The organism is Nitrospira sp. Ecomares 2.1, assembly GCF_965152585.1.
Window position 1 is genome coordinate 2,650,352 of sequence record NZ_OZ224219.1, and the last position, 461,373, is coordinate 3,111,724.

407 protein-coding genes, 1 tRNA gene, 6 pseudogenes and 2 riboswitches (2 of these 416 only partly in view) are annotated in these 461,373 nt (G+C 50.3%); of the genes and pseudogenes, 129 read left to right on the plus strand and 285 right to left on the minus strand.

All coding sequences use genetic code 11. From position 1 onward, the window contains the following. The 7 genes from ACWHYD_RS11635 to ACWHYD_RS11665 all read right to left on the minus strand — a co-directional run. Positions 1–1,106, minus strand: the 5' portion of a protein-coding gene (locus ACWHYD_RS11635) for a glycosyltransferase family 4 protein (protein ID WP_447962204.1). 19 nt of this gene lie to the left of the window's left edge; the window shows 1,106 of its 1,125 coding nt (coding positions 1–1,106); the start codon lies at positions 1,104–1,106; its stop codon lies off the left edge, out of view. Positions 1,107–1,191: 85 nt separating this feature from the next. After that, positions 1,192–1,989, minus strand: coding sequence for a glycosyltransferase family 2 protein (locus ACWHYD_RS11640; RefSeq protein WP_447962205.1), 798 nt, complete (start codon positions 1,987–1,989; stop codon positions 1,192–1,194). Continuing rightward, on the minus strand, positions 1,990–3,096 hold the full coding sequence (locus ACWHYD_RS11645; protein WP_447962206.1) for a glycosyltransferase family 9 protein: 1,107 nt from the start codon (positions 3,094–3,096) through the stop codon (positions 1,990–1,992). An 84-nt stretch (positions 3,097–3,180) separates the two neighbouring features. After that, a complete protein-coding gene (locus ACWHYD_RS11650; RefSeq protein WP_447962207.1) occupies positions 3,181–3,783 on the minus strand; it encodes a D-glycero-alpha-D-manno-heptose-1,7-bisphosphate 7-phosphatase in 603 nt (200 codons plus the stop codon). Next, positions 3,780–4,865, minus strand: a complete 1,086-nt coding sequence (waaF, locus tag ACWHYD_RS11655) for a lipopolysaccharide heptosyltransferase II (RefSeq protein ID WP_447962208.1) — start codon at positions 4,863–4,865, stop codon at positions 3,780–3,782. Before waaF ends, ACWHYD_RS11650 begins: the two co-directional genes overlap by 4 nt. 68 nt (positions 4,866–4,933) lie before the next feature. Next, a complete protein-coding gene (gene lpxK, locus ACWHYD_RS11660; RefSeq protein WP_447962209.1) occupies positions 4,934–6,043 on the minus strand; it encodes a tetraacyldisaccharide 4'-kinase in 1,110 nt (369 codons plus the stop codon). Positions 6,044–6,096: 53 nt separating this feature from the next. Further along, the gene (locus tag ACWHYD_RS11665; RefSeq protein ID WP_447962210.1) at positions 6,097–7,458 is read right to left on the minus strand and encodes a 3-deoxy-D-manno-octulosonic acid transferase; all 1,362 of its coding nucleotides are present in this window, start codon (positions 7,456–7,458) and stop codon (positions 6,097–6,099) included. On the opposite strand from ACWHYD_RS11665, the gene ACWHYD_RS11670 reads away from it, so the two are divergent. Beyond that, positions 7,457–7,585: a hypothetical protein gene (locus tag ACWHYD_RS11670; RefSeq protein ID WP_447962211.1), complete on the plus strand. Its 129-nt coding sequence runs from the start codon at positions 7,457–7,459 to the stop codon at positions 7,583–7,585. The two genes, ACWHYD_RS11665 and ACWHYD_RS11670, sit on opposite strands and share 2 nt — an antisense overlap. 89 nt (positions 7,586–7,674) lie before the next feature. Here the strand turns inward: ACWHYD_RS11670 and ACWHYD_RS11675 are convergent, their stop codons facing one another. The 9 genes from ACWHYD_RS11675 to bamA form a co-directional block, all read right to left on the minus strand. After that, positions 7,675–8,190, minus strand: coding sequence for a lysophospholipid acyltransferase family protein (locus ACWHYD_RS11675; RefSeq protein ID WP_447962212.1), 516 nt, complete (start codon positions 8,188–8,190; stop codon positions 7,675–7,677). 19 nt (positions 8,191–8,209) lie between these two features. Continuing rightward, positions 8,210–9,964 carry a lipid A export permease/ATP-binding protein MsbA gene (gene msbA / locus ACWHYD_RS11680; RefSeq protein ID WP_447962213.1) on the minus strand — a complete coding sequence of 585 codons (1,755 nt, stop codon included), beginning with the start codon at positions 9,962–9,964 and terminating at the stop codon, positions 8,210–8,212. Continuing rightward, positions 9,961–11,091, minus strand: coding sequence for a lipid-A-disaccharide synthase (lpxB, locus tag ACWHYD_RS11685; RefSeq protein WP_447962214.1), 1,131 nt, complete (start codon positions 11,089–11,091; stop codon positions 9,961–9,963). Before lpxB ends, msbA begins: the two co-directional genes overlap by 4 nt. Positions 11,092–11,139: 48 nt before the next feature. After that, entirely contained in the window at positions 11,140–12,096 is a 957-nt protein-coding gene (locus ACWHYD_RS11690) for a Gfo/Idh/MocA family protein (protein WP_447962215.1), read from the minus strand. A gap of 87 nt (positions 12,097–12,183) precedes the next feature. Then, positions 12,184–13,053, minus strand: coding sequence for an LpxI family protein (locus ACWHYD_RS11695; protein ID WP_447962216.1), 870 nt, complete (start codon positions 13,051–13,053; stop codon positions 12,184–12,186). Between the two features lie 27 nt (positions 13,054–13,080). Next, positions 13,081–13,890, minus strand: a complete 810-nt coding sequence (gene lpxA / locus ACWHYD_RS11700; protein WP_447962217.1) for an acyl-ACP--UDP-N-acetylglucosamine O-acyltransferase — start codon at positions 13,888–13,890, stop codon at positions 13,081–13,083. 68 nt (positions 13,891–13,958) lie between these two features. Then, positions 13,959–14,414, minus strand: a complete 456-nt coding sequence (fabZ, locus tag ACWHYD_RS11705; protein WP_447962218.1) for a 3-hydroxyacyl-ACP dehydratase FabZ — start codon at positions 14,412–14,414, stop codon at positions 13,959–13,961. Positions 14,415–14,482: 68 nt separating this feature from the next. Continuing rightward, complete coding sequence (locus ACWHYD_RS11710) at positions 14,483–15,058, minus strand: OmpH family outer membrane protein (RefSeq protein WP_447962219.1); 576 nt, start codon at positions 15,056–15,058, stop codon at positions 14,483–14,485. 51 nt (positions 15,059–15,109) lie between these two features. Beyond that, the gene (bamA, locus tag ACWHYD_RS11715) at positions 15,110–17,311 is read right to left on the minus strand and encodes an outer membrane protein assembly factor BamA (RefSeq protein ID WP_447962220.1); all 2,202 of its coding nucleotides are present in this window, start codon (positions 17,309–17,311) and stop codon (positions 15,110–15,112) included. Between the two features lie 699 nt (positions 17,312–18,010). On the opposite strand from bamA, the gene lon reads away from it, so the two are divergent. From lon to ACWHYD_RS11735, 4 genes are all read left to right on the plus strand, one after another. After that, positions 18,011–20,488 (plus strand): endopeptidase La, encoded by a 2,478-nt coding sequence (gene lon / locus ACWHYD_RS11720; protein ID WP_447962221.1) that lies wholly within the window; start codon positions 18,011–18,013, stop codon positions 20,486–20,488. 8 nt (positions 20,489–20,496) lie between these two features. After that, positions 20,497–21,540: a thiamine-phosphate kinase gene (thiL, locus tag ACWHYD_RS11725; RefSeq protein ID WP_447962222.1), complete on the plus strand. Its 1,044-nt coding sequence runs from the start codon at positions 20,497–20,499 to the stop codon at positions 21,538–21,540. A 21-nt stretch (positions 21,541–21,561) separates the two neighbouring features. After that, the gene (locus ACWHYD_RS11730; RefSeq protein WP_447962223.1) at positions 21,562–22,011 is read left to right on the plus strand and encodes a DUF2062 domain-containing protein; all 450 of its coding nucleotides are present in this window, start codon (positions 21,562–21,564) and stop codon (positions 22,009–22,011) included. A 124-nt stretch (positions 22,012–22,135) separates the two neighbouring features. Continuing rightward, positions 22,136–23,551, plus strand: a complete 1,416-nt coding sequence (locus ACWHYD_RS11735; RefSeq protein WP_447962224.1) for an HD domain-containing protein — start codon at positions 22,136–22,138, stop codon at positions 23,549–23,551. A gap of 51 nt (positions 23,552–23,602) precedes the next feature. Here the strand turns inward: ACWHYD_RS11735 and ACWHYD_RS11740 are convergent, their stop codons facing one another. From ACWHYD_RS11740 to ACWHYD_RS11885, 30 genes are all read right to left on the minus strand, one after another. Continuing rightward, positions 23,603–25,375: a CsgG/HfaB family protein gene (locus ACWHYD_RS11740; RefSeq protein WP_447962225.1), complete on the minus strand. Its 1,773-nt coding sequence runs from the start codon at positions 25,373–25,375 to the stop codon at positions 23,603–23,605. Beyond that, the gene (locus ACWHYD_RS11745; RefSeq protein WP_447962226.1) at positions 25,281–25,886 is read right to left on the minus strand and encodes a PilZ domain-containing protein; all 606 of its coding nucleotides are present in this window, start codon (positions 25,884–25,886) and stop codon (positions 25,281–25,283) included. The genes ACWHYD_RS11740 and ACWHYD_RS11745 overlap by 95 nt, the downstream gene beginning before the upstream one ends. 85 nt (positions 25,887–25,971) lie before the next feature. Continuing rightward, positions 25,972–26,223 carry a hypothetical protein gene (locus ACWHYD_RS11750; protein ID WP_447962227.1) on the minus strand — a complete coding sequence of 84 codons (252 nt, stop codon included), beginning with the start codon at positions 26,221–26,223 and terminating at the stop codon, positions 25,972–25,974. Positions 26,224–26,540: 317 nt separating this feature from the next. Further along, complete coding sequence (locus tag ACWHYD_RS11755; RefSeq protein WP_447962228.1) at positions 26,541–26,855, minus strand: hypothetical protein; 315 nt, start codon at positions 26,853–26,855, stop codon at positions 26,541–26,543. A 13-nt stretch (positions 26,856–26,868) separates the two neighbouring features. After that, the gene (gene fliS / locus ACWHYD_RS11760; RefSeq protein ID WP_447962229.1) at positions 26,869–27,261 is read right to left on the minus strand and encodes a flagellar export chaperone FliS; all 393 of its coding nucleotides are present in this window, start codon (positions 27,259–27,261) and stop codon (positions 26,869–26,871) included. Positions 27,262–27,276: 15 nt separating this feature from the next. Further along, positions 27,277–28,692 carry a flagellar filament capping protein FliD gene (gene fliD / locus ACWHYD_RS11765; protein ID WP_447962230.1) on the minus strand — a complete coding sequence of 472 codons (1,416 nt, stop codon included), beginning with the start codon at positions 28,690–28,692 and terminating at the stop codon, positions 27,277–27,279. 129 nt (positions 28,693–28,821) lie between these two features. Beyond that, positions 28,822–29,220, minus strand: coding sequence for a flagellar protein FlaG (locus tag ACWHYD_RS11770; RefSeq protein WP_447962231.1), 399 nt, complete (start codon positions 29,218–29,220; stop codon positions 28,822–28,824). A gap of 68 nt (positions 29,221–29,288) precedes the next feature. Next, positions 29,289–30,116: a flagellin N-terminal helical domain-containing protein gene (locus ACWHYD_RS11775; RefSeq protein ID WP_447962232.1), complete on the minus strand. Its 828-nt coding sequence runs from the start codon at positions 30,114–30,116 to the stop codon at positions 29,289–29,291. A 334-nt stretch (positions 30,117–30,450) separates the two neighbouring features. Continuing rightward, a complete protein-coding gene (locus ACWHYD_RS11780) occupies positions 30,451–30,999 on the minus strand; it encodes a hypothetical protein (RefSeq protein WP_447962233.1) in 549 nt (182 codons plus the stop codon). Continuing rightward, on the minus strand, positions 30,980–32,635 hold the full coding sequence (locus tag ACWHYD_RS11785; protein ID WP_447962234.1) for a glycosyltransferase family 9 protein: 1,656 nt from the start codon (positions 32,633–32,635) through the stop codon (positions 30,980–30,982). Before ACWHYD_RS11785 ends, ACWHYD_RS11780 begins: the two co-directional genes overlap by 20 nt. A 39-nt stretch (positions 32,636–32,674) precedes the next feature. Continuing rightward, positions 32,675–34,495 (minus strand): glycosyltransferase family protein, encoded by a 1,821-nt coding sequence (locus tag ACWHYD_RS11790; protein WP_447962235.1) that lies wholly within the window; start codon positions 34,493–34,495, stop codon positions 32,675–32,677. 69 nt (positions 34,496–34,564) lie between these two features. Beyond that, on the minus strand, positions 34,565–35,800 hold the full coding sequence (locus ACWHYD_RS11795) for a glycosyltransferase family 9 protein (protein ID WP_447962236.1): 1,236 nt from the start codon (positions 35,798–35,800) through the stop codon (positions 34,565–34,567). Positions 35,801–35,833: 33 nt separating this feature from the next. After that, complete coding sequence (locus ACWHYD_RS11800; protein WP_447962237.1) at positions 35,834–40,480, minus strand: glycosyltransferase; 4,647 nt, start codon at positions 40,478–40,480, stop codon at positions 35,834–35,836. Positions 40,481–41,029: 549 nt separating this feature from the next. Further along, positions 41,030–41,281 (minus strand): carbon storage regulator CsrA, encoded by a 252-nt coding sequence (csrA, locus tag ACWHYD_RS11805; RefSeq protein WP_447962238.1) that lies wholly within the window; start codon positions 41,279–41,281, stop codon positions 41,030–41,032. Between the two features lie 110 nt (positions 41,282–41,391). Continuing rightward, positions 41,392–41,868, minus strand: coding sequence for a flagellar assembly protein FliW (gene fliW, locus ACWHYD_RS11810; protein WP_447962239.1), 477 nt, complete (start codon positions 41,866–41,868; stop codon positions 41,392–41,394). A gap of 85 nt (positions 41,869–41,953) precedes the next feature. Continuing rightward, the gene (locus tag ACWHYD_RS11815; RefSeq protein WP_447962240.1) at positions 41,954–44,308 is read right to left on the minus strand and encodes a response regulator; all 2,355 of its coding nucleotides are present in this window, start codon (positions 44,306–44,308) and stop codon (positions 41,954–41,956) included. Between the two features lie 2 nt (positions 44,309–44,310). Continuing rightward, positions 44,311–45,282, minus strand: coding sequence for a GGDEF domain-containing response regulator (locus ACWHYD_RS11820; RefSeq protein WP_447962241.1), 972 nt, complete (start codon positions 45,280–45,282; stop codon positions 44,311–44,313). Positions 45,283–45,353: 71 nt separating this feature from the next. Continuing rightward, positions 45,354–46,505, minus strand: coding sequence for a flagellin N-terminal helical domain-containing protein (locus tag ACWHYD_RS11825; protein WP_447962242.1), 1,152 nt, complete (start codon positions 46,503–46,505; stop codon positions 45,354–45,356). Between the two features lie 79 nt (positions 46,506–46,584). Beyond that, the gene (flgK, locus tag ACWHYD_RS11830; protein ID WP_447962243.1) at positions 46,585–48,231 is read right to left on the minus strand and encodes a flagellar hook-associated protein FlgK; all 1,647 of its coding nucleotides are present in this window, start codon (positions 48,229–48,231) and stop codon (positions 46,585–46,587) included. Between the two features lie 7 nt (positions 48,232–48,238). Beyond that, positions 48,239–48,736, minus strand: coding sequence for a flagellar export chaperone FlgN (gene flgN, locus ACWHYD_RS11835; RefSeq protein ID WP_447962244.1), 498 nt, complete (start codon positions 48,734–48,736; stop codon positions 48,239–48,241). A gap of 33 nt (positions 48,737–48,769) precedes the next feature. Next, positions 48,770–49,090 (minus strand): flagellar biosynthesis anti-sigma factor FlgM, encoded by a 321-nt coding sequence (locus ACWHYD_RS11840; protein WP_447962245.1) that lies wholly within the window; start codon positions 49,088–49,090, stop codon positions 48,770–48,772. Positions 49,091–49,151: 61 nt separating this feature from the next. Next, on the minus strand, positions 49,152–49,508 hold the full coding sequence (locus ACWHYD_RS11845; protein WP_447962246.1) for a rod-binding protein: 357 nt from the start codon (positions 49,506–49,508) through the stop codon (positions 49,152–49,154). A gap of 57 nt (positions 49,509–49,565) precedes the next feature. Next, on the minus strand, positions 49,566–50,780 hold the full coding sequence (locus tag ACWHYD_RS11850) for a flagellar basal body P-ring protein FlgI (protein WP_447962247.1): 1,215 nt from the start codon (positions 50,778–50,780) through the stop codon (positions 49,566–49,568). A 50-nt stretch (positions 50,781–50,830) separates the two neighbouring features. After that, positions 50,831–51,532 (minus strand): flagellar basal body L-ring protein FlgH, encoded by a 702-nt coding sequence (locus ACWHYD_RS11855; RefSeq protein WP_447962248.1) that lies wholly within the window; start codon positions 51,530–51,532, stop codon positions 50,831–50,833. After that, positions 51,529–52,281 (minus strand): flagellar basal body P-ring formation chaperone FlgA, encoded by a 753-nt coding sequence (flgA, locus tag ACWHYD_RS11860; RefSeq protein ID WP_447962249.1) that lies wholly within the window; start codon positions 52,279–52,281, stop codon positions 51,529–51,531. The genes ACWHYD_RS11855 and flgA overlap by 4 nt, the downstream gene beginning before the upstream one ends. Positions 52,282–52,295: 14 nt before the next feature. Continuing rightward, positions 52,296–53,087: a flagellar basal-body rod protein FlgG gene (gene flgG, locus ACWHYD_RS11865; RefSeq protein WP_447962250.1), complete on the minus strand. Its 792-nt coding sequence runs from the start codon at positions 53,085–53,087 to the stop codon at positions 52,296–52,298. Positions 53,088–53,181: 94 nt separating this feature from the next. Next, positions 53,182–53,901: a flagellar hook-basal body protein gene (locus tag ACWHYD_RS11870; protein WP_447962251.1), complete on the minus strand. Its 720-nt coding sequence runs from the start codon at positions 53,899–53,901 to the stop codon at positions 53,182–53,184. A gap of 330 nt (positions 53,902–54,231) precedes the next feature. After that, positions 54,232–54,972 carry a flagellar motor protein MotB gene (locus ACWHYD_RS11875; protein ID WP_447962252.1) on the minus strand — a complete coding sequence of 247 codons (741 nt, stop codon included), beginning with the start codon at positions 54,970–54,972 and terminating at the stop codon, positions 54,232–54,234. Positions 54,973–55,011: 39 nt separating this feature from the next. Continuing rightward, positions 55,012–55,770, minus strand: coding sequence for a flagellar motor protein (locus ACWHYD_RS11880; protein WP_447962253.1), 759 nt, complete (start codon positions 55,768–55,770; stop codon positions 55,012–55,014). 19 nt (positions 55,771–55,789) lie between these two features. Then, a complete protein-coding gene (locus ACWHYD_RS11885) occupies positions 55,790–56,275 on the minus strand; it encodes a chemotaxis protein CheW (RefSeq protein WP_447962254.1) in 486 nt (161 codons plus the stop codon). Positions 56,276–56,730: 455 nt separating this feature from the next. Between ACWHYD_RS11885 and ACWHYD_RS11890 the strand changes: the two genes are divergently transcribed. Continuing rightward, positions 56,731–57,012: a hypothetical protein gene (locus ACWHYD_RS11890; protein ID WP_447962255.1), complete on the plus strand. Its 282-nt coding sequence runs from the start codon at positions 56,731–56,733 to the stop codon at positions 57,010–57,012. Positions 57,013–57,050: 38 nt separating this feature from the next. Here the strand turns inward: ACWHYD_RS11890 and ACWHYD_RS11895 are convergent, their stop codons facing one another. The 56 genes from ACWHYD_RS11895 to ACWHYD_RS12170 all read right to left on the minus strand — a co-directional run bounded on the left by ACWHYD_RS11895 (position 57,051) and on the right by ACWHYD_RS12170 (position 120,304). After that, positions 57,051–58,727 carry a methyl-accepting chemotaxis protein gene (locus tag ACWHYD_RS11895; RefSeq protein WP_447962256.1) on the minus strand — a complete coding sequence of 559 codons (1,677 nt, stop codon included), beginning with the start codon at positions 58,725–58,727 and terminating at the stop codon, positions 57,051–57,053. Positions 58,728–58,767: 40 nt separating this feature from the next. Then, positions 58,768–60,873 (minus strand): methyl-accepting chemotaxis protein, encoded by a 2,106-nt coding sequence (locus ACWHYD_RS11900; protein WP_447962257.1) that lies wholly within the window; start codon positions 60,871–60,873, stop codon positions 58,768–58,770. Between the two features lie 83 nt (positions 60,874–60,956). After that, positions 60,957–61,913 (minus strand): chemotaxis protein CheW, encoded by a 957-nt coding sequence (locus ACWHYD_RS11905; protein ID WP_447962258.1) that lies wholly within the window; start codon positions 61,911–61,913, stop codon positions 60,957–60,959. Positions 61,914–62,067: 154 nt separating this feature from the next. After that, a complete protein-coding gene (locus ACWHYD_RS11910; RefSeq protein WP_447962259.1) occupies positions 62,068–63,972 on the minus strand; it encodes a chemotaxis protein CheA in 1,905 nt (634 codons plus the stop codon). A gap of 88 nt (positions 63,973–64,060) precedes the next feature. Continuing rightward, complete coding sequence (locus tag ACWHYD_RS11915) at positions 64,061–64,702, minus strand: protein phosphatase CheZ (protein WP_447962260.1); 642 nt, start codon at positions 64,700–64,702, stop codon at positions 64,061–64,063. Positions 64,703–64,747: 45 nt separating this feature from the next. Next, positions 64,748–65,149, minus strand: a complete 402-nt coding sequence (locus tag ACWHYD_RS11920; RefSeq protein ID WP_447962261.1) for a chemotaxis response regulator CheY — start codon at positions 65,147–65,149, stop codon at positions 64,748–64,750. 534 nt (positions 65,150–65,683) lie between these two features. Further along, the gene (locus ACWHYD_RS11925; protein WP_447962262.1) at positions 65,684–65,911 is read right to left on the minus strand and encodes a helix-turn-helix domain-containing protein; all 228 of its coding nucleotides are present in this window, start codon (positions 65,909–65,911) and stop codon (positions 65,684–65,686) included. A 120-nt stretch (positions 65,912–66,031) separates the two neighbouring features. Further along, positions 66,032–69,022 (minus strand): response regulator, encoded by a 2,991-nt coding sequence (locus tag ACWHYD_RS11930; RefSeq protein WP_447962263.1) that lies wholly within the window; start codon positions 69,020–69,022, stop codon positions 66,032–66,034. A gap of 48 nt (positions 69,023–69,070) precedes the next feature. Continuing rightward, positions 69,071–70,339, minus strand: a complete 1,269-nt coding sequence (locus ACWHYD_RS11935; RefSeq protein ID WP_447962264.1) for an HD-GYP domain-containing protein — start codon at positions 70,337–70,339, stop codon at positions 69,071–69,073. A gap of 293 nt (positions 70,340–70,632) precedes the next feature. Continuing rightward, positions 70,633–70,980 (minus strand): STAS domain-containing protein, encoded by a 348-nt coding sequence (locus ACWHYD_RS11940; RefSeq protein WP_447962265.1) that lies wholly within the window; start codon positions 70,978–70,980, stop codon positions 70,633–70,635. Positions 70,981–71,482: 502 nt separating this feature from the next. Further along, positions 71,483–71,767: a CheR family methyltransferase gene (locus ACWHYD_RS11945; protein WP_447965863.1), complete on the minus strand. Its 285-nt coding sequence runs from the start codon at positions 71,765–71,767 to the stop codon at positions 71,483–71,485. 280 nt (positions 71,768–72,047) lie between these two features. Continuing rightward, positions 72,048–73,115 (minus strand): protein-glutamate methylesterase/protein-glutamine glutaminase, encoded by a 1,068-nt coding sequence (locus tag ACWHYD_RS11950; protein WP_447962266.1) that lies wholly within the window; start codon positions 73,113–73,115, stop codon positions 72,048–72,050. Positions 73,116–73,236: 121 nt separating this feature from the next. After that, entirely contained in the window at positions 73,237–73,845 is a 609-nt protein-coding gene (locus tag ACWHYD_RS11955) for a chemoreceptor glutamine deamidase CheD (protein ID WP_447962267.1), read from the minus strand. Between the two features lie 99 nt (positions 73,846–73,944). Then, complete coding sequence (locus tag ACWHYD_RS11960) at positions 73,945–74,784, minus strand: CheR family methyltransferase (RefSeq protein ID WP_342350060.1); 840 nt, start codon at positions 74,782–74,784, stop codon at positions 73,945–73,947. A gap of 537 nt (positions 74,785–75,321) precedes the next feature. Then, the gene (locus tag ACWHYD_RS11965) at positions 75,322–75,444 is read right to left on the minus strand and encodes a c-type heme family protein (protein ID WP_447962268.1); all 123 of its coding nucleotides are present in this window, start codon (positions 75,442–75,444) and stop codon (positions 75,322–75,324) included. A gap of 47 nt (positions 75,445–75,491) precedes the next feature. Next, a complete protein-coding gene (locus ACWHYD_RS11970; RefSeq protein ID WP_342350059.1) occupies positions 75,492–76,256 on the minus strand; it encodes a chlorite dismutase family protein in 765 nt (254 codons plus the stop codon). Between the two features lie 230 nt (positions 76,257–76,486). Then, positions 76,487–77,227, minus strand: coding sequence for a Tll0287-like domain-containing protein (locus tag ACWHYD_RS11975; RefSeq protein WP_447962269.1), 741 nt, complete (start codon positions 77,225–77,227; stop codon positions 76,487–76,489). 682 nt (positions 77,228–77,909) lie between these two features. Next, complete coding sequence (locus ACWHYD_RS11980; RefSeq protein WP_447962270.1) at positions 77,910–78,449, minus strand: c-type heme family protein; 540 nt, start codon at positions 78,447–78,449, stop codon at positions 77,910–77,912. A 234-nt stretch (positions 78,450–78,683) separates the two neighbouring features. After that, complete coding sequence (locus ACWHYD_RS11985) at positions 78,684–80,492, minus strand: methyl-accepting chemotaxis protein (protein WP_447962271.1); 1,809 nt, start codon at positions 80,490–80,492, stop codon at positions 78,684–78,686. Between the two features lie 222 nt (positions 80,493–80,714). Beyond that, complete coding sequence (locus tag ACWHYD_RS11990; protein WP_447962272.1) at positions 80,715–82,943, minus strand: methyl-accepting chemotaxis protein; 2,229 nt, start codon at positions 82,941–82,943, stop codon at positions 80,715–80,717. Positions 82,944–83,014: 71 nt separating this feature from the next. Then, a complete protein-coding gene (locus tag ACWHYD_RS11995; RefSeq protein WP_447962273.1) occupies positions 83,015–83,569 on the minus strand; it encodes a chemotaxis protein CheW in 555 nt (184 codons plus the stop codon). A gap of 136 nt (positions 83,570–83,705) precedes the next feature. After that, the gene (locus tag ACWHYD_RS12000) at positions 83,706–85,811 is read right to left on the minus strand and encodes a chemotaxis protein CheA (protein WP_447962274.1); all 2,106 of its coding nucleotides are present in this window, start codon (positions 85,809–85,811) and stop codon (positions 83,706–83,708) included. After that, positions 85,801–86,232 (minus strand): four helix bundle protein, encoded by a 432-nt coding sequence (locus tag ACWHYD_RS12005; protein WP_447962275.1) that lies wholly within the window; start codon positions 86,230–86,232, stop codon positions 85,801–85,803. The genes ACWHYD_RS12000 and ACWHYD_RS12005 overlap by 11 nt, the downstream gene beginning before the upstream one ends. 50 nt (positions 86,233–86,282) lie before the next feature. Further along, positions 86,283–86,654 carry a response regulator gene (locus ACWHYD_RS12010; protein ID WP_447962276.1) on the minus strand — a complete coding sequence of 124 codons (372 nt, stop codon included), beginning with the start codon at positions 86,652–86,654 and terminating at the stop codon, positions 86,283–86,285. A gap of 155 nt (positions 86,655–86,809) precedes the next feature. Next, a complete protein-coding gene (locus ACWHYD_RS12015; protein WP_447965864.1) occupies positions 86,810–87,922 on the minus strand; it encodes a methyl-accepting chemotaxis protein in 1,113 nt (370 codons plus the stop codon). Between the two features lie 81 nt (positions 87,923–88,003). Further along, positions 88,004–88,300, minus strand: a complete 297-nt coding sequence (locus ACWHYD_RS12020; RefSeq protein ID WP_447962277.1) for an STAS domain-containing protein — start codon at positions 88,298–88,300, stop codon at positions 88,004–88,006. A 266-nt stretch (positions 88,301–88,566) separates the two neighbouring features. Then, complete coding sequence (locus ACWHYD_RS12025; protein ID WP_447962278.1) at positions 88,567–89,538, minus strand: response regulator; 972 nt, start codon at positions 89,536–89,538, stop codon at positions 88,567–88,569. 73 nt (positions 89,539–89,611) lie between these two features. Then, positions 89,612–90,820, minus strand: a complete 1,209-nt coding sequence (locus ACWHYD_RS12030) for a SpoIIE family protein phosphatase (RefSeq protein ID WP_447962279.1) — start codon at positions 90,818–90,820, stop codon at positions 89,612–89,614. Between the two features lie 278 nt (positions 90,821–91,098). Beyond that, complete coding sequence (locus ACWHYD_RS12035) at positions 91,099–91,893, minus strand: sigma-70 family RNA polymerase sigma factor (RefSeq protein ID WP_447962280.1); 795 nt, start codon at positions 91,891–91,893, stop codon at positions 91,099–91,101. Positions 91,894–91,896: 3 nt separating this feature from the next. Continuing rightward, positions 91,897–92,829, minus strand: a complete 933-nt coding sequence (locus ACWHYD_RS12040; RefSeq protein WP_447962281.1) for a MinD/ParA family protein — start codon at positions 92,827–92,829, stop codon at positions 91,897–91,899. Further along, positions 92,829–94,166, minus strand: coding sequence for a flagellar biosynthesis protein FlhF (gene flhF, locus ACWHYD_RS12045; protein WP_447962282.1), 1,338 nt, complete (start codon positions 94,164–94,166; stop codon positions 92,829–92,831). The genes ACWHYD_RS12040 and flhF overlap by 1 nt, the downstream gene beginning before the upstream one ends. Continuing rightward, a complete protein-coding gene (gene flhA, locus ACWHYD_RS12050; protein ID WP_447962283.1) occupies positions 94,147–96,252 on the minus strand; it encodes a flagellar biosynthesis protein FlhA in 2,106 nt (701 codons plus the stop codon). Before flhA ends, flhF begins: the two co-directional genes overlap by 20 nt. A gap of 152 nt (positions 96,253–96,404) precedes the next feature. Further along, positions 96,405–97,481, minus strand: coding sequence for a flagellar biosynthesis protein FlhB (gene flhB / locus ACWHYD_RS12055; RefSeq protein WP_447962284.1), 1,077 nt, complete (start codon positions 97,479–97,481; stop codon positions 96,405–96,407). Beyond that, the gene (gene fliR / locus ACWHYD_RS12060; protein ID WP_447962285.1) at positions 97,474–98,259 is read right to left on the minus strand and encodes a flagellar biosynthetic protein FliR; all 786 of its coding nucleotides are present in this window, start codon (positions 98,257–98,259) and stop codon (positions 97,474–97,476) included. Before fliR ends, flhB begins: the two co-directional genes overlap by 8 nt. A gap of 48 nt (positions 98,260–98,307) precedes the next feature. Beyond that, positions 98,308–98,577, minus strand: coding sequence for a flagellar biosynthesis protein FliQ (gene fliQ, locus ACWHYD_RS12065; RefSeq protein ID WP_342347130.1), 270 nt, complete (start codon positions 98,575–98,577; stop codon positions 98,308–98,310). 138 nt (positions 98,578–98,715) lie between these two features. Next, positions 98,716–99,426: a flagellar type III secretion system pore protein FliP gene (fliP, locus tag ACWHYD_RS12070; RefSeq protein ID WP_447965865.1), complete on the minus strand. Its 711-nt coding sequence runs from the start codon at positions 99,424–99,426 to the stop codon at positions 98,716–98,718. Positions 99,427–99,491: 65 nt separating this feature from the next. Further along, on the minus strand, positions 99,492–99,926 hold the full coding sequence (gene fliO, locus ACWHYD_RS12075; RefSeq protein WP_447962286.1) for a flagellar biosynthetic protein FliO: 435 nt from the start codon (positions 99,924–99,926) through the stop codon (positions 99,492–99,494). An 80-nt stretch (positions 99,927–100,006) separates the two neighbouring features. Further along, positions 100,007–100,432, minus strand: coding sequence for a flagellar motor switch protein FliN (gene fliN, locus ACWHYD_RS12080; RefSeq protein ID WP_447962287.1), 426 nt, complete (start codon positions 100,430–100,432; stop codon positions 100,007–100,009). 61 nt (positions 100,433–100,493) lie between these two features. Continuing rightward, complete coding sequence (gene fliM, locus ACWHYD_RS12085) at positions 100,494–101,483, minus strand: flagellar motor switch protein FliM (RefSeq protein WP_447962288.1); 990 nt, start codon at positions 101,481–101,483, stop codon at positions 100,494–100,496. A gap of 93 nt (positions 101,484–101,576) precedes the next feature. Next, positions 101,577–102,071, minus strand: coding sequence for a flagellar basal body-associated FliL family protein (locus ACWHYD_RS12090; protein WP_447962289.1), 495 nt, complete (start codon positions 102,069–102,071; stop codon positions 101,577–101,579). A gap of 404 nt (positions 102,072–102,475) precedes the next feature. After that, a complete protein-coding gene (locus ACWHYD_RS12095) occupies positions 102,476–103,849 on the minus strand; it encodes a flagellar hook protein FlgE (protein ID WP_447962290.1) in 1,374 nt (457 codons plus the stop codon). A 63-nt stretch (positions 103,850–103,912) separates the two neighbouring features. Beyond that, positions 103,913–104,581 (minus strand): flagellar hook assembly protein FlgD, encoded by a 669-nt coding sequence (locus tag ACWHYD_RS12100; protein ID WP_447962291.1) that lies wholly within the window; start codon positions 104,579–104,581, stop codon positions 103,913–103,915. Positions 104,582–104,805: 224 nt separating this feature from the next. Beyond that, positions 104,806–106,380 carry a hypothetical protein gene (locus tag ACWHYD_RS12105; protein ID WP_447962292.1) on the minus strand — a complete coding sequence of 525 codons (1,575 nt, stop codon included), beginning with the start codon at positions 106,378–106,380 and terminating at the stop codon, positions 104,806–104,808. Between the two features lie 21 nt (positions 106,381–106,401). Then, on the minus strand, positions 106,402–106,986 hold the full coding sequence (locus tag ACWHYD_RS12110) for a MotE family protein (RefSeq protein WP_447962293.1): 585 nt from the start codon (positions 106,984–106,986) through the stop codon (positions 106,402–106,404). Between the two features lie 205 nt (positions 106,987–107,191). Beyond that, positions 107,192–107,638 (minus strand): hypothetical protein, encoded by a 447-nt coding sequence (locus ACWHYD_RS12115; RefSeq protein ID WP_447962294.1) that lies wholly within the window; start codon positions 107,636–107,638, stop codon positions 107,192–107,194. Beyond that, positions 107,635–108,978, minus strand: a complete 1,344-nt coding sequence (locus tag ACWHYD_RS12120; RefSeq protein WP_447962295.1) for a FliI/YscN family ATPase — start codon at positions 108,976–108,978, stop codon at positions 107,635–107,637. The genes ACWHYD_RS12115 and ACWHYD_RS12120 overlap by 4 nt, the downstream gene beginning before the upstream one ends. After that, positions 108,975–109,613, minus strand: coding sequence for a FliH/SctL family protein (locus tag ACWHYD_RS12125; protein ID WP_447962296.1), 639 nt, complete (start codon positions 109,611–109,613; stop codon positions 108,975–108,977). Before ACWHYD_RS12125 ends, ACWHYD_RS12120 begins: the two co-directional genes overlap by 4 nt. After that, positions 109,594–110,589, minus strand: coding sequence for a flagellar motor switch protein FliG (fliG, locus tag ACWHYD_RS12130; protein ID WP_447962297.1), 996 nt, complete (start codon positions 110,587–110,589; stop codon positions 109,594–109,596). The genes ACWHYD_RS12125 and fliG overlap by 20 nt, the downstream gene beginning before the upstream one ends. 3 nt (positions 110,590–110,592) lie before the next feature. Beyond that, positions 110,593–112,185 carry a flagellar basal-body MS-ring/collar protein FliF gene (fliF, locus tag ACWHYD_RS12135; RefSeq protein ID WP_447962298.1) on the minus strand — a complete coding sequence of 531 codons (1,593 nt, stop codon included), beginning with the start codon at positions 112,183–112,185 and terminating at the stop codon, positions 110,593–110,595. 145 nt (positions 112,186–112,330) lie between these two features. Continuing rightward, positions 112,331–112,633 carry a flagellar hook-basal body complex protein FliE gene (gene fliE / locus ACWHYD_RS12140; RefSeq protein ID WP_447962299.1) on the minus strand — a complete coding sequence of 101 codons (303 nt, stop codon included), beginning with the start codon at positions 112,631–112,633 and terminating at the stop codon, positions 112,331–112,333. 34 nt (positions 112,634–112,667) lie between these two features. After that, the gene (gene flgC / locus ACWHYD_RS12145; protein WP_447962300.1) at positions 112,668–113,111 is read right to left on the minus strand and encodes a flagellar basal body rod protein FlgC; all 444 of its coding nucleotides are present in this window, start codon (positions 113,109–113,111) and stop codon (positions 112,668–112,670) included. A gap of 123 nt (positions 113,112–113,234) precedes the next feature. Continuing rightward, positions 113,235–113,651, minus strand: coding sequence for a flagellar basal body rod protein FlgB (flgB, locus tag ACWHYD_RS12150; protein ID WP_447962301.1), 417 nt, complete (start codon positions 113,649–113,651; stop codon positions 113,235–113,237). Between the two features lie 326 nt (positions 113,652–113,977). Continuing rightward, complete coding sequence (locus tag ACWHYD_RS12155) at positions 113,978–115,366, minus strand: sigma-54-dependent transcriptional regulator (protein ID WP_447962302.1); 1,389 nt, start codon at positions 115,364–115,366, stop codon at positions 113,978–113,980. Positions 115,367–115,377: 11 nt separating this feature from the next. Next, on the minus strand, positions 115,378–116,541 hold the full coding sequence (locus tag ACWHYD_RS12160) for a two-component system sensor histidine kinase NtrB (RefSeq protein ID WP_447962303.1): 1,164 nt from the start codon (positions 116,539–116,541) through the stop codon (positions 115,378–115,380). Beyond that, complete coding sequence (locus ACWHYD_RS12165; RefSeq protein ID WP_447962304.1) at positions 116,522–118,495, minus strand: tetratricopeptide repeat protein; 1,974 nt, start codon at positions 118,493–118,495, stop codon at positions 116,522–116,524. The genes ACWHYD_RS12160 and ACWHYD_RS12165 overlap by 20 nt, the downstream gene beginning before the upstream one ends. A 348-nt stretch (positions 118,496–118,843) precedes the next feature. Then, on the minus strand, positions 118,844–120,304 hold the full coding sequence (locus ACWHYD_RS12170; RefSeq protein ID WP_447962305.1) for a sigma-54-dependent transcriptional regulator: 1,461 nt from the start codon (positions 120,302–120,304) through the stop codon (positions 118,844–118,846). A 292-nt stretch (positions 120,305–120,596) separates the two neighbouring features. On the opposite strand from ACWHYD_RS12170, the gene ACWHYD_RS12175 reads away from it, so the two are divergent. Next, positions 120,597–120,824 (plus strand): hypothetical protein, encoded by a 228-nt coding sequence (locus ACWHYD_RS12175; protein ID WP_447962306.1) that lies wholly within the window; start codon positions 120,597–120,599, stop codon positions 120,822–120,824. On the opposite strand, the gene ACWHYD_RS12180 is transcribed toward ACWHYD_RS12175, so the two are convergent. The 8 genes from ACWHYD_RS12180 to moaC all read right to left on the minus strand — a co-directional run bounded on the left by ACWHYD_RS12180 (position 120,825) and on the right by moaC (position 128,670). Beyond that, positions 120,825–121,433 (minus strand): hypothetical protein, encoded by a 609-nt coding sequence (locus tag ACWHYD_RS12180; protein WP_447962307.1) that lies wholly within the window; start codon positions 121,431–121,433, stop codon positions 120,825–120,827. A 41-nt stretch (positions 121,434–121,474) separates the two neighbouring features. After that, on the minus strand, positions 121,475–123,772 hold the full coding sequence (locus ACWHYD_RS12185) for an LPS-assembly protein LptD (protein WP_447962308.1): 2,298 nt from the start codon (positions 123,770–123,772) through the stop codon (positions 121,475–121,477). Next, positions 123,769–125,058, minus strand: coding sequence for a bifunctional folylpolyglutamate synthase/dihydrofolate synthase (locus ACWHYD_RS12190; protein WP_447962309.1), 1,290 nt, complete (start codon positions 125,056–125,058; stop codon positions 123,769–123,771). Before ACWHYD_RS12190 ends, ACWHYD_RS12185 begins: the two co-directional genes overlap by 4 nt. A gap of 146 nt (positions 125,059–125,204) precedes the next feature. Beyond that, the gene (gene accD, locus ACWHYD_RS12195; RefSeq protein WP_447962310.1) at positions 125,205–126,065 is read right to left on the minus strand and encodes an acetyl-CoA carboxylase, carboxyltransferase subunit beta; all 861 of its coding nucleotides are present in this window, start codon (positions 126,063–126,065) and stop codon (positions 125,205–125,207) included. A gap of 264 nt (positions 126,066–126,329) precedes the next feature. Next, complete coding sequence (gene moaA / locus ACWHYD_RS12200) at positions 126,330–127,391, minus strand: GTP 3',8-cyclase MoaA (protein ID WP_447962311.1); 1,062 nt, start codon at positions 127,389–127,391, stop codon at positions 126,330–126,332. Next, positions 127,391–127,834, minus strand: a complete 444-nt coding sequence (locus tag ACWHYD_RS12205) for a molybdenum cofactor biosynthesis protein MoaE (protein WP_447962312.1) — start codon at positions 127,832–127,834, stop codon at positions 127,391–127,393. The genes moaA and ACWHYD_RS12205 overlap by 1 nt, the downstream gene beginning before the upstream one ends. A 4-nt stretch (positions 127,835–127,838) precedes the next feature. After that, positions 127,839–128,117 (minus strand): MoaD/ThiS family protein, encoded by a 279-nt coding sequence (locus ACWHYD_RS12210; RefSeq protein WP_447962313.1) that lies wholly within the window; start codon positions 128,115–128,117, stop codon positions 127,839–127,841. Positions 128,118–128,166: 49 nt separating this feature from the next. After that, positions 128,167–128,670, minus strand: coding sequence for a cyclic pyranopterin monophosphate synthase MoaC (gene moaC, locus ACWHYD_RS12215; RefSeq protein WP_447962314.1), 504 nt, complete (start codon positions 128,668–128,670; stop codon positions 128,167–128,169). Between the two features lie 164 nt (positions 128,671–128,834). Between moaC and ACWHYD_RS12220 the strand changes: the two genes are divergently transcribed. Both ACWHYD_RS12220 and shc read left to right on the plus strand, forming a co-directional pair. Further along, the gene (locus tag ACWHYD_RS12220; RefSeq protein ID WP_447962315.1) at positions 128,835–129,188 is read left to right on the plus strand and encodes a DsrE family protein; all 354 of its coding nucleotides are present in this window, start codon (positions 128,835–128,837) and stop codon (positions 129,186–129,188) included. 221 nt (positions 129,189–129,409) lie between these two features. Beyond that, positions 129,410–131,935 carry a squalene--hopene cyclase gene (shc, locus tag ACWHYD_RS12225; protein ID WP_447962316.1) on the plus strand — a complete coding sequence of 842 codons (2,526 nt, stop codon included), beginning with the start codon at positions 129,410–129,412 and terminating at the stop codon, positions 131,933–131,935. A 203-nt stretch (positions 131,936–132,138) separates the two neighbouring features. Here shc and ACWHYD_RS12230 read toward each other — a convergent pair whose 3' ends face one another. Together ACWHYD_RS12230 and ACWHYD_RS12235 are read right to left on the minus strand one after the other, a co-directional pair. After that, positions 132,139–133,161, minus strand: coding sequence for a D-alanine--D-alanine ligase family protein (locus ACWHYD_RS12230; RefSeq protein ID WP_447962317.1), 1,023 nt, complete (start codon positions 133,159–133,161; stop codon positions 132,139–132,141). Next, positions 133,158–134,207, minus strand: a complete 1,050-nt coding sequence (locus tag ACWHYD_RS12235; RefSeq protein WP_447962318.1) for a putative zinc-binding metallopeptidase — start codon at positions 134,205–134,207, stop codon at positions 133,158–133,160. The genes ACWHYD_RS12230 and ACWHYD_RS12235 overlap by 4 nt, the downstream gene beginning before the upstream one ends. Positions 134,208–134,633: 426 nt before the next feature. Between ACWHYD_RS12235 and ACWHYD_RS12240 the strand changes: the two genes are divergently transcribed. Then, positions 134,634–134,786 carry a hypothetical protein gene (locus ACWHYD_RS12240; protein WP_312640453.1) on the plus strand — a complete coding sequence of 51 codons (153 nt, stop codon included), beginning with the start codon at positions 134,634–134,636 and terminating at the stop codon, positions 134,784–134,786. Between the two features lie 274 nt (positions 134,787–135,060). Here the strand turns inward: ACWHYD_RS12240 and ACWHYD_RS12245 are convergent, their stop codons facing one another. After that, positions 135,061–135,597 carry an HNH endonuclease gene (locus ACWHYD_RS12245; protein ID WP_447962319.1) on the minus strand — a complete coding sequence of 179 codons (537 nt, stop codon included), beginning with the start codon at positions 135,595–135,597 and terminating at the stop codon, positions 135,061–135,063. Positions 135,598–135,745: 148 nt separating this feature from the next. On the opposite strand from ACWHYD_RS12245, the gene ACWHYD_RS12250 reads away from it, so the two are divergent. Continuing rightward, a complete protein-coding gene (locus tag ACWHYD_RS12250) occupies positions 135,746–136,084 on the plus strand; it encodes a Rieske (2Fe-2S) protein (protein ID WP_447962320.1) in 339 nt (112 codons plus the stop codon). 112 nt (positions 136,085–136,196) lie between these two features. Here the strand turns inward: ACWHYD_RS12250 and ACWHYD_RS12255 are convergent, their stop codons facing one another. The 19 genes from ACWHYD_RS12255 to ACWHYD_RS12345 form a co-directional block, all read right to left on the minus strand. Continuing rightward, entirely contained in the window at positions 136,197–136,721 is a 525-nt protein-coding gene (locus ACWHYD_RS12255) for a hypothetical protein (protein WP_447962321.1), read from the minus strand. A 209-nt stretch (positions 136,722–136,930) separates the two neighbouring features. Then, positions 136,931–138,064, minus strand: a complete 1,134-nt coding sequence (gene cobD, locus ACWHYD_RS12260; protein WP_447965866.1) for a threonine-phosphate decarboxylase CobD — start codon at positions 138,062–138,064, stop codon at positions 136,931–136,933. Continuing rightward, complete coding sequence (gene cbiB, locus ACWHYD_RS12265; RefSeq protein ID WP_447962322.1) at positions 138,058–139,014, minus strand: adenosylcobinamide-phosphate synthase CbiB; 957 nt, start codon at positions 139,012–139,014, stop codon at positions 138,058–138,060. Before cbiB ends, cobD begins: the two co-directional genes overlap by 7 nt. A 2-nt stretch (positions 139,015–139,016) precedes the next feature. Beyond that, entirely contained in the window at positions 139,017–139,223 is a 207-nt protein-coding gene (locus ACWHYD_RS12270) for a cysteine-rich CWC family protein (RefSeq protein ID WP_447962323.1), read from the minus strand. A gap of 37 nt (positions 139,224–139,260) precedes the next feature. Beyond that, entirely contained in the window at positions 139,261–140,037 is a 777-nt protein-coding gene (cobS, locus tag ACWHYD_RS12275) for an adenosylcobinamide-GDP ribazoletransferase (RefSeq protein WP_447962324.1), read from the minus strand. Next, positions 140,034–141,122 (minus strand): nicotinate-nucleotide--dimethylbenzimidazole phosphoribosyltransferase, encoded by a 1,089-nt coding sequence (cobT, locus tag ACWHYD_RS12280; protein WP_447962325.1) that lies wholly within the window; start codon positions 141,120–141,122, stop codon positions 140,034–140,036. Before cobT ends, cobS begins: the two co-directional genes overlap by 4 nt. Positions 141,123–141,125: 3 nt before the next feature. Beyond that, positions 141,126–141,743 carry a bifunctional adenosylcobinamide kinase/adenosylcobinamide-phosphate guanylyltransferase gene (gene cobU / locus ACWHYD_RS12285; RefSeq protein WP_447962326.1) on the minus strand — a complete coding sequence of 206 codons (618 nt, stop codon included), beginning with the start codon at positions 141,741–141,743 and terminating at the stop codon, positions 141,126–141,128. 79 nt (positions 141,744–141,822) lie between these two features. Then, complete coding sequence (locus ACWHYD_RS12290; RefSeq protein WP_447962327.1) at positions 141,823–142,422, minus strand: cob(I)yrinic acid a,c-diamide adenosyltransferase; 600 nt, start codon at positions 142,420–142,422, stop codon at positions 141,823–141,825. Positions 142,423–142,531: 109 nt separating this feature from the next. After that, entirely contained in the window at positions 142,532–143,212 is a 681-nt protein-coding gene (locus tag ACWHYD_RS12295) for an adenosylcobinamide amidohydrolase (RefSeq protein WP_447962328.1), read from the minus strand. Between the two features lie 38 nt (positions 143,213–143,250). Then, positions 143,251–143,970 carry a 5,6-dimethylbenzimidazole synthase gene (gene bluB, locus ACWHYD_RS12300; RefSeq protein WP_447962329.1) on the minus strand — a complete coding sequence of 240 codons (720 nt, stop codon included), beginning with the start codon at positions 143,968–143,970 and terminating at the stop codon, positions 143,251–143,253. Beyond that, positions 143,967–144,563 carry a cob(I)yrinic acid a,c-diamide adenosyltransferase gene (gene cobO / locus ACWHYD_RS12305; protein WP_447962330.1) on the minus strand — a complete coding sequence of 199 codons (597 nt, stop codon included), beginning with the start codon at positions 144,561–144,563 and terminating at the stop codon, positions 143,967–143,969. Before cobO ends, bluB begins: the two co-directional genes overlap by 4 nt. Next, positions 144,560–145,957, minus strand: a complete 1,398-nt coding sequence (locus ACWHYD_RS12310) for a cobyrinate a,c-diamide synthase (protein WP_447962331.1) — start codon at positions 145,955–145,957, stop codon at positions 144,560–144,562. Before ACWHYD_RS12310 ends, cobO begins: the two co-directional genes overlap by 4 nt. Next, a complete protein-coding gene (locus tag ACWHYD_RS12315; RefSeq protein WP_447962332.1) occupies positions 145,954–147,981 on the minus strand; it encodes a TonB-dependent receptor plug domain-containing protein in 2,028 nt (675 codons plus the stop codon). Before ACWHYD_RS12315 ends, ACWHYD_RS12310 begins: the two co-directional genes overlap by 4 nt. A 30-nt stretch (positions 147,982–148,011) precedes the next feature. After that, a riboswitch (cobalamin riboswitch) is annotated at positions 148,012–148,204 on the minus strand. A gap of 45 nt (positions 148,205–148,249) precedes the next feature. After that, on the minus strand, positions 148,250–149,080 hold the full coding sequence (locus ACWHYD_RS12320) for an ABC transporter ATP-binding protein (protein ID WP_447962333.1): 831 nt from the start codon (positions 149,078–149,080) through the stop codon (positions 148,250–148,252). Further along, a complete protein-coding gene (locus tag ACWHYD_RS12325; protein ID WP_447962334.1) occupies positions 149,080–150,222 on the minus strand; it encodes a FecCD family ABC transporter permease in 1,143 nt (380 codons plus the stop codon). Before ACWHYD_RS12325 ends, ACWHYD_RS12320 begins: the two co-directional genes overlap by 1 nt. A 120-nt stretch (positions 150,223–150,342) precedes the next feature. Further along, a complete protein-coding gene (locus ACWHYD_RS12330; protein WP_447962335.1) occupies positions 150,343–151,392 on the minus strand; it encodes an ABC transporter substrate-binding protein in 1,050 nt (349 codons plus the stop codon). A gap of 50 nt (positions 151,393–151,442) precedes the next feature. Then, positions 151,443–151,581, minus strand: a riboswitch (cobalamin riboswitch). Between the two features lie 196 nt (positions 151,582–151,777). Continuing rightward, complete coding sequence (locus ACWHYD_RS12335) at positions 151,778–152,704, minus strand: YihY/virulence factor BrkB family protein (protein ID WP_447962336.1); 927 nt, start codon at positions 152,702–152,704, stop codon at positions 151,778–151,780. Positions 152,705–152,793: 89 nt separating this feature from the next. Continuing rightward, positions 152,794–154,338: a cobyric acid synthase gene (locus ACWHYD_RS12340; protein WP_447962337.1), complete on the minus strand. Its 1,545-nt coding sequence runs from the start codon at positions 154,336–154,338 to the stop codon at positions 152,794–152,796. A gap of 95 nt (positions 154,339–154,433) precedes the next feature. After that, entirely contained in the window at positions 154,434–155,843 is a 1,410-nt protein-coding gene (locus ACWHYD_RS12345) for a hypothetical protein (RefSeq protein ID WP_447962338.1), read from the minus strand. A 129-nt stretch (positions 155,844–155,972) separates the two neighbouring features. Between ACWHYD_RS12345 and ACWHYD_RS12350 the strand changes: the two genes are divergently transcribed. The 3 genes from ACWHYD_RS12350 to ACWHYD_RS12360 all read left to right on the plus strand — a co-directional run bounded on the left by ACWHYD_RS12350 (position 155,973) and on the right by ACWHYD_RS12360 (position 158,765). Further along, entirely contained in the window at positions 155,973–156,848 is an 876-nt protein-coding gene (locus ACWHYD_RS12350; protein WP_447962339.1) for a transporter substrate-binding domain-containing protein, read from the plus strand. Next, positions 156,845–157,252 carry a hypothetical protein gene (locus ACWHYD_RS12355; RefSeq protein WP_447962340.1) on the plus strand — a complete coding sequence of 136 codons (408 nt, stop codon included), beginning with the start codon at positions 156,845–156,847 and terminating at the stop codon, positions 157,250–157,252. Before ACWHYD_RS12350 ends, ACWHYD_RS12355 begins: the two co-directional genes overlap by 4 nt. Positions 157,253–157,322: 70 nt before the next feature. Continuing rightward, positions 157,323–158,765, plus strand: coding sequence for an amidohydrolase family protein (locus ACWHYD_RS12360; RefSeq protein ID WP_447962341.1), 1,443 nt, complete (start codon positions 157,323–157,325; stop codon positions 158,763–158,765). Positions 158,766–158,833: 68 nt separating this feature from the next. On the opposite strand, the gene ACWHYD_RS12365 is transcribed toward ACWHYD_RS12360, so the two are convergent. Continuing rightward, a complete protein-coding gene (locus ACWHYD_RS12365; RefSeq protein ID WP_447962342.1) occupies positions 158,834–159,724 on the minus strand; it encodes a hypothetical protein in 891 nt (296 codons plus the stop codon). Between the two features lie 370 nt (positions 159,725–160,094). Here ACWHYD_RS12365 and ACWHYD_RS12370 point away from each other — a divergent pair, with 370 nt between their 5' ends. Then, positions 160,095–160,538 carry a hypothetical protein gene (locus tag ACWHYD_RS12370; RefSeq protein ID WP_447962343.1) on the plus strand — a complete coding sequence of 148 codons (444 nt, stop codon included), beginning with the start codon at positions 160,095–160,097 and terminating at the stop codon, positions 160,536–160,538. Between the two features lie 59 nt (positions 160,539–160,597). On the opposite strand, the gene ACWHYD_RS12375 is transcribed toward ACWHYD_RS12370, so the two are convergent. The 5 genes from ACWHYD_RS12375 to ACWHYD_RS12395 all read right to left on the minus strand — a co-directional run bounded on the left by ACWHYD_RS12375 (position 160,598) and on the right by ACWHYD_RS12395 (position 166,873). After that, positions 160,598–161,035 (minus strand): DUF5069 domain-containing protein, encoded by a 438-nt coding sequence (locus ACWHYD_RS12375; RefSeq protein WP_447962344.1) that lies wholly within the window; start codon positions 161,033–161,035, stop codon positions 160,598–160,600. Between the two features lie 244 nt (positions 161,036–161,279). Then, a complete protein-coding gene (locus ACWHYD_RS12380; RefSeq protein WP_447962345.1) occupies positions 161,280–163,484 on the minus strand; it encodes a B12-binding domain-containing radical SAM protein in 2,205 nt (734 codons plus the stop codon). Between the two features lie 502 nt (positions 163,485–163,986). Continuing rightward, positions 163,987–164,325: a hypothetical protein gene (locus ACWHYD_RS12385; protein WP_447962346.1), complete on the minus strand. Its 339-nt coding sequence runs from the start codon at positions 164,323–164,325 to the stop codon at positions 163,987–163,989. A gap of 94 nt (positions 164,326–164,419) precedes the next feature. Then, positions 164,420–165,409 (minus strand): alpha-E domain-containing protein, encoded by a 990-nt coding sequence (locus tag ACWHYD_RS12390; RefSeq protein ID WP_447962347.1) that lies wholly within the window; start codon positions 165,407–165,409, stop codon positions 164,420–164,422. A 3-nt stretch (positions 165,410–165,412) separates the two neighbouring features. Then, positions 165,413–166,873: a circularly permuted type 2 ATP-grasp protein gene (locus ACWHYD_RS12395; protein WP_447962348.1), complete on the minus strand. Its 1,461-nt coding sequence runs from the start codon at positions 166,871–166,873 to the stop codon at positions 165,413–165,415. Positions 166,874–167,159: 286 nt separating this feature from the next. Between ACWHYD_RS12395 and ACWHYD_RS12400 the strand changes: the two genes are divergently transcribed. The 3 genes from ACWHYD_RS12400 to ACWHYD_RS12410 all read left to right on the plus strand — a co-directional run bounded on the left by ACWHYD_RS12400 (position 167,160) and on the right by ACWHYD_RS12410 (position 174,046). Continuing rightward, on the plus strand, positions 167,160–170,492 hold the full coding sequence (locus tag ACWHYD_RS12400; RefSeq protein ID WP_447962349.1) for a transglutaminase family protein: 3,333 nt from the start codon (positions 167,160–167,162) through the stop codon (positions 170,490–170,492). A gap of 81 nt (positions 170,493–170,573) precedes the next feature. Continuing rightward, positions 170,574–173,159, plus strand: coding sequence for a circularly permuted type 2 ATP-grasp protein (locus ACWHYD_RS12405; protein ID WP_447962350.1), 2,586 nt, complete (start codon positions 170,574–170,576; stop codon positions 173,157–173,159). Further along, the gene (locus tag ACWHYD_RS12410) at positions 173,156–174,046 is read left to right on the plus strand and encodes a transglutaminase family protein (RefSeq protein ID WP_447962351.1); all 891 of its coding nucleotides are present in this window, start codon (positions 173,156–173,158) and stop codon (positions 174,044–174,046) included. The genes ACWHYD_RS12405 and ACWHYD_RS12410 overlap by 4 nt, the downstream gene beginning before the upstream one ends. A 278-nt stretch (positions 174,047–174,324) precedes the next feature. Here ACWHYD_RS12410 and ACWHYD_RS12415 read toward each other — a convergent pair whose 3' ends face one another. Beyond that, entirely contained in the window at positions 174,325–175,365 is a 1,041-nt protein-coding gene (locus ACWHYD_RS12415) for a PstS family phosphate ABC transporter substrate-binding protein (protein ID WP_447962352.1), read from the minus strand. A gap of 384 nt (positions 175,366–175,749) precedes the next feature. Here ACWHYD_RS12415 and ACWHYD_RS12420 point away from each other — a divergent pair, with 384 nt between their 5' ends. From ACWHYD_RS12420 to phoU (ACWHYD_RS12470), 11 genes are all read left to right on the plus strand, one after another. Then, a complete protein-coding gene (locus ACWHYD_RS12420) occupies positions 175,750–176,049 on the plus strand; it encodes an ArsR/SmtB family transcription factor (protein WP_447962353.1) in 300 nt (99 codons plus the stop codon). A gap of 154 nt (positions 176,050–176,203) precedes the next feature. Continuing rightward, positions 176,204–176,914, plus strand: a complete 711-nt coding sequence (locus tag ACWHYD_RS12425) for a phosphate ABC transporter substrate-binding protein (RefSeq protein WP_447962354.1) — start codon at positions 176,204–176,206, stop codon at positions 176,912–176,914. Next, positions 176,871–177,758, plus strand: coding sequence for a phosphate ABC transporter permease subunit PstC (gene pstC / locus ACWHYD_RS12430; RefSeq protein ID WP_447962355.1), 888 nt, complete (start codon positions 176,871–176,873; stop codon positions 177,756–177,758). Before ACWHYD_RS12425 ends, pstC (ACWHYD_RS12430) begins: the two co-directional genes overlap by 44 nt. Further along, complete coding sequence (gene pstA / locus ACWHYD_RS12435; protein WP_447962356.1) at positions 177,742–178,596, plus strand: phosphate ABC transporter permease PstA; 855 nt, start codon at positions 177,742–177,744, stop codon at positions 178,594–178,596. Before pstC (ACWHYD_RS12430) ends, pstA (ACWHYD_RS12435) begins: the two co-directional genes overlap by 17 nt. Next, complete coding sequence (locus ACWHYD_RS12440; protein WP_447962357.1) at positions 178,566–179,435, plus strand: phosphate ABC transporter ATP-binding protein; 870 nt, start codon at positions 178,566–178,568, stop codon at positions 179,433–179,435. The genes pstA (ACWHYD_RS12435) and ACWHYD_RS12440 overlap by 31 nt, the downstream gene beginning before the upstream one ends. Positions 179,436–179,591: 156 nt before the next feature. Further along, entirely contained in the window at positions 179,592–180,965 is a 1,374-nt protein-coding gene (locus ACWHYD_RS12445; RefSeq protein ID WP_447962358.1) for a porin, read from the plus strand. Positions 180,966–181,292: 327 nt separating this feature from the next. After that, entirely contained in the window at positions 181,293–182,291 is a 999-nt protein-coding gene (locus tag ACWHYD_RS12450; protein ID WP_447962359.1) for a PstS family phosphate ABC transporter substrate-binding protein, read from the plus strand. Positions 182,292–182,377: 86 nt separating this feature from the next. Continuing rightward, positions 182,378–183,331 (plus strand): phosphate ABC transporter permease subunit PstC, encoded by a 954-nt coding sequence (gene pstC / locus ACWHYD_RS12455; protein ID WP_447962360.1) that lies wholly within the window; start codon positions 182,378–182,380, stop codon positions 183,329–183,331. Further along, a complete protein-coding gene (pstA, locus tag ACWHYD_RS12460; protein ID WP_447962361.1) occupies positions 183,331–184,269 on the plus strand; it encodes a phosphate ABC transporter permease PstA in 939 nt (312 codons plus the stop codon). The genes pstC (ACWHYD_RS12455) and pstA (ACWHYD_RS12460) overlap by 1 nt, the downstream gene beginning before the upstream one ends. A gap of 104 nt (positions 184,270–184,373) precedes the next feature. Continuing rightward, positions 184,374–185,165 (plus strand): phosphate ABC transporter ATP-binding protein PstB, encoded by a 792-nt coding sequence (gene pstB / locus ACWHYD_RS12465; RefSeq protein ID WP_447965867.1) that lies wholly within the window; start codon positions 184,374–184,376, stop codon positions 185,163–185,165. Between the two features lie 32 nt (positions 185,166–185,197). Then, a complete protein-coding gene (gene phoU, locus ACWHYD_RS12470; RefSeq protein WP_447962362.1) occupies positions 185,198–185,887 on the plus strand; it encodes a phosphate signaling complex protein PhoU in 690 nt (229 codons plus the stop codon). 98 nt (positions 185,888–185,985) lie between these two features. Here phoU (ACWHYD_RS12470) and ACWHYD_RS12475 read toward each other — a convergent pair whose 3' ends face one another. After that, the gene (locus ACWHYD_RS12475; protein WP_447962363.1) at positions 185,986–186,720 is read right to left on the minus strand and encodes a hypothetical protein; all 735 of its coding nucleotides are present in this window, start codon (positions 186,718–186,720) and stop codon (positions 185,986–185,988) included. Between the two features lie 185 nt (positions 186,721–186,905). On the opposite strand from ACWHYD_RS12475, the gene ACWHYD_RS12480 reads away from it, so the two are divergent. From ACWHYD_RS12480 to ACWHYD_RS12495, 4 genes are all read left to right on the plus strand, one after another. Beyond that, entirely contained in the window at positions 186,906–187,289 is a 384-nt protein-coding gene (locus tag ACWHYD_RS12480) for a CBS domain-containing protein (RefSeq protein WP_447962364.1), read from the plus strand. A gap of 4 nt (positions 187,290–187,293) precedes the next feature. Next, positions 187,294–187,821 carry a phosphate-starvation-inducible PsiE family protein gene (locus ACWHYD_RS12485; protein WP_447962365.1) on the plus strand — a complete coding sequence of 176 codons (528 nt, stop codon included), beginning with the start codon at positions 187,294–187,296 and terminating at the stop codon, positions 187,819–187,821. Positions 187,822–188,106: 285 nt separating this feature from the next. Then, positions 188,107–188,262, plus strand: coding sequence for a hypothetical protein (locus ACWHYD_RS12490; protein ID WP_447962366.1), 156 nt, complete (start codon positions 188,107–188,109; stop codon positions 188,260–188,262). Positions 188,263–188,300: 38 nt separating this feature from the next. Next, positions 188,301–188,684: a CBS domain-containing protein gene (locus ACWHYD_RS12495; protein WP_447962367.1), complete on the plus strand. Its 384-nt coding sequence runs from the start codon at positions 188,301–188,303 to the stop codon at positions 188,682–188,684. A 203-nt stretch (positions 188,685–188,887) separates the two neighbouring features. Here the strand turns inward: ACWHYD_RS12495 and ACWHYD_RS12500 are convergent, their stop codons facing one another. The 7 genes and pseudogenes from ACWHYD_RS12500 to ACWHYD_RS12530 form a co-directional block, all read right to left on the minus strand. Then, positions 188,888–189,637, minus strand: a complete 750-nt coding sequence (locus tag ACWHYD_RS12500) for an SDR family oxidoreductase (RefSeq protein WP_447962368.1) — start codon at positions 189,635–189,637, stop codon at positions 188,888–188,890. Positions 189,638–189,650: 13 nt separating this feature from the next. Beyond that, a pseudogene (locus ACWHYD_RS12505) lies at positions 189,651–189,776 on the minus strand (IS3 family transposase); the annotation flags it as partial. Between the two features lie 156 nt (positions 189,777–189,932). Continuing rightward, positions 189,933–191,144: a glycosyltransferase gene (locus ACWHYD_RS12510; RefSeq protein ID WP_447962369.1), complete on the minus strand. Its 1,212-nt coding sequence runs from the start codon at positions 191,142–191,144 to the stop codon at positions 189,933–189,935. A gap of 152 nt (positions 191,145–191,296) precedes the next feature. Further along, a complete protein-coding gene (locus ACWHYD_RS12515; protein ID WP_447962370.1) occupies positions 191,297–192,124 on the minus strand; it encodes an RNA polymerase sigma factor in 828 nt (275 codons plus the stop codon). Positions 192,125–192,632: 508 nt separating this feature from the next. Continuing rightward, complete coding sequence (locus tag ACWHYD_RS12520; protein ID WP_447962371.1) at positions 192,633–193,436, minus strand: SDR family oxidoreductase; 804 nt, start codon at positions 193,434–193,436, stop codon at positions 192,633–192,635. A 136-nt stretch (positions 193,437–193,572) separates the two neighbouring features. Next, complete coding sequence (locus tag ACWHYD_RS12525; RefSeq protein ID WP_447962372.1) at positions 193,573–193,983, minus strand: cupin domain-containing protein; 411 nt, start codon at positions 193,981–193,983, stop codon at positions 193,573–193,575. A 145-nt stretch (positions 193,984–194,128) separates the two neighbouring features. Beyond that, a complete protein-coding gene (locus tag ACWHYD_RS12530; RefSeq protein ID WP_447962373.1) occupies positions 194,129–194,302 on the minus strand; it encodes a hypothetical protein in 174 nt (57 codons plus the stop codon). 104 nt (positions 194,303–194,406) lie between these two features. Here ACWHYD_RS12530 and ACWHYD_RS12535 point away from each other — a divergent pair, with 104 nt between their 5' ends. Further along, on the plus strand, positions 194,407–194,544 hold the full coding sequence (locus tag ACWHYD_RS12535; protein WP_447962374.1) for a hypothetical protein: 138 nt from the start codon (positions 194,407–194,409) through the stop codon (positions 194,542–194,544). 79 nt (positions 194,545–194,623) lie between these two features. Here ACWHYD_RS12535 and ACWHYD_RS12540 read toward each other — a convergent pair whose 3' ends face one another. From ACWHYD_RS12540 to ACWHYD_RS12570, 7 genes are all read right to left on the minus strand, one after another. Next, a complete protein-coding gene (locus tag ACWHYD_RS12540) occupies positions 194,624–196,639 on the minus strand; it encodes a sigma 54-interacting transcriptional regulator (protein ID WP_447962375.1) in 2,016 nt (671 codons plus the stop codon). Between the two features lie 24 nt (positions 196,640–196,663). Further along, on the minus strand, positions 196,664–197,347 hold the full coding sequence (locus tag ACWHYD_RS12545) for an MEDS domain-containing protein (protein ID WP_447962376.1): 684 nt from the start codon (positions 197,345–197,347) through the stop codon (positions 196,664–196,666). Between the two features lie 595 nt (positions 197,348–197,942). Further along, positions 197,943–199,040, minus strand: coding sequence for a molybdenum ABC transporter ATP-binding protein (gene modC, locus ACWHYD_RS12550; RefSeq protein WP_447962377.1), 1,098 nt, complete (start codon positions 199,038–199,040; stop codon positions 197,943–197,945). Next, the gene (modB, locus tag ACWHYD_RS12555; RefSeq protein WP_447962378.1) at positions 199,037–199,720 is read right to left on the minus strand and encodes a molybdate ABC transporter permease subunit; all 684 of its coding nucleotides are present in this window, start codon (positions 199,718–199,720) and stop codon (positions 199,037–199,039) included. Before modB ends, modC begins: the two co-directional genes overlap by 4 nt. A gap of 67 nt (positions 199,721–199,787) precedes the next feature. Further along, entirely contained in the window at positions 199,788–200,552 is a 765-nt protein-coding gene (gene modA, locus ACWHYD_RS12560; RefSeq protein ID WP_447962379.1) for a molybdate ABC transporter substrate-binding protein, read from the minus strand. 80 nt (positions 200,553–200,632) lie between these two features. After that, entirely contained in the window at positions 200,633–202,153 is a 1,521-nt protein-coding gene (locus ACWHYD_RS12565) for an alginate export family protein (RefSeq protein ID WP_447962380.1), read from the minus strand. A gap of 737 nt (positions 202,154–202,890) precedes the next feature. Next, positions 202,891–204,495 carry an OprO/OprP family phosphate-selective porin gene (locus tag ACWHYD_RS12570; RefSeq protein WP_447962381.1) on the minus strand — a complete coding sequence of 535 codons (1,605 nt, stop codon included), beginning with the start codon at positions 204,493–204,495 and terminating at the stop codon, positions 202,891–202,893. Between the two features lie 274 nt (positions 204,496–204,769). Here ACWHYD_RS12570 and ACWHYD_RS12575 point away from each other — a divergent pair, with 274 nt between their 5' ends. Then, on the plus strand, positions 204,770–204,958 hold the full coding sequence (locus ACWHYD_RS12575) for a hypothetical protein (RefSeq protein ID WP_447962382.1): 189 nt from the start codon (positions 204,770–204,772) through the stop codon (positions 204,956–204,958). A 165-nt stretch (positions 204,959–205,123) separates the two neighbouring features. Here the strand turns inward: ACWHYD_RS12575 and ACWHYD_RS12580 are convergent, their stop codons facing one another. Genes ACWHYD_RS12580 through ACWHYD_RS12595 form a run of 4 tightly spaced genes read right to left on the minus strand, consistent with a single transcriptional unit; the run spans position 205,124 to position 211,598 of the window. Then, on the minus strand, positions 205,124–205,822 hold the full coding sequence (locus ACWHYD_RS12580; protein WP_447962383.1) for a histidine phosphatase family protein: 699 nt from the start codon (positions 205,820–205,822) through the stop codon (positions 205,124–205,126). A gap of 35 nt (positions 205,823–205,857) precedes the next feature. Continuing rightward, on the minus strand, positions 205,858–207,003 hold the full coding sequence (locus ACWHYD_RS12585) for an efflux RND transporter periplasmic adaptor subunit (protein WP_447962384.1): 1,146 nt from the start codon (positions 207,001–207,003) through the stop codon (positions 205,858–205,860). A gap of 12 nt (positions 207,004–207,015) precedes the next feature. After that, a complete protein-coding gene (locus tag ACWHYD_RS12590) occupies positions 207,016–210,174 on the minus strand; it encodes an efflux RND transporter permease subunit (protein WP_447962385.1) in 3,159 nt (1,052 codons plus the stop codon). Further along, positions 210,171–211,598 carry a TolC family protein gene (locus ACWHYD_RS12595; RefSeq protein WP_447962386.1) on the minus strand — a complete coding sequence of 476 codons (1,428 nt, stop codon included), beginning with the start codon at positions 211,596–211,598 and terminating at the stop codon, positions 210,171–210,173. The genes ACWHYD_RS12590 and ACWHYD_RS12595 overlap by 4 nt, the downstream gene beginning before the upstream one ends. A gap of 482 nt (positions 211,599–212,080) precedes the next feature. Here ACWHYD_RS12595 and ACWHYD_RS12600 point away from each other — a divergent pair, with 482 nt between their 5' ends. After that, positions 212,081–212,578, plus strand: a complete 498-nt coding sequence (locus ACWHYD_RS12600) for a SixA phosphatase family protein (protein WP_447962387.1) — start codon at positions 212,081–212,083, stop codon at positions 212,576–212,578. Between the two features lie 113 nt (positions 212,579–212,691). Here the strand turns inward: ACWHYD_RS12600 and ACWHYD_RS12605 are convergent, their stop codons facing one another. From ACWHYD_RS12605 to ACWHYD_RS12625, 5 genes are all read right to left on the minus strand, one after another. After that, positions 212,692–213,084, minus strand: a complete 393-nt coding sequence (locus ACWHYD_RS12605; RefSeq protein ID WP_447962388.1) for a bactofilin family protein — start codon at positions 213,082–213,084, stop codon at positions 212,692–212,694. A gap of 319 nt (positions 213,085–213,403) precedes the next feature. After that, the gene (locus ACWHYD_RS12610) at positions 213,404–214,396 is read right to left on the minus strand and encodes an anion permease (protein WP_447965868.1); all 993 of its coding nucleotides are present in this window, start codon (positions 214,394–214,396) and stop codon (positions 213,404–213,406) included. A gap of 60 nt (positions 214,397–214,456) precedes the next feature. Continuing rightward, the gene (locus ACWHYD_RS12615; RefSeq protein ID WP_447962389.1) at positions 214,457–215,074 is read right to left on the minus strand and encodes a DUF47 domain-containing protein; all 618 of its coding nucleotides are present in this window, start codon (positions 215,072–215,074) and stop codon (positions 214,457–214,459) included. Positions 215,075–215,352: 278 nt separating this feature from the next. Beyond that, on the minus strand, positions 215,353–216,909 hold the full coding sequence (locus ACWHYD_RS12620) for a Ppx/GppA phosphatase family protein (protein ID WP_447962390.1): 1,557 nt from the start codon (positions 216,907–216,909) through the stop codon (positions 215,353–215,355). Between the two features lie 663 nt (positions 216,910–217,572). Then, the gene (locus ACWHYD_RS12625) at positions 217,573–218,370 is read right to left on the minus strand and encodes an inositol monophosphatase family protein (RefSeq protein WP_447962391.1); all 798 of its coding nucleotides are present in this window, start codon (positions 218,368–218,370) and stop codon (positions 217,573–217,575) included. Between the two features lie 489 nt (positions 218,371–218,859). Here ACWHYD_RS12625 and ACWHYD_RS12630 point away from each other — a divergent pair, with 489 nt between their 5' ends. Both ACWHYD_RS12630 and ppk1 read left to right on the plus strand, forming a co-directional pair. Next, positions 218,860–220,299 carry a CYTH and CHAD domain-containing protein gene (locus ACWHYD_RS12630; protein ID WP_447962392.1) on the plus strand — a complete coding sequence of 480 codons (1,440 nt, stop codon included), beginning with the start codon at positions 218,860–218,862 and terminating at the stop codon, positions 220,297–220,299. Positions 220,300–220,427: 128 nt separating this feature from the next. Next, a complete protein-coding gene (ppk1, locus tag ACWHYD_RS12635) occupies positions 220,428–222,587 on the plus strand; it encodes a polyphosphate kinase 1 (RefSeq protein ID WP_447962393.1) in 2,160 nt (719 codons plus the stop codon). Between the two features lie 431 nt (positions 222,588–223,018). Here the strand turns inward: ppk1 and ACWHYD_RS12640 are convergent, their stop codons facing one another. From ACWHYD_RS12640 to ACWHYD_RS12685, 10 genes are all read right to left on the minus strand, one after another. Beyond that, the gene (locus ACWHYD_RS12640) at positions 223,019–224,086 is read right to left on the minus strand and encodes a sugar phosphate nucleotidyltransferase (RefSeq protein ID WP_447962394.1); all 1,068 of its coding nucleotides are present in this window, start codon (positions 224,084–224,086) and stop codon (positions 223,019–223,021) included. A gap of 177 nt (positions 224,087–224,263) precedes the next feature. Further along, positions 224,264–224,923 (minus strand): phosphate signaling complex protein PhoU, encoded by a 660-nt coding sequence (gene phoU, locus ACWHYD_RS12645; RefSeq protein WP_447962395.1) that lies wholly within the window; start codon positions 224,921–224,923, stop codon positions 224,264–224,266. Positions 224,924–224,952: 29 nt separating this feature from the next. After that, complete coding sequence (gene pstB / locus ACWHYD_RS12650; protein WP_447965869.1) at positions 224,953–225,759, minus strand: phosphate ABC transporter ATP-binding protein PstB; 807 nt, start codon at positions 225,757–225,759, stop codon at positions 224,953–224,955. Positions 225,760–225,874: 115 nt separating this feature from the next. Continuing rightward, positions 225,875–227,506: a phosphate ABC transporter permease PstA gene (pstA, locus tag ACWHYD_RS12655; RefSeq protein ID WP_447962396.1), complete on the minus strand. Its 1,632-nt coding sequence runs from the start codon at positions 227,504–227,506 to the stop codon at positions 225,875–225,877. Positions 227,507–227,516: 10 nt separating this feature from the next. Further along, entirely contained in the window at positions 227,517–229,826 is a 2,310-nt protein-coding gene (locus ACWHYD_RS12660) for an ABC transporter permease subunit (protein ID WP_447962397.1), read from the minus strand. A gap of 112 nt (positions 229,827–229,938) precedes the next feature. Further along, positions 229,939–230,952, minus strand: coding sequence for a PstS family phosphate ABC transporter substrate-binding protein (locus ACWHYD_RS12665; RefSeq protein ID WP_447962398.1), 1,014 nt, complete (start codon positions 230,950–230,952; stop codon positions 229,939–229,941). 77 nt (positions 230,953–231,029) lie between these two features. Next, positions 231,030–231,341, minus strand: coding sequence for a hypothetical protein (locus tag ACWHYD_RS12670; protein ID WP_447962399.1), 312 nt, complete (start codon positions 231,339–231,341; stop codon positions 231,030–231,032). A 197-nt stretch (positions 231,342–231,538) separates the two neighbouring features. Continuing rightward, positions 231,539–232,921, minus strand: coding sequence for a sensor histidine kinase (locus ACWHYD_RS12675; protein WP_447962400.1), 1,383 nt, complete (start codon positions 232,919–232,921; stop codon positions 231,539–231,541). 29 nt (positions 232,922–232,950) lie between these two features. Beyond that, a complete protein-coding gene (locus ACWHYD_RS12680) occupies positions 232,951–233,643 on the minus strand; it encodes a response regulator (protein ID WP_447962401.1) in 693 nt (230 codons plus the stop codon). A 26-nt stretch (positions 233,644–233,669) separates the two neighbouring features. Then, a complete protein-coding gene (locus ACWHYD_RS12685) occupies positions 233,670–235,160 on the minus strand; it encodes a TM0106 family RecB-like putative nuclease (RefSeq protein ID WP_447962402.1) in 1,491 nt (496 codons plus the stop codon). 372 nt (positions 235,161–235,532) lie between these two features. Here ACWHYD_RS12685 and ACWHYD_RS12690 point away from each other — a divergent pair, with 372 nt between their 5' ends. Both ACWHYD_RS12690 and ACWHYD_RS12695 read left to right on the plus strand, forming a co-directional pair. Beyond that, the gene (locus ACWHYD_RS12690) at positions 235,533–236,288 is read left to right on the plus strand and encodes a haloacid dehalogenase type II (RefSeq protein ID WP_447965870.1); all 756 of its coding nucleotides are present in this window, start codon (positions 235,533–235,535) and stop codon (positions 236,286–236,288) included. A gap of 200 nt (positions 236,289–236,488) precedes the next feature. Further along, positions 236,489–238,225, plus strand: coding sequence for a cation:proton antiporter domain-containing protein (locus tag ACWHYD_RS12695; RefSeq protein ID WP_447962403.1), 1,737 nt, complete (start codon positions 236,489–236,491; stop codon positions 238,223–238,225). 248 nt (positions 238,226–238,473) lie between these two features. Here ACWHYD_RS12695 and ACWHYD_RS12700 read toward each other — a convergent pair whose 3' ends face one another. The 9 genes and pseudogenes from ACWHYD_RS12700 to ACWHYD_RS12740 form a co-directional block, all read right to left on the minus strand. Further along, positions 238,474–238,923, minus strand: coding sequence for a hypothetical protein (locus ACWHYD_RS12700; RefSeq protein WP_447962404.1), 450 nt, complete (start codon positions 238,921–238,923; stop codon positions 238,474–238,476). Between the two features lie 15 nt (positions 238,924–238,938). Further along, positions 238,939–239,712: a DUF2092 domain-containing protein gene (locus ACWHYD_RS12705; RefSeq protein WP_447962405.1), complete on the minus strand. Its 774-nt coding sequence runs from the start codon at positions 239,710–239,712 to the stop codon at positions 238,939–238,941. A gap of 475 nt (positions 239,713–240,187) precedes the next feature. Beyond that, positions 240,188–241,084: a GIY-YIG nuclease family protein gene (locus ACWHYD_RS12710; protein ID WP_447962406.1), complete on the minus strand. Its 897-nt coding sequence runs from the start codon at positions 241,082–241,084 to the stop codon at positions 240,188–240,190. 230 nt (positions 241,085–241,314) lie between these two features. Further along, positions 241,315–241,693, minus strand: a pseudogene (locus ACWHYD_RS12715) (nuclear transport factor 2 family protein). A 44-nt stretch (positions 241,694–241,737) separates the two neighbouring features. After that, positions 241,738–242,748: a zinc-binding alcohol dehydrogenase family protein gene (locus tag ACWHYD_RS12720; protein ID WP_447962407.1), complete on the minus strand. Its 1,011-nt coding sequence runs from the start codon at positions 242,746–242,748 to the stop codon at positions 241,738–241,740. Between the two features lie 400 nt (positions 242,749–243,148). Next, positions 243,149–243,898, minus strand: coding sequence for a hypothetical protein (locus ACWHYD_RS12725; RefSeq protein WP_447962408.1), 750 nt, complete (start codon positions 243,896–243,898; stop codon positions 243,149–243,151). Between the two features lie 132 nt (positions 243,899–244,030). Then, positions 244,031–244,426: a hypothetical protein gene (locus ACWHYD_RS12730; protein ID WP_447962409.1), complete on the minus strand. Its 396-nt coding sequence runs from the start codon at positions 244,424–244,426 to the stop codon at positions 244,031–244,033. Between the two features lie 22 nt (positions 244,427–244,448). Next, positions 244,449–244,595 carry a hypothetical protein gene (locus tag ACWHYD_RS12735; protein ID WP_447962410.1) on the minus strand — a complete coding sequence of 49 codons (147 nt, stop codon included), beginning with the start codon at positions 244,593–244,595 and terminating at the stop codon, positions 244,449–244,451. A 249-nt stretch (positions 244,596–244,844) separates the two neighbouring features. Beyond that, positions 244,845–245,015: pseudogene (locus tag ACWHYD_RS12740) on the minus strand (formyltetrahydrofolate deformylase); the annotation flags it as partial. A gap of 1,255 nt (positions 245,016–246,270) precedes the next feature. Here ACWHYD_RS12740 and ACWHYD_RS12745 point away from each other — a divergent pair. Beyond that, a complete protein-coding gene (locus tag ACWHYD_RS12745) occupies positions 246,271–247,770 on the plus strand; it encodes a hypothetical protein (protein WP_447962411.1) in 1,500 nt (499 codons plus the stop codon). A 294-nt stretch (positions 247,771–248,064) separates the two neighbouring features. Here ACWHYD_RS12745 and ACWHYD_RS12750 read toward each other — a convergent pair whose 3' ends face one another. The 3 genes from ACWHYD_RS12750 to ACWHYD_RS12760 all read right to left on the minus strand — a co-directional run bounded on the left by ACWHYD_RS12750 (position 248,065) and on the right by ACWHYD_RS12760 (position 251,486). Continuing rightward, positions 248,065–248,538 (minus strand): RpiB/LacA/LacB family sugar-phosphate isomerase, encoded by a 474-nt coding sequence (locus ACWHYD_RS12750; protein ID WP_447962412.1) that lies wholly within the window; start codon positions 248,536–248,538, stop codon positions 248,065–248,067. Between the two features lie 566 nt (positions 248,539–249,104). Next, positions 249,105–249,962, minus strand: a complete 858-nt coding sequence (purU, locus tag ACWHYD_RS12755) for a formyltetrahydrofolate deformylase (protein WP_447962413.1) — start codon at positions 249,960–249,962, stop codon at positions 249,105–249,107. Positions 249,963–250,115: 153 nt separating this feature from the next. After that, a complete protein-coding gene (locus ACWHYD_RS12760) occupies positions 250,116–251,486 on the minus strand; it encodes an ATP-binding protein (RefSeq protein ID WP_447962414.1) in 1,371 nt (456 codons plus the stop codon). Between the two features lie 260 nt (positions 251,487–251,746). On the opposite strand from ACWHYD_RS12760, the gene ACWHYD_RS12765 reads away from it, so the two are divergent. The 3 genes from ACWHYD_RS12765 (at position 251,747) to ACWHYD_RS12775 (ending at position 255,091) form a co-directional block, all read left to right on the plus strand. Continuing rightward, positions 251,747–253,297 carry an ABC transporter substrate-binding protein gene (locus ACWHYD_RS12765; protein ID WP_447962415.1) on the plus strand — a complete coding sequence of 517 codons (1,551 nt, stop codon included), beginning with the start codon at positions 251,747–251,749 and terminating at the stop codon, positions 253,295–253,297. A gap of 64 nt (positions 253,298–253,361) precedes the next feature. Next, positions 253,362–254,288 carry an ABC transporter permease gene (locus ACWHYD_RS12770; RefSeq protein WP_447962416.1) on the plus strand — a complete coding sequence of 309 codons (927 nt, stop codon included), beginning with the start codon at positions 253,362–253,364 and terminating at the stop codon, positions 254,286–254,288. A 2-nt stretch (positions 254,289–254,290) separates the two neighbouring features. Then, positions 254,291–255,091, plus strand: coding sequence for an ABC transporter permease (locus ACWHYD_RS12775; RefSeq protein ID WP_447962417.1), 801 nt, complete (start codon positions 254,291–254,293; stop codon positions 255,089–255,091). A 110-nt stretch (positions 255,092–255,201) separates the two neighbouring features. On the opposite strand, the gene ACWHYD_RS12780 is transcribed toward ACWHYD_RS12775, so the two are convergent. The 9 genes from ACWHYD_RS12780 to ACWHYD_RS12820 form a co-directional block, all read right to left on the minus strand. Beyond that, positions 255,202–255,834 (minus strand): Tll0287-like domain-containing protein, encoded by a 633-nt coding sequence (locus tag ACWHYD_RS12780; protein ID WP_447962418.1) that lies wholly within the window; start codon positions 255,832–255,834, stop codon positions 255,202–255,204. Positions 255,835–255,993: 159 nt separating this feature from the next. Continuing rightward, positions 255,994–256,914, minus strand: coding sequence for a carboxypeptidase-like regulatory domain-containing protein (locus ACWHYD_RS12785; protein WP_447962419.1), 921 nt, complete (start codon positions 256,912–256,914; stop codon positions 255,994–255,996). A gap of 138 nt (positions 256,915–257,052) precedes the next feature. Continuing rightward, positions 257,053–261,936, minus strand: coding sequence for a multicopper oxidase domain-containing protein (locus tag ACWHYD_RS12790; protein ID WP_447962420.1), 4,884 nt, complete (start codon positions 261,934–261,936; stop codon positions 257,053–257,055). Between the two features lie 459 nt (positions 261,937–262,395). Continuing rightward, entirely contained in the window at positions 262,396–263,820 is a 1,425-nt protein-coding gene (locus ACWHYD_RS12795; protein WP_447962421.1) for a sigma-54 interaction domain-containing protein, read from the minus strand. 30 nt (positions 263,821–263,850) lie between these two features. Further along, a complete protein-coding gene (locus tag ACWHYD_RS12800; protein WP_447962422.1) occupies positions 263,851–264,273 on the minus strand; it encodes a response regulator in 423 nt (140 codons plus the stop codon). 216 nt (positions 264,274–264,489) lie between these two features. Beyond that, complete coding sequence (locus ACWHYD_RS12805) at positions 264,490–265,077, minus strand: hypothetical protein (RefSeq protein ID WP_447962423.1); 588 nt, start codon at positions 265,075–265,077, stop codon at positions 264,490–264,492. Between the two features lie 3 nt (positions 265,078–265,080). Then, a complete protein-coding gene (locus ACWHYD_RS12810) occupies positions 265,081–265,668 on the minus strand; it encodes a hypothetical protein (protein WP_447962424.1) in 588 nt (195 codons plus the stop codon). A gap of 44 nt (positions 265,669–265,712) precedes the next feature. Next, a complete protein-coding gene (locus ACWHYD_RS12815) occupies positions 265,713–266,180 on the minus strand; it encodes a PH domain-containing protein (protein WP_447962425.1) in 468 nt (155 codons plus the stop codon). Positions 266,181–266,696: 516 nt separating this feature from the next. Continuing rightward, positions 266,697–267,698, minus strand: a complete 1,002-nt coding sequence (locus ACWHYD_RS12820; RefSeq protein ID WP_447962426.1) for a sugar phosphate nucleotidyltransferase — start codon at positions 267,696–267,698, stop codon at positions 266,697–266,699. A 667-nt stretch (positions 267,699–268,365) separates the two neighbouring features. Here ACWHYD_RS12820 and ACWHYD_RS12825 point away from each other — a divergent pair. Next, a complete protein-coding gene (locus ACWHYD_RS12825) occupies positions 268,366–269,334 on the plus strand; it encodes a carboxypeptidase-like regulatory domain-containing protein (RefSeq protein WP_447962427.1) in 969 nt (322 codons plus the stop codon). Positions 269,335–269,684: 350 nt separating this feature from the next. Next, positions 269,685–270,851 carry a 4-phosphoerythronate dehydrogenase gene (locus tag ACWHYD_RS12830; protein WP_447962428.1) on the plus strand — a complete coding sequence of 389 codons (1,167 nt, stop codon included), beginning with the start codon at positions 269,685–269,687 and terminating at the stop codon, positions 270,849–270,851. 146 nt (positions 270,852–270,997) lie between these two features. Here the strand turns inward: ACWHYD_RS12830 and ACWHYD_RS12835 are convergent, their stop codons facing one another. The 7 genes from ACWHYD_RS12835 to ftsH form a co-directional block, all read right to left on the minus strand. Further along, positions 270,998–271,924, minus strand: coding sequence for a hypothetical protein (locus ACWHYD_RS12835; RefSeq protein WP_447962429.1), 927 nt, complete (start codon positions 271,922–271,924; stop codon positions 270,998–271,000). 640 nt (positions 271,925–272,564) lie between these two features. Further along, the gene (locus tag ACWHYD_RS12840) at positions 272,565–274,121 is read right to left on the minus strand and encodes a hypothetical protein (RefSeq protein ID WP_447962430.1); all 1,557 of its coding nucleotides are present in this window, start codon (positions 274,119–274,121) and stop codon (positions 272,565–272,567) included. Between the two features lie 97 nt (positions 274,122–274,218). After that, a complete protein-coding gene (locus tag ACWHYD_RS12845) occupies positions 274,219–274,524 on the minus strand; it encodes a hypothetical protein (protein WP_447962431.1) in 306 nt (101 codons plus the stop codon). A 36-nt stretch (positions 274,525–274,560) separates the two neighbouring features. After that, positions 274,561–278,052, minus strand: coding sequence for a PKD domain-containing protein (locus ACWHYD_RS12850; RefSeq protein ID WP_447962432.1), 3,492 nt, complete (start codon positions 278,050–278,052; stop codon positions 274,561–274,563). Between the two features lie 659 nt (positions 278,053–278,711). Then, positions 278,712–279,383, minus strand: a complete 672-nt coding sequence (locus ACWHYD_RS12855; RefSeq protein ID WP_447962433.1) for a hypothetical protein — start codon at positions 279,381–279,383, stop codon at positions 278,712–278,714. 600 nt (positions 279,384–279,983) lie between these two features. Continuing rightward, a complete protein-coding gene (locus ACWHYD_RS12860) occupies positions 279,984–280,526 on the minus strand; it encodes a hypothetical protein (RefSeq protein ID WP_447962434.1) in 543 nt (180 codons plus the stop codon). A 409-nt stretch (positions 280,527–280,935) separates the two neighbouring features. Next, a complete protein-coding gene (ftsH, locus tag ACWHYD_RS12865; protein WP_447962435.1) occupies positions 280,936–282,762 on the minus strand; it encodes an ATP-dependent zinc metalloprotease FtsH in 1,827 nt (608 codons plus the stop codon). Between the two features lie 259 nt (positions 282,763–283,021). Between ftsH and rmuC the strand changes: the two genes are divergently transcribed. Beyond that, positions 283,022–284,443 (plus strand): DNA recombination protein RmuC, encoded by a 1,422-nt coding sequence (gene rmuC / locus ACWHYD_RS12870; RefSeq protein WP_447965871.1) that lies wholly within the window; start codon positions 283,022–283,024, stop codon positions 284,441–284,443. Positions 284,444–284,454: 11 nt separating this feature from the next. On the opposite strand, the gene ACWHYD_RS12875 is transcribed toward rmuC, so the two are convergent. Continuing rightward, complete coding sequence (locus ACWHYD_RS12875; RefSeq protein ID WP_447962436.1) at positions 284,455–285,378, minus strand: bestrophin family protein; 924 nt, start codon at positions 285,376–285,378, stop codon at positions 284,455–284,457. A gap of 757 nt (positions 285,379–286,135) precedes the next feature. On the opposite strand from ACWHYD_RS12875, the gene ACWHYD_RS12880 reads away from it, so the two are divergent. The 4 genes from ACWHYD_RS12880 (at position 286,136) to ACWHYD_RS12895 (ending at position 288,646) form a co-directional block, all read left to right on the plus strand. Continuing rightward, positions 286,136–286,693 (plus strand): carboxypeptidase-like regulatory domain-containing protein, encoded by a 558-nt coding sequence (locus ACWHYD_RS12880; protein WP_447962437.1) that lies wholly within the window; start codon positions 286,136–286,138, stop codon positions 286,691–286,693. 345 nt (positions 286,694–287,038) lie between these two features. Continuing rightward, complete coding sequence (locus tag ACWHYD_RS12885; RefSeq protein WP_447962438.1) at positions 287,039–287,404, plus strand: hypothetical protein; 366 nt, start codon at positions 287,039–287,041, stop codon at positions 287,402–287,404. Positions 287,405–287,665: 261 nt separating this feature from the next. Beyond that, positions 287,666–288,388 carry a DUF4197 domain-containing protein gene (locus tag ACWHYD_RS12890; RefSeq protein WP_447962439.1) on the plus strand — a complete coding sequence of 241 codons (723 nt, stop codon included), beginning with the start codon at positions 287,666–287,668 and terminating at the stop codon, positions 288,386–288,388. Between the two features lie 42 nt (positions 288,389–288,430). Then, positions 288,431–288,646 carry a DUF3565 domain-containing protein gene (locus ACWHYD_RS12895; RefSeq protein ID WP_447962440.1) on the plus strand — a complete coding sequence of 72 codons (216 nt, stop codon included), beginning with the start codon at positions 288,431–288,433 and terminating at the stop codon, positions 288,644–288,646. 66 nt (positions 288,647–288,712) lie between these two features. Here ACWHYD_RS12895 and ACWHYD_RS12900 read toward each other — a convergent pair whose 3' ends face one another. The 7 genes from ACWHYD_RS12900 to ACWHYD_RS12930 all read right to left on the minus strand — a co-directional run bounded on the left by ACWHYD_RS12900 (position 288,713) and on the right by ACWHYD_RS12930 (position 296,930). Next, positions 288,713–288,994, minus strand: a complete 282-nt coding sequence (locus ACWHYD_RS12900) for a MoaD/ThiS family protein (protein ID WP_447962441.1) — start codon at positions 288,992–288,994, stop codon at positions 288,713–288,715. A 99-nt stretch (positions 288,995–289,093) separates the two neighbouring features. Further along, entirely contained in the window at positions 289,094–291,901 is a 2,808-nt protein-coding gene (locus ACWHYD_RS12905) for an FAD-binding and (Fe-S)-binding domain-containing protein (protein WP_447962442.1), read from the minus strand. A gap of 104 nt (positions 291,902–292,005) precedes the next feature. Beyond that, complete coding sequence (gene scpB / locus ACWHYD_RS12910) at positions 292,006–292,764, minus strand: SMC-Scp complex subunit ScpB (protein ID WP_447962443.1); 759 nt, start codon at positions 292,762–292,764, stop codon at positions 292,006–292,008. A gap of 120 nt (positions 292,765–292,884) precedes the next feature. Further along, on the minus strand, positions 292,885–293,703 hold the full coding sequence (locus ACWHYD_RS12915) for a segregation and condensation protein A (protein ID WP_447962444.1): 819 nt from the start codon (positions 293,701–293,703) through the stop codon (positions 292,885–292,887). 106 nt (positions 293,704–293,809) lie between these two features. Next, positions 293,810–294,901 (minus strand): pentapeptide repeat-containing protein, encoded by a 1,092-nt coding sequence (locus ACWHYD_RS12920; RefSeq protein ID WP_447962445.1) that lies wholly within the window; start codon positions 294,899–294,901, stop codon positions 293,810–293,812. Between the two features lie 184 nt (positions 294,902–295,085). After that, positions 295,086–295,895, minus strand: a complete 810-nt coding sequence (locus tag ACWHYD_RS12925; protein WP_447962446.1) for a peroxiredoxin — start codon at positions 295,893–295,895, stop codon at positions 295,086–295,088. A 162-nt stretch (positions 295,896–296,057) separates the two neighbouring features. Beyond that, complete coding sequence (locus ACWHYD_RS12930) at positions 296,058–296,930, minus strand: hypothetical protein (RefSeq protein WP_447962447.1); 873 nt, start codon at positions 296,928–296,930, stop codon at positions 296,058–296,060. Between the two features lie 180 nt (positions 296,931–297,110). On the opposite strand from ACWHYD_RS12930, the gene ACWHYD_RS12935 reads away from it, so the two are divergent. The 6 genes and pseudogenes from ACWHYD_RS12935 (at position 297,111) to ACWHYD_RS12960 (ending at position 304,526) form a co-directional block, all read left to right on the plus strand. Beyond that, the gene (locus ACWHYD_RS12935) at positions 297,111–299,849 is read left to right on the plus strand and encodes a CBS domain-containing protein (RefSeq protein ID WP_447962448.1); all 2,739 of its coding nucleotides are present in this window, start codon (positions 297,111–297,113) and stop codon (positions 299,847–299,849) included. Positions 299,850–299,890: 41 nt separating this feature from the next. After that, a complete protein-coding gene (locus ACWHYD_RS12940; RefSeq protein ID WP_447962449.1) occupies positions 299,891–301,384 on the plus strand; it encodes an MFS transporter in 1,494 nt (497 codons plus the stop codon). Between the two features lie 132 nt (positions 301,385–301,516). Further along, a pseudogene (locus ACWHYD_RS12945) lies at positions 301,517–301,579 on the plus strand (DUF4160 domain-containing protein); the annotation flags it as partial. A gap of 72 nt (positions 301,580–301,651) precedes the next feature. Next, on the plus strand, positions 301,652–301,921 hold the full coding sequence (locus ACWHYD_RS12950) for a DUF2442 domain-containing protein (RefSeq protein ID WP_447965872.1): 270 nt from the start codon (positions 301,652–301,654) through the stop codon (positions 301,919–301,921). Positions 301,922–302,121: 200 nt separating this feature from the next. Continuing rightward, a complete protein-coding gene (locus ACWHYD_RS12955) occupies positions 302,122–303,486 on the plus strand; it encodes an SUMF1/EgtB/PvdO family nonheme iron enzyme (RefSeq protein WP_447962450.1) in 1,365 nt (454 codons plus the stop codon). A gap of 488 nt (positions 303,487–303,974) precedes the next feature. Further along, positions 303,975–304,526 carry a hypothetical protein gene (locus ACWHYD_RS12960; RefSeq protein ID WP_447962451.1) on the plus strand — a complete coding sequence of 184 codons (552 nt, stop codon included), beginning with the start codon at positions 303,975–303,977 and terminating at the stop codon, positions 304,524–304,526. A gap of 18 nt (positions 304,527–304,544) precedes the next feature. On the opposite strand, the pseudogene ACWHYD_RS12965 reads toward ACWHYD_RS12960, so the two are convergent. Beyond that, positions 304,545–305,662, minus strand: a pseudogene (locus tag ACWHYD_RS12965) (IS3 family transposase). A gap of 87 nt (positions 305,663–305,749) precedes the next feature. Here ACWHYD_RS12965 and ACWHYD_RS12970 point away from each other — a divergent pair. The 8 genes and pseudogenes from ACWHYD_RS12970 (at position 305,750) to ACWHYD_RS13005 (ending at position 309,182) form a co-directional block, all read left to right on the plus strand. Continuing rightward, positions 305,750–306,049 carry a transposase gene (locus ACWHYD_RS12970; RefSeq protein WP_447962452.1) on the plus strand — a complete coding sequence of 100 codons (300 nt, stop codon included), beginning with the start codon at positions 305,750–305,752 and terminating at the stop codon, positions 306,047–306,049. A 138-nt stretch (positions 306,050–306,187) separates the two neighbouring features. After that, positions 306,188–306,322 (plus strand): annotated as a pseudogene (locus tag ACWHYD_RS12975) (IS3 family transposase); the annotation flags it as partial. Positions 306,323–306,479: 157 nt separating this feature from the next. Then, entirely contained in the window at positions 306,480–306,743 is a 264-nt protein-coding gene (locus ACWHYD_RS12980; protein ID WP_447962453.1) for a transposase, read from the plus strand. A gap of 55 nt (positions 306,744–306,798) precedes the next feature. Beyond that, entirely contained in the window at positions 306,799–307,089 is a 291-nt protein-coding gene (locus tag ACWHYD_RS12985) for a hypothetical protein (protein ID WP_447962454.1), read from the plus strand. Positions 307,090–307,243: 154 nt separating this feature from the next. After that, positions 307,244–307,564, plus strand: coding sequence for an integrase core domain-containing protein (locus tag ACWHYD_RS12990; RefSeq protein ID WP_447965873.1), 321 nt, complete (start codon positions 307,244–307,246; stop codon positions 307,562–307,564). Next, positions 307,495–307,971: a transposase gene (locus ACWHYD_RS12995; protein WP_447962455.1), complete on the plus strand. Its 477-nt coding sequence runs from the start codon at positions 307,495–307,497 to the stop codon at positions 307,969–307,971. The genes ACWHYD_RS12990 and ACWHYD_RS12995 overlap by 70 nt, the downstream gene beginning before the upstream one ends. Next, a protein-coding gene (locus tag ACWHYD_RS13000; protein WP_447962456.1) for an IS3 family transposase occupies positions 307,868–308,982 on the plus strand; the annotation gives its coding sequence in 2 pieces (ribosomal slippage) (positions 307,868–308,129 and positions 308,129–308,982; 1,116 coding nt in all). The genes ACWHYD_RS12995 and ACWHYD_RS13000 overlap by 104 nt, the downstream gene beginning before the upstream one ends. Beyond that, positions 308,979–309,182, plus strand: a complete 204-nt coding sequence (locus ACWHYD_RS13005) for an integrase core domain-containing protein (RefSeq protein ID WP_447962457.1) — start codon at positions 308,979–308,981, stop codon at positions 309,180–309,182. Before ACWHYD_RS13000 ends, ACWHYD_RS13005 begins: the two co-directional genes overlap by 4 nt. 238 nt (positions 309,183–309,420) lie before the next feature. Here ACWHYD_RS13005 and ACWHYD_RS13010 read toward each other — a convergent pair whose 3' ends face one another. After that, positions 309,421–312,936 (minus strand): patatin-like phospholipase family protein, encoded by a 3,516-nt coding sequence (locus ACWHYD_RS13010; protein ID WP_447962458.1) that lies wholly within the window; start codon positions 312,934–312,936, stop codon positions 309,421–309,423. A 102-nt stretch (positions 312,937–313,038) separates the two neighbouring features. Next, positions 313,039–314,040, minus strand: coding sequence for a hypothetical protein (locus ACWHYD_RS13015; protein WP_447962459.1), 1,002 nt, complete (start codon positions 314,038–314,040; stop codon positions 313,039–313,041). 836 nt (positions 314,041–314,876) lie between these two features. Between ACWHYD_RS13015 and ACWHYD_RS13020 the strand changes: the two genes are divergently transcribed. From ACWHYD_RS13020 to ACWHYD_RS13030, 3 genes are all read left to right on the plus strand, one after another. After that, positions 314,877–315,731 carry a transglutaminase family protein gene (locus tag ACWHYD_RS13020; protein ID WP_447962460.1) on the plus strand — a complete coding sequence of 285 codons (855 nt, stop codon included), beginning with the start codon at positions 314,877–314,879 and terminating at the stop codon, positions 315,729–315,731. A 117-nt stretch (positions 315,732–315,848) separates the two neighbouring features. After that, positions 315,849–316,316, plus strand: a complete 468-nt coding sequence (locus ACWHYD_RS13025) for a YaiI/YqxD family protein (protein WP_447962461.1) — start codon at positions 315,849–315,851, stop codon at positions 316,314–316,316. A 265-nt stretch (positions 316,317–316,581) separates the two neighbouring features. Next, the gene (locus ACWHYD_RS13030; RefSeq protein ID WP_447962462.1) at positions 316,582–317,841 is read left to right on the plus strand and encodes a carbohydrate porin; all 1,260 of its coding nucleotides are present in this window, start codon (positions 316,582–316,584) and stop codon (positions 317,839–317,841) included. A 5-nt stretch (positions 317,842–317,846) separates the two neighbouring features. Here the strand turns inward: ACWHYD_RS13030 and ACWHYD_RS13035 are convergent, their stop codons facing one another. Beyond that, positions 317,847–318,320: a DUF4112 domain-containing protein gene (locus ACWHYD_RS13035; RefSeq protein ID WP_447962463.1), complete on the minus strand. Its 474-nt coding sequence runs from the start codon at positions 318,318–318,320 to the stop codon at positions 317,847–317,849. A gap of 551 nt (positions 318,321–318,871) precedes the next feature. Then, positions 318,872–321,049 carry an FG-GAP-like repeat-containing protein gene (locus ACWHYD_RS13040; RefSeq protein WP_447962464.1) on the minus strand — a complete coding sequence of 726 codons (2,178 nt, stop codon included), beginning with the start codon at positions 321,047–321,049 and terminating at the stop codon, positions 318,872–318,874. 556 nt (positions 321,050–321,605) lie between these two features. Between ACWHYD_RS13040 and ACWHYD_RS13045 the strand changes: the two genes are divergently transcribed. Further along, entirely contained in the window at positions 321,606–322,094 is a 489-nt protein-coding gene (locus ACWHYD_RS13045; protein WP_447965874.1) for a YchJ family protein, read from the plus strand. A 121-nt stretch (positions 322,095–322,215) separates the two neighbouring features. On the opposite strand, the gene ACWHYD_RS13050 is transcribed toward ACWHYD_RS13045, so the two are convergent. Continuing rightward, positions 322,216–322,608, minus strand: coding sequence for a hypothetical protein (locus tag ACWHYD_RS13050; RefSeq protein ID WP_447962465.1), 393 nt, complete (start codon positions 322,606–322,608; stop codon positions 322,216–322,218). Positions 322,609–322,926: 318 nt separating this feature from the next. On the opposite strand from ACWHYD_RS13050, the gene ACWHYD_RS13055 reads away from it, so the two are divergent. The 9 genes from ACWHYD_RS13055 to ACWHYD_RS13095 all read left to right on the plus strand — a co-directional run bounded on the left by ACWHYD_RS13055 (position 322,927) and on the right by ACWHYD_RS13095 (position 329,354). Then, entirely contained in the window at positions 322,927–323,280 is a 354-nt protein-coding gene (locus ACWHYD_RS13055; protein ID WP_447962466.1) for a YajD family HNH nuclease, read from the plus strand. A 79-nt stretch (positions 323,281–323,359) separates the two neighbouring features. Then, positions 323,360–323,776 (plus strand): hypothetical protein, encoded by a 417-nt coding sequence (locus tag ACWHYD_RS13060; RefSeq protein WP_447962467.1) that lies wholly within the window; start codon positions 323,360–323,362, stop codon positions 323,774–323,776. A gap of 276 nt (positions 323,777–324,052) precedes the next feature. Continuing rightward, positions 324,053–324,334, plus strand: a complete 282-nt coding sequence (locus tag ACWHYD_RS13065) for a peptidylprolyl isomerase (protein ID WP_447962468.1) — start codon at positions 324,053–324,055, stop codon at positions 324,332–324,334. Between the two features lie 250 nt (positions 324,335–324,584). Then, entirely contained in the window at positions 324,585–326,219 is a 1,635-nt protein-coding gene (gene aepX / locus ACWHYD_RS13070; RefSeq protein WP_447962469.1) for a phosphoenolpyruvate mutase, read from the plus strand. 75 nt (positions 326,220–326,294) lie between these two features. Further along, the gene (locus ACWHYD_RS13075; protein WP_447962470.1) at positions 326,295–326,498 is read left to right on the plus strand and encodes a hypothetical protein; all 204 of its coding nucleotides are present in this window, start codon (positions 326,295–326,297) and stop codon (positions 326,496–326,498) included. A gap of 6 nt (positions 326,499–326,504) precedes the next feature. Beyond that, positions 326,505–326,792, plus strand: coding sequence for a type II toxin-antitoxin system RelE family toxin (locus tag ACWHYD_RS13080; protein WP_447962471.1), 288 nt, complete (start codon positions 326,505–326,507; stop codon positions 326,790–326,792). Next, the gene (locus ACWHYD_RS13085) at positions 326,789–327,118 is read left to right on the plus strand and encodes a hypothetical protein (RefSeq protein ID WP_447962472.1); all 330 of its coding nucleotides are present in this window, start codon (positions 326,789–326,791) and stop codon (positions 327,116–327,118) included. The genes ACWHYD_RS13080 and ACWHYD_RS13085 overlap by 4 nt, the downstream gene beginning before the upstream one ends. Before the next feature lie 178 nt (positions 327,119–327,296). After that, positions 327,297–328,115: a hypothetical protein gene (locus ACWHYD_RS13090; RefSeq protein WP_447962473.1), complete on the plus strand. Its 819-nt coding sequence runs from the start codon at positions 327,297–327,299 to the stop codon at positions 328,113–328,115. Positions 328,116–328,601: 486 nt separating this feature from the next. Next, entirely contained in the window at positions 328,602–329,354 is a 753-nt protein-coding gene (locus ACWHYD_RS13095; RefSeq protein WP_447962474.1) for an SDR family oxidoreductase, read from the plus strand. 95 nt (positions 329,355–329,449) lie between these two features. Here ACWHYD_RS13095 and ACWHYD_RS13100 read toward each other — a convergent pair whose 3' ends face one another. The 10 genes from ACWHYD_RS13100 to ACWHYD_RS13145 all read right to left on the minus strand — a co-directional run bounded on the left by ACWHYD_RS13100 (position 329,450) and on the right by ACWHYD_RS13145 (position 339,775). Further along, entirely contained in the window at positions 329,450–330,601 is a 1,152-nt protein-coding gene (locus ACWHYD_RS13100) for a JmjC domain-containing protein (RefSeq protein ID WP_447962475.1), read from the minus strand. After that, positions 330,598–331,056, minus strand: a complete 459-nt coding sequence (locus tag ACWHYD_RS13105; protein WP_447965875.1) for a GNAT family N-acetyltransferase — start codon at positions 331,054–331,056, stop codon at positions 330,598–330,600. Before ACWHYD_RS13105 ends, ACWHYD_RS13100 begins: the two co-directional genes overlap by 4 nt. Positions 331,057–332,037: 981 nt before the next feature. Next, a complete protein-coding gene (locus ACWHYD_RS13110) occupies positions 332,038–333,285 on the minus strand; it encodes a DUF1015 domain-containing protein (protein WP_447962476.1) in 1,248 nt (415 codons plus the stop codon). A 186-nt stretch (positions 333,286–333,471) separates the two neighbouring features. Continuing rightward, complete coding sequence (locus tag ACWHYD_RS13115) at positions 333,472–333,693, minus strand: hypothetical protein (RefSeq protein WP_447962477.1); 222 nt, start codon at positions 333,691–333,693, stop codon at positions 333,472–333,474. Continuing rightward, complete coding sequence (locus tag ACWHYD_RS13120; RefSeq protein ID WP_447962478.1) at positions 333,627–334,229, minus strand: cytochrome c biogenesis CcdA family protein; 603 nt, start codon at positions 334,227–334,229, stop codon at positions 333,627–333,629. Before ACWHYD_RS13120 ends, ACWHYD_RS13115 begins: the two co-directional genes overlap by 67 nt. Before the next feature lie 49 nt (positions 334,230–334,278). Then, positions 334,279–334,848: a TlpA family protein disulfide reductase gene (locus ACWHYD_RS13125; protein WP_447962479.1), complete on the minus strand. Its 570-nt coding sequence runs from the start codon at positions 334,846–334,848 to the stop codon at positions 334,279–334,281. Positions 334,849–334,881: 33 nt separating this feature from the next. Continuing rightward, entirely contained in the window at positions 334,882–335,358 is a 477-nt protein-coding gene (locus ACWHYD_RS13130; protein WP_447962480.1) for a DsrE family protein, read from the minus strand. 360 nt (positions 335,359–335,718) lie between these two features. Beyond that, a complete protein-coding gene (locus ACWHYD_RS13135) occupies positions 335,719–336,378 on the minus strand; it encodes a response regulator transcription factor (protein WP_447962481.1) in 660 nt (219 codons plus the stop codon). Further along, the gene (locus tag ACWHYD_RS13140; RefSeq protein WP_447962482.1) at positions 336,365–337,807 is read right to left on the minus strand and encodes a sensor histidine kinase; all 1,443 of its coding nucleotides are present in this window, start codon (positions 337,805–337,807) and stop codon (positions 336,365–336,367) included. The genes ACWHYD_RS13135 and ACWHYD_RS13140 overlap by 14 nt, the downstream gene beginning before the upstream one ends. Before the next feature lie 141 nt (positions 337,808–337,948). Then, positions 337,949–339,775: a sigma 54-interacting transcriptional regulator gene (locus ACWHYD_RS13145; RefSeq protein WP_447962483.1), complete on the minus strand. Its 1,827-nt coding sequence runs from the start codon at positions 339,773–339,775 to the stop codon at positions 337,949–337,951. Positions 339,776–340,098: 323 nt separating this feature from the next. Between ACWHYD_RS13145 and ACWHYD_RS13150 the strand changes: the two genes are divergently transcribed. Further along, positions 340,099–341,070, plus strand: coding sequence for a multicopper oxidase domain-containing protein (locus ACWHYD_RS13150; protein ID WP_447962484.1), 972 nt, complete (start codon positions 340,099–340,101; stop codon positions 341,068–341,070). Positions 341,071–341,315: 245 nt separating this feature from the next. Here ACWHYD_RS13150 and ACWHYD_RS13155 read toward each other — a convergent pair whose 3' ends face one another. After that, the gene (locus ACWHYD_RS13155) at positions 341,316–341,675 is read right to left on the minus strand and encodes a hypothetical protein (RefSeq protein ID WP_447962485.1); all 360 of its coding nucleotides are present in this window, start codon (positions 341,673–341,675) and stop codon (positions 341,316–341,318) included. A 214-nt stretch (positions 341,676–341,889) separates the two neighbouring features. Here ACWHYD_RS13155 and ACWHYD_RS13160 point away from each other — a divergent pair, with 214 nt between their 5' ends. Continuing rightward, positions 341,890–342,327 (plus strand): YbaN family protein, encoded by a 438-nt coding sequence (locus ACWHYD_RS13160; RefSeq protein ID WP_447962486.1) that lies wholly within the window; start codon positions 341,890–341,892, stop codon positions 342,325–342,327. Here ACWHYD_RS13160 and elbB read toward each other — a convergent pair. After that, positions 342,259–342,912 carry an isoprenoid biosynthesis glyoxalase ElbB gene (elbB, locus tag ACWHYD_RS13165; protein ID WP_447962487.1) on the minus strand — a complete coding sequence of 218 codons (654 nt, stop codon included), beginning with the start codon at positions 342,910–342,912 and terminating at the stop codon, positions 342,259–342,261. The genes ACWHYD_RS13160 and elbB overlap by 69 nt on opposite strands. A 294-nt stretch (positions 342,913–343,206) precedes the next feature. Between elbB and ACWHYD_RS13170 the strand changes: the two genes are divergently transcribed. The 3 genes from ACWHYD_RS13170 to ACWHYD_RS13180 all read left to right on the plus strand — a co-directional run bounded on the left by ACWHYD_RS13170 (position 343,207) and on the right by ACWHYD_RS13180 (position 345,467). Further along, a complete protein-coding gene (locus ACWHYD_RS13170) occupies positions 343,207–343,533 on the plus strand; it encodes a DUF898 family protein (RefSeq protein WP_447962488.1) in 327 nt (108 codons plus the stop codon). Between the two features lie 16 nt (positions 343,534–343,549). Next, positions 343,550–344,803: a glycosyltransferase gene (locus tag ACWHYD_RS13175; protein WP_447962489.1), complete on the plus strand. Its 1,254-nt coding sequence runs from the start codon at positions 343,550–343,552 to the stop codon at positions 344,801–344,803. Between the two features lie 130 nt (positions 344,804–344,933). Beyond that, positions 344,934–345,467 carry a peptidylprolyl isomerase gene (locus tag ACWHYD_RS13180; RefSeq protein ID WP_447962490.1) on the plus strand — a complete coding sequence of 178 codons (534 nt, stop codon included), beginning with the start codon at positions 344,934–344,936 and terminating at the stop codon, positions 345,465–345,467. A 200-nt stretch (positions 345,468–345,667) separates the two neighbouring features. Here ACWHYD_RS13180 and amrB read toward each other — a convergent pair whose 3' ends face one another. Both amrB and ACWHYD_RS13190 read right to left on the minus strand, forming a co-directional pair. Beyond that, positions 345,668–346,936, minus strand: a complete 1,269-nt coding sequence (amrB, locus tag ACWHYD_RS13185) for an AmmeMemoRadiSam system protein B (protein WP_447962491.1) — start codon at positions 346,934–346,936, stop codon at positions 345,668–345,670. Between the two features lie 187 nt (positions 346,937–347,123). After that, entirely contained in the window at positions 347,124–348,776 is a 1,653-nt protein-coding gene (locus ACWHYD_RS13190) for an alpha-keto acid decarboxylase family protein (RefSeq protein WP_447962492.1), read from the minus strand. A 944-nt stretch (positions 348,777–349,720) separates the two neighbouring features. On the opposite strand from ACWHYD_RS13190, the gene ACWHYD_RS13195 reads away from it, so the two are divergent. From ACWHYD_RS13195 to ACWHYD_RS13225, 7 genes are all read left to right on the plus strand, one after another. Beyond that, positions 349,721–352,681, plus strand: a complete 2,961-nt coding sequence (locus ACWHYD_RS13195) for an FG-GAP-like repeat-containing protein (protein WP_447962493.1) — start codon at positions 349,721–349,723, stop codon at positions 352,679–352,681. 224 nt (positions 352,682–352,905) lie between these two features. Beyond that, positions 352,906–353,175, plus strand: coding sequence for an FG-GAP repeat protein (locus ACWHYD_RS13200; RefSeq protein WP_447962494.1), 270 nt, complete (start codon positions 352,906–352,908; stop codon positions 353,173–353,175). Between the two features lie 254 nt (positions 353,176–353,429). Then, positions 353,430–354,059, plus strand: a complete 630-nt coding sequence (locus ACWHYD_RS13205; protein WP_447962495.1) for an LPP20 family lipoprotein — start codon at positions 353,430–353,432, stop codon at positions 354,057–354,059. 453 nt (positions 354,060–354,512) lie between these two features. Beyond that, positions 354,513–355,010 carry a hypothetical protein gene (locus ACWHYD_RS13210; RefSeq protein ID WP_447962496.1) on the plus strand — a complete coding sequence of 166 codons (498 nt, stop codon included), beginning with the start codon at positions 354,513–354,515 and terminating at the stop codon, positions 355,008–355,010. 49 nt (positions 355,011–355,059) lie between these two features. Beyond that, positions 355,060–356,118: a S1C family serine protease gene (locus ACWHYD_RS13215; protein WP_447962497.1), complete on the plus strand. Its 1,059-nt coding sequence runs from the start codon at positions 355,060–355,062 to the stop codon at positions 356,116–356,118. Between the two features lie 13 nt (positions 356,119–356,131). Beyond that, positions 356,132–356,764, plus strand: a complete 633-nt coding sequence (locus ACWHYD_RS13220; RefSeq protein ID WP_447962498.1) for a hypothetical protein — start codon at positions 356,132–356,134, stop codon at positions 356,762–356,764. A gap of 147 nt (positions 356,765–356,911) precedes the next feature. Then, the gene (locus tag ACWHYD_RS13225; protein ID WP_447962499.1) at positions 356,912–359,734 is read left to right on the plus strand and encodes a sigma 54-interacting transcriptional regulator; all 2,823 of its coding nucleotides are present in this window, start codon (positions 356,912–356,914) and stop codon (positions 359,732–359,734) included. A 10-nt stretch (positions 359,735–359,744) separates the two neighbouring features. On the opposite strand, the gene ACWHYD_RS13230 is transcribed toward ACWHYD_RS13225, so the two are convergent. The 3 genes from ACWHYD_RS13230 to ACWHYD_RS13240 form a co-directional block, all read right to left on the minus strand. Beyond that, on the minus strand, positions 359,745–360,662 hold the full coding sequence (locus ACWHYD_RS13230; protein ID WP_447962500.1) for a CsgG/HfaB family protein: 918 nt from the start codon (positions 360,660–360,662) through the stop codon (positions 359,745–359,747). A gap of 112 nt (positions 360,663–360,774) precedes the next feature. Beyond that, positions 360,775–361,758: a hypothetical protein gene (locus tag ACWHYD_RS13235; protein WP_447962501.1), complete on the minus strand. Its 984-nt coding sequence runs from the start codon at positions 361,756–361,758 to the stop codon at positions 360,775–360,777. A 635-nt stretch (positions 361,759–362,393) separates the two neighbouring features. Beyond that, positions 362,394–363,371 (minus strand): hypothetical protein, encoded by a 978-nt coding sequence (locus ACWHYD_RS13240; protein WP_447962502.1) that lies wholly within the window; start codon positions 363,369–363,371, stop codon positions 362,394–362,396. Between the two features lie 1,277 nt (positions 363,372–364,648). Here ACWHYD_RS13240 and ACWHYD_RS13245 point away from each other — a divergent pair. Together ACWHYD_RS13245 and ACWHYD_RS13250 are read left to right on the plus strand one after the other, a co-directional pair. Next, a complete protein-coding gene (locus ACWHYD_RS13245) occupies positions 364,649–367,537 on the plus strand; it encodes an FG-GAP-like repeat-containing protein (RefSeq protein WP_447962503.1) in 2,889 nt (962 codons plus the stop codon). 610 nt (positions 367,538–368,147) lie between these two features. Continuing rightward, complete coding sequence (locus ACWHYD_RS13250) at positions 368,148–372,998, plus strand: FG-GAP-like repeat-containing protein (RefSeq protein WP_447962504.1); 4,851 nt, start codon at positions 368,148–368,150, stop codon at positions 372,996–372,998. Positions 372,999–373,464: 466 nt separating this feature from the next. Here ACWHYD_RS13250 and ACWHYD_RS13255 read toward each other — a convergent pair whose 3' ends face one another. The 9 genes from ACWHYD_RS13255 to ACWHYD_RS13295 form a co-directional block, all read right to left on the minus strand. Next, positions 373,465–374,451 (minus strand): ABC transporter ATP-binding protein, encoded by a 987-nt coding sequence (locus tag ACWHYD_RS13255; RefSeq protein WP_447962505.1) that lies wholly within the window; start codon positions 374,449–374,451, stop codon positions 373,465–373,467. Positions 374,452–374,523: 72 nt separating this feature from the next. Next, positions 374,524–375,510, minus strand: coding sequence for an ABC transporter ATP-binding protein (locus ACWHYD_RS13260; protein WP_447962506.1), 987 nt, complete (start codon positions 375,508–375,510; stop codon positions 374,524–374,526). Then, positions 375,511–376,503, minus strand: a complete 993-nt coding sequence (locus ACWHYD_RS13265) for an ABC transporter permease (protein ID WP_447962507.1) — start codon at positions 376,501–376,503, stop codon at positions 375,511–375,513. It abuts the gene before it with no gap. Positions 376,504–376,531: 28 nt separating this feature from the next. Next, the gene (locus tag ACWHYD_RS13270; protein ID WP_342347418.1) at positions 376,532–377,494 is read right to left on the minus strand and encodes an ABC transporter permease; all 963 of its coding nucleotides are present in this window, start codon (positions 377,492–377,494) and stop codon (positions 376,532–376,534) included. Between the two features lie 37 nt (positions 377,495–377,531). Then, entirely contained in the window at positions 377,532–379,664 is a 2,133-nt protein-coding gene (locus ACWHYD_RS13275) for an ABC transporter substrate-binding protein (protein ID WP_447962508.1), read from the minus strand. 651 nt (positions 379,665–380,315) lie between these two features. Then, the gene (locus ACWHYD_RS13280) at positions 380,316–380,624 is read right to left on the minus strand and encodes a Rieske (2Fe-2S) protein (protein ID WP_447962509.1); all 309 of its coding nucleotides are present in this window, start codon (positions 380,622–380,624) and stop codon (positions 380,316–380,318) included. Between the two features lie 32 nt (positions 380,625–380,656). Further along, a complete protein-coding gene (locus ACWHYD_RS13285) occupies positions 380,657–381,553 on the minus strand; it encodes an Mrp/NBP35 family ATP-binding protein (protein ID WP_447962510.1) in 897 nt (298 codons plus the stop codon). 198 nt (positions 381,554–381,751) lie between these two features. Further along, positions 381,752–381,955, minus strand: a complete 204-nt coding sequence (locus ACWHYD_RS13290; RefSeq protein ID WP_342347423.1) for a hypothetical protein — start codon at positions 381,953–381,955, stop codon at positions 381,752–381,754. Positions 381,956–382,220: 265 nt separating this feature from the next. Next, a complete protein-coding gene (locus ACWHYD_RS13295; RefSeq protein WP_447962511.1) occupies positions 382,221–383,600 on the minus strand; it encodes a sigma-54 interaction domain-containing protein in 1,380 nt (459 codons plus the stop codon). Between the two features lie 348 nt (positions 383,601–383,948). Between ACWHYD_RS13295 and lgt the strand changes: the two genes are divergently transcribed. Then, positions 383,949–384,764: a prolipoprotein diacylglyceryl transferase gene (lgt, locus tag ACWHYD_RS13300; RefSeq protein ID WP_447965876.1), complete on the plus strand. Its 816-nt coding sequence runs from the start codon at positions 383,949–383,951 to the stop codon at positions 384,762–384,764. A gap of 69 nt (positions 384,765–384,833) precedes the next feature. Here the strand turns inward: lgt and ACWHYD_RS13305 are convergent, their stop codons facing one another. After that, on the minus strand, positions 384,834–385,286 hold the full coding sequence (locus ACWHYD_RS13305; protein ID WP_447962512.1) for a tetratricopeptide repeat protein: 453 nt from the start codon (positions 385,284–385,286) through the stop codon (positions 384,834–384,836). 11 nt (positions 385,287–385,297) lie between these two features. After that, on the minus strand, positions 385,298–388,762 hold the full coding sequence (locus tag ACWHYD_RS13310; protein ID WP_447962513.1) for a UvrD-helicase domain-containing protein: 3,465 nt from the start codon (positions 388,760–388,762) through the stop codon (positions 385,298–385,300). A gap of 1,377 nt (positions 388,763–390,139) precedes the next feature. Between ACWHYD_RS13310 and ACWHYD_RS13315 the strand changes: the two genes are divergently transcribed. Together ACWHYD_RS13315 and ACWHYD_RS13320 are read left to right on the plus strand one after the other, a co-directional pair. After that, positions 390,140–390,652, plus strand: coding sequence for a hypothetical protein (locus ACWHYD_RS13315; RefSeq protein ID WP_447962514.1), 513 nt, complete (start codon positions 390,140–390,142; stop codon positions 390,650–390,652). A gap of 114 nt (positions 390,653–390,766) precedes the next feature. Further along, positions 390,767–391,189: a hypothetical protein gene (locus ACWHYD_RS13320; RefSeq protein WP_447962515.1), complete on the plus strand. Its 423-nt coding sequence runs from the start codon at positions 390,767–390,769 to the stop codon at positions 391,187–391,189. Between the two features lie 108 nt (positions 391,190–391,297). Here ACWHYD_RS13320 and ACWHYD_RS13325 read toward each other — a convergent pair whose 3' ends face one another. The 8 genes from ACWHYD_RS13325 to rplI form a co-directional block, all read right to left on the minus strand. Then, complete coding sequence (locus ACWHYD_RS13325; protein WP_447962516.1) at positions 391,298–394,552, minus strand: PD-(D/E)XK nuclease family protein; 3,255 nt, start codon at positions 394,550–394,552, stop codon at positions 391,298–391,300. Between the two features lie 54 nt (positions 394,553–394,606). Further along, positions 394,607–394,783, minus strand: a complete 177-nt coding sequence (locus ACWHYD_RS13330) for a hypothetical protein (protein WP_447962517.1) — start codon at positions 394,781–394,783, stop codon at positions 394,607–394,609. Positions 394,784–394,850: 67 nt separating this feature from the next. Next, positions 394,851–395,135, minus strand: a complete 285-nt coding sequence (locus tag ACWHYD_RS13335) for a thioredoxin family protein (protein WP_447962518.1) — start codon at positions 395,133–395,135, stop codon at positions 394,851–394,853. Between the two features lie 139 nt (positions 395,136–395,274). Further along, a complete protein-coding gene (locus ACWHYD_RS13340) occupies positions 395,275–395,952 on the minus strand; it encodes a response regulator transcription factor (protein ID WP_342347431.1) in 678 nt (225 codons plus the stop codon). Continuing rightward, on the minus strand, positions 395,936–397,072 hold the full coding sequence (locus tag ACWHYD_RS13345; RefSeq protein WP_447962519.1) for a histidine kinase: 1,137 nt from the start codon (positions 397,070–397,072) through the stop codon (positions 395,936–395,938). The genes ACWHYD_RS13340 and ACWHYD_RS13345 overlap by 17 nt, the downstream gene beginning before the upstream one ends. A 126-nt stretch (positions 397,073–397,198) precedes the next feature. Then, a complete protein-coding gene (nrdR, locus tag ACWHYD_RS13350) occupies positions 397,199–397,663 on the minus strand; it encodes a transcriptional regulator NrdR (protein WP_342347433.1) in 465 nt (154 codons plus the stop codon). A gap of 45 nt (positions 397,664–397,708) precedes the next feature. Further along, a complete protein-coding gene (locus ACWHYD_RS13355; protein ID WP_447962520.1) occupies positions 397,709–398,971 on the minus strand; it encodes a serine hydroxymethyltransferase in 1,263 nt (420 codons plus the stop codon). 3 nt (positions 398,972–398,974) lie between these two features. After that, complete coding sequence (gene rplI / locus ACWHYD_RS13360; protein ID WP_447962521.1) at positions 398,975–399,484, minus strand: 50S ribosomal protein L9; 510 nt, start codon at positions 399,482–399,484, stop codon at positions 398,975–398,977. Between the two features lie 340 nt (positions 399,485–399,824). Between rplI and ACWHYD_RS13365 the strand changes: the two genes are divergently transcribed. The 5 genes from ACWHYD_RS13365 to ACWHYD_RS13385 all read left to right on the plus strand — a co-directional run bounded on the left by ACWHYD_RS13365 (position 399,825) and on the right by ACWHYD_RS13385 (position 402,977). Then, on the plus strand, positions 399,825–400,334 hold the full coding sequence (locus tag ACWHYD_RS13365) for a hypothetical protein (RefSeq protein ID WP_447962522.1): 510 nt from the start codon (positions 399,825–399,827) through the stop codon (positions 400,332–400,334). A gap of 5 nt (positions 400,335–400,339) precedes the next feature. Next, positions 400,340–401,851 (plus strand): hypothetical protein, encoded by a 1,512-nt coding sequence (locus ACWHYD_RS13370; RefSeq protein WP_447962523.1) that lies wholly within the window; start codon positions 400,340–400,342, stop codon positions 401,849–401,851. Between the two features lie 145 nt (positions 401,852–401,996). Beyond that, a tRNA-Leu gene (locus ACWHYD_RS13375) sits at positions 401,997–402,083 on the plus strand. 128 nt (positions 402,084–402,211) lie between these two features. Next, positions 402,212–402,517, plus strand: a complete 306-nt coding sequence (locus ACWHYD_RS13380) for a hypothetical protein (protein WP_447962524.1) — start codon at positions 402,212–402,214, stop codon at positions 402,515–402,517. A 280-nt stretch (positions 402,518–402,797) separates the two neighbouring features. After that, a complete protein-coding gene (locus tag ACWHYD_RS13385; RefSeq protein WP_447962525.1) occupies positions 402,798–402,977 on the plus strand; it encodes a hypothetical protein in 180 nt (59 codons plus the stop codon). A gap of 193 nt (positions 402,978–403,170) precedes the next feature. On the opposite strand, the gene ACWHYD_RS13390 is transcribed toward ACWHYD_RS13385, so the two are convergent. From ACWHYD_RS13390 to ACWHYD_RS13410, 5 genes are all read right to left on the minus strand, one after another. Beyond that, positions 403,171–405,087 (minus strand): sodium:solute symporter family protein, encoded by a 1,917-nt coding sequence (locus ACWHYD_RS13390; RefSeq protein ID WP_447962526.1) that lies wholly within the window; start codon positions 405,085–405,087, stop codon positions 403,171–403,173. A 51-nt stretch (positions 405,088–405,138) separates the two neighbouring features. Next, positions 405,139–405,552 carry a hypothetical protein gene (locus ACWHYD_RS13395; protein ID WP_447962527.1) on the minus strand — a complete coding sequence of 138 codons (414 nt, stop codon included), beginning with the start codon at positions 405,550–405,552 and terminating at the stop codon, positions 405,139–405,141. After that, positions 405,546–406,043: a gamma-glutamylcyclotransferase family protein gene (locus ACWHYD_RS13400; RefSeq protein WP_447962528.1), complete on the minus strand. Its 498-nt coding sequence runs from the start codon at positions 406,041–406,043 to the stop codon at positions 405,546–405,548. The genes ACWHYD_RS13395 and ACWHYD_RS13400 overlap by 7 nt, the downstream gene beginning before the upstream one ends. Before the next feature lie 89 nt (positions 406,044–406,132). Beyond that, positions 406,133–407,437 carry an NTP/NDP exchange transporter gene (locus tag ACWHYD_RS13405; RefSeq protein WP_447962529.1) on the minus strand — a complete coding sequence of 435 codons (1,305 nt, stop codon included), beginning with the start codon at positions 407,435–407,437 and terminating at the stop codon, positions 406,133–406,135. 174 nt (positions 407,438–407,611) lie between these two features. Beyond that, positions 407,612–408,223 (minus strand): hypothetical protein, encoded by a 612-nt coding sequence (locus ACWHYD_RS13410; RefSeq protein WP_447962530.1) that lies wholly within the window; start codon positions 408,221–408,223, stop codon positions 407,612–407,614. A 495-nt stretch (positions 408,224–408,718) separates the two neighbouring features. Between ACWHYD_RS13410 and ACWHYD_RS13415 the strand changes: the two genes are divergently transcribed. The 3 genes from ACWHYD_RS13415 (at position 408,719) to ACWHYD_RS13425 (ending at position 410,811) form a co-directional block, all read left to right on the plus strand. After that, positions 408,719–409,315 (plus strand): hypothetical protein, encoded by a 597-nt coding sequence (locus ACWHYD_RS13415; protein WP_447962531.1) that lies wholly within the window; start codon positions 408,719–408,721, stop codon positions 409,313–409,315. After that, positions 409,302–410,261 carry a hypothetical protein gene (locus tag ACWHYD_RS13420; RefSeq protein ID WP_447962532.1) on the plus strand — a complete coding sequence of 320 codons (960 nt, stop codon included), beginning with the start codon at positions 409,302–409,304 and terminating at the stop codon, positions 410,259–410,261. The genes ACWHYD_RS13415 and ACWHYD_RS13420 overlap by 14 nt, the downstream gene beginning before the upstream one ends. A gap of 115 nt (positions 410,262–410,376) precedes the next feature. Then, on the plus strand, positions 410,377–410,811 hold the full coding sequence (locus ACWHYD_RS13425; protein WP_447962533.1) for a thiol-disulfide oxidoreductase DCC family protein: 435 nt from the start codon (positions 410,377–410,379) through the stop codon (positions 410,809–410,811). Positions 410,812–410,837: 26 nt separating this feature from the next. On the opposite strand, the gene ACWHYD_RS13430 is transcribed toward ACWHYD_RS13425, so the two are convergent. Further along, positions 410,838–411,701, minus strand: a complete 864-nt coding sequence (locus tag ACWHYD_RS13430; protein ID WP_447962534.1) for a metallophosphoesterase family protein — start codon at positions 411,699–411,701, stop codon at positions 410,838–410,840. 225 nt (positions 411,702–411,926) lie between these two features. Between ACWHYD_RS13430 and msrA the strand changes: the two genes are divergently transcribed. Next, the gene (gene msrA, locus ACWHYD_RS13435) at positions 411,927–412,493 is read left to right on the plus strand and encodes a peptide-methionine (S)-S-oxide reductase MsrA (RefSeq protein ID WP_447962535.1); all 567 of its coding nucleotides are present in this window, start codon (positions 411,927–411,929) and stop codon (positions 412,491–412,493) included. 35 nt (positions 412,494–412,528) lie between these two features. Here msrA and ACWHYD_RS13440 read toward each other — a convergent pair whose 3' ends face one another. Beyond that, on the minus strand, positions 412,529–412,969 hold the full coding sequence (locus ACWHYD_RS13440) for a hypothetical protein (RefSeq protein ID WP_447962536.1): 441 nt from the start codon (positions 412,967–412,969) through the stop codon (positions 412,529–412,531). 134 nt (positions 412,970–413,103) lie between these two features. Between ACWHYD_RS13440 and ACWHYD_RS13445 the strand changes: the two genes are divergently transcribed. Beyond that, entirely contained in the window at positions 413,104–413,421 is a 318-nt protein-coding gene (locus tag ACWHYD_RS13445; protein WP_447962537.1) for a hypothetical protein, read from the plus strand. Positions 413,422–413,443: 22 nt separating this feature from the next. Here ACWHYD_RS13445 and ACWHYD_RS13450 read toward each other — a convergent pair whose 3' ends face one another. From ACWHYD_RS13450 to ACWHYD_RS13460, 3 genes are all read right to left on the minus strand, one after another. Then, on the minus strand, positions 413,444–413,977 hold the full coding sequence (locus ACWHYD_RS13450) for a CDP-archaeol synthase (protein WP_447962538.1): 534 nt from the start codon (positions 413,975–413,977) through the stop codon (positions 413,444–413,446). Positions 413,978–414,033: 56 nt separating this feature from the next. Beyond that, on the minus strand, positions 414,034–414,855 hold the full coding sequence (gene ttcA / locus ACWHYD_RS13455) for a tRNA 2-thiocytidine(32) synthetase TtcA (protein WP_447962539.1): 822 nt from the start codon (positions 414,853–414,855) through the stop codon (positions 414,034–414,036). Positions 414,856–415,096: 241 nt separating this feature from the next. Next, a complete protein-coding gene (locus ACWHYD_RS13460) occupies positions 415,097–415,687 on the minus strand; it encodes a hypothetical protein (protein ID WP_447962540.1) in 591 nt (196 codons plus the stop codon). A gap of 323 nt (positions 415,688–416,010) precedes the next feature. Between ACWHYD_RS13460 and ACWHYD_RS13465 the strand changes: the two genes are divergently transcribed. After that, positions 416,011–416,202: a YgaP family membrane protein gene (locus ACWHYD_RS13465; RefSeq protein WP_447962541.1), complete on the plus strand. Its 192-nt coding sequence runs from the start codon at positions 416,011–416,013 to the stop codon at positions 416,200–416,202. A gap of 146 nt (positions 416,203–416,348) precedes the next feature. Here the strand turns inward: ACWHYD_RS13465 and ACWHYD_RS13470 are convergent, their stop codons facing one another. Genes ACWHYD_RS13470 through ACWHYD_RS13485 form a run of 4 tightly spaced genes read right to left on the minus strand, consistent with a single transcriptional unit; the run spans position 416,349 to position 423,027 of the window. After that, positions 416,349–418,166 carry an OPT family oligopeptide transporter gene (locus ACWHYD_RS13470; RefSeq protein ID WP_447962542.1) on the minus strand — a complete coding sequence of 606 codons (1,818 nt, stop codon included), beginning with the start codon at positions 418,164–418,166 and terminating at the stop codon, positions 416,349–416,351. A gap of 57 nt (positions 418,167–418,223) precedes the next feature. Next, entirely contained in the window at positions 418,224–419,456 is a 1,233-nt protein-coding gene (locus ACWHYD_RS13475; RefSeq protein ID WP_447962543.1) for an osmoprotectant NAGGN system M42 family peptidase, read from the minus strand. Between the two features lie 24 nt (positions 419,457–419,480). Then, positions 419,481–421,217: an N-acetylglutaminylglutamine synthetase gene (gene ngg, locus ACWHYD_RS13480; protein ID WP_447962544.1), complete on the minus strand. Its 1,737-nt coding sequence runs from the start codon at positions 421,215–421,217 to the stop codon at positions 419,481–419,483. 37 nt (positions 421,218–421,254) lie between these two features. Then, positions 421,255–423,027 carry an N-acetylglutaminylglutamine amidotransferase gene (locus ACWHYD_RS13485; RefSeq protein ID WP_447962545.1) on the minus strand — a complete coding sequence of 591 codons (1,773 nt, stop codon included), beginning with the start codon at positions 423,025–423,027 and terminating at the stop codon, positions 421,255–421,257. Positions 423,028–423,374: 347 nt separating this feature from the next. On the opposite strand from ACWHYD_RS13485, the gene ACWHYD_RS13490 reads away from it, so the two are divergent. The 4 genes from ACWHYD_RS13490 to ACWHYD_RS13505 all read left to right on the plus strand — a co-directional run bounded on the left by ACWHYD_RS13490 (position 423,375) and on the right by ACWHYD_RS13505 (position 426,687). Continuing rightward, the gene (locus ACWHYD_RS13490; RefSeq protein WP_447962546.1) at positions 423,375–424,127 is read left to right on the plus strand and encodes an MBL fold metallo-hydrolase; all 753 of its coding nucleotides are present in this window, start codon (positions 423,375–423,377) and stop codon (positions 424,125–424,127) included. A gap of 223 nt (positions 424,128–424,350) precedes the next feature. After that, a complete protein-coding gene (locus ACWHYD_RS13495) occupies positions 424,351–424,755 on the plus strand; it encodes a RidA family protein (protein ID WP_447962547.1) in 405 nt (134 codons plus the stop codon). Positions 424,756–424,867: 112 nt separating this feature from the next. Continuing rightward, positions 424,868–425,317 carry an OsmC family protein gene (locus ACWHYD_RS13500; protein ID WP_447962548.1) on the plus strand — a complete coding sequence of 150 codons (450 nt, stop codon included), beginning with the start codon at positions 424,868–424,870 and terminating at the stop codon, positions 425,315–425,317. A 110-nt stretch (positions 425,318–425,427) separates the two neighbouring features. Next, entirely contained in the window at positions 425,428–426,687 is a 1,260-nt protein-coding gene (locus ACWHYD_RS13505; protein ID WP_447962549.1) for an RNA polymerase sigma factor, read from the plus strand. 92 nt (positions 426,688–426,779) lie between these two features. Here ACWHYD_RS13505 and ACWHYD_RS13510 read toward each other — a convergent pair whose 3' ends face one another. Beyond that, positions 426,780–426,914: a hypothetical protein gene (locus ACWHYD_RS13510; RefSeq protein WP_447962550.1), complete on the minus strand. Its 135-nt coding sequence runs from the start codon at positions 426,912–426,914 to the stop codon at positions 426,780–426,782. Between ACWHYD_RS13510 and ACWHYD_RS13515 the strand changes: the two genes are divergently transcribed. The 8 genes from ACWHYD_RS13515 (at position 426,913) to ACWHYD_RS13550 (ending at position 431,656) form a co-directional block, all read left to right on the plus strand. Next, entirely contained in the window at positions 426,913–427,299 is a 387-nt protein-coding gene (locus ACWHYD_RS13515) for a YciI family protein (protein ID WP_447962551.1), read from the plus strand. The two genes, ACWHYD_RS13510 and ACWHYD_RS13515, sit on opposite strands and share 2 nt — an antisense overlap. Before the next feature lie 77 nt (positions 427,300–427,376). Continuing rightward, positions 427,377–427,748, plus strand: coding sequence for a YciI family protein (locus ACWHYD_RS13520; protein WP_447962552.1), 372 nt, complete (start codon positions 427,377–427,379; stop codon positions 427,746–427,748). Positions 427,749–427,948: 200 nt separating this feature from the next. Beyond that, on the plus strand, positions 427,949–428,374 hold the full coding sequence (locus ACWHYD_RS13525; RefSeq protein WP_447962553.1) for a YciI family protein: 426 nt from the start codon (positions 427,949–427,951) through the stop codon (positions 428,372–428,374). Positions 428,375–428,434: 60 nt separating this feature from the next. Further along, the gene (locus tag ACWHYD_RS13530) at positions 428,435–429,025 is read left to right on the plus strand and encodes a DUF1579 domain-containing protein (RefSeq protein ID WP_447962554.1); all 591 of its coding nucleotides are present in this window, start codon (positions 428,435–428,437) and stop codon (positions 429,023–429,025) included. 110 nt (positions 429,026–429,135) lie between these two features. Next, positions 429,136–429,492 carry a YciI family protein gene (locus ACWHYD_RS13535; protein ID WP_447962555.1) on the plus strand — a complete coding sequence of 119 codons (357 nt, stop codon included), beginning with the start codon at positions 429,136–429,138 and terminating at the stop codon, positions 429,490–429,492. 89 nt (positions 429,493–429,581) lie between these two features. Then, on the plus strand, positions 429,582–430,064 hold the full coding sequence (locus tag ACWHYD_RS13540) for a VOC family protein (RefSeq protein ID WP_447965877.1): 483 nt from the start codon (positions 429,582–429,584) through the stop codon (positions 430,062–430,064). A 114-nt stretch (positions 430,065–430,178) separates the two neighbouring features. Continuing rightward, on the plus strand, positions 430,179–431,357 hold the full coding sequence (locus tag ACWHYD_RS13545; protein ID WP_447962556.1) for a WD40/YVTN/BNR-like repeat-containing protein: 1,179 nt from the start codon (positions 430,179–430,181) through the stop codon (positions 431,355–431,357). Beyond that, positions 431,354–431,656 (plus strand): MoaD/ThiS family protein, encoded by a 303-nt coding sequence (locus tag ACWHYD_RS13550; protein WP_447962557.1) that lies wholly within the window; start codon positions 431,354–431,356, stop codon positions 431,654–431,656. Before ACWHYD_RS13545 ends, ACWHYD_RS13550 begins: the two co-directional genes overlap by 4 nt. 66 nt (positions 431,657–431,722) lie before the next feature. On the opposite strand, the gene ACWHYD_RS13555 is transcribed toward ACWHYD_RS13550, so the two are convergent. Both ACWHYD_RS13555 and ada read right to left on the minus strand, forming a co-directional pair. Next, entirely contained in the window at positions 431,723–432,472 is a 750-nt protein-coding gene (locus ACWHYD_RS13555; protein WP_447962558.1) for a 2OG-Fe(II) oxygenase, read from the minus strand. Then, on the minus strand, positions 432,469–433,548 hold the full coding sequence (gene ada, locus ACWHYD_RS13560) for a bifunctional DNA-binding transcriptional regulator/O6-methylguanine-DNA methyltransferase Ada (protein WP_447962559.1): 1,080 nt from the start codon (positions 433,546–433,548) through the stop codon (positions 432,469–432,471). Before ada ends, ACWHYD_RS13555 begins: the two co-directional genes overlap by 4 nt. A gap of 278 nt (positions 433,549–433,826) precedes the next feature. On the opposite strand from ada, the gene ACWHYD_RS13565 reads away from it, so the two are divergent. From ACWHYD_RS13565 to ACWHYD_RS13575, 3 genes are all read left to right on the plus strand, one after another. Further along, positions 433,827–434,270 carry a hemerythrin domain-containing protein gene (locus ACWHYD_RS13565; RefSeq protein WP_447962560.1) on the plus strand — a complete coding sequence of 148 codons (444 nt, stop codon included), beginning with the start codon at positions 433,827–433,829 and terminating at the stop codon, positions 434,268–434,270. 687 nt (positions 434,271–434,957) lie between these two features. Then, positions 434,958–435,359 (plus strand): hypothetical protein, encoded by a 402-nt coding sequence (locus ACWHYD_RS13570; protein ID WP_447962561.1) that lies wholly within the window; start codon positions 434,958–434,960, stop codon positions 435,357–435,359. 456 nt (positions 435,360–435,815) lie between these two features. Next, positions 435,816–435,956 (plus strand): hypothetical protein, encoded by a 141-nt coding sequence (locus ACWHYD_RS13575; protein WP_447962562.1) that lies wholly within the window; start codon positions 435,816–435,818, stop codon positions 435,954–435,956. Positions 435,957–436,043: 87 nt separating this feature from the next. Here ACWHYD_RS13575 and ACWHYD_RS13580 read toward each other — a convergent pair whose 3' ends face one another. Continuing rightward, positions 436,044–437,414, minus strand: a complete 1,371-nt coding sequence (locus tag ACWHYD_RS13580) for a mechanosensitive ion channel domain-containing protein (protein WP_447962563.1) — start codon at positions 437,412–437,414, stop codon at positions 436,044–436,046. Positions 437,415–438,057: 643 nt separating this feature from the next. Here ACWHYD_RS13580 and ACWHYD_RS13585 point away from each other — a divergent pair. After that, entirely contained in the window at positions 438,058–439,179 is a 1,122-nt protein-coding gene (locus ACWHYD_RS13585) for an AI-2E family transporter (RefSeq protein ID WP_447962564.1), read from the plus strand. Positions 439,180–439,191: 12 nt separating this feature from the next. Beyond that, positions 439,192–439,446, plus strand: a complete 255-nt coding sequence (locus ACWHYD_RS13590) for a GlsB/YeaQ/YmgE family stress response membrane protein (protein ID WP_447962565.1) — start codon at positions 439,192–439,194, stop codon at positions 439,444–439,446. A 153-nt stretch (positions 439,447–439,599) separates the two neighbouring features. On the opposite strand, the gene ACWHYD_RS13595 is transcribed toward ACWHYD_RS13590, so the two are convergent. The 4 genes from ACWHYD_RS13595 to ACWHYD_RS13610 form a co-directional block, all read right to left on the minus strand. After that, entirely contained in the window at positions 439,600–440,256 is a 657-nt protein-coding gene (locus ACWHYD_RS13595) for an HAD family hydrolase (RefSeq protein WP_447962566.1), read from the minus strand. 495 nt (positions 440,257–440,751) lie between these two features. Next, on the minus strand, positions 440,752–441,306 hold the full coding sequence (locus ACWHYD_RS13600; protein ID WP_447962567.1) for a sugar O-acetyltransferase: 555 nt from the start codon (positions 441,304–441,306) through the stop codon (positions 440,752–440,754). A 194-nt stretch (positions 441,307–441,500) separates the two neighbouring features. Then, positions 441,501–442,259, minus strand: a complete 759-nt coding sequence (locus ACWHYD_RS13605; RefSeq protein WP_447962568.1) for a class I SAM-dependent methyltransferase — start codon at positions 442,257–442,259, stop codon at positions 441,501–441,503. A 91-nt stretch (positions 442,260–442,350) separates the two neighbouring features. Then, positions 442,351–442,848 carry an N-acetyltransferase family protein gene (locus ACWHYD_RS13610; RefSeq protein ID WP_447962569.1) on the minus strand — a complete coding sequence of 166 codons (498 nt, stop codon included), beginning with the start codon at positions 442,846–442,848 and terminating at the stop codon, positions 442,351–442,353. A 578-nt stretch (positions 442,849–443,426) separates the two neighbouring features. Between ACWHYD_RS13610 and ACWHYD_RS13615 the strand changes: the two genes are divergently transcribed. Beyond that, on the plus strand, positions 443,427–444,056 hold the full coding sequence (locus tag ACWHYD_RS13615; RefSeq protein ID WP_447962570.1) for a hypothetical protein: 630 nt from the start codon (positions 443,427–443,429) through the stop codon (positions 444,054–444,056). 168 nt (positions 444,057–444,224) lie between these two features. Here ACWHYD_RS13615 and ACWHYD_RS13620 read toward each other — a convergent pair whose 3' ends face one another. Continuing rightward, positions 444,225–444,629, minus strand: a complete 405-nt coding sequence (locus ACWHYD_RS13620; protein ID WP_447962571.1) for a DUF3597 domain-containing protein — start codon at positions 444,627–444,629, stop codon at positions 444,225–444,227. 489 nt (positions 444,630–445,118) lie between these two features. Here ACWHYD_RS13620 and ACWHYD_RS13625 point away from each other — a divergent pair, with 489 nt between their 5' ends. Beyond that, positions 445,119–446,090: a hypothetical protein gene (locus tag ACWHYD_RS13625; RefSeq protein ID WP_447962572.1), complete on the plus strand. Its 972-nt coding sequence runs from the start codon at positions 445,119–445,121 to the stop codon at positions 446,088–446,090. Between the two features lie 29 nt (positions 446,091–446,119). After that, the gene (locus tag ACWHYD_RS13630) at positions 446,120–448,153 is read left to right on the plus strand and encodes a CocE/NonD family hydrolase (protein WP_447962573.1); all 2,034 of its coding nucleotides are present in this window, start codon (positions 446,120–446,122) and stop codon (positions 448,151–448,153) included. Here ACWHYD_RS13630 and ACWHYD_RS13635 read toward each other — a convergent pair. The 4 genes from ACWHYD_RS13635 to ACWHYD_RS13650 all read right to left on the minus strand — a co-directional run bounded on the left by ACWHYD_RS13635 (position 448,150) and on the right by ACWHYD_RS13650 (position 452,917). Beyond that, positions 448,150–449,178 carry a D-alanine--D-alanine ligase family protein gene (locus ACWHYD_RS13635; protein WP_447962574.1) on the minus strand — a complete coding sequence of 343 codons (1,029 nt, stop codon included), beginning with the start codon at positions 449,176–449,178 and terminating at the stop codon, positions 448,150–448,152. The two genes, ACWHYD_RS13630 and ACWHYD_RS13635, sit on opposite strands and share 4 nt — an antisense overlap. A gap of 704 nt (positions 449,179–449,882) precedes the next feature. Continuing rightward, positions 449,883–450,860, minus strand: coding sequence for a hypothetical protein (locus tag ACWHYD_RS13640; RefSeq protein ID WP_447962575.1), 978 nt, complete (start codon positions 450,858–450,860; stop codon positions 449,883–449,885). 105 nt (positions 450,861–450,965) lie between these two features. Beyond that, entirely contained in the window at positions 450,966–451,574 is a 609-nt protein-coding gene (locus tag ACWHYD_RS13645; RefSeq protein WP_447962576.1) for a toll/interleukin-1 receptor domain-containing protein, read from the minus strand. A 344-nt stretch (positions 451,575–451,918) separates the two neighbouring features. Then, on the minus strand, positions 451,919–452,917 hold the full coding sequence (locus ACWHYD_RS13650; protein ID WP_447962577.1) for a quinone oxidoreductase family protein: 999 nt from the start codon (positions 452,915–452,917) through the stop codon (positions 451,919–451,921). Positions 452,918–453,329: 412 nt separating this feature from the next. Here ACWHYD_RS13650 and ACWHYD_RS13655 point away from each other — a divergent pair, with 412 nt between their 5' ends. After that, entirely contained in the window at positions 453,330–453,581 is a 252-nt protein-coding gene (locus ACWHYD_RS13655; RefSeq protein WP_447962578.1) for a type II toxin-antitoxin system Phd/YefM family antitoxin, read from the plus strand. Continuing rightward, the gene (locus ACWHYD_RS13660; RefSeq protein WP_447962579.1) at positions 453,578–453,832 is read left to right on the plus strand and encodes a Txe/YoeB family addiction module toxin; all 255 of its coding nucleotides are present in this window, start codon (positions 453,578–453,580) and stop codon (positions 453,830–453,832) included. The genes ACWHYD_RS13655 and ACWHYD_RS13660 overlap by 4 nt, the downstream gene beginning before the upstream one ends. 51 nt (positions 453,833–453,883) lie before the next feature. Here the strand turns inward: ACWHYD_RS13660 and ACWHYD_RS13665 are convergent, their stop codons facing one another. The 7 genes from ACWHYD_RS13665 to ACWHYD_RS13695 form a co-directional block, all read right to left on the minus strand. Beyond that, on the minus strand, positions 453,884–454,177 hold the full coding sequence (locus ACWHYD_RS13665; RefSeq protein WP_447962580.1) for a hypothetical protein: 294 nt from the start codon (positions 454,175–454,177) through the stop codon (positions 453,884–453,886). A gap of 242 nt (positions 454,178–454,419) precedes the next feature. After that, positions 454,420–455,946: a DUF1254 domain-containing protein gene (locus ACWHYD_RS13670; RefSeq protein ID WP_447962581.1), complete on the minus strand. Its 1,527-nt coding sequence runs from the start codon at positions 455,944–455,946 to the stop codon at positions 454,420–454,422. A 314-nt stretch (positions 455,947–456,260) separates the two neighbouring features. Then, positions 456,261–456,473: a type II toxin-antitoxin system RelE/ParE family toxin gene (locus tag ACWHYD_RS13675; protein ID WP_447962582.1), complete on the minus strand. Its 213-nt coding sequence runs from the start codon at positions 456,471–456,473 to the stop codon at positions 456,261–456,263. After that, complete coding sequence (locus tag ACWHYD_RS13680) at positions 456,470–456,703, minus strand: addiction module protein (RefSeq protein WP_447962583.1); 234 nt, start codon at positions 456,701–456,703, stop codon at positions 456,470–456,472. The genes ACWHYD_RS13675 and ACWHYD_RS13680 overlap by 4 nt, the downstream gene beginning before the upstream one ends. A 342-nt stretch (positions 456,704–457,045) precedes the next feature. Beyond that, positions 457,046–457,489, minus strand: coding sequence for a cupin domain-containing protein (locus ACWHYD_RS13685; protein ID WP_447962584.1), 444 nt, complete (start codon positions 457,487–457,489; stop codon positions 457,046–457,048). A gap of 187 nt (positions 457,490–457,676) precedes the next feature. After that, a complete protein-coding gene (locus ACWHYD_RS13690; RefSeq protein ID WP_447962585.1) occupies positions 457,677–459,134 on the minus strand; it encodes an ATP-binding protein in 1,458 nt (485 codons plus the stop codon). An 8-nt stretch (positions 459,135–459,142) separates the two neighbouring features. Beyond that, entirely contained in the window at positions 459,143–459,862 is a 720-nt protein-coding gene (locus ACWHYD_RS13695) for a response regulator (protein ID WP_447962586.1), read from the minus strand. A 365-nt stretch (positions 459,863–460,227) separates the two neighbouring features. Between ACWHYD_RS13695 and ACWHYD_RS13700 the strand changes: the two genes are divergently transcribed. After that, on the plus strand, positions 460,228–461,373 hold the 5' portion of the coding sequence (locus ACWHYD_RS13700) for a TolC family protein (protein WP_447962587.1). Its footprint extends 237 nt past the window's final position; only the first 1,146 of its 1,383 coding nucleotides appear in the window; it begins with the start codon at positions 460,228–460,230; its stop codon lies off the right edge, out of view.

The window sequence follows — 461,373 nt, forward strand, 5'->3', positions numbered from 1 at the left end:
ACGGGGGAATGTGATTGTATCAATTGCCGATACACCAACTCCGTTTGAGTCAGCATGTGATCCATGGAAAATCGTTCGTGAATAACCTGTCGCCCGATCTTCCCCATTCGGATCGCAGCAATGGGATCAGAGAGAAGACTGGCAATTTTCTCGGCTAAGATCTCGGGGTCTCGTGGAGGGACCAACAGTCCGCTCAGGCCATCCTGCACCACTTCGGGCACTCCTCCCACCGCAGAAGCGACCACAGGACGTTCCATGGCTAAGGCTTGAGTGAGAGATTGAGGAATACCTTCTTCAAAGGAAGGAATGACCACCACATCAAGTATCGCCAGCAGAGCCGGCACATCCTGCCGAAACCCGATGAGATGCACACAGTGCTCCAAGCCAAGCTCTCGAATGCGACCCAACAGTGCCGGCTGTTCTCCGCCATCTCCGATGATGATGCACTCGACGCTAGGAAAATGTTTCTTGAGCCATCCGACCGCCTCGATCAAAATCATCATGCCCTTTTCCGGACGAAGAAAGGTGACCGCTCCGATCAGGGGCCCCTGACTTCCAAGGCCTAGACTCTTTCGTAATGACGCATCGGGTGATTGGGGATGAAACCGCTCCAAATCAACTCCCGTGGGGATCGAAATGACCCGGGAAGGGCTCAGCCGGTTTCTTGTCATCAATTCCTGTCTGACTACTTCACCGGTGGTTGTAACGACATGCGGCAATTTCCCATAGAGGAGCCGATGCCGCCACGTCCGTGACACGGGAGTGCTTTTATGGCGGGTCCGGACAATGATGGGGCGTCGGGACGAGATCCGTCCGGCAATTGCAGCCGTCCAACTATCAAGCGACCCGTGGGTATTCACCACATCAATCTCATAGTGTTTCAACATTCGCAAGTAGCAAGGGACCAATGTGATCCACCCTCGCTTGCCTGCAGTGGTTGTCTGGACCTGGAGCCCTCGTTGTTCGGCCAGGGCGGCCAACTGACTCCCATGCGGAGCAGCCACGAACACCGTATGGCCACGCTTCTCCATGCCTTGCGCTTCCTCCAACACCCGATATTCCTGCCCTCCCATCCCTGAAGAAGATTCCGTGTGAAGAATGCGCATGGGTCTCTGATGAGGAGAGAGAGTTGGGCTTACCTTCGGCTTAACCATTGGAGAATCAACGGGATCACAGAGAAGGTCCCTAGTATCAACTTTTTTGCATTTCCCACAACTTGGCGTATTTCACAAAGGTGTAATAGGCATACAATATGGATAAAATCAGCCCAGGCTTTCGGTCCAACATCCCCCCCCGAAACACATACATTTTCAAAAAAGTAAAGAGGGGACGAAGCACCAACTGATGGGGGCGGAAGGTCCGGCCTTCACGATGCATGTCCTCGGCTCGCAAGCTGGAATACCGATCCATTTTTCGAAAGTAGTGATCGATATCCCGAAAGGGAATTTGCTCCAGACTGGCCTGAAGATATCCAAGTTTTCCCTTCAGCTCAAATCCTTCATGAACTAACTCCTCTCGATACTGCATATGTCCCTTATGAAAAAACTGGGGTTGCCGGTAATCAGGGTACCATCCACAATGTTTGATCCACCGCCCAAGGAAAAGATTTTTTCTTGGAATTTTATAGGCCTGTGCAGAAGGTCCCTCCAGAAGCAACCGTTCGATTTCTTCCTGCACCGCTGGCGTCACCCGTTCATCCGTATCCAGACTGAAAACCCAATCATGCGTGGCATGAGTGAGGGCCTGATTCCGAAGAACGCCAAACCCCTGAAAGGGATAGTGAAAAATTTTGGAGGTAAATTCCCGACAAATATCAGTCGTTCCATCCGTGCTATGAGAATCGATCACCACTAGTTCATCCACCCAATGAAGACTTTCTAAACATCTCCGCATATTCGGTGCATCATTATAGGCAATTACCACAGCGGAAACTTTTTCTCTCGTGCGTGGGTCCGTCATAGGACTTTTCACTTCAGTTTTCTCAAGCATTTAGGATTTCATAGGGGAATGGGCATCCGACACTACGCGATCGTCATTTCGATAAGAAAATCCCCCGACAATTACTTTGACCTCACGAAGGAGATACTCGATAGAGATTGTTTCCATGCATTCCAGATAGTTGGGGTTTTTGCACGTTCGTGCTCCACAGGGGCTACAAGGCAATTCCGTACGCACGATAACATGTTTCTCCAGGGGATAGGGACCGGTGACTTTGGGATGTGTAGGACCAAAGATCGCGAGCACGGGAATCCCCACTCCCGCTGCCAAATGAATGAGCGCCGAATCGTTTCCAATGAGCAGGTGCATTCTTCGCAAGAGTGCGGGTAATTGGGAAAGAGACACTCGTCCTACCAGATTGATCAGTCCCTGTGGCACAAGACGGTCAAATCCCCTGGCAGCCGGGATTTCTGAAGGCCCGCCTAAAAGCACAACACGAACATTGGGCCACTGAATCAATTCCATAGCCAGATCCACAAAACGTTTACACGGCCAGGACTTCATGACAGACCGTGTCCAAGGTGCCAGAGCAATCAAATGTTCATGGTCCAGGACGTGGGCATGCTGAAGCATCGTTTCGATTGTGAGACGATCGGTAGATGATTGAGGCAGATGGAACACTGGAGTAAATGAATCCCCGCCCAGGAATGTGCTGATTGCTAAGTTCCGATTCACGGCATGGATTTCCAGCAACCGCCAGGAGGAAGGCTTCGCCTCCGGTAGGGGCACCTGGTGTGTATAAAACCATGTCGCCCCTTCCCTGGCTCGCGCAAAACCCACACGGGTTCGGGCCCCGGTCATGAGGCCAAATATTCCTGAACGGAACAGTCCTTGAAAATCCACAATCAGATCAAACTGTCCTTTCCAGAGTGTCCGAATGATTTTTGGCCAATTTCGCCAAGAAACATTCACGGACAAGATGTCATCAATATCAGGGTTCCCTTCCAAAATCGGCGCCCAGATCTCTTTGACCATCCAGGTCAGCCTGGCATACGGGAATCGCTGACGCAAAGCAGCCACGGCTGGAAGAGCATGAACAATATCACCTAAGGAGCTTAATTTGATGACCAGTATGCGCTGAGGAGTGATGTCCATCATGACTCGCGAGAAACCTCTAACCCATCGATAACATACGATATCCCAACAACGCGAATGAATGGATTAGCCCAAATCCCGATTGTTTCATCGGTATTGCCTGATTCGGTTGCCTCGGCTCATCATCTGCTGTTCAATCCAGTCCACGGCATGAACAAAACTGTCGGCAATATAGTCAAGCTGTACCTGTCCCGCGTCTCTCGCCCTCACCACATCCGCACTATAGGTGCTGGTCATGACCAGGACACCAGGTACCGAGGCTGTTTGGGCCGCCTCTAAATCACTCCGCTTGTCCCCTACCAGATAACACTGGGATACATCGAGAGCAAATCGATTGACCGCTTGATTAATTAATCCCGCTTTAGGCTTTCGACATTCACACCCGTCTTGAGGATGATGGGGGCAGAAAAAAATACCGTCAATCCAGGCTCCATAGGGTCGAATCATCTCAGCCAACCTCTCATGGATCGCCTCCAAACCTTCGATGGTCATCATCCCCCGACCAATGGCCGACTGATTGGTGACCAGAAGCACCATAGCTCCTAGTTGGTTTAATCTGGCGATAGCTTCCGGGACTCCAGGAAACAACACTAATTGTTCCGGGGTAGTGACATACCCCGTATCATGGTTCAAGGTGCCATCCCGATCCAGAAACACGGCCGTACTCCGTGCCGTGAACATATTACTCATCCAACATGCCCTCTGATCCGATCTTCGTTCAGGGAGTCTGAGGACATCCTGATTTGAGACAGCGCGACCTCCACAACCTGCTTAACAGACACCTGGGTCATGCAACGATGATCGATCGGGCAGGCGCGCAATAAACAAGGTGCACAGCGGACCGACGCCGTCACCACCCCCCGGGATTGTCCATGAGGGCTGGTGGTCAAGGGATCGGTTGAACCAAACACTGCAGCGACCGGCACCCCCAGAGCCTGAGCCACATGCATAGGTCCCGTGTCATTGGTCACCAGGACGGAGCAGCGTGTCAGAATTCCCATTAATTCTTGAATCGTCGTCCTTCCTGACAAGACGATCGGCTCATACTGCATTCGCCTGGCAATATCCTGTCCAAGCTCTTCTTCTCCCTTGCCTCCAATCAGGACACAGCGGACCAACGGAGAATCAGGATATTCTTTTGTCAGACGCTCAACCAGCCGATCACCAACCTCCGCAAAACGTTCCGGCATCCATCGTTTGGCCGATCCATACACCGAACCGGGATTGATCCCAATGACAAGACTGCCTGATGGAAGAAAGACCTCAGGAAACTGTCCAGCACAGGCATTTTTCACCTCAGGAGAGAGAAAAAGTTGAGGGGTGCAGCCTTTCCCAGAAGAGTGGGTGATGGCCTTCACGATCTCCTGATAATACTCCGTATGATGTAGATGATTCCGATCTGGCCTGGGCACAACCTCGGACAGAAGCCAACCTCGCCCATCCGTCGCGTACCCGATGCGGGATGGAATCCCGGCCACCCAGGCAATGAAAGCGGCTTCAAAGGCATTTTGGAATAATACCGCACATTCAAATTGCTTGCTCTTCACAAGTTGAATGAGCTCCCAGAGCCCGAGGAGGCCCTTGTGTTCTCCTTGATGAACATACATTATCACTTCATCCACACCCGGATGCCCTGCCAACAATTCTCCGATGATCGGTCTGGCCAATACCGTCACCTTGGCATGCGGGTCATGATTCCGTAAATCCATGAGAGCCGGAAGGCACATCACGGCATCTCCGATCCAGTTGGGAACACGGACGAGAATGTTCATCGAAAAACGATAGCCCCTCCATCATGAACTGATCTGCTAGATGCAAGTTGACCAACCACCACTGAGTCCTATGGACAAATCGCATGGAGTTGCTCACGTAACTGGTCTTCGCCTTGAGTCATCCGCACTCGTACATCAAGCGCCCAAAACACATCATCGCGTGTCAGATGCTCTTTAATTTTCAGAGCATCTTTTTCCGTTGTGATCGCGAGATCAAGCCCTGAACGTCGCATCTTCAGACAAATGGCTTCAACATCTTTTTCCGAATAGGCAAAATGATCGGGGTACCGAACCTCCTCACTCACCGTCAACCCACAGGAAACGATACTCGATCGAAAGGAGCATGGATTGCCTATTCCGCTAAAGAGCAAGCAGGATCTGTCCTTGAAGGCCTTGGCCTGTTGGGTTTCACCTGTCGCAATATGCGTGAACATTCCAGGTTCGGTTTCCAGACGCAAGGGGACAATAGATTTTCCCACGCTTTGTTCGATTCGATTCTGAAGTGCTTCCACCGATACCTTTCGTTCCGTTCGACTGAAGACAATGGTGGTAGCCCATTTTGCTGCGGACAGCGGTTCACGCATGCGGCCGGCCGGCAGGACTCCGTTTAAACCCTCCACATCGGTCGCATCGAATAAGACCACGTCCAGGTCTCGAAACAAAGAAAGATGCTGGAAGCCATCATCAAGAAGAAAGCAATCGCATGAGGCCTGCTCCAACACCCACTGCCCCAGTTGATAACGATCGGTTCCCACTGCCACAATCGCCCATGGACACTTCTGAGCCATCAACATGGCTTCATCCCCTACCGATCGCCAGTCACCCTTCAGCGACACGCCATCGGAGACCAGTCTGTTTACTGTTGGGCATTGCCTTCCATACCCACGGCTCAGAATTGCCACCCGCTTCCCTTTCTCATGGAGTCGGGCGGCCAACCACATCACAAGGGGAGTCTTACCGGTTCCCCCCACGGTCATATTCCCCACACTGATCACCGGTTTTGGTAATCGATGTTGAGGAAGCCAGCCACGTTGATACGCCATCCTCCGCAGGCGGCCAACTGCACCATAGGGAACAGCACACCACCGGAGGACCCATGGGCTACGACGGTGCAACCAATGCCAGAGCCCTTCAGGACTCACAGCAAACGAAGGAAACGTCGCGTTCACAAAGAACACACGGCGTAGATCATATTTCCCCCCCTCATTTCAACCTTTCACGGAACGGAAACTTATCGGAGCACTTTTTGAGACGTGCACGAAGAAATCCCATTTGTCGACGAAGAGAGAGAGGCCGAATTTTTCCTGTTCAACAATTGGTCAATCCATTGAAGATTCCTGGCGATCACCCCCCGATGGGTCCGGACCATTTCCAACGCCCTTTGGCCAATGGCCTCGGCCTCTGAAGGATCCTGGATCAGACGAATCAATTGCGATGCTAAATCCTCTTGGTTCTGTATCTGTATTCCTCCCCCTACTTCAAGAAGCCGCCCGGCAATGTCCCGGCAATGATCGACATGGGGACCGAACAGGACGGGGCGACCCCATTGGGCAGGCTCCAACAAATTATGTCCGCCAACGGGAACCAGTGTCCCCCCCACAAACGTGACACAGGCCTCCCGATAGACAAAAGCCAATTCCCCCCTGGTATCTAACACAATGACGCGAGGACCACGGGAAACAACCCGCTCTCCGATATTTTGTCCCAACCGACTGCGACGGACACAGGAAAGTCCATACTGCCGAATAACCTGTTCAAGCTTAGCCACACGTTCGATATGTCGTGGAGCCATTACCAGCACCGCCTGGGGGTGTTGCACAACCACCTTCTGATACGCCCCCAATAAACACTCTTCTTCCTGAGGGTGCGTACTCCCGGCCACAATCAGCATCTCAGCAGCATGACACGTGAAGAGTGATCTGAAAGAGATATGGGCATCGGCAGACTGGCCTTTCTCAAGCCCTTGATCGAACTTCATATTCCCGGTGACACGAATGACATTCGGGTTGACCCCCAAGTAGCCGATCCGCTCAGCATCGTGTTCCGACTGCATCAAGGCAAGATCCAGACAGGTCAACACCTCGTTCATCATGCTTTTAATCCAGCGATACCTGGCAAAAGATCGTGAAGAGATTCTCCCGTTGACGAGACAAATTGGCACCTGATGCCGTTGAAGACGGATCAACAGATTCGGCCAGAATTCTGATTCGACCAAAATAAAGAGCCGAGGCTGGAGGATGCGGATATACCGGTCAATCGCCCACAAATAATCGACGGGAGCATAACAATGAACAGCCACACCTTCCAAACGCTTGATCACGACTTCCCGGCCGGTCTCTGTCACAGTCGATACGACCAACGGCCATTGAGGATACTGCTGTTTCATCGCCTGGAGCAGAGGAACAATGGTCGCCACTTCTCCCAAGGAGACCGCATGGATCCAAATGACGGGTTTCTGAAGATTCCGCAATTCGAGAGGAACCGCACCAAGCCGGCACCATAGACCGCGTTGACTGCGTTTTTTTGTCAGCAGGAGTCCGATAATAATGGGAAAGGCCAGCACCAGCAGCACATTATACATCACATAATACATGAGTTGGTCACTCGTCGAATGTCTGTTTTTTCTCGATCATGTCGGGGGAGGACATCCTGCGGAGAAACGATTTGACCGGGTCGGAATCTTGAACAGCCAATTCGGCCTGACCGGTGAGTCTATTTAACGACCCTTCCAGTTCCAACCCTGGACCGGAGAGCTGCTCGTTGGAAAGATTCTCGCTGACCCAGATGGGTGGGCCCCACACAAACAACCCTACCCCACCGGGATAGGGAATCTGGAAGCGATCCCAACTCGTAAAGACTTTTTTTTTGAGCAGGCAAAGGTCAGAGGGATAATTGGCAACCCCGTCGCTTTGGCCAGATAAATTACTCCCGGTTGTACGGTGCAGGCTGGTCCCTTCGGGCCATCGGGTGTCACCACCAGGTCCCCGCCATTTCGCCCGGCTTTCAACAATTCCCTGGTGGCCCGAATTCCCCCGCGGGTGCTCGATCCGCGAATGGACTGAAATCCAAAATAACCCATGATGCGCGCAATAATTTCTCCATCCCGATGTTGGCTTATCAGGATTGAGGCCTGCTGCCCTCGGTAGGCTAACGGCATCATCAACTGTCGGCCATGCCAAAAGGCAATTATGATATGTCGGCCCTGGCGATACAACTCGTCAACAGCTTCCCCTCCCACGGTAGATATGCGCATCGTCAGTCCCAAGAGGCGAATGATTCGCGCTGCCAAAGGAGGCGCGACCGACAGTTTCATCCAATTCAACATAGGAACGGCGTCATTCGATTTAGGAGATCGTTGGCAACGGTTCGGGTTGGGTGAATAAAAATTGCGTTTGATACAGTCGAGTATAGAGGCCTCCTTGCTGAAGCAAGGCCGAATGGGTACCAATCTCTTCAATTCTTCCACGATTCATGACCACAATACGATCGGCATGTTGAACTGTGGACAATCGATGGGCAATGATCAAGGTCGTTCTGGCTTTCACCAGATTGACCAGCGCTTTCTGGACCAGCTTTTCCGATTCCGAATCCAGAGCGGATGTCGCCTCGTCAAGTATCAGAATCGGGGGATCCCGCAAAATCGCCCTGGCAATAGCGAGTCGTTGGCGTTGTCCACCCGATAATCGCAGTCCATTCTCCCCAACCAGCGTGTCCAGTCCCTGGGGGAGTCGCTCAATAAACTCCCAGGCAAAAGCGGCGCGAGCCGCATCAATAACCGACTCCTCACTCGCATCCAGACAGCCATAGGCGATATTATTTCTGATCGTATCATCGAATAACACAGTTTCTTGAGACACGATGCCAATCTGCCGTCTCAGAGAGGATCGATCCACCAGGCGAATATCCTGACCATCGATTTTCACGGTTCCTTCCGTCGGACGATAAAACCGTGGCACCAAACTCACGAGAGTGGTTTTTCCACTTCCACTGGCCCCGACGAACGCCACCACCTCCCCCACCTTGATGGTGAAATTGATCTCGTGCAAGGCGGGCTCTTCAGAACCCTCATAGCTAAAATTGACACCGGAAAACTCCAAATCTTTCGCTATGGGTGGAAGAGATTTTTTCCCTTCGTCTTTCGCTATCTCGCTTTCCAAGTCGAGAACATGAAACACTCGCTGAGCTCCCGCAAGCGCACGTTGAACCGACTCATTGGCTCCGGACATTTTTCTGAGGGGGGCATACGCCATGAACATGGCAGCCAGGAATGAAAAGAACTCCCCCGGCTTCATCTCTCCGGCAATCACCAATCCTCCCCCATACCATATAATAAAGGCCACACCGCAGACCCCGATGACTTCAAGAAGAGGAGAGGCCATCGCTGAAGTTTGGGACGACTTCACTTTTGCTGTTCGAAATGCTTGATTTGTCAAAGAAAATCGTTGAGCTTCCTTCTCTTCCTGACCATAAGCCTTCACAATCTTGATGCCGGAAAAGGCTTCTTTTAATACCGAAGCCATTTTTCCAATCGACTCTTGGCCACGTTTTGAAAGTTTACGAATCCGCCGGCCAACCCGGACCAACACCAATGAGGAGAAAGGTAAGACAACCAACACAATAGTCGCGAGTTTCCAATTTTGATAGAACACCACCGACAGCATCGCCACAAACGTCAGCCCCTGTTGAAAGATATCCTTCAACACACTGGGAATGGCATTCGCCATTTCGTTGACATCGCTAATCACCCTGGCCATCAACCGTCCTGACGCATTCGCATCGTGAAAACGAATAGGCAGCCGCACAATATGAATAAACAATTGTTGGCGAATATCGGACACAAGCCAGTGCCCCACATAGCTCATGAGATACCCTTGTCCATAGGCAAATGACGCTTTCAAAATCGCGACCCCCAGGACAGCCAACGGAAGGATGACCAACATCTCTTGATTGCGCTCAATGAAAATTCCATCCAGAACCGGTTGGACAAGCCAGGCATAGACCGCTGATAATCCTGCCACCCCGGCAGAACAGACAAACGCACCAATCAAGCGCAGGCGGTACTCCTTCAGATAAGACAAGATTCGCCATAAGGTCTTCATACGATCGCCTCAGCAAGGATAAATGCGGCAGCCCGTTTTGAGGCACCCGCCTCCCCCAGGGAATTCCGAATAGCCTGGAAAGCCTGTGTCATGTCGTTTTGACGGCGTGCGTCTTGTAAAATTTTTAAGGCTTCATGTGCAATACGGTCGGGAGTCATACGATCCTGAATCAGCTCTGGAACAATTTCTTGACCGGCTAAAATATTCACTAAACTAATATAGGGAATTTTAACCAGCCATTTGCCAATATGATAGGTCAAGGGTGATGCCCGGTAGACCACGACCATCGGCGTTCCAATCAATGCCGATTGCAACGTCGCCGTCCCGGATGTCACCAACAGAAGATTTGAGGCCGCCATCACCTCATTGGACCGGCCTTTGACCACCTTCACCTGTTGTCCGACATGTCCAAGAATTTCATTCACCACAGAATCGGACAGTGAATGCGCTTGGGCAAGAAGGATCTGAATGCGAGGGTATTGACTCCGAATCTGTTCAACCGAACGCAGAAAGACCGGCAACACCTCCCGGACTTCCCGGACACGACTCCCAGGCAGCAGACCGATTACCAGATCTTCTCTCTCTAACCCTAGTTGTTGACGTTCATGAACAATATCGTATGCAGGCTTTAGTTCGTCCAATAATGGATGCCCGACATACGTGCAGGGGATGCCGGCTTTTTGGAAATAGGCCTCTTCGAATGGAAGAATCGCTAATACATGGCTGATTACTTTTCGAATAACTTTTAATCGACGGCTTCCCCATGCCCACACCTGAGGTGCAATATAATAGATGATTTTGTGTGACCTCTTTGCAATAGCCTTGGCCAAACGAAGATTCAACCCTGGACTATCAATAAGGATAATGACATCAAACCGTTCATGTTTAAGATAACAAGCAAGCGTTCGTAACGTCTTCCATCCCTGTAGGAGCTGCCGGATACCCGGGACGCCCATGGCATCGACCCGTTTGACACCGGGAAGAAGCGAGACACCGGCTTCCAACATCCGACTTCCACCCACACCGATTAACTCAACAGCGGGATTCAGTTCCCGAAGTGCCAGGGCTAAGTGCGCTCCATGAATATCGCCGGACGTTTCACCGGTCACTAAGAAAATTTTTGGCATCGGGACTCTAACAGATCACTCAGGGCGGAAAATTCCCACGGACACCGATTATCGTGGCGAGTGCCCGGCATGTTGTTGAATGAGCGAGACAACTTGAGTCGCGACTCTCAGGGCTTCCACCCCTTCTTCCCCTGAGACACCTCGGGCGGACGGATTTCCCAGAATCGATTGAATAAAGCAGTCCAATTCACGAGTCAGGGCATCGCCTTCATCCCCCTTGATATGTTGCGTTTCAACTTCAAACGTTCCACCCTCCAAACTTCTCCTGGTGTTCATGACAGCCTCTTTTCCTCCAAAATCAACGGAGAGATAGCGATCACGTTGATACACTCTGATCTTTCGAAGTCGTCCTGTCGAGATACGGCTTGCAGTCAAATTGGCCAAGCACCCGCTTTCAAACAGAATTCGCACATTGGCAATATCCGGCAGATCCGTAAAAACCGGCATTCCTCTCGCTTCGACCTGCATAATGGGCCCCAACCCCAACGATAACAAGAGGTCTAAATCATGAATCATGAGATCTCGTACTACATCGACATCTGTCCCTCTAGGCTGAAAAGGACTTAGACGGTGACATTCAATAAAGCCGGGCTGACTCACCAGAGGACGCATCACTTCTACAATCGGATTAAACCGTTCAATATGCCCAACCTGCAATATCCTCTCGCGGACTTTGGCCAGCTCGACCAACTGCTCACCTTCCCACACATGGCTGGCAATCGGCTTTTCAACGAGCACATGGCACCCGCGTTGCAGACAGTTCGTGACCACAACACCATGCACCGAGGTTGGAACCGCCACACTCACCGCATCGACCAAAGACAGGAGCTCGTCCACATCCTGGAAATATCGTACGCCACATTCATCCGCAACCATATGCCCGCGTAAAGTATCGGTATCAGAGACCCCTACTAATGTCACAGAAGGCAGAGTTCCATAAATGCGAGCATGGTGTCGGCCCAAATGACCAACACCAATTACCCCAACTCGTATTGATTGTGTCATGTAGGGATAGATGGTCGCTGAATAGGAGAACAATGACAGCGGTTCGTGTTACACCACCCGAAACACCACGAGTGGGAAAACATCCCCTTACGGTGGAGCATCAGAAGACCCGGCAGGAGAGTGTAAAGGGTCCATAGGGGCGATTCCAACGATCGCGATACCTGCTGATTTGGCGTTCACAAACATCTCATCTCGATCAAGGACGACGGTGCGCCCGGCTTCAATAGCAAGAACCGAAGCTTTTACAGCGACCATTGACTGAATGGTTTGAGGGCCGACGGCCGGCAAATCAAACCGAAGGTCCTGGTGCGGTTTGGTTCGTTTGACCACCACGGTACCCTTTCCACCAAGGGTTCCACCACGAGTAATCGTTCCATCCGTTCCCTCAACGGCTTCAACAGCGACAATCACCCGATTTTTCACCACCACACATTGCCCAATATCTAACTTTCCCAAGGTTTCCAGCGTATCCCACCCAAACTGAATATCGTCCCACTCTTTACTTGTTGGTTTCCTGTAGGAGAGATTGCCCTCTCCCGCCAGAATCCCTTCAAGGCCAAAGGTAGAATCTCGAATCTGAATCCCTTCCCGCTCTAATTCTCCAGCAACCGCTCTGAGAATCGCATCGTCCTTCCAGTGCTTTAATCGGCTAAAAATCGCCAAGGTTCGGAGGTCGGGTCGAAGTGCGGTAAAGACATGCGTTTTATGAATGCCACCCAACATGACGGCCTGACGGATGCCATCCCCCTTTAATGCCGCCAATGCCTTGCTAAATTGCCCGATCTTGAGCCAATGAATGCGATCGACATGGGATTCAAGTTCCGGCAGGGTCTCACCCACATGTGCGATCGCGGAAACCGAAAATCCTAATCGTCGAACATTGTCGGCAAAAATAATCGGAAAGCGTCCGTTTCCCGCAATCAGACCAATCCGCTCATCCTGTTCAGGAGAAATCATACCCTACGACCCCGGACGGCCGCGAACTTATTCCTCATCATCATCCAACTCCCGAGAAGACACCTGGCAGATCCCGCGACTGGTACTTTCTAAAAACGTGAGAAACGTCATGACGTCTGTACTTTCACCGTACTCGTTACGAGCAAGCTTTATGGCTTCTTGAAGACGATGTCCCTGACGGAATAAGAGTTCAAATGCGGCTTTTAAGGTATTCATACGTGCTCCGGAAAACCCATGGCGTCTCAAGGCGATCGTATTCAGCCCGAACATTTGGGCACGATAGCCTCCGGCCGCACGAACAAAGGGCGGGACATCCCGTCCTAAGGCCGAACACCCTCCCACCATGGCATATTCACCGATCCGTACATATTGGTGCACCCCGACTAGGCCTCCAATGACAACAGAATTTCCCACTGAGACGTGGCCGGCCAAATTTGCCGCATTGGCCATCACAATATGATTTCCCAGCTCACAATCATGAGCCACATGGGTATAGGCCATGAAAAAGTTATGGTGCCCGATTCTGGTCACTCCGCTTCCAAAGGCCGTACCCCGATTAATCGTCACATTCTCACGAACAATATTATGATCCCCGATACAGACCCTGGTGGGCTCATCTTTATATTGCAAATGCTGGGGAGGGGTTCCAATGGACACAAATGGATAAAACCGGCAACACCGACCAATTTCCGTATGCCCCTCCACGCACACATGGGCCACTAATTCTGTTTGATCTCCTATCGTGACATGTTCGCCCACCACGCAATAGGGCCCGATGACGACATCTTCTCCTACTGTGGCTTTGGGATGGACAATTGCTGTGGGATGAATATTCATCAAATTCTCACTTTTTGGTTGAAAATGATTTCAAAGCCAGCCTCGCGCAACGACCCTATTGGTCTCGACTAGGCCTCACTTTCTTCAACTTTGACCATAGCGGTCATTTCAGCCTCACAGACTAAGGAGGACTCGACGAGAATTTTCCCGGCCATCTTCCAAAATGGATCTTTTCTTCGAACGACCTCAACCTCAACCCGTAATTGATCACCAGGAATAACCGGTCGACGGAACTTGGCTTTTTCAATTCCTGTGAGAAAAACGGTAGGGCGCCCGATCTCCTTGGCCGTTTTTCTGGCCAACACCCCGCCAACTTGTGCCATCACTTCTAAGAGTAATACGCCTGGCATAATAGGACGCCCGGGGAAGTGTCCTTGAAAAAACTGTTCGTTGGCCGTGATGTTTTTAATACCCACAATCCTGGTCCCATCCTGAATTTCGAGGATTCGATCCACTAATAAGAAGGGATATCTATGCGGAAGTAAGTCCTGAATGTGGAGAATATCCAACTCGCCCTCAACCATAATTGACCCCTTTCTCTTTTTGTTCCTCGGCCACCATTGTTCCTCCTGACCGTGAATCATCCCACGGACTATGGCACACTGATCGCACCGCTCTCCCGATCCAGCGCCTGAATAACATCAGTAGAAATATCCAGTCCAGCTTCATAAAACAATGTGCCTGAATTGACTCCGTACTCCAAGACCAGACCCAAGCCGCGTTGACCGGCAACTTCCGTTACAACCCGTTGTACCTGGAGACGAAATTCATTTTGCAATTCCTGCTGTTTTTCTTGAACTTCTCTATTTAAATCGGCGACTTTTTGTTGATATCCAGCCATTTTTGCCCTGAACTGTTCTTCCTTCCGATCCCTGGCCTCCTGACTTAATACCGTACTTTGCGCCATTAATTCACTTTCCAGCTTCCGTAATTCCCTTTGCTCTAATTCCACAAGCGTCTGTCGATCCTTCATGAAGGCATTCAGGGCATCCGACAGCCGCTTGCCTTTGACCGTCTCAGCCAATATCCGCTGAGGATCAACGACGCCGACCGGAAGATCCGATGGTTTATTAGAGCCCATACCCGCGCATCCCCAGGCAAGACTGAGGACTAAACTCCCAAAAGCCATCCACTTGCCCATACCTCCAACATCTGTACTACTTCTCATATAGTTCTCTCTATCCCTCCTAACCATTCATGCTTCTTTTCCGGAATTCATCTAAAAAACCGATCCAACAGAAAATTCAAATACCCACTTTCTGTCATCCTTTGGACCATCTATAGGACGGCCATACGCCGCCCGAAGAGGCCCAAATGGTGAAATCCATCGCACTTCCATGCCCGCAGCCATTCGAAGATCAAGATCCAATTTATCTCCCTGGGAAAACCCTCTTCCATAGTCAAAAAAGAGAACCCCGTTCAACTTGGCATCAGGCAGCACCGGAAAAATTAAATCATTATTAAAAATGATTTGTTTATTGCCTCCTTCAGGATCGTTTCCATCGGTTACCGGTCCGGCACGGCCATATTTAAACCCCCGCACAGTGTTAATACCTCCCACGTAAAAAAACTCAGGAATAGGAAAGTCTGACCCATTAAATCCATCGCCATACCCGATACGACCTCGAATCGAATGACGCAAATCCCAAAAGGGGAGAGGCGTAAATTTCATCGCATCAAACGCCATACTATAAAAATTATTTGATCCTCCAAGGACATCGGTTCCAAAACTCGCGCGGACACCGATTCGAGTACCCCGCCGGGGATCTAGGTAATAATCACGCGAATCCCGGAATAAACTGGCACGAAATCCAGTTGTGGATTGACTACCTTCCTGATCTTTAATCAGATCGTTTGCATCAGAGTCCACATCATCAATTTTGATCTTTTCAGCCACAAGGGTAAAGGTCCCTGTCAAGTATTCGGAAAACCCCCGACCAAACGTCAAATTCGCACCCTGCTTTTTTTCGAGGTACGTCAGGTAATTTGTGCGAGAGCTGAATAGATCGGCTTGGCCGGAGGTTAACGTATCAAAAATGGCCGGATTTCGAAAGGTAATCGTCCCAATAGTTCGTCGCCCTCCAACCTGCCCTCGAATCCTGGCTAAATACCCCCGCCCGAATAAATTCCCCTCGGTGATATCTGCAATTAACGTAAATTGGTCTAACGTACTGAACCCCCCACCAATGCTGAAGGAGCCGGTAGGTTTCTCCTTGACTTTGACATCTAAGTCCACCTCTCCCGGAGCAATTTGTTTCGGAAGGATTTCCACTGTTTCGAAAAAATTCAAATTATTGAGGCGTTCGAAACTTCGCTTTATTCCAGGGGAATCGATCATATCCCGTTCATCCACCCGCAATTCACGCCGGATTACATTGTCACGAGTCTTATTATTCCCGGTAATGCGGATATCACGAATCCGGACCATTTCGCCTTCCTCAATAGAGAAACCAATACGAGTACTCCGAGTGGGCGGATCCGGCTCTACCGAAGGATTGGCTTCGGCAAATGCGTAACCACGACTGCCATATAAATCCGTCAGACGGGTAATCTCATCACGGACTTTGGCCCGCTGAAAGACTTCACCAGGCTCAATGATCAGACCTTCCCGCAATTCTGCGTCCGAGAAAAGTGTATTTCCGGTATACTGGATTTGACTCACGACATAGGGCTCTCCTTCGACAATCGGAAATACCAGAGTAAACCATTCCTTCGTCTCATCCAAATCCATTCGAGGCATCCCGACTTGAACATCTAAATAGCCTTTATTGAGATACACTTCTTTTATCCGTTCGACATCATTGGGAAGCTCATCGCGATGGAGAATGCCGGCATCCGAAAAAATCGACCAGGGCCATGAATATTCCCGATTGGCCATAAACGACGTCAATTCCTTCTTCTGAAGGACATTTCGCCCTTCAAACACGATCGTGCGAATATGAGCTTGGGTCCCTTCTTCGATGTAATAGGTCAATCGGACTTGATTGTTCTCAACGATATCAGTGATAGGTATAATTTGAGCATGGTAAAACCCCTTGTCGTGATACAACTGCCGGAAATTTTCTACAGAAATTTTTACCTGTTCTTTATCTAAAAACACTTGATTTTTTATGACATTTTTTTCGTTAAGCTTATCGTCTGACAACTCTTCATTTCCATCAAACACCACTTCGATGGTAAACGGTTTCTCCTTTACACCAAAAACCACGAGGACTCCTTCGGCCCTGACTTCGGTTGAGACTTCGACTTCTTCGAAAAAACCCATCCCATAAATGAGCTGAATTTGTTCCCGAATAGACTCTTGTGTAAATGGATCCCCTGGTTTGATGGATAATTTCCCTAAAATGGCTTGCTCCTCAATGTGCTGGTTTCCTTCAACCTTAATGGCCTCAATTTGGGATTGGGAAGATTGAGCCAACACTGGCCCCTCAAACGAAAGTATTGCCAAAACGAAAAGGCCGACAAGGAGAAAAAAGCCAACAGAAGGTAAGGAAAAAATTCGAAAACGCCTTCTCTTTTGCCCAAGACCAAGTGACCGAGACACCACTAGATCCATGAAGCATCTCTGAAGCGATGGTAAAAACAAGAAGGGTGTATCACAGAAAAATTGTATGGTCAGCGGGACAGCAGAATTGCCCCTTCAATTTGTTCCCCAACAGTTAAACCTTTGAGATGGTGATGAAATGGGGAGGAAGCCTGGAAAATGGGAAGAAAATCATCATGTTGGGATCAAGGTGCCAGATTATATTCGTGGCAGGATTCCTTGTAAAGGCAACATTCTATGCACCCCCTACTCCCAGAGACATTCCGATCAGTGAACGGGCATATACCTTGACAACATTTTTCACCTTCTCCTAGTATCAAAATCATTGAAAATCATCTAGCTATTCTTAAAAAACGAAGTATTGGATTTCACTCAGGGACCCATCCCTAATCCCGGACTATCTTCGGCATGTGCTGTGGAAGCCGGGACCATTAATCCGTTCACCTTGCGTCCGAAGTGATCCCTGCTATGTTTGCCAGGGGCTCCTTGGGCATGAAGAATTTAAGCAAAACCGGATTCACCATTCTTGCCATATCTTGGCTTAATCTATTCGTTCATCCTTAGAAATTGAAACTGATGACTGAAGACTACCCGGAGATTCCCACACCGTCCATTGACCAGATCCCAGATGAATTACCACTCCTGCCTGTACGGGATATTGTCGTCTTTCCCTATATGGTGCTTCCCCTCTTTGTTGGGCGTAACATTTCAATTAAGGCCATTGAAGCCGCTCTCCTCTCTTCCAACCGGTTAATTTTCTTAACTACCCAAAAAAATCAAGAGGTGGAAGTTCCGGAGACTCAAGACCTCTATCAAGTGGGAACAGTCGGTATCATTATGCGCATGCTGAAACTTCCGGATGCCCGTATTAAAATACTCATTCAGGGGGTCACCAAAGCCCGCATTCAAGAATTTACCCAAACCAATCCATTTTTCTCTGCCCGCATCGAAACCTGCACAGAATTGTCCACCGCGCTTCCTTCATTGGAAAAAGAAGCCACCGTGCGTTCCACCCGAGAAGCATTAGGTAAAGTCATCGGCTTAGGGAAAATATTCATGCCGGATGTGCTCACCGTCATTGAAAATATGGAAGAACCTGGGCGCCTGGCAGACATTATCTCCTCTAATCTTGGGCTCAATGTTGAGACCACACAGGGAGTCCTTGAAATTGAAGACCCCCTTCTCCGTCTGAGGCGTGTCAATGAAATCCTGGGAAACGAGCAAGACGTTTTGTCCATGCAACAGAAAATCCAAGCTGAAGCCAAGGGTGAAATGGATAAGACGCAACGCGAATACTTCCTTCGTGAACAACTCAAGGCGATCCAAAAAGAGTTGGGAGAACTCGATGACCGATCAGAAGAAGTGGCTGAATTTCGTCGAAAAATTCAAGAAGCCACCATGCCGGACAAGGTCCTGAAAGAGGCGGAGAAGCAACTGAAACGTCTAGAAAAAATGCACCAGGATACGGCCGAGGCCGGGACGATCAGAACGTATTTGGAATGGATGGTTGAATTACCGTGGAATCATCATTCTGAGGATAACCTCAACATTCCACAGGCAAGCCAGGTGCTGCATGAGGATCACTACGACCTGGAACGGGTCAAGGAACGAATTCTGGAATATCTCGCAGTCCGCAAACTCAAAGCCAATATGAAAGGGCCCATCTTGTGTTTTGTGGGCCCTCCTGGAGTCGGAAAAACCTCCTTAGGTAAATCGATTGCTCGTGCCATGGGTCGGGAATTCGTTCGCATGAGTTTAGGTGGAACACGAGACGAAGCCGAAATTCGCGGGCATCGCCGAACGTATGTCGGAGCTTTACCAGGGAGGATTGTTCAGGGGATCAAACAGGCCGGAACCAATAACCCCGTGTTCATGTTGGATGAAGTCGATAAGATCGGGACAGATTTCCGCGGGGATCCGTCTGCGGCCCTGCTCGAGGTTCTCGATCCCGAACAGAATCATGCCTTTATGGACCACTATCTCGGGGTACCCGTTGACCTGAGTAAAGTGATGTTTATTACGACCGCAAATTTAACGGACCCCATTCTCTCCGCACTACGGGACCGAATGGAGATCATTGAAATTCCAGGGTATTCAGAGGAAGAAAAGCTTGGCATTGCGCAACGCTATTTGATCCCCCGACAGTTAGAAGAACACGGGATTACGGAGGAGCATTTACTCCTCACCGATCCGTGCTTGGCACGCATCATCTCTCAATATACCAGGGAGGCCGGTGTTCGCAATCTAGAGCGCGAACTCGCGAATGTGATGCGAAAAGTAGCCAAACACATTGCAGAAGGAAAGATAAAACAGCATCAGGTCACACCTCGAAACCTCAACCACTATCTAGGCGTGCCCAAATATGTGCCGGATCAGGAGCAGGAGAAAGATGAAGTCGGCATCTCAACCGGACTCGCATGGACAGAAACCGGTGGAGATGTCCTGTACATTGAGACTTCGGCCATCAAGGGTAAAGGCCTTTTAACCTTAACAGGGCATCTCGGCGAAGTCATGAAAGAATCTGCCCATGCCGCACTGACGTATATCCGTTCCCAGGCCAAGTCACTGGGAATCGATCCTGACATCTTCGCCAAACAAGACATTCACGTTCACGTACCTGCCGGCGCGATACCCAAAGACGGGCCTTCCGCAGGCATAACCATCGCCACGGCACTTGCGTCCTGCCTCACCAACCAACCCGTCAAACGAGACCTGGCGATGACAGGAGAAGTCACGCTTCGCGGCAGAATACTGGCCATTGGCGGGTTAAAAGAAAAAGTTCTCGCCGCAAAACGGGCCCATATCAAAACCATTGTCATGCCTAAAAGAAATCAAAAAGACCTGAATGATATTCCCAAACATTTATTGCGAGGCCTTCAGTTTATTTATGTAGAGAATATGTCGGAAGTTCTCAAAGTCGCCCTTCGCCCTAAAAACCGACACACTCTGAACTCGGCAATAACTCATGGAAATAATTCTTCCGGCCGTCGAAAAAAGGTGGCCTCGTCGGTCACCCGTCGCCCTTTACGACAAACCGTCCCCAAGACACGCTGATTTTTATCATGTCTCCTTCCCGCCGCCAGGCGCCCGTGTCAAAAATAGGGGAATTCCAACTCATCCGCGCCCTGAATCGTGGATTTTCCCCACCCGGTTCCAGGACACTCATTGGCATGGGAGACGATGCGGCACTTCTGGCACATCCTTCATCTACCCATATTGTTATATCCACGGACCTACTCGTTGAAGGCATTCATTTTTCAAAAAATACCGCTTCATTTTATGATATAGGCTACAAGGCTGCCGTAGCCAATCTCAGCGACATTGCCGCAATGGGGGCCACTCCCACCTATATACTGGTGGCTATAGCCCTTCCCTCCTATGTGCGGTTTGGGGACTGGAAAGACCTGTATCGTGGGCTTTCCGTTCCTTGCAAGTCGCATGGGGTCCAACTCGTGGGTGGAGATACTTCAGCCTCACATTCTTCTCTATTTCTGTCAATCACCATACTGGGACAGGTTGAGCCCGGTCATGCATTAACACGAGGTGGGGCTAAGGAAGGAGACATTATCTATGTCAGTGGATCATTGGGAAACTCGGCTGCAGGTTTGGCATGCCTGACACATCAAGGTTCCCGCGGAAAGATTTCGAACCTGCGGCAACCCATGAAGTTTTTAGTTAGGCGACATCTCCAACCCACCCCTCGTATTGCATTAGGACGGTTGCTGTCTTCCCGCCGCTTGGCTTCGGCGGCGTTGGATCTATCTGATGGCCTCTCGGGAGATATCACGCATTTGTGCCAACAAAGCCGGGTAGGTGCCCTCATTCTGGAAGCCAACCTCCCCATGTCCCCTCATCTCCTCGCCTATGCTTCACAGGTGGGCGCAGAGCCCCTACCTTGGGTCCTACACGGAGGAGAAGAATACGAATTATTGTTTACTGTATCTCCAAAAAAACAACACAGCCTTGAATCAGCGATTAAACGACTACGGATTTCTGCGACCGCCATTGGCGTCATGACCTCTCGTCGTTCGGGAATTCAAATCACGAAAAAAAACGGTAGGACTCACCAACTTGTACCAAAAAGTTATGTGCATTTTTCGGAGTAAGAGATTGTCAGGGAAATGTCTATGCTAACGCTTGAATCGATCCGACAACAACTGACCCAGGTCCTCCACCTTCAGGAAACTCCTCACCGCACAGCCTTGGCATTTTCTCTTGGTGTGTTTATCGCGTTCGCGCCACATTATTTTTTCCACACGGCCAGCGTCGTGTTCTGCGCTTGGGCCTTCCGGCTGAATATACTAGCTCTCTTTCTGGGGTCATTGATCAACAATCCCTGGACACTTGTTCCAATTTTAGCCGCCAGTCTCTATACCGGAATGCTGTTGGTAGGCACATCTTCATCTACCACGATTGAGTGGGATCAAATGAACGTGGACAATATGTTTGACATGCTTTCCCCCTATCTCATACCTTTTTTTGTTGGGGCCTGTGCCCTTTCGATTGTCGGATCGTTGATGGCCTATCCCATCATGCGATGGGTCATGACCCGATACCGGGGATTCAAAAATTCCTAGAAGAATAAAAAACATGGGGCAGCAGCAGATCGAAAACAGGAACAGTTCTCCCCTCATGCTGGTTGCGATACCTCAGCACTCTCCAACATGGAAGGAATTGAACAAAGGGATAAACTCTTAGCCCATGCCCGGATCACAACCATTCTCATCTCCATTTGATGGCGTTTCCCTTCTTGCCGATCCCATTCACGGTTATATTTCCATCACCGTTCCCTATTCAGTACCACAGTTTACGGAACAAACCGAAAAAGATCTAATTGATTCTCCCTGGATTCAACGCCTTCGGTATATTCTCCAACTTCAGAGTGCACATTGGGTCTATCCGGGCGCCGAACATACCCGTTTTCAGCACTCTCTAGGAACCATGCACCTGGCAGGTCGGTTTATGGTTCGCCTCTATCCTTCGCTTTTCCAAACCGTCTCCGAAGTACCATCTTGTCATTTCCTGGAAGAATTTATTCGTATCACGGCCTTGCTCCATGATATCGGGCATGGACCGTTCTGCCATTTTTTTGATCACCATTACCTGCATCAATTTGACCTGACTCATGAAGTGCTCGGCCAACACATTATTCGTGACCATTTGGCTCCAATCATCAAAAAGATCTGCCGGAGTCCTTCAGGGCCTTTTGCTCCCGGAGAGCACTTGGATCCGGATCATATTGCCTTCCTCATTCTGAAGGATCCTCACAAATCGACAAAGGGCCTTCCACCATGGGTTATCGCCTTACAACCCCTTCTCGGCGGAATTTACACCCCGGACAATTGTGATTACGTCCTCAGGGATTCCTATATGTGCGGAGTGGCCATTGGACCCGTGGATATAGAACGACTCCTTCATTACACCTTCTTTTCCTCGCATGGTCTCACGATCCACCAATCAGGACTTCCTGCGTTACAAATGTTTTTACACGCCAGGCTTTATCTCTATGCCAATGTTTACTATCATCGCACCACACGGGCGATCGACATTCATCTTCAGGAAATTTTTCAACCCACCATGGAGATCCTGTGCAAAAAAAATCCCCTCCAATCCTTACCTCAATACCTCCATCTAACCGATTGGCATGTCATCGAAACCGTTCGTTCCTGGAAGCACGCTCGCTCCATGCACAAACGCCAACTAGGATTAGAGTGGAGTCAAATTATTGGAAGACACGTGAAATGGAAAACGGCATTCAGCACGCTGCTCCCCATCATTCAGCCGGCAGCATCATCCTTTCAACCTCAGGTATTTCTGAAACGGATGCGCCGACTGTTACCTTCAAAATATCGTTCCCAAGATATTCGAGTAGATTTTGCTCATAAAGATCCCCGCCCCATTAATTTGCTCAACATGGGGAACTTTCAAATATTTGTCTGGAACCCTGCCAAAGGCACGGTGGAAAAAGATAGCCTTCAGAAATTCCTCCAATATCTTCCCGCTCGGATGATCACCCTGCGAGTTTTCAGCCAGGATCATTCCATCGACAAGATACTTGCCAACGCCGCCGAGGAAACCCTCCGACGGCATTGGCCCACCTTAATACAACCATCCTGAGTGACCAGAACCGGAACAGTCACTCCACTTATGGATCTCAATAGTTCCAGGTTAGTGAGAACGACTGCCCAGGTGAAGGGCGTGAATGTCTTTCACCAGCGTGAGTTGTAAACGAAAGGTTTTGAAGGAAGCAGGGAGAGGGGGGAGAACCTGACCGGAGTTCCGACATTCCAGACAAGCCCCCAATAGCTTTAGTTGAAGATCTTGTAAGCTTTTCAAAAAAAACGGATCCTCAGGCCAATGCTGAAATTGAATGTCACGAATTTTTCCATCTTGGGCATGGACAATACCCACCGCTGTCCGTTTATTGCCTGGCAGATACCCACGCACTGGAAGTCCTTCAGTTATCGAAGGGGTCCAATTCGATTTGATTTGATTCCCCAATTCCTTAAGAAAATTATCCTCCTGATCATTTTGTGAGGAAATTTCGATTTCCTCTTTTTGAAGCTCTCCAATTGGCTCCAGCAAAACAAGAACTTGCTCGTCTGGCACCGGAACCACCACGCTATCAAACGTCACATGGCGCCCTTCCCGCTCAACCCAATCAACAGGAAATTTAACGAACCCGGTGATAAACGGGTTCGGCCACATGGGCACAGATACCCCCTGAGTACCTTGCATTGTAAATTTACGTTCCGTTCGCCATCCCCAATCGGAAAAAATGGCCACCACATCTCCTTGTTCATTAATTGCACGAATAAATACACGCCGCCGCTTCTGAAAATGTTCAACAAATAATAACTGAGCCCCAGAAGCTTCATCGATGGTCGTCCGGAATCCATCAGAATCCACATATCCCCCATAACCGGTTTCGGTCTTCTGCGTTTGCTCAAAAATATGGGCGAGCCGATGAGGAGAGAAAAACAGTGAAATTGGAATAGCCATAATCGGTAAATTGCTCAGAGAAGCATTCGGGAATTGCCAAACCTGGTGGAGGGGGTTCCCAATTTCAGATACCCAACCCTCATGCCAAATGGTTTCTGCTAACCAATACGCCTCCCTTCTCTTATGAGTAAGCATTTCCAATGATAGGAGAGCATCGATTTGATTAACCGCATGTGAAGGAACTGATCCCAAAAATGGCAAGGATCCCCTTTCCCGGTCAATCTCAAGATGCCGATTGGAGGACAGCTGGGAGCTTTCCGCCATCTGATCTGACATTGACCCGGTTTCCACATTAAGAGAAGGGTCAAACATACCAAGGACGCGAGTCACAATGTCTTGCTCCAAACCAGGAATATCCGACTCTAACCCCTTGGCGTTGACAGCCCCCACAACCACCCCCGTCTCCACGTCGACAATCTGCAGATCGACGGCAAGGGCCTCCTCTTGTGCATACATTCGCCCTTGAATGAGATACCGCACTCCTTTTAACCGTCCAAGACCAACAGTATTCTCATCTGATGAAAACCCTCGCTGTTGCAACCATTGCTCACGTAAGACCGAACCAAGAACATCACGTGATACCACCTCAAGTTGCGACCATTGCGCTAAATCACTAACCAGCATTTCCTGTAGCCCACGACGTAACCAATCTAGTTGGGGGTGCCGGGTCATATTCTCAAAAGGCAGGATAGCAACACGATACGGTCGACCAAGAAGACGAGGGGGCGGAGAGGAAATAGACGATGAAGGTACCGAATGAGGAGAAAGGGGAACGTCAGGTGCCCTCTGACATCCTGCCACGATTACGAGACAGGACAACAGACAGCAAAAAATTCCCGAAGCCTTAATCAAGAACGGAATCGACAGGTTGCTTGAGCCGAAGCCGTTGCATGGTGGCTTGAGACCGAAGTGTGTGTCGAATAATCGCTTCGCGATCATCAGAAGAAATTTTGGTAAATTCCACCGCAATCTCAAATCCCGGTTCCTTGCCTTTTCGCGTAGAATCAACTCTAACAATTTTGCCAACAGCCTGAATCGGAATAAATGGCCGCAGAATGAGGCGTAGGACGAGAAAGGAATCAAGGGGATATGTGTCTTCGGAAAAGAATTTTATTCCGGAACCGCATAGACTCACTTTAGTAAATTCTGGAATAGCCCCCTTGAGATTTTTTTCTTTTCCCAATGTTCGGAGAATTGAGGTCAACATCCAGTCAATACGGGTAACCATCTGTAAGAGCAAAGGATCACGAATGGTCAGATCCTTTTCATCCACCATGGCCTTGACTAAATCCGGGGAAACAGCTAACTCATCCCATTGCCACTGGCTGAATTCAGCCCCATCAAGATCAATCGTTTCATAAGAGAAGGCAAGAGGAACCTCAACCCACAGACATACGGGCACATCCACTCGGCAATCTTGACGTCGATCCTCAGAAGCCACAATATCCATAAGACACCTTTAAAAGAATAGTCATTCCATCACACATAAACCAGGGAATAGTACAATTGAAGAATCTGGGAACCCTGAGTTCATATTAGGAGCTCTTCCCGTTGTAAAGGCTCCGAATTTCCACAAGAATATCCCTGGCTTGTTCGGCGGCCCCATGAATTTTCTCCAATTGTCGCTTCAGCTGGTCATCTTCGCACCGACGTAACGCCAACTCGGAGAACACCACAATAGGGAGTAATTTATTGGAGAGCGAATGTAATAATTTTCCATTTTGCACTGTATTATCCGGCAATACAGACAAAGGAGGGTTTGCAGTGGATGCCGATTGTTGAGTCATGATGTCGTTCCTTCAGATGGAGAGTGAACAACCGGGCATGTCATTTTCTAAAAGGGGAAATCACAGATTTGAAGTATGCAATCACACAATTGTTATACCTGGACAGCTTCCCTTTCTTTTCGGCTGTTTGTTCAGGAAAATGTAGGATAGAAGGAAACATGAGAAATTTTGATGGAAGCATGAAGTTTAGCTTGGCTCTGCCCGTCAAAATAGTGACGTGGAAATTCCGTCATCTCAGGCACAGATATTGGATTTGGTTTTTTGGAGAATTCTCTATGGTGCAAAGCACGGAAAACCCTCATACATACCCTCAACTTTCAAATTGTCAGGAGATGTCGCACCTGGGTCGTGGAGTTGGCTCCCCACTGCCGTTTCAGAACCTCTAACTTGCGTCGTTGATCCTGCATATCATTCAGATGTTGCTGGATCGCGGCTTGGGCTTCTCGAACCCTCTTGACCAACCATTGATCAGATGCCACGAGAAATTTGACGGCCTCGGAGGTAAGGGATTGTTGTGGTCCTTGAGACAGACGCTGATCATAGAGAACAATAACTTGATCCCATTGACCATTTTTGGCGGCCTCAATGGCATCTTGGGTGAGCTGTTCGACAAGGCAGTTAACTTCAGGCATACAACCCCAGTGTTTAGATCCCGACCGCCTGAGGCTTTACTCCTTGAACGGCCAATTCCACCCAGGCTTCTCGAATAAGGGAAAGACAACGAATAGGGCCTTCTAAGCGACGGGGTTCATTTTTCAGGTTGGCTTGAGTCAACTCAAATTGAATGTATTCATACATCCGGCGTAAATCCTTAGCGATCCCACCACCTTCCTCCATATTAAGGGCAGCGGATAATTCCCCAATCACTCGAAGCGCACGATCGAGGAATCGGGCCTTATCCGGATAATTCAATGCACACATTCCCTCTTGTGCAAGTTTCATGGAAGAAATGGCCCCATCATACAGCAACACAATCACTTGAACATTGGACGCAGTTTGGATTTGCGTGTTTGCATAAGACTGAGCACCAACCATCATACGAACATCCTCTCGTTACCCATTTGTCGTGGGGAATGCGTTCTGCATTTGTTTCAATTGACTTTGTAATCTGGCCAACAACCCATCTAAGTTGGCAAACTTCAAACGTTGTTGCTGCTCGAACCGCGTCAAGGCTTCCTCTTTTAAAGTAATTTGACTTGTAAAATCTTTCACTTGTTGCGTCAAGGCGTTTTGGCGGCGCGTGAGGGAACCCGTGTCGATATCATCCAGTCCATCAATGGCATTCACCACTAATTCCGCGATCCCCTTCGTGCCGGTGGTAGCATTCTTGACAAACAAATCACGCACCGCAGAAAAATTTGTACTTAGGGCAGAATCTAAGGTCGCTTCATTTAGCTTAATCGTTCCATCAGTGGTTTGCGTCTCAAATCCGATTTGGGAAGCTCCGGTATAAGTCGTTAACCCACCGATTTGGGAAAAGACAGACTCTCGGACTCGATCAAGAACATTTCGTGCTAAACTCTCACCGACGAAAATACCACGTTCCTTTGTTTCTGTATTATAAAACGTTCGTTCATTAACAAAGGTTACTATTTCATTGTACCCTTTCACAAAATCTGAGATGGCTGCCTTGACAGCACTATGATCCTGACTCACCGAGATCGTCACAGGATTACTGGCATCCACGGCTTGGAGGTTGAGGGTGAGCCCAGTCACAACATCGGTGAGTGTATTGCTCGAACGATTGATCGTAATGGCGGTGGTCCCCGCCCCGCCGTCTGTCGCCCCAAGCACAATTTCGGAGTCCTGAGCCGCTTGAAACGTATCCACTCCTGTGGTCACCATATCTAAGTTCGTATCATCAGCCACAATCGTGATGGCCTGATCAAGCCCAGTCTCATTCGCTGATAATACGAGACGAAACTGCGGGGAGGCTTCACTCCCAGTATTCAAGACTGAAGCACTCACTCCGGCACCCAGATCATTTATCGCGGAACGTAAATCATCCAATGTACTCGCGGCATCAAGATTTACAGTGTGAATCGAACCCGTACCCACCTGAAATTGAAATGTACCGGATGCGCCACTAACAATATCCGCATCAGATTCAGAAACTGCCGTGGAAGCCTTGGAAATAATTTGGTGTGCGGAGGCCAACCGGTTCACAGTCACCTGATACGTACCAGGAGCGGCCGACGAAGAAACAGATGCCGACAAAGGGGTTTGGGCACTGGCTGAGGCAACATTGACTTGATTCTTGTTAAAGCTGACCCGATTACGAAGACTGTTCCCCAGACCTTGGAAGCTAAGTAATTTTGCCCCTAACAAACCTAATTCGGTTTGTTTTTTCTGGGCCTGAAGTTTTTTCTGGGTAAGGGCATCAATGGGAAAGCGTTCAGCCTGAACGAGCGCATCGACAACAGGTCCAAAATCTACCCCATTCCCAAGCCCACCGAAACTAATAGCCATCCGACATTCCTCTCGTCATTTCCTTTAACATGACGAAACGTTCAACGGACTTTAATCGTATTACAAAACCTGGATTTCTCAAAGACTGAGTCACTGGGCTCATGAACGGCAAACGGGTTGAGAAGGTGACTAAATGTTTTCCTCCACAAGCAGCCCTGACTGTCCCGAAAATAACCGCGCAAGATCTATCATCTTTTCTGAAGGTATTTGTCGGATGAGGTCACCTGATTCTTTATCCACGACTCGAAAAATCACCTGATTTATATCCCTTTCCAGAAAGATTTCTAATCGAGGTTGAATATGCTTCAATGTTTCTTGAAGGCGAGCCACGGTTGTTTGCACCTGCTCTGTGGTCAATGGTTCATGGGCCGTTGAATCTTCAGCTGGCTCCGGAGAAAAAAGGACCTGCTTCGTCTCTGATTTGCGCTGAGTATCCCCCGTGATGGATTTCTGCTCAGCCCGCACGCGAATCTCATTTCCAACTGAGACAGTAATGAAAGAGGCGCTGTCAGAAAGTGTTGAAATCATAATGGGTTAACCCCAACTTTCTTATAGGGAGAAACCGGGACGAAGCCCCGGTTTCTCCACAATACTGATTACTGTAACAAGGCAAGGGCTTGTTGAGGCAACGTATTGGCTTGAGCCAAAATTGACGTACCCGCCTGAACCAATATCTGATTCCGAACAAACTTCGCTGATTCAAAGGCAATATCCGCATCGCGAATCCGTGATTCTGCGGCGGTGATATTCTCACCAGCTACTTGCAAATTCCCCACAGCCGCATCGATCCTGTTTTGCAAGGACCCGATATTCGCTCGAGCAGACGCTACAGCACTAATGGCACTATCGATATTAGACAGTGCGCTTAAGGCGTTGCCAGAAGTAGACACATTGACACTGCCCAGACTTAATGTCGTGGTGTTCAAATCCTTAAGGGACAGTGATAACGTGTCATTCGCTGAACTACGAAAACCGATTTGGATGCTTAAGGAGTCATTAGCGGTCCCACTTAACAGTTTCACCCCGTTAAACTCGGTCACCGAGGAGATTCGATCGATTTCAGACCGAAGGGCCACAAACTCCTGATCAAGGAAGGACCGCTCATTCGATCCAAGGATTCCACTGGCTGATTGTTCGGCAAGTTCACGAAGCCGACCTAACAGATTACCGATACCTTCCGCGCCACCGTCTGCAATCTGCAATAAGCTAATGCCGTCATTTGAGTTTCTGACGGCTTGATTAATGCTCCGAATTTGCGCCCGTAAGGTTTCAGAAATTCCTAATCCCGCCGCATCATCCGCCGCCCGGGTGATTCGCAAACCCGAAGAAAGACGGGCGACCGACCCTTCCAATTGAGCACTGGACACGCCCAAGTTTCGTTGAGCGTTAAGTGATGCGATGTTGTTGTTAACGACAAGTGCCATACTTTCCTCCTTGATGGCTGCGCCTCAATGGATCCGTCCCTTGAGGAATGAAATAAATGAGTTGAGCCTCTTGGCCTCCTCGAAAGTTTTGAAGTGAACCAATTTCCACTTCTGTCGTATGTATCGACTACCAGAAGCAAAACTTGAGGGAGGGATTAATGCCGATCACTCGGTCGCTCTGGCAGAATCCCATTACAGACCCTGGCGGCAATTGAACGGGTAAATAGAAAAAGAGCAACTTCATATCTTCCAGTGGGAACCCCATAGCAAACTACGGGAAACAGAACGGTTCACACGCACCACAGAGAAGGGCCAGACCAAAAACTGCTTGCCGTTACATGGGAGAAGGATTTTTTTGGACAAGACGTGGAATGACCTCATACTCCAACATGTCCGCAATTCGAACCTCATCTTCGACTTCCCGAGCATTCAATAATTCGTTCACCCAAAACGATAAATCTCTTGTAGCCTCGGGATTTTTAAGCCCCACAATTTCATGAATCTTCAGCCACTCCAGGTAGTCCGCAATTTGACCAAACCATTTGTCTAAGTGGTGAAACTTTCCATCCCCTTGTCGGAAAGCATCCACAAACTTCTGCCCTTCATCGCATAGCTGTGCTCCGAATTGTGTTCCCGTTTCTTCAGAATACCGCACGATGGTTTCAACATGTTTGCTCACGGCCGCGATAGAGCCAAACGAACTCGCCACCTGAGCCAGGGTGGGAGGCACTAACTCCCGATCCGTCATTTTCCGATCACCAACCCTTAATTCCGTTACCAAACACCCCTTGGCCTGAGCGCGGTCACTCAAATTGGCCAAAACTTCCCCTAGCTGAACACGATCACTCACTTCCCAGATTTCTTCATCCAATTGCACATGCATAGAGAGCCCTCCTTGGATCATGAGAATACATTTCTTTCAACCGCCTATAATTTTCTTCCCCACGGGTGCGAAATACATGATATGCTCGAACATGTTCCTCAGCCATACCGCTGAGGGTCGCGGACTCCAAGCTTAACGTATCTCGATAAAAAGCCATTGCTAACGGGCCAAAAGCCAAGGACGGCCTGGCCACCAGTTGCATTGTGAGTGTGTCAACACTTAATTGATGTTGTTGCGCCTTCAACCTATTAACTGGAATGGGCCTTTGACGACACATATCTAATACCGTCTCGGCTTGAATACACAACTGATCGAGCTGTGGAGCCAAACGACGCCATACCTGCTCGCATTCTTGGAAATCCGGTGGAGAAGTTGGGGGAAAATGGACCAGGCTCGAGGTACCGGTATTAAATTCATACCAATGTTGGCGCCAATACTCCGCATACCAGGAGGCCGCTTGTTCTTCCGTTCCCGCTCTTATCGTAAATGTCCCTAACTGATCTTCATTGACGCCACCCTCATAGACCCGAATCTTGGACGAAAACGAAGGAAAGGGACGAGTACCCATAAGATGTAAACAGAGATCGGCCATCTCTTGAGGAATGATCTGGTCTTTACAAGCATGGTGAGGACAGACCTTATCGAACCCACATGGGCCACACAGGATCTCGGGCTGAACCACCCAATGCCCTGGCCCAAAAGGTCCGGTTTCCCAAAAGTTCACATGACCTACTGACACGTTAAGAACCGGCGTATTCACTCCCACGGCCATGTGCATAGGCCCTGTATCATTGGTCACCATCAACTGACAATGTTCAAGCAATGCCACCAGTTGCGGCACTGTAGTTTGGCCGACCGCTTCGCAAAGGGTTCCCAACCCTCCCGCCTGCCGGTAACACCGAATAGCCTCCTGAACATCCGTCTCTTCTTTCTTTGTCCCGATCAAGAGAAATCCGACTGGCTGTTTTTGACTAAGACTCGCCATCATTTGCCCGTAATATTCCGGTCGCCAGGCCTTCATCGGATCACTGGCGCCGACTTGAATGGCAATCCATTTATCCGCCGTGCCTGCTTGTCTCAAATAGGTCCGTGCCCATTCTTTCATGTCCTGTGGCACATGTAGACGAAGAGGATGGAACGATCCAGTTCCACTGCCACCAAGTGAAAAAAGATCAACAATATTGAATCGATTCAATTGCCGATACACTTGGAAATCCACGAAATATTTCATCCAAGGATTTTTCACCACGAAACTCCCATCCTGGGTCGTGGTCATTCCTCGCTCATCTGCACACCCAAAATACTTCACCAGAAACGCACTGCGACGATTAAAGGTGAGATTCACGACACGATCGTACCCAACCTGCAGTAACGGTCGTACCCAACCTGCAATATCCTGATAGAGGGTCACCACATCCCGCATTCCCACCCGGCTCTCGTCCATCAGCAGCTGAAAATCAAACATCAACACCTGTCGAATTCCAGGAATAAGGCTAGCCACATGGGCAAATTCTTTATCAACAATCAGATCAATGCCCACACCAGGCCATTCTTCCTCCAAACGTGAAAGCAAGGGAACCATCTGAATCAAATCACCCATCCGGGTAATATTGATAATGAGGATTTGTTTATTCATTAAGAATTGACCATAAAAGAATTTTTTACCATCAGGGTTTTAAAGAAAATCTCGTTTTTCCTGTCGGTATTCATCCATCATCAAAATTAGTAATTCCTCACGGTTCAACCGGGCTTCCGGCCCTTTCTTCCGAATGTCTTTCGCCACATCCACTAACTCCACACGATCGGTCGGAAGAAACTTCTGCAGCATGGGAATCAATTCGGGGGACTGTCCACTCCGAGCCACTAGCGATTCAGCCGTACGGTCCCCCTGAAGAATGGCTCCTAGCCGGTCAGGACTCGCCATACCCACGGCACCTAAAAACGTCCTCATCCGATGCCCGTACGTATGCGCCTCTAAAACGCGCTTCCGGGACAATTCAGCCATGGCCACTCGTCTGGCTGGTTCGTGCAAATAAGTTTGGACGGTTGGGAGAAGCTGATCCGGACTGTTGATGACCGCCATCATCGATTCATCAAAGAGCGGCGGAAGCAAGGTGCGAGCATCGACCACTTGGAACGCCCCGCAACTGGCTAATTCGAATGTTCTGGGGTTCACCCCATCTCCCTCTGGATCGAATCCGTCCCCCGTATAAGAATGCAAATTAATATTGACCGAGGTGGCATTGAAAATTTTTACACTAGTGGGGGTATCAATGCGTGCACCCCCTCTCTGAAGAACCTGGGCTAACGGCCCAGGGTTGTCCCATTCATTCCCCCACAATTTAAATGTCCACCCTTGGCCGACCAGGAGGGATGGGAGGATCTGCCGCCGGTTTCTATACCCTGCCCCCAAAAAAGACACATCGGCACCAAACTCGTATTGCGCTCCCTGGGTAAGGATCATTGGTTGATGAATGGCCGGATCAGCAGCTAAGGGGAGATACGACACCTGTTTGGCTCCGGCCTTCCTGAAAGCGTCCAAGCATGCGGCTTGTTGCATCACAAACCAAAAGTCATATCCCGACACCATCTGCTGCCAATAGGTTAGATGACGAAAATTTTCTACAAACCACATGGCCGTTAACACCTTTTTTCGACGCATCTGCTCCAAAACCGCCATCGTTAATGGCGCCTGGGACAAGGCTAAAACCAGGTCAGGGGGATCTTCTGCCACATGAGCCAGGCTAATCACTGCCAAGGTTTCACTCATCCGTTGTTGGACTGTGAGTCGCAGCCGATGATCTCGGATTGTGTCCAAATTCTGATATCCCGAATAATGTGGACTATGGTCCACCCAACTCACACGATGTCCAAGGCCTTCCAAGGCGTTCACCACATATCGGGCAATGGGCAACGACCCGCCATAAATGGGACCGATCACCATGATGTGAAGCGTTCCGCTTAAGCCTTGAGCGAGATGATCACGAAGTTGCAAACGGAAATGTTCATAGAGGTCGTGATGAACCGTGGCGGCAGGTTCGTAACTCAGAATGCGAACCCGCTTGGCTTTCTGGGTCACTTGGACAGCCATATCAGTGATGGAACCCGTCACCCACATCAGCCGTTCACCCCACCCTTCCAGGGACCGGACGGAAACACAATCTGCGAATTCGGAAAGGTCCGGCACCACGACCATCATGTTCTGGTCATGAGGCAACATCTGACGCAAGGCTTCCACGTGGTAGAGCAGTCCCACGCCGAGGAGGACAATCGTTTCCCCTGCTTGACAGTCTTTCACGCGTTCTTCAGCCCAGCGCCCTGCTTCGCGAACCGGATCATACGCACTATGAAGATATCGGGAGTTGACCAGCGCGGTTGGCATTCCGGATTTAGCTGGATGGATCGACAGGGTTCCTCCTGGCACCTGGAGGATCTGAGCAGCAAGAATCGGATCCTGGCTTCGAAGAATACCGATATTCTTTTTCAACACGTCCATTTATCTGTTCCTGGTTTATTGCCCTGGAAACACACCCCCCAGCCTTCAACCTACCGGGAGGTTTTCCTACTACTTCGAGACTTCCATCCGAATATCCTGATTCGCCAGCTGAGACAGCGCCTCCCACGTATCTTTTCGCTGGAGAACAGCCTCGTCAGGAAGGCCATCAGTGGTATAAAACGCCCCCCACTCATCTTTATTACTGATCCAGAGATCCCACTCGTCAATTCTTGAATTCACCCGTTCATCCCGTATTAAGTTGACCGTTTCCATCACAGGCCAATGGGCAAAGGATGACTTTTCCGTTCGTAATTCACGAGAATCCAGAACATCCCCAGGTCGCCCTTGATCGTGTTGCCACACATAATGGCCAACCCCATAGGGACCGGTTTCATGGACTCTGGCCTGGGAGAAATACCAACCGATCGCCCGTGTCCCACACATCGCTCCGAGATGCAACGGTCCCGTATCCGATCCGACCACCCAATGACATCGATTAAGGAGAGCCACAAGCTGGGGCAACGAGGTACGACCACACCCATTCACCACCCGATTGAGATATTTAGCGGGAAGGCGATGTTCCAGGGCCAATGCCGCTTCCCGTTCTCCCTCGCCACCAATCAAAAGCAGGTAGCTCTGAGGCATGTACTCAGCACATGCGGAAATCAGGGCTTGCCACACAGAAAGGGGAACTCGCCGTTCGGTATCTCCCGCACCAAGAACAATTCCGATGAGGGTAGAAGATCGATCATTCACCATCCATTCCAGCTCAAGAGGCAATTCCACCAGCGGGGCCTTCAAGTAGGGAATGTCCGATGGCGGAAAAACTTGACACAATCCGCAAAATGCATCCGCTAAATGCACCCGGTTGCTCCCTCGATCTTGAGCAATCTGACGTAAATATCCCGCCCATGCGGGAAGCCTCTGATTCAGAGGCCCATTATCTCCCGGGCCGACCACCAGACTACTCAAAACATGGGCAGCAAGTATCCCTCGAGGATGGTTATTCAAATTATAGGCCAATGAATACGTGGGGAAGGCATGTTCAGCCAAATAGCGCGTGGCTTGGGCTAACTGCTGGTCACAATCCGTCATCTTTGTCCTGGCCAATCCATGCCATTGTTCCCCATACCAAGGGTAAACCCTGTCCACACAAGGAAAAAGTTCTCCAAGCGCCACCAAGGGAGATGGGCAAAGAAGGTCAAGGGGTCGCTCAGGTTTGGCAGATTGTAGGGCTGTCAAAACAGGAAGGGATTGGACCAGATCACCTAACCGAGCGAGTTGAATTAAGAGTGCTCGGGACATAGGCTAACTTGACCAGGCAAGAAGTTCCTCTAATTATTTTGCGATGGCATGGAGGTCTCGAGGTGCGGTCTGGAGGAGAACCCCTAAATCAAGTAATCCCTCATGGTCGGGCATTAAGAGGCGCAACATCTCAAATTGTTGCTTGGCCAAATCAAGCCGACTAGCACGAAAATGCACACCAGCCAAAGCAAACCGCATATCGCAGTTTGCGGGATTGCGTTCGACATACCGTGAAAGCCGTTCCCCTAAGTCTTTCCATCGTTGCAGAGATGTTCCGGCTTGAATCAACCCATTCATGGCTTCAACATCATCAGGATAATCTGCCACAACTTCGTCGAAAACCCTCCAGGCTTCTTCCCCGTCTCCCATCCCCATACATGCCATTCCCAAGCCGATGTTGGTTTTTCGGGAATCTGAGCCATATTGAAGAGCGCGCCGAAAAGACTTTCTCGCTTCTCCCCATTCCTGGGATTGCATGAACAGGATCCCCTGTAACCAATGTGCTGAACCATCGTTGGGGTCTGTTTGAATGAGGGCCTGGACATGTTGAGCCGCGTCGGACAGATCTTTCACGTTGAGTGCCAGTTTTGCTAGCTGTTCCCGGATCTCTCGATCTTCTCCAAGACTCAGAAGGCGTGTCAAAAATGCCCGCTCCCCATCGAATAACTGCAATGTTCGACAGAGTTTCACGGCCCACCGCAACACTTCTCCATCAGCTGGCCACTCGCGAAAATCGGAAAGAAGGGCATGTAATTCACCATTGTCCTGTTTTTTAATGCCCCGAATTGGGTCATATCGCCGGGATAATAAGAGCTCTTGTACGCGTTGGACCCGATTCCACTGGGTCCGTTCTCCATCGCTCCGAAATGGTTCGAGCGACTGCCGAAGCCACCCGTCACGAAAATAATAGCGATTGGCATAGCCTTCCGGAACGGTATATACGTCTTCATCCACTACAATCTTTGAACCCCAGCGGCTCATCAGGCGATTCCCGTTATGACGTTCTGCTTCCGAATCTTTGCGACCGGGAGTTTGATGTTCCAGATGATACAATACACTCTTGGGTTGGTAGATAATTTTTTTACCGCGCTCTCGGATTTTCAAACACAAATCAACATCCTCAAACCCGTTTCGGAATTCCTCATCAAATCCCCCGATTGACTCAAAATCTTCTCTGCGAATCAGAAAACAGGCCGCCGTCACTGCTTGAAATTCACGGCGAACATTGGCTGCATGAAGACCCGCAGGGGCTCCACTGAAAATATGATAGGGAGTCAGGCAGTTTTTAGAAAAAACCACTCCGGCATGTTGAATGGTGTCATTCGGATACAACAGTTTACTGCCGACAATGGAAACATCATCGTGCGTCTCAACTTCCTCCAACAAAGCTGTCAACCATCCTGATTGTGGAATAGTGTCATTGTTCAGGAAGATTAAATACTTTCCTCGTGCGGCACGAGCCCCTTGATTACAGGCCTTCGCAAATCCTAGATTTTCAGTATTCCGAATTACCTGAATATCCCCCCCGAATGAAGCCAGAAAATTCTGAGTCTCATCCGTCGACGCATTATCCACCACAAGAACCTCATAGTGGCATCCTTGTGTCACTTCGGCCAAATGCAACAGGCATTGCTTCGTTAAATCATCACGATTACACACGGGAATAATAATAGAACACTCATATTGTGTATCAACAATTGGCATGTAGGAAGTCGGAGTTGATCGAGACTCGTTATTCCCCAATACGGAAAAGGTTGAGTGATCCCGCCTGGTAGCAGATTCACCCAGCCATACGGCTCGATATTGTGGTAGCCAGGATTCCAACATTCGATGCCTTAGGACCCACTCCCTTAAAACTTTGCCCTCTTTTTCAGAATGATCCGAATTATAAAGATGATCCCGAATTGCTCGTACCCAGGCTTGAGGATCATTAGGAACACGCGTGACCGGTGCAGTTCGATGAGGATAAATATCAGTGGCAATGACCGGAAATCCTAATACACCATATTGCAAAAGACGAAGGTCACTTTTTGCCTCATTAAATTCATTTATGGCTAATGGAGCTAAAGCCAAATCAAGATTCAGACTGGCAAGTTTGGATGGAAATTGACCTAAAGGAACCATGGGATGAACTTCAGATCTGACCCCGGTCCGTCGAAGATCTTCCGGCACCTCTCCTAAAAATACCCACTCAACCTCATCACCCAACTCCTCGAACACCGAACCAAGGAAGCGGAGATCAGAACGGTGTACCCCAACCTGTCCAGCCCAACCAATACGTGGCCTGGAGCCACCCCCTCGGAGAGGAGCCAAATCCCTCCACTCTTCGGAGACCAAGCAATTCGGCAGAAGGGCAGCCTTGATTCCTACACTTTCCAAGGCGGTTTGTAAGGGAATGGTAGAAGTTGTTACGCAATCGGACAATTCAAGCAATTTCATCAAATGGTCAATAAGCCATTTCTTCATCACTTGATGATTTTGATTATCTTCCGGGATTTTCCAGAGCAAATCATCGATATCGTGCACCAAACGGGTACCGTTCGATCGAGCAATAACCATATCAGTGATTTCAATCCGACATGTTCGCTGAACAATCCACACCGTTCCTGGACCACTTGGTAATTGGTGAGGATGGCTCCCCTCCGCTCCTTCAATTTTTACCATTCCGCCAAACCAGGATTTCTTTACGCTCGCGGTGAGTGCTTGGAGTATTCGGATTTGGCTGCATATGGGATCATTAATAATTGCCACAACGCGTGGAGCCACCTGAAGGTTTTGACCTGAGGTGGAAATCCTATCATCCAAACACATTTTTGGCTCTGATAGGTTTCTGTTGAGTTCCTTCTCAGACAAGACCCGATTAATGCGGATGAACTGCTCATCTAAATCCTTTACCGTTTGCGTAAGATCCGCAATTTGTCGGGTTTTTTCCAATAGGGCCTGTTGAAGGATAATGTTCTGTCCATGAACTTCAACACCATAACCATCCTGATTCGACTGCGTATGGGATACACGGAACTGCATCGCGGACATCATTCCGTAACTGAGATTACAACCCCCTACGACAAGCCGCTGAAATTCACATTCCAGATCGTGATAGTGCTTAATCTCGTGATCGGTAAACGAAAAGCCGGCCCCTTGTCCAATATCCTTGATAAGAGAAAGAATCGAAGGAAGTGTCTTTTCTCCCGTTGGCGCTATCATGCCTAAAGCATAAAATGAAGAGAACAAAGCACGAAACACGACATAACCAACCTCCAGGTCTTCGCCAAGCACCCACTCTTGATCAAAAAATGTCACCTCACCATTTCCTTCCATGATCATATTACGTGGAATAAGATCAAGGAATTGGCCTGATATCTTCTTCTTGGTCATATCGTTTGACTTCTGGATACCCACAACGTCGAAAAACCCCTTCAGCCAGACCTTTATCCATTCTTCTATTTGCGTAACCCGCCACCCAGGGCTGGTCATGATTTGTACAAGCCGATCTTGCCAAAGTTCGCCTTTCACAAATGTTTGATCAACAAGCCGTTGGGTAACCAATGAATTCTTATTTGGGGTGTCAGTAGGGTACAGCCGCACTTGAGAGGTATAACCGGCACGCTGACTCTCCTGTGTAAAAACGACCTTTTTGGCAAATTCTGGCCTTCTCCCAGTTGCATAATGTACCGCGAGAGGAACAATTGATTTTTCCTTACAAGCGAGGTCTGTGGCCAGTAATACAAAGGAATTCGCCAAATCAGGCAAAAGACCATTACGAACAATTGGGCGCAAAGCTCGTTCCTGATTAAAATGAATACGAGCTGGAAATTGCGGGTCGTCGGTGCACGCACTACGCAGGACCGGGGTCAGATCAATACCGTCCTGCGGCATGGCCCCGCGTTCCGACACCATCAAGCTTGGTAGCTTGTAATCCGGAAAGGGATACCACCATTCCTGTTCAGGTAGGCCAGCCTGACCGACTCTTCGGCTAAGCTCTCTCCGGCCAAAGGTCACAATGCTCCCTTTGGTGTAATGTTCTTCGATGCCAAACATGGGCTTGCCCATATGGTCTTCGGGAAATCCGGCAAAATATTTCAACCCTAGCTGGTTTTCAATAGCGATAATCAATGTACCTCCAGGCTTTAGCAAACCCTTCATAAAAACCAACATAGCATCAACTGGGTCTGCCCCATCACCTGGGAAAAATTTCCTGGCATATTCTAAAACTCCAATAACGGTCACGACATCAAACTGTGGTCCAGGATTAAAATGATGAACAACTTCCCCAATAACTGTGACATTGCTCAGGCCACGGCAACGCAATGACGCAATCGATGCGCGACGGAGGCTCCCTTCCAGTGCCACCACCTCCGCTCCTATTTCACCGAGATAACGCGTGAGCGCACCGCAACCCGCACCGATTTCAAGTACACTTTTCCCTTGTAATTGTTCCTCAAAGGGCCGAAGCAGATTGACGCGTTTCCGTGAAAAATGATACAGCGAATGCCAATCCGTACAGGATTTTGCCAATTCGCCCGACATCACACTGACATCGCTCGCACCGGAAATAATCGTTTTCAATCGGTTTTCAATTTGCTCGCCATCACTATAATTGATGCCTTTATATCCAGGGCGATGCCACACTCCCTCATCTTTATTGAAAAGATAACCGGCGCTTGTGAAATAGGATTTCATAGGCGAACTTGTACTCCTAATATTCTAAGAATGAGCCATTGATGTGCCAAATTTTGGATGAATTCTAAGGTAGAAAACCATCCAAGCGAATTCGCATTTGAGGGTTTTCAACACTCCCCAAAAGATCATTTCTAATTAATATGAGTTCAAGTTTTATGCCATACAGTTCAAGATCAAAAGGCAAGGTTTCAGGTTACAATGAAGCCGATTCCCACATCACTTGAAAAAATTCTACCGACTAGGAATTCCTTGCTAAGAAACCGGGAAATTTCTGCCTGGAAGGGGATAGGATTGTTGAAGGCAGGACTTGAGAATGCACTGAAGGATTATTGAGCTTTCGCTTTTATTACCACTTCGCAGCAGAGCTCCCAATGTTAGAACTTCAACCCTACCTTTTGAAAAGAGGGAAACAGCCCTTTTGACCGAGGCTACGTGTTTTATTCCTTCGCTCAAACGGGAAGGTTTGTCATTCCAGTCAATTCTCACAAGGACCTGTAGGGACCATGGGAATGTTTACCAGGAATGCCCCTGAACTGGCGCCTTTTCCCGTTAGGTTAATTCGGTAGGTTTAGCCTGAGGTCTTTTCTGTCTGGGTAGGCTGGCCAAAAGCTTCGGATCCGAGGATACGGCATTCAAATTTTCCTGCCGGACCGCTTCATATAATTCCTCACGAAGAACACGGACATGCGACGGACATTCAATTCCGAGTCGCACCTGTCCTCCTTTAATTTGGACAAGGACAATGCGAATGTCATCTCCTAATCGAATAGCTTCATCAATTTTTCTGGTGAGTATGAGCATGGTGCCTTCCTTGGCTTTGGGGTAAAAGTCACATGTAAAACAATGGCATGTACATCATCAACGAATTACATCTGGACGATCTTGCTTCTTCGGAGGCGTGACTGCATAGTTTACACCGATGCAGCCTCTGTCACCCCTTCAGGGTGGGGTTGACCTTCCGCCACATCATGGAATAAAGGATGGCGCAAGGAGATTGATTCATGGAGAATCAATTGTTTCCCTTGTCTGGTTCGCCCATTTACGACCAGAGGGGCACGAAGATTTGCTGTCGCCTTATCTGGATGATCTGAAGGGATCGAGATAACGGCCATAATTGAAATTGGATCGGCAGGAGTCATATCCAATTCAGCCAATCCTTCTCCGGATAGGTTTGTACGAAAATCGGGTTGCAACAAATCCACATCCATAATCACAAAAGCTAAACTTGGTTCATCCACCGACTGAAACCACTGATAGTCGGCATCCTCTGGCGGATCAAGTACGAGATACCGTCGGAAATCTGGGAAACCTACGAGGCCGGATGGGAAAGTTAACAGCGTGTCATCCGACACATCCAACATACCGAACCGACTAGTCTGAACTTTCATGATGGTATGTTCTCCAAATAGTTCAATGGTTTCTTCCTCATGCCAAGGCAACCCCGCCTCGGGGTCGGTTTCATTTTTTCTGTGATTAGGACACCCTCTCCGTACCACAGATTTGGACCGGATTGTCATCTCTCAAGACAATCTGACAGGCATGAGCCAATTCGTCGACATCATACGGTTTTTGAATAAACCCTACGACACCCTGATTGAGTAAATCTTGCACAGCATGGTTCCGATCATACCCCGTACAGAGAATTACCTTGAGATCTGGTCGAATCGCTCGCAATTCTTCAAAACATGTCGCTCCCGACATTTCAGGCATCACCATATCCAACAGCACAACATCAACGGGAACAGTCAAATCCCGGCAGATTTTCAGGGCCTCCTTCCCATTCAACACAACCGTCACCTGATAGCCAAGGAATTCAAGTATGGCCTGAGCGGCTTCTCCCACATCCTTCTCATCATCAATCACTACAATATGCCCGGTTCCGTGAGAAGGCTTCGTCGTCTGAACAGGTGTGTCCTTAAGGCTCGCACATAGGGCATCCGGAAGATATACACGCATTGTCGTTCCACACCCAGGAGAACTGGTCACCCCGATATACCCGCGATGGTTTTTGACGATTCCATACACCATCGCCAATCCCATTCCTGTTCCCTGTCCTCGGCCTTTCGTCGTAAAGAATGGCTCAAAAATATGTCGTTGGGTCTCTAATGACATTCCGGTCCCGGTATCCGTAACCCGAATTACCACATAATCACCTGCGTGAAGTCCTGGGACACGTGAAGCGTATTCCTGGGTGACCGTTTCATTCGAAGTCTGCACAAGCAATTCCCCACGCTCACCCATCGCATCACAGGCATTGACACCTAAATTCATGAGAATCTGGTATAACTGATTGGGATCCCCCAACACATAAGGTTTCGTAGCGGACAGGTCCGTTCGGAAGGTGATCATTTTATGGATTGTCCTTCCGAGCAGTGTCATGACCTCCTGAATTACATCATGGGTATCGACCGTCACATCATGATGCTTTCCCTGCCTGGCATACCCCAAGAGCTGGGATGTCAATTCCTTTCCACGACGAACGGCTTTTTCGATGACATCGCCCGCTGCCCACAAGGGGGTGTCGGTCTTTTCCTGTATCTTGAACAAACTTGCATGGGCCATGATTGCCGTTAACGTATTATTCATATCGTGGGCAACCCCTGAGGCTAGTCGACCGATGGCTTCCATTTTTTGAACCTGCCGCAACTGATGCTCAAGGGCAATATTCTCTTCCTCCATGCGCTTTCTTGCCGTCAAATCGCGTCCAATGAAAAGAGTTTGACGCTGGCCTAAAAACTGAACCTCCCGTTCCATCATCTCTACGGGAAGATTGCTGCCGTTCTTTTGACGAAGGACCGTTTCCTCCCATCTCGCCCCCCCAGGGGCAGAGCTTGGCAACGTGGGACCGGATTCCCCACTTGATGGCTCAGGTCTGATAAGAGAGAAGGCCTTCCCATTCAAGACAGACGGGAGATATCCCAATTGCTGCGCTCCAAGCGAATTAACATGGGTGATTTTTCCCTGGAAATCATAAATCACCAAGACATCCGGAAGCGTTTCGAACAACTCTTTAAATTGGGCTTCAGATTCGCGTAAATCATCAGTACGGATATCCAGTAAATGCTCTACTCGTGAGAGTGCCCGTTCCCAGCGCCCTTTTTCACATAGTGAAATAATATGCAATGGATCGCACGCTTTTGGGAGATAGGCATCAGCATGAATCGAATGAGCAGGGTATCCACGGGCTGTAGATTCCTGTCCAAGGACAATGCACATTGCCTGAGGATATTGGACTTTGCACCAAATTACAAACTCTTCGCTTGTCATGTCCGACAGCGGATGGTCAATGAGGACAATATCAGGAAGCACAAGATTCACTGCCACCTGAACCTGTTTCCCCGCTTGCCATTCCACCACCTGCCATCCCCGTTCACCAAATATGTGATGAATTCGTTGGATTTCGGACTTGTGGGTGGAAACCATCCAAACATGTGGGCGTTGAGGACTAGGAGGGTTCTCCACTAACTCGCAAACCTGCTGACGAAAGCGTTGAGGTTCTGTCGGAAGAGCAAGAAATGCCGAAGCCCCTAAATCTTTCAAAATGTCATGAGCATCAATTCCAGTATACGTGGCGGAAACCGCAAGAACAGGGGGCACTGCCTGTGTGGAACCAAAGAATGAATGCAACAATTCGCAAAATCGCCATCCGCTAATTCCCGGCATATGGAGATCGAGGACAATGGCATCCGGCACATTTCCTTCTTGGAGCCACCGCCAGGCATCTTCAGAACAGACAAAGCGATTGACCGCAAAGTAATCCTTCTCAAGCCAACTCGCAAGAAGATGGAGTTGGACCGGATCATCATTAATTACAAGGATGGACGACATATTTATTGTTTCAATGAACTCGGCGAAATCGTGAGCCGCGAAAAGGTATCGTCCGCATGCCTATGAAATTGTGCAAATTCCACCCCATTTCGACCGCTATTTTTGACTAAGTAGAGAACACCGTCTGCAGATTGTATCAATTGCTCAATGGGAATTGGACAGGGATCGGTCCAGGTCGTGACCCCCTGACTGACCGTCACCGTTAAATCAACATTGTGAACTCGAAAGGGTTTCTGGGAAACCGCCACTCGAATGCGTTCAGCGAGCCGCACGGCCTGGGCCGCATCACTATTGGGCAATACCATGAGAAATTCCTCCCCGCCATACCGGCCAATGGCATCATATGAACGCAAGCAAAACCGCATCCGCCTAGAGACCTCGACCAGCACGTGATCACCCGCAACATGCCCATAGGAATCATTCACATTCTTAAACCCATCCAAATCAGCCAGAATGAGACTCAGGGGTTGCTCTTCCCGATGAGCCCGGTCAATTTCCCGGAGTAAGGTATCCACGATGGCGCCGTGATTCAGAATTTGCGTCAAGGGATCTTGCATCGCCTGAATCCGAAGTGTTTCTCGAGCCGAAATTAATTCATTTTGCAAATCCACAATTCGCTTCCCTGCTCGTAATCGAGCATCCAATTCTTCTAAGAGGAATGGCTTGGTCAGGTAATCATCAGCTCCAGCATCCAACCCGGCAATGAGATCCTCAAGGTTTTTCCGCCCTGTTAACATAACAATATATACATAAGGGCAATCAGTTCTCCCCCGGATTTTTTGACACAGTTCAGGACCGTTGAGCCCGGGCATGATCCAGTCCACAATAGCCACATTGGGCACGCTTCCTCGTTCCAACACCTTCCACGCGGAATCCCCATCAGTACAGGATATGACATCATGCCCCCATTGACGCAATCGATAGACAACCATATGGAGTGTGAGTGGATCATCATCAACAACAAGAATTCGCATAGAGATGTCGTGCCTATTTTATTAAAACGGATAACGTATTTAGTTCAATGGAAAAAGGCCGAGTTCATGCCCTATTTTATGAAGTTCAACAAGCTCGTCTGAAATTGACGCGCCAGGGTGCTCATCGAAGCTTCAAGGGTGTTTTGCAATGTAGCCAAATCAGAGGCCACTTGAGCGATATCGGCATCCTCAAAATTGGACCGGAGCGTTTGCGTATTCACGCTCAACAGTTCCAATCCATCCTTCACCGTATCCAAACGATTGACTCTGGCCCCGATTGTAGCCCGGGCGTCGGTGACTTGGGAGTGGGACTGATTCAATTGTCCGATGGCGGCTTGAATACCCTTGCCATCGTTCGTCACCAGGGCCTGATGAAAGTCCTGAAGATCCTGAAATAGATCCACCGTGGGCCCGGAAAAAATTTGGTTTCCCGGAACATTGGTTTCCACGGTCCGGCCATCACCAATTTCTACCTCGATCCCCGCTCCATCTCCTTGATAGGTATAGCCAACTCTCACAAAAAATTGATCGCCAGCGGCAGGCGGCCCGCCTCCGTCAGTAATGGTGGCATCCAATCCATCAAACGAGAAGACCGCGCCGGATGAATAGGTATTACCTGATGAGACGGTTTGATTCGTGGTCAGATTCAGGACATCAAACTGCGTTGAGGAAGTAAATTGGATTTGATACGCATCCGGTTGTAAGGCCGACGCCGTGACGACAGAAACAGCAATATTTGCGCTTCCTCCATTGTTGATGCTAGCTGATCCCGTTGCTGATCCCGGCACAAATGGTTCGGATTGGGTTTGACTTCCCGCAAACACAAATCTTCCGTTGAGTTGAGTGTTGGCAATACCGGCCAACCCTAGGATGATTTGTTGAACTTCCAGAGCGGCGTTCCGTCGCTCCACCGGCGTATTGGTATCGCTCGCCATATTCAATGCTAGTTCTATTGCCCGCTGCACCGTACTTCCAGCCGTCCCCAGAACGCTATCGGATAAATTGAGCCTTCCCACTCCTTCATTCACCGTGGTCAAACGTTGTTCAGTGGTCCGTAGGACATTTCGAAACTGATTGATCCTTTCCGATGCCGCAGGATTATCCGAGGGGCGATTAACCCGCTTCCCTGAAGAAACCTGCTCATTGCGATCCCCGATATTTCCCTGAATACGTTGAATCGCCCTTAGCAGAGCATCAACCTGTTGACGATCAGTCACCCGCATTCGATTGTTCGTCCTTTTCCGATAGACATCGATTTGTCATCGATGAGTCCTATCCCAACCAGTTGCCTCATCAAGAAGGTTAGCGACCCATGGACAGCATGGTTTGCATCAATTCATCCGCCACCGTAATCATCCGGGCCGAGGCTTCGAATGAACGCTGGAAACTGAGCAGATTAGTCAGTTCCTCATCCAATGAAACACCAGAGACACTTTCCCGCAAGGCCGTCACTTGATCGACTTCGAGCTGTTTACTATGTAACGCCTGTGTCGATTTCTGCGTGGCACTCCCGACATCTCCAATAGTAATGGTGTGATAATCATTGAGTGTCACATTACCCAGATCCATTTGCCGGTTCGTATGAACAGCCACCATATCCAATGCATTGGTGTTGTTCCCCGGTACTCCTGCGGCCGTAGAAGAAGCCGCAATCTTGTCCGTATCCGACAGGGCCACACCAAATTGCAGTGCGGCGCCTTTTTGAGCATTCACATAAAATACATCGCCCGCAGCCGGTGTGCCGTTAATCACGACATCTAATCCATCAAAACTCAATGGAGCTCCGGAGGTATAGGAACCGGAGGTCACGCTCGCTCCGGTTGCCGTATTGACCACCGAATAGGAAGTGGCTCCGGAAAACTGCACCTCATATCCCTGAAACGTTGCAAGAGTAGAATCTGCAATCGTTACCGAACTGCCGGTGGCGCCTCCCGTATTCCGCTCATTGGCCAAAGGGGCTGGGGGAGTTAACGTGGAAAAGAAATTATTATTCGTGGTGGCGTCCAACCCATACCCAACCTGATGCTGTTGATTAAATTCGGTAGTTAAAACGGCCGCCAATCGATCGACTTGGTCCTGAAACTTCACAATATCCCCATCACGCAGAGCGAGTAATCCGCCGATTTGTCCTCCATAAATCTTATCGGAAATTGAATACTCACTCCCGTCACTGCGCACGAACGTCACATCATGGAGCGGGGGGTTGTCGGGGTCGGATTTAGTCGACAGCTTATTGGCATGATTTCCTCCTACCAACAATTGTCCACCTACATGAATTCCGATACCATCTTTCATGGTTACTTGCTCAATATCCACTAGCCCCGCCAAATCATTAATGAGGACCCGTCGTTGATCCCGTAAGTCAAGGGCTTCAGGTCCACTGGATTCTACTTTAAAAATAACATCATTCAGCGAGGCGATTTTGGTTGCCAACCCATTAATAGTGTTGACATGCCTGGAAATTTCCCCATTGGCATCCAGGCGGATTTGATTTAACCCTTTAGCCACCGTCCCAAACTGGTCGGTGAGGGATTGCCCTTTGGCCAACAGCACCGTCCGCTGAATAGTACTCTCTGGATTCGTGGCAACATCCCGAACCGCATTGAAAAATTCCGTCAGACTCAACGATAGTCCGGAATTATCCGTTTCGGTGAAAATCCCATCCGCCTGAACCAGGTAATTGTTCCTGGCGGAAATAGATCCCAGATCCTCATGGAGGGCGGTCAATTGGTTTTCCAGGAAGGTATCGACGGTCTGACGAATAGCAGCAACTCGGACTCCGCTCCCAATTTTCCCTTCAGCGGGCCGCGCTGACTCGAGGACAACTTCCTGTCTGGAATAGCCTTTGGTATTGATATTGGCGATGTTATGGGATGTGGTCGCGAGCCCCTGTTGGTTGGCACGAATTCCCGAACGCGCGATATTAAAGATATCACTAATCCCCGCCATAAGAGTCCTATCCCTGAAGATAGACCGAGCTAGGAACCGATGGAAAATATAATGTTCCAGATCCCTGATACACCGGACCTGTACCCAACCCTGTATACATCACTTGAATCGCCTCACAGACTCTGTGATAGATCGGCCGAATTGCAGATTCATTTTTTTTGCCTTGCTCCTGAATAAGCCGTGCCAAACGGCGAAGGTCAATCAACATGCTTTGCACCGTCTGTGCCTGTGGATCCGGATTTGCCTTCAACCAGGTCCAAATGGTTTCTTGGGCGACGTCCCCAACCAACTGATGCAAGGCACCCTCCACCTGCTTTTCTAATCGGCGCATCGAATTCAAAACTTGTTCTTTTTGGCTGTTCACTTCGACCAACTTGGGCTGATCCATGATGCGTAGGCTATGGGCTTCTTGAAAAAGCAGTACACCATACTGCTGAAAAGCCGCCTGAGCCTCGGCTAATGCCTTCAGTAGTCGCTCCCACTTCGCCGATTGAGGGTGATTCATCGGATTGCCTTTCCCCTCATGAACTTCCGATAATTATTTTGTTCCCAATTCGTTCAGTATCGTCTCCCGGGTCAAGGCATCAGCGACCTGATTGGAGGTCGCTAATTGGGTCCCCGTTTCCAAGGCCTGCTGAATGCGGTTGATTTTGTCTTCTCTCACCTCAGGAAACTGCGCCACTCGAATCGAATAGTCACGAATTTCCTGTGCCAGGACGGAAAGATCGACAGGGTCAGCAGACGAAGGGTGCTGGGAGGCCCGCGACGGGCCAGCCTCCTGGGTCTGAAGATTTTTAGCTTGAACGTGAAAAAATAGTTTCCCCAGCTCTCCACTGGGATCAAGGCCCCGTATGGTCATGGCATCTTGCCTCCTTCTCTATATGTATCGGAAGCAACACCATTAAACTTTACAGAACCTCTTATGATTTCAAAAAAGGGGGACCTGATGAGGGAGAACGCTTGAGATCTTCATTCCTGGCCACCGTGTCCAAGACATAGGCCGAAAGACCAATCCCACCCGATTGAGCGGCACGGTTGCCAATTTCTTCGTCATAAAATGAATAATACATCTCCCCCATGGGGTTGGACGTTAATTCGCCTTTGGGGACCGTCTCTCGCATCACCTTCATCAAATAGGACAGGAAGTAGGATTCGAACTCCTGGCTGGCGCGCAATAATTCCCCTCGACGAGCCGATTCTGCCACGCGATCTATTTTGCCGCTAGATACAGAATGGGAGAGACCCGTCATATCCAAAGGAAACATGTCAGGAATCATGGACTTTATCCTTTCCAACAGACCGTCATGAACACCCCGCTGCCTTCTGTTCCGAAATTAGATCAATTCCAAGTCTGCTTGGAGCGCTCCTGCCGCCTTGGCCGCCGTTAGCACAGCAACCAAATCCAGAGGAGTCACACCCAATGAATTCAATGCCTTCACTAAATCTCCAAGCGTCACAGAACTATCGACTTGAATCACCCGACCCTCCTCTTCTTGAACATCGGTTTGTACATCAGGGGTCACCACGGTCCTCCCGGCACCCTGCGCTCCCCGTCCAATGAAGGCAGTCTCAGGCTGAGAGACATTAAACTGCGTTCCAACCTTGATGGTCAGATCGCCATGAGAGATGGCCATACTCGCCAATCGGACATGTTCCCCCATGACAATCGTTCCCGTTCTTTCATTCACCACCACCTTAGCCAGGACATCCACATGCACATCTAACCCTTCAACCGCAGCAATCATTTGGACAATCTTACCCTGAAACCGTTCGGGAACCCCCACTTGAATCTGTCCGGAATTGAGCGCCGAGGCGACACCATCGCCAAGATGCGCATTGATGGCCTCAGACACTCGCAATGCCGTCACGAAATCGGCCTGGTGCATAGTCAATGAAAATTTCTCCCACGCCTGCATATCCAAATCTACCGATCGTTCAACAATCGCTCCACCGGGAATAATTCCACCGGATTGTTGATTCTTCTTCACTGTGGTTCCCCCAGCCCCGGCTTCAAACCCCGAAGTGGAGAGGGGCCCTTGTGCAACGGCGTACACCTGTTGATTGGCCGCTTTGAGTGGGGTCAGCAACAAGGTGCCTCCTCGCAAGCTTTTGGCATTGGCCATCGAAGAGACCTGGACATCCAATTTCATGCCCGGTCTTGCGAAGGGCGGTAATTTGGCAGTCACCATGACCGACGCGGTATTTTTAGTTAGCAATTGAATGGGATCGATATTGAGTTTAAGTCCCATGGTATTCAACATGGAAATAATGGCTTGCGCGGTAAACTGACCACCGACGACGGAATCACCGGTCCGGTCCAAACCAACAATTAAGCCGTACCCAACCAACTGGTTTTCCCGCACGCCTTCGATAGAGGCAATATCTTTAATCCGGGCAGCCTGAGTTTCCGCCGGTTCGGTCAAAGACCCAGTACCAGCTATGAGCCATCCACTACAGCAAACCAAGACCAAACCCCATCGGGAAAACCATGTTCGCGTGAATTGTTGTAATTTTTCGTGGCTTTTCATAAAGGACGATGGATGAATCACAAAACTCTCCCGTTGGGTCAAAGTAAGAAAAATTAATTCAGCTCAAAACCCTAAAACGGCGTAATCCAGTCAAAAATTCTGGTGGCCCATCCCGGTCTCTGAACATCGTCCACCACCCCTAGTCCGGTATAGGAAATTTCTGCATCAGCGACCTTGGATGACAAGACCATGTTCTCGGTATCCAGATCGATCCGGCGGACAATGCCTTTTATGGTCATTGTTTGCGTTTCACTATTAACCGTTACCTCCCGTTTTCCACGAATTCGTAGGTCCCCGTTGGGAAAGACTTCAATAACATTGGCGGCAATGGTGCCCGTCAGAGTATCTTCCCGGCTGGTCGACCCGTCGCCCTCAAATTCATGGGAGGTCCCAGCATCAATATTGAAATATTCCGCAAACTTCTGGGTGAGGGTGTTAATCCCGAAGAGTCCCCCACTTACGCCAGCTGATAGGCTGGAATCTCGGTCTGCTTTCGTGTTGGCTTTTTTGGAACCTCGGTGTTGTTCCACAATTTGCACAACAACGATGTCCCCGATGCGACCGGCTCGTCGATCCTCAAACATGAAGGCCCGCCCGTTTTCGGGATCCCACAAGGAACCCAGGGAGGATGGTGTATCCTTTTTATGGATGTTCGGCTCGGCTTCGATTTGTGTTATTGTTTTTTCTTTGGCACAGCCCGTCCAACCACTCACAATTATCAGTAGAGCGAATCCTCCAGCTCCGAATCTGGTTATTAACCGTGCAACACTCAAAATCCCACCTCCACTAGCCCCGATGCCATAACCGTACCTAACACCTCCCGACCCGACGTCTGGTTTTTTACGGGAATGGTTTCCCCCCTTTTCCCAGCCGATTTGGCTACTCCAACGGTCTGAACCAGCAGGCCTTCGCCCCTGACCTCAATCATCACTCGATCACCCTTATGAATCATTGGTGGGTCGTCCAACATTGTTTTCCGAATCGGTTGGCTTGGAGGCAATGGACGTAGAACCTGTTTCCCTACGACTTCGTCAAGATCAAGAATAAAATCATGCGTCAGTGAAGGTGCATCGACCATCATTGATGACAGGTCCTCGACCGTCACGACCTCTGTCGGTTTCAACCAGCGAATTGGAGTCGCCACTTCGACTTGGGCCTTCACCTCACCCACAACATTCACGGTTTGGAGAAACTGCTGATTGACAAAGATCCCTACTCGAAAGGCACGTCGCCCAGTCCTTCCGCCTCCTGACCATGCTCCGATTTCAAGATGGAGTTTTCCTTTGGGTACCTCCATCAATTGTTTGGGGAACAATACCCGAAACGACACCTGATGATGCGGACGTCCATATCGACGTGTCAGTTCAGACACGATTACCCGCTCGAAATCTTTGACACCTACCGTTTGCGTATTCAGACGGACTGGGGTCGGTGAGACCAGCTCTTCCGCCCAAGCCATTCCTTCGGCTGTCCACCACCCATGCCCGCACAGAAGCAATCCCAATAATAAAATGCTTGGCATCAAATTCTTATCCTCTAACGCCTGAGTCCATTCACAACTTGCATCATTTCGTCCGATGCCTGAATGGCTTTCGCATTCAGTTCATAGGCACGTTGAGCAATGATCATATTGACCATTTCATCCGCAATATTCACATTGGATATTTCAAGAAATCCTTGCTGGATATTTCCAAATCCTGTGGAAAATCCCGGTGTCCCCTGCTGAGCAGGACCTGAAGACGAACTTTCTGAAAATAAATTATTGCCTTGGGCAATCAATCCTGACGGATTATCAAATCGTACCAATTGAATTTGCCCGACCTGCGTGGCTTGGGATACTCCTGGTAATAACGCGGATACAGTTCCATCCTGCCCAATATCGACTTGGAGTGCTCCGGACGGAATAGTAATGCTCGGAATCAGCTGATCGCCATCTCCCGATACCACGTTGCCCGTATTATCTTGTTTGAAGGATCCCGCCCGCGTATACATCGTAGTCCCATCCGGACGTGTAACTTGGAAAAACCCAACCCCTTCGATTGCCAGATCCAACGGATTGGTCGTTTGCTTGAGGCTTCCTTGAACATATTCCTTGGACACACTGACGGGTCTCACGCCTAGCCCGACCTGAATGCCAACCGGAAACACCCCAACATTCGAAGCGCTGGCGCCAGGGAGCCGAGCAATCTGAGACAAAAGATCCGCGAATTCAGCTCGACTTCGTTTGAATCCGGTCGTATTCACGTTGGCGAGATTATTGGCGATCGTGTCAATATTGAGTTGTTGGGCAGACATGCCCGTTGAAGCAGTATGCATCGCTCGAATCATTCTGGATGGTCTCCCTTTTTGTACTGTGCCTTAATCGCCGGGACATGGTCAGACAGCAATAACGTCATATGGCTTTCAGGATGCATGTGAATCATCATCCTTGAACCCGACCTGCTTGAATAGCTTGAGCCGCCAGTTCGTCCATCGCTTTAATCGCCTTCTGCATTTGTTCATATTCTCTAGTCACTTTAATCAACTCAACCATATCCAAAGCCGGATTCACGTTGGATTGTTCCAACATGCCTTGGTGCACCGTGGTCTGCTTATCGGCGACAACCTGATCTGGCACGGTCCAGAATAAATTGCCCACCTTGACCGTTTCTTGTCCATCCGCAATTGTATCCACCCGCAACTTGTCCACAACCTGATTATTGACCCTAAGAGTCCCATCGGCCCCGATCACAACATCCCCAGGCGGAAGAGTAATAGCCCCTTTCTTTCCTAGGAGGGGGTCACCGGTATGCGCCACTAAGTTACCGTTCGCATTCCGATACAATTTTCCACCACGGTAATAGCGCAATCCATCCGGCGTTTGAGCAACCAAAAACCCATTGCCCTCCAACCCCACATCTAACGGTTCCCCCGTCTGAAACAACGCGCCTTGGGAACGATCTGGTGGAAGCCCGTCCATTGTGGGAAATAAATCTATTCCCGCCACTGACGGTCCTGAGGTCTGTCCCAGGATGGTGGCGAAAACCGGCTTATCCTTTTTAAACCCGGTGGTATGCACATTCCCGATATTATGAGAGAGAACTTCCAGGCGGTGTTCAAGTGTAATCGCCCCGGCTAAGGGGGGATAGATACCTCGGTTCATTGCTTCCTCCTTGAGGTGAATACCTGAAGAATTCTGCAACGCATGTGCCAATAAGGTAAGGACAGATGGTTTTAACCATGAAGAGGGTCGGAAGATAGAATTTTCCAGGGAAGAGAACCTTTCACTCCACAAACCTGGCACCAGTGCAGCCAAATTGGCTATGGCTGCCTGATGATCCGTTCTTGTCTCAAACCGAGAGCCGTTGTAACCACGGGAAGCGCAATGGCCCATACCGGCATTACTTTCCCCATTGGCCTGATCCTGCCTAGCGAAAGGGAGGAACCGGGTCAGACAATACTTCTGAATTGTTGACAGATCGTGAAATAGACTCTAGGGAAGGTAGGGGTGGGAGGAATCTGTGTCGGAAGGAGTATTCTTCAGCACAATGAGTTCTACTCGACGGTTAGAGGCTTGTCCCTGAGGTGTATCATTTAACTCGACAGGACGAGTCCCCGCATAGCCTGTTGAGGACAGTCGATAATCCGCGAGATGATGCTGGTCGATCAAATATCGGACCAAGGTATTGGCCCTGGCGGTCGAAAGATCCCAATTGGAGGGGTAGAGAGAGGATCGAATGGGTTGATTGTCCGTATGCCCTTCAACGGCAATAGAATTGGGTAACTCCTTGACGAGGCCGGCAATGAGATCAATAAATTCTTTAATCTGGGGATTCAGCCTGGCACTACCACTTTGAAACAACGCATCGTCTTTGATCCTAATATTTAAACCACGTTCCGTCGTGGTGATCTGCACCCCTTGAGGAATATTCGCTGCAGTAATTGCATTGGCCACGCTTAAGAAGGCCCGAGCATTGTCCCCTGAAGAAGGTTTGACTTTCACCTGAATAGGAGTTTTTCTGTTTATGGGAAGACTCACGATTGAAAGTTCTCCCACGGTCTTCTTGTTGTTAAAAGAACTCACCAGGGATTCACTGAGGACCTTGAATTTCCCTTCATTAACGGAGGAGACTGAGTACATCACTACAAAAAAGGCAAACAGCAAGGTAATGAAATCCGCATACGAGACCAGCCATCGTTCGTGATTCTCATGTTCCTCATGTTTCTTTTTCACACGCTCCCTCTCACCAACAATCCAATGGTCCTCAATTTTCTATTTCTTTTTCTCCGACGAGGGTAGAAATCCACTCAACTTCTCCTCAATCATTCTGGGATTCTCACCTTGAGCCACCGCCACAAGGCCTTCTATCACCATAATTTTTCCGATGATCAAGGTCTTCGCTTTCAATTTGATTTTACTGCCCATGGGGAGAAACAAGAGGTTGGCCGCTCCCACCCCATAGACCGTGGCCACAAATGCTACCGCGATCCCACCACCCAATGCCGAAGGGTCGGCCAGATTTTCCATCACATGAATCAACCCCAATACGGCACCAATAATACCCACACACGGCGCATATCCTCCAAATGCTTCATACACCTTGCTTGTCGTGCCAAATTCTTCTTCAAACATTTCGACTTCTACTTCCAGAATTTCTTTTATTTTGTGAGGTTCTGTCCCATCGACCACCAACTGCACCCCTTTGGCCATTAATGGATCGGCCAAGGACTTTATTTGCCCTTCCAGGGCCAAGAGACCCTGTTTCCGGGAGATATTTGATAACTCCACGATCTTGGCAATAATGCCCTTCATATCAACCTTCACATTTCCAAATACCATGCTCGCACTGGAAAGAGCTTTCAGGAAAATTGGAAGAGGGAATTGCAGCATCACCGCACCTAAGGTGCCTCCCATCACAATCAAAAATGCCGTCCCTTGGAGAATGGAACTTAAATGCCCGCCCTCCAGATGTTGCCCCCCAACAATGGCGCCAAGGGAAACTATGATGCCCAATACCGATAAAATATCCATAATGGACGACTCTTTCTTATTAAAAAGTCTGATTATTAAACAAGCGTTCAAGATCCAGCAGCAGCACCAAAGACCCATTCACCCGTCCGACCCCCTTATGACATTCTTCGGCTCCTCCTCGACCAGTAGGGGGGGGTATTTCAATACATTCTTCCGACAGGCGTAAGACTTCTTCAACAGAATCGACGACATATCCTAAAATCATATGAGCGACTTCTACAACCACAATTCGAGTATCCTTGGTTGGTTCCGTCTCAGACAGACCAAAGCGGGCCCGAAGGTTAATAATGGGGATCACTTTTCCTCGCAGATTCACCACCCCGTCCACATAATGAGGCGCATTCGGAACCTGAGTGATGTCCAGCATACGAATAATTTCTTGAACCCCTAAAATATCAATGGCAAAGATTTCGTCCCCCAACTGAAAACTCACCATTTGGAGAACAACTCCACAGTCCTCCCCAAAATCATCATGAGGTAAGACCTTCGTCAAAGTATTCTGCATGACTTGTGTCCCTCCAGACGCGTCAAAAGTCTCTCTCCTGTCCCGTTCCGACCTTGTGAGAATCGTTGGGTAAGAACCATCACCAAGCTTTTTTCTCCAATCACCTCAATGACATAGCTCATTCACTGAACCTGCAGCATGGAACCCCATCGCCCGTGGCATCATTTTCCTCAATAGGGACAGTTCATTTTTGTTAAATGCAAAACTCGATTCGTCAGCAATTTCCAACCATCCACCATCGATTTTGCAATGTAAAAGTCATTGCTTCTCATTGATCCCCAGCAACAGGCATTAGGCTCCCTTGGAGGTATGTGACAATTTGAAACAATCTCACCGAAACCTCCACATTCCCCACCAACGTCAATCATCAGTACCTTGAGGCTTCAACAAGGGCTCTGATAGGGTGAACACCATTATTCCTTCATTATCATGCAGCGAAATAAAGGATTCATTCCATGGACAGACTAGCCAGTTCACAAGCCGACCGATTACTCCTTGATGCAAAAAAAGCCATTCTGCAAGAACAACATCGACGTTTTCAGGACCTACAACTTGAGGGCCGCTGGGATGATGCTTGGAAACAATTGCATGTCACCTTGGCCTGCGCAGCGGACCTACTCAAGGACTCTGTCACCATGCTGGAACAGGTTGTCGCCCAGAAAAAGCTTCCTCACTCGACCGACCAATCAACAGGACTCAACGGTTCCATCAACCAGAACCCCCCATCCGCCCCATAAGTATGTTTGACAACCCACTGAACAGGGGAATCTTTGAGTTACACCTTAAATGATCCGACCAACTTCTGAAGATCCACGGCCACCACCCGTAAATCATGACAGGCTTGGGCCGATTGAAAGACTCCTCTGTTTGCCTGACGTGTTGCCTGGGTCATGGATTCTAAATCGCTGGCAATTTGTCGCGTGGCCGTGGATTGCACTTCCGTAGCATTGGCAATTTGTTGAATCATCCCCGCCGTAGCATTGATCATAGAATGAATGTTTGCCAAAGCCTCTCCGGTTTTCTTGGCTAATGCCACCCCCTGTCCGACCTGATTTGTCCCTTGCTCCATCGACGAAACAGCACTTCGTGTATCCTTCTGAATTTCTCGGATCATATCCCCAATTTCTTTTGTTGCCCTGGTCGTCCGTTCTGCTAACTTCCGCACTTCATCGGCAACCACAGCGAACCCTCGTCCTTGTTCACCCGCCCGAGCAGCCTCAATCGCCGCATTGAGTGCCAAAAGATTTGTCTGATCCGCAATATCCTCAATCACGCGAACGATTTCACCAATTTGATCCGAAGACCGCCCGAGTGCGGTAATAATGTTTGCGGCATGGACCACTGCGTGAGAAACCTGCTGCATGTCCATCACGGATTGCTTCATCTCATTCTGCCCGCCACGGGCTGTTTGGGCCGTTTCCTGAGCAATCCGTGCAGCTTCGGTAGAATGTCGCGCCACTTCCCCCGCCGTCCTGGACATTTCCTCCACAACGGAAGCTGACTGCAAAAAACGGCCATCCTGCCCTTCAGCGGTTGAAACTACCCCATCCACGGTCGCAGAGAGCCGAACGGTGGACGTTACAAGACGGTTTGTTGCTTGACTGACCAACGACAACGCCAACTGCATCTTTTCAATAAATGAATTGAGGTCGTGACTGAGTTCCACGATTTCATCAGAGCCTTTTCCAACCGGCACTCGTTTCGTCAGATCGCCTTCGCCCTGTGCAATATCACGACAGATACCCATTAAGGCATATAGAGGTTTCAACACAAGTCGATAAACCAACCAATGCACCGCACTCACGAAAATGCCGACGATTCCGATCAACCACATTCCTGAATGGAGCACCGAACTGACCATCGCCTCTTTCGCCTGCATTATCGGAATTGAAAGAGACAACATTCCAAGCACATCTCCCAATTTTTTCCCGCCATGACAACTTACGCAGGCCTCCACGGTAGCCACATCGGCACTCACCCGTCGAAAGGTGGGAACCCCGTTGATCGTCTCAATTTCGCTGAGACCCTTTGCCCCATTTTTCAGTAGATCAAGAGCCTTCTGCTCGAACGTATCTTTCGGCGCATTGGCGGGATTCATCGGCTGATCACTCACATACCGGGCCTGATACCCTCCCGCCAATCTCAACTCCTTGCCGATTTCCTGTATGGCAGTGGCGGGAAAAGGAACGGCATCGGGATCTTGCTCATGATCACGAGACACATGCAGATGAGGCCCCATGGACGATTGTTTTATTTTCCCCACATAATTTTTGGCAATATAGGCTCTCGTGACTTCAAGTTGCGCTTGAATAATCCTTCCTTCTTCCTCCAAATTCACCTGCAACCTGCCAAGCTCTTGCTGGTAAATCACGGTTAGGCCGCAGACAATCATTCCAACGGCTAGGGTTCCCAGAATTAATACGAGTTTATGACCGATTCTTATGCACTGCATACACGTCCATCACCAGGGACACATTGAACAAAGGATGGTATTATCTTTTTAGCGTAAACCGACTAAGCGATGTTTGGAGATCCTCTGCCAATGCCGCAAATTGCTTCGTTGCCGTCGCCACCCCCTGAATGTGGCTTTCATTATCCTGACTGAGTTGCGCGACCTGTTGAATACTCGAAGAGATTTTTCCGGAGACCGCAGACTGTTGTTTCGTGGATTCGGCAAAATGTTGAATCATATCCACCACCCGTTGAACCCCCTGGACGATCTCCGTTAATCGACTCCCCGCTTCCCTGGCCAGCACCATGCCGGAATGCGCCTCTTCAGTCCCCGCCTCCATCGAAAGAACCGCTTCGTGAGTGCCAGCCTGTACAGATTCGATAACCGTCGCAATTTCTTTTGTCGCTTTCCCCGTTCGCTCAGCCAGTTTTCGCACCTCATCTGCAACCACAGCAAACCCTCGACCCTGCTCCCCTGCCCTTGCAGCTTCAATGGCTGCATTGAGCGCCAAAAGATTGGTCTGTTCCGCAATATCCTGGATTACTCCAATAATGTCCCCAATATCCTTGGAACGTTGTCCTAAATTCTGAATACGGCTGGCGGATTCCTGAATCCGGTTGGATACCGATTCCATCCCATGAATAGAAGAGACCACAATATCCCCACCCCGGACGGCTGAATCATTGACCCCTGAGGCCGTCGAGGCCAAGGCCTGCGTGTGTCGAGCCATATCATCCGCGGTAGCAGACATTTCTTCAACCGCTTCAGCAACCTGAGTGGCTTGGTGAACTTGTGATTGGCTGGCGCGAACGACCTGATGGCCTACCGAGGACAATTGGACCGACGCTTGAGACAGGGAGTGAGCGACGTTCCGTGTTTGCAAAAGCATCCGGTTTAATTCATCCAACAGGTTATTCAAGGCTAAACCCATTTGCCCGAGTTCGTCTTGAGTCTTCACGGGAACCCGGTGAGTGAAATCCCCCTTCGAGGCTTTCGCCGCCACTTCCCACACGGGTTTCAGTCGGCTCACGACTTTTCTTCCCATAAAGATTCCAATGGGGACCACCACGAGAAGCCCCAACAGCATCTCCAACAAGGTTTTATTGGTCAGGCTCCTGACATGACTGAATGCTTCATTCTCCGGAACTTGCACCAACACGGACCAGTGCATCCCCAACGATCCCCCCGCCCCTGACATCGGGCTATATCCGATGACTTGATTCGCGTTTTTCCCGGGATGAAAATTTCTGGCGTTTCCGGATTGGCCCTGAATCGCCAATTGTGCGGCCTCAAGGCCCAACTGAGCCAGGTTTTCCTTAAACACCACATTTTCTAAATCGTGAATCATTTCCTCTGTTCCATGGACAGCCGGAGCATATTCCATCAGCGTCATACCTTTGCCATCCTGTAGGGTTAGTTCCGCATGGGGAAACCCGGCCTTTTTTAAATCCAGGTATGCCTCTTGGAAAAAGGCTTCAATTTTTGAAAACTTCATGCGATGGCTCCCATACCCAACCACTCGCCCCTTAGCATAGAGAGGAACCGAGAGCCCGATTGTCAAACTGCTCTCTTGGGGGAAGAGTGCCTGCACATCCTGATCGACCATGACGTTTTCCACAAAGACCTCTTGGGGCACATTTCTTGTCAAAGAAGACTCTGTCAAGCGTATACTTTCTTCCCCCTGTTGGAGGGCTCGAAACCACGGAGTCAATCTATAACTTTTTCCGTACAACTTTTCCGTCCGAAGAGGCAGGCCTTCTGCATCTTGATCATTTACGGCGATCAGATTGCCATCCAAATCCACCACTTGAACCAAAGAATACATGCCGGTTGCCTGAACATACGCATTCAATACCTGGACGAATTCCTGTGAGGGACGGACAGCCTGTTCCCATAGCTCCGCCCCACCAAGAATCGGAATCCGACTCAAGATCTGAGCATCCGCAGAACGCTCAGCGAGATAGAGGGAAATTTTTTCAACAATCACTTTTGCCACGTCTTCGTATTGAACCCCAACCTCTTTTTTCAAGACCTCTCCAGTTTGGAACAACGAATACACTTGAACACTCAAAGGAATCAGCGAAAAAAACACAAGAATCCAAACTAATTTTGTCGTAATGCCTACATTCAACGTGGGCTTCCTCATTGGTATCCTCTTGTTAATCTTTTCATGGATCTCGAGATGGGGTAGTACATTCTTCTCAACAATTACAATAATTATTCTTTCCTTTACGAGGACACCACGACTCCCGAAGAATTTCCGAGATGTTGAACTAATTTGTCACGAAGGTCGGTTGGATGAAATTTGGTCACATAATCTGTCACACCCAAAGCCTTTCCTTTATCCACATTACACTGTCCGGACAAGGAGGAATGCATCAAGATGGGAAGGCCCTGCAATCGGGAATCTTCACGGATAGCCTTTGTCAGGGAAAATCCGTCCATTTCTGGCATTTCAATGTCGGTAATAACCCCAACGACAAAGTCGAAAATGGTTCGATCCGTTTTGTCACCCAACTCCGCATACTGTCGTAACCGGGTGAGCGCCTCTTTTCCCGTCTGTGTTTCTTCGTATTTCATGCCCAACCGTTCCAGCGTTTTGGTAATTTGTTTTCTGGCCACAAGCGAATCGTCGGCAACCAACACACGTTTTCCGGCTAATTCATCGTTCAATTCAATCCCAACGAGGACTTCCTCTTCACTTCTGGGGTGCAATTCGGACAACACCTTTTCCACATCTAGAATTAACACCATTCGGCCATCCTCTAATTTCGTAATAGCCGTGACCGCCCCTTGCCGGCTGGACTGGACCATCGGGGGGGGAATTTGAATCCGTTCCCACGACATACGAATGATCCGATCAACGCCGCCTACCAAAAATCCCTGTTTGTTATCGTTATATTCCGCAATGATCAACTTCGCGCCAACCGAGTCCAAGGGCCCGAGTCCAATCGCCTGTTTTAAATCCACTAATGCGATATTTTCTCCACGGAGATTCACTAAACCCAGGATTCGGGGATCGGAGTCCGGAATTTTCACCACGGGTGGGAGCTTCATGACTTCGCGAATCTTAAAAACATTAATCCCGTAAGTCTCATTAGTCCCAAAATGGAACATTAAAAGTTCCATCTTATTGGCCCCGGCCAACCCGGTCCGTTGATCAATTTCTGCCATCCATTTTGCCATTACGCTTTCCTCATCCTTCCACTTACCAAACGGAGCACAGGTCAGCCTTCTCTATAGTTCCACCGCTGTTCTCATGCCTGTCGGGATAAAGACCCAGGCAGTCTAGTCAGCCCTACTCACTTACCCTAGGCCTCACGCTTCACTGTTTTAAACATTAGCGCATACCCGTATACGTTGAAGTCTGCACTTCCCGTACTAAATCGGCCATATCCAAAATCAGGACTACTTTGCCATCTCCGGTAATGGTCGCCCCCGCCACGCACTTCACGTTGGCCAAAAATTCCCCCAAAGACTTAATGACGACTTCCTCTTGTGCCCGCAAACGATTCACCACAACTCCAAACTGTTGTTCACCAATCTTCACAACTACGACATAGCATTCAACACCAGTCCGGTCCCGGGGAATATGAAAGGTTTCCCCAAGGTCCAAGAGAGGAAGAATGCGTTCTCGGAGATTCAATACCGCCTGTCCATTGATACTTTTAATTTCATCCTTGGTGACTTTGACGGCCTCAACTACGGAAGCCAGCGGGATGGCAAATGTGGCACATTCCACCTCGACCATTAGTGCTTGAATAATGGCCACGGTCAGTGGAAGCTTGATCGTCACGCGACTCCCCTGACCGGGATCAGAATCTAACTCCAAACTCCCATTCATGCGACTAATATTGGTACGAACCACATCCATACCCACCCCACGACCGGACACATCACTCACCTGGTCCGCCGTACTAAACCCTGGAAGAAAAATTAGATTCATGATTTCCCGAGGGCTCATGACTTCCAATTCCGCTTGAGCCACCAAGCCTTTTTCGAGAGCTTTTTCAGCGATTTTCTCAACTTGTAACCCCCGACCATTATCTTCCACCCGAATCACAATACTGTTCCCTTCCTGCTGGGCTGACAGTCGCACATAGCCTTCAGAACCTTTACCGTGTTGTTTACGGTCCGCAGCAGTTTCCAAGCCATGATCCATCGAATTCCTCACCAAATGGACCAACGGATCACTTAATTCGTCCGCCACGGACTTGTCGACCTCAGTATCTTCCCCCAGTAATTCCAAACGCACTTGCTTACCTAACTTACCGGCCAAATCGCGAACCAATCTTGGGAATCGGGAAAACACTTTGCGAATAGGAACCATCCGTGTTTTCATAACCGCCAATTGCAAATCGGAGGTCACCAGATTGAGTTGCGCCAACGTCACGTTTAATTCCCGGAGGGCAGGACTGGTCTCGTCTTTCTCCTCCAGCCCATTCCCCAATTTAATAAGACGATTACGATTCAAAACCAGCTCCCCCACCAGATTCATAACATGATCCAAGCGTTTGGTTTCGACTCGAACGGTCTGGTCCTCTTCTTTACCACCTGATGCCTTGCCGGCCGGAGCATTCGCGGCTTGAACGGTTCGAGTCGTGGCTTCTTTCATTTTATTTAATACATCAGATAACCCGACTGGGCAGTCAGAAGCTCCTGGTGATTCCGCCACATCCTCAATCCCTGCGGGTACATCATGCTGCGGGGCTTCACGCAAAGAAGACCAGGAAGAGGTTTCAGGAGGCACTACCACAGGAGAAAGCATCGTTTCTGCCGGAGGTGGAGAAGGGGTTGAGGTGACTGTGTCCTTCTCGGCCTTATGGGGAAGTGAGACGGACAGCATCAGATCATCGGCGCTATCCATGGTTAACGCCAATTTATTCACAATGCCAAAGGTCTCGACATGAGAATCTTCTCCGGTCTCCCGAATATCAGACTGGAGCATTTTCACCGCATCCACTGCTTCCAAAATAATGTCGATAATGAACGGAGAAACCGACATTTCCCCCTGTCTCAGTTTGTTCAACAAACTCTCGGCTTGATGCGCCACTTCAACCAAATGGGTAAACCCCAAAAATCCGGCCGATCCTTTCATACTGTGCATACACCGGAAAATTTCGTTAAGCAGTTCGCTGTTGGAAGGCTCCGTTTCAAGTTTTACGAAATGTTGGTCAAGGGCTTCCAGCATTTCCGAGCTTTCCGCTAAAAAGTCGTTGAGTATTTCTTTCATTTCGTCATTCATCGATCACCTGTTCTCAGCTCCTAGACTTTTCTCGTTCATCCCATCCCCCACCCTGAGACATCGGGTTTGAAGGTTCGTGTATAGGGAATTAGGACATTCCGTATTCAGACATGATGTTATCCACCAGGTCTTGTTGAAGGGCCGTAGTTTTTGAGGATTCCAACTGACGCAGCATTTCATACCCCCGTCCCTCACCCGATGCTCCGGTCTCACCCTTTTGTTGTTGAATTCCAAAAATTACCACCAACTTTAATAATTTGTGTTGAATTTCATTTAAAATCGCCACGAGCTTTGCCACGCGTTGGGCTACAAGATCCTGGAAAGACAACGCTACATGGATATTTAACAATCTACCTTCATCAGCCTTCACCATAACCAAAATTGCATCAAGATCCTTGACGGCCCTCCCGGCCACATTGGCACGCAATTGTTCCAAATGATGTTGGATCCCCTCCCGGTTCCGTTCCAATTCCTCTGTCAGGCTGAGAACCTTATGCGTTCCGTCCTCCGTCATTTTTGCAAGATCATACAAATGTGATGTGGCTTGAGGCAGTTGATCTGAGGTGGAGGTCACAGGAGATTCCATTTCCCGAATGGTTTTGGTAATTACTTCCACGTACTTGGCCAATTCCTCCATTTCTGCATTAATGGAACGTTTTTCATTCAAAACCTCCTCGGGCATCTCTCCATCGCCTGGCACCTCGGTCTCAATCATCCGATCCACGAGCATAAGAATCTCCTTTATATCGTCATATTTGGAAGATGTTCTGCCCCGCTATGACGTTTTGGCCGGCTGAACATTTGCAAATATTTTTTCTAATTTTCCTTGCAAGACTTCCGCAGTAAATGGCTTAACGACGTAGTTACTGACCCCGGCTTGGACTGCTTCGATTAAATTTTCCTTTTGCGCCTCAGCAGTCACCATTAAAAACGGGAGCGTTTTTAATTCTGCATCGCTTCGAACCGCCCGCAAAAGCTCAATACCTTGCATCACCGGCATATTCCAATCCGACACCACCAAACCAAAACCACCGCCCTTCAATTTCGTCAAAGCATCCTGCCCGTTTTCGGCTTCCATGATGTCCGAAAAGCCGATTTGACGTAACACATTTTTGACAATTCGACGCATGGTAGACATATCGTCCACCACCAACACTTTCATCCCGGTATCAATCATGATGCGCTCCTTACGCCTTGGTCCATAAAACCCCAGGCAATGTGGGTATTCCCATTAAAGAATCATCTTGAATTCGTTGATATTCTTATTATCCTGTACTAACCTGGCCTATTCGAAATTCGGTTTTCTTCTCTTGTTTCTTTAGCCGTCCTTATAAAATTTCACATCTCGGCTTTCGTTCTTTCATCAGACCATCTTGGTAGATTGCCCATGCCGTAGACTATCGATAATGTATTTTTAAGTGTTCGGGACCGGAACCTTGATTGAAGTCAATTTCCCCTGGTCTTAAAACCTTAAACAATATTCGAGGACTCAGGATTGAATTGCTTTGGACAGACAAGGTTAGGAGGGAAGAGGAAGTTTTATCTCGTGCGACGGAAAAGCCATGAACGATAACGCCTCTGACCACGTTCAAAGATCAGGGATACACTCACTTGCTCATTCCGGGGCATCTTGCCCTCAGAATATGAGCAAGGAATTCATGTGGCGTCTGGCCTATCCTCCAGAAAGAAAGTCACGGGCCACCTGCGGAAGTTAATTCAAACTAAACCTGTCCCGAGCCGCCGGTTGGGGCCCAGCACCAACCATCACGGACTCTCCTCCAGCATTTTGTACCCAGGCTTCAATTTCCTCCCGAACAAAACGCCAGTGTTTCCCAACTTTATGCCCTGGGAGTCGACGTTCTCTCGCTAGCTTGTAGATTGTCGATTTTGGGACTTTCAAGAACGTCGATACTTCACTTAAGGTCAGCAAATCTTTCATTGTGGCACCCTCATTAGAGTTTGGTCAGTAATGTGTGTGATATCGGACTAATCATGTAAAAACTTGAGACTTCTTCTTAGATAGTAGGAAATTGTGCTCTCTTCACCAACCGATCCCGGCTTACGAAACATGGTCATTCCGTGTTCCGCCCTCAGCGAAAGAGATAGTTTGGGAAGACCGTCCCTCCTTTTCTCCTTGAACAAAAATCAAACGTTCAAATACACAAATTAGCTGTTTAACCCTCTGCTCTAATTGGATGACCGCTGAATGAAGAAGCGAAAATGTTGCCGAGACAGCCCTGCATTCAAGTTGTTCAGCTTCTTTCCATTCTGACATGGCATGTACCGCACCCAGCGCCCCTTTCATTTGATGAGCCAGTCTTTGAAGCTCTGAGCGATTTTGCATGTGAATAGCTTGATGCAACCCTTGGATCAAATCCGGTGTTGTGACCTTAAATATGTGAAACAAGGAATACAGCAACCCCTCATCTCCCTCCAGGGCGTGCAAAGCGGCTGAGACGTCATAGAGCGTTCTGTCCTCAGGGAACTCGGAGGGATTTCCTGCATGGTGTTCCCGATCTAAGTCTCTAGTGGCAACCGAAAAAGTTCCTTTCCGATCAGTCTTGTTATCTGTCTTCGATGAGGACGGATCTATGACACCTCCAGGAACAAACCCTACCCATTTCCTGAGTATTCGTTCAAAGTCTCGTAAATGAACCGGCTTAAAAAGACAATCATCCATGCCATTCTCCAGGCATTGTTGTCCATGCTCAGAAAGCACATGGGCTGTCATCCCGACAATGGGAATATGGTGAACCGGAGGAGACGCCGACCCATAATGGCGATGCCAATAGGCCGATGTATGGAGAAATGCTCCAGCATGTTCCAATTCCCGAATATGCTGAGTGATGGCCAGTCCATCCATGTCGGGAAGTTCCCAGTCCATCAGAATGCAATCCACATCTGTGGATTGCAACAATGTCAAAGCTTGGGACCCCATGTCCACGATCGTCACTTGACATCCGAGTTTCCCTAACATCCCCGCTGCGACCCGTTGATTGACGGGATTATCCTCCACAACCAACACCGAAGGTCCTGCTTGTTTCTGGAGGAGGGGTTGCTCTAACACCTCAAGCGTCCCCTGCACTTTCTCAACGGAAAGCCGTTCAGGGGGTCTTGGTATATCTGACGGTCCAGGATCGGCCATTTCGCCAAATATACATTGAAAAAATTGCTTCCGGTGTAAGGGAAGCGTGATCATCCCATCAAACCCCAAGCTTTTTTCTTCATCATCCTTGCCATACCAAAACGGCTTAAGACCCAAAACTTTGACATCGTGAAACAGCGAAAAAGAACGCATTCGTCCAACCCATTCCCGAACAGCCGCTTTCTCCAGACGATTACTGAGAATAACCCCTGCGACGTGACGTTCTGATTCGTGGACACTTTCGAACAGGATGTTCGCCTGTTGAAGGCTCTCTATCTGTACAACCTTGACACGCACTTCTTGAAGAAGTTGTCCCATCACCCACCCAGACGATTGTTGAGGACCGATCACCCAGACCTCTTTGCCAGCAACGGATCTAACGTCAGGGCGTGGCGCATGTATAGTCCGTGATGCCCGACAGGGAATATCACACCAAAATGTCGATCCCTGATCGGGTTGACTCCTCACCCCGACAGTCCCGTGCATCAACTCAGCTAATTGTTTGCAAATCGCTAACCCTAAACCGGACCCCCCGAATTTTCGGCTCATGGAGCTATCCGCCTGGGTAAACACGTGAAAAATTTTTTCCTGAACCTCCTCGGACACACCAAGGCCGGTGTCTTGGGTCGACAATCGAACCCACAACTGAGTCTCTTCGCCTGGCTCACCGGAACGATCATTCAGCCCATGCAGGGAACCATTACACGCAGGATTCGCTGGATGAATCAGCGAACCGCGCAGCAAAACCGATCCCTCCATCGTAAATTTCAGCGCATTGGAAAGATAATTACATAGAATTTGTCGCAAACGGTGAGGATCGCCAAAAAGCTCTGAGGGCACATTCGGGTCGACATAGGCTGCCAAATCTAGACCTTTTCGATGGGCCCGCTCTGAAAACAGATCGACGACCTCTTCAAATAGAGACGTCAAATCGAACCCAATGCTTTCCAACACCAATTGACCGGATTCAAGTTTGGAAAAATCTAAAATATCATTAATGATGGTAAGCAACCCCTCACCAGACATACGGATAATGTTGACACATTCCTGTTGCTCTTTATCGAGAGATGACGCAAGCAAGACCTCCGCCATACCAATCACTCCGTTTAAGGGCGTGCGAATTTCATGACTCATCACAGCCAGGAATGCGGCCTTAGCTCGAGTAGCAGATTCAGCCTTAATTAACGCATGATCCAGTTCATGATTTTTTGCTTCCAAGGTATCCGCAAAGGCCGACATTTCTGCTGCGGCTCGCTTTGGCTCGGTGATATCCATGCCATATCCGCGAAGTAATCCCAAATCCGCATGGGGAGCAAATGTCCAGGAATATTGCCTCTCCCCAACACTCACTTCGTAATGCATCTCTAGATGTTTTTGTGACAAACAACGTCTAGCCAAATCCAAAAATCGATCCGGCAAAGCCGTGGAAAAACCGTCCTGACCGATATGGGCTTCTTCCATCAGGCGAACCATAGCGGGATTGGCATATAGAAGTTGCCCCGCCGCATCAACTTCAATCACGGGGAAGGGATTTTCCTTTGGAATGGACGCTAATCGGCGTGTTTCTTCGGTCAATTTCATTTCTGAACTGAGATCTCGAAACATCAACAGGTATCCCGAAGCCTCCACGTCATCTACCACAAGCCCTTTCAATTCCACCCAACACCATGTCCCCTGCCGACTTCGCAAACGAGTCCGTGGAACCCATAGCATGGTTTTTTCCAGTAGTAATCCTGAAAGAGGGCAGATCTCTGTATGATTTTTCTCACAGGGGACCAGACATTCCAAAAGATCATGACACGAAACATTCGTGGGACAGGCGGCTCCCCACCCTAACAGACGTGAGCCGGCCAAATTCATATGTGTCAATAGACCATTCCGATCAACTAGACACACCCCGATCATCAGGCCATCCCACAGAGTCTGAAACAAAAGAGAATTTGCCCACATAAGTTATGACAGGATTTCTCGAAGGTTTATAGAAGAATCCGCAGAATCAAGTACTTTCGTAATCTTCACTTCATACTTTAATTCTGAAGGGATCCCTAAATTTCTCACTTCTGGCTTCTTAAGGATTTCGCCAGTGCAAGTCTTGATAATTTTAACCTGCGGTCTCACACTCATCTCAGGATTCTGTTTCACCACCACGGCATCCTCACCAGTGGAAAGTTGAACAACCGTGCCCACCGGATAGACCCCCAACACCCGAATCATGGCTTCGACAAACCGTGTCGGGAACTTCCCACTTTTGGCTTCTTGGTAGACTCGGCGGATTGCTAAAGCCACAGGAAATGATCCGGAGGAATTCCCGACAGCAAGCAACTCATCAACATAATCAGTGAGGCCCAATAAAGTCCCAGAATCAGAGACCGGGTTCCCCCCCATAACCGTGGAATATCCAGATCCGTCTAGATAAGCATGATGCTCCTGTACAATTTGAAGGATTTCCTGAGAAAATTGCGATTTCTTATTAATCAGGGCCACACTCATATCGACATGTTGTTGCAACAACGAATAATCAATCCCCATGCTTCCCCACCGTTCCTGGACGACGTTGAGCGGAAGCCGCATATAGCCGACATCATGTAAAAGCGCGGCAACAGCGACCTCTTCAAGCTGATTGACCTCCCACCTAAGTTGAAGGCCAACCAGAATCGACAACAAGGCGGTATCGACAACATGCGAGTAAAGAGTGGGATCGAACTGTTCAAGATGCTCAATCAGGAGGATCTCGGCGACCACAGTAGGGTGAGCTAATGCCTTTTCAACCAATGCCTTGGCCGCCTCCTGCATAGCGACATGAGGAATGATCTGACCGGTTTTGACGCCTTCGAACATGTCTTCCAAGGCTGCAATCGTATCTCCGCGCAACCGGATTAACCGTTCTTGATGTTCATCCTCCCTTCCATCCTTTCCTTCCGGAGCGTATGACCTGGGCGCTTGGCTGTATGGATCAGCCTGACTGGAAGACGTTTCTAGTTCCGGATGACACTCCTGGGTGTCCTCGACCGGAAAGGATTCTGCATCGGTCGACACATCGAGACCCTTGGCAGTATCAATTTCGACTTCTTGAATTCCCGACTGACGCAATTGCTTCACATCGTGGGAGGATAGAAGTCGGCGATGACGAAAAAACGGCGACTTCCACCAGGAATCGAGGATTCGAACCAAATACATGCCTGCACATATCTGTGAACAGGCAAGACGCTTTCGAGTCGGCATAGATGATGGCTCTCCGTAAGAAAGGCTTTTTTTTATTATTGAATGGGGAAAGTCAGGAGCAGTCCTGTTCCCTCCCACTTTCGCCCTCCATCATACACTGGCATTCCCGACATTTTTCATCGGTAATACTCTTTTGCTTTTTCAGATAGATCCCCACTAACGACCGGCGGAGATGATGGGGAAATGTAGTCATTCCTTCCTTTCCTCTCACACTCATCTTTTATGTTCCACCATCCATATCTGGGTTCCATTGGTGAGAGAGAACATCAAGGGCGGAAAAAGATGAATATGGATTACACTCCTGATGGCACGACCGGCAATTGAGGTACCTCATCAATTGTCTGATAAATGGGAATCATTTTGGCGACATTGGCTAAATCCAAGACCTGACGAACATACGTTTGCGGGTTCACCAGGCTAAAAGGAATTTTTCTACTTTTGAGTGTTTGATGGGCAATCACCAAAAGACCCAAGGCGGAACTATCCACAAAAGAGACCTGCCCAAAATCCAAGACTATCGGCGATCCCTCTTTCATTGCCTCATCTAAGCTGTCTTTGAAGGTTTTTTTTGCACCAAAGTCGAACCGCCCAGCCAAATGCATGACCACGGCTTTCTCAATTTTTTCTTGCGTGACATTCATAAACTCCTCCATGGTGTATGACAAGAATCCTTCTTGACAATCCTGTGATCATCCAATTCACCTTATCGGTGGGGGTTTACAAAGAATTAACCATTCCCGCTCTATCCTTTAAACCTTAGATTGCTTTTTTTTATCAACTACGAGACTAGAGATGATGCGACCAAGTTGGCACCATACCGTCCTATGCCCCCAGACTTTCTGACAATTCGAATCGAGACCAGCACGCAGTTTGTCCTTATGTAGTGAGCAATCCATTCGAGGGAACCTGACGAACATTCTCCTGAGCCCACCGAAGAACATAGACAAAATCTATTGAAATATTAGGCCCTTCGAGTGAGGCAGTTTGAAAAGATTAGCCAAGACAAAGAACTAAGCCCTCCGTTAATCCGTCCTTACTGGGTACACTGAGGAACTGTTTACCGACACACGCTTGAAATGATCAGCACTGTGGATGTCGTTTTCGTGGCAAACAAATGAAATACCCATTAGACGCGAGAATGCCTCAAATACGCCGAAGAATGTCTTTTTTGGTCTTCATATCGAAATTCGCGATAACAGTTCGGATAATCACCAGATCCATCTTTAAAAGGACCAGCCATGAACCAGTAAGATTCATCTCCCGAAATTCGACCATATTCCCCACATCTTCACGAATCTGCCATTCCATCCACTGCCATGAAAAGTAGGTATTGAGGAAATGGAGGGAAAGACCTCGACTTACATCGAATGATCCATCCTGTCCACGTTTGATCATTTCCCGGGAAATATCGATGGCGAACAGACGAATATTTCAGGCCATCATTTCTGAAAAATGATGCAAAATCATTAAGAAAATTAAACAGGTTTCCTCTCTGCTGGAACTGACCCCGCATCAGATAGATAAACGCTTGGCGTCCCAATTGGCTTGAATCACTTCCGGCAGGATTCGTTCTTTTTGCGGAGACGGATCTAACAAAGTTCCTGAGGATTTTTTGTAGTCTTGTTTCAATTGAAGAAAAATCAAATAATAACCATCGGAAAGACAATCATGTTCATGCCTCAGTATCCGACATACCCATGAGGCCCCGTTAACGGGGAGCCACCATTTTCAAATGAGCCAGCATAGCCGCAGGAATATCGTTTAACGGTAGAATTTTGTCGACTCCTCCAGCCTTAATGGCCTCTTTGGGCATCCCAAAAACGACACAGGATGCTTCATCCTGGGCAAAGTTAAATGCTCCGGCCTGTTTCATTTCCAACATACCCGCAGCTCCGTCATTCCCCATGCCGGTCAGAATCACCCCGAGACTATTCCCCCCGGCATACCGGGCGACCGATCGAAACATGACGTCCACGGAGGGACGAAATCGGTTGACCTGCGGCTCTTGATTCAGTGAGACATAATAGCGGGCACCGCTCCGGCGAAGTTCCATATGATAATTACCCGGCGCCAACAAGGCCTGTCCGGGCATGACGCTGTCACCTTCCCGAGCTTCTTTCACGTGAATCTGACACAGTTCATTCAGCCGATTGGCAAACGATTTGGTAAATTGTTCCGGCATATGCTGCGTCATAATGATGGGTGGGGTATTCGGTGGCAGCACTTCCAATAATTCCCGAAGCGCTTCGGTCCCACCAGTGGACGCCCCGATAGCGATAATCGTATCAGTAGTTTTAATCATCGCGGATTGGGCAGCCAGTGCTTTAATCCGTTCAGTACAGTCAGCCGGTGGAGTTCGTCTTTTCACGCTGGCCTGGGCCGCGATCTTCACTTTGCTGATAATTTGATGAGCTAAGTCCGACAGCCCATGCTGAACATCCACCGTGGGCTTCGTCACAAAATCCACGGCACCGGCTTCCAAAGCCTGTAACGTCGTCGCCGCGCCTTGTTCAGTCAACGAACTCACCATCACCACAGGCATCGGCCGTGCGGCCATGATTTTCTGCAAAAAGGTGAGTCCATCCATTTTTGGCATTTCCACATCCAGGGTCAGCACATCAGGGTTAAGGGCCTTCATTTTATCCCTGGCGACATAGGGGTCAGGAGCGGTTCCGACCACCTCGATCTCAGGATCTTGCGATAAAATCTCCGTCATAACATTTCGAATCAATGCCGAGTCATCTACAATCAACACGCGTATTTTTTTACCATTCATATTGATCCCCCTAATTCCGTAAAGAGTAAACAGTGAGGCGTCAGCAGCAAAAAACAACATGGTTTTCTCTCGCGACAGTCCTCTCTCCTCACGCCTTACACCTTACGCCTCTCGTGTTTCCTCAAAAAAGTGTGACGTCCGACTGCACAGGAGCATGTTGAAGTTTCTTCCGATACTGCCCCTCCTCCTGCGCAATCGCACTCGCCACGACACGGTCGAGTTTTTTCATGAGCACTTTTCCCGAATCGGTGAAATAGTACACCTTCCGAGGACAGACATCTCCGACATCGGCTTTAATAGGCGACAGACCCTCCTGTTCCAAAAAGGCGAGAGCCCAAGCGGCATTTTGGGCCCCAATATCGATGGTGCCATCATAAATCTTTCCCCCGCCAAAGACTTTCGCTTCAAGCCGCTCTTTTTTCCCGCCGCGCTTGAAAATATCGTTCATCAGCATTTCCATGGCAAAGCTCCCGTATCGTCCCGAATCTGCCCAATTATCGTGTCCTTCAATATTGGAAGGAGCTGCTAACATGAAATGATTCATCCCTCCCACGCCGGCTTCTGGATCTCGCAGACACACTGAGATACAGGAACCTAATACCGTATAGACGACTTTGGGCTCCCGGCTTACAAAATATTCACCTGGGAGAATGACGGCCACTTCGTAGGGGAAGCGGGTATCCTGCATTCGCCGAATATGCCCAAATTCCATCAATCCTGTAGATGACATAATTTCCTTAAAGTAAGGAGTGAACAGTCAGGAGCATGAGAAAAGTGATGAGTGCTTCCGATCCTCCACGCCTAACCACTCTCCCCTTTGCCCTCTCCCCTACGCCTCACTTTTCACGCTGATCGGTTTTTGATAAATGGTCGGGCGCAGATATGTAAATTGATGGTCGATCCACTGCAAACTTTCTGAATGTCCGATAAACAAATATCCACCAGGGCGGAGATATCGGAAAAACTTCTCCATGAGTTTGGCTTGCGTGGGACGATCAAAATAAATCATAACATTCCGACAAAAGATTACATCCAATTGACTCCGTATAGGAAAGGTCGGGTCCATCAAATTTATCCGTCGAAAGGCCACAAGACGCGCGATCTGAGGGCGCACCTGCAGCTTTCCCGCTTGCGGGCCTTTCCCACGGAGAAAATGTCGTTTCACCAAATCAATGGGAAGTTGACTCACCCGCTCTTCCTCATAGATACCCGAGGAAGCCTTTGCCAATACCCGCGTAGAAATATCGGAGGCGAGAATTTTGATGTCCCATCGATTAATATCGGCAATGCCATCAGACAGGGTCATGGCAATCGTATAGGGTTCTTCCCCGGAAGAGGACGCGGAAGACCAAATTCTCAAGGTCTTGGCCGATTGCACCTCTGAAAGAACCTGGTCGCGGAGAAAATCAAAATGCACAGGCTCCCGATAAAAATCAGTTTTATTCGTTGACACAAGATCCAACAACTTCATCAACTCTTCTTCCCCGCCTTTCCCGCTCACACAGTCGTAATACGCCTGATACGAGGAAAGGTGAAGATCCCGAAGCCGTTTCCCCAAACGAGAAACTAAGAGCGTTTTTTTTGGGGCATCGAGCGTAATACCGACCTGCTGATAAATTAAGTGTTTAAACTGTTCAAATTCATTATCAGTCAACGTTGCCGTCATCATATTGTCCTTTATCGTCAATTGATCCAAAACAAAAAGTAAAGGGATTGATAGTGAGGAGTGAACAGGAAGGAGTCGTGAAAAAAACACCGCACATCCCCTTTACGCCTTGCTACTCACCCTTCCTGGAACCAATAGAAACCACAACCCATAGACTACATAGGACGTCAAAGGGAAAGACCATAGGCCGTGGTCATTCCGACAAAAACCCACTCCCATAAAATATTTTCGATAGCCATATTTCCGCTGGAAGATTTCCGTTCCAGGGGCTCAATGAAGTGAAAAAATCCGGAATGGATGCAAGAAACAGATTTCTTCGTGAGGCGTGAAACGATGGACTATTCGCTTTACCACTCACCCTTCAGCCTCAATTCTTTTTCCTTTTCCATTTCAAGTTATCGGCACACCTATGATCGAATTTAAGGACCGGAGGGAATTTTTTTAAAAAAAAGGGAAGCCCAGGGGTGGGAATAAAAAAAGGCGAGGAAGGTTGTGATACCCTCCCCGCCCTTTCTCAAGACGATTGGTCGTAAAACGAAATTATTTCAGTCTGACAACAATGGCTCCCATAAAATCACCCTTCTTCCAATCTTTTTTGGTAGTTTTGGGGTGTTTGTTATGGCAATCGGCACAATTGTCACCTTCAGGCAATATAATCCCCAAAATGATTATTCAAAACCATGAATCCATCTGATCGAACTGGGACCCATCTATTTCATAAGGAGATCCACAATCTCATTCCAGTTTTTCAGTGTGCCAATGATCGTCGGCTCTCCGAGCTGAACATTGAAGCTATCCTCCCGAACCATCCGCAACGCAATGACCAGATCATTGAATTCAATCAAACTATTTGTTTCAAAATATGTTAAAAAATCCACGTCTGAAATCCCGGTGGAATGGTACAATTTCCGTTTGACTGTTTCTAAATAGGCCACAGTGGGAATGGTATGCTCTTTCATCAGCGCCACACGTTCTTCTTTAGGCAGATTCCACCATTCGGCATTTTTCCGAACCGGGATCATAATTGCATATGTCGACGGATCTCCTTTGTATTTCGCTGCTTTCAACTTTTCCAACAATTCCGGAAAATCCGGCGCATAATTTAAACTTTTGGTCACTCCACTGACGGTGTATTCCAAATTCAAATGTCGGCCGAGGCGAGTACTCCGGAGTTGAGTCATTAATTGCTGATTGGCTTTGAGGTCGGCGGAATGCAGCCGAAGCATAAAATGAGATTCCGTTGTCAACCCATAGGTCCAATAGCCATCCACGGTGACCTGATTTTTGATTGATTCCAACAGGGCTTTCGCCTCCTCCCCTCCTTTTTGCCTTTCTTCCACCGACAAATTTCCCCAATCTTTATCCACCTCAAACAGGGCAAAGGTGCCAAAAATAGGGGCATCGGCCGCCCATGTCAAGCCAAAGGACACAACAGTCAAAACCGCAATGAACAACAGGGATGCTAAGGCGCGCATACATTTTTCTCCTTATTTATTTTCCTTATTTATTTATGGAGAGTCATGGGTTCTTTGGGGTAAGGGATTTGCTGACAATCCTTCAGAATCCCCACCTAAGAAAGATTTTTGGCTCTCATAAATTCGAAGGTGTTCCCACTTGCTTCCGGAAGCACTCAGACTTCCGGAAGCCCACAAAAAATCTTAAATTAGTTCCTCCCGGGCACTTAGGATTTAATAATAGGATTTGCTTATTTGGCGGGAAGCTTCACGCTGACTGCCCCTCCAAGGTCGCCTTCCTTGGCCCCTTCTTTTTTGTAGCCGGAAACATCCATTTCACCTTTGGGACCACCGTGGCAACCCATGCAACCTTTCCCATAGAACAAGGGCAACATCACACGCACGGCTCCGTCGGTTGTCTCGCTCGCGATCTTGTCCCCCTGGCGTGGATAAGCGGAATCGCCGAATTTTTTCATCATCCCGGACTCAAAGTCATCTGCCTTATTCTTCGGATTTCGGAGTAACGCATCTGTTGTCGTTTGTTTCATGTAAATACCGCTTTTTTCGCTGAACAAAGTAGCGGTCTGCGTCCCGAAATGGGCCGGTGTAAAGCCCTTATACGCGACACCGGGCTTATTGATTTTATCCTGGTTGTTGGCGACCGTCTTTTTTGCGGCTTCAACGAGTTCCAGCAGCAGCTTTTGCGCCATCTCGGGAACGCCGCTCCCTTTCAGATTACCCAAATCCACGCTGGCTCGGGCCTTAAATTTCTCCGCGAGTTGCTGGGCAAACACATCAGGCGTGAACCCCTTGTCTCCCTTGCTCGCATCATTGATCAGGGGCTGGTTGGCCGCGACTGCCCCACGCCCGGCGTCAAGCAGAATAGCCAGGAGGCGGCCTGTTTCAACCACATCGGCCCCTGCAAATACTATGACAGGCGCGAGGAGAGCAATCAGGAAAAAAACTGCAGAGAGAAATTTCTTTCGGCTCATAGAACCTCCTTGTTTTGAAAGTGAGACAAGCGACACACGAGAACAAAAGAAAACGAATAGAACGAGAGTATATGACGATTCCCCCCCTCTTGCCAATAAGAATTCCCTGCATCACCTCCTTCCTTTGATTAGCGGGAACGGATACTCCTTGTCTTGTATGGAGGCAAGATTGGGACGGTCTGATTGGTTTCGCTTTCGCAAGAGGTAGGGATTTTGCCTGCACCGGGTGTATAAGTTTCCGCCCAATGGCATTCCGGCCGGGTCGTTCAAATTCTTATATACCGAGTGGCTGCAGGATTTTGATGATCGCCTGAACTTTCCTGCCTCTCGCTGACCTCAATGGTATAGCTGGTTGGAAAGAAATCCAGAATATTGGCTCGAAATATATCCCCAATGCGAAGACTTCCGTTCGATCCTCTGGCCGGGTATGGAACTTAATGGGCGCAGTCTCTCGTTCAACTAAAGGGAAACTGCCTGACAGATTATATTTTAGATCAAGGGGGAAAATTGAGGGGTTAAACAAAAGACCATAGGTTCAATCCTTTACCCACTAGGCACACCCATACCCGGGGAATTTCAGCCCGAGATTTTTTAGGATATAAGGAAAGGAAGAAGAGGAGAAAGGCGAGGAAAGCATCTAAGCCCTCCCAGCCTCTCTCAAGAAAATGATCTTAAAACTTTATTATCTCAGTCGCACCACAATGGCTCCCATAAAATCACCCTTCTTCCAATCTTTTTTGGTGGTTTTTGGGTGTGAGTTATGGCAATCAGCACAAATGTCCGCGATAGCATAATCGGCCGACATACCGACCGTCACTCCGCCATCTTCCGCCACTAATACTTTTTCTTTTCCTTTGGCTAATTCCGCGAGCATGTCCTTTTCCTTGGCACTTTTCGCGGCATTGGAGGCATACAAGGGATCGGTCCCAACCAAAGACAAATCAAACTCCTTTATTTCTTTCCCGAGTTCTTTCACGAACTGAGCCGGCAGCATCATGCCGTGGTCATCCTTCACCCAATCTTCAGACGGTTTCATTCCACCTTTGGTCGCGTCGGCCATAATCCCCTTGACATACACGGTTCTGGCAGCCTTAGAGGTAGCCAAGATGTACTTGGCCGCCATTTCCTTAGCCGCGTCTGCGGCTAGACCTATCGGCGCAACCAAGGCAAAGCCAAGACCTAACATGACAAACATTAGTGAAAATACAGTCCATCTCCTCATAATCATCCTCCTCCTGTAAGTATAGGGAAACATCATGCAGATGAGTCCGACATGGTTATGGAACATCCAGCATTTCTTCCATAACCTGGTTTAAACACAATGTTAATAAACACTCATAGAATCCTCCCCAGGTTTTCGGGAAAAATGGATCCAACTTTAGGAGAGAATTTCACAGGCGTTGAAGTGGGAGTCATGATTTCCCCTTTTCGCCAGGTCCAAGTTATGAACAGTCTTCTAAAATTCTTCAAAAAAATCATCCCCTGGCTTTTTATGCCCGTTGGACCCCGAACTCCCAACACCCACAGCGACCTCTTTTTTAGTGGGGAAATGCTTTCCCTGAGCTTTACCAGTCATAGACGAGGCCGCACGAGAATATTGAGACCCCGTTCCGCTCGTCGATTGAGCGTGAACGGATGAGCCGGTTTTTGCCATAGGCTCAGAACGTTGAGTCCCGAACTCAGTCTGGACCTTGAAAAACTCGACCTGCCGCAACAGATCCTCAGCTTGTTGCGCCATCGATTGGGACGCTGAAGTCGCCTGTTCCACCAAGGCCGCATTTTGTTGTGTGCCTTGGTCCATCTGCATCACCGCCTTGTTCACTTGATCAATCCCCGCCGCCTGCTCCTGGGAAGCCGCACTGATTTCTGAAATAATATCCGTGACCCGTTTGACCGAGTTCACAATTTCGGCCAGCGTCTGGCCCGAGCGATTGACCAACTCACTGCCACCGCCAACTTTTTGCACCGATTCGTTGATCAGCGTCTTAATCTCCTTGGCCGCCGTGGCAGAACGTTGCGCCAGATTTCGCACTTCCGAAGCCACTACCGCAAAACCTCGTCCCTGCTCGCCCGCCCGTGCCGCTTCCACCGCTGCATTCAAAGCTAAGAGATTCGTTTGAAACGCGATTTCGTCGATCACATTAATAATATCCGCGATCTTCTTGCTGCTCTTATTGATTTCATCCATGGCCTCCACGGCCTTGTCCGTGACCGCGCCACCCTTCTCCGCCACTTCCCGGGCGGCCACCGCCAATTGGTTCGCCTGTTTGGCGTTATCCGCATTCTGTTTAATGGTAGAGGTCATCTCTTCCATGGACGCACTGGTTTCTTCCAGGGCTCCTGCTTGCGCCGAGGTTCGCCCGGCAAGATCGGAGGTTCCTGCATTTATCTCGGAAGTCCCGGTCGTAATGCCGGAAACAGCTGTTTTGACAGACCCAATGACTTCACTCACCCGGTCAAACATCATATTAAACGATTCACTGGTTCGACCGATTTCATCCTGACTGTTCACGCTGGCCCGACCGGTGAGATCTCCTTCCTTGGCTCGCTCCGCCATGGACTCCAGACTCTTCATCGGCTTGACCACCAACTTCGCAATCATCAGATACAACAGCCCCATCATCAACAAGCCCACGGCCAGAATCCCCATATACATATTACTGAGATTCCCTTGTAATTGGGCAGCGGGACCATCCATGGGAATCTGTACCGACACCGCTCCTAACATCTCCCCAATTTTTTTACCCTCATGACAGCCTATACAGGCCTGGGTCGTCGCCAAATCCTGGGTCGCACGGCGGAACATCATTTTCCCATTCACGGTATCGTTTCTGGTAAATTCTTTTTGGCCGGCAGCCAGGGCAGCTAGGGCGTCTTTCTCAAAGGAATCTTGCGGAGCATTTTTGGGATTCAGGGGCGAGAGACTCACGATCCTGGCATTAAACACGCCTTCCTCAGCCAATATTTCAGAGGTTTCACGAGCAAATGTGGCCGGAAAGGGAACCGTATCGGGAGCACTATGGTCAACCCCGGTATTCATCCCAGCCGCCTTGGCTTTCACCACAAACTCTTTGGTCACATAGGCACGAGTGACCTCAATTTGCTTTTGAACAATATACGCCTGGTCAGACAAAACCCGTTCCAGATCCGAATGCAATTGCTGACCAAGTAAATACGCTCCCCCTGCTAGTAAACTTGCAAAGACCACCATAATAGTCATCACCACTTTTGGACCAATGCCTATTGAGTTCCATACTTTACCCATGCGACCTCCTATCTTATTTGATAAATAAACAAACTTGCCTGCTTCAATATTCCGCGTAAGGGGTGAAACAAGAGGCGTAGGATGGCCCCCTACCAACCCGACGGGATGCTGGGAAGGACAACGCCGTTGGCTTCTGACTTTTCTGCCTTTTCGCCATTCCCGACATTTTCAAACGGGAATCCATGTTCCATCTCACCCCTCACCATTGACTCCTCATGTCTGCTAAAACTCTTCAAAAAAATCATCCTCACGTTGACGGCGGTCATGACCATTCGAGCTGCCCACGCCAACCGGTTGAGACTTAGCCGTGGGCTTTGGTGAGGAGACCGCCTTCACTGTGTTTAAAGGCTTACTCACTGGGGTGGAATTTTTGCCACTTGAAAGCGCAACTCTGGCTCCCGATCCTCTTTGTGCTCCTGCAAACCGTTTTTGTTCTGTATCTTTTAATTTAAAAAAAGCGACTTGATTCAACAGTTCAGTCGCTTGCTGTTTCATGGACTGGGAAGCCGACGTGGCTTCCTCCACCAAGGCCGCATTCTGCTGCGTGCCCTGATCCATCTGCATCACCGACTTGTTCACTTGATCAATCCCCGCAGCCTGCTCCTGGGAGGCCGCACTGATTTCCGAAATAATATCCGTCACCCGTTTGACCGAATTCACAATCTCGCCCAGCGTCTGGCCCGAGCGATTGACCAACTCACTGCCGTCACCGACCTTTTGAACCGATTCATTGATCAGTGTCTTAATCTCCTTGGCAGCCGACGCCGACCGTTGCGCCAGATTCCGCACTTCCGAGGCCACCACCGCAAACCCCCGGCCTTGTTCACCTGCGCGTGCCGCTTCCACCGCCGCGTTGAGTGCTAAGAGATTCGTCTGAAACGCGATTTCGTCGATCACATTGATAATATCCGCGATCTTCTTGCTGCTCTTATTAATCTCATCCATGGCCACCACGGCCTTGTCCGTGACCGCGCCACCCTTTTCCGCCACTTCCCGGGCGGCCACAGCTAATTGATTGGCCTGCTTGGCATTATCCGCATTCTGCTTGATGGTGGACGTCATCTCTTCCATCGACGCGCTGGTCTCCTCCAAAGCGCCTGCCTGAGCCGAGGTGCGTTGTGAAAGATCTTCATTGCCTTGGGTGATTTCACCTGACGCGGTAGAGACATGTTCCGCCGCTTGGCGGACTTCAGACACCACCTTCACCAAATTATCCAACATGACATTCATCGCCTTGCCCATGGTTCCCAATTCATCATTGGACATCACGGTGACACGCCGACTCAAATCTCCGTCAGCCGCCCGTTGGGCCACCTCGCTTATTTGAACCAGGCTATTTGCCCCACGACGCCCAACCCACAACCCGACAACCAAAATCAGAGCCAGACAAATAATGGCAGTCATGGTTAAATTTCGATTAAATGCAATGGCCGCTGCAGTAGCTTCGACTTTAGGAATTCTGACCAGGACGGACCAATTCATCCCCGGATAGCCCAGGGCGCCTTTCAGGTGAGTATATCCACCCATTTGCCAAATATTTTTCCCGTCATGGAGGGCCAATTGATAGCCTGTTTTTCCGGCAACCGCGAATGTTGCGGTTTCCACTCCAATTTCTGGGAGATTGAGTTTAAACAATGTGTTTACAAAATCATGGGTCATGTTCTCTGTGCCCTGATTGGAGGGGTCATAATCCACGATGACCTGCCCCTTATCGCCGAGCAGAGAAATTTCCGACCCTGCCCATCCGGCACCTTTAAGCTCTTGATAGGCGGATTGCACGATTTCTTCCACCAGAGAAAACTTGACGCGATTGGTCCAGTACCCGATCAAATCGCCATCCACATACACCGGAGCAGAAAAACCCAAGGTTAACCCGTCATCTCCAGAATACACCGATTTCACATCTTCATCGACATGAACGTCTTCAATAAAGGTCCCGGTCGCCGTATCATTGCCGGGCGCCGTAAAGGGTTGCCTCGTGGTAAATTCTTTGGCTTCAACCGCCTTAAACCACGGAGCGTCCGTATATTTTCTTGAATAAATTGCTGTGGTGTCGATCGGATTTCCTTTAGCATCCTTTGAGTTCACGGCCATGACATCTCCAGTCGGGTCAACCAATATCGTCAGATAATAAATACCGGAGGTCGCGACGTATTGGTTCATCGCACTGGCTATCGCATTATTCTCCTTGCTGTACCAATGATAGCGTTCACCCACGATTCTATTAAGGCCAAAGGATTGAGGATCCCCATACCGTTCAAATAAATTCCGATCGATTTTATCCCCAATGGTCTCCGCCATGGCTTGCACACGCAAACCGGCGGCTGTTTCCATTTCCCCGGTAGCTGAAGATCCTAAGTACCCCACCGCCGCCATCGGCACAATGCCAAAGATGGCGAACAACACCACCAACTTGGTTGCGATTCCCAAACTGAAAATTTTGTTCACCATCCTGTTCATAAAATCCTCGCTGATTTCATTAAAATTGTTGTTGGCCTCTGGCGTCCTGGATCATCCATGGCCTATGTTGATTCGGGTCTGGCATGGACTTCAGCTTTCTCTTCCACATCTTGAATCTTCCCCACTACGGTGACTTCCTCCTCCGTGAGAACCCGATCAATGTCCAACAGGGTCACTAAGCGATCCTGGGCATTACCAATGCCGGCGATAAAGGTGACATCGACTGAAGTACCCATGTCCGGAGGGGCCTGAATATCCTTGGCATTCATATCCAACACATCGGAAACCGCATCAACCAGAAAACCCATCACACGATTCCGGACATTGACCACGACAACCACGGTGAACGAAGTGGGTTCGGTCACCCCCATGCCGAATTTCATGCGAAGATCCACAATGGGTACAATTGTGCCACGAAGGTTGAGCACTCCTTTGAGAAAATCCGGGGTATTGGGGATTCTGGTCACCGTGGTGTATCCCTTGATCTCCTGCACTTTCAGAATATCCACTCCGTAATATTCATCTGCCAGATTAAAGGTCAGATATTGTTGATCGTCGCTGGCATACGTCGTTCGAATCGAGCGTCGCTCCATCGATTCAGCCGTTGCGGTGGTCATGATTAGGCTCCTTTGTTTTGTACGTCATGGTTATGGCTCAACACGTGTATCTTTTTCTCGAAAAGCGTGAAGCATAAGGCGCGCATAACAATCTTCACGACTTCAGTGCCTTTTGTCTTGTTTCACTCACGGTTTTTCATGCCGCCGCAATGTGGCCAACCCTTGCCAATTTGGCTAACCCCGGCACGTCCAAGATCAAGGCGACTTGCCCGTCTCCCAGAATTGTGGCTCCAGAAATAGCCTCAACCTTGCGATAATTTTGCTCCAAACTCTTAATCACCACTTGTTGTTGCCCCGTCAGTTCATCCACCAGCACGGCCAATCGCCGACCATCGGCTTCCACGATCACCAACAAGGCCTGTGAAGGATCGGTATAGTCCGGCGTGAGGCTAAAAGCCTCATACAGTTTGACCACCGGCACCCATTCTCCGCGAAGACTGACCACCTCCCCTTTTCCCACGATGCGTTGCAACTCATTGGGTTTAGGACGAATGGATTCGGTGACGGCAATAAGCGGGATGATGTAGTTATCTTGACCGACCCGGACCGTCATCCCATCAATAATGGCCAGCGTGAGCGGTAATTTCAACGTGATACGGGAGCCCTTGCCCATCGTGCTCTGAATGTCCACCGATCCGCCAAGCCCTTCGATATTTCGTTTCACCACATCCATCCCCACCCCTCGACCTGACACATCGGTAATACTCTCGGCGGTCGAAAAACCCGGACGAAAAATCAGTTGATACACCGCCTCATCCGACATATTGCTTCCATCGGCAATGATCCCTTTTTCGACGGCTTTTTTAATGATTTTTTCCCGGTTCAATCCTCGCCCGTCATCCTCCACCGCGATACAAATATTTCCGCCATCATGATACGCATGGAGACGAATCGTTCCTCGGGCCGGCTTGTCTTGAGCCAACCGGTCGTCCGACAGTTCCAATCCATGATCGGCCGAATTGCGAACAAGATGGGTGAGTGGATCGCCAATCGCTTCGATCAACGTTTTATCCAATTCCGTTTCCTCGCCGGACATGACCAATTGAATCTGCTTACCACTTTTCCCTGCGAGGTCCCGAACTAACCGTGGGAACCGGTGGAACGCACTGCCTATCGGCATCATCCGAATGGACATGACCCGTTCCTGTATCTCTCGGGTATTGCGTTCCAATTGGGTAATACGTTCCTGGAGAACCGGGAGCTGATCGATGGAAAACTTCTCACTCAGGTCCGTAATCATCGATTGTGTAATCACCAATTCTCCGACCAGATTGATCAACTTATCAATTTTCTCCGTATCCACCCGAATAGACGCCACTTCATTTTTTTTCAACTGCTGCTGTTTCTGAAGGGCCTTATCGACTTGTTGGAGCGACGCTTTTTTCTCTTCCACCAGAATTTCGCCAATTGGCTTTTGCTTGGCCAGGCTTTCGGCTACTTGCTCCGGAGTCACCACCCCTTCTTCCACCAGAATATCCCCAACCCGTTTATAGGGTTCTGGCTTTTTCGGCGCGCGATCGATGATGTCTAATTCGCTCCCATCCCGGACAAACGCAAACACCTCCTCAACCTGGCCAATAGGTGCATCAGTTTCCAATTCCACGGTCCAACTGAGATAACATCGTTCCGGATCGAGGGTGTCCAAAGCAGGAAGGCCATCGGTTCGTACTTGGAGCACTTTGACCATGCCCAACTCATGCAATTCCTTGAAAATCTGGGCTGGATCCATGCCTCGTTGAAACAATTCCGGTAAGGGGCTCCATTCAATCTGGACCATTCGCCACGTCGCCGCTTGAAGCGCCGGACCATGGAAAACGGTTTCAGCGGAGGACCTCTCATGGACAGTGGCGGTCGCTCCCTTCTGACAGGATTCCAGTTCACCTTCTAATCCATGAATGGCTGTTTCATCTGCCGCCTCACCCCCTTGCGCCGCGTCCAAAAGACTTTTCAAACCGTCCAACGCTCGCAACAGGACATCAATGACATGAGGGGTCACCGGCATTTTCTCATTCCGGAGATCATCCAGAATGTTCTCCATTTTGTGCGTCAACTCGGCAATGGCCGTAAAATGAAACATCCCGGCATTGCCTTTAATCGAATGAGCGCCACGAAAAATTCGATTCAGTAAGTCCAGGTCTTTCGGATGTTGCTCTAACGCCAATAAACCGGATTCTATGGTTTCCACATGTTCTGCGGATTCCGTAAAAAACGACTCTTGGAACCGTGTGAGATCAACTGCCATTATTCGACTCCTTTGCGAATGTACTGAGGATTTGTCTTTCGTGAAGGATAACGCGTGAAGGGCGGGACGATTGTTGATGCCGGATTAAACCACTCGGCATCTTATCCATTCGGCTCATTGCATTCTCAAGCTCATCCCCATTCTTTTTCTGTAACCACCCAAGTCGCTTGGCAATTCCCAGTTGAGTATCCGGTTTGGTTCCCAACCTCTGATAAACGTGAAAATACTGAATGCATTCTGTTGATGTCTGCCCCGCCGCACCTTCCGCGATATGACTGGAAATACGTACTACAGTTCCCCGTATTTGATTGGTAGGCCAAAATCTCTTTTGGTCAGGATAATTTTTTGATCTTCTGTACTCATTAGCCACAAGTGGCTGTGCCACATTCCATAGATTCAATGTTTTGTGTGAATTTTTCAAATTTCACATCAACTTTCGCTTTACGTTTCCCGCCTTAGGCTTCATGTCTCCTACCCCGGCAGTACTTTTTTAATCGTGGCTAACATTTGTTCCGGGTTAAACGGCTTCACGACCCACCCAGTTGCTCCTGCACTTTGGCCTTCCTTCTTTTTGTCCTCAGATGATTCGGTGGTTAACATCAGAATCGGGGTGAATTTATGGGCGGGCATCCCTCTAACTGCCTTTATCAAAGAAATTCCATCCATGTTCGGCATATTCAGATCCGTAATCACCAAACTCGGCTTTGCCCCACCATTGAGTTTATCCACGGCTTCTTTCCCGTCTCCAGCCTCAACCACTTCGTAGCCGGCACCGGTCAGCGTAAAGCTCACCATTTGACGCATTGAGACGGAATCGTCCACAACTAAAACAGTCTTGCCCATAGCATTCCCTCACTCTGGTTCTGTATATTTCATTATTAACCCTGAACGATCACCACTGTTCGTTCGGCTTCTACCCAATTTTTCGTATGGCGTCAGGAGTGGGACGGAAGAAAAATACCCACCTTTTTACGCCTGACCCTCCACACCTAACTTCTTCAGAATAATGTGATGTTGTCCCCTCCATCAGAACCGGTTCCGACCATCACCGTCCCTTGCCCCGATCTGGCAGCCTCCATGGTGAGGCGTTCAGACTCCATCGTATAGGTGTGTTCGAGATTCCGGATTTCTTCAAGCACTTGGGGCATCATGTCTATTCCTTCAGTATCGTTGACCACCGCTTGAAGCGGCGCATGAATTCGCTCCAATGGTTGGTAGACATGTTCCAACTTTTGGCGGGTGATATCTTGAAACTGCATGGACATCACAATTTGTCCGATATCCTTTCCAAGTTCTTTGGTTCGCCCCGAATTGTGTCCAACGCTCTTTTTTAGGGCATCATTTTTTTGACCCATAATCTTGATCATCTCCAGAACTTTGTTCTGAGCCTCTACCGTTTCCGATAAGTCTAATGAGGCCAGCACCTGGAGTTCCGACATTGCGGATTCGGTTGTACCTTTGACCGTCGTCGCAAGGGTTCGAATTTGCTCTGAGGCCTGAGCAGACCGATTCGCCAATTTCGTCACTTCGTCCGCTACCACGGCAAACCCTCGTCCATGTTCTCCCGCCCGTGCGGCTTCGATCGCCGCATTGAGTGCTAACAATCGTGTTTGATCGGCAATGAATTCGACTTCCTCCACCACCTCTGAAATTCGAGAAGTGGTTTCCAAGGCTTGCTCCATCACGCTAACCGTTGCGAGCGTCACCGTGGTCGTCTGTGTGACTTGGTTGACGAACATTTCTATGGTCTTTTGTGTGTCATGAAGAATCCGATCGACGGTATAGTCATCATTCCCGCCATGCCCCTCGGCCATATTTAATAGCGCTTCGGTTTCCTCTACCTGTTCCCTGGCATTCCGTGAAATTGCCTGAAATCGCTGAATCAAGCCGTCGGCTGCTTGTCCCGTTTCTTGAATGACCGCTTTAATCTGTCCCACAAATACCGGAAACACCGGGGCCAAACATTGGCAAAAGGCCTTCCAGTTCTCCAGCCAGCGGCGCTGGGCCTGAATACCTTCCTGAAGTTGCTTTTCCAACATGTGGATACGCGTCTGGCGGCTTTTGACGCCCAAGGCATATCCGATCCCTGTTCCGACCATCACTACGCACATCCATACGATCCAATCACCATTCACACGTCACCTCATTTTGAATCTCGATGATTATCATTTGCATAATTTATTGGCTCTGTATTACGACTCCTGGGTGGGGAGAAACTGTGCAAATCCAATTTGCTCAAACTTGTCACGAATACGACTGGAATACCCTTGCACGGATACCCGCCCGGATCGGGTCGCTGCCACCATCAGCTGTACACAGGAGGAATCCATACAAGTCACCCCGCTTAAATCAATTTTGAGGGGCCCTTCCTGTTGATGCAAGGCCACCAGATCGGCATGAAATTGAGCTGCTTCAAAAATGGTGAGATCGCCCAGAGGACTGAGAATCGACTCATCAGGAATCGTTGGCATGACTTGACATTCTTCCATGTTATCCTCTCATCTCTCGGGGAAAAAACGTGAATATTCAGACGACTCTCCTGGCCTGATGCTTTAGTTTCCCGCCTGAGCGCCTTTGACATGGTCAGAAACAAACAGGGGACAAACAGGACTATCGGAACCCAAAGGACCCTACTTTAGAAAGACTCCACATTCCTTTATTGTGGCCACAACCCCCAGTGAAAGAAGATAGGAAAAAAGAATGTCCGAAAGACAAAATCATTTTTTCCGCATGCCTTACTTTCACGCTTTACTCCTCATGCCTTTTCCAATTGGTGAGCCGTCCCAGAGGTTTCAGAGCCAATTGAGATACATTCCTCGCCGATCGGCGTGTCTGTTTTGATGACACACACGACTTGATTGCCTTTCCCCCGATACTCAACTCGTGAGAAACTTAAGGCTTTGGCCATCGCAATACCCCGTCCGTGACTTTCCAAAATCCGGTCGGGGTTGATCTGTTCATACCTCCGCCAGTCGAAGCCGGAACCCTGGTCGGTTATTGTCACCCGGATGCAATCCAAGCATCGTTCAAACAGTACGTCGACCACTTTATGGACGTACTCAGGAAGTCCCACCCGATATTGAATTTCTTCCTCCCAGGTTCCACTTGCCTGAAGAGCGGTTTTTTCATCGAACCCGATTCCCAAATTTCCGTGCTCCACTCCATTCATCAGCAATTCATTCAATCCGAACACGACTTTTTCTGAATTGGGACAGGCTCGCCCCAACAAGAAGGCGAGATCATAGGCTTCTTCCATGGTTCGAACGTGGAAACGGCCTTGCTGTAATAATTCAATAATCCGGGACTGCTGGCTAAGATTTCGGAATATCCGTTTCCATTTCAACCCCTCTTCCACCGCTGCGTTCACAATCCGCAATAACAACGGTTGATCAAAGGGCTTGATCAGATAAAAAAAGACCCCCGCTTCAATCCCTTCGCATATTTCCTGGGGGGATCCCGCTGCGGTTTGCATCACAACCGGAAGCCATTGGAGGTGTTCCTCGCGTTTCACATGCAACAACAGATCAAGGCCACTCATCCCCGGCATCATTCGATCCAGAACCATGGCATGGAACCCTTGTCGGTCCTGTTGTAATTGCGCTAAGGCCTCTTCGCCGTTATGCGCTTGAACAAGTTCATAGGGTTCATCCTTAAGACATTCAACAAGGACATCCAGGTTTGACTCATCGTCGTCTACTAATAAGATACGGGAAAATGTGTTTTTCATGCGTGTGCGCTCGACAACGACCAAACGTGAGGGGTGAGGGTGAATAAACTCCTCAGGTCTTACTCTCTCACGCCTAAAACTCCACCCCGAGTAAGGCCACGTCATCCTCAAAGCCGGCTTGGGCATTCCATGTCCGGCTCCCCTCAATAATACGGGACAATCCTGACTGCAACGGCTCACCGGCAAACTCTTCAAATGCTTTCTGAAGCCTTTTTCTTCCCCACATCTCTTCCTGAGGATTCATCACTTCATAAATACCATCGCTAAAAAGATACATCCGGTCTCCGGGATTCAGAACGACGGAATCCGTTCCATACACCTCATCACCCGAAAAACCTATAGGCCAGGATCGCCCTCCCAACACAACCGAAGGTCCGTCTCTTTTCACCACAATGGCCCCGGGATGTCCCGCAGTCGCATACCGAAGAAGGCGCGTGGAGCTTTGCCACACCCCAACCCAGATTGTGAAATACGCCCCGTCATCGCTCATGGGATATTGTTTGTTCAGACTCGTCAGGATCTCGCCCGGATCGTATGAGGGAAACATTTGTTGGATGTGTTCTTCCTTGAAAAACAACGATAACGCCACAGCCCGTAAGGCGGGCCCGATCCCATGCCCCGACATATCCAGCATCATGAGACCAAGGTGATCATCCCCCCATCGGGCAACCTGAAAGAAATCTCCTCCCAAATGCGAGGAAGGCAAAAATTCCCACTCCACGTGAACTCCGGGAACCACTTCCCCTTTCCGCGGGAGGAGATCTCGAACAAAGGTGGAAGCCGAACGGAGCTCAGAATGTAATTCCGCTTGCTTTTGCGACAACAAACGATTGATCTTTTCTAGATCCAGCATCAACTGTCGAGCTCGAAGACCGGCGCCTACTCTGGCGACAATTTCATAACCGGAAGCGGTTTTGGATAAGAAATTATCGGCCCCCCGACTGAGTCCTTCGGCAATCTGCGTCGGATGGTCCAATTCCGTCATCAGGATGAAATGGATCGTCCGATAGCGTTCATCTTGTTTAATCGCTTCACAAAGTCCGGGACCATCAAGACCGGGCATCACCCAATCAGATAGAATGAGATCCACCGGCTCCTGATCCAGCAGGGCCAGAGCGTCGTCTCCATTACTGGCCTCCAATAATCTACACTGCAGTCTGGCCAATTGCTTCCTGGCAACCATCCGCATAATTTTTTCATTATTCACAATGAGAATGGTATAGATAAAATTATCCGTAAGGGTTCCCCCATCCGGGATATTCCCGGTCGTCATCGGTAGCATGATCTTTCTCAATGAAGTTATTGGACGATGTTAATTATTTGTGTTTTTCGCCAGGGATGGGCACAAATCCAACTCTGATGATGGCCCTTCATGGGGAAGCAGGGAGCTTTCCTCACCACCATCAATGTGCGGCATCCGATAGGTCGAAGATACAAGGGTTCCCGGCATGGACATGACGTCCACAGGGTAAAACCTCCGTTAAGATGCGTGGCCTAAGCCCATGGACAAACCGCATACAGGTTTCCGCCTAGAGGGCTTTCCTCAGAGACAGAAATTAATTACGGACCGAGCCGTGTATGGAGAAGAGCCTTCAGACGAATCATGGCTTGCGCATGCAACTGACAAATGCGGGATTCCGTGACGTGCAAGACGACACCGATCTCTTTCATCGTCAGCTCTTCAAAGTAATAGAGGGTCAACACAAGGCGTTGGCGCTCAGGCAATCGCTCAATGGCATCAACCAAGGCTTGGCGTGCATCCTCGGACACCAGGGTCTCCAACGGCGAAGGTTGATCGCGATCCGCCAACGCATCCAAAATGGGATGGGAATCTTCATCATTGGAACCCAAATCATCGAGACTCAAGACCACAGCGCCTTTGGCTTGCAAAAGAGTCTCATCCACTTCTTGCGCCTGCATACCTAAGGATTCCGCCAACTCTTCTTCTGTGGGTGGCCGACCTTTGCGTTTTGTCCATTCATTGGCCGCATGTTGGATTTTCCCGATTCGCTCCCTAAGAGACCTTGGCACCCAGTCCATCGCGCGGATTTCGTCAAGCATCGCGCCACGAATACGAAACTCGGCATAGGTTCGAAATTTAATTTCTCGTGAGGGATCGAACTTCGTCAGGGCATCCAGAAGCCCGACCATGCCGGCGCTCATCAAATCTTCCACATTGAGCCCGCTCGAGGCTCGCATGGCCATTCGCATCGCCATGTATTTAATGACCGACAAAAACTCCTGAACCAGCGCTTCGCGTTCCTGGGGGGAGAGCGAAAGCTTCGTCGGAATCGACGGTGCTGTGTTTTCCGAAACCGGTCTTTCTGACACTGTTGTTACTGCGCCACGTTTCATGCGTTATCCTTCCGTCACAGTTCTAGTGGCTCCCAAGGCAGCAGGGCCAAAAAGTTGAAATCCCCCCTGCCAGGAACAATCTCCCCTCCACTCATTGAGAACCTTCACCAAAGAAGTAAAGGCCCGGCTCGCCGGAGCGCGCGGGTAAACATCACACACCGCACGTTGTTGAGCCACGGCCATCGTCAGATAGTCATCTGTGGGAACACATCCCAGATAATCGAGCGAAATGGTCAAAAACCGATCCGTCACTAAACTTAATTTTCTAAATACCTCTTTGCCTTCCTGGCTATGCTTGACTTTGTTGACAAGCATGCGGAATTTCCGCAAGTGATAGCGAGTGGAAAGAATTTTGATCAGGGCATAGGCATCAGTCAGAGAGGTTGGATCGGGCGAGACCACCACCAGCGTTTCGTGAGCCACTAAACTAAAGTACAACACATTGGCCGAAATTCCTGCCGCACAATCAATCAGCAGCAAGTCCGGCGGAGACGCCAACTGAAGAAAGGCGGATTGTAAATGGAGTTGCTGCTCATGCGTCAGTTGAGTGAAGGCCTGACCTCCGGACGTTGCCGGCAACAGACAAATCCCTTCGGGCCCGGTCACCAGGACTTCCTCCAAGCGTCGTTGCCCGGAAAGCACGTTCTCAATCGTATACTGTGGAGTCAGTCCTAATAAGATATCGACATTTCCCAAGGCGAGATCCGCATCCATGATCAACACCTTCCGTCCCTGACGAGCCGCAGCCACCGCTAAATTCGCCACCACATTACTTTTCCCGACCCCGCCTTTTCCTGAACTGACCGCTATCACCTGAATGCGTGAAGGATCCTGTAGGTTGGAGTTCATGGCGGCACGTAATCCACTGGCTTGATCCAGTCGTCGTTGAACGGAAACACCGGGAACCAGGAGTGGTGCAGATGATGACCCGGCCATTAGTGCGCGACCCCCGTCAACGGTACACGTTCCTGAAGAACCTGCCCCGGTGATTGCCCCCAGGCCAACTCCACCAGGCGCGTTCGGGTGGCAACCTCTAAATCTTCAGGTACACGCTGTCCGGCAGAAAGATAGGAGACCGGCAGGCCCGTCTGTGACAACACGTTATACAGACCGCCCCCCATCGACACCTCATCCAGTTTCGTAATGATGACCTTATGAATAGGGACCGATTGATAGCGCCGAATGGTCTCCATCTGGACCAACTCGGCCATGGGGGCGGCTAAGACCAGATGCGTTTCCACATGGACTTGTCCCCTGGTGATCGCGAGTAATTCATCATACCCGGCTTGATCCTTGGGGCTTCGTCCCGCCGTATCAATCAACAATAAATCCGCATGCTGATGCCGTCCCATGCATTCCATGAAATCTTTGTGAGAGACCGCTACCTCCAGAGGTATTTTTAAAATTTTGGCAAATACCCGAAGTTGCTCCACCGCCGCCACACGATACGTATCCAACGTAATCAACACCGTTCGCCGATGGTCATCCTGTTGACGAGCCAACCCCGCCAACTTGGCAATGGTCGTCGTTTTCCCCACGCCTGTCGGCCCAACCAGCATCATCACTTTTTGGCCATAATGCTTAGACACCGCTGGACCCGAAACGGCCACCGCCTCCTCCATTCGTTCCCATAACAGACTTTTCATCGCCTCGCGATTGCCAATACCGGCTGTCCCGAGCGTTTCCACCACCGCACGAACCAGATGATGCGCGGTCTGAGGGTTCACTCCTTGAGACACCAAGGACTGATAGACATCCATCAGGTCTCCAGGTAAGCCTTCAACCCGTTTGTCCATCTGACTTCCCAACACTTGTCCCACCACAATCCGCAAGCCTTCTAACTCTTGTCGCAAAGGCCCCAACACCCGTTCAGGATCTTGTTGTTCTTCGCGCAATCGTTGAATTTCCTGGTGCATCGCATGAAGGTGCTGAGTCATCGGATCCAGCGCATTCGCGACTTGCAGGGCTTCCGAAAATCCGTGATCGGCTTTGATCGGCACCGGTGGAGGTGGAGGAGTAGGCGCATCAGGCACAAAGCGTTTGGCGAGAAGGGACTGAAAAGATCGATCAACACGTGCGGGCTCAACTTCCGCCTGAGATGAACGATCCACCGCTGCCGTCACCTCAATGATCGATTGACTGAGCAGACCAAACAGGCCTCCCCCTTTTTGAATCCGGCGGGACGAAACGATGACCGCCTCAGGACCCAGTTCCGCTTTCACCGCTTGGAGAGCTTCTTGTAATGAGAGGGCTTCAAACCGTTTCAGCTTCATGTGGCATCCTCACGACTTCAATAGCTTGAATTTGAGTTTTAGGGTCCAACTCGTTCGGCGAGAGCACCGCCAGAGCATGCACACCCGGCGAGACTAACCGATAGAGTTGGGATCGAATCGATTGGGAACATAACAACACGGGTTGATACCCTTGACTGACGACGCGCTCAATGGCCTGACGGACCGACACAATCACTTGATTCAACAAACTGGGAGGCAATCCCCCTTGTTCTCCACCACTAGGCCGCATCGCCTCCATCAACCGGCGATCCAGCATTGGATCCAGACTTATCACCTGCAGCAATCCGTCGGCATTGGCATATTGGGACGAAATAGTTCTAGATAGATTTTGCCGAGCATATTCCGTCAGGGTGTCAGGATCCTTACTCTGAGTGGTGTAATCCGCAACAGTCTCCAAAATGGTCCGCAGGTCGCGGATCGACACTCGTTCTCGTAAGAGATTCTTAAGGATTCTCACCACTGCTCCTAACGTTATTTGAGTCGGAATCAAGTCATCCACCACCTTGGGATACGTCTTAGCGAGGTTATCCAGCAAATTCTGGACCTCTTGCCGACCCAGCAATTCATGCCCATTGGATTTAATAAATTCCGTCAGATGGGTGGCAATAATGGCCGGCCCATCGACGACCGTATAACCCTCCATTTGAGCTCGCTCCTTTTCGGAGGGGGCAATCCAGACCGACGGCAAACCGAAACACGGATCTTTTCCCGGCTTACCTTGTAGGCCCTTTCTTGCATGACCGGGATTGATGGCCAATAAATGCCTGGGCACGAGTTCCCCCTTAGCCACCTGAATCCCCTTCAACAAAATACTGTACTCATGCGGTTTGAGCTGGAGGTTATCCCGGATATGCACGGCGGGCACGACAAATCCCATATCAAGAGCCGTTTGGCGCCGGATGGACCGAATCCGTTCTAGCAACTCCCCTCCCTGGGCCTGATCGACAAACGGGACAAGTCCATAACCGACATGCAACTCCATCAGATCCGGAGGAGTGACGGTATCCACCGATTCCGTGCTAGGGGATGTCGATGGATCTTTTTTCTTGGGGAGACTTTTGAGGCGAGCGGCTTCTTGCTTTTGATTCCTCAATACATAAGCCAAGCCGGCGGTCATCGCTCCCAACATCAAAAACGCGACATGCGGCAATCCGGGAAGAAATCCCAAAAAGACCAACATACCGGCCACGGCGGCCACAAGATGGGGATTAAAAAAGATTTGGTCGGTTAAATCACGGCCAAGACTGGTTTTGGTCGAAACCCGTGTCACAATGATACCGGCAGCCGTCGACATAATCAGGGCGGGAATTTGAGCCACGATCGCGTCGCCGACCGTCAGCAGGGTAAAGCGTTTCGCGGCTTCCACGATGGACATTCCATGTTCCAACACGCCGATGCCCAACCCGCCGATGACGTTGATAAAGATAATGAGCAGCGCGGCAATCGCATCGCCGCGAACAAATTTACTAGCACCGTCCATCGATCCATAAAAGTCAGCTTCCTGCGAAATGGCCTCCCGGCGCTTCCGGGCTTCGGCTTCGTCAATCATCCCCGCATTGAGATCCGCATCGATACTCATTTGCCTGCCGGGCATCGCATCCAGGGTAAACCGCGCGGCCACTTCGGCTATCCGGGTGGCACCTTTGGTAATCACGACAAAATTGATAATCACCAGGATGGAGAAGACCACAATGCCCACCGCATAATTTCCCCCGACCACAAATTCCCCAAACACGGCAATGACTTGCCCGGCGGCAGCGGGACCTTCGTTCCCATGCATAAGAATGGCCCGCGTCGAAGCAATATTCAACGCAAGCCGGAATAACGTGGTGAGCAATACCACCGACGGGAAGACGGAAAATTCCGCGGGACGCCCGGCATGCATGGTCACGAGCAAAATCAAGACAGCCAGGGTAATACTAAAGGATAAAAAGAGGTCCAGAAGAAAGGAGGGAAGGGGCAACAGCATGAGGAGGAGCATCCCCACCACCCCGACCGGCAAGAGCACATCCCCATAATGCGCGGGAGTGAGTTCGTCACGTAATTTTTGAGAATCAAACGCCATGTGTGCCTTGATCGGTTACCGTTGCAGCATTCGTTGGTACTCTATTTCCATATGCCTCTCCTAACCGTCATGAGACGGCAGGTGTGAAGTGTGAGGGGGCATGCCGATATTTCCTTTTTCGATTCTCCCCCTCATGCGTTAGACCTTACGCGTCACGGTCCCTCATGCATTTTCTTCAAGCGATACACATAGGCCAGCACCTCAGCCGCCGCCTGATACAATGCCCCGGGCACTTCCTGACCGATTTTCACGGCTTTATACAACCCGCGGGCCAGACTGCGGTTTTCAACAATGGGAACCCCCGCATGCCGCGCAATCTGCTTAATCTTGTCCGCCATAAACCCTGCGCCTTTGGCCACCACCACCGGAGCGTCCATTTTTCCCCTTTCGTACCTGAGCGCCACAGCCACGTGGGTTGGGTTGGTAATCACCACATCGGCTTTGGGCACAGCCTGTAACATGCGCTGTCTGGCACGTTCCCGTTGCAAACTGAGGCGGCGGGATCGAATCTGCGGATCACCTTCCACATCCTTCGACTCATCTTTCACTTCCTGTTTGGTCATTTTGTGATCTTCGGTATGCTGCCAGCGCTGATAGATCAGATCGATGATGGCCAACAGGAGCAAGGCCCCTCCGACCGACCACACAATGTATTGCAGGATCCCCCACACACCACCAACCGCCTCGGTTAGCTCAAGGAGGGGAAGTTGAAGAATCGCGAGCATGTTATGAGACAGAATCAGATAGGCAATCCCACTCACGCCTGCCAGCTTCAGCAATGATTTCAAAAGGTCGACGACCCCTTTCCACGAAAAAATACGCTTCAACCCATTAGAGGGATTCAATTTCGACGGTTTGGGTTGCAAGGCTTTTTCAATCCAAAGCGGCCCGGTTTGCAACACAATAGCGAGAAACGCAAACACACCAACCAGGAGTCCGAAGGGGATGAGAGGAACAAAGGCTTGATAGGCGATATTAAACAACAATACATGTGTGGACTGAGCATCTAATTGGAGGGTTCCGGCCTGCGCCAACCACTGTCGGTAGTGATCAAAAAACTGGACAAACGCGTGAGGAGCCCAGAGAGAAATCATCCCGACCCCTCCCAACAAAACAAACAAGGAGGGCAATTCCCTGGTCATCGGCACTTGGCCTTTGCGACGGGCCTCGGCTAAGCGTTTCGGGCTCGGTTGCTCTGATTTATCCGCCCCGTCTTTATTCTCAGCCATTTCCTAAGTCCTGAACTAAATCCCACAAGACCGTCTCCATGCCGACAATCCAGTCTTGAAAGACTAAGGCGATGAAGGGCAAACCCAGTCCTAACACCAACAATCCAACAGAAATCGTAATGGGAAAACTGGTGAGCATAACGTTCATCTGAGGAACCAGCCGGCCAAGAATCCCCATGATGGCATGGACCAGAAATGTTGCGGCCATGACCGGAAAGGCCAGCTTCAATCCCGTATCGTAGGTTCGTTGCATGACTCCGGTTACATCGCTCAACAGAGGGGCGCTTAAATGAGCGCCGAAGGGGGGAATCAACTGAAAACTACTGCCCAACGCCAACAACACCAAATGATGTCCATCGACTTGAAAGTACAGAAGGGTTGCCAGAATGGTCAGTAATTGACCAAACACCGGTGTTTCCACTTGCGTGACAGGATCCAAAACTCCGGCCATGGCAAACCCCACCTGAAAACCCATCACACTCCCAGCCAGTTCCACCGCAGTCATAAGTAAACGCAATGCCAAACCTAAGACCAATCCGACGAGCAATTCGGCACCCAACGCGATCACCAGATTGGCAGGTTCCAACCAATTGGGAGGGAGGGTAAACGTCACGACGGGCATCAACAGGATGGAGATAATGACCGCCATTCCGACTTTGATGCGGTTCGGAACCGATTGCCCCCCCAGCAACGGTAAGGCCGACAGAATGACGGCTGTTCGGACGAGCACCACCACGAATTGCCACACTTGCTGAATCGCAAAATCCCATTGAAACACCGGTTACCGGACATCTTTCTCACACATGTCGTAGGTTGACTCCCTCTATCATTGGGCAAACTCGGGTATCCTTGCCCATACCCCTGTCATGAATCCCACAAGAATTTCCACCATCCAGGGAAAGGTGACCAAGAGCACCACAAACATGGTGGCAACCTTTGGCAAAAACGTGAGGGTCATTTCATTGATTTGGGTCATGGCTTGGAACGCACTCACGCAGAGTCCTACCACTAAACTGAGCCCCAACATTGGACCAGCCACAAGCAGTATGGTTTGAATCGCCTCCTGACCGATGCTCAAGACACTTTCCGTTGTCATCTCTTTAACCCTTTCAGACTGGCCATGAAATTTGGAAAGTTAGGCATGAAGATAAAGCCGTAGGGGGCAGACAGAAGAAAGACAATGACGGCATCCGATCACTCCCCACGCCTGACGCTTCACGTCCTACGGCCTTTCCTATTGAAAACTATTCATCAATGCTCCCACGACCAAAAACCATCCATCCGCCAGCACAAACAGCACCAACTTAAACGGCAACGAGATCATGATCGGTGGCAACATCATCATACCCATGGACATTAATATGCTGGCGACAATCATATCGATCACGAGAAAAGGCACATAGATCAGGAAACCGATTTGAAATGCGGTCCGCAATTCACTCGTGACAAACGCCGGCACCAGGACATGGAGCGGCACATCTTCGGGCGTTTGAGGATGAGGAACTTTTGCCATCTCCACAAACAAGGTTAAATCCTTTTCGCGCACTTGTTTCAGCATAAACATTCTTAGTGGAATTTTGGCCCGTTCAAGCGCCACTTCCTGAGTCACCGTTTGTTCCAATAGGGGATTAAGCGCCTCAACCCGAATTTGTTCCCAGACCGGCATCATAATAAACAGGGTCAAAAACATGGCCAATCCAATCATCACTTGATTCGGTGGAGCATGCATGGTCCCCAACGCCTGCCGGAGAAGACCCAGAACAATCACCACGCGTGTAAATGCCGTCACCAACATCAACAGGGCAGGCGCAAGCGTTAAGGCCGTCAGAAGAAAGAGAATGCGAAGCCCGAAGGTCCAGGGTTCGGTCCCGTCCAATCCGGACACCTGTAAACTGATCGCCGGATCCTTCGTGACCTGGGCAAGGGCCGAAGTCGATGGTCCCATGACCAGACTCAGGACAAGCAGTCCCCGAAAATCACGTCGTTTACGAAACCCGCAATAGGCGTTGATCACGACTTTCCCTCTCCCCTCACCCTTGCGAGGCCTTGGGCCAATCGGATGAGCGGTTTGGATGTCACCGATCCCATTTCGGATTTCCCAAATGCCTGCCGCGTCCACTGACCCAACCAAGTGCCTAAAGGTCCGACAAGCGAATTCGTAATGGAGCGGAGCCGATCAATCCGATCGGCCTCCGCTATGGTCGTCAGCAGCGTCATCTCCCTGGCCGTCGTTCCCAACACCAACACTTCTCCGGCCACTTCCACGAGCATGATGTGCTTTCCCGTCCCGACCCGAAGTCCGCCCAAAATGCGCATCACCGGCTCACCATTCTTCGCGGGCAATTCTCCGAATGTACGCCGAACCCAGGCTAATCCTCCAAGAAGAACCAGGACCACCAGGGCCAAGGTACCCGCCATTTTGAGCGCTTCATGTGTGAGATCCATATTGTTTCGTGATGCGTCAGTCGTGATGCGTGAAACGGCCTCATCGCCCCTTCACGTGTTCATCCTTACACCTCATGTCCCTATCGAAGTTTATTCACCCGCTCAGAAGGGCTAATCACGTCCGTGAGACGGATGCCGAATTTCTCATTCACCATCACCACCTCACCACGTGCGACTAACCGTTCATTCACCAACACTTCCAACGGTTCACCCGCGAGTTTATCTAATTCCACAATGGATCCAGGTCCTAACTGCAACAGGTCCTTAATCAGTATGCGTGTGTTGCCCAGTTGTGCCGAAAGCACCAAGGGAATATCTAAGATGCGATTTAAATTCGGATCGTGGGACGTCATCAATTCTGGCGCCTGGCTACTGCTACTCGCCGCCACCTCCTGTTTTTTTGCCGCAGCGCTCTGTTCCTTCGCCGACGCTTCCTGGGCTAACGCCTCCATCATTTCTTTCTCAGCATCAAATGTATCCATGTCGATGTTGTCTTCTTCACTCATCGTTTATCTCCAGGTTTCCACGGTCAGTGACTGGCCGGCTCCTCATCGTGTTCACCGGCCCTTACTCTCTCGCCAGGATGATGTCCTTAATCTGAAATGATTGCATGCCTTTGGTGGTTCCCGGAGAACCAAGAAATTTCGGGACTCCTTCCACTCTGGCCGTTAACAGTTGCGTGGTTCCTTGATTCAGCCCGATCACATCGCCGGGTGAAAATTGCATCAATTCCTCCACCGAGATTTCCGTTTCTCCCAAACAGACAGACATCGTGACATACGCCTCCTTCAGCCTGGCCGAAAATCGTTTCACCCAACCATAATCCGTTTCAAACGAGTCTCCCTGAAAACTCACCTGTAGACGTTCCCGGATCGGCTCCAACATCGTATAGGGAAGACAGAGATGGAGATCTCCAACCGAATTCCCTAATTCGATGCCTAACGTGACCACAATCACGATATCCGCCGGCAACACAATGGCAGCCAACTGAGGATTCATTTCTACCCGAACCGCATTGATGAGGAGTTTTTGGACAGGATCCCAGGCTTTTTGGAGATTCCCCAACCCCATCAGCATGACCTTTTTCATCACGCGCTGCTCTATGATGGTAAAATCCTGCCCTTCCGGCTTCACATGAGTCTGTCCGGCACCCCCGAAAAAATGATCCACAAGCAAATACACCGTCGCCGCATCCGTGGCGATCATCGCTAAGCCGCGAAGAGGGTCCATGGAAATAATCTGGAGATAGGCCGGGACGGGAAGACGTTTGGTGAACTCCCCGAACTTCATCACCGTTTGGTTGGTGACCGTAACCTCAGCAGTTTTACGAAGCACATCGCTCAGAGAGATGCGAAAACCACGCGAGAATTGTTGGTGGATCACATCCAGGGTCGGCATTCGCCCGCGGACGACCCATTCCTGATTCCCCAAATCATACGAAACCGGTCCGTCGTGTAGTCCGGCATCTACCGGGTCTTCAGGCTCCGTCTCAACGCCACCATCGGAAACCCCCCGAAGAAGGGCATCAACTTCATCCTGACTAAGAATTTTTTCCATGTTCGGACGTGGTACAAAGAAACAGCCCTGCTGTCTCTTCTCTCCTCTTTCTAACTCCCGGACCCTGAACGCTTACTTCTTTCTCCCCACGCCCTACTGAATAATAAAATCAGTAAAATATACATTGGCGACTTTCCCTTTACTCATGACGCCGTTTACCCGCGTCATAATTTCTTCTCGAACCCGCCGCTTCCCGTTCACCGTTCTAAGTAATTGCGATTCTTTACTACTCAGCAACACCAACAGCGCATCACGAATGGCCGGAATTTTATTCTGATAATCCGTTTTTTCTTCAGCCCGGTCCAACTCAAGCTTGATACTGACTTTTAAAAATCGAAGCTCTTCACGATCCGCTAAATTCAGTAGAAAAGGGTCTAGTTCCATCACCGGCCCGGGCTCTTCATGACCAGTCTCGGCTTTGGCATGCTCATCGTGCTCGGCTGGTTTTTCCTCTGTGCCTCCCATGAAATACCAGGCTGCACCTCCTCCTCCACCCAGAAGAAGAACACCTGCGATAATGATAAGGATCATTTTTTTCCCCGCCCCAGCTTTAACGGGGGCTTCCTCTTTGGCATCGTCTTCAGCCATACATCAACCTCACACGCTAAAAAGTTTTGTGGGTCATTACATTCCTCTTTCCAAATCAGCAACCTTTGTGCCACTCCATTTTTCTACGTAAGGAGCCTAAAGCTAATATTGTAAGGCATTGAATTCGCATAGATTTCTTCCGTGGTCCTGCCTGATATCTCATTTGCCCGGCAACAAGATGAGGCTGCCCTTTTCGTCATTTTCCTGGCATTTCGGGGGAAGCTTTGACAGGTTCACTTATGGAACGTGAGAGGTGAGGCGTAAGGAGGCAAGGGAAAGAACCGGATTTTTCACTTTCCGCCTCACGGTTCCTGAGGCATGTTTTTTCAACAATCCTTTAGAAAAAAACCCCCAGACAGGAATACCTGCCTGGGGGCTTGATGAGTCACATCCAAGTTTGAAATCTAACGGGCCAGATTCACCAGTTCTCCGAGGAGATCGTTGGTGGTGGTGATGATTCGTGAATTCGCCTGGAAGCCACGCTGCATGGTAATCATATTGACTAACTCTTCACCCAAATCCACATTGGAGGCTTCGAGGGTGCTGGCCGATACTTTGCCAAAGGCACCCGTGCCTGGCACCCCGTCCAAGGGAGTGCCGGAATCACCGGATTGAATAAACAAATTCCGTCCAATCGGTTGCAGTCCATCCGGGTTGATAAATCGGGTTAAGCGCACCTGTCCCAACGTCCTGGTGGTCCCATTATCGAAGCGCCCCGTGATGATTCCGTCTTCACCAATAGACGTTCCCGCGAGTGATCCCGGTCCAAACCCGTCTTGAGATAAAGTGTCAAGCACTAACGCATTATTATTCAAAGAGGTGCCCTGCTGTAACAATCCATTCGTGCCGGCTCCACCTTCTGTAATGCTGGTCCCAAAATCAAATGCAATAGGTTGATTTGGTGCTTTTCCTAAAAAATCGATACCACCTCCTAAACCTGATCCCGCGGTATTATAATAGTTAACAGTGGATTCTAAATTTAAAAATCCTTCGTCAGTGTAAGTTAATGTCCCGTCTGCGACCAAAGCATTATGCGTATTGGTATCAACGTTGGCGGCGGGAAGGGTTGAGAGGTCAATTTCTCCTTCCTGAGCCAACACACTATACTCCCAAACATTGGCGGCCGTTTTGGCAAAGTATATTTGCAAATCATGCCCGACTCCCTGGGAGTCAAATACCCGGACTGGGGCATTACCAGGGAATAGGCCCTTATTTGATTGAGGATCAAGCACCTGTGCGATGGTGTAGGCATTAATGGGAGCATTTGCGGCCAGACGGCCTGACATTGCAATTTCGGATGTGAGTCTTCCAGGTTGAGTACTGGTGGTCAAACTGATGTTCCCAACAGTCCCGCTTAAAAGCCCTGTATCATCTGCTTGGTCACCCTGTAATCTCAGCCCCGCGGGGTTCACGAGGTTTCCTTGCGAATCAACATCAAACTGGCCGGCACGAGAGTAGAAAATATTTCCGGTTGCATCACTCACCCGAAAAAATCCGTCTCCATCAATGGCCAGGTCCAGGGCATTGGACGTCGTCTGAAGAGACCCTTGCGTAAAGCTCGGGTCGATCCCCAGCACTCGCACCCCACGACCTTCCACTAAGGCCGTGCTGGTCCCTCCACCACCAATCGTGGCTCCGAAGAGATCTCCGAATGAGACCGACCGGCTTTTATAGCCGATCGTCTGCGCATTGGCGATGTTGTTACCGATTTCACTAAGCGCTCGACTGGTCGCGTTTATCCCACTGGTAGCGGCAAAAAAAGCTGAGGTAATTCCCATTGGCGTCTACTCCTTGTTTCTCGATTGATCGACCTGATGATGTTTCCCCTAAAATTACCCACCTCAAAGTATGGAGAGAATGTCCTCGGTGTGTAAGGTTTTTCCACTTTGCAGGACCACCGGACTCTCTGTTCCAAATGCAATTGTCATGACCCGTTCCCGAGCGAATGTGAAATTCGGAACAGGCTGTTCATTAGCGTCTACGGCTTGCACGATGAACTGATAGACTCCTTCCGGCACCCGGTCTCCCGAATCATTCAGCCCATCCCATTGGACCTGATTGGCCCCGGCTTTTTGAATATCTGTCGATTCTATAGTCCGAACCACCTGCTTGCCCGAGTCCACCACTTTAATGATGACTGACCTGGCCTCTCCACTTAAGGCATAGGCCAGGGTGGGCTGTTCATCCTCCGCAATACTGACGGTATCACCCTGCGCAACGACCGTCCTTCCAATCAAATTCACCAGATCCAATTGTGTCCGTTGTGTATCCTGGCCGATCAATTTTTCCAGGAGTTTATTGGTACTCGTGGCTTGCTCCAATGTGGTGAACTGCGCTAACTGCGCCACAAATTCCTCATTTTGAACCGGGTTGGTGGGATCCTGGCTCTGCAACTGCGTGACGAGCAAGCGAAGAAACACATCTGATCCGAGTGCCGAAACCGCCGCCTGCACATTGGCGCTCCCTGTGGCCGTGGCATTCGTTCCTGCTTGTGTCGGCGTCACTTCCATAATTATGAGCTCCTGTTTTTTCGACCATTTTTACGCGAGGGCATCATTTGTAATTAAAGACTGAGAGACCCTCAGCTCACCGGCAACTCATTTTCCGGTAATTAATGAAGCAGGAGTCATCAGGCGTGAAACGAACGTCGTATTTGATCGCCTTCTCATAATTCCTGATTCCTTACCCCTTACTACTGATGTTTTAACCCTCACCCTGCGCGCTACCATTTTCTTCACGCCACCAAGTGCAGACCCTGTTCGTCCACCCGCATGCCGACATGGGAAAGCGACCCTGGTGTCTGATGGAGGAATGTCGTCCCTCGTTGGCTCGTTTGCGTTCCTGCCCCATCCGACCATGTGCTTGACTCCCGTTCACCGTGCTGATCACGAACTTCTGCGGAAAATTCCTGCAACTCCATATCGCCCTGAGTGAGTTGTTCTTCCAATTGTGGAACAAATTGAACAGCAAGATTTTTCAAGGTAGCTTGATCCATCAACAAACTGGCATAGACCTGCCGGTGCTGCACGCCAACATCAATCTGCACTCGATTGGTTTCCGAAAGTTGCACCTCCATTTGGAGGCGTTGAAGCGCCGGACCAGGAAGATTCGAAACAGGCTCTTCCGGCATCCGGACAGCCGGCCCGGGTGAGGAAGAAGACGAGGACTGCTGAAAACCGGACTGAGAATGGGTTGGATTGCCCATGCCATGATTGAGCCCCTGTCCGGCGTTGGAATCGACTCCCTCGGCTTTTCCTGTTGCCTCAAGAACGTCCCTGGAACCAACGCCAGTCAAAGACACCTTGGCATCAGCAAGAAGGTCCACGGGAATTCCGACCGAGGATTCTTTCCCGTTCGCCGTAGACTCACTCAGCACGGACGAAACCCCACTGACATATTTCAATCGATTCTGATTCAACTGACCAACATCGGCGATACCTGCCGGCGTGTCTTCAAATGGTTTGGGAACCTGGAGCATCTGGTTGACTGGATTGGATACAGGCTTGAGTGACTCCTGCGGAAGCCCCATCGGGGAGAGAGAATCTTGCCAAGGACGAGGCCCGGGAGCCTGAACAAGGCTTGAGAAAGGTTCCCCGGGTTTCCCCTGATTCGTGTGAGGCTCTGTCACAGCCTCCCCAGCAACCGATGCTAGGGGATTTCGAAGAACCTGTTGATGATCGACCTTGGCAATGAGGTCAGTTCCACTCGGATCGACGAGTATGTTCCCAACGGATGCTATCTGATTTGGTGAATTCCCCATGACAAGCGGCAAACCTGTCTGGCCTCCACGTACTCCGTTGAGGAATGCGTGAGGCGAAACCACCACACCGGAAACCGGCCCGTCCTGAGGCACATTTCCGGGCAAGAGTCCGAACAACGCCTTCTGGCTCACGGCCAGGTCTGAGCGACCTCCATTCAGGCCTTCTGCCGCCAAGGGAATCGATGAGATTTTTCCTACATCAGCTTCTTCGGTAATCCGTTGTCCATCCCCTTCTTCCGGTACCCGCTGTCCATCCTCAGCAAAGACCCCTGCCAGATAAAGAGCCAAGAGATTGTCACCTGACACAGCCGTCGTGCCAAGAGGCAACTCAAAATTCGACACTTTTCCCCCATCTTTTCCAGACGTCGTGTTGGATACACCGTTCTGAAAAGAGTCCGGCCCCGAGTGATCGCGAAAAATTTTGGCAAATAGATGATTGGAAGAATTCTCCGTGGTCTTCGCCTGATCCAGGCCAAGTCCACCCGTTTGACCGGTTACGTGAGGAGGACTCTCCGAAGGTCCGAAAAAGAATGGAAGGGCATTGATCATCGTTTAATTCTGAGTCTTGGGTTAATTGGCTTGGTTCAATTTAATGTCCCGATATCGCCGGAGGCCTTCAGATAATCGTGCCGCTTTCACCGGTTCAACTCCCGCTAACACTCCGGCGGCTTTTTTATCTTTGATCGATGCCAAAATATCCAAGGCTAACCCTTCTCGCATTTCTGCGATTCGCAAGGCCGCTTCTTCGGGATCCATGGATTCATAAATTTTGATTAAATGGATTAACGCCGGATCCTGTTCCACATATCGACGTTGTTCTTCTGCGAGCGAGGATGCCTCACCCACTAACCGTTTCCCCTCTTTGGTTTGTCGTGCCGCCAACGCCTCTATGTCTTGCTGGAGTGCGGTGAGCCGCTCTTCACGTTGTTGCAAAGCACGTTCCCGCTCTTCCACCACTTTCAAACGCGCTTGCAGTTGTTCCAATAATGTGCTTTCTGCACTAGGCGCCTCCTCCACCCTTTCATCTTCAACTAATTGATTTTCAAATGAATTCGTCTTTCCTACCTCCGGCATTTCCTGAACAGACCCGACCGTGGTGGCCCACAAAATCAAGGCCAACACCCACCAGACAATGAGTGATCGACTAGGCAACATTGTTCCCCTCCGGAGTGATGGAAAATGCCGACACCCGCGTTCTTGCCACTCGGCCGTGCTCACATACTCCTCCGTATGCTTCGCCCGCCCAAAACGCCTGGAGCCATGCTGAAACGGCCTTTTTGAACATTCCAGTGTTTGGTCTATGCTCTCGATTACGAATATGCTGATGGAAAGGTGAAAAAATTGACATATTTCCTGCCCCCTACTGGGTCATTTCTTCAAGGTGAGAGATGGCATAGGCATGAGCCGTCACATCCTCCTGAATCTGTTGTTCCTGTGTCGCGATTTTCTGCATGACCTCTTCCTCCTTTTTAGCAATCACCAATTCCACTACGCGTCTGGCATGGTGGGCTTTTTTTAATGTGGCCCGTAAATCAGCCAGCTTATCTTCCACCTCCTGAATATGTTGGCTCTGTTGTTCTATGGCTATGCTGATCCGATCCATCCACTGATAGCGTTGCTCGGCAATCATGTTGTCGATACCCACTCGTATACGCTGTTCTAATTCAGTGGCCACCGCTTCCATTTCCACCATAAGGTCATCACGCTTCGAGGAGATCTGACTTTTTTCCCACTCGGCCAGGACGACTTCTTCACGAGCGAGATCTTCCACTTGCTTGCGAAATCGAAGTAATGTAGTCCAATTCATGGGGTCTTTCCCTTTCTCTCAAGAAGACGCCGGCCCTGTTGTGCCAAGGCTTCTAGACTTTGGCAACTTTCTGGTATTCCCACCCCCTCCTCCCTGGTTTGCCGGAGAAAGGAATCGATCGGCCCTTTCATGTTGATCGCCGCATCAAGCCGAGGATTTGACCCTAATTGATAGGCTCCTAGATTGATCAGATCTTCGGCATTGCGATATTCCGCCATCATCTGCACCAGGAACCTGGCAGCATCCTGATGGACGGTCGAGGTAATATCCGACATTACCCGACTCACACTTTGCAGGACATCAATCGCGGGAAAATGTCCTTGCATCGCCAAGCGCCGGGACAACACAATATGCCCGTCTAAAATGGACCGGATGGAATCGGCAATGGGATCATTTAAATCGTCTCCGTCAACGAGCACGGTATATAGACCGGTAATTGATCCTGTGCCCATCGGGCCCACCCGCTCCAGAACTTGAGGAAAGAGCGTAAAGACCGAAGGGGGATACCCTTTGGTGGTAGGTGGTTCTCCGGCAGCCAGTCCCACCTCCCGTTGCGCATGAGCCAAGCGGGTTAAGGAATCGACCAGGAGGAGGACCTGATTACCCTGATCCCGGAAAAATTCAGCTATGGCTGTCGCGACAAAAGCCGCCCGGACCCGGACTAACGGAGATTGATCGGATGTGGCGACCACGACCACAGAACGCCGGAGTCCCTCCCGCCCTAAATCCCGTTCCAGAAATTCCCTCACCTCCCGTCCTCGCTCACCCACCAGCGCGATCACATTCACATCCGCAGACGTGTGACGGCACATGGTTCCCATCAAGACACTTTTCCCGACTCCGCTCCCCGCAAAAATTCCGAGTTTTTGCCCGACCCCGCAGGTCAAAAGGGCATTGATGGCTCGTACGCCTAAATCCATTGGCGTACGAATTCGCTCCCGGAGCATGGGAGCAGGCGCAGGTGCATAGAGGGCATAGCGACGGCTACGGGAGAGCGGACCCTTTTCATCTAATGGGTTCCCGAGTCCATCCAGGACTCGTCCCAACATTTGAGGCCCGACCAATAATCGTGGAGAGGTCGGATCGTAGCGTATGAAATTTCCGGCAGCGATGCCGCGAACAGCTCCGAACGGCATGACCACCACACGTTGCTCACGAAACCCGATGACTTCGCCCTCCATCATGGACTTCCCTCGTGTGCTGAAGATATGACATCGCTGACCAACCGAAGCTCCCAGGCCTGTTCCCTCCAGAGTCAAGCCCACGGCTTTGACCACCCGCCCCGTAATTGTCACAGGAGTAATGTCGTCCAAACGTTGTTGAATGGTGGCGAGGTTCATGCCTGCGGTGTTTCCAATCCGAATTCATTGGCCACAAGAGCCAGTTGTTGAGTCAGCCTGGCATCGAAAAGTAGACCGGCCTGTTCAACCACGCATCCACCCGGATCCACGTCTTCGTAGGCTTCAAGCACGAGATGATCGCCATCCGCCCATTCCGGTCGTAAGGTGTGCTGTAGGGGCTCTAAGGTGGTGAAATCTTGTGGATGGACTTTCAGCGTCACCAACGTTTTGTCGGGGAGCAGTCCAAGAACCTGGCGCACTTGCCGAACGACAAGTTCTTTATCGATCTCACATTCCCGTAACAGGATTTTTCGGGAAATGGCCAATGCGACCTCCACAATATCGCGTTCATGTTCTTCTAACGCGAGCAGCCTGGCCCGACCAATCTGGTTAGCCAACCGAATGGCCTTTTTGACTTCCTCCTCTACCTGGGCTTTGCACTGGGCACGTCCCTCGGCAATCCCGTCCTGCCTCCCCCGCTCAAACGCGTCACGTTGAAGTTCGGTACAATCATGCGGTTGGGCCTCTTCGGCGCGTTGCTTCGCACTTTTGTGAACTAATTCAACCATCTGAAAACATTTGACCGTGTCATCCTGTTCCATAAGCGAGCGCACCTTAGACCATTTGCTCCTCACCTTTTCCTCCCAAGGCTACACGGCCTTCACCGGCCAGGCGTTGAACGGTTTTAATAATGTTCTGCTGAGAGGCTTCCACATCACTCAGCTTGACCGGTCCTCGAGTTTCCATATCTTCCTTGAGGGATTCCGCCGCGCGACTGGACATATTCCTGAAGAATTTGTCCCTGAGCGGACCATCGATCGGTTTCAGGGCGAGAAGCAATTCTTCTTTGCTCACTTCTCGCAGCACTTCCTGCATCCCACGGTCATCAATATTTTCCAGATCTTCGAACACAAACATCTTTCCACGAATTTCTTCGGCAATCTCCGGATTTTTGCCTTCCAGAGCCGTCAGGATTTCCCCTTCCACATTGCGTTTCACCGAATTCAGGATTTCGGCGACCAGACCGGTCCCACCTATGGCCACCGCATTTTTCGACGATCCCAGACGCAATTCCTCCTGAAGCACGGAATTCAATTCATCCAGCATATTGGGCGAGACTTCTTCCGTGGTGGCTAACCGGTAGACGATGGCATCCCGCTTATGTGCGGGGAGCAATGACAAAATCTGAGCCGCGTGATCGGACTCTAAGTTAGCCAGGATCAAGGCGCCCGTTTGAGGATGTTCACCCGCCAATAAATTCGCAATCGACGCCGCATCAAGGGATTTTAAGGTTTCAAATCCGGCATTCTCCGAGGTGTTCAGGGAACTCAGGATTCGACGAGCTTTATCCTTGCCCAAGGCCGCATTCAGGATTTTTGAGAGGTAGGCTTTTCCTTCAACCGACAGACCGGATGTTCCGGCCAATTCCCGAAACTCTTTAAGCACCATTCGATGTTCATCCTGCCCGACATTCACCAACGCGCCCAGATACGCGCCAATTGCCCGGATATCTTTTTGGTCTAACACTTTCAATACCTCGACCGCGGCGCTTTCCCCGATTGCGAGTAATAAAATGGCCGCTTTTTCATATCCAGATAATTGACTATTCACGGATTAGACCTTTTCTCCTTGTTCTTCTTTTATCCAGGTTCGAATTACTTGAGCGGCGGAAGCTGGATTGTCTGCTGCAAGCTTAATGGCTTGCTCCTGAGGGGTTTCTGAAATTTCCGCTTCATACTCGGTGACGGTGGCAGGCAATCCTTTCTGTGGGAGGACGACCGCTGCCGCTGCGGGCTTGGTAAGATTCAACGCCATCGGTCGAACGACAAACCACAACACCATGGCCCCAAGGAAGAAAAAGAGTATCGGTTTGAGGAATCCACCCCAGACGGCCAGGAACGATTGAACCCCCGCCGTCATACTTTCCTCACCCTCAAGGATAGTGGGCGATTCAAATGGGACATTGATGACTTCAATTTGATCTCCGCGTTCTTCGGAGAATCCGACGGCTTTTTTCACAATTTGAACCAGATTCTGTATTTCCTGTTCCGGCCGTGGCACATATTTCTTTTCGGCCGCATTCTCAGCCGCTGGTCCCTCAGTGCCCAGAGCCCCTTCATAGGTCCCATCCACTAAGACCGCCACACTTAATCGTTTAATGGCACCGGTCGGCTCAATAATTTTGCTCACTTTACGATTGACTTCATAATTCAATGTTTCATTTTTTCGTTTGGCTTCCTTTTGCTCTGCTCCATTTCCTGCCTTGAGCTCGCTTGGCACATTACTCCTGACACCGGGAACACCAGGCCCTCCTCTGCTCGAACCGGATTCCAACACCTTTTCCTGACTACGGTTTTCACTTCGCACCACCTGGCTATTGGGATCAAAACTTTCTTCGGTAATTTCGACTTGCCGAAACTCCAACGGCGCAGTGACCCGAATCACGGATTTGTCCCGGCCCAGGACCTGGTCCAACATGGTCTGCACCCGTTGCTCAAGGTCCCGTTCCACCCGTCGTTGGGTTTCAATTTGAGAGGCCGTCAGTTGAGCATCACTATCCGCAGAGTTCTGACTCAAGACCTGACCATGATTGTCCACGACCGTCACCTGGCTGGGCTCCAATCCTTCGACACTACTGGCTACTAAATGCACGATTCCCTGGACTTGAGAGCCTCCAAGAGGAGCCCCGCGTTTGAGAGTCAACACAACCGCCGCCTGAGCCGGTTTTTGTTCCGTCGCAAACAGACGTTTCTCCGGCATCACCAGATGCACGCGTACCCGCTCAACTTGAGATAATTGACCGATGGTCCGAGCCAGCTCTCCCTGAAGCGCTCGCCGGTAATTCATTTGCTGCGTAAAAGGGGTCACGCCCAATCCGGTGCGATCGAATATTTCAAATCCCACACCAGCCGACTCAGGAAGTCCCAAGGAGGCCAACTGCAGTCGCAATTCATGCACCCGTTCCGCCGGAACTTTAATTGAATTCCCGCTGTCACCCACCTCATAGACGGCACCTTGCTTCCCAAGCTCCTGAATAATCGCTCGCGTATCGTCAGGATTGAGCTGAGAGAACAGGGTCACCAACTCCGGAGACTTACCGACCATCATCAACATTGGAATAGTCGCCAGGGCTAACGCCACCACCACGACCACGCCGATCCGCTGGGTCAGTGTTAAGGCTTGAAAATTACCGAGGAGACTGTCCATTAAATTAACGGGTTCCGCTCAACTCTTTGGATAAAAATGTGGGTGTCATTCTGACACTAATGATTCGTACCCGATGAGACCGGTGCGGGGTCTCGTTCATTCGAACCTCCCCCATGATCGTCATCATCGGCAACTCGATACTCCCTTACACTTGCATCCGCATCACTTCCTGGTATGCATCAATCACCTTATTTCTCACTTGCATCAAAAGTTTGAAAGATAAACCGGCTTTTTCCCCGGCAATGACCGCTTGATGAATATTCACGTTTTCTCCATGGGCAACGGCTTCCTCTAAACGCCCGGCCTCATGTTGCATGGTATTGACCGACTCCACCGCGTTTTTCAAGAGATCGCCGAATCCCTTGTCCTGGCCCGTTGGTCCTTTGAGCGGCGTGACCCCAAACGGCTCTGAAATACCTTCAATGCTTTTTATCGGGAGATATTCCATTTCATTGTCCTCCTTCCTTCAAGATTGGGACACCTTAGCGACTCATTTCTAATGCACGAAGTGTCATGGTTTTGCCGGTTTCCATCACCGCTAAATTCGCCTCGTAGGCACGGGTCGCGGACATGAGATTCACCATTTCCTCGATCGGATTCACATTAGGAAGATGTAAATACCCTTGGTCATCCGCATCGGGATGACTGGGATCGTACACGGTCCTCAACGGCCGATCGTCTTGGATCACATCCGTCACCCGAACGCCTGATGGCCCGGACTGATCGCCAAAGGCATTGGCAAATACATTGGAAAACTCTTGCCCGGCCGGTGAGGCCTGAAATACCACATCACGCCTGATGTACGGTCCCCCTTCCGGCGTCCGGGTGGATTCTGCATTGGCCAGGTTGCTGGCAATGATATTTAGCCGCTGCCGTTGTGCATCTAAGGCAGACCCCACCACCGCAAACACGCGATCAATATTCATTTCAGCCTCCTTTTCCGACACCCTTTTCAGATCTTCCAATCCTTCTCATCCTCAACAACTTCCCGATTCCCTCGCTCTGTTTTCCTGGAATCAGCGTCATAACGGCTATCAGTTCAACGGCTGTCACCTACCGCCATTTCCTCCATCAATAGCCGCATTCCACCCCTCGAAGCGACCTTTTAGAAATTGACTGACCGCCATATACATCAAGGTATTTTCCGCCATCAGGGTCATTTCTTTTTCCAAATTCACAGTATTTTCGTCTAATCCGGCTCCCGCATCCTGTTTAATGGTGTGCTGAAATATCCGGGAATCCTCTGAGCCAATGCGCACGTGCTTCGGATTGGTGACGACTGATTCCAATGGACCATCCCCTCGAAGAACCGCATTAAACGTTTCCTGAAAAGGCAGGATCCTGGACTTGTAGCCAGGTGTTTCTTCGTTGGCCATGTTGGAGGCAATCGTTTCCTGAATCCCGCTCCGGACATCCAGTGAACGCTCGAAAAGTCTCGTACCTTCATCCCAAGGGGAAATCATCATGGCAGTTTCTCCTCTCCGGTTCCCATGTTCTCCTGTATCTTCACCTGTATCCCTTCCTCCCTGACCATGGAATCCTTGACGTCGTCATTCAAGTCAGCAACACCAATGCCAGAAATCATCCGTAAGGAATCCACATGAAGGAGAAAAAAGAGTTCCTCACGTTTTCCCCGTCACGTTTTCCCCCCTTACGCCTACTTCTCACGCTTTACATCTTGTCTGGTCTGGAGGAAACTTTTGCCTGTACCGGCATATTTTTCCGCTCAACTCCTGTCATTCCTCATAACAGATCGAAGCGAGACATTCTGATGTTCTCCGACTGCCTCAAGTTATATACTCAACGAAAGACCACCGTTTAACTGTCGATATTCCCGCAATTTATTCCGTAATGTACGAATGCTGATTCCCAGGGTCCTGGCGGCATGGGTCCGATTGCCATCATGGCGCTCCAGGGTTTTTAAAATAAGTTCCCGCTCCATTTCCCAGATAGTTCCACTTGGCGCACTGGCATGATTGGCCGTCAACACGGGTTCCTCAAACTGAAAATGCTCCATTCGTAAAGGGCCGTTACCGGCTAACAACACGCCTCGCTCAATCACATTCTCCAGTTCCCGCACGTTACCCCGCCACGGCCTCCGCTTCAAATGCGACATCGCCTCTTCAGAAATCTCACACGGTGTACGCCGGTTTCGCCGCAATGACCGGTTGGCAAAGTATTCCGCCAACAATTGAACGTCCGCAGGTCGATCACGCAACGGGGGGATAGTGAACGGCATCACACTCAGCCGGTAATACACATCCTCACGAAAGCGCCCGGCCTGAACTTCCTGCGCCAGATTCCGATTCGTGGTGGCAATCACCCGCACATCCACCTGCACCGGCTGCCGTGAGCCAAGACGATCCACTTCACGTTCCTGAAGGACCCTGAGTAATTTGGCTTGTAACCCCAAACTCATTTCCCCGATTTCATCCAACAACAAGGTCCCCTGGTGGGCTAGTTCAAACTTGCCGCATCGTCTTGCGAGGGCACCGGTAAAGGCTCCTTTCTCATAGCCGAATAATTCACTTTCCAAGAGTCCTTCCGGCAGAGCGGCGCAATTGATGGCCACGAAGGGTTGGGAGGCACGTGGGCTATGACGATGGACATGCCGCGCCAGAACTTCTTTTCCCGTCCCGCTTTCCCCTTGAATCAAAATTGTCGCCTGGCTCCCTGCCACCATTTCCAACATACTGATCGTCTGCAGCACTTTCGGATCTCTGGTCAGAAATCCTTCACGCGGTTCCTCACGGCGGTTTCTTTCCTGTTCCCTCAAGACATCCAGTCCTGAGACAGGCTGCTCATACTTTAACTGGTCAATTAATTTTTCAAGACGATCCAGGGGAAACGGCTTCTGAAGGAAATCGGTGGCCCCATATTTGAGAGCCTCAACGGCTGCATCCACTCCACCATATGCCGTCATGACGACCACAGGCATATGGTAGCCCTGGCTTCGAACCTCACGTAAAAATTCCATTCCGCCTTTTCCCGGCAAATTCAGATCAGTCAACACCAGCCATGGGGCTTCGCGTTCCATTCGCTCCAACCCCTCATAGCCATCTCTGGCAACCGTAACGGCATACCCATGTTGGCTTAATGCGTGAGTCAGGGCTGATTGCAGTTGCTCATCATCTTCAACGACCAGGATCCCCCGGCTCGCTCCACCCTCAGTGTCTATCATGCCAATCTCCTTTATTGGGGAAGAAATAGTTTGACCGTTGTTCCTTTGTCCGTCTGGCTTTCTATCTCAATTCTGCCTTGATGCACCTGGACTATGTCTTTCACAATCGAAAGCCCAAGACCGGTCCCACCCTGACGCTTCGAATAAAATGGCTGAAATACTCTGGAGAGTTCTTCTTTGGACATCCCACATCCTTCGTCTCGAATACTTAATGCCACGCCATTGATTCCAGGAGAGACGGGTTCTCCAGTGATCGGCAGGGACATCAGCCGACAACGAATTTCAATATGACCGTCTTGCGGGGAGGCCTGAATCGCATTCAGGAGCAGATTCAAAAGGGCCTGCTTTAATAACTGCTCATGCCCCAAGATTTCGAGATGTGACACTTCCTTCTCCCGATGGATAGTCAGCCGTTTTCTTCTGAAGGAATACATGGCTAAGAGCTCCACATCATCCAACAGCCTCGAGAGGTTCACACTCTGCCGCTCCCGCTTCAATGGCGTGCTCGCCGTTAAGAGATTCGAGACCAGCCCATCCAATGAACGAATGGCCTGAAGTAATTGACCCGCCAGGTCCCCGCGTTCCAAACCGGACTGACGGTCGCGGCCCAATAGTGTGGCAAACCATTCAATACTTGCGAGCGGATTGCGAATATCATGCGCCAGCCTCCCGACCTGTTCTCCTATGGCCGCCAAGCGTTGAAGCTGCTCCGTCCCTTCACTGAGCACCTCCTCTTCGTATCTGAGATAACGAACAGTCAAACTGGAGGGTTGATCCCCCCCCCCTAACGGACAATCCCAACAGGACACCCGGCCCGCCTTCCATTTCCAATCGGTAAAGGGAACCGTCGGCCACACCAGGGAAGTCCAGAGATCCTGAATGTGCCAATTCATCTTCTTCCAATCGATTTCTCCCATCAGGATTTGAGCCTTGTGATTGGCAGTGACAATCCGGCCTTTCCGGTTGTAGAGCAAGGCGGGTAACGGAAGACTCTTCACCAAACGATGAAGGTGATGATGCAGTCGTTGCGTTTCTGCATACTTGGCCTCAAGCGCCAGACTGAGGGTTTCACTGGAAATTGTCGGCTCCGTGATAGGGTCGAGCGTCGGCCAGGACGTGTCCCCGTTTTTTTTGGAACTGAGCGCGATCATCGGTTTAGGATTTAATTGGGACATCGGGTATCCTGGTTGATGGCGTTTCATTCAATGACATTTCATCCAACACCGCCGTGGCGGCTGAACGAATCGTATGTTCCAATTCTGGAGAACGGGTTTTTAATTCCTTGATTTCGGCAAGTAGTGACGCGGCTTCAGCGGATTTGCCCATATGTTCAAACGAGACCGCCAACCGATACTTAGCCCATGTGTGCAACGCCGCTGGCACATCCAAGGCCAGGACTTGATCGTACAGGCTCTGGGCTTCGACATAGTCACCTTGATCAAACATGGCATCCCCCAAGCGGAGAACATCGGAAGCCTGAGCGGGTTCGATAGACACCGCCTGTCGCATGTCTTGAACCACTAACTCCATCTGCCCGAGGGCTCGATTGGCGCGTGCCCGATTCCTGAGCAAATAGCGTTGTCCCACTTCTCCATCGACATGCTGTAGGGCCGACGTGAAATTCCGGATCGCTTCTACATACCGTTTGTCAGCGAAGGCTTCCATGCCGAGGGCGATCTCCACTTGCCCTCGTCCTCGGCCCTCCGGAAACTCCTGTAGGTAGGATGCCCCCACCTCTCGAACCAATGAACCGTTGCCTTGCTCCTGAGCGACCAGAACCTGCTGAAGAAGAATCTCTTCCCGGTGCGGACTGTTGGGGTACTCCTTTATGAGTTGGTCATACCAATGCAAGGCTTCAGCAGGAAGATTCACCTGCTGATAGGCTTGCGCCACCATCAAGAGTCGCTCCCGCTCCAATGGCACCAGCTGAAACGCGTCCCGATGGTCGGCGTGAAACTTGAGTAATGGTACCCAGGCTTTCCGAGCATAGAACCAGCGAATCTGATCCTGTAACAAGGACGCGAGTCGTTCCTGCCCCTCCAGACGTTTTACATCCGACGAGGCCGCGATAATGAGACGGGTGAAAGTCTGAACGGCATCAGAATAATCCTCTAACGCCTGATACGCTTGCCCCATCCACAGCAGGCTTTCATCAGCCACGTCGTTTTCAGGTGCATAACTTAACGCACCCGCGGTTTCCAGAACATAATCCCATGAGAGCGAGAGGTATATTTCCAATTCATCTAACCGTTGGTAGACCTTGTTCCAGTCTTCCTTAGCATGCTCCCGGGAAACAAACTCCACGATCCATCTGGTGAGCGCAGCCTGCCCGCGTCGACCGGGCTCCTGATCCGGAAATTGTTGTCGGGCATGATCCGCAAAATACAAGGCTAAAAAATCATGCCCTTCCTTTCGTAATTTTTCTGATATGTGGTTGAGGGCTCTCCCGGCTGCTTCCTGATGCGGATGAAGATTGACTGTCAATAAAAATCTGGATATCGCCATGGCGGGATTTCCTACAGCAATTTCTGTCAAGCCATAGTGATACGATGACTCCGCAGACTGGCGAATGAGTTCAGGCCTTTCGGCTTCCACCACCCGATACCAATAGTAGGCCTGCTTCCAAGCCTTTGCCTTGGCTGTGGCATCGGCCAGCCCTAATGCACCTTTAATGCGATGGGCATTCCACTTGGGTTCTTCTACCACCCGCCGGAAGATCAGTGCTGCCTCCAAATATTGTTTATTACTCAGATACCCTAGTCCGGCCTCAACCATGACTCCTCCCGCTAATGGATGTTCTGGATAGGACCGGAGGAATTCTTCGAATATCCCGCTGGCTTCTGAAAACCATCTAGCCTCCCAATACACTTCCCCCATGGCACAAAGAGCCCATGGAGCATACACACTTTCCGGATGACTTGTTTTCATGGCCTGTAACCGCTTAATTCGTTGAAAATTTTCTTTGCCTGGTTCATCCGAAGGATCAGGAAGAGAGGCCATGACCCAACGAACGCCTTCTGCAAACTTTCCGTCTTCCTGTTCATTCAGATAGGTAGCAAACATGTCTCGGGCTTCCAAGAGTTGTCCGGCCCGCATAGCATCCTGTCCGTGTTGAATCATCTCTGGCATCACCATATCCCTGGAAACGTACCAGGAAAATTCAGAACAGGGGCCTCCCATAACCGTGCTGGGCCAGATAAGACACGACAGGGCAATCCAAGTAAATTTCCTCACTTTTTGTTTCTGCTCCAACCTGCTGAACGTATTCAGCAAAAATTAGACCGGAGTTATTCTTGCCGGGGGAAAATTTTACTCACAGGGTTTTTGTTGATAAACCAGGAGGTTTGAGACAAACACCGACGAGCGGACAAAATTGCCGCCGTCAAGGAGTTGACGCAATGGTCAGAACCTCAGGCTGGTTTGGAAAGGGAAAGGGAAAGCTAGAACAGGGTAGGAAAGGCCAACGGTCTTGTATCGTTACACGTCAGCCAGATCTTCCGATGGCGCGGCCCGTTGTGCGACCACTTCGGCCAGAGATTTCTTTTTTAACTTTTCAATGAGAGTGGTGCGATTAATTTGCAAAAGACGAGCCGCCTTACTTTTGACCCAATTGGTTCGCTCAAGAGCCTCAAGAATCAGCCGGTTTTCAAATTCCTCAACTGTTCTGGAAAGATCCATCCCGGCCACCGGAATTGCCGCCGGCATGGTGGGGAGATGGGAAGGTGGGAGTCGCCTGATTTTTTCCGGTAAATCTCCCGGGACTATTAATCCCCGCCGTTTTAAAATAGCAATCCGCTCAACAATATTCCCGAGTTCACGAACGTTTCCCGGCCAGGGATAATCACATAAGAGACTCATCGCGTCCTCAGCCACACCGGTGAGTTCCGCTTTTCGCCGATCATTGAACATCGTAATGAAATGCTGGAGTAATAGCGGGATATCTTCCACGCGTTGACGGAGAGGAGGAACAAGAACCGGCACCACATTTAACCGATAAAACAGATCTTCTCGAAATTGTTTAGCCGCGACCAGGGTTTCAAGATCCTGATTGGTGGCGGCAATGACACGGGCATCCGACTTATAAGTTCGACTACCCCCCACTCGTTCAAACGTTCGCTCCTGCAGGACGCGAAGAAGTTTGACCTGGAGCGGAGGACTCAGATCACCGATTTCATCGAGGAAAATTGTTCCTCCAGTCGCCAGCTCAAATCGTCCCACTCGTGAGGCCACCGCTCCGGTAAATGCCCCTTTTTCATGACCGAACAATTCACTTTCCAATAACGCCTCGGGGATCGCTCCGCAATTGACAGGAATCAGGCTTCCCCGGTGCCGCGTGCTATGACAATGAATGGTTTGGGCAATTAATTCTTTGCCGGTTCCACTTTCCCCTAAAATCAGCACGGTACTATCGGTGTCCGCCACGCAATCAATCAACTGAAACACCTCTTGCATCACCTGACTGGAGCTAATGAGTTTTCCCAAACTAAATTGCCCCTTGACGGTTTTCTTCAGTTCGACATTCTCGTCCTGAAGACACTTGACCCTTAAGGCACTGGCAACAGTGGCGCTCAAGACATCCATGGAAAATGGTTTAGAGAGGAAATCAAAGGCGCCGGCCTTAATGGCTTTCACCGCCATCTCTACCGACCCATATCCTGTCATGACGACCGTCACAGGATGATTCGGGAGCTGCATAATGCGCTGAACCAACTCAATTCCGTTGATGTCGGGGATCATCACATCGGTCAAGACAATATCGAACAGGGAGGACTCGGCGAGAGCCAAGGCATCGCTTCCTGATTCCGTGTCCACAACCTGATGCCCTTCATCCTCAAGCTGCAACTTGAGGGACTCCCGCACATCTACCTCATCTTCAACCAGCAGGATCCTGGCAACCTGCTTCGTGATACCTGATTCAGCCGAATCAAACACATCCATGAATGGCCTCCCTCTCAACCCATATAAACGCACATCCCGTTGACCCGGTTGTGCGGTGAAGGAACATAGCTACCCCATTTGACGGGGAAGGTCAAGGGTTGTCTTCTAATTTGCCCCAAACGTTGCTGAGTCCCCTCTCCGATCTCCCTGAAACCCTTGAATCGGCCTTGAGTCCAAAAAGACGGTCAGAGCGGTTTGAGCAAAAGGCCTATTTAAGAAAAATAAAATACGTTCCGATAAGAATACGTAGGCAAAAACAGAAGGAACCTCTGAGGATCGGTCTCAACTACTCATGGACACGCCACATATTCCACAGCCTGCACCCATGCCGATTTTCATGCTCTTTGATACCCAAACGGGTTACCTCTATGGTCATCTATTTGCGACAGGCCCGGAAGATCCTTTTTTGCAGGAAGTCATTGACTGGTGGACCCACTATTGTTCGAATACACCTATTGGAGTGGATTATCCAGGCGTGACCAAACACCCGCAAATGGCGAGCAATCTTTCCTCTAATTAATCAAGGCAACACCGTCCAAATCGCTAAGCCGGACCGGAAAACCAACATCAATCCTGACAGGTGGATGACCACGACGTTAGCATTGGCTTCCGTCTGGACAATCGCATTGCCGGATGGAAGGTCTTGCGGGAAAAATCCTCCGGTCAACGCAGAAAATCCCAATGCCCGTCTGTTGGTAATGAGAACAGCCACATGGTCATTCACGATACTCTCCACCAACAACTCTCCAGCTCCCCAAGAGTTTCGTTTCCAACGACCCAGATCACTTTGAAAACCATAAGCCGCCTGTTGCCCTTGAACGATAATCATTCTGGGAGTGACCGTCGCAGTGACCTCCTCCTCCGCCGAGGAAAGGTTCAACTCCACCCACCGTTGTAAACGACCTGAAAACCCCAGCAACCTTGTGGTGGTCTGGACATATCCGGTCACGCCTTTGGTTTCAACTACCAGCACGTCTTCTCCAGAAGCTAATACCGTTTTGGCAATACCTTCGCCGGAAGTGATACCAAACAGTTGTCCCCTTGCTGACGTGATAGTCACCTGATCGGTGACAACTTCTTGCGACCAAACATGAAGCGGCCAGCCGGCCAATCCCCATAAAATCATCACCGGTACAATGCACCAATGGACAGGCATAATCCGCATGACCGTTACCGGTAGTCCCAGGGAACTCCACGCTCTCCGCCCATGATGGGGCCCAAAATTAACTTCATTAATTGTGTTCCATGCCCTTGGGTCCCCCACAACCCAGTCAAGCTGACGAGCCATTCAATTTGAGAACGGTCAGGAAGCTTCGTATAGGTGAGCCCAAGCGAAAAACATCGGCAAGGATTTTGGTACAATCCCACCACATCCAATTCAGCCGTCTCCCCTGTCCGGAAGTCATGATACCATTTGGTGCCCAAGGTCACACCATACGGCAACCGCACTCCACCCCCGGTCGTCAAATAGAGGATTTCCTGGGCCGGAGCCAAAACTTCATTAAACGACACGGGGTTCCAAATATCTCCCCGACGGACTCTCGACCCTTCTCTCGCGTACCGTTGCCCAACGGTCACATACCACGCCTGTCGACTTTGAATGAACACGTCGGTGTTCATCTGAGAAAAATATTTCCTGTTCGGATCGTAGAAGGCATCCACTCTCAGATCGAATGCCGAGATGAATGCTGAGGAATTCACTGGTGAATGAAATTGCCCCCGTGTCCAGATATCCGAAAATTTGGAGGCCAAGGGCGACGGATTGGCCACATGATAACTTTGGGCAAATAACAGATCCAACCAGGAATTAGATTCCGTGCCACCAATTTGGCTCAGACGATTCTTCAAGGAATAGGTGACCAGACTCTTTTGAATCAAATCATCTACCGCATCGATCTGAACGAATTCCGCTTGTTTCGTCTGTGGCACATACTCATAAATCACATTCGGTTGAATAGAATGTCGGATCCAATCCCCCTCGCCGATGGAAAACCGTTTCGACATATTCGAAAATAATTCAGCGCCTACCCAAAAGGTTTCACGATGTTGGAATGATTTCTCGGTGATTCCCCGGGTATAGCCCACTTCACGAAATTTGACTTGAGGACGAAATCCCAAGGTGTGCCCCAGATGGAGTCCTTCCATCGAAAGCCCCGGCAACACGTCGAGACGACCAACATTGAACCCCGTCTGCCTGTAAAATTGCACCGCGGTCGTTTCCGCTGTCAGAGATATGGGACTGCCCAAGACACTGGGATTCACGAAGCGATGCCCGACTTCAGGTAACCGCTGAAAAGTCGAATTCCCGCCCGTGGCTAACGGCTGAATATATTGACCCGAAAAATACAGCGCTCCATGATCAAGTCGTTGCAAAATGGTGAGATTCGATTCTTGACTGGGTAAAGCCCGTTGAGTCCCGGAACTGCTGAAATTTTGCAGAACCGTGCGATCACTTGAAAAGTTGGCCCGCATGCGTAAAGACAAATCGGGATTGAATTGCTGAACATGAGCCCCCCGAACTTCGGCTCGCCCACGACTTTGCTCGGTATCATAGAGCGAGCGTATCAACCATTCTCCCTTTGTGAGCCGATTCCACACATAGCGATATTGCAGATCCGCACCTCCTCCACGCTCCGTTAATATCTGCGGGGAAACGGTTAAATCGCTACTGGGATTAATGGCCCAGAAATACCCCTGCCGATACTGGTACCCGAAATTCGTATTGTACCCGGTTGTCGGAAACAAGAATCCGCTTTTTCGAGAAGCGCCAAGCGGATATCGAAAGGTGGGAAGCGGGATCACCGGCACATCGTTCACATTGAACCACACGCCTTTTCCAAACAAACTGTCCTCATATTCCAAATCCATATCTTGAAACTTAAATCGCCATGCCGGAATCTCGCCATTCTGGACATCACAATTGGTAAAAGAGCCCTCCTTGACCCGATAATGGGTTTCGGAAAATCGCTGAAGCCGTCGCCCCGTGACAAAGGAATTCTGTTCCTTCCAAAAAATTTGTCCATTGGTAATGACACCCGCTTCGGTATTGAGATTCAGCTGAAGCGTTTCCGACCAGATATCCGTCTGGGCATCCTGTAAATGCACATTTCCGCGCGCCGTTAAACGCCCCGTGAGTCTTTGAAGAGTGGCCTCATCCGAATTAAGATGAATGGGACCACGCCTAACATCCACGGCACCGATAGCGTGATATTCTTCCCGATCACGACTATATTCAATCCGGTCGGCATTAATGGCGACGGGGGATCCCTCTGAAGTTGATTCGGCAGGCTCCTCCTGAGACGAGGTATCTGCGGAGAGTCCCTCGGATTCCACAGGGTCGGAATCGGCTTGTCCGAACGCCGTTTCTCCCGTTGCCGACATCGCAAGAAGAATGAATACACCGACCAACAACCCATGAGATCGGCGAGAGAGAACACGCCGGTCTACACCCAGGCCCGCACCAGTCACGTTGGGGAACCCGGCTGAGTGAGCCGATTGAGTACCTCCCCAACCAAAAATAACGAACCAGTGACACAAATGACGTCTGATGGATTCGCCATTTCCTTGGCTTGACAAACAGCCTCCCATGAATCGGCAAGTAGACACGGAACCAAATCTTCGCGATCGACCAGGCGCTTGAGCTCATCCACCGATGCCGCTCTTTCCATCCGTGGCTGGGTGAGAATCAGGTGGTCAACAAGAGGAAGAAAAACGCGCAGAAATCCTTGCAGGTTTTTGTCACGCATCATCCCGACGACCAAAATGAGTTTTCGTCCCGCGCCATCATGAATTTGTGAGTAGAGAAAGTCAAATAACACCTGAGCACCGGCAAGATTGTGAGCGCCATCCACAATTAAAAGGGGATTGCGATCCACAACCTCTAACCGACCCCTCCATTTGACACTCTGCAACCCAATCCGGATCGCCATCTGCGAAACAGGGAAGGTGCCATCAACGCCCGTCTCCAATACCGCCAGCGCATTCGTGGCATTGACCATCTGATGACGGCCAAGCAAATTGGCCTGTATTGCCGGAATCGTCCATCCCAGCCCTTGATAGGTAAAATTCGTCGCACTGGTTTCCAGGAAGGAAAACTCCTTTCCCATCCGAAAAATTGGCGCTGACCACTTGCGGGCCTGAGTTTCAAAAATCTGGGTAATATCCTCCGGCATCGGACCCAACACGATCGGAGCCTTTTGCTTAATGATCCCGGCCTTCTCCTGCGCAATCATCTGAAGAGAGTCCCCTAAATACGCTTCATGATCGAAGCTAATTCCCGTAATCAGGACACCGATGGGGTTTAACACATTAGTCGCATCAAAGCGTCCCCCCATGCCAACCTCTATTACAGCGATGTCTACCTGCTCATTTCTAAAATGCAAAAAGGCCAGTGCGGTGGTGAATTCAAAAAAGGTGAGTGCGGTGAGGGAATTGGCCGTATGCCGAATCTGCGCAATCAAGCCACAGACAGCCTCTTCAGAAATATCTGTTCCCTGAACCCGAATGCGTTCGCGGAAATCAATTAAATGCGGTGAGGTATACAGTCCGACCCGATATCCGCCTGCTTGAAGAATCGCAGCCACCATGGCCGATGAGGACCCCTTCCCATTCGTGCCGGCAACATGAACCGTGGCGTACCGGTGCTGAGGATTGTCCAACCGTTCAAGAATATCGGTAATGGCCTCCAATCCCAGCTTGATACCAAATCGATGCAAGGAAAAGAGAAAATCGAGGGTTTCTAGATACGTAGCCACAGGAATCAAAACTAGGCGGGAGACAATAAAGGGAAGGAGATTTCGTATCAATAATAACTACAGTGTATGGCTCTCACCATTATCGGGTCTTTCGTCAAGCCTGTTGAGATCCACAGGGGTACAAGGTGAATCGGACCATTCGGCGGCTACACCGAAGAGGAAGAGACTGTGGTCACACAATGCGCAAGCAACGTTTCCAGGGTCGCCTTGAGGATTTTCCGTTCCACGATATGATCAACCATGCCATGCTCCAACAAAAACTCAGCACGTTGGAAGCCTTCCGGCAAATGTTCTTTGATCGTTTGTTCAATAACCCGTGGGCCGGCAAACCCGATCAGTGCCTTCGGTTCAGCCAGAATGATATCCCCTAACATCGCGACACTGGCGGTGACCCCTCCAAATGTCGGATCCGTTAGCAGGACAACAAAGGGAAGTCGAGCCTCTTGCAATTTCGCCAAGGCTGATGCCGTTTTCGCCATTTGCATGAGTGACAAGGTCCCCTCCTGCATCCGTGCCCCACCGGAGGTGGTGACCAACAAAAATGGCATATGGCCGATCAACGCCTTATCGATTGCTCGGCAGATTTTCTCGCCAACCACCGATCCCATACTGCCACCCATAAATGAAAAATCAAAAATTCCGAGGGCAGCGGGTTTCCCGCCGATTTGACATCGTCCAGTCAAGATTGCTTCTTTTTTTCCCGTTTTTTCCTGAGCCTTTTGAATGCGCTTACGGTACGGCAGCGTATCAATAAACTGTAAAGGATCCCCCGGGACTAACTCTCCATCCCATTCCTCGAATGAACCGGGATCGACGATCAACTCCAACCGCTCACCCACCGACAGGGGAAAATGGTATTGGCATTTCGGACAGACTTTTAAATTTCGTTCAACTTCGCGTTTAAAAATAATGGTGCGACAGACTGCGCATTTGACCCACATCCCTTCCACGATTTTAATGGACGTGCCTTCGGTATCCGTGTTTTTGTTCCGTTTAAACCATCCCATAGATCAGTCTACCCTTAAGCTTCTCTCATGAACACAATGCACGCGAATCCACATGTAGTTCTGGCGGTGAAAAAGAAAATTCGAGAAAGGAAGGGAAAGAACACAACAAGAAATCTGTACTTCGACACAGTCTTCAGTCACGATACGACCTTACCATAGGGAGGTTAAACCGGCAAGAATCCCCCGGAGAAGGTGCCTACACCGAAGACGATTCCAGAGTATCAGCAGAGTGCGGACAGGAGAAACAGGGAGAAGACACGAGGGTCAACCACCCCTTGCATGCATTTCCAGATGTGGATCCTGGCGCAACCGCTCAATGTCAATGTACCGGCCACGACCGCTGACCTGTTCAAGCTCTTTTCGTTCTTCCGCCCCACGATCTTTTCGAGATTCCCAGACAGACTGAATGATGGAAAGAATATCTTCTCGTGGTCGTTCCATCCGAAGAAGCTTGCGAAGGTCAAGACCTGTTTTGGCATACAAGCATAAATACCACATCCCATCAGCCGTTAACCGACTCCTGTCACAGGTCGAACAGAAAGGTACTGTGGTGGAAGAAATAATACCAAATGTCGTGCCGTCAGGCAGCCGAAATCGCTGTGCAGGAGCCGAGCTAACCTCCTCCACCGGTTCAACCTTCCCATAATGATCTCCGACCATCTTTAAAATCTCTTTCCGGGAAAGAACCTTATCCGCTGACCAGTCATTGGCTCCGCCAACGTCCATATATTCGATAAAACGGACTTCTCCGTTGACCTGCTTGCCGTATTCAATCAAGGGCAGAACTTCATCTTCGTTGTACCCTTTCATCGCGACCGTATCCAACTTTAATCCTGTAAATCCGACTCGCCCCACCGAGGCAATTCCCTCAAAAACACGATCCAACGTATCGCGTCGAGTTAACGCCTTAAACCGCTCTGGCTTCAACGTATCCAGACTCACTGTGACCCGATGGAGCCCTGCATCGAAAAGAGCCTGAGCCTGTTCACTCAACAACACCCCATTGGTGGTCATCGCAATATCCTGGATGCGAGAGTTTTGACGAAGCATTCTAATGAGTTCCGCCACATTATTGCGTAATAGGGGCTCCCCCCCGGTAATACGCACTCGATCAATTCCCTGATCGGAAAACAAATTCGTGAGCAAGGCGATTTCTTCAAACGTCAACAGGTTTTCTCGAGGAAGCCACACATAATTTTCCTCGGGCATACAGTACTGACACCGTAAGTTGCATCGATCGGTCACGGATACCCGCAAGGATCGCAACGGACGCCCCAAGCTATCTCTAACCGCATCCGGCAGAGCCACAGCTTCACCCGCCTCCATTATGGATGTTCCTCCACCCACACCTCGCCTTCCGGCGTCGTTTCCATCTTCCAGATTGGAGTGATTTTTTTGAGTTCATCAATACACCATTGGCAGGCCTTGAAGGCATCGGCCCGATGTTCGGCCCCCACAATGATCAGCACAATATTCTCACCAATTTCAATTGGCCCATAGCGATGGAGCACCAAGGCCTCAATTATGTCAAAATCCCGAAGAGCCTGTTCGCGAATTTCCTTGAGTTTTTTCTGCGCCATTCCTTCGTAGTGATCAAAACTCATGGAACTCACGTCTCGGCCTTTGGAGTGGTCACGGGCCGTGCCCAAAAACATGGCAATGCCACCGATCCGACGGGATCGAGACCGCACCCGATCCAATTCCTCATCAATTGAAAAATTTTCCAGTTGCACCCGAACCAACATGCTTTCTACAAGATCAACGGCCATCGGATTACCCTTTCTCCTTAGCCCATGATACGCAGGACCCTCCGGCAAAAGGAGGCAATAATGCTATCTCGTCAGCCTCTTTAAGCACTGTGTCCCAATGTGCAATTTCTTGATTCACCGATATCAATACCTTTTTTTTATCGAGTAGTTCCCCAACTTGAGGATGCTCAACCTGAATGGAGTGAACTAGATCCCTGACCTGTCCACCTTCGGCAATGGCGACCTCCAAATCCTTTCCTCCAGGAATCATGGTCTTTAACATTCCGAATAATTTAACCTTCACAATTCTACTACTCCCACGACCAGACAAAGACAACGGACATCACCCACGGCTATTTTGTCTTTTGAACACGGACATACGTACCAGACTTTCCCCCTGACTTCGACACAAGAGCAATTTCTCCAAACTCCATGCCCTTATCGACCGCCTTACACATATCATAAATGGTCAGAGCGGCCACGGACACTGCTGTCATGGCTTCCATTTCCACTCCGGTGTTTCCCGTGGTTTTCACCGTTGCGACAATGGTAATCGCGTACTTTCCATCAGAATTAGGCTGAGAACTCTCTTTGAAATCTACATCCACACCGGTCAACAGAAGGGGATGACACATTGGGATCAGATCGGGAGTCCGTTTGGCCCCCATAACCCCGGCCACTTGGGCTACGGCCAGCACATCACCCTTCGCAATTCGACCCTCATGAATTTTCTCAAGGGTTTCCGGCAAAATAAACACCTTCCCTTGGGCTACCGCTACACGCTCGGTTGAACGCTTGTCGGTGACATCCACCATTCGAGCCCGACCGGATTCATTAAAATGCGTAAGATTCGCCATATTCAAAAATTACCACAGATAAAAAACCTCTTGAAAATCAGTAGATTATAAGGACAGAGGAAAAACGACGTCAAGCAAAACATACCCTTGAATTCTCCCTTGACACCCGACCTCATTCCACCTATAAACAGTCGGTACTACCATATTATTCAGAGATTTCACCCATGGACACCACCACAATTATAGCCAATCCTACCCTCGCAAATAAAAAGCTAGGCCTCCTGCTCTCAACCTCACCTGAACATCCCAATGCGGAAACCGTCTATTATCTCGCCAAAACCGCCTTGGCCAATAAGGTAGATACTTATCTATATTTCATCGATGAGGGAGTTAAAAACCTAGAAGACCGAAGGTTTTCCGAGTTGGCGAAGGATGGACTGAAGTTATTTGTATGCGCCTATGGATGCCAACAACATCACATCTCCACCGACGGATATGGGAAAGAAGTGACTTTTTGCGGCTTGGTCATTCTCTCAAATATCATCGACGGGTGTGACCGCTTTTTGGCCTTTAATTAATATCTCGCCCCTCGCCTCTCGTCCGGATCATCATACTCAATCCTGACTTACAGACGATATTCGCCTCAATGGAGTGCCAGAGCCAATTGTGTGCTGCTATTTTGTGGATATTTTGCTGCATGGTCTTTAATCCATCGCATGATTGTCATCTTTCCTTTTCTATGGGCATAACCAAATTTTCCATTTGAATCTAAACCAGCTAGACGGTACAGTACATAGCAATGCTGACTTCAACCCGTTATTTAATTCTTGAGACCGCCATTGACCTGTTGGGACGTGACGGGGCCAGTGCGTTGACACTGGAGCATGTCGCTCGGGAAGCTGGACTGAGCAAGGGTGGGTTACTCTATCATTTTGAGGGGAAAGAACAGTTACTGACAGGGCTCATAGAGTTACTCATACAGGATTTAGACCGCAAACAAGTTGGGAATTTTCTCTCCAGCTCCATTGATGAAGAGCTTCCCTGGCCAGCAATTGAGACTGATATAGTCGAAAATCCTATAAGCCATCGCTCTCTGCAAGGGCATGAAATTGCCTCAATTCTCATGGCTGCTCTTGCGATCAACCCCAATCTCCTTGATCCCATTCGAGAGCGATACCAAAATTGGCAAAGCATTTTTTTGGCTAATACCGTTGATCCAACCCGCTCCCTCGTTGGACGGCTTGCTACCGAAGGGTTGTGGTTCAGAGATGCGATGGGATTAGCCCCACCAACTCGCGAGCAACGAGCTGCGCTTGTTCTGGAGATCCAATCTCAAACACAATCAGGAGAACCCATGAGAGAACCTTCCGCAAGTATCATACCCACACAGTCTACAGACGCCTTTGCGGAGCTCGCTTCTTTTAAGGCGAATGTAGAGGAACTTGAACAACAAGCATATCAAACCACACAAGTTTCTGCGCGTTCACTATTGGCGAAACAATATTCTCAAGGGTTTTGGCAGGGCGATCTTACTGCCGACACAACATTGGAATCCGACTACGTGTTGCTTTTACTCTGGCTCTATCCACCGGAAAACGGTGTGTGGGAGCCTCGGATTCAGACCAAAGTGAAGGAGGCCATACGCACCATCCTTGACCGCCAACTTTCAGATGGGGGGTGGAATATCTACTCAGAGGGCCCAGCCGAGGTGAACGCAACCACCCGTGCGTACGTGGCACTTCGCGTTGGCGGCCATGATCCTGACCAACCACTTATGCAGCGGGCACGTGAATGTATTCTTGCCCTTGGTGGGCTTCAGGCAACCAATAGCTATACCAAAAATAATCTAAGCATGTTTGGTCTTTTCCCAAGAAAGTACACTCCCAGTGTGCCGCCTGAACTCGTCCTTATCCCTGGGAATGTCTTGTATGAAATTTCATCGTGGAGTCGGGCCATCGTCGTCCCACTCTCCATTCTTCAAGCGTCCGGGGCACAACGTAGAGTGCCTGGGAATTGGACCGTTGACGAACTAATGGTGCCCAATCGGAAGCTGCGATTTCCGAAAAAAGATCCCTTTTCTCTCATGTTTCATCAAGTGGATAAGATTTTAAAAATCTGGGAAAAACGGGGATTTAAGGATATTCGCGCCAAGGCGATCCGCGAAGCAGAGAAGTGGATGCTGGATCACATGCGGTTCACGGATGGGTTGGGAGCGATTTTTCCGGGGATGATGTACGCCCTCATGGCGATGGATGCTCTTGGCTATGAGCGTGACCATCCCGACTTTATTGAAACCCTTGGCCAACTCGAAGGACTCATTCTTGAAAAGGAAGGTGCTCTGCAGTTTCAGCCAAGCTTATCACCGGTATGGGATACTGCCATCTCAATGTTTGCATTGGGAGAACTCGGCGTTGGGGAACCGCAGGCTATGCAGCGGGCAGCCGACTGGTTATTAAGCAAAGAGGTTCGCCGCAAGGGAGATTGGTCCGTAAAGCGTCCGGATTTACAGCCTGGAGGATGGCCCTTCCAATTTGCGAACGAACTCTACCCGGACATCGACGATACCGCCATGGTCCTGTTGGCACTTGAACATGCCAAGGCCTCGGATCCTGACCGGCAGACTCGCGCCGAAGGACGTGCCATCAACTGGTTATTAGGGATGCAGTCCTCGGACGGAGGTTGGGCTGCCTTTGATGTCGATAATAATTGGGCCTTACTGAATAAGGTCCCCTTCGCCGACCACAATGCCATGCTTGATCCAAGCTGCCCGGACATTACGGGACGGGTGTTGGAGGCGCTCTGCAGGCGTGATTACACACACCAACATCCGGCAATCGCCCGTGCCGTCCAATTTCTTTTGGGCCACCAACAAGCCAACGGGAGTTGGGATGGACGCTGGGGAGTAAATTATACCTATGGAACTTTTCTCGCCGTACGCGGCCTTCGCGCAAGTGGTTCCCCAACTGCAAACTCCGCAATCCAGCGCGCCGCCACATGGGTACGCTCAATCCAAAACCAGGATGGTGGTTGGGGGGAAAGCTGTGCCAGCTACGAAAAGCAGGAATTTGTTCCCGCATCAAGCACACCTTCACAAACAGCCTGGGGCTTACTCGCACTTGAAGCAGCTGGCGATCGAACTTCAAAAAATGTTCATCAGGGGATCGAATGGCTACTTACACATCAGAATCAACAGGGAGGGTGGGACGAAGAACTTATGACAGGAACCGGGTTCCCTAACGTTTTCTATTTAAAATATCATTTGTACGCACACTACTTTCCCTTGTTGGCCCTTGCCACCTGGCAAGCAGGGTTAAAGAATTCATGACCATGCATTTCTCTCGAACAAACTAGTCCGTTTGTTATAACCACGCAATATTTACACAAGGGTCCTTTTCTCGCAGAAACGCAAGACAGGGGCTCAAGGAAATCATTCTACGGTCTACATCTCAGAGCAAGAGGGAGTGGTCAACAAGTCCCACCCGACAATTCCTTCGACCCTGCTCGGGGCATATTGTTCTAGGATTCCGATTACCGCTGGCTTTCGGGTTTCCAGCTCAAACCGATATTCAGAATGCGTTGAATCAGCGCTTCATAGGAAATACCGGCTCGTTCAGCCGACTCGGCGAGATCTTCACCATAGGCCAGCTGGGCATTGGGATTGGCTTCCAGAATATAGAGATGTTCCTGAGGGTCTAACCGAAAATCCATTCGTGCATAGCCGTTTAAGCCCAAAATATGAAAAACCCGTTTGGCCGTTTGTTGAATATGACGCACCAACTTAAGGCTTAACCCCTCGACCTCACCCGATTGGATCCCATATTTTTTTTGATATTTCGTGCTCCATTTCACTCTGGCAGTCGCAATCGGCAGAGCATCAGGAGGAAGATTTTTCAGGTGGAGTTCCCAGACCGGCAGGGCTTGCAAACGTCGATTCCCTAACACACCCACGTATAATTCCCGTCCTTCAATATACCGCTCGACAATGACACTCGTGCCCACACTCTGATGCACAAATTCAACACGTTCTTTTAATTTGTCCTCGTCATGGACGATAGACGCTTGAGAAATACCGAGGGATGCTTCCTCACTAATGGATTTGACAATGACCGGAAAGGGAAACTCTTCTGCCCACTTGATCACCCGCCCCATAGGATAGACCACAAACTCCGGGCATCGAATGCCATGGTAGGCCATAATTTTTTTTGACCAGCCTTTATCACGAGTGAGCACGAGTCCCTTGGGATTACAACCGGTATAAGGCACTCCGAGGAGCTCCAAATAGGACACCACATTTTGATCGAACTCCGGATTGCCATTGAATTCTTCCAACAGATTGAAGGCGATGTGAGGTTTCCAATCCGTTACCAGGTTATCAATGACGCTTAAATCGTCCCTCACGCCGACGGCCATCACTTCATGGCCAAGATCGCGTAGAGTGGAGACCACATCAAATTCGGTTTTCCATTCGACCTCGGCCAAATCGGCATGTTCCACATCGTCGGGGGGCACCAGATCTTGATGCATAAGGGCCATGACACGAAGTTTTCTCATAACACCACCCGATGGCGTCCACCATGCAAATAGTTCATCGTTTGCACCGTCAATAAAATGGTAAAATCCACTTTTGCCTGCTCTTCAGAAACGGCTAACCGTAAGTTCCGTTCTCGGCAATGCGCCATCATATCCTGCAAAACCTGATCAATGGTATATTGATACTCTCCCGTCCATGCAGCAACCTTCCGCCGGACTTCTTTTCTGAACTTCCTAATAAAATTTTCAGCGGACAGATTTGTCGATTGATCCGGGTCCCCCGAAAAGAGACGCCGCAAGTCCCGATCATAAAAGTTTGGGTAGTCCAGCCCGTATCGTTCCCGCTTGCTCTGGTAATGTTCCCGGAGCGTTTTGTGAAGACGGTGAATCGGATCCACCTGCTCCCTGGTCGTCACAATGGGCGCAACCCCCACCAACTCCTTCATAAGCCCGTCCATATACTCCAATTTTTTAAGTGCCGGCCATCCGGCATAACGCTCACGCCAATGTGAGTGCGGGGTGAGCCAGACCGCAAAGGTTTCCGCAAAATCCTCGTCGGGATGACTCTGGGCATACCACATATCAAGATGCAACACAAAACTTTTACTGTAGGGCTTTGGCAAATAACAATCTGGATACGGAACCGAAGTATGTCCGAACATTTGTTGTCGGCTGCGCCGCCGCCGTAAGCGGTAGGCATTCTCAATCGCATGACCCGTCTCGTGTCGAAGTATCCGCATACACCATTCCGGGGTTCCCCCCTCCACTTCCAACATTTGATTGAGTTCCAGTTTCGCTAACCGCGGATGCCCCATATAAAACGGGACGGCAAGACCCGGCGTGCCATCGGGTGAATACCAATCGTCAGACAACCATATGTGGGGACGAAACACCAACCCTTGATCTTTCAATTCGCGGTATAGCTGGCGTACGCATTGACCCAATTCAGTTCCTGAAATACGGATCTTTAAATCGGACAACCGGAGATTCAACAGCTGTTCATCAGACCAGGAAACCCATTCAGGCTCTGCTGGGACAGGGGGCGGAATATTAGGCAATAGATCCAAACTCACAACCTCCTCTGCCAGTATCGGTTTTTGATCATCATCTCATACGCTTTCGCTGGAATCCGTCTAGAACATTTGACAAACCATGACGCATCAACCGGCAGATGATGTGTAAATCTTCACTCCATTTCCGCTATAAGTCAAAAGTGAAACCATGTTTCACCAATTCTCAGTTGCCCCTCTTGAATTCCATAGCTTTTACCTTTTTGCCTATGGTAGATTGCCCCTCTTTTTGAGAAATCCTTCATTCAGTACCATGCAGTTTTTTATTCACACTCCGAGTCAGCGCGTCTGAAGAATCAGTGCCCAAGGCTTCATTCATTTTTTTGGTCTTCATACATTTTTGGCCAAACGCCGGTAAGTCTCTTCCATATTGATTCTGATGACTCCTTAAGCCTGACCGGTAGAACCACAGGAGATTCATCTATGTATCGCTGTGAAAAATGCCAGGGAACGATGTTACTTGATCGGGAAGTCGACATGGAATCGGGAATGTCTCTTCTGGTCTTCTGGTGTATTAATTGTGGCCTACGGAAACAAGCCGAGCGAGCACCGATTCCCCTCATCGAAGTGTCCTAGCTTAGTGCTTGCTTCCTCAATTCCTTGACCCGGATTGGCAGATAAAATCTGAACGTCCTGCCTGTTCGGGTCTAGGGTATAAATTTTCAAAGAATTGTGAGAAAGTGGACAGATCAGTGAGGACCCTTCTCATCGCGCAATAGCTCGGGTCCAACCTAATGTGTAGAATTCGCTGTTTGTGAGGGCATGAAGTTCCGTTTTGGTCGTCCCTCAGCAGAAACCATAGAACAATGTTCCTGCTAACAACCATCAGGAACCAGGAGAATTAGAGAATCTAGGAATCCGCATCCAATTCCACATTCCAATATAAATAATCCCGCCAACTTTCCGGGGCATGGCGGATGCCGATCATGAGTGTCAGGCGTGGAGTCCATTTAGGCTTGACGGGCTCCTTGAGCAACTTCATCCCTGCCTCTTTAGGAGTACGACCGCTTTTCCGGTTATTACATCGCCAGCATGCCGTCACTATATTCTCCCAGGTTTTCCTCCCGCCTTTGGCAATAGGCACCACATGGTCAAAGGTTAATTCCTCCGTTCGAAACCGTGTGGAGCAATATTGGCAGGTATACCGATCCCGTGTAAAAATATTGATGCGAGAAAATTTCACCGCATGATGATTCGACCGGAGTTTGACCATATTGAGGAGACGCATCACGGATGGCAATTTAAAGGAAATGGACACCCCTCGAATATCCCGATCATAAAATTCAAGGACTTCAACTTTTCCTTGCCACAACAAATTAATGGCTTTTTGCCAATGCACGACTCGCAATGGCTCATAGGTAGCATTGAGTAGCAGGGTCATTTCCATACGAACGTGCCCCAGAAATCTCGCCAGGTTGGATAAAACTCTGTTCCTATATCACCGACCAATCCAGAGAATCAAGAGAGGTCACAAGCCTATTGTTGCGACCGGAAGAAGTTGATATATTAAGGGTTTTGGCCGTTTAGAGTTGAACATGTCCTTAAACTTTCATCCGGTTGCCAAGATTCAGGATCTCCCTCCAGGCACCTGTCAAAGCATTGAGCTCCATGAACACGGCATTGCCTTAGTTAATCTCAATGGGGTGATCTATGCCATGGATAATACCTGTCCACATGCCGGAGGGCCACTTGGGGAGGGAACGGTAGCTGGAGATTTTGTCGAATGCCCCTGGCATGGATGGAAGTTTCATATCAAAACGGGTGTATGCCAAAAAAACCCCAGCCCGAGCTGGAACGTACCATGCTATGAGGTACGGGTGATTGATGGCATCATCCACGTCGCCCAACAGACACCTGAGAATAGGCGAGAATAGTATAGTGATACACTCAACTATTTAAAAAATATCGTTCTTACCATCAATTCCCACTACCCATTCACGAATAAGACGGGTAAGGAGAAATGTTCGGGTGGGTAACATGAGGGGTTTAAGTAAGAAGAACACCGTTAGCAGATTTTCCTTCGACATTGGTCAGGACAGGAACTTTCAGCATTCTATGAGGAAGGGAGGAAATTTGATCTCCATGGGGAAGTGGCGGCAAATTCTCAAACGGCATCAACTGTTGGGCTGCTAACGAAATCACCCGGATCGATTTTTCCTTACTATCCACTCTCCAGGCATATTCCCGCTCGATCCACTCCACGGAGCCCTTCTCCCGTACAATCTTACGCACCATATATTTATCTTCACCTTGAGCCTTTACCTGCCAATCTCCCTCACGAAAGGGTATACCTTTGCTTTTCAAGTCATCCACCATCAATTGAACCGCTTCGTCCAGCGTATAGCCCTCCCGTGATCGGTGTTTTTTGACCAACTCCAAGGCCTCCATCGCAAGAGGATCATCTGGAAGCTGATACCCTGTCGGCTGCACATAGCGATACAGCACAAAAAATCCTATAACCAGGAAAACAACGAGAAGATATCCGAAGATCTTTTTAAATTGAGTCGACATGCCATTTATCCATTGTTATTTTCTGAAAAACCTCTTATCTACTTAGAGGGGATCATCCCCTGACCAGAGAGATCTGATCCTATGGGGACCCGATTTCTATTGATGTTATAGCACACATGATTCCTGCGTGCTTCTATAGGTATCCTCCCTGAGGTTGTTTGCCATTATGGGAATCAGGAGTAGTCAGCCTGATCTTCCGCCTACCGTTCCTAATCCCATCCCTCCCGCAAGGCCTTTTTTAGGGCATGAATCACCCTATTATTATCACGTGGGTGACGGATGGCAAGCCGAAGTGCCGGCTGAGTCATTCCAGAGAATGTCTGACAATCCCGAACCAGAATCCCTTGTCGGGCCAGTCGTGCAACAAGGCCGGCGGTCACACATGTCGAAGGTAACTCCACCATCACAAAATTCGCGGAGGTGGGAATGACCCGCAACCCCGAGACTGCCCGCAATTGTCTTATAAAACGTGGTCGTTCCTGGCGCATAAATTTTACACTCCGTTGCCGATACCGGACATCACCTACCGCCGCGACACCCGCCACCTGCGCAAAATGGCTGACCGACCACGGAGGGAGTAGCCGACGTATTCTGGCAACCGTCTCCGGCGCCCCCACCAGGTACCCAAGGCGAATTCCCGGCATTCCATAAAATTTCGTAAAGCTTCTGAGAATGAGCAATCGTCTGGCGGTCGAAATCTCCTTGATGAGGGAATACGAAGGGCAAAAATCGATAAAGGCCTCGTCAACTACCATCCAAAGCCCGGCTTCTTCAATTTTCCGATACAGCGTTCGAAGGGATCGGGCCGTCACGACTCTTCCCGTCGGACTATTCGGATTACAAACAAACACGGCCGTATGCGATTCTCCATCCTTGCACGCGGCCTTCTGAGAACTAAAACAAATCGCGTCGACGAGAAGCGAAAGCTCTTCCATAGGAGGAGCATACTGTTCGCCGGAGTTGGCCAGGACATGCGTACAACGCGCACCTGCTAAATAAAGAGATTCCTCATACTCCATAAACGTAGGAGCTGCCACATATCCATGCCGAAGGGATAAAGCCAGAGGTAAATTCCGAATCAATTCGGACGACCCGTTACCCAACGCAATCGAGTCCGATGAGATTCCATGCTCTTTGGCCAGTCGTTTACGCAACCCTTCAGCGGAAGGATCGGGATAATGCCCGCAGGCGGGTATGGCTTGCTGCATAGCCCTCAACACGGAAGCGGGTGGACCCAAGGGATTAATACTGGCACTAAAATCCATAAAGGAATCCACGGATCGTCGGAACGCCTTCGCGACCTGATGAACCCGCCCTCCATGCACAACCGGCTGCGTCACCACATCACCCAACCCATGATCCCCAAAAACAATAGCCCATAGGCCATCCCCATGACTTGTAACGCGACAGGAATAAGTGCCATTGAACAGGTCGTGATCCGATCACCCAATCTGGCCCTCGCTTCCCGCACCCCACCATACACATTACCCCCACCGAGTTGGACTCCAAGAGCCCCAGCCATGGCCGCTTCGGGCCACCCACTATTCGGACTGGGGTGATCCCGAGCATCCCGCCAACAGATTTTCCAGGCTGAAATACCGGTACCCAATCGAATCGCCGCGGCTATACTCATCGCCACCGCCGTAAGCCGAGCCGGAACCCAATTGACAAGATCATCAGCTCGCGCCGATGCCCAGCCAAAGTCACGATAGCGATCATTACGATAGCCAACCATCGAGTCCAACGTACTGATGGCTTTATAGGCCATGGCACAGGCAGGTCCGCCCAACGCGAGATAGATCAGCGGCGCCACGATGCCATCTGAGGTATTTTCAGATACGGATTCTACTGTCGCCCGAACAATTTCTTCTTCTGAAAGGTCAACCGTGTCACGCCCTACCAACCGGCCGACCTCAACCCGAGCCGATACGAGGGACCCCGTTTTCAATTCCCGATGGACCCGCATGGCATGACCCCACAAATCCCGGCCGGCAAGAGTGGTAGAGCCCAGCAGCACCCATATCACCATGCCAAATTGTTCATGCACCAGTTCAGCCCATACCAGGATACCCTTGGTTACAAAAAAGGCTCCAAGGGGAAGCCCCACGGCCAATCCCATCCCGGCCAATTTTTTTGCCCATGTGCTCGAAATTCGCTCTAACGTCAGGCGTTCATATCTTTGAATGATGACCCCCATCAGACGGACAGGGTGAGGCAACCAGCGGGGATCGCCTATCATCAGATCAACGACGCACACCGCAAGAAATTTGAACCCCGTCAGGTCATCCGCCACCGTTAGCCCGGGAGTTTTGATACGGAAGGGTCAGACGTGTTTCCGGTCAATTCTGCAAGGCAAGTCGGGCAAACGCAGTCATCATAACGTTTCGCGATGCTGTCATATTGGGCGTCACTCACGGGAACATCCTTACACCAGCATCGTGAGAGTCCGCACTCAAAGGCCCGACCGCAACGTTCACACTGTTTAGGATAGGTTCGTGTCATACGGAATCGGCCTCCCGTTTATGAATTGTCCTGTTCATTATTTCCCAAACTCTGAAAACACGAGGAGGACCGGACATAAAATTAGAAAGAGCATTTCAACCCCCTCATTCATTGCTCCCAATATATCTCCCGTGATCCCGCCAAACTTCCTGGACATCCACCAGACGACCGATCGAACCACCAGGCACACAATAATCAGCAGCATAGCCGCAGTGACCGCATCAAACATTGCCCACACCCCCAACCCCACAACCATTGTGGCCATCAGAACATCCCGCCGCATCACCGTCCGGATAAACTGCGCAGCCAACCCTTCTGATCGGGGATAGATAACACCCCAGCAACCGATCACCATCGCCCATCGCCCAATAGCCGGCATACAGAACAATATGCCCTCTCGAATTCCTGCTGGCAGGGCCAGAAGTCCGGCATAGCGAAGCCCAAGAATTAGTATCAAGCCTGCGGCCCCAAGCGCGCCTATTCGAGAATCCCGGAGAATCATGAGCCGATGTTCGTGATCCCTCCCCCCGGATAGGGCATCAATCGTATCAGCCCAACCATCGAGATGGAGACCTCCTGTGACCAGCACGTAAAGAGTCAGCATCACCATATTCAACACGACGGGCGGAAAGAGGCTCGCCAAGAAGCGATCGATTATGACAAGGCTCGCGCCAAGCAGAAATCCGACAAGAGGAAACCAGCGAAGGGAGGCTCCGAACGTCACTGAAGGAATCTTCGACCCCGAACCTCCTGGAAGAGGAATGATTGTCAGCAGTTGCCACGCCAAAGAAAACGACGCCCATAGACTCCTCATGCCAATTCCGGGAACGGTCGTACGGCCTCATCCACACCCGCGCTTTCGAATGTGGCCATTTGCGTCAAACAGGCCAAACTCGATTGAAGCAATCCGATAGCCAAACAGGCTCCCGTGCCTTCCCCGAGCCGCAGATCCAAATCCAACAGGGGGTGAAACCCTAATGCATGCATAATCAAACGATGCCCGGGTTCGGCAGAGACATGGGAAGGAATCATATAGGCCTGACAATGAGGCTCCAGGGCAACGGCCAACAAAGCGGCGACCCCGGTAATAAACCCGTCCAGAACCACGGGCACCCGACATGCCGCAGCACCCACAAGAATCCCCACCAATCCACCGATTTCAAATCCCCCCACCTTCGCCAGCACATCCAAAGGATCGTGAGCATCGGGTATATTTCGTTGAATGCCCCGCTCAATCACCTGAATTTTTTTCGCCAATTGCAAGGCATCCACTCCGGTGCCTTTCCCGGTCACATCGGCCACAGAATGGCGGGTCATCACCGCGGTAATGGCACTGCTGACAGTGGTATTCCCAATGCCCATTTCTCCGACTCCAATTAACCGAATCCCGTCAGCGTGCGCTTCCTGGACAAGACGAATTCCATCTTCCACACTTTGAACGGCTTGTTCCCGACTCATAGCAGGGCCTTCACAAAAATTTCTGGTCCCCAATCCGATCTTTCTCACCCACAAACCGGATGGGGCACCCATGTCCTCTTGAACGCCCATATCCACGATGCGAACCTTCGCTCCAACCTGGCGGGCCAAAACATTGATCGCTGCCCCGCCTTGTAAAAAGTTTTTGACCATTTGTGCCGTGACCGATGAGGGATAGGCGCTCACACCTTCTCTTGCCACCCCATGATCCGCAGCCAGGACAAACACCATGGCCTCCGGATTTTTTACGGGAAGGGACTGGGTTATCGAGACGTACTGGGTTCCTAAGGACTCTAGCCGACCAAGGCTGCCCTGAGGTTTCGTTAGACGATCCCATGACAACTGAGCGCGACGCACACCGGCATCTGAGACCAATTGAATCGCCGAAAGAGTTTCCTGAATGAACGGAGAAGAATGGCTCATCGGTTACTTCAGTCTGAGAGGCAAGCCACTCACCAAAAAATAGACTTCATCAGCTTCAGCCGCGACCAGTTGATTCATCCGGCCCGCCACATCTCGAAATGACCGGCTGATCGCATCCCCGGGCACCAAGCCGAGACCTAATTCATTACTAACCACAACAACCTGACCGCGACAGGCCCGAGCGGACCGAAGGAATGCCCTGACATGTGTCGGGACTTGCGAAGGTCGCACCTTATCTCGCAAGAGATTATTCAGCCACAGCGTTAAACAATCAACGACAATACTGCGATAGCTCGACCCTTCTTCGGCCAGCCATTCGGAAATCCTGGTAGGAATTTCAATGGTCTCCCACCCGCGGCCCCGCGACCGCTGATGCTTCTGTATGCGACCCGCCATTTCCCGATCGAACGGTTCTCCGGTTGCGACGAATGCCCGTGGGGATTTTGCTTTGCCCTGTTGTAACGCAAACGTACTTTTTCCCGATCGTGCCCCCCCAAGGACAAATATCAGGTTAGAGGCGTCTGTGGACTTTTTCTTTGTCGCATGAAGACCAGAATCTTTTGGCAGTGGAGAAAGAACATCCCTGAAGGGACGCAGATGAGATTGACGAATAGACCCCATAGAATTGTTCTTACTAAACTCAACCCATTGGACCATCACAGCATGAATTCTGAAAACGTATTACAACAATAGAACCATGCTAGCGCTTTGGTAAAATTGGCTGTTCTCTCTCCCACAGGAATTCTACTTCTCCCTGTTTGTTCGTCACCCACCGGGCAAACACAAATAACGCATCACTAAGCCGATTGAGAAAAACAACCAATTCGCGCTCGATCGGTTCTTCCCTCGACAGCGTGACACACAACCGTTCGGCACGACGACAAATGGTACGGGCGACATGCAGCAACGCGGCGAGTTCTCCCCCACCGGGCAAAATAAATTCTTTCAAGGGCGCCAGATCCTTTTGGCACTCATCAATAAGATGTTCCAAGTGGGCCACATCTTCCGGAGTCACGGTTGGCATATTCGGGAAGGATTCTCCCGGAGCTGTAGCGAGAATACCACCCAAATCAAATAATTTATTTTGCGTCCACTTCAAAATCTTTCCCATATCCTCAGAAACCTCAGCACTCGTTCCGGCCTGTCCATTCGACACACGAGCCAAGCCAAGCATGGAATTTAATTCGTCCACCGTGCCATAGGCTTCCACCCGAACGGAATCTTTCCAGACTTCCTGTCCTCCAGCCAATCGGGTTTTCCCCGCATCACCTGTACGGGTATACACTTTGGATATCCGCATTGTCTAAATCTCCAGAAAAAAGTTGAATATTTCAGTTGTTCTTTATCGAGTAGGGACTAAGAAAAATATTGCCACCATCGTATCGTTAATCATCAAACCACCTCAAGGCTTAAGACCTCCTGTATTGCGTGATGCCTTGTGCCACCGACGCATACACAGCGCGGCCCATCATTTCCCCAAGAACCGTGTGAAGCCCACAATGATCTTCTTTAATTTCACCGTTGGCTCCTACGACGAGACAATCGGTCCCGGTTAAATCGGCCGGACGATCGGACTTGCGACTGGTGACACCGTTATCTCGAAACGCTGCAGCTTTGGCCGAGGAAGCGATATGTACCGCCTGAATACGTCCGGCAATCGTCGGAAGAGCATTGGTCGCCATCACCACATTCACGGTTCCGACCGAATCGCATCGATAACCCAGCTCAACATCGGCATCGTCTAAAACGGAGCGGGCATTGGATAGTCCGACAGTCACGAGCACATGCACCCAGGCACCTGATGAATTCAGAAAACAGTCGGTAAACGCACTCACGTTCGCAGCAGTCATTAATCCGATCGTCTCTTCGGGAATGAGAGAATGGGCTTTAAACAGAACCCCAAAATCCTCCGCCAGGGTGGCCGAAGTAGAGGATCCGTGAAGGCCCACCTGGACATTCGCGACCGCGGAGGCGGATGTATCCCCACCATTCCAAGGTGCCCAACTCAGACAATTAAAATTCCCCGGAAACCGGACAATCAGACAGTGATATTGTAGATCGATCTGAAGTGGAGAGGGCACCGTCTTCACCAACTTTTCCTCCAAATTCTCTGGTTACGGCAGAAGCCTTATTGAGACGTGAGGCCAGGGCCGGAAGAATCGGATTCATCGCGACTGCGCTTTCCCCATTTCTCATAATGCACGAGTTCCTCAAGAGGCAATCGTTTGCGCCATCCTGCTTTTTCAAGATCCGGTTGATGAGCAAAACCGGACACATAGCCGACACACAAATAGGCAATAATACAAACCGTTTGAGGAATGTCTAAGACTTTTTTTAAAGAATCATAATTCAGAATTGACACCCAACCCACCCCGATACCTTCGGCTCGTGCCGAAAGCCAGAGGTTTTGAATCGCGCAGCACGTACTATACAAATCCGTCTCGGGAACGGTCGCACGACCGAGGACTGACGGGCCACCCCGATCACGAGTGCAGGTCACACAGATATTGATAGGGGCTTCTTGAATCCCTTCAAGCTTCAGCCCTCGATACCGACTTGATTCCTCTCCCTTATACTGCAAGGCTGCCGCATCATTGGCTTGCACAAAAAGGTTTTTCACCGCATGCTTGGTGTCCGAATCCTGAATGATCAAAAAATCCCAAGGCTGCATATAGCCAACGGATCCAGCGTGATGCGCGGCCAACAGGATTCGACGAAGGGTTTCTTCTGGAATCTGATCGGGAAGGAAATTTTGGCGGACATCTCGTCGTTCAAATATCGCACGATAGACGGCCTCACGCTCTTCAGCGGAAAAGGCCCCCACGCTTTGAGAGATACTCTGTTTCAAAATTCGACTCCTTTTTGAGCCTTGATGCCTTTGCGAAAGGGATGCTTAATCATTTTCATTTCCGAAACCAGGTCAGCGGCTTCAATGAGCTCCGGTTTCGCACCCCGCCCGGTAATGACCACATGAAGTCCGGAAGGACGTTGATCCACCGCCTTCAGCACCTGTTCAAGCGAGACATATTCATGATGGATCGCGATATTCAGTTCGTCCAGAATGACCATGCCAAAGGATGGATCTTGAAGAAGCTTTTCTACTTCTGTCCACGCATCTTGAGCTACCTGTGCATCCCGTTCACGATCCTGGGTTTCCCAGGTATACCCTTCACCCATTCGAAGAAAGACCACCTGGCTGCCGAAGCTTTTCAAGATGCGCTCTTCTGCCGTATCAATGGCCCCTTTGATAAATTGCACAACTGCCACGTTCATACCATGTCCGAGACATCGGATGGCCATGCCCAATGCTGCCGTGGTTTTGCCTTTGCCTGCACCGGTGTGGACCATTAATAGACCTTTTTCTTCCTGTGCCGCGGCAATTCGTTGATCCACAGAGGCTTTTAACCGCTCCATGCGAGCCTGATGACTTTGATCGCTCATCGCCTACCCTTTCTCATCCCCGCTTCACCCCTTGCCGCTTCGACCAAAGCCGCAGGGACATGAGGGTGACTGGAAAAATGCAAATGTGTATACAGAGCGATGACATTCCCTACTGTAATGCCATCCCCTCCCCGGTCCCGTCCTTGCGCATCCGTGAGATGCCCGAGATATTCCAGATTTTCTTTGGAAGAAAGCGTCGAATAGTGAAACTCATGCCCACGAACCCGCACTCCCTCGTCCCCGATAGGTCCTCCGCGAGTCACAGCCAACTCACGATACCCCAAAGTCATCGTTGTCCGGCTCATCGCCGTTTCAGCCGGGATCACCCCCGCCATGTCGTACTCGGTTCCATCAAAATCTCTGAGAGTGTTGGCCAGATACATCAATCCGCCACATTCCGCATAGACCACTCCACCCCTTGCCGCAAATGCCTGAATGGACTGACGCATAGTGCTGTTCCGTTGTAACACCTCGGCGTAGATCTCCGGATATCCTCCTCCCAGATACACCAGATCCACATCGGGAAGTGACGAATCCTTCATGGGAGAAAACCGGACCAACTCTCCACCCGCCTTTTCAAGAAGTTGGAGATTTTCCGGATAGTAAAAACAAAAAGCCGGATCAAACGCCACTCCGATTCTTACCGCTTGATTCACCGGACTGGAAGCCTTAGCCGGCATGCCAGAATTCGTGACGAGCATTTCAGGACTGGCCTGAGCTAACTGTTCAACGCGACCCAAATCGATCGTTGCGGATGCCAGTTGACCGAGCTTGGCATACAATTCAGTCCCTGACCCTTCCAAAGCTGTCCGTAACCCCAAATGCCGGTCAGGAATGGTCACGTCCGAATCAGAACGGAGATACCCCACAACCGGAATTCGGGTTTCCTGTTCTACGGCCTCCTTTAATAACAGGTAATGGCCTTCACTGCTAAGGCGGTTAAAAATCACACCGGCGACATTCAACGAAGAGTCGAAATTGGCATAGCCATACACCATCGCGGCTGCCGAGCGGGCCATGGCACTCCCATCCACGACCAGGAGGATCGGCGCATTCAGTTGATGAGCCATTTCGGCCGTACTTCCCGTTGCGTTGACCGGGGAACTTCCATCAAACAGCCCCATCATGCCTTCAATAATCGAGAGGTCGGCATCTTGGGCTGCCTCTTGGAAAATCGTTCTGTTCAATACTGCCCCGAGCATCCACCCATCAAGGTTCCTGGATTCCCGGCCACTGGCCAACAGATGATGCCCTGGATCCAGGAAATCCGGCCCGACTTTAAATGGTTGAACCGTGCGCCCTCGAGCCCGAAACGCCGACAACAGCGCTAATGTCACCGTCGTTTTACCAACTCCACTATGCGTGCCCGCAATGACGAGTCTCGGAAAGCTCATGAGTTGTCCGTGGGACTAGAAGTTTTTGACACCGGAAGATCAAACGTCACTCGAACGCCACCGAACACCGACCGCACCGGGGTTCCAAAGTACAGCACTTCTTCATAATGCCGGTTCAGAATATTGTCCACGCGCACATATCCTTGCAAGGATGGCGTAATGTCATACGAGGCCGAAACATTGATGAGATAAAAATCCGGGAGTGGCTGTTGATCGCCGGTCGTGTTAAACCGAGAACCCACATAGCGGAACGTGGTGGTCATACTCAAAGGAGCAATGGGTTGATAGGTCAACACAACACTCCCCTGGTGAACCGGCCAGCGCGGCAGCCGGGACCCTGTCTCCAGGTCCCTCGTGATCGTATAGGTATACTGTCCCTGAAGATCCAGCAACTTCATATAGGGAAGCCCTTCAGCCAGAATGAGCTTAGCGCTCCCCTCCCACCCCTGACTTTTCGCCGACCCGATGTTCTGTGCACAAAACCCAAACGGTGAGAATGGCGCACAGCCTGCAGGGTCAAACGCTGTGACAATAAGTTGGCGATAGCGGTTCCAGAAATATCCTGCACTCAAGGTGACGCGCTTATCCCAAAACGTTTGATCGATCCCGATATCGAAGCTCTGACTTTTTTCCGGCTTGAGATTCGGGTTCCCGAAATTCGGGAAAAAGAGTTCATTAATCGATGGAGCTCGAAATCCGGTGGCATAGCTGGTCCGAATTTTCGTTCCGGTTTCTTTGAGAAGATACGCCCCCGTCACACGATAGGTCGTCGCATCGCCAAATGTATTATAGGAATCCTGTCGGAATCCCCCTGTGGCAAAAAACCGGTCAAACAAATTCAATTGGAGCTGTGCAAATCCGGCATTACTCGAAAGCTTTTTTTCAGAAAACGTGCCTTTATTTTCTCCAAGTTGTTCTCTGTATTGATAACCAACGGTCAAAAGGAGAGGCTTCCCGATTTTAAAATTATTCTGCCATTCAATCCGATTGCTTTTGGTTCGAATATCTGAATTGCCAAACGCTCCAGGGGTACTCTCCAGCCCTGTGGTAATACTACGTTGGTTATCCCCGGCCTGTGTGATCAACCTTTCCTGGGCATGCGCGAGGGTTACCTTCTGATCCCACCAGTCAGTAATCGGTTGGTGATAACTCCCGCTATAAATAAATTGTTCATTCGCGGATTTCGCTTTGAACACATCGAAAGGACCGCCGAATGTACTGGGATTATCGAGATCAATATCGTTATTGATCCACCGGAACGCCAGCTCCAACCGTCCATCCCAGGGTCCCTTTACCCCTAACAACGAAGACGCCTGCCAATTGCGGAAAGCATCCCGTTCAGTTGCCCCACGCCGGTAATTGACCGAAGAGAATTTGGTCATATCCCAACGCGTTAAGGTGGCAGAAAAGTCTACCGGTCCCATTTGTCCGGCAAAACTCCCTCCTTCTCGAATCGAATTATAGGACCCATATTCTGAAAAGATTCTGGCAACCGGGTCACCCGTACCGCGCTTGGTTCGAATGTCGACCACCCCACCGGCTGCATCAGAACCCCACAGCATGCTCTGCGCCCCCCGGAGGACGGTCACGGATTCGATATTGTCCGTGGTCACGGTACCAAAATTAAACTCCCCAAGTGTCGCACTGTTCACAATGGCACCATCAATCAGTACTAACGTTTGAGCCGAACTCCCTCCGCGAATCCTCACGGTATTGTTCGTCCCTGGCCCACCAGAGGAAAAAGTCGATACACCTTGGCTCAAACTAATGGCATCCACTAAGGTTCGACTATGCCGACGCTGCATGCTCTCTTCTGTGATGACTTCCACTGCGCTCGTGACTTGACTAAGAGGAACGGGTGTTTTCGTAGCCGTCACCACCATGGGATCTAATTCCGGGACAGACTCGGAATGTTGCGAATCTGCTGCCTCAACAATGATTGGAAAAAATAGAAATATGACGAGCAATCCAAAAATTCGAAAACTTCCGACGAGAAAACATGAACGCAAAATTCCTGAAAACATGATCCACCTCCCTTTCGCACGAAGGGGTTTTATGGAAGAGACTGATTGTCGGGTATCCTGACTTGCGGATCTTCGCGTTTCTGCGCCTTCTCATGGACATCAGGTCCACAATGGACTCTTGCAGAATTACTCCCCGCTTACAGTGGCGGCACCGTGCTGGATTTACACCAGCTTCCCCGTCACAACCGTCGTTTTTCCTCTAAATAACCCTACTCCTTTGTTAAATGATTAAGACCGATAGCCACACATAAAACACTGGTTCACTCGCTCACACCGGTAACGACACTCGGGGTAATCCCGATTGGGGATGACCATCTACCAGAACCTGGCACTCGTACACCGATTCCAACAGCTCAGGACGCAGGACTTCTAAAGGCGATCCGACCTCCACAATCTGTCCACGATGTAACAACATCAGGCGGTCACAGTATTGACTGGCCAGATTTAAATCGTGAGACACCAGAATCACCGTGAGGTCACGCTCCCTATTCAGTCGCCGAAGAATTCGCGCAATATCCAACTGATGATGCAAGTCCAAAAAAGCGGTAGGCTCATCCAAGAGCAATATTTGTGGTTCCTGAGTAAGGGCTCGCGCAATTACTGCCCGCTGACGTTCCCCTCCCGACACATCCGTGACCAGCCTGGACCCCAGATGTGTGACATCCAGCTCTTCCATGGCCTGATGTGCAATTCGCCAGTCGTCAGAATCCTCCCAATGCCAGCCACCCCAACCCCGATGGTGAGGAAATCGTCCCATCAGCACCATTTCCGCGATGGTAAAGGGAAAAATCTGCATGGTCTCCTGCGGAACCAACGCCACACGCCTGGCCACCTCAGCCTGAGACAGTAGGGAAAATGAATTCCCGAACAACTCAATCGTACCGGACCCCTGAAGCAGGACACGGGCTAGAAGCTTGAGTAAGGTACTTTTTCCTGATCCATTCGGACCAAGAATCCCAAGGATCTTCCCGGAATCAATCGAGCAAGTGAGGTTCTTCAGCACCGATTCAGATGTGTCGCGGGAAGACGAGCCATAGCGAAAGGTCACATCTCGAAGCGCATAGGCCGGCGCGGCAATAAAAGAATCCGGGTTCAGCATCACATTCCCACCCGCATATTCCGATTCATCAGCAGAAACAAGAATACGGGGCCGCCCACCAACGCCGTGACGACACCGACAGGAAATTCAGCGGGACTCAAGACGGTTCGCGCGATCGTGTCGGCGAACATCAGAAAAATGCCTCCCGCAAATCCGGCAACCGGGAGTAAGAGTCGATGATCCGCACACAAGACCAGACGGACAGCATGCGGCACGATGAGCCCGACAAATCCGATAATGCCACTAAAACTCACGACCGCCCCTGTCAACAGAGCTGACGCGACAAACACCAATTGTTTGACCCGCTCAACTTCAACCCCCAACGATCGGGCCGTTTCTTCACCAAGGGTCAAGAGATTTAATGACTGGGCTTGTGTCCCCAAAACAAATAATCCTACGCCCAAATATAGAGCCAGAACGCCAAGGGTGGAGAAATCCGGGCCGGTTAATGATCCCATTAACCAGGCATACATCCCGAAGGCCCGATTGGGATCTGCCACACTGGTCAAAAACATAATGAATGCGGAAAAAATCGCATTCAACACCACTCCGGCGAGTAACAGGGTGTAAATCGAAAAACCAGTGCCCGCTGATGAAATGCGATACATAATCAACAAAGACAGAACGGCTCCCGCAAAAGCGCACACGGGCAAAGCGGACACACTCCACACGGATATTCCCACGCCAAACAAAATGGCAATAGCGGCGCCCAGCGCCGCTCCGCTGGAAATACCGATGATAAACGGATCAGCCAGAGGATTGCGCAACAAGGCCTGGAGTGCGACCCCAACCATCGCCAGACTCCCACCTACGAAAAATGCCAATATCAGCCGGGGCAAGCGCACCTGAAGCAGAATGACTGATGCCGGATCCGTCCCGATCGTCACGGACTCTCTTCCCATCAATGCCCCAATCAGAATGGACCAGATCCGGGAGAACGCAATAGACTCGGTCCCAAATCCAAGACAGGCCCACAGAGCTGCTACCGCCAACATGATCGATATGCCCACCCACACACACCACCGACGGATCGTGAGTGTCGGCAAAGAGGGGACCGGCATTGGCATAGTGGGAGGAGAATGTACCCATTCCGTCGAACCTGTTGTCGATGGGGAAATGGTCAGTGGCGGAACTTTTGCCATGGGGTCCACAAACAAGGTTTATTTTTTGGATTCAGTGAGCACAATGGTGAAATGATCTTCCGGATCCGACCGGAAAGGTATTTCCCATTCCCGGATCTCGATGATTCTCCGCAAGATCACTCAATTTGGAAGGTTATCCTGACTCACTTCCGGATGCAGAATTTTCACCAAATACTTCAGCCCTTCAAGAATCCGTGGACCGGGACGATTGAGAAGATCGCTATCAACTTGAAAAAGCTTGCCGTGTTGCACCGCTGCCAATGTCGTCCACCGTTTCCATGAATCCTGTTCAACCTGAGAAATCCCTTCCTGTCGCCCCACCGGAAACAACAGAATATCAGGATTTTGTCGTAAGACTTCTTCCATGGTCAGACGCGGATAAGGCGCCACAGCGTGCTCAGCAGCATTTCTGCCACCCGCCAACTCAATCAGTCGATGAATAAAACTCCCGGGCCCGACCGTAATCAGTGGTGAGGAATTCAAAATATACAATAATGTGGGGCGAGGCAGATCCACCAACCGGCTCGACAAACTGGCGAGTTGTTTTCGCATAAGGGCCGCTTGGGCATTCGCTTCTTCAGAATGACCGACCATCCGCCCCAACAACTGAATGTGCGCAAGAATGTCTTCCACCGTATGCGCCTCAAGGATAAAGATAGGAATCTTTAATTGTTCCAATTTGGTGATGAGGTCGGCACGCAGGAAAGACCTTGGGGCCAACACCAATTGCGGTTGAAGTCCCAGAATCGTCTCAAGATTAGGGGTGGCATATCCTACCTTCGGCTTAGCCAATGCTTCGGGAGGGAAATCGCAAAATTCGGTGACCCCGACAATTTCCTCATTCAATCCGATGGCAAAAAGAATTTCGGTCACACTGGGAGCCAATGAAACAATGCGCTTAGGAGGATTTGCCAGATAGAGTTTCCGTCCAAGATCGTCCACAAATGTGCGGGGAGCCACATTAGCCATAAAGGGCATACCGGTCAAAATACCCTGTTGGCGACGTTTCATCATCTCTCCGTCAAAGGCCAAAACCATCACACCAGGAAATCCGCATTGGAAGATCACCCACCAAGCCACGACTCCGCAGATCACATGGCGAACACAACTGCCCAAAATAAAAAATCCCCAAGGCTTACTCAACCTTGAGGATTGCACCCGATTCTTCATCCTCACCACTTCCCCAGCCCACGAGGGAACATTGGTCTTGGAAGGAATGAGGTATTCTGGCTCCTGAGTAAATAACCTACTTTCCGCACCTTCCCATCCGAATATTACAACCAGATCCGGACAGTGGCTCTCGCGGGGTTCGTCCTCAGTTACAGCGGCGGGACCACGCGGGAATTGCACCCGCTTCCCATCATTCTTTCCGTGTGTGTTTTTGAAGAATGTAGGAGGGACATGGCCGCTTTGTCAAGAAATCGCTCTGCATGGATTTTATCCCAACCCCTAGGAGATGCTCTCAAGAGCTTGGACGAGCGGATCGTACGGAGGAGTACGTGAGCACGGCCAAGGGGTTGAGAACGCCGCTGGCGGCATTTTTCAACATTCCTATTCAAGCCTCTGGCGAATCAGGTCCATCCATGCGGTGAGAACGTTTGAGGATGAAATTAAGCTCTCCTCCTAACAAAAGGGTCAACCCGCCGACATACAGCCACATCATCAGGATAATCACTCCCGTAATGGGTCCATAGACCGCGTTGTAATTAATGAAATTCTCCACATAAAATTTAAGCCCCAGGGATAGGATAATCCAGAGGAATACGGCGAGTACGGACCCCGGTTTCATCCACTGCCATTCATGATCAGTGTTCGGCGCCCAATAATAGACCAGGTTATTCGCCACCAACAGGAGAAGAACGATGACCGGCCACTGCAACAGTGGCCAACCAAGCGTCAACCACCACACCGACCCGGTCACCTCTGTGACCCATTGACTGACATGCCCACCGGCCAGGATCAAGATTAGCGAGGTGATGAAAAAGACCGCAGCCCCTATCGTCAGCAACACAGCAGTCAGGCCGACTTTCCAAAGCGGTCGAGTTTCTCTTACCCCATAGACCGCATTTAAGGTATTGATAATGGCCAGCATCCCCCAGGAAGCCGCCCAAAGAGACCCGAGAAGACTCAAGGAAAACAGCCTCCCCCCACTGCCCTGGACCATCTGTTCGACATACCGCTCAACAAAAATCAGCGATTCGGCAGGAAGAACTTCCTGGGCGTAGGGCATGACAGTGGGCAAAACCACCTGTTTGGGCAACATACCAATGAGCGCCGTCACCCCCAACAGGGCGGGAAATAACCCCAACAAAAAATAGAACCCGAGCTGCGCAGCCCGTCCAAATACATCGTCCTCGCATGAGGCGGCCCATACCTCTTTGGCCACTGTCCACCATTCCCGCGGCCGTCCGGACCAAGCCGATTTATGATCGCCTATCCCCGGTTCCGCATTTTTCCATAAAAACTTCTGATCGTCCCTCATCCGTATTTCTTACACTCCCCTCCCCGTATATGATCCCAATATGGCAGGCTCCTGGAAAAGTCAACGCCTCTTTATTTCAATTTTTTGTTTCAGTCTGGGGCGGAATCACCTAATCCCAATGTCGAGAAAATACGATCCACATCAAGGTGGGTTTTTAGATGGTCAGCCCAACGATCCAATGCCTGCGACATTCGCCGGGAAACCTTCGCTGATATTTCCAAATCAAGCGGCGCGAGGCCTTTACGGATTCGAATTCGATTTAACCATCGACGGCGAAATTCCGGTTGATCAAAAACCCCATGAATGTAAGTCCCCCAGACACGCCCGTCCGGACTCATCGCCCCGTCCAACCGTACGTCTTCCTTTTCTAAGGAAGGTTTCTCCTGGTTAGGAAGAATGCCAAAGCAGGATGGAATGTCGTTCGCACCCCTCGTGGCTCCCATATGAATTTCATACCCCTCAACCGGACATTCATGCCCCCAGGACTCCGGTAAGGAGCAGGCACGGACTTGTACCGTTTTCTTGTGAGCAAGCAATTCCGTCTCAACTTCGAGTAACCCGAATCCTTTCGACGAACCGCCCGTCTCAACATGCTGTGGATCCGTGATCTCTTTCCCTAGCATCTGGAATCCACCACATACACCCATAAGCTCGCTTCCACGTTGGACATGTGTCTTAAGCGCTTCTTCGAATCCAACCTTCCGGAGATACTCCAAATCGGCAATCGTCGTTTTACTTCCCGGCAGAACAATAGCATCCGCCCCCTGAAGTTCCCGGGGTGAAGCCACATAACGAAGCGCCACATCCGGTTCCGCAGCCAGTCGATTGAAATCCGTAAAGTTACTCATATGTGGCAGCAACACGACGGCGATATTGACGGTATCGTCTTCAAAAGGCGTCTTACGGAATCGATCAATATCCACGCTATCCTCCTGATCCAATTCCAGATTCCGCAAATACGGTAATACGCCAAACACGGGGACTCCCGTGTGTTTTTCTATAAATGTGACTCCATCTTCAAACAACGTCAGATCCCCTCGAAACTTATTAATGACGACCCCGATCACCCGCTGCCGTTCTTCCGAGGCTAACAAATTCATGGTCCCGATGACCTGCGCAAACACGCCCCCTCGATCAATATCGGCCACCAACACCACCGCCGCATCAGCCATCTCGACCATCGGCCAATTCACAATATCACGATCCCGCAAATTCATTTCTGCGGCACTCCCTGCCCCTTCAATCACCATCACATCATACTGCTTGCATAGCCGGTCATAACTCGCCCTCACAAATTCTAACAGCTCAGATTTTCGATCAAAATAATCCCGGGCATTCTGACTTCGCCATACTTTTCCTTGAACAATCACTTGAGATTTGGCGTCGGCTTCCGGCTTCAACAAAATCGGATTCATGTCCACATGCGGAGCCAACCCGCAGGCTTGAGCCTGAAGCACTTGGGCTCGCCCCATCTCTCCTCCATCCGGCGTGACATAGGAATTCAACGACATGTTCTGTGCTTTAAAGGGCGCCACCCTGACTCCCGCCCGGTGCAACAGCCGACACAAGCCTGCCGTTACCAGACTTTTTCCCACATCAGAGCCCGTCCCCAATATCGCTAATGCCGGTTTCATGCCTATTGTCTCCTTCGAAATAGCTGTATATCTTGCCCCACACGTGTGCGACATTGCCTGGAACGATGACCTACGCTCAGGACGCAGTGTGCTGCTCAGTCAGTCCCCGCTGAATGTTGCCCGGTGATTGCCGCCGCCCAATTCCCTGACCCTGGAGACGTCAGGTAAATCTTCCCGCCGCCTTGAATCTGTTGTTCGGGTCCCCAGTCTCCTGTAGCAATTTCAATCCAACGGACCACCAACGGCTCTTCCGCGCTAGACACATCGATTCGCACTCCACCGCCAACCGGTAGGTACAAGGCGAAGGCGCTGCCCCTGCGGGCTGACAGATAGGCGTGATTCGGCTTGTGACCGGTGAGCAGGTCGTCCGCGGGTTCCAGCGTCCACAAAGGAATCTGCGACTCCAGCTTTCTGGCCCCGCGAATACTGGCCACGGCCTTGTCATGCAGTCCCAGTCCTGCCGTGGGACGATGGAAACGAATAGACGCCGCCCCGCCCAACAGATTCCGCCAGAATCGTTCGATCCCGTCCTGGTCGGTGCCGAATCGCTGACCGGTCGCACCATAGGTCTTTGTTAAATTGATCGGTCGCGGATGCTTGGCCAGGTAATTTTGGACATAAAGAAATTGGTCCCAATGCTTTTGTCCACTCTGGTGATTGTTTTGAGAAATGTCGACGAAATCGTACACCTCCGGATGATCGAAAGTTCGCCTATGGATCTCGGCGGTAATATCCTTATTCCCCCACATCTCGGTGACAAAAATCCTTTTGTTGTCCTTATCTGCGCGAAGCTTGAGGTAGGTCGCCCAATAACGGCTCCATTCTTCTTCACCAGTTGTTTCGTTGTCCATGCAATAGAGCACATGACCGTATCGCAGAGTATATTCCAGCATCTTATCGACAAATCGTTGTTGGTACCGCAAAACCACACGGTTGTTCCGCTGCCCGGGCGTCGTAAAGAAAAAGGGTTGTGTGTTGAGATAGGGGGGTTCGGGATAGCGTTCTGCCAATCCCGATTTTTCGATCGTGTAGTTAATATTATTGCGTGGGTTATACGGCTGAAGATGCCAGGTGTCGCCCATGTAGTCCCAAGGGTCCCAGACCTCAATCTGCACGATGATGCCGCGCTTGGCCGTTTCTCGCAGCATCCGTTCGAAGCGCGTCCAGTACTCGTCATTCCACTGCTCTAAATCATACTGGCCATCATTCAGCTGTTGAAACGGAAAGACCTCAAAACCTCGATCCTGTCGGCTGCTCATCGTGTTCCGGATGACATTGCCACCAGCGGACACCAATCGATCAAGCTGCGCAAGAAGATCTTTTTCCGGCCATTGAAACAGACTGTCGTCATCACTCCCCCCTAACAACAGCAAGGGTTCTCCGTGATCACTCCAGTACCAAAGGTTCTTCGGCCAAGGTTGCAAGACAGGCTCGGCCGCAACCGCATTGACCGAACAGAGTATCGCCAACAAAATGATCCAGCTTATCAACCCTCTACATTTCATAGCTCTCTCCCGCAATCAATCCTCTTTTTTTTGTTACCATTCAAGGACTATCCCCCTACTTTCAGGGATAGAAGCCCTATGGTACAGTGCCTTCTTTCATAAACGCGAACCACAACCATGGCGGTCATCATGCACACACACCAACGATTCTTTCGCATCCTACTCAATTGCTTCACAGCAGTCCTCTTCGGAGGCTTTGTCCTTCTGTCAACGGCCCAAGCAGAGGTCGCATCAAAATCCCGTTTAAGCCCATCTCCTGGCGGCCAATCCGGCGCATTGCAAAGAGTTCTGGAGAAAGGAACATTACGGGTAGGCATCGCACTGTTTACCCCTTGGACATTCAAGAATAAGGATGGTGAATTGGTCGGATTTGAAATTGACGTGGCCAGACAATTGGCCAAGGACCTTGGCGTGAAACCCGAATTCCATCCCTTTAAATGGGAGGATATTATACCGGCCCTTCTGAAAGGGGAAATCGATATTATCGCTGCAGGCATCGTGATTACCCCTCAACGAGCCTTGAGAGTCAATTTCAGCCAGCCCTATGACTCATCCGGGATCGGATTAGTCACGAATATTCCATTAACAAAAGCTTTTGATGGCCCAGAAGACCTCAATCGATCGGAAGTGATCATTTCTGCGGTGACCGGATCAGTTGGCGAGGACCTTGCCCATCGCGTGTTCCCGGAGGCCACCATCAAAACATTTTCTTCCAGTGAGGAGGCCATAGAGGCTGTCACGGGCGGAAAGGTCCATGGGTACATCGAGCACGAACCCATTACCACGTTTATTGCCCTGGATCATCCTCAGACCGTTGATGAACCCTTGTCCAAACCACTGCTCGAGACCAAAGAGGCCTTTGCCGTTCGCAAGGGAGATCCCGACTTTGTACATTTCCTCAACGCATGGATTATCAGCCATAACGCCGATACCTGGTTAAGCTCCGTTCACAAATATTGGTTTGAGGGAATTGAGTGGAGAAAAGATGTGGCCACGAACCCATGACTAGGGCAGAACGGTTCCTTTTAGAGGGACAGCCCTCTTTCTCCCTAGGCTTGATGGGCATGCTTCTCCTCCTTCCGGCACTGCTCGCAGCGGCCGCCCTTGAAAAGCCCAGCACCCAACTGTCGCTTCCTGATGAAGACTCCTACCGATCTCCTCTCTCGGAAAATCTCCTCGAATCGAACCGATGGAGAATTCCACAAGAAGAGAAACGGGACTGGCGATTACCACCACCTCCTCCTCCCGTGGGCTGGCGAACGCCACAATCTGGGGAGCCGGAAACCTCATCCTCCCGACGAACCATTGAGCTCTTCCCTCGATATAAGTCCGGCAAATCAACGGACTATGACATGATTGAACACGAGCAAAAGCCGTTAATAAAGATGTTTGAATTCGGTTCAAAATAATTCCTGGAGCGCTGTTCACCCTGCTCTTCCAATGTTGCCCTCAGTAGAGTGAATCGCGCACAATTGGCCTATGAGCCGTCGAACAGCCAGCCATATCCGGCAAGGATATACCTCCGCCTCACCGGTTCCCACACAGGTGGTCTCCAGCGAAGAATTTCTTCCGCCCCCACAGTCCATCAAACAAAGCCAGGTTGAGTGGCTGATCCACCAAAGCAGCACACGGCTGAGCAGCCGCCTCGGCATAAACCGGCGAGATTTTCTTAAAACCACCGGTGGAATGGCGCTGGCTTTTCTGGCCATGAACCAGGTATTTGGAAAATTCTTTGATGTGCTGGACGTTGAAGCGGCGGAACCCCAAGCGGTTCAGGCTCGCAAAGGGAACCTCCCCTTCATCTTCGATGTCCAAACCCACTACGTCAGTTCCTCCTTCAACCAGCCGGGCTGGAAAGACGGACTTCTGGGATTGCGGCGCCGTGCCAAAGAAATGGGCCTGAATCCCAAGCTCTCCGGGGATAGTGGAACAATGGAGGACCTGAGCTTGGGAAACTACATCAAAGAAGTCTTTCTGGACAGCGACACTTCTATCGGGCTCATCAGCACTCCGCCCGGCCCCTATCCATGGGAAGCCGTCGTCCCGCCCAAAGAAATGACGCACATCCGTGATGCAATTAATCGTCTCACCGCTTCCCAACGCATGCTCGCCCATGGGCTGGTCATGCCCCAGTTAGGCAAGGTCGACCTCGAGTACATGGATCAGCAAGCGGAGACGTTCAAGGTCGATGCCTGGAAATGTTATACCGGCTCGCCGCCTAAAGGCTTCGAGCATGGCTGGTGGCTAAGCGATGAAAAGATCGCCTACCCCATGCTTGAAAAAGCGCAGACCCTCAGCATCAACAATATTTGCACACACAAAGGCCTGCCGCTCGGCCCGGTGCCCGATTACAATCATCCCCGCGACATTCTTCAGGCCGCAAAAGATTTCCCCAAATTAAATTTCCTGATTTACCATTCCGGATTTTTAGGCACATCTCGCATCAATCTTGATGAAGCCAAAAAAGGTGAGATTCCCTGGACCAGCGAATTCTGCCGTTTAAAACACAAGCAACCAAAGCTGAAAAATATCTACATGGAATTGGGTTCGACATTCGGTCAACTCGTCATCACCGAACCCGTCGTCTGCGCCCACCTGCTCGGACAGATTCTTTTGGCTTTCGGTGAAGATCATCTTCTCTGGGGAACAGATTCGATTTGGTATGGCACGCCTCAATGGCAGATCGAAGCCTTCCGGCGTTTTCAGATTCCCGAAGAACTCCAGGAAAAATTCCACTATCCTGCCCTGACCAAAACACTCAAAGCCAAGGTTTTTGGTCTCAATGCGGCCAAACTGTTTGATGTAGATGTCGAAGCCAAACGGAAGGAAGTACCGAAGGATTATCTCAGCCATATCAAAATGGCCTACCGGGAAGAAGGCCCCTCCCCAAGCCACCACGCCTATGGATGGGTTCATTCTTAGTCAGGCTCTAAAATAATTGAAGTTAAAAAGTAGAATCTCTTGTAGATTTGACCCATTACCCTTTTAAATCATGGGTAGATTTTAGGCATTAATTGGTCTCCTTCCTGCCAATGATGTCCTCCAAATCCAAAAACACCTTCGGGTATTGGGTGGTTCGCTAAAGGGTTATGGATAAAGCGAAATTCACTCCCCAATCTTTTCAGAAGACCTAAATTTCTGCATTCAGAGTAAACAAGGAGTGATATTCCCTTCGAGCTTTCACTTTGGAACCAACATGTGGACACCGATGACTCGTTGCCCTTAGAGATTTCTGGGCGATAAAGAATCCCCGACTCGACGATTTCTTTGACCTTTGGATCCAAAGAAACAAATTCAGGCCCAAATGGTAAAACGGCTTTTATTATGGAATGTATCGTATCAGCAGCAAGGTCCCATCCATTGACGGCTTTATTTCCGTTGATAGCCAGAATAAAGCCATCGCTTTTTGATACTCTTCCCTCTCGTTGATCTTTTTCATATTTCTTTAATTTTGTGGCCAAGGCACTTGTTAGACGGAGAATAATTTTTTCATAGGGTGGATTATAGGGTTGATCATCCTCATTCAACTCTCCAGGCGCTACAGGTGAGGGAGGAGGGGGGACAGCATCGGCACCAGTACCAGGTCCAGGGGCAATCGCCTCAACCCAAAATCTTTTGCCAGATATTTCAATGAAAAATTCGGGACCCTGATTCGATACTTTCTTTGGGGAATATCCTCTAGTTTTAAAAGTATTCGTTAATATCATTTCCCATAGTCGCGGGTGCAATTGCTCTTTAGCCTCTTGTAAAAAATGAATATCAGCATAGGGCTTATGGACAGTCCATAATTGCTCGATCCTAGCTTTGTACATTGAATATCCAGGATTATCACGCAGTAAAACGTATTCCTCATCGCTTGCATGGCCTGGAGTGAAAAACATTTTTTATAAATTTCTGATCAAGCAATAGGTAGTTGGTTGTTCTTACATTTTTCCTTCGTCGTGTTCAGCAAGACTAAATTGGCTGGCCATTCTAGGAATCTGGTCGACTTAGCCCATGTCCCTTTTGGCGCCCTCGAGCCTAAGTGACTATAAAATTTCCGAACCTATTCATTTTGAACTTAAGGCAAGCACCATCGGGTGGGTGGGCATGCCCTTTCTATCATTAATCGTGATCTCGCCCTGGTCTTAAAAAACATTCAAATCCTAGATCAAACCAAACACCATACTGTCTCATTTGTGAATCGTCTCTGCTTATGATTAAATTAAACAGTCGGAGATGTCATTATTCCTCTCACCTGTGAGGTTACCCATGACGACAGAACGGTTCTCACGGTTTTCAATTCTCTCCCTGTCCTTTGTCGCATGCTTGGGATTGGGCCTGACGGGCGTCATCGCTCATGCTCAGCTCGAAACTGAACCTCATCCGCTGGATACCTTCATAAAAGGGGTTACCAATTTTTCTGAACCCACGGGTGTCCGGGGCACCGTGCGTTATATCGAAAAAGACCGTGAAACACTCTGGTTGAATTGGAAGCAACGATCGGATGCAAGACCGTTGTTCGAAACCGGATGGAAGTTCGTTCCCGGGGATGCTACCTTAGCGGTCCACCCACGGGATTCCGAACAGTGGGAAAAACTGTTAAACCTTTCGAAAGATTTGCCTCTGGAACTGATCATCCAGGACGACGGAAAAGGTCACCGCCATATTCTCTCCTACCAGGATATTTCCGGTGGGCCCAAAGTCCCGCTCTAACCCCGAACCCGTGTTTCTCCAGCCGCACCGATTTTTCCTGCCAGATATTAAGCCAATGGCTACATCCGGTCTTCGTCGTGGTCAATGAGGCCGGTCCAGGTTGTGATGTGTGAGAGTTCCTCCACTGAAACCCCACGCTTTTCAGCCAAGGCCGCTTTATTTCTATCGAATGCTTTCTGAGCCATTTCAGCCTTTGGTCCGAACGTGAGGACCATGTTGTTCCATTCGGCCTTTTCTTCTTCACTCAGGCTTTTCCCGTTGGACTTCACCCAGTCGGCAATCTCCCCATCCATACCACCTTGCAGCACCCGCTTTTCAATATCGGCTCCTTCTATTTCCAGTTTATCCAGGAGATATTTGTCGAGTCCGGCCGTCAGATAATTGTAATCTTGAATTTGTCCCGCATTGCGCATACGGATTTTATCGATGAGCCGTCCGAGATGGCAAAGGCCACCGACCTGTTCTTTGGGACTGCGTGGATATTGTGCTGTGGTCATTGGTCATACTCCTTTGTGATAAATGAATCTATGAAAACGTCAGATGTGGCTCCTACGTTATACCTCGTGAGGGGCCTGAAAGGAAATGGCGGCCCAGGATCAAGCCCAGTCATATCAACGGGCTTGTACTCTCTCCAGAATCTTCTGGCAGATGGACCCTGGGTAGTAACCGGAAGGTGAGGACAAACCTAACGATGGATTCCGGTGAATGATGTCGGAAATGACAGAGGAGCTTTAATCCAGCTTAGACCAACAGGAGACCGACCGCTCTGGCTTTAATGGCGGAGGCGGACTGCCACCATTTATCGAATCCTTTGGGGCCGCCAAACGGGAAACCTGCTCGCACTTCCTTATAAATGGGATACCGATGTCCCCCTGTTTGATGAACCGGCACGGCGCGTTCGATGAGGTTGAGTAACCATTCGCCCTGGCCTCCCTTCAACCTCACTTCTTCATCCGTTGTCCGGTTCGACAACATGATTCTGTATTGCTCGCCATTTCCCCGATCAACATCCGGCTGCCCGCCGATCCAGACGAATTTTCGCTCTAACCTGGAATGGTCTTCCCGCTGTTCGCTCTCCAAGACCTGCTGGACCCAGGTGCGTTTGACCTTTGGTTTCGGGACCCGCTCCGGAAACCATTCCCTGACATCCCTGGTCAATTCCACCCCTTCTTTGTAATGCCAAAGCGCGGCTCGCAACCCCTCTCCGATCCATTCCGGCATAGACGCCAGAGCATCCACATGAACCAGATCATTTTCCGCAAACCCTCCGAATGCCGGTCCGACGAGCTGAATGCCATAGGCTTGGGGATTGATGCCGATGGGACTGTGGGCAGTGGTGGTAAATCGATGCCAGAAGGCTGATTGTATGAGATCATGAGCAAATAATTGACGCACACGTTCGAGGCTTTCAATGGTTTCACCGATCGTTTCGCTGGGAATCCCATACATGAGATAGGCATGCACCAAAATGCCTGCTTCATGACAAGCCTGAACGACTTGAACGGTTTGGTCGACGGTAATGCCCTTTTTGACCAAGGCCAGCAGACGATCGCATGCCGCCTCTAAGCCGGCACTCAACGCAATGCAACCGGAGGCGGCCAGCAGACGACAGAGGTCCGGCGTGAATGCCGGTTCGAACCGGACGTTTCCCCACCAGGAAATAGTGACGTCCCGTTCAAGCAGAGACAGCGCCAGATTTTTCAATCCCGCTGGCGGAGCGGCCTCATCTACAAAGTGAAACCCGCGACTTCCCGTTTCATCGATCAGGGCTTCGATACGATCTACCAACAATTCGCCCGGTGAGACTTCGTATCGGCCGATGTAGTCCAATCCCACATCACAGAACGTACATTGCTTCCAATAACACCCATGCGCCACCGTTAATTTATTCCAATGCCCATCGGACCAGAGCCGATGCATAGGATTTAAGGTATCCAGCACGGAAATATACTGATTGAGAGGTAATCCGTCGTAGGTTGGGGTTCCCACTTCAACCTGCGAAACGTCCGGCTCGCTGGCTCCATTCTGCCAGACGACATGCCGCCCTGAACGAAGAAACGTCCGGCACAGATCGGACTCTCGTCGTTTTCCCTCCAGGTATTCCAACAAACAGAGGAAGGGCCGCTCTCCATCGTCAAGCGTCACGAAATCGACGACTTCAAACAGTCGAGGTTCGTGCAGTCTGCGCAACTCCGTATTGGGATACCCTCCCCCCAGCACCACTTTGATTTCCGGCTTTTTGTCCCGCAATTGTTGACCCATTCGAAGTGCGCCATACAGATTGCCGGGAAACGGCACCGAAAATCCGACGACAGCGGGTTGATGCCGGTCCACATGCTGCCAGAGCGCTTCGACCATCCATTCATCCGTGAGACTCATGGGTTGGGCCAAGGCTTCTTCAAGACGATCATAGGAATTGGCCTGCATGGCAATGGATTCGGCATAGCGACTCAACGCAAAGTAGGGCGTAATGGTCGCCTGAACGAGGTCGGCAAGATCTTCGAGGTACAAGGTTGCCAGATGCTTGGCATGGTCGGCTTGATTGTGTGAACGATGTATTCCATTTTGGTCATCTGAATGCTTCGAGGCAAAGCGTGGACCTTCTGGAAGGAAGATGCCCTGACAGATGCGCGAAGCGAGGGTGGGATTTCGTCCCTGCAAAAAACTAATCACCGGATTGATTGTCTCGACATATGCGCGTTCCAAGCTCAGCATTTGTCGTGCTTCACCAGGAAGTTCCTCAAGTGGAGTCTTCCTGAGTTCGGCAAAGACCCGGCTCAAGCCCCCATGTGAGAACAGGGCCAACACCATCTCAATGCCAACGTCAGCCTGGTGCGTGCGATACCCTTGTGACCGCAAAAACCCTGTCAAATAGGCCGTAGATGGATACGGCGTATTGAGTTGAGTCAAAGGAGGGATAATCAGGAGGATAGCTAATTCAGACATGATCGGTTGAGATGCTGATCGGTCAATCCGAATACCGGTGATTGGCTATTCGCCTGGTTATTGAGATGGCAAGGCCTTGTCAAGGAAACGGGAAAGCTTACCCCAGTGAAGCAAAGAGGACAAGTCAGAACTGAGGAGAGTATCCGGAAGGATTGAATAATGCTGCGGTGCCTGCGCCGGAGCTTCGGCAGACAGTTCGGCAGACAGGTTAGCGGCGTTCACTGATCCATGAATCATGAGAAAAATACCGTGGCATATTAAAAACGCTCAGGAGCCAATCAGGTGTCTGTCCATTTCCCATGGCCACGACATTCTGCTCAGGAGTCCAGCAACCGGATCCGGCACCCAAATCAGTGCGTCAGATTATGTGAAAAGAGCATATCGTGCGGCCTGGCATTCCTCCTTTGACCGGCCCCCCCGCTCCTCGTCGAGTCACATCGCAACGTCTGGGTCGAACGGTTGCTTGCAGGGAGACCCAGGCCTCCCCGCAACAGTTTGCCGGTTACTGGACCGTCACCGAGATGCTGTCGCTTGCCGCGAGGTGGTCATGATCGTGGGTAGCGGCCTGCACCTTGATTTCGTGCTTGCCTTTGCTCAGGCCCTCGAATGTGCCTGAGAATTCCTTTTGGGGTTCACCGTCCAGATAGACATGGCCATGCGCGGCCTGGGAACCTTTGACGAGTTCGTACGTAAGTTCAAAAGTGTCCCCCACCATAGCTCCATCCTTCGGCGACGTGATTGTAATCTTCGATCCATCATCGATGTCGGCCAGTGCAGGGCTGATTGAGACAGCCAGACAGGCGACGAGAAGCGTAAGAACGAACAAGAACTTTTGTTTCATGATGACCTCCTATGAATAAGCCTGGAAGATTATGCTCCAGACAGTTAGTAATGACACATCCCACAGGGACGTTGTCCTCTCGCACTGTTGAGTCTCACACTGATTGGGTTTGGGATTGGGATTGGGAGGAAGTCGAATAGCCACTGGTGCGGAAAAATGCCAACGCGATCAAGTTTGAAAGCTGGTCAAAATTCTCAAGCATCTGGCCCAGAAAAAGTGATAAACCTGTGGAATAGACCTCTTGCAAGCTGCCAAATTCCAGATCCGCCGCCAAGGCCCCACTTAATCTGATCGCCTGACGGGTTTCGGCCCGCCGACTACTTCCGGCTAACCGTTCCACGACTTTACTGATTTGCCCCGTCGTGTATCGGACGGATCGAGGAAATTTATCATGAAAGAGGAGAAACTCCACGATGCGTTTCGGCACCAACTGTGCCGAGTAAAACTTCCGATAGGCCTCGAAGGCGCTGGCTGATTTTAACGCGGCTAAACACTGATGATATTCGGAAATTCTCCTGGGTTCAGTCGTGGGATCACTGAGAACAGGAATATCAATGAGTCGAGCCGTCCGACCACCCCGCTCAATGTTCAGACCCAACCGGTAAAAGTTCCATCCCTCATCATGTACCATCGTGCTGCCGACAACCCCGTCCAGTGTGTAGCAGGTATTCCGTACATACCTGAGCAAATCGTGTGTATCCGACCACAGATCAAGTTCGGTCTTTCCCTTGAGGCTGAGATAAAAATCATTCATAAAATGCCAGACTTCGCTGGACAACTGATCCTGGATTCCGCGGGCGCTATTTCTCGCGGCTGCAATCAGATTGGTCAGCGAATTCGGATTGTCACGGCAGAGGGTAACAAATTCCATGACCGGCCGAGTCTGCACTTCCCCAAAAATTTTGGTATAGGCCTCAAGTTCCCCGGTATCCTCTAAATATCGAGTCCAGATATTGGCCTGGTCTTCTTGAGTTGCGATTTCGGTGAGCAAATGAAAATGCACATTCACGAACCTGGCGGTATATTCAGCCCGCTCCACCGAGCGCCCGATCCAGAAAAACGATTCTGCCGTTCGACTCAACATGGTCTATTCATCCCCATAGAGAACCCACGTGTCCTTACTTCCTCCGCCTTGGGAAGAATTCACCACCAGGGAGCCTTCCTTTAAGGCCACACGGGTCAACCCTCCCAAGGACAAGGAAATTTCCTCCCCCCAGAGCACAAACGGCCGGAGATCGATATGGCGCCCGACCAATCGCATGTTCTCTTCTCCATCCACGATACAGGGATGGTGCGAGAGGGTCACCACCGGCTGGGCAATGTAGCTGCGTGGATCGGTTTCGATTTTCTTCCGAAACTCTTCCTGCTCGGCTTTGGTCGAACTGGGTCCCATCAACATCCCATACCCGCCTGACTCCCCCACGGCTTTGACGACTAACGACCCGAGGTGGTCCAACACATATTTCCGGTCTTCCGGATTCCCGCACAAATAGGTCGGGACATTTTGCAAAATCGGTTTCTCGCTTAAATAGTAGTCGATCATCTTCGGTACGAAGGTGTAGACCGCCTTATCGTCCGCGATCCCGTTGCCAATGCCATTGGCCAGGCCCACATTTCCTGCCCGATAGGCCCGGACCAGGCCGGGAACACCTAACACGGAATCCTTGCGAAAGACTTCCGGATCGAGGAAGGCATCATCCACCCGACGATAAATGACATCCACCTGCTCGAGACCTTGGGTGGTCTTCATATACACCTTATCATCAGATTCCACGACAAGGTCCCGGCCTTCCACCATTTGAATTCCCATTTGTAAAGACAAAAAGCAATGTTCAAAGTAGGCGGAGTTAAACACACCGGGAGTCAGGAGGACGACGGTGGGATTTTCCTTGCCAAGGGGAGCCAGCCACTTGAGATTCTCCAGGAGCTGCGTCGGATATTGATCCACCGGCCGGACTTGCATGTCGGCAAACAGGTTGGGAAACAGTTGCTTCATGACCAGTCGGTTTTCCAGCACGTACGACACACCTGAAGGTGTCCGGAGATTATCCTCAAGCACGTAATAGCTGCCTTCATGGTTTCGAATTAAATCGATCCCCGATACATGGATGAACACCTCTTTGGGCGGGCAAAAACCCACCAGATCTTTTTGAAAATGTACGGAACTTTCTATGAGTTCGCGAGGCACCACCTGATCGTTCAGAATCCGTTGATCGCCATACAAGTCCACTAAAAACATATTCAAGGCCATGACGCGTTGGCGAATCCCCTCTTCAATGACTCGCCATTCGAGATCCGGGATGATCCGTGGCATCAGATCAAAAGGAAAAATCTTCTCGGTTTGTTGGAGATCGCCATAGACGGTAAAGGTGATCCCCTGCCGCAAAAAGGCCTGATCGGCCTGACGCCGTTTCAATTCCAGATCTTTCGAAGAGAAATTCCGTAACCGTTCGACGAGACGCCGATAATGACGACGCGGAACGCCGGACGACTCAAACATTTCATCGAAACCTGATTTCATCTGATAGCGGTCAAATAACGATTTCACAACCCTATCCTTTGATCAGTGGCCTCTCGGCAAAAAAACGTTCTCGCCGGAATTTACGGAAAAGAGTGTAACATAGCCGGCCGGGACAAGGGCAATTTCAACAAAAGAAAAATGCTCATGCAACGCTTTTGTTGGATTGGTGATTACACAGTCTCATCAAGTTCGATGATGCAAAACGATTAGGGACGATGCTAAGATTCCTCAATCGGTTCACGTGAAGAGGGCTATTGCATTCTTTCGCTTTCCCTATCACCAACACAGGTATTCAATCAGCTCTTAATTCTTCATGGCACTCCACGTCGCACTCAATCACCAAACTCATTATCGCTACGATCGGCTCGTTCAGATGGGGTCTCACGTCATCCGGCTGCGGCCGGCTCCCCATAGCCGGACGCCCATACTGAGTTACGCACTCAAGATTGAGCCCACCGGGTATTTTCTGAACTGGCAACAGGATCCTCACGGCAACTATCTGGCGCGGATTATTTACCCCGAAAAGGTTCGGGAATTTCATGTGGAAGTCGACCTTGTGGCCGACATGGTCGTCTATAACCCCTTTGATTTTTTTCTGGAGCCTGACGCCGAGACACTTCCCTTCAACTATGATCCTATGGTCAAAGAAGATCTGCTGCCGTATTTGGCCAAAGAACCACCTGGCCCTCGACTGCAGGAATGGCTGCGATCATTCACCGCGCCACACGAAGATCCGACCGTTCCCTTTCTCATGAGTCTCAATCAGCAACTCAAGTCTCAAATCGACTACGTCGTCCGCATGGAACCCGGCGTGCAAACCCCTGATGAAACGCTTGAGCTTGGCCGTGGATCGTGCAGGGACACCGGTTGGCTCCTCGTGCAGATCCTTCGCCACCTTGGCATTGCCAGTCGATTTGTCTCCGGCTATTTGATTCAGCTTGTCGCCGATGTGAAATCGTTGGATGGTCCATCTGGTGCCGATCATGACTTCACTGACCTTCACGCCTGGGTCGAGGCCTATCTGCCTGGAGCCGGGTGGGTGGGACTGGATGCCACCTCCGGCCTGTTGGCCGGAGAAGGGCACATTCCGCTTGCCTGCACGCCCCATCCGCTGACCGCCGCGCCCATTAGCGGGGTTATGGATATTTGCGAAACGACATTTTCCCATGAGATGTCGGTCACTCGTATTGTTGAAACGCCACGAGTCACCAAGCCCTACACCGAGGAACAATGGCAAGCCATCGACACATTTGGACAACGGCTGGATCAGGAAATGGCGGCCAATGATGTCCGGCTCACCATTGGCGGGGAACCCACCTTCATCTCCATTGATCATCCCGATGCTCCTGAATGGAATACCGAGGCCGTCGGCGATACGAAACGCCCGTTGGCGGCCAAACTGATCAAACGCTTGCGGGAGCGCTTCGCTCCGGGCGGACTTCTGCACTTTGGCCAGGGAAAATGGTATCCCGGCGAACCATTGCCACGTTGGGCATTTAGTCTCTATTGGCGACAGGATGATAAACCGATCTGGCAGGAAGACCAGTTCTTTGCCGAGGAAAATCAGGTCTCAAACATTTCAGCCGATGATGCCAATCACTTCATTCAGGGAATCGCCAAGCGGGTAGAGGTGGGCACCAAAACCATTCAACCCGTCTATGAAGATCCCTGGCATTTCATCGGTCAGGAACGAAAGCTGCCGGAAAACCTCGAACCGGCCACCAATAATCTCGACGACCCCATGGCTCGTGCCCGGCTCGCCAAGGTGTATGAACGCGGTCTGGGCAAACCGGCCGGCTATGTCCTGCCATTGCAACGCTGGAATGCCAAGGACGGACCTCGTCGCTGGGTCACCGCGGCATGGACCACCCGCAGTCAGCACTTGTTTTTGGTCCCGGGTGACTCGCCAATCGGTTTTCGATTGCCCCTCCCGTCATTACCGGTTATTGATCCCAAAGACTATCCCTATATCATTCCGACGGACCCATTCGACATCCGGGGGCCCCTACCCGATCCGATTCAGGAATCCTCCCTTCAGGAACGCCGGCTTCAGAAACTACAGGGAGAAGGGGGGCCACATGAACCGGCTCAAGTGATCATGGGACAAAAAAGCGGGGTCGGCGCAGGAGGTGTGGTTCGCGCATCTCTCACGGTGGAACCTCGTAACGGGCACCTCTGCGTGTTCATGCCGCCTCTGGAATCGGCTGAAGATTATCTTGATCTGGTCGCCGTCGTTAAGGACACCGCTGCGGAATTAAACCAGCCGATTCACTTGGAAGGCTACACGCCCCCCTATGACCCTCGTATCAACGTTTTGAAAATCACTCCTGATCCTGGAGTGCTCGAGGTCAATATCCACCCCGCGAAAAATTGGGCGGACATGGTCGCGATTACCACGGCCATCTATGAAGAAGCGAGGCTCTGCCGATTAGGCACGGAAAAGTTCATGTTGGATGGACGACACACGGGAACCGGGGGAGGCAATCATGTGGTCATGGGAGGCAGCACCCCTGCCGACAGCCCCTTTCTGCGTCGGCCCGACCTCCTCCGGAGCCTGATCGCCTACTGGCAACGTCACCCTTCCCTCTCCTATGTTTTTTCCGGCCTATTCATCGGCCCGACCAGTCAGGCTCCCCGCATCGATGAAGCCCGGCATGATTCCTTGTATGAACTAGAACTGGGATTTGCCCAGATTCCTCCCCCCAACGTCGAAGCACCCCCACCTCCGTGGTTGGTCGATCGGATCTTTCGAAATTTGCTCATTGATGTCACAGGGAATACGCATCGCACGGAAATTTGTATCGACAAACTCTATTCCCCTAATGGCCCGACCGGTCGACTCGGATTGGTGGAATTCCGGGCCTTCGAGATGCCGCCCCATGAACGCATGAGTCTGGCTCAACAGGTTCTCCTCCTTGCGCTCGTCGCCCGTTTTTGGAAATCTCCGGACCAGGGAAACCTTGTTCGATGGGGCACCCAACTCCATGATCGCTTTATGCTCCCACATTTCCTCGCTCAGGATCTCCATGAGGTCATCCAAGAGATGAACCGCGCCGGGTACGAACTGCATGAAGACTGGTTCGCGCCTCACCTGGAGTTTCGTTTTCCGCTCTTTGGTTCGATCAACTATGGCAGTCTGGTCATGGAAGTTCGACAGGCTCTGGAACCATGGCATGTGATGGGAGAACAAGGAGCCCCTGGAGGCACTGTGCGATATGTGGATTCTTCGGTCGAACGGCTACAGATCAAGCTGTCCGGGTCAACAGAAAACCGTTATATCATCGCCTGCAATGGCAAACGCATACCGATGGCACCAACCGGACGGCAAGGAGAGGCGGTCGGCGGCGTCCGGTACCGGGCCTGGCAGCCTCCAAACTGTTTACATCCGAAGATCGGAATTGACGCCCCGCTGACTTTTGACATTTACGATCAATGGGCCCAACGGGCGGTTGCCGGGTGCACCTACCATGTGGCCCACCCGGGCGGACGAAATTTTGAACATTTCCCCGTCAACGCCTATGAAGCCGAAAGCCGCCGGTTGGCCAGGTTTCATGCCTTTGGTCATACCGCAGGACCCTATGCCGAACCACCAGATACTTCTCGCCCGGAATTTCCTTGTACCCTCGACCTCCGTTGGCCGGCGTAATCACGTAACCTAGACAGTGTATTCAGGAAACGGTAAGGTAATTTTGATCGTCTCTCGAAAAACAACACTCTGATGGATTCCATGGCGGCCCCCCTTTCTCCCGAACCACCGGATTCCCTTTCCCAGCCCTCAAAGATGTACCCGCCTCAACCGGATACCTTTGATGAACTCGTGGCGTCTGACGGGTCCGTCCGTTCACATTGGCAGAATCTGTTGAAACAGTTCGGGAGCCTGGACGCCACCCAGCGCCGTCAGGCTCACGAAACTGCCGCACGAATGTTGAAGGATGACGGCATGACGTATCTTGCCGGTCAGAATGGACGACAATCTGACAGACCCTGGCAGCTAGACTTATTTCCCCTGTTAATCAGCCAGGAAGAATGGCAACACCTTGAATCAGGCCTGATTCAACGAGCCCGCCTCCTCAACCATATCTTGAGCGATTTGTATGGCCCCCAACAATTGCTGAAAAACGGCACGTTACCCCCTGCTGTCGTGTTTGGAAATCCCCAGTTTTTGCAGCCCTGTCATGGCGTACCGGTGGTGGGAGGCACATACTTACATTTCCTGGCATTCGATGTGGCGCGGGCACCGGACGGAAATTGGTGGGTCTTGCGGGATCGCACCGAAGCGCCCACCGGTGCCGGATTCGCCCTCGAAAATCGTATTATCGTCTCCAGGTCGTTACCCAACCTGTTTGCCCGGACACAGGTCCAACGACTCTCCTCTTTTTTCCAGACCTTCAGCGAGAGCTTTCGCCAGTTTTCCCAACGGGAAGATCCCATGGCGGTCGTGCTCTCACCAGGCCCAGAAAACATGGCGTATTTTGAACATGCGTACCTGGCCCGGTATCTGGGATACCCGATCGTCGAAGGGTCGGACATGACCGTACGTGATGAACGGCTGTTCCTGAAAACGGTCGATGGTCTCAAACCCGTTGATCTGGTCTTGCGGCGGATTTATTCCGACTTGTGCGATCCCCTCGAATTGATGACGGAATCCAGCACAGGTGTCCCTGGGTTACTTCAAGCCATTCGAGCCGGACACGTCACGATGGCCAACGCGCTCGGGAGCGGATTGATCGAAAGCGAAGTCCTCTTAAGCTTTCTGCCGACGTTATCCAAATTCTTTTTTGGTGAAGGGCTTAAAATTCCCAGTGTCGCCACCTGGTGGTGTGGACAAGCCAACGAGCGGGCCTACGTGCTTGACAATATGGATCATTTGTTAATTCGTCGCGTATTGACCCCCAAGCGGGGCCTCACCCACGACCGTCTGTCTTCCTTCGGGCCTGACCTGAATGAGCAAGACCGTAAAGCCCTGGCTCAAGCCATTGCCCGGCGTGGGCATGAGTACGTGGGACGTGAAATCGTTTCCCCATCCACGACTCCATTTTGGACGTCTCAGGATGAACTCAAACCCGCCCCCATGACCGTCCGCATTTATCTGACAGCCACAAAGGACGGCTATACCGTCATGCCTGGGGGACTGGCTCGCGTATCGGTTCAATCAGATCCCCGTGGTCACTGGCATGAGCCCGGTGATTTCAGTAAAGACACCTGGGTGAAAGCGAATGGTCCTCTTGATATCCCGGCAGCCGTGACTCTTCCCCATCATACGCTTCAGCTTCGGCGAGGAGGACGGGACCTACCCAGTCGAACCGCTGACAATCTTTTCTGGCTGGGACGTTACACGGAACGCGCTGAGGGCGCGATCCGTTTATTACGAAGCCTGGTCCTACGCATGAGCGGAGAGGCAGGAATCGGAGATGATCCCGAGACCCTGAATCGTTTAGTTTCCCTACTCGTGATGCAAAAACATTTATCCCCCCGTCGGGCCAAACGCGCGGTAGAAGGCGGAGCCGGTGCGGTGGAGGCGGAACTCCGAACGATTTTATTTGACCCGGATTCGCCGGACGGCCTGGCAACCATTCTCCAGAATGTGCGACGCACCGCAGAACTGGTCCGCCACCGGTTGTCTCTCGACACCTGGAATATTTTAATGGAACTCACCGGCGTGCCGAAGGAATGGGCCCAGACCAAAGGACAAAGCATCGACGATGCCATTCGCCTACTGAGCCGGATGATACAACATCTGGCCGCGTTGAATGGGATGGTTATGGAAAATATGACTCGCAGTTATGCCTGGCGTTTTTTGGAAATGGGACGGCGCCTGGAACGCGTGAGACATTTATCAAAACTCATCCGTCATTTGGCATCACGAGGGACACCGGAAACCACCGGCGCCCTCAATCTGCTTCTGGAATTAGCCGACGCCTCCATTACCTACCGAACCCGCTATAAGGCCGAAGCCAAACTTGCAGCGGTCTTGGATTTACTGTTGGCCGATGACACCAACCCCCGTTCAATTATTTTCCAATTATCCACAATCGAGGCACACATCAACGCGTTGCCTCGAGAGGAAGCCGCTGCTTCCATCAACCCGGCACTAAGGATTACCACACGTGGGTGGACGGATATTCGACTGGCCGACATGATGGAACTCGCTCAATCCACGACAAAAACCGGAGTGCGAGTCAATCTGGAACGTCTCCTCAAACAACTGGATCAACATGTGCATCAACTCTCCGATGTCGTGGCTCATACCTTTTTCAGTCATTCATTGGCTCAACGCATTTCCGGGCCTCAATGGCTTGAGGGCATTCCGTGAAATATCAGGTCACTCACCGGACAACTTTTGCCTATACACAGCCTGTTGCCATTTCTCATCATGTGTTGCGTCTCACTCCCCGGTCCCATCCCCGACAACATTGCCTCCGATCGATGATGACGTTTGACCCGACGCCATCTGTCCGTTCAGATGGCATAGACTATTTTGGGAACCCGATCACCCATTTGACCATTCAAACGCCCCATCCCGAATTGATCGTCGAAGCCAAAACCTTAGTGGATGTCATGAAGCCTGATCCTATCCCATTGGATCAAAGTCCGCCCTGGGATCAAGTCGTCCAACAACTCCAGAATCCGTTGGATACGCCGAATCTGGAAGCCCAACAATTTATGTATGACTCCCCGTACATCACCATGGACGATGCCACATATGATTTTGTCCGTGAGTGTTTTCCAGCCGGACGCCCCCTTCTGGCCGGAGTCATGGATTTAACCAGCCGAATTTTTCAGGAATTCACGTACGAAGGAGGTGTGACGGAAGTTTCCACACCGGTTCAAGATGTCCTCACCTCACGGAAAGGCGTGTGCCAGGACTTTGCGCATTTGGAAATCGCCGCACTCCGCAGCCTTGGTGTGCCCGCACGGTATATTAGTGGATACCTTTTGACGCATCCACCTGAAGGACAGGAGAAACTGGTAGGTGCCGATGCCTCACATGCCTGGTTGGCCGCATGGAGTCCCGGCCTCGGGTGGGTCGACTTTGATCCCACCAACAATATCATTCCCGGCGATGAACACATCACCTTGGCCTGGGGACGGGATTATGGAGATGTCAGTCCGATTAATGGCTTCATGGTTGGGGGCGGACACCATACTCTCGCCGTGTCCGTGGACGTCAGCCCCGCTCCACATCCTTCACTCGTATAATTCTGATTATCAATCCGGAAAATGTCAGTGGTCGATTCGTTAATTCCCGCCGCAGTGTCTTAGAGAATTCGTGCGATAGCCCTTTCTCCTTTATCCTACAGCAAAATGATCATGCATTATTGCATGAACAACAGACGCCGGGCCTGTCAGAACAATATCCAAAACTTTAGCTTTCCTCCTCTTAAGACAAAATCCCTGAAAACAGTTCCACCGCTGATTTGCCTTGCAAATGCGAGAAACACTCGAGGCTTGTTCCGACCCTCTGATTCTGGAGGAGATTATCGGATTTCCTGGGAGTTCCCATTGGTGGCTGCGGAAGTAACCGGCTCGGACCAGTCGGCGTACAAGGCAACCAGGTCTTTGGTGGGTAACGGGAAAAAGCCTGATTTGGCAACAACCTGTTGGCCTTCCTGACTTACCGCAAACTTGATAATCTCCGACAGGAGAGGAGAATCCTGTGCTTGTGGGGAATGATTCACATACAGATAGAGCACCCGACGAAGTGGATAGGATCCATTGCTCGCGGATTCAAATGTCGGCTCGACAAAAGACTCCCCTTCCTCGGTAGCCACATGCAGGGGTTTGACGGAATCGGTGCGATAGCCGATTCCACTATACCCTATGGCATAAGGATCATTCATAACGGCATGGACAACCGACGCGGCGCCTGGTTGAACCGCAACCGACTCTTTATCTTTTCCACCCATCAAGACTAATTCTCTGAAAAATTGTCCGGTTCCTGAATTGGAATCCCGAATTTGCGCAAGGATAGGCGCTTGTTTCCAGCTTCCGGAAAGGCCCAACTGGCCCCAAAGGTCCAGAGACTCCTGAGCCCCTCGTCGCCTTTCGGAGGAAAACACAGCATCTAATTGTTGAAAGGTGATTTGGTCGAGCGGGTTATCCTTATGCACAAAGACGGCAAATGCATCCACGGCAACGGGTACCGTAGTGGGTGCGTACCCTAGCCGTTTGGTGAATAGCTCGATTTCCTCATTTTTCAGCGGACGGGACATGGCCGCCATGTGGGTCTTCCCACTCATTAATGACTCAAATCCGACTTTGGAACCCTCCGTGTCCAGGGTAATGACCAAATGAGGTTGAACTTTTCCCAACTGGTCTTTCCATTTCTTCAGAATTGGGTCCATGGTATTGGAGCCCACTATGTTGATCTTCCCTGATACGTCACTTTGTGAAGCGTAATGAGGAATCTGTTGATCGATAGGGGGAAACAGATCGTGTTCTCCCATAACAGGTGTCCCAACCAACATTACGCCCAACAAAACACTGGACTTAAGGACCTTGAGTCTTGTCAATTTCATGTTCGCCCCTCGTAGTAAGGATTAATATGCCTTCTTGTCTCTCATGCCACCATTTTCACAAAAATTGAAAGAAGCCTTCCCTCATTCTCACATTTTCTATTATTGAGGATAGAGCCTACCTGCGTATTATGTCGGTATTATGTCTCGCATGTTACAAATACGTTAACTTTTATTTGAGGACTCCCTGCTGGAATTTATCGTTTTGAACGTATCAATCGGAGGTACCTTCGTTAGAAAACCTAATCTATCCAAACTATCCAAAATACTGTACGACTGCATCCATGAAACCTTGACTCACAATAATGGTCCATATTAAATTCTATTCATATGAATACATAATCATATTAAATAGATTTTTACATTCAAAAATTTTCATTCCACCCCATGAAAACAAAGATTACATCCCCCGCTTGTGCGGAAAAATTGAAAGTGTTATCGGACCCAACCCGCCTCGGCGTGCTTGAATCACTCATGTCAGGGCCGAAAAATGTCGGAGAACTCATGGGTGAGTTGGATGTTGAACAGAGCTTATTGTCCCACCATTTGGCCATCCTTCGTGACGCAGGCTTAGTGGAGTCCTCGCGGGAAGGGAAAACCATGATTTACCAATTGCCGGAATGCGTCGCAGATTCTACGGCGGGCAAGGCCATCAATCTGGGGTGCTGCAAAATTTCCTTCGATTAACGCGTCGTTCTTTACCCTTATGGTTTTTTCGTCTTTTTTTATTTTCGTACTAAGAGTTATCCTGATTAGCCATTTTTTATGGACATTCCCGCCGTGGGAATATCCGATCGCCCGGGCAGAAGACACAAGACTGATCATCTCCGGCTCCAGCACCATGGCTCCGTTGGTATCCGAAATCGGCAAACGCTTTGAGACCCTTCATCCGGGTAATCGGGTGGACGTTCAAACCGGAGGCTCCTCCCGCGGCATTGCAGACGCAGTGACCGGCCTGGCCGATATCGGCATGGCCTCCCGGACTCTGAAACCTCAGGAAGCTCATCTATTTGGATCCATCATTGCCCATGACGGCATTACCGTCATCCTCCACCGTGATAATCCCGTAAAGTTTTTGACGGATACTCAGATCAGAGACATGTACACCGGAACAATCACAAATTGGAAAACAGTCGGCGGAAATGATGCACCTCCATTGGTCGTCAATAAAGCCGAAGGGCGCTCGACACTCGAACTGTTTCTTCAGTATTTCAATCTCAAGAATCGGGATATCCACGCCCATGTCGTGATTGGGGATAACGAACAAGGCATTAAGACAGTAGCCGGCAACCCTCACGCTATCGGATATGTCTCCATTGGCACGGCCCAGTATGATGCGACCCATGGCATACCCATCCGATTGTTACCGCTGCAACACATTCCGGCCACGATCGAGACAGTCAGGAAAGGCACGTTTCCTCTCTCTCGTCCACTAACCCTTGTCACAAATTCTCCTCCCGCAGGACTCATTAAAACCTTTATTGATTTCGCGCAGTCATCTCAAAACCATGATCTCATCCTCCAACAATATTTCGCCCCACTCCAAGAATGATGATCTGCTCTCAGGGAGTGTGAGATGTCTTGCGTTGACGGCAGGAGGACTCTTGCTTCTGGTCATCGCATTTCTCTTTCATGAATCCTGGCCCGCCCTTCATCATATTGGGCTCACACGTTTTTTCAGCGATCCTGACTGGTATCCTACCGATAACTCGTATCGCCTGACTTCTATGGTCTGGGGAACCATCTTCGCGTCCACCGGTGCCGTTCTTCTTGCCTCCCCGCTCGCAATTCTCTCAGCGCTTTTCTGTCATTTTTATGCGCCCCCTCTTCTTAGCCGATGGTTCCGCCGCATGGTCGAACTCCTGGCCGGGATTCCTTCGGTCGTCTTCGGCTTTTGGGGTCTCGTGGTTCTGGTTCCGATGATCGGCCACTGGCATCCTCCCGGCCCAAGCCTGCTTGCCGGCATTCTCATCCTGGCGTTTATGATCATGCCCACCATCATGTTAGTGGCCCATACCAGCATTGCTCATGTTCCCCTCGCCTATATCCATAGCGCCTCCGCCTTAGGATTCAGTCGATGGTCGATGATGTGGCATGTGATTCTTCCCACAACCAAGGTTGGCATTTTTACCGGCATCCTATTGGGATTGGCACGTGCCCTCGGAGAAACCATGGCCGTTCTAATGGTCTGTGGAAACGTCGTACAAACTCCTTCCCGTCTGTTTGATCCGATCAGAACCCTGACCGCCAACATTGCCCTGGAAATGGGGTATGCGTTGGGCGATCATCGGGCGGCATTGTTCATGAGTGGACTCTTCCTCATGGGACTCGTTGTGCTATTTGTCAGCATGGCAGAGGGCTTACGCTATCGGAACACCTATGCCGCGACAAAGTAACCACGTTCAGGAATACTGCCTCACCGTGATCATATGGACGGCGGCCACCATGGTCTCCATTCCGTTTATCTGGTTAATGGGTAATTTACTCTGGAATGGATGGAGCCACCTGTCATTCAACTTCGTGTTCTCTGCTCCCCTGAATGCCGGGCGGGAAGGCGGGATCGGCCCCATCCTCATATCCACCTTGCTACTCGTGGGAGTATGCATGGGAGTGGCCGTGCCTATGGGTTTGGGAACAGCATTGTTTCTTTCGGAATACACCCGTCACGATCATGCGCTGGGCCGACTCATTCGTGGGTCACTGGATGTCCTCGCAGGTGTGCCCTCCATTGTCTTTGGCCTGTTTGGCAATGCCCTGTTTTGCCAAGTCCTGGGATTCGGATTTTCCATTCTGTCGGGAGGTCTCACATTGGCCTGCATGGTGTTACCTATCCTGATTCGCACGGTGGAAGAAAGTTTTCGGGTTATTTCGCGTGAACAGCGATTATCCGCAGCGGCCCTTGGCCTTTCAAAGTCAACCACTATTCAAACGATTCTCCTCCCGGCGGCCATCCCCGGACTGTTGGTCGGCGGCATCCTTGGGCTGGGACGGGCAATAGCCGAAACTGCGGCCTTAATTTTTACCAGTGGGTACGTGGACCGAATGCCGGAGTCTTTAATGGATTCAGGACGATCGCTCGCGGTGCACATTTATGATCTGTCCATGAATGTGGCCGGGGGGAACCCCCATGCCTATGCCACGGCTCTTGTCCTGGTGAGCCTCTTGTTCATAATTAACCTTTCTGCTTCCTGGATTGCCTCACGATGGACCTTATCCAACCAACTTCCCACATAATTCCTGATCCCGACAAACGGGCCGGGTTCAGAGCATGGCTCCCCTATCAATCCACCGAACCCTGCTGTGAGCCTGACGCCCATTTTCGCGCGAACAACCTTTCGATCGCCTATCACGATCTTCAGGTACTTCGGAATGTCACTCTGGAAATAAATCGGGGGTGTATTACCGCGTTAGTGGGGCCGTCAGGTTGTGGAAAAACGAGCTTTCTCATGAGCCTGAATCGCCTGACGGATTTGATTCCCGGATGCCAGGTCTCGGGGCACCTGCACATGAATGAATTGGATGTCCTCGCCCCCACAACTGATCTCCTTCAATTGCGCCGTACCGTGGGAATGATTTTCCAAAAACCCACCGTTTTTCCTTTTTCCATTCGAAAAAATCTGGAACTCCCTCTCCGTGAACACGGAACGCATGACCGCACACTATTGCAATCGGCCATTGAAAACGTCCTGCAGCAAGTTGGTCTCTGGCATGAAGTCAAAGACCGGCTCGACCATCCCGCTCAAGCCCTCTCAGGAGGACAACAACAAAGGCTCTGCCTCGCAAGAGCACTCGTATTGACACCGGATGTCCTTCTACTTGATGAGCCCTGCAGTGCCTTAGATCCAATCTCAAGCGGAATCATCGAAGATTTCATTGCCAGCTTGCAGGGTTCGTACACCATCCTCATCGTCACACATAACCTTGCCCAAGCCCGCCGATTAGCTGATCATGTGGCCGTTTTCTGGTCATTGGAAGGAATCGGACAATTGATTGAACATGGTTCCGCTCAGCAGATATTTGAATCCCCAAAAGAGGAATTAACCGCCGCCTATATTTCCGGAATTCGCGGTTAGATCCGACTCTCTTCTCCCCGGATCCCCCGTTTTTACATCGGTTTGACCTTCTGTTAACAGAATCGTAATCCCTGTGGGCTAGTCTCATTCCCAAGATGCACGCACATTCTTCTCGTTTACCACACATAGTTTATCAATCAAAGGGAGGCCGTATTCATGAAGGTTTTTACATTACTAACGGGACTCGTCTGCCTGGGCATTGTGTTGCAGACAAGTGCCTGGGCGAGTGATGAACTGATCGATGTCTTGCGTGAGAAGAAGGTGCTCACCAAAGAAGATTGGATCAGAATTGAGGCGGCAGAAGAGAAAAAAGCGGTGGAACAACAAAAAGCGCTTGATGCTCAATTTCCAGTCAAAGTCGGCTGGGGATCGAAAGGCTTTGAATTCTCAACAATCGATGGAAAATTTGCGACACAAATTCAGTGGCGGTTCCAAGGGCGCTATACGTATCCCACAAGCGGAGATCCGATATCCGCCGCTGATTTCAATGCGGGTCCCGAGAGTACCCTTGAACTTCGCCGCGTTCGAATGAAAATCGGTGGTCATGGCTATCAACCCTGGATCAAGTACTATTTCGAGTTAGACCTGCAATCCACTTCCAATTCCGGTGGGTCACCCGGATCGACCAGATTAATCGACTGGCGGATCAGTCTGGAAAAGTTCAAGTTTCTGTCGCTGCAACTCGGACAATGGAAAGTCGATTATAACCGGGAACGAAGAGACTCATCCGGCACACAGCAGTTCGTCGAACGATCAATCGTCAATGAAATCTTTACCATCGACCGACAGGTTGGAGCCATGTTGTATGGCCATGTGGCCCCTGGTACGGCCTTTGACTCACGATATTATGCCGGCGTCTTTACAGGATCCGGCCGGGGAGAAGCCAACGACGACGCCAACATGATGTATTTCGGACGGTACCAATGGAATTTTCTGGGACGCGATCTGAAATGGTCACAAAGTGACGTGGAGTTTCACGAGCAGCCCACGGGAAGCGTGGCCTTCGGGGCCTATACCACTGTCGGCAAATGCACCAGATGGTCCTCGAGTGGTTGCGGAACATTGCCGGAAGACAATTCGGCCGGGGTACCCTACACCTCGGACTCCAACGCGAAAGCCGGACAATACCGGGTGCAGGGCATGGTGGAGGAATTCGCGTTCAAATGGCGGGGGCTATCGATTCAACATGAATACCATTGGAAAGAGGTTAAGGACAACAGCTATCCAGAGGGTGCGCCGGGCCATAAGACCAACATGATGGGAAGTTACTCACAAATCGGTTATTTCCCCCATGGTCTCATTCCGGCAGTCCCCAAACCCCTGGAGGTCGCCTTTCGTTATGCATTTGTCGACCCCAACGTCTCAACCCCAAATGATCGACGGCAGGAATACACCACTGCCATCAACTGGTTTTTCGCAGGACATAAAAACAAAATTACTCTCGATGGGTCCTGGCTCACGCTGTCCCAACCCGCAGGGCAAAATCAGCATGAACAGCGGGTCCGTTTGCAATGGGATGTGTCATTCTAAATGTATCGGGACGTAAAGGTACTCCTCAGGTCCCACGAACAGGCCTCTATCGGCTGTCATCCGAATAGGCCTGTTCTTCCATTGGGTACGCCAACGGAATGGAAGACCCGGCGGGATCTCCCTGAATCAGCCTTCTAGAAGGTACATGGGAAAAAGTTGAGATCGAATAAATGGCATGTCTTCCGCCAGTAACATTTAACCTGATGGTAATGAGAATGTCATGGACGTGTCATCTTATCCTGAGATAGTCGGATGATTCATCTTTCAAGAAATTATTTCATACTACTCCAATTACCATTCTCACACTTAATCATACGGAGGTTTCGCATGAAAATCCCAATCCACCTTGTTATGGCGACCTTCGCTCTGACCATCACCGCCTCGATTTCCACCGTGTCCGCCCGCGAGTTGGTCAAAATTGACGGCTCAAGCACGGTCTTTCCGATTACCGAGGCGATGGCTGAAGAATTTCAAAAAGCCGAACGAGGGAAAACAATGGTGACAGTAGGCATTTCCGGCACAGGCGGCGGCTTTAAAAAATTCTGTCGAGGTGAAACGGATATCGCCGACGCTTCCCGTCCGATAAAGGAGTCAGAAATTAAATCGTGCAAAGAACACAACATCGGCTATATCGAGTTACCAATCGCCTTGGACGCTTTGACGGTCGTCGTGAATCCTAAAAACGACTGGGTGGACCATTTGACCGTGGAGGAGTTGAAAACCGCCTGGGAACCTGAGGCCCAGAACACGGTGAACAATTGGAATCAAATTCGCAGCAGCTTCCCCGACCGTCCCTTGAAGTTGTTCGGTGCCGGAACTGATTCAGGAACGTACGATTATTTTGTAGAAGCCATTGTAGAGGGAAAAAGCTCTCGCGGAGATTTTACCGCTAGCGAAGACGATAATGTCCTGGTTCAAGGGGTCACGAATGACCTCAATGCCATGGGCTTTTTCGGTTTGGCGTATTACGAGGAAAACAAGGCGAAATTAAAAGCCGTGTCGATTTCCTGGAAAGGCGGGAAACCCGTGGGACCCTCGGTGGATAATGCAAAAAATGCCACATACCAACCCCTATCGCGACCCATTTTTATTTACGTGAATAAAGATGCCGTGGACAAAAAACCCCATGTTAAACGATTCATCGAGTTCTATTTGAACAACGACCATGCTCAAACGCTCGTTCAGGAAGTCGGATACGTGCCGTTGCCCTCAAAGGCTTACAGTATGGCTTTGGATAAATTCACGAAACGTCTTACTGGTACGGTTTTCCATGGTGCGGAAGTGGGCGTGGGAATCGAAGAACTACTGGCCAGGGTTCCTCAGTAAGGGAAACCTGAATAATCGGATCGGTCCTCACCAGGGGTGGCCAGCTACCCCTGGGAAAGGGATTTTTTTCTGGGAGCTCACATCTCATGCCAACATTACCGTCTTCTTTGAACCCCTCTGACCATGCAGGATCTCCCTTACGCGCCAGCGATGCCTTCCTCCGCCGCCGCGCCTTATGGGGCTCTTTCGCCGGCGGGTGTCTTTTGATTGCAGCCGCAAGCTCAGTGTTTGTCACGTTGGGGATCGTGTATGTCCTGGTCACGGAATCCATGGGGTTCTTTGCCCAGATATCTCTCCTGGACTTTCTGACAGACACCCAGTGGACTCCCGTTTTTGAGAATGCTCACTTCGGGGTGATGACATTGGTTTCGGCCACAATCACCGTGGCAGGGATCGCGCTGGCCGTTTCTATTCCGGCGGGATTGGCCCTGGCTATTTACCTCAGCGAATATGCTCGAAGGGAGGTTCGCGAGACGGTCAAACCGTGTCTCGAATTGCTTGAGGGGGTACCGACAGTAGTCTACGGTTATTTCACCCTTCTCTTTTTTACGCCGCTTTTGCAAACCTTCATCCCCGGCTTGGAAGGGTTTAACATGCTCGGTCCCGGCATCGTCATGGGAATCATGATCCTTCCCTACACCGCCTCGGTCAGCGAGGATGCCATGCGGGCAGTTCCATCAGGCCTGCGCGAAGCCGGATATGCCTTGGGCTACTCTCGCTTCCGGGTCGCCATGCGGGTCGTGGTCCCTGCCGCCTTTTCCGGTATCACCGCCGCATTCATTCTGGGCATGTCACGAGCTGTGGGGGAAACCATGGTCGTTGCCATCGCGGCGGGGCAAAATCCCAACTTTTCTTTCAACCCCACCGAAGGGGCTGCAACGATCACGGCCTACATTGTGCAAATGGCCATGGGGGATTTGCCTCATGACTCTATTGCCTACCAATCCGTGTTTGCCGCTGGGATTGTGTTGTTTGTCATCACGCTGGCCTTCAATTTATTTGGGTTTATTCTTCGGCGACGCTTCAAGGAGGTGTACTAATGGTGAATGCCGAGATGTCCCAAGCCACTAATCACAACTTGGCTGGCATTGTTGATGCTAACCGCCGAACAGATCTAGTCATGGCCGGCATCGGCATTTCGGTACTGATCGTCGCCATGAGCTTATTGGCAGCTGTGGTCATTGACCTGATCGTGGGCGGATGGCCCAGACTCATGAACCCGGAATTCTACCTTAATTTTCCCTCACGCCATCCTATTCAAGCAGGAATTGTTTCTGCCTGGGTCGGCACAATCCTGGTCATGCTCGTCACTGCCTGCATTGCGATACCGCTGGGTGTTGGAGCGGGGGTCTATCTGGAGGAATATGCTGCGCGCAACTGGATTACGGATTTCATTGAAATCAACGTCAGCAATCTAGCCGGGGTGCCTTCCATTATCTACGGGTTGTTAGCGCTTGGTCTGTTCATCCATGGGTTCGGGCTCGGAGAGACGATCCTCACGGCTGGCCTGGTACTCGCATTACTGATTTTGCCGGTAATTATTGTATCCACCCGTGAAGCCATTCGTGGTATTCCCCTTGATTTGCGGGAAGCCGCATATGGGCTGGGTGCTGACAAGTGGCAAACCGTTCGCCTGTATGTGCTGCCCGCTGCGCGGTCTGGAATTTTGACCGGAATGATTGTTGGTTTGGCCCGGGCGATTGGAGAAGCCGCACCGGTCATCACCATCGGGGCCTTGACCTTTATCGCTTTTTTACCCCCCTCGCCACTTCAGGCCAGCCCTCCTTTTATCAACTTTGAATGGCTCGAAAGTCCATTTACCATTATGCCTATTCAGATGTTCAATTGGGTCTCACGACCTCAGGCAGAGTTTCATATTAATGCCGCAGCGGCCGGTGTCATTCTGATGTTGATGACATTGGCGATGAATGGAGTAGCCATTTGGTTGCGCTATCATTTACGCCGCCAAGTTCGTTAGCCATCTGTGATGACCCACCAGAATATTGTGAGATGACCTCTTAGCCTAACCAAGGAACCACGCATATGACACAGAAGAATTCTCATGCTCAAAAGGTCACGCTCATGTCGCCCAAGGCTTCGCCCACCAGTACACAACGAGAATCGCTGGCGGCGGAAGTTCGGAAACTCAGCTTTTGGTATGGTGAAAACCAAGCCTTGAAGGAAATCTCCTTATCGATTGCCAATCGGAAAGTCACCGCATTGATCGGTCCATCCGGGTGTGGGAAAAGCACCCTTCTCCGATCGTTTAATCGTATGCATGATCTCTATGCGGGCAATCGGTACAGCGGAGAGATTTGTCTTTTCCCTGAAAATCACAATCTCATCGACCTTGATCCCTTCATGGTCAGACTTCGAATCGGGATGGTGTTCCAAAAACCCAATCCGTTTCCCAAATCCATTTTTGAAAATGTGGCAGCCGGTCTCCGGATTCAGGGTGTCCAGAACAAAAAACTCTTGGGCGACCGGGTGGAACAGGCCTTGCGAGATGCGGCCTTGTGGGAGGAAGTCAAAGATCGCCTCTCGCAATCGGCCTATGGCCTCTCGGGCGGCCAACAACAACGATTGTGTATAGCCCGGGCCCTGGCCCCACAACCTGAAATCCTCTTACTGGATGAACCCACCTCGGCATTGGACCCCATTGCCACGGCCAAAGTTGAAGATCTGATTACAGAAATTCGCCATCGGTTCACGGTGATCATTGTCACCCACAACATGCAGCAGGCGGCACGAATTTCGGACTTTACCGCCTACATGCATTTGGGCAAACTGATCGAATTCGCTCCTACAGGCGAACTGTTTACCACACCACAAGAATCGCTGACGCGGGATTACATCACCGGCCGATTTGGATAAACCGGCGGGACACATGTTTTGAAAGGATCATCATGAATAATCAACATACTCTACGCATCTTTGACGAAGATCTGAACACTCTGCGGCAGGAGATTGTGGCTCTTTCCAACCACGTGTCGGAGCAACTGCACCGCGCACTGACCGCCTTGGTGGAGAACGATGCCGACTTGGCGGAGCAGGTTATTGCCAACGACCGTATTGCCGATGCCCTGCAAGAAAAAATCAATACCCATACGACCCGCACTCTGGCCCGCCAACAGGCGATGGCGGACGATCTGCGAGCTATTCTGGCGGCATCCCGCATCGCGATCCATTTGGAACGGATCGGTGATTACGCAAAAAATACCGCCAAACGCAGCCGGCATTTGTCACAGCCCATTTCTGCCGAATTTGCTGAACAATTTCTATGGATGGGGAAACGCATCCAATCCATGTTGTCCCAGGTCACGGAGTCCTATATTCACCATAATGCCCCGTTAGCCAATGTTGCTTGGACGGATGACGCCGAATTGGACACGGTCTATGCCAATCTGTTTCAGCATCTGCTCCGCAGGATGAGCCAGGAATCCAGGAACATCGGGGACGGGACCCAATTATTATTTATCGCCAAGGGGCTGGAACGCGCCGGCGATCATGTGACCGACATTGCTGAAGAAATATATTTAATGGTCACCGGTCTTCCTTTGCAAGGCCCCCGTCCCAAAATCAGCGAACTGTTATGAAGAATGAGACGCACACCACATTCAAATCCCCTCCAGACCTCAGAATCATTGAGAAGGCTTCCGTCATCGCAGAGGGACGTCAGGTTGGAAGGAAGATCTTAATCGGCTTTCCGGTTGTTCATCGGTGTTTCAGGAGAGAGTGAATGGCCTAGAAACTCACGATATCCAATGGCCACATGCCAGGGTTTTCCTTTCAAGAAACTCCCGATGTCTTCCCCACCGGACGACTCCGACATGAACTCTCGTGGCTCAAACACGAGCAGACCGGGCTGAGGTTTTAATTGCTCAAGAGCATTGGTGCGAACAGAATCTACGTCATAACTCGATCTCTGCGCATCCTGCCAGAGCGGGGTTTTCACGGAAAAGTTACTCACGACAACATACAGTTTTCCACCAGCGACATAGAACCCACCCGAGGTGGTGATTTGAAAATTCTTTTCAAGATCATCCGTTTCAATTTCGGCAGTTTCAAAGAAGGTGACCATCTCTTCCGGAGTGGCTTGACTCAACCCTTTGACAATCAAGGGTGCAAAAAAATCAATCTCTGATGGGCTAAAAACCGGATGTGCCTGAGAACTACCGGAGGATGAAGCGCTGTAAAGACCGCTTTTTTCTGCACGGATTCCTTGCATGATTTGCATCATTTCTTCTTTCGTGAACACCACCGGGTGATCATAGCCTTTTCCGCCAAAGGCATCCGGCATAGCCTGTAGGGCCACCACACGATTGGGACTATCTGAAATTTTCAATGTTTGAAATTGTGGCCCCTGACATCCTCCCAGAAAAATCCATCCCACGACTATAAACCCCATCAACCCTGCAGATCGTTTCATACAGATATTCCTCCCATCAACCATGATCATACCCCTGCTTTTCCGAGTCATTCTACCCTAGACGTCCACCACAAAAGGAGTGGAGGAGAAAAAATGTTACACGTACGTCATATACTTGCGACGTAGGTTTAATACCAATCCAGTACATTCCATCATGAACCTTCATATTAACAAAGGAGAGAAATATGGTACGAGTTGAACAGTTAATGACCAGAGAACTGGCCTGTGTTGAGTTCACCCAAGCGGTATCAGTCGCCGCCAACCTGATGCGAATTCGCAAGATTGGAAGCCTGTTGGTGACACGTGGGGAAGAATTGGTGGGAATTGTGACGGAAAGCGATATCGTGAGAAAGGTCGTGGCCTTTCACTTCCCTTCCGAGTATATCCAAGTCGGAGATATCATGAGCAGCCCCATTGTCTCCATTGACGAATCAGAGTCAATCTTTGAGGCTGCCGGAATTATGAGGGCGGCTCACACGAGACATTTGGTAGTAGGCAATGAGTCCCATGTGTTTGGGATGCTTTCCGTTCGTGATTTATTAGCTCCTGTTGCAAAGGATGAATTATAAACCCATGAAAGCAACGATGCGGTCGAACGATTCCTCCATGTTCAATAGCTCCTTTCAACAGTCATCCGCTTGGCTGGCCAAAGCGTTGGAAGCCGATCTGACCCATTTCTGGATGAAAGGCATTAAAGCCGTCCTGAGTTTATTAATTATCACCATCCTCGTCGGGCTCGCAGGGGGCGTCCTAAGAATTTTCCTGAATTTAGAAGCCCTATTAACGGAACCCCTCGAACAAGTCTTTCGTCAGCTGATCGTGGATACCTTGATCATTCTGGCCATCGTGGAGGTCTTTAAAACGACGGTGACATATTTTTCGGAAGGGCGGGTGAAGGTCACGTTCATCGTGGATACGATTCTCGTGGTCATGCTTACTGAAATTATCTCGAAATGGTTTTCGGAAGCTCATCTCGAGCAATGGATGATCCTCGGTGGAATTTTGGTGGTGTTGGCCCTTATCCGGGTCGTGGCCGTCCAATGGTCTCCAACGCGAGGGGAAAGTGCCCAGGAATGGCCTCACACTCCAAAATCTCACTAACCTCAAGCGCGCTGGAGAGCAATTCCCAGCCCCTTCCCGGCGGATTGAAAATTTGACTGACATCACTTTTCAACCTGCCACACCCTTGAAGTATTTTTTAAAGAAATGCGAAATGTATCGGGTTCCCCCTCATGAATTCATGGTGTTCAATAGCAGCGGTTCACCAAGACCTCATGAAATGTTACGGACTGCTAACGATTCGGAAACTCCATGGTAACACCACCATGTCATGATACTGAGAGCATCGAGCAACGATTACACAACCCATTCGGCAGGAGACACACAATGAAATTCATGGTCATTACAGTGGGAGTACTATTACTCCTTCAGCCACTCTTTTACGGCATTCGCACTCTTCTCTATCTCTCCAGACCCCCACGCCACTGCTATCCGATTTTGCATGGAAACGGCCCGAAAGGAAAATTCTCGCTTGTGGCTTAAACCTGATCTATATATTCAAAAACGAAAGGAGTACACCTATGATTCGAGTGGAAGAACTCATGAAACAGGATCTGGCGACAGTGAATTGCGGAGACCTCGTGTCTCTAGCAGCCACCTTGATGCGGATTCGCCGCATCGGTTGCGTGTTCGTCAAGCAACAGGGTCATATTGTGGGAATCGTCACGGAAGCCGATATTGTCCGCAAAGTGGTCTCGACCCGCCGGTCGCCCGAACAAACTGAGGTCGAAACCATTATGACTTCCCCCGTGATCACCATTGATCAAGACGCACCGATTTTCGAAGCGGCGGACTTGATGGACCGATCCGGCACTCGTCACCTGGCCGTCACCCACCGGGATGACATTGTCGGGATCGTGTCGGTTCGCGACCTCCTGCACCCTGTGGCCATCGATGAATTCTAATATTTTTTCACCGATGTATAACTAGTCAGCCCTAGTAGGGAATTCGTCTTTCCCCGGTATCCTTGGATAAAAGTTCGTAGGCGAATTTGCCGTCCTTTTATTTGGCCGCACTCCTTGATGTGTTTTCGTTCTCTCAGAATTCTCATTGTTCCCATTTTCCTTTCTGCATGTTCCCGTGGGTTTTGAAGAAACATTCGGGAACATCAGAGTTGGCTCATACCACCATCGGCCACCAGTTCGGTGCCAACGATGAACGCCGAAGCGGCCGAAGCAAGGTACAGGACAGCACTCGCAATCTCGTCGGGCGTACCGAAACGCTTGAGCGGAATCTGAGCCTGGATGCTTGCCGCGACCTCGGAAAGCTGCTCCGCAGGGAGACCGAATCGGCCATAGATCGGTGTCGTGACGGGACCAGGGCTTACCACATTGACACGGACGCCCCGACTCAAGAGCTCGGAGGATAGTGTCTTCGCCAACGAGATTAATGCGGCCTTGCTGGCGGCATATACGCTCGTATTGGGCATGCCGATGTGAGCGTTGATCGAACCGTTGAGCACGATAGCCGCTTCCGGGTTCAGAAGTGGCAACAGAGCCTTGATGAGGAAATACGGACCTTTCACATTGGTATTGAAGGTCGCATCCCACATTTCTTCTTCAGTTGCTTCGAACGGGGCGAGCTTGGCGATCCCCGCATTGATAAATACGGCGTCGAGCATCACCTCTTGCTGCTGGAGGAACGTTGCCAGCTTGATCCCGTCTGTGATGCTGCCTGCATCGCTCCGCAATGCGATGACATTTTCGCCAAACCGGGCTGTCGCTTTATCCAAGGTAGACTGATCGCGCCCCGTGAATACGACGCGGGCACCTTCTTTCTCAAATGCCAGCGCGGTTGCCAGGCCGATGCCACTATTGCCACCCGTGACGAGCACGGTCTTGTTTTCAAATCGTTTCATCTTACGGCTCCTTTATTTGATTGGGGTGAACATCAAACCGCTGTGTCAGTTCTGCCACCGTCTGTTCGTCTTTGATCGTAACCAGGGCCACTTTCGATTAGAAGGATGGGGAGTGTTTTCGACAAGGTCGCCTGCTCATGGAACGCTCTTGTCAAAGTTGGTCTCATCATGCCAACTTTCGGGGCGCGTCTCCACGTATCCGGTTGTTCAGATTCTTGGGGCCACCTCTAACAGGAGCAGGGGCACTGCCGTCCTGAGTGAGCTGATCACTACGGGACTGAACGGCGGCCAAGGCTCAATTAGTGCAACCAATTCCCGTCCGTCCTTTCCATTGTCCCCCGACCTTCAACCAATGTCGCCAAGCCGAATCTATCGTCATGCCCAGATAGAGCGAGGCGGCCACGGGCAACACCATGCCATAGGTTGGAACCAGTGCGTATAGACGCAAAGTGGGTTGAAATGTATACATCATGATGAGCCAAGCGAAGACCGCCAATCCTCCCGCCAGGACACTTCCGTGAAGGGGCCAGGACAAAGCCACAAGCGGTGGGAGAAGATAGACAAGAACCAGGCCCACGACGGTACCCACAAGCATAAAAGGGGAATATCTCAGTTGGGTATAGGCGGTGCGTTTCACCATTCCCCAGATATCAGCAAGCCCTGCATAGGGACGAATGCTGTGCTCCGAATCCGTTAGACCTACCCAGATCTTTCCTACCCTCTTGATTGCTGCCCCCAACGCGCAATCATCAATAACTTCGGCGCGAATGGTTGCTATCCCTCCTACCTGTTTCAGGGCATGATTCCTCACAAGAATGCACCCTCCAGCTGCGCCTCCGACAGGTGAATTATGATCATTGATGAGGGGAAAGGGATAGAGCTTTTGAAAGAAATACACAAATGCTGGAATCAGGAGCTTCTCCCAGGCATGTTGACAGTGCAATCGGACCATGAGGGACACAAGATCCAGCCCTTCGCATTCGGCTTTGGAAACCAGCTCGCGCAGGTTTCCCCGGCTGTGCTCAATGTCAGCATCCGTCAAATATCGATAGGTGGCATCAGGCCACTCCTTCTCGGCATACCGTAATCCGGTGTGAAGGGCCCACACTTTCCCCAGCCAGCCAGCGGGGCGATCTTCGGCGTCCTTCACAGTGAGGTGCGTTCCCCCTGGATGTTGCGTAGCAAGCTGTCGTGCAAGGTCGCCGGTACCATCATCACTTTGATCATCCACCATCACCACGTGGAATTCACCTGGGTAGTCCTGCTCTAAAAGAGAACGCAGCGTTCGTTCAATGACATCCGCTTCATTCCGAGCGGGAACAACTATGACGACAGTGGGCCATGACGTAATTTGGTGAGAAATCGGCTGATCCCTACCGAGTCGCTGATCCGCATACCAGAAGCGGCCATGCCCAAACCAGAGGTAGACCCAGATAGCCAAGGAGAGGGCTGTGAGCAAAAAGAGAGCGGATTCCATAAAAAATAAAGGTAGGAGCCAAAAACTCATAGAGCCTCCACATGCATAAACTTCATAAAACCATGAATTCTGTGAGTGAACTCACGAACCGGAAATTTGTTTATTTCATTAAAGTATTTGTCCATTAGCCTGTCCAAGAGAAAATTCGTTATAGGGAGCATTATTATTTTTGAAATTATTTATTATAACGAGATTCCCGGTTTTTCATTCGGTACCAAAGACACCCAAACAGAGGGAGCCGGGCTCTTGGGCGAATGTCCTTGAAGGTAAGGATTCAAAGCCAATCGAATCTTCGCCCGGGCTCGATGCAAGAGCACTCGTTGGTTGGTTAAGGTTATATTCAGAATTTGACAAATTTCTTCCGCATTAACGCCTTCGATATCACGAAGAATGATGACCTGCCGCTGGTTAGGGGGAAGGGCCTGAAGCGCCTGGTTAATCTGGACCAGACTTTGTTTTGATACGAGTAACCGTTCGGGCGTGTTCTCATCCCATATGATTGATGGAAATGCCCGGCGACCGGTTAAGTCGCCAGAAGTGTAAAACCGTTCTGATGCCAACGCGCTGTTTTTTTCTTTGTCTGTTGAACCATCGACATCGCAAAATGACACATACCGGTGTTCCCGTTTCCCTTTTGTCTTTGCAATATTTTGAAGAATTCGAAAAATCCACGTTTTCAGAGATGATCGTCCCTCAAAACGATGAATACCTTCCAGGACGGCCATCCAGGTCTCCTGAACCACCTCTTTCGCCACGGCTTGATTTGACACAAGGGCTTGGGCGAACCGAAGTAGCCCACCATGATAGCGTTCAACCAAGGTGGCAAATGCTGGTTCATCTCCCTTGCGGAGGGACTTAATCAGTTCAAATTCTTCGCAGGTCACAGCTATTTTTTTCTCCGGACCTATGTCTTCGGTCATCTCTCGGAGGTCCGGGATTAATCCCCAGGCTTGTGTCCCACACGAGTTGACACCTACAGGTTCGAAATACGACATTTCAAGAGTATTCATGATTTTTCTCCTCTTGACGAGTCGTGGATTACGCCACTCGTCATGCTTGCTTCAGTTGTTACATGTGTAAGGGATCTTTTTTCTGTTTAAAGTCATGACTGCCAATTTCTCTTGTTCAGCAGCGCCATGCGTCAAGCATGTTTCTAAAACCATTGTCCCGCCACCCATCACATTGAATGTTCCTGTCCTGAAGGTAATACAATCGACCTTTCCTCCCGTTCATCCCCCGTCATCCGGAGGAGGCACCTCAAAGACATTCTCAGAGTTGAATTGAACTACACGGCACTTCGAATTTGGTCTCTACTTGGGTCATTCCGTAATCATTGGACCGGCATTCGAACCGGAGCGTTTTTATCCTCCACCAACAGTAAGAAGAATTTTTCCGGTTTTGTTTAGCTTGTGTTCCGCCCTACGGCGTGAACATCACCGGGACCTCCATGAAACATTATTCATGTTTGGCATCCAGTCGTTGAGGCCGGTTCAACGAAACCGGCCCCTTGATTCCCCCCTAACGGGTGGCCACCACTGCGACATCTGGGCGTTGGGAATTCGCACTTGGAATCTGTGCTGCGGACTGAATGAGCCAGGCCTCGAAATGAGTCTCGCCAAGCTGTGCGCCATTTTCCGGCACGAGTGTTTTCTGGCTCACCTGCGCCCCAGAGTACAGCGCGTGTGGATCACCAATAACCTCGCGGGGATCTTCGAGTGTGGCCAAGCGCCGCCGTACCAGTTCATCCAGGCGAAACTGTTCCGGGCCCCCAATTTCCACGATGCCGTTGACTGGTGGACCTACCGAGATCCTACCCACGGCACTCGCGACATCGTCGGCAGCCATGGGCTGAAAAAGTACAGGCGGCAACCGCACCTGGGCGCCGTCGAAGGAAATGTCGGCGATGCTCTTGAGAAATTCGAAGAACTGTGTGGCCTGGATGATCGTGTAGGGGATGGGGGATGCCTTGATGAGGGTTTCCTGAGCGATCTTCGCGCGAAAGTAGGCGCTCTCGGACAGCCGTTTGGTTCCCACGACCGACAACGCCACGTGATGGTTTACCCCTGCGGCAGCTTCATAGGTGAGAAGGTTGCGGGTTGACGTGGTGAAAAACTCCATCACCGCTTTCTCCTCGAAGGATGGCGAATTCGAGACATCGACGACAACCGAAGCGCCTTCCAGGACTTCGGCCAGTCCCTCGCTGGTGAGGGTGTTGACGCCGGAATTGGGTGACGCCGCCACAGCCTGGTACCCGTGTTCACCGAGTTTCGTGACGAGCTTTGACCCGATAAGCCCACTGCCGCCAATTACCACGATTTTCATTCTTGACCTTCCGTTTGACATGATGAACCTCCTGTTGTGTGATCGCCCGTAGTCCGGACGAGTGATGTCTGAAACCTACTCAATGTTGTGTTGAACCGTCCTTCTCATTTGATTGCTCTCTGGATCGTTCCGACAGTCACTTGACTGGCACGAGTACTGGGGCGCCCTTGTCCTTGATCAAGAACACCAGGAATTTTGCCGGCTTGATGCTGCTTGCGTTCCGACTCACGACGTGAACATCGCTGGGACTTTCGTACCAGGTCTGTCCTGGTGTCAGCGTCACTTCTTTCCCACCCTCCACTTGCATCACAATGGAGCCTTCCAGCACGTAGATAAATCCATGTGCGTTGTGTCGGTGGATCGGGTCAGACCCGCCGGGAGCCTTTTGCACTGTGATCATCAACACTTCCCTGCCGGGAATTTCCGGCAGATCTTTCGCCATGAGCGGCGTGACTTCAGCCGCCTGAGCCATCGATGTGCCGGTCATAAGACCTAGCAACACCAACACGAGTTTCCTGTTCTTCGTAATTGACTTTCCATTCGTCATGATGAACCTCCTATTGTGTGATCGCCGCTAATGCGGACAAGTGATCTCCGAAACCTGCTCAGAATTGTGTTGAACCGTCCTTCTTCTTTGCTTTTTACATGGGGCCCTCCGGTGTATGTGATTTTCGCTATCGAAACCCAGTCCTTTATTCTTCTCTGGCATTTTCACGAATCATCCATTCCCATATGTAAGGCCGGTAATGGAGAAGTTCCACGCCCCCTTTCTTGCAAGTATTCAGGAATCGAACGGCCTCAATATCCACGAGCGTCACACCCTCAAGGTCCAACGCGATGGGCAACTGCTCGCCATCGACCTGCATCCTCAATTCCTCCAGGTGCTCAGATTGCAGCCGACCGCTTAGGCGGATGATCGTCTTGTGTCTGTCTGCAGTTTTTTCAATCCTTATTGTCATCGGCGCTATTTATGATCTGTACGGTAAAGTGGTATCGCAAGGAGGATGCCAATGATAACCGCTTGAATTTATTGCGATTAGCGCGGCAGCAGTTGACGAATTTTCAGCATTTGCTGAAATATCGGCAAGCAGGAGCGTCATCGGTGTGATTGAATCGGTCCGTTTGTGTAGGAGAGGGTGAGAAGGGACTCAGTCTGAAGAAGACTAGTCCGGAAGCAACGAAAGGGGTTAGGTGGATCGACGGGTGAAACGCTGCTTGTCAATTCCCAGGCTCTTGATTTTCGAGTCGAGCGTCTGTCGCGGAATTCCCAGCTTCGCTGCTGCGCCGGTTGGGCCTGATACTAGGCCCCGAGACTGCGCCAGAGCGGCCTCGATCATGTCTCGTTCGCGTCCGGCAATCGAGGCTGCCAAAGGAACGGCGGGACCAGCTTGTTGATCCTGTTCCCCCTTCAGCCAGGTCTCGTCAACGGAAAATGTATCGCCATCGCACAGCACGACAGCGCGTTCGATGACATTCTGTAGCTCCCGAATGTTGCCGGGCCAGTCGTAAGCCTGAAACAACTCTACCGTCTGCTTCCGGATGTGTCTGATCTTCTTTCCGGCTTTTTGGGCATAACGTTCGATCAGGTATTCGACGAGCAAGGGAATGTCATCCACCCGTTCGCGAAGCGATGGCATCTGGATTGGAAACACATTCAGCCGGTAAAAGAGATCCTGACGGAAACTACCCGCAGCCATAGCCGCTTTCAAGTCGCGGTTAGTTGCAGCCACAACTCGCACATCCACGGAAATCGGCTGGCTACTTCCGACTCGTTCAATTTCCCGCTCTTGGAGCACTCGCAACAGCGCGATCTGTGTTTCCGCAGGCAGCTCACCAATTTCATCCAGGAAAATCGTCCCGCCATTGGCGGACTCAAAACGCCCTAGCCGTCGCTGGAGCGCGCCGGTGAAAGCACCTTTCTCGTGTCCGAATAGCTCGGAGGCAATAAGTGAAGAAGGGATCGACGCACAATTCACGCGAATAAATGCCCGGGACGAACGGTTCGACCGCTTGTGAATCGCGCGAGCGATCAGCTCCTTGCCCGTCCCGGTCTCTCCGAGAATGAGCACAGTCGAATCCACCGGCGCGACCTTCGCCAATTGCCGCAAAACTTTACGCAGCACTTCGGAGGACCCGACGATCTCTTCGAACATCGAAGCCCCATCGATTTCTTCACGTAACGCCATGTTCTCGTTTCGGATGCTCTCTTCAGCTTGCTTGCGCTCCTCAATGTCGATTCCCGTGGCGTACCAGCGAATGATGAGTCCCTCATCATCCCGCAAGGGGTTGTAACGGAATAAAAACCAACGGTACCGCCCGTCTCTGCGGCGCGCGCGTAACTCCAGGTCAAAGGGGGCTCCATGGGCTAATGCATTCTGACGCTTTTCCTGCACTCTTTCGAGATCTTCGGGATGAAAGAGTCGCGTGCGAAAATCATCGGCCTTTAGGTCCTCCAGGGTGAGACCCGTGTAGTCCAGCAGGACTTGATTGACGTAAAGAGGCATCCCATCCAACCCCAAGACACCGATGGCTTGAGGTATCGCATCGGTAATGCGCCGAAGCTCCCTTTCGTCTTGCCGCAGCTTTTCTTCCGCCCGCTTGCGCTCGACGATCTCTTTCTTTAACTCTTCGTTCGCCGCCGCAAGGTCTTTAGTCCGTCGCGCGACTCTTTGATCAAGTTCCTCTGCGACTCGCCTCTGTTCGCTTAATAGTCTTGCCTCTTGCAGCCCGATCGCGGCCTGGTTCGCGGTCACTCGCATCAGGAGTTTTTCAATCTCCGTCGCGAAATTACCTCGACAGGAGCCAGCCACTAATACCCCGAGTTCATCCTGAACCCCCAGCCGGAATACCGAGATCGAGATTGCACCTTGTCCAATCGGATTCGGCACAACGATAGGCGATGTGTGTGGACCATCCCCCAACCAGGGGGTAAGCGCTTGACCGATCTCTTGCGGCCGAAGCATTAAATTTCCGGGTGGAGTGAGTCGGGCCATCTCGATCGGCGCGCCGCGGCCAAATGTATCGGCTAACCGGACATAGGCGAAGTCCAGGCGCAGCATGCTTACTAACGCTTCGAGCAAGGTACTCACAATCTTGGATGGCTCGTGGTTTCCCCAGATGGCGGGAAGGGCGAGAACCGCGATCAGGTCATTGAGACAGGCCTTGAGGTCCTTGATCTCATCAGTTGTTTGCTTTGTCTCCATTGCCTATCGGATAAATGAAGGGCCTCAACTCATCTGCGTGGCACCGCGTTCCCGTAGCTGCCCAAGAAACTCATCAGGGGGAACGAAGAATGGATTCTCCTGAAGGAGACCGCCGATGATGACCATCGGATGCGTCCGCAGCATGTCGACGACGAGGTCTCCGCCAAACTTGGCAAGATCATACACGCAGATGAGGGGGTCGTCGTACTGAGGCAAGATTGAGTTCAGCCGTGACTCACACTTGATCCACTCATCGGCGTTGGACCCGTCCTCAAGGATTCTCTCCGCGACGTTGGCGACAAATCGAGTGAGTGGGAAGCCAAGCGCGGCTCCGGTTTTGAGCGTTTCCTGAATGAGGCCGAGCATAGCCTCGGGGTTGAACCGCCCACCACGCAGAAAGGTCTCCTCCACCGTCGCTACCTCGAGTTGGCGGAGATGCTGCGTCGCCGTCACGGCGATGCCGGCGGACTCCAATCGCCGAAGGTGTTCCTCCCGCAACTTGGGATCGACGACATGGAAAGCACGGTCGCCGCACTCGAATCCCTCCTTAATGAACGGAAGCAGTATCCGATACTGTTCGGCAGGGTTGTGAAAGAAGGCACAGACATGACGTTGCGCGCCAAGCACCGAACCGGCTAACCGAATCGGTCGGTGGCCCTCACGTGAGACTCCGCCGCGAAACCTGTCTCGGTCATTGGTGAGCTCCATAGGGTCTCTCTTATCCTGGCTACGAAGAGAAAAATGAGAGGTCTGAAAATGACATTACTCCAGGTGGCCTCCATTCATGATGGTAGGCAGAGAGCCACGAACGGAAGATGATGATACTCTGGGTTTTCCCATATCTCCCCTCGGAGATCCGCAGGGGTAGCTATACAGCAAGCGCTGAAAAGAAACCATTCTGACCAAATGCCGCTTCACGTGTCAATCGACTTTCCGATGGATCTGCACACAATAAAATCGGCAGAAGTGCTCCTGTTGCTGAGATATTTAAGCCGGCAATCAACCTTAAACCGGCAATTGCAGGACATACGACGCTTTGGGCTATGCATACAAAAAGCTGGCATTTGTCTGCCGCCGTATTCACCGACAGGTTAAGGAAGACTTCTGATGATACCTCTCGCCAAATTTCCTGGTTGCCACTCCCACGGTAAAGAGTGCGTTCACTATCGGTTATACAATTCCTCGGTGTAGTCAAAGACATCGGAACGGGCCTTCGCTTCCAGCGGGGAACGCATTCACCCCCAGGTCCCGCCCATTGTCCTCCGGGTTAGCTTTGATAGAACGTTTTCTCTGGACTGCACATTTATTCCAGGGAATCGTGTGTGAGGGCCACAGCTTTGATTTGGGCGTGGACTCTTTGACCGGGATGGAGTTTGAGGGTCGCTAAGGATTTTCGGGTAATGGTGGCCAGCAAGGAACAACCAATATCCAATTTGATATCGACAAATGGTTGACCAGACTCAATGGGTCCAATTTCCATGACGGTCGCCACTAAGACATTGAGCACACTGGTTTGAAAAGCTGGTGGGCTGGCGACAAGACTGACGTCCCGGGCCAGAATCTGCACACGTAAGGATTCTCCTATGGAGGAATGTTGGCGGGGCACTGACAATCGACCACCGGAAAAAGTCAGAATGGTGAGCCCGAATTCCAAATCATGTTCCGCCACACGAGTGTCAATGATTGCACCAATGTGGCCGTCCGGGATGACACGGCGACTGCCTACTTGAGAGAAGACTTCAGCAAGAGGCCCGATAGCCACCACGCTCCCCTCCTTCAGCAGGATGAGGGTCCTGGCCAGTTGCACCACTTCATGCAGAGCATGACTCACGTAGATTATGGGAATTCTGAATTCCTTATCCAGCCGTTGGATAAATGTCATGATTTCCCGCTTTCGTTGAACATCAAGCGAACTGAGCGGTTCGTCCATGAGGAGCAGGCGCGGGCTGGTTAATAATGCGCGGCCAATGGCCACTCGTTGTTGCTCCCCGCCGGACAGATGGGTTGCCCTGCTTTCCAACAACGAGTCTAAACCCAGAATCGCGACAACCTGATCGAGGGAAACACGACGTTCCGATACCGGTATCCGTTTCCATCCGTACAGTAAGTTTGATCGGACGCTCAAATGAGGGAACAAGCGAGGCTCTTGAAATACGTAACCAACCGGACGTTGCGAGAGCGGAAGAAAGATGTGTGTGGTTTCATCCTGCCAGACGTGCTCTCCCAGGGCGAGAAAGCCGGTCGGCGACCGTTCCAATCCGGCGAGACAGCGCAAGAAGGTGGTCTTGCCGCATCCGGAAGGACCGAATACGACCGTGATCCCTTCAGCGGGTACACTTACCTTCACCTGCAGGTGGAATGAGGGAAAGGCTACCTCGAATCTGGCTGTCAACTCGCTCATGAGACGTGGATAGGCAAGCGGCGATTCACCGTATAGACCATAAGAAGGACCAGAAATGAAAAGACAAGAAGCCCTGCCGACAGGACATGAGCCTGGGTATATTCCAACACTTCCACATGATCGTATATGGCAATGGAGAGTACCTTCGTTCTCCCTGGAATATTCCCTCCCACCATTAAGACCACACCAAATTCGCCAAGGGTATGTGCGAATCCAAGGACAATGGCCGTGAGATATCCGCGAGAGGCCATGGGGGAAGCAATGGTCAGAAATGTGTCGAGCTTTGAAGCCCGGAGCGACCAGGCCGCCTCTAACGGCTTTCTCCCGATTGACTCAAAGGCACCATGCAAAGGTTGAACGACGAAAGGGAGCGAATACAAAGCAGAAGCAATGACAAGCCCGGTAAAGGTGAATGAAAGCGCCGATCCGGTTACCGCCTGCGAGGCGCTCCCAATCCACCCATGAGGTCCCAACGCAATCAGCAAATAAAATCCGAGCACCGTTGGCGGCAATACGAGAGGCATGGCGACAATTGCTTCAACTACCGTCCGGGCTCGGGATCGGGTATGTGCAAGCCACCAGGCAAGCGGAGTTCCAATGATCAGAAGGACGATCACCGTTACCCCGGCCAGGCGCAACGTCAGCCAGAGAGGCCCTAAATCCACCTCAGATAATGTCATGGCTCCCTATGTAGCATTATCACCTTTGGAATGGAAGTTCTTTTCTCATTGGTCGATATGTGGTCGATTATGGCAGTCCATAGCCAAATCGCTCAATAATGGCCAGGCTTTTCTCTCCTTTGACATAATCCAAAAATGCTCTGGCACCTGCATGATTCTGTCCAGGCATTAACAGGACCGCTTCTTGTTCGAGTGAATCGTGAAAAGAAGTTGGCACATCCCACCGGCTGCCGCTTCCGTTGATTTTTGGATCCAATACTTGGGAAAGGGCGACAAAACCAAGTTGGGCATTCTTTGAATACACGAATTGAAAAGCTTGTCCGATGTTTTCCCCCTGAACGATCCGATCCTTGAGGAATTCCCAGAGGCCCATCTTCTTGAGTGTGTGTTCCGCTGCCCTGCCATAGGGCGCGGTCTTCGGATTGGCAATGGCCAGATGATCGAAGTGGCCATCTGAGAGAAGATGATGTGCCTCCCCTTGAACCAGGTTCGAATCTGCACTCCATAAAGTCAGACGCCCCACAGAGTAAACAAACCGGCTTCCCTTAACGGCCAAACCTTCTCTTTCCAACAATTGTGGGCGCTCGGCATCTGCTGAAAACAAAACATCGAACGGTGCACCGTTTTTGATTTGTGCATAGAGTTTTCCGCTCGATCCGGAACTGACCAGTATCGTGTGCCCCGTGTCTTTCTGAAAACTCGTGATAATTTCGTTAAGAGTCGCCAAAAAATTCGCGGCAACGGCCACCCTGACTTCTTCGGCGGCGGCGGTCGTTAAACACACATAAAAAAAGAACATGAGGACAAAAGTATGGACTCGGAGAAACATCATTCACCTCCCAATTCAATAGATGTCGCCAGGTGGCTCAGTCTAGAGAACAGGCTGACCCTGATTAAGCACTTAGAGCCGTTTCACAATCTGATGCGCATGGAAAGATAAAAATAATCCGTATCCTTGCTCCCGCCTTGAGGTAGATTCGCCGAAGCGGGCAGTCGCTTAAAATAGGATCCTTTGAACCAATGGTCGTACCCGGCATCAAATTCAAGGTTTTGGCTGACAGTCCACGTCGCACGTAATTCAATATCATGCCCCAAATAGTTTCCTGCTCCTCCTGAGGGATCTTGTAAAAGGATCCCCCCATTCACGGCACGGCCTTGAGCCAAATACCAGAATCGCTGTTTGATTTGCATGGTTACGTTATTCGCAGGCTTAGCAACCAACCTCCAACCGGGAGAACTGATGTTGGACCGGAGAAATGGTCCGAAAATTCCCGTCGCCATTAAATCCCAACGCCGAGCCCCAAACAGAGGATCAAATGTTCCGCTCTGACTTCCTCCCGGTGTGCGAGTTCCGCTGGCATAGGTATACTGCACCAAAAATTGAGGAGTCCAGGGCACATTAAACGTATATCCAACTTGGGCATTGGGATTATAGGCAAAATGATCGACCTGCCCTATTTGTCCCACTTGAACGGCCCCCTCCAATTCATAATCGAATTCACCAATGGCAGAATCCTTGAATAGGCGAAATCCATACGTCCCATACGTACGATGGAAATTCTTATTTTGTTGTCGTTGATCGTTTAATCCGTAATAAAAGGCATTGATATTCATCCAGGAGATCTGAAGGTTTTCCACATACGCACCCCAAAATAAAAACTTTTCATTCTGCTCGTCGAGTTTGACCTCCTCACGAATAACCGGTTCGGTGATAAAGGTACGGAATCGCCAAGTATCGGCTTTCCCAATTTGCCAATGAAAGCCGTCAAAGGCATTCTGGGTATTTCGGAAGTCATTGCGGGCGACATACCGACGGCTTCCCAAGTCCAGGGTCATGCGGCCGAAATGCAAGTCCGTTCGCAATCCGCTTCCTAACACATTGTCCACGGTCAATGACCCGAACAATTGTAAAATATCCCATTCATCGACCGTTGTGTTATTCACAAAGCCTCCAGTCTGCCCTCCGTACTCACGAGAATCCTGCCCTTCAAAGAGCAATCGGAGAGGACCATTTCCCAGTCCAAAGCGCACTCGAGTCCTGAGGGCCAGCTGGGAATCCGTTCGCCCCCCACCAATTTTTGCAGTGGATCGCCAGGGATGATCAACACTTTCGAAGCGCGTGCGGTTTTCTATGCCCAAGTCAACAAAATCTGGAAGCCCCATTGCCGCCTTCAGATACCGATTCCATTGAGTCTCTTTGTCTTGGATAAGGACGGCATCAGCCGTTTCCATCCAATTTCTTCCGTTCTGTGCTTCTGCCCGATCTTCAATCTGTTTAAAAAATTCCCCATATGCTGATCTCTTTTCAATGGTTAAAGAAGAGGGATATGAAGGCGTCGGATCCGCCGCCAAAACCACCGTGCAAGGAATCACCATGGCCATTCCTAATACGGTCAATATCCAGACCGTCACGGTATCCGCCGCTTTTCTCATTACGACACAGTCTTCCTTGGGCGTTATAATGATCAAAAACCGTGAAAGCATTCCGCAGATAAACCCTGCATAATGTAATTTTAAAATTGCATATTGTCAAGCTTAGCTTACATTTATCGCCTCTCTAATATTGGCTCTGATACCGGGTTGATTACAATGCAGATCGACAAATTCTCAGATGTACAGGTGAATCCCAAAACCGGAAAATTTTCTCTGCGGGGACTCGTCTTACCAGAAATAACGTTTGTGAGAAAATGTGTCCAGGTCATCCGTGCCGGCAAGAGGATTTCACGTCTGGCGTGAATCTGATGGAGGAGGTCCAGGGAGTACTATAGTGGGAGGGGAGGGAAAGTCAGTTCTTAAGATACGTGACCCACATTTCCTGCGATACCTTCGATATCTATTTCCAACGTCAGGGTGACCACCCACGCAAGGGTCCAGCCCATTTTCCCGGGTCCAGTGTGATTGCCGGACTCGCCAGGTGAGTACTGATTCAGCACACACCCATCGAATGGCTCTTTCCAGGGGGAGATGGCCGCATTGAACTCCTGGGACAACGCATGTGGAGTCGCACCTCGGCGCACACCTGAAGGGATGGTACGGTCGGCACAGGCTCAACGACATGGGAACACATTTCATCAATCCCGGCATGATCAGGAAAATCTGCTTGTATGAGTTTTGTCCGTGAGTAAATACAAAGGTCTGCCGTGCGATTCCTCACCATCATCTTCGAAAGACTACCAGCCCACCTGCAATCGGGCGAACAGGGCGTTTTCCTGCTCAAAGTTTTTATTGTTCGGGGCCCCTCCATCGAAAATACCATGTTCAAAATTCAACATAACTTTAACCCGATGGGCCAAATGCCAATTAATCCCCACCGTCCAGACCCTGGCTTTTTTGGCGCTGGCAGCCGAATCGGCAAACACCGGGAAGGCCTCCCGGTCCACCAGTAACTCCTGATATCGGGCTGCAAATTCCACGGCTCCCCAGGCGCCTTGAGCCGGGTCGAACGGTCGGCGTGGCGTCACACCCGTGAATGACGCGTTCTCACCCGTCAAAACATAAGACGCTGCCACCTGCCAGGCCCGATTGGTCAACCGTTTTTCGGTTCCCCCTGAGGTTCGAAGGTCTTGGACATTCAAAACATATTCCCCGAGTACTCCCAAAGGTCCCCACACATAATACGCTTGCGGTGACAGCCGATACCGGACACCAGAGGCCCTCACCCCACCCCGATACCGAAAAAAAGTAATGCTATCACTTCCGGTGGCAGGGGTTCGGAAATTTGATGGAGTAAAATTATCCCGGCCCCAGGTACCGCTCACTCCCGCCTGCAGCCCCTGCAGCCATTTCACGTCGGTACTCAGGAAGGGCTGGGCAAACAGCCGTACCATGTAGTCCTTGTCGTTGTTCGAGTCGAAACCCGTGATGGAACCGCCTGTACTGGATGTGTCGTCTCTCACACCATTGAAGACGCCAACCTGATATGCCAGGCGGTTTTCAACCAGATCCCCATAGAGTTGCACCCCGATGTCGCGATTCGGAACGAGATTCTCCGTCAAACCACGCTCGATAAACATAATGTCGGCACTGGACTGAAGCCTTTCCAAACTGACAGGAGGCTTGAATTTCCCCGCACGCAACCGGAGTGCCGGCCAATAATCAAAACCGATATACCCATCCATCAGCCTCACTTGCCCCTGGCCAAAATCAGGCATCAGCTTGAAACTGATGTACCGATACAGGGTCCCTCGGAGAATTGGTCTGAAACGCCGGACCTCGAACGTATTCGTGACGCTTGATTGTGCCGTATCACCAAAAAAGAACCGGCCACCCACTTGGGCATACCCCGCAAATCGCAATTCAAATGCACGGTTTGCCGAACGCAAGAAAACACCATTCTGATCGGCTCCCACCACTAACGCTTCTTTCGCCAACCGGTCGTCACGCTGTTGATCCAATTCTCGAAGACGATCGGCAACTCGTTGCTTCTGTTCCAATTCTTCCAAACGCTCCTCCAGGGTTTTGGGACCCGGCATGCATTGAAGTTCTTTCTTCGATTCCCTCAGGCACACAGGCTCCGCCGCAACAAGCTTCCCTGTTCCTCCCACCGCCATCACGAAGAGCCCTGTGATGACCAGCCAACGAACCGTTCGCATATCTTCCTTTCCAGCATGAAAACGTCCGACAGTCCGGTCAGTCGACGCCTTACTCAATTTACATTGGCGTTCGAAATCGACGAGTACCAGTGAGCTGATGACGCGTGCAAAAACTCGGCACACCATGGCCAATAATTTCCACCAATCTGTCGCAAAAGCTTTTGATCCGTTTGCAAATTGCATCCAGTCCAGGATTTAACTCGGAGGGGCAACGGACGGGGTTCCACCAAAACCAATTTGTTCTGGATTTTTGAACCCAACAGCTTTTCTTGGACGATTATTATGATTGCCTATGACGCATCGGTGGCGAAGAATTCCGATACACTTTTTAAAAGTGTACTGTGTACATCCTGAAGCGAGGCTGAACTGTGATTTCAGCCTGCCGTAAGGTTGGCAATGTTAGGAATTGTTTCCGGATTGAATCAGATTGATGGAGAAGAGGAAGGCAGCAGAGAACATGAAGGAAGATCTGAAGGAAAAATCGAGGAACAAATTGATCCTATTGGTCTGTACTCTCGATTTGACTGGCCAGTTGGGATTTCTGACATCCGCTTATCCGGTTGATGAGGTCACGAAGTCCCAACAGCTCACCGAAAAGCACTGGGAGGGTCAAAGCCGCAACCCTGCCGACCTGACCTCACCTTGATCGGGGTTGATCTTCATGCTTCGAAAATTTGACTTGGAGAACAGGAGAGATACACCAATACCCAAGGCCTGATACCGGGAAGATTTGACTTCTACCGAAGGGGATCGCGAAATTATAGAAGGTTCAGTTAAAGCCACCCCTGTGACTAGGAAATTGAAGGGGAACTCATTCTGTGGCTTCCCTCCCTTCTTCGATGATGTGCCACCCTGTATTTGTCATGATGAATTCGCTGACAGATCCGGTCGGGACATCGTGAGTGACATATCGTTTCGGCATCGGGGTATTTGCCGCATACCCAAGCAATGCCGCACAAATATCGCCATGCGAGACGATTACGACAGATTTTTCAGGGAATTTTTCAACCAGCTTATTCAAGCTACCTTTAGCACGGAATTCCCCATCTGAAAGCGACTCTCCTCCGGCAGGACGAGGATCCTGTCCCAGTGCCCACTGCTTCTCTCGCCAGGCCCATGAAATCTGATTCCCATCCTGACTGTTACCCCCACGCAAAGAGGCAAAAGCCGGATCAACCTCATATCCTGACTTCAATCCAATGACCTGGCCAATAGATTGAGCCGTCTCACGCGTTCGACCCGCAGGAGTACTCAGAACGGCAACAATGCCTTTTTCATTGAGAAAATTTCCGATTGCGATCGTCTGTCTTTGCCCTTCTGCTGTTAGAGTGTCAAGCTCTTCCTCTGGAGTCCACGCTACGTGCACCACATTTTTCTTTGCTTCAGCATGTCGTACAAGGTACACCCTCAGAAGGACCTTCCCATGAATCACCGGGTCGATGTCTTCATGAATATTTTTTGAATGACACCCATTCACCACGACTAAGAATATGACAAGAAGGATTTTCATCGTTAATCAGGAAAACTTCCCCAAAGGAAACTGAGTTACGTAGGAGTGTTGGCGGGTATTTCCTTAGTAATCGGAATAATGTGTGTGCCTGCCCGAATTTCGTCGGTTCCCCTTATCACAACGAGATCACCCGATTGCAGAGCGCCAAACACTTCAATCATTGAGCCACTCTTTGATCCCTTTCGGACAGGAATCCATTCCACCAGGTTCTCCTTGACCAGGAGTACAAAAACGTTTTCGGTCGTGGTAATAACCGCTGTGGCCGGTACAAACAAGGTCGAAGTGGATCGGCGAATCGTCCAGCGGACCTCCGGGAACATTCCCGCGGCCAAGCGCATCGTCGGATTATGCACGTCCATCTCCACGGGCATAGATCGGGTTTTAGGATCTACCGATTGAGCAATACGAGACACCACTCCCTGAAAATTTTCCTCTGGATAGGCCGGCACGCTAAATGTCACGGTTGCCCCTTTAGCAATTGACCCTACATACGCTTCCGGAACTGGAACGACCAATCGCAAGTGAACAATTTGCTCTAACCGTAACAACGATGAGGCGCGACCGCTTCCGCCTTCCGGCCCCACGACCGCTCCCGGATGAATATTTCGTTGCGTGATTACTCCATCGAACGGCGTCACCACCCGCAAATACTTTTCCATTTCTTGTAACGATTGGAGACGGGCTGTCAGGGCTTCCTGATGATGTTGGGCCAATTCCAAATCATTTCCAGCCACGATACCTGGCGTAGAGGCGGCGGCTTGAAGACGGGTATACGTGATATTGGCCGCACGAAGCTGGGCTTCCGCTTCCCTCCTCTGCGCTTGCAACTCTGGTGCGCGTAATTGGATGAGGATATCTCCCTTCTTGACTCGTGCCCCACGATCCACGTTGACGGATTCAACGATTCCCGTGATTTTGGAGGAGAGGTCCACACTCAAAAAAGGAAGCAATTCTCCCGGCAAGGGAATCGTCTCTTTCAGATGTTGGCTGGAAACCGGCACCACTTCAACTGAGAGCAGCTGAGTATTGCCCGCAGGGATTCCTGATAGTTCCAGGGAAGGCGTTGGGGATGAAGAGACCGTGGGCTCTTGAGGAACACGGCCTTCGTTGCTCAGCACCATCACACCTGCGGCAATAATTCCCAGCAACACCAGCCCGATTCCGATCATCTTGCCTGACATAGCAACTCCCGGCTAATTGGGAACGGTGGCGCGCGATGGTTCATAATGGACACTCAATGGATCGTCCGGATCTAATGAGGGAGAATGGATGGCTCCCCCCTTCTCCAGAATCGCATATATTGCGGGCAAGATCAGCAAACTGGACACGGTAGCGAGCAATAATCCGCCAACCACTGCCTGTCCCAGAGGGGCCACCTGCTCCCCTCCTTCCATGATGCCCAATGCCATCGGCAACATTCCGACGATCATGGCCAACCCGGTCATGAGGATCGGGCGAGCCCGGCTGCATGCTCCTTCCCTGGCAGCTTCGAGCGATGAGAGTCCTTGTGTCCGATGATGTTCGGCAAACGACACGAAAAGGATCGCATTAGCCACAGCCACCCCCGTGGCCATAATGGCCCCCAAAAACGATTGAATATTCAGCGTGGTCCCGAAAAGTGACAGCCCCAGCACGACTCCCATCAATACCGCAGGCGTCGTCAGCAAGACCACCAAGGCGCTTCGCCAGGATTGAAAGTTCGCGGCTAAGAGCAGGAAAATCGTCAGCAATGCCAGGGCCAATCCCAGTTGGAGGTTGACGAACATCTCCTTCATTGGGGCGATTTGCCCTCGAACGTCCACCCGAACCCCTTTCGGAGGTGGGCCGACCCGATTCAACGCGGCTTCGATATGTTCCGCTGCACGTCCTAAATCTTCTCCCGTCACATTAGCCACAATCGTGACCATTCGTTGCATGTTATACCGTGCATACTCTCCAATAGAGGTTCCGGGAATGACCTCCGCCACGTCACGAAGCAACGGCCCCCGTCCGCCTTCTAACATCACCGGAAGATTGAGCATATCCTGTACGGACTGGAATTCCGATTGGGGAATTTCCACCTGCACCTGATAGGCTCTTCCGGATTTGGGATCACGCCAATAAATCGGTTCCACAAAACGGGTGGAGGAAGTCGCTGAGACCACCGCCCTGGCCACCTCACCGGCCGTCACACCAAGCTGGCCGGCTCGCACTCGGTCCACGCGCACTGCCAGAGTGGGATAATCCAAGGGTTGCCCGAAGCGCAGATCCCGGATGGCAGGTAGATGCGAAAGTTCCTCTCGCACTTGTTCCGCATACGCCCGGTTGTCTTCCATATTTGGTCCGCTCATGGCGATTTCAATCGGAGTCGGGGATCCCATGCTCATGACCTGCGTGACAATATCACCACCCTCAAAGGTATAACGCGTCCCGGGAAAACGCTTGGGTAAAAGATCCCTCAATCGTTCTTTCACCTGCTCTAGGGAAACATTGGAACCCGGTTTCAGCGCCACCAACAAGACCGCCTCATGAGGTCCACTGCTCCACATATACAGGGTATTCACCGGATAACTCGACGGATGAACTCCCACAAATCCCAGGCTAATATTTATCCGTTCAGGGCCGATTTCCTGTTGAATCGTCTCCAAAATCTCCCTTGTTAACACTTCCGTTCTTTCGACACGGGTTCCATCAGGAGCCAGAATTCGTAATTGAAATTGTCCGGTATCGACGCGAGGAAAGATATCCAACCCCAAGCTGGAACCAACACCAACGACAATTGCCATACTGAGCAGCAAGTAGCCGATGAGGACAAGCCCCTTATTGCCCAACGTCCAGTTCAAGGCATTGACGTACCAGGCAGGGATGGTCGGACCTTCCCTCCTCTTAGCCCTGGGATGTTCATCCAAAAGCCACACAGCCAAGACCGGCACTAATGTCGTAGACAGGATGTAGGAAGCCGCCATGGCAAATCCCACCGCCAATGCCAACGGCACAAACAAGGCTTTCGCCACTCCGCTCATAAAAAACGACGGGAGAAACACCGCCAAGATACTCAGCATAGCCAGGAGAAGGGGCACCACCACTTCACCGCGTGAATCCTTGACGGCCCGCCCCAGACTCTTTCCGCGAGACAAATGGGCATGCACATTTTCAATCGTGACTGTGGACTCATCCACCAAAATGCCCACGGCCAGGGCCAAGCCTCCTAAAGTCATAATATTGATCGTTTGTCCGGTTGCCCACAAAGCCACCACGGCGGATAAGAGAGCAAAGGGAATCGTCATGACGACAATGACCGAACTCCGCCAACTCCGGAGGAATAACCACACCACCAATCCCGTCAAGATCGCCCCCATGGTACTTTCCACGACAACAGCCTTCACCGCATTCGTGACATAGGTGGACTGATCGAATTCAAAACTAATCTGAATATCGTCAGGCACCGCGTCCCGAAATGTCGGAAGCGAGGCTTTAAGGCGATCCACCACAGCCATGGTGGAGGCATCGGCTCGTTTGGTGACCGGGATATAGACCGTGCGTTGCCCGTTCACCATGGCATAACTGGTGACGATGTCCTCCCCGTCTTCGACCGTTCCCACGTCTTTCAAAAAGACCGTGGGCCCCGACCCCAAACGAATAGGAAGATGCTCCAGTTCTTCGATGTTGTCGACAACAGAATTCACAGGGGTCAGATAGGCAACATCTCCTATACGGACATTACCTGCCGGCAGAAGCATATTCCCCGTTCTCACGGCCTGCACCACTTCCTCTGGAGACATACCAAATGCCCGCAACCGTTCAGAGTTCACCTTCACTACAATGGTTCTGGCCGTCCCTCCAAATGGCGGAGGGGCAGACACCCCAGGGACCGCGGAAAACATCGGGCGTACTCTGAACAGGGCCAGATCTTGAATTTCTTTGAGGCTCCGAGACTCGCTCTGAAATACCAAATAGCCCACCGGCACGCTTCCCGCATCAAATCTCGAAATAAAGGGCGGCACCGTGCCGGGCGGCATAAACGCGCGGGATCGATTCACATAGGCGACTGTCTGCGCCAAAGCCTGATCCATATCCGTATCAGGATGAAAAAACAATTTCATCAACGCGGCACCCTGAATAGATTTGGATTCGACATGCTCAATCCCGGTGATATAGAGAAAATGATATTCATAGAACGAGACCAGATAGGCCTCCATTTGAGCCGGGTCCATGCCACCATAGGGTTGGGCCACATAAATGGCAGGAAGTCCAAGATTTGGGAAGATATCGATGGCCATTCGTTTGACCACCAGAAATGAAAATACGGCCATGGCCATGACCAGTACGATAATGGTCAAAGGCCGCCGAAGTGCAAAGAGAAGGAGGTTCATTTAATGGCGGGAGAAGAAGGAGACGGGCGCGCAAGCCGTAGAAATTCGGACAGTTCACCCTGAACCCCTGAAAAGGCCAGCATGGCTTTCCATACGCCAAGACGCGCCCGCGCATCATCCACTTCTGCCTGCACCACAAGCCGCTGCGCCTCAGCCACATCCACGACTGTGGCCAGACCGGCTTTATATTGAGCAGCGGCTTGGGATTCCGTCAGCCGAGCCGCTTGTAATTGGATGGGCGTGTTTTCGGCAATGCGCTTGGTACTCTCCATGAGCGATCGCGCTTTGACCTGCTGGGCCGTCAGCTCTTGAATCACCCGATCGTAGCGTGCCACTTCGGCCAGATTGCGATAATGCTCTTGTTGTTTCTGTGCCCGGATCATCGAAAAATCCAACAGGGAAAAGGTCGCCGTCAGACCAACCGACCAATTCGGCACATCCGGCAATAGCCCTTCCCCACCGCCACCCCGATTGCCCTGGTTGTCCCATCCACTCCCCCGTCCGAAAAAGGCACTTTGCAAGTTGAATTTTGGCGCCCAGGTGCGTGCCAAGGCTTCCTCTCTCTTCTTCGGAATATCGGCTGCGGTTTTTTGGACTAACGCTAATGGGTGCTGTGCCGGATCCTTCCTATCGGAAACTGCCCCTTGAGGGGCGCTGCTCAAAATGGGATCTTTTATTAAAATTTGCGTGCCGGCCATTCCCAGCACTTGAGACAATGTGGCCATTCGTGATCGCTCAACTTGTTCTGCTTCCAATAAATGCGTTTGTGCGACCGCCGTCTCAGCTTGTGCACGGGATCCATCAACTCCAGCCCGCAATTGATTCCGTACCAGAACCTCCACCGTCTTGGCGAACACCACACGACGATCAAAATTTGATTGAAGAGCCTGGCGTGATTCCTGGGCCATCATGACATCGATATACGCATCCCCCACAGCCAAAGCCACTTCGAGTTGGGTGAGCGTGATAAACGCTTGCGAATGACGCTCCATGGTCTGAGCGGTACTCACCTGGGCTGATCTCAATCCAAAGTCAAAGGGTTCCCATGCCAGCAGAATGCCAGCGGCACTGCCCCAGCTACTGCTATAAGAATTACGCCCCAAATCGGGGCCGGAGATCGGTTGCAAAAAAGAATTGGGGAAAAACATCCCCGAGACATTATTAAAGGTCGATCGAGTCCCTTGAACTCCGATTTCCACACGAGGAAGGTAGCTGGTCTCCGCGACATCGATACCCGATTGGGCTTCTTTGTATTTTGCAAGCGATTCCCGTACCGAGGGATAATGCTCTAAGGCATAATCTATGGCTTGAGACAAGGTCAGGAAGTCAGAAGATGGGGATTGAGTGGCGGCCGCCTCTACTCTTGTTGCAAGCAGTGCCCCCATGCACAATAATGCCAAGCCGATCATCAAGGGTTTCTTCATTCTCAATACCTCAACTCAGAAAGCAGAGAATTATAGATCAGCCCAAGGCAGCAATAATAGCATCCCAACCGAGATTCTACACGTGAAATGGCGAAACAGCGGCATCAAGGGAGGATGAGTTAACAATCCCTCATTCACCGTCATGACCACCGTCCCATCTCTTCCCCTAAACCCGGCTCCAGCTGAACCGTAGTGGGAGTGGTCCTGAAACTGGCTAACCCTAGGCTTCTGGATATTCTAACCATATGGCTTAGAGGCAGAATTCAATAGAATGGCTTTGATTCTCTCCATTGCAACGCTCGTCGCACTGTATAGGTTGAGATGGAATATTCTCTGAGTGTTGCTTATTAGTGAATCCTAGGCCCTGGCCCAACATTCAAAATTTTATAAATTTTTCTTAGCCCGCTATAGTGTGCAGGTTATTTTCTAATCAGCCAAGAGAATGGTTGTTCTTATAGCGGTCAGAAAAAGGAGAGACTTACATGAATTGTCTTCTACTTCGCCATGGCATTGCTGTAAATCCAGAGGAATGGGACCGCTCTGAAGGGGAACGCCCTCTTACCAAAGAAGGTATTGCCAAAACCGAACAAGTCGCTGCAGGGCTCAAACGAATTGGAATGAAGCCCACACATCTTTTGTGCAGTCCGTTAATCCGTACGCAACAAACCGCTGAGATTACCAAGAAGACTCTGCAGATCAAGGCAACAATTCAGCTTTGTCCCGAGCTGGTATATGACCAATCCCCCATGCGCCTATTTCCTATATTACAGGGATACCCACAAGATGCAGTTATCATGTGCGTCGGACATGAACCCCATCTTGGACAAACAGCGGCATTAATGATTTTGGGAAAGAATAGCTCGGGCTTTGCCGTCAAAAAGGCTGGTGGCTGCCTTATTTCTTTTGAGGGAAAGGTCGAAATAGGTCGGGGATATTTAGAATGGTGGATGGCCCCTGCGCAGCTCAGAGCACTGCGCTAGGGGGTCTTTTGCAGAAGCAACGCTCACCACCCGTCTACCTGGAGGAGCAATAGAACAATACGCGTACGATCTCCTGGCTTTTGACTCGGTTCATGCTCATACGTACTCCTGGATTATGAGACCGCAGGACGCACTATCCCCATTTTCAACAGTCCATTGACAAAAACACCTTCTTCTAACAGAAAAACCGGAGCATCGATTTTCCCTTCCAATGTTGCCGGAGCCAGCAACTGTATCTTCTGGAGAGCAACGAAGTCCCCTCGAAGAGGACCTTGGGCCACAATGTCTTTAGCTTTCACTGTGGCTTCAAGTTTTCCATCTTTTCCCACTTGAATCAAATCGTTTCCATAAATCTCCCCTTCGACAAATCCATCGATCCGCGCCATCCCCTGGACTTTCAACACACCGCTCAATCGGCACTTCTGACCTAAATACATTTGATACCCTTCCTCCTCAAGCCCAGCCGTGGAAACCTGCAATGCGCCTGTTTGATAGGTTTCTGCCATAACTCCTCCTTGTGGTTACAATGCCATGAATTGAGTGGGACCCAGCGAGACAACCTTTGAACACGTCAGACTAAAGGGAGCGATGCGAAGGGAACCATTCCCAATTGGAGGGACCATACAGCCACCTCCCAGGCGACCAAGTTCTTTAAACCGAATCGGATGTAAGTAAATCCACAAAAACGATCAGATCAATGGTTCTACAAAATGAGAGTAAACAGAGGAGAGAAGAAACGGGGATATACGTGAACGACTACAGCTTCCTGATGCGAGGCGGTAACAGATTATTGAAAATCACAGAGAATGACGGAACACAGGACAACTAGAGAAATGCGGCCAGCAGGAGGTAAATGGCAACGGCTAAGAGCGCCGAACCGGGAAGTGTAAAGATCCACGCATAGGCAATTCGTCTGGTCACTCCCCAACGAACCGCCGACAACCGATTCACCGCCCCCACGCCCATGACCGAAGAGGTAATCGTGTGAGTCGTGCTGACAGGTAACCCAATATGGGCTGTAACCATCAATACCACGCCGGCCCCGGTTTCGGCGGCAAACCCATGGACAGGATCTAATTTGGCGATTCGCATCCCCAGCGTTCGAATGATCTTCCACCCCCCCAGGGCTGTCCCCAAACCCATAGAAAGTGCGCAGGAAATAATAACCCATTTGGGCACTTCAGCAGAAGGAATATGTCCGGCGGAAAGCAAAGCCAAGGTAATAATCCCCATCGCTTTTTGTGCGTCATTTGCTCCATGACTCAACGCCATAAACCCGGCTGATAATAATTGAAGACGGCGGAATAACCTCATAGCCCTTCCTCGCGAAGTCCGGAAGAAAGCCCAGCTCAATCCAACCATGAGAAAAAAAGCCACAAGAAACCCTAATAAAGGAGAAGAGACCATGGCCTCCATGACCTTCATCAATCCTTCTCCCTGCAAAACCTCAACCCCACCATGAATAAATCCTGCGCCGACCATGGCTCCAATCAGGGCATGGGAGGAACTGGAAGGCAACCCCATACGCAAGGTAATAAAATTCCAAACAATTGCTCCCCCTAACGCCGAAATAATGACCACATCATTGATTGCGGCAGGATCGATAATTCCCTTCCCCACCATCTTGGCTACCGCGGTAGACATAAAGGCCCCGATGACATTCAGGACCCCGGCAAAAAGAACAGCCGAGACAGGGCTCAGGACCCGAGTCGACACGACAGTAGCCACAGCATTGGCACTATCATGCCAGCCATTTGAAAAATCAAACAGGAGGGCGAGCGCGATGACCAAAATGAGGAGGATGCTGAAATCAGCCACAAATCCCAACAAATGATAGATTTACTGGTATAACTTAGGAGGGGCGAGGATTTGAGTGTTTTATCCGTGTTTCAGGGCAATGCGTTCCAGGACATTCAGCACATCTTCACAGGAATCGGTTCCCTTCTCAAAATTCTCATAAATTTCTTTCCATTTCATCACCGTTTTGGGATCCTCCTCCTCTTCAAACAATATCGAGATCGCTTCCCGAAGAACCCGATCGGCTTCATTTTCCAAAGTATTCACCCGGATGCCACACTCCTTCATATCCCATTTTTTTTGTCGCATTAGGTAAATCCCCTTTCCGACCTCCAGGACCGACTCATGGAGAATCTCCGAAAGCCTTAATGCCGTAGGAGTGGGGCGTTGAATCTTAAATACCAGGAACAACTCGGCCACTGCATCAATTTCATCAAGAATATCATCAAGCGCACTGGCAAGCTCATGGATGTCTTCACGATCCAATGGCGTGATAAATGTTTTATTCAATTTAAAGACAATGTCATGGGTAAATCCGTCTCCCTTGTGCTCCAAGTCCTTAATATGTTGAATTTGTTTTTGGGGTTCGTTAAAGGATTTCATTAAATTTTTCAAACATTGTCCTGCTTCCACCACGTTTTGGGACGCTTGCTCAAATAAATCAAAAAATCCGCTTTCCCGAGGCATAAAACTAAACATAAGTCTTTTCCTTCAGCAAAAACCGCCAGTCATTCAACACGGCACTTTAGTCTATTCGGAACAGGGGTATCTACATCCAGATTTGAAGCAGGATATTTCCCATCCTTTCTCTTATTGAGAAAAATTCTCTGCGTGTAACCCTTGACAACTTAGGGCAAGACAGACAATGCCCTCGACCAAGATAAATGTACCCGATTCTCGTGGGAAAACGCGATACGGAAGGAATCCTCCACAACTTAATGTGCTAATTCTAGACTATTTCAGATACGGACGCCCAATTATGCCACATTTTTTGATGCCACAGCTGCAGCCTTGAGTTCAATTCGACAATGAAAATTTTTCTCAAAAAACTTTTTTCGTCGCTCGGTCGTCCACAATTCCAATTCCGGGTCGTACCGGAAAGACACGTGCAGACACAGAGGTTCGCCAGGTTCAACATGAATTTTCTTAACGACCGAGAAGTGACTGCGATCCAAACCATCTGCAATTCGTAAAATAGCACTAAGACTGGATACAACCCGTCTCTGATCGCGATCCAGGAGCCGATATCCCGTATGTTTGGGATTGGGTTGACCACGTCGATGATACCGCGCCACATTGGCGATAATGCCTACTTCCTCAGAAGAAAATCCGGGAAGATCAGCATGGGTGATTAAATAGTACGTATGCTTGTGATGTTTATTCTCGCGGATATGATGGCCGATGTCATGAAGAATGGCCGCATATTCCAACCATTCCCGCTCCCTTTCTCCAAGATGATGCATGGACCGGGTCTGGTCGAACAAGCTTAATGCCAACTTCGCAACATGATGCGCATGAACTTTGGGAAATTGATATCGCTGGGCTAGCAATAACACTTGGCGGCGGCGAACATGCGGAATTTCGTGTTCCGCCCTCAAACCATCCTGATGCTGTTGGATGAAATCATAAATCACACCTTCCCGAATCGCTTTATCACTGAGACGCACCTGTTTGACCCCGAGATGCTCCATAAGTAGACGCAACATCAGAACGCCGGGATAGAGCGTATCAACTCGTCGGGGATCCAGGCCGGGAATCTTCAATCGTGTCGGCGTGTCTTTTGTTCTAAGGAGTGCCTCAACCTCCCTGATTTCATCAAGTTCGATGGTGGCCATGTCAATTTGTGGCAGGGGGCGCCCGGTTCGAGCTAAATAAATAATTTCAGCAAGGTTCCCCGCCATACCCGATGTCGCCACCAGTTGCTGACAGTGAGTGAAGCGTTTCTTCGATAAGGATTTCTTCAGAGTCTGGCTCACGAGACGTTCGACGCGCTGAACCATTTTTTTATCAGGAGGATCGGACTTGAGAAATTGATCTTTCAACCGGATCGCACCTAACTTAAGACTTCGCACAAACTGTAATCGCTTTTGCGTACATGCCATCAATTCCACCGATCCACCGCCAATATCCACAATCATGGCCGGAAACTTTGAGAGATCCATACTATTCCTGACACCTAAATAAATCAGTCGCGCTTCTTCCTCTCCGGTGATCACGCGCACTCTAAGCCCAATCTCTTTCCGAACGAGCTTCAAAAAATCTCCACCATTTTTTGCCTCTCGGACCGCACTGGTGGCAATCGGAAGTATGGGATCAAATCCTTTGTTCGTGGCCAGCATGGAAAACCTTTTTAAAACCGTCAACCCACGATCCATGGCCTCCGGGGACAGTCGATGGGACGTAAAGGTCCCGTCCCCCAATCGGGCCATTTCCTTTATACGATCGACAATCTTGTACGAAAAACCCTTCCCTATTTCAGCCAGTACCATGTGAATGGAATTAGTTCCGATATCAATAACCGCAAGGCGTTGCATAGGGTTCACTTTCTTCTAATGGGTTCGGTTCTCCCCTTTCATGACCATCAAAGTTCCCTGGTCAATTAAGGCATCAGATGTTGTAAGAAAGAGATCTTCAGGAGGGGACAGGGAAATCATTTATGACATTGATACGATACCCCACACCCCAGGCAGTTTCAATAGTCGGACCCTGATCGCCCAATCCCCGCAGTTTACTCCGTGGTCGGAATATATGAGGATCCACGGCCAAAAATTCGACAGATACCTGCGGTCACCCAGAAGTAGCTGAAGATTCAGCCCCCATCGCTTGCGAATAATTGTTCAATAACCGGCCTTCAGTGCATGTGAGAAAGACTGATTGCGTTCGAAAAACGACTCAAAGGTTTGTGGCTCATAACCACGATCCCTTAGACCATCTCATGACACTGTCGGATAAGCTGCTCTTTCTCCCATGGACAAGCCCGGGTCAGGCCTGAATATTCACACGCCTCGTGTTCTGCCTTCCGGAAAGCATATCTAACCAAATTTTCCTACATGTTATGGGGATGTTACATACGGGTAAATCTCAAATTTGTGGAGAAGGGTCCAAAAAACTCGAGGCATTCGAAAGATGGATGTCCGATATAGAAGTCGGAAATGCTCACCGGAAATAAATCTCCTGCCGGCAAAACCTCAAGAACTTTAAAAGGAGAGTTCCTGCGCAAGATGTTGAACGAGTGAACGGTTCCCAAATATGGCATCAACCTTTCCGGAGATCTTCGAGGGACGAAGCATTGCCGCCCCTCCAGCCTCCTCAATGAGCACCTGGGTAGCCAGGATATCCCATGGGTTCAAGGCTGGATCCACCATTGCGCCAAGAGCTCCACTGATCACGAGCCCATGGCCAAAACAATCGGTATACCCTCGCACATACCCGGACAGGCTTAACAGGAGATGGTAATCCGCTTCCCGTTGTATACTGGAAAACTGAGCAAAATCGCCCACCCCGATAATAGCGTGTTCAATGGGTAGTTCTTCAGGAAGCCGCAGGGCTTTTCCTTGGCAGGTGGTCCCTTGCCCTCTGGCCGCAGCATAGGTGACCCCGAGCATTGGAAGATGAATCACTCCAAGGACAGGAAAGTTTTCCCGACTGTCAATCAAGGCGATAATGGTGCCGAATAACGGGATCCCATGAATAAAGGATCGTGTGCCATCGATAGGGTCCACGATCCATTGCCATCTTGTCCCCGTCCCCTGTAATCCTTCCTCTTCACCGAGAATATCAAGAGGTCCAATCTGGGCATTGGACAGCAAGTGAGACCGGATCAGAGCTTCACCCTCTTGATCGGCTTGAGTGACGGGCGAACCATCGTTTTTTTCCGTGATACGGAGATTCTGCCTTTCAAAATAGGCTCGAATCGGAACTGCCGCAACGTGGGCGGCATCGATAGCCGTTTGCAACAATTGAGTCAATTGATTATCGGGCAAGCCTTTATCCATCAGTTATGCTCTCCTGCGATTTTTGCACACCGTTTTTCCTCCTAATAGTATACTGAACTTCTTGTTTTGGTGACACAGGTTCTTCCGAATCCTGGTTCTTAATATGGGGGTACCAGCCACAATCGGACATGATTACATATGGTGTTCAAACCTGTTCAACATGGCTTGTCCGAAATGGATTCCCATATCCCTTAGACCAAGTGCCCACAGGATAGCAGCCCGTGTCACAGAGTCCGTCACCCAAGCACGCTGGCAATCTGATAGGGCCACATTGAGTCTGCCACATCACTTTTCATTTAAAAACATTTAGTTACACAATAAATACCACACTTTCTTGTGATCCATTCAGCAAAAATGAGATCCTTAGCCTTGCCTTTCCAACATTTCCTAAAAAATGAGGAATTTCCTGTGTTGTTGATCTCCACACCATCCCATGTAGATTTCATTCAAATGTCCCAAGGCGCAATAAAGATTGCCGGGTAATTTTATATGCCATGGCACATTCACCAAACCCTTGAAGAGGAAAAGAAGTTTCGTATTCCACCCGGCTTTCAATTGCCTCCCGACATGGGGGAACCGATCCCGCCACGCGTATTCACATCCACCTACTTTGACAGCGAGCACCATCGACTCGGCCAACTGGGTCTGACACTCCGAAAACGAGTGGAACAGTCCCATGGGGTCTGGCAATTAAAGCTACCGAGCGGCGGTAATCGGCTGGAGCTGGAAATTGCGTCCGGCAGTCGCAGTATTCCAGGGGAATTTCAGGACTTATTAAGGAGTTTTTTCAGAAAACAGGAAGCTGTTCAAATCGGAAAACTCAGAACAAGGAGAAAAGGGGTACGCATTCGGAAAGACGGCCAGGTCATCGCTGAACTTGTCCAGGACTCCGTCGCCCTCATCAGAGACAAAAGGATTGTGCATTCATTCCAAGAAGTGGAGGTTGAATTACAGGGAGGAACAGACACTCAATTAAATCCTGTCCGCAAGATTCTGCTTCATGCCGGGGCAGAAGAGAAACCATTTCAACCCAAGATTTTTCAAGCACTTCAACTTCCCTATCCGCTTACCGTTGCGTTTAGTGATTCTTCAGCACCACCGACCGACCATATTCGGGAAAGCCTTCAGTCCCAGTATCTTCAAATGTTGCAAAATGATCCAGGTACCCGATTGGGTCGGGATAGTGAAGCGCTCCATCAAATGCGGGTTGCCACGCGCCGCATGAGAGCCATCATTCGAGCCGTGAGTGCTTTCCTGGCGCCGCAATGGACGGAACCGGTCCGCCAGGAACTGGCCTGGGTTGGTTCGTTGTTGGGCGAGGTCAGAGATTGGGATGTTCTTTTAGAATCGTTTCATCAAAATTTCCATGACTTCTCTCCATCCGAACAGCGTTCCTTTCACACGATTCTCAAGAATTTTGACGATCAGAGGTCTGTTGCCCGCGCCAAACTACTTGAAGGTTTAGGTAGCGACCGTTATCTCAATCTCCTGACTCATTTTGAAAATTCACTTCATTTACCATTTCAACCAAATCCATTCACGTTAACAGAGTTGGCGAGAAAAGCTTTTCAGAAAATTCAGGATAGGGCGAATACGTCAGATAGCCTATTCCGGAAATCTGAACTGCATCACACTCGAAGACTCCTGAAGCGAGCCCGATATGCGGTTGAACTCGCTGAGCCCTTGCTCGGGAAACGTGCCAAACGGTTCATTCAACAAGCGAAGGTCGTCCAGGATTTACTGGGATTCCACCAAGATGCGGTGGTTGCTGAGCAACGGCTCCTCGCCTTCAAAAATCACTCACGAGGAACCGGAGTAGCCTATGTCACGGGACTAATGGTCGAACGCTTACGAAATCAGCAATCTCAGGTGTATCAGCAAATCCCCAAGCAATGGCAAAAACTTGAAAAACGAGGGAAAAAACTGTAAAGCCTTACGCCCAATCTTCTTCAAACTGTTTACGTCTCCATATACCCGTTTAATGATAATGGGACGGAATAACCTTAATCAGGTACAATGCCTCTTAACTCATAAAAGGCATAATAGGAGATCTGATCATGACTCATCAGACAAAACCGAAGGCATCCAATACACCGGAAGTTATCGACAATCTGGATGACCCCAAATTGTATCTAAACCGGGAATTGAGTTGGTTGGAGTTCAATAAACGGGTCCTGGAAGAGGCAGAAGATCCGAGCCACCCTCTCCTGGAACGAGTAAAATTTCTTTCAATTTTCTTCAACAATCTCGACGAATTCTTCATGATCCGGATCTCGGGACTGCGCGAACAGTTGTCCAGCGGGGTCCTGGAAGCCGCACTGGATGGGATGAGTCCTTCGGATCAATTAGGGCATATCCGGGAGGCCCTTCTTCAAAGCTTTGCCCGAGTAAGCCGGTGCTGGCAGGAAGACATATTTACCAGACTGGTGGACGCGGGTATCCGCATTCTCCCCTATCAAGACCTCAAACCGAAACAACGATCCCTACTCCGCCGATATTTTCGAAAGGAAATTTTTCCCGCGCTGACCCCTTTGGCCTTTGACCCTAGCCACCCTTTTCCCCATATCTCCAACCTCACAGTCAACCTGGCCGTCGTGGCCCACGACCCTGATCGTGGAGAATGTTTCGCGCGCATTAAGGTTCCGTCGCTGTTCCCACGATTGATCAGAATTCCAGACGAATCCCAGGTATCGGATGATGAACAAATGGGGTTAGCCCCAGGGGCGGAAAGTACCAACTTTGTGTGGCTGGAGGACATCATCGCAGCCAATCTGGACTTATTGTTTCCGGGCCTGACGATTCAGGCCTCCTATTATTTCCGAATCACCAGGGATGCAGATTTTGAAATCGAAGAAGATGAAGCCGGCGACCTGCTGGCTGCCATTGAGGAACAAATTGATTTACGCCAATTCGGGTCGGTGGTACGATTGGAACTGGACCGGCATATGCCGGATTCCATCAAAGATATCCTGGTCAGAAATCTGAATTTAGCGCCCTATCAAGTCTACACCTATGATTTCCGTCTCGGCCTTTCGAATCTCCTTGAACTCACATCCATTGAGCGACCGGATCTGAAATTTTCACCGCATTACCCCAATATTCTGCACGACCCCACCTCAAAGGAATCCCTGTTTGCACTGATTAAACGCGAAGACATCTTCCTCCATCACCCATACGATAGCTTTTCACCCGTCGTCGATTTCATTCGACAAGCCGCTCTGGATCCACATGTGTTAGCGATCAAGCAGACCCTGTATCGAGTGGGCATCAACTCCCCGGTGGTAGACGCCCTCATGGAAGCCCGGCAAAATGACAAGCAGGTTGCCGTACTCCTGGAACTCAAAGCCCGATTCGATGAGGAAAACAATATTGAATGGGCAAGAAAATTAGAGGATGAAGGCGTGCATGTGGTGTATGGTGTCCTGGGCCTGAAAACACATGCCAAGGTCTGCATGGTCGTTCGCCGGGAGTCAGATGGCATTCGTCGATATCTGCATCTCGGAACCGGCAATTACAACCCCATCACCGGAAAATTCTACACCGACTTTAGTTTATTTACCTGCCATCCGGTATTCGGCGAAGATGTCACCGACCTGTTCAATGCCTTGACCGGGTATTCAAAAAAAGACTCATACGCCAAACTTTTGGTTGCGCCGGTGGGGATTCGAACGAATATCATCGAACGAATCAATCGGGAAATATCACGCCAACAACAACATGGAGACGGCTACCTGGCATTCAAGGTGAATTCACTCGTAGACAAAGCCTCTATTCAGGCCTTGTATCGAGCCTCTCAAGCAGGGGTCAGGATTGAGCTCATGGTCCGTGGGATGTGCGGGCTCCGCCCCGGGATTCCTGGACTCAGCCAGACCATTACGGTCACGTCCCTCGTGGGACGATTCCTTGAGCATTCTCGCTGTTTTTATTTTCGTAACGGAGGGCAGGATGAATTATTTCTGGGGAGTGCGGATCTCATGCCCCGCAATATGGACCGGCGGGTTGAAATTTTGTTTCCCATTGAGAATCCCACACTGCGAAGCTTCATTGTTGAAACCGTCTTACGTCCCTACCTGAAAGACAACATGCATACGCGACAACTCCAAGCCAATGGAACCTATACTCGCGTCAAGCCATTGCAAAACGAAGCACCATTCCAGGCCCAGGATTGGTTTATTGCAAACTGGAAAGGGAAGCAGACCAAGCCGCCTTCATTCTGAAGACTGTGAAGGACAGGCCATGTTTTCCTTTCAGGTAGGCCACCACACCTCCGCGCCTCTGCCGAAATTAACTGCTGGCTTCGTTAGGCACCAAAAACCAATCTTCAGAAAGAAACACCGTTTCCAACTCCCTCAGTGGACATCCCTCTTGATAATAAGCGGGCTCCCACTCCAGACCACAACTTCGGCACCGCAATTGGATCGTACCAGATTTGTCCTGCGAGGAAGCATTCGGGGCACGGTCTCTCTTACCTTCCAATCTAACTCTGCTCATACATTCCCTCTCTTTTCTTGGAACATCTCCATACACCTAGACCCGATAAGCGGGTCTGGCCATTCATCATTTCCCGGGTCATCAGAATATCTGTCAACCATGAGCCAAATGATCAGCCAGTCCGCCATCACATAATTCTCATTAGGTCATCAGGTTTTTATCCCGAAACAACGGTAAATTCTCCCTGCACCGTCTTCTGCTGACCAGCATTCATCCAGGTCTGTCGAGCCGACTGGCCCTTCGCTTCAAAGAGTTCATGCCCTCTCATATATGCAAGGGTCTCCTGAATGCGCTCCGGCCTTCCCCAATCACTCCAACAAACCCCGGTCAGATCCATCATGTGTAATTGCTGAGGAATCAGCGACAACAGATCACTGGAGAAATTTCTGGTGGGCATTGTCCGATAGAGATGCAGTAATCGTTGATGTTCGTTTGAGGTTCCAATCCCACCCGCATGCTCTTCAAGAAGCATCACGACTTCTGGAATGCACTGACGGCCGGCCTCCCATAAGGTTTGAACATTGGCTATGAGCACTAACGTATTCCATTGCCCCCCACTCAGGGCGATGTCCTCAAGCTGGGAACCCTTGGGTTTCTCCACAAATCTCCGTACTTCCCTGAGGCGGCTCCCTCCAGAATGCGGAATACGATCACCCGGAATCACCCACCCATAGTCTTGCTCCCGCGATTGAGGAGGAACAGTCAACAACACCATACGATGAGGGTGTTGCTGGACCAAGGCCGCCGCATCGCGGATCACCTGAATAAGCGGCTCAACGGGGAAAATAAAATGGTCAGAGGGCCACAAAACTACCGTCGCATGAGGATCATGCGCTCGGATATAGGAGAGCGGTAGAAACACTCCGGGTCCGGTTCCTCGATTATCGGGTTGCCAGACCAAGCGGCCCAGGGATTCCTGAATCAATTGGGTTCGCACATAACCCCAATGTGATTGATCCATCACCGTCACAACCTGGTGAGGAAGACTGAGGGCTTTTGCCCGGGTCCACGTATGCTGGATCATTGATCGCTTTCCCAGAAAGGCACAATATTGCTTCGGCCGATATGCACCGAAACACTGTTCGGTATAGTGCCGAAGACGCTCCCCATGTCCACCTGCCAAGACCAGAGACCAAAGTGAAGCAGAGCCCTGTGAACGTAAGTTAGTAGCCTGCCCTTGGGAATACCGTGAAGAACCTCCACGTGTGTCAACCCATTTTTGCATAGCATTCTCCTTCCGCATGCGCTGGTGTTTGGTGATGATTTTTCATACCCACACCATACGTGGGAGAAATGACACCCCTGTCACAGACAGGTAAATTTTTTGTGACAGAAGACGCAGAAGCTGAAACAAGACAAAAGGAGAAGAGAATGAGAAAAAAACGAGGGCAGGACGACTGCGTTAGGTCGGAATCATATGGCGGATGATTTTTCCTTCCACCATATACACCACCAGTTCCGCCACATTCGTTGCATGATCGGCAATGCGTTCAATATATTTCGAGATAAACGACAACCGGATCCCGCGCGAAATCGTTTGGGGATTTTCCATCATGAAGGACAACAATTCACGGAAAATTTGTTCATTCAGTTCATCGACATAATCATCCTCCTTAAGGACCTGTCTGGCAAGAACCGAATCCCCCCGGACAAACGCATCCAAGGCTTCACCCACCATTTTGATGGCCCTCTCGGCCATCAACGGAATATCGATATACGGTTTCAATTGAGGTTCGGTATGCAGTTCCAGTGCGCGTTCACAAATATTTTCTGCCAAATCGCTCATGCGCTCTAATTCAGTGGAAATCTTCATGGCCGTCGTGACGAACCGGAGATCTTTAGCGGCCGGCTGGTGGAGTGCCAACAATTCGAGACAGAGTTCGTCAATGGCCACATCCATGGTATTCACCTGACGATCATTCTGAATGACCTGATTTGCCACCAGGTCATCGCGATCCACAAGTGCGATAAGCGCTTGACGAATCTGCCCTTCCACCAGCGCCCCCATCCGCAAAATTCTCTGCCTGAGGTCCGCCAACGAATCATCAAAATGTCGCTTCATCGTGATCCTTTATTCTGGTCTAATGGGAATCAGCCAAACCGCCCCGTCACGTAATCTTCCGTTCGGGGATCACCGGGATTGGTAAAAATCTTCTTGGTGCCCTCGAATTCAATTAACTCCCCTAATAAGAAAAACCCCGTCAAATCAGAAACCCGCGCCGCCTGCTGCATGTTATGCGTCACAATCACGACGGTGAGCCGCTCTTTCAACGTATGGAGGAGTTCTTCTATTCTGCCGGTGGAAATCGGATCAAGGGCCGAACACGGTTCATCCATCAACAGCACTTCCGGATTGACCGCAAGCGCTCTCGCAATACAGAGTCGTTGTTGTTGGCCTCCCGACAAACCCAAGGCACTGCCATGCAACCGATCTTTAACCTCATCCCACAATCCCGCCCCTTGAAGGCTGGTCTCAACGATCGCGTCAAGGGTGGCACGTTTGCGAATTTTCTGCAGTTGCGGGCCATACGCCACATTCTGCCAGACGGTTTTGGGAAACGGATTAATTTTCTGAAACACCATACCTACCCGGGTTCGAAGGTCCGTGGCATCGACTTCAGGTCGATAAATATTTTCATCATCCAGGAGAATGGTTCCTTCGACCCTGGTGCCATCGACCAGATCATTCAGGCGATTGAGGCACCGCAGGAGGGTTGATTTCCCACAACCTGAAGGTCCGATAAATGCGGTGACTTTATTAGCAGGAATGGTCATATTCACGGATTTGAGCGCCTGAACCGTCCCGTAGTAAAAATTCATATCCTGAATGACAATTTTCGCAGGGGCATCGGTCAATGGATGTTGGACGGTTTCAGATTCTACAAAAGTCTTCTTCATCGGATTCGTCTGCCTTGTTTCAAGCACCAGCCTCAGGGACTTTGCACCCGTGGTTTTGGCTAAAGACATAGATTGTTCCAAAGTTTTCTGATCGATTTCCATCATTGTACCTCATTTAAACCGAAGCACCAGCATAGCGCTTCCGCATCCGGGTCCGGAGTGCAATCGCCGTCATATTCAGGAGGAGAACGACAAGAACCAGGACCAGGGTGGTGACATACACCATGGGCTTGGCCGCCTCCACATTAGGGGATTGAAATCCCACATCATAGATATGAAAACCCAAATGCATAAATTTTCGATCAAGATGGATAAAGGGAAATTGACCATCAAGCGGAAGGGCCGGAGCAAGCTTGACTACCCCGGTTAACATCAGTGGCGCTACTTCCCCCGTAGCCCGGGAGACCGCGAGAATCAAACCGGTTAAAATTCCCGGCATGGCGCAAGGCAGAACAACCCGCATGAGCGATTCAAACTTTGTCGCCCCCAACCCCAACGACCCCTCCCGATATTCTCTGGGAACAGCCGACAAGCCTTCTTCGGTCGCCACAATGACCACCGGCACGGTCATGAGGGCCAAGGTGAGGGAAGCCCATAACATTCCACCTGTCCCAAATGTCGGATTCGGCAGCGAGGCGGAGAAGAATAACTGATCAATTGAGCCTCCCACTGCATAGACAAAAAACCCCAGACCAAACACACCGAAGACAATTGACGGAACCCCCGCAAGATTATTCACCGCAATCCGGATCATTCGAGTCAACAGGCCTTGTTTGGCATATTCTTTTAAATACACGGCGGCCAAGACTCCAAACGGTACCACGACCACGCTCATCACCAACACCATCATAACCGTACCGAATATGGCCGGAAAGATGCCGCCTTCGGTATTCGCTTCCCGCGGCTCATCGCTCAGGACATTCCAAAAATTTTCCACATACATCGTGGTTTTATCCCACACACTCATGGAATTCGGACGCCACGCCCTCACAAGGCCGCCAACAGGAAATGTTTTTTCCTTTCCAGTGACATCCATGAGGGTGACCCGATAGCGGTTCAATCGCTCGTACAGCCCCACCAATCGTTGGATCTGCTCCTGATAGGCCGCTTCCCGTTGTTGGATATCCTGTTGAAGAGAGTCGGCGGAATCCTGTGAAATGTCCCCCTTCAACTCCAAGGTCTTTAGACTGAGGCGCGCGCGCTCCATGTCAGCATTAATGGCGCCAATCACATCGCTTTCAATATGATGAATCTCCTCATGAAGTGACTCGGCTTGCTCAAGGAAGGGATACCAGACCTCCCACGCAATATCCCGGCCCTCAGCCAGACGGGACTCACCGTCCCACACAGCAGTCACCCAACCATAAAAATTCCCCCATTCACGTCGTTCAAAGGCGATAACATCCTTAGGCCAGTCCCGTTGAGCAATGTCGGCTTCATCAACCCACCGGAAATCCAGTCCGTACACATCCCGGTTGCCCACCTTCAGCTGTATGCGAGACTGCCCATCAGGGAGATCCGCAGTAACCGTATCCGGAATGCGCTGGGTATCTACGATTTCCCCGAGGACCCGGGTGTCATCATTGAGCGTCAACTGGACGAGATCCTTCTGCCAAAAATAGCCCATACCATTGATGAAAATGAGCATCAAAAGACCGCCGATCAGCAGCAGGGAACAGGCTAAGGCTCCTCCTGATAACCAGATAAACAATGTGCCTGATGCAAAAAATCGTTGAAGAAATTTCATGGCTGCCCGTCTAAAATTGAGAATATTTTTGGCGAAGCCGTTGCCGCACGATTTCAGCAATCGTATTAATGGTAAATGTGAAGCCAAACAAAATCAGACCGGACAGAAATAACACACGATACAACGTTCCGCCATGAGGAGCTTCAGGCATTTCTACCGCAATGTTGGCCGAGAGCGTACGAAATCCATTGAACATACTCCAATCCATGATCGGAGTATTTCCCGTGGCCATCAGCACAATCATCGTTTCCCCTATTGCACGCCCGAATCCAATCATCAAGGCCGAGAAGATGCCCGGACTGGCCGAAATAAGGACTAACCGGGTTAAGGTTTGCCACCGCGTCGCTCCCAGGGCCAGCGATCCTGCAACAAGTTGTCGGGGAACATTGGCAATGGCATCTTCGGCAATACTGAAAATAATCGGAATCACCGCAAAACCCATAGCAAAACTAATGACAATGGCATTTCGCTGATCATAGGTTAAGCCCAAATTCTGCGCCAACCACTGTTTAAAGTTTCCTCCAAATATCCAGCCCTCAATCGCCTGATTGGCCATCAAACAGGCAACCACGGTGAGAACAATGGCAATCATCATGACCATCAGATCAAGTCCATACACCTCCAATCGTCTCACCCGAATTGGGAGGAATTGCCAGATGAGACAACAGGCCGCAATCACCACAGGAAGAAATCCCACGATGGCGACCACCGCAGGAAAAATTTTCTCTAAGAGAGGGGCAAACCAGAGACCCGCGAGAAATCCCAACACCACCGACGGCAGGGCCGCCATCAACTCCAAGGACGGCTTAACAACGGAGCGAAGGTGAGGGTGCATGAACATCGCCGTATAAATGGCCCCCATGACCGCAAGAGGTATGGCCAACACCATGGCATATAACGTCCCCTTCAACGTGCCGAACATGAGCGGAATGAGGCCCAATTTCGGCTCAAACTCATCCGATCCGCTGGAAGATTGCCAAATCATTTCCGGATGGTCATAACCTTCATAGGTCACAGGAAAAAATAAGGATTTGAACGTGATCTCCGGATGTGGATTATCAATGGCATACGTCTGAAGCGTGCCATCCTCCCCCAACCACACCAGACCATCGGCCTTTGGAGCATAACGTAACGATTCGAGGGCATTTCCGTTCCCTGGAATGTCCAAAATCGTTTCTCCCGTCGTGGAATAATGCAGGAACATCGTTCCCTGATTGTCGGCTGTTAAAAATCCCTTATCACGTTGGGACACCGAGAGACTCGTCACCGCCCTGGCATGGGGAGTGAAAGTATGGACTTTTCTCAGGAATCTGCCGGATGGACCCGATTGATCAGCTGAAAACGCCCACGTACTCACGCTTCCGGAAGTGGTGCCAACCACCAACGTTCGTTCGCCTAACAGATATGAGAGAACAGTCACGGCATCCCCGGCCGCCCCAACAGGCACGGATTGAGGCATGGCATCAAATCCCTGTCCCCGCCATTCCCATGTAAGGAGATGGCCATCCCTCGTCCCGGCCACCAATCGTTTTCCCGCACTATCCAATGCCAACGTTGTCAGATGAAACTTCGGTGGTAGGACAAGCCGGTTGGTTTCCACAACGACTTCATCCGAAAATGAAAAATCCCCTGGTTCCTCAATCCGGGTCACCCAGAGTTCCCCGCCACCGGTGAGAGCTACCACCGTTTGAAATTCATCACTCCGCATGACATGCGCATGAAGGACGATACCCATTCCGTCAGGAACCACCCGAACAGGTTCCTTGACCTTTACGTTCGGGATAATGGTCCGTCTGTCCCCTTGGAAATCAGATCGAAAAAGGATGTTGACCGGATAGACGAATCCCTGGTCTGTCCCGATACTCAGGCTATGGCCTTTCAAACCCATTCGCACGACAGATTTCGGATCACCGTCAATCGACAACTCCCCTCCCACATCAGGAATGGCGGCACCATCGGGTAAGGAAAGAAACTGAAGATATTTCCCTTTGAGAACAAACGGGACTTCCCGATATTCATCAATCCCCACCATCGCCTGCGCCACGTTGGAGGATTGAATCGCTTTGACCGGCATAGGCACCTTCAGCTCCGGAGTGACGGTCGCGGGTTGAAACAGAGGAATCACTTCCCAAACCAGGTACACAAAAATTCCTAGAATACTGACAATGGTCGCCAGGCCTCCCGCCCCGACGACATACTTCGCCACATAATCCAGTAAATGACGAATCCGCCTTTGAGTAGCAACACGAGAACCACCGGCTAACGAATTTTTATGAGGAACTAACGCACCCGATGAAGAAGAGGAAGATAAAGGTGGCATGAGGGCTTGAGCTCGGCAAAAATGAAAAAGAAGCAGAAGATGAGATCAGAACACCCAACCGCTCTCCAAAGATTTTCTATGGAAAACGGTCGGGATGTTCATCAGGGAATTCCTACTTAAGGTGCTCTGACTGTTTCCCAATGATTTTCTCTGAGATGGGGAAATAGCCATCTTTAATGACGACCTTCTGCCCTTCCCGGCTATAGACATATTTCAAGAATTCCCGAACAATGGGAGACAACGGTTGATTAGGTGCTTTGTTCACATACACAAACAAATATCGTGACAAGGGGTACTTCCCGCTGGTGGAATTTTCATAGGTGGCCTCTACAAACGGTTGACCAGCCTTCATCGCCAGAGGAAGGGCATGAACCCCCGATGTGCGATACCCGATACCGCTATACCCGATGCCGGCTTGATCTTCGGTCACGCCTTGCACGACAGAAGCCGAACCGGGCTGTTCCTTCACTTCATCTTTATAATCACCATTCTCCAGCACCACATCTTTGAAAAATCCATAAGTCCCCGAGGCGGAATTCCGGCCATAGATACTGATCGGCATATCGGCAAACCTACCGGTCAAACCCAATTGTCCCCAACTGGTTAGATTTTCCTTATATCCATGTTGCCGGGTTTTGGAAAACACCGCGTCAAGCTCCCCAATCGTCAAACCCTGAAGGGAATTGTCTTTATTGACATAGACCGCCAACGCATCCACGGCAACGGGAATGGCGGTGGGCTTGTAGCCGAACTTGGCTTCAAACGCATCAATTTCCTTTCCCTTCATCTTGCGAGACATCGGGCCCAACTGCGCCGTCCCTTCGATAAGAGCCGGGGGAGCGGTGCTGGAACCTTTCCCTTCAATCTGAATTTTGACATTCGGATATTGTTTCCGGAATCCTTCAGCCCACAGCGTCATGAGATTATTCAAGGTATCCGAGCCAATACTATTGATATTCCCGGACACTCCGCTCACCTTGGCATAATTCACCCAGGCGGGATCTTCCATATCATCATTGGCCAAAACATGAGAGGCCCCAAGTATCGTAGTCGCGCTCCAACCCAGGATCAGCCCCATGCTCATGCCCAACACCCACATTTGCTTTCGATTCTGACTGTGTTCCATCAAACTGACCTCCTCATGTGAATGAATAGTGTAGGTCCAACAGGTTTCTTCTATGTAACGGCAATGTTACAAAGGTGTTAAATGGCCATCTGTCGATCTCCCGGTTTTGACGAAAATGATCCCGTCAGGACATCCTCCCCGTTTCCGCTTGACAAGGCATGGATGGCTCTGACTTCAAATTGAAACTCTTTTTGGCACAAAATCACCAACCCTTCATGCAGGCATTCCCCAAGTATGGAAAACAGATATCCCCACCGCATCCAGGGCAAATCATTCGAGAGTTCCTCAATCGTCACGGATTGTTTGGCAGATATGACGCCTAAGACCATGTCACGATCTCCTCTTTCAACAAGATTCTTGATCGTCCATTCCTTGTGACTCGTTGCCATGCTCCCCTCCAGTAGTCGTTATCCAATATTGAGGCAGGTCCATGCGAGGTATTCAGGCTAATCACCCATTCAATGGCATCCTAGCGATCAACTGTTGCAGCCCGATGAGGTTCGGGTTACAACTGTGTAAAGTTTTCAGGAGAATGAAAAGGGAAAAAATTCAAAGAAGCGGGCTACGGGGGAGAAAATGTGAGATCTCATAACGGTTTAGTTGTGGGAGTTGGCTTGGATTTCGGCAGGATCACTTCCATCGTGGTGCCTTTGCCCAGCTCACTTTGTACGCGAAGTTTACCACCGAGCAGTTGGAGTAAATGTTTCACGATAGAAAGTCCAAGCCCCGTCCCGCCTTCTTCACGGGAACGCGCTCGATCCACCCGGTAAAATCGTTCGGTAATGCGTGGAAGGTCAATCGACGGAATACCCTGGCCCGTATCGCTGACCTGCAAGGAGACTTCTTGATCCCGAAAAGGCATGGCTTGAAATGAGATCAGTCCTCCGGCAGGCGTATATTTAATGGCATTATCCACGAGATTCACCAGAATCTGAATCAACCGATCCCGATCTGCCCAGGCACTGTTTTCAATGCCAATTTCATTGGAAATCTGCAGATTTTTTTTCGACAGTTGATTTTGAAACATCTCACAGACATCCTGGGCAACTTCGCGCAACGGCACCAATTCACACCGCAAGAGGATTTTTCCCGATTCAATTTCCGAGAGGCTTCGTAAGTCTTCCACCAACCGGCTGAGCCGCTCCGCATGCTGGTAGGCGACGTGCACAAATTTTCGATTGTTCGGAGTTTCCAAAGACGGCTCATCCACAAGCGTTTCCAAATATCCGACAATGGCCGTGAGCGGAGTGCGCAATTCATGGGACACGTTCTCAATAAACTCGGTCCGGACCTGTTCCAATCGACGTAATTCCGTGACATCGTGCAACACCAACACACTCCCCTTATTTTGATTGGAAATGGGAAAAGGGAGCGCATACACCTCTAGCACCATGGAGACGGGAGGATACAATTCGACCTCAGCCTCTCGTCGTTCATGCCACGCCAATTCCTGACAACCTTCAACCAGACCTGCCAGTTCCTGATTCCTGATAATTTCCCAAACCGACCGTCCTTGAATCGCCTTGGCATCCAATCCCAATATCCGATGGGCGCTGGAATTGGTGAATAACACTTTTCCCTTGGAATCAAAGGCCACCACGCCTTCAACCAAATTTTCCATGATGGCGATAATTTTCGTACGCTCTTCCTCGAGACGGGTCATTCGTTGCTTCACGTCTTCCACCAGGCGTTGAATATGGCCTCCCAATGCATCGGGTTCCAACACACGAGAGGCCCTCGCCTCAGCAGTCCCACTAAGCTGTTCAAGTTGACGAAGGCCAGTCATGAGGTCTTCATGGTTTTCTCTCGTCTGCTTCGAGGTATTCCGAGTCATCACCGCAGCCACACCTGCCAGACCGGCCCCCAATAAAACCACCACCCAGAATGGCCATGCCCGGGCGACCGCCACGCCAACCCCGACCATCCCCGCCACCATCCAGCCAATGAGGATGAAAGAAGGATTACGCATGGATCGGGGTCACTTTCATCATACTGGCCTTAGACAGCCCCCGACTCAAAACGATACCCCACACCTTTAACGGTCACAATGCGCGTCAATTCGTCCCCTAACTTTTCCCTGAGTCTCCTGATATGCACATCCACCGTCCGGGACTCAATATCCACCGCATTGGAATAGCCCCAAACAGTTTCTAATATTTGATCCCGGTTCAACACCCGGCCATTCGCTCGCATCAACGCACAGAGCAGATCGAACTCCTTGACGGTCAATTCCACCACGGTTCCATTCACCGTCACCTGATGTTTTCCTTCATCCACCTCCAATGTTCCAACTTTTTTGATGGCGGACATCTCCTGTCCCTGGCCTCGCCGCAACACGGCTTTCACTCTGGCCACGAGTTCCCTCGGGCTGAAGGGTTTCACCAGATAGTCATCCGCCCCCATTTCCAAACCCACTATCCGGTCCACTTCTTCGGCCTTCGCTGTGAGCATTATGATGGCGATCGAAGACGTTTTCGGGTCTTTCCTCACCTTCCGGCAAACCTCCAAACCATCCACACCCGGCAACATCAGATCCAGGACCATTAGATCGGGGATGCGTTCCTTTGCCAACTGCAAGGCCGTTTCCCCATCACGCGCCTCCAGACATTTGAGCCCTTCCTTCTCTAAGTGATACTTAACCAACTCCACCAGATCCTTTTCATCATCAACGACTAATACCGTTGCAGCCATAAGACGTTCTCCTCAGCAGTTGTTCCTTAGTTTGCCTGTCCTTCAGCCATACCCTGAGTCTTGTGGGCATGATGCTCAAAATATCGGGTGATGGCTGCCATGGCATAGCAATCATCCTCGTTATATTCCAAAATTCTATTCAGCAGAGCTTCCTTGGCCGGATTCGCTAAATAATCGTTATACCAGGCGATGGAATTGGCCCCGGACGGGTCCACGTCTCTCCACTGAAACCCGATAAATTTGGCAATATGTTTAATCCCATATGAAAATGTCGGCCAATCAGAATATTCCACAATGAGGTCTTGATACAAATCAAATTCACAGGCCTTATACTTTTCAAAGGTTTCGGCATCCAGATCATACTTTTCCATCAGACGTTTCAGCGTCGACCGTTCCTTATGAGAATACACATAATAGACAGCCCGATCCGTCGATTGAATAAATTGCCAAAAGTTCCTGACCGTCTGCTCCTCGTCTTCAGGGGTTTTTGCTAAAAAATACGTAAAGTGAGAGGGGCTCTTTCCATCCTGAATGACCATTCCGAACAAATAAGTGACGCCACGGGTCGGATCATCTTCAATATCAAAATAGATCTCCCGATCAACATCGGGGAACGTATAGCCTGAGCGGATCCTCGGCTTTCCCTCTACCAGAACCTGAGCCCGCTCTTTCATCCGGGTCAGGGAGACTTTTCCCATTCGCGGAATCTTATGAGGCGGCTTGAGATAGGTTTGCACATCCATTTGCGCAATATCTTGAATCGTTCGAAGCCCCTGCTCTCTGAGCGCAAATTTTTGTTTGCCCACAAAAAATAGGCCGGTAGGATCGGATTCATCTTTCACCCATCGGTAACATCGGCTAAACCATCCGCACATGGTACAGTGACTTCCCAGCACCGGTTCCGAAGTCTCTTCCCCGGAGACCAGTTGCTGAACGTCCTGCATAGCCTGGTTAAACCGTTCTTCAAATGGAGCCGGATCAAATTCTTCAAGCTGTTTGTCCACATTAATAATTCGACCACCCCATGGAACGGTTCCCTGAATTTTTTCCAGTAACAGCCGATAAAACAAAATCTGAAAGGCGTAATGTTCTTTAAATTTTCGTTTTTTGCCCTCCACCTCTTCCCAGCCCTTTCCAGCTTTGATATCGATCGGCTCATAAAGAAAGGTTCCAAAACGAGAAGATCCGTCCTCCCGTTTCACCAACAAATCCGGTCGCCCCACAAATTGTTCATGGATCAGGCAGCCTTGATAAATAACGGCAGCCCCATGCTCCATGGCCAACAGGGTTTCCTGGAATGCCTGCTCTACCCCAAAATCCTGCAGGTCTACAATCTCCTGATCGCCGAGCGAAGTAATATAGTCCCGTTCAGTCTGTAACCCCACCTCCCACAACAGCTTCACAAATGAGCTGACTTCGGATTTTTCCGAAGGATCGCCGTTGCTATCCAGATATACGCGATGCAGACACTTGGTGTAGTTATAGAGGTCTTGAGCGGTGACTCGTTGCCGGGCCATAGCGAAGGAGGGAGCGGAACCGATTGTTCACATTTGGGGCAAAATTGCGTTCACAATTGCCACCAATACTAGCACAACCGGAAGAAAAGGCAGAACAGAAATAACAGGGGTCGGAAGAAAAAATGAGCGGAGATAGTATTCTGGAACCCTTCACATCGACTGGGCAACCGCATATTTGCGGGTACCTGCTTGTGGTGGCGGCGATGATCGAATAGTTCTAGTGCCGTTGGGTCATCACCCAGGAGGCAGCTGATGATGGGTGTCATACACGACACGAGCAGACAATTCCCAGTACGGTGACTCATCAGGTTGGTTTTAGCATAATACGCGGGCGACAGCGCGTTCGCGCAAGAAACCACGCTTTATGACGTGATGGATGAACCCGGTATCGCCCAATTTTCAACCATTGAACTCGACCAGAAGACAGCCATGCATAAACCCAAAGCCATTATTTTTGATGTCAACGAAACTCTGCTCGACCTTGCTCCACTGAAAGCCTCTGTCGGAAACGCTCTAGGCGGCCGGGAAGAACTCTTGCCGCTATGGTTTTCCACGATGCTACACTACTCGCTGGTGGAGACCTTAACGGGAAACTACCACAGCTTTGGAGAAATCGGCACCGCCGCTCTGATGATGGTAGCAAAAACGCAAGGCATCGAAATCCAAAACGAAGACGCCAAAACAGCAATCGTGACACCTCTCCGCTCACTGCTGCCGCATCATGACGTTGCTGCGGGATTACAGTCGCTCTCAGGAAACGGCTTTCAACTCGTCAGCTTGACTAACTCGTCTACCGAGTGTGCTGAAACGCAATTACGCCACGCAGGTTTGACAGACCTCTTGGAAAAACGCTACAGCGTGGAGAGCATCAAAAAGTACAAGCCGCACTCGGACACGTATCGCATGGTCATGATTGATCTCGGCCTCAGACCGGAGGAAGTGTTGATGGTTGCCGCCCATGCTTGGGATTTAGCAGGAGCCAAGAGCATTGGGTTGCAAACAGCCTTTATCGCCCGCCCCGGCACGTCGTTATACCCGAACGTCGCAAAACCGGATTATGTTGTGAACGATTTGGCCGCACTCGCCAAACTCCTGCGGGAACCGGAATCAAATGAAAAGAACAACTAAGCGTATGGTGCTTAATCCATAATCAGTGTTGGTTGACGGGGTCGATGTTTCCCGTTTTGTTGGCGAACAACCGGGCATCTCAGAGCATTATCAAAAAAACAAGGTTCAAGGATCGCCATTCATTGTTAATCTGATGAACCGAAACACTGGAGGTGCGCAATCATTTGCGCACCGACCGTCGGCGTCCTTCAGGGGAACCCATGTACGAAGTTCACGCACTCGAACCCATACTCATTCTGCTGTCTGTCGGCATCTTTGCGATTACGCTGATGCAAAGAATCGGGCTCAGTTCGATCGTGGGATACCTCATCGCGGGCATGCTGATCGGTCCGTACTCTATTGGCCTGATCCACGAGAGCGAGACTACGAAGCTCCTGGCTGACCTCGGCGTCGTGTTTCTTCTGTTCGATATCGGGTTACACTTTTCGCTGTCGAGTATCTGGGAGGCCCGTCGCGATATCCTCGGGCTGGGACCGCTTCAGATTGTGTTATGCGGACTCGCCTTCGGTGCGATCGCCATGGCCATGGGACTTGGCCCGGAATACGCCGTGATTCTCGGTGGTGCATTCGCACTTTCCTCAACGGCGGTTGTGGTTCAGACTCTCGGGGAACGGGGGCAACAAACCTGTCCCGTCGGCCTGACCGGCACGGCGGTCCTCATCTTCCAGGACATCTTTGCCATCTTCCTGTTGATTTTTGCGGCCTCGCTTGAAATTGGTGGTTCCACAACCACCGAATCCGGTCTGGCCATCATCGTTCTTCTTGCAGTATTGAAGGCTGTCGTAGCGTTTATCGTGGCGGTTGTGATGGGACGCTATGCCGTCAAACCTTTATTTCGCTTTCTGGCGACAACGAAAAACGAGGAGATCTTCACTGCCACTGCGCTCCTGGTGGTATTGGCGACGGCAGTCGCCACAGGTGGTGCGGGACTATCCCTCACACTTGGCGCATTTCTAGGCGGTATGATCATCTCCGAAACACCTTACCGGCATGTGATCCAGACCGAAGCGAAGCCATTTCGTCACCTGCTACTGGGGTTCTTCTTCATTACCGTGGGTATGTCTTTGAACTGGCGCATCCTGATCGGGCACTGGGCCGAAATCCTGATCTTTCTGTTCGCACTTATCGCAATCAAAGCGCTTCTGGTCAGCGCCGCGGCCAGGGTCTTCGGATGGTCAACGCCTGGCTCGGTACAACTCGGCTTCTTGCTTGCCCAGGGCAGTGAGTTGACCTTCGTGATTATTGCCATGCCGATGGTGCGTGAATCGCTGGGCGAAGGACTGGTCGGCGTCGTTATCACAGGTATCGCAACCAGTCTCGTGCTCACCCCGACCTTGGCAACTCTCGGCAACCGCTTAGCCAGGATACTCAGGCAAAGGATTCCGGATTCAATGTCGTCCGATGCCCTCCTGTCGAGTGCCACAACCACTCCGCTACTCGTGTTCGGCATGGGCGATGTCGGCCGCATGGTCGTGGGTGCACTTGAGGCGCACAATCTGCCTTATGACGCAATTGAGATGGATCATGACCGTTTTCTAGCTGCCAGTGCCGATGGCTACTCTATGGCATTTGGGGACCCGAGCGATGTTCGTTTGATGGGGACCCTTGCGTTTGCACAGCGAGAGACACTCGTTGTCACGATCATCCGTTACGAAGTGGCGAAAGCCCTGATGCCGATCATGCGTGACCGGTACCCGAACCTGACCCGCTTCATTGCTGTTGACACGGAAGAGGATAAAACGAGATTCGAGGCTGTCGGGATGCGCCCGATTGTCAATCGAAGCTTTCCGAGGGGAATCGATATCGCAGCCGCAGTTTTACGCAATCAGCATGTGGATGAGGCAAATATTCAAACTTGGATGCAGCGTGTGCAGGAACGAGCACTTCAGGCTGCCGCCGACCTTGAAGAAAGCCGTACCGTGGCTGTCACACCTTGACCCCGTTCCAGAAGACGATGTCCAAAAATTGTTATCTCTCCGGATTCATCCGAGTCAGTTTTAGTACGCGAAACCTATCCCCGATCGGTGAAACGCATGGGTCCACTTGCGGCCAATAGCGGTCATCCTCGATCTGTATTCTCGACAAGTGATAGGCCGAACAGGGATCGAACCTGTGCCCGCTGATAAAGAGTGGGCGCCAGTCGACTGGATAGCTGTTAGAATTGATGAGGGTGTTATCTGGGCCTCTAATCCAATGAAGATTCAGGAACATACACCACTTTATTGCCGTGATAAAAGGCCCGATAGTACATTCCCTCGCAATAGAAGGTTGCCTCTTCTCCGGAAACCTCTTCGCAATCACCAGGGAGCGAAGTCAGGGCGTCTCCGTACTCAATGTCGCTGTAGACATAGGTGTTGATGTGGTTTCGCGGGACATGGGGATGATGAACACGAGCCTCTCTTGGGACAGGTGCTGGGCGTGCGACTCTGGGAGTGGGTTGGACAGGGCCAGGTCGCACTTCTCGGGCTTCCGCCTCCTTCATCAAGAATTTTGCCCCGAGCTGGCTCCACCCGATTACGACACGATTTTCCCCAAGAAAAAAGGATACCAGGAGCGGCAACGCAAGGAGTAATCCAGAGCAAATAAAAACTCTGACAGGAAATTTCATGGAGAAGGTAGAAACGGCCTGTTTCATGACTGCTCTCCTGAGTTAGTGCTTAAAATACCTGGTGTTTTCCATAGGAAGAAACTCTATCTTTTTGGCATTCTTCGGAACGGTAAATATGAAGAGTCCATCTGAAAGTTTAGCGGCCAGGTTCCAATCAGACAGCACGACGGTAAATTGAGGAGCACCTGTGACATGTTTCTGAGTAATGATCATCTTTCGGAGTAACGGCCTCGCGCCATCTTCAATCCACATCTGCCAATCAATATCGTCTTGGCGAAAGGCCAGATGATGACACCTAACCCCGTCGACATGATGCAACCCGATATAAGAACTGGAAGTGACATGTTGGGTCAAAAGATCAAACGAGTCAGATCGTATCAAATCGGCTAATGGTGCTCTCAGCGCAAAGGACTTGAGCGCATGATCCAGCGCGACATTGATCGTGTCGGGTGCTTGTATGGTGCCATAGAAGTTGTGATCGGTATCCAAAAGAGTAATGGTCTCGCCATCATAAAATAATTGCTGATTTTCAAGATCACCCCTTACATCCGCTCGGAATCGGTTCGGACGCCGGATGGATATCTTCATGGTCCGAGCAAACTGGAGTTTCTGGCCGGAAGCGAGCATCTGATCTTCCGTGGCGTTAGAGTGAAAAGTGAACTGTTCGAGGGAATTCATATAATCGGTCATGTTCTGCAGGAGTGTTTCAGGCCGTAGCTCGTTTAGGGAACTGTTATCCAGGTCGGCCCCATAGGCCGGAAAACTAAAAAGGACGATACAGGAGACGGAAATGTTGAAAAAAGCTCCGGGCTTCATGTGAGACCGCCCTAAAGGAAAAAACGTTGGAAATAGGAAATCCGAAAGACCTTTTTAGCGTGCCAGACATGTACCAAAAAAGTCTATAGCGGAGGGCCAGCGGCCTTCACCTATGAGCGTGCATACATTTCAGGAGAAAAAGCAGGTAGCCGACACAACTCAGACGATGGCGGTGGTGCGGCCGGGCATAATCAGAAAACCAGGGGTGGTCAAATCACAATGAATCATTCCTAATGCATGGGTAAAGGGCGAAGTAGGGGTATTGATAGCGGGCAGTTTTCTCACGCGAGCTGCACTTGTTAAAATGAGCAAAAGGCCTTTGCCAAGAAGTCCACCTAATTCTTTCAAAATACGGGGGGTCCTATAGGGATCGAACCTGTGGCCCGCTGATTAAAAATTCAAAAGGCTAATAATTACATCAATGAATGTCCACTTTGGGTCGGTAACCGATCATGTCTGCATTCGGCTATTCAGTTCAATCAGTTTTCGTGAGGCCGTCTTTTTTCTTTTCCACCAAAGCGATCTCGCTTTGCATTACGTAAATTAAGTTGCGGAATGCCTGCTCTGCTATGCTCAAATCTACATTTACTGGTTTGCGATCACTGGGCGTAGGGTAGCCTAGTAATTCCCAAATTAGTGATTCAGCTAGAGCGGGCTCTTCAACATATCGATAGAGATGTATCTGCCAGTTATCCCCGACATTATCTTCATAACAACGATCCAGGGTTCCGTACGTCAGTTCAATTCTAATGAAACCTGGCTTCTTCGGATTTATCAATAGATAAAGATAACCCGTTTCAACGGCTTGCCTAATTTCTTCTGCATCCTTTTCGCCGATTCCGCAATGCGGACGACCCTTACCTTCTGCCACATCATTGGGTACTGCACGCCACTCATGGCCGTTGCTGCATTGAAATATAGACTTTCCGTGTTTGCTTCGGACATGCCCGCTAAGGGTTATACCGCGTCCCGCAAGTCTTTTATTCATCCAAGCGTTATTCGCGTACACGTGGTCTGGCAAAGACTTCGGTCCTGGCCGCATACCCGCTTTCTTTGCTGCATCTAAACCAGCTTGCACACATCCCCATTCCATTTTTTCAACTTCAATTCCTTGTCGAAACGGGATATCTGAAAATGGTGTTGCTCGCCAAAAAACTGCTTCGGCCCAATACGGATCAGGGACGGCATAATATTCCTTCAGTTCCCACCTCTGACCAGTTTCTTTAACAATACGACCTGTTAGTTGAGTGTAATCGCTGTTGTGCTGGGCCAATCGTTGTTCGGGCTTACGGGTTGTAATACCAATCTTATATAGGTCAGGACCAGACGGGTGCACCATCACATATATATAGCCTGATTTCATTGTATTCATTTTTGCTTGCCAAATATTTGGAACTGATAATTATTGATCTCCCCAAATTCGACATCCTAATTGACTATTTTGTCTGGATTCACGTGGCGAACCCAACCGTCCGCTTTTGGTCGTAAGGGACCATCGAGCACTAATCACCCAGAATTTTTACATTGGCAGACTGAAAGATTGCATACCCGCCAATAGCAGCCGTTTGGGAACGGCTGCGCATCGCATTGGCAGGTGCGAATTCAATACATGGGATTGTAGTTCTTTGTCTCAGTTGTCACTTCTTGAAAGGAATCCCAATCCTCAATGATCGTTCCGTCCGCATCCAATCATTAGAAATCCAGCGTGACGTATTCTTCATTGTTTGGCCAAGTCTGATGAGTGTGTAAGGCGACGAGGTTTCCCTCGGCTACCGCACGCACGAACTCAATCTCCTTGTTGGAGTATTGCTCCGCCATTTCCGTGAAATAATCAATGAACGCCTGCTTCCCTTTCCCTACGAGTGGATTGTATCTATTCAGCACCGACGCACAGTTCGACAGCGTTGGCGGGATTCCACAAGTACCCGATGCGGTAGAAGGCAATGGCACTCTGCTTATTTGCTTCCAGCTTGTCCTGCATATCGGCACTCCAATGGGGGTGATTCGTCTCTGCCCTGCACCTCATCAAAACCCCTCAAGCACAATCTTGCCCCGCGCAGAGCCGCTTTCGATCTGTGCATGCACCGCACGCAGCGTCGCAGCCTCGATCTTGCCGGCGACTTCGGTCGCGGTGGAACGGATGCTTCCCGCATCGACCAGCGCGGCCACCTCGTTCAACAGCTTGCCCTGTTCCGCCATATCCGGTGTGCCAAAGAGGGAACGCGTGAACATCATTTCCCAATGAATTGACACGGCCTTGAGTTTGAAGGGCATGACGTTGAGCACGTCCGGATCATCGATCAGGCCAAAACGGCCCTGCGGCGCAATCAGGCCAACGATATCGGCTAGATGGTGGCCGGTCTGAGTCGTTGAGAACACAAACCCGGGAGCGCCGAGACCCAATGCCTCAACCTGAGGTGCTAAAGGTTGACGGTGGTCGATCACGTGATGGGCGCCGCATTCGCGCACCCAATCCTGTGTTTCAGGACGCGAGGCGGTAGCGATCACCGTGAGGTCGGTCAATGCGCGCAAAAGCTGAATGGTGATCGAGCCGACACCACCTGCGCCACCAATGACTAAAATGACGTTACCTCCCTGCGGAGTCGGACGTTTGACATCGAGCCGGTCAAACAACATTTCCCAGGCGGTAATCGCCGTGAGCGGAAGAGCTGCGGTTTCTGCATCGCTCAGGCTGGCGGGTTTGCGGCCAACGATGCGTTCATCGACAAGGTGATACTCGCTGTTTGTGCCGGGTCGCGAGATGGATCCGGCATAAAAAACCGCATGGCCAGGTTTAAAATTCTGCACCTCAGGCCCCACGGCCTCAACAACGCCGGAGGCATCAAATCCAAGGACTCCCCAATCGCCTTCGGGAGCAGCACGGAGGCGCAATTTGGTGTCCACGGGATTGACCGATACAGCGATGATCTTGACGAGCAGATCACGGCCTTCAGCTTTGGGTGTCTCAAGGGTGATATCCTGCAGGACGTCTTCACGCTCAATCGGACCAGGTGCTTTGTAGGCAACGGCTTTCATTATGAGTCTCCAGTTATGCTGATGGTGTAAATCGGTAATATGAAGTTCATAGCACTACGCATCGTTTACAATATGCTCATTATTTTACGAGCTTTTAACAATGCTTAGAGGATCTATATCAAAAGGCATGCACAGACTGTCTTTTTTTGGATAAAAAGATGCTCCTAATCTTCTTGTCACGCATTCTCTGTTTTTTTCACAATTAAGCATTTTCGGTATTTCGGCCAATCACATGTCCGGTCTAACTCCTAACGCGGACTCTGGAATAATCGAGGACAGATTCGTCGTCAAAAGACGAGCCATGGGGTTTTCTATCCAAACCCTTACTCGAGTATCGATGAATAACTCCTGATTCTTTTTTCATTGAACGAGTTGGATTACATGACCTTACCGCACATCATTATTTACATGGGCTTTGGGTTTTACCGTTTAATACCATAGCCTTGACTCCATCATCACCAACAATCGCAGATTCCAGTTTTTTAGATATCATTAACAGCCTCTTCTTATAGTCGGTTAATTCCTTACCTTCACGGGAAATATCTGACAATTGACGTAACCCTGAAATCAGATCAGCAACTTGAGTGAATATCGAATTAAAGCTGTCTGCATAGAATACTTCTCCTAGAATATTCTCCGAATGTTTGAGACTGATGCTCTGTTCATGGCCAGCAGCACGCATTACATCCATACCTTTAACTAATTGGGAGAATTTTCTCACCATGTTTTTATCAAAACCATCCATTACGGGAATGATCATTTCATTTTCGATCTTAGGTTTTAAGGATTCCAAAAGCTCAAGCCACAACGTGCCAAGCATCTTCTCATCGCCTTTGAAGGTTTTTTGTATTTTATGGGTTAAATAGTACCCGCATCGATAAATCTCCAATCGATTGATTAAAACAAGGGCTACAACGCCTTCTAAAATATTTATTTTTTTCTCATCCTCTTCGCCTGTAAGTAATTCCCTCCAATGTAGTTCAGGGACATTAATATTGATGGTATTAGGCTCTGGCTTTATCGACCATTCAAGAAGATTGTAGAATTTAGTGCGTATTTCAGCATATCTATGAATTGGAACTAGAACTCCGGTGAGGGAAGAAATAACAGTATTTTTCCTATCAATAACTTGGCTACGACTTTCATCCATGAATAGTAAGTTAACGTTCATGAATAATAACCTTTGCCCAATTTAAATGGATGCATAACGCCCAGCTTCAGCCGCGGCGGCTCATGATCCCACCGGCCGCCGTAGGCTGCAAGCCGATGTTAGGCAGCGAGCCTACAGAGTCCGGGAATCTTCAACCAAGCCAGCATATTTGCACACTTGTCTGGTACGAGTCTCGCCGCCAGAGTCCATGAGAACTACCGTACGACCAGCGGAAAGGAGGCCGTCGATGTCACAAGCGACGGCCACGAGGATTTCATGAGTCACTGGTTTGAAGTCAATCGTCGGATGCTCGATTACTTGCAGACCGCGCTCAGGGTGCCGTTGGTCGAGCCAGTGCTGAAACGAGGGCCGGTCCCGTCGCTCGGCCGAATCTTCAAACCCGCCGCAGAACGAGTAGAACGAAAACTCGCTCACGCCATCAGGCTTGCGACCGAGCAGCGACACGACGCTGGTTGCCGTGCCTCCGGGCAATCCATGCACCCATTTATCAACAAGTGGATCTGTCACAGCCCCTTGGTTGCCCTTCGACCTACCCGGTCGCGCGCACGTAAAGAAAGGAACGGGCTGGGGTGATGAGCCACAACGCCATCGCCGAAGTTTGTAGGGTTCCATTCAAGAGTGTCAGCCGTTCGCGCTGCCTCACAATGATTTTACAGTCTGTATAAGAGGTTTCCATGCATTCTTGGCGAGCATTCTCTGTGCTTTCCATCAAACATATTCCGCATGTTTGCCAATCATCTGGTCCGCTTTGGCTCCCATCACATATACTGGAATAATCTAATAATCTAAAGGGATTCTTCGTCAATTGACGGAATTAGTCAAGTTGTGGGCTTGGGAAGAGGAAAGAGAAATTCAAGAGATCAGAAGATTCTTAACGGTTGGAGAAGCCTTTGACTCTCCTCAGGCGAACCCGCTAAAAATCCTGCTAATCGAAGACGACGGTTTTACGTCCGTAGACCAGGACACGATGTTCAATATGTAATCGGATCGCTCTGGCCAGGACCAGCACTTCAAGGTCACGACTCTTTCGAATTAGATACTGAACGGTAACTCTATGAGCGACACGAACCCCATCCTGTTTGATGATGGAGCCCTCGCGGTTCGCCCGTTGTAGGCAAAGGAGTATGAACCCAACCGCCATTTTAAGGTCAACTGCTCAAAATGCCGGCTCCCATTTTTCTGCGCTTGGCCTCCCAAGTACGGTCTTGGCCTCATGCGGTAATTCCAGAGAAACCAAATGGCAAGTGCAGTGCTCAGTTCGGGGATTGGGGGATTCGGTTGGGAAGTGTTGGAAATTTAATAATTCCAGATCTATGCTCGGTGACGGATGCCGGATTGGAACTTGAACAGAGGAAACACATTTCTTCGAATTTGTCATGAACGAGCCCGCCATAGTCTCCAACAAGCGCCCATCCATTCTCCGGGCTTGCCGCTGATGGGTTGATGATTTCGATTCGGGCTTGATCTCCCGAAAAATCAAATTGAATGTCTTTGGCGGATGCTATCGTTGAATTGCCCGTTAGGGTGATTGTCGAATTTGCTCCAGATTTTGGGCCCACAAGGTTAAATATATGGGAGCCGTCGTTTACACGGAGGTTCCAATCTATGAAGTTTGATGCCATGAGTGGGCCTATTGTTCCATCCGTCTCGATAAAGCCGGAGACAGTCCCATTTCCATCAATCACTCGATTCACATCGTATGTTATCGCTAAGGATTGTAGGGGCATCTGCGCAAGGAAAAAAATTACCATCATACTCCCAAAATGATGCGAGCCTTTTTTAAATTTCCTCATGATTATGTCCCTTAGTGAAAGTGATCGTCGTGGCCCCTCTCCTCCCCAAAATAAGAAAAGTTCGCCATTATGTTCCAACACGGAATGGTGAACCTGGGGAACTACTATTGTCAACGTTCTCAGAGAAGTAAACCTGGCGATCCTGCTAACTGACTCCTGCAAAAGGGGAGATTTGGTGAATTTGTTTACCATGCTCTTGATAGGAACTATTAATCATATACGTAAGTCCCTGGTGGTCTTTATTCCTGGTCTAATAATGGAAAGCTGTCTACGGCATATACCACTTCATTTATTAGCGATAGACAACATAACATCTGTAGTCTTGGCGGATATGTTGATCAGCCTGACTGTGTGGTTCCCATAACTCGTGCAAGGATTGAACCCATCAACCCAAAAGAACCACGATGCGGCGTTCAGACTTAGCAAGAGGAGAAGAGAATGAGTTGGATCAGTTTCCAACTTTGCTATACTCATCAACGCCATATCGCCAAAGACCAACTGAATTCCAAAATAACCTTGATAGGCAGGACTTGTTACCTAAACTTAGAAGGAGGGAACATGAACCCACACATCCATTTTTGGAAGACAGGCCTTTCACTCGTCGTCATGGTAATTATGACAATTGTCTCCCCAGTGACTGCCACCTATGCCGAACACAAGGAAGTTTTTCCTCGACGCAGTTTTTCCAATGCCATGTTTTTTGGGGATAGTCTCACCGATATTGGGAATGGCCCAGCAAGTCTGACATTTGATGGGGAACCGTCGGATGGCGAATATTTCACCTCGGATAGCGGTATCTTCAACAATATCTACGTTCCTATCTCGAATCCCGTGAACCCCCGCAGAGATACCATTCTCCCAGGGACCAAATTAAGGTTTCCACCAACCAGCAGAGACTCTCGGTTATTCCGTTTAACATTGCCCCCACAATTACCATTGTGTTCTAACCAAGGATGCGTGGAAAAAACCCACCATTCTCTCAATTGGACGGAATATTTTGTCTATAACGCAGTTTTGAAGCAATTATTGAAGCACGGTGCTTATTTACGCCCCTGGATCATTCAATTCAACGATACTCTTCCTTCTGAAGTTTCAATTCGACAATCTGTAAATTATGCGTTTTATTCCGCGCTCTCAGGTGAAGGATGTGCCAATGTGAATCTCTTCCCGTTGCCTTGCACCTTTGAGGGTAAGTCACTCCAAGAGTCCATCTTTACCCGACAAGATGTCTATCGCAACAACCAAAGTGAGACGAATGCAGAGGCAAACAGTCTTTTGCGCGAGACTGTCATAATTCCGGCCTTCCGTACACAAATAGACATGTTTGAAGTGGATAAGCGTTTAAGGCAAGTTGAGATTAATGATCACACACTATTCATTGTGTATACGGGTGCAAATGATCTCGCCGCCGCGTTCTTTCTCTTTGTCGAGAGAACGATTACATTCGACCAATTCATTCAAGCCTTAACCGTCGGAATTCCCATGGAGATTGCCGGAGGGGTTGAACGGCTCATTTCCCTCGGAGCCAGGAACATTTTGGTTCTTGGGCAATTTAATTTAGGTCTCACTCCTCGATTACTTTCAATGGGGGATATCGAGGGCATCCTAGCCAAGCATGAGGTGGCCGCGGAGTTTGACCAGTTATTGACACTTTATAATCAATCACTGAAAGCACAGATTGAACATTTTGAGAGCAAGCGTATTGCCTTTGTTGATATTCAAACACCCATACGAAATGCCGCCAATACATTTTTCATTGGCAGGCACGCTGGCTATTTTTTTTCAATCGGCGAACAATGTGTCGACGAAACTGCTGGAATCATTCAACTAGGGAAGGCGGCTTCCTGCTTTAGCAACAATGTTTCACTCCCTATTGGGTTTTGGAATGCGTCTCACCTGAGCACACAGTTCAATCAACTCATTGCTGCGGCCGTGTTGGAAGAATTTATCCCGAGCCGGGTTCCAGAACACAAAAGATTTGGTTTCGACAATGGCTTCTTTCCTAAGGTAAGCCTGGAGAAGTTAGAAACTCAGCTTACGGCGCGATATCGGAAGTAGCTTGGGTTTGGGGTATTAGCCTGCGGGAAAAATACGGTCCGTCAATCTCAACCGAGCGGCCCACATACCAATGCCACCCGCTTTTTGAAACGTTGAGCCGCGGCCTGTTTCACTCGAAGCTCCTGTGCGCCGGCCAGCCCATTACCCCATCGCTCTCCCTCGCTCTACGAGATACCTCGCCACCTTATTTGTGTGAGCGAGGCACCTACAGATGTGCGTCAGTCAGGAAAGCATCCGCATCAAAGGGATTATTTGACAAAACCATTTTTACGCGGCCTGGTCTGTTGAAAGCATTCAATCCTTGAATTCTTCGGACTCAATCCGCTGGATATCGATCATTGAACGGTCAAGAAAAGCTTGGATCTCCTCATCCCACCCCTTCTTGAATTCAGTCGTCAGAAAGGCATCAACAATTTCCTTGGCTTTGTAAGATGCCGTAACCATGCCACCCATGCTGAGCACATTGGCATTGTTGATGGATCGGGCATTGGTTGCAGTGGAAGGATCTTCGCACACCGCGGCATAGATATTCGGATGCTTGTTCGCAATGATCGCCATGCCCATCCCGGTACCGCACACGAGGATACCGCGATCACACTCACCTGAACCCACTTTCCCAGCGAGTTCATGAGCGACTTCATAATAGGGACGTGCTTCATCCGTTGTCCCGCCCACATCCACGCACACATGGCCAAGCGTCTGCACATGCTGTTTCACCGCGTCTTTCAGTTCCAACCCAAAGGGATCTGCTCCAACCCCAATTTTCATAACCAATCTCTCCTTGCTATCTCTGCCATCAGCACCTCACGCTACGGATGGAACGGCAGCACCTGAGCACCGTCCCCTTCCACCGTTCATGGGACTCCAGCTCTCACTCTTGATTCGTCTCCTAATACCCCACAAAGATCTCGTGTGCAATCTACTACATTCCAAGGTGGATGCGGAGCTTCGGTTTCAAGTCTGGCACATGTCCGCGATTCTCTTGAAGACGACAAAATATGTCAAGTTGCGGGTCTGCGAAGGGAAAAGGGTATTTCAAATGGTGAGAACATTCTTTCTGAGGGAGAAGACTATGAATCAGCTCAGGGCGAATTCATTCAACATCCTATTAAGGAACCCTTGAAGTCTTCAAATAATTTGCCTTTGATTCACATGCGAGGGCAGGCCAGTTAAACGAAAAAATTCTGGAGTGTCCAAAAAGGTGCGTCCAGTCCTATACTAAGGCTTCTGGAAGGGAAGGCCGCAGCTGGCTGGACGGGCCGGAGCGTACGGAGGAGTATGTGAGCACGGCCAGGCGGCGAGAACGCCGCTGGCAGCCCTTTTCAACACTCCCCCTAATCGAACACGACCGTTTTTCGTCCATAGACCAACACCCGATGCTCAACATGCAGTCGGATCGCTCGGGCCAGGACCAGCACTTCAAGATCACGGCCTTTACGAATGAGGTCTTGCACGGTATCCCTATGACCGACACGGACCACGTCCTGCTCGATGATAGGGCCTTCATCCAATTCGGGTGTAGCATAATGCGCGGTCGCTCCGATGATCTTGACTCCACGATCATACGCTCGATGATAGGGCTTGGCCCCGACAAATGCCGGCAGAAAGGAGTGATGAATATTCATAACCGGGCACCCGATTTCCTGCAAAAATTTCTCACTGACTATTTGCATGTAGCGGGCCATCACAACCAAATCCACTCGTTGCTCCCGAAAGGCTGCCAAAACCTCCTGTTCCTGCTGTTCCTTTGTTTGGGGGGTAACAGGAATGTACCGAAAGGGAATATGAAAGAGATCAGCCCACCATTCCGAATTCTGATGATTGGAAACAATTACCGGAATATCGATCGCCAGCTCCCCTCGCCGATGTCGTTGCAACACATCAACCAGACAATGGTCATATTGAGAGACCAGAATACCAATTCGTGGCATTCGATCCGTAAAATATATTTGAAAATTCATATTGAAAATTTTGGCAAGTGGAGCGAAGGCGGGGGTTATCTCTTCCTGAGGAATCTGAAATCCCGCCAGATCAAACTCAGTCCGCATGAGAAAATCTCCGGTTTCCCGATCCGTATGGTGATCGGAATCCAGAATGTTTCCGCCAAACTCATGGATAAACCCAGCCACCCTCGCGACGAGGCCTTTCTGGTCTTTACAGGTAATCAATAAAATGGCAATGGCATTAGACATAGGGTTTCCTTCAGGGCAATATCCAAGACATAGAGGTCGGGTAGCCAACCCACCCGGCAATTGTGAATGGTGGAGGAGAGAAAGAACGATTACCCAACACTCCCTCCCTGGAGCGTTGGGCAATCATAGCGGAAGGCATCGGTAGGGTAAACGTTACTGACTCGTGTTTTGATCGTATTCTGCGGCTTCCACAAAGAAATAGGTATGGCAGGCACGATCGATAAACGTTTTGGAGAGTGTCGGGGGGACTCCGTTAAATTTCGCAATACTGACAATCTGCTCGATTAAATCTCGGGGATGGCAACTTCGCATATTTAATTGATACTTGACATACACACCATCCAGTAAATACTGGACAGCCTCCGGATCATAGGGAACCCCTTTTTTTCTACAGACTTCTTCAAAAATCTGTGTGAATCGTTCGGGAGTCGGGTCGGCAATGTAGATTTTATTTCTGATCCGGCGAAGGAACGCTTCATCGGCCAGCTTGGCCGGTTCAAGATTGGTGGCAAACAAGACAATGGTATCAAACGGAATTTGAAAGACCTTCCCCGTATGCAATGTCAGGTAATCCACCCGCTTTTCCAATGGCACAATCCATCGGTTTAACAAATCTCGCGGACGGACCAATTGTCGCCCGAAGTCGTCAATCAGAAACACTCCGCCATTGGCTTTAATATGAGGGGGCGCTTTGTAATACTTCGCGGAAGCATTAAATGAGAGATCAAGCGTGGCCATCGTCAACTCGCCGCCGGCAAATTCGATCGGACGTTTACAGAGCACCCAGCGAGTATCTTTTTCCACTTTGGCTTCAATGAGGGATCTGGCCGCTTCCTGTGGAGCCTCGACTCTGACGTGGGTGATGGGATCAAACACTTGAATGATTTGGCCATCCACCTCCATGGCATAGGGGATATACACTTCGCCCCCGCCTACCGCTTCCAACATTTTCCCAATGGCTTCGGCCAGGACCGTTTTCCCGTTTCCGGGAGGCCCATATAAAAAGATGGCCCAGCCGGAATTGACCGCTTCCCCGAGTTGATCAACGGTGCCAGGAGTCAGGACCAGATGTTCCGTGGCCGCTGTCACAGTTCGTCGGTCAATGGTCAAGCTATTGACCGGCTGACTTTTGATCATATCAATATACTGATTGAGGGGAACGGGAGCAGGTCCAACATACCGGCACAGCTCCATAAACGCCGTGGCTCGCTGACGACCCGCTTCCGTCAACACATACCGGAGTAACACCCCAAGCGATTCGCCATGCCCCTTGACCTCGCAGAGCTTCTCCCGTTGAATGAGGGTGAACAACTCCTTCATAACCCCATAGGGCAATTTCATAATCTCCCCGGCTGATCGCTCTGTGAGTTCCCCCTGAGTGTAGAGGGTCCTGAGCAGCAGCTGGATGAGCAATTCCTCCGGCACACCGGTCTCCTCAATCGTCGTCGGAGCCGTTAAAGAGCGAGCATTGAGAGGTTGAGTCTTCACACTTCCATTAGATGTCATCAAGGCAGCCGAACTCATTCGTAATCTCCTTTGATTAGTCCATACCTGGAATAAGAGGACATGGCGAGGCAGAAGTTCTTCGGGTCGTCGATATTCGCCCTTTTACAAAAGGGATAATCTCTGTAAAATTAAGACAACATCGCCATGCATACGTCCCCACGCTATTTCTCAATCTCGCGCACACCACTGTTTTCTGAGCTTTCATGAGGACTTCTTTCCACGACTCTTGCGATCCCATCCCTGTGTGTTTCGCTGTGCGTTCCCCTATGACTTATTCCATGGGGGGGCTTTCTAAGTTTCAATTGAGCTGGGGAAAGTGGCTGTTGGTTTTCAGCCTCTTATCATTTGTGGGTTGTTCCGAATCCCTTCCCGATTACACCCTTCGGTTTGGATTAGCCAATGCTCCCACGAATTTAGACCCGCGTTACGCCACTGACGCGACTTCGGCTCGACTCAATCGGCTCCTGTATTCGCGTTTAGTGGACTTCGGCGAGGGCACAATTCCGATTCCAGCTCTGGCCACATGGCGTAAACTCTCTCCCACCCATTATCGATTCGACTTACAGGAACCGAAACCGCTCTTTCACAATGGCACCCAACTCTCCGCCTACGATGTCAAAGCCACCTATGCCTCCATTTTGAATCCTGTCATGGCCTCACCTCATCGCGGTATTTTGCAAATAATTACCCGGATCGACACCCCAACCGAGAATACCGTCGATTTCTTTTTAAAGCAGCCCGATGCATTATTTCCTGGCTACTTAGTTATCGGCATTCTCCCGGCAAACCTAATTGCCAATGGGCATCCATTCCATGACCATCCCATTGGAAGCGGGGCCTTTCAATTTCTCGATCGGCCCGACGACACCCGGCTTATCATCGAGCGACGAGCCGATGGACAACGAGTTGAATTTGTCAGAATTCCCGATCCGACCGTTCGAACACTCAAGCTTCTGGCCAATGAAATTCATTTGGTTCAGAATGATCTCCCCCCTGAACTCGTCACCTATTTGTCTGCCCACAAGGGCATCACCTTGCAACAGCGTCAGGGGGCAAACTTTGCCTACCTGGGATTCAATCAATTAGATCCTGTGGTCGGCCAGGAGTTAGTGCGAAAGGCCATTGCCCATGCCATTGATCGTGTGCACATTATTCAATTCGTTCTGAGGGGACGAGCCAGAGTCGCGCAGGCGCTCTTTCCCCCGGAACATTGGGTTGGGCATGACTCCTTACCGGGATACACATACGATCCGGAGGAGGCTAAACTCCTATTGAAAGAAGCCGGATATGATCATGACCATCGGCCCACCATTACCTATAAAACCTCTACCGACCCTTTTCGGTTACGCTTGGCGACGATCATTCAATACCAACTCGACCAGGTTGGAATTGATGTCTCGATCCAAAGCCATGATTGGGGCACATTTTACGGTGACATCAAGTCCGGACGATTCCAAATGTACAGTCTGGCCTGGGTGGGCGTGAAATCTCCGGATATTTTTCGATATGCCTTTCACAGTGACGCCACTCCTCCTGTCGGTGCTAACCGTGGTCACTATGCCGATGCCTTAGCCGATCGTCTCATGACCCAAGCCGAACAGACCCTGAACAAGCAGGAACAGCAGACGATCTATCGCAGCCTTCAAGCCCGTCTGTTGGACACCCTCCCCTATGTGCCTCTCTGGTTTGAAGACCATTATGCCTTATCGTCCCCTACCATCACCGGATATCAATTGAACGCTGATGGCAATTTTGACGGACTCAATCAGGTCCGGTGGTTGGGAACTCCCTCAGTTCCCCCCAAATACCTAGCACGGCTTTACCCATGACACGGTGCCATAACCAGGTCGGGGAATCTTCTTTTTTCCAATTAGCGCCTTTTCCAATCTCGTCATGACTCATTTCCTGGTGACCAGAATCCTGAGCGCGATGCTCGCCATCCTGGGAGTGATTTGCCTGGTTTTTCTGTTGATTCATCTTATTCCAGGCGACCCCGTAGAAGTGATGTTGGGTGAATCGGCTCAACCGACAGACAAGGAAAGCTTACGCCATGCCTTAGGCTTGGATCTCCCTCTCCATCAACAGTGGTGGATCTATTTCAAGGGACTCCTGCATTTGGATTTGGGCACCTCGCTTTTTTCAGGTCGGGCAATTGTAGATCTGCTCATCGAACGCATTCCCGCCACCCTCTACTTAAGTCTCGTCTCCCTGCTTGTGGCAATCGCCTTGGCGCTACCCCTTGGCCTCGTCGCGGCCGTGCGCCAACATACTCCTCTGGATTATGGTGCCATGGGGTTTGCGTTGTTCGGCATGTCAATTCCTAATTTCTGGATGGGTCCTTTACTCATTTTAGTCGGCGCACTCTGGCTGGGTTGGTTTCCCGTGAGTGGGCAGGAGGGCTGGAACTCAGTCGTGCTGCCTGCCCTGACACTCGGCACGGCCATGGCGGCCATCCTGGCCAGAATGATCCGGAGCAGTGTTCTTGAGGTATTGGGGGAGAACTTCATGCGAACCGCCCGCGCCAAAGGCCTCTCCTCCACCCGGGCGGTCTTGCACCATGCACTCCCCAATGCCCTCTTACCCATCCTGACTCTCCTTGGCCTTCAGCTCGGGGGATTGCTTGGTGGAGCGGTGATCACTGAAACGGTGTTTGCCTGGCCGGGATTAGGCCTTCTGATGATTGAAGCCATTCAACAACGGGACTATCCGGTCGTGCAAGCGGCGGTACTCTGTATCAGCGTGACTTATATTGTCGTGAATCTGCTGACTGATCTGCTGTATGCCTGGCTGGACCCTCGCATCCAATTCACTACAGATTAACCATGCGTCTTTGGCTCCCACTTTCCATCATCGCTGCATGGGCCTTCCTGGCCATCTTCCTTCCCCTGTTTTCCTTAACCCCTGATGCGATTGATCTCACCAATATCCTTGCCCCGCCAAGCCTGGAGCACTGGTTAGGACATGATGAATTGGGCAGACCGGTTGCCGACCGCCTGATCAGCGGCGCACAAACGTCGTTCTTTGTCTCTCTGTGCGTGGTCGCCCTGGGGGTCAGTCTTGGAGGCATTCTCGGCGTCTCCAGTGCCTATCTCAGCGGATGGGTCGATGCGGTCTTTGTACGAATGGTGGACATCATGCTCGCCTTCCCCGGGTTACTGCTGGCCATCGCCCTCGCCGGAGCCTTGGGACCGGGAATCGGGAATGTGATTCTGGCTTTGGGAATCGTGGGATGGGTGGGATATGCCCGACTGGCGAGAGGACAGGTGCTTGCCCTCAAACACGCCGATCACGTGCTGGCCGCCCAAGCTATCGGCGCGCCGCCCTGGCGAATTATTTTCCACCACCTTCTGCCGTTAATCATGGCCCCGCTCATTGTTGAAGCCAGCTTCGGTATCGCCGGGGCCATCATCGCCGAAGCAGGCCTTTCGTTTTTGGGGCTGGGGGTTCAACCTCCTGCCGCATCATGGGGCAGCATGATCCGCGACGGGACCCGCTATATGTTGGTGGCCCCCCACCTGGTCATCTTCCCGGGTTTGACCCTCATGGCGGTCGTCCTCGCGGCAAACATGTTGGGGGATTGGCTGAGAGATCGGCTGGATGTGAAAGAACAGACCTCACGATGACAATCATGAAACAGGTCGGACATCAGGCAGACAAACGGTGACTGCGGGATCAACTTCCACAGCCACCGTCTTGATTTCGGATGTAATAAGCGAGGAACGGTCTGTGATCGTTAGTGTGTTTCTTTTTTTTCTGAGGGAAGTGGAAACGAAATGATGATGCCGCCCATGACATCACCCAACTTAAAGTCATGTTTAGAACTCAACAAATGTCCGTTGTGACACTCTACACAGGCCTTAGAAACGGCCCGATCCGCAAAGATGGCTTTAAAAAACCGTTGATCTCCTCTCTTGATAATTCCACTATAGACCTCATCAGGATTCTCGGCCACAGATTTTAATCCGGCCTCCTCGAAATCCGTACTCGGCCCGTTCTCCTCATAAATAGGCCACAGGCTGGCCAGACGATACCGCAGGCCGGATCCGCCCATTTCGGCCACTTTGCCACCCATCAAGAGCATCTGCGCCGGGAGCGGAAGCGCCTTCCGTTGCTTCCAAGCTTCTGCGGCAATCACGATTCGATTCTCCTGCATGCGATCCACGACATGAGTCGTATAGAGTGCCCGGTCTGCGGCAATCACCGCATGGATATACCCGGCCACAACTTCCGGAGAGAAATTCACTTCAGTGCCTGGGGCCATTCGCACTTCCGATTCAGCCTCCTCGGCAGCTTGAATTTTTCCCCAACTGCCGGAGAGCACGATTGCCCCCAACAGAACTCCTAAGAACAACATCCGTATTCGCATGATGGCCTCCTTTTGTCCGTCATCACTTCAGTAAATGAATCAACATCCTGTTGCCTTGCTTCGATCGGACTCCCTCAGGAGACTTCTCCTGTTCGTGGACTATCTGTCATCAATTTCCCCATTTGCCGAATGCCCACTCAGGGCACACAAAACAGGCCGCTAGGGAATCTGGCGTCTAACCGAAGGCACGATTTCAAGCCCTTCTTCCAATAACTCCAATCCAAACCTGGGATTTTCCTCAATTTCATGCACACTACGCCGACCTTGTGGAGCCTCATATTGAAAATTGGCCTCGGTGGCCTTCTGAGCCGTCACTGTGACCTGTTGCTCCACAAACTCCTTCATCCCGGGATGCCAGGCAGTCAACACATAGTCTCCAGGGGGAACATCGGTAATTTTAAATGTTCCATCCTCCGGGGTGATGGCATAATACGGGTTCTCAAGCACCAATCCCCAGGAAAACATATAGGGATGAAATCCGCACTGCATCACAAACACATTCCGTCCCTTTCGTAAATGAATTTTTTCGATCATCGGTTCGCCGGGAAGATGTTTCTTGCCAAATATTCCAGCCACCTTATGATACGGGTTCATCGGTAAGGGACGATTGAACAATACTCTGGCCCCTCGTTCTCTGGCCGTTTCATAACCCTGAATATCATGCTCAACCGGATCCATATTCACGACCTCAATTTTGTCCTGGTCACGGACCACATTCACAAAGGGAACAAAATCACAGTCGACTGATTCGATCCTGACCTGAGGCATATGAAACGGTTTCCCTTTTTCAATCTCTTTGAGATAAACCACCACATCTTTGAGGCTTTTATCAGGCCCGATAATAAAATCTTCAACGATTCTCCAACCTGTCCCCGTGGAAATAGTTCCACAAAACACCGGATCGGGAATCGTCACCAGATTGAAAGCCATGGGTCTGGGCTTTTCCCCCGTAATGGTCACCTTCCCCTGAATGGTTCCCCCATTAGTCACGGTAATTTCATCATAGGACCAAGCCGTTTGCGCGATAAGAGCAATCAGCCCAACACCTACGATTCCATTACATATCATTCGGCCCTTCATGCTTCCCTCCTCAAAATAAAATAAATGAAATAATGGGCATCCTCTCTGTCATTCTATCGAACCATTTACTCAAAAAAAAGCGGGGAAGCCGAAGTCTGGCTTCCCCGCTTTCGCTAACCCTCGGAATGAGAGTCCAGCTTACCTCGCAACGGTAGGAATAATTCGCGGTTCGCCATTGAGCTCCTCGAGAGCCGCTTGTTTGGAAGACATAGCCGAACCATCCAATGGCTGAATCCGTTGATCCGTGCTCGGCAACACCCGCAGATAGCCCCATTGTCCCGATTGTGAATAGGGTAACCGGCCATTGCTCCACACATAATCTCCGGTCATGGACCATTTGCCACCAGCCGAGGGCAAGAAGACATCTAGACCTTCTGAACCCGAGAACTCCACGGTGCTAATCATATCCGCACCGGGCAGGAAGGGTTCAATCGGCCATTCGTGCTTCTCCACGGTAAACATTCCGTTCTGCTCACTGCTGGCGCCAAAGACGTGAATCCGCACTTTGTCACCGGCATGGGCCTCAATCACCGGCGTCACAGGATCCTGCGGGTTGTCCACTTGGCACGGTTGGAACATCCGGCCCAACGAGCAACCGGCTTCTTCCCGCTGCAAATAGGGTTCGGCGCGATAGTTGACGCCGGTCAGCCCCGCCACATTTTGCACATAGGGCATGAAGCTCGTCCCGATGATGTTATCCTCGTCCTGAAAATATAAGGCAACATCCCGATAGCTCTTCCGGCTTTCAAGCCCTTGGATGGTCCGATCAACGATCACATCGGCATTCCAACTATTTTTCAGGGAAATGTCTTCCCCGGTTTTGGGATCACGGTACATTGATCCTTTGGGACCGATAATGATTCCGCCGAACAGGCCGTTGCGGGGATTCATGGATACATTCCCCCAATCCCACACCAGAGTCTGCGTCTCACCATTGAAGGGATCCGCATAATAGGTATACATCCGGGATTCCCCAGGCGCCACTGTTTGGTCGCCGGGGTTGTTCCCCAAATTCAGACCTTGGGAATCTTTGGGATCAAATGCCAGTCCGAAGGCCGAGAACGACGCTCGCCCTTCTTTGAGTTTATTCGTCAATTTGACTTGAAGACAGTCACCCACGTTGGCCCGTAATGTCAACGGCATGGGCTGCGCATCGGCCCCGACCTTTTTCACCTCATCTTCGAGGACATAGATCTTGGCGTCAGGATTGCGCAATTCAATCTTGCGTTCAAAATCGACTTCAATGCTTTCCGGTGCATTGCTATTAAAACTCATCCCCGGATGATTTATGGCCACAACATTGAAGCTCTTCACAGGAGCCTCTTTGGGACACACCGGCAATCGCTCCGGCATGCCTTCTTTGCCATACGCTTTATTCGGCAATGGCTGAAGATCATCCACCGGTTTATCCAAGACCCGGATGAGCCCCCAAGAACCTTCCGAAAACTTCGAACTCCGGCCGTTAAAGAACATATAATCGCCGGCTTGATGGCGCGGACCACCTGCTTCCGGAATGACTAAGTCGTACCGTTCGGCAATCCCGATATGCAACGAATGCTTGCGATTCGCTTCTTGCGCATATCGTTCCGACCAGAAGGTATGCCCCGATAACGTGAACACATTACTTTCATTCATCGTGACATCCAACAGGCGGAATACAATTGCATCGCCCAAGTAGGCCCGAACCATGGCCGTGCTGGGATCGCCATGTACCACACTGCTGAAAATTTGCGACGGTTCCGGGTTATTGACCAACCGTTGTGCGAACGGCTCTGCCCGGAAATTGAATGCCCCGCCAGTAGTATGGGTACCGCCATTCAAGAACGGCATGGGCGTCATCTTGATTTTATCATTCGGCGGCATGATGAACGAGACCGTCCGACCGGCTTCCAAAGCTACATCCACCGGTTGCCCTGGAGGATTGCCCGCCGTCACGATGTTCACCGTGTGCGGCACCGTATCCATGATGTGCACCATCAATTCACGGAAGCTTCCGGCCACATCATGCCCCACACGTTCCACCGCATGAATATCGGCCACAGGCCCCGTCCGAATCCGTTTCCCGGTCTTCGGATCGTGCCAGGTGGAACCAAATGGTTCGGCAATCATGGTTCCGACTGCCCCGTGTGGCCACGTCGTGCCGCCAAAGGCATGGTCATGCCAGAACACACTGCCGACATCCGCATCCACCCAGAACCGCTGCCGGACATATTCCACGGTCACAATGTCATTGACCGGATGCGGATTCCTTAATGGCTGAGCAAACGTCAACGTACTGCCATCAATTTTGACGATCCGCTGCACTTCCTGGCCTTTGACATTATCCGCACCAATCAAGATCGGAATGCCCACATGATATTGCTTGGCATTCGAAACAACCAAGGTTTTGTCGCCTTTTTTGGCGGCCTGGGTGACCTTGGCATTCATTGGAATCGGCAACCCTTTATCTGTCTTTTTTTCAAATTCAGTAAACGGGCGCATGGACTGCTCGTACGAAAAGCCCGAACTCACGCCATCTGAACCTTGATTGTCAAACTGGAAGAAATGGAAATGCGTATTGATCTTAGACGATTGGAAGTTGGTGATATCGTCATCCAACCACTCACTGGTCAGCGTCCAATCGATGCAATCATACACATTGGCTCGCACCACCAACGGAAATTTTTTGTCGTTGTTGGCTCGAACCTCTTCTTCTTCGTCGTGAACGACATACAGCAACCCGTTGGGGTCCACAATCGCCGGCTCTTTTCCTTCCGCCGCCGATAATTCAATCGGCAACTTAATGAAATGCACCTTATAGTCTTGCGATCCGGCACGATCCGGGCACAGACTCCACGGGCCGTTTTCCCCGGCTTTAGCCGGCTCGACCGACCGTGTGCCATCCGGATTCAATCGGATCATTTCCAACCAGGGGGCCGGATTATGATCGTTGGAAAACGGCGCGCGCTTGCCGAAATGGGGCGTCAGCCATGGCCAAGCCACTTTTCCGGTCTTGGGCTCAAACGCAATAGCGCGTCGTTCGCCCGGTTTATACCCCAGCCACTCCGGCCGATATTTCGGGTTACCACCAAGCGTCGGCTCTTTTTCACTCATGGCCTTATTGCCTTGCCACACCCAATCCAGGACACTGGCATCATAGGCTTTCAACTGCCCGAGCTCATCATCTTTGTGTCCGGGCTTGCCTTGATTGGTGAGCTGCATTTCAACCCAGTCCTTGAGATTCACGACCGCCGGCTCGGCTTTCCAATCACTCTTGCCTTTATCCACAATTTTAAATTGCTTACCAAACCAACTGACGGTCTTGCCCACAAGTTGATCCGATGTTACCGACTTGTGGATTCGGCCGATCCGATCCGGCAATTCCCGTAACGGCGCCATCACGTCATTTTGATACCCAGGCTCTTGCATGCTGTTATAGACGCGCCAGTAGCCCCACATCCCGGCCACATAGTGATGCGCCACATGGCAATGGAAGAGAAAATCTCCCGCCAACCATTGACACAGACCCGAACCGCATTCGGTTTCCAGATCCAACGCTTCCGATGGCCCAATGGCTTCCACATCAACCCGGTCGGACTTCGTACGGACGATGGGATATTTCACCGGCCCGTTTTGCCCGGTATTCCAGACAGGCATTTGGGTTGCCCGTGGGCTGCGTTGCCATCGAATCGACCCACCATGGGGATGATGCGAATGAAAGACTTCCGATCCGCCATGCACCACACGGAATTTAGCAGGATCTCCCAAATAACTTCGTGGAATGGTCGGAGCCGCATCGCCGAAGGTATAGGCATCATACGCCATCGATTCATCTTCAAACCCGAAATACTCATGTTGCACGTGCATGTTATTGATGCCGAACGGCTCACTGCGATAGTTGAGCGCCCGCGCACCCGGACGGTAGGCATCGGTAAGGGGATCCCGTTGTGGCAGGAAATCTCCATGCTTATTAACGGGACGGAAAGCTTCATCACCGACCTCATGATAAATCAGGACAAATTCCCGAAAGTCCGGACCGTCCCCATTATCGATCATCACCTGCCATCCACTCGTGGCTTCGGTGGCTGGTCCCGTGCCTAAGGGTTCATAATATTTCGATCCACGGGGTTCTACGACAAAGACACCAAACAGCCCCATGACTGTTAGCTCTCGATCATTGCTGAAGGTATGGAATTGCTTTCCGCCTTCTTGCGTATCGGGATGGATGTACCATTCCATTTCAATGGCTTGGCCTTCCTCCGCCACCGTATCAGGATTCGTGGTGAGCGCCGGTTGACCGGTTTGGCTCATAACCATATCCGAACCATTGATGTGCAAACTGACTTCTTCGCCAAATTCCAACTGGTTCCGGAGAGTGATTTTGACGCAATCGCCTTGATTTCCCCGAATCACCAACGGTTGAATCCACTGATCCTGAATCCCGTTTTTGACGGCTCCCGGGTCCGCATGCCCTTCCGTTTCCCGTGCCGCCGCATTTTTGGCTTCTTCCTCACGAATCTTGTCAATATTTTCGGTCAAGGCATACATGTACCCCGGATAATAATCCAGCCATTGATTCAAACTGATTTCCACGTTGATCGCTGCCACATCGTAATTCCGGACAGGTGCGGTCTTGGGACAGAGCCCCCCATTCATGGACACCGGCTCGGCACCGACCGTACTCGCCAGCAAGCCGTTTTCAGGGCCTCCTCCATATTGGTGAATCATCGACATGGAATCGAACCCACCCGTATCGGCACCCTTATGCTCCATGTCCTTCTGCATTTGCTGCATCATGCGTTGATGCTGCTGCTCAACCAGAGCCGCTCGTTCCGCTCGACCTTCCATCGCATCTTCCACAATGGTCTGGCCCTTGAGTTGTTCTGCCCAACCAGGAGACTGCGAGGGCATCCCTGTCTGGTGGGCATGTGGAGGAGAGGCATTTTCCGCACTGACAAAGGAGGGGGAAGCCCAGAAGGTCCCCCCTCCCATCAGCGCCAAAAATACCGACGCAGTGAGAAATCTACTCTTGCCGTGATACATTCTCCGGCCTCCTTACTTATGGGGTGAATAAAACTTCAGTTTTTTTTACTCTCAACCAACTCGTTTCAACATTTCCGGTATCTCGAAGAACAGCCCGACCTCCTATCCTTTGAGTGCCAATTAAGTGCCGACGCCAGAATTCCTCTTTGAGAGGTCGGGCATTTCGGAGGCCGGTCCATCACACCCAAACCAGCGCCGGCAATTCATTGACCCCGCAACATCGATGCCAACGAACACTCATCCATGCTACAAACCCTAGAAGTCGTTACTGGAGGGGACTTCAGGAGATAGGCAGGAAGAAATGGAAAATCGCCCAACAGGGCAGAATGTCCAACACATTTGACATTCTTTTCAATGCGCGAAAAATTTCAACAAAAAATCAACCAGTTGTGCGTCCAAAAAAATGGACAAGAAAAAAACTAAAATGGGGATTTTGGGGACAAGAAAAACCGTGGCAGATTACGAAATGTGATAGTCCCGTATTTTGTTGTAGAGGCTGGAGCGACTAATACTCAAGGTGCGGGCTGCGCGGGTCTTATCTCCCTTCGCATCCCGAAGGGCTTGGAGGATTCTTGACCGTTCGGCTTCCTGACGAGCAGTTTTCCCGATCGAACTCAAATCGTTTTTGCCTGGTTGCAACGGATGATCGGCAAACAAGTCTTCTACTTCAATTGTGGAATGCCGGCTGATGACCACCGCCCGTTCAATCAAGTTTTCTAACTCCCGGACATTCCCAGGCCACGGATGCTGTGCCAGTGCCGTTTGGGCATCCGGACTGACATCCATCGGATCGCGCCCATGCTTTTTGGCGGATTGCACCAGAAAATGCTTCACCAACAGGTGGACATCTTCTCTCCGCTCCCTTAACGGCGGCACGGTTAGCGGGAGGACGGCGAGTCGATAGTATAAATCGGCACGAAACAACTTGGTTGCCACAAGACCTTCCAGAGGCTTATTGCCGGCGGAGATGACCCTCACATTCACCTTAATGGATACATTACTCCCCACGGGTTTGATTTCGCCTTCCTGCAAAACGCGAAGTAAACGGGCTTGGAATGCAGGAGTGGTATCGGAAATTTCATCCAAAAAAATCGTGCCGCCTTCGGCTTCTTCAAACAAGCCTTTTCGATCGGCAACCGCTCCGGTAAAGGATCCACGCACATGGCCGAATAATTCGCTTTCAAGCAAGGTTTCGGGCAATGCGCTACATTCCACCACAACAAAGGGCCGGAGGCATCGACGACTCAAGGCATGAATGGTTTTCGCCACCAATTCCTTACCGGTTCCACTTTCTCCTTGGATGAGCACCGTGGCCTCACTCGCCGCAATCAATCGAACCATTTCCACCAATCGTTGAATCGGCTCACTGTCTCCTATGATCGTCCGGGGAAAAGTCTCCGGGAAGGAATCCCCATGCTGCTGTAGTGACAGATCCGATGATACCTGGTCCGGTGGAGCCACCATAACGGTCTCACTCCCACGAGCCCCCATCAATATGGCAAAATGGGTCATGCCGGTCCCGCTTTTCAATGGCACCGCGCGTGGAAACGGACATCCAGGCGTGGCAACGGGAGAAGGGGACGGACAGGAGAATGTATCCTGAACTTGCATATCAGCCTGAAACAGTTCCATTGCGTGACAGGGGTCACAGGGAGTTTGAGGGTTGGAAACGAGTGAATCGGAAGAAGGAATGGATGGTGAAGGAATTAATGGGCAGTCTTTCGCAATTTTATTGGCCGCGGGATTGGCATACACTAATTCCTTCCGAGGATTGAAAATCACGACCGGCTCATCCAAATGATGCGCCAGAAACGTTAATCCTTCAATCCGCGCACTCAAGGACACGTCAGAATTAGAATCCTGATTCAGAAACGATCCGGCCATCGTTTACCCTTTCTGTTCTCGTTCACTGCCTCATGAAAAAGGAAGGTTCCCGCAGGGATGCACCAAACACATTTGACAAATCCACGCCTTCAAATCAAAGATTCGAAGAGGTTTTTCGAAATATCCATGGACACCACATTCCAAAGCTTTCGCTTTGGACTGACTATCTCCATACGCGGTCATCACAACAATCGGACACCGGGGAGCCACTTCCTGGAGCAGCCGCAAATAGGGAAATCCCCCTCCTGGCATTTTCAAGTCAGTCACAATCACATTCGGCACGACGGATTTCAACACATTCAAGGCCTCTGTCCCATTCTCCGACTCGATCACCTGACACCCTTTTTCTTGAAGGGTATCCACAAGCAGCTTCCGCATCGCTTCATCATCATCCACGACCAGAATGGTGCATGGTTGCCCGGTTGGTTTTACCGAAGAGTTGGCTGAGGACATTTTCACACTCTCCCGATGCAACCTGGCACTCCCCTCGAATAACCGAAAATGCTCATAATACCCATATTATTTAGCAAGTTCCGGGCCCCTGACATATACGAGGTGATGCTGTGGATTTTTTCTCCACCTGATTGAGGATCTTTTTATGTAACCTAAGCGAAATCCGGATTTGTCACCCAATAAAGTGGAGTATGGAAAATTGATGGCAACTTCAGCCTAATCATCGTCTTCGTCTTCGTCCTCTTCCTCAATGTCCAACTGTCCCCCACGATGGCATTTCAGACATTGAGCAAAATGCCCGAGTTGATGAGCGCCCTCTCCTTTCTGAATCAACCGTTCAACATACGCATTGCGTTGAAGAGTACCGTCGGGTTTCCCGGCCCTGGCTTGTATCACGTGGCAATCCGAGCAGGATGTCGCGCCTGTGGCCCGAAAAATTAATTCTCCATGAGGATTTTCCACCCTACCGATCGTTATGGCCGTTAACACACCCCGATGCTCCGTATGGCAGACCAGACAAGCTTGGCGGGTTTGAATGGCATCTCGATGCAATTGGCGAACATCCGGTTCGGATCGAGATTGAAATGCTTCCCAGGTATGACAGACCAGACACTTTTGCGGTGTGGGTCCTCTAAATGGTTCATGACAGGACAGACATCTCGCAATGTCAGTGTGATACCGGCTGAGATTTCCAGGTGCCCACAAGGCTTCAGTGTAGAGAGGAGAAGCCCAGGCCAGAGCCCCGATAACCAGACCTGTCAGAACCCAGATAAGGGGCACAACCCATGGTCGGGGACATCCCATGATTCAGAAGCCGCCGAAAAAGAGCGCTCCTCCAATGTGCAGCAGCGTGAAAGAGACAAATGCCCACGTTAAGGGGCCGTGAAGATATTTCCACCATCGGAGCGTCTCTTCTTGTAACGCGAGACCATGCAGATGCGCCTCGATCTCACCCTCATTCATCCCTTCAAAAGCCAGCTCATGCCGTCGTTCATACAATGTTTGAAACGCCAGATAATGCAAAGCCTGTCCCGTGATCCCACTCATCACCACCAGGACCATGGCAACAAGAGCGATGATCGGCACCAGAGCGTGAAAATGGACACCGGCATGGACAAAAATAATCAGCGGGCCAATAATGCCAAACACAATGTGTACCTGAAACCATCCGTGAGACCAGACCTGATTTGGATACATCCACCGCTTAAGGGGATACACAAAGGTCAGCCCGATGAATACCAATCCGGTCCAACCAACCAGGTGAGCCACTTGGGTGTGACCGAAGGGCCTGTCTGCTCTGACACTCAAGAGGAATTCCAGAAAAAGGGCAGCGGCCACGGTCAGAACAGCCAAACCAAGCACCAAAGCTGTACGACGGGAAAGAGACCGGATCATAAAGGATATTTCTCTTACCTCCTCGCAGCAGGTTCATGCATCGTTCAGGATGGCTGAATCAACACAGGAGAAGAAGGTGGGAGGAGCGCCCGTAATTTTGTTTCAATCACCTCAGGATCCTTGATGCCACGAAATCGCACGCTCCTTCCTGAACCCTCACAATGAACCACAAGTGTGCCGATTCCAAAAACCCTGGCTACCGGCCCTTGCATGACTTCAACCGATTTGAACCTCCTGAATTCCACGTTGGCCATGTCCTTTCCCGAATATCCATTCCTGAGCACAACTCGCTTGGAAGTGAGCAGATATTTGGCCCAATATCGCAGAACCACCACCACCCCCAACAACAGACCTGCTCCGACAAACCACATTTCCCAACCGGGAAGCCCTACACGTAGAAGGAAGAAACCTCGTAATCCCGTCCATAGGCTAAAAAAATACAGCCACGTAAATTGCCCCCACGAGGGATAGCCTTCCCAGATAATCCGTTCGGCATCTCCTGGCTTACTCATGTTTGTCGTCCTTTGTGTTTACCACCTGGAATATTGTTTCATCTTCAAAAAAAGGTCTCAACACACACATTAGTCCCACAAACACGACAACGTGCTGAATCATGATTCCACACATGAGGTCTCTCTTGCGACCTCCGTGCCAATCGCCTTTTAGGGTCGCGAAGCAGTTTAAAGGAGAAGAAGGAAATTGATCCTGCCCGAGACCAGGCTATTGACGACAAACGCATCACTGCCGGAGGGCCAATCTGTTGATTTTTGCCCCAATAAGAAGTGGATAGCAGAAAGGACCATAGCCAACCACGACCAGACCAATAGGTCTAAATGAGACAAACAGTGAGAAGGATTTCCGCAGAAGGGAGACACAACCAGGGAGGAAAGGGGCCTATGATGGTATGTGAGATCAGTTTGGAACAGAGCTCTGGAAGGTCCTGGGCGGACGCACTGCCTTGAATGCTTGCTCGCCGAGTACCACGGCTTAGAGCAAAAAACACTTCCTGATAGCCAAGGATAATTGCTTCAGCAGCTCAGATAGGGATACCCCATCTCGCTTGTCATTTGAGGCATGGATGGCGCACCTGATCCCACAAAAGCCTCCATCGGAAAAGCAGGCTTTTTCCCCATTGATCGCAAGGTCTCCACAATCCGTTCCGGACGGCCCCAGTCACTCCACGTCACATCATCAAGCTCCATAACTCCTAATTCGCTGGCAAGAGGTTGCAACATATGACGTGAAAAATTTTGTGTAGGCATATCCTGATAAATAGCATGGAGAGTCGACCCTTCGGCCGGAGTCCCGATCTGCCTTCGCAACCGTTCAAACCGCTCCATCATTTCAGGAGAGCACAACCATCCGGATTTCCACAGGGTCTCGACTTTGGTCACCAGCACCAGGGTGTTCCACAAGGCTCCCTCCGACATCAATCGCTTCCCATCACCAGCCTCCGGTTTCTCTACAAACGATTGAATCCGACGGATGGAAGTTCCGCCACTCCAACCGAGTACTCCTCCGACGGACATCCACCCATAATCAAGCTCCAGATGAGACGGCCGAACGCCCATGAGAATCATTCGGTCAGATAAAAATTCTACCCCGCGCACGGCCCGACGCACCGCAGCCACAAAGCGATCTTCGGGACAGATAAAATGATCGGCGGGCAAAAGAACCACGACTGCTTGAGGATCCCAGGCTTTCACGTAGGTAAGAGGAAGAAACACGCCGGGGGCCGTATCACAATTTCGGGGCTGAAAGATCAATGTGCCCTCGTCTTGTCTTGTACAATGATGTTCCAAACTCTGCTGATGAGTTCGCCCGACCACCGTTACTTTCTTCCGGGGCACACCGATTTGGTCGGCCCGGTCCCACGTATGTTGCAACATAGAACGAGTACCGACAAAGGTGCAGTATTGTTTTGGAACCGGATACCCGAGCCACTGCTGGATCGAGGGTTTGATACGTTCGCCTTCACCACCTGCCAACACGATGGACCACACGGAGGACGGTAGGGTTTGAACAGTCATGATGGATCTCCTCGAAATTGTAAAACGTAGCTAATGGAACATGCCCGATAGAGCAAAACCCACACTCGTTTTTCCAGACACAGCAATCTAATTAAATTGCAGATAATAGCGGAGGAGCCAAAAGTTAATATTACATTTCGAATAATTAATGAAAAGGTAAGCAATTGAAAGGCCAGAGTCAGAAGAATCCTTAATTCGTTGAATTTTCTATCTTTTCACCAAACTCAACACAGCCAAAAATGTGCGGAATCAAACAGGCTGAAGGTTTCGACCTTCATGGTCTGTAAACAAGAATTTCCAGGAAACTGTTGCTCAAACGTGATGGAGACATGGCATAGTTTTACGCACATTGGTGTAATACAAACATCGTGAACATCCAACCTTCCAGATAACTCGCTCAGCCCGTCATAAACGCCCCCCCCCCATCATCGGCCGGGGCAACCTGGGAGCATCGCCATCTATCCAGCACCATTCCTTTGCTTTTTTTCCGCATTGGTAACCAAACAGATTCGGGGATTCCTTGGGTGCACCAACCTATGGCATGAAACCAGCATAGGCTCATTACCATGCTTATTTTTCAGAAGTCGGGAAAAGTTCTTAGGCATTCTTAAAATGAATATATTAATTACCTTAGTTCATTCACCTGTACTGACCAAAGGATCGTTCCATGAAATTCATCTCGTATGTCCTCACGGTAGGTCTTAACATCATCCTGATCACTCCGGCGTACAGTTATGAGTCAATCGCGGTCTCCAATGGGGGCACGATTACCGGGAAGGTGACCTTGGCGGGAAAAGAACCCCCGGCATTGGCCTACAGTCTGATTACCAACCCGGACACCGATTTTTGCGGGCGGATTTCCACAGGAACGGGATGGCGTCTCGTGGATGAATTTCATGTGGCGCCGGATGGCGGGCTTCAAAATACTGTGGTCTTTTTGGAGGGTATTACGCAAGGTAAACCCTTTCCCCAAACAGATCCAGCCAAAATCGCGGTGGAGGATTGTCTGTTTACACCCTGGGTCTCCGTTGTGCAAAACGAACAACCATTGCACATCGTCAATATGGATCCCATTATTCATGATGTGCAAATTTATGAAACGGCGCCATTCGGCTCAAAAGTCATGCTTCATCGCCCGCTCCGGCTCAACCCATTCCATCCTAAGAACAGAATCAAGGATCATCAACACAACCCTGGAGAGGCGATGGTCGACACGGTTGAATTCTCCCAGGGCCGCAGAATCTTATACTTGGAATGCGGATTTCACACCTACATGCAAAGCTGGGGAGTTGCGGTAGACAATCCGTATTACGCCATTACCGATGCTGAAGGAAAATTTACCCTCCCTGATGTCCCGGAAGGAGTCTATTCGCTGTTGGCCTGGCATCCGGGCATGGGAGGATTCATCAAAATGGAAGTGGTGATTTTAGCCAACGAGACATTGAAGACCAGAATGGAATTCCAGAATCCGATCGACCGGCGCATGGCCCACAATACGATGTTTTCTAATTATCGGTTTGGTACCGAGGTCCTGGAAAAAGAAGGAGCGGTTTATGATGTCCAGGCGACGCATGAAACCCAGGACATCCTCAGCGACCAACATGGAAAAACCGCTAACAAACATTCAGGCCACTGATGCTTCATACATCTAAGAACCTGGCTAGTCATTTTAGGAAAAGGCTTTTGATGAATGTTCTTTAATGAGAAACTAAATAAAAATCAGTCGGCCGTAATCTCTATGGTTTGCTTTCAATAGGTCTAATTGGTTTAAATAGTATGGTGAGTGAGACCTGACTGAATAAGTCCGGTCCCATTCTTTTCAACTCGCCTCGACAGAAAAAAACTCGCCCCCTTTCCCCTCTCCCCGGGCTACTTGCCTGTTCTTCCATTGGGTAGGTCCGCTGAACAAAAAAGCAAGGCTAGCGGCAGCCGGTAAGTTGCGATAGGCTGCATCTTTTGAAAAACACTGCGAGGAATGCATCAGACATGAAAAAATTGATCAATATTGTGGCAGGAGAAAATATTCCGTATATCAAAGAAGCATGTGCCGGCCTGGGGAACCTCACCCTTTTGCCAGGACGGTCCATCACCTCCAACGATTTAAAAGACACGAACGTGATACTCATTCGATCCATTACGAAAGTTGATGAGACCTTATTGAAAGGCACTCCTGTCGAATTTGTCGGGTCAGCCTCCGCAGGAGTGGACCACATTGATATAGCCTACCTCAAAGCCCGAAATATCGGCTTTACCTCGGCAGCCGGATCGAATGCCAATTCGGTGGCCGAATATGTTCTGGCGTCCTTATTGTTCCTGGGAAAGCAACAGAGTTTTTCACTCAATGGCAAAACCATTGGCATTATCGGCGTCGGGAACATCGGCAAACTGGTGAAGACCAAAGCAGAAGCGCTTGGGATGGTCCCGGTTCTCCATGATCCTCCCCTGGCAGATTCGGGCCAGGTCGAGCACCGCTCGTTAGCCGAAGCCCTCAGTTGTGACGTGGTCACGCTCCATACGCCATTAACCACCGACGGCCCCTACCCGACCTATCACATGCTCAATGAACAGACACTCCAATGGCTCAATCCAACAGCGATCTTCATCAACGCCGCCCGTGGAGAAGTCGTGGAGACACAGGCGCTGCTGAACGCCATCACAGAAAATCGTGTCGGGCCGACCATCATCGACGTCTGGGAAGACGAACCCGATATTAACTGGGACCTCTTTCAAGCCGTTACGATCGGCACACCCCATATTGCCGGCCACTCCCTCGATGGCAAAGCCAATGGCACCTTTATGATCTATGAAGCCTTGTGCAAACATCTGGGGATATCCCCCGCATGGAATCCTGTCCAGGTGCTGCCCACACCAACCGTCCCATCTTTAACCATCGACTACCACGAGCAATCCGATGAAGAGTTGATTCAGGAAATGGTCGCCACGATCTATGACCTGGAGGCCGATTATCATCGCATGCAAGAACTGCTGGCCATTCCTCAGGAAAAACGGCCTCAATGCTTTGATGAACTTCGCAAAAATTATCCCGTCCGCCGGGAGTTCCACCGGACCAACGTCACGCTCCCGAAAAATCAGGAGAGGCTGCAACAGCTCCTTGCAGGAGTAGGCTTCTTGGAATTCAGCGAAGAAGGATAAATTAGATAAAGGCAGGTCAATTGCTTTGAACCTATTCGTCCTGGGCTTCGCGTCCGGCGAGGCAATCCAAGCTTCTATTCTAAGGAAAGCCCAAAGGGAATGCGCTATAGAGCTGCCGGCAGAAGGATTGAATTCTTACCTTCTATTTAGGTACCGCCCTCTTGTTGGAAGGGAAAAAGAGAAAGATAGACGGTATCCGCCCGCTTCTTAATCCACTGAAATCGAAATAACGTGCGGATTTGACTGGAGTACTGCCCAATATTCGCCTCTTGCCAGAGGCCTTCCGCAAAATAACGCCGATTCTCTCCCTCACTCAGGAATCCTGCGAACTTCTTATCGGTCACAAAGCTCACCGCCCAACTGTTCGTCCAACTTGGATGACAACGCTGAACATAGTCATCGACCTCAAGAAGTAACGAGGTCATTCCCTCCAGATCCGTCATGATGGATTCGGACGCGAGGAGAAACAGCACATCATGCCCTTGAGGAATATCGATAAGACCAATACGGCTTTCCAGTGCCACACAGGCCTGGTGGTCAATGGAATACACATCCGGTTGGCCGGGATCGCCTTTTGAAATTGTGAGGGTATTGGGTGAACCGGGTTTGCATACAAACTTTAAGTCAGACGGGGGACAGTCCCACTGCAATTGCACACCTGCTTGCTCAATATCATCTAACAGGGAAGGAATCCGTGGATTTAAGGCCACCCTATTCTGAATCGATTCGCCCGGCACGAGCGGAACTATTTGTGATCCGAACCTCCCGATCGGAATGTTCTGCTTGATAGGACTCTTGTGCGCATCCAAACGGGTGGCCGAGAGCCAGGTAGAACCATCCGTGGGATTCCAGGGCAAATCCCGAACATCCACGCTGACCGGCTCATCACTGATATTGGTTAAATGAACATGTAGTTCATACAGATGTTTGCCGGGCTTCTTTAAAAACACCTCCATCGCCAACGGCAACCGAGGCTCTTCCTCAGAATCTTCCCCCACACTGAATGGGGGGAATAACAAAATGGTCAAACACCAAATACCAAAACTTATTACAAGACAACGAAATCGGTTCAAGAAACTATCCTCGCCTAGGCCGTCACCAAATCCCCATTTCATCTTTAAAGCATACTTCAAAGACACTCTGAACAAGATAGGGCCTTTTCAGACGAATGGTCAAATTCAATCAGAAGGAGAGGTAAATTTGCAATGTCAATCATGTGACGAAGGGTCCATTTTGTACAAAAACATTTCACTAGAAAAGGTAACTACATTCAATACAGGTGGTTGGATTCGATCTAGCAGAAAAACAAAGTTTGCGACGGATGGCTTGGACCAAGGACAAGCGTAATTGAGGATGGTTTCAGAAATGCCACGGTCAATTCCATTTGAACCACCCAGTTGCTTAATGAATGCTCCAGACTATCCATGCCTTTCATTCCAGGAAAATTCTGACTGGTTCGGTAGAGGTGGCCAGAGTTGTACAATAGATCCGGCTCTCGGCCTCAAAGGGCTTCTTGCCTTAATGATACCATTGAACCATAGTCACCGGTTAGTCAATACCGCTAAACATCCCTAGGCTTGGCCCCACATTCTGGTCCTTCCTCACCTTTAGGCAACTTTCATGGTGGTTCAATATCGTGGGGGGGTAAGGTAGTGTGCCCAGAAAGACAGGGCAGCAGGAAGCTGACCTTTTGTAAAATTGGTTTCTTCTTCACTAAATTGGACACTTCACGTCTACCCAGGGAGCTTTTCCGGAAAGGGCTACCACGGCACGAGGCTCTTTAGCTCCTGGACCCATCTCTCCTTGAAAAACGATAGTCCATTGGATTGGCTTAAAAAAGGACAGCTGACTAAGCAAAAAATATATTCTCTCTCCCAGTTCTATGTCCGTTGGTCCTATAGGACCTTCGCCCGTGGACACACGCGATCCATTGGGTAAGTCATAATAGAAAGCCCCTTGCCCCTCCAAGAGTAAATTTGAGGGAACTTCAATGTCCACTTCCAGATGCCCGCCAGGCTGGAAAGTTCCATCGGGGTTCGAACACATTCTATATTCGCTCTTTTTCAACAATATATCTCCTCTAAAAAAATAGGAGAGGACGGCGGCGGAATAGCCCACCGCCCGGGGGATGAGATTTTGGGCTTGGGCTTCATAGACCACATCATCCAACTTTAGTTGGCCTAACAGATCCAAATTTGTGTTGGTTAATAAAAATTTAGCTACAGCCTTATTTCCTGTAAGTTTGGCTGTCCGAGCCCCGAAGAATGCAGCGCTTCCTAGTCGAGGAAGGGTCAGATAAGGAGAAGGGATGGGGGCCGGAACCAATTCAGTGACCGTAGGATATTTAATTTCGGCATTAAAGATACTTGCCTGTCCAGGAATCGTGTCATCGGTAAAAAAATTGGCATTGGTATATTCCGTTACACCTATGTCTGTGCCTAGTGTAACCTGTGGATTTGACCCGGAATACACATTACGATCAAAGAGATTCGAAAACGGTTCAGCACGAGTGGCACCAACTTGTTCCAACATAGAAGGATTGGGTCGGAAAATGCCCCCACCGATATAGGAATCGACGCTTTTTCTTTCCATATAGTCATGCAGACCGTCATCGAAGGGGTGCGGATCATCACGAACGTGGGAGGGATTAGCCGAATCCTGCAACAAATGCATCACCTGGCCCAGCGCGCGAAAGGTTTTCCCCCAATATTTGTCTCGGTCATCCTTGCTCTCAGACGTCAGTGCTTTAAAATAATATTCGCGTGCATCACTCCAAGACCATTCTTGATCTCCCAAAGCACGAAGACTCCAGTTGATGGAAGAATCAAAAGTCCCGTTTAGTAGTCCCCTATTTGTGATAGGCTCATGGAAATGTCTAAGGTACCTAGGTGCATTATCTTCATTACCACTCCCTTGGATCATCAAGTCTCGTGGCCTTCCTCCCATAACGGATGCATTCAACCCCCCTTCCAAGCCCAAATTGTTTATGAGATAAGCATTCAGCTCAGCTTCATTTATCTTAATGGCTTGTTCTGTAAGTTCCCTATGAGTGTTCACTTCCCAGGCCCCAACCTTACTATGGGGGAAAAGAGTCGCTATCACGACTAACAGAGAAAACAGAGCACGATTCAATGATATTGCCAGCCTTAGATACTTAAGAAGAATTGAGAGACAGAAAAAATGAGAGCAAAAATTACGAAAAATTTTTCTTTGCAAAGCTACCCTTTTAAACCTGCCGCAAATAAACATAGGTTTTTCTCCTTCTAACACAAATACTTTTCAATCCAAACGAAAATTAGGAAAACTATCTCGACACCAAAGTTCACTTGCATTGAGAACAACTGTCGCTTTTCTTAAGACGTCCCAGTTAAAAAGCATCCCTCAAAAAGCCCACGACCCATCCCCCTAGTGCGTATAGAACTGTACCGCCCAAAGAGTAATACAATATATATCCAATTGTGGAAGTAACTACTAAATGCTCAAGGATGCCAAAGTTCACTTCTAATAGAGTTAAAGGAAAATCAAATAACAAAGTTAGCCAGCCAACTCCTTCGACCCCTTCTGTCCCTAATCCATGGATAATCAGGGGAAGTACGACGACGACAAAATGAAATGCCATTCCAATCAATGCGTACGTGATAGATCGGTTATACTCTGGTAAAATCTTTCGCATGTAAGATCTTTTCCATCAGGCTATTTTTTGACTTCCTTAAAAATTCCTGATCCGCCATTGGCCATCGGTATCCAGAATGAACTCCACTTCAAGAGGAAATTGCATGGGGCCGAATGCCAACGGTGCCGATGCCTGGGCCACAACCCGTGTTCCCTGCCCGTCCGTGAGATGCAGTGGCACTGCAAAGATAGCTGCCAGCTTATCCAAATGATCCTTGAGCACGGTCCAATCATGGCGCATGACCTCCCGTTTTCGAATTAGGATATGCGAAAGCGCCTGTTCAATATCGCCTTGCGCGAGCGCCCCCATCATGCCCGACCATTCGGCATTGAGCATAATTTCAAATGCCACTGGATCCAACACCTGGACTACTGCCGTGGCGTCAAATCTGTTTCCCATGGTATCCGACACACTTACTTTTGGCAGATACAACCCTGACTGGGTGAGGGTAACGGTCTGCTCCAAGAGGTCCGGTCCCTGGGCGTCAATGGCGCCATCGCCTTGGTAGTCCCATTGAATATTGGCCACCGGTTGATCGATATCGATGGACGCTCGAAGAGTAACCTGACTGGGTGCCACATTACGATCCGGCGACACTCGCAATTCCACTTGGTTAGTCACCATATCCGTAGTGTGGACTTGCATGGTGGAAGAGGCCCGCTGGCCGCAGGCATTGGTGGCTTGCACGAGGACAGTGGTGGGTCCGAGAGTTCCCGTTCCCTCACGGACGGGCACTTGATCAACCGCATAGGACGACCCGAAGACTTTAGCGGCTTGTTGATTGACGACCACCCCTACTGGGCTTGAACCACTGGTCATGACGCTTCCTTTCACCAACATGGTTGATTGATTAATGGTAGCATTGGCCAGCGGAGCGTCAATGGTCACAGCCAAACAATTGCCAGTACAGGCAATATAGGCCTGCAGTTGTGCGCCAACTGGACCCGTCACTCGCATCTCAAGATTATTCCGGGCTTGCACCACGATGGGCTGGGAAATCTGACTGTGGGCTGCCGTAAAATTTTGAGCCCCGATCACTTCCGTCCCATTCAAAAGAACAGTCCCCTGTGTCACCCGATTTGCACTTCCCGAGGTACCATTAATCATAACTAATTGGTAGTGTGCTGCTGATTCGCAGTTCGAAAAGTTCGCCTTAAAAATTTCTTCTCCCGTGCCATGTTTAACCCATGCCACCGGCCCCCAGATGGGTGTGAGACTTGTCGGTGTAGTGGAAAGAGTGACACCAAGATTCACGCTATTGGTATGACCGGCTCCATCCACCCCCCTAACAATCAAAGTATTGTCTCCTTCCTGTAAGACAACGCCATCGACAAGAAACACTCCTCCTGTGGCCGTCGCGGAAATTCCATTGACCGTGACTGAAGCGTTGGGATCATTGACGAATCCTGTTACCGTGATAGGACTCACCCCTACCACACTTCCTTCTGGAGGGCTAGTAATCAGCAAGGCCGGCAATCCGAGAGGTGCGGGAGCATGCGCAACGATAACGACTGTATCGGGATTGCTCGAAGCCTTTCCATCTGAAACCACGAGTGTTACGACATAGGTTCCAGGAATATCCGGAATAATGGTGGGCTGAGCGAAAGTAGGATTTAAAAGAGTCGCGGCACTCCCTTGAGCGCGGCTCTCCAACGACCATTGGAAGCTTAAGGCATCGCCCTCTACATCATGGGAACCGCTTCCATTGAGAGTGACTAATGAAAAGACGGGCACGCTTTGATCTTGTCCCGCATCGGCCACGGGGGGCCGGTTGCCTGCAGTAATCGCCACCGTGACGGGATCACTATTTCCCACCCCATCGTTGACGATCAGCTGAGCCACATATAATCCAACCAGATCTGCACCAAAGGTCGGTTGAATAGAAGTTGAGTTTGAAATTATTGCAGAGCTCCCTGTTGGTTTGGCGATAAGCGCCCATTGAAAGGTCAATGAGTTGCCATCCACATCATGGGAGCCGCTTCCATTGAGGTTGACAGTACTTCCTACCGGAACGGTTTGATCCTGGCCCGCCTGAGCTACCGGCTTGGAATTTTGAGTGGTGATCAGAACCATGTCCGGTGAGCTGTCTTCTTGCCCATCGTTCACTATCAGTTGCACCTGATAGGTCCCTGCCAGATCAACCAGGAAATCGGGCATGGACGAAGTCGGGTTGGAGAATGCGGCCCTACTTCCATTTGGGATGTTCACAAAGGACCAATTGAAACTCAGCGGGTCCCCGTCTACATCATGGGAATCATTTCCATTTAAAATGACCGATTGTGAGACAAACACGGTTTGATCTTGGCCCGCTCTGGCCACAGGAGGCGAATTGATCGTTGTTATCGTTACCGTATCGGGATCACTATCGACTGTCCCATCATTCACAATGAGTTGAAGTGTGTAGATTCCTGGAGTGTCAATCACCAGAGTAGGCATGATTGCCATGGTGTCAGAAAGCGTCGCGGTACTCCCTGCGGGCTGTGAGAGAATTGTCCACTTGTACGTCAGAAGATTCCCGTCCACATCGGTTGATTCGGTCCCATCAAGCTGCACCGTCATTCCAACCTGAACAGTCTGGTCAAACCCTGCGTGTGCCACTGCCGGAGTGTTTCCTCCCTGTCCCAACCCGAACCCTCCTTCTAATGCGATTGTGTTGTGGTTCCCCATTCGAACCCATTTACCCACAAACGCTCCGGTAGCCGTGCTTTCGGCTCTGAACCGTAAAAGGCCGTTAGGAGCATAGACCTTCGCCCGCACCTTACTGCCTTCCCCAAACTTTACCGCCTCCGGTGTGTCATCGATGGAACCTGTAGTTCCATTAATCCCAATCCCAATTATAAGGATATCAGCCGCAGTCAGAGTTGCTGCACCTGGTGCTGGACCAACAACCGTATGTCTGCGAGTATCGATCTGGCCCTTCACGCGAATCTCGACGGCCTTAGTCGCTAGAACTTGGGCATCTTCACGGATATCCCATTCCTGAAAGTGGTAAAGGCCGCCTGAAAGTGTGACAATGGCACCAGGTCGGGCTTTGAGCCGACCATAGCGTCCAGCCTGGAGTGTAAGGACTCCTCCGGCCGGCACATCGACATCCTTCGATCCAGGATGAACCGGAGGGACGGGAGGCAACTCGGAAACAAGTGGGAAGCTGACTGGTGTTGCCTGGGTCCCTAGGATCTGGCCCGGTCCTAAGAGTGTATTGACCAAAATATTCTGTATCCGAGAACCACTTTTCAATCTGACGGTATCTCCAATGATCCCGCTATTACTGTTTTGAACCACGACGTCGTGACCGATGGTCATTTCTTGCTCACCGTTCAGATAAGGACCGATACTCGTTTGATTTGCCCCAACATCTCCGCTGAAAATTGTACTACCCTGTCGAACCCAAACCCCCTCACTCCCTAGCACCACAAAATCCTGTGCGGCATTGGCCATTCCAGACATACTCAGAAACAAAAGGAACCCGACAACAATCCATGAGGAACTAGCATGCATTCGAAAAATTTTTGTCCAACTCCATGTCATTGAAGATATTCCCCTCTTTGCTATACACCCATGAATATTCAAAATGTAATTTCCTTAGGAGTGAAAGCTCCGGAAGTATGAGAGCGTAAGGTAATAGCGCATATACCCCGTTATAGGGGAAGCAATTTTTCAAAAAAAGGTGAATTTAAAAAATTATTGGATAGGAAGGATGAGCTGAGGAATCAGCTCTTCCTCCCCCAATAGATAGCGGCAAGGCCAAGCCCCTTAACTTGATAGTTCGTTCATGCTGACCACTATCGGGAAGACTGGGGGAGTACCGGTAAAAACATGTGAGTGTTGCTTAAATTCGTTGAGAGGATCACCAATAGATAGCCTAAAGGCTATCCCCAAAACAGACGGTTCGAATCCCACCGTACAATGAAAGTAAAAAAAATAATCGGATGAACAACACCATTACGACCAGAAAACACGGATTGGAACGCGGTACGAATAATGGCCTTGAAAAGGCGGCAGGTATGATGAATGAAAATGTCTACTCGAGGGGAAACACTCAATTATGAAAGCTGTGAATGACGCTGAGTAGCGTTGTTCTCTCAAATTTCCTAGAACCGTGAAGTTCCCACAATCGCCGGATTTCCAGAATACGCTCGCACTCAGAGTTGGGTTTTAGAAATTTGGTATTTTAGAAATTTGGTATTTTAGAAATTTTTGATATACCATTGATGATCCGATTCCCACACAAACTCCACCTCTAACGGAAATTGGATTTCCCCCATAGGCAGTGAATCCGCTAATTTGGCCACAGCTCGGAATCCTTGCCCATCTGTCAATTGAAGAGGAACGGAAAAAAGATGCGCAATGTCTCCTAAATGATCAGCCAGCACGATCCAATCCTGTCTCATGGCATCACGCTTTCTGGTCGCCACAAACGAGACAGCCCCTGCAACATTCTCCTTCGCTAATGCCGCCAGCATGCCCCTCCACCGGGCATTGAGAGCAGCTTCAAGATCTTCCGGATTCTCTACCACCACGTCAGCCGTCGCTTCAAAGGTTTGCCCCTGTTTATTGGTGACAATCACCCGAGGAGAATAATGGCCCGCATGTGAGAACGTGACAGTCTGAGAATGGAGTTGAGGCCCTTCTGCATCGAACCTTCCATCTCCGTCATAATCCCAGGCAATCATTTCCACTTCAGGGACCATATCTGTGGACACCCTCAAGCTCACCTTGCTCGGTACGACATCCCGCTCAGGGGACGCCCGGATGTGCACAAGAGTGCGTCCTGCTGTGATCCATGCCATAGGCAAGGCCAATTCCATGAGGACTAGGATGGCACCTGCGGATTTTCTCAGCCACAATACTGGCTTCATGTTTCCGTTCTCCTCTGAATCTTTCTGCTAACCCTCGTTTCCACTAAGAACAACCGGCAGGACTCACTGGGCAACTTGATCCATTTCTATCCGTCTCTAATTCGGACATGTATATTGATTTCATGAATGTAAATTTCATGGAAGCCCTCAACCTTAAGATGAACGGTTTCTCCAGGCAGGATCTTCACCTTCTGGGGAAATTTAGGTAAGAGGCAATTCTGGAGGGATCGATTAAATTTTCGACTATGTTCTCGTGAGGAAACGCGGCTGGGTGGGGAAAAGCGGCTTGGATAGCCTGTAGGGAAAGAATGCGATGGGACCAAACGTCAGTTCAGCTATCTCTTCCCTGCACAACGGGAATCTTCGATCGCTCAATTGAGCAAGCTCATGATGGAAAAAACCAACACAGGGCTCACCACCAAACAGGTTTACGAAAAGCAACTTCCTCTTTTCCGGATTCCACGTTGCGTTTGCCAAACATGACGGTGCCGATTTTTACCGCCCGAATGCCAGCCAAAAATTAAGTCGATGAGTCTGTGAGACTTCTTATTGGGCTCGAACCTTCCGGCAAGCTTTATTTCACCTCAAAACTATCCCCACCTAATTTTTAGCACAGCGGGGATCTGCTTTTTGAATGGCCGCGATCTTCTGATCATCGAATGGGATTGGGGCACAGCCATGCCCCTTTTCACAGACGAAGTCAAACCTGGCCGCTGGCTGATGACAACTTAAGCACGTGACCCCCTGCGAAACATTGACGACGTTGTCTCCCCGATCTTGAATTTTGGTGCCTTCTTTGGAGACTTCCAAAAAGAAGAATTCCCAGCCGTTCGTTTTTGGGAACTTGTCATGCGAATGTTTCACCATCGCCTCATGGGGAACAAGTTGCAGAATGGTTCCAACGGGATATTCCGTCTCCGGGACGCTGTCCCGTAAGATACGCTTGGCCTCTTTCAATTTTTCCGGATCGTCATGCTTGATCCGCGTATTTCTGACTTTCGGCAAATCGAGAATGCAACCGAACGTGTCCTCGGTCACCGTGATTTCCTGAGCTGACACGCTGGAAGTCTGACTGAACACAAGCCCCGCTACAAGACATATACAAACAGAGAGTTGGCAGAAGAACGCAATAAGTTGACGCATTGACCTACTCCTTTCATTCCGCCCTGACGAGCATCCCGCGAACGTGAATCTTAAGCTGTCCCCACTGTATACCCATTCATATTTCATCTATTCGGGGAGCAATTTTCGAAGCATCATACCTCAAGACAGAAGAATTAAGGAACAACTGACTATCGTGCTTTGAACCGCACTTCGGCAATGCTCGTTTTTTTGATTATTCCACTATTCCATATTGAACGGTGAAATGCCTGAGAAAAGGCGCTTTCTCAAGAACGCAAAACGGTTTTGAGCCTTTTTTTGTCGAACGGTATACCAGGAGAAAAAGCTTGATATCGCCGGGAATATCCGAAAAGGCAGGTGATTGCAGATGGGGATAATCCGGAAAGCATTCAGGCAAATGGCAGGTCTGCTTCCAGATTGTCGGGTGAGATTAACTGGGAATGGCTTCCTCTTCCTTGGCGTGGAGAAGAGCCATGAGCTCTTCACCCATCATGATTTCCGCCTTCAACAGGGTTTCGGCCCCGGTCAACAACACAGGTCGAAGCCTCGTCAACAATTCCCGGACGCGAATCCCTTGTTCTTCAATAAGGCGGCGCACTTCCTGATCGACCTGTTGAGCGGTGTGCTCGGAATAGGTGGGGGCGGAATGGCCCTCCATACTTTTCAAGAAGTTCGGCTGAACGGAATCGTCTAAAGCCACCGTTCCCAACATGTCACTCATGCCAAAATCTTTGACCATTCGCTTTGCGATCCTGGTCGCCTTCTGCAAATCATCTGCCGCACCGGTTGAGGCTTCTCCAAAGACTAGTTCCTCGGCAATACGTCCACCTAATAAGACGGCAATGCGATTTTCTAATTCAGAACGGGTGAATAAATACCTGTCTTCAATCGGGAGCTGTAACGTATAGCCCAAGGCCGCAACGCCGCGCGGAATGATCGAGATTTTTTGGACAGGGTCAGACCCGGGCAACGACATCGCCACCAATGCATGACCGACCTCATGATGGGCCACTCGTTTGCGTTCTTCCACACTGAGGACTCGGTTTCTCTTTTCCAGACCGGCAATCACCCGTTCCACGGCTTCCTCAAAATCCCGGTGTTCCGCCGTCTCCCGGCTTCGTCGGATGGCCAGTAGGGCCGCCTCATTCACCACGTTGGCTAAGTCGGCACCAACCATTCCCGGGGTCATTGCGGCAATTTTGTCTAAATCGACATCCGGAGCCACTTTAATGTTTTTGGCATGGATGGCCAAAATAGCGGCTCTTCCCGGCCGATCGGGGCGATCAACCAGCACCTGTCGATCAAAACGACCTGCACGCAACAGCGCCTGATCCAAAATTTCAGGCCGGTTGGTTGCGGCCAACATAATGACCCCCACTCGGGGATCAAACCCATCCATTTCCACCAATAATTGATTCAGCGTTTGTTCGCGTTCTTCATGCATCATGGGCCCCGTTCCTCGGGCTTTTCCCAATGCATCCAACTCATCTATGAAAATAATACATGGCGCCTTGGCGGTGGCTTGTTCAAACAAATCCCGCACGCGGGCCGCTCCGACTCCCACAAACATTTCCACAAACTCCGACCCGCTAATTGAAAAAAACGGCACACCGGCTTCTCCCGCAATCGCCTTCGCCAGCATAGTCTTTCCGGTGCCAGGGGGCCCGACCAGGAGCACACCCTTGGGGATCCGTCCCCCGATCTTAGTGAATTTTTCCGGGGTTTTTAAAAATTCAACCACTTCCATGAGTTCCACTTTAGCTTCATCGACCCCGGCCACATCACTCATGCGAGTCTTGATATCGCTTTCAATATAGACTTTAGCTTTGGATTTCCCGATTCGCATAAACCCGCCCCCAGCGCCTTGCCCCATCTTCCGCAAAATCCAAAACCAAATCCCGGCAAAGACCAGGATAGGGACGACCCAGGAAGCCACGTCCTTCCAGAGCGTACTAACGATGACGCCGGCAAATTCCACATGCTTTTCTTCCAACATGTTCACTAATTCCGGATCGTCCACCCGGACCGTCTGAAACCATTGAGGGCTATCCCCTCCTTTTTCAGATTTCAATTTTCCGTGAATAACCTTATCCGTAATAGAGATCTCAGCCACCTTATCTTGCTGAACCCAATCTTTAAATTGACTGTAGGGCACCTCATCCATATGTTGGGCAGCAAAATACATTTCCTGGAGAATAATGAGTCCCCAGAACGCAATAATGAAATACCAAATAGAGACCCGATATTTTTTTTCCATATTTGCTATCCTAACCTCTATTCCTGTGTGACGCTGAATCGCTAGTGGTGAACATTATCTTACTGTACCCAAGAATGAGAAATACGTCTATCCACATTGGACAAAATTCTTCACTGATTCGTTATTCCTGCCTAGCGGCAAATCTTGCCAACTTCTTTGTTCAGGCATTGGCCAGGAGTTGAAAAATCCCAGGATCTCTTGCAAGTACATCATGATGTAAGGAATTTTGATCGTCCGGGAAAGGCCTCTTTTGTCAAGCATGATCGCCAATTTCAACCCTCAGCTATTATGGATTCTCCTGGCCGGCTTCCTGGTTGGAGGGACAATCGCATGGGTCATCTGTTCCATTCTCTATCGAGGAAGGAAGATCCAAGCCTTACAAGAGACCGCCACTCGATTCGCCTCGGCGCAGGCCCAAACCGGAGAACTTCGGACCCAATTAGCCACCCTGCAGCAGGAACGTGATCGGATCTATCAAGAATTTCGTCTGATGGAAGTGGCCAAAGTGTCAGCCGAAACAAACCTTGAAAATACGCAACGGCACTTAGCCGAACAGCGGGCCTTGTTGGAAGATGCAAAATTGACCTTGTCGGATACCTTTCGATCGTTAGCCTCGGAAGCCCTGGCAGGAAACAATAGGGGATTTCTGACCCTGGCCGAGGAAAAATTTAAAGCACTCAAAGAAGAAGCGACGGCTTCCTTCGACCAACGCCACACCTCCATTGAATCCTTATTGCAGCCGCTCACCGAATCCCTGCGTACCTACCAAAAAGAATCTCAAGCGCTAGAAGATAAGCGGCTGCGCGAACTCAGTGTCGTGGGGGAACAGTTACGCCAATTAGCCTCTTCCCAGGCCACACTCCAGGCGGAAACATCTAAATTGGTCAATGCCTTACGGTCACCACAGGTTCGAGGACGCTGGGGGGAAATCGCACTCCGAAGAACCGCTGAATTAGCCGGCATGTCAGCCAACTGCGATTTTTTTGAACAGGAAAGCGTCTCCACCGAAACAGGACGGTTGCGTCCAGATATGATCGTCAGGCTCCCGGCAGGAAGAGATGTGGTAGTCGATTCCAAAGTACCGCTCAATGCGTTTTTAGATAGCCTGGAAACGCATACAGACGAAGACCGGGAAGCCGCCCTCAATCGGCATCTTGGTCAAGTGAAACGGCATATCAATCAATTAGCCTCAAAGGAATATTGGGATCAATTTCCAGCCGCTCCGGAATTTGTGGTCTTATTTATCCCCAATGATTCGTTCTTAGCGGCCGCCGCAGAGCGGGACCCTTCACTCGTCGAGTCGGCCTTAACGAAAAAAGTCGTCATCGCCACACCCACCACATTCATTGCCTTATTGCGAGCCATTGCCTATGGATGGCGTCAGGAACAAGTAGCTGAAGGGGCCCAACGCATCAGCATTCTTGGACAAGAACTCGCTGATCGCCTGAGCACACTGGCAGAGCATTTTGGGAGAATTGGACAGGCCTTGGGTCGGACAGTGGAGTCCTATAATGCGACTGTTACCTCATTGGAAAATCGGATCTGGCCCACGGCCAGAAAATTCAAATCACTCGGAATCAGTGCAAAAAAAGACCTCATGGATCTTAAATCCGTGGAACACATGCCCAAACCACCTGGTAGCATGGATTCCCAGCCGGAAGACTTTCCTTCTTCCTCATAAACAGGCATCCTTTACATTAATACACCATCAATAGGTTCAATTTTAGGTGGCACAGACGCTTCTCCCAGTTGTTGTCGTAAATCAATTTCAATATTACGGCAAATAGCATTCATGGGAACATCCTCGTTTTTTCCATCAAAGGGATCTTCAGTTCGACTTCCCACTCGTTCCATAATCGTAAACATGAATGCCAGCATCACGTAAATAGGAAGCATTTCCCATCCCAAATGTTGCACCAATGAGAAGGGAAGAAGTAACAGAAACATCCACACAAAAACCTTGGTGAAAAACCCATACTGCCGAGGCAAGGGTGTATTCTTTATTCGTTCACATTTCCCTTGAGCAACGTAAAAATGCTTAAGTGAATCCATCAGTCCCATCACATAGGCACGCGGGGCAATCCAGCCAGCGTCAAACACTTCCTGTAATCGCTTCGCTTGCCAATGATTCAGCTGCGTGGCTCTATTGGCAACATTCTCCAACCGATTTAACTCAGTCTTCGTGATGAATGAAGAAAGGAAATTCGAGACGTACCCCTCCCGCAGTTGTAAACGCAAAGCCTGCAAAAATGCGAGGTGCCGATAAATAAACTCTCGATGTAGTTCCTCGACCTGCGCAGGCTGAGCATCGCTGCCTTGGGGCGGTTGAATATAGACAAGAACTTGTGAGGCAAAATTTCTTGAATAATTAGTCAAATCACCCCATATGACCCTGGCCTCCCAGTACCGTTCATAGGCCGAATTATTTCGAAACGCCAATAAAATTGCGACAGCCGTTCCAAACACACTAATTCCGGTAAAGGGAAATGCGAGTTTTTCAAAAAAGAATTCTAAATTGAGTATGCAGACTCCGTAGCCGTACAGGATATAAAACAAGACAGCCCAACCGTCAATTTGCAAAAACCACTTGAACGGAAGCGTTCGTCTGACAATCATCAAGCCATCATTTCGTTATCGGGAATATCAATCTGATTGGGGAACGAAACATATTTCATTTTAGCCAATTTGCAACGCTCACAATCCGTCAAAAAGCAATGCAGAAATCACCCTCAGCCTCCAAGAGTAGTAGATTACCAAAACAAACACCGACAGACATGCCCCCGACCTAGTTTCGAGCTCTGCTATCGATTGGAAAAAGACCAGATGTTATAGCCCAAGCACGAGTTTTTGCCAACATCCGTTGGTCCCTCTCTCGATATAGCAAGGTAATCCTTTAAGTTTGAGTCTTATGCCATCAAGCACAACTGGGATAACACACTCACCCCGGTCACATGTTAGGTCTCCGGCTGACCTCAAACACAGAATGGGGAATGGTTAAGTTAAGAGGAATTTACTCGCCGCATTGCTCAGGCCCAACGATTTTCCCGAAGGACTCTGCTATCAACGACTGATCATTGAAAACCAAGAATCACTGTTTTGTTGACATGCCATATATTTAGATTCATTCGGTGGGTAGCCTGCTGACGCTCGAGGAAATATCGCCTTAGATGCATTCCTCGGCCTTCCTTTTTGCCTGACGCGCTAGAGAATTCCATGCCACCTCGCTTCTTTCAATTGCTAATGAGCCTGGAACTTGGCCTTTTGAATGTTTGCGCTATTCTTTCTTAAGTAACCTGAAATTGGTATTATATCCCTAGTAATTCCAAGTTTTGGTTAAAGATTTTTCTTTATTGGAAAGGATGAGGTATCGCACGTGAGAGCAGGAATCACTAGCAGATTGACAACAGATAGGGAAAATGGCCTGGAAGCAGCAAGGAAACAGTTGTCTGCCAGATTGAGACTAAGTGCATGTCTTTTGATGATCCTGACTTTGGTGGCTCCTTCAACGTCAACCTGGGCCGCCACAGGTGAAAGCTCGGCACCTCTCTCCAAATTTTTAGAAATTCCACTGGAAGGTACAAGTATCCCTGATAAACTCAGATTCCCTCTGCATGAGCAGAATGGTGTTCAATATTTCAGCGCTGGATTAGGTAAAGAGGAACGGAGCCTGTCATACCCAGCCTATTCCCTTAAATTGATCTTTGTGAAAGGTGAACGTGCTTTCTTAGCTGGCGTGGCAGTTGAAGTGATCAACTCGGAGCAGGCGACGCTCGTGTCTATTCCGGGTGAGGAGGTACAAGGTCCTTGGTTATTTCTCAACCTTCCTCCGGGAAAATATGTGGTCAAAGCAACCGATTCAAGTGGGGCCACTATTGAAAAAAGCATTACCCTATCAGGGGGAAAGACCACACCTGTTCACTTTCGCTGGTAGTTGGACCGTTTTCATCTCCAGGAATTTTCGGGATTTTCCGTAATTTACCCCCAAACTCAGGCTCTTGAGAGACCAATTCCCCTTGGTCTCCTCATTTTTTCGTTCTTTTATTTTATGGGTTTTTTTACTTAGCATTAAGGACGTAGCTGTATATACTAATTATCGATTCAATCTGTTTAATTCTTAAAGGTTTATTCCCACTTATGAAAGTTATTGTTGCTCTGTAAATACAATTATGAGGATTTTTTAATATTGGATTAATCTTGACTTAAGCTCAAAGAGCTATATCTAACAACAAGACATTATATTAGATATGTCATGACAATCAGGAAAAAGGAGATACATATGGGACATTTTGGAATACAAAAAAAGACCCCGACAGCAGGGAAAAGTCCCATCAAGCATGAAACGGCTGAAGCCAATCCTTCAACAAAAGTGGGGGATCCAAGGCATTCGGATACATGCACACGGTGCGGAGGGTTTATGGTCTCCCATTGGTGCATGAATGTGAACTATGATGCTGGTGGAATGGAAATTTTGACCAAGCGATGCTTGCAATGCGGCGAAGTCATTGATCCCGTAATATTGGAAAATCGCCTCAACCCTCAACGAGAGGCGATGAAGAAAAAGACTCGTCCGCTCCTCTCCAGGCCTTTAGCGTCATCGACTAAAGGCAAGAGATCAGGGATGAGTTGTACTCCTATCGCTTAACTTTAGGCATCTCATACTCGAGGGTGCTTTTTGAACCACCCACGAGGAAGAGCCGGAATTTGCCTCCTGAGGATTTGAAGACTGCTTAGGTTGTTTAGTCTATCCTCCCCAGGATAATCCCAGGGCGCAACGCTCCCCTCTTCCTTGTGGGTCCCATCTCAGAGGAAGATGAGATGAGCGTTTCTGACAGTCTTTCCCCCTCTTATTCCCTTTTTCCTCATACAACCCTCTTACCGTTTCTGCATATAAAAGGAGAGAACAATGACCATTTTTCGCGTCATCATGAGTTTTCTCCTTTTACTCCTTCCACAAATCGCCTCGGCACAATTTGATGATTTTTTGAAAGAGATCGATAAATTATCTCTTCCTGGCGCAAAAACCCTCGGTGACGACAAAATCATATCCGGTCTTAAAGAAGCTCTCACCGTCGGGACGGAAAATACCGTGAAACTCACTGGCAACCCAGACGGCTTTCTAAAAAATGAAGCCATTAGAATCTTACTACCGGAGGAACTTCAATCCATGGACAAAGCTCTTCGACTAGCTGGATTCGGCCCTCAGGTTGATGAGTTGGTGGTCAGCATGAACCGAGCCGCTGAACAGGCGGCTCCCTTGGCTAAGCCTATATTTAAGGACGCGGTCGCCAACATGAGCTTTGACGATGCCAAGAAAATTCTGAATGGAAAAGATACCGCAGCAACCGATTACTTCCAAGGAAAAACCCGCGATCAACTGGCCATAGCCTTTAAGCCTGAAGTGGAGAAGACCATGAGTCAAGTCGGGGTAACCAAACAATATAAGGATTTGGTTGGACAGTATACGACCCTACCGTTTGTCACAGTACCCGCGTTTAATTTGGACGACTATGTTGTCGGGAAAAGCTTGGACGGGCTGTTTCTCATTCTGGGGGAGGAAGAGAAAAAAATTCGAACAAACCCCACAGCACGCGTCACAGATTTACTCAAGGATGTGTTCGGAAAATAATTTGCAAATTTATCATCCCAAATTATAGAGGTCTTAGGGAAAATGAACCAACCGATTATCGGATTCCATCAGGATGATGTAGATGATTGGGTAGCCGATCTGGCCTGTGGCCACGGGCAGCATGTCCGACATCAACCCCCACTCAGTTTTCGGCCCTGGGTCTTATCGCCAGAAGGCCGGCGAGCACATCTCAAAGCGATTCTCAATTGCAAAAAATGTGACGAGGAATCACCCCTCCCCTCAAAAGGGTCAATCTAACCAACATTTCCTAATCCATAACTTTTCTCCTCACCAAACAAAATATTCATCGCAACCCGTGCAGAATTAAGGGTTGTGCCACATCGCTCCGTCCGCCCCTTGGTCACCTCCCTGATGAGTAATTTTCAGGGTATCCCCATTTTTTACCATGGCTTCCAAGGTGGAAATTTTCTGATTAATTGTCAACATGAGTTCATTGGCATGGAGGAAAGGCATTAACCCTTGAAAGTGATCTGGAAAGTCCTCTAGCAATTGGCCGATAGTGGTGGGGCTCTCTAACGAAATTTCCACCTCAGGATCTTCAACCGCTTCACGAAGTGAAAGACCAAATATCAAAATTTTTACCATTCGAAGTCCCTCGTCCAAAAATACATTTCGATCCCAATCTCAACTATAACAACGTTATCCTGCCGAAGCACACACCTGAGACCCAATGTCCCATCACCTTTATTTCCTTTTTGAATGGTCCCGCATGACCTGCGCAATATGTTTGACCTCTGCTATCCCACGAAGTCCATTTTTCAACTGAATCATACAGGCAGGGCAACTCGTTGCCACCACCTGAGCCCCGCTCTCTTGAATAGCCCGCTTCTTACGCTGGAAAATTTTCTGAGAGGTTTCATAATTCTTGATCATATACGTACCCGCTCCTCCCGCGCATCGATCGGCGTCCTGCATTTCGACAAATTCAAGGTCGACCACCGAGGCTAGCAGATCTCGAGGGGCTTGGGACACACCGGCGGCACGAAGATGGCAGGACGAATGGTAGGTCACTTTCGCCGACTTTCCATCAGGCGGCGTCGGAGTTCGGCGCGTATTGTCTGACACCATCCCCTGTTCAACAAGAAATTCAGAGATATGCTTCACTCGTTTACGTAAATCAATAGCTGCGGCTTCCTCCGGCTCCCCATGAAACAGGGTGGCATAATCTTTCAGGCTTAACGTACAGGAGGCACAGCTGGTGACCACGGTGGAAAATGACGCCAGGTGAGCCAGATTTTCTCGCGCGCCTTCTTTGACCAAATTCCTCAACCCGTAGGTTTCAATCGGGGTACCAGAGCATCGTTGTGGAGGAAGAGCGACCGTCACACCATAATCGGCTAAAAGCCCGATCACCGCATCCCCCACCCCATCCTCAAAATAGTTGGCCGCACACCCATGAAAATACGCAACTGAAGCCTGTCGGAGATGTTCGGAATGACTCAGTTCCGGATACCGATCACGCAAATGCCGTTTAGCAAGGGTCGGCAGAACCATATCTCGGGGAACCTTTGCCGTGAGAGCCAACTTTCGCAACAACGGGCGAGTCAGCTTTTCCAACATGCCTCGAATAACCGGACGATCCCAAAAAGACTGGGTCCATGCCATGAGCTTCAATAAGGGATGAAAAAACCATTGACGGGCATGGAGGGCAAAGATCCAACCGGCCAGCCGGTTGGGATGTTCCGCACGTCGCTGAAGAATCAGTTCGGACACATCAACCCCGGCCGGACAAATGGTCCGGCAGGACTTGCAATTCAAACAGGCTTCGACCACCCGTTCCGATTGCAGGTAGGAGTAATCCGAAGCCGTCACAATCTCGAACCATCCGCGCGCACTCATATCTTCAGACTGAAACACATCATACACGGGACACACAGAATTACATTTGGCGCACGTTGCACAGGATTTGCCCATGCGCTCCACATCAATATGTTCCGTAAACGACATTTCACTGATTTTCACACCAGGATTCATCATCCCCTGCGAATCGAACGCCTGCTTCACTCGAACAAAAAGCTGATATACCTCTTTGCCATACATCAAACGAACGGTCTCGGCCCGAATACGCCCGTCTCCATGCTCTCCACAAATAGATCCGTCAAACCGGTCTAAAATCGTCCGGTGAATCTCCCGGTGGGCCTCGACCATCGCATCAACATCATGTTGATTGTGCAAATCGAGCAACGGCACAATATGAGCGTTGCCATTTCCCACATGTCCAAAAATGGCGACCGGTACTGATCGTCGTCCAAAATACTCTTCCAAATACCGGATCAACTCTCCGGTGCGGGAGGCGGGCACCACGACATCATCGACAAAATTGATGGGTTTTTTTTGAGGATCAAATCGATAGAGCATTGGAAATAATGCCTTGCGGGCCTTCCACAATTCCGCTTGCTGGACCGGGTCGGAAGCCAACCTCACTTCCCCGGTGAGTGGAAACCGTCGGCACATCTCCAGCAGCCGATTACGACGCTCGGTGCCTTCGCCTTCATCAAATTCTATGAGCAGCGTGGCCGCCGCATCTGATGGAATGCTATAGCGATCTCGCCCGATTAAATTCAACGAATTCCCATCCATCACTTCCAACGCATTGGGGCTCAACTCCAATAAGTGGGGAACCGATTCGCCCATACCCTCCAGGTGTCGAAAATGGATCAGCCCCGTCACGGTGGCATCAGGTCGTTTAACCAACTTGACTCTCGCTTCACTGACAATGCCAAGGGTTCCCTCACTGCCGATAAATAATTTTGGGACATCAAATACTCCTCGGTCCAGTCCATCGACCAAATCAAAGACGTTATAGCCTGAACTATTCTTACTCACCTTGGGGCGTCTGGCGCGGATCAACTCTTGGTCATCTTGAATCATGGTCCACACCGCCTTTAAGGATGGATACCCTTTCAACAATGAGGTATGAACCGGTCCTCCAATATCAACAGACTGAGCATCAAGCCAACCCTCAGTGAGCAGCCGAACCCGGAGAGTATGAACATTGTCCTTGACCGATCCATAACGAAGCGTATGTGGACCAGCGGAATTGTTGCCGAGCATGCCTCCTAATTTGCACATATCCCCGCTTGAAGGATCCGGCCCATACATCAACCCCACAGCTGCCAACTGCTTATTGAATTCGGATAGCACCAGGCCTGGTTGTATTCTGGCCCACTGCTCGTCTCGATTCACCTCAAGTAAGCGATTCATTCTGGAGATATCCACGATAATACCGGCCCCGATGGCCGATCCGGTCAGATTCGTTCCGGCTGCCCGTGGAGTCAGAGGCACTCCGGCCTTGACGGCATAGTCCATCACGGCATCAATGTCCTCTTCTGTTTCAGGAAGCACAACCACTTGCGGGGGAATTTTGTAGATACTGGCATCGACGGAATAGGCTTTCAGCGTGGCCCAATCCCACCGAACTTTATCCGGCCCCAATCTTTTGGCTAAATCGGAGCCCAGGGAAGGTTTCTTTTCAGGTAGTAACAGGGTCATAGGAACTCTTTCTGCTTCCTACGCGGATCGGACACAACCCTTGTCAGAGAGAAAACAGGGAGGAAAACAAGCAGACCAGCAGAACGCATGGCCTCCCTGTCGATTTAGGCGGAAAGATCGGTGACCCGGGATTCTCCCTCATTTTCCTCAGGTGCAAAGGGAAGCTCCATAGGGAATTGCTCAGGGTTACCCAACTCTTTGAGTTCTTTCAGTGGAGGCAGATCTCGCAAGTCCCGCAGGCCAAACCGTTGAAGAAACTGCTTGCTCGTTCCATACAAAATCGGTCGACCGGGGATATCCTGCCGTCCGACGATCCGGATTAACTTCTGATCCAGGAGAGTCCGCAATACTCCCGAGGTTTCTACACCCCGAATTTTTTCAATATCTGCTCTGGTAATGGGCTGTTTATAACTCACAATCGCCAGGGCTTCCAGTGCTGACCGGGAAACCTTGGCTGCCGGTTTGGCCTTGCTGGTTAATCGCTTGATATACAGACTCTGCTCAGGTCGCGTCACCATGACATACCCACCGGCCACTTCCAATATCTGCAAGCCACGCCCAGCCGCCTCATACTCCGCTTGGAGATATTCCATCGCGGTTTTAACAGCCGATTTAGGGACTCCTTCGAGGACCAGAGCCAGCTTTTCAAGACTCAGAGGATCATGCGAAACAAAAAGCAGGGCCTCAATCGCACCTTTGAGTTCATCAAGGTCTAACGTGATCTTCTGGTCTACGTTCTCGGAAATCGTGACCTCTTCTGCGTCACAACCCTCCTCTGAGGGCTCACATAGGGTGGGGTCTTCCTTCACCTCGGCATCGAGAGTATCTGAAGCTTGGTGTCCATTGGTGAGTGCGTCCATCATGTTATATCGTCCTCCCCTGCGGACTGAACCGATTCATCCCACACTGCCACAGGCAACATTCACCCAGGCTATTCCGAAGTCCCCCCATGCATCCTCCAATTAATATCCGGCTCATGCGTATCACCCCTGCTCCGCCTGAAGACTTCCAGTGGAATCAGGTCCTCCCGCTGGCACAAAACGCCTCGTCACCTGGATGGGACCCATCCATTCTCCTTGAAACAAACGAACCAGGTTCATCCTGACCAGCTCTAACAAAGCCAGAAATGTGACAATGAGCAATGGCTTGGACCAATGGTGTTCAAACAATTCTTCAAAGGGAACTGTTGACTCCCCTTCCAACCGCTCCAAAATGCCTTGAATACGGTCCTGAACCGTCCAGGTTTCCCTGGACAATTCGACGATTGTATCGGTAGGAGCTCGATCCAGTACATCCTGGAACGCACTCAGAAGATCAAATAACTGGAGATCTTCTGTAGCCATATCCTCTTCGATCACGGCTTCCGGAGACAAGGGGAGCGGATCACGACTAAAGGACTCTCGCCAAAGTTGTTCTCGGACAACCAGAGTCCCGGCCGCTTCCTTAAAACGCTCATATTCGACCAATTGCCTGACCAATTCGGCGCGAGGATCGAGACCTTCCTCATCCTCCTTCTCCGGTTTTTCCTCTTTGGGAAGAAGCATCCTGGATTTAATGTAGAGAAGCGTGGCGGCCATAACCAGAAAATCCCCGGCAAGCGATAGGTTTAACGTCTTCATCATAGACAAATATTCCAAGTATTGCTGAGTAATCAGCGCAATCGGAATATCATAAATATTAATCTGGTGTTTCCGAATCAGGTGGAGGAGCAAATCCATGGGGCCGGTAAAGGCCTCAAGTTTGACCTGATAGGCATCGTCATCTTCAAGGTCAGAAACTATCAGGGAGGGGACGGATTCCAATCAGGAGCCTTTCGACTGGGTTCCACAGTGCAGATAATTGAATTGGTATACCATCTTTTGTGTAAAGCCGCAATATCCTAACCAAATATAGTGGTTGAGCCTTATTTCAAGCGGACTTCTTCCCTTTTGTAAACCAGAGGTAACACAGCACCAAAATGACCAATCCCAAAAATATTCCCACCTGACTTGATAGGCTCCTGACATTTTGAACCGACGCCACATTAAGCGGGAGATTACTCCCGCTTAATTCCGGGAGGGTACGGAACTCTACCCCTGCAAAATCCTGCGCTCCGTCAAACCTGGCGTTCGTAAAATCGACCACTGAGTGAATTTGAGCATTAACAAATGTCACCGACTCCCGAAATTCGGTGAACCGAAAATAGATTTCCTGAGCAGCCGCGATGGCTGAAAAATCGGCAGGTCCTCTAAATACCGACCCTGAAAAGCCTGTCCCACTGGCAAAAACCGATCGGGAGAAATCTGCCGTCTGCTGGAACTCAACTTCCAAAAACTCCGCAACTCCGGTGAAATGAGCATCGGCAAAAGTGACACGATTCCAAAATCGAGCCTGGTGAAAACGGGAATGTGTCCCAAAAGTGACGTAAGAGAAATCCGCGCCTTGGGTAAATTGCGATCCAATAAAAAACCCTTCAAAATCCACACGCGCGTTTAAAAATGTTACCGGACCCACAAACACAGTCTTAGAAAGATCAATGGATTGCTGAAAGACGGTTCCCGTGAAATCTACCGGTCCCAGGACCAGGAGAGCACCTTCGACCAGATTGGTGGCGAGCACTTTTTCGAAACGAGAATGCCTGATGGAAACAGCCTCTGGAATGACACGAACCGCAGTGACACCCTGCTCTTGCAGGCGCTGCCTCACTGCAGGGGGAATGGCGGGATATTCCGAAAGGGTTTGTTGCGGCAGGAGATCAAGCATTATCGGATCAACCACCAACACGTGGTCAAGATCAATGCGTTTTCCCTGCAGGAGAGCACCAAAAAGATCAGCCCCCTTTACGGCCAAGGCTTCCTCTTCTCCAGGCAAACAAGGTCCCTCAACATGCACCCAGAAAACATTTTCGCTTCCCGGAGGAATTGGAAGAAGACGGCAAGCCTCGGCATTGATAGGAGACAGCCCCGGCAGGACGAGCAACAAGGCAATCAGCAGACAATAATTCACGCCCCGCAATTTCATCTATGCCCACATCCCTTGAGCACATACCCAAGTAACGGGTTGAAGATAGATGATCCTCACGAGGCAGGGTGGGGTGGAGTCAAATTTTCGATCGGTTTGGACGAGTGGGCCTCCTGAACAACATGATCGGAGAATCTGGCTGAGTCCGGCACAAACGTAGACGTCAATCTCATCTCGAATACCCCTAAGAAGAAGGGGTGGGCTCAGCAGGTTGAGCCGGCTCGGATTTAGCTGCCTCGGGCTTAGGCGAATCGGGTTTAGCCGGATCGGGCTTAGCTGACTCGGGAGCCGCGGCTTCCGCAGATTTAGGCACCGTCACTTCCACCGGCTTTGCCGTCGCAGCCGGAGAAACGTCCTTGAGCGCTAAATAAAAGTCCCGATGTTCGTATTCGGTTTTCGCTAACATCTGATCGGCTTCTTGCACCGTCTTGGGCGGAGGCACCACCACCTTTTCTCCTTCCACCCAATTGGCTGGCGTCGCACAGGCAAACCGGTCAGTCGCTTGCAGGGCGGTGACCAACCGAAGAATTTCATCCACATTACGTCCCGCATTGAGTGGGTAGTACAGCAACGCCCGGATCACTCGTTTCGGGTCAATAATAAACACCGCACGCACCGTCGCGGTCGAGCTCGCGTTGGCATGAATCATTCCATACAGTCTGGCGACGCGCATATCAGCATCGGCAATCATGGGAAACGAAATAGTGGCACCCATTTTATCGTGAATATTTCGCAGCCAGGCTAAATGGGCATGAATGCTATCCACACTCAGTCCAATGAGCTTCACCCCCCGCTGACGAAATTGTTCGTTGAGTTGGCTAAAGGCTATCAATTCCGTCGTACACACCGGAGTAAAATCCGCCGGATGAGAAAACAGTACCACCCAATGCTGTTCCTGCCATACGCTAAAATTAAAATCAGTCTGTTGCGTCGTCACCGCGGAAAAATCCGGTGCATGATCTCCTATGCGAGGCAACCCTCGTTCTTCCGACATGAATCCTCCTTCAGTTGGCAATACAATAACGCTCCGGCTCCGCTTCAGGCGAATGGAGAAATCCCGGTTTATTTATTATGAAACCGGCAATACGATCAACACGATCGAGATGGCTGAGAAAGAGACCTTGACCAAACCTGGACCCATTATAGGCCAGCAGAGCTACCAGGAGCGAGGAATTTCCTCTTCATCATCCTCATGATTAGATTCGGTGTCCCGAAAAAACTTATCGGTGCCCAATTCTTCTGATAAGTCCTCCGTCAGATCTAAATCTTCATCGGCATCATCTGTGGAGTCCTCGGAGAACTCATCATCAAAATCATCCGCAAGATCATCCACGTCCAGATCATCGCTAACATCATCGAGTCCGGTAGTCAATGAATCCAGGGTAATATCACCATCGGTTTCCACTTCAATATCCAATTCGGAATCAATGTCATCCGGCAGAGATGCATCCTCCAAATCCGAATCATCAGCATTGATCAAACTCACGTCCTCATCGGCAGGAACAGGTGAGGTAATTTTTTTCTTTTTGTCGTTAAGACCTTTTGCCTCAGTTGATTCTTTTTTAGGTCTTCCTGGGCTCTTTTTGGCCTCGGATAGCGCCGGCTTCACCGCCGTTTTCTTGGTGGGAGCAGACTTGGTACGATTCGCCCCTGTTTTGGCCGCCGTTGTCGTTTTTGAAACATTGTCAGATGTAGTCAACTTTTTCTCTTTCCCTTTCACCACCTTTTTCGGCGTCGCTTTGGATCGTGGTTGAGCTTGAGCCACGGCCTTGGGAGTACCCTTCATTCCAGCCTTGGCAGTTCCCTTGGCCCGAGCCTTGGAGCCGACCTTCGTATTCTTAGACTTCGCTTTGATAGACGGTGATCGTTGAGGCTTCACAGGCTTCTTTGGTTTGGCTTTCGTCTTCGATTTGGCCATCGTCTTCGGTTTGGCTTTCGTCTTCGGCTTAGCTTTTGCTTGAGCCGATTGCTTTCCCGTAGGCTTCTGTTTGGGCTTGGCCTTTGACTTGGGCTTAGCCTTGGCAGCCATGTGTCACCCTCCTGATTTATGTGATCGACCAATGATCCATCTGGGATGGATCGCCTCCTGAGTTGCCCCCATCTAACATGGAGGGACCCTCTCAAGCAACTGAATATTTGCAATGAGGAAATTCTTCGCCTTTTCAAGAAACTTCCGGTCATTCGGGATCCCTGTTAGAATCCGACTTCCATGGAAATTATTACCACGCATCTCGAGGCGGATTTTGATGGCCTCGCCTCAATGGTGGCCGCCAAAAAGCTCTACCCGGAGGCACAACTCGTCCTCCCGGCGGGAGCCCAATCCCGGGAGCGGGCCTATCTCGCTGAGCATCACTTTTCCTTCACGGCACTTTCGAGTCTGAACATTCCGGATATCACCCGCCTGATATTAGTTGATGCCCAGCATCAGGACCGATTGGGACCGCTTGAAAAAGCTCTTAAAAATCAACACATTTCAGTTTATATTTATGACCATCACCCCATGGAGTCCACCAATCCCCTACTCCCGCGGGCAGACCACTGCCAAGTGGATTCAGTGGGGGCCACCATCACACTCCTCTGCGAGGAACTTCAAACCAGAGCACTCACATGGACACCTGAGGAAGCCACCTTATTCGCCATAGCCCTGTATGAGGAGACCGGTCAATTCGTCTACCGGAATACCACGCCCCGTGATTTCCAACTCGGGGCGGTCCTCGTGCAAACAGGAGCCGATTTAAACCAGGTCACCAAGTACATCGCGCGTCCCTGGACGCCCCCGCAACTGGAATTATTTCATGCATTGTTGCAATCGGCGCAAACAATGGACCTCGGGCATCGGAGGATTCTGCTCATCACCCTCACCTGGCCGGACTATGTGCAGGACATGGCGCCGATTGTTCAACAACTGGCGCAATTACATGGCGCCGATGCCATCATCGCCGCTGTCGCCATGGAGGGCAAGGTACAAATCATCGGGCGCAGCCGCCATCCCGACATGGATATGAATCAGATCACCCAGGCCTTTGGTGGTGGCGGACACACCATGGCTGCCGCCGCCAGCATTAAGAAACTCACCATCGTCGAGGTGGAACAGAAAATCCGCACCCTTTTGCAGGAACAAGCCAGAACCTGGCTTCCTATCAAGCGTCTCATGACGACTCCCGTCAGGACGGTGGACCTTAACACCACAATCAAACAGACGGAACGCCTCATGACGCAATACGAAGTCAATGCCCTCCCGGTTGTGAATGCCAAGGGCGGCTTCATGGGGCTCGCCACAAGGGAATCCGTGCAAAAAGCCTTGTATCATAAACTGACCACCCATCCCATTGATCACATCATGTTGAGAGATATCTTTCTGGCTACACCCGCCACGCCGTTTGACGAGGTCGAACAGCAAATGATCGAGCGGAATCAGCGGATCGTCCCGGTATTGGATCACGACCAGGTCGTTGGCATATTTAGCCGGACCGATTTGCTTCGAGCCATGCACCAGGCACTCCCGTCCCAGGAAGAGGACTTCGAGCGCTCTGACAAGCCGGTTTCACTCGCCGCAACGGTCCCCTCGAATACGTTGCGGACCTCCAATCTCCACAAACAATTGGCAACCCGTTTACCTCCGCCCCTTCAGTCCCTGCTCCAGACCATCGAGAAACTCGCCGACACACAAGAGGTCGCCGCCTTCCTCGTTGGCGGATTCGTCCGGGATTTTCTGATGAACATTCCCAATTTCGATCTGGACGTGGTCATCGAAGGTGACGGCATTCGTTTTGGCAAAGCCCTGGCGCAAGAACTCAAAGCGGAATGGACCATTCATGAGCGATTTGGCACCGTCTCGATCGCGCTCCCCAAGACGCTCAACATTCCACAGATGCATCACCTGGACATTGCCACGGCCCGAACAGAATATTATGAATACCCCACCGCGCTACCGACCGTGGAACGCAGTTCAATTAAAAAAGACCTCTACCGGCGGGATTTCACCATCAATACCCTGGCCATCCGCTTAAATAGAACACCCGGCGAACTGCTGGACTTTTTCGGGGGACGGCGGGACATCAAGGATAGAATCGTTCGCGTCCTTCACAGCCTCAGCTTCGTGGAAGACCCCACCAGGGTCTTTCGGGCCATTCGCTTCGAACAGCGGTTTGGTTTTCAGATCAGTAAGGAAACTCAGCATTTCATCCAACAGGCCCAAACCATGGAACTGTTTAAGCGGCTCTCGGGCACACGACTGGGGAATGAACTGATCCATATTCTGGAAGAACCCGAACCGGACAAGGGTATTCAGCGATTAGATCAATTTAAACTCTTCCCCTTCATCCATCCCAAACTGCAATGGAAAGAACCGGTTCCGACCCTCTTTGCATCCGGGGAAAAAATCCTGGCCTGGCACGAGGTGGAGAGTGCCCGATCAGGAACCGAGCGTTGGCTGCTCTATGCCCTGGCCTGGTTCGAATCGTTGGGCAAAACCGAATTGATCAAAACCTGGAAACGATTGGGATTCCCGCAACGAACCACGGTAACTGTCGGAGAGTTCTTACAGGCCCAGTCCACGTTGATAAGGACCCTCAACAGAAAGCATCTGGCTCCTTCAGAAATCTACGCTATCCTCACGCCATGGCCGAAGGAACTCGTGTTATTTCTCATGGCCAAGGCGCAAAGCAAGCCGACGATTCATGCCGCCATGGAACGGATCCGGGATTATCTCACCACGTTTCAACATGTCGCCATCACCTTAACCGGCCACGACCTGGAAGACATGGGCCTTCCCAAAGGTCCGGCGTATCGCCGGGTACTCGATCGCATCTTCAAAGCCAAACTGGATGGCCTGGTGACTACACAGGAAGATGAATATCGACTCGCCAAAACATTTATCCAACAAGAAACCGCATCAGGAAGTCTTTCAAAATCCCCTTCGGTTGTAAGGAAAGGCGGCAGAAGATAGCCTTCTCACTGGCTCCCCGGCAAGCGTTCCCACCCTTCCCCATGCATCAACTTTTACCGTCCACCACACCATCTCGCATCCGCTGGCGGATCCTTCTACTGCTTCTCTTTATCAGCATCATCACCTACATCGACCGGGTGAATATTTCCGTCACCGCCCGCCAAATGATGCCGGCACTCGGACTCACCGATCTGCAAATGGGTCAAATCTTTTCGGCCTTTGTCTTTGGCTACGCCCTTTTTCAAATTCCCGGCGGATGGCTGGGGGATCGATGGGGACCACGCCGGGTGTTGACCTTCGCCGTCATCTGGTGGTCGATCTTCACAGCTTTGACGGCCGTTGCGCCCACACTCCCGCTGGCCAGCTTGATCGGGATCATGGGCTCCCTCATGGTCGTGCGATTCCTCATCGGCATTGGCGAAGCCGCGGCGCTGCCTAATTTCAATCGAGCCGTCGCGAATTGGCATCCTCCGAATGAACGGGGCTTGGGCATTGGCATCACCATCGGCGGGATCGGGGTGGGTTCGGCTCTCACGCCACCCATCACCGCCTGGATCATGGTCAATTACGGCTGGCAAACGGCCTTCTATGCCGCAGGCGGATTGGGTATCGGCATCGCACTCTTGTGGTACTGGTACGCAACCGATCATCCCCGGCAACATGCCCATGTTAACAACGCCGAGGCGGAACTGATCGAAGGATCGGATTCTCTACCCGACCCTCCTGTTCCCTTAGAGGGACGATCCGGCAAGGCCTGGGGAACGGTTCATGATGTGTTCACCGAATTCGAAACACGTGAAGGACGACCTCCAGCTTCACAAGCAAAAGGCAACGGAACCGGCGGGAAGAAGGACATCCCCATTTCCTCCACCCCAATACGGACAGGAAGGAAAAGCGAACCAGCATCCATTCACAAATCAAAGACGACCACCGTGCCCTGGCAAGCCATCCTCACCACACCGACCGTCTGGTGGCTCACGCTCAGCTACACCTGTCTCGGCTATGTCGCCTATGTCTATATGTCCTGGTTCTATCTCTACCTCGTCAACGTCAGAGGCTTTGCCATCCTTCAGGGTGCCTTCTTCGCCTCGGCGCCATTCATTGCCATGGCCATCTTCTGCCCGTTAGGTGGATGGGTCACGGATCGTCTCACCGAAAAGTACGGCGTGAATTGTGGACGCGCGTGGGTGGGAGGAGCAGGAATGATTTTGGCCGCGCTCTCCATCATCATCGGCGCCAATATCGAAGCGCCCTATGTCGCCATCGGCTTCCTTTCGCTCGGCGCAGGGTGGCTCTACTTCACGGTCGGCCCGTTCTGGTCTTCGACCACGGACTTATCCAAACCCTATGCCGGCACCCTCTCAGGCCTCATGAACACCGGCGCCAACCTGGGTGGGACCCTCTCGCCAACATTGACGCCGTGGCTGGCGGACACCTTCGGCTGGTCAGTCTCTCTCGGCATCGCCGCCGGAATCGCCCTACTCGGTGGACTGTGTTGGCTTATGATTCGGCCGGAATATGGGCTTAAAAGCTAAAATTTCCTTTAACTCATCCTTACCAAAATAAAGAGAAATTCCCCATCCCCATGTTAAACTCAAGATATGAGCCCTACTGTTCTGAAGATACGAGGATATCGATTTTTCTTCTTTTCCCGTGAAGAAAATCGAATGCATATACATGTTCATTGTGGGGATGGAGAAGCCAAATTTTGGCTTGAACCGGAAGTTGATTTAGCCCACAATTATTCACTATCAGATTTACATCTTCGAGAGATTGAACAGCTGGTAAAGGGGATCACCATCATGAATTCACCAACGCATGGAAAGACCATTTCAGCACCTGAAGTCACAAATATTTCTTCGCATGGAATTTGGCTCTTGACCAATGAGCAAGAGTACTTCCTTTCCTACAAAGATTTCCCATGGTTCATAGAAGCTTCAGTCGGTAAGATTCTTCATGTCGAAGAATCCTCACCAGATCATTACTATTGGCCGGATTTGGATATAGATTTAGGCATAGAGACCATCAAACATCCGGAACGTTTTCCACTCAAAGCAAAACCAACCCGTTAATGCGGTTCCTCATCTCCAAATCATGATAAACTGAGTCGCGGCCAAATAAAAAATAAGGCAAGCAAACAAGGCACTCCCGATTGCAGAAAAAATATTCGGTGAACCCAAAAGTTGTCCCAACAATCAGAGCAGACGAGAACCACCGATTATTGACATCCTCCAATAGGGTGCGGGGCCATTCATGGATACGGATACCTTTTATGGCCCACCTCATGTCCCTTGTCCTCTGTATATTCCTCCTCTTTCCCGCTCTTGTTTGTGCCACGAAGATTGGAGAGGTCAAAAAGGGCGTCGTCAAAATTACTGCGCTTGTAAGTGGGCAACCCAATGTAGGGACGGGATTTATCGTGAAGCTCGACAAGGACGCCGCCTATATCGTAACTGCCGCACATGTGATTTCCGGAGATAGCAAGCCACAGGTGTGGTTCTTTCCTCATCCTCATCAATCGTTTGGCTCACAGGTGTTAGGGATAGATGGAACCAATGAGAATGGGTTGGCCACATTGCGTGTTTCAGATTCCCTTCCTGACGGAATCGCAGCACTTCCACTCGATCAGACCACCCAAGCATCCGGAGGAGAAACCATTACCTTCATCGGATTTCCATCGAATCTCGCCCCCTGGACCGTCTCAACCGGAAGTATCAGCGGAAGGAAAGGCCCACACCTGATGTTTCAGGCGTTAGTGGAGGAAGGTCATTCCGGTGGTCCCCTTCTGCTTGATGGCAAAGTGATCGGAGTGGTGACAGATGCTCAGGGGCGTCTTGGGTATGCAGTCCCCACACCGGTCTTGGCCATCGCGTTGAAAGGATGGCACGTGGAACCATCGGGAAGGGACTCGTTATCACGAGAGATCTCAGGTGCAGACGGTGCGCCGATGGTTCGGATCCCTGCAGGGCAATTTGAAACGAACCTGGAATCACGTTCAGGAACCGGGAACATTTCCGAAGGGATTCGCCATACGGTCTATCTCAAAGACTTCTTCATCGACAAGTATGAAGTTACCATTGAACGGTATGGGAAATTCCTAGAAGTCACCGGTCGAAAAGCCCCCGAATATTGGGGTCACATCAAGATGCCTCAGGATGCCAATCGCCCTGTTGTCGGCGTGACATGGCCGGAGGCAAAAGCCTACTGCCATTGGGCTAAGAAGAGATTACCGACCGAAAATGAATGGGAGAAAAGTGCGCGAGGAACAGACGGACGCATGTATCCATGGGGCAATGAGCCACCGACGACTCAATACACGAATTTTGCCACATTTGGAGATTTTGAATTATCAAAACTATCTCCGGTCGGGACATTCGAAAAGGATAGAAGTCCCTATGAAGTGTTTGACTTGGCCGGAAATGTAAGTGAATGGACGGCAGACAGCTGGAATGAATCATGGAACCTATACCGTGATGCGGAGGAGACAGCCCCAGGTTCCGGAAAAGTTATACTAGGTGGAGCATGGAATACGACGGACGAATACCTGAGAGCGGCAATGCGCTCTCATGCTTCACCAACCCACACGGATGGAGGTCTTGGTTTCCGCTGCGCTCAAAATCCTGTTACACCTCCATGAAAAAGGTGTGGGACATGACGAAAGAAGGGATGGTCTAAAAACCGGTAAGCCAGTCGGAATTGAAAGGGCGTCTAAACGGTTCTCTAATCCCTGGATCATGGTAAGCTAACTGATCCTGAGGATTAGGAAAAGAGGCAGTCACAGGGTTGGAATAGTTCGGCGCAGCCCCCACGGAAAGACAGTCAATCTTAAAAAGAAAGGAGGTACACCATGGGAGACAAAGGCGGAAAAAAAGACAAAGACAAAGCTCAAAAACAGAAAGTCGATCAACAGAAGAAAAAAGATAAGAAGAAATAGGCGAGACGCTTTCTATGATGAAAGTGGTGGGCTTCGCTTAGGCGAAGCCCACAATTCCTGCAGCCCTCCAACTCCTGCTAGGGGAATATCCGGAGAATTTTGAAGTCAGAAACAAAAGCCTGGATAAGCCAATAACCTAAGAATTGCATTGCCCAGCTAGACGCCAGCTTTCGAAGCAGGGCGGAAAAATAATGACCGAACACGATCCCCAAGCTGTTCAACCAATTGGAATTGACGAGATAGTCGGACTCGCAGGTGGCCTTCCATCGCCTTTACCAGGTGACCCCAGACGGCAAGCCGTCTCCTCAATTCAAGGGACTGTCTATCAGGCTTGGTGTTCGATTGACGCCTGGCTACAGCTAACTGATGCCAAAGAAGTAATCTACTTGGAAGGAGCCGAAGACTTCGATGTTGTTAAATCCGCCAGCGCCATTACTGTGCAATTTAAGAAGAACGAAGGTTCTATTTCACTAGGCAATGCAAAGGCGCACCAAGCACTAGAAAACTTCTGGACCCTGTCCTACAACGAATCTTCTCGACAAATTGATTTTCACTACCTAACCACTAGCACTATTGCCATTGAGCAAGACGCAAATTTTGATGGGCTCCCAGGCATCGAAGCTTGGCGTGTAGCACAAACAAGCACTGAAATAGTAACTACAATCAGCGGTCTTCCCCTGGTTTTGTGGACACATCTAAAAAGAGCCATGGACTTGCTTCGTTTCCGTAGACACTCACCCTAGTTTTGCCATCTGCTGCTCCTACGCTGTTGGGCTGATATTTCCCAGGTGCTGATGACGTCTCGCCCGATTATAACACACCTCAATATAATCAAATATTTCTGCTCCCGCGGCTTCACGGGGTTTAAAGATGTGGCGACGTATTTTCTCCTTCTTCAGGGTCCCAAAGAAGGACTCGACCGCCGCGTTATGATAACCGTTTCCTCTGCGACTCATGCTGGGGAGCAAGCCATGCGTCTGGCAGAACCGATTCCATTCATCGCTGCTGAACGGCGATCCCTGATCCGAGTGGATAATCACGTCATGCTCGGGCTTGCGTCGCCACACGGCCATCAGTAAGGCGTCCAGCACGATCTCCTGAGCCAAGGTGGACTTCATCGACCAGCCGATGATCCGGCGTGAGTAGAGATCCATCACCACCGCCAGATACAGCCACCCTTCGTCGGTTCGAATAGAGGTGATGTCGGTCGCCCACGCACGATCCGGCCGGTCTATCGCAAACTGTTGCTGCAATCGAGTCGGTGCCGTAACCGCAGGCTTGGGGTAGCGGATACCTGGCTGCTTGTAGCCGCGCTGGGCGCGTATCTTGTGACGCTTCATGATCTTGGCAATCCGGTTCTTGCCCACCCGCTCACCCACTTCACGCAGATCGCAGAGCATGCGGGGCGCCCCATAGGTACGGCCACTCGCCTCATGCGACTCGCGGATTAGACCCAACCGGCGGTCATCGTCTTGCGCCCGCTGGGACGGGGGGCGCTCCACCCACGCGTCATACCCACTGCGCGATATATCTAACAGGCGACACATCGGCTGCACCGCCTACCGGTCCTGATGCTGCAAGATGAAGGCGTACCTCACGCCGGGTTTTTCGCAAAGTACGCGGCCGCTTTTTTTAGGAGGTCACGCTCTTCCTGTGCACGGCTGAGTTCCGCCTTCAGCTTCAGGTTCTCGCGCCGAACCTCTTTGAGCTCCGCCTCATATCGATCGGTGGCGTTGGGGCTATAGACTTTCACCCACTTGTACAGACTTTGTCCTGAAATCCCCAATCGCTTCGCCACATCACCTACCGCATACCCCCGCTCGATAACTTCCTTGACCGCCTCTTCTTTGAACTCATCCGCAAAACGCCCCTTCGTCATACCGTATCCTCCCATGCTTTAAATTAACGTATAGGAGTGTCTACCGATTTGGAGGAAGTCCAGCCACAATAGGCGAGGAGGTGTGTCATGGCAAATCGAAGGAGATTTTCGAAGGAATTTAAACACGAGGCCGTCCAAATGGCGACAGGAGCGAACCTGTCCATCACGCAAGTGGCAGGGAGTTTAGGGATTCATACGAATGTGTTGAGTCGGTGGTGTCGCGAAGAGAAGCGGGAGGGGCCTAAGGCGTTTCGGAGCCAGGGCATCCCGCGAGATGAAGAAGTGGCCAGACTGAAACGAGAGTTGGCCCAAGTAAAGCGAGAACGGGATTTTTTAAAAGATGCGGCGGTCTTCTTTGCCAGGGATACGTCGCGAGATATACCGTGATCGCCTCCTATCGTCACTTGTATCCCATTCGCATGATGTGTCGTCCCCTGCACATTTTATCAAGTGGCTACTACGCGAGGCAGGCCAGGCCAAAGAGCCGTCGGGCAAGGGGCAATGCAGAATTAATCGTCCCAGGAGATTCGACGCATTCATACAGCGAGTGGTGAGGTCTATGGCAGCCCGAATGTGTGGAAGGAGTTGCAGCGGCGAGGGGCGTCCTGTGGCAAGCATGGGGTTGCTCGACTCATGAAACAGGAAGGGCTTCAAGGCATTCCATCGAAGCGTTGGCGAAGAACCCACAAAGCGAGCAATAGCCCAGCTGGGGTGACGAATCATCTGGCCCGAGACTTTGCCACAGCGACGCTGGACTGCCCCCCCGAATTTTGGACCACGGCTATGGTAGGTTTTCCTCAACCTGAGGAAGACCAACATGAAGAAGAAACGATTCACGGAAGAACAAATTGTCTGCTTTCTCCGGGACGCGGAAACCAGCACGATCAACAAGGCCGCGCGACAGCATGGGGTTTCGGAACAATCCTTTTATCGGTGGAAACGGCAATTTAGCCAGATGGAGGTCACGGATGTGCGGGAACTTCGGCAGATACGGCAGGAGAATGTGCGACTGAAGAAGGTTTTAGCTGAACGGGATCTCGAAGTGGAAGTCATGAAGGAACTGCAGGCAAAAAAGTGGTAAGCCCACGGACACGACGGCAACTTGCGCAGGTTGCCTGTGCCCGTGGGTTCCGGACATGCCGGGCCGCGTGGCTCTGCTCGACGCCACGGTCGGGGGTGAACTATCCCTCACGGAAAGTCCGGCGGGATGCCCGACTGGCTCAAGCCCTTCGCGGGGTGGTCAAGCGCTACCCGCACTGAGGCTATCGGTTGGTCGGACGCTTTCTCCAGGGGCGTGGGTGACCTGTCCACTTGAAGCGGATTCACCGTGTGTGGCGACAACACGACTTGAGGCTGCCGATACGAAAGCCTCGCAAAAAGATCGTGACGGGAATGACCTTACCGCCCATCGCCAAGACCAAAATTAGGTCGGGAGCTGGGATTTTATGCCTGATACGTATGGCCAGGGGGAGCCATTGCGCTGTCTGACGGTCAAAGGTGAAGCCACTCGGTTCTGTTTAGCCATTGAAGTGGGGCGGCTCGCTCACACATCATCATGTGATTGCGGTTCTGCGCCAGCTGATGGCTGGCTATGGACGACCACAGTATATTCGCAGTGACAATAGCCCAAAATTCATCGCCCACAATCTGACGAGATTGTTGAAAGACCAAGAGATTCGCCCCAGTCGGATCGATCCGGGGAAACCATGGCAAAAGGGCAGCAATGAGAGTTTCAATGGGACCTTTCGACGGGAATGTGTAGAGGCTATACTGCTCCCCTTGAAAGTGAGACCACCTTTAAGACATAACCCACTTCTTAAAGGAGGGAATCGATGGGACAGGACGAACCGATTGAACGCTGGACGGCGAAACGACGAGCCGCTCTTGTCTTACGCGTACTGAAAGGTGAAACGTCAGTGGCGGAAGCGGCCCGACAGCATGAGTTGACGGTGGCCGAGGTCGAGGGGTGGCAAGATCGGTTTCTTCGGGCTGCAGAAAACGGTCTGCGGCGGCGGCCCAAAGACGAAGACGGGCTGAAGGAGGAACAGATGAAGAAACTCAAACAGAAGATTGGGGGTCTGGTGGTAGAAAATGATGTCTTACGGGAGGCCTTGAAACCGTACCCTTTGGGCCGGTGTAAGCTTCCCCAAAACACGGACAAACCAAAAGTAGAGCTTTCTGGCAGAATTGACCCAGGAGGTTCCTATGAAAACCAGTCGATTCAGCGAAACGCAAATTGTCGCGATCTTGAAACAAGCCGATGCCGGGCTCAAAGTCAAAGACCTCTGTCGGGAGCATGGGATCAGTGATGCGACCTACTGCAACTGGAAAGCGAAGTACGGCGGGCTGGAAGCGTCGGATCTTAAGCGACTCAAGGAGACCGAGAGTGAACTCGCGAAACTCAAACGGATGTATGCCGATCTCGCGCTTGAGAATCGCGCCCTGAAGGATTTGCTCGAAAAAAAGCTCTGACGCCGGCAGAGAAACGTGAGGCGGTCCACACCCTGCAAGAAGCCCATGGCGTCTCCATCAAGCGAGGGTGTGCGGCACTCAAGTTTGCTCGGTCGGCGTACTATCAGGCTCTGCGTGATCGGCACACTTATGATAGGGAAGTTATTGAGGCCATGAATAAGTTGGTGGAGGCCCATCCACGCTGGGGCGTGTGGAAATACATTACTCGCTTGCGGGCCATGGGGCACCCCTGGAATCACAAACGGATTTACCGCGTTTATCGGCAACTGGGGCTCAACCAGCCGCGTCGCACAAAACGTCGTATCCTGACACGGCCCTCGCCTTCCGTCTTTGTGCCGGAAGGTCCCAACGAAGTCTGGTCGGCTGACTTCATGAGCGATGCCCTCTATCATGGGGCGCGATTCCGCACCCTGAACATCATTGATGACTATAATCGGGAAGTCTTGGCCATCGAGGTGGATACGTCCCTGCGAGCTGAGCGGGTGATTCGGGTCCTCGATCGCTTGAAGGCTGAGCGTGACCTCCCCCATATGATTCGAGTGGATAACGGACCAGAATTCCTCGCTCAGACCCTTCTAGACTGGGGGAAGGCCAATCGGGTGCTGATCTATCATATTCAACCCGGGCGTCCTACGCAGAATGCCTTCATTGAACGGTTTAATCGCACCTATCGGAATGAAGTGCTCAATCTCTACTTGTTTCGGATTTTACAGGAAGTGCGGGACCTCACAGCGGAATGGGTGACCATCTACAATGAACACCGGCCCCATGACGCGCTGCATGGAGCAACCCCGTGGACCTATCACAAACTACTACCGGAAAACTCTACTTATGAACTGTCCGCTTGACGGGGAAGCTTACAATTGAACGCTTTTTTCGGAGTCTCAAAGAGGAATGTGTGGGGCAACACCACTTTGAGGGATTTGAGGATGCTCGACAGATGATCACACGATGGATGCGCTGGTACAACGAGGAACGTCCGCATCAAGCGTTACGGTACCGGAGCGCTCGACAATTCCGGCAAGAACAACACTCACAGGTGGCTTGATTTCGGGGGAGCACTACACTACCTGCCGCCCCCTCCCCCTCGCGCAAAGGCCTCCAATAATGGAAAAAGAATCATAGCTATAGTAAAAATTAATAATTTCATTTTATCCATGGCCATCCCCTTTGAAGTGTAGATTAAATTTATTGTTTACCTATTTCATTATAAAATTTTCATTCAATACTTACAAGATCTTTTGTTCGAAAATTTCATTATTTGCTCCATCTATAAGCACCAGAGGTCAGGCTTCTAGGCATTCCAACTCATCCACATAAGTTAAAAAAAGATTTAAAAACTTTAAATCAAATAAGAGGACTATGACGTCTCTAAGATTTTCAGCATTATGAGTATCTTCTTCAAGAAATTGGGCGACACTTTTGCTCCATTCTGTTTCTTTGTTTTTAGTTGGGAAAATTGAATCAACCAAACTTTCAAAGTAGTTAAATTCAAGCTGATCTTTTTCAAGTTTTCCCAATTCAGCATTTAATATTTCGTTAAACTTCTTTAACTTTCCTTCTGATCCCGGATCACTTTCTTTCCCCAAAATACGCTTATTTTTGTTGACTAATATTTTCATTGCGTTTAGAAGCAACCGCTTTGAATCTTGCAAATTCTTCCTGCTCTCTAAAATACCTCCTCCTCTGTCCGGGCATTCATATTGGGCATTGGCTGCCAAAACATGTAACGCATAAGGGTAAAGAATTTCATGTTGCATGAGACCAGGTACAGCTTCTTGAATTTCATTCTTCGTCCGATCTAAGCTCCTTAATGTTTCAATGAAATATTCCTCAAATATTTCCTCGGCATAACGAAATCCAACATTTTCACTTCTAATTCCTTCTTTGATTTTCCTGCCAACTACCGACTTTATCTTGTTTACAAGAAGTTTTTGAAGTTGTCGTTGTTTTTCTTTTTTAGAGGAATCAAAAGGCGATTGAAGAACGCCCTCATATTCATTGCCAAAGTCCTTTATTTTTTCAATATAATAATTCTTAGGCTTTGTCGCTTCTTGTTTTTGACCAAATTCCAACTCCGCCACTACATCGATTAAAAATTTTAAGTGGAGAGAGGATTCGTAATCGTTACCATTACCAGCAACACGAATTTCTGTGCCATCCCTCTCATCATTGGGGTAATCTTTATTTAACCCCAAAACAATTTCCCTTGAAATATCCCCTGTTTTCAACGAAAAACCTGGAACCAAGCTCGAATATTCTGCTAATTGCCTTTTATTCCAGTTTTCGTGTGTTTTAAATAACTTCGTCAATTCCTCGATTTGCGTTTTACTTTTGCGATCCAAACTCTTATACCCCAGAGAATTCAAATGCCTTTGATTATCTCTGGCAATATTAATAGCCTCGCTAAACTGTCTTATTGCCCCTTCAACGTTTGTGTCACGCAAAAAAGATACATATCCTAAATGGGAACGTAAGCGAAAGCTTGCCACATCGGGATATTCTTTGATTCCAGCGTAAAGGTTATAATATGTATCCTCTGTCCGCCCAAGGAAATGTGAAAGCATTGCTCTATATAAATAAAGCATATGATTGGTTTGTATGTCGTGTTTTTCAATGGATAAATCTATTTCCTTGAGAAGATTTAGCGCTAAATAACAATAAAATGTTTTAGGTGCCTTTTCTTCATTAATTCCTTCCAGGGAATAGTCACAAACACCTGGTCCTTTCCCAGCTCTTAGGGCATCTAATGAAGACGAAGCATAACTGAGTAGAACTTGCTTATTTCTTTCTTCCCGTGTTTTTGGCAACTCGCCAAATGCCGCTGCATGGGCATCATCAAAGGCGGGCTCTATTATGGCCTTATTATCAAGCTGGGCAAGAAGTTTCATTAAAGACTCGACGGTTTTTTTATCTTTAATTAGTTCATAGTATTCTATTTCTCTTGAAATTATTTCCCTCATTTGTTCTTCCAACTTATAAATATTTGCTGTAACTTCCAGGTCCCTTCTTAACTTTAAGCCTATCCTTTGAACATCCCTCAGCTTTTGAATTCGGTTTTCTGTGGTTTCTTGGAGAAATTTTTCAGAGGATTTTGAAAATTCTTTTAAGATATGTCGAAGAGGTTTCTCCAATGTATTTTCAATCTGAAATTCTTCGGGCCAGCAATAATATTTGGTGGGATTAATAATACTCTCACAATTTCTACGAAAATACCGCCCTGAGAGGCCCAACAACGTTGATCTAATTTGATGGAACTGATGTTCAACTATGGCCCTTCCAGCCGAAATCACGGTATCTACTTGATCTTGCGTGGGTTGCATAGAGACGGTTTCTAAGTCGTTTTGTATTCTTTGTTCCATTGCCGTAAAAAGCTCGTAATTATCCAATACTTCCTCTATGTTTTCCTTTTTTCCATTCTTTGTCGACTCGTAGATTTCATATTGAACCATATGTCTTACTAATCCCGGAACTTTCAGAATGTCAGAAAACTTCAGCTCAATACTTCCAAACCCAAAATTCCTCAAAGGTTCTCGGTAAATGGTTCGCGCTAAATCGGTTTTGTCCCGTTGCAGAGTATCCAAGCTTTGATCAACATTTTGAATGAGGGTTGAGTCCCCCTGAAAAGAAAAGAATGGATCAACTGAAGGAGCTGCAGCGTTAACAATGACAATGAAGGACTTTAGAGGATGGTTATGGAGACCTTTATTTTTTTCTTCAAACACATTCCGAATTAACGTTGCTAGACCTAAATTTTCTCGTATACCCCCGTCTAACAATTCTGGCAAGTGAGAAAGCTCCTTACTAAACCATATTGTCGGACAGCCACTTGGGATCATTTTTGGTGTTCGAAATTCTCCTACGTGTTCTTCTAATTTCAATGGCGCAAACAAAATAGGCAGGGCACTTGAAGAAGCGGCAGCCAACGCGATAGGAAATCGTTTATATGTTTTTTCATCCATCCCCAGACACCGGAAGGTACGTAGGTCAAAAGTGAACGGAAGCCTATTATTAATGTCTGTTGCATTAATAAGGAGTTCCGTATTTGGACGCTGCTTTTGAGCATATTTATAGTTTAATTTCTTCCCATTAAAAAGCCAATCCTGATAGATTTCCGCTAATTGTTCAACATTAACCAAACCCTTTCCTCCAGCAAGAAACAAAGCCGGTGTGAGGTCTGGATTTGAAAATGGAAAGCCATATTTTTGATCCGTAAAGGGGCTGAGAACTACGGAGAAAGGCAAAACTATGATATCCTTAGCTATATCCAGGGCCGAGGTAATCAGGGTAAGAGGAGCAAGAGGCATTCCTCCCCAAAAATTGGATCGTGCTTTTACTGCACGAAGGAGAGCGTTCGATAGATTTTTTTCCCTTAAAACATCTCTGAATTTGGTTAGGAAAATTTTATCATTGTGCGTCATGTAGTAACTGGCTGTCATGGTTCCTCCAGAGACCGCTGAAATAGCATTAATCTCTGCCAGGAGTTTGTATGATTTAAACGGTTGTTCACATTTACTTTTAAACGGTTTTTTTTCTCCAAGAGAATTATTAAGGTAAATATCATCTATTTCAGTAATAGACCCACCGATTTTTTTTGCACAAAGGATGATTTCGTTCAACCCACGCATGACACCGTAAGAAAAAGCTGCTGCTCGCACTCCACCTCCCGATAAGGCTAAACCCATTTTCATAGGCGGCAATGAGCTTTTTGGGGGCTCCTGCCCTTGAGCAAATGCACCCGGAGGAATGGCTACCATTATTAGCAGGATGATTATTGGAATGAAAGGCAATTTAGTTTTCATAATCTTTTATCAATTAAGGATGAAAGAATTATAGGATGTCGTGGATTTTTTAAGACCACTCGTTAAGAAAACTGGCTTTAGATATTTGCAGTTTGGTTATAACTACCAATTAAAGCCAGCTCCTATACTTAAAAGTAAGAAAACATCGCCTACCTCACCATTCTTGCCTGATAAATTAAAACCTGCCCCAACGTTAATAATGTCTTCAAAAAAACCAAGCATAATTGCCGGCTCAACCTTCAGATTATCCTCTCCAACGATTTGGCTTGCAAAGATAGTAGGAGTGACTGAAAAAACTGGGGCTGCATCTGGAATGTCAGTCTCGTCACGCAACTGAAATGTTCTCGCGCGACAATCACTTCTTATTCTACTTATCGGAACTTTTTTGGCCTGGCCTGGCACATAAACATCCCTATAAAAACGGAAGGAAACGCCTGCCCCTAAACCATTGTTAAATCCTGCCTTTTTCTTGGCAAAATCATATTTAATGGCTTGGGCTAATGCGGCAAGCCCAACTGTCCATTCCCCGCGGGTCAAATTACTCAAATCATTTCGAGTCCAGGGGAGGTCTCCCGGCTCGATTTCATAATTTGCCTTTCGATCTACATCGTCATCTTCATCTTCCTTACCCAAAGGCTTAACGCAGCGCGCATACTTGTCCTCTTTAGTTCCAAAAACGGCCTTCCTACTCCAGCCACTCCTTTTTTGCTCAGTCACATTCAGGGCTTGAACCCACCAATGGCCCTCTTGCTTATTCAGACTAATTGCAGGAGTTTCGCAGATCGCCTCGTCGCATTCGAGTTTTAAATCCCCATCACTTGGGGTAATTTTCACATATTGATGAATTATTTTTCCATTTTTTTCTTGTATCCAAAGTACATAACTATTTGCACCATTTACTTTGGTCCATTTGAATATGGTTTCCGATTGCGTGTCTTCCAGTAATGGGGGGCCTGATGGGGAAAGAGGAACTGGAAGAGACATTCCTGTGCCAAAGTTAGTATACAAATCTGGTGGCTCAGATTCCTGGGACTGGGCAAAAAGCAAATTAACACTTCCAATTAAAATGCAAAGGAACACTACCAATGCAATTGTTTTTTTCATTTCCTTATCTCCATCATTAGTTTGGAATTTAAGGCGCTTGGGAAGCATTTTGACCTTGAGCTAAAGTAAACCAAGTTTCCTTGAAGGAAATTAAGCATATTTTGAACCACTACTGTGAAGTTCCCAAACGTTATATTCCGAAACATCTGAAAGAAATTAAGCATAATTTTAAACACCGCATGGAAAATCTTTTCAAGAGTTTTCTCAAGTTCTATTTTGGCTATGTTACTTTCGAAATGCCTTATTATTTAGTGATCCTGCCCCAAGCGAGCTGGTGGGCAGCCTGCGCTTTATGTATGAAAAACAATTAAAATAGTTTTTGAGAACGCAAAAATAAAACCAATGATTATTTGTAAACTCTTTTTCATAGTAAACTTATGTTATTCTTGAAATATTTTTTAAATTCATAGGATTTCTACCCAAGATATGCGACATTGAAATTCAAATATGTATCCAAATAGATACAAAGGTGTATCAGTTTGGATAACAATTCTAACATTCAAAAAAAATGCATTTGGGGAACTTGGAAGGCATCGATGGATTTTAGGGTAATTCAAAGAAACAATATTTCGGTAACCCAAGAAACAAACAGCTGAAGTTCCTAAGTCCGAGTGCGAAGCAACTCAGGTTGCATTAGGCTTTGCTTTTGCCAAAAAACAAAATCTTGATCTTTTTGAAAGAATTGAATGGCGCAGAAGACATTACATCGGTGACCACATCTACTAGAGGATACTCTTTGCCGTTCCTCAATTATTATGTTTACTCAATCAATTCGTTGTCATTTTCCCAAAATACTTCATAATTGATGCCTGAGAAGTCGCAGAATAGAATGAAGCATGCAGCGCTATAAAATTCTTCATCGGACTTATTATAATTTCTCGGGTGCGGTGACACTTGGACCGCATCACTTGCGTCTGCGTCCGAGAGAAGACTATGACCTGCACATTGAATCTTTAAGTCTGAAGCTTACACCGCCGGCAACCCTGCTGTGGCACCGGGATGTAGAAGGCAATTCGGTGGCCACAGCCACCTTCGATGTGCCCGCCAACCAACTAGCGGTTGAGAGCGAAGTCATCATCCAACAATACAATGAGGCTCCACTGGACTTTCTCGTCGCCGACTACGCCGTCGCGTACCCGTTTACCTATCAACCCGATGACCGGATCATGCTGTTACCCTATATGGCATATCCCGAGCAAAACACCAAAGATCGACTGACTGAATGGATGAAAAATTTCTGGAAACCGGAAGAAACGATTCAGACGTACACGCTCCTACAGCGCCTTGGCACCCACATCAACCAAACCCTATCCTATCGAGTGCGGGAAGAACCTGGAGTTCAAACGGTGGGGCAAACACTGGAATACGGCACCGGCTCATGCCGTGACTTTGCGTTACTTTTTATGGAAGCTGCACGGTGCTTGGGTCTTGCTTCGCGCTTTGTCAGCGGGTATCTTCACGCCCCACCATCAGCAACCGATTATGGCGCCACCCATGCCTGGGCCGAAGTCTACCTGCCAGGGGCCGGGTGGAAGGGGTTTGATCCCACTGGTGGAACCATGGCCGGAACCGATCATATTGCCGTGGCCGTCGCAAGATTGCCCGAATCCGTTCCGCCCATTGAGGGATCGTTCGTTGGCCCCCCAGGCTCAACGCTTCATGTCGGGGTCTGGGTCACAAAGTGTGAGTGAACGAGCACTTCCGGTTCTTATGAAAAAAAATCGCCCCTGGTCTTCTCCAAATCCAGACAGACGTTTCAACATCCAAAGGACACGGTTCCTTTCACTCCTCAACCATAAAGGTCGACCATGCCAATCTGGGTTGATGCCGATGCCTGCCCCAAGGTGATTAAGGAAATATTATTTCGTGCGGCTGACCGGACAGCGGTACAGGTGACACTTGTGGCCAATCGCCTCTTGTATACCCCGACGTCTCCTTATATTTCGGCCATCCAAGTCGCCGATGGATTTGATGTGGCTGATTCCGAAATCGTGAAAAGACTCAAGGCCGGCGACCTGGTGATCACCGCCGACATTCCCCTGGCCGCTGAGGTAATTGCGAAGGGTGGTCATGCGCTTGATCCGCGGGGGGAGATGCATTCACCCGACACGATTCAAGCCCGCCTCATGATGCGGGACTTTATGGAGACGCTACGGGCCAGCGGTGTCGAAACCGGTGGGCCGTCGGCCTTGAGTCAACGGGACCGGCAATTATTTGCCAAACATCTCGACTACTATCTCACGACCCTGGTCAAACAGAAAAATGAAAACGCCTAGGGACCGGGAAGCACAGAAGGGGATAGAAGCAGGCTACAAACCAGTGCTGACCCTCACGCCCTTGATTTACGGCATCAAAAAAAACACGATGCAAGCATTAGCCTCATCCACCAAACCTGAAGGTACTAAGCCCGTACGAGCCTGATTCCTCAGAATGAAATTCTGTCGAACAAGAATGATTCTTCCTTTCCTTTGTGGCCTATTTCTTTTGGTATGGTTGATTCCGGTGCCAGCCTATTCTGAAGAAAATCAGGCGGTTGAGCAAATGGAAAAGATCATCGAAAAACCGAAGGCTGTCCGAAAAAGCTTGAAGGATGAGGGGATCCTTTTCGAGGCTACCAATACGATGGATATCCTCTCCAATGTTTCCGGGGGCATTCATCGGAAGACCGCTCTCGCCGGGGATCTGGATCTTCTGCTTACCGTCGATATAAAAAAATTAATGCCTAATTGGAGGGGCACGGTTTTTCTGTATGGCTTGGGCTTATATGGGGGCGATCCAAGCAAAAATGTCGGTGACATACAAGGCGTGAGCAACATTGCGGCACCAGATACATGGAAACTGTTTGAAGCCTGGTATCAGCACAATCTTTTTGAGCGCTTTTCTTTTCTTGCCGGCCTGTATGATATTACCTCCGAATTTGATGTCATCGTATCCGCGTCGACACTTTTCCTGAATAGCTCCTTCGGGACCGGAGCGGAACTTGGAGCTGGTGGAAGAAACAACCTGTCCACCTTTCCTGCGACCTCTCTGGGAATCAGGACGCAAGCCATCCTCACCGATTCGCTCATGGTTCGCGCCGTGGTTGCCGATGGCGTACCGGGGGATCCCAATGATGCTCGAGGCACTCACGTTCGCTTAAGAAAAGATGATGGCCTGTTCGGTTCCATGGAATTGGCATATTACAAATACAGCACGGCTGATTTAACACAAACAAAGGAAAAAACTGTTGAAGAGCTCCCTCGGCGCCTGACCTTCCGCCGGATTGGAAGATCCGCTCCTCTCGTCTATGAAGCAAAAGTTGCTCTCGGATTCTGGGGATACACTACTTCTGTGGATCAACTCAACAAGGTCAATAGTTCGGGAAAACCTGTGACGCAAGATGGCACCTTCGGCATATATGGGTTAGCGGAATATGATGTGTTTCATGAAAAGGACGACAACGATCAGGGACTGACTCTCTTTGGTCGAGCCGGAATGGCTGATCTCAATGTGAACCGCATTGCCCAGTATTATGGCGGCGGGTTCATTTATAAGGGATTAATCCCGGAACGAACCATTGATCGAACCGCGATTGGATTGGCCGCGGCAGTGAATAGCCATGAATATAAACAGTCTCAACGGCGGGCAGGACGAACGGTTGAGAGTACGGAGATCACGTTGGAATTGACACATTCCATCTTTGTGAATCAAAACCTCGTCATTCAACCGGATTTTCAATACGTCATTAATCCCGGAACGGTTCCCGGGAGGAATAACGCTCTGGTATTGGGAATGCGGCTTGAGGTCAACCTCAATAATTAGAATGTTTATTGTATTCCCTGTAGAATCTCCCAAACATACCTGAGAAGCCAGATAATACCCACGACCGTACCCACGACCACGAAAGCGATTCCTAACAAAAGGCTCACCACGAAAGCCCAATCCCCCACAGTTGAGACACGGCGATCCCTAGCGGCATATCGCTCCAACAGGTCAAGGTTTCTGACATTACTTTTAAACCAGATAGAAAACAGATCACCGAGAATGGGAATAGCCCCGATCATGCCGTTGATCGCAATATTGAGACTCATGCGAATCAAGACGATTTTGGGAAGCTGCGATTGAGCAGCCACGACAAGAATGAATGCCCCGGCGACACTCACGATGGCATCACCCACATAAGGAATCAGACCGATGATGGGATCCAAGCCAATCCGGATTGAAGTCCCCGGAATCGAATAACGCCGATCCAGCAAGTCCGCCAGAAACTTGGCAATTTCATTTTTTCGGGAATGTGGCACAATAAGGCTTCTGCTCCTTTTATTCCTGCAAGATTACATTTCTCAACCTATGAGGAAGATTCGAATTGATTTTCATTTCAACAGATTGGACGCCGAAATGTCATAGACGGATAAGCTGCCAAAATGAAAGAAATATCTAGTCAATGATTCGCAAAAAGGGATAGGTCCTGTCCTTTCCCCCATGATTGAACCCGACAGATTATGGAACATCATTTCGCAAAGCTGTTCCTACAGGAAACAGGGGATGTTGCCGCCTCTCAAAAAATGAGTTTAATTTTTCCAATTTTCCACAATCTTTGCCACCATTTTCCCATGAACAACCTGTTTCCTTGGATACGATGCTCTTCCATAGTTGGACAAAGGAAGGGGGCTGGTCTTTGGCAAAACCAGGCCCCCGTTGCACTTCCACATCATGGTCGACCATTCGTATTTCTATTGTTCCAAGTGGGATTCCTCCAGCAGGCCCCAATTAGTTAAGAAACCTCCTTTCACCGGTCTTTAGCCAGTCCTATAACTTTATTTGCTCCTTGGGGCATTGGTTGAGTTCATTCCTATTGAATCTCCCAACTCGGAGAGGTGGTGCCTGGAGAACCTGTTGAACCAACCGTAACTCCATTCATCAGCCATATTTCGACCTCACCTGAATTGGTATTGAACCAGGTAATATCGTCTTTCCCGCTACCATCCCGATCACTAACCTGGGCAATCTCCCATTCCAAGACCTTACCCGCCAAGGAACCCGTGTTCCCAATGGTGAGTCCATTCATCAACCAGAAAGCCAGCGCACCGCTACCGGTATTGCGCCAGATCAAATCAGCTGTCCCGTTACCATCGACATCCCCCACCCCGGCTACCTCAAAGGCCAAAATCGCACTACCTGGGACTCCGATCGACTGGACCGTAAGCCCGTTCATTAACCATATGGCCACCGCCCCGCTGTTACTATTCCACCAGATAATATCGGTTTTGCGATCGGCATTGACATCACCCAATCCGACAATCTTCCACACACCCGGGACACCGCCGAGGGATTTGGATGAAGCAATGGTTGCTCCATTCATCAGCCACACGACGACCACCGTGCTATTGGTGTTTTGCCATATGAGGTCTGCCGTGCCATTCCCATCCACATCTCCAATTTGCTCAAGCACCCAACCAGTGGGGACGGTGCCCGGGAAGCCGACCGAGGTGATGATATGCCCATTCATTAACCACACGGCCACCGTGCCACTGGTGCTATTGCGCCAAATGACATCAGCCTTGCCATCGGCATTTACATCGCCGATACCGACAATCTCCCAAACCGCAGAAACTCCTCCTGGAAAACGTGGGGAAGCAATGGTCGTCCCATTCATCAACCAAATGGCCGTCGCCCCGGTACTCGTATGGCGCCACACGATGTCAGCCTTGCCATCCCCATCCAAATCAAAGTCCGTCGTGCGGTTATGAATAAAAATATCCCGGAGTCCATTCGTGTCACCCGGGACAAGGTTGGTTGAATCGGAGAACAATCCGACTATCCGACCATCCTGACTGATGGCAGGATTACAACTAAAGTCATTGCCTTGCACCCCAGCTGTCGTCACACTCATCCTGGTGGTGGTGTTGGTCTGACGATCATGCACAAACACATCACCTTCGCCATTGGTATCGCCAGGAACAAGATTCGTGGCAAAAGAAAGAAATGCGACAAATCGTCCATCCCCGCTGATGGTCCCCTCTGAACTCTCTCCACCCCCTTGGAGACCACCACTTGCCACACTCACGCGCGTGGTCGTGGTTGTTTGACGGTCATGGACAAACACATCACCCACTCCATTGGTATCGCCAGCGACCAGATTCGTCGCATCCGACTGAAATGTCACATAGCGACCATCCGCACTCAATTCGGCATCCACACTCGCACCATTCACCTGCCCTCCGCCTGTGGCGACACTCACACGCGTCGTCACCCCGGTTTGTCGATCGTGAACAAACATATCTCGCACACCATTGGTGTCCCCAGGGACCAGATTCGTCGCATCGGATTCAAACGCAACCAAGCGACCATTCGCACTGAGAAATCCCGCTCGACTGGTATTATTCCCCTGGATGGCACCGGTGGCCACACTCACGCGGGTGGTCGCCCCTGTTTGCCGATCGTGAACGAACACATCCAAGACTCTATTGGTGTCCCCCGGCACCAAGTTAGTCGCAAAGGAGTGGAACGCCACGAATCTGCCGTCAGCACTCAAGGATGGAGTGAAACTATTGTTATTGGACTGGCCCCCGCCCGTCGCCACACTAACCCGGCTCGTCATGCCCGTCTGCCGATCGTGGACGAACACATCAATGGCCCCATTGGTATCTCCCGGAACAAGGTTCGTGGCGGCCGACCGAAATGCCAGATAACGTCCATTGGCACTGATGGCGGGGTCAAGGCTCTCGCCATTGGCCTGGTTTCCGCCCGTCGCCACACTTATGCGCGTGTTTTGTTGGGTTTGCCGATCGTACACGAATATATCTCGTACCCCATTGGTATCACCGGGCACCAGATTGGTTGCGGAGGAATAGTAGGAAACCAGTCTGCCATTCTCATTAAGGTCTGGAAGAAAACTCGTATTATTGGCCTGTAGATTTCCAGAGCTGACACTGACCCGGACCGTCTCCGCCCCATAGCTCAGTGTGGCAATGAATGCGAGCATCAGGATGATAATGCACGCAAGGAGCATTCGGTTGTACATTTTCATGTTCGTTCCTCCGGAGCCCATGAATGAATTTTGGGATAAAGCCAATCATGAAATTATTACTGCTGCGAATGACCAAGTGCAGCCTGCTCAAATTCCTATGCCACTTCATCGTTTTCACTCAACGCTACTTTCCATACGGAGCTACGTCATAAGATGTGCAAAAAGCCTAACTCAACTGACAAATAACTTCCACACATTTCCCATTTCCCTCATCGGGCTTTCGGCCCAATCATAATCCTACACTTTATTAATAGATAGAAATGACCGGTCTGCAGGCACCAAGGGCTATTGAGCCGGTTGCCCGCCAAAAAATCCATGCTCGCCATCCGGGTTGGTACGGGGTATTCTTCCATATCCCCCGGGCATGGCTTACCCCATATAGATAGACCAGCGATTCAGAGGAGGGGGCGAGCAGAGATAGGGCGTGGGAAGACAGCTCACCGGACCCACCCATACTTTTCGAGAAAAATTACATGCGGAGCATTTTGACTTTTCCGGCACTCCCGACGTACAAGATTCCATCACCATTTGCATGCACTTAGAAAAGGAGTCGCATATGCAGTGTCCGTGTCAGAGTGGAAAGACCTTTAAGCAATGCTGTGATCCTTTCATCACCGGAGTAAAACAGGCCGAAACGGCCGAGCAACTCATGCGGGCCAGATATTCGGCCTATACCCAAGTCCAGATGGATTTTATTGAAAAGACCCATGACCCCAAAACCAAACACGACATCGACCTTGAAGCCAATCGCAAGTGGGCGGAAACCACCAATTGGGCGGGTTTAGAAATTCTCGCCACGCAACAGGGTGGAATGGACGATGAAGCGGGCCTCGTCGAATTCAAGGCCACATTTAAAACAGAGGAAGGCCCTCAAATTCATCATGAACTCGCCGAGTTTCGGAAACATGAGGGAACCTGGTATTTCTCCGACGGCAAAAGTCCTGGAGTTCGAACGGTCGTTCGAACCGAGGCCAAGATTGGACGGAACGATCCGTGCCCCTGCGGCAGCGGGAAAAAGTATAAAAAATGCTGTGGGAATGCCTGAATCAGGAGAGGATTCGATATCGCGCTGCACTGTTTTATTTTATGAGGAACCCATTTCCCCAGCCGCCGACTGACCGACTCCGGGCCAGGTGGGTGACGGGCCTCCCCTTAGGTCGAAAATATTATGAAGTCTTCGCCGCACCCTGCCATAGCATATCGTAGCCAAGTTCTTTCGTCTCAGAACACATCGTAGCCAAAGCAGCGAATGTCTTATTGAACAGTTCATCGGCATGAGATTTTTCGTGATCCTCAAATGAACTCCAATAGGTCACAATCGCGTAATGGTCATCTGCGGTTTTTGATTCGCTAAGGGACCCTTCCTCAGAAACGAACCCGGAAAACTTGAACACCTGCCCGGCGATGAAGCCCCCTTTATCACCGCCATATTTTTCCTTGACGACCATGCACATTTCTCCCACGGCCAACTCCACCTGATCGAAGGTAATGCCGGGCTTCAGCTTGACGGTGTTGAACAACATTTTCGCCCCAAAGGGAAGCGTAATAGGACCAAACATGACACCCTCCTGGTGAGAGCACCCGCCTCAAAGCAGGTGCCTTTAAAAGGAATGATCAGACGAATCTTCTCGGTAGAACTCATCATCATAATAGCACCAAACTCATAGTACTCGCAGACCTCACACCACACGATTCTTCCCCAAACATTTCGAAGGCTGCATTCAACGATCGTCGACACATCAGCCAGACTCAACGGTCTCCTTTCAAATTGCATTGACAAAGACCGGGAAAACTTTGAGAATCCTGGCATTGGATTTACGCGGCTATTCATCGCTGGCGCCAGATCATCCACGCCATCACTTGAAAGGACGCACATCATGGGAAATGCCTACCGGGGTCGGAATAAACTGCGACGGCTTCAAAAACCCGCAGTCGACAAACCCATTGACGAACTCCTCAAAGGACTGCGACACAAGCCTTCAGCCTCGAGCAACAGCTCCTATCGGGAACAGTCACTCAAGATTCACGGGCTCATTTGTGCCAAATGCGCCAGAGAATTTGACCTTAAGACCAGACACCTTCTCACGGTGCACCACAAAGATGGTAATCACCATAACAATCCCCAGGACGGATCCAATTGGGAAAACCTCTGCGTCTACTGCCACGATGATGAACACAGCAGGGGCATACTTGGTGATTATTTACAAAAGGCGAAAGAGGACAAGCCTTAGTAAATCAGTCTACAATCCCTTAGCACACGAAGAGCACATGCTATTGGCTTAACGAATTGACGGAGAGGTTAATAATTCTATGCTGAGGAATGAATCACTAAAGGGGATACATGGCATTTATGTGGTCGTCGAGGACTTGGGACCGGAACTGAGAGGTGTATTAAACCGAAGTGAGGTGCGAAAACGAGTGGAGACACAACTTCAAACTGCAGGTATTCGCCTTGTCAAAGAACTCGAAGCCGCCAAACTGCCCGGAGAGCCCTATTTATATGTCAATATGGCGGCCCTGCCCTTAGGTCCCAAGCGCTATGCCTGTCGAATCGATCTTGAAGTCCACCAACTGGTGGCCCTTGTTCATAACTCCTCCACGGGACATGCGATCACCTGGGAACAAGGCGTCGTGACGGCGGGTGGGGTCAAAACCATTTTCAACAATTTTGATGAATTGGTTTTGGATTTCATTTGTGATTATTTGGCCATGAATCCCGACAACTAATCTAACGACTCAATCATTACCTACCGTTCTTTCATATCCCGTGCTCTTCTGCCAAGGCTCTTTCCCCCTTTCCCCAGTCTTCAGTCTCACACGTTGACCGGGCCTCGTCCATCCGACTCATTCCTGAATACCGGCACATTCGCGCTTCTACCAAACGCTTCAGGATCCGGAGATTTCACTGGTTTCATTGATAGATTCTCATGAAATTTGACCTCGACTGGTCAATCATGGGAAAAAGGCTATTGTTCAAATTTTTAGCCTAAAAGGAGAATGCTCATGGCAAAAGCGCGTGCCCGTCACATTTTGGTTTCAACAGAAGAAGCATGCAATAACTTAAAAACGCAAATTGAAAATGGAGGAGATTTTGCCGCCGCCGCCAAGGAACATTCCACCTGTCCATCAGGCAAGCAAGGTGGAGACTTGGGCGAGTTTGGCCCCGGTCAAATGGTCAAAGAATTTGATACGGTCGTATTTAGCGGCGAGCTCGGCAAAGTCCACGGCCCTGTCAAAACCCAGTTTGGCTATCATCTTCTTGAGATCACCAGCCGCACTCCATAAATCGTTCACTCTTCATAGGACAAGGGCATGGTCTCGTGGCTATGCCCTTATCTTATGGTTCCACCACCCTCAATCACAGTCACAAGCTTTGGGCCCAATCATGACTGCCCACACGTTCATGCAACAGATGCCAAGGCCAAAGGTATTCCCGGCTTCCTTCAGATAGGGAAAGGTTTGGCATCAAGATTCCCCTTGATGTAGACTCCAGTACATCATTGAACAAGCAGAAACTCTGTCACATGTACTGATTATGCCAAGCGAACACCAGCCTTCAAAATCCACGCAATTTAAAAAGCTCCTCTTGTCTCCCCAGCTTGAGTTTATCTGTGAAGCCCACAATGGGCTCAGCGCCAAGATCGTGGAAGAAGCGGGATTCCATGGCATCTGGGCGAGCGGTCTCTCCATTTCAGCTCAATTCGGCGTGCGGGATAATAACGAGGCAAGTTGGACTCAGGTCCTGGACAATCTGGAATTTATGTCTGACGCGGCTCGCATTCCGATACTCCTTGATGGAGATACTGGCTACGGCAACTTTAATAACATGCAGCGTCTCATTCGTAAATTGGAACAGCGGCATATCGCGGCCGTGTGCATTGAAGACAAGTTGTTTCCAAAGACGAATAGTTTTCTCAAGGGTGACACGCAGCCCATGGCCGACATGGAAGAATTTTGCGGAAAAATTAAAGCCGGAAAAGATGCCCAATCAGATCCGGATTTCTGCATCATCGCCCGGGTTGAAGCGTTCATTTGCGGATGGGGACTGGCTGAAGCCTTGCGGCGGGCAGAGGCCTATCGCCAAGCCGGGGCTGATGGCATCCTGATTCACAGCGCACTGGCAGTGCCTGAGGAGATTCTGGCATTCAAACGGGAATGGAGCAATCGATCACCCGTGGTGATTGTGCCGACAAAATACTACTCAACTCCAACCGATGTGTTCCGGCAGCATGGCTTTTCCATGGTCATTTGGGCAAACCACATGCTCCGCGCCGCCGTCGCCACCATGCAAACGACGGCCCGCGTCCTCAAGGAACAAGAAAATCTGTTATCAATTGAGGATCACATTGTGCCGGTCTCAGAAATCTTTCGTCTGCAAGGTGCCGCTGAACTCATGGAAGCCGAGCAACGCTACCTTCCGAAAAGCGCCGACCGGGCTTCAGCCATCGTCCTGGCCGCCTCCCGTGGAGATGAGCTGGGGGAACTGACGGAAGACAAACCAAAAACCATGGTGAACATTCGCGGAGTTCCGATCTTATCACACATTGTGGACGCCTATAACACGGTAGGAATCAAAAACATTGCCGTTGTCCGAGGATATAAAAAAGAAGCCGTGAATCTTGTAAATCTGACCTACGTGGATAACAATGACTTTGCCACAACCGGGGAATTAAACTCGCTCTTCAAAGCGCTTCAGGTAAAAGGCAAACACGAGCAAGACATCATCATTTCCTATGGGGATGTCCTATTCAATTCCTATATCCCGCAAGCGCTTCTTCAAGAAAAAGATGACTTTGTGATTTTTGTGGACAGTGACTGGCGAGGCAAAACAAGTTATACCAGGCTTGGGGGATTTGCCGAATGCACCGCTCCAAATTCCCGAAAAGCCTTTAACGCCCAGATTCATCTCAAACAATTAGGCAGGGCAGTTCCTTCGAACATGATTCATGGCGTGTGGATGGGATTCTTTAAAGTCTCGGCTCAGGGTGTGGCGCAATTACATGAAATCCTTACCGAACTTCTTGCCGACCCGATTCACAGGAAAGCTGGAATGGCAACCCTGTTCCAGGAATTATTACGAAGAAATTATTCGATAAGGGTTCTCTATACCGTCGGGCATTGGCTGGACATTAACAGCCTGGATGATGTTGTTGAGGCCGGAAGCTTTTAATGAGGATTGGAGAACCTTCTTCAATTGTGTTGAACAATAACATGCTCGGTAATTCCCACAAAGGAAGCCCTCACAATGAAACTTTCAGATCTCTCTCAGAACGAATTCAAAGAACTGGTGAATAGTATGGTGGACGACCGGCTATGTGAACTGCTGGGCGATCCGGATCTTGGCCTGGCCCTTGACGATAAGGTGCGCGCGCAGTTGAAACAGGTCTTGGAGTCCAAGGAACGGGTGACAGGAGACAACGTCGCCGAACGCCTCGGAATCCGCTGGTGACATAACATGGCCTGGTATCGTGTCAGCTATCTGCCCTCAATTCTGGACGATCTTCAAGCAACCGACCAGAGCATGGCTCAGCGTCTGTTGGATAAGACCAAGTGGCTGGCCTCCAATGTTGCCAATCTTCGGCATGAACCTCTGCACGACGACCTCCCCGGTCTCATCCAATACGCGGTCGGTGACTGGCGCATTCTCTATTCCATCGACCGGGACGAGCAAATTGTCCACATTTATCGAATTGCGACCAGAAAAGAACTTTACGCCGGTCGCACGGCGCAGCAGCAGTCATGAATCGGTCTGAACAGATCGAATACGAACTTACCAAGGCTGCCAAGGGGCTCCAGGATGGGAACGTTGGTTTGGCCAGAGTGTGCGCACGACGAGCCGTGGCACTGGCCTCGCAGCATTGGGCAGAGGAACGCAATCTTCCGACCTGGAAGGGAGATGCCATGCATCACCTTCGTCAGATCCAAGGAGAAAAGACATTACCTGTATCTGTGAGAACTGCCGCGCAACGACTCCTGACTAAAGTGACCGAACAAACTCAGTTGCCCATGACCACGGATCCCATCACCGACGCGCGCATCATTCTTGATCATCTGAATGCACAGAATTGAACCCAGGTCATCGGAAAACCACCCAGGTTCTCAAGCATTCCTTTCTCCACTCGTCGAGCCCCTGTGTGTTGATACCATTCAACATAGTTTGCACAAGTCCCTTAGTTTCATTAGGAGGTTTCGACTTCAGTTCCTGTTCCTGACGATCATTGTCATATTGACCGACCCCCGGCTACTCATGGGAGCGCCTTCCCCCCAATTCATCATGGAAGCCCCGGAATCGTTGGAACCAGTAGCTGCCCAACTGAAAGAAATCAATCCACAGTCTCTTCAGCGCATGATGGACTTTATGGGGCTCCAACACCCCGGGCCACCGATTCGAGTCATATTGGCGCCAAACGGATCGCCCGTTGCACAGGAAGCGCCAGCATGGATGTCTGGTTACGCAGTGAGTGGGGCTTCCACCATTGTGCTCCTCACCGACCGGAGTTTGACTTACCCGAATAATTCACTCAATGATGTCTTCTTGCATGAAATCGGCCATATCCTGGCCCATCGGGCAGCCGGAGAACACCCTCTGCCCCGGTGGTTTGATGAAGGATTAGCGATGATGACCGCACGAAGGTGGGATTTAGAAGATCGAGCCAGATTAGTCTGGGCGATGGTTTCAGACACGCAAATTTCTCTGAATGATCTCAACACCCTCTTCGTCAAAGACGAGGGCTCCGTCCGACGGGCCTATGTCCTGGCCTACGCCTTTACCTTAGACCTTCTGGAACACACAGGCCAGGATACCCCCAAACGGATTTTGGCAAAAGTTCGACAAGGCATCCCCTTTTCTGAAGCCTTTGCTCAAACCACCTTTATGTCACTCAGACAAGCAGAAGAACAGTTCTGGAGCCGGCAGACGCTCTGGAGTCGCTGGATCCCGGTGGCCACCAGTTCCGGAATGGTCTGGCTCGCGATCACCCTCCTGGCCTTTTGGGCGTTTACCAGACAGCGGAAAAGGGCCGCAGCCATTAAGAGACAATGGAAAGAAGATGACTTCGATCTATGATAGGCTCTATCACGGCCCTCACATCGGTCTTCTTGACCGATTCGGCTTCGATTGAGAGGTGAGAATGCAATTTTACAGGCATTTCCCTTTCTTTCCGACTGATACCGAAGGAAATTAACCATATTCTCAAGCACACTTCGTCAACGGGAATTTTTTGAATTCATGAATGTTGCAGGGTTTCGGCCCGGCAGCCCAAGTCCTTTTGTTTCGGCAAAAGGACCCAAAACCATTGACGCCCCGTCCGGCCTCATAAGAGTGGACGGACGCAAACTTGGGGAGGGCGGACCAACTCGCCGGGCTCCAACAAGGTCCGCCGGTTCATGAGAGCGTCCTCCCTTTGGCCAGCCGGCAGGCGTCACAGCAGCGGCGAGGGAGACACACGGATAAAAAGAGGTCTTTGGAAAGTAATTGGAATCACTATACATTATCAGGCAACAAAGATAGCCCGTCTTGAAATCTTCCCTACACCTTGAAAGGAACATTCCCATGGCTCAAAAACTTAAAGACAAAGTGGCCGTCGTTACCGGTGGAAACAGTGGTATTGGTTTGGCCACAGCCAAATTATTTCAGGCCGAAGGAGCAAGGGTGATCATTACGGGAAGAAGGAAAGAGGCCGTGGAAGCGGCAGTGAAAGAAATTGGAGGAGCAAGTGCCGGTTTCGTATCGGATACCGGGAATCTCAATGACATCGCGGATTTATATCAACAGATACAGAAGACGGCGGGAAGGATCGATGTTCTCTTCCTCAATGCCGGTATTGCGATCTTTGGCCCATTTGACACCGTAGACGAAGCCACATTCGATAGGATGGTCAATGTCAATTTCAAAGGCCTGTTCTTCAATATTCAAAAAGCCTCGCCGCTTCTGAATGAAGGAGCGTCGATCATTATCAATTCGTCCATCGCGGATCAGAAAGGATTTCCTAATTCCAGTGTCTATGGCGCAACCAAAGCGGCCGTTCGGAATCTGGCCAGAACCCTGTCGACTGAATTTCTTGAGAGAAAAATCCGGGTCAACGCTCTTGCCCCCGGACCAATTGATACACCTATTTTTGAGAAAGTGGGCGTTCCTGCAGAAGAAGTTCCAGGCATGAAAGCAAGCTTTGGTGATCAAAACCCCATGAAACGAATGGGTACCTCAGATGAAGTCGCCAAAGCCGCGTTGTTCCTGGCATCAGATGATTCATCCTATATCACGGGAATTGACCTCACCGTGGATGGAGGTGCCACACAACTATAGTTTTCCCAAGGAATATGGCGACCAACCAGGGAATCGATCAATATCTTGGCCCTGACAGGGATGATCTCTTTCAAGGAGGGGCCGGAAAGGATTTTTCAGTCAGAAAGATAGAGACTCCCATGGCTCAGCAAATCGAGGAGTAAGGAATCATGTCCTTCCGACGAGACGTATTGATCCGAACTAATCATGCGTTCGGCGCACAAGGTTTTTACCAGATCGGTCAGGAGCGATCTGCAGGTATACTGACGTCCATCAACAAATAGCCAAAGATTCTTTCCATGTTCATGGAACGCAAAGCGTGAGCCTTCATTTTTAACAAGCTTGCCTCCCTTCGCAAGATGGGTACGAATATCTTCCAAACGGTGTTCCTCCGGCGGCACCTCTTCATCCTGGTATTTCGGAGAGGTCATATAACAACCAAACCATTGAGCCAGCTTGTCCTCATCCTCGACATACTGGGTAAAGATTTTCTGGACTTTCTTAACCGCCTCGAAAGTAATCTGGCCTGGATTGGCTTGAGGAGCCAGATCCGGATCCGCATAGCGAACCTCTTCGCTCAGCGCTTCTCCCACCGACTCGGAATAGTCAAGCAGGATATCCCGATGAGACGGCGCGCGAAATCCCACAGAACAGGTCATGCAATCCTCACCCACGGCAATTCCGTTATGTCCCACACGCGGGGGTATATAAAGGAGATCGCCGGGCTCCAATATCCACCGTTGCTCCGGTTTCCATTCGGACAAAATCTTGACCGGAACATCCGAACGACGAGGAGATGTTTCATCATAGATGCCACCCACTTCCCATTGCCGACGACCACTGACCTGCACTAAAAACACATCATAGTTATCATAATGCGGACCGACACCACCCTTGTCGCCGGAATAGCTGATCATCAAATCATCAACCCGCCAACTGGGAATAAAATAAAATTGCGCAAGAAAGTCAGCGGCGGCCGGCACCCAATGATCCACAGCCTGGACCAACAAGGTCCAATGCGTGGTTGGCAGACTGGTAAATGGCGCATCAGTAAACGGGCCATGGGTGAGTTCCCATTGGTCACTCGTAGGATCTTGAACAATCAGCCTCGATTCGACCTCCCCTTCGCAAGCGAGACCGGCCAATTCATCAGCCGCAATCGGCGGCTTGATCCCGGGCAAGGCCTGCCGAATCAACAACGGCTTCTTCTGCCAATAATCTTTTAGAAACGTCTCAAGTGAAAGATCACCTAGAGGGAGAGTTTTCATATTTTCATATCTTTCACCATTTCAACATGAGGAATGCCATCTTCCAAATACACCTCCGATACCCGAAAAAATCCATATTTTGAATAGAACGCTTGCAAGTACTCTTGTGCAGAAATTCGAATAGGAGTCTTAGGCCAACAACCAGATATCTCCTGCAAGGCTGCTTGTAACAGTTGATGCCCAATCCCCTGCCTACGGAAATCAGCCTTTACCACAACCCGCCCAAGATTGACTTCGGGATACCGCAGACTAGGCGGAAGAATCCGCGCATAGGCGATTAGTTGCTCACCCTCTTCACGACCCGAAAGATGCCTGGTCTCTGGATGTCGGTCATACTCATCCAAATCCCGATACGCACATTTTTGCTCCACCACAAACACATCCACCCGCAACTGCAATACGTCATACAACTGTTGGACAGTCAAGTCTTTAAAAAACGTAGAGTTCCACTGAATATTTACCATAGAATGGAATCATCTGAATTCATTAGAACCAATCCCATTAATATGAATAGGTAGACCTTTTCACAATTAACTCACGTCGGTCACAAATGTCCCCACATAAGCTATACACAGAGAAAGCCGTGCTGAATAGATGCAACTCTTTCGAAATGATTAAGCAGTGCATTGAATTAGGCGCAATTAGCAGACTGCCCAATTCGCTTACATTTGGCTTTAGTCTAGCTATGTATTGATCTGCCCCTAAACCAAAACCACCAAGTGATAACCATGAAAGCCATATAAGAAGCGAATATGCGTATTAGACCTCCCTCATGCTCTTCCACTTCATGAAGACCATTTGATTCTGTAGTGATTTTCACCGTTTTTGATGTTAAAAGATCAGGTTTAATAAAGAGATAAGTTCTGGAATATTGTTTGTGTGAACCATAGGTGTTGGAATGAAAGCCTGACAATAAGACAATTTCATTTTTGTACTTTGATAACACCTGCTCTGATGGTGGCCAAGGGCTCACAAAGTCATAAAGTACTACCAATGGCCACAAAATCAGAAAAAATGGCGCCAAATATTTGAATCCGTCTCTTAATATATTTAGGATTTTTTTCATTTACATCGAAATGGTCTACTACACATCACGATGTGCCATAAGGCAACGGTGAAGAGGATAATTGAAAAATATATACTCCTAATTGACATCGTGGAAAAGTGTCGCGATTAAAAATATTAGGAGCCAACCCTTATCACAATGCTCCCTTGTCCTTCTAACAAGGAATTCGCTGCCTAAGTTTCAGCATAGGATTCGGCTACTGTTTTTATTTCTAATGAAATTTTCATTCGATTGAGAAGCTCATGAAGTCGATGCAACTATTCGGCATTATTTCCCATAACGTTTGGTATTTATAAAATCTTAAATTTTGCATTACAAAGGCTAGCCAGTCGGAACCCACCGATGCACTTCATCGACCCGCCTGACTCAATTATTCATCTCGTAACATGTGGATGAAGAGGCCATCCCGGAGTTTGGGTTCGAACCAGGTGCTTTTGGGAGGCATGACGCGATCCGCATCGGCAACCGCCATCAATTCCTCAACGGTTGTCTGATACAACCAGAAGGCGACAGCCCAGTCCCCACTATCCACCAACTCCGCAAGTTGTTGGGTTCCGCGAATGCCGCCCACAAAATCAATCCGTGGATCGGACCGTTGGTCTTTAATGCCTAGCAAGGGATCCAACACCCGCTCTGTCAATTCTGAAACGGCTAGTGCACGCACCGGGTCCTGCTGACTATTCAACGACGGATCCTGTTTGGGCTTTGCCCGATGCCATTGCCCTTCCAGATACATATCGAAACCGGCGGCAGGTGGTTTGCCTGGCTGCGCAGTCACTTGCAATTCAAAGTGCAGGGCTAATTGATCGAGTAACTCTTTTGAAGTGAGTCCATTCAAATCCCGAACGACACGGTTGTAAGGGAGGATTTGTAATTGGTCATGTGGAAAGATGACTGCCAAAAAACCCTCTTCGTGTTTTCCAGCGGGCAATGCGCTGGAGTGGCCACGTAAGGAACGAACCCGACTAGCCGCCGCCGACCGATGATGGCCATCCGCTATATATAATGCTGGAAGATCTTGGAAGTCCTTGATGACCTCTTGAATGGCGGATGGATCTCGCACACTCCAGACCGTATGCCCAATTTTGTCCTCAGCGACAAAATGCACATCCGGCGTCGTACTTGTTACCCCTGTTAACCATTGATCAATTTTGGCCGTCTGGCGAAAAAAGAGCAGAACCGGACCTGATTGCGATTCATGAGTTTCAATAATTTTCACTCGATCGGCTTCCTTGACCGGCCGGGTATATTCGTGCTTCTTGATGAAACCCCGGTCGTATTCGTCGACGGACGCCAAGGCCACAATGCCGGTTTGCTCATGCTGCCCCCACTTTTGTCGGTAGATCCCCAACAGTGGTTGTGATTCTTGAGCCAACACGCCATCGTTGATGAGCTTCCGGAGATTGTCAGCCCCTCGTTGATAGACCTCGGCGGAATACGGGTCGACCCCATCACCAAGCTCAAGTTCTGCCCGGCCAATTCGAAGAAAACAATGGGGGTTTCCATCCGCTAAATCACGCGCCTCTTGCAAAGAAACTACATCATAGGGAGGAGCCGCTACTTGACTCGCTAATTCAGATTTGGGCCTTACAGCTCGGAACGGCGCAATAGTCGCCATACGGTCATTCTCCTTTTTTAAATGGATGCTCGAAAGTATTTCAAATGAACCACGGCTATTGTCCGCAGAGCCGGATCCCCGCATTCATTAGTCGCAAGGGTAAACGATATTATTGTGGCCGGGCAACGTATTTACGTAAATTGGCAGGAAAGAAATTGATAACCGGAGACGGCAGTCGAGAATGAACTATTGGCCGATATACCATCCAATACCCGAGCGTTCCAAATAGCTCGTCAGGAGAAAGAATGAATTGGTATAGAGGAGACCGCCGACTGCCACCAGTAGCAATCCACTCATGATGGAGAGCGGTCTAACATAGTTCCGGATCTGCCGGAAATGGGTCAAGAACCGATCGAGCCATACAGCGGTAACAAGCAGGGGAAGTCCAAGACCAAGTGAGTAGAACACGAGGAGGGCCAGTCCATCAGCAGCGGTATCCGTGGTGCCGGCATACAATAAGATAGACGTGAGGATAGGACCCACGCACAGGGGGTCCAGCCTACGGCAAAGGTGACCCCGATGAGAAAAGAACCCAAATAGCCTATCGGGCGGCTCTGAAAATGGAGCCGCCTTTCTTGAGACAAGAAACCAAAATTGAACAGCCCCAACACATACAGACCAAACAGGACAATCAGCCCTCCTCCGATCTTTCGCAGATAGTCCTGATAGTTAAACAGCCATTGGCCGAACAGACTGGCCGAGAGGCCAAACGCGATGAAGACGACCGAAAACCCTCCGATAAATAACAGGGAATTGACAATGATTGTCTTCCGAACGTGGTGCCGACCCGTGGGAGCTCTGAGTTGGTCAATGGAAAGTCCCGTGATATATGAGACGTAGGACGGCATCAGAGGAAGCACGCAAGGGGAAACAAATGACAGGAGCCCGGCTCCAAATGCTGAAAACAAGGTGATCTGAGAAATTTGTGTGACGGATTCCATCATGAGCCTTCTGTCCGTGAAAAACCGAATGGCCCTCTAACGGGGCTTCGTGTTATTCCTTTAAACCGTTGAGAAACTCCTGGTACTGGGGATTCCGGTTGATCCCTGCACCACGATGGGCAAGGATCATTTCCCCTTGTGCATCCATCACCACAAATGTCGGGGTGGCATTGACACCGAATGTTTGCGCCACGACGTTATCCCGATCATAGGCCGTGGGATAGACAAAGGTATCGGGGTTGGATGTGACATATTCTTCCACATGGGCCAGACTGTCTGAGAAGGCAATGGTCAAAACCTGGAGCTGATCTGGTTTGTTGCCTTGATAAAATTTTGCGAGTATCGGTAATTCCATTTGGCAATACCGACACCATGGCGCCCAAAAAACAAGAAGGGCAGGACGACCATGTAAGGAAGCCTTGCTGTAGATATGACCATCAAATGCCCGGAGTTGAAATTCCGGAGCCGGCACGGATGGACCGCCGGTAGCTGCCAGGACACCGAAGACAAGACTCAGGGTGACCATCATGAATCCGGCCACCCCGCCTCTAATTGCCCCGAACCACCGTCCCCGGTGGGAGCCTGAGAGGCTCCCACTGTATGCGGTATTTTTTTGTCTCATTGAGATACAAAATCTCATCCGCATATCATCTCCTTACGGTTTGATATACACATAGCCTGCGCGTTGAAGATCGGCAATGCGCTTCACGGCAACCGGATGCTCGGTGGGTGTGAATCCGGCCACCAATTTCTCAAGCGGTGTCCCATACAGTTTCATCGAGACCTGACACATTTCGGCCTTGATACCCTTGTCAATGACCACCTTCAATTTATCTTTCAACTCCTGATCGACCGTATCGCTTTCAAATAACTTCAAGGCCGGACCATGCACGACCAGCACCAGGTCAATTTTGTCCGGTCCGCCTTCGGCTTCGATATGTTTGTTAATCAAGGCCATCGCGTATTTGGCGAGAGCCGGGTCGTTACTATCCAGGTGATACAACACTTTCACTTTGTCCTGGTTCGGAGTCTTATCTGCCAGAACCAAACCGGGACTCAAAATAAGTCCATACACACAAGCAAACACTAACGTCGAGAGCATCAGAAAGGGTTTAGGAATGAAATTCGGCATGACGGCCTCCTTGGATTGAACAGTGGATGAGAACAGGCTCCGTTTGGGAGTCTTCATCGTCTGAGCCTATTGTGTCTGAATTGAGATGAAAGCGGTAGGTGCGAACACCAGGAGCCGGGCGACTAATCTTCCCGTATGCGAATAGGGGTAAATGCCCCTAATGGGAATGTTGAAAAATGCCGCCAGCGGCGTCTTCGCCGCCTGGCCGTGCTCACGTACTCCTCCGTACGCTCAGCCCGCCCAATCGGCTGCAGCCTTGCTGGACGAGCATTTTTGAACACTCCCTCAATTTTAACGGTATGAGTTTCAGCCACTCATATGCTAATGAAACCGCAAAACATTTGAACGATTCAATAGCCCCTAGGGAGAAAATCGGCGGACGAACTCTGCCGCAGCTTGCGAGCGGCGGGTTACCTGCAATTTCTGGAAAATATTTTCAAGGTAATGGCCGACGGTTTTATCGCTCAGGTCGAGTGCGACGGCAATTTCCTTATTGGTTTTTCCTTCGGCCACCAGGGTTAATACCTTCATTTCCTGAGGAGCCAACGTCTCTTTTTTACCGTCAGGGGAAGGGAGGGAGAGATGCTGGATCCTGGTGAGCACCCGTTCTGTAGTGGCAGCATCGAGGATAGATTTCCCCTCAGCGACTGTTTGTACCGCTCGGACTAATTCTTCTCCGCTGATTTCTTTCAACAGAAAGCCTTTGGCCCCTGCCATGATAGTAGCCATCACCGCTTGGTCGTCGGCAAAGGACGTCAAAAACAACACACGGGTTTCAGGAGAGGCATTCCGAATCTCACGACAGGCGTCAATACCGCTCCCGTCCGGCAGACGGACATCCATGAGCACCACATCGGGATGAAGCCGGTCGGCCGCTGAGATCGCCGCAGCCCTGGTCCCTGCTTCACCAACGACCTCAATCTTCTCTGTTTCGGTAAAGAGCGTTTTCAGGCCCAGGCGAAGCACCTCATGATCATCGACCAATAAAAGACGGATGGTGGGTATGTTACGCCCGGGCATGGCCCCCTTCCTTGGTAATCTCAAAAACAATTCGGGTCCCCCGGTGAGGTTTTGACCACACCTGAAAATAGGCTCCCAAACGCTTAGCACGTGCGGCCATATTTTTTAATCCGTGAACCCCCTCATACGTATTCTCAAGATCAAAGCCCAGACCATTGTCCGTCACTTCAAGACACACGGCCCCTTCCCGCGCCTGAAGGGACACAGTGCCTGACGTTGCATGTGAATGCCGCACGCTGTTGCTGATGGATTCTTTCACCACAAACAGCAGGTGGGTGGCTTCCTCCGGCGTAAGCATATCGGCCGCCTCCTGATCGATCTGCAGGTGTAAGAGCAGGTTCTGGGATTTTTCCACCGTATGCACAAGCGTGCGCATCTCTTCTACCCATTGCTGTCCATTCAGGCATTCCGGTTCAAGACCATTAATATGTCGGCGCAGGTCTTGAATCACGAATTTGAGTTCCATCAAGACATCACTAATCCCGGCAAGGGCTTCCTTGGGGTTCTGTGTAATAAGCCGTTGACACCGTTCCAGATTCAGCCTCAGCGCAAATGTCGATTGAATGACTCCGTCATGAAGATCCCGGGCCATACGTTCCCGGTCTTCCAAAACCGTCCTAAGCTGTTCTTCACTGCGACGACTAGCTTGTTCAGCCTGTTTGGTTTGGACCAATGATGTCCGTAATTCAGAGACCGTGGCCAGATACCCCCGCCCGACATACCACAGGATTAAGAAATACACCATCAACCGCAGGACATGCCAAAACCACCATCGACTGCCCCAGATCACGGAATAGGTAAACATCAATTCTGCAAGGCCGAACATGAGGGCCAATGAGGCAAAGAGGAAATCTTCCGATCGACCCGAGTTTCGGTAATCCAAAAAGAAGCGAAGCGATCCGGCAAAAAACAACATGCTCGCAAAACTTTTGGGAGCAACTGCGGCTGGCGTGAATGCCCCTTCACGAACCATCACCGGTACATATTGCGGAAATCCAATCGTCCATAAGCCGAGGGCAAGGGCTCCGCCAGTCATCACCCACGGCATCCATTTAATCGTCGTATGATGTTTTCGCTTTGCAGAGAGCCACATCAGCCCGAAACCCACACCTCCCAACAAGCTTGCACTGCCCCGCAACAAGACAAATCCATTCCCCGGTATCGATAGCGCGTGAAAGACTTCAAGAATGCCCATGCCGAGAAAACCACCTGCGATGGGATAAAACTTCTGATTGGTGTGTTCAGTGGTCCTTTGTAGCAACACAATTCCCATGGAAATGGCGGCCAATCCGCCGACCGTTTCCAATGTGGAATGAAGGGGCTCATGGGACCAGCGCAACCCTGGCCAGACACCCGGAAGGAAAACGCCCATCACCAAAGCGGCCATACCGCCCCCACCAATCATAAGATACAGGGTGAAAGGATTCATGTATTGGTTCCGCAATACTTTTCTCAGGTGCTCCGACCGCTCCGAATGTATGACCAATGAGCTAGATCAACCCAAATCAGGAAATAGGGGTGAGGCTTTACCACTATGACTCACCTCTTTTCTTCTATTCACCAAAGACGTTTACCCTCCCTTCACAATCCCCATTTTTTTGATGCGGGCCACCAGTGTGGTGGGTTTAATTCCGAGTCGTTCGGCTGCGCCGCCTTTCCCATAAATCTTCCAATCCGCTTCCTGAAGAGCCGCCAGGGTATTGTCCCGTTCCCGACGCCGCATTTCTTGTTCGGGCACCACACTCAAGACTCTGGCCGAAACCCTGGGCTCCCGGTGCTGTGAGGAGGATCGCCCTTCTCCCGATTGAGGAATATCGAATGACAATCCCTGCTGTCCGGAAAGGATCAGACCTCGTTCAATGACATTCTGTAACTCTCGAACATTTCCCGGCCAGTTATATCGTTGTAATTGCCCCACCAATGCTTCCGTCAGTCTTGGTTGCACACAGTGTAGCTTTTTGGATGTCACTCCGAGAAGATACTCGGCTAAGAGCGGAATATCTTCCTTTCGTTCGCGGAGGGGAGTCATTTCAAGAGGGAAGACATTAAGCCGAAAATACAGGTCCTGCCGGAATCCACCGGTCTCCACCTCCTGTTTTAAATTCTTGTTGGTCGCAGCAATCACTCTGACATCGACATGTCTGGTGCGTTCCTCTCCCACACGTTCATATTGTTGCTCCTGCAAGACCCTCAGAAATTTTCCTTGAAGATCCAAGGGAATCTCCCCAACCTCGTCGAGGAACAAGGTGCCCCCATCTGCAGCTCCAAATCGCCCGGCCCGATCTTTGACCGCTCCGGTGAAGGCTCCCTTCACGTGGCCGAAAAATTCACTTTCAAACAGCTCTCGAGGAATTGAGGCACAATTCACTCGGATTAACGGTTGGTCTTTCCGTTGACTCCGTTTGTGAATTTCCCTGGCAACCAATTCCTTACCGGTTCCGGATTCACCGAGAATCAACACGGTGGCCTCCGTTGGTGCCACAAGATCTATTTGACGGATCACATTGTGCAGAGCCGGGCTTTGTCCCACGAGATCCCCGAAGGCCCCGGCTTCGAGCACTTCTTCCTGCAAGTACCGGTTTTCTGCTTGCAACCGGTTTTGCCGCTCCAAGAGTTCTTCGGCCTGTTTTCGTCCACTAATATCAACCAGGAATCCTTGGTACCACTGCACAGCTCCTTCCGCATTGCGGATTACCCTGGCATTTTCTGAAATCCAGATTGGTGTCCCGTCCGCCCGATAGACCTGCGACTCAAAATCCGTGATGACATCCTTTTGCTCCAGCAACCGACAAAATTCCTCCCGTTTTCTCGGTTCCACATATAGTTGGCGACCGATATCTTTGATGGCTTCCATTAATATTTGGGGGGAGTCGTATCCCAATAAATGGCTCAGGGCGGCATTGGCATTGAGGAAAACACCGGCAGGTGTCGCCTGGTAGATCCCTTCTACCGCTTGATTGAAAATGGCACGATATTTTTCTTCCGATTGCTGAAGGGCTTCTTCGGCTTCTTTTCGCTGAGAGATATCTCGAATGATTCCGCTGAAAAAAAGCCGACGCTCTTCTTCCCAGGCCGAAAGCGTGAGTTCGAGGGGGAATTCCTCGCCGGTTCTGCGCAGACCACTCAGTTCCACAGTCTCTCCAAGAATTCGCGTCTCCCCCCTCTTGCTGTATCGCTCAAGCCCGGCTTGATGCGCCAGCCGGTATCGATCTGGCATAAGCATGGTAAGAGGTTGGCCGACGGTCTCCTCACTGTCATAGCCGAAGATGTCTTTGGCCCCCTTGTTCCAGAACAGGATGGTCCCTGATTGATCCGCGATAATAATGGCATCGTGAGACGACTGGGCAACGGCCCGAAACCGCATTTCTGCTATGTAATTGTCTTTTCCATTGTTCATTGACTCGTTGGTCCTTATCCGGTTGTAGGTCTCTTTCATCTATAACCGGGCTACTGAAATGTTGAAAGATAACGCAGCAATAATCATATTAAACAACAATATTATGTTGTTGTTCAGCAAAATATTGCTATGCAACAAATTATTGTTGAATAAAAATTTAAATTAATCAAAATAAACACTTATAAATCAATAACTTATGAATTTTTCATGAGTGGCACATAATCTGCTATAAAGACTATACATATGGTGTTGCATCTATGGGCATAGATAGGCAGACATCATCTTCAATCATCATATTTATGTTCGTATGAAAGGATTAAAGAATGAAAAATCGACATTCAGGCCGGATGGGATTGGCCATTGCGCTTTTAGCCATGACCGGGAGTGTTTCTACCTTTGTCTCACAAGTCGAGGCCAAGAAAGTCACAGTGGAATTGACCGCAGTGGAAACGGAAGTGGTCATTGACGGCAAAGGCACCACCTATAAAGCATGGACCTTTAACGGACAGGTTCCAGGTCCCGTCGTACGCGTGACCGAAGGTGACCAAGTCCATTTCATCCTCAAAAACCATGAAAATAATAGTCGCCCCCATTCCATGGACTTTCATGCGGCTGAAACGGATTTCCTCGCCAATTATCGCGATGTGAACCCTGGCGAGTCGCTGGAATATACTTGGGAGGCTAAACGGCCAGGAGTCTTTGCCTACCACTGCGGTGCGTTTCCAATGATTCAACATATCGCCCGTGGCATGTTCGGCGCCGTCATTGTTGACCCGAAAGATCCCGCTGCGATGCCCAAGGCTGACCGGGAATATGTGCTGGTGCAATCAGAGTTATTTACGAAAGATCCTGATGACGTCCAGGCAATGATGGACGCAAAAAATGACCATGTTGTGTTCAACGGCGGGATATTTAAGTATGACCCTGTTCATGCCACAAAAGGAGGAGAATTCCTCACCGCCAAGCCGGGGGAGCGGGTACGGTTTTATTTTGTCAACATCGGCCCCAATAATTTTTCCTCACTTCATCCGATTGCGGAAATCTGGGACGATGTATGGGCCAGCGGAAATCCAGCTAACCGCATGCAAGGGGTCCAGACCCAGGTGATCGGTGCGGCAGATGGTGCCATTCTGGATGTCGTCGTGGAACAAAAAGGCGTCTATCCGATAGTGACCCACTCACTGAAAGATGCGCTCACCGGCGCCATTGCTCTTCTTGAAGTGAGTGATGAAGCCGAGAAGCTTCCTCTGATGCCTTCGGTAGGTCCCAAAGCCGCCGAAACAACCAGCAAATAGTAGAAGAGGACACCGTCAGGCCTCCTCTCAAACTGAACGCTCATCTCTTTGTGGGAGGCACCTTCATCGCCTCCCACGAAGAATCGGGCCTGCCCCTACCCTCAATACACACATTCTCGTCTTTTCTGCCCAACAGTTTTTGCCCGGCCGGGACACAATCGAAAACACACCCTCAATGACCTGAACGCTGCCTCCCAAACAGCGCCGCTGCTCAAGCCTGAAAAGACAGGGATGCCTTTACACTCTCAGGTTTCCATCATTTCCAGCCGGGTATCAAATTCATGCCCGCATTGGACACATCGGATACAATCCGATTCCACCAACGGTTCATCATCTCGGATCCCCATTCCCCCGCAATCGGGGCATCGGGCTAAATGAACTTTTTGATCGTCGACCGTTTCGTATTGCGTTCCGTGAAGGCAAAACACCGGTTGCCCCTCAAGCACCCATTGCTTCCCGGCCTTATCAATAACGGGCAGAGCAATATAATGCTGTGCCGCATAGCTTTCTTGCTCCGTACGTGTCGGAAGACCATCTTGAACCAGTTTGTCGGTCTTGACTTCGTAGAGTGCACCCGCTTTGGCAATGACTTTTGTCGGTCCCATCTTCACCTCCTTTAGATGTAAACGCACCGTTTTGAAATCATGTTGCAATTGGCGAACTCCTGGGTGTCTGATGAATGCTCCTGATCCTCTTTGTTGCCAGACACTCACCCTCCTTTGGCAGCCATCCCCTTTAATTTTTCATGGTTTGAGGCCGAAAACATCTTTATCCGAAAACCTCGAAAGAAACCACTCATCACCAGTAAGGCTCACTCGTATGCCAGTCTCGCCTGTAAGACTTCTGCTGCTGGTCGGAGGGTGGATCAGTCTTGGTCTGGGGCTTTTAGGAATATTTGTTCCACTCGTGCCCACGACTCCCTTTATCCTCCTTGCCGCTTGGTGCTTCTCCAAAAGTTCTCCTCGCCTGCATGCACAGCTACTCAAACAACCCTTCTTGGGCTCAATGATTCAGAATTGGGAACAAGAAGGCAGCATCAGTCGGAATGCCAAGCTCATGGCCACGGCTTGCATCATTGCCCTGTTCGGGTGCTCTCTTCTTGCCTTCCCCTTTTCGATTCTCCTCACCATCTTTCTCGTCTGCATTGGCACTGGGGTTCTAATGTTTATCTGGACTCGACCCAAGCCCTCATGCCATCTTAATCAACTCAGCAATCGCACCACTGACCCCGGCAAAAATCTGGTGAGGCTTGGCTGAGCCATACATATAGGCGGGCGTGGTGATAACTTTATTGCTATGATCTACGACATATTTTTCAACCGCGCAATTCTGATGTTTGGCACCGGTTTTTTCTAATTCGGATGCGGTTCCTGCATCTTCTCCGATGGTCACATTAATGCCTTTTTTTCCCAACGCCAATGCCATGATGGCCGGCGCAATACAAATGGCCGCGATGGGCTTATGACTGTCGCTAAACTCATTCACGATCCTGGCCACCTGTGGATCAATTTGGCCCCCACTCCCCTTTTTTCCAAAATCACAGAGATGCAACGCGGCTCCGAAACCTCCAGGAAATGCCAGGGCGTCAAAATTCTCTGCTTTGAGTTGTTCTAACGACTGAATCTCGCCACGAGCAATGCGGGCGGCTTCTTGCAACACATTTCGCTTCTGTCCTGTGGGCTTTTGAGTGAGGTGATTCGTTTCCTCAACATCTTTATTGGGCGCAAAGACCTCATATTCAGCTCCGTTTTGACCGATGGCAATGAGCGTGCTAATGGCTTCCGTAATTTCAGCTCCATCTAAAAACCCACAACCTGAAAGAATCACCGCCACTTTTTTCATAATTTCCTCCTTTTCCCTGAATGCACCGTAGAAGGGACAACAGCCCCAACCCAAACGGTCCAAAAATTTCGTGATAGGTGTTACGCTAGTATGACTCTGGGATGAAGGTCAATCTCTGAATATTCCTGAATTCTCTTGCGAGTCCGGGAACTTCACTCCCTGCTATGTTCTCAAAAAGAATAACGTCTCCTCTCAACTCCCAGCCCGCAGCAAAAGCTTGGTCATTCACCAACCAGTTCTCCCATGGTACGCTGTGGAAAGTTCTTCTATTACACCTTTTCAATGAGGAAACGCATGAATCACCAGCGTTTTGATTTTCGCGGAACAGGTTTCAGTTGTTTATGGTTATTTGTCTGGACGTGGGTGGTGACGGTAATCACCTTTGGTTTATTTTTTCCATGGGCCTATTCCGCTCAACAGCGGTGGATATCGGAACATACCTTCATCGGTAATCGCCAGCTCGCCTTTCAGGGAACAGGAATTGGATTTTTTGGGACCTGGCTCCTGATCATGGTGCTCACGATCATTACCTTCGGACTCTATATGCCTTGGGGCTTTTGCCGGTTAAAACGATGGCAGACCAATAATCTCGCCTTCGCAGATGAGGAATTCCCAGGGTAACTCCTGGTATGCATCAATGACTATTCTTATCCTGGCAGTGGGGAGTTACGGGGATGTGCTGCCCTTGGTGGGTATGGCCCGACAGCTCCGGCAGCGCGGGCATACGGTCACGGTCTTCACCAGTGCCCATTTCACAGAGCTTGTTCAAAAAGCGGGAGTGGAGTTTGTCCCCCTGGGAACGGCCGAGGATTATGACGCCATGGCCGATAATCCCGCGTTATGGCATCCTCACAAAGGCTGGCGACTCATCATGAAGCGGCTGGTCTCCGGCGCCCTGGAAGAAACCTATGTTCTCCTCAAGTCAAAAGTCATCATAGGAAACACCCTGTTGGTGAGTTCCACCTTGGGATTTGCCGCTCGCCTCATTCAAGAAACCCACCATATTCCGCATGCCACGGTCCATTTTTCGCCGGGCGTCTTTCACTCAGCCCACCAATCCCCGAAAATCCCCGGCCTGCCACTTCCGGATTGGTTGCCCGTTGCATTCAAACGCCACATGTGGAAATTTCTGGATCACACAATCATTGATCCTGTGGTGAAATCTCGGCTGAATCGTTTTCGCCGCCAGCTCGGCTTACCGCCGGTGTCGCGGATCTTCCACGACTGGCTGCATTCACCCGATTTGGTCTTAGGGCTCTTCCCTGAGTGGTTTGCCGCTCCTCAGCCTGACTGGCCTCCAGGAACACATGTCACCGGGTTTCCTCTCTATGATGAAGCTCCGGACAGCGTCCTCCCCGGAATCGTCCAGAATTTCTTGGATGCACACCCGGAACCATTGATCTATACCCCAGGCTCGGCCAATAAACATGGACAAGCCTTTTTCAAGGAGGCGGCCGAAGCCAGCCAGGAACTGGGACAGGCGGCGATTTTTCTGACGCGGTATCCGGAACAACTTCCCCCTTCCCTCCCGACGGGAGTGACGCACTTTTCCTATGTGCCCCTTAGTCAACTCCTCCCGCATGCGGCTGCCATCATCCACCATGGAGGCATCGGCACCTGCTCCCAAGCCTTACGGGCAGGAACCCCGCAACTGATTCAACCCCTGGCGTTTGACCAATTTGATAATGCGGCTCGTGTGGAAAAATTAGGAGTGGGTAGGATGATTCGAAAACGAAACTTTAAAGCTTCCAACATCGTGCATCATCTCCAGACCCTGCTCGGCTCTTCTGAGGTGAAAACGCAATGCCTGAGCCTACAAAAAAATTTCCTGGAAAATGATGATCTCAGTAGAAGTTGTCATCAGCTCGAAACAACTTTCAGAATGGTATGACTACTCGGCGACACGTGATGGCTAGTGGATGGCCACTTCCTCTTGTCAACATATTTTTTGTAATTTCTCTTCACTGAAACGCCGGTAAAGCTTGATGAACTTTGCAAACACTTGCTAAAGTGCCGAGGTCGTGACAACACCATCTCCCTTACAATTCAAAAAGAAAAATCCAAAAGCCATTATCTCCACGAAATTTGGAGATATTGAAATTCGCTTTTTTATGGATGACGCGCCTCGACATGTGGAAAGCTTCCTTAATCTCATCAACCTGAAATTTTATGATGACACGACCTTTCACCGGGTCGTCCCGCAATTCCTGATCCAGGGTGGCGACCCATTAAGCAAGCATCCAGAGCGGGAACTCCATGGCACCGGGGGACCGGGTTTTAGCCTTCCGCCCGAACCGAGTGATCGACCTCACCGTCGTGGAACAGTTGCCATGGCCAAGGTCCCACGAAATCAGGATGCCACCCGTGATATCTCCGATAGCGGATCGCAGTTCTATATCATCGTAGAAGACACCAGCAGTCTAGATCGCATGTATACGGTGTTTGGCAGAGTGGTGAAAGGAATGGAAGTGGTAGACCAGATTGTCGACTTGCCACGCGATAGCCGGGACAATCCGCTGGAACCCATACGGATGAAGATCAGAGCAGAAGAATAGCCCTTAAGCGGAGTGTTGAAGAATACTGATCTCCGAGGGCAAAACGTCGCATCGCCATATGGCCCCCTGGAAGATTTCGGGTCGGTTCAAAAAAGTCCGTCCAGCAAGGCCACAGCCATTTTTCGCGCGGAGCGTACATGTAATACGTGAGCACGGAAAAATGGGGAGAACGCCGCTGGCGGCTTTTTTCAACTGACCCGTTAGACAAACGCGATACTGGCGTATGTCACCGTGGAATTAAACTGATCGGTAATCCCCCGATCATAGCGTAGCACCTGCCCTTTGAAATCCTCTCCATCACGCTTGAGCAGTTTCATCAGGGAAAAAATGACGGAAAACCCTAGAATGCGCCGCTGATTCCCCTCTTTCAAGATAAACTCTGCAAACCCTTCGGGATCAGCTTCTTCCACCTTCTTCAACATTTCAAGATCAATCTGCATACATCGGTGAAATGAAAAATCGGTGGGGGGCGTTTTGTCTCCATAGCGAATTCCGATATGCGCTAAATTGGCGCTGCCAATGACACACACCTGTTGCCCGCTGGCCTGAATCGCGCGTTTGGTAATCGTGAGAAATTGATCAATGCGGTGAAAGAGCTGTTGATACTCCCCGCCCGTGAGCGTATCCGCAGGAAAGTCCACAAGAATAGGCACAATGGAAATTTCCCGCTCTTCACCAAGCGCATGCTTGATAAACGGCAATTGCAACTCCAGACTATGTTCACGGAGATGGGCAATATCTTCCACAAAAAATGTCTCACCGGTTTCTTTGCGGATCAAGTCGATAATCGTTCGATTAACCGGCACGGTCCCAAACGGTGTTTCAAAATCTTTATCTGTAAAGGCCACTCCCCCTTCGAGACCCGCATGGCAGGTACCGATCAACACCAACACATCGGGGACCTGGCCTTCCCGTAATTCCTGATAGCCCCACGCGTAGATGGGCCCGGCATCTTTCAATTCAAAATTCGGGGCCACCAGGCCCCTAATAGTCTGACCGGCACATTCCGCCTTACCTTTTTCCGGTCCTTCCTTTGAAGCATAAAACCCGTCGATCTGCGCCCGCAGTTTTGCCGGATCGGCCTCATATTGTTTCCCGGCAAACCCCATCGGCCTCGCATCAAGTTTTCGATAGGCCTCAAAGGCTTGCGCCTGAACCTGTTTCAGTCGATCACCTTCCAGGAATAATTTCTCGTCCAGGTCGCTCACCAATTTTGTGAGACGATCCGGCATCATAAATTCGCCATACTTTTTGAGATATTCAGCACCAACCTGTTCCAGAGAATGGTCCCCGTCAAAAAACTGAAACAGATAGAAAAAATTTAGCGGTAACACCAGCTTTTCAGAAGACAGGCCGGAAGGGTCCCACAGCACAATATATTGCTCCTCCCCCTGCTTTAGCGGGGAATATTGCAAATTCCGGAGAATCGGGTAGTTTTTGGAATCTTTTTCGACAGTCTCGGTACTCATATAAAAGGTCCTATCCTGGCTGAAAGGAAAAATTTAGTCCTAAACCGATCCATTATACGGGTGCCTAGAGCAGGCCCGCAACCAATCAGGACAAGGGGTTTTGATGAATTTGGTGGAAGGGAAAAATGGTAGGGGTTCAACCAGGCCGGGATAAGGAATCAGGGCACAGAGCCAGGAAAGATTAAGGCTAGTGTCCTGTCATTCGTTTGGCCAATCGTTGGGCGACACGTTTCATGGCGGTGGATCGGTCACCAGGATCAAGCAGCACATTCAACACGTGGACTTGCTTGTGATCATCAACGGCAATGGTCAATGCTTGTACTAAGTCCCCAAACGTGCCCACCCGATGGCCAACACCGCCGCCCAACAAATCACAGATCTTCTCGTACTGCCATTCATAGAGGTCATTGAACGGACCTTCAAGGATTTCCCGTTCGGTCCCATAGCCACGATTATTCAGCACCACCACGATAGGAGCCTGCCCATAGCGAATACAGGTGGACAATTCAGTGCCGGTCATCTGGAATGCCCCATCACCAACTAAGACAAATGGCCTCAGGCCGGGATCAGCAAATCCCGCACCGAGAGCGGCAGGGACACTAAATCCCATGGAGGTGTAATAGGCCGGAGACAGGAACTCCGCACTCTTTCGAACACGTAGATCGGCCGCAGCAAACAGCGACTCCCCGACATCAGCAATCACCACCGTTTTGTCATTCAGCAGCCCATCCAGATATCCGAAGACATTGCGAAGGGTCACGGCCGCTTCCGGACCAGGTGGGTCAAACCGGACGCTATCGCGTGGAGGGAGCGCTCGTGCAGGAAAGGCCGGCAAGGGGGACGCCACCAGGGCTCGAATAAAATCTTCAAAACGGACGTCTTCATATTTATGATGCTTAATGGCAATGGAGTCCGCCGTTGCATGAACGGTCCGGCCTGTCGCCAGGAGCGTGGCATGCGCTTTGGCGTCTTCAACATCCGTGAGCAATGTACCTAGGGTCAACAGGCAATCGGCGTCTTCCACAAACTCCAGAATTTCTTCTCGCCCCACCAATCCGCCATACACCCCGATATTCAGGGGATGGTCTTCCCGAATGACCGACTTCCCCAGCAGGGTCGTGGCGATAGGCACATGCATATGCTCGACCAGTTCGGTCAATTGGTCCTGAAGACCAAACCGATGAATTTCAGCGCCGGCCAGAATAATCGGACGCTCGGAACCTGACAAAATGCCGCGAACTTCTGCGACGGCTTCCTTGAGGGCCGCCGGGTCACTTTGGCAGGCCGTGACTTTCGGGGGACTTGTTGAAGCCACTTGCACGGGAGTCATCACCAGGTCTCGTGGAACCTCCAGATAGATCGGCCGCTTGAATTGCATTAACGACTTTAAGGCCCGGTCAATCTCCCGTTCAGCCGTATGAGGGTCATCCAAAACAACAGAGGCCACCGTAACCTTTTCAAAGACATCGCGTTGAGTCGAAAAATCACGAACCATATGATGAAGGAATGGATTATTGACTCGTTCATTCAAGCCTGGTGAGCCGGAAATCAACACCACCGGCGACCGCTCGGCATAGGCACAGGCAACGGCATTGACCATATTCAGACCACCGACGCAATAGGTCACACATGCGCCGCCAATCCCATGTATGCGCGCATAGGCATCAGCCGCAAAGCCAGCGCAATCTTCCCGGGTTGTTCCGATGTGCCGGATAGGCGATTGTTCGATGAGCTTAAAGAGGGTTAGCACATAATCGCCGGGAATGCCAAAAATATGATGCAGCCCCAGCTTATACAGACGGTCCAGGAGAAGTGTGCCAATGGTGTAGGAATCATTCATAAGTATTCCACCCCTTTTGTCATTATATCGGAATACATCCTAATAAAAAGAAGGGACGCACTCAATGAATCCACTTGTAGAGATCCCAACGAAAAGAAAATCAGGAAGGTATTAGGAAAAAGTAGTTTTCCCATTCAGAAATTGGACAAATCAGTGTTGACTCGGCGCGGCCATAAACCAGAATGTCATCCTGAACTCATCGTGAAGGATCTGTACCCAGGTAGAAAAACCCAGGCCTCAGCCAGTCCACTCATTTCATTCAGAAGCTTGCGAATAATTCAACCATTTTCGTAAAAAATTAAAATCCTCCTTTGTCCTTTTTCTTGAAATCGGGATCTACCATCCTTTTATCCTCGACACGCATTAATGGAAATTAATCCTCCTTCTGTCCTTCCCGACACTTATAACCAAGGATCTATCTGTGTTTGTTTTCGGATGAGTCCCCATTACTAACTGGGGAAGATGAAAAAACAGCAGAGATGATTCCGGCCCTGCACATCCACATTCCTTTGCTACATCCCTAGCCCCTTTCAATCATCTCATCAGACAAACCCAAGACCGCTACAATCATTCCCTGATAAATCCATAGACTGGGAAAATTTAATGAAAACCCGAATGAGAGTTGACTTTATTCACGTAAAATGCAAAATTCCACATTCCAGATTTTGCATTTTTTCGGCAAGGAGGCCGCAGGCAATGAAATAGGATGCTCCCAACTCAGTGCTAACGTAATGCTGGGCACAGCAAAAACAGAAAAGCGTGATAAACGGACTAAGTCCGTTTATCACGCTTTTTTTTGTGTGATGAAAAGGCAGGTTGGCAGAAAATAGATGGATGGCAACGCCCTAAAAATTGCACGCCGCAGAGTTTAACCCTCATCGCGATTCCTGACGTATTCATTATAAATTCGTCCATTAATATGCAGCGAAAAAGGAGCGTGGCTCATGAGCACATTCACGTTAAGGAGAAAGTGGGACAAGGGTGGACAGTTCGTGACATTAGCTTTTGGGATAATCATATTTCTAGGAGCGCTGCCACCAGGAGCGGAGGGCCAAACCACGACACAAATCAGTGTCGATTCCAATGGAGTACAGGGGAATTTCCACAGTCAAAACTCAGCCATCAGCGGAAATGGGAAAATTGTTGCGTTCTCCTCGCTAGCAAGTAATTTAGTACCCGGAGACACGAACTCCTTGCTCGACATTTTTGTCCGGAACCTGGAAACCAGGCAGACAACTCTAGTGAGTGTAGGTTCATCTGGTATGGTTGGAAATGGAGCTAGCGGTTCTGATGATGGTGGGGTAGCCATCAGCGCAAATGGACGTTATGTTGCGTTTATCTCGGCAGCCACGAATCTCACTCCAGAAGCAGACCAACCTTTGGGTCATGTGTTCGTCCATGATCGACAGACAGGTGAGACGACTCTTGTGACCGTAGACTCGGGTGGAACCCCGATTGGAGGTGTTCCGAACTCCCTTCTCTCACCTCTGGCAATGAGCGCGAATGGGCGCTATGTCGCTTTTATTTCTCTTTTGTCATATGTCCCTGAAGATACAAATATGACGATGGATGTATATGTGCATGATCGAGAGTCAGGTCAAACGACTAGAGTGAGTGGGAATGCCAATGGGATCGACGAAATTGGCTTTATTCTTGTGGGTTCCCCATCCCTCAGTGAAGATGGGCGTTATGTGGCATTCCTGTCCTCTTCTTCGAAATTGGTCCAAGGAGATACGAATGCCTCCTTTGATATCTTCGTGCATGATCGAAACTTAGGCCAGACCATCCGCGGGAGTCTCAACTCCCAGGGTGAAGAAGGGGATGGTCATACTGGAGAAGGAAGTATTTCGTTAAGTGCTGATGGACGGTTTGTTGCCTTTTCTTCCAATGCCACTAATCTGGTCGAAGGAGATACCAATGGTGTCGAAGATGTATTTGTGCGTGATCTGGATGCAGGCACAACCACCAGGGTTAGTGTAACCAGCGCAGGCGTGGAAGGTGGTGGTGGTAGCAGAAATCCTCGTCTCAGCGCGGACGGACGAATTGTGGTATTTGAATCCGACGCCTTCAATCTTGTGCCACCAGAGGAGCTTAATGGGGTAACAGATATTTTTCTTCATAATCGGGAAACGAGCCAGACTTCTCGCATAAGCATGGGACTCCATAATGAGCTGGGTAATAATTTTAGTAATTCCCCACAAATCAGTGGAGACGGCCGTTTTGTCGTCTTTGAGTCCCATGCAAGTAATCTGGTGGAAGGGGATACCAATGGTGACTCAGATGTTTTTGTCCAAGAACGTGGGGCTTCGGTCAAAAGAAATCCAGTGAGCACCGACCTGGACGGTAATGGGACCACAGATCTTCTCTGGCGCAATACCAAGACTGGCAGCACCGCCATCTGGTTGCTAAATGGAGACACCATTGGATCGGCCGGCTTCCCGGGCGGCGTGCCGCTCGCCTGGAAAATTGCGGGGATCGGCGATGTGGATGGCGATGGGAAGGCCGATGTCATCTGGCGTCATAGCACGAGCGCCACCGTGGCCATCTGGCTGATGAATGGGACAGCCATTACCTCTGTGGGCTTTCCCACCAGTGTGCCAACAGCGTGGAGCCTGCAAGCCGTCGGAGATGTCAACGGCGATGGCAAGGCCGACCTGCTCTGGCGCAATTCGAATGACGGCAACACGGCAATCTGGTTGATGAACGGGGCCAGGATTGCCGCCTCGGGCTTTTTGGGTAAAGTGTCGCTCGCCTGGCAGCTCTCGGGAGTGGGTGATGTGAACGGCGATGGCAAGGCGGATCTCATCTGGCGCAATGGGACGAGCGACGCGGTGGCCGTGTGGCTGATGAACGGGTTAACCAGGACGTCTTCGGGCTTCCCCGGCAACGCATCACCGGATTTGCAGATCGCGGGAGTGGGCGATGTCAACGGGGATGGCAAGGCGGATCTCATCTGGCGCAACACCAATAGCGGCGACGTGGCGGTGTGGCTATTGAACGGCACCACCCTTGCCTCATCAGGCATTTTGGATAGATTGCCGTCGCAATGGCAGATTGCACAGGTGGGCGATGCCGATGGCGATGGCAAGACGGATGTGATTTGGTACGACACCGCGACCGGGGCCGTGGTGTGTTGGCTACTGAATGGCTTGACGATCGCGTCCGAGGCATTCCCAGGAAAAGTCTCCACAGATTGGATCATTGCCGGCCGGCCGATCACTCCGCCGCTCAGCATCACCACAGCATCGACCCTGCCCGCAGGAACGGTGAACAAGTCCTATAGCATCACGCTCGCAAAGTCAGGGGGAACGCCCTCTTTTTCATGGACGGTGTTTTCCGGTTCCCTGCCCCCAGGTCTGACGCTCAATCCGTCCACCGGCCAGATCAGCGGAACACCAACCACCGCAGGAAAATTCCTGGTTACCATTCGCGTGCGGGATAGTGGGAATCCTTCTCAATCGGCGCAGGAATTATTCAGCCTCACGATTGATCAGCCTCCATCCCCTCCTCCAGCTGGCGACAGGGGAACATTGACCATTGCAAATGCACCTGCCAGCGTGGGAGGAACGTTTGTCGCGGATGCCCCATCAACCGGAACCAGTAACGAAGGAGGAGCAGTTGCATGGAGAGAAAATCTAACCGCTAGTGTTACCCACGTCGAAATTTTTGGAGTAGGACTTTCTATCAATACCGGCCAAGTCACTGTCCTCAGTTTCTCTCTGTTTAATCAAGGCCAAAGCACAGTCTGGAGTTGCCATGATGGGGACCCTTCTGGCGGGTGTAAAGGAGCCACATTTAACAGAAGCGCTGGCACGCTAACATTGGCAAACACGGTGGCAACAGATGTCAAAGCATCCCATCCACCAATCACGTTGAACGGAACGTTAACCTTTCCCCCGTTTTAGATTAAGTGAGAGGAAAGTGATTTTTTTATTGCTTTATTTAAAGAAATAAAATTTGTTTCCCAATAAATTTTGACTCATAAATTTGAGGAAATTTCACGGAAGAAATTCAACACAGGGAGGGGCGAGAAAGATTCCTTATCCCTTTTTATTGAACTGTAGATGTACGACGGCCATGAACGCCTAGCGAGGTTCATTGCTCACCTGATTCAAAAAGGAGAGGGAGAATGACCAATTGGACACAAAGCCAAGCTAAACCCAAACGGGGTAAAGCAATTTTGGGGTTCGTTGTTCTCCTCGGAATAATTTTCAATCTGGCCTGCGCAGAGTCCGTCACAGCAGGCAACGAGAACGATCTGAATGGCGATGGCAAAACCGATATCGTATGGCGCAAGGCCGACTGGCAGCACCGCAATCTGATTTTTGAATGGAGTCCCCTCGAACTGGCAACAACCATACGTTACGAGTTCAACTCCTACACCCGTTACCCCGCTTAAAAACGCTCCTCCATTCCACCAGCTAAAATCGGTTGCGCTTGATAGGGATTGATCTCAATTACGGGGAAGACATTGGCCTATTATCGGCAAGAGGCCTTCTCAGAATTATTTGAATTTATTTATTAAACCTGGTATTTGAATCCTTCGAGAACGCATTTGGAATAGGAACTATCAATTTCGGATTCTCCAAGTACAATCGGACTGGTGAGCAAAATCAAACCCATGGCCTAACAAAAGAGGAGAAAAGTAAAATTATGACTAAGGCAATCAAACTACAAATGACCGTTCTTGGGCTTTTACTTGTTACCACTGGATGTGCGTCACAGAAACCAATGGGGCAAGAAGCCGGAGGAATGGGAAGAGTGGACACGCCAATTCAAAATGTTGAGGGTTTACCAGAGTGGGTGACTCAAAAAGGTGCGGCTTTCAGTGGGGAACGCAAAGCCCTTTATGGAGTGGGAAGTGCATCTGGCGTGCGTAACCCTACGTTGAGACGCCGTGCCGCTGAAGGACAAGCCCGCAATGACTTAGCCTCAACTCTCAACGTGTATGTGGCAGGCCTACAAAAACAATATCTTGCGGAAACGACAGCAGGAGATCTCTCCCAAACCAGTGTTGAACAGCATATCCAGGACACAATGAAACAGGTGACCGAAGCCAGCCTAGTCGGAGCTGAGATCGTGGAATATTGGGAACACCCCCTTCGCAATGAAGCCTACGCCCTGTGCAAATTGGACATCGACAAAGTCATAGAAGCCATGGATTCTTATGCAGCAGCAGACAGCAAATTTAAGGAATTAGATGAAAAAATGCGCGAATTTGTGAGAAAAAATGCTGATAAAGCTCACAGTGAACTCAATGAAGAACTCCAAAAGAAAAAATAGTCTGGACATCCGGAGGCAGTCCCCAAATAAAAAATAGACTTTTGATAGTCCTGGTCTCCTATGCCGACTGCGTCTCAGAGGAATTCCCTCGATGAATAAACCAGCTACCTGAAAATGATTCAGAACTGTGTGCGATTGGAGTAAGCGGTCCAACCTTCTAAGCTGAAGATGCCAGAACCAAAAGCATATCCTTGGCCAAAACCGAATTAATCAGAACATTGGGAGTTAACAATACATCTCAAATGTTGCCTCGAAGCGAGAGAGATTATCAAAGTTTTTCAACAAACATCGATGCGATGGCCAGTTTTGACAGCGATGTCGCCTTGAAGAATGCTCAGGTCCGGGAAAAGTGGATACACCCCGGCAATCATATGGAGGGAAAGGCACCGTGTATACTTTGTTATGGATGCCTATCCAAACATAAGATCCATTCGGCAGAATGGAGACCTCACCATGAGGAAGCGAAAATTCTATGGACCCATGCTTTTTCATTTCTTTCTGTTAACGGGGATCCTCCAATCCGGCAGCAGCATTTTTGCCGAAATTGGGACAACTCAGGCGGGATGGCTCATCACACCAGAAGAGGCAGCAATGGCCTCAGCTCCAGAGATTTCCGGTGAGTCTTCTCTTCAGATAGAAAATGATGAGTTAAACTTGGGCCCTGTTATCGAGGTGATTAAACCCAAAGAGGGGGATCGATCAGAGGCCCCAGTAGAGGTTTTCATCACATTTACGCCACAAAGTGATCCGGTGGACCTTAAAAGTTTAAAGGTTAGCGTCATCAAGTTTATTTCGATTGACATCACGGATCGAGTCATAGACTACAGTTCACCTCATGGCATTCATGTGAAGGAGGCCAGAATTCCTCAAGGAAAGCACACCGTGCGAATCAGTATCGCCGATATCAATGGCATGTATAGCAAAAAAGACATTACCTTCGAAGTCCTCTAGCTGAAGACAGTTTTTTGCACTCTTTGGTTTCCCGAACAGGGGGTTAGCCATGAAACATAATCGAAAATGGTGGTTGAACGGAACGCTGAGAAAGATTGGCGGCTGTTTATTGACTGTCGGAACCATACTTTGTCAATCACACCCAAGTGCATTTCCTGCAGAATTGACGACTGCCCAGATCTATCAAGCTGCCTCTCCGGCTACAGTGTTGGTGATTGCGGTCACAAAGGATTCAGGCGGAACAGGAACGGGGTCCATCATTGATTCGACAGGCCTCGTCCTGACGAACAATCATGTTGTGCATAACGAGGAAGCCAAGGCTCCCCATGAAACGATCCTGGTGATTATTAAACCCGAGAGAGTGATTGGTTCCATGGATAACAAGAATAATCTGGCCAAGCAGTTTAAAGCTACCATCGTCGCTTCAAGCGAAGCCTATGACATGGCCTTATTAAAAATCATGGCCCCTCCCACCCCACTGCCCGTTTTATCACTCGGAGATCCTTCTGAAATCACTATTGGGTCTCGGGTTGTGGCCATTGGACATCCCGAAAGAGGAGGATTGTGGAGCCTCACCACCGGAGTCATCAGTGCTGAATGGCAAGATTATGGGGGATTACCTGGCTGGGACATTTATCAAACGGAAACAAGTCTCAACCGAGGAAATTCTGGAGGACCACTCATTGACATGCTGGGAAATCAGATTGGCATTAATAGTTTTATTCAAAGGAGGTCAAAAGACGGCTTAGCCATTACCAGTATCAATTTCGCCATTAAATCCAGCGTGGCCAAAGATTGGCTCTCCAAGCAGGGGGTTCATGTGGATTACGCGGGACATAACATAAACACAGGTGAAGCCCTTCCCAGTTCGTCACCAGAAAAGGAAATTCCCATTACCCCCCAAAGACTCAATAGTCCCGTCGCTAACACACAACCCTCTCAGGTTTTGGTCAATCAACCTGAAGCTGAACCTGAAACCGGACCAGGGCTTCCTCCGTTGCGACCTTTTAGCCTGGACAGGTTAGTCAAAGGATTTGAACAGGTCCAAGAGGATTTAGAATCTCAAATGGAAGATATGGAGGCAGAAATCCGCAAAAGAAGAAGATGACCGGATAATTATTATGACAGCGAACAAACCCAATCCCTCCGGAGGAGTTCATTTTTTCAATTTGGATTTTCTCCTTTCTGTCATTGTGGAGATAGGGTTTTTTTTAGTTTGCCTATTACCCGCTATAGCCCATGCCGGTGAAGTACCCGCTAAAAAATTGGACTGCTCCGTGTATGAATCTAAAACCAGAGATATGCCCGCAGGATTGAAAGTGGGATCATTTTTTTTCAAGGTCGGGCCAGATGTAACCTTCAGTCATCGTTCGGGCGTGGCTTGGAATAAGGTCGTCCAAGGAACCATTGCCCGGTTTATAGAACTCTGTAGTCAATACAACGCCGGCATCGTGACAAAAGCTGAATATGTAGTTCGACGAAAAGAAATCGAGGCTTTGTACCAAGAAGCTCAAGAGATGGAAGGCAAATTATTTGAGGCCACCCGCCAACGCGCTAAAGCGGCAGGGGATGAATTGGATGAAATCCTAGGACGAAAGCCTCAGCGACCTCAGACCAATGTGCGTCTGGAAATAGCCGTGGAGGACCTTGCACGACGCATCGACAAAGGAGATACCATTACCCTACCGTTAGAGCCTTCCACCCCTTGTCCTGTCGAGGATATCCTTGGTGCCTTAGGAGAAAAAGAATGTTAAGGCCGGTACCTTAAAAAGCTGAAAAACTTTCATTAGTCCACTCCAACGCACCTTTCTCTCTCAAATCAATGCCCACAAACATCTTCTTACCTGGTGGACCAACCGAATTTCTCAGACAAACCGGTTATACACCCGGTTAAATACACTATGTCCCGCTTGAAGCCCATCAAAATTTCTTTTCTCATCGGGTTAGTGGCTATTTCTGTTGCGGGAATAGTGTGGATTACCCTCTCGGATTTTTTAGATCCATGGGAATGGAGCACGCTGGATGCCCGATTACGCATGGTGGAAAATCGATCAGAGAGTTCCTCCATTGTGTTGATAGGCCGTGATGCTAAGAGCGAGGCCGAATTCGGAGTAGGGCTTTGGGATCGAGCGGCATTTGCAACTGTGATTGAAGCGCTTGGCGAAGCCGGGGCCTCTGTCATCGCTCTGGACTTCCACTTTGCAGGGAAAAGCCCACCTGAGCGCGGGGGAACCCAAAGCGATGCCAAACTGATTCAGGCCGTTCGCTCCACAAAGAACGTGATCGTGCCACTGGCGGTGACGGTTTCAGGAGATTCTTCCCTGTCAACGGCATCAACCATTCCCCAAGAATTACGCGATGCCCTTCAACATGGATCCTCGGCTCCATCATACCTTCGCGATGAGGATTCGCTCATTCAGACGCGCTTATTGTCCCCTCCACTCACCGGATTAGCCTCTTCGGCTTCAGGAATCGGCCATATCGCCGCCTCTTCGGATTCGGACGGAGTGTATAGAAGAGTTCCCTCTCACGTACGACTGGACAATCAGATAGTTCCTGCGTTTGGGGTTGCCGTAGCCGCAGCATATTTGAATATCTCAAGACAGCCCATTCCGTTGAAATCCGGCAACCGATTACAAATCCACAAAAATGAAAAAACCAGCTCTGCACTTGTGAATTTCCCTGTCGATAATCAAGGCCGGTTTTTCATTCGCTATGCCGGTCGATGGCTGGAGAGTCCCTTCCCTTACTTTTCGTTTTTGGATATCTGGGAAGCCATCCAGGCAGATCGGAAGGATGAAATCAAACATTACATGGCCGGGAAAATTGTCCTGATGATGCATGCCGCCCTTTCCGCAGACAAACGGCGAACCCCCTTTGAAACCAGCGTGCCAGGAGGCTTCGTCCATGCCAATGTTATCCAGACACTTCTGAATGGAAATGGCCTAAAGGAGTCTTCGAAACTTGGAATCGGGTTGTTAATGACGGGATCTGCAGTCCTCGTGGCCTTCCTGGCCCTGACTCTCCCACTGGGGACCGCTCTCTGTGGGATCATTGCCTTCACCTTTCTCTATTTGGGAATCAGTCACGTCGGTCTTTCTTCAAGCGATCTCGTCCTTCCAATTTTGCCGATCCTGGCAACTATCGCCGCGTCAATGACCATTTCGTTCATTTATATCCGCTGGAAAAATGAACTCCAGATTCAAGATTTTGAGAAAGAAAGAATCAGGCTTCATCGAGACATTCTCGAGGCGAAAGAATTACTCACATCCCAGGAATCCAAGTCGGAACGGTTGGAAGATGATTTAGCAGCGCTCCGGGACCAGTTTGAGGCTCAAGAAGAAGAGAAAGAAGTTTTCGCGAGTCAGATCGAGAAAGAAAAGCAATCTCTGGCCGAAGCCAATGAACAGGAAAGACTGACCAGAAAACATCTGGGAGAATTAGAAAAAGAATTGGCATCACATCAATTAATTCATGTGCACCAACCATCCCTCCCCACTGAAACGTTGAAAACCCTTCAGGAGGAATGCCAGGAACTTGGCATTTTCACTCAGGACCCCACACTACTGAAATGCTATCAAGATCTTAAACGAGTAGCAGGCCGAAAGACACCGATTCGAATTCTCGGTGAACCGGGCACAGGCAAAGAACTCTTTGCCCGTGCGGCTCACCGCCTCAGTCCACGGGCACAGGGACCATTTGTAGCCGTCAACATGTCTGCCATTCCCACGGAGTTGTTTGAAAGCGAATTATTTGGCCATAAAAAAGGATCCTTTACCGGAGCCGCTCAAGATCGTCCTGGACTCTATGAATCGTCAGACAACGGAACGTTGTTCCTAGACGAAATCGGGGATTTACCTCTTCATCAACAAGCGAAACTTCTCCGAGTCTTGCAGGAAGGGATTTTCACAAGAGTAGGAGAAGCCAAACCGAGAAAAGCTGATGTCTGCATCATTTCGGCCACGAACAAGGATGTCCTTAAAGGGATTGCCGAAGGGTGGTTTCGGGAAGATTTATATTACCGGCTCAAGGGTCTGGAAATCAGTCTTCCACCACTAAGAGACCGCCCTGGTGACCTTCCACTCTTGGCTGCTGAATTAATCGGTCGCATCACTGCCGAGCAAGGCTTTAGGAACGTCAGGCTCTCTGTAGAGGCTATGAACACCATTCAACGCTGGCCATGGAAGGGTAACATCCGGGAATTGCAACATTGCCTAGAAACCGCCGTCAGCTTAGCCGAAAAAGGAGTGATTCGTCCCGATGACCTTCGCCTGATCCCTCAAGTCAAACCGGAGGGGGACAATCAACCGTTCTCTCCCAGCACAATTCCTCCGGGTGATCCCAAAAAAGACGATGCAGTTCTCCTCGCCTACCTTCGACAGCATAGCTTTGACCTTCAGGCCACAGGACAAACCTTAGGCTGGGATCGAAGCACCATCATGCAACGACTCAAGGGAATGTGCTTTCAGACGCTGGTGGATAAAAATGGGGATCTTCGTGCCACCGCCACGAGCCTGGCAGGGGAACCGGGTCTTATTCGGTTAGTTGAAGTCAAGCTCAAAGAATATGTGCAACACTTAAAAAAAGTCACCGCAACATTTTCCACAGAAGATGCAGCAAGGGCTGGATGTCGAAAAAGATTCAAGAATCTGCCAGACAGATACCATGACGCTCTGGGGACGCTGGTGGAGGCCTTTTTTAAATCGGAAACTTTTCTAAAATGATAGCGTCTCTTTATTCATCTGATTCCACGGAACGACAAATGGCCCCCTCAGGGATTGACTGCTCTGGTCCCCTCCATTCTTCTACAAAACCTTTTGACATTTCTTTTAGACCATCGGTGACTTGAATAATTGCTATCACCTCCTCGGTATTTCCCAATATTTTTGTGGGATCGTCTGGATGTCTAATGGGTTCCCCAAGTTTAATAACCTCATATCGACTGCCTTTGGTGAGGCCGGCTCGAGCCAAATACACTGTATTTCCCGAATAAGTCGCAACCTTGATGGGAACCAGGGTATTAATAATATGAGAAGCCAGCTTATTGGCTAAATCGGAGTATACCTCGTCTTGAAATTTTTGTGGAATCGAGGTGTCTGATCCGACAGGATTAAGTTGCTTTAATGTTTTTTCAGCCTGCATGTCCCCTGCCACCTCAATTTTTCCGGTCTCTGTTTTGACCAGCCTGATAGTTGCTCCAACCACCAGTGACATAATCCTTTGTTTCCCCACATTGTAGGGTAAGGTTTTTATCTCAATGCTTGGATCTAGCATAGAGATTGACCCGAAAATCAAAAAATCAGCCCCCAGCATTTTCCCGATGCGAATGGCATTATCAGGACTAATCACCTCGGTTTGGCTCAATTGGACTTCCCTCATAATGGCATCCAAGTTTGCCCGCTCTACAATTTTAACTTCCTTGGTGGAAGTAAGATTGGCTATAAGTTTATGGGTTAAAAGGCTCGTTTGACGAGACGATTCAAAATTCGCGGCAGAGCTTCCTTGATTGGTTGTTACTTTGACTCGTCCTGTTTCTACTGTCCCAATATCAAAATCAAATACCGCAACGGTCGGGGATTCGGCATATACTATATTCGCACCGGATATCAAACCTATTAAAACCAAATATGACATAGTTCTTGCATAGTTCATATTCAAGACCTTTCTTGAGTTTCGTTCATGAAAAAAATTCCAGATAGAATGCTCATAAATACAGGAGAAGGTTCACAAAGAGCTTAATCAAATACGCCTTGTTCTCTAGATACTACCTGCGTTCTGCTGCTAAAAGTTCTTTTACCAAATATTCTCCGGCTTCCCGTCCAGCTTCCTCTAAAGCCCTACGTACAGCTTGAGACTTTTCACGATCCTGGCCACGTCCATTAATTGAAAAGGTGAGTAAGGTGTCCCCTGAATCCACACGAAGAAGTCTCAAAGCCCCTTCCGCATCAATAAGATGCTGGCCCATTACCGTACTGCGATAAATAGAGGAGACCCGCCCCACAAGTGCTAACCCAGCTCCCAACTCCCGAATGCCAGAGACATCTTTTATCGAAACTTCAGATGTGGTTGAGACTACCATTTCGGCCCTGCGCGATAAGGATGGCTCAAGCCCGGAAAAGCCATGTTTACTTAAAACGGAAATCAACTGCAAAGAAAAGCCCGACGCATTATTCCCTCTCCCGGCAGAGGGTTCTTGAACGAAAATAATAATCCGATGAAGACTTCGTAGCGCATCTTCTTCCAAGGTTTTGACGAGAACGGATAACTCATGATGGTTGGCTATCTCGCTTTCTCCCAGGGAAACATTTCCTTTTACATGTTCAAGGAGCAGTAAAGCATCACGGGAAAACCGTCTCGCCTCAAAATACTCACCGTTTATCAAAAAAGCCTTGGCTTTTTGATACAGTGCTAAAGCACTCATGACGTTTTGATAGGCTTCTTGTTCTTGTCGTAATCGTTCAGCTTCAGCCTCTTTCTTGGGATATCGAACAAGCACATAGACATCATACCGCTCTAACACATGATCCCCTTCTACCCTCCTCATTTTTTTATAGTATGAATCCATGACCTCCGCTTTTTTTACCATTGCACTGCTTCGGGCTTGGATGGAATCTTTATGACTTTGCTCAAAATCGGTGATCTCTCCCACGTACTCGCTTTTCAATTCCGTGTATAAATATTCAGCAACCTGGCTATAGGCATTTTGCCGAGCAGCGGATTCTCCACTTTCTAAAGATTCTGCCTTCACTGAAGAACCACGATAGTAAAAATAGTCATTGTCAGCGTTTAGCTGAGTTAGCCAGGTTGGCTCAGGCTTGGACTCCTCCCATATAATTTGAGCTTTCGAGGCACAACCAGCAACGAAAAATGGAAGAATCAGAATACAAACCAACCTTAGAAATACAAAAAAAATTGGATTAGTAAGCATTAATTGCAATCTTTCTTCTTGCTAATGAGGTCAAATTTTCAATACTAAACCAAATCATTAAAAACTAGAGTTGCTAGCCACTATTGAAAACTTATTGATTAGCCTTACTATCTCGGATGAGAAATCTCTTGCAATAATTATGAACGATATTTCCCAAAATTTCTTATGAGAAAAAATCCACAACCAGCGGGACAGGGCTTCCCAAAGACCTGTAAAAATAACTTGAAAAAATCGGTCCCCACCCCCTCAAAACGAATGGCCTTCTCCCCCATGCGAAACAAGGGACTCTTTAGAATGGATTAGTTGAAAAAATAAATTAAATGCGTATGTGTGCCTAAAGAAAAGGAGGCCCTGATTAAACAGGGCCTCCAATAGGATCTTGGGACAATTAACCTCCAAACAATTCAATTATCGATAAAGATCGATTCCCGCCAGCAGAAGAGAGATCAAGGAAACTAAGACTCAACCGGCGCTTGCTTCAATTCGGCATCTTTCTTCTTTAAGCAATCGTTAATATTTCGCATGTCCACAGCAGGAAATTTCTTAAACGCTAAATCATCCACTTCAGAAAAAAGCTGTTCGGCTTCTTCATGCTTTCTTTCATACGTCTTAATAACACCAAGGTTGAACTTTGCAGCCGCTAGGTCCTCCTTATTGGATGGGGTAGACTCAAGTTCCACAATAACTTCAGAGAAAATATTTTTGGCATTCTCCAATTTTCCTGCCCGAGCTTCCGCAATTCCCCGTTCTATTCTTGGAACATCGCTGGCCTTATAAAATATGACATTCCGCTCTTTTGCTGTAGGCACAATGGAATAAATTACTTCTTCGGCCGCCTTTTTAATGGCCAAGTCCTGAAGTTCCGCAGGATTCAATTGGGCCGCAGATCCCCATTGGACCGAAGAACTATCTCCAAAAGATGTAGACAGACGCTTGACTTGAATTTGCCGGCCGGTTTCCGTTTCGGTGAAATGCAATCGTCCATTCACAAGAGCTTGGCCTGTCCGTGTTGATTTGGGGCAATTCAGCGGTCTGCCCGTCCGTGGATCGATGCCGCAAGTATCCACGGACCTATCCTGACTTTCTTTGTACTGGTAGTTTACTTCCCCTAGGACCAAAACGGTCCCTGGCAGCATTGCTCCAAGTTTCATTTGCTTGGTTTGATCAAACAAATCCTCTTGAGCAATACCGAGTTCTTTAAGATGCGCCGCTAATTGGGTCCTGTCTATCACTCTAATATCCTTATTTTTCACCATTTCTTCCATAATAGCCGCTGAAAAATCCGCACCAGCATTCCCTTTAATATCTGCAAAGGCGATATTCTTGTATTGGGTTAAGTCAATTTCGGCCGGTTCCGTGACGAGAATTCTGGCAACCTCAGTCTTGCAAATGGCGTCAGCTGCCCCACACATCCAATCTGTCATTGAACTCAAAGAAACCCCTTTTTTCTGGTGATCGGGTCCGACCTCAAACTCACAAGAAGGTCCGATTTTTTGGATTCCATGCGTGCATCCAGTTATTAGCACGGCGAAAAAAATAAAACCAAGTCTTCCCCAATGTGAACATAAATCCAATGACCTCAGGATTCGTTTCATAACCACCTTCCTTTCCACACCTTTTAAGAAAGTTTTGCTAGAAGAACCTCCAATGTACAAATTGACAACTGTCGCCTACTCCTTGCTCCCCCAACTCATATTTTAATGTAGGATTGAGTGGTTGGATTAATCTTTAAAATGCACAAGATGGGCCAAAGAAATCGTTTCCGCACCTAAAAACGTTTCGATTCATTGAAATTTTTTCCTTTCCGTTATTTTAGTCCCAAGGAATTTCAACGCCAGAATACTTTTCCCATTTTGATGACTTTCAATTTATTTCCAGACTCAAATATTTAACTTGAGTCTTGAAATCAAGAACATAACTTCCATTAATAACGGCCCATCTAACTCCAAACTCTCTCGATCCATGTCGTTTTTAGCGATGTCGTTGAAAAATATCAAGTGTCAATAACAATTCCTTTGGTGTTTGAACTGCGAGCTTCTTCTTCTCCTCCACCTCCAGCCTTGCGTTTCAGGTAGGGGAAAAAATTATATTTCCGTGCAATAAGGCAATAGCAATGGACTTTCTACCAATCTCTCACCAATCTCATTTTTCAATTCGCCTAAAAATAAAGTACTTTCAAATTTATTCTTCTCTTCCGGGCTTTCGCTGAAAAGGTGACTCGGCACCTCATCAACCACTTCTGAATTCCCCGCCCCTTCTCCTTGAAGACCAATTCAGGTTGCGATCTTTCCCCTCAGACTGACTAGAGCTTCCCCTCACCATGCGGGGAAGACTTTGTAATCCCCACCACTCAATAATGTTTTTTTCGCCACTTCACAAAAAACATCATAAAATTTCATCGAATTTTCAATACCTTACGCTGATCCACCATCTACAACCCCTTCATTATTCAAATCGGGCATTGGCCTTGCTGAAAGCCTCCTTATGATTTCACGCAACCCAAACATACAAGGAGGGGATCATGGTCGAATTCATCATGGGTGGACTCATTCTTCTGTTGGGAGGATTGGCCCTCTTCGATCTAGGCTAAGTATAAGCCTGGCCTGATCTGGAAATTTTCGAAAAGGTGGATTGGACAACCCCTAGGCATCCCACATTTTCAAGAAGCCAACATTCATCTAATCATTTTCTATTATCCCTGGAGGTTTACATGAGATGTACAAGTAAAATACTTGGAGCGTGGATTGTGACCATGGCTTTGCTGTCCGGAATAGCCAATGCAGGACCGGAAAGGGATCCATTGGTACCCCGTGTTCCGGTGGACCAGCGTGCAGCGGCCAAGCTGCTCAATTCGCCCTTATATGAGAGAGCGGCCAATGCTCCTGCAGGCATTGTAGCGGAAGGGAAAGCTTTGTATGAGGGGAAAGGTACTTGTATCAACTGCCATGGAATAAATGGAGACGGAAAAGGTCCTGCTGGGGCCGTCTTAAATCCAGGGGCCCGAAACTTCACCAATTGTACATTCCACAAAAAACGGAAAGACGGGGAATTGATGTGGATAATCAAAAACGGCAGCCCAGGAACTGGAATGGTGCCTTTAATCCCGGCCACCATCAGTGAGGAAGAAGCTTGGAAAATCATTGCCTACGAAAGAAGCTTCTGTAACGACTTTTCCCAGGGGAATGAAGGATCGCGAACCCTGCAGGTGACCAACACGGGCAGCGGAATAGGCACGGTCACCAGCACCCCAACAGGTATCTCCTGCGGAAACAATTGCCTGGAAACCTATCCCAAAAACGCAATCGTGACTCTGGTCTCTATTCCCGTTTCAGGATCGACCTTTGTCGGGTGGCGTGGAGGAGATTGTAGTGGTACGGGAGACTGCACGGTGACCCTGACCGACAACATGACTGTGACGGCAACCTTTGACTATGTTCCACCAGTCACCACGAGCCGAACAGGTTCGATCCGTGGCAACGTCCTCTTCTCCGGAAGCGTTCCGCCTCCCAAAGAATATTCTTTGTCTAAATTTCCTAATGCAAAATTCTGTCAGAAAAATGCCAATATTAGTGTTGATGGGACAACGCGGCTCCTAAAAGAAGTGGAAGTCGATAGCCGCAGTCGAGGTTTGAAAAATGTGGTGGTTTCCATACGGAATATTAATGACCAATTATGGACCTCTACTTTTGAAAGGGCCCCCGCCCAGGAAGTGATTATCGATCATTGCGAGTATTTGCCCTACACGGGAGTCGCCGTGAGAAATGGACGCTTTAAGGTCGTGAACAACGATGCCGATCCAAGTGATCCCAAGTCGGCGGAAGGCGTGTTGCACAATGTACATAGCTTCGATCAACTGGGTGCCAAATCCAGTACAGAGTTCAATATCGGTTTGGCTAGAAAAGGCGATTCTTTAGAGAAAAATGTCAAGTTGAAAATGTCTCAAAAGGGTTCCATGTTGCGGTTGCAATGTGACCAACATGAATTTGAGCAAGCGTGGTTTCTCCCCGTAACCAATCCGTTCTATGGAAAAACAAATAACGAAGGAGCGTTTGAAATACATCATGTCCCAGCCGGGACTCATCAACTGATGGCCTGGCATCCCATAGCGGGACAAATCGTTGCGAATGTAACGGTAAAGGAAGGGGAAATCGCCACGGCCAATTTTCAGCTCGGCAATCAGGAGAATAAAATTCCTAAACACTTACAGGTGACAATGGCCGGCAACGGCAGGGGCACCGTCACCAGCAATCCTGCCGGGATTATCTGTGGGACGGACTGCTCGGAATGGTATTCCTCCGGCACCGCTGTGCTCTTGACGCCGACCGCCAGTCCAGGCTCAATTTTTTCCGGCTGGAGTGGTGGCAGCTGTAGCCGCACAAGCCCTTGTACCGTCACCATGATGAGTGATACGACGGTCACCGCCACATTTTCTCTGCTTCCCCCTCAACCTTCGAGTCAAGTCACCCTGCAAGTCATCACCAAGGGGGCGGGAAGCGGAACGGTCACGAGTAATCCTGCCGGCATTTCCTGTGGGACAGATTGCTCGGAATCCTATGCCAGTGGCACCGTAATGACCTTGTTCGCCTCTTCCAAGCGCGGCTCCCTCTTTCTTGGCTGGAGTGGCGGCGGGTGCAGTGGAACCGATCCTTGCGTCCTCACGCCCACGACAAACACCATTGTGTCGGCCACCTTTACCACCCCGTCTCTCACCAAAACCAGAAATGATTTGGATGGCAATGGGACCGCTGATCTCCTTTGGCGCAACACCAAGAATGGGAGCACCGCGATCTGGTTGCTCAATGAGACAGGTGTTGCCACCTCAGGCTTCCCGGGCGGCGTGCCGCCAGCCTGGCACATCGCCGGGAGCGGCGATGTGAATGGCGATGGCAAGGCCGATGTCATCTGGAGGCATAGCACGAGCGCCACCGTGGCCATCTGGCTGATGAATGGGGCAACCATTACTTCCGTGGGCTTTCCCGCCAATGTGCCCACGGCTTGGAGTCTGGAAGCCGTTGAAGATGTCAATGGAGATGGCCAAGCCGACCTGCTTTGGCGTAATACGACTGATGGCAATACGGCGATCTGGTTGATGAACGGAACCAGGATCGCCGCCTCGAGTTTTTTGGGGAAAGTGCCACTTGCCTGGCAAATCGCGGGAATGGGCGATGCGAATGCCGATGGCAAGGCGGATATCATCTGGCGTAATGGGACAAGCAACGGGGTCGCCGTATGGCTGATGAACGGGATGAGCATTTTGTCCGTTGGCTTTCCCGGCAGCGCCTCACCGGGTTTTCAGATCACGGGAGTGGGCGATGTCAACGGCGATGGCAAAGTCGACCTCGTCTGGCGCAACACGAGTACCGGGGATGTAACAGTGTGGCTATTGAATGGGCCCACCATTGCTTCAACAGGGTCCCTGGGGGGATTACCGTCGCAATGGCAGATTGCACAGGTGGGCGATGCGAATGGCGACGGCAAAGCCGATGTCTTCTGGCACAATAACGTCAGTGGGCAAGTGGCCGTGTGGAGGATGAATGGGTTGAGTATTGCCGCTACAGCCTATCCGGGAAGGACGTCGACCGATTGGCAAATTCAATAGCTTTGGGTAGTTGCTCGGTCCAGGATTCCTCTGCAGGGGGACCGAGCAATGGATTTGTCAGGTTTCAGGTGGAAAACCATAGGAAGTTCGGTAACACCGCAGCAAAAGTACAACCATCCTGCCCTTTCCAGGCTTCCTTCACAGGACAAGGCATTCTGAGTGAAGTGTTCGAGGACAAAGAAAATGGCTCAAAGTTCCTTGATTTTTATGGTACCCCCAGCTACTAGCGATTTGGGAAAAGGAGTAACCAATATTGATTTTATTCAACCAAAGAGTTAAAGACTGTCCAGCCAAGCGAGTTGCCTTTTCCACGAAGAGTGGGTGCGCAATTGAAAAGGGATGTTCGGGTTCTCGATGACACGGGAACAGAGTCTCATGGATGAGCGTGGGGGGACAGGAGGTTCCTGTTTCCCCACGTTTTTTTTTGCCGATGGTATCAGAGAACTCAAATGACAATTTTATCATGAGCATTAGGCAGAGCCGGTTAGGATATCGCCATATTTTTGATTCATAATTTTTCATTATTTTCATGATGATTTCATTAAATGAAAGGGTACATCGCATGGAACAAGCCCCCCACACAAACCAGAACGGCAGATGTTTATCATGGATGTATATTCCCACTCTGATCATGATGCTATTGAGCGTTGGGTTAACGACACTTCCCCATACGGCGCAGGCCGCCATCGCCTTGCAGGTGGAGGTGAATCCAGATCCGGCCTTAGCCGGCGAACTCTTGGACGTACAGTTTACCGTGACCAATACCGGCGGAACCGCAAGCGGGAACGTGACACTCTCGTTTGTCTATCCGGCTGGCCTTAATAGCATTTCCGATCTTACGAAAGAGTTCCCAGGCGATTGCATTGGTTCTACTTGTGAACCAGGCGAGACGGCCGTTGTCAATGTTGGGACATTACCGGCTGGCAAAGGGAAATCGGTTTCTCTACGTCCCCGTATTTCCGGTAGCGCCACACCCGGAAGCAGCATTGTTTTGAATGTCGATGCCTTAGAAAACTCGGTCATGCGAACATCGGCGAGCAGCTCTATTACTGTGGCTACCAGCCAGATTCTCAACCTTGTGGTTGCCGAGAGTCAGGATCCAGTCTCTGTTGGCGACGCGCTCACCTTTACATTGGACTTTGGAGTCTCGATATCCAGTGCGGGTTCGCCCAATGCTATTTTGAGCTTCCCGTTGCCAGCTGGCACTACATTTCAATCCGCCACGCAGGGAGGCAGCCTTGTGAACAATAACAGGGTGGACTGGTCGCTGGGCAGTCTGAACCCTGGGGAGAGCGGTCAGCGGAGTCTAACGGTGACCGTGAATGGAAATATTGCAAACGGTACCATTTTACACACTGAGGCCGTATTCTCCGATTCGGCTGTCCCCGCAAATCAAACCCGCACATCCACCACCACAAGAGTTCAGGCTCCCGTGTCAATGGATTTACGCATTTCGGCAACTCCAAACCCGGTTATGGTCGGTGAGCTTATTGACCTCGAACTGACTGTGACAAACGTGGATACCGTGAGTCGTTCCAATGTCACCGTGGCTCTAAAATTTCCAGATGAATTTGTTTCTCTATCCGAGAGCTTATTCGCTGGTGACTGCGTGGGCTCTACCTGCGAACCCGGTGAAGTAGCCATCTTTAGCGTGGGAACGCTCGCTGCAGGGAAAGGATTGACAATTTCGTTGCCTCCTCAAGTGGCCGCCGGCATCTCCGACGGCCGACTTGTCAGAATCGAGGCGTCGGCAACGGATACTTCAGGAGATATGGTTGAGGCATCCACCAGCTTGCGGGTTCGTAACACCCGAGATCGAGATTTGCGCATCGCTGTCGATCGAGACCCGGTCGCACCTGGCCAGAACATGACCTACACGTTCAGCTACGGAATTCTTAGCAGCGGAGCCGGGTCGCCTAATGCTAAACTGAGTCTCAAGCTTCCTGAGGGCACATCCTTCGTGTCGGCAAGCAACGGAGGCATGCTAAACAATAATGTAGTCGAGTGGGCACTGGGACCGCTTAACCCCGGTGAGGGAGGCATCCGCACGGCAGTCCTCACTGCGAGTTCCGGTTTGTTGCCTGGCTCGAGTATTTTGGCTGAGTCGATGCTCACCGATTCTGTGAATCCTTCGAATGAGGTGCAAGCCAATAAGGTGACTCAGGTGAAAAATGAGATCCCTCTTGAACTCGCAATCACTACAAATGCAGACCCGGCCAAACCTGGACAATTGCTCGATATCGAAATTGTTTTGGCCAATCCAACTACATTAGTCCGATCCAATATCTCGGTTTCACTTGAATACCCATCAAACATGGAAAGCGTGTCCGAAGGTCTGATTGAAGGCGATTGTATTGGCAGTACTTGCGAAGCCAGCGAAACTATGACCTTCACCGTTGGCACACTCGCAGCAGGCAAAGGGAAAAGTTTTTCATTGCCCGTCAGAATTGCCAATCCGACCATTGATGGTCGCCTCATCGATTTTCAAGCGGAAATCACCGACAGCACCGGAGTGCAGATCCGCCGGAATGTCGTGGTCCGAGTGGACAGCTCCTCAACCCTGCAATTAGCTCTCGAAGACAATATTGACCCCGCTGTTCCATCTGAAATCATTGAATATCGTCTCGCATATGGAGAGTTGGATACAGGCGGCAGCGTTCCCAACGCGCAGATGCAATTGGTGCTTCCTCCTGAAATGACTTTTGTGAGTGCAACAGGAGGAAGCACGGAAAGTGGCGGGACTGTGACCTGGAATCTTGGGGGGCTGAACCCGGGCGAGGGCGGCCAACAGACCGTGTTGGCGCAAGTTGGTGCCAGCGTAGGCCAGGGAATGGTTATCCATGCCCAGGCCAGCTTGTCAAACGGTGGGACTCCGATGAAGATTCTGACCGCTTCCCAAGCAACTCGAGTCGAACCGGTCTCACCGCTTGAGCTTCAGGTTGTTGCAAATCCGAACCCGGCTTTACCCGGCGAAATCCTGGATGTAGAAGTTTCGGTGGCCAACAGGAGCGCTCTGAGCCGATCAGGGGTCCTGCTTCGGCTGGAATATGTCGATGGATTGTCCAGTTTGAGTGAGTCCTTAAGCGAGGGGGGGGACTGCTTGGGATCTACCTGCGAAGCGCAGGAGCGCCTGTTGTTTAATATTGGCACTCTTGCGGCCGGTACAGGAAAATCATTTTCTGTGCCTGCCCAAGTCGTGACCAATAGCGCGAGCGGAAGCGTGCTGGTCTTTCGGGCTGACCTGACGGATAGTACCGGTGATCTCATCCGTAGCGCCGACACGCTGGTCATCGACTCCTCGCGAGAATTGCAATTGGCCTTGAGCGAAAATCGCGATCCCGTGGTGCCCGGAGAGACATTTACCTACACACTCACACTTGCCGCGCTGGAACCGGGGCTTGGCGCGGCCAACGGGACTCTGCGCCTCCAACTGCCATCGAGAGTCACACTGAATAATGCCAGCAATGGCGGGACTATCAGTGGAGATACCGTGAGTTGGGTCATCAGCGGACTGAATGCTGGAGAGGGCGCAACACGCACAGCCACGGTTCAACTGTCCGCCTCCGCTGAACTTGGCTCTTTGCTTCGCGCACACGCTGAATTGGAAGATGGCTTGACCCCTCCAAACCCAAACAGAATATCATCGGTGGCGCGAGTGCAAAATACTCTGCCTTTAAATCTGGCGGTCTCGGCAAAACCCAATCCCGCTGACCCTGGCGAACTGCTGGATATCGACCTTTTGGTCGGAAACTCAGACTCGTTGAGCCGAACAGGTGTGACGTTGGTCCTGGAGTACCCGGCTGGGTTGAATTCCCTTTTCACCTCCGGACTCTCAGGGACTTGCCCGGGCAGCTCTTGTGAATCTCCAGAACGGCTCATCTTCAACGTGGGGACCTTAACCGCCGGCCAGGAAAAAACAGTATCCATACCACCGACTGTAGCCCGCAACACGCCAAACGGCACCATCATTAATTTCGATGCGTTTTTGAGCGATAGCACCGGTGCTGTGCGGGAAAGCAGCGGAGAAATATTTGTCGGTCGGGTCATCGCTAATGATGTCCTTATGACAGTCACCAAAGCGGGCACGGGTAATGGCACCGTCACCAGCAGTCCTACTGGCATTACGTGTGGTGTGGACTGCTCCGAGATGTATTCCCCAGGTACAGCCGTGCTCTTAACGCCAATAGCCGGTGTAGGCTCTATTTTTTCCGGTTGGAGTGGTGGCGGCTGTAGTGGAACAGGTTCCTGCACTGTCACGCCAACAAGTGATGTGACGGTCGTCGCCACTTTTTCTCTGCTTCCCCCTCCCCCTCCTGGTCAAGTGACCCTGCAGATCGTGCCCACCGGTAGAGGGAGCGGCACAGTCACCAGCAGCCCTGCCGGGATCTCCTGTGGGTCTGACTGCTCAGAATTTTTTTCTAGTGGCACCGGGGTGACGTTAACCGCCGTCGCCAATCCCGGCTCCCTTTTCCTTGGCTGGAGCGGCGGCGCCTGCAGTGGAACCGCCCCTTGCGTCCTGCCGCTCACAGCGAATACTACCGTGTCGGCCGTCTTTGGCAATCCATCCGTTACGGAGACCAGGAATGATCTGGATGGCGACGGCAGAGCGGACCTTCTCTGGCGCAATACCAAGAATGGTAGTACGGCAATCTGGTTGCTGGATGGGTCAGGTATTGCCGCATCCGGCTTCCCGGGCGGTGTGCCGCTCGCCTGGCAAGTCGCCGGAATCGGCGATGTGAATGGGGATGGCAAGGCGGATGTTATTTGGCGTCATAGCACAAGCGCCACCGTGGCCATCTGGCTGATGAATGGGGTAACCATTACTTCCGTGGGCTTTCCTGCCAGTGTGCCAAGGGTTTGGAGCCTGCAAACCGTTGGAGATGTCAACGGCGATGGCAAGGCCGACCTGCTCTGGCGCAATTCGAACGATGGCAACACGGTAATCTGGTTGATGAATGGGACGAGAATTGCCGCTTCAGGATTTTTGGGTAAAGTATCGCTCACCTGGCAGCTCGCGGGAGCAGGCGATATAAACGGTGATGGAAAAGCGGATCTCATTTGGCACAATGGCACGAGCAACGCGCTGGCCGTATGGGTGATGAACGGGTTAATAAGGACGTCCGTGGGCTTTCCAGGCAGCGGTTCGTCAGACTTTCAGGTTGCGGGAGTGGGTGATGTCAACGGCGATGGTAGGGCTGACCTCGTGTGGCGCAATTCAAAAAACGGAGAGGTGGTGGTGTGGTTGCTGAATGGAACCACAATTGCGTCAACGGGCTCTCTGGGTGGATTGGCGTCGGAATGGCAGATTGTGCAAGTGGCCGACACAGATGGCGATGGAATAACTGATGTTTTCTGGCGCAACAACCTCAGTGGGCAGGTAGCTGTGTGGAAAATGAATGGGTTGAGTCTTCCCACCACCGTCTTTCCCGGAAAAGCACCGACCGACTGGGAGATTCAATAGATCAGGATGTGTGCTCGGTCCCGAATGCTTCTGCAACGGGACCGAGTAAGTTCTTATGCGCCTGTATCCTCTTAGATTGTGTGGAAAGGCATCAGTCCACCCCTTCACCACCGGTCTGGGGAGGTCGTGCATGGGAACAAAGCAAGATTCGTTTAAAATTTCTCACTGGAAAAATAGCGTAGCCAGTATAGTCATGACACAAAACCTTTCGGCAGTAAGATAAAAAGAAGGAACTTCAGGATGCTTCGATCGATTCCAGGCAATGCCCTGAATAGATAGGGTTCGGACAAACTTGCCATCAATTTCATTTTTTCGGGTGAACTTTGAAGGGAGGCCATAATATTTGATGACCCAGTGAGTCAGGCCGAACAGGCTCATTCCCAGTTCGTTCAAGAGCTGAACAGGCAAATTTAATTTTTACAAAACGCGTGCTTGTTAGACAGGCAACGCTTGTGTCCGAACTTGATTAAGGATACAGATGGCACCAGACCTGGTGGCCTTTTTCGGGAGGACCGATTTGGGTCAATTTTGGCTCTACTGTTTTGCAGACATCCATGACTTCTGGGCAGCGGGGATGGAATCGGCATCCGGCGGGAGGATTTAAGGGCGACGGGACATCGCCGGGAAGGATAATGCGTTTGGGTGGGGCTGTTGGATCGGGAACCGGATTGGCAGAGAGCAATGCCTGCGTGTAGGGGTGCTTGGGGGTCGCAAAGAGATCCTCAGCAGGAGCGACTTCCGCGAACTTGCCTACATACATGACCGCGATCCGGTCGGCAAGGTATTGCACCACATTGAGATCATGCGTGATGAACAAATAGGAGAGGTGAAATTCCTGCTGGAGGTCACGAAGCAGATTCAGGATTTGCGCTTGAATGGACACGTCCAGGGCTGACACCGCTTCATCACAGACGATGAATTTTGGATTGAGCGCCAGGGCACGCGCAATGCCTACCCGCTGGCGTTGGCCGCCTGAGAATTCATGCGGATACCGTGATTGATGCTCCGGCCGCAAACCCACACGAATAAACAATTGATTCACTTGATCCTGAAGTTCCTGGCCTTTGGCGATCTGGTGAATCTTGAGCGGCTCAGCCACAATGGCCCCGATGGTCATGCGGGGATTGAGTGAGCTATACGGGTCCTGAAAAATGATTTGCATCCGGCGACGTGTCTGCCGCAACTCCTTCGAAGAGAGGGCCAACACATCTTTTCCCTCGAAGGTTACCGTTCCCGCCGTCGGTTCCATGAGCCTGAGAATACTTCGTCCCACCGTGGTTTTTCCACAACCCGACTCTCCGACCAGGCCTAACGTTTCCCCTTGATTCAAGTGAAAGGTGACATCGTCAACCGCCTGGACCCATGCCGACACACGGGAAAAGAGTCCGCTTCGGACGGGGAAATATTTTTTCAACCCTGTGACTTGGAGTAATGATTTCGTGGAATCAGTCATCAGTAACGACGAATTCTTAAAGTGGGATATAGAATTTTTTTACAACAGAAATGGTCATGCAGTTCGTTTCCATCATGTCTCTTTTTTGTCATATAACCAACACACGGTTTCATGCGACTCCCCCACTTGCACCGTTGGCGGAGGCTGAAGAGGGCAATGCTCCATCACTTCCGGACAACGGGAAGAAAAATGGCAACCGGACGGATACTGTAAGGGAGACGGCACGGTTCCCGGAATGGCTTCTAATCTGGCCTGGCGCTCCCCCGGTCGCGGCAGTGATTTCAAGAGCGCGCTCGTGTAGGGATGGCTGGGATTGCGAAATAACTCTTTCACGGTTGCCCGTTCGGCAATTTTGCTCGCATACATGACAATGACATCCTGGGCAAATTGCGCGACCACGCCCAAGTTATGTGTGATCAGCAAAATAGCCATACCCAAATCCTTCTGAAGAGCCGACAGCAGATCCAGAATTTGCGCTTGTATGGTCACATCCAAGGCCGTGGTCGGTTCGTCGGCAATCAACAGGTCAGGTTTACAGGCCAGGGCCATGGCGATCATCACCCGCTGCTTCATCCCGCCGGACATTTCATGGGGGTATTGATCGATACGGCTTTCAGGCGCAGAAATACGCACTTTCTCCAACAAGCTGATCACTTCTTTTCGAATATCGCGATCCGATAGGTTCGTATGGATTTTCAGGACTTCACCGATCTGATCGCCGATCGACATGACTGGATTCAGCGAGGTCATGGGCTCTTGAAACACCATGCCAATGGATTTTCCACGAATCCGGCGCATGTCCTTTTCGGGTAGATCCAGCAAATTCTGCCCTTTGAAATGAATCGTGCCACCAATCACACGACCAGGAGCAGAGATCAGACGCATGATCGACAGGGCTGCCACGGACTTCCCACAGCCGGATTCTCCCACCAAGGCCAGCGTTTGCCCGCCTCGAATGGAAAAGCTCACATCATCAACGGCTTTGATTTCACCTTTATCCGTGAAAAACGAGGTCCGAAGGTTGGACACCTGCAATAGTGGGTGTAGGCGGGATTCCATTTACCGGCTTCGCAATTTCGGATTTAAGGCCTCACGCAGGCCTTCTCCAACAAGATTAAAGGCCAGCACCACCAAAAAAATCGCCAGGCCGGGAATAAAGAATAACCAGGGCGCATCGAACACAAACCCTTTGCCATCCGACAGGATATTGCCCCATGTGGCATAGGGCGGAGGTACTCCAAAACCCAGAAAGCTTAAACCCGACTCTGTTAAAATTGCCGAGGCGACGCCGATTGTGGCTGACACAAACACCGGCGCCAGAGCATTGGGCACCATATGCCGGAAAATAATCCGCCCCTCGGGTATCCCTAATGCTTTAGCTGCGGTCACATAGTCCTGCTCACGGATAGACAAAAACTCCGCCCGGACAAATCGGGCCGTCCCCATCCAACTAAACAATCCAATAATGATCATGATGGTGTAGATGCTGGGCGGGAGGAGAGCCACGGCAGTCAGTATGAGGAAAAATGTCGGGAAACACATCATGGCATCGGTGAATCGCATGATCAGCGTATCGACGGTAATAAACCACAACTTCACGTGCCCGTAAAAACCGGAAAGTCCGCCCAACAAGATGCCAATCCCCAATGAAATTCCGACGGCCACAAACCCGATAGACAGCGATACAAACGAGCCCTGAAACATCCGGGCAAACACGTCACGCCCCAATTCGTCGGTGCCCATGAGATAGACCCCGCCAAAGGGCCGATCTTCCAGAATACTATCCGGAGAAGGCACAGACAACGGGGGAAGAAATTTATCTGTCAGTCGCACCGCTTCCGGATCGAATACGACCCACCATTCCGTCAGGACTTTCCCGGATACCGCCATCAGTAAGAGAAGCACGAGGACCCAAAATCCGAAGAGAGCCTGGTAGTCCTTGGTAAATACGCGGAGGAATTCTTCCCATGGCGTTTCCTGTGGAGCCAGGCCTTCCGCATCAAGGGAAGCCATCTTGGTTTTAAGTGAAGCGCCGGTCTTTGAGTGATTCATGAAGGGATCGTTACTCTGGTGCTCGTGATTAATGCAGGCGGATCCTCGGATCCACCACCGCATACAGAATATCCGAGATCAAGGTGCCCAAGAGGGTCAGAACTGCGGCGATAAAGTTGAGTGTCATGATGATCGGGAAATCTCTTGAAAGAATGGCTTCATAGGCTAACCTTCCCAACCCCGGCCAGGCAAAAATCTGCTCGAAGATCACGGACCCGCCAATCAACCCGGGGAGCAGAAGACCGAACATGGTCACAAACGGCAGTAGCGCATTCCCCAACGCATGGCCATATATCACGGTATCCTCCTGAAGACCTTTCGCCCTGGCGGTCCGGACATAATCCTGGCTCAATACCTCTAACATCTGAGACCGAACATAGCGAGACAGCACCGCGATCCCCCCGATTGCCGTCATGACGGATGGAATGACCAAATGCCAGATACGATCCATCATCTGATAGGCGGGCTGGGCATGCTCCATTCCGAAAGTCTTGATGCTGATCACCGGAACCCCCAACCATCCCACCACCCATAAAATGGCTAAAAACGACAGGAAAAAACCGGGAACCGAAATGAGCGCATACGACGAAAATACGGTCAGCCGGTCATACAGCCCGCCTCGAAATACCGCCCCATAAATCCCGGCAGGAAAAGCCCACGTCCACACCAGAATCGTGGCTAGAATAAATAAGGGCAAAGAATTCAGAAATCGATCCCAAATTTTAGGAAGGACCGGCTGGCTATCCTTGAAAGACTTGAGTTCCCCGGAAGCCAAGTCCCTTATCCAATACGCATATTGCACATAGAGCGGATCATCTAAGTGGAAGGCCGCGCGAATTTTGGCGATATCTTCCGGTTTCATCCGGGGATTCATCGGATCCACTTCACTGGGTTCCCCTGGAGCCAGATGAATAAAGGAATGGGCCAAAAAAGACACAATGACCAGCAGAATCAGCCGTTGCGCCACATTGCGAACAATAAAATTCCACATGGTAGATCTGTTGTAACCTGAGAGCCTATCGTATGACTTAAAAGTCCGGCGTCAACTCCAATTTTCGCCATTTTTTGAAATAAAACGTGATGTCCCCGCTTTTGGTGGGATAAATTTTCTTGAACTGTTCTTTCCCATCCGGCCCTTCCTCGACCAGCACAATTTTCTTATCCAACACCCTGGTGCTTAAGGGCGCGTAGAGGAAGGTATAGGGCTGATCCTCATGAATCAACCGATGTAGCTCATGCGTCAATTCCTCTTGTCGATCTCTATTGTATTCCTGGCGGATTCGGACAATAAGTTCGTCAGCTCGTGGGTTCTTGTACCCTACAAAATTCAATTGTTGTGGCCCTGCCTGGCTGGAATGCCAAATCTGATAGAGATCGGGGTCAATGGTCATGCTCCAGCCTAGAACGACCGCATCAAAGTCTCCGGTATTCACAAAATCGTTCAAAAACACGGCCCATTCGAAGACCTGCGTGTTCACTTTGACGCCGATTTTTTTCCAGGCATTTTGCGCAATGGTCATCAAATTTTTTCTGATGGGATTTCCATTATTCGTAATCAATGTAAACTCAAAAATTTTTCCATCCTTTTCGAGCCAGCCATCCCGATTCATGATCCATCCGGCCTTTTCAAAAATCGCACGTGCTCCTTGTGGATCGTAAGGAAGCGGTTGAATGGACTGATCATACCATTCGGTATTTCGGGGATAGGGTCCGGTCGTCCGTTCACCTTCTCCATACACAAGATAGGTGATGATCTCATCAACATTAATCGCCATTCCCAAGGCTGTCCTGATCATCGGATCGGCAAATAAGGGTTTTCGGTTGTTGTAGCCGATATAGTTGTAGGCAAATCCCAGACTGCTAAACCATTGATAGGTTGAATCGTTTTTATAACGGTCGACCTGATGGGGCTGCGCGCCATAAAAATCTATCGCACCCGTCCGGAATTCCACTTCCTGGGTGAACAGTTCAGGAATAATGCGCATATAATAATCCTGATATTGTGCTGGTCCCTCCCAATAGTCCTCATACCGTCGAAGATGAATAAATTCATCTCCCTGCCATTCGACAAACTGAAAGCTTCCGCTGCCGATAGGTTGCCGATTAAACTGACTCTCTCGAATCCCGAAAGCCTTTTGCGCCTCCTCCGACAATCCTCGCTCCTGTTTCTCCCTGTTTAAGGCTTCAGCATTGAGAAGATGCTCGGGAAGAATCCCCATCATCCACGCATTGATGGCGGGGGAATAGAGGCGCTTGTAAATAATTCTGACCGTATAGGGATCCACGACTTCCACCGTTTTAATCGGCTCAAAGTCCGGAGTCCGGGGTGACAAATTTTTGGGATTCATGATGGCTTCATACGTAAACTTAACATCTCCCGCATCAAACACATGCCCATCATGGAATTTCACGTCCTGACGAAGATGAAACAGGATCGTGGGATTGTGTTCGCCTACGGGAAGAATATCCGGAAATTTGGCCCGCAGGGGTTCCTCCAACTCCTTTGGAACCAGCTCTTGAGGATGAACCAGTTCGTCATAAGGAAAGTGCTCAAAGTACCGCTCACCGAGAACCGGCTGTAAACGGGTGAATAAATCCTGGTCCACCTCCGAGAGCGTCAACGCCACTCGTTCCGGTACCTCAATGCTCACGGAAATGTCTTTGAGTTGGGGTTTGCCTTCCGCATCGGGCAGAAGGAGTGAAATAGATTCTGATCGTTGGGCCGAGGGTAATAATTCAATGGATTGCACCCTATCCTGTAGCCCCTCAATGGTTCCATTCTTCCAAGCCTGATGAATCTTCTGAAAGAGCCCGTCCCCTGTCACTTCCGTCCCATCCGGAAAACGGTGATGCGGGTTGACCAGGACATAGGCTCGCTCCGTAATCTGCCAATCGGTGGCTAATCGGCTCCGAAGCTTCAAGTCTTCATCTAAATCCAGCAGCCCTTCAAACACGTGGCTCACAATATTGGAACTGGCTGAATCGGCATTCAAGATAGGATTGAGAATTTTGGCATCCCCGATGGACGCTTCAATGTAGGTCACGAGTCGATCGGGATTGCCGGCCGCCTGGTTTTCGTAGGTAGGAACCCAAAAATAGGATTGAACCAGAAAAATGACCAGGGTCAGCGGGATGAACAGCAAAAGACGTTTGACAAGCATAGAGGTCTGAATGAACCCAATCCAGTATAATGCCTCAATGTTATCAAGAACCCAAAAGGGATGCTATGCCTGATTGATCGTAATCCAAAAATCATGACGCCGGAGGTGAAATATGCGCTCTAACATTTAGAAACATTCCGACATTCCTATGGATAAATATTCAAGTTGATCGTTCCTGGGTCCCCCTCCTTTGTGAGGTTTTGTTCCGAAGAGGATCAAAGACGGAGGGGAGGTAGCCTTTGCGGAGCCTTCATTGGTTTTATCCAGCGGTGTTCGCCCGATAACCCACGGACTCTACCTCCCCGACCTCTTCTTACAAAGGAGAGGAATTTCAAGCCAATGGCAATCGAAAGAAGAGCACGAAAATGGGCGTGACCCACGGAAAATCCTAATAAACCCAAATTTAATACGGGGAAGGGGAAGAAGTGCGAGGCTATGCCCAAAACCGGACATACGCTTTAGCTGTCCGATTGGCTCTAACTTAGACCGGAAGGCCTGAGAAAAGATTCTAATGACTCATGATGGAAAGGCGATACATGACGGAGATGTGGTCGCGTGAGGCCATACTACGACCCGCACGTCTCCCGCTACTTGAGATGTGGGATAGCAGCTCATAGCCACGGTGCTACTATAAGATGCCTTTTTCTACGCCTAGGACAGATCTACTTTGACTTCTCCATTTTCGACGACGGTCGGGTAGGTTCTCACATGACTGGAGGGATTATTAACACAATGGCCGGTTTTCACATTGTACTCCCACCCATGCCAGGGACAGGTCACCGTCTCCCCTTCGACATCGCCCTCGCCTAAAGGACCGCCTCTATGCAGACAAGTGTTATCGATGACATGAAAGGCTCCATCCACTTTAAAGACGGCCAAACATTTTTCACCGGCCTCCACCACCATACCTTTTCCCTCTTCAACTTCCTCTATTTTCGCGATACGCACTAACTCCGACATAGGTCCTCCTCAATGCCAAAGAGCCTGTCCACTTAAGATTTCTTCAAGGGATCTGTAATTTTTTTGAGTAAACTGGATAAGGAGGGCGCAGCATCGCCGTTTCCTTTTTCCGCATTGTCGATATTGGCTGTAAGGGATTTTGCAATCTGAAGAAACGCCTGAGCTTGAGGGGACGAGGGATCATTGCTCACAATCGGGGTGCCTTTGTCTCCTCCCTCCCGAATGGCCGGATCAATCGGAATACGTCCCAAAAATGGAATCTCAAATTTTTGAGCAGCGCGCTCGCCTCCTCCTGTCGAAAAAATTTCTGTCCGTTCGTGACAATGCCCACACACAAAATAACTCATATTTTCAATCACGCCGAGCAACGGGACGTTAACTTTTTTGAACATCGTCATGCCTTTTCTCACATCCTGAAGAGCCACTTCCTGTGGAGTGGTCACAGTAATGGCTCCGGTCAACGGGACTAATTGGGATAACGTTAACGGCACATCTCCCGTACCAGGGGGCAAATCGATCAGTAAATAATCAAGTTCCCCCCATACCACATCACGGAAAAATTGCTGGATTGCCGAATGGACCATGGGTCCCCGCCACACCACAGGCGTGTCTTCCGGAACAAAAAATCCCATGGAAATGACTTTGACTCCCTGCCCCTCGGCAGGCAGAATTTTCTCCCCCTCTTTCCCCGGCTCTTTCGTCACACCGATCATCATAGGGATATTCGGTCCATAAATATCCGCATCCATTAACCCTACCGCGTAGCCCTGCTGCTTCAGCGCGACCGCCAAATTCACCGTGACCGTGGATTTGCCCACGCCGCCCTTGCCACTGCTCACCGCGATGATGTGTTTCACGCCCGGCAATGGATTTCCTTCAGGTTGATTGGGTGGGGTCGCGGGACCAGCCGGGTTTTGTTCAGCAGCCATTCGACATTCTCCTTATTTCACAGACACTCATAAAATTTTCCCATGTGCGAGGCTTTTTTCGATCTTTTGGCTCTCTCACCATTAGAACATGAATCAAAGAGAACCCGAAACCCTCAAGGAAGAGAGTTTCGGGCCTTTCTCAACAGACACACAATGACAATAGGGGGGTACGAACAGAAATACGAAGGGCAGAAACACCTACCCTAGCTGCGTGGCAAACTTTTTACGCGATCGCCCGATGAGGGGTTCATGATGATGCCGACGATTTTCAGAAATCACGGGATCCAAGATTTCACCACAGGTAATACACCGCCAACCCGAAAAATACATGGCGCCGGATTCATCAGCCACATCACCAAACTTATCTTGAATCATTATTCCCTGACAACGTGGACAATCCATATGAAGCACTCCTTCTCACTGAAAAAAGAATAATAATATCAATGCGTATCTGAGTTAATTAGAAAAGCAATCCATATGCCGTAATATATTCCCCACAAGCACTTAATTAATAAAGACTTTCTATATTTCCCGCTTTCCTCAATGTTTCAAAATGAAACCAATAAAACTAATTTGTGCGAATCATAAATGTATAAGACATTGAAAATATAACACTTAAATACGAATGGCACAACTAGGTAACAACCAAGTCCAAAATGAAACACTCCTAAATGACCTGAGTTATTCCAAATTGTTTGACCTTCCGCCACAAGGTCGATCGACCAATGCCTAACTGCTGAGAAGCTTCTTTCAACCGCCAACCTGACTTTTCCAACGCCCGGCAAATGGCTTGTCGCTCCAAGGCTTCCAGTGTTTCGGAATCGGTCCATTCCCGATGTTCCCAACAATACCGATGGAGGTCGGCTGGAAGATGCTCAAATTGAATCGTATCCTCTTCACAGCACACAAAGGCATGCTCAATCATATTTTGAAGTTCCCTGATATTGCCGGGAAAGGGGTACTGACTGAGAGCCGTTAAGCATTGCGGAGACAAACTGATGACATGCTTGCCCATTTCACGGTTAAATTTTTCGAGAAGGTGATTCACGAGTAAGGGAATATCTCCCGTTCGCTCGCGCAGTGGAGGCAGCTCCATGGGAATCACCCGTATACGAAAATACAAATCTTCCCGAAATCGTCCTTGCTGAACAGCTTCTTCCAGATTCCGATTCGTGGCCGCCACCACCCTCACATCCACTGTGACCGTGTCATTGGATCCAACCCGTTCAAACTGTCCCCGTTCAAGAACGCCCAACAACTTCACTTGGGTGGCAACACTCATCTCCCCGATTTCATCAAGGAAGATCGTCCCGCCATTGGCAATTTCAAAACGGCCCGGCTTATCAAAATAGGCATTGGTAAACGCCCCTTTGACATGACCGAATATTTCACTCTCCAGAATTCCCTCAGATAGACTTGAGCAATTCACCACCACGAAGGGGGCATGCTTTCTCGGGCTATGGGCATGTAATGCACAAGCAATTAACTCCTTGCCCGTTCCGCTTTCTCCAGTGATGAGGACGGAGGATTTCGAAGCGGCAATGATGGGCAATTTCGCCATAATGTCCTGCATTCGAGGACACCTACCAACCATATTATCCAGCTTGGTCTGCTCTCCCAGCCGATGCTTGAGCTGCGAGACCTCTTCTACCTTGGCGCTTAACTCACGAAACAGCGAGATATCTCTGATGACTTCGATTAACCCGATCAGCTTTCCTTCCTTGTCCAATAAAAAGTCGGTATTGATACTCACCGGAATATGTACGCCATCACGACGACGAACCACTGCTTCAAAATTCGACACCCGCTCTCCCTGAAGCGCCCGCTCTAGGACACATTCCTTGGTCGAGCAAATATTGCTTTGGATCAGCACATCACAGGCTAAGAGTGTCCCCGCTGCATCAACTTTGTACCCCAGCATTTTCTGCATCGCCCGGTTCAAAAAGGTCACCCGTTTCTGCAGGTCAATCGTTATCACCCCGTCACTTATGCAATCCAGAATGATTTCTGCACCATTTGAACGGGACGATGATCCAATTTCATCCATGACGTCTATGCCTCTCGTCAAGATAAAGACTTCCGGTTACAACCAACATGCTTTTCTTTCATCTGCATTTTATGGTAGGTAGACGTGGTGAGGTCTTCAGAACAATTGACCAGACCCTTCTCCTGTTTTTCTGTTAGTGTAAGGCAACCCTAATCTGCTCCACAAACCCTTGCCGATAGTTATCTTGCCAATTTCCAAGAAGAACGATGTTCTACCAACCGGCTCGCTCCGAGCGAAGAATGCCGTACGCCATTTTCCCATTTGGCTACCAATTTCGGATTCTTCTTTATTTAGAGCATGCGCTTGTTCCGAGCACATCGGTCCTGGGGGAAGGCACGTTAACGCATGATGGCCTTCGACCCTGTCATGCTTTTGGCTGACCTTGCTCGACTCCCATACCCGGACATTGATCCGGTCTTTTTTCGAATGGGACCCCTGGCACTTCGATGGTATGGCCTCATGTACCTCCTGGGGTTGGCAGGGGCCTATTGGCTCATCAAGTCCAGAGCTGCCACAAGGAATGTCTCTCTCCCACCCCAACAATTATCCGATCTAATTGTCTATGCCGCCTTTGGTGTTTTTCTCGGTGGGCGCTTGGGATATGTGCTCTTTTATAACTTTCCATTTTATCTTGACCATCCCCTCAAAGTTTTTGCGGTATGGGAAGGGGGAATGTCATTTCATGGCGGGCTGATCGGGACCTGTATCGCTATCTGGATCTTTTGCAAAACCCGTGGGTTTCCTGTTTGGCCCATCGCCGACCTGGCAGCAGGAGCGGCTCCAATCGGGTTGGGGTTTGGACGGATGGGGAATTTTATCAATGGAGAATTATTCGGGCGGTCGACCGACGTCGAATGGTGCATGGTATTTCCCCATGGCGGCCCGGAATGCCGACACCCATCGCAACTCTATGAGGCAGGCCTGGAAGGCGTTACACTCTTTGTCATATTAACGATCCTCAATCGCTGGCCAACCCCACCGGGAACCATGTTTTGGACCTTCATCTGCGGATATGGAGTTGCCCGATTTTTTGTGGAATTTTTCCGTGAGCCAGATAGTCATTTAGGATTCATTTTCCAATGGGTCACCATGGGGCAGATACTCTGTATCCCGATGGTTGCGGTCGGCGTGTTCATGATTGTCCGAGGCTACAAACGGGCATAACCCTCCTTCCCATTTCCTCTCTCCCTTCACGCGTTCTTTTCAGATTCCGAGAAAACCCCCATAAGGAGGTTAAAACCCACCACCGCCGCCTCCTCCGGGACTTGCACCTCCACCGAACCCTGGCATCACCGGGGCCGAGGTGGCTTGCGCAGGGGCATCGGGAACATTGCCATACCGCCGAAGGGGCGGAGAATTCCAAATCACCTTATTGCCGGGAGCAAGGTTGGCAGCCTCAATGAAATGCTTTTTTGCTCCCGCTTGATCGCCCATTTTGTCCATGGACAAACCTAGATTATAGTGCGCCTCGGCCAGATCGGCCTGTTGCTGAACGGCCAACTGAAATTGTTGTCGTGCCGATTCCCACTGGCCTTCCTCAAAAAAACGCTTGCCTTCGGTCATGTACTGCAACACTTGGGCATCCACATTCGGGGGAGGGGCCAAGGCTGTCAACGGCACTGGTTTGTCAGACGCGCACCCTCCTGCCGCCATCATGATGAAACAGACCCCAATGTACATCTTCATCCTCCAATTCCTCATCGCTCCCTCCTTATCACCTGTTGTTTATTTTGGTACATATTTTCATCGACTCCCAGATCTACGGTGACCACTTCACCGAGACGAATAAAAAAGAGTTTACACCCTTTGACCACAGGACCCAAGCATTGGCTTGCCGCCCGGGCATAGGCATAGGCTTGTTCCCGGTAGGTCTCCGCTCGCTGCGCCACAGTGCGGGAGGATACGTGATCCGTTTTATAATCGCCAACCCACACGTCTCCATTGATTTCATAGATTACATCCATCACGCCCTCCATCACGCAGGTCCGTGGCAGGGAAGGTTCCTGTTGCCCAACAGGCCATGGCACCGCAAAGGGAATCTCCCGACCCAGGATGTTCGACTGCTGCAACTCCAAATATACCGGTGAAGCGACCAATTGATCAAAAAGCGTTTCCAGTTCTCTGATCACCTCATCTTTGTCTTTCCCCAGCTCGCCCGAGAGCTGCCGCTCACAAAAAGCGACAAGAGCAGTCCGAATCATCCTCGGCTCAATTTGAAAATCCCATCGTTGAAGAAGCTGATGCATTAACGTTCCGAAACGCTGACTGGTCCCACGGGAAATTTCCCCTCTCTCTCCCTGGTCCTGAAGAGATCTCGCCTGATGCAGCATAGAGGGATTGACGTAGGCCTCCGCATGATTGGCCTGCTGCCACCTCATTTCACGGGCATCCCACTGTGCTGTCGAGAGTACCACCTCACTGCTACTTTCAGCATCAGAATGTGCCTGTGAAGGCTTCAAATATTGCAATACAGCGGGTGTCACGACGGTGTGTGGAATGGAAACCTCTCCCACACGCGCCACCCTCAGTTCTGTATCGCCAAACTCTCCTTCAGCAATCTCCTGAATAAGACCCAACAGGCTCTCCCCGCCCCGCTTCGCAAGTATGCCACCTGATAAGATTAATCGCTCTCGGGCTCTGGTCATTCCCACATACAGCACGCGCCGCTGTTCAGCGGCTTCTCGAATCCGTTGCTTTTCCCACAGCGGAATCTGGCCCCTATTCCACACAGGTGGCAACGTACAGCCATACAAGCCGCTAATCCAGTCATATGAAATATGTGCCCCACGATCAGGTCCCGTCGCCCTTTGATGTAATCCGGGCAATATCACCACAGGGAATTCGAGTCCTTTGGCCTTATGAATCGTTAAGACACGGACTGCGTCTAAGGTCTCTTCGGCCAAGGGGGCCTCAGGTTCCGGAGGATGGGTCATAAGGGCCTCAACCAGTCGTTCCACCCAGACAGAAAAAGATACATGAGGTAATGCCGCCTGTTCACTCATGAGGTCACGAAGTTTCCAGACATTTACCACCGCCTGCTCCCCATGACTCGAAGCCGCAGCTAATTCCACGAGAGGGAGTTGCAGAAACAGGTGATCAAGCAATTCCGGAATAGGGAGTCGATTTGCCTGGATATGAAGCCAGGCCAGCCGTTGGAAAAGGCCCTGAATGACTGACTGCTTTGAATTCCCCCATTCATTCATTTTATGAGCCTGCCGGACATCCAAGGGTCCAAGTTTCATCACATCCATAATCTCTTGATCCGTCAGCCCTCCTAACGAAGAACGAAGGATACCCACAAGGGCCAGGGCATCGGTGGGGTCATCCAGGACGCGAAGCACATTCACCACATCAATCACTTCCTGACGCTTGTAAAAATGCCGCTCACCATCGGTTATGCAAGGAATGTTGTGGCGCTGCAGCGCTTCAAGATACACTTGCGCATTGGTAAATTTCCTTAACAACACCGCGATATGCCCTGGGCGCAATGAGGTTCTCACTCCCTTTTCCATGATCCACTGTCTTCCCGGCACCAATTGCTCTTCAATCCATCCGGCCAGCCATTCGGCTTCCACCCTGGTGGCCCGATCTGCATCCCATTCGTCCTCCTCTTGAGGGTTAGCCATTACACAGATCTCCACTCCTATCGAGCCGGAACTGGCCTCTCGCATCCGTCCAACCGCCAGAGGGACATTGGGGGGTTGCACATTGGCTTGGGGAATGAACAACCGGTCAAACACCGCATTGACAGCTTCAAGAATGGACCCGTCACTACGAAAATTGGTTAGAAGCGTACAGACGATCCCTCCATCATCCGTCACTTTCTTCACGACCTGATCGAATGCCTCGATATCAGCTCGCCGAAAGGCATAGATCGATTGTTTGGGATCGCCCACAATAAACAGCTTTCCCGGCATAAGCTGGATATCCCGCCAAAACTGCCCACACGCATGGGGACGCTCACCTAAATAGAGCAAAATTTCATATTGAACCGGATCAGTATCCTGAAACTCATCGACCATAATGGCTGCATAGGTTCCCTTCAACTGTTCCCGGACCATGGGATGATCGCGCAGGAGATCCCTGACCCGGATCAAGAGCCCATCAAAACGAATCCAGCCCTTATCTGAAAAACCCTGCCGGACCCGTGCCGCAAACGGCCCAAGCAGATGAATGACTCTACTCAATAGGGCTTCATTGACTTGCAGCATCTGTTGCGCGCCTTGAATCGCTCGCCTGGCATCTTGAAAATCCGACGCATTCCACTCTCCCGGTGCCTTGCCAATTGGAGAACCAAGCAAAACTTTCTCCGCATCAGACAAGGGGAAGTCCGTTGGTGACCTCCCCTGCCCCACCCAATCCAACACGCGTTCAGCGAGAGAGAGGAGCTTCCCAATTTTTCGAGGTTTGGCTCGATCATATTGCGTGAGCAATGATCGGACCTGATGCTGTTTAGTCTCTAGCCACATCCGAAAGGCCGCAGGGGATCCTTCAGCATCCATTTGCCGTTCCAACTCAGGAATAGAGATCTGATCCTGACAGAGCGAAAAGGCAAAGGATCGAATCTCCTTAAGCCCCATGTGATTGAGCAAGTCCCGCCACTGGGCATGCGCGGAACCTTTGGCACCTAATTCCTGTTCCAACCAGGCATCCCACACATCTTGAAATATCTGAAGAAATTGAGTCCCGTCATCCTCTTGGAAATGAGGATCGACCCGGGCCTCTAAGGGATACAGGCGAAGGATATGAGCGGCAAAACTATGAAGTGTGGCGATTTGAGATTTTTCCAAATCACTCAAGGCGACTTGAATTTTTCCCCTCACATGTCCCGTGGATACATGATAGCGTTGTTTGAATTCCTCCAGGCCTGTACCACCTACCCCCTCACTTCCGGCTTCCGCCTCACAATCAGCCAGCAACCCATGCAACCGATCGCGGAGCCGCGCTTTCATTTCATTGGCGGCTTTATTCGTAAAGGTCAGAGCCAACATGTCGGTCAAGCGTAATGGGTGGGGCTCCCTCAGAAGCGCATGAATCAGGCGATTGACCAACAATGTTGTTTTACCTGTCCCGGCTCCGGCCAGCACGACCACATTGCGATCAAACGTCGTTTCCGCCGTGAGGCGCGCATCGGCATCAAATAAGGGAGAGGGATTAGTCATTGGAGGCCTTCTATTTGCGGATCCGTCGAAAGGTTCTTGCTAGCGGAAGCCCAAAGGCGCGTGACCAAAACGGATGAGGCTGGGAACGACAGGCCATGGAATCTTGACAGCTGCGACAATAGGTACCAGGTAAGAAGAAAAATTCCCGGCACGAATCCTTTGCACCCCACCCTGAAGGGTGCGCCTCAATTGTTCACCAGTCGCGGTTTCCCAATTGGCTCCTGGGAATGAGGCAGACGCCTCTTGCATGGGGGGCAGATAACAGAAGTCCGACGACTGGATAACAGAGGTGATTACCCCACATCCGCAGTGCCACGCTCAAGATTCAGTGAGGTCAAGAACGAATATAAGGGAGGCTGCAACTGGCGACCTTGGAGCGTTTTGGTTACCAAATCCCATTCATCTGCTCGAAAAGACCGACGCATTGAAACTTTATAATCGACGAGACGAACACGAGAATGATTCATCACTGGGTGGAGGGGGGATCGTACCATGCAGGATACCCTCTCGCAATAAAGGGATTGGCACGAAACACCCAGTGCCCTGAGGTGACGGTGTCTTCGCGATCGACCGCACCACCTGTCCGCATTGCGGCAGCCCCTTGACCATCCTCGCGGCCATTGACGACCCGCCATGATCGTCAACATTTTCGGCACCTCGGTTTGCCCACGCGTGCGCCTACGGCATCAGCCGGTCTTGACGAATTCTTCCTGACAGCCTCATCCCATCCTGGATTCCGGTTCAACGCCGAAGCCGACGTTCTGCCTTTGTCCAGTTCCCCAGCCCCCACGTCCCAAGTGCGCAACAGACTAGGCCTGATTCATAAAAAATGGGCCCTCCGGTTCTCTCGAATGGTCACCTCACGGCTTTCAGACAGCACAGCCTCGCGGATCGATTCCTCAACGAGGTTTTTGGTACATTCCGGTTCAGTCAAAAAGACCTTTCAAAGTTCCTATTCCTCGGCCCTATCCAATGCGGTTATTTCGGGACTTTATCATTCAGCGTCAGCTTCACCTGTTACCTTTGCGCCTCGCTTCCTTTCGTGCCTACACATCAAGCACCTCGTTACCCATATGCCTGCAAGGCTCGATACCAGGCTCGTGGCTAGCGATTACCTGGACGGGATTCACACCCGCTATGTCTTTGCAGCATTGCCAGGCCGCAACGGTTAATTTACCCCAAGAAATAAAAAACTAGGTGCGTAAAACCTGAGCCTCAATCCCTTTTTTTATTAACCTAACTGGTACATTATTGGCGCTCTCTTTGGCACATTTTTTCTGTCCTTGACATTATTCGCGGTTTATCGTAATTCCGATCACTCTAGCAAAAAAGGGAATTTAGTTTCCCTATCCACTTATCAGGCATGGAGGCCATGTTATGTCAAAGAGCGAAAGCGAACAGAATCTGCTCACAATGAAAGCCGCAGAGGCACGGGACACTGCCGCAAGATTAGCAAAGGTTACGAAGACTCACGCCGAATTGTTAGAAGCCCAAAAAAATGACGGCTCGCTCAATGATCCGTCACAATGGCCTAGTGTATGGGCAGGAGCGATTTCATCGGGGTTCGGGAAGTATGCCTTTACCACTGACTGGACTGGAGGTGCCCCACATCCTTGGTGGACGGCAGGAGCCCATCTTACAGGCGGGGACTGGACCGCATGGACGACAGGGACGTGGGCGGGCGCGGGGCAGTTCTATGAAGATCCCAGTAATTATTTCGGGAAGCAAGTATGGGCCAATTTAAAATGCGGAGGGTTCGGCGCGGGCGGAGTCAGTTTGGCCCTGTATAGTAGCCAAGGCGGACCAATAATCGGCCAATTTGGGGGGATTTACACGGGGATTGGAGGTTGCAATATTTCGTGTCCTTTGACGTACACCGCGGGGCCATAGGGCTTTGGTGAGAAACAGATTCAATTGGCGGACGCGGTTCACATCGACCCCATTCCGCATCCACCAAATCTCGGTAAGCAAACAGAACGGGATTGCCTGGTTGGAGTGGAAATAATGGGAAGGCTGATTCATGAAAAATTGGCCCCTTCGGCGTCTGCCGAAGGGGCAACTCACGGCTTTCAGCCCGCACAGTCCGGGGGATGGATTCCCAACCAAGTCTTGGCTACTTTCCGGTCCAGTGAAAAAGGCCTTTTAACATTCCTATTCCTACTCGCCGGATGGTTTTGGATTCTTTGGCTGAAGGACAGGACAAATATGAGCCTGTCGCGGCTCTCGTTTTTTGTCGAGTTTTTCTGTAAACCGGATAGTCATTTAGGGCTTATCTTCCAGTGGATCACCATGGGGCAGTTACTCTGTGTCCCGATGTTTGCAGTCGGCTTGTTCATGATTATCCGAGGCTATAAACGGGCACCCCCTCCCTCCCATATCCGCTCCCCTTTCAGGCTCTCTTTTCAGATTACGAGAACACCTCAATAACCAGGTTAAAATCCACCACCTCCGCCGCCGGAAATTGCGCCTCCACCAAATCCTGGCATTACCGGAGCCGAGGTGACTTGCGTATCGGCATCGGAAAGAAGTTCGAGTTTACCCATGGACGGCACGTTGCTTTCGTCCCTGTCGAAATTCTTTCGCCAGTGGAATACCGTAAGCCCTCACCCACGAAGGATGATGCTGGAACCGACAGGCAACAGACCATGAACAGTCACGACAGTATGAACCAGGTAAAATAAAGAACTGTCCGGCGCGTATGCTCTCGATCCACCGCCGGATTGTCCTCAATAATTGGTCACCAGTCGGTGTATCCCAGATTGAACCGGGAAACGAGGAGAAGGTCAGAGATTCAGAATGTAATGGACGGATAAATCTGAATTCGACAGAATGAACTGCGGAATGCGGCAACACGGTGTCTTTCGCATTCACTCCAGAATGGCCAGTTAAGCTCAAGGAAGACATCAACGAATATAAAGGAGGTTGTAACCGTCGACCCTGCAGCGCCTCGCCAACCAGATCGGGGCTGTCAGTCCGTGTCGTCAACCCACCCGAAAACTTATAATCCACAATACGAGTCCTGAAGCCATCTGCCTGCTGGTCCACGCGATCCACTCGTCCATGAATCTTCAGCAAGGACGAGTTTTCCGGAATCGCACTTGAAATCTCTCCCTCGGCGCCTACTTCAAAATCCATTGGAGCCAACGCCTGATCGGCATACTCCTGTTGATCATGTTCGATCATCGCAAACACCACTGGACCTAATAGCGTTTTCATTCTCTCCCACAGGACCATATACCCTTTTCCATAGTGCTTCGCATACTCATCGGATACCTGTTCAATGGTCGAGGCAATCAACGAAGAAAGATCGACAGGCTCTATGGGAGAGCCCGGCCACCCATGATCGATGAGATATTGATAAACATCTCGAAGTATGGCATGCCCTAACTCCCCCCAAACCCGTCCTGGGATGTCCCGCGAAAGCGGCTCTCGAACATTCCTGGTACGCAGAACATGCTCCATCCAATACCGGAAGGGACATTGGGCGTACCGTTCCAAGGCTGTCGGTGAAAGACCCCGAGACAAAAGATTCTGCCAATGATCCCCCTCGACAGCCATGATCCCATCAAATGAGCCTCCACCAGAAGAAGTCCTTTCAAGAGCGGACACGGCCTTGAGTCCTTGACGAAGCAGGTTCCACCAGAACGAGGGTACCAATGAATCTGTTTGAATCGCCCGACCCTGAAGCAGATGTCGCAGGCGGGATTCCTGTCCGGTCTCTTCACCTGGAGAAAAGTACGGAATCCTCCCGCGCTCGGCCATACGCAACGGCACGCTGATCTCCGACTCAGAACCGCCCGGTCCATCTCTCATCAATTCTGTTAAGAGAGAAGACGGCAACAGGGAACGCCCCTTGTGGTCAGCACGTTGATAGACGAGATACACCCGGTCACGAGCTGAATGTCGAAGCAACGCAAACAACAAAGCCTCTTCATCAAACCCATGCATTTTTTCATCAATTTTATAGCCTAGACTTTCCGCCAACACTCTTCGATCACGATCACGTAAAAATGCATCCTCCCGAACCACACGAGGAAAGACCTGATCATTCATTCCGAGAATAAACACGGTTCTAAAGGTATGCCCTCGTGCCGCCATGGCATCGAACACCTGCACCCCGAGAGGGCTTTGTCCCGGTAGAGGCCTTCTCGTTTCTTCCAGGGCTCTTCGGAACACTTCCACCCATGCCCCCCACGTGACTTGTGTGCCGACCCGATCCAGTTGTTTTAACTGCATCATGACCTGATCAAATCCTTGGGCAAGACTTGTCAGATGAGCCTGATCTCGCTCTTCCAATTGGGAAGACGTCTCTTCTTGAAGCAAGGAAAGATGCGTGTTCACGAGTGATTCAAACGCGAGAGTCAATTCGCCAATAGAGCCGGATTCTGGAAGAGCCTGGCAATCGGCGATCAGGCGGCCCACGACGTCAGCGCACTCTTGTAATGCGGCAACTCCCTCCTCCAGCGGAACTCCGATCCTACGCTGCCAGTCCCCAATCGCTTCCGGATCATTCGCGACGACCGCAAGACGTCCCCAATCTTCCAGGCCTCGCACAAGGCGCCAATGGCGAATGGCCTGGCTCCAGATTTGTTTTTGTTCATGAGGGAAACGGCCGTTGACCGACAGTCGGCGATAATATGGAGATGCCACGACATCCAGCAGAGCCTGCCACGGATACTGATCCTCCCTCAGACCGGCAAGCTGCCACCACACCTTGGCAACCGGTTCTTCCAACAGGGGTAGGGTCGCTGTGGTGCAAAATGGGATTCGATGCTCCTCAAACACTCGACGCAGGAACGGCCCATACGGATCGAGAGTTCTGGCCACCACCCCAATCTCATGAAACGTATGCCCTGTCGTTTCCACCGCATGCAGAATGGCTTTGCAGGTAAAAACCAGTTCCCCTTGTCCCCCAATCACATTCACCACCTGGATTGACGGAGAAGATACGGCCTGATTCACGGAACCGAATGGTTCGTGGCTCACCTGAAGAGGATAGTGCACCACTCCAGCTTTTAGCAGATGTCGATCGACGAATCGTTGAGCAAACTGATAGGCAGGATGATCAGTCAGGGGAAAGAATACCTTTACGGAACCGGTGGTACGAGCCACTTCTTCCAAGAACGAAAGTTGCACTTGGGTGATGTCGTAAAAACCGTAGTAGATGACCGTCGAAAGTCTGGCGAGAAACGGTGAGTTTGCCACCCAGGGGATCACTGAATTAGCCAGATCTTCCGGCAATCCCACCCCTAACTGCCGGCTCAAAAGCCCGAGAGCCTCTTGAATTCCCAGTAATCCCCGTAAGCGATTGACCGCGACCTCATCGAACAGTCCTTCCTCCACGGCTCGGAGGGCCACACTTGGTTCCACTTGCGCTTCCAGTAAATCCCGCAGGCTTCGCCATACGGCCTGCCTGAGTCCCGAAGGGGCTTCGAGATCCGCAAAGGGTCCGACAGTGTGGCCGCCCTTTCCCAAAAGCTCCGCTAGAAGATATTCATAGAAAAAATCGCCGACGAGTTCAAACGAGGAACCCCCTGCCTCCGGCGAACTCAATGCCGCTCGCTCCGCGTGAAGGTGGAGGGCGAACTGATGGAATGTCAGAACATGCAGATCAAAAAGCGCGCAAGAATGCTCCGCACATAATAGCCACTTGAGCCTGCTTCGTATGGATTCGGAAGGCACAAGAATGGCTATCGGCGCACGGGAATCGGCAGACTTGATCTGCTGGACCGTTTCGACAAGAGCTGATTCGAGGTGAGGAGAGAATGGGCCGCTGACGAGGGTAAACATCCGGACTATTACGTTCGATCGGATGGAAAGCTATGACACCGATCCTGCAGCTTGTTAGCCGGTTTCCGGTCCTATCAGTTCGCCATTACAATCAGGGCAACTCCAATCCCCGTCAATCAGGGACATGGGATCACCACAGAAAGAACATTCCGGAGGAGGACCGGAAGAAACCACAGGGAAAACGGGCAATTCAATATCTAATTCTGGTTCATCTTCATCTTGATCGTGCATGAGATACCTCCCTTATTCCCCATACGTATCGGGCAGGGGGAACGTATCGTAAGAATGAAGTCATAAGTTAATCATCCGCCTCATCCTTTTTAGGCTTTGGTTTGGCCTTCGCCTGCAATGCTTTTTCAGCACTCTCCCGCGGCGGAACACCGATAAAAATCAATCGTCCATTAATCAGCGTCGCGGGCGTCGCACGAATGGAATGTCGTTCCGCCAGTTCTAGGCCAGCCTCCGAGGAAATTTCAATTTCCCGGTAACTAAAGCTATATTTGACCTTCATACCTTTCCAGAGCGACTTCGCGCTGGGACAGGCTGCGCAGGACTTGGACACCAACAAGGTCACATTCGCCATTGTGTTCACTCCTCCTTAATAAACTCACTACTAGCGTCATGTTAGCACTGACGAAAATAGGCGGGCAAGGTAATAACCAGAAACCGCAATCCACTCGCTATGGGAAGGCGCGACAGACATGCACCCATGCTCAAGATACTTATATTTTCCGAGGCTCGAGTTCGATGATCCCTTTGCGAATGGCCAGGATGGCTGCTTGGGTTCGATCAAACACATGGAGTTTATGGAAGATATTGCGAACATGATTTTTTACCGTTTTTTCACTAAGATCCAGGACGTTGGCAATTTCCTTATTCGTTTTACCATCCGCCACTAATTGCAACACGGTAATCTCACGATCCGTGAGATCATGCTCAAGAATTCCACGCTTCTTCCCCTTGCCTTCTGACAGCAAAGAAAACTCGACAAGAATCTTACTGGCGACCGAGGGATGAATGAGAGACTCTCCACGCGCAATGGTCCGAATGGCCGCCACGATTTGCGCCGAATCGCTATCTTTGAGTAAATACCCTGTGGCCCCGGCTCGCACGAGATCAAAAATGTATTGCTGTTCTTCGTACATCGTGAGGGCTACCACCCCGATGTGGGGAAATTCCCGTTTAATAATACGCGTGGCTTCCACCCCGGTCATACCGGGCATACTGACATCCATGAGAATCACATCCGGCATGAGCAGTCGGGTTTGTTCGACGGCCTCTCCGCCATCTTTCGCTTCACCCACAACCTGGATATCGTCCTTAGTTTCCAGAATCGCACATAACCCTTCACGCACCACACGATGATCATCAACGATGAGGACTTTAGTTGTTTTTGGCATAAGGCACCTTTTCCTTTAATACCAGAGGAATGAAAATTTCCACCTTCGTGCCGGCGCCGGGTTTCGACACCCACTGCACGTTTCCGCCTAACATTCGTGCACGCTCCATCATACTTCTCACTCCGAAATGATCCCACTTTTCAGGATTCTGTCCTTCCGCCTTGACGTCAAAGCCCTGCCCATTATCGGAGACGAGCGCTTTCAAGACATCTTTCTTGAGCTCTACTTTCACAATCACCTTCGTGGCTCCGGCATGCTTGGCCACATTGCTTAAGGCTTCCTGGACCATGCGAAAGACAAAGACTTTTGCTTTCGGATCAAGTTGGGATTCATTCCCACTCCCTTCAAACTCCGTCCGTATCCGATGCTCCCTTTCATAGGCCTTCAGATAATTTGACAATGCGGGAATAAAGGCCAAATGATCATACTGCCCCGGCCGAAGATTATAGACCACCTCCCTGGCTTCCTGAATGGCATGCTTCAATTGCACGGTGGTCTGATTGAGCATTGTCAAACACTTTGGAGGATCCTCCGCCACCAGTTCACGGACACGCTCCATCTTCAGGCTTACTCCCACTAGAGTTTGCACCAGTCCGTCATGAATCTCACAGGCAATGCGGGTGCGCTCCTCATCCACAGCCCCTTCCGCTTCCTCCTTGACATACAAACGAAAAAGGGATTGATACCGGGTGAGAGTATTTTCAATTTCGGCAGAAGCCCGGATCCGCGCTTCAATCAATTGCCACATGAACTTAGCACTTGCACCACCCACCATTGCTAGGTGAGGGGCATGTGACTCGAGCAAGGTCTTCTCCACATCGGGATCGCCCGTCACGTCAATCACCAGATCCACATCTTTGATCTTGAGCAAGTCTTGATAGCGGCGAAGGACAGGTATTCCGATTTTTTTGGCGAGACGGACACCCATGGTGTGTGGCCGAATTTCACTCAACCCTACCACTGTGACCAAAGGATCTTCCGCAAAAATTTCCATAAGCGCAGTCCCACCATGCCCCCCACCAATAATCGCCACCCGGCTGGATGTCACTTTTGACTTTGATCGCCCTGGGCTACTTTTGGTGATACGTGCGGAACGAGGAGAGGATTTGGGGGATGGCATAGGTACTCACTTTCATGATCGGGAACAGGTTGAAGATCATTCTTAAGAGAAGATTCCTACCCTTGTCGCGTTATGACTCGGACGAAACGGGGGGACTCACAATCGGCCACGGACAATGAAAACGCCTCAAGATAACCTGGTGTCTTGTGTTAGAGCCCTAATGGTATCCATAAATTGATCAATGTCTTTAAATTCACGGTACACTGAGGCAAACCGAACATACGCAACAGGATCCAATTCTTTTAAGGCCCGCATCACTTCTTCTCCAACGGTTCGGCTTGGGACTTCCGTTTCTCCAAGGTCCTGAATGCGTTTTTCAATCCGATCAACAGCCGCACCCAACGCTCCAATACTGACCGGCCGTTTTTCGCAGGCCTTTTTTAGGCCTGCTAAAATTTTCGCCCGGTCAAACGGCTCTCGCCGATTGTCTTTTTTGACCACCATGGGAAGGTTTTCTTCGATTCGTTCGTAGGTGGTGAATCGCCGCTTACAACCCAGACATTCGCGACGGCGCCTGATCACTTCTCCTTCACGTGCGGTGCGCGAATCAATGACCTTATCTTCTAATTGATCGCAAAAAGGACATTTCACGAATGAGCAGCCCTTACCTTAAGGATGGAAGGCAGTGGAGGAAGGTTAGTATGGATGAAAAATCGGAAATCTTGAGCACAGGTCTTTGACATCACGCAGAATCCGTTTATGAACGGACGCTTCTTGGGAATGCTGGATGACCTCATCCATCAAGGAGAGAATCTGCTCCATCTCGGGTTTCTGCATGCCACGAGTTGAAACCGTCGGAGTGCCAATTCGAATGCCACTTGCCACAGCCGGTGGTTTTTCATCAAACGGTACAGCATTTTTATTGACGACAATTCCAGAGGCATTTAATGCGGCTTCCGCCTCTTTCCCTGTCACGCCTTTGGGAGTCAGATTCAAGAGAAACAAATGATTTTCCGTCCCACCAGATACGACCCGATATCCCCGCTTCAAAAAACCCTCAGCCAGTTCCCTGGCATTCGCCAGCACTTGTTGCTGATAGGTTTTAAACCCAGGAGAAAGGGCTTCTTTAAAAGCGACCGCTTTGGCTGCAATGACATGCATGAGGGGGCCACCCTGCGTACCGGGGAACACCATTTTATCGACGGCTTTGCCATGTTCTTCCTTGCACATAATCATGCCGGAACGTGGACCACGCAATGTTTTATGGGTCGTCGTGGTGACAAAGTCGGCATAGGGTACCGGACTAGGATGCAATCCGACCGCAATCAAACCCGCAATATGGGCAATATCCACAAGGAGATAGGCTCCAATTGATTTCGCTATCGCCTGGAAGCGAGGGAAGTCTATAATTTTTGAATACGCACTGGCGCCCACCACAATCATACGTGGGCGGACTTCCTGAGCCTGCTGCTCGACTACATCATAATTAATTTCCTCAGTTTCCCGATCTACGCCATAAGAAAACGCCTGAAACAGCTTTCCTGAAAAACTCACACGGCTCCCATGAGTGAGATGTCCCCCATGGGCCAGATCCATTCCCAGAATCGTGTCTCCTGGTTTTAAGACTGAAAGATAAGCAGCCATATTGGCTTGGGACCCGGAATGGGGCTGAACATTCACATGCTCACATCCAAAAATTTCCTTGGCTCTCGCAATGGCCAAATCCTCGACCGTGTCCACATGTTGGCATCCGCCGTAATATCGCCTGCCGGAATAACCCTCCGCGTACTTATTGGTCATCAGACAACCCTGGGCACCCAAGACCGCCGGACTCGCATAATTTTCTGAAGCGATAAGAACCAGGTTTTCACGCTGTCTTTTTTCTTCAGCCCGGATAGCCGCATACACCTCATAATCGGTGTCACGGATCGCTTTAAGTGTGCCGACAGAATGTCTCATCGCTTACTCAGTGCCCGCTTCATCGGCGGGAGCTTGGGCTGTCTCTCCTTCAGGAACAGTTTCTTCTGCATCTTTTTTCACAAGCGTCACATTAATTTTCGGTACCACATCCCTATGAAGCTTGATGGCAACCGAAAAGGTCCCCAACTCCTTTAAAGGCTGTGGCAAGTGAATTTTCCTTCGGTCCACTTCCACACCCTGAGCAGCCAATCGTTCGGCCACATCCTTAGATGTCACAGATCCGAACAGCTTGTCGTCTTTTCCTGTTTGCACTTCAAACGTCAGGGATATTTTTGACAAATTCTTCCCTGACTCGCCTAAAGACTCCAATTCTTTTTTGGCCTTTTGGTCGATCTGCCGTTTGACGTGCTGCAACAGTTTAACCTGTCGCTCTTCAGCCACGACAGCTTTTTTCCTCGGGAGTAAATAATTTCGTGCATACCCTTTTGCTACCGTCAACACGTCTCCCAAATACCCCAATCCTTCAACATTTTCTTGCAAAATAACCTTCATAACACACGTCTCCTTAGCCTAGCGAATAAGGGGAGCATCTTAAGACTGGGGGCAGAAAAAGTCAATGTAATTGCTGAATAAATCATTAGACTGAGCTTCTTCTTCATATTAATGACTCGCATCCACCCTTGTTCATGGTGCCCGGACATTTCTATGGATATGTTGGAACTTCTCAGTTGAAAATATGCTATGCTCGCGGAGACTTATTACACGTTAACACTTAAGCTTTAATTCAATAAAATAGATTTAGACCTAGAATCCATGGACTCCATCTGACTATGGTAAACGATCAGATTCTCCTTCAATCTGCCGTGTTCCGTGCCTCGGAAAACGTAAGATTATGAATTGCTTTAACCCACGTCGGTTAAACATCAACAGTTTTTTCCATCTCCTTTCTTTCGCCCTATTGGTCATAAGCCTTATAGCCCATCCTGGGTTAACCAGTGCCGAGGTAGGACTCAAGGAAGAAGAAGGACCGGCACTCCAACCATTCTCGGACCTTAATCTTCGCTTTTCCAATCGTCCGCTTACCCCGCCTGACTCACTCATAATTCAAACCATTCCACTTACCGGACTCTCTGTCGCAAGACCCTTTGTCGCTCCGAACCCCCAAGCGGTGATTTTTGAAGATGATCAACGGCAACGCGTCGCCGTCCTCTCGACCGATAACTCCGGAGCACTCATACTCTATTTACTTGAAAATCTCCCTCTTGATCCGAAGCTGCCCGCCCTGTTTGAATGTGCACATAATCGGGACTGCGAGGGTGATCGAACACCTCTCACCGGAGGATTGGGTTGTCTCGCCCTCTGTATCAAGGATCTTTTGGAACTGGCCGCACTCAATCAATAATTCTCATGAAACTCTACGATCTTCTCACTCTATCCACATCCCAACTTAATCACGAACGGGAAGTCGCCATGAGCCTGGGGTTAGACTCGCCTCTGGCTATTTCCGAAGCCCGACATCTTCGCACCGTGGGATCCCTTCACCTCTATAGCTGTGATGTTCTCCCCAAGCCCAGATTCTTGCCAGACATCCCTGTGACATTATTACCCGGCAATGAAATGGAACCCACTGAAGGCTATCTCCTGGGATGGCAAAATGGTTCACTTTTACTCCAGACGTTCGATTACGTTGGCCAAACCCTCCACCATTGCACCCTGATTCCCGACACTTCGGGATTCCTCGAAACCGGGGCCGCACGATTGTCCGATATGGCGAGCAAGCCTGACTCCTTTACACTCGGACCTGCCGAACGGTTAGTGCCCTGGCTAGACCCTGCCCCCCTCTCCAATCAAACGGCAGCAAGAGACAGCATCCCAACCACCGTGCTGACAACTATCTGGGGAGAGACGCGGCAAACACGATGGATAAAGCTGACGACATTAATCGTTGACCAAGTCCGCAAAAACAAGCGAATCCTCTTGGTCGCTCCGGATCATGAGACAGTCGATGAGTTAACAGGTGCAGTTGCCCACGCTTTAAAAATGGCGGCCCTGCCTTACCGAAGTTTGCTCTGCCGCTATGAATTACCCCTAATAAAAGATGCTGCAGGAATGCTTCTCCATGAATTTGGCTTTGAAGCACAGATGTCTTATTTTTTTTCCAAGGCCAACGCTAAAAAAATCTCGTTACGAAAAAAATATGACCGGTTCAGAGAACTGACTCCAATTCTGGCTTACAAACGCGACAAGCAAAAAGATCTGAACGAAGTAAAATTACTGGAATGGCGATTACTCACGCAACTCAGTGACTGGCAAGGGAAAGTCAAAAATATCGACAAGATTCTGGGCGACTATGAGGCGCTTCCCATTTGGAAACGGATGGGTATGCAGGTGGCGGGTAAGAACATCGACACGTTGGCCGAATACCGGGTAATTTACCGAGGCAAAATTCATGACCTCATGAAAGAAGTCGAAGTAGCCCAACGACGAATTAAAGAATTGATTCCCGAAGCCACCGTTCCCAAAGACCTGCGACCGGAATACGATGAATTAAAGGAAGAAATCAAACGATTGGGCGGCACCAAAAAAATTCGGGAAATGTTGTCCGCTGGAGAAGGGACGAACCGACAAGCATTCGCACAAAACAAACGTATCTTAACCTGCACTCCGGGCCGAATCCTCACCGACCCACTATTTCGAAAAGTTCCCTATGACTTATTGATCATCGATGATGCCCCACGCATCCCCGCTCCTCTCTTACTTGCTGCTACCGGGACCATTCGTGAGCGAATCATTCTCAGTGGCGACACTTCTGACCTGCTACCAGGAGAACCTGGAACGCCATCCTCTCCTTACCGCTGGCCACAAGCCTTTTTGGAAACCCTTCTGGGCCCTTCGGCTCAACCCACCAGCGTGGGGTAACTTCACGGAATATTTCCTCATGCCTGTAAAGCCAATGTGTCATTCAGGAAGAATGGCTCGGGTAGGATGGTTACAAAAAAACCGCAACAACAGAACAACGGTAACTTGACCGCATTTCCCTAAAAGATGATAATCGCACTCACGTGCCGAAGTGGCGGAACTGGCAGACGCACTAGATTCAGGGTCTAGCGCCCTCCGGGGTGTGCGGGTTCAAATCCCGCCTTCGGCACCATCTTTCTTAATTTTTTCATTTTTTTCCAAGCCATTTACACATAATTTTTCATCTTCACACTACCTGATACATGAAAACTCAGTAGCATGGGAATAGTAGAAGAAAAGCATTCACACAGGAGGAACAGCATGAAAGCGGGAATCCTTTTAACAGTCTTCTGGTTGATTCTTTTCTCCGGATTAGCATTTGCCCAGGGTGATGAAAACATGGGACCGAAGTGTCAGAAATTAGCGCATGAATTTTCAGAAGATCCAAACTCCCTCAACGAAATGGAACTCACCCAACTACAGTTCTGTGTGACCCAAACCATTGAACAACGACAGAAAACCAATCCTCCAGACCTGCTTAGAGGGACCATTATTGAGCCCCCCATGTCTTCCAATCCCTCAGACCCGAATACCCAGGCTCCCTCCCAACCTTCAGATATACAATAATTAAAAGACGCCCGGAATCCTTTTCCATAAGGACTTAAGAAATTCCCATGTTAAAAGGGTAAAATTTTTACCTTCACCCCAACCACAACATTTCTTCCTTCGGGCTGTCAGTTGCATGAAATCATTCGCCATAGCTGGAGATCCCGTCCAGATAGGTGTTGTTATTCACCTGCAAACACAGGAACCATGTAGAAACTTTTGATACGACTTTTGAGGAATGGAACACCCCTCTTCGCCCGCTTAATCTGGCAGATCACAAACAATAATCCGGGAGGTGGTCATGTGGATAGATGAAATGGATACTATTCAAACGTGGGTAAATGGGGAAGAAGTCATTCTCAAAAAATCCGGCCGAGAGTATTCCTACCGGCCGGCTAATGAAACCGGCGATTGGTTAAAGGGCCTTCCGGAGGGGATGGTGTGGGCCGATGCTCAAACCCTCTTTGACGATTCTCTGTAATCCTTCTACGCTTGGTTCAGCCTGAGGCCTTCCTCCTATTTCCCCCGGAACAGTCAAGCCGTCCAACCACCTCACCCGACATCGCTGAACATTCGAAAACGCTGTTGACCTTGAATTGAATTTCGCAAGGACAACTAGATCCTTAATTCATGTCTTTCGAAACCATACCTGTGGAGTCGTCATTCATCGTTCTCTATTTCACAGACGTCGCAGTTTCAGGGTGACGAAATCCGACGCTAATCCAAATGGGAACTAAGAGAGTCCCGACCACCAAAAGTCCGGCAATCCAGGCTTCTCGCCAAGGCATCCATTCAGGGGAAGGACTTCCAACTAGCCATGTCCCGATACCGGTGAGCAAACAAAAAATGGACAATGCCGTGAGCCCCATCGCCAGTATCGCTCGCCAAAATCGCCGGACCCCATCTTGCTGCTCAAACTGAACCCGACGTTCGATTGGCCCCCAAAATCCTGGAGGACGCGCGCGTCGATAAAAGTTCTCCAGGCGATCGAAATCTTCCGGCCCAGTCAACCAGGACACGGTTACCCCAATCACACCCGCTCCTATACCCATAATCAACAACCGCATTTCCTCTTGCTGTCCAGGAAGAGCCCACAATAACAGGGGCGCGATCAGAATAGAGGCGGCAATACAGGATAATTCACCCCAGGCCGTGATACGCCACCAGATCCACCGAAGCACCAACACCACCCCCATTCCCGCCCCAAGCAACAAACTGATTTGCCACGCAGTTTGAATAGATGACAACCACGGAAGAATGCAAAGCGCAATCATGAGAATCAGCAGATTACTCGCACGTGCGACCCAGACCAATGCACGTTGCGAAGGTGCACGCTTGAGCCAACCCTCACAAATAAACCGTCGATAAATATCATTAGTCCAAAAGGATGCTCCCCAATTCAAATGCGTATCGACCGTAGAGGCCAAGGCCGCCAACATCCCGACGACCATCAACCCTTTAATTCCGGGTGGTAACAATTCATGAATGCCTTGTACGAAGGTAAATTCACGATCCGCAATGAATTGGGGACCGATGATTTCCACAGATGGTGGAAACACCACAAGCAATCCCAAAGCCAAAGGCAACCAGATCAAACTCCGAAGCAGTACTTGAGCCACGGTAAACACCACGGCAGCGACACGCGCATCGTGATCGCTGCGGCAAGCCATGGATCGTTGAGCCAAATACCCTGTCCCATCTGCGTTCATTTGTAGGAGCCATTGAAATCCATAGACCAACAACACCAGCATGGTCGCATCCCTGGCACCGAAGGGGGTAAAAGCCAGAATTTCATTCCCGCTCAGGGGATACCCAGACGAAAATTGATTTTGAATGTGTTGAGTTAAGGACGCCAAGCCACCCACGTGTTCCACCACCACCCAGGCAAATACACCGCTGGCAACGATCCCGATTCCCAATTGCACTATATCGGTGGCAACCACACTCCGTAGACCACCGGTGGTGGAATACAACACCGTCACAGATACAATAGCCCCGATCGATAAAAGGTTATTGGCGGAACGCACCCACACATTGTCCGCCTCCAACCCGCCTACGGTAAAGGGAACACCCCCCCATTTCACAATGGAAACCAACATGTCAAACAGACCGGAGGGAAGCCACTGGTCCCAGAGAAGGAAGGGTTCCGCGAGGCGAGTGGCCGCCAACAGCACCATGGCTAACACCGTACAATTGACGATGGTGCCGAAATAAATGGCTTTGATACCCCGAAGCGCGGATGCCGCCCCATGTCCATACCGCACTTCCGTCAGCTCGGCATCGGTGAGCACCCCGACCCGACGCCAACTGGGAGCCAAGAGAAACCCCATCAGGAGAAAGGCCAAGGCAAAAATCCACAAACGCCAAAGCGCGAAAATACCGGCCGTGGCCACCAGCCCGGTGACGAGCAATGGCGTGTCGGCGGCAAATTGCGTAGCCGCCATACTTAAGCCCGCTTTCCAACCTGAAAGGCTGCGACCTGCAAGAAAATATTCTTCTAGATTTTGGGATGCAACCGCCCGTTCTCGAAACCCCGCTTGCAGGGCATAGAGAATAAAAGCTGCAAGAATTGCCCAATCCCATCCAGTCATAATTTTCGGCTCATCCTGAGAGAGGGTTCTATCAAGAATGAGGAATTCGGGCTATTGAACAAGGTTCCCGAATTTCCAGCCCACCACCGGCAACATTAATCCACACACCACGAGAACAAACCCAAGCCCCAGCACACTCCATCCGAGAAGCATGGCCCGCTCCCCTAACATGATCGGCGTGTTGGCTCGGAATCCCATCCCTGCTGGAGGCCACTGCTGCGTCACATGAATTCTTGATCCGATGTACATAACATACGCCCCCATTCCCACCGCCGGCATGCCCGCCAGCATGGTCACAACCAGAAGCCACATCCCAATTTGATGCCCCGCCGCATCGATGGATGAGAGTTCCGATTTAGTCACCTGGGAGAGATACTCCATCGTGAAATAGACCAGGGCTCCACCAAAAATGATCAACGTGACCAGCATCACCAGTAGGACCGGGCTCTTGGAAGGCTTCAGCATGCTTGAGAGTTCTCCGGAGGGTCCGTTAATTTCCATAATGTTTGCTTGCGGCCTTCCGGTAAACCCTCGGAAGTGATCGCTTCATAAAACAGGCGACAACGACTCACATATCCATCCAAGTGGACATCGCTGAACCAATCCATTTGCCACTGTTCTGAAGAAAGCAGATGTTGCTGGGCGACGGGTAAGACATAGGCATGAGCCCTAATTGTAAGGCCATCTGACCGATAGACCTCAACTAATTCCCTCCGATAGATCGGGTCTTCAAATCGATCCAAGAGCTCCCAGGTTTGGTGACTCAGATTCGTATAGACACGCCCCTGAGTGAGCGCCCCTTCCTGGGCAACCAATCCCGGATAAATACGGTCCGAAAAACGAAACTGCGCAAACCCCCGCGCTTCCGCCTTCACCCAAGGCAACGCCAGGCCGGTCACCGCTTCCATCACCTCAGGAAATTGTAACGTCCCATAGGTAAACAAGGCATCACTCATCTCATGACTCCAATGAATTTATCTCTGATGGCCGCTCATAAAAAGAGGTGCTCTTTCTCGCAGGGAAACATCAAACTCAATGACACCCTTCATTGTTGACGAATCGCTTCGTGTCGTCGTCCAAGCCATATACCAATGGCGACCCAAAGGCCCGCTATGGGCAATGCCGCAAATGACATGGCCGACAAGCTCATCCCCCAGCCATGGAAAATTGAGACAATCCCTGTCCCGGTCATATCGGCTCCGCGATGGACGACCGTATCAATCACGTTTTTCGCCTGGTATTTTTCCTCCCTGGGAACGACGGTAAAAAGAGTTTCTCGTGTCGGCTTGGTGATGGAAAATTCCCCTGCCCGCCGCAGGACACCAAACCCAATCAAGACCGGCAGGACTGTGACCAACCCAAACACCCCAAATCCAACGAATGATACCATGGGCATTACGGCCAACATGATCACGACACCAAACCGTGTCAACAACCATCCCGTTGCGAAAAACTGGAGGGTGAACGCTAGGACATTAATCCCTAGATCAACGGATGCGAACAATTGCATACGATCTTCGGAACTTGGCATGACTTGAGGAATTAATATGGTTTGCTGCGAATACAAAAATGTCGACAGAATGGAATAGCACATGAGATAGAGGGCAATGCCCTTTAAATAGGGCGAGCGAACAATGCGCAAGACCCCTATCCACAAACCTGGCGAAATGGCCTCAGGGTTCTTGATCGAAGAAAGATGTCGGTTGCCCAGATCAACTCCATGATGAGAGTGATACCATTTCAGCAATGCCAACATGCATCCTACCGCAATCAATAAAAACACCGCTGACACCAATAATAATCCCGAAACTCCAACTCCTTTTACCGCCATTGCCGTGATAAACGGGCCCGTCATGGCACCAAGGCTACCTCCTGCGGAAATACAGCCAAAGAGGCGACGGGCGGCGCCAGTGGGAAACACATCGGCCATAAAACTCCAAAACACCGACACAACGAATAAATTAAACACACTCAACCACACAAAAAAAATCGGCCCAAAGGATTGCAACCCGATTCCACTCTGCAAAGCCACAAAAAATATCAAAAGATTGAGGATAAAAAAGGCATACACCGTGGGCAATAAACGACGAATGGTGAAATGTCCCGCGACCCACCCAAATATGGGAATCACGGCTAACATCGTGACAAACACAACTGAAAACAACCACGGCAAATTATGGGCTCCGGAGAGCACTCCCATTTCATCGCGAACCGGCCGCAGGATGTAGTAAGCCGCCAACACACAAAAAAAATAGACAAAGGACCAGATGAGCGCAGGGAGTTCCTCGCGTTCAACCGGCACCACTCGGCTGATGAACCGATGAAGAAACTGTTTTAAAGATTCCGTCATTGAGATTCGTATTGGACACTATAACTGAGGGGCATGGATGGGTACATTAGGACGAATGCGGTCCCTAGGGACTTCAGATTTCGCACCTAAGGAAATGGGACTTAAAACGGAGAGGAACCGCAGAGGTTGCAACGATTGGGAGGTGAAGTCTCTAGGGTTCGAAAAAACCAACGGTTAGAGTTGATGGGAAGGGGAGAAGGACAGGAGGTGAGTGATTTTAGGATGATCAAGAATGGCTTGCACATGCGCCAAAAGCTCCTCCCGGTCTTCGAGTCGATCAATTTGCCGATGAATGACGTATGCCACCGTATTTAACGCAGCGTGCAGCGTTTCAGATGATGCAGGAGATGGAGAAGAACCGAGGTGTCCTAACGAGCCGAAGGAAGGCTCAGAATTGGTACTCGAACTGTCCGGCCATTCTTTCTGTGATGCCAGAAGGTAATGACGAGGCCGGTTTTGTAACTCAGCCAGCATGTGCTCAAGATCACTCAGGATAAGGTCAAGATCCTCTGTCTGACATTCACCAGACAACCCATGAGCATAGATATCCTCTCGGCTCCGGGAATCTAAGTGAATGCGGTAGCGACCCCTACTAAAAGCCCCCACAGACTCATCGATGAAAGCAAACTGCTGACATAGGATATCCCGTAAGTCATTTGACTGTGATGAGTCCATCCCATCTGAGCCGTTGTGGGACAGCCCTTGATGCTCCCAGGACATTGCCCTATACCGGAGAACTCCCTGTCGAAATTCTTCGAGACGATCAATGAACACACCTACCGTCATTGACTCTCACTCCTTACCAACTCTTCGATTTAAACTCACATGTGGAAGTTCTGGAGGCAAAGCCCCACTTGAATCCACATCTTGGGACCATCTGCCAACTTAATTGGAAGCACTACTTAAACTAGAGGAAACCTTCCGACAGGAACACCTAGAGCAGATCACTGAGGACGCACCATCTTCCTGTGACATTCAGGTCTTTAACATAGAAAAGGCCAACGGCACAAGTCAACCAAATTACATAACCAAATCTTCAAAAATTGAAGCATCTCCTTCATTCACTCTAAATTTAATATGAAATCGCCAACGAATCGCCTGCCTTTTCCGCCCAATTCATGAATCGAAGGAACAACATTTTCTCGCAACTTTCTCACTATTGAGTTCTCCCACTTATCATAAGATAATGGGCTTTCCCGTCACTTGTATCATTTGTTCCTTCACCTCAAGGGGAGAGACCCACATGAATTCCCCGGTCAACAACCCGCAAGGAAAGTTTGCATGAGCAAGCGGACCATTACCTTTATTCTTGTTGTGTACTTGATCACCATATGGGGGGCAGTCATATTTCGGATCGATTATTTTCCATTAACCTGGGTTCCCATGTATAGCGTGTACGAGCCCCGCGAAACCATATCAGTCAAGGTATGGGACAAAGACAAATATCGAAAAGGCCTCAAAGTTACTTCTCGGGACGGATCAACCGGTTACGTATCCTATAAGGATCTCAATATTCCCAAACCCAATTTTCGACGACTATATTATTCAAGAATGTTTGGCACCGCCCCCCCCAAACATAAACAGGGAAATATTGAATTGGGGACGATTAACCAATGGGTCCGCGGGTTAGAGGAAGATGAGCCCCGGTTTGAAGTTGATTGGGAATGGCGAATGTTTTGGACTCTCAACAAAACATTAGGACATGAACCGTCCGACCCTAAATTTATCATTCGAATAGAGGCCGACCATCAAAAGCGTGTGTACCGGAAGAAAGATTTACTACGGCAAGACCTTACCACCGTTCAAATTGACACGCGAGAAGCCTTGATCGAATGGCATGACGAATGGCTGCCAAGGTGGGAACATGGCATTCTGTAACCTCATCAGCCGTGGCTGGAATCAATTTTTCTTTAGAGGATTTTCTGGAGAAAGCCTTGGTCTGTTGCGGCTGTATATTGGGTGCGGTTTACTGTTTTTCCACACCTATCAATTCGCCACGGTCCTGACTCTCAACCCCATCGGCTCCAGAAATTATTTCCTGGACCCCATTTGGTATTTTCATCTGCTTGGGATTCAATACCATATCCCTGCCCTGTCATTTATCGTCTATGCACTCCTCATGAGCGCCACGGTCGGTATGATCATGGGGAAATGGACCCGGACATCAATTTTAATCGTTATCCTCTGTATTTTTTACTTAAAGGGGGTGAGAGACAGCTTTAGCGGCGACGTTCATCATCGTTATATCATTCCGATGCAAATGCTTTTCCTATTTCTGCTTTCCAGGTGCGGAGAAGTCCATTCTCGTGACTCACTCCATGGCACACACCCTCCTCTCCAGGAATGGGAGGCCAGTTGGCCCATTAAAATGATGCAACTCTATGTCGCTCTGTTTTATTTTTGGAGTGTCATTGCCAAAGTGCGGGTCAGCGGATGGGAATGGTTTTCCGGCGAAGGCCGAATCCAGGAGGTGCTGATCAAACGCTCTGTCCGATGGGGCATGACAGGCGAAGGGGAACTTGTCAAAAATAGCTTAAGCTTCGAGCTGGCCCAACGCCCGGATCTGATTCAAATTTTCTCCCATCTGGTGCTCGCGTTCGAACTCGGGTTCCCATTGATCCTCTTCATCAAATCAGTCAAGCTGCGGGCCTTCTTTCTGTCCGGCGTCATTATTTTCCACATTTCCTCCTTTATCCTTATGGATGTCAATTTTTTGTTAATCCCGTTTGTCTATCTCATTTTTTTCGATCTTGTTCCTATCCATCAATGGCTCCAAATCCATGCATGGCGACTTTTCAAACGTCGACCTTCCATGGCTGGTTAGGCGCTACCGCCTTAGAAAACCCGTATGGCTCTCATGTATTATAATGGAAGGGAAGTTATTGATTGCCGAACGACCAAAACAGATAAAAGATCGATCAGAGAAAAGGGCATGTTACGTGAAACAGGGATCTTCCTTACCGATTCATGACTGGGGCAAACACGAGAAGGTGATTGTCTTTGATGGGGTCTGTAATTTTTGCAATGCGTTTGTCAATTTTGTCCTCGAGCGGGATTCCCGAGGATTATTTAAATTCGGAACGCTTCAATCCCAACCGGCTCAGGACATTCTCACTCACCTGCATCTTTCCACCCAGGATTATGAAACCTTTTTACTGCTGGAACACGGGAAGGTCTTCACAAAATCCACTGCAGCTCTCAAAATTCTTCGCTGCCTACCTGGGGCTTGGCCTTGGCTGTATGGCTTCATCATCATCCCCCGGCCACTTCGCGATATGGTATACAGTTTCATCGCCCGGCACCGCTATCAATGGATGGGAAAATCCGACTCGTGCCGCGTACCTACTCCAAACGAACGGACCAGATTTATTTAAAGGGACCTGATGGCCTTCCGGCGGCATCAGGTTCTACCGATGCCGCCTCCTTCACCTTCACCGCCTCCTACCAACATTGATTGGGAAAACAGTTTCTCAAGGTCGAAGCTCTCTTGAATACACGGAGCACCATATTCGGCAGATCCCGTAAGAACCCGCAGATTTGGTCGCAGATGAACAGTCCCCGCATGATGGGTATGGCCACACAAAACAGTGATTTGACAATCCGGTCGTTCTCGCGACACATTCAGCAACACCTCGCCAACTGCCTGGCAGGCAAAATATGGTAGCCAATCATCGTTCCCCATTTTTCCCTGATACCAGCAGGCTTCTTTAAATGGTGGGACATGCGTCAGGCAAATGACGCGCTGATATAATGACAAGGCCTCATCCAATCGATCCCGCAAATAGCAAGCCGCCTCATCGCCCAACGCATGGAGTTTGCGTAATACCCCCTCCCGACCTAAATCCTGAAAATCCGAGATCAACTCCTGATCACTCAGCCTGACCGGGGAAAGATGATAGTTTCCATAGCGCCCGTCTCCCCATCCGTCATGCCCGACCAACGCCGTCGTCGGAGTCAATTCGACCAACCCCGATGTCGAAAGATAGATGAGTCCTGGCTGGCTCTGACACCAGCATTTCAAATCATTTCGAATTTGGGAAATCGAACCATAGTAAAAATCATGATTCCCCAGGACGAAATACATCGGCACGTGAATGGCTCGACGCATTTCATGTATCAGATGGGTCAACGATGGAGCCTCAGCAATGTCTCCCGTCACAAACACGACGTCCGGCTGTTGAGCACGAATGGATAAAAAAAATGCGTCCCGTCCCTCGACACCCAGAAAATTCAAGTGGATATCCGTGGCCCACACAACCCGCATATGACTTGCTCCTCTCCTCACCACTCAACAGACTAAAAGAAAATCGTCCAAGCCTATAAAGGGGCCGAACAAAAAGTAAAGCGAAGAATTTCAGGGAAAAATTTCACTCTTGCCTATTCACCAGTCCAACCAGCAGTGGCCCAAGAAACCAGGTCGTGATATAAACCTGAAACCATCCACTTCAATCGCACAACTTTAGCCTTTTTCATGAGCAAGGAGTAACGCATGTCTGACTCGGCCATAGCCTCATCAACAGGAAAAGAACTCGCCACATTGGGTGGCGGCTGCTTCTGGTGCCTCGAAGCCGTATTCGATCAAGTGAAGGGTGTCGAGTCCGTTGAATCCGGCTATATGGGCGGTAGTCGCCCCAATCCAACTTATGAAGCCGTCTGCGGCGGAAACACGGGACATGCCGAGGTGATACAAGTTACCTTTAATCCCGGCATCATCACCTATCGAGAACTCCTGGAAATCTTTTTTGGCATCCATGACCCCACCACCCTCAACCGACAAGGGAATGATGCGGGCACTCAATATCGCTCCGCCATTTTCACCCATTCCTCAGCACAAGAGGCGACCGCACACGAGGTCATTCGCACGCTGACGGAAGCCAGGTTGTTCGACGATCCCATTGTAACCCAGGTGGAACCCGCGTCATCCTTTTACATGGCCGAAGCCTACCACCAGGAATATTTTGTGCAGAACCCGTCACAACCTTACTGCGCCTATCTCATTAATCCCAAAGTGGCGAAGTTCCGGCAACGCTTTTCAGATAAGCTCAAACCCTCTTGAGCGCCTGGAGAGAAACGACGGTGTGGGCGTCCTGCTCAGCGACCAGAGAAGAAATGCGAAAGTGAGTCTCGGAGGCCACCCCACAGATCTGGCCGTAAGGTCACCTGATGGGCATACACGACAATTGGCCTTCCCGGAAAGCAAAAAGGTCGTCCGACCTTTTCCGTGACAACCGGTTCCGCAATCATCGAGCCTCCTGAGGGTATGCCCATTTTCTGGACCACTAACTGCACGCGAGGCTCGAGGACACACGTCTCGGGATTTGGTCCAATCGCATCACCATCGGAAGTCATCAGCCGTACACGATGACGATCCGTGACAAAAACCACGTCCCCGACTTTGGCAGGCCCATCCGGCCCCATAGAGAAAAGAATTACCGGTACCATGAGGACAGCAAAAACCGCCAAACCGATCGACATAAGGGGGGCCCGGGAATTGGTCGAAGATTCTTCTTCCGATGAGGGATCCACATTCATCAGGACTCCACCATTTCACTGTGTTGGAGTTGTTGGCAAAATCCAGAGCGAAAACATTCTAACCGTATTCTCTCCCAAAAGGCCCGAGCAGGAGTTATGATGGGCTGGTGTGAGAACTTCGAGGAGGCTGTCCGATGACCTTTGAGGAATTACGAACCCGTTGGCCCTGGCGACCCATTCGAAATTGTCCGGGACGGCTTGTTCTCCCCAGGTTGGAGCCTCCCGTATCCTTCGAAATGCTACTCGGCATGCCATGTTCCCCTCAAGCCTTTTCCAGCCACCAGACCAAAGATCGAGTACTCGTCTGGCCGCTACAAGATGGTGGCCTTATTACCTACGAACAGCCGGATGGGCGCTCAATCCATACCCTCAACACGCCGGCCGGGTTTACCCGGAAAATTGACCAATTGGGGATTACCCTCCCCAAGACCAAAAATCTCTCCAAGGAATAAACTCGGCAACGGGAACACAAATTTAATGCGGATTTTTACGAATCCGGAATCTGTATAAAATCGGAGAAATAAACAATTCGAACACCATAAACGCACCTGCGGTGGCCATTATGCCAATAGGCGATAACGATAGGGGTCCCCATAGCCCTAACAGGGGAAATAGGCTCTCCGGAATTTGGTCTAAGCCCAAGGCCATCCCGCCTGAGGCATAGCCCAATCGTCGCTTGATAAAGCTGGAGAAGCAATCGCCGGTCATCGCTAACCCCCCCGTCAGGAGGCCTATCTCCCATGGCATAGCCAGCACATCCGCCGCCAGAACCGTACCCACCAAAGAGAAAGCCACACCTCGATAGGTTTTCGAGGGTCCCAACAACGGCTGCCCATCGAAGAAGGTCGCTCCCCCATCAAGAGGAGCAATCCAACGCCCTTTCATAAGCAGCCGACCGAAAATCGGGGCGGCATTGGCCGCCATAATTAACAAAAAAGCCTGGAGATAGACCATAATGATGCCCGGCAAAAACCGCACACCCAGGAGAAGCGAGGAAAGACACACCATGGAACAGGAACTGGCAGGTCGGTCATCATTCGCACGGGAACCACCGTCAGGCCCATCTACGGTTCGGGCTCGCGAAAAGCCTCGAAATCAAATAATCGACGATCGAGGAGATGACTGGGTATGACCTTGGACAAGGCCGCAAACACACTGTCACCCGAGCCGGGATACCGGGTATCCCATTCTTGAAGCAGGGCCTTCACTTCTTTGCGTTTCAAATTTTCCTGTGAACCGCATAGATCGCAGGGAATAATGGGAAAGTTTCTCATTTCCGCATAACGGGCCAGCTCGGATTCCTTCACATATGCCAATGGGCGGATCACCACTTGTTGTCCGTCATCAGATTTCAGTTTCGGCGGCATGCTTTTGAGGGTTCCGTTGAATAACATGTTCAACAACAAGGTCTCCATCATATCGTTGCGATGATGGCCAAGAGCAATCTTGGTCGCCCCCAACCGTTCCGCCAATCCATACAGGATGCCACGACGCAACCGTGAACAAAGCGAGCAGGTCGTCTCGCCTTCTGGAATCAACCGTTTCACTACCGAATAGGTATCGCGTTCTTCAATATGAAACGGCACACCAAGCCTCGTGAGATAATCCGGAAGCACATCTTCAGGAAATCCCGGTTGTTTCTGATCCAAATTCACCGCAATCAGTTCATAGGACACCGGTGCACGAGACTGCATGGACATCAACACGTCCAACATCGCATAACTATCCTTCCCACCGGAAAGACACACCATGACCTTATCGCCTCCTTCAATCATGTTGAAATCGGCAACGGCCTGCCCTACCATTCGGCACAAACGGGTATGAAGCTTCTCGCTGGATCCGGTCAGATGGGACAAGGGTTGAATGGGTTGAATATCCTGCAACATAGCTTCGTCTCTACCCCTCCTTTCGGAAAAGATTTTTTCGTTTTAATTCACAGGGATGTACAACACCCCCCTGCAATCGGCACGATTTCGCATTCTACCCTCCGAAACCGTAAAAGAGATAGACAGTCAGAGGGGGACCAACCCAACGGAATGGCGGGAAAGAACAGATGAAGACAGTGTCATGCACCAGATTGGGGGCAAGACAGGGAAGTGGGACAGGCTGAAGAGGGACCAGAAATCGTCAGATCTTTCGTTTTGTTTTTCCCATCTTGGACGAGTGACCTGTTCCCCAAGCGGCAGTATCGACCAACGATAAGACTTGAGAGGCTAAACTGGCTTCACGACCATAAAAGCCCTTGGTATGAAAAGAGTCTTTCAGGCCTAAACAATCATAATCCAAATGATGACAAAGCTCATGAAGCAAGGTGCGCAGAAACGTGCGAAAAGCGACGACTTGATGCCGTTTGGCCGTGCGCATCCATACTTGGATTCTCGGAATCCGCCGTCCTTCCATGGGGTAATACAAACCATACAGTTCCATCCGGGGATTGGAAGGTCGGATATCCAACAATTCAAACCGAATGGGCCGAATATGAAGTTGGCTCGTTAATCTATTCAGAAGGCGTTGAGTCCATTTTTGGGTCCGCAAATGACTCTCGGCCTGTAAAGCCTCAAATATTTTTCGCACGACAGGCCGAACGACAGAAACATTGGGCAACTGAAAATCCGAGACCTTGTCGCTTGCCCGATAGATCCGCTTCGCCTTGGCGTTAAGCTGGTGGTAATAGCCGAATGGCATGTCTTGGTCTCCATTCTGTTTAATGAATTTCATCGAGCACCCCAAGAGTAGCACCCCTTGATCCTGGCAGAAAAGACGGGAGATATACTGAGGTAAAACATTAAATTATGCTTTATTTTCAATGTATTGCCCAGTAATTGATCAATTTAAAAACAAGCAAAATAAGGTAGATTTAAATACGTATTTTTCAAAAAAGTACCTGGAGTTAGACTTCTCTCCTATGTTCTTACATTCCAAGAAACATACATACAAAAAATGGGCAGTTTGGTAGCCACGGGAAAACAGGAAAAATCCTGTGTGGCAAGAAGGAATCCAGGGAGAGAATGAATGAACATCAACAAACAGGAGGAGTGAAGATGAAGCGAAAACGCCAACTCCATGACGGAATCGCCGGTGCGCTCATTACTGCAGGCGTCGCACTGGGGTACTACGTAAATCCTTTGTGGTTGTTAGTTCCGGGAATCCTTGGAGTCACACTGCTGCAAAGCGGGTTCACCGGATTTTGCCCAGTCTATTTCATTCTCGACAGAACCTGTCCCGAGGAATAGAAGCAGGTCAGATATCGGCGAAGGATGGTCAGATATGACGAGTCTTGGTTTTTAGAGGAAAAGGGGAAACCGGCTTGGAATTTATGAAACCACAGCAAGGTGGCAACGACCTTCAAAAACCTCTGTGGCCATTTTTTTGAATCAGTTCAAAACAATATTTTAACAAGAACACTCGCCACACCTGCGAGGCTTTCACCAGCGACAAGCCCGGCGGCCAGCGCCATTAAAAATCGTTCCGCCCAGGTTTTCGCATACCTCATCAAAAAGGTTCCAAGAAGAGCACCGAGAAAAAGGGACAAAGAATTCCAGGCCGGGATGACAAACGCCAGTCCCATCGTCGAGGCGCTGGGGATCCATCGGCTGATGAATCGTGGGAGAGCCTGGTCGAGAAGAACCATCCCCACGCCTAGCAGACCTGCAATGCCCATGGCCAACAGACTTCCCTGAGGAATAGCCTCACTACCGAGTTGAAAGACCTCCGCGACAGCCTTCCATGTGGCAACAGCAGGAGCCGGCCATTCAATGGTTAACAGCATGGATTGAGGATCAGGAATGAGCACCAGATACACCGCACTACCCACCAGAGAGCCGGTTAACACTCCAAAAATTTGCGCCAGGGCTTGAAATCGCGGCGACGCACCGAGGAGGAGACCGGTCTTTAAATCATGAAGGAGATCCGCGCACTGGCCAGCCGCTCCACCTGTGACATTGGCTGCCATCAAATTGGTCGTGACATTGCCAGGAATGAGGAAACCAAACGTGAGCTGTGTGACTTTCCCCATGGCACCGATTGGCGTAATCCCGGTTTCCCCTGAAACTCGTCCCGCCACAATGGCCAAGACAAAAGAGAGTAGGACCGCAAGGATCGCAATACCTATCGAAATATTGAATAACGTGATCTGAGTCAACACCCCAAACACCAAAGAGACACACAGTCCGATCACAAACCATTGACGTGGAATGACATGGGGATCATTCGGGGTTACAAGTGATGCCGGAGCTTTTCGAGAAAGTATGCCGCCCGTCAGCCCTGACCCCCAAGAGCAGGCAAAAGACGTGAGTGAGGCCATGACCATCAAGGTAACCCCCGGCCAAAGCAACCATTCCACCATGGGTCCGAACCAATAGCCGTCGGGCGCCAGACTTTCCGCAGGAATCCAGCCCTGCGTTAAGACCCAAGGGCCAATGATGCCCCAGGCGAGGATCGCTCCAAGGAGTAGAGAGAGTCCGGCGCGAAGCCCGATAATGGCTCCAAAGCCCACCATCAGGAGCGAGGGATCGAGAACGAACCCAAGATTGGAAAGGGACACAGTGGATAACCCCGCCTTGTTGAGCGCTCCCTTAAGTGGAATGGCCAGGCCCGTGGCCATCTTGGGAATGGTCAGAATAGCTTCGTTGAAAATTTTTATGATCCCGGCGATCCCCCCAGCCGTGAGGAGAACTTTCACGCGAGCCAGGGCTTCCCCCCCTTTTCCATAGATTTCCCTGACGGTTTCCGCTGTGGCAACACCGGCGGGAAACGGCAATCGGTCACGAATAAGCATCTGTTGCCGGAGACCGACCGCGACCACAATGCCAACCAGACTGACGGAAAAGACCCATACAGAGAGGAGAGACCACGGTAATTGCTCCCCCGTCAGCATGGCCAAGGCGGGAATCGGGGCCACCAGCCCTGACGAGATAATGGATGCAGCCGAAGAGGCCGTGGTTTGATTGATATTATTTTCGAGCAAACCCCAGCGCTCGGTTTGGGCGGTGGTTTCGAATATTTTCCAAAACGCATAACTGAGCAAGGCTGCGGTGATGGACATATTAAATGTCCACCCAATCTTCAGTCCGCTATAGATATTGCAGGGGGTGAGGAGTACTCCTAAGACCATTCCCGTGGCAATAGCACGAATCGTCAACTGTGGATGGGTCGTGTCGGGTGGGGGAAAAGTAGGTGTGGGTAAAAGAGAGGGCATTAAGCTGACAGAGTAATGAGGAGTCAACCCGCAAGGGGGAATGTGTTCATCACCCCATCATCGGTCTTCAGTCCCTGAACGCAATGAGTCATGTTGGTGTTCGCCATGGCGTCGAACCATGTCCTCAAGAGTTTGAGGAAAAGAATGTTCTTCAATCGGTTGAGTGGGAAAATCATTATCGGACCCTAACGAATCGCGATCTCGCCAAAACACCGGTTCATTTTTCATATACACGACGAGTAACTTCGCAATAGCCTCAAGCCCACTCAGATGAGTTCGCTCATAGCCGTGGGAGGAATCGACCCCGAACGTAAGGAGGGCGGTCCGAATGTCATTTCCGGCCTCTACGGCCGACGCACTGTCACTTCTGTAGTCACAAAAGATGTCTCGTTGAAACGGAATGTCATGTTCGACACATAAGGCGATGAGCCGCCTGACCAGGTGATAATCAAAAGGCCCGGCTGAATCAGCCATGGCAATCGTCGCGCCGAATTCGCTTGAGGCTTGAAAGGGCGCGGGGGTGCCATTATCAATCGTGATCATTTCTGCCACATCACCATGTAAGATCGCTGATGCCCCGGATCCGACCTCTTCGGAAATCGTAAACAGTAAATGGCAATCCACAGGGAGCGTGACCCCGCTTTCAAGGATGGATTTGGCAGCCGCCAAGATGGTGGCCACTCCGGCTTTATCATCCAAATGCCGCGAGTTGATAAAACCATTGGGACTGGTTTCAGGTGAGGGATCAATGGCAATAAAATCACCAATATGAATCCCGAGTCGTCGGAGATCCTCTTCGTTTGATAAGTGTTGGATATGTCCATTGGCGTCCGTAACCGTTTCATCAAGTCGAATTTCCAGATTCTTCCAGGACACCGGTTGGGTATCGATTTCATCACCATAGGTGTGCCCTGATGCTTTCAGAGGCAGGATGGTGCCACGATGCTTCTTTGTATCGGAAAAGACGGTCACGCGCGCACCCTCGGCAAACCGACTGGACCAGGTTCCGATCGGCACAATGGCCAGCCGGCCGTTGTTTTTGAGCCATTTAACCAAAGCCCCCAGGGTATCCAGATGAGCCACAATGGCTCGATCAGGTGTACTGACCTGTCCCGCCATTGTGGCTCGAATCGCTCCGCGCCGGGTGAGTTCGAAGGGAATCCCTAATTGCTTCAGTTCACCCGATACCGCATGGACAATTTGATCCGTATAGCCAGTCGGGCTCGGAATCACCAACAATTTTTGGAGAATATGCAGGAGATACTGAGTGTCAATTTTCGATTCGATCATACAATCCCCCATCACCCCAAAGGACTACCGCAATTTTGTGGGTGTCTTCGTTTGAGGAAACAACAGGTCGATAAATCGTTCTGCCGTCGGTTGCGGTTCATGATTGGCGAGACCGGGTCGCTCGTTTGCTTCAATAATGACATACTCAGGCTTGGAAACCGAGGCGACAATAAAATCAAATCCTACCACCGGGATAGCCAGCGCTTTGGCACCAACCACCGCCGCAGTGGCTAAATCAGGATGAAGCTTTCCTGTCACGTCATGAATGGTTCCTCCGGTATGGAGATTGGCCGTCTTACGCACCGTGAGGGTTTTGCCTTTTGGCAAAACCTCTGTAAGGGTAAAACCGCCCTCCTTCACACACCTCCTGGTTTCTCCGTCCAGAGGAATTCGACTCTCTCCGCCGGTCAATCGGGCCCGTCGCTGACTCTGCCGGTCAATCAATTCGGCAATCGAATGATGACCTGTCCCCGTGATTCGTGGTGGCCGTCGAACGGCAGCAGCAACCACTTCATAGTTGATCAACACAATGCGTAAATCCTCGCCTTTCACATATTGTTCCAGAATGACGGGATCACCACATTTACCGGCAAGGGTGATTGCGGACTCCATTTCCTTGACCCTCCGCACATCCACACTCACCCCGGCTCCCTGTTCCCCCATCGCCGGCTTGACAACAATCGATTGATACTGTTCAAGAAATTTGCCGTTGTGCTTCCGCCCATTGGCCTCCATCTGAGCTGGAACGGATAGACCGGCTTCCCGCAGCACCCGCCGCGTGAGGGTCTTATCCGCACAACGGCTCATCGCTATCGCCGTGGTCAATTCGGACAACGATTCCCGACAGGTAATGGACCGGCCCCCAAACGTCAAGCGGAAGTAGCTATTCTCGGCATCCAGGACATCGACGTCGATGCTTCGGCGCCTGGCTTCATTTACAATAATGGTGGCATAGGGGTTGAGTCGTTGATCCGGTGAGGGACCTGCAAACAATTTTTCATTTATGGTATTTCGCGTTTTCACCGCAAATACAGGAATTCGTCCAAAGCCCAGTTTCCGGTAGAGCGCAATGGCCTCATGGTTGTCATGCAGCACTGAGAGATCCACATAGTTGCACCCCCGGGCCTTCATCCGTTCGGCCGCATGACGAATCAACGCTTCCCCCACTCCGGGATGGTGGGCTTGAGGGTCAACAGCCAGACTCCAGATGCTACTGCCTTTTTCGGGGTCGGCAAAAATCAGGCGATGATTCACAGCTAGGATAACGCCAATCACTTCATTCGTGGCCTGGTCTTTAGCGAGAAAATAGCAGAGCTTTTGGGAGCGGCGATGCCTCATAAGGATATCGGTGTCGGCCGTAACCATGCCCCGTGCCGCATAGATCCGATTCAACGCCCTGACATCGGCCTCCGACTGGATGGGAGTGATCACCATGCCTGATTTCTGATGTGCGACCGATTGATAATCAGCCAACCACAATCGAAACGTATGCGAAGGATCCAGAAACAGCTTATGCGGGCGCAGGGCCAGAACCACATGAGGATCCCGTAGATAAAAGGCAATATCCCTGTGGCCGGGACGTTCCTGCATCAGCGTGGAAGCCACCTCTTCGGGGCCTGTAAAGGTGTGGGCAAAAATGAGCCGCCCCCACCCGCAATCCAGGACCACTTTTGGTTTCACTCGCCGTCCCTGGTAGGTCGCCGGTCCAACTTCCCAGTTTTTGACCGTCGGCCCGATCGGTCGCTGACGAGGGCTCGTCATGTGAAGAGCCTGCGGGTTCTTCACAACATTGGGATCCTTAAATGCCATGGGACTGAAGCCACAGTTCCAATAATCCAAGCTGCCAGAGCTTTGACCCACGTAATGGTGTGAGATGATCATCCGGATTTTTTAACAATTCATCGATATAGTCCCGCTGAATAATCTCGCGTTTCTGACTGGTCTCTGACACAAGCGCGTCTTTCACCATATCCAAATAAGGGCCACGAAGATATTTCAAGGCGGGAACGGGGAAATACCCCTTGGGACGATCAATGACCTCGGAAGGGATCACCCGACGAGCGACTTCCTTCAGAATGCCTTTTCCCCCTTGCGCAATTTTCATTTCTGCCGGCACGCGTGCGGCCAGTTCGACGACTTCATGATCTAAAAACGGCACTCGCGCCTCCAAACTCCATGCCATCGTCATGTTGTCGACGCGCTTGACCGGATCGTCGACTAGCATAATGGTCGTATCAAGCCGGAGAGCCTTATCAATCGGTCGGGACGCTCCCGGTTGGGAAAAATGCTTCTCCACAAAACGCTGACTGTGATCGTCTTCGTGAAACCGTGGATGAATGACTCGACGAAATTCTTTCTGGTCACGATCAAAAAACACCTGGCGATAGTCATCAACGGGATGTTGACTGTTCAAGAGGGGGGGATACCAGTGATATCCTGCGAAAATTTCGTCGGCGCCCTGCCCACTTTGCACCACGGTGACATGCTTGGACACTTCTTTAGAAAGCAAATAAAACCCGATGGCATCGTGACTGACCATTGGCTCGGACATAGCATGAATGCAACCTGGCAAGTTGGGCAGAACGTGGGTCGTATCAACCGGAAGTTTGTGGTGCCGGGTCGAAAATTCGTTGGCAATGATATCAGAGTAGGAGAATTCGTCCCCCTTTTCCTCTGCCACCGTTTCAAACCCAATGGAAAACGTATTCAGGCCTGTCGCGCCTTCAGCCGCTAACAGGCCCACGATAAGGCTCGAGTCCAACCCACCGGACAGAAGGACCCCCACGGGCACATCCGCAATAAGCCGTCGGCGGACAGCCGACCGTAAAACCTCATAAAGCCGGTCCTGCCAGTCTCGTTCTTTTAAGATCCTCTCATCTTCACGCGGCTCGAAGGAGAGTTGCCAATAGTGATGTTGGCGTCGTGCTCCTGTTGGCTCAATGACCATCATGGTGCCGGGCGCTAATTTTCGAATGCTTTTTAGCAAGGTGTGTGGTGCAGGCACCACGGCGTGAAACATGAAATAGTGATGAAGAGCCACGGGATCCATCTCCGTGGAAACGTTTCCCCTCGCTAAGAGAGCCGGCAAGGTCGATGCGAATCGAAACCGCTGAGACGTTTCAGTATAATAGAGCGGTTTAATCCCCAAACGATCACGCGCCAGCACAACCCGCTCTGAATCTCTTTCCCAAATGGCAAACGCGAACATGCCGTTCAAGCGGTGAATAAAGTCTTCTCCCCACGCATGGTAGGCCTTGAGAATGACTTCGGTGTCTCCATGCGAAAAGAAGGTATAGCCTTTTGACTCCAGCTCTTTTCTTAATTCCTTGTAGTTGTAAATCGCACCATTGAAGACAATACCAAGTCCCAATTTTGAATCCACCATGGGTTGTTGGGAAGCCTGGGTCAAATCAATCACCTTGAGCCGTCGGTGCCCGAACCCTAACCGCCCTTGAACGTACAGCCCGACGCCATCAGGACCACGGCTGGTCATAGTGGCATTCATAGCCATCAACTCCTCGGGATCGACGGGGTCATCTGAAAAATTGATCTGGCCTAGGATTCCGCACATATGTTCATCTTCCTTTGATTATCCGAAAATTCCCTTGCCGTATATGTGATCGTTGATGATTCCATAAAAACCCAAGCATCCGGAGCTTATCCCCTCCGAAGGGCATGCCCTCATCAAGGATTGTTCTTTTAGGAAATAACCCATTGTAAACGGGAATTGATGTCTAGCGGACGGGGAAATTTACCCTAATAATTATTCTCGACTTTGTCAAACGAATCTGATGGAAAGGCTCTCATCAAATGATAGAAAGTCCACTGTGCGAAGGTGCCTTCGGCATGATATTTTTACTCATTTAAAGAGGCACCGCTGGGGGACGTTTTCAACACCCTGCTGGAACAGGAGTTACAATGAAAAATATAACCAGAGTGACAGAGATTGCTCCCGACCACTATTCAATTTCTATCTATGTTCCCGAATTCAATCTGCGGTTTAACCACTTTCTGATCAAGGACGAGGAGCCGCTGCTGTTTCACACCGGGATGAAGCGGATGTTTCCGATGATACAGGAGGCAGTCGCACGCGTCATTGATCCGACCACGCTACGATGGATTTCATTCAGTCATTTCGAGGCGGATGAATGTGGGGCGCTCAACGAATGGCTGGCCATCGCTACACAGGCGGAACCGGTGTGCGGCCTGGTCGGGGCACTCGTCAGTGTGAACGACTTTTCTCATCGTCAGGCCCGCATGCTCACGCATGACGAAATTCTTGAAACCGGAAAATATCGACTGCGGTTCCGCCAGACTCCGCATGTCCCGCATAATTGGGAAGCAGGCCTTTTATTCGAGGAGGTCACCCGTACCTTACTGTGCTCGGACCTGTTCTCTCATGAGGGAGATGTGGAGGCGGTGACCGAATCGGATATAGTCGAACCTGCCAAACGGGCGTTGATCGAAGGGCAGAACAGCGCGTTTGCCAATGCCTACCCCTACACTCCCTTGACTGAGCCAATACTGCATGGCCTGGCAGATCTCCAGCCAAAACAGTTGGCGCTCATGCATGGGTCCGTTTTCGTGGGAGATGGAAAACAAGCGCTTCACGACCTGGCGTCCGTCATGCGCGAAATGCTGGGGAAGAGCGCAGAAAGTTTCCCTCAATAAACACCTACAGACGTCTCTACCGTCAAGTGTCGAAGGGTAGCCATGTTGAATTTAAGACACGGGTCTTGGCCAAAGCCGTGATTCAATTGGACTCTCCGATACCAACAGGAATTAATGTCATCCGAATGGATATACTGAACAATCTTCATGTGTCATAAAGGAGCAAATGGTAGGCCAAGTCGTTTTTTGAGATCTGTTTTTCCATTAAAAAGGAGAGGGTCCTATGAACATCACACAAATCCGGATCGACCCCGATCCCTACGAACCCTATCGTCTTTCACAGGGTTATCGGGTCGGGGATCTGCTCTTTATCTCAGGCCAGACTGCCATCGATTCGAGCGGTCAGATTGTCGGCGTAGGCAACTTTGATGTCCAGGGAAAACAGACATTTGATAATCTTGAGCGGGTACTCCGTGCGGGAGGGTCGAGCTTACGGAACGTCATCAAAGTGACGATCTTCCTGACCGACATGACCCATTTCGATAAAATCGTGGAACTCCGCGGTCAACGGTTTACGCCTCCCTATCCCGCAGACACCATCGTGGAAGTCCGCTCCCTTTACTCCCCCGACGCGATGATTGAGATTGAAGCCATTGCCGTTGCCGATTCTGCGGCCGAGCGGAAATAATAGTCCTTCGGGTAAAATAATCTGAGATGGCATATTTTGAGAATAATGCCGCCAGTGGCAATCGTCTGGAAGTCTGTTGGCAAAATCTCACTTTCCCGAAAGGGGTTGAACGATGTCTGCGCATAAGGTCACGGTAGAATGGAAGAGCGCATCGGAAGACTTTTCCTACGAGTCTTATAATCGAGACCATGTCTTGGTATTTGAAGGTGGTGTTCGAGTTCCTGCCTCGGCTGTTCCTGCCTATGGCGGGAATCCCGCTCATGTGAATCCTGAGGAAGCCTTCGTGGCGGCCTTGTCGAGCTGTCATATGCTCACTTTCCTGGCGATGGCAGCCAAGAAACGGTTCGTTGTCGATTGCTATATTGATCATGCCGTTGGATTTTTGGAAAAAAATCAGGACAAAAAGCTTGCCATTACACGTGCCATTTTACGTCCTCAAGTGATGTTCGGTGGACCGACTCTTCCGACTCGTGAACAGATACACGCCCTCCATGAGCGAGCCCATAGCGAATGTTTCATTGCCAATTCAGTGACGACAGAGGTCACGGTTGAAGCAGAATAACCGGCAACTCCCTCTCTTATCCCCCACCAGCAGAGGCGAACGCTCGCCGGCACACCCGTCGCTTACCACAGTGGTTTTTCCGTTCCTCTCAATGCGAGGCCTTATCGATCATGAGTGAAAGATCCACCAAACAGGTGCGGGAGGTGGTGGAGGAAGTGTACCGCACTGAATCGCGCCGGGTTCTTGCCACATTGATCCGTTTGCTCGGCGATTTTGATGCGGCTGAAGAAGCGTTGCACGAAGCATTTGCGGTGGCGGTTGACCAATGGACCCGGGATGGTGTTCCCGCCAATCCACGAGCCTGGCTTGTGTCGACCGGTCGTTTCAAAGCGATCGATGGGATTCGGCGACGGACCAGGTTTGACGCCTCGCTTGCGGAATTCGCCACGCAGTTGGAAGCCGGCATTCATGCCGCTCAAGAGAATACGGATGAAAGCATCGACGACGACCGGTTACGTTTGATCTTTACCTGCTGCCATCCGGCTCTCTCATCGGAAGCTCAAGTGGCGATGACTCTCCGGGAAGTTTGTGGCCTGACGACGGAAGAAATCGCGAAAGCTTTTCTCACATCCCCGCCCACGGTGGCTCAGCGGATCGTTCGCGCTAAAGCCAAAATTCGCAAGGCACGCATACCCTATGAGGTACCTTCGGAGACCGCTTTGCCGGACCGTCTGGATGCGGTGCTGCGGGTGATCTACCTCGTATTTAGCGAAGGATACTCTGCCTCTTCAGGGGAATCTCTCACCCGTCATGACCTCTCGGCTGAAGCTATTCGACTGGGACGTTTACTGTTGGAATTATTGCCGGACGCGGAAGCGATGGGACTCTTGGCGTTAATGCTGCTTCATGACTCACGCCGCGCCGCACGCATCTCCCGAACGGGAGACCTGATTCTGCTTGAGGACCAGGATCGTTCGTTGTGGAACCGGGATCAGATCACGGAAGGGGCAACCCTGGTAGGACAGGCCTTTGCTTCAGGCCAGATCGGCCCTTATACCATCCAAGCCGCGATTTCCGGGGTGCATTCCCAGGCCGCACACCCCAAGGCCACGGACTGGCCTCAAATCGTGGCACTCTACGACCTGTTGATGCAGGCGTCCCCTTCACCTGTGGTAGAACTGAATCGCGCCGTCGCGGTGGCCATGCGTGACAGTCCACTGGCGGGTCTTACCCTCATCGACGCGATCCTGACGCGAGGGGACCTTCATAACTATTACTTAGCACATTCGGCGAGAGCGGAACTCTGCCGGCGATTGGGCCGAACTGCGGAAGCCAAGTCGGCCTATGAACGGGCTCTCTGTCTCACTCAGCAGAAACCGGAAAAGCGATTTCTTGAACAACGGCTGGCCCTGTTACAAGATGGTAATTAATCCCCCTCCCCTTCCGTATCAATAGTGACGACCAGAAACTTTTCTGAATTTAAATGACCAGAGCATCGTCACCCACAACATCTTGTTGCGAATTATTTGAAGCTCCCTATTCCTAGAATACCGGCTTCACAGATAGAACCTATAAGACCCCATTGTCGAATTTGATCCTCCTGAACGACTAACTGACAACAATACCAATTCACCACCATTCGGAGGTCAGAAATCATGAAATATCTTCTCTTTTGTTGCCACGAGGAAAAGAAGCTGGACAGCATGTCCAAAAGTGAGGGCGATGCTCTCATGAACGAAACTTTGGCCTACTGCGAGAAACTTCGAAAGAGCGGCCAACTCCTTTTGGCAAATCCCCTTGAACCGGTCGGGATGGCCATGACCGTGCGGGTCCGCAACGGCGGAATGTCCCTCACCGATGGCCCCTTCGCCGAAACGAAGGAGCAGATTGGCGGGTTTTTCCTGATCGAGGCCAGGGACATCAATCAGGCTGTTCAGATCGCCTCCAAGTTTCCATCAGTGAGGCTTGGGAGTATGGAGGTTCGGCCGGTGAGGGACCTGCCCAGGCAAGGGATGGAAGCGGAATCTTGTCAGAAGGAGTAGATTTTTATGAGGAACAATGAGATCGGGGAAAATCCATATGATCATTCCTGGCATAACCACCTGATAGAGGCATTCACATGAAATACCTGTTGTTGGTTCACCATGACGAAGACGCATTCAGGGCAATGAGGGAGACCATCCGTAAGGAGATGCTTGAGGAATCCGTGCAACTCACTCATCAGCTCCACAACAAGGGGCAGTATCTGAGTGCGTCGCCGCTTCATCCGGCATCGACGGCTGTCCTCGTTCGTGTGCGCGAAGGCAAGCCATTGGTGACTGACGGTCCTTTCGTGGAAACACGCGAGCAACTGGCGGGATACTTTTTGATCAATGCCAAGGATTTTGACGAGGCGATCGGTATCGCATTGCGGGTTCCAGGAGCACGCATTGGCACCGTCGAGGTGCGTCCGTTGATTGAGGTCTCCGGTCTTCCCACTGAGGAATGTTGATGATTATGAAAGGAACCAGTTCAATCCTGTCCAAGCTGCCTTGTGGCTCTATGATCAGAAACACATGGTTACAGAGCGGCAACTACAGGAGGTTTTTTTGAAATGTCGATTTTACCAGCCCCCGTTCGACAAACAAGGAGAATCCGGATAAGGCTATTTTAGAATCCAGTTTAATGTACTAAAGCCAAGGAGACTGAGTGATGCGATTCATGATTATTGTCAAAGCCACCAAAGAGTCTGAAGCCGGTGTGATGCCTAGCGGGCAACTTCTTACTGAGATGGGAAAATTCAACGAGGAACTGGTAAATGCCGGCGTCATGCTGGCGGGAGATGGGCTCCATCCGAGTTCAAAAGGCGCGCGCGTGCAATTTTCAGGAAATAAGCGAACAGTTATCGACGGACCCTTTGCCGAGACCAAGGAACTGATCGCCGGCTATTGGGTCTGGCAGGTGAATTCGAAAGAAGAGGCAATCGAATGGGTCAAGCGTTGTCCGAATCCTGCAGGTGATGACAAAGAAGGCGAGATTGAGATTCGCCAACTCTTCGAGGCGGAGGACTTCGGACCGGAGTTCACGCCAGAGCTGAGGGAGCAAGAGGAGCACCTTCGCAAAAAATTGTCTTCATAAAAGTACAACATGACCTACTTACTTCAATAGTTTTCATTATCTAATCACAAGGAGGCGTCTATGCGTTTGACAACCATCACATTCACCTGTCTCTGTATGGTTCTGACGGCAATTCCAGGGTTCGCCACAGACAAAGAAAAGCAGATGGACCCACAAGCCATGATGGAGATGTACAAGAAGCTGGCTGCTCCAGGGGAACCGCACAAATTGTTTGCCAGCCTTGCCGGGAGCTGGACGACCAAATCCAAAGAATGGATGGAACCAGGCAAGCCTCCCACAGAATCGACCGGCACCGCAGAAATGAAAATGTTGCTGGACGGACGCTATCTCTACCAAGCTTACACTGGTCAAATGATGGGACAACCATTCTCCGGGATTGGAATCGACGCCTACGACAACATCACCAAGAAATATGTCACGGCCTGGATGGATACGATGGGGACGGGGATTTTCATCATGGAAGGGACGGCGAGCGACGATGGCAAGACCATTACGCTGAATGGATCGCATCCTGAGCCGGGCGGAGGGCAAATGACGCATCGGGCGGTCTGGAAGATCGTCGATAACAATACCACAACGTTTGATATGTATGGGACTCATCACGGCGGCAAGGAAATGAAGATCATGGAGATCACCTATACCAGGCAGTAGCGGGACGCAAAACCCTATCGTTGCTATTTGTCGCAGGGGTCGCCCTTTTAACCAGAAAGGGTTGCGGCATTCGAGTATTGGCGTTCATTCTTTCGAATGGAGGAATTCATATGAAATACATGCTGTTGATTTACGGAACTGATCAGGCATGGGACGAGGCCGGACGTGAAAAGTGTTACAAAGAATCCACGGAGCTTGCACACCGACTCAAAGCTGAAGGAAATTATCTGGCGGCCGCTCCTCTGCATCCTGTCACTATGGCGACCAGCATCCGTATACGAGATGGCAAACGGCTCATCACCGATGGTCCGTTTGCTGAAACACGAGAACAACTGGGCGGTTACTTTCTTATCGAAGCCAAGGATCTGGATGAGGCAATGAACATCGCCGCACAAATCCCGGGGGCCCGGGTGGGCACGGTCGAAATCCGACCGGTTTTAGAGATTGGAGGTTTGCCAACGGAATAGGGACCTGCCGCTAAGAGTACAATGGCAGCCGGCAGGTCGCGAGGTTGACAAACAGATCATATTAACGCTCAGCAAAGGCGCAAAACATGATGCAGAAAATTAGCCCGTGTTTGTGGTTCGATAATCAGGCTGAAGAGGCGGTGAATTTTTATGCGTCGATTTTCAAGAATACCAAGATAGGAAATATCACCCGTTATGGAGAGGAAGGCGCAAAGGTTTCCGGTAGACCCAAGGGATCAGTGATGACCGTCACATTCCAGCTCCACGGGCAAGAATTTATGGCCTTAAATGGAGGACCGCATTTCACATTTACGGAAGCCGTATCGTTTATCATGAATTGTCAGACACAAGAAGAGATTGACGAGCTATGGGAAAAGCTCTCCGAAGATGGTGAAAAAGGGCAGTGCGGTTGGCTGAAAGACAAGTATGGTCTGTCATGGCAAATTGTTCCCACTGTACTGAGCGAAATAATGCAAAGTCACGATCATGAAAAAACAAATAGAGTCATGAGTGCCCTCCTTCAAATGAAGAAACTTGACATCAAACGCCTACAGGAGGCTTACGAACAATAGGTCACGCCGCCTCGATCACAACGGCCAACACGATTGATAGAGGGACGGAATAGGCTCTCACTGGTAGTGAAACTTTATATGATGATCGCCATAATTTTCAGAAAGGAGTGAGGTATGAGTGGGGTACGAGTGCTTGTTGGAACACGCAAAGGTGCGTTTGTGCTGACATCGGACGGCAAACGCAAGCAGTGGGACGTCAACGGTCCATTTTTTGGTGGATGGGAATTGTTTCACATAAAGGGATCTCCCGCCGATCCGAATCGGTTGTATGCCTCGCAATCTAGTAGCTGGTTCGGGCAGATCATCCAGCGATCCGATGATGGCGGCAAGACGTGGGAAATTCCCGGCGGAGAGAAGCTCCCTGAACCATACGATCCGCCTGGCGGCATGAGCAACAATTTTATTTATGATAGTTCAACGAAAACGGGACAACCTCTCACCACCCATCAGTGGTACGATGGCACGCAGCGTCCCTGGGAGTTCAAGCGTGTCTGGCATCTGGAGCCATCGCTGACCGATCCGGACACGATATACGCAGGGGTTGAGGATGCGGCCATTTTCCGTTCCACCGACGGCGGACAGACATGGCAGGAGCTTCCCGGCCTGCGCAGCGCGAAAGGGCACCTTTGGCAACCTGGCGCCGGGGGAATGTGCCTGCATACTATTCTTCTGGATCCCGGCAATCCGGAAAGGATATTCGTCGCCATTTCGGCAGCCGGCACATTTCGAACCGAGGACGGAGGCAAGACATGGCAGCCGGTCAACCGCGGACTGAAATCGCCCTATGAACTTCCCGACCCCACTGCCGAAGTCGGCCACTGTGTGCACTGTATCGCCAAACACCCGTCGCGCCCGAATGTGCTCTTCATGCAAAAGCACTGGGATGTGATGCGTAGCGATGACGCAGGCGAGTCGTGGCATGAAATCAGTGGAGACTTGCCCTCCGATTTCGGATTCCCCATTGCCGTGCATGCCCATGAGCCGGAAACCATCTACGTGGTACCGATCAAGAGCGACTCCGAACATTATCCGCCGGAGGGGAAACTGCGCGTCTACCGCAGTCGAACGGGCGGGAACGAATGGGAAGGGCTGACAAAAGGATTGCCGCAACAGGACTGCTACGTCAATATCTTGCGAGATGCCATGGCCGTCGACTCGCTCGAACCCTGCGGGATCTATGTCGGCACCACCGGCGGACAGGTGTATGCTTCGGCTGATTCAGGAGACAGCTGGATGCCCATCGTCCGCGATCTTCCACCCGTATTATCGGTCGAAGTCCAGGCGTTACCGTGAACACAATTCGAGTTATCCTTCCAGCCCATTTGCGAACACTTGCACGTATCGACGGTGAGGTGAACCTGGAATTGGGGGGTCAGGTCACGCAACACTCCGTCCTCAACGCACTCGAAACCCGTTACCCGATGTTGCGGGGGACAATTCGTGACCAGGTGACACAACAGCGCCGACCGTTTATCAGGTTCTTTGCCTGCGGGCAGGATCTGTCCCATGAACCACCGGACGCCCCGTTACCTGACGCGATCACAAACGGAGAAGAGCCCTTTCTGATTGTCGGGGCCATGGCCGGCGGCTAAGCACCGGCAAGGGTATTCCTTGTCACGACCACCAAATTCCGTTTGGGTGGAAATTCTCCATCCGGGTTACCTGGCGTCGTGGAAAATTATCCCGACTGTATAGCGTTGCCCTGAGCGAACGCGGCTAACCCCATGCCGAAGGTTCACACGATACCAGCCCCTTCCCCCTCGCACAGGGCGATGATGAACCGCGAACAAGACGCCATCGCCCTGTCGGAGGGGGACAACTATCGGCCGGGATTGCATTCGTGGTCGCTGCTCGGTCATCACAAATTCCCCACCCGTAAAATCCGCCTGAGGATCAGATAGGAGAATGGCAAGCTGAAGGGGAAACACATGTGGGCCATAGAGGTCCTGATGCAGACAATTGTAATCGTCGGCTTCATACTTGAGTATGAGCGGTGTGGGCTTATCCTGGCCGGCTTGATGACAGCGAGCGAGGAATTCCGCATGCGTCGTCGGATAGCTCACCTCGATGCCCATGGCCGTATTCCACCGGTTGGCGATCGGGACCAGATGAGGGTATACACTCCTTCGGAGTTGTTCGATGAGACCAGGAAGCGGATACCGGAAATACTGATATTCTCCACGGCCAAACCCATGGCGGCTCATCACAATACGGTTGCGGAATATCTCATCGCGGGAGTACAACGAGACCAAGGAGTGACATTCTTTCGGAGCGAGAAGGTGTTCGATCACGGCGTATCCGTGGGCGTCGAGGTCAGGCGACAACTGGTCCCAATCCAACCGCCTCACTCGTTCAGATAGACTGTTGTGCAAGGCAATGGGAGATGGTGGTTGCCCCACCACATTCATGTCGGTCTCTCCCGTTCCAGCAATACTCGTTTCCGTTCAATACTCCAGCGATAGCCTGAGAGTTCGCCATTGGTACGCACGACACGATGACAGGGAATCGCGACAGCTAAGGGATTGGCACCGCAGGCCCGAGCCACAGCCCGGATCGATGTCGGCGACCCGATTCTCCCGGCGATGTCGGCATAGCTTACCGTTGAGCCGGCCGGAATTCCCTGCAAGGCCTTCCAGACCCGTTGCTGAAACGCCGTACCACGCACGTCCAGTGGCAAATCCAGACTTCGCGCAGGGGCTTCGATAATACCGACTACTTTTTCGACAAGGTGGTCAAAACCAGCATCTCCCTGGATGAGATGAGCGTGAGGGAACTGGTTTTGCAAATCACGCGTCAATTGCTCAGGATCATCACCAAGAAAGATCGCACAGACGCCGCGTTCACTGTTGGCGACAAGAATCGACCCAAGAGAACATTTCCCCACCCCAAACCGTATTGTGGTCCATGCGCCTCCGGCCCGGTATGTGGAAGGTGTCATCCCCAAGACGTCATTGGCGTTTTCATAAAATCTCCCGCTGGAATTATATCCGGCCTCGTAGATTGCATCTGTCACGCTGCCCCTCCCCTGTAATTGAGTCCTCACACGATTGGCACGAAGTGCGGTCACATATTCTTTCGGCGTCACACCCGTGATCGCCTTAAACAGCCGATGAAAATGATAGATGCTCAGACCTGCATTCGTGGCCAATTCTTTGAGACCCGGTGCCTTTCCAGATTTCTCAATGAACCGGCATGCCGCGATGACAGTTTGGGTATGTCGGTTTCCCCATGCGGGCTGATTGGGGATGCAACGCTTACAGGGACGGAAACCAGCCTTCTCGGCATCCTCACATGTAGCATGGAAACGAACGTGTTCGGGCCGTGCCAGTCGTGACCGACAGGACGGACGGCAGTACACGCCTGTGGTTTTGACGGAATAAAAGAATGTGCCGTCGGCTTTCAAATCGCGGGAAACTACTCTGGCCCAACGAGGGTCATGTGCCGTTGCGACCAAAAGCCTAGCCTGGTTCGCTGTATGTTTCACGACGACCCCCTGCTGAAGACTCTAATGCTGAAAGCATAATTTACCAAGAAACCTCCCCGCCCGGACATTCCTCATTTCCGGATCAATTTTTCTTATACAGAATTCGCGGACAGAGGACACTCCGTTTCTTGCTTTCCAATTCGCATTTCCCATAAGGCTCCAGGGTTCTTACCAGTTCACGTGTATGGAGGAACAAGATTATTCTTCGATCAAGAAATCGAGGGTTTATTATTTTACAGTAAGTAATCATCGGTCATTGACCGGAAAGGAAGCGGGGAATGGACATTTTTCAAATCTTAAAAAAGGACCACCAAAAGGCAAAGGACTTATTTAAAAAATTGGAAGGAACCGGCCCGCGTGCCACCAAAAGCCGTGAAAAGTTATTTTCACAATTAAAGAATGACCTCGAAGCCCATTCGCATGGGGAAGAAGTCGCGTTCTATCCTGCATTAAGAGAAAATGCAGAGATGGTAGACCTCATTAATGAAGCCACGGAGGAGCATGCAGAGGTCGCCAATCTTCTGGAAGAACTGGAGGAGCTGGGGCCGGAATCCGAGGAATGGGACTCAAAACTTTCCCAGCTCAAAAAAAATGTCCTGCACCATGTCAAAGAGGAAGAAGGGGAAATTTTCAAAAAGGCCAAAGAGATTTTGGAAAAGGAAGAAATACAGACCATAGGGAAAGAATTCCAAGAAGCCAAAAAACAAGCCACGGCGAGCTAATGCTTAGTTTTATACACTCCCACGGAGGGGATTCTCGATCGAGAGGCGGCTCTTTCTATCACGATAGTCGATGAACCCGCCTCCCGATTTGAGAATAGCTTCCTTTCGTGCCTTTTCGGAGCTAGATTCGATCCCCATCGTTCTAACTGAATCCGCTTTCCTCCCCATCCCAGCGACAGAAGATCTTCCTCGCCTGTCATGGCAAACCAGCATGTAACATTCGCTCCTCACTGAAATTCTTCGTCGTCATGCCTACCATCGGCGGCAGAACGTTGACCATCGCATGGCTAATCCAAACGTAGCTCGGGCAAACGTCTCCTTAACTGGTGACAATGGCTTTGTTCCCCTGATCGGGATCGGCAGCGACTGTGGAAAGAACGACCGCTCGCCCCCTGTTTTTTTCTTCCCAGAGGTGGTTTCAGGACCCTGGACATGGAAACTTTCACGTGATCCTCGAACAATGGGATGTTCCACTGGCTCCCAATCGCTATATCATTGTGAGAGAATCAGGTAGCATCACCTCGATGTACCCTAAAGAAGGTAAGGCTCTTAAGATGTTAAGGATGGCCGCACCACAGGAAGCACTTGAACGATATCCAGGCAAGCCACCTATTTTACCTTCATCGGGTTTTTTTATAGGATAGTCTTAAAAATTCGATCGACACATTCTAACAAGGAGGATTCTCTATGCGAGCGTTAGCCTATGTTTTGATAGGAGTGTTAGGAGGGATTGGCGTCATGATGTTTTCGGCTGGTGCGAGCGAACAACCCCTTCATTCGCCACCGATGGGGTATGCTATGGCTGCCCCCGAACCAGATGACCCGACACCCTGGACGGGAGACGATCTCCTGGAGATGGCAAAAATCTATGATCAACAAGCCGATGAACTGCAAATGGACGCTGTTCGCATAGAACGGCGAGCCACATCCCTTATGCTGAAACCGCATATGGATCCCAAAGGCTTTCAACGGACCAGCCTCATGCATGTGGCCTCCTCACGCTGGAAAGCGGCTAAGGAATTAAGAGAAATGGCAAACATGCATAGAGCTGAAGGCCAACGCCTTATGGATGATAAAAAAGTGGGATGAAGGTAACCACCGGACAAAACCAGGACGTACGTGTGAACGGAAAGTAATGAACAGACATCCGGGGAATATTTTCACAAAAATGAGGGATGCCTATTTGTGTGGATGGGCAGCCAACCGAAAAGAGAAAGCGCAGCCTTTCCACTAAGGTCGGGAATTTTAAAAAATTTACGTTCTGGCCCAATCGACAATAGCCAACAGAGGTGGACCAGGAACTCGGACAGGGTGTTAGGCTACAATTCCTGACCAGAGGAGTGGCATGAATTATGAGTTGAATCCGAATAATGCATCCTGCCACTGATAAGGCCAAAAATACGCCAGCGGCGATACCGGAGGATGCCTCGATATCAAGGTCAGCTTTAAGGTATGGCGTACATACCCCCGTCATTCACCGCTAGAAACGTGAAGCCACGGCCTCAAATGGACGCGGGGTGTTCAGGAACTTATGGGAGGAGCCACATGGATCAAACGGCTCAAATTCATGTGTCGCATATCAAAATTGGCCAATTGAGTGTGGGAAGGGATTCTTTAGTCAATGTCTTCAACCGGTTGGGGTTAGGAGGTAACAAAAACTGGTTGAGTCATCTCATATTCATCTGAGTAGCAGAACGCCGTGTCTGCTGCTTTCCATCAGCTGGGACTATCTCCCGCCAGGGTAACCAGCAGGATGTCTTTCGAAATTCAAATCTATGATTTCAGTAAATCCCTTTCCTTATTCTCTGCTCGATCTTTGGAAATTTGTTCAAAAATATGATTATCTTTGGTGACATCGGCCTGAGAATCTGATTGCACAGCGGGTGATGAAGCATCCTTTGTATGCTCGGTCTGCTCAACGAGAGCCTGGTCATCAAGAGGGGAATACCCCTGCATCTTCAAACGATAGATGGGTTCGGGCATTTCATAATTGGCCAGATCAAAGGCTTCTTTCACCGCCCGAATCGCTTCACTTTTTACCTTTCCGAAGTCGTATTGATCCTGGGTCGTCCATGCGAACATTTTCAGGATCACATTCGAATCGCCTAATTTCTCGACCGCGCATCGAACCGGAGGATCAGCTATCACCCCGCGGGTTTCCTCCAAAGTTTTTATAGCCAATTGCAACGCCGACTCGATATTGACAGCAGTGTCGATACCGACCTCAAAGGAGAAACGCCGTTTGGGGTTCCGGGAATAGTTGAGAATAATACCTTTGTACACCGTAGCATTGGGTATGCGTACATGATTCCCGTCCAGCGTCATGAGAATGGTCTCCCGCGATGTCAATTTCATGACCAAGCCTTCATAATTTTCCAAAACAATCTGGTCCAGTGGCCGAAAGGGTTGTCTGATACTCAGCAGAATGCTGGCAATGTAATTTTCCACCGTGTCTCGGAGGGCAAAACCTATGGCCAGGCCCATGACTCCGGCCACACCAACGATAGTTCCCAAAAGAGCCGTGGCGTCCAGGATTTCGAGCATGACGATAAAGCCAAGAAATATGACGGTCCCCTTGACGATTTGTTTGGCTAATGATTGCAAAAACGCATGTGGAGTAATTTTTTCATACAGGTTATCCCATTTGGTCATAAAGGATGCGAGAAACCAGAATAGAAGAAATACCGTGAAGCCGATGATTAGGAGTGGCAGATAGGAGATAAAATTATTGAGTTGGTCAAACATTTTTTCCTGCACGACGGTCAACCGTTCACGGACCTCCCGTTTCTGGGTGATTTCATCTGTCACACTGACCACACCATCCACGCGTTCGGCAAGTTCAAGGGCCTGTTTGTGGGCTTCTTTGGTGGATGTATACCCCGTCAGACGTACCACCCCCGCCTTCACGGCGATGTCGACATTGGCAAGCTCCGGCAAATTCTGGAAAACCTCCGTAAGCCGTTGCGTAATAAGCCTGTCTTCAACCTTGTGCGCTCCAACCGCAATTTCCTGTGATTTCTCGGTGGGTCGTGAATCTGTGGGAGCCTCTGGATTATCCACAGGTTCCTGGCACCACAATGGTTCAACCCGCGCACTCACGAGAAGTACGATAAGGAATACGAGAATTACTGAATTAAAGTACATAACATTACATCCTGTCCTTATTTCCCATCATTGACTACTTCGAGAGACCGACGAACACATTGCCGGACCTCTCCGTCAAAGTAGTCAAAGTACAATCTCCGTCTCAGTCGATACCCGAATTTATCTAGACCAGAAAAAGCGGCACTCCTCTTGAAATAAAAATGTGACATTGCGGCAGAGGAGGATACAAACCTGAATTTCAGAATAATCTCAGAAGATCGCCCATTGAGAAAGGATAAATAATTCAAGGCTTATTGAGGTCGTATTCATAGTTCACTAATCCCTATGAATGATTCAACAGACAAATTCAGGTCGGACTATCTGAAAACATCCGTCAAAACCGCTCTCTGAATACGATGGGAATCTAGGAGTGGATGTGGACACTTAAAAAGTTCCGCTTAATGATTTGTCTATAATAAATCAACGGGCCGGTGCATATCATAGATAGGAGTGAGATTTGCCTGAATCCATTTCAACCTAAGAATTTTTCTAAAATGCAAATACTCAGCGAACGGTAAGTGTTACACTGCAGAGGTAAAACATGCGGGTACTCCTAATGATGATCATGGTTTCATCCTTTTCCTCGACCAAGCGGACGGCTTCAGGTATGCCGATACCCTCACCCTTTGGGGCGTCAACATAAATGTCGCCACAAGTTCTCTCAGCGGCCTTCCTCGTATTGTGTTCCCTCCTGCTGTATGTGTTAGCCCTTATTTTTGCCCCATTTCTCACACCCATTTTATGGGCCCTGATTTTGGTTCGCATCTTCTATCCACTTTATCAATGGTTGACCCGAATCCTGGGAAACCGGAATACCGCCTCGGCTGCCCTGAGCACGCTGAGTGTCATGTTGGTGGCCGTGTTGCCGGTAGCGTATATTCTCTTTCTGGTCATCACAGAGACCATAAATGCCTATCAGCTCGCGATGACGTGGGTGCAGGAAGGAGGATTGAATAGACTTCCTGATCTTGCCGCAAAATTGCCTCTCATCGGCAACCTCTCCCAAGAATTGTTGGGGGGATTTATCGTGGCGTATGGGGATCTCCAAGTATCTCTGCTTGAAGGAGGGAAGGTGGTGAGCGGGGTCCTCCTGTCCAGCGTCGGAGGATTGGCCAAGAACGGCATTGATCTCCTGATGGATTTATTTGTGATTCTGTTTACCTTATTCTTCCTTTTTCGCGACGGGCATCACCTCTATCGGGCATTTTACGAAGCCCTCCCTATCGAGGAAAGCTATAAGGCGGCCATCATGGAACGCCTGGACCATGTGATGGTGGCGGTCGTTCAGGGTACCATGCTCACCGCGTTGGCACAGGGGTTCGCGGCTGGCCTCACCTATGGAGCGCTGGGCGTCCCGTTTGCCGTTTTTCTGGGAGCTCTGAGCGCACTCTTTTCTCTTCTCCCGTTCGGAGGCACGGCATTCGTCTGGGGTCCGGTCGCCGTCTATCTTTTTTGGACCGCGCCGGTATGGAAAGGGATCGTCATGATCGGCATAGGAATCGGATTGGTCGGACTCATGGATAATATTCTGCAGCCTCTTCTGGTCGGCTCCAAAGCGGACCTGCCGGTCCTGTTTCTCTTCTTCGCTTCCTTAGGCGGCCTCGCCTACTTCGGATTCATCGGATTATTTCTGGGTCCAATTCTGCTTGGGATCGCCCTGGCGGTTTTCCAAATTTACCGTGAAAATTATCAGGAGCAGGCAGGTCTTTTAATAAAAGCAGGATCGGGACACCCACAAGAGCCGGAGAACCCAACAATTAAATAGGAGGGATGAGGTATGAGTATCATCGGTTGGATCGTCTTTGGATTAATTGTGGGAGTAGTTGGAAAAATCTTAATGCCCGGGAAAGACCCTGGAGGGTTTTTTGCCACTGTTGCTATCGGTATCATTGGGGCGCTTTTTGGTGGGATGCTCGGCCGAATGGTCGGCATGTATGGACAGGATGATCCCGTGGGGTTTGTGATGGCCGTAATCGGAGCCATCCTGTTTCTCTGGCTTTATCGGGTAATTACCCGCCGTGGTGACACGTGACGTCAGCAATTTTCCCCGGATCGTCGGGGACAGTTTTTTCCCCTCGCTGACTCGTCTGTTTCCAGCTACCACATGAGCAGAATAAACAATGAGGGGATTTCGTCTGGATTCCGGGTGCAGTTATATCACCCATCGCTGAATGCCCCCTCCTTCCTATTTCGTTTCAAATGAAGTGGGAAACCCGGATGCCAGCAGTTCCGCACAATCCTGGTATACAGCCACCGCTCCAGCCGCATGGAGTTCCTCCCGACTAAAGGCCCCTCCGGTTCTGACCGCAATCGTCTGAAGTCCACAACCTTGAGCGGATTGAATATCCCAAATGGTGTCCCCGACCACAATGCTCTCCTGCGGGGAACATCCGGCCCGCTCCAGAGTGAGTTGAAAAATATCCGGTGCGGGTTTCGCACTGTCCACATCCGCTGATGACACCATCCCGGCCAGCTTATCCTTGGCCTCAAGCGCTTGAACATGATGTTCCAATTCTTCAGACTTCGCACTCGTCGCCAACCAGATGGCGATGTCTTGGGATGAGAGGGATGCAAGGATTTCTTTGGCTCCAGGCAAAGGATAGGTATGATCTTTCAACTCCTCAAAAAATTCGCTGTGCAACTCATTGGCCTTTCCGTGTAAGGCCTCATCCGTAAGAAGCGCACCCAGCATCAGGTCCGATCCCTTACCAATCTGACGATGAATCGCGGCACGCGGGACTGGATGTTTGACTACCGAAAAAGCACGGGCCCAGGCCTCAACGTGTAAATAATTCGTATCCATAAGCGTGCCATCCACGTCGAAAATCACCACTCGTATCATAGGAAAATCTCCTGTCAGACAGGCGGAAGGGTCGGAACCTGCCTTTGAAATTTATCTTAAATCCTCAAACCCTAAAGGATAACTATCCAAGGCTCGGTAGCCAGCTTTCCTATTAATAGGACATTTCCACTATTGATTGAAATGGATACTTTCAAATTTCCCTTAGAGGATTCGTCTATCCGCAGGACATCTATAGACATCACAATCAAAATACCCTGAAATTTACGTGGCTATCTTTCCAATTGGGTGGGAACGAACCCTTCCAAGGCATAAACCAATTCGAACCATGGCAACATGCACTTTCAGGATTTGATTCATGGAGTCCTGCCTGCAGATTCCATCCCGAATCTCTCGCCTACTCACGAGCCGCATCATGTCCCTACTCTTACACTATAACCGGGGGTTAGCGGACTGTGTGATTTAACCGGCATCACCAGGCTTGGCGGGGTAATCCATTATTGGAAAAAGGTCGGACACCAATATGCATGGGGCAGGTTAGATTTGACGAATGACCCGACAGGGATTGCCCGCTGCCACGACACCCGGTCTGACATCACGAGTGACCACGCTACCAGCACCAATGACGGCACCATCCCCGATGACGACCCCAGGGCAAATGATCGCACCGCCACCAACCCAGACATCATCGCCAATGGTCACCGTCTTGGCGAATTCCAGACCGGAACGTCGTTCCTGAACATTCAGTGGATGTAAGGCGGTGTAGATGTGAACCGCAGGGCCGAACAAGACATGACTTCCGATTGAAATCGGCATGACATCAAGAAGAACGCAGTTAAAATTGAAGTAGGCATGTGCTCCGAGACGAATATTGTACCCGTAGTCACAGAAAAATGGCGGGGTGAGATACGCGTCGGTTTCTGTGTGCAAAAGGTCGGCAAGGATCGTTTGGCGCTCGGCTTCCGGTGCGGTCGCAGGCAAAGCATTCAACCGCTGACAAAGAAATCTGGCCCGCTGGCGCTCTTCAACCAGCTCCGGATCGGCACCGTTATATAACTTACCTTTGAGCATTTTTTGTTTTTCAGTCAACATAGAAGGACCTGATCTTTCAGAAGTAAAAAAACACGCCCATGCGAGTGGTTAATGGAGAATCTGAGTAAAGGAGCGGGGTGGGCAATTAAAAGTTGCATTTAAATTTTGACAATAAGTTTAGATTTCCAAAATCATTCCTGCAAACTCATGACTCATGTATAACTCCCATTCTTTTCCCCACTCAGAGAACCAGGTCACGCAACCTTTTGTCCAACCGTGATAAGGATCGGGTAGGCAAAGCGAATCTCACTCCCCATGCGATGCACCCCTACACCCATGGCATCTTTCCCAATGTCAGACTGGAACATCTGGCGAAGCTTGTCTTTGTCACCAGAATGGGGGAAGGAAGCAGCCAGTTGCTGTTCCAACTCCATCTCGACCTTATACCGTCCCGTTTTGATATTGGTCAGACCCGACGTCTCAATGGCTGCCGCCATCCCGTCAAAACTAAGGGCTTTAGTATGCGAAGGGTCCCGGATTTGTTCCATCCGATTGTATGCATCGATTTTTTCTGATGGAAGAACAGCGTCAACCACCATGACTCTTCCCTCAGGCTTGCAAACCCGAACCATTTCCAACAACACTGCCACGGGATCGAGGAAGTGATGGAAGCTATAGCGCGTCACCACACACGAAAAATGGGCATCGGGAAATGGGAGTGGCAAAACTTCCCCAATGTGCCAGGAAACATTGGTGAGATTCTGTTCTTGCTGCCGTTTCCGCGCTTCCTCAATCATGGTTGGAGTGAGATCAAGACCGGTCACATGAGCGACATGTTTGGCAAATTCGCAGGCCACAATGCCGGGACCACAAGCCACATCGAGAACCGTATCGGTGGCACACACCCCACTGAATGGAACCAGCATATCCATCGATTCGGAATGGCCGGGAAGTTCTGAGAAAGGTACGGCCTGTAGGGTAAATTGCGTAATGATCGTGTCGTTGTGTTCCATTGTTTCTTGCTCTCCTAAACATACCGACCTCATGCCAGGTTCAGGGACAAACCTTTACTGACAGATCGGCTGGAATGCCGTATGAGGTTCATCACTTGAACAAGCGCAAAGCCATTTGTTCTTCGTCGAAGTAGGAATCCCCCATTTTTAAACTGCGTTCTTCACGTGCGAACGATGTGAAGCCTTCTGAAACATAGAGACTCTTCGCGTGAACGTTGAGCGAAACCACCGTCAAATTGTTGTGTTCCAGGCCTTCGATGGTCCTTGCCCGCTTCACGACTTCCTGGACAAGCTTCCTGCCAATTCCTCTGCCTGAGGACTCCGCACGCACATACATTCGATACAGCAAGCCTTTATGTCTCAGCTTTGCCTGCGTTTCTCGTGCAAAACTCACCGCTCCAGCCAATTGCCCTTCATCAAGCCAGGCCCCCAGGGTAAAGGAATCTGAACAGATCGACGCAAAGGGAACCATGGGTTCTCCGGCGTCTTGCGAACTGATGCGAAAGGATTCAGGATGCTCTCGTAACCCCGAAAGCATGAGGGTTTGATACGCACTCACATCCGTCGATGTTAACTCGCGAATGGTCATGCTTTCCCCTCAGACCTTCTCGTGTTTCTTTGGCGCCAAAAAATGAATAGATATATCGGCATAAGGTGCAGCTCTCGGATTTTGGGACTGTATTATAGACCATCCAATTCTCTGGAAAATACGCGATTATCGGTCTTATTTCATTTCAGTTGCCTTCCCAACGGCCATTGTTTACAGCCTCATCTTTCGACATCCGGCATCAGATCCGCCTAGCTCACCTCTCCCATCAATTGGGTAAAAATAAATGCGGCGGGATTCCCGGTGAATTGCCAAAAGCGATCAACTAGTTGTCCCTGATAAGAACATTTTTTCCAAACAAGGGAAAGCGGAGCATTCCACAAGCTGTATCACTGCTAGAAAATTTAAGTTTGTCCATGCCTTCCGCCGATAAAAAACTTAGCGATTCCTTCCCTGCTCATCAGGGACGTCAATGACCATCTCAAGAAATTCCTCTCTTCCTGAAATTGCATGACAAGTCCTTCCCTTCCGATATCACCAGCACATTCTTATAGTCTTCATCAGAATTTTGTCATTTTCTTTGCCCATTACAGTGGGCAAATACAACCCACCGGGGGAACATGAAAGGATCGCTTTTAACGTATCTGTTACCCATCGTGATGGGACTGATCGTCTTTAACGGACTATCGAGTCACGCACAGGCAAAGGTCATAGAACCTGAGGAATCGGAGACGGTGGTGCTTTCGGGTGGTGGAGGAATCTTTTATCCGTTTCAAGGCAAAACCGGGGGAAGCGGTGCCATTCAAGCCATGGGAATCATCTCTCCTCAAGAACGAATGGGTGTGGAGCTGGAATATCGCAATTACAAAAACGACCTGCTTCATGCGAACAATATCGATATGCAATCCTTTATTTTCAGGGGAATAGGGCAGTACTTTTTCCGTACCCACGGCATTTCACCGTATATCGGCCTTGGACTCAATATTGCATTCAATGTTTTTGATGAAAAGGATATTGAAAAAAAGAGGGATTCAATTAACGTAAAAGGAGACAAAGGTTTTGGATACGGCGTCATGGGACTCGTGGGGGTCGAGGCCCCAGTGGGACAGGGAGTAGCCCTATTTGCCGAAGGCCGGGTGAGTGCGGACTTTCAGTTAACGCGGTATAAGAATGGATCAGGAAAAAATAAACTTGATGTTGAAAATTTGAGTGGCCTAACCGGAATGATCGGCATTCGTTTTCATTTTTGACCTTCCCATGCTATCAAACAATCACAGCAAATAGTCAGATGAAATGGAAAATGATCCATTCTTATTGCAGAATTCGTCTGGTGCCACAGACCCCATACAGTACATGACCGACTGCGCCTGTCAGACACTCGGATTGCAGATCTCACCTTCCTGCTGATCTACTCCCAATTAGTCTAAAAGTTCCTTCGGAATATTGCCTCCGTTCTCGGCGAGTTTTTGCAATACGGTTTTATGCAACCACATATTCATCTGGGCGGAATCCCCCATCTTGTCAGTCGGGCACCCGAGCTCAGTCGCGAGTTCCTTACGAGCTGCGAAGCTGCTATCAAGATCCAGGAGCTTCAACAGATCCACAATCGAAGTTTTCCAATTAAGTTTTTGAGAGTTGGAGGCCGCGAGGCCCTCTAGCTTCCCTTTGACATCCACCACTGTGGTTCCAGGTGAAGTAGCCGGCGTAGCAGGGGCAGCCTGAGGAGCGGGCGATTTTGGGGCTGGTGATTGTGGCGTAGGAGCAGCTTGTGCTTCGGAACCGCTGAAACCGAGCTTATCAAGGATTTTGCTAAAAAAACTCATGGCAGGTCCTTTCTTTTTGAGATAATAATCATGTCGGAAGGAACAGAAAACTGTTTTTCCACTCGTATAATCCGGTTCTTCATTTTCCTCCTCACGTGCTGCACAGGCGCCCCCCAACATTGTTCAAGACTACAGCGATCATCATGAGACATTCCCATCTTGATTGAAATGGATACTTTTGTCTACTCGATCATGGATTCGTCTATTCGGGACATCTTTCCGGATGTGCTGGGAAACAGGAAGATTCATTGCATTTCGTCCACTTGTGGCAGACCGCGCAGGGGAACGCCCCACTCACCTGTACGTGATGGTTCCAAAGAATTCGTGGCTAGGATGCTGAAATTTCGTGAAAGAGAATCCCCAGGGCCTCAAGCAGGGTAATGATCCTATGGCAGATGGGCGTGAAAATGCGTATTGCATGACCTCATCTCACTGGGTATGGTATGCCTTCCACATCAGAAATGAATGATATTAAACGAAAAGGCGAACATGCCGATTTGTGAAGGTGATCCATGGAGAATGCAGTATTTCGAAGGCATTCCCTGCCCGCCTGATATCAACATCCCGACTGAAGACGGCGATGCCTGGGCGTGGTACCCGCAGTACAAGTGGATCTATAACAAACTGATGATTGCGGAAAGCCAAAACCTGCCGTGTGCTCCGCACGGGCTGGATCCATCCTTCTTTCCCGTGTTTTCAAAACCGATTTACAACATGCGCGGTATGGGAGCGGGAAGTCGTGTCCTACGCTCATTAAAAGAGTACAAACACTTACAACGCCCAGGACACCTGTGGATGCCGCTTCTGGAGGGCGATCATGTCTCGAGCGACGTCGCCGTGGTTAAGGGCGAACCAACATGGTGGCGGCATGCCACCGGCAAACCGCTGGAGGGAGGAATGTTCGATTATTGGACGGTGTTGGCGGCGCCAAATCCCACCATCGAAACCTATTGCGGTGACTGGCTGCGCCGGCATCTTGCCGGATACACCGGTATGCTCAACTTTGAGACGATCGGCGGCAAAATCATCGAGGTGCATTTGCGTTTTGCAGACCAATGGCCTGATTTGTACGGCAATGGTTGGGTTGAGGCTCTCATCCGGCTATATGCGGAAGAAAAATGGCACTTCACCGAATCCCATCGCCAGGAAGGATACAGCGTCGTCTTGTTTGGTGCCCACGGTGTCCATTATCAGCATCCACCCAAGGACGTGATTGACCAGTTGCGCCACACGCCACAGGTCTCCAGCATTCAAATCACGTTCCATGAAGAAAAACCTCCGAAGGACCACTCCATGCCACCAGGCGGATTCCGTCTGGCCATCGTCAACTGCTGGGATCTTGAAACGGGATTCGAAGTCAGAAAAAAGCTGGCGCTGAGTTTTTGGTCCACCCATGAGTTTCAACCCAATCGATCCCCCGCTCCAAAAACTATCCGCGACTCGGCTGCTGAACGTCATTAACCGATTGTCGAAAAACTCAGAGATTTTTGATGTTCATCGACCACACCATACTCGACCGTATTACGGAAATCGAAAACACCTGGATTACCATGTCGGACGGATGCCGGATCGCCGCACGCATCTGGTTGCCGAAGTCAGCCGCCACGGAACCGGTTCCGGCTATTTTGGAATACATCCCCTATCGCAAACGGGACTTTATGCGATCACGGGACGAACCCATCCATCGGTATTTTGCAGCGCATGGCTATGCCAGCATTCGCGTGGATATTCGAGGATCAGGGGATTCGGAAGGGATCCTGCATGATGAATACTCCCATCAGGAGCATGACGACGCCTTGGAAATCATCACCTGGATCGCTCAACAACCCTGGTGTTCCGGCGCGATCGGCATGATGGGGATTTCCTGGGGAGGATTTAACGCGCTCCAGGTTGCGGCGCGGAATCCGGAGAATCTGAAAGCCATCATGACATTATGTTCAACGGATGACCGGTACGCGGATGACGCGCATTATATGGGCGGCTGTCTCTTGAACGAGAATATGCAGTGGGGGTCCATGCTGACCCTGTACTCGGCGCTGCCGCCTGATCCGGAAATTGTGGGCGACAAATGGTGGGATATGTGGCAGGAACGGTTAAATAATCTCGAACCGTTTCCCGTGGTCTGGATGCGTCACCAATCGCGAGACAATTATTGGAAACACGGGTCGGTGTGCGAAAACTACGACGCCATTCGCTGTCCGGTCTATGCCATTGGTGGCTGGGCCGATGGCTATACCAACGCCATTCCCAGATTGATGACCCATCTCACCTGTCCGAGAAAATCGCTCATCGGTCCCTGGGCCCATGTCTTTCCGCAGGACGGCGTCCCCGGCCCGGCCATCGGCTTTCTGCAGGAAGCCGTCCGATGGTGGAACCACTGGCTGAAGGGCGAGGAAACAGGAATCATGGAGGAACCCGCATTTCGGGTATGGATGCAGGAGAGTCAGCCCCCGCAACCCCAATACGCCGTCTGGCCCGGCAGATGGGTGGCGGAAGAGACCTGGCCGAGTCCTCGCATCAGCGAGCATCGGTGGTTTTTGGAACCGGGGCATCTCTCCCCTATTCCTGAGAAGCCAACGGAGTTATCGTTCTGCTCTCCCCAGACAACCGGGGTCCGGTCCGGAGAATGGTGCGGGTTCGGCGCAGATGGGGAAATGCCGCGCGATCAACGATCCGACGATGGCGGTTCGCTCGTCTTCGATAGTGATCCCCTCACCGAACGACTTGAAGTCTTGGGCGCACCGGTCGTGGAACTGGATTTGTGCGTTAATCAACCGGTGGCAATGATCGCTGTCCGTCTGGGAGAAGTCGCTCCCGACGGATCGGTTCTGCGTGTCACATATGGACTATTGAATCTCACGCATCGGGAGAGTCATGAAACACCTCAACCGCTCGAACCGGGTAAATGGTATCAGGTACGGGTGCAACTCAACGACTTTGCCCATGCGTTCCCTCCGGGCTCACGGATCAGGCTCTCTCTGTCCACCAGTTACTGGCCGATTGCCTGGCCGCCACCCGTTCCCGTGACGTTGACCGTCCGTACAGGCATGAGCAATGTCACCCTTCCCGTGCGCCCTCCCCGCCAGGAAGACGAAGCGCTACGACCGTTCGGGCCACCCGAAGCCGCGCCCGGCACCCCGCATAAAAAACTCCGGCAACTCAGTATGCGGCGAACCATTGAAATCGATCTGGCAAGCAACGAAATGGTCTACACGTTACGGAGTGACGGTGGAGAATTTGACGGGGCATCACATGCCAGGATTGAAGAGATCGATCTCGATGTGGGATACACACTCTTTAAACGGTATCGGATTCTTGAAAAGGATGCGCTGTCGGCTCAGACGGAACTCACGCAGACCGCTCACTTGAAACGACGGGACTGGTCGATTTGGCTGGAATGTCGGACACGGCTCACCGCCACGATTGAAACCTTTCAGTTTGCGGGAGAATTGGAAGCCTATCACGGCGATCAACTCATCAAACGACATGACTGGGCACTGGCGATTCCACGGTCGCTTCTCTAACTGGTTGCGACTGATTGCCGGGTAATGGCCGCCTGCAGAATCTTGTGTAACATCTCTCCATATTTGATTCCCGCAAATCCCGCCATAAAGGCCAGCTTCCCATCGTAAGCCCAGGCGGGATTCGGATTCACCTCCATCAGCTTCGGCATACCGTCCGACCCGACGCGAAAATCAAACCGTGCATAGTCGCGCAACTGAAACCTCCTGAACAAGATCCGCACCCAGTCTTTCATCTGCTCCTCAAGACCCGGATCAAGCACCGCCTGTTTAAATTTAATGTCTGTCCAGTAGGGAGAGTCCGGATACGCCTTCGATTCAAATGACAAAATCGGATCAAGTCCAGCGGGAAGACGCGAAAAGTCGACTTCCAGTGGAGGCAAAATACAAAAGTCAGTTTCAAGGTTCCCGATCACGCCGATGCCGTATTCCGGGCCTGGCAGATATTCCTGCATCAGCGCGTCACGACCGGGAAGTGTCGAGCGCAACCAGTGCAGATATTCCCGCGCTTCCTCCGGCGACCGGACCACGGCATCCTTCGTAATACCCACACTCCCATCAGCCGCATTGGGTTTAAGCAACGCGGGGTAAAAATCTGGCAGGGCCTCAAGCGACGCTTCAGCGCCAATGAAATACTCCCGCGGAACGGGGACGCCATGCGATTGGGCAACCAGTCGGACAATGGCTTTATCAAAACAGATCACCATAGCGGACGGCGGCGCGCCGGTATAAGGAATCCCCAGCATCTCCAGATACGCGGGAACGTGAAGTTCCTGAATGGGCACATTACGAAACCCCGTATCGCAAAAATTGACGATCAAATCCGGACGATCCTGCCGAAGCTGCTCAAACAAACGGGCATGGTCGTCATAAAACAGAAACGTATAATCTGAAAGCTCCCGAAAGGCCGCCTTCATCCCATTGTGCGTCGCCGTGTCCTCTTCATTATATTGCGCATCACGTTTCGTCGGATCTGCCAATCGGGGATCTCCGGTGATCACTCCGATATGTTTGGCGGTTTTCGGCATGCGTTGCAATTTCCTATGACTCGGGAATTGTGGAAAACTGGGATCGCCACAAACTATGTCCTGAATCGACGAAAGCGAATTCTTCGCCAATTAACAAAATTAGTCAAGTTGTGGGGCTGGCAAATCGAAAAGCGGTTGTCGAAAATTCTTCAACTCTCTTCTAGGGTCTGGCCTTGCAATTACTCCGTCCTCTTTCGGCTTCACTCAGCGCCACTGCTGCGAGACAATCTGCTAAATTAGGCCAAAACCTATCCCCAGCTTTAACCTCAGATTTAGATGTCGGTTTTCGACCAGGCAGCCGAGGTCCTTTTGTTTCGGCCAGAGGACCCAAAACCATTAACGCCCAGTTCAGCCTTATCAGATTAGGCAGACGCGGGAATCGGGGGGCAGGCCAACTCGCTGTGCTCACACAAGGTCCGCCAGTGTTTAAAAAACGTCCGCCAATGGGCCCGAACGGCAGACGTCGACTCAAAGTAAAGAGGAGGAAGAAATCTGTGGGGATAGTCTCTGAGATGTGGTTTGGCAGTTACACAATTCTCTTGGGGGTTCACTCAAATAATCCCAAACAACAATCCATTCTCATATTGCAAGATCTGACCCCGGACCTTAGAGCGTGAACCCAACCCATTCAGCCAACAACGCCTCCTGAGTAGCTGATAAAATGCATGAGGGTAAGCAATGGTTAGACAAAGCTCAACTTTAGGTTAGCCTTGGCCAGGGGTAATCCCTTTCCGGTATACCTTACCGAGTTGCTTCGCGGGCGGATTGCCACCGAATAAATTAAGTTGTCGTCGAAATCCAGTCGGATCGAACCACTCACCAATGACTTTCTTATTTATTTCTGAGGTTTCTTTCCAGTGCCTCTCTTCGGCAATGGTAACAATTATGTGGTCTAACCTATTCGGAGGCAACAGTTTATCGACAATGAAAACAAACAATCTTTCTTCTTCCTTCAGTTCCTGGGCAAACCCGTGCCGTGGCCAAAGAGTAAGTGCGGCCAAGCCTACGCTTCCAATGACTCCAAACAATAGTTTGGTTGCAACCAGAACTTTATTCTCAATCGGGACCACTTTGGGGAAAAGCCCTTTTTCCATATACCCTAACTCTCCGATAGCTTGGTATTGGCCATGTATGACCTCGCTGAACTGTTTATAAAAATGAGGAAAAATCGTGACCCCGTTTTTCGCAAGCTCGTTACGAACGTTCACATCTAGAAAACGTTTATCTTTTGGCCATTCAAGCCATTCGTCAAAGAGATGAGGACCAAGAGCAAAGAGCGCAAGCAAGTTTACTCGACTGGCCAGAGAACGGACCAAGCCAAACGCGTCAAGATAACATCCGGCCCTGCAAAGCAGGTTTACCGCTGCAGCCGTTTGGGCAAAACCTTTCAGGAAAAATAGAAATGTGACGTCAAACTCTTGATGTCTTCCATGAGACGATGCACGGGCATACAGATGGGCTAGAGATAGGACGGAATTAACAACCAGAAACATCTCTCCCCGTTGTTTCTTAATTAAATTCGATTGTTCAACAACTTCAGGATCAGACCAATAGGTGGAAATCGCGGGCCCTCCCATTTTCTGAAAGTAGAGAGCTCCAGTTAAGGGGATATGAAGAAGGTCCTTAGGCACGCCAAGAGACGCTATTGCATGCAGGGTAGAATTTCTATCCTCATCCAACATAACTTACCCCAGTGAATGTATACGCCCAAAATGACGCACGGCTGAGCGGTGGGCCCGGAGGCCCGTCTGTTCGAGCGGCCCGGAGACGTCCGCTCGATTGGCTTCTCAAGGCGCAGCGCACACCTTCCCGGCAGTTCCCCAGGTGCAGTCTTCACACATAATAAAATATACGAGACCTTCGGAATAAAAATCATACTCGCGCCTAACATTCAAGTTCTTGGATGCGCATTCAGGACAGACGATAACTCGAATTGGATTGTCAGGTGGCAGTTCTGCGGCAGCAAGTTCATGTAGCCTGCGCTGAAGCATTTGTGCGACATCTTTGATATTCGTGACACCAGAGATCTCTTGAGCAATTTTGCGCAGGTCGGGAACAGTCAATAAATTGAACCCCTTGTACTCTGCGATCAAAATCGGAAGTGGAGTTTCATCAGCAAGCACCGGGACCAAGCGCAGAGCCTTATCACCGACACGCCTGTTAATTGCAGCACGCATTTCGGTTCCTACCCAATTGGACTGCTTTGCGCTTTCACTCCAAATTAGAACGAATACATCACATTCGGCAAGACCACTTTCAATATCGCCGACAATCGAGTCACCTGGACGAAGGTTCCATTCGTCAAACCATACGTTAACGCCTGCCTCAACGAGCGCAGACGCTAGAAGTCGCGCTGTGGCTTTGTCCGCTTTATTGTGGCTAATAAACACTAGCATTGAAGAATATCCTGCGATCTAACAATGTTAAGACGGTTCCGAATAGAAGCTGGATCTTTCATTTTCTGTCCGTATAAGACGCCATTCAATGACGACTTCGGCCGGCCATCACTCCCGAAATAAGATGCTTACCCAGTTTTTGCCTTTTATCAGGGTTCTTAGGCGGATCAGCATAACCACCATTTTCGCTAACCCCAAAGCTCATTCACGGGATTGGAATAGACCAGAGGAATTCTTCATCAATCGACGAAATAAAGCAAGTTGTGGGTCTATGATTACAAAAGCGGAATAGTTTTCAGATGTGGCTTCTTACGACTGACGACAGGGTGTGAGCAAGCCTGTTCTTAATCAGCTACCCGCACCAGAACTTTTCCCATAGGCCCGTGGCCCAATCGCTCAAACCCCATCTTCACTTCCTCGAAGGGGACAATGGTGTCCACTTGTGGCCGCTGCCCCAGGGCATCCAATCGACCGACGATCTGTTCCCATGCCGCATGCGCTTCCTGAGCGGTAAAGTCTCCAACCGAGACCCCGCCTATTCGATTCCGGCGGAAAAACAGTGTCGCCGTGTTGAACTTCGGCACCATTCCTCCGCTCCGCCCGACGACGCTGATCCGTCCGCCATATCCAAGAACAGTCACAACCTGGGGAAGCAGCGCGCCTCCCACACTATCCACCACGAGATCGACTTTTCGCGGACCGAGTGCCGCCATCACGGCCTCCAAGAGTTTGTTCTCCATCGGATCGAACACGAAGTCAGCTCCTAACTGCTTTAACTTGGCCCTCTTTTCCGCGCTACGCGAGAGGGCTACCACGGTGAGATTCATCGATTTCCCGAGCAGCACGGATGCCACTCCGACACCACCGGAGGCCCCGGTCACGAGGAGTACAGATCCCGCAGATGGCGGTGCCGGAGGATTGAGCCATTGGGTCAAGGCCTGCCAGGCGGTCAAAAAGACCAACGGAGCCCCCGCCATCTCTTCATCAGACCAGCCGGTAGGGATACGCGTCACACTTTTGGCCGGAACCACCACCTTCTCAGCAAGCGTTCCCCACTGCTCTACACCCACCTCGCAACGCAAAATCCCAACGGTCACGCCTACACGTATGCTCTCGACACCGGACCCCACCGCTATCACATCACCCACACCATCACGTCCAAGAATGTGAGGCAGCGATGGATTGGCGGGATACATTTTGCGCGCAAGAAAGGCATCAGCCGGGTTCAGCGCGGCGAATTTCACCCTCAGTAGCACTTGCTCCGGACCCGGCTGTGGCTCCGGCACTTCACCGAGCCGCAATTTTTCAACACCTTCATAACCATCCATCAACCATGCACGCATATGTTCATCTCCTCTTGTCACTCTTTTGGCCCATCGTCGCAGACGTCCAACACTCTTAAACCACACAACAAAGGAGCTCGACTGGATTTTATCCTGATAGAACAAGTTTGTGCGAATGGCATATTCGTCAATTTCTGAGCGATGCAGAGATTTCAGCTTTTGGTTTATAAAAAACATACGTGAGGCAAAGAACAACTCGGGATCGACTCCAAGTTAGTCTGTTGTGCCTTCTTTGCGTCCCATCAGATGAGGTCGAACGGGGCATTAGTTGTTTAGATCCTTTTACCGAAACCAAAGGACCTCGGCTGCCGAACGAATTCCGACTCTTTAACGATAGAACACCTAAACAGCCACCCTAGACAAGTCTTTACCCTTCATGTACAGTAACCTGTACACATCAGGAGGGCTAGCTATGGATGCCGTGACTTATACTACCGTTCGTGCAAATCTGGCCAGTGCTATGAATCGCGTTTGCAACGATCACGAACCACTCATCATCACACGAAATGGAGAGCAGTCTGTAGTGATGGTTTCGCTTGAAGATTATAAGGCGTTAGAAGAAACCGCCTACCTCTTGCGCACGCCCGCCAACGCCAAACGTCTCCTTTCGGCCGCCGCACAATTGAACGCCGGGAAAGGTGTTGAGCGGAAGTTGGCCAAGTGAAGCTGATTTTTGCTGACGAAGGGTGGGAAGACTACCTATATTGGCAGAAGCAGGACAAGCGCATGGTGGAACGAATCAACAAGTTGATACGGGAGACCCAACGCGAACCCTTCACAGGAATAGGCAAACCCGAACCATTAAAGCATGCCCTTTCAGGATTCTGGTCCCGCAGAATAACCGACGAACATCGAATGGTATATCGCATTGAGGGAGATGCACTCTTGATCGCTCAGCTACGGTTTCACTATTAGGCCTTTAAACGACCCACCGCTCATCCAACTCTCTCGATATCCACAAATCGTTTAATCTGTTGTTCTATTTTGTCCGCTGCTTTCCGATACTCGCACCCTTTGTTGGGACTTTTTAGCGAAGGCCGATACCCAGGCTTGACCAAACACGCCGGATAGGTCCTTGGCCCACTTTCGAAGAGTTGTCGCGTGCCGACTGAACCCCTTTTGTTCATGTTGAAGGGCAAAAAACTCTCCGATGAATTCTAGAGACGGGTAACATTCGTATCGTGCCGCAAGACGAATGTGTGTAAACCCCGCACTCTGAAGCAGGACGCTAAGATTCTTGCTAATCCGTAAGTTACCCATTCTCTCTCTGGAGAGGGGCATAGGCCGTTTCGGCAGCCTCAAGCTTCGACGAGAGATGAGAAAGTAACCTCTTCGTTTTGCCATAAAATTGGAAGCGTTAGGTGTATGATCTGGAGTGTAGACTTCTAATTTCCTCGTTCTCCCGGCAAAAATATGCGCTTTCCGCTCTCTGGGTGCATACATAGGCCATCTCTTCCGGTGACCATTTCCTTGAACTTAAATTGTTAGCCACCCTTCCACATTCACTGAATCGGTTCAAACTCCCCGAGCTTCCAGGTTTTGTCGAACCACGATTGCTCCGGGCCATAGAGGCGAAACAGCACGTTCCAGCTCTTGCCAGGAATAGTCTGTACCCAGTTTGACTCATGGCCTTTCGGCGCCGTCGGGCCGAACCAGACATCCACTGAGCTATCGGGGTTTACGACGATGTCCTCCTTCTGGCTGCCGATACTGGGGAATTGCTGATCGGTCTGAAGCATCGAGCGAGTCTGGTTGTCATACACGACGAAGGACCAGAAGTTTTTCGCAGGAATGTTCGGCGGGAGGTGGATTGTATAGGTCTTGCTGCCATCGAGCGGCTTGCCTTGGGAGTCAGTAGTCGCCGCGGCGTATTGCGAACCGATACCCACCCGCTTCAGTGCCATTGCCGGAGTCACGCCGGTCGCATAGTAATGAAACAAGGTTCGTGCATCGAGATTGCGGACGCCGGGCTGAGAGATGAACCGGTAATCGCCTCCCACAAAACCCGTAAACCAGGCGCTGTCGGGATAGTAGTAGGCCTCCTTCATGCGCGTCCTGAATGTGATGGCGCGCGCGGTGGCGTTGCCCACGGCCACCGCTTCGGTAAGGATGTTTTTCATACGGGTGTCGGGTGTGAAGGGCTTGCCTTTCTCAATACCGATGGCTGCCAGCAAACCAAGGGTTTCCGGATGGAAGGCTTCATTCGGCTCGTACTGCACAATGTCGTTGACTTCTTTATAAAAATGAAAATCGTTGGAGTGGATGGTGTTGAACGCTTTGCCGGACACGTTGATGAATTTCATCTTCGGCGGATTCTCCGCCTCAGATAGCCGGTAGACCTTCGTGAATTGCTTCGTATTGTTAACGGCGGTGGTAGTGCTGCCGTTATCGAGGAAACCGCGCCAGAAGAACAGATTGCCAAAGGTGGACGAACGAAAGACGTGATACCCCTCCGGTACCTTCCCGGTATACCCGGGCGGTAGCAGCAGGAACTTGCCGCCTTTACCCCTGTCAGGACCGGCGTTTCCGACATCCCCGACATACTGAAACCAGTGATCATCGAGCACACCGAGCACATTGGGGGGCGTTTCCAGCACCAGCGGACCTTGTTTCGTGTCCAGCCACATCATGCTGTAGACGCTCTCAGTATTCGGAGTGAGAAAGAGTGATTTGGAGTCCATCAGATTTTCCATCATCAGCACCGTCTGATTGTCGGACGCCCCCTGGCTGGCAAAACCGACGCGCGCGGCTTCGACCGATGCGCCCGGCAGGGCATTGAGAAACACTTCAACGCCACGCATGAAGTCGAGGTGGTCATAAACTTTCCGGGTTGTTTCATCGGTGGGAAAACCGTCAACAAACTCGAGCGTGCCGAGACGATTGGTCTCAACCTTGTCCGGGGTGGAAATGGTCCCAGGAATGTCCGTCGTCATCGTCATCTTCGGTGCTGTCTGTCCATGGGCAACTGATGCCCACAGAAAACAGGCCATCGTGGCGAGAAACAAATGCTTTGTTCTATCAAGGTTCATTGCATTCTCCATGTTTGTTAAAAATGGGTAGGGGTTACGAAACAGCTAACAGTTTAGACGAATCCGGATAAAACCCAGATCACTATCACAGGCCTTGCCCTAGCCTCAAAGCTCATCCACCCAACTAGAATGGCCGAAGGGAATTCTTGATCAATTGGGAAAATTTGTCAGGTTGTGGTTTTAAAAAAATACCAAAGGAATTGTCGGGAAATTTAATAAGGCGGTTATTTATTCGGTTAAACACGTTTTTCCCAGTACTTCGGCCGTCGGCTCAAATGAGCTACGGCTATGATCCGCACCATGTCTTCGTGAATCTAATAAATAAGGTCGTAGGGAAAACGTTTGGCCAGGCAACGCCGGGTATTCTTGGAGAAGGGTTGGCCTGACTTAGGGTAGTCGAGAATTCTGGCAACGGCCACTAAGACTTCATTGGCAAGGTCAAGACCAAGGCCGCTTTGTCTTTCCTCATAGTAGGCAATTGCTTGACCAAATTCAGCTTCCGCATCAGGATGGAAGCTGAATCTCATCGCTTGTACTTCGCCCGAATCTTTGCGAGGACTTGTTCACCCGGTATGAGTTCAACCTTGCCTGTTTCAATCTGAGAAACCCGTCGCTCTGCTTCCTCAACCCACAGCCGATTAATCTCGGCTTCGGTTGGCAGATTTAAACTCTGGAGGAGCTTTTCTACAAGACTAGCCCGTTCGTCAGCCGGAAGCAAAAGCGCTTCTTCAAGTAATTTGTCTGTTGCAATACCCATTTATCACCTCTCTTTTAATTTGTCCCCAGCATACCTCAGCAAAGACCTCCCAGCAATACTAGTTAAAAGGACTTCGAAGGTCGGGACGAACCCAGGCTACAAAGGGAGGACATACGGCGGAGGATGAGATCTTTTTTCTTTTCCGAGTCCGACATTTTTTCAGTGGGATGATATCGAAGCGGGCTGGGAATCACCACGGCCTTGCATGAGCCTCTTTTTTGTCCACCTTTTGCCAAGCGATCGTTCGCCTGAAACCTCAAACAGACCTATTTTCGTCAACCAATTTTTTTGAGTGTAGCCGCTGATCCGGGACAGCTTGTAAGGTGGCCGGCCGAGGGGGGATCAAGTCGCGACGGTGACGCCGTTTTGTTTGAGCACCTCCAGCACCTTGGGAATGTCCGGAGGGCCTGGAGGGATCTCCTTGTGGAAGGCGGTGAACATCTGTGTGGCCCTGCTGCCCTGACCGGTGAGTTCGAACATCTCCCCGCCGCCTGCGCCGTAGCGAAAGCCGTGCACGGTGCCGGCAGGAACGTGGACCAGCGTGCCCGGCAGGCACATGACCGTCTTGTTTTCATAACTGAACTCGATCTTCCCTTTTAGGACATAGAAGGACTCGTCCCAGTCATGACTATGCAGGGGCGGCCCCATTCCTTCGTCCCCCTGCTGCAGGGTGATCTCATAGCTTTGTGTTGCTGCGTTGGACGCAAGCACGGTCACCTTCGTGCCAATCACATTCAAAGCGGGTGCGTAGTCATTGGGGGAAACAATAAAAGGTTGAGACTTCATGGTGTCATGACCTCCAGTAGATCAAATAAAAGTTAAACCTTTGCAGTAGAAAAATCAGCGGCGAATTTTTCTTCAACCGACAAAATAGGTCAAGACGTGGGCCTGAAAAAATGAAGTGGGAATTATTGAGAACTTTGGTTTTTGGACGGTTCGAACGTTCAATCAGTGAACAGACAGAGTTGTAAACTTATAAGTAGGATGGATCGTCAGCCGGGGGCGGCGGAGAGGCTGGTAGATGAACCGTCACCATCAAGCCGCTACCAGGTGTGTTGGCCAAACTGATGTCTCCACCATGATTCCGAATGATTGATCGGGCGATGGCCATGCCGAGACCAATGCCCCCCGTTTGTTTATTGCGGGATTCCTCCAATCGCACAAAGGGCTGAAAGACCCGTTCAAAATCCTGCTCGGGAATTCCCGGACCGCTATCTTGAATCACAATCTGAAATTCCGTGTCATGTTGGCGAAGCTTGACCTCGACGCCTCCACCATAGCTCACGGCATTTTCAAGGAGATTTCGTATGGCTCGTTTAAGGCTGGTGGGACGGCAGGTGCATGGCGTTTTCTTCGCACTCTCGAATTTCACCTCCATGTCCATATCAGCAAGATCCTGACAAAGACTATCGATTAAGGCGCTGAGATCGACCGAGCGCGACACTTCTGTCGAGGCTTCGTCGCGGGCGAAGGCCAGTGTGGCTTCGGTCATCCGTTGCATGTCTTCCAATGTGTCCAGCATTTTGTCTTTCGCTTCCTGATCCTTCATCAATTCGACTTGCAGTCGAAGGGAAGTAATGGGAGAGCGTAAATCGTGACTGATGGCCGCCAGCATTCTGGTTCGATCCTGAACAAACCGTTGCAGTCGTTCGTACATGCGGTTAAAGGCACGAATAGTTTGCTGAATATCAACGGGACCTTCTTCCGGAATGGGCGTGATAGATTCCCCGCGACCAACCCGCTCCGCAACTTCCGAGAGTTGTTGAAGCGGACGGGTGAGGCGTTGCACCATGAACACCACAATCAGGCAGATACTGCCCCCGGTGAACACCATTGAAATCAGTGTGGGCAGAGCCCACCGGCCCAGGGATGGGGTGATCCCCATGCCGACATTCAGCCACCGGCCATCCTGAAGACGCGCAGAAATCAGCAGGCCCGGGGCGTCAAATTCCGAGAGCGGAAGAGGAAAGGACGATCCGGATTTTTCACTTTGTAAAATGGAACGCCGGATGTCCTCCGGTGCCTCCCCTATGGTCTTTTTCCATAACCCGTCTTGTTGCGGAAGCATGAACCGCAGTTCCGATACGTCCTTCTTGTTCAACAAATCCTTGAGACGGCTGATCCACTCATGGTCGCCCTGTTGCAAACCTTGAGGAATCTGACTCGTATCCGACAACCAGTAGTACAACTTTCGTGAACTGGCGGCCTGGACCATGCGATTGTGCAAACCGGATGGGCTGTGTGCGATGAGATCGATCAGAGAAGCCGTTCGCTCAAGAATTTGAGTCCGCTCGACAGATCGAATAGCCGCACGACGTTCATCGGTAAAAATAAGAAAGTTGGCCACTTGCGCAAGGACGAGGGCCACCAGCAGAAGGGTAATCATCTGGCTGGTCAGCCGTTGCGGCCACACCCTCCGGAAAATGGGCATTCCCGGTTTCATTGAAAGGAGACCTCAGCGGTGAACGTGTAACCGCCGCCCCACACCGTTTTAATCAAGGAGGGTAGCTTGGGATCAACTTCAATTTTTTTTCGCAACCGGCTGACCTGATTGTCGATACTGCGATCAAACACATCGCCCGTGCGATGCCGGGTGAGATCCAGCAATTGATCACGAGTCAACACCATGTGTGGATGATTCAGGAATACCGTCAACAGCACGAATTCCCCGGTGCTGAGCGGAATGGCCACGCCATCTTCTCCGATGAGCTCTCGTTGCGAAACCTGTAAGACCCATCGGTCGAATCGAATGGTTTTTTCAGCTATTCCCCGTTCCTTCCATGGCAGACTATTCGCACGCCGGAGCACGGACTTGATTCGTGCCAACAATTCCCTGGGATTAAACGGTTTCACCACATAATCATCCGCGCCCATTTCCAACCCGATCACACGGTCCGTTTCTTCCGCCATGGCGGTGAGCAAAATAATGGGAATATCCCTTGTTTCGCGTAAATGACGGCAGAGAGAGAGGCCGTCTTCTCCCGGCATCATGATATCCAGGACAACGAGATCGATGGCGCTGTTTTCGAGAGTTTTTCGGGCTTCAGCCGCGCTTCCGGCCGCACTCAGCCGAAAGCCTTTTTGCGTGAGATAGGTGGCGAGCGGATTGCGAATATCCGGCTGATCATCGACAACAAGGAGGTGTGGTGAAGAATCCATAAGGCTCCTGAAGATTACCCGTCTTTATTATTATGACGCCGGGACCGAAAGTGAGGGAAGAAAAATTGTATCAAAGTTTGTCAAAACGGAATTCTGGCAGGTTTTCTTACAAAAAAGAAGGATGTGGATAAATTTCAGGGAAATATCCTGGGTATACTGACCGAACAAAGAAAGATCAGGGCCAAACGCCTGGCTGAATCGCTTTCATCAGCAACTTGGGACAAAAAGACATTTTCCTTCTCCGGTCATTAAAAAAACGACAACCATCATCCATAACAAAATCGACAGATATTTTCCTTCGTCACTCTAAACATCGCATGACCACCTTCCGTTTTTGTCGCGCCATCCTCACAGGAATTTCCCTGATGCTGATTACCGGTTGTCTGTTCGACCCACAACCCATCGAATTGAAAATCCATCCGCCTGATTCCTTTTCCCGTTCCGGCCAGCATGCGTTGCCGGACAAATGGTGGGAAGCGTTTGAAGACGAGGCCCTTGACCGGCTGATTGAACGCGCAATGGAAGACAATCCGACTCTGTTGGCCACCTGGGACCGCCTGCGGCAGGCCGAAGCCATCGCCGTGCGTGATGGAGCTCCCCGGTTTCCCTTCTTAAACGGAAACAGTACCGCCAGCCGGAGTCGCAGTGATTTAGGCACGCAGACCGATCGTTTCGCTATAGGAGTATCGGTGGCCTATGAGCTGGACCTGTGGGGACGGGTACGGGCTTTCGGAAGTGCGGCGCAATTTGATGCGCAGACCAGTCAGGCCGACCTCACAGTTGCCGCGATCACCTTATCAAGTCAAATGGCGAAAACCTGGTATAACCTGCTTGAACAACGAGGCCAACTGGCTTTACTGGAGAAACAGATCTCGACCAATGAGAAAGTTCTTCAATTGGTCACCTTGCGGTTCCGGCAGGGCGTGGCCGCTGCGGCCGACGTTCTGCGACAGAAACAGTTAGTGGAGCAAACGCGGGGAAACACCAAAGACGTCCGCGCGCAAATCGGCACGCTGACCCATCAACTCGCCATTCTTCTTGGGAAACCTCCCAAGTCTCTGGTTATCCCCGACGATCCTGTGCTGATAGACCTTCCCCCATTGCCGAGTACCGGCCTGCCGGGAGAGCTCATTCAACGGCGTCCTGATGTGCAGGCCACGTTTTATCAGGTACAGGCGGCCGATGCGCGTGTCGCGGCCGCCATTGCCGAACGTTTCCCGCGCATTGATCTTGCCGGGTCGATAACCACAAATCTCACCCCAACCCTGACCAGCGGAGCCTTTGCCGTTGCTCCGGGAGGACTGTTTGCCAATTGGTTAGCCACCGTATCAGCACAAATCGTCGCACCGATCTTTAATGCGGGGGCGCGGGCGGCGCAAGTCGATCTCTCCAAAGCCGCTCGGTCCGAAGTCCTTCACAACTACGAATTCACGGTACTTCAAGCCTTCCAGGAGGTCGAAAATGCCTTGATTGGTGAAACACAACAACGGGCAAAAACAAATAGTCTGGAA

What these genes read in the sequence shown, in the direction of transcription:
- ACWHYD_RS12875 (WP_447962436.1), bottom strand. Translation starts at nt 285,378, where the DNA reads ATGATTGTCAGACGAACGCTTCCGTTCAAGTGGTTTTTGCAAATTGAC.
- ACWHYD_RS13130 (WP_447962480.1), bottom strand. Translation starts at nt 335,358, where the DNA reads ATGCCGAATTTCATTCCTAAACCCTTTCTGATGCTCTCGACGTTAGTG.
- ACWHYD_RS11710 (WP_447962219.1), bottom strand. Translation starts at nt 15,058, where the DNA reads ATGAGAAGTAGTACAGATGTTGGAGGTATGGGCAAGTGGATGGCTTTT.
- ACWHYD_RS13590 (WP_447962565.1), top strand. Translation starts at nt 439,192, where the DNA reads ATGAGTATCATCGGTTGGATCGTCTTTGGATTAATTGTGGGAGTAGTT.
- ACWHYD_RS12405 (WP_447962350.1), top strand. Translation starts at nt 170,574, where the DNA reads ATGGCGGCCCCCCTTTCTCCCGAACCACCGGATTCCCTTTCCCAGCCC.
- fliM (WP_447962288.1), bottom strand. Translation starts at nt 101,483, where the DNA reads ATGGAAAAAATTCTTAGTCAGGATGAAGTTGATGCCCTTCTTCGGGGG.
- ACWHYD_RS13540 (WP_447965877.1), top strand. Translation starts at nt 429,582, where the DNA reads ATGCAGAAAATTAGCCCGTGTTTGTGGTTCGATAATCAGGCTGAAGAG.
- ACWHYD_RS12025 (WP_447962278.1), bottom strand. Translation starts at nt 89,538, where the DNA reads ATGAAAAACACATTTTCCCGTATCTTATTAGTAGACGACGATGAGTCA.
- ACWHYD_RS11785 (WP_447962234.1), bottom strand. Translation starts at nt 32,635, where the DNA reads ATGAATAAACAAATCCTCATTATCAATATTACCCGGATGGGTGATTTG.
- ACWHYD_RS13695 (WP_447962586.1), bottom strand. Translation starts at nt 459,862, where the DNA reads ATGGATTCTTCACCACACCTCCTTGTTGTCGATGATCAGCCGGATATT.
- pstB (WP_447965869.1), bottom strand. Translation starts at nt 225,759, where the DNA reads ATGAAGAAGACTTTTGTAGAATCTGAAACCGTCCAACATCCATTGACC.
- ACWHYD_RS11980 (WP_447962270.1), bottom strand. Translation starts at nt 78,449, where the DNA reads ATGAGGAGATGGACTGTATTTTCACTAATGTTTGTCATGTTAGGTCTT.
- ACWHYD_RS13080 (WP_447962471.1), top strand. Translation starts at nt 326,505, where the DNA reads ATGGCCTGGTATCGTGTCAGCTATCTGCCCTCAATTCTGGACGATCTT.
- ACWHYD_RS12935 (WP_447962448.1), top strand. Translation starts at nt 297,111, where the DNA reads ATGGAAATTATTACCACGCATCTCGAGGCGGATTTTGATGGCCTCGCC.
- ACWHYD_RS11640 (WP_447962205.1), bottom strand. Translation starts at nt 1,989, where the DNA reads ATGCTTGAGAAAACTGAAGTGAAAAGTCCTATGACGGACCCACGCACG.
- ACWHYD_RS13365 (WP_447962522.1), top strand. Translation starts at nt 399,825, where the DNA reads ATGAATTGCTTTAACCCACGTCGGTTAAACATCAACAGTTTTTTCCAT.
- ACWHYD_RS12855 (WP_447962433.1), bottom strand. Translation starts at nt 279,383, where the DNA reads ATGAAGCCAGTATTGTGGCTGAGAAAATCCGCAGGTGCCATCCTAGTC.
- ACWHYD_RS12115 (WP_447962294.1), bottom strand. Translation starts at nt 107,638, where the DNA reads ATGAATTGGACTACATTACTTCGATTTCGCAAGCAAGTGGAAGATCTC.
- ACWHYD_RS12905 (WP_447962442.1), bottom strand. Translation starts at nt 291,901, where the DNA reads ATGACCCTGTTACTACCTGAAAAGAAACCTTCCCTGGGCTCCGATTTA.
- ACWHYD_RS12475 (WP_447962363.1), bottom strand. Translation starts at nt 186,720, where the DNA reads ATGAAACGATCTGCAGGGTTGATGGGGTTTATAGTCGTGGGATGGATT.
- ACWHYD_RS11885 (WP_447962254.1), bottom strand. Translation starts at nt 56,275, where the DNA reads ATGCAGAATACTTTGACGAAGGTCTTACCTCATGATGATTTTGGGGAG.
- ACWHYD_RS12705 (WP_447962405.1), bottom strand. Translation starts at nt 239,712, where the DNA reads ATGAAGCCCGGAGCTTTTTTCAACATTTCCGTCTCCTGTATCGTCCTT.
- ACWHYD_RS13370 (WP_447962523.1), top strand. Translation starts at nt 400,340, where the DNA reads ATGAAACTCTACGATCTTCTCACTCTATCCACATCCCAACTTAATCAC.
- ACWHYD_RS12490 (WP_447962366.1), top strand. Translation starts at nt 188,107, where the DNA reads ATGAAATTCATGGTCATTACAGTGGGAGTACTATTACTCCTTCAGCCA.
- ACWHYD_RS12795 (WP_447962421.1), bottom strand. Translation starts at nt 263,820, where the DNA reads ATGGCCGGATCGTTTCTGAATCAGGATTCTAATTCTGACGTGTCCTTG.
- ACWHYD_RS13495 (WP_447962547.1), top strand. Translation starts at nt 424,351, where the DNA reads ATGAACATCACACAAATCCGGATCGACCCCGATCCCTACGAACCCTAT.
- ACWHYD_RS12400 (WP_447962349.1), top strand. Translation starts at nt 167,160, where the DNA reads ATGGCACTCCACGTCGCACTCAATCACCAAACTCATTATCGCTACGAT.
- ACWHYD_RS13055 (WP_447962466.1), top strand. Translation starts at nt 322,927, where the DNA reads ATGGGAAATGCCTACCGGGGTCGGAATAAACTGCGACGGCTTCAAAAA.
- ACWHYD_RS13655 (WP_447962578.1), top strand. Translation starts at nt 453,330, where the DNA reads ATGGATGCCGTGACTTATACTACCGTTCGTGCAAATCTGGCCAGTGCT.
- ACWHYD_RS12620 (WP_447962390.1), bottom strand. Translation starts at nt 216,909, where the DNA reads ATGCAACGCCTTGCGGTTATTGATATCGGAACTAATTCCATTCACATG.
- ACWHYD_RS12160 (WP_447962303.1), bottom strand. Translation starts at nt 116,541, where the DNA reads ATGTCCCAATTAAATCCTAAACCGATGATCGCGCTCAGTTCCAAAAAA.
- ACWHYD_RS13170 (WP_447962488.1), top strand. Translation starts at nt 343,207, where the DNA reads ATGAATCACCAGCGTTTTGATTTTCGCGGAACAGGTTTCAGTTGTTTA.
- ACWHYD_RS12425 (WP_447962354.1), top strand. Translation starts at nt 176,204, where the DNA reads ATGGCTCCGTTGGTATCCGAAATCGGCAAACGCTTTGAGACCCTTCAT.
- ACWHYD_RS13630 (WP_447962573.1), top strand. Translation starts at nt 446,120, where the DNA reads ATGTTCATCGACCACACCATACTCGACCGTATTACGGAAATCGAAAAC.
- elbB (WP_447962487.1), bottom strand. Translation starts at nt 342,912, where the DNA reads ATGAAAAAAGTGGCGGTGATTCTTTCAGGTTGTGGGTTTTTAGATGGA.
- ACWHYD_RS11735 (WP_447962224.1), top strand. Translation starts at nt 22,136, where the DNA reads ATGCCCGGATCACAACCATTCTCATCTCCATTTGATGGCGTTTCCCTT.
- ACWHYD_RS13645 (WP_447962576.1), bottom strand. Translation starts at nt 451,574, where the DNA reads ATGCTAGTGTTTATTAGCCACAATAAAGCGGACAAAGCCACAGCGCGA.
- ACWHYD_RS13030 (WP_447962462.1), top strand. Translation starts at nt 316,582, where the DNA reads ATGGAAAAGATCATCGAAAAACCGAAGGCTGTCCGAAAAAGCTTGAAG.
- ACWHYD_RS13060 (WP_447962467.1), top strand. Translation starts at nt 323,360, where the DNA reads ATGCTGAGGAATGAATCACTAAAGGGGATACATGGCATTTATGTGGTC.
- ACWHYD_RS13140 (WP_447962482.1), bottom strand. Translation starts at nt 337,807, where the DNA reads ATGAATCCTTTCACCCTGTATCTTATGATTGGTGGGGGCGGTATGGCC.
- ACWHYD_RS13255 (WP_447962505.1), bottom strand. Translation starts at nt 374,451, where the DNA reads ATGACTGATTCCACGAAATCATTACTCCAAGTCACAGGGTTGAAAAAA.
- ACWHYD_RS13320 (WP_447962515.1), top strand. Translation starts at nt 390,767, where the DNA reads ATGGGAAGGCTGATTCATGAAAAATTGGCCCCTTCGGCGTCTGCCGAA.
- ACWHYD_RS12270 (WP_447962323.1), bottom strand. Translation starts at nt 139,223, where the DNA reads ATGACACGAACCTATCCTAAACAGTGTGAACGTTGCGGTCGGGCCTTT.
- ppk1 (WP_447962393.1), top strand. Translation starts at nt 220,428, where the DNA reads ATGACTCATCAGACAAAACCGAAGGCATCCAATACACCGGAAGTTATC.
- ACWHYD_RS12415 (WP_447962352.1), bottom strand. Translation starts at nt 175,365, where the DNA reads ATGAAATTGACAAGACTCAAGGTCCTTAAGTCCAGTGTTTTGTTGGGC.
- ACWHYD_RS13450 (WP_447962538.1), bottom strand. Translation starts at nt 413,977, where the DNA reads ATGGTGTGTCTTTCCTCGCTTCTCCTGGGTGTGCGGTTTTTGCCGGGC.
- ttcA (WP_447962539.1), bottom strand. Translation starts at nt 414,855, where the DNA reads ATGTTGCAGGATATTCAACCCATTCAACCCTTGTCCCATCTGACCGGA.
- ACWHYD_RS12700 (WP_447962404.1), bottom strand. Translation starts at nt 238,923, where the DNA reads ATGAAACAGGCCGTTTCTACCTTCTCCATGAAATTTCCTGTCAGAGTT.
- ACWHYD_RS13595 (WP_447962566.1), bottom strand. Translation starts at nt 440,256, where the DNA reads ATGATACGAGTGGTGATTTTCGACGTGGATGGCACGCTTATGGATACG.
- ACWHYD_RS13520 (WP_447962552.1), top strand. Translation starts at nt 427,377, where the DNA reads ATGAAATACCTGTTGTTGGTTCACCATGACGAAGACGCATTCAGGGCA.
- ACWHYD_RS13145 (WP_447962483.1), bottom strand. Translation starts at nt 339,775, where the DNA reads ATGAACAATGGAAAAGACAATTACATAGCAGAAATGCGGTTTCGGGCC.
- flgB (WP_447962301.1), bottom strand. Translation starts at nt 113,651, where the DNA reads ATGATGATTTCCCCTTGGGATGAAGGTACGAGACTTTTCGAGCGTTCA.
- ACWHYD_RS12830 (WP_447962428.1), top strand. Translation starts at nt 269,685, where the DNA reads ATGAAAAAATTGATCAATATTGTGGCAGGAGAAAATATTCCGTATATC.
- ACWHYD_RS11935 (WP_447962264.1), bottom strand. Translation starts at nt 70,339, where the DNA reads ATGCCGACTCGAAAGCGTCTTGCCTGTTCACAGATATGTGCAGGCATG.
- ACWHYD_RS11815 (WP_447962240.1), bottom strand. Translation starts at nt 44,308, where the DNA reads ATGTCGTCCATCCTTGTAATTAATGATGATCCGGTCCAACTCCATCTT.
- ACWHYD_RS13555 (WP_447962558.1), bottom strand. Translation starts at nt 432,472, where the DNA reads ATGAATGTGGTGGGGCAACCACCATCTCCCATTGCCTTGCACAACAGT.
- ACWHYD_RS12250 (WP_447962320.1), top strand. Translation starts at nt 135,746, where the DNA reads ATGTCCTTAAACTTTCATCCGGTTGCCAAGATTCAGGATCTCCCTCCA.
- ACWHYD_RS13340 (WP_342347431.1), bottom strand. Translation starts at nt 395,952, where the DNA reads ATGCCAAAAACAACTAAAGTCCTCATCGTTGATGATCATCGTGTGGTG.
- ACWHYD_RS13020 (WP_447962460.1), top strand. Translation starts at nt 314,877, where the DNA reads ATGCAGCGCTATAAAATTCTTCATCGGACTTATTATAATTTCTCGGGT.
- ngg (WP_447962544.1), bottom strand. Translation starts at nt 421,217, where the DNA reads ATGACGAGCCCTCGTCAGCGACCGATCGGGCCGACGGTCAAAAACTGG.
- fliF (WP_447962298.1), bottom strand. Translation starts at nt 112,185, where the DNA reads ATGGACAGTCTCCTCGGTAATTTTCAAGCCTTAACACTGACCCAGCGG.
- pstB (WP_447965867.1), top strand. Translation starts at nt 184,374, where the DNA reads ATGTCGCCCAAGGCTTCGCCCACCAGTACACAACGAGAATCGCTGGCG.
- pstA (WP_447962356.1), top strand. Translation starts at nt 177,742, where the DNA reads ATGCCGCGACAAAGTAACCACGTTCAGGAATACTGCCTCACCGTGATC.
- ACWHYD_RS12515 (WP_447962370.1), bottom strand. Translation starts at nt 192,124, where the DNA reads ATGAATACTCTTGAAATGTCGTATTTCGAACCTGTAGGTGTCAACTCG.
- ACWHYD_RS13515 (WP_447962551.1), top strand. Translation starts at nt 426,913, where the DNA reads ATGAAATATCTTCTCTTTTGTTGCCACGAGGAAAAGAAGCTGGACAGC.
- ACWHYD_RS13620 (WP_447962571.1), bottom strand. Translation starts at nt 444,629, where the DNA reads ATGAGTTTTTTTAGCAAAATCCTTGATAAGCTCGGTTTCAGCGGTTCC.
- ACWHYD_RS13015 (WP_447962459.1), bottom strand. Translation starts at nt 314,040, where the DNA reads ATGAAAAAAACAATTGCATTGGTAGTGTTCCTTTGCATTTTAATTGGA.
- ACWHYD_RS13110 (WP_447962476.1), bottom strand. Translation starts at nt 333,285, where the DNA reads ATGGCGACTATTGCGCCGTTCCGAGCTGTAAGGCCCAAATCTGAATTA.
- ACWHYD_RS12790 (WP_447962420.1), bottom strand. Translation starts at nt 261,936, where the DNA reads ATGTATCACGGCAAGAGTAGATTTCTCACTGCGTCGGTATTTTTGGCG.
- ACWHYD_RS12510 (WP_447962369.1), bottom strand. Translation starts at nt 191,144, where the DNA reads ATGAGTTTTTGGCTCCTACCTTTATTTTTTATGGAATCCGCTCTCTTT.
- ACWHYD_RS13410 (WP_447962530.1), bottom strand. Translation starts at nt 408,223, where the DNA reads ATGACGGTAGGTGTGTTCATTGATCGTCTCGAAGAATTTCGACAGGGA.
- ACWHYD_RS11800 (WP_447962237.1), bottom strand. Translation starts at nt 40,480, where the DNA reads ATGAAATCCTATTTCACAAGCGCCGGTTATCTTTTCAATAAAGATGAG.
- ACWHYD_RS12530 (WP_447962373.1), bottom strand. Translation starts at nt 194,302, where the DNA reads ATGCAGGTCGATGGCGAGCAGTTGCCCATCGCGTTGGACCTTGAGGGT.
- ACWHYD_RS11990 (WP_447962272.1), bottom strand. Translation starts at nt 82,943, where the DNA reads ATGGTGAACAAAATTTTCAGTTTGGGAATCGCAACCAAGTTGGTGGTG.
- shc (WP_447962316.1), top strand. Translation starts at nt 129,410, where the DNA reads ATGCTGACTTCAACCCGTTATTTAATTCTTGAGACCGCCATTGACCTG.
- cobU (WP_447962326.1), bottom strand. Translation starts at nt 141,743, where the DNA reads ATGGGGTCTATTCGTCAATCTCATCTGCGTCCCTTCAGGGATGTTCTT.
- ACWHYD_RS12105 (WP_447962292.1), bottom strand. Translation starts at nt 106,380, where the DNA reads ATGATCAATGCCCTTCCATTCTTTTTCGGACCTTCGGAGAGTCCTCCT.
- ACWHYD_RS12220 (WP_447962315.1), top strand. Translation starts at nt 128,835, where the DNA reads ATGGACACCACCACAATTATAGCCAATCCTACCCTCGCAAATAAAAAG.
- amrB (WP_447962491.1), bottom strand. Translation starts at nt 346,936, where the DNA reads ATGAGTACCGAGACTGTCGAAAAAGATTCCAAAAACTACCCGATTCTC.
- ACWHYD_RS13385 (WP_447962525.1), top strand. Translation starts at nt 402,798, where the DNA reads ATGTGGATAGATGAAATGGATACTATTCAAACGTGGGTAAATGGGGAA.
- ACWHYD_RS12930 (WP_447962447.1), bottom strand. Translation starts at nt 296,930, where the DNA reads ATGGCTGCCAAGGCTAAGCCCAAGTCAAAGGCCAAGCCCAAACAGAAG.
- ACWHYD_RS13315 (WP_447962514.1), top strand. Translation starts at nt 390,140, where the DNA reads ATGTCAAAGAGCGAAAGCGAACAGAATCTGCTCACAATGAAAGCCGCA.
- ACWHYD_RS13490 (WP_447962546.1), top strand. Translation starts at nt 423,375, where the DNA reads ATGAAAAATATAACCAGAGTGACAGAGATTGCTCCCGACCACTATTCA.
- ACWHYD_RS12480 (WP_447962364.1), top strand. Translation starts at nt 186,906, where the DNA reads ATGGTACGAGTTGAACAGTTAATGACCAGAGAACTGGCCTGTGTTGAG.
- ACWHYD_RS12205 (WP_447962312.1), bottom strand. Translation starts at nt 127,834, where the DNA reads ATGGCCGTTGATCTTGTAGAAAGCATGTTGGTTCGGGTGCAACTGGAA.
- ACWHYD_RS12570 (WP_447962381.1), bottom strand. Translation starts at nt 204,495, where the DNA reads ATGCAATTTGCAAACGGATCAAAAGCTTTTGCGACAGATTGGTGGAAA.
- ACWHYD_RS12720 (WP_447962407.1), bottom strand. Translation starts at nt 242,748, where the DNA reads ATGAAAGCCGTTGCCTACAAAGCACCTGGTCCGATTGAGCGTGAAGAC.
- ACWHYD_RS12380 (WP_447962345.1), bottom strand. Translation starts at nt 163,484, where the DNA reads ATGTCTGAATTAGCTATCCTCCTGATTATCCCTCCTTTGACTCAACTC.
- ACWHYD_RS13205 (WP_447962495.1), top strand. Translation starts at nt 353,430, where the DNA reads ATGACTAAGGCAATCAAACTACAAATGACCGTTCTTGGGCTTTTACTT.
- ACWHYD_RS13530 (WP_447962554.1), top strand. Translation starts at nt 428,435, where the DNA reads ATGCGTTTGACAACCATCACATTCACCTGTCTCTGTATGGTTCTGACG.
- cobO (WP_447962330.1), bottom strand. Translation starts at nt 144,563, where the DNA reads ATGAGCGATCAAAGTCATCAGGCTCGCATGGAGCGGTTAAAAGCCTCT.
- ACWHYD_RS12255 (WP_447962321.1), bottom strand. Translation starts at nt 136,721, where the DNA reads ATGTCGACTCAATTTAAAAAGATCTTCGGATATCTTCTCGTTGTTTTC.
- ACWHYD_RS12500 (WP_447962368.1), bottom strand. Translation starts at nt 189,637, where the DNA reads ATGAAACGATTTGAAAACAAGACCGTGCTCGTCACGGGTGGCAATAGT.
- ACWHYD_RS12175 (WP_447962306.1), top strand. Translation starts at nt 120,597, where the DNA reads ATGGACACGCCACATATTCCACAGCCTGCACCCATGCCGATTTTCATG.
- ACWHYD_RS13525 (WP_447962553.1), top strand. Translation starts at nt 427,949, where the DNA reads ATGCGATTCATGATTATTGTCAAAGCCACCAAAGAGTCTGAAGCCGGT.
- ACWHYD_RS13025 (WP_447962461.1), top strand. Translation starts at nt 315,849, where the DNA reads ATGCCAATCTGGGTTGATGCCGATGCCTGCCCCAAGGTGATTAAGGAA.
- ACWHYD_RS11775 (WP_447962232.1), bottom strand. Translation starts at nt 30,116, where the DNA reads ATGGCACTTGTCGTTAACAACAACATCGCATCACTTAACGCTCAACGA.
- flgG (WP_447962250.1), bottom strand. Translation starts at nt 53,087, where the DNA reads ATGATTCGAGCGATGCATACTGCTTCAACGGGCATGTCTGCCCAACAA.
- ACWHYD_RS12565 (WP_447962380.1), bottom strand. Translation starts at nt 202,153, where the DNA reads ATGAGAAAAGCGGCGGATACCGTGACGGTCTGGATATTGACCGTATTA.
- ACWHYD_RS12825 (WP_447962427.1), top strand. Translation starts at nt 268,366, where the DNA reads ATGAAATTCATCTCGTATGTCCTCACGGTAGGTCTTAACATCATCCTG.
- ACWHYD_RS12605 (WP_447962388.1), bottom strand. Translation starts at nt 213,084, where the DNA reads ATGGCAGAAACCTATCAAACAGGCGCATTGCAGGTTTCCACGGCTGGG.
- ACWHYD_RS11890 (WP_447962255.1), top strand. Translation starts at nt 56,731, where the DNA reads ATGGACAGACTAGCCAGTTCACAAGCCGACCGATTACTCCTTGATGCA.
- ACWHYD_RS13565 (WP_447962560.1), top strand. Translation starts at nt 433,827, where the DNA reads ATGGACATTTTTCAAATCTTAAAAAAGGACCACCAAAAGGCAAAGGAC.
- ACWHYD_RS13465 (WP_447962541.1), top strand. Translation starts at nt 416,011, where the DNA reads ATGAAGCGAAAACGCCAACTCCATGACGGAATCGCCGGTGCGCTCATT.
- ACWHYD_RS11915 (WP_447962260.1), bottom strand. Translation starts at nt 64,702, where the DNA reads ATGCTCGTGGATCGGATGATTGAGACCGAGGTGCCAGGCGATGGAGAG.
- fliQ (WP_342347130.1), bottom strand. Translation starts at nt 98,577, where the DNA reads ATGACAACGGAAAGTGTCTTGAGCATCGGTCAGGAGGCGATTCAAACC.
- ACWHYD_RS13685 (WP_447962584.1), bottom strand. Translation starts at nt 457,489, where the DNA reads ATGAAGTCTCAACCTTTTATTGTTTCCCCCAATGACTACGCACCCGCT.
- ACWHYD_RS11910 (WP_447962259.1), bottom strand. Translation starts at nt 63,972, where the DNA reads ATGAATGACGAAATGAAAGAAATACTCAACGACTTTTTAGCGGAAAGC.
- ACWHYD_RS13265 (WP_447962507.1), bottom strand. Translation starts at nt 376,503, where the DNA reads ATGAATCACTCAAAGACCGGCGCTTCACTTAAAACCAAGATGGCTTCC.
- ACWHYD_RS13280 (WP_447962509.1), bottom strand. Translation starts at nt 380,624, where the DNA reads ATGTCGGAGTTAGTGCGTATCGCGAAAATAGAGGAAGTTGAAGAGGGA.
- ACWHYD_RS12120 (WP_447962295.1), bottom strand. Translation starts at nt 108,978, where the DNA reads ATGAACCTCGCCACCATTCAACAACGTTTGGACGACATTACTCCTGTG.
- ACWHYD_RS13545 (WP_447962556.1), top strand. Translation starts at nt 430,179, where the DNA reads ATGAGTGGGGTACGAGTGCTTGTTGGAACACGCAAAGGTGCGTTTGTG.
- thiL (WP_447962222.1), top strand. Translation starts at nt 20,497, where the DNA reads ATGTCTCCTTCCCGCCGCCAGGCGCCCGTGTCAAAAATAGGGGAATTC.
- ACWHYD_RS13210 (WP_447962496.1), top strand. Translation starts at nt 354,513, where the DNA reads ATGAGGAAGCGAAAATTCTATGGACCCATGCTTTTTCATTTCTTTCTG.
- ACWHYD_RS13305 (WP_447962512.1), bottom strand. Translation starts at nt 385,286, where the DNA reads ATGAAGATGTACATTGGGGTCTGTTTCATCATGATGGCGGCAGGAGGG.
- ACWHYD_RS12485 (WP_447962365.1), top strand. Translation starts at nt 187,294, where the DNA reads ATGAAAGCAACGATGCGGTCGAACGATTCCTCCATGTTCAATAGCTCC.
- flhF (WP_447962282.1), bottom strand. Translation starts at nt 94,166, where the DNA reads ATGAAGCTGAAACGGTTTGAAGCCCTCTCATTACAAGAAGCTCTCCAA.
- lpxB (WP_447962214.1), bottom strand. Translation starts at nt 11,091, where the DNA reads ATGCCAAAAATTTTCTTAGTGACCGGTGAAACGTCCGGCGATATTCAT.
- ACWHYD_RS13160 (WP_447962486.1), top strand. Translation starts at nt 341,890, where the DNA reads ATGCCAGTCTCGCCTGTAAGACTTCTGCTGCTGGTCGGAGGGTGGATC.
- ACWHYD_RS12495 (WP_447962367.1), top strand. Translation starts at nt 188,301, where the DNA reads ATGATTCGAGTGGAAGAACTCATGAAACAGGATCTGGCGACAGTGAAT.
- ACWHYD_RS12735 (WP_447962410.1), bottom strand. Translation starts at nt 244,595, where the DNA reads ATGGAAACCTCTTATACAGACTGTAAAATCATTGTGAGGCAGCGCGAA.
- fliE (WP_447962299.1), bottom strand. Translation starts at nt 112,633, where the DNA reads ATGGAATATCTCCCGATAAAAAGCATTGAAGGTATTTCAGAGCCGTTT.
- ACWHYD_RS12710 (WP_447962406.1), bottom strand. Translation starts at nt 241,084, where the DNA reads ATGAATACAATGAAATCAGGCTATATATATGTGATGGTGCACCCGTCT.
- ACWHYD_RS12165 (WP_447962304.1), bottom strand. Translation starts at nt 118,495, where the DNA reads ATGCCAGAGATGATTCAACACGGACAGGATGCTATGCGGGCCGGACAA.
- ACWHYD_RS12970 (WP_447962452.1), top strand. Translation starts at nt 305,750, where the DNA reads ATGGCAAATCGAAGGAGATTTTCGAAGGAATTTAAACACGAGGCCGTC.
- ACWHYD_RS13040 (WP_447962464.1), bottom strand. Translation starts at nt 321,049, where the DNA reads ATGAAAATGTACAACCGAATGCTCCTTGCGTGCATTATCATCCTGATG.
- ACWHYD_RS12725 (WP_447962408.1), bottom strand. Translation starts at nt 243,898, where the DNA reads ATGGATGAAAGTCGTAGCCAAGTTATTGATAGGAAAAATACTGTTATT.
- ACWHYD_RS13075 (WP_447962470.1), top strand. Translation starts at nt 326,295, where the DNA reads ATGAAACTTTCAGATCTCTCTCAGAACGAATTCAAAGAACTGGTGAAT.
- flgN (WP_447962244.1), bottom strand. Translation starts at nt 48,736, where the DNA reads ATGAATCACCCTCAATCGGCGAAGTGGGAGCGACTACTGAAGGCATTA.
- ACWHYD_RS12170 (WP_447962305.1), bottom strand. Translation starts at nt 120,304, where the DNA reads ATGGATGTGTTTGATTCGGCTGAATCAGGTATCACGAAGCAGGTTGCC.
- ACWHYD_RS11905 (WP_447962258.1), bottom strand. Translation starts at nt 61,913, where the DNA reads ATGGCAAAATGGATGGCAGAAATTGATCAACGGACCGGGTTGGCCGGG.
- ACWHYD_RS13175 (WP_447962489.1), top strand. Translation starts at nt 343,550, where the DNA reads ATGACTATTCTTATCCTGGCAGTGGGGAGTTACGGGGATGTGCTGCCC.
- ACWHYD_RS12040 (WP_447962281.1), bottom strand. Translation starts at nt 92,829, where the DNA reads ATGGCCGGGTCATCATCTGCACCACTCCTGGTTCCCGGTGTTTCCGTT.
- ACWHYD_RS12420 (WP_447962353.1), top strand. Translation starts at nt 175,750, where the DNA reads ATGAAAACAAAGATTACATCCCCCGCTTGTGCGGAAAAATTGAAAGTG.
- ACWHYD_RS13230 (WP_447962500.1), bottom strand. Translation starts at nt 360,662, where the DNA reads ATGAACTATGCAAGAACTATGTCATATTTGGTTTTAATAGGTTTGATA.
- ACWHYD_RS12450 (WP_447962359.1), top strand. Translation starts at nt 181,293, where the DNA reads ATGAAAATCCCAATCCACCTTGTTATGGCGACCTTCGCTCTGACCATC.
- ACWHYD_RS12035 (WP_447962280.1), bottom strand. Translation starts at nt 91,893, where the DNA reads ATGAAACGTGGCGCAGTAACAACAGTGTCAGAAAGACCGGTTTCGGAA.
- ACWHYD_RS12925 (WP_447962446.1), bottom strand. Translation starts at nt 295,895, where the DNA reads ATGTCGGAAGAACGAGGGTTGCCTCGCATAGGAGATCATGCACCGGAT.
- ACWHYD_RS12090 (WP_447962289.1), bottom strand. Translation starts at nt 102,071, where the DNA reads ATGGCTGAAGACGATGCCAAAGAGGAAGCCCCCGTTAAAGCTGGGGCG.
- flgA (WP_447962249.1), bottom strand. Translation starts at nt 52,281, where the DNA reads ATGCCAAGCATTTTATTATTGGGATTGCTTCTGTGCGGGCATGGGTGG.
- ACWHYD_RS12290 (WP_447962327.1), bottom strand. Translation starts at nt 142,422, where the DNA reads ATGCGGATATCCAAAGTGTATACCCGTACAGGTGATGCGGGGAAAACC.
- ACWHYD_RS13195 (WP_447962493.1), top strand. Translation starts at nt 349,721, where the DNA reads ATGAGCACATTCACGTTAAGGAGAAAGTGGGACAAGGGTGGACAGTTC.
- ACWHYD_RS12955 (WP_447962450.1), top strand. Translation starts at nt 302,122, where the DNA reads ATGGCCCACCTCATGTCCCTTGTCCTCTGTATATTCCTCCTCTTTCCC.
- ACWHYD_RS13615 (WP_447962570.1), top strand. Translation starts at nt 443,427, where the DNA reads ATGAAAGGATCGCTTTTAACGTATCTGTTACCCATCGTGATGGGACTG.
- ACWHYD_RS12850 (WP_447962432.1), bottom strand. Translation starts at nt 278,052, where the DNA reads ATGACATGGAGTTGGACAAAAATTTTTCGAATGCATGCTAGTTCCTCA.
- ACWHYD_RS13135 (WP_447962481.1), bottom strand. Translation starts at nt 336,378, where the DNA reads ATGCCCGGGCGTAACATACCCACCATCCGTCTTTTATTGGTCGATGAT.
- ACWHYD_RS12685 (WP_447962402.1), bottom strand. Translation starts at nt 235,160, where the DNA reads ATGGCCCGGCAACGAGTCACCGCTCAAGACCTCTATAACTACACCAAG.
- lon (WP_447962221.1), top strand. Translation starts at nt 18,011, where the DNA reads ATGACTGAAGACTACCCGGAGATTCCCACACCGTCCATTGACCAGATC.
- ACWHYD_RS11845 (WP_447962246.1), bottom strand. Translation starts at nt 49,508, where the DNA reads ATGATTCCTGACATGTTTCCTTTGGATATGACGGGTCTCTCCCATTCT.
- ACWHYD_RS11650 (WP_447962207.1), bottom strand. Translation starts at nt 3,783, where the DNA reads ATGAGTAATATGTTCACGGCACGGAGTACGGCCGTGTTTCTGGATCGG.
- ACWHYD_RS12890 (WP_447962439.1), top strand. Translation starts at nt 287,666, where the DNA reads ATGACCATTTTTCGCGTCATCATGAGTTTTCTCCTTTTACTCCTTCCA.
- fliS (WP_447962229.1), bottom strand. Translation starts at nt 27,261, where the DNA reads ATGATGGTTGGTGCTCAGTCTTATGCAAACACGCAAATCCAAACTGCG.
- ACWHYD_RS13125 (WP_447962479.1), bottom strand. Translation starts at nt 334,848, where the DNA reads ATGAGACAAAAAAATACCGCATACAGTGGGAGCCTCTCAGGCTCCCAC.
- ACWHYD_RS12660 (WP_447962397.1), bottom strand. Translation starts at nt 229,826, where the DNA reads ATGCCACCTTTATCTTCCTCTTCTTCATCGGGTGCGTTAGTTCCTCAT.
- ACWHYD_RS11665 (WP_447962210.1), bottom strand. Translation starts at nt 7,458, where the DNA reads ATGTATTATGTGATGTATAATGTGCTGCTGGTGCTGGCCTTTCCCATT.
- flhA (WP_447962283.1), bottom strand. Translation starts at nt 96,252, where the DNA reads ATGGCGTTTGATTCTCAAAAATTACGTGACGAACTCACTCCCGCGCAT.
- scpB (WP_447962443.1), bottom strand. Translation starts at nt 292,764, where the DNA reads ATGATGGACGCACTCACCAATGGACACCAAGCTTCAGATACTCTCGAT.
- ACWHYD_RS13440 (WP_447962536.1), bottom strand. Translation starts at nt 412,969, where the DNA reads ATGAATGTGGATCCCTCATCGGAAGAAGAATCTTCGACCAATTCCCGG.
- fliO (WP_447962286.1), bottom strand. Translation starts at nt 99,926, where the DNA reads ATGGATCTCACACATGAAGCGCTCAAAATGGCGGGTACCTTGGCCCTG.
- pstC (WP_447962355.1), top strand. Translation starts at nt 176,871, where the DNA reads ATGATCTCATCCTCCAACAATATTTCGCCCCACTCCAAGAATGATGAT.
- ACWHYD_RS11995 (WP_447962273.1), bottom strand. Translation starts at nt 83,569, where the DNA reads ATGACCACCGCAACGGCTGAATCGATGGAGCGACGCTCGATTCGAACG.
- ACWHYD_RS13120 (WP_447962478.1), bottom strand. Translation starts at nt 334,229, where the DNA reads ATGATGGAATCCGTCACACAAATTTCTCAGATCACCTTGTTTTCAGCA.
- ACWHYD_RS12580 (WP_447962383.1), bottom strand. Translation starts at nt 205,822, where the DNA reads ATGAAAATCCTTCTTGTCATATTCTTAGTCGTGGTGAATGGGTGTCAT.
- ACWHYD_RS12785 (WP_447962419.1), bottom strand. Translation starts at nt 256,914, where the DNA reads ATGAAGGGCCGAATGATATGTAATGGAATCGTAGGTGTTGGGCTGATT.
- modA (WP_447962379.1), bottom strand. Translation starts at nt 200,552, where the DNA reads ATGATGTTTCTCCGAGTCCATACTTTTGTCCTCATGTTCTTTTTTTAT.
- ACWHYD_RS12670 (WP_447962399.1), bottom strand. Translation starts at nt 231,341, where the DNA reads ATGGCAACGAGTCACAAGGAATGGACGATCAAGAATCTTGTTGAAAGA.
- ACWHYD_RS12375 (WP_447962344.1), bottom strand. Translation starts at nt 161,035, where the DNA reads ATGACCACAGCACAATATCCACGCAGTCCCAAAGAACAGGTCGGTGGC.
- ACWHYD_RS13310 (WP_447962513.1), bottom strand. Translation starts at nt 388,762, where the DNA reads ATGACTAATCCCTCTCCCTTATTTGATGCCGATGCGCGCCTCACGGCG.
- ACWHYD_RS12695 (WP_447962403.1), top strand. Translation starts at nt 236,489, where the DNA reads ATGTACGAAGTTCACGCACTCGAACCCATACTCATTCTGCTGTCTGTC.
- ACWHYD_RS11740 (WP_447962225.1), bottom strand. Translation starts at nt 25,375, where the DNA reads ATGATCGCGAAGCGATTATTCGACACACACTTCGGTCTCAAGCCACCA.
- ACWHYD_RS12575 (WP_447962382.1), top strand. Translation starts at nt 204,770, where the DNA reads ATGAAGGAAGATCTGAAGGAAAAATCGAGGAACAAATTGATCCTATTG.
- ACWHYD_RS11975 (WP_447962269.1), bottom strand. Translation starts at nt 77,227, where the DNA reads ATGAGCCGAAAGAAATTTCTCTCTGCAGTTTTTTTCCTGATTGCTCTC.
- ACWHYD_RS13285 (WP_447962510.1), bottom strand. Translation starts at nt 381,553, where the DNA reads ATGGCTGCTGAACAAAACCCGGCTGGTCCCGCGACCCCACCCAATCAA.
- ACWHYD_RS13065 (WP_447962468.1), top strand. Translation starts at nt 324,053, where the DNA reads ATGGCAAAAGCGCGTGCCCGTCACATTTTGGTTTCAACAGAAGAAGCA.
- ACWHYD_RS13345 (WP_447962519.1), bottom strand. Translation starts at nt 397,072, where the DNA reads ATGCCATCCCCCAAATCCTCTCCTCGTTCCGCACGTATCACCAAAAGT.
- ACWHYD_RS12990 (WP_447965873.1), top strand. Translation starts at nt 307,244, where the DNA reads ATGGCTGGCTATGGACGACCACAGTATATTCGCAGTGACAATAGCCCA.
- ACWHYD_RS12780 (WP_447962418.1), bottom strand. Translation starts at nt 255,834, where the DNA reads ATGCGAATACGGATGTTGTTCTTAGGAGTTCTGTTGGGGGCAATCGTG.
- ACWHYD_RS11940 (WP_447962265.1), bottom strand. Translation starts at nt 70,980, where the DNA reads ATGAATGTCACGCAAGAAAAAATTGAGAAAGCCGTGGTCATGCATTTG.
- ACWHYD_RS13650 (WP_447962577.1), bottom strand. Translation starts at nt 452,917, where the DNA reads ATGCGTGCATGGTTGATGGATGGTTATGAAGGTGTTGAAAAATTGCGG.
- ACWHYD_RS13090 (WP_447962473.1), top strand. Translation starts at nt 327,297, where the DNA reads ATGGGAGCGCCTTCCCCCCAATTCATCATGGAAGCCCCGGAATCGTTG.
- ACWHYD_RS12355 (WP_447962340.1), top strand. Translation starts at nt 156,845, where the DNA reads ATGACTAGGGCAGAACGGTTCCTTTTAGAGGGACAGCCCTCTTTCTCC.
- ACWHYD_RS13275 (WP_447962508.1), bottom strand. Translation starts at nt 379,664, where the DNA reads ATGCTTGTCAAACGTCTTTTGCTGTTCATCCCGCTGACCCTGGTCATT.
- pstA (WP_447962361.1), top strand. Translation starts at nt 183,331, where the DNA reads ATGGTGAATGCCGAGATGTCCCAAGCCACTAATCACAACTTGGCTGGC.
- ACWHYD_RS12765 (WP_447962415.1), top strand. Translation starts at nt 251,747, where the DNA reads ATGGGGGGGCTTTCTAAGTTTCAATTGAGCTGGGGAAAGTGGCTGTTG.
- ACWHYD_RS12335 (WP_447962336.1), bottom strand. Translation starts at nt 152,704, where the DNA reads ATGAGGGACGATCAGAAGTTTTTATGGAAAAATGCGGAACCGGGGATA.
- ACWHYD_RS12750 (WP_447962412.1), bottom strand. Translation starts at nt 248,538, where the DNA reads ATGAAAATTGGGGTTGGAGCAGATCCCTTTGGGTTGGAACTGAAAGAC.
- ACWHYD_RS12760 (WP_447962414.1), bottom strand. Translation starts at nt 251,486, where the DNA reads ATGAGTTCGGCTGCCTTGATGACATCTAATGGAAGTGTGAAGACTCAA.
- ACWHYD_RS13575 (WP_447962562.1), top strand. Translation starts at nt 435,816, where the DNA reads ATGGATCAAACGGCTCAAATTCATGTGTCGCATATCAAAATTGGCCAA.
- ACWHYD_RS11690 (WP_447962215.1), bottom strand. Translation starts at nt 12,096, where the DNA reads ATGACACAATCAATACGAGTTGGGGTAATTGGTGTTGGTCATTTGGGC.
- pstC (WP_447962360.1), top strand. Translation starts at nt 182,378, where the DNA reads ATGCCAACATTACCGTCTTCTTTGAACCCCTCTGACCATGCAGGATCT.
- fliP (WP_447965865.1), bottom strand. Translation starts at nt 99,426, where the DNA reads ATGGGACCATCGACTTCGGCCCTTGCCCAGGTCACGAAGGATCCGGCG.
- ACWHYD_RS12985 (WP_447962454.1), top strand. Translation starts at nt 306,799, where the DNA reads ATGCCGGGCCGCGTGGCTCTGCTCGACGCCACGGTCGGGGGTGAACTA.
- csrA (WP_447962238.1), bottom strand. Translation starts at nt 41,281, where the DNA reads ATGCTCATACTCACCAGAAAAATTGATGAAGCTATTCGATTAGGAGAT.
- modB (WP_447962378.1), bottom strand. Translation starts at nt 199,720, where the DNA reads ATGACATTATCTGAGGTGGATTTAGGGCCTCTCTGGCTGACGTTGCGC.
- ACWHYD_RS12440 (WP_447962357.1), top strand. Translation starts at nt 178,566, where the DNA reads ATGGACCTTATCCAACCAACTTCCCACATAATTCCTGATCCCGACAAA.
- ACWHYD_RS11645 (WP_447962206.1), bottom strand. Translation starts at nt 3,096, where the DNA reads ATGATGGACATCACTCCTCAGCGCATACTGGTCATCAAATTAAGCTCC.
- ACWHYD_RS13690 (WP_447962585.1), bottom strand. Translation starts at nt 459,134, where the DNA reads ATGCCCATTTTCCGGAGGGTGTGGCCGCAACGGCTGACCAGCCAGATG.
- ACWHYD_RS12640 (WP_447962394.1), bottom strand. Translation starts at nt 224,086, where the DNA reads ATGCAAAAATGGGTTGACACACGTGGAGGTTCTTCACGGTATTCCCAA.
- ACWHYD_RS12630 (WP_447962392.1), top strand. Translation starts at nt 218,860, where the DNA reads ATGCCATGGCACATTCACCAAACCCTTGAAGAGGAAAAGAAGTTTCGT.
- ACWHYD_RS13155 (WP_447962485.1), bottom strand. Translation starts at nt 341,675, where the DNA reads ATGGGACCGACAAAAGTCATTGCCAAAGCGGGTGCACTCTACGAAGTC.
- ACWHYD_RS11770 (WP_447962231.1), bottom strand. Translation starts at nt 29,220, where the DNA reads ATGATTTCAACACTTTCTGACAGCGCCTCTTTCATTACTGTCTCAGTT.
- ACWHYD_RS12345 (WP_447962338.1), bottom strand. Translation starts at nt 155,843, where the DNA reads ATGAAATGTAGAGGGTTGATAAGCTGGATCATTTTGTTGGCGATACTC.
- ACWHYD_RS12365 (WP_447962342.1), bottom strand. Translation starts at nt 159,724, where the DNA reads ATGTTTTTCACTCCAGGCCATGCAAGCGATGAGGAATACGTTTTACTG.
- ACWHYD_RS11880 (WP_447962253.1), bottom strand. Translation starts at nt 55,770, where the DNA reads ATGGATATTTTATCGGTATTGGGCATCATAGTTTCCCTTGGCGCCATT.
- ACWHYD_RS13395 (WP_447962527.1), bottom strand. Translation starts at nt 405,552, where the DNA reads ATGCTGAAGCCTTCCAAGAGCCCGGTCCTACTGGTGATGCTGGTCACG.
- ACWHYD_RS11930 (WP_447962263.1), bottom strand. Translation starts at nt 69,022, where the DNA reads ATGATCGGGGTGTGTCTAGTTGATCGGAATGGTCTATTGACACATATG.
- ACWHYD_RS13640 (WP_447962575.1), bottom strand. Translation starts at nt 450,860, where the DNA reads ATGTTGGATGAGGATAGAAATTCTACCCTGCATGCAATAGCGTCTCTT.
- ACWHYD_RS12320 (WP_447962333.1), bottom strand. Translation starts at nt 149,080, where the DNA reads ATGCTGAACCCGGATTCTTTTATTGCCGCGCCGGCCTATGCGCTTCGA.
- fliW (WP_447962239.1), bottom strand. Translation starts at nt 41,868, where the DNA reads ATGAAAGTTCAGACTAGTCGGTTCGGTATGTTGGATGTGTCGGATGAC.
- ACWHYD_RS13635 (WP_447962574.1), bottom strand. Translation starts at nt 449,178, where the DNA reads ATGCCGAAAACCGCCAAACATATCGGAGTGATCACCGGAGATCCCCGA.
- ACWHYD_RS13505 (WP_447962549.1), top strand. Translation starts at nt 425,428, where the DNA reads ATGAGTGAAAGATCCACCAAACAGGTGCGGGAGGTGGTGGAGGAAGTG.
- ACWHYD_RS12810 (WP_447962424.1), bottom strand. Translation starts at nt 265,668, where the DNA reads ATGATCCGGTCTCTTTCCCGTCGTACAGCTTTGGTGCTTGGTTTGGCT.
- ACWHYD_RS13470 (WP_447962542.1), bottom strand. Translation starts at nt 418,166, where the DNA reads ATGCCCTCTCTTTTACCCACACCTACTTTTCCCCCACCCGACACGACC.
- ACWHYD_RS12775 (WP_447962417.1), top strand. Translation starts at nt 254,291, where the DNA reads ATGCGTCTTTGGCTCCCACTTTCCATCATCGCTGCATGGGCCTTCCTG.
- ftsH (WP_447962435.1), bottom strand. Translation starts at nt 282,762, where the DNA reads ATGGAAAAAAAATATCGGGTCTCTATTTGGTATTTCATTATTGCGTTC.
- ACWHYD_RS12745 (WP_447962411.1), top strand. Translation starts at nt 246,271, where the DNA reads ATGAACCCACACATCCATTTTTGGAAGACAGGCCTTTCACTCGTCGTC.
- ACWHYD_RS13245 (WP_447962503.1), top strand. Translation starts at nt 364,649, where the DNA reads ATGAGATGTACAAGTAAAATACTTGGAGCGTGGATTGTGACCATGGCT.
- ACWHYD_RS13460 (WP_447962540.1), bottom strand. Translation starts at nt 415,687, where the DNA reads ATGAAATTCATTAAACAGAATGGAGACCAAGACATGCCATTCGGCTAT.
- ACWHYD_RS12920 (WP_447962445.1), bottom strand. Translation starts at nt 294,901, where the DNA reads ATGAAATTGCGGGGCGTGAATTATTGTCTGCTGATTGCCTTGTTGCTC.
- ACWHYD_RS11970 (WP_342350059.1), bottom strand. Translation starts at nt 76,256, where the DNA reads ATGCGCGCCTTAGCATCCCTGTTGTTCATTGCGGTTTTGACTGTTGTG.
- waaF (WP_447962208.1), bottom strand. Translation starts at nt 4,865, where the DNA reads ATGAACATTCTCGTCCGTGTTCCCAACTGGATCGGAGATGCCGTGATG.
- ACWHYD_RS13500 (WP_447962548.1), top strand. Translation starts at nt 424,868, where the DNA reads ATGTCTGCGCATAAGGTCACGGTAGAATGGAAGAGCGCATCGGAAGAC.
- ACWHYD_RS11900 (WP_447962257.1), bottom strand. Translation starts at nt 60,873, where the DNA reads ATGAGGAAGCCCACGTTGAATGTAGGCATTACGACAAAATTAGTTTGG.
- ACWHYD_RS12000 (WP_447962274.1), bottom strand. Translation starts at nt 85,811, where the DNA reads ATGGCAGTTGATCTCACACGGTTCCAAGAGTCGTTTTTTACGGAATCC.
- ACWHYD_RS13585 (WP_447962564.1), top strand. Translation starts at nt 438,058, where the DNA reads ATGTCGCCACAAGTTCTCTCAGCGGCCTTCCTCGTATTGTGTTCCCTC.
- phoU (WP_447962395.1), bottom strand. Translation starts at nt 224,923, where the DNA reads ATGAAGCGACATTTTGATGATTCGTTGGCGGACCTCAGGCAGAGAATT.
- ACWHYD_RS13050 (WP_447962465.1), bottom strand. Translation starts at nt 322,608, where the DNA reads ATGTTTGGTCCTATTACGCTTCCCTTTGGGGCGAAAATGTTGTTCAAC.
- ACWHYD_RS12665 (WP_447962398.1), bottom strand. Translation starts at nt 230,952, where the DNA reads ATGGAACACAGTCAGAATCGAAAGCAAATGTGGGTGTTGGGCATGAGC.
- ACWHYD_RS12325 (WP_447962334.1), bottom strand. Translation starts at nt 150,222, where the DNA reads ATGGCAAAAGTTCCGCCACTGACCATTTCCCCATCGACAACAGGTTCG.
- moaA (WP_447962311.1), bottom strand. Translation starts at nt 127,391, where the DNA reads ATGGAGGCGGGTGAAGCTGTGGCTCTGCCGGATGCGGTTAGAGATAGC.
- ACWHYD_RS13400 (WP_447962528.1), bottom strand. Translation starts at nt 406,043, where the DNA reads ATGAGTGATGCCTTGTTTACCTATGGGACGTTACAATTTCCTGAGGTG.
- ACWHYD_RS12020 (WP_447962277.1), bottom strand. Translation starts at nt 88,300, where the DNA reads ATGGAAGAATGTCAAGTCATGCCAACGATTCCTGATGAGTCGATTCTC.
- ACWHYD_RS11955 (WP_447962267.1), bottom strand. Translation starts at nt 73,845, where the DNA reads ATGTCATCTACAGGATTGATGGAATTTGGGCATATTCGGCGAATGCAG.
- ACWHYD_RS12845 (WP_447962431.1), bottom strand. Translation starts at nt 274,524, where the DNA reads ATGCGAAAGATTTTACCAGAGTATAACCGATCTATCACGTACGCATTG.
- ACWHYD_RS13325 (WP_447962516.1), bottom strand. Translation starts at nt 394,552, where the DNA reads ATGTTTACCCTCGTCAGCGGCCCATTCTCTCCTCACCTCGAATCAGCT.
- ACWHYD_RS13100 (WP_447962475.1), bottom strand. Translation starts at nt 330,601, where the DNA reads ATGAAAACTCTCCCTCTAGGTGATCTTTCACTTGAGACGTTTCTAAAA.
- accD (WP_447962310.1), bottom strand. Translation starts at nt 126,065, where the DNA reads ATGGGATGGTTTAAACGGAACAAAAACACGGATACCGAAGGCACGTCC.
- ACWHYD_RS11920 (WP_447962261.1), bottom strand. Translation starts at nt 65,149, where the DNA reads ATGATTGATACCGGGATGAAAGTGTTGGTGGTGGACGATATGTCTACC.
- ACWHYD_RS12245 (WP_447962319.1), bottom strand. Translation starts at nt 135,597, where the DNA reads ATGGAAATGACCCTGCTACTCAATGCTACCTATGAGCCATTGCGAGTC.
- ACWHYD_RS12230 (WP_447962317.1), bottom strand. Translation starts at nt 133,161, where the DNA reads ATGAGAAAACTTCGTGTCATGGCCCTTATGCATCAAGATCTGGTGCCC.
- ACWHYD_RS13670 (WP_447962581.1), bottom strand. Translation starts at nt 455,946, where the DNA reads ATGAACCTTGATAGAACAAAGCATTTGTTTCTCGCCACGATGGCCTGT.
- ACWHYD_RS12590 (WP_447962385.1), bottom strand. Translation starts at nt 210,174, where the DNA reads ATGAACCTCCTTCTCTTTGCACTTCGGCGGCCTTTGACCATTATCGTA.
- fabZ (WP_447962218.1), bottom strand. Translation starts at nt 14,414, where the DNA reads ATGGTTGAGGGCGAGTTGGATATTCTCCACATTCAGGACTTACTTCCG.
- ACWHYD_RS12315 (WP_447962332.1), bottom strand. Translation starts at nt 147,981, where the DNA reads ATGTTTTCAGGAATTTTGCGTTCATGTTTTCTCGTCGGAAGTTTTCGA.
- ACWHYD_RS12680 (WP_447962401.1), bottom strand. Translation starts at nt 233,643, where the DNA reads ATGGCTGCAACGGTATTAGTCGTTGATGATGAAAAGGATCTGGTGGAG.
- ACWHYD_RS11960 (WP_342350060.1), bottom strand. Translation starts at nt 74,784, where the DNA reads ATGATGACGGCAACGTTGACTGATAATGAATTTGAACAGTTTAAACAC.
- lgt (WP_447965876.1), top strand. Translation starts at nt 383,949, where the DNA reads ATGGCCTTCGACCCTGTCATGCTTTTGGCTGACCTTGCTCGACTCCCA.
- ACWHYD_RS13475 (WP_447962543.1), bottom strand. Translation starts at nt 419,456, where the DNA reads ATGATCGAATCGAAAATTGACACTCAGTATCTCCTGCATATTCTCCAA.
- ACWHYD_RS13330 (WP_447962517.1), bottom strand. Translation starts at nt 394,783, where the DNA reads ATGCACGATCAAGATGAAGATGAACCAGAATTAGATATTGAATTGCCC.
- ACWHYD_RS13430 (WP_447962534.1), bottom strand. Translation starts at nt 411,701, where the DNA reads ATGCGGGTTGTGTGGGCCACGGATATCCACTTGAATTTTCTGGGTGTC.
- ACWHYD_RS12010 (WP_447962276.1), bottom strand. Translation starts at nt 86,654, where the DNA reads ATGGGCAAGACTGTTTTAGTTGTGGACGATTCCGTCTCAATGCGTCAA.
- flgK (WP_447962243.1), bottom strand. Translation starts at nt 48,231, where the DNA reads ATGGCGGGGATTAGTGATATCTTTAATATCGCGCGTTCGGGAATTCGT.
- ACWHYD_RS12540 (WP_447962375.1), bottom strand. Translation starts at nt 196,639, where the DNA reads ATGGAGACAAAGCAAACAACTGATGAGATCAAGGACCTCAAGGCCTGT.
- rplI (WP_447962521.1), bottom strand. Translation starts at nt 399,484, where the DNA reads ATGAAGGTTATTTTGCAAGAAAATGTTGAAGGATTGGGGTATTTGGGA.
- ACWHYD_RS12310 (WP_447962331.1), bottom strand. Translation starts at nt 145,957, where the DNA reads ATGAGCTTTCCGAGACTCGTCATTGCGGGCACGCATAGTGGAGTTGGT.
- ACWHYD_RS13380 (WP_447962524.1), top strand. Translation starts at nt 402,212, where the DNA reads ATGAAAGCGGGAATCCTTTTAACAGTCTTCTGGTTGATTCTTTTCTCC.
- ACWHYD_RS12690 (WP_447965870.1), top strand. Translation starts at nt 235,533, where the DNA reads ATGGATGAACCCGGTATCGCCCAATTTTCAACCATTGAACTCGACCAG.
- ACWHYD_RS12240 (WP_312640453.1), top strand. Translation starts at nt 134,634, where the DNA reads ATGTATCGCTGTGAAAAATGCCAGGGAACGATGTTACTTGATCGGGAA.
- ACWHYD_RS13420 (WP_447962532.1), top strand. Translation starts at nt 409,302, where the DNA reads ATGGCATTCTGTAACCTCATCAGCCGTGGCTGGAATCAATTTTTCTTT.
- ACWHYD_RS13295 (WP_447962511.1), bottom strand. Translation starts at nt 383,600, where the DNA reads ATGGATGAAATTGGATCATCGTCCCGTTCAAATGGTGCAGAAATCATT.
- ACWHYD_RS12525 (WP_447962372.1), bottom strand. Translation starts at nt 193,983, where the DNA reads ATGACGAATGGAAAGTCAATTACGAAGAACAGGAAACTCGTGTTGGTG.
- ACWHYD_RS12155 (WP_447962302.1), bottom strand. Translation starts at nt 115,366, where the DNA reads ATGATAGACACTGAGGGTGGAGCGAGCCGGGGGATCCTGGTCGTTGAA.
- ACWHYD_RS13445 (WP_447962537.1), top strand. Translation starts at nt 413,104, where the DNA reads ATGACCTTTGAGGAATTACGAACCCGTTGGCCCTGGCGACCCATTCGA.
- ACWHYD_RS12445 (WP_447962358.1), top strand. Translation starts at nt 179,592, where the DNA reads ATGAAGGTTTTTACATTACTAACGGGACTCGTCTGCCTGGGCATTGTG.
- ACWHYD_RS12340 (WP_447962337.1), bottom strand. Translation starts at nt 154,338, where the DNA reads ATGAAACCGGCATTAGCGATATTGGGGACGGGCTCTGATGTGGGAAAA.
- flhB (WP_447962284.1), bottom strand. Translation starts at nt 97,481, where the DNA reads ATGGCTGAGAATAAAGACGGGGCGGATAAATCAGAGCAACCGAGCCCG.
- ACWHYD_RS12095 (WP_447962290.1), bottom strand. Translation starts at nt 103,849, where the DNA reads ATGGGAATTACCTCAGCTTTTTTTGCCGCTACCAGTGGGATAAACGCG.
- ACWHYD_RS12535 (WP_447962374.1), top strand. Translation starts at nt 194,407, where the DNA reads ATGATCTGTACGGTAAAGTGGTATCGCAAGGAGGATGCCAATGATAAC.
- ACWHYD_RS11895 (WP_447962256.1), bottom strand. Translation starts at nt 58,727, where the DNA reads ATGCAGTGCATAAGAATCGGTCATAAACTCGTATTAATTCTGGGAACC.
- ACWHYD_RS13605 (WP_447962568.1), bottom strand. Translation starts at nt 442,259, where the DNA reads ATGGAACACAACGACACGATCATTACGCAATTTACCCTACAGGCCGTA.
- ACWHYD_RS11985 (WP_447962271.1), bottom strand. Translation starts at nt 80,492, where the DNA reads ATGGGTAAAGTATGGAACTCAATAGGCATTGGTCCAAAAGTGGTGATG.
- ACWHYD_RS12995 (WP_447962455.1), top strand. Translation starts at nt 307,495, where the DNA reads ATGGGACAGGACGAACCGATTGAACGCTGGACGGCGAAACGACGAGCC.
- ACWHYD_RS13220 (WP_447962498.1), top strand. Translation starts at nt 356,132, where the DNA reads ATGACAGCGAACAAACCCAATCCCTCCGGAGGAGTTCATTTTTTCAAT.
- ACWHYD_RS12900 (WP_447962441.1), bottom strand. Translation starts at nt 288,994, where the DNA reads ATGGTAAAAATTTTGATATTTGGTCTTTCACTTCGTGAAGCGGTTGAA.
- cobS (WP_447962324.1), bottom strand. Translation starts at nt 140,037, where the DNA reads ATGAGGAGTCTATGGGCGTCGTTTTCTTTGGCGTGGCAACTGCTGACA.
- ACWHYD_RS11950 (WP_447962266.1), bottom strand. Translation starts at nt 73,115, where the DNA reads ATGAATGGTAAAAAAATACGCGTGTTGATTGTAGATGACTCGGCATTG.
- rmuC (WP_447965871.1), top strand. Translation starts at nt 283,022, where the DNA reads ATGATCGCCAATTTCAACCCTCAGCTATTATGGATTCTCCTGGCCGGC.
- ACWHYD_RS12885 (WP_447962438.1), top strand. Translation starts at nt 287,039, where the DNA reads ATGGGACATTTTGGAATACAAAAAAAGACCCCGACAGCAGGGAAAAGT.
- ACWHYD_RS13250 (WP_447962504.1), top strand. Translation starts at nt 368,148, where the DNA reads ATGTATATTCCCACTCTGATCATGATGCTATTGAGCGTTGGGTTAACG.
- msbA (WP_447962213.1), bottom strand. Translation starts at nt 9,964, where the DNA reads ATGAAGACCTTATGGCGAATCTTGTCTTATCTGAAGGAGTACCGCCTG.
- ACWHYD_RS11730 (WP_447962223.1), top strand. Translation starts at nt 21,562, where the DNA reads ATGCTAACGCTTGAATCGATCCGACAACAACTGACCCAGGTCCTCCAC.
- ACWHYD_RS12350 (WP_447962339.1), top strand. Translation starts at nt 155,973, where the DNA reads ATGCACACACACCAACGATTCTTTCGCATCCTACTCAATTGCTTCACA.
- ACWHYD_RS12820 (WP_447962426.1), bottom strand. Translation starts at nt 267,698, where the DNA reads ATGACTGTTCAAACCCTACCGTCCTCCGTGTGGTCCATCGTGTTGGCA.
- ACWHYD_RS12860 (WP_447962434.1), bottom strand. Translation starts at nt 280,526, where the DNA reads ATGCGTCAACTTATTGCGTTCTTCTGCCAACTCTCTGTTTGTATATGT.
- ACWHYD_RS13510 (WP_447962550.1), bottom strand. Translation starts at nt 426,914, where the DNA reads ATGATTTCTGACCTCCGAATGGTGGTGAATTGGTATTGTTGTCAGTTA.
- ACWHYD_RS12770 (WP_447962416.1), top strand. Translation starts at nt 253,362, where the DNA reads ATGACTCATTTCCTGGTGACCAGAATCCTGAGCGCGATGCTCGCCATC.
- ACWHYD_RS11925 (WP_447962262.1), bottom strand. Translation starts at nt 65,911, where the DNA reads ATGAAAGATTTGCTGACCTTAAGTGAAGTATCGACGTTCTTGAAAGTC.
- ACWHYD_RS12585 (WP_447962384.1), bottom strand. Translation starts at nt 207,003, where the DNA reads ATGTCAGGCAAGATGATCGGAATCGGGCTGGTGTTGCTGGGAATTATT.
- ACWHYD_RS13405 (WP_447962529.1), bottom strand. Translation starts at nt 407,437, where the DNA reads ATGACGGAATCTTTAAAACAGTTTCTTCATCGGTTCATCAGCCGAGTG.
- ACWHYD_RS13665 (WP_447962580.1), bottom strand. Translation starts at nt 454,177, where the DNA reads ATGGGTAACTTACGGATTAGCAAGAATCTTAGCGTCCTGCTTCAGAGT.
- ACWHYD_RS12015 (WP_447965864.1), bottom strand. Translation starts at nt 87,922, where the DNA reads ATGTGCGTAGTGATGGTCGGAACAGGGATCGGATATGCCTTGGGCGTC.
- ACWHYD_RS12815 (WP_447962425.1), bottom strand. Translation starts at nt 266,180, where the DNA reads ATGAGTAAGCCAGGAGATGCCGAACGGATTATCTGGGAAGGCTATCCC.
- ACWHYD_RS13335 (WP_447962518.1), bottom strand. Translation starts at nt 395,135, where the DNA reads ATGGCGAATGTGACCTTGTTGGTGTCCAAGTCCTGCGCAGCCTGTCCC.
- moaC (WP_447962314.1), bottom strand. Translation starts at nt 128,670, where the DNA reads ATGGCGAATCTTACGCATTTTAATGAATCCGGTCGGGCTCGAATGGTG.
- fliN (WP_447962287.1), bottom strand. Translation starts at nt 100,432, where the DNA reads ATGAGTGAAGAAGACAACATCGACATGGATACATTTGATGCTGAGAAA.
- ACWHYD_RS13625 (WP_447962572.1), top strand. Translation starts at nt 445,119, where the DNA reads ATGCCGATTTGTGAAGGTGATCCATGGAGAATGCAGTATTTCGAAGGC.
- ACWHYD_RS13355 (WP_447962520.1), bottom strand. Translation starts at nt 398,971, where the DNA reads ATGAGACATTCTGTCGGCACACTTAAAGCGATCCGTGACACCGATTAT.
- ACWHYD_RS13270 (WP_342347418.1), bottom strand. Translation starts at nt 377,494, where the DNA reads ATGTGGAATTTTATTGTTCGCAATGTGGCGCAACGGCTGATTCTGCTG.
- ACWHYD_RS11825 (WP_447962242.1), bottom strand. Translation starts at nt 46,505, where the DNA reads ATGCGGGTGACTGATCGTCAACAGGTTGATGCTCTGCTAAGGGCGATT.
- ACWHYD_RS13600 (WP_447962567.1), bottom strand. Translation starts at nt 441,306, where the DNA reads ATGTTGACTGAAAAACAAAAAATGCTCAAAGGTAAGTTATATAACGGT.
- ACWHYD_RS12980 (WP_447962453.1), top strand. Translation starts at nt 306,480, where the DNA reads ATGAAGAAGAAACGATTCACGGAAGAACAAATTGTCTGCTTTCTCCGG.
- ACWHYD_RS12110 (WP_447962293.1), bottom strand. Translation starts at nt 106,986, where the DNA reads ATGTTGCCTAGTCGATCACTCATTGTCTGGTGGGTGTTGGCCTTGATT.
- ACWHYD_RS11755 (WP_447962228.1), bottom strand. Translation starts at nt 26,855, where the DNA reads ATGCCTGAAGTTAACTGCCTTGTCGAACAGCTCACCCAAGATGCCATT.
- ACWHYD_RS13190 (WP_447962492.1), bottom strand. Translation starts at nt 348,776, where the DNA reads ATGAATGATTCCTACACCATTGGCACACTTCTCCTGGACCGTCTGTAT.
- ACWHYD_RS13415 (WP_447962531.1), top strand. Translation starts at nt 408,719, where the DNA reads ATGAGCAAGCGGACCATTACCTTTATTCTTGTTGTGTACTTGATCACC.
- ACWHYD_RS12385 (WP_447962346.1), bottom strand. Translation starts at nt 164,325, where the DNA reads ATGAAACAAAAGTTCTTGTTCGTTCTTACGCTTCTCGTCGCCTGTCTG.
- fliD (WP_447962230.1), bottom strand. Translation starts at nt 28,692, where the DNA reads ATGGCTATTAGTTTCGGTGGGCTTGGGAATGGGGTAGATTTTGGACCT.
- ACWHYD_RS13390 (WP_447962526.1), bottom strand. Translation starts at nt 405,087, where the DNA reads ATGACTGGATGGGATTGGGCAATTCTTGCAGCTTTTATTCTCTATGCC.
- ACWHYD_RS13675 (WP_447962582.1), bottom strand. Translation starts at nt 456,473, where the DNA reads ATGAGATTCAGCTTCCATCCTGATGCGGAAGCTGAATTTGGTCAAGCA.
- ACWHYD_RS13610 (WP_447962569.1), bottom strand. Translation starts at nt 442,848, where the DNA reads ATGACCATTCGCGAGTTAACATCGACGGATGTGAGTGCGTATCAAACC.
- ACWHYD_RS11780 (WP_447962233.1), bottom strand. Translation starts at nt 30,999, where the DNA reads ATGCATGTGCAATTGGATGAAGAAATCTGGGAAGTGAGTGATCGTGTT.
- ACWHYD_RS11870 (WP_447962251.1), bottom strand. Translation starts at nt 53,901, where the DNA reads ATGAACCGAGGTATCTATCCCCCCTTAGCCGGGGCGATTACACTTGAA.
- ACWHYD_RS13535 (WP_447962555.1), top strand. Translation starts at nt 429,136, where the DNA reads ATGAAATACATGCTGTTGATTTACGGAACTGATCAGGCATGGGACGAG.
- ACWHYD_RS11820 (WP_447962241.1), bottom strand. Translation starts at nt 45,282, where the DNA reads ATGCGAATTCTTGTTGTTGATGATGATCCACTCACACTCCATATGGTT.
- ACWHYD_RS13485 (WP_447962545.1), bottom strand. Translation starts at nt 423,027, where the DNA reads ATGTGCGGAATCCTAGGCCAGATCAATTTTTCAGATGACCCCGTCGAT.
- ACWHYD_RS12800 (WP_447962422.1), bottom strand. Translation starts at nt 264,273, where the DNA reads ATGTCCTCAGCCAACTCTTCGGTAAAACCAACCGGGCAACCATGCACC.
- ACWHYD_RS13215 (WP_447962497.1), top strand. Translation starts at nt 355,060, where the DNA reads ATGAAACATAATCGAAAATGGTGGTTGAACGGAACGCTGAGAAAGATT.
- ACWHYD_RS13290 (WP_342347423.1), bottom strand. Translation starts at nt 381,955, where the DNA reads ATGGATTGTCCACGTTGTCAGGGAATAATGATTCAAGATAAGTTTGGT.
- ACWHYD_RS11840 (WP_447962245.1), bottom strand. Translation starts at nt 49,090, where the DNA reads ATGACCATACGGGGCCTTGATCCCAGTGGAGAGCTGGGGAAACTATTT.
- ACWHYD_RS11675 (WP_447962212.1), bottom strand. Translation starts at nt 8,190, where the DNA reads ATGTTGAATTGGATGAAACTGTCGGTCGCGCCTCCTTTGGCAGCGCGA.
- ACWHYD_RS13045 (WP_447965874.1), top strand. Translation starts at nt 321,606, where the DNA reads ATGCAGTGTCCGTGTCAGAGTGGAAAGACCTTTAAGCAATGCTGTGAT.
- ACWHYD_RS12595 (WP_447962386.1), bottom strand. Translation starts at nt 211,598, where the DNA reads ATGAAGAAACCCTTGATGATCGGCTTGGCATTATTGTGCATGGGGGCA.
- ACWHYD_RS12895 (WP_447962440.1), top strand. Translation starts at nt 288,431, where the DNA reads ATGAACCAACCGATTATCGGATTCCATCAGGATGATGTAGATGATTGG.
- ACWHYD_RS12100 (WP_447962291.1), bottom strand. Translation starts at nt 104,581, where the DNA reads ATGGAAGTGACGCCGACACAAGCAGGAACGAATGCCACGGCCACAGGG.
- cobT (WP_447962325.1), bottom strand. Translation starts at nt 141,122, where the DNA reads ATGAGCCATTCTTCTCCGTTCATTCAGGAAACTCTTTCGGCGATTCAA.
- ACWHYD_RS12960 (WP_447962451.1), top strand. Translation starts at nt 303,975, where the DNA reads ATGACCGAACACGATCCCCAAGCTGTTCAACCAATTGGAATTGACGAG.
- ACWHYD_RS13570 (WP_447962561.1), top strand. Translation starts at nt 434,958, where the DNA reads ATGCGAGCGTTAGCCTATGTTTTGATAGGAGTGTTAGGAGGGATTGGC.
- ACWHYD_RS11745 (WP_447962226.1), bottom strand. Translation starts at nt 25,886, where the DNA reads ATGGATATTGTGGCTTCTGAGGATCGACGTCAAGATTGCCGAGTGGAT.
- msrA (WP_447962535.1), top strand. Translation starts at nt 411,927, where the DNA reads ATGTCTGACTCGGCCATAGCCTCATCAACAGGAAAAGAACTCGCCACA.
- ACWHYD_RS11795 (WP_447962236.1), bottom strand. Translation starts at nt 35,800, where the DNA reads ATGTCCCGAGCACTCTTAATTCAACTCGCTCGGTTAGGTGATCTGGTC.
- purU (WP_447962413.1), bottom strand. Translation starts at nt 249,962, where the DNA reads ATGTCTAATGCCATTGCCATTTTATTGATTACCTGTAAAGACCAGAAA.
- ACWHYD_RS12520 (WP_447962371.1), bottom strand. Translation starts at nt 193,436, where the DNA reads ATGAAAATCGTGGTAATTGGCGGCAGTGGGCTTATCGGGTCAAAGCTC.
- ACWHYD_RS12615 (WP_447962389.1), bottom strand. Translation starts at nt 215,074, where the DNA reads ATGTTTAGTTTTATGCCTCGGGAAAGCGGATTTTTTGATTTATTTGAG.
- modC (WP_447962377.1), bottom strand. Translation starts at nt 199,040, where the DNA reads ATGAGCGAGTTGACAGCCAGATTCGAGGTAGCCTTTCCCTCATTCCAC.
- aepX (WP_447962469.1), top strand. Translation starts at nt 324,585, where the DNA reads ATGCCAAGCGAACACCAGCCTTCAAAATCCACGCAATTTAAAAAGCTC.
- ACWHYD_RS13085 (WP_447962472.1), top strand. Translation starts at nt 326,789, where the DNA reads ATGAATCGGTCTGAACAGATCGAATACGAACTTACCAAGGCTGCCAAG.
- ACWHYD_RS12950 (WP_447965872.1), top strand. Translation starts at nt 301,652, where the DNA reads ATGAATTCACCAACGCATGGAAAGACCATTTCAGCACCTGAAGTCACA.
- ACWHYD_RS12360 (WP_447962341.1), top strand. Translation starts at nt 157,323, where the DNA reads ATGAGCCGTCGAACAGCCAGCCATATCCGGCAAGGATATACCTCCGCC.
- pstA (WP_447962396.1), bottom strand. Translation starts at nt 227,506, where the DNA reads ATGAAATTTCTTCAACGATTTTTTGCATCAGGCACATTGTTTATCTGG.
- ACWHYD_RS12675 (WP_447962400.1), bottom strand. Translation starts at nt 232,921, where the DNA reads ATGCGTAATCCTTCTTTCATCCTCATTGGCTGGATGGTGGCGGGGATG.
- ACWHYD_RS13580 (WP_447962563.1), bottom strand. Translation starts at nt 437,414, where the DNA reads ATGTACTTTAATTCAGTAATTCTCGTATTCCTTATCGTACTTCTCGTG.
- ACWHYD_RS13225 (WP_447962499.1), top strand. Translation starts at nt 356,912, where the DNA reads ATGTCCCGCTTGAAGCCCATCAAAATTTCTTTTCTCATCGGGTTAGTG.
- ACWHYD_RS13010 (WP_447962458.1), bottom strand. Translation starts at nt 312,936, where the DNA reads ATGAAAACTAAATTGCCTTTCATTCCAATAATCATCCTGCTAATAATG.
- lpxA (WP_447962217.1), bottom strand. Translation starts at nt 13,890, where the DNA reads ATGAATATTCATCCCACAGCAATTGTCCATCCCAAAGCCACAGTAGGA.
- flgC (WP_447962300.1), bottom strand. Translation starts at nt 113,111, where the DNA reads ATGAATATTGATCGCGTGTTTGCGGTGGTGGGGTCTGCCTTAGATGCA.
- phoU (WP_447962362.1), top strand. Translation starts at nt 185,198, where the DNA reads ATGAATAATCAACATACTCTACGCATCTTTGACGAAGATCTGAACACT.
- ACWHYD_RS12625 (WP_447962391.1), bottom strand. Translation starts at nt 218,370, where the DNA reads ATGGATAAAGGCTTGCCCGATAATCAATTGACTCAATTGTTGCAAACG.
- ACWHYD_RS12805 (WP_447962423.1), bottom strand. Translation starts at nt 265,077, where the DNA reads ATGGGATGTCCCCGACCATGGGTTGTGCCCCTTATCTGGGTTCTGACA.
- ACWHYD_RS13260 (WP_447962506.1), bottom strand. Translation starts at nt 375,510, where the DNA reads ATGGAATCCCGCCTACACCCACTATTGCAGGTGTCCAACCTTCGGACC.
- ACWHYD_RS13680 (WP_447962583.1), bottom strand. Translation starts at nt 456,703, where the DNA reads ATGGGTATTGCAACAGACAAATTACTTGAAGAAGCGCTTTTGCTTCCG.
- ACWHYD_RS13150 (WP_447962484.1), top strand. Translation starts at nt 340,099, where the DNA reads ATGAAAAATCGACATTCAGGCCGGATGGGATTGGCCATTGCGCTTTTA.
- ACWHYD_RS12330 (WP_447962335.1), bottom strand. Translation starts at nt 151,392, where the DNA reads ATGAAGAATCGGGTGCAATCCTCAAGGTTGAGTAAGCCTTGGGGATTT.
- ACWHYD_RS13200 (WP_447962494.1), top strand. Translation starts at nt 352,906, where the DNA reads ATGACCAATTGGACACAAAGCCAAGCTAAACCCAAACGGGGTAAAGCA.
- ACWHYD_RS11670 (WP_447962211.1), top strand. Translation starts at nt 7,457, where the DNA reads ATGAGTTGGTCACTCGTCGAATGTCTGTTTTTTCTCGATCATGTCGGG.
- ACWHYD_RS12940 (WP_447962449.1), top strand. Translation starts at nt 299,891, where the DNA reads ATGCATCAACTTTTACCGTCCACCACACCATCTCGCATCCGCTGGCGG.
- ACWHYD_RS11695 (WP_447962216.1), bottom strand. Translation starts at nt 13,053, where the DNA reads ATGATTTCTCCTGAACAGGATGAGCGGATTGGTCTGATTGCGGGAAAC.
- ACWHYD_RS12545 (WP_447962376.1), bottom strand. Translation starts at nt 197,347, where the DNA reads ATGGAGCTCACCAATGACCGAGACAGGTTTCGCGGCGGAGTCTCACGT.
- ACWHYD_RS11750 (WP_447962227.1), bottom strand. Translation starts at nt 26,223, where the DNA reads ATGACTCAACAATCGGCATCCACTGCAAACCCTCCTTTGTCTGTATTG.
- ACWHYD_RS12390 (WP_447962347.1), bottom strand. Translation starts at nt 165,409, where the DNA reads ATGTTGAGTCGAACGGCAGAATCGTTTTTCTGGATCGGGCGCTCGGTG.
- ACWHYD_RS12370 (WP_447962343.1), top strand. Translation starts at nt 160,095, where the DNA reads ATGACGACAGAACGGTTCTCACGGTTTTCAATTCTCTCCCTGTCCTTT.
- ACWHYD_RS12030 (WP_447962279.1), bottom strand. Translation starts at nt 90,820, where the DNA reads ATGCTACCGATGACGACCGGGAATATCCCGGATGGGGGAACCCTTACG.
- ACWHYD_RS11790 (WP_447962235.1), bottom strand. Translation starts at nt 34,495, where the DNA reads ATGGACGTGTTGAAAAAGAATATCGGTATTCTTCGAAGCCAGGATCCG.
- ACWHYD_RS13095 (WP_447962474.1), top strand. Translation starts at nt 328,602, where the DNA reads ATGGCTCAAAAACTTAAAGACAAAGTGGCCGTCGTTACCGGTGGAAAC.
- ACWHYD_RS12600 (WP_447962387.1), top strand. Translation starts at nt 212,081, where the DNA reads ATGAATTGTCTTCTACTTCGCCATGGCATTGCTGTAAATCCAGAGGAA.